The 456998-nt window shown below is 71.9% G+C and carries 423 protein-coding genes, 5 tRNA genes, 19 pseudogenes and 2 riboswitches (2 of these 449 cut by a window edge); of the genes and pseudogenes, 162 read left to right on the plus strand and 285 right to left on the minus strand.

The genetic code is table 11. From position 1 onward, the window contains the following. Positions 1-498 carry the 5' portion of a hypothetical protein gene (locus AC1QRC_RS15760; protein ID WP_484204204.1) on the minus strand. It extends 168 nt beyond the left edge of the window, so the window shows 498 of its 666 coding nt (coding positions 1-498); the start codon lies at positions 496-498; the stop codon falls past the left edge of the window. Positions 499-718: 220 nt separating this feature from the next. Between AC1QRC_RS15760 and AC1QRC_RS15765 the strand changes: the two genes are divergently transcribed. Continuing rightward, positions 719-1750, plus strand: a complete 1032-nt coding sequence (locus tag AC1QRC_RS15765; protein WP_484204205.1) for a GNAT family N-acetyltransferase — start codon at positions 719-721, stop codon at positions 1748-1750. 33 nt (positions 1751-1783) lie between these two features. Further along, positions 1784-2026 carry a type IV toxin-antitoxin system AbiEi family antitoxin domain-containing protein gene (locus AC1QRC_RS15770; RefSeq protein ID WP_484204206.1) on the plus strand — a complete coding sequence of 81 codons (243 nt, stop codon included), beginning with the start codon at positions 1784-1786 and terminating at the stop codon, positions 2024-2026. 219 nt (positions 2027-2245) lie between these two features. Here the strand turns inward: AC1QRC_RS15770 and AC1QRC_RS15775 are convergent, their stop codons facing one another. The 3 genes from AC1QRC_RS15775 to AC1QRC_RS15785 are packed head-to-tail and all read right to left on the minus strand — an operon-like array spanning position 2246 to position 3135. After that, positions 2246-2488 (minus strand): toxin, encoded by a 243-nt coding sequence (locus AC1QRC_RS15775; RefSeq protein WP_484204207.1) that lies wholly within the window; start codon positions 2486-2488, stop codon positions 2246-2248. Next, complete coding sequence (locus AC1QRC_RS15780; RefSeq protein WP_484204208.1) at positions 2485-2733, minus strand: DUF6290 family protein; 249 nt, start codon at positions 2731-2733, stop codon at positions 2485-2487. The genes AC1QRC_RS15775 and AC1QRC_RS15780 overlap by 4 nt, the downstream gene beginning before the upstream one ends. A gap of 60 nt (positions 2734-2793) precedes the next feature. Further along, positions 2794-3135, minus strand: coding sequence for a DUF4345 domain-containing protein (locus AC1QRC_RS15785; RefSeq protein WP_484204209.1), 342 nt, complete (start codon positions 3133-3135; stop codon positions 2794-2796). Positions 3136-3256: 121 nt separating this feature from the next. Here AC1QRC_RS15785 and AC1QRC_RS15790 point away from each other — a divergent pair, with 121 nt between their 5' ends. Then, positions 3257-4084 (plus strand): hypothetical protein, encoded by an 828-nt coding sequence (locus tag AC1QRC_RS15790; RefSeq protein ID WP_484204210.1) that lies wholly within the window; start codon positions 3257-3259, stop codon positions 4082-4084. Between the two features lie 21 nt (positions 4085-4105). On the opposite strand, the gene AC1QRC_RS15795 is transcribed toward AC1QRC_RS15790, so the two are convergent. Together AC1QRC_RS15795 and AC1QRC_RS15800 are read right to left on the minus strand one after the other, a co-directional pair. Beyond that, positions 4106-5014, minus strand: a complete 909-nt coding sequence (locus AC1QRC_RS15795; protein ID WP_484204211.1) for a carbohydrate kinase family protein — start codon at positions 5012-5014, stop codon at positions 4106-4108. After that, the gene (locus AC1QRC_RS15800; protein ID WP_484204212.1) at positions 5014-5940 is read right to left on the minus strand and encodes a pseudouridine-5'-phosphate glycosidase; all 927 of its coding nucleotides are present in this window, start codon (positions 5938-5940) and stop codon (positions 5014-5016) included. Before AC1QRC_RS15800 ends, AC1QRC_RS15795 begins: the two co-directional genes overlap by 1 nt. A gap of 114 nt (positions 5941-6054) precedes the next feature. Between AC1QRC_RS15800 and AC1QRC_RS15805 the strand changes: the two genes are divergently transcribed. The 3 genes from AC1QRC_RS15805 to AC1QRC_RS15815 all read left to right on the plus strand — a co-directional run bounded on the left by AC1QRC_RS15805 (position 6055) and on the right by AC1QRC_RS15815 (position 7516). Continuing rightward, positions 6055-6960, plus strand: a complete 906-nt coding sequence (locus AC1QRC_RS15805) for a LysR family transcriptional regulator (RefSeq protein WP_484204213.1) — start codon at positions 6055-6057, stop codon at positions 6958-6960. Positions 6961-7032: 72 nt separating this feature from the next. Then, positions 7033-7215, plus strand: a complete 183-nt coding sequence (locus AC1QRC_RS15810) for a hypothetical protein (RefSeq protein WP_484204214.1) — start codon at positions 7033-7035, stop codon at positions 7213-7215. Between the two features lie 109 nt (positions 7216-7324). After that, positions 7325-7516, plus strand: coding sequence for a hypothetical protein (locus AC1QRC_RS15815; protein ID WP_484204215.1), 192 nt, complete (start codon positions 7325-7327; stop codon positions 7514-7516). Positions 7517-7533: 17 nt separating this feature from the next. Here AC1QRC_RS15815 and uriH read toward each other — a convergent pair whose 3' ends face one another. From uriH to AC1QRC_RS15830, 3 genes are all read right to left on the minus strand, one after another. Then, positions 7534-8490 (minus strand): uridine-preferring nucleoside hydrolase UriH, encoded by a 957-nt coding sequence (gene uriH, locus AC1QRC_RS15820; RefSeq protein WP_484204216.1) that lies wholly within the window; start codon positions 8488-8490, stop codon positions 7534-7536. Positions 8491-8559: 69 nt separating this feature from the next. Beyond that, on the minus strand, positions 8560-10065 hold the full coding sequence (locus AC1QRC_RS15825) for a PH domain-containing protein (RefSeq protein ID WP_484204217.1): 1506 nt from the start codon (positions 10063-10065) through the stop codon (positions 8560-8562). Beyond that, positions 10062-10586: a PH domain-containing protein gene (locus AC1QRC_RS15830; protein WP_484204218.1), complete on the minus strand. Its 525-nt coding sequence runs from the start codon at positions 10584-10586 to the stop codon at positions 10062-10064. Before AC1QRC_RS15830 ends, AC1QRC_RS15825 begins: the two co-directional genes overlap by 4 nt. A 115-nt stretch (positions 10587-10701) precedes the next feature. Here AC1QRC_RS15830 and glsA point away from each other — a divergent pair, with 115 nt between their 5' ends. Continuing rightward, a complete protein-coding gene (gene glsA / locus AC1QRC_RS15835) occupies positions 10702-12012 on the plus strand; it encodes a glutaminase A (RefSeq protein WP_484204219.1) in 1311 nt (436 codons plus the stop codon). Here the strand turns inward: glsA and AC1QRC_RS15840 are convergent. The 5 genes from AC1QRC_RS15840 to AC1QRC_RS15860 form a co-directional block, all read right to left on the minus strand. Beyond that, on the minus strand, positions 11978-12307 hold the full coding sequence (locus tag AC1QRC_RS15840; protein ID WP_484204220.1) for an ArsR/SmtB family transcription factor: 330 nt from the start codon (positions 12305-12307) through the stop codon (positions 11978-11980). The genes glsA and AC1QRC_RS15840 overlap by 35 nt on opposite strands. Next, positions 12304-13233, minus strand: coding sequence for an SRPBCC domain-containing protein (locus AC1QRC_RS15845; protein WP_484204221.1), 930 nt, complete (start codon positions 13231-13233; stop codon positions 12304-12306). The genes AC1QRC_RS15840 and AC1QRC_RS15845 overlap by 4 nt, the downstream gene beginning before the upstream one ends. Before the next feature lie 107 nt (positions 13234-13340). Next, on the minus strand, positions 13341-13790 hold the full coding sequence (locus AC1QRC_RS15850; RefSeq protein ID WP_484204222.1) for a group II truncated hemoglobin: 450 nt from the start codon (positions 13788-13790) through the stop codon (positions 13341-13343). Positions 13791-13839: 49 nt separating this feature from the next. Next, on the minus strand, positions 13840-14985 hold the full coding sequence (locus tag AC1QRC_RS15855) for a baeRF3 domain-containing protein (protein ID WP_484204223.1): 1146 nt from the start codon (positions 14983-14985) through the stop codon (positions 13840-13842). 9 nt (positions 14986-14994) lie between these two features. Next, positions 14995-16143 (minus strand): aminotransferase class V-fold PLP-dependent enzyme, encoded by a 1149-nt coding sequence (locus tag AC1QRC_RS15860; RefSeq protein WP_484204224.1) that lies wholly within the window; start codon positions 16141-16143, stop codon positions 14995-14997. 129 nt (positions 16144-16272) lie between these two features. Here AC1QRC_RS15860 and AC1QRC_RS15865 point away from each other — a divergent pair, with 129 nt between their 5' ends. Next, entirely contained in the window at positions 16273-16638 is a 366-nt protein-coding gene (locus AC1QRC_RS15865; RefSeq protein ID WP_484204225.1) for a VOC family protein, read from the plus strand. Positions 16639-16742: 104 nt separating this feature from the next. Continuing rightward, positions 16743-17381 carry a hypothetical protein gene (locus AC1QRC_RS15870; protein WP_484204226.1) on the plus strand — a complete coding sequence of 213 codons (639 nt, stop codon included), beginning with the start codon at positions 16743-16745 and terminating at the stop codon, positions 17379-17381. A gap of 77 nt (positions 17382-17458) precedes the next feature. On the opposite strand, the gene AC1QRC_RS15875 is transcribed toward AC1QRC_RS15870, so the two are convergent. Continuing rightward, positions 17459-18463 carry a LuxR C-terminal-related transcriptional regulator gene (locus AC1QRC_RS15875; protein ID WP_484204227.1) on the minus strand — a complete coding sequence of 335 codons (1005 nt, stop codon included), beginning with the start codon at positions 18461-18463 and terminating at the stop codon, positions 17459-17461. 87 nt (positions 18464-18550) lie between these two features. Between AC1QRC_RS15875 and AC1QRC_RS15880 the strand changes: the two genes are divergently transcribed. Next, a complete protein-coding gene (locus tag AC1QRC_RS15880) occupies positions 18551-21985 on the plus strand; it encodes a S8 family peptidase (RefSeq protein ID WP_484204228.1) in 3435 nt (1144 codons plus the stop codon). Between the two features lie 9 nt (positions 21986-21994). Here AC1QRC_RS15880 and AC1QRC_RS15885 read toward each other — a convergent pair whose 3' ends face one another. From AC1QRC_RS15885 to AC1QRC_RS15895, 3 genes are read right to left on the minus strand one after another with little or no spacing between them, the layout of a single operon-like run. Further along, on the minus strand, positions 21995-22603 hold the full coding sequence (locus AC1QRC_RS15885; RefSeq protein WP_484204229.1) for a hypothetical protein: 609 nt from the start codon (positions 22601-22603) through the stop codon (positions 21995-21997). Further along, entirely contained in the window at positions 22600-24147 is a 1548-nt protein-coding gene (locus tag AC1QRC_RS15890) for a sodium/proline symporter (RefSeq protein WP_484204230.1), read from the minus strand. Before AC1QRC_RS15890 ends, AC1QRC_RS15885 begins: the two co-directional genes overlap by 4 nt. Continuing rightward, the gene (locus AC1QRC_RS15895) at positions 24144-24287 is read right to left on the minus strand and encodes a hypothetical protein (RefSeq protein WP_484204231.1); all 144 of its coding nucleotides are present in this window, start codon (positions 24285-24287) and stop codon (positions 24144-24146) included. Before AC1QRC_RS15895 ends, AC1QRC_RS15890 begins: the two co-directional genes overlap by 4 nt. A gap of 211 nt (positions 24288-24498) precedes the next feature. On the opposite strand from AC1QRC_RS15895, the gene AC1QRC_RS15900 reads away from it, so the two are divergent. Genes AC1QRC_RS15900 through AC1QRC_RS15915 form a run of 4 tightly spaced genes read left to right on the plus strand, consistent with a single transcriptional unit; the run spans position 24499 to position 28993 of the window. Further along, the gene (locus tag AC1QRC_RS15900; RefSeq protein ID WP_484204232.1) at positions 24499-25716 is read left to right on the plus strand and encodes a glycerophosphodiester phosphodiesterase family protein; all 1218 of its coding nucleotides are present in this window, start codon (positions 24499-24501) and stop codon (positions 25714-25716) included. Positions 25717-25731: 15 nt separating this feature from the next. Beyond that, positions 25732-26706 (plus strand): anion permease, encoded by a 975-nt coding sequence (locus AC1QRC_RS15905; RefSeq protein ID WP_484204233.1) that lies wholly within the window; start codon positions 25732-25734, stop codon positions 26704-26706. After that, a complete protein-coding gene (locus AC1QRC_RS15910) occupies positions 26703-27335 on the plus strand; it encodes a DUF47 domain-containing protein (protein WP_484204234.1) in 633 nt (210 codons plus the stop codon). Before AC1QRC_RS15905 ends, AC1QRC_RS15910 begins: the two co-directional genes overlap by 4 nt. A 59-nt stretch (positions 27336-27394) precedes the next feature. After that, positions 27395-28993, plus strand: a complete 1599-nt coding sequence (locus AC1QRC_RS15915; protein ID WP_484204235.1) for a TIGR03767 family metallophosphoesterase — start codon at positions 27395-27397, stop codon at positions 28991-28993. Here AC1QRC_RS15915 and AC1QRC_RS15920 read toward each other — a convergent pair. Next, positions 28990-29982 carry a LacI family DNA-binding transcriptional regulator gene (locus tag AC1QRC_RS15920; protein WP_484204236.1) on the minus strand — a complete coding sequence of 331 codons (993 nt, stop codon included), beginning with the start codon at positions 29980-29982 and terminating at the stop codon, positions 28990-28992. The two genes, AC1QRC_RS15915 and AC1QRC_RS15920, sit on opposite strands and share 4 nt — an antisense overlap. Positions 29983-30125: 143 nt before the next feature. Between AC1QRC_RS15920 and AC1QRC_RS15925 the strand changes: the two genes are divergently transcribed. From AC1QRC_RS15925 to AC1QRC_RS15940, 4 genes are read left to right on the plus strand one after another with little or no spacing between them, the layout of a single operon-like run. Continuing rightward, a complete protein-coding gene (locus tag AC1QRC_RS15925) occupies positions 30126-31211 on the plus strand; it encodes an ABC transporter ATP-binding protein (protein WP_484204237.1) in 1086 nt (361 codons plus the stop codon). 22 nt (positions 31212-31233) lie between these two features. Further along, positions 31234-32529: an ABC transporter substrate-binding protein gene (locus AC1QRC_RS15930; RefSeq protein WP_484204238.1), complete on the plus strand. Its 1296-nt coding sequence runs from the start codon at positions 31234-31236 to the stop codon at positions 32527-32529. Further along, complete coding sequence (locus tag AC1QRC_RS15935; protein WP_484204239.1) at positions 32529-33455, plus strand: carbohydrate ABC transporter permease; 927 nt, start codon at positions 32529-32531, stop codon at positions 33453-33455. The genes AC1QRC_RS15930 and AC1QRC_RS15935 overlap by 1 nt, the downstream gene beginning before the upstream one ends. Then, complete coding sequence (locus tag AC1QRC_RS15940) at positions 33452-34297, plus strand: carbohydrate ABC transporter permease (RefSeq protein WP_484204240.1); 846 nt, start codon at positions 33452-33454, stop codon at positions 34295-34297. Before AC1QRC_RS15935 ends, AC1QRC_RS15940 begins: the two co-directional genes overlap by 4 nt. Before the next feature lie 43 nt (positions 34298-34340). On the opposite strand, the gene AC1QRC_RS15945 is transcribed toward AC1QRC_RS15940, so the two are convergent. From AC1QRC_RS15945 to AC1QRC_RS15965, 5 genes are all read right to left on the minus strand, one after another. Then, the gene (locus AC1QRC_RS15945) at positions 34341-35909 is read right to left on the minus strand and encodes an HNH endonuclease signature motif containing protein (protein WP_484204241.1); all 1569 of its coding nucleotides are present in this window, start codon (positions 35907-35909) and stop codon (positions 34341-34343) included. 147 nt (positions 35910-36056) lie between these two features. After that, positions 36057-37412 carry a TRAP transporter large permease gene (locus tag AC1QRC_RS15950; RefSeq protein ID WP_484204242.1) on the minus strand — a complete coding sequence of 452 codons (1356 nt, stop codon included), beginning with the start codon at positions 37410-37412 and terminating at the stop codon, positions 36057-36059. Continuing rightward, on the minus strand, positions 37412-38110 hold the full coding sequence (locus AC1QRC_RS15955) for a TRAP transporter small permease subunit (protein ID WP_484204243.1): 699 nt from the start codon (positions 38108-38110) through the stop codon (positions 37412-37414). The genes AC1QRC_RS15950 and AC1QRC_RS15955 overlap by 1 nt, the downstream gene beginning before the upstream one ends. 3 nt (positions 38111-38113) lie before the next feature. Continuing rightward, positions 38114-39175, minus strand: coding sequence for a TRAP transporter substrate-binding protein DctP (gene dctP, locus AC1QRC_RS15960; RefSeq protein ID WP_484204244.1), 1062 nt, complete (start codon positions 39173-39175; stop codon positions 38114-38116). Positions 39176-39292: 117 nt separating this feature from the next. Continuing rightward, positions 39293-40063 (minus strand): AfsR/SARP family transcriptional regulator, encoded by a 771-nt coding sequence (locus AC1QRC_RS15965; RefSeq protein ID WP_484204245.1) that lies wholly within the window; start codon positions 40061-40063, stop codon positions 39293-39295. Between the two features lie 204 nt (positions 40064-40267). Here AC1QRC_RS15965 and AC1QRC_RS15970 point away from each other — a divergent pair, with 204 nt between their 5' ends. Next, complete coding sequence (locus tag AC1QRC_RS15970; RefSeq protein WP_484204246.1) at positions 40268-41287, plus strand: matrixin family metalloprotease; 1020 nt, start codon at positions 40268-40270, stop codon at positions 41285-41287. A gap of 25 nt (positions 41288-41312) precedes the next feature. Beyond that, positions 41313-41537: a hypothetical protein gene (locus tag AC1QRC_RS15975; RefSeq protein WP_484204247.1), complete on the plus strand. Its 225-nt coding sequence runs from the start codon at positions 41313-41315 to the stop codon at positions 41535-41537. A 50-nt stretch (positions 41538-41587) separates the two neighbouring features. On the opposite strand, the gene AC1QRC_RS15980 is transcribed toward AC1QRC_RS15975, so the two are convergent. Continuing rightward, complete coding sequence (locus AC1QRC_RS15980) at positions 41588-44005, minus strand: ABC transporter permease (RefSeq protein WP_484204248.1); 2418 nt, start codon at positions 44003-44005, stop codon at positions 41588-41590. Further along, entirely contained in the window at positions 44005-44949 is a 945-nt protein-coding gene (locus tag AC1QRC_RS15985) for an ABC transporter ATP-binding protein (RefSeq protein ID WP_484204249.1), read from the minus strand. The genes AC1QRC_RS15980 and AC1QRC_RS15985 overlap by 1 nt, the downstream gene beginning before the upstream one ends. Positions 44950-44986: 37 nt before the next feature. Between AC1QRC_RS15985 and AC1QRC_RS15990 the strand changes: the two genes are divergently transcribed. The 3 genes from AC1QRC_RS15990 to AC1QRC_RS16000 are packed head-to-tail and all read left to right on the plus strand — an operon-like array spanning position 44987 to position 46519. Next, the gene (locus AC1QRC_RS15990; protein ID WP_484204250.1) at positions 44987-45628 is read left to right on the plus strand and encodes a TetR/AcrR family transcriptional regulator; all 642 of its coding nucleotides are present in this window, start codon (positions 44987-44989) and stop codon (positions 45626-45628) included. A 26-nt stretch (positions 45629-45654) separates the two neighbouring features. Then, complete coding sequence (locus AC1QRC_RS15995) at positions 45655-46098, plus strand: helix-turn-helix domain-containing protein (RefSeq protein ID WP_484204251.1); 444 nt, start codon at positions 45655-45657, stop codon at positions 46096-46098. A 10-nt stretch (positions 46099-46108) separates the two neighbouring features. Further along, a complete protein-coding gene (locus AC1QRC_RS16000; protein ID WP_484204252.1) occupies positions 46109-46519 on the plus strand; it encodes a VOC family protein in 411 nt (136 codons plus the stop codon). Positions 46520-46585: 66 nt separating this feature from the next. On the opposite strand, the gene AC1QRC_RS16005 is transcribed toward AC1QRC_RS16000, so the two are convergent. From AC1QRC_RS16005 to AC1QRC_RS16035, 7 genes are all read right to left on the minus strand, one after another. Further along, entirely contained in the window at positions 46586-47365 is a 780-nt protein-coding gene (locus AC1QRC_RS16005; RefSeq protein ID WP_484204253.1) for an IclR family transcriptional regulator, read from the minus strand. Positions 47366-47437: 72 nt separating this feature from the next. After that, positions 47438-49129: a formate--tetrahydrofolate ligase gene (locus AC1QRC_RS16010; RefSeq protein ID WP_484206667.1), complete on the minus strand. Its 1692-nt coding sequence runs from the start codon at positions 49127-49129 to the stop codon at positions 47438-47440. A gap of 2 nt (positions 49130-49131) precedes the next feature. Further along, positions 49132-49908 carry a methylenetetrahydrofolate reductase gene (locus tag AC1QRC_RS16015; protein WP_484204254.1) on the minus strand — a complete coding sequence of 259 codons (777 nt, stop codon included), beginning with the start codon at positions 49906-49908 and terminating at the stop codon, positions 49132-49134. Positions 49909-50045: 137 nt separating this feature from the next. Then, positions 50046-51263 carry a glycine cleavage T C-terminal barrel domain-containing protein gene (locus tag AC1QRC_RS16020; protein WP_484204255.1) on the minus strand — a complete coding sequence of 406 codons (1218 nt, stop codon included), beginning with the start codon at positions 51261-51263 and terminating at the stop codon, positions 50046-50048. A gap of 190 nt (positions 51264-51453) precedes the next feature. Then, positions 51454-53154, minus strand: a complete 1701-nt coding sequence (locus AC1QRC_RS16025; protein WP_484204256.1) for a SulP family inorganic anion transporter — start codon at positions 53152-53154, stop codon at positions 51454-51456. Then, positions 53151-53510, minus strand: coding sequence for an ArsR/SmtB family transcription factor (locus tag AC1QRC_RS16030; protein WP_484204257.1), 360 nt, complete (start codon positions 53508-53510; stop codon positions 53151-53153). Before AC1QRC_RS16030 ends, AC1QRC_RS16025 begins: the two co-directional genes overlap by 4 nt. An 80-nt stretch (positions 53511-53590) precedes the next feature. Beyond that, entirely contained in the window at positions 53591-54376 is a 786-nt protein-coding gene (locus AC1QRC_RS16035; RefSeq protein WP_484204258.1) for a hypothetical protein, read from the minus strand. 141 nt (positions 54377-54517) lie between these two features. Between AC1QRC_RS16035 and AC1QRC_RS16040 the strand changes: the two genes are divergently transcribed. The 6 genes and pseudogenes from AC1QRC_RS16040 to AC1QRC_RS16065 all read left to right on the plus strand — a co-directional run bounded on the left by AC1QRC_RS16040 (position 54518) and on the right by AC1QRC_RS16065 (position 59861). After that, positions 54518-56260, plus strand: a complete 1743-nt coding sequence (locus AC1QRC_RS16040) for a carbon starvation CstA family protein (protein WP_484204259.1) — start codon at positions 54518-54520, stop codon at positions 56258-56260. Beyond that, entirely contained in the window at positions 56257-56535 is a 279-nt protein-coding gene (locus tag AC1QRC_RS16045; RefSeq protein WP_484204260.1) for a cory-CC-star protein, read from the plus strand. Before AC1QRC_RS16040 ends, AC1QRC_RS16045 begins: the two co-directional genes overlap by 4 nt. A gap of 50 nt (positions 56536-56585) precedes the next feature. Further along, positions 56586-56636 (plus strand): annotated as a pseudogene (locus tag AC1QRC_RS16050) (hypothetical protein); the annotation flags it as partial. A 34-nt stretch (positions 56637-56670) separates the two neighbouring features. Further along, on the plus strand, positions 56671-57435 hold the full coding sequence (locus AC1QRC_RS16055; protein ID WP_484204261.1) for an ArsA family ATPase: 765 nt from the start codon (positions 56671-56673) through the stop codon (positions 57433-57435). A gap of 94 nt (positions 57436-57529) precedes the next feature. Beyond that, a complete protein-coding gene (locus tag AC1QRC_RS16060; protein ID WP_484204262.1) occupies positions 57530-59059 on the plus strand; it encodes a flotillin family protein in 1530 nt (509 codons plus the stop codon). Position 59060: 1 nt separating this feature from the next. Then, positions 59061-59861 carry a tryptophan-rich sensory protein gene (locus AC1QRC_RS16065; protein ID WP_484204263.1) on the plus strand — a complete coding sequence of 267 codons (801 nt, stop codon included), beginning with the start codon at positions 59061-59063 and terminating at the stop codon, positions 59859-59861. Between the two features lie 175 nt (positions 59862-60036). Here AC1QRC_RS16065 and AC1QRC_RS16070 read toward each other — a convergent pair whose 3' ends face one another. The 9 genes and pseudogenes from AC1QRC_RS16070 to AC1QRC_RS16110 form a co-directional block, all read right to left on the minus strand. After that, a complete protein-coding gene (locus AC1QRC_RS16070; RefSeq protein WP_484204264.1) occupies positions 60037-60798 on the minus strand; it encodes a TroA family protein in 762 nt (253 codons plus the stop codon). A gap of 26 nt (positions 60799-60824) precedes the next feature. Then, positions 60825-62366 carry a molybdopterin-dependent oxidoreductase gene (locus tag AC1QRC_RS16075; RefSeq protein WP_484204265.1) on the minus strand — a complete coding sequence of 514 codons (1542 nt, stop codon included), beginning with the start codon at positions 62364-62366 and terminating at the stop codon, positions 60825-60827. Between the two features lie 78 nt (positions 62367-62444). Then, positions 62445-62831 carry a PPOX class F420-dependent oxidoreductase gene (locus AC1QRC_RS16080; RefSeq protein WP_484204266.1) on the minus strand — a complete coding sequence of 129 codons (387 nt, stop codon included), beginning with the start codon at positions 62829-62831 and terminating at the stop codon, positions 62445-62447. A 54-nt stretch (positions 62832-62885) separates the two neighbouring features. Beyond that, positions 62886-63470, minus strand: coding sequence for a peroxidase-related enzyme (locus AC1QRC_RS16085; protein ID WP_484204267.1), 585 nt, complete (start codon positions 63468-63470; stop codon positions 62886-62888). A gap of 57 nt (positions 63471-63527) precedes the next feature. After that, positions 63528-63854, minus strand: coding sequence for a nuclear transport factor 2 family protein (locus tag AC1QRC_RS16090; protein ID WP_484204268.1), 327 nt, complete (start codon positions 63852-63854; stop codon positions 63528-63530). 63 nt (positions 63855-63917) lie between these two features. Beyond that, a complete protein-coding gene (locus AC1QRC_RS16095) occupies positions 63918-64265 on the minus strand; it encodes an MBL fold metallo-hydrolase (protein WP_484204269.1) in 348 nt (115 codons plus the stop codon). A gap of 43 nt (positions 64266-64308) precedes the next feature. After that, positions 64309-64722, minus strand: a pseudogene (locus tag AC1QRC_RS16100) (MBL fold metallo-hydrolase); the annotation flags it as partial. After that, positions 64688-65551 carry a glutamate racemase gene (murI, locus tag AC1QRC_RS16105; protein ID WP_484204270.1) on the minus strand — a complete coding sequence of 288 codons (864 nt, stop codon included), beginning with the start codon at positions 65549-65551 and terminating at the stop codon, positions 64688-64690. The gene murI and the pseudogene AC1QRC_RS16100, both read right to left, overlap by 35 nt. A 13-nt stretch (positions 65552-65564) precedes the next feature. Continuing rightward, the gene (locus tag AC1QRC_RS16110; RefSeq protein WP_484204271.1) at positions 65565-66347 is read right to left on the minus strand and encodes a fumarylacetoacetate hydrolase family protein; all 783 of its coding nucleotides are present in this window, start codon (positions 66345-66347) and stop codon (positions 65565-65567) included. A gap of 46 nt (positions 66348-66393) precedes the next feature. Between AC1QRC_RS16110 and AC1QRC_RS16115 the strand changes: the two genes are divergently transcribed. From AC1QRC_RS16115 to AC1QRC_RS16130, 4 genes are read left to right on the plus strand one after another with little or no spacing between them, the layout of a single operon-like run. Beyond that, complete coding sequence (locus AC1QRC_RS16115) at positions 66394-66726, plus strand: hypothetical protein (RefSeq protein WP_484204272.1); 333 nt, start codon at positions 66394-66396, stop codon at positions 66724-66726. 58 nt (positions 66727-66784) lie between these two features. Beyond that, positions 66785-67258, plus strand: coding sequence for a hypothetical protein (locus AC1QRC_RS16120; protein WP_484204273.1), 474 nt, complete (start codon positions 66785-66787; stop codon positions 67256-67258). A gap of 24 nt (positions 67259-67282) precedes the next feature. Further along, entirely contained in the window at positions 67283-68662 is a 1380-nt protein-coding gene (locus tag AC1QRC_RS16125) for an amidohydrolase family protein (RefSeq protein ID WP_484204274.1), read from the plus strand. Between the two features lie 26 nt (positions 68663-68688). After that, positions 68689-69114 carry a VOC family protein gene (locus AC1QRC_RS16130; protein ID WP_484204275.1) on the plus strand — a complete coding sequence of 142 codons (426 nt, stop codon included), beginning with the start codon at positions 68689-68691 and terminating at the stop codon, positions 69112-69114. A gap of 27 nt (positions 69115-69141) precedes the next feature. On the opposite strand, the gene AC1QRC_RS16135 is transcribed toward AC1QRC_RS16130, so the two are convergent. The 3 genes from AC1QRC_RS16135 to AC1QRC_RS16145 form a co-directional block, all read right to left on the minus strand. Then, a complete protein-coding gene (locus tag AC1QRC_RS16135) occupies positions 69142-70248 on the minus strand; it encodes a branched-chain amino acid aminotransferase (protein WP_484204276.1) in 1107 nt (368 codons plus the stop codon). 108 nt (positions 70249-70356) lie between these two features. Then, positions 70357-71520: a winged helix DNA-binding domain-containing protein gene (locus AC1QRC_RS16140; RefSeq protein WP_484204277.1), complete on the minus strand. Its 1164-nt coding sequence runs from the start codon at positions 71518-71520 to the stop codon at positions 70357-70359. Positions 71521-71539: 19 nt separating this feature from the next. Further along, positions 71540-72106 (minus strand): DinB family protein, encoded by a 567-nt coding sequence (locus AC1QRC_RS16145; RefSeq protein ID WP_484204278.1) that lies wholly within the window; start codon positions 72104-72106, stop codon positions 71540-71542. A 306-nt stretch (positions 72107-72412) separates the two neighbouring features. On the opposite strand from AC1QRC_RS16145, the gene AC1QRC_RS16150 reads away from it, so the two are divergent. Beyond that, entirely contained in the window at positions 72413-74134 is a 1722-nt protein-coding gene (locus AC1QRC_RS16150; RefSeq protein WP_484204279.1) for a DUF222 domain-containing protein, read from the plus strand. 58 nt (positions 74135-74192) lie between these two features. Here AC1QRC_RS16150 and AC1QRC_RS16155 read toward each other — a convergent pair whose 3' ends face one another. After that, on the minus strand, positions 74193-75833 hold the full coding sequence (locus tag AC1QRC_RS16155) for a BCCT family transporter (protein ID WP_484204280.1): 1641 nt from the start codon (positions 75831-75833) through the stop codon (positions 74193-74195). A 176-nt stretch (positions 75834-76009) separates the two neighbouring features. Next, positions 76010-77236, minus strand: a complete 1227-nt coding sequence (locus tag AC1QRC_RS16160) for a hypothetical protein (RefSeq protein WP_484204281.1) — start codon at positions 77234-77236, stop codon at positions 76010-76012. Positions 77237-77252: 16 nt separating this feature from the next. Between AC1QRC_RS16160 and AC1QRC_RS16165 the strand changes: the two genes are divergently transcribed. Next, positions 77253-77537 carry an HNH endonuclease signature motif containing protein gene (locus tag AC1QRC_RS16165; protein ID WP_484204282.1) on the plus strand — a complete coding sequence of 95 codons (285 nt, stop codon included), beginning with the start codon at positions 77253-77255 and terminating at the stop codon, positions 77535-77537. A gap of 79 nt (positions 77538-77616) precedes the next feature. Here AC1QRC_RS16165 and AC1QRC_RS16170 read toward each other — a convergent pair whose 3' ends face one another. Continuing rightward, positions 77617-78138 carry a SixA phosphatase family protein gene (locus AC1QRC_RS16170; RefSeq protein ID WP_484204283.1) on the minus strand — a complete coding sequence of 174 codons (522 nt, stop codon included), beginning with the start codon at positions 78136-78138 and terminating at the stop codon, positions 77617-77619. Continuing rightward, a complete protein-coding gene (locus AC1QRC_RS16175; protein WP_484204284.1) occupies positions 78135-79076 on the minus strand; it encodes an NAD(P)-dependent oxidoreductase in 942 nt (313 codons plus the stop codon). Before AC1QRC_RS16175 ends, AC1QRC_RS16170 begins: the two co-directional genes overlap by 4 nt. A 45-nt stretch (positions 79077-79121) precedes the next feature. Here AC1QRC_RS16175 and AC1QRC_RS16180 point away from each other — a divergent pair, with 45 nt between their 5' ends. Then, the gene (locus AC1QRC_RS16180; RefSeq protein ID WP_484204285.1) at positions 79122-80390 is read left to right on the plus strand and encodes a PQQ-dependent sugar dehydrogenase; all 1269 of its coding nucleotides are present in this window, start codon (positions 79122-79124) and stop codon (positions 80388-80390) included. 116 nt (positions 80391-80506) lie between these two features. Here the strand turns inward: AC1QRC_RS16180 and AC1QRC_RS16185 are convergent, their stop codons facing one another. From AC1QRC_RS16185 to gatC, 7 genes are all read right to left on the minus strand, one after another. Beyond that, the gene (locus tag AC1QRC_RS16185) at positions 80507-81229 is read right to left on the minus strand and encodes a hypothetical protein (protein WP_484204286.1); all 723 of its coding nucleotides are present in this window, start codon (positions 81227-81229) and stop codon (positions 80507-80509) included. Further along, positions 81226-83508: a hypothetical protein gene (locus AC1QRC_RS16190; RefSeq protein ID WP_484204287.1), complete on the minus strand. Its 2283-nt coding sequence runs from the start codon at positions 83506-83508 to the stop codon at positions 81226-81228. The genes AC1QRC_RS16185 and AC1QRC_RS16190 overlap by 4 nt, the downstream gene beginning before the upstream one ends. 113 nt (positions 83509-83621) lie before the next feature. Further along, positions 83622-84122 (minus strand): hypothetical protein, encoded by a 501-nt coding sequence (locus tag AC1QRC_RS16195; RefSeq protein ID WP_484204288.1) that lies wholly within the window; start codon positions 84120-84122, stop codon positions 83622-83624. A 29-nt stretch (positions 84123-84151) separates the two neighbouring features. After that, positions 84152-84784, minus strand: coding sequence for a maleylpyruvate isomerase family mycothiol-dependent enzyme (locus AC1QRC_RS16200; RefSeq protein ID WP_484204289.1), 633 nt, complete (start codon positions 84782-84784; stop codon positions 84152-84154). Between the two features lie 204 nt (positions 84785-84988). After that, complete coding sequence (gene gatB / locus AC1QRC_RS16205) at positions 84989-86527, minus strand: Asp-tRNA(Asn)/Glu-tRNA(Gln) amidotransferase subunit GatB (protein WP_484204290.1); 1539 nt, start codon at positions 86525-86527, stop codon at positions 84989-84991. Continuing rightward, positions 86524-88053 carry an Asp-tRNA(Asn)/Glu-tRNA(Gln) amidotransferase subunit GatA gene (gene gatA / locus AC1QRC_RS16210; protein WP_484204291.1) on the minus strand — a complete coding sequence of 510 codons (1530 nt, stop codon included), beginning with the start codon at positions 88051-88053 and terminating at the stop codon, positions 86524-86526. Before gatA ends, gatB begins: the two co-directional genes overlap by 4 nt. Before the next feature lie 8 nt (positions 88054-88061). Continuing rightward, positions 88062-88358 carry an Asp-tRNA(Asn)/Glu-tRNA(Gln) amidotransferase subunit GatC gene (gene gatC / locus AC1QRC_RS16215; protein ID WP_484204292.1) on the minus strand — a complete coding sequence of 99 codons (297 nt, stop codon included), beginning with the start codon at positions 88356-88358 and terminating at the stop codon, positions 88062-88064. A gap of 245 nt (positions 88359-88603) precedes the next feature. On the opposite strand from gatC, the gene AC1QRC_RS16220 reads away from it, so the two are divergent. After that, positions 88604-89233, plus strand: coding sequence for a hypothetical protein (locus AC1QRC_RS16220; protein ID WP_484204293.1), 630 nt, complete (start codon positions 88604-88606; stop codon positions 89231-89233). A 60-nt stretch (positions 89234-89293) separates the two neighbouring features. On the opposite strand, the gene AC1QRC_RS16225 is transcribed toward AC1QRC_RS16220, so the two are convergent. From AC1QRC_RS16225 to ligA, 9 genes are all read right to left on the minus strand, one after another. Beyond that, positions 89294-89521 (minus strand): hypothetical protein, encoded by a 228-nt coding sequence (locus AC1QRC_RS16225; RefSeq protein ID WP_484204294.1) that lies wholly within the window; start codon positions 89519-89521, stop codon positions 89294-89296. Positions 89522-89536: 15 nt separating this feature from the next. Beyond that, positions 89537-89893 carry a MarR family transcriptional regulator gene (locus AC1QRC_RS16230; protein WP_484204295.1) on the minus strand — a complete coding sequence of 119 codons (357 nt, stop codon included), beginning with the start codon at positions 89891-89893 and terminating at the stop codon, positions 89537-89539. A 36-nt stretch (positions 89894-89929) separates the two neighbouring features. Next, positions 89930-90292 (minus strand): DUF488 domain-containing protein, encoded by a 363-nt coding sequence (locus AC1QRC_RS16235; protein WP_484204296.1) that lies wholly within the window; start codon positions 90290-90292, stop codon positions 89930-89932. 90 nt (positions 90293-90382) lie between these two features. Then, on the minus strand, positions 90383-91297 hold the full coding sequence (locus tag AC1QRC_RS16240) for a sensor histidine kinase (protein ID WP_484204297.1): 915 nt from the start codon (positions 91295-91297) through the stop codon (positions 90383-90385). After that, positions 91294-92043: a response regulator transcription factor gene (locus AC1QRC_RS16245; protein ID WP_484204298.1), complete on the minus strand. Its 750-nt coding sequence runs from the start codon at positions 92041-92043 to the stop codon at positions 91294-91296. The genes AC1QRC_RS16240 and AC1QRC_RS16245 overlap by 4 nt, the downstream gene beginning before the upstream one ends. 19 nt (positions 92044-92062) lie before the next feature. Continuing rightward, the gene (locus tag AC1QRC_RS16250; protein ID WP_484204299.1) at positions 92063-92914 is read right to left on the minus strand and encodes a hypothetical protein; all 852 of its coding nucleotides are present in this window, start codon (positions 92912-92914) and stop codon (positions 92063-92065) included. A gap of 197 nt (positions 92915-93111) precedes the next feature. Continuing rightward, positions 93112-93648, minus strand: a complete 537-nt coding sequence (locus AC1QRC_RS16255; RefSeq protein WP_484204300.1) for a hypothetical protein — start codon at positions 93646-93648, stop codon at positions 93112-93114. 38 nt (positions 93649-93686) lie between these two features. Then, the gene (locus AC1QRC_RS16260) at positions 93687-94118 is read right to left on the minus strand and encodes a glutaredoxin domain-containing protein (RefSeq protein WP_484204301.1); all 432 of its coding nucleotides are present in this window, start codon (positions 94116-94118) and stop codon (positions 93687-93689) included. 74 nt (positions 94119-94192) lie between these two features. Next, on the minus strand, positions 94193-96307 hold the full coding sequence (ligA, locus tag AC1QRC_RS16265) for an NAD-dependent DNA ligase LigA (protein ID WP_484204302.1): 2115 nt from the start codon (positions 96305-96307) through the stop codon (positions 94193-94195). Between the two features lie 178 nt (positions 96308-96485). Between ligA and AC1QRC_RS16270 the strand changes: the two genes are divergently transcribed. Then, positions 96486-97487 carry a hypothetical protein gene (locus tag AC1QRC_RS16270; RefSeq protein ID WP_484204303.1) on the plus strand — a complete coding sequence of 334 codons (1002 nt, stop codon included), beginning with the start codon at positions 96486-96488 and terminating at the stop codon, positions 97485-97487. Between the two features lie 42 nt (positions 97488-97529). Here AC1QRC_RS16270 and AC1QRC_RS16275 read toward each other — a convergent pair whose 3' ends face one another. Together AC1QRC_RS16275 and AC1QRC_RS16280 are read right to left on the minus strand one after the other, a co-directional pair. Further along, positions 97530-98564, minus strand: coding sequence for a uroporphyrinogen decarboxylase/cobalamine-independent methonine synthase family protein (locus AC1QRC_RS16275; RefSeq protein WP_484204304.1), 1035 nt, complete (start codon positions 98562-98564; stop codon positions 97530-97532). Beyond that, the gene (locus AC1QRC_RS16280; protein WP_484204305.1) at positions 98546-98860 is read right to left on the minus strand and encodes a hypothetical protein; all 315 of its coding nucleotides are present in this window, start codon (positions 98858-98860) and stop codon (positions 98546-98548) included. Before AC1QRC_RS16280 ends, AC1QRC_RS16275 begins: the two co-directional genes overlap by 19 nt. A gap of 203 nt (positions 98861-99063) precedes the next feature. Here AC1QRC_RS16280 and AC1QRC_RS16285 point away from each other — a divergent pair, with 203 nt between their 5' ends. After that, positions 99064-99339: a DUF2087 domain-containing protein gene (locus AC1QRC_RS16285; RefSeq protein WP_484204306.1), complete on the plus strand. Its 276-nt coding sequence runs from the start codon at positions 99064-99066 to the stop codon at positions 99337-99339. 137 nt (positions 99340-99476) lie between these two features. On the opposite strand, the gene AC1QRC_RS16290 is transcribed toward AC1QRC_RS16285, so the two are convergent. The 3 genes from AC1QRC_RS16290 to AC1QRC_RS16300 all read right to left on the minus strand — a co-directional run bounded on the left by AC1QRC_RS16290 (position 99477) and on the right by AC1QRC_RS16300 (position 102642). Next, complete coding sequence (locus tag AC1QRC_RS16290; RefSeq protein ID WP_484204307.1) at positions 99477-100940, minus strand: multicopper oxidase family protein; 1464 nt, start codon at positions 100938-100940, stop codon at positions 99477-99479. 332 nt (positions 100941-101272) lie between these two features. Then, positions 101273-101902: an ASCH domain-containing protein gene (locus tag AC1QRC_RS16295; protein ID WP_484204308.1), complete on the minus strand. Its 630-nt coding sequence runs from the start codon at positions 101900-101902 to the stop codon at positions 101273-101275. Between the two features lie 29 nt (positions 101903-101931). Next, a complete protein-coding gene (locus AC1QRC_RS16300) occupies positions 101932-102642 on the minus strand; it encodes a DUF1345 domain-containing protein (RefSeq protein ID WP_484204309.1) in 711 nt (236 codons plus the stop codon). Between the two features lie 207 nt (positions 102643-102849). On the opposite strand from AC1QRC_RS16300, the gene AC1QRC_RS16305 reads away from it, so the two are divergent. Continuing rightward, the gene (locus tag AC1QRC_RS16305; protein WP_484204310.1) at positions 102850-106266 is read left to right on the plus strand and encodes a glycosyl hydrolase family 95 catalytic domain-containing protein; all 3417 of its coding nucleotides are present in this window, start codon (positions 102850-102852) and stop codon (positions 106264-106266) included. Positions 106267-106299: 33 nt separating this feature from the next. Here AC1QRC_RS16305 and mnmA read toward each other — a convergent pair whose 3' ends face one another. The 8 genes from mnmA to AC1QRC_RS16345 all read right to left on the minus strand — a co-directional run bounded on the left by mnmA (position 106300) and on the right by AC1QRC_RS16345 (position 113190). Beyond that, the gene (gene mnmA / locus AC1QRC_RS16310) at positions 106300-107397 is read right to left on the minus strand and encodes a tRNA 2-thiouridine(34) synthase MnmA (RefSeq protein ID WP_484204311.1); all 1098 of its coding nucleotides are present in this window, start codon (positions 107395-107397) and stop codon (positions 106300-106302) included. Next, complete coding sequence (locus tag AC1QRC_RS16315) at positions 107397-108620, minus strand: cysteine desulfurase family protein (RefSeq protein WP_484204312.1); 1224 nt, start codon at positions 108618-108620, stop codon at positions 107397-107399. Before AC1QRC_RS16315 ends, mnmA begins: the two co-directional genes overlap by 1 nt. Positions 108621-108654: 34 nt before the next feature. Then, the gene (locus tag AC1QRC_RS16320; RefSeq protein ID WP_484204313.1) at positions 108655-109611 is read right to left on the minus strand and encodes an electron transfer flavoprotein subunit alpha/FixB family protein; all 957 of its coding nucleotides are present in this window, start codon (positions 109609-109611) and stop codon (positions 108655-108657) included. A 33-nt stretch (positions 109612-109644) separates the two neighbouring features. Continuing rightward, a complete protein-coding gene (locus AC1QRC_RS16325; RefSeq protein WP_484204314.1) occupies positions 109645-110424 on the minus strand; it encodes an electron transfer flavoprotein subunit beta/FixA family protein in 780 nt (259 codons plus the stop codon). A gap of 84 nt (positions 110425-110508) precedes the next feature. Continuing rightward, entirely contained in the window at positions 110509-111258 is a 750-nt protein-coding gene (locus AC1QRC_RS16330) for a hypothetical protein (protein WP_484204315.1), read from the minus strand. Further along, positions 111255-111653, minus strand: coding sequence for a PadR family transcriptional regulator (locus AC1QRC_RS16335; RefSeq protein ID WP_484204316.1), 399 nt, complete (start codon positions 111651-111653; stop codon positions 111255-111257). The genes AC1QRC_RS16330 and AC1QRC_RS16335 overlap by 4 nt, the downstream gene beginning before the upstream one ends. A 194-nt stretch (positions 111654-111847) precedes the next feature. Beyond that, entirely contained in the window at positions 111848-112627 is a 780-nt protein-coding gene (locus AC1QRC_RS16340; RefSeq protein ID WP_484204317.1) for an enoyl-CoA hydratase/isomerase family protein, read from the minus strand. After that, positions 112624-113190: a hypothetical protein gene (locus AC1QRC_RS16345; protein WP_484204318.1), complete on the minus strand. Its 567-nt coding sequence runs from the start codon at positions 113188-113190 to the stop codon at positions 112624-112626. The genes AC1QRC_RS16340 and AC1QRC_RS16345 overlap by 4 nt, the downstream gene beginning before the upstream one ends. Positions 113191-113225: 35 nt before the next feature. On the opposite strand from AC1QRC_RS16345, the gene glgX reads away from it, so the two are divergent. Continuing rightward, the gene (glgX, locus tag AC1QRC_RS16350; protein ID WP_484204319.1) at positions 113226-115352 is read left to right on the plus strand and encodes a glycogen debranching protein GlgX; all 2127 of its coding nucleotides are present in this window, start codon (positions 113226-113228) and stop codon (positions 115350-115352) included. Between the two features lie 134 nt (positions 115353-115486). Here the strand turns inward: glgX and AC1QRC_RS16355 are convergent, their stop codons facing one another. Both AC1QRC_RS16355 and glgP read right to left on the minus strand, forming a co-directional pair. Next, a complete protein-coding gene (locus AC1QRC_RS16355) occupies positions 115487-116413 on the minus strand; it encodes a hypothetical protein (protein ID WP_484204320.1) in 927 nt (308 codons plus the stop codon). A 276-nt stretch (positions 116414-116689) separates the two neighbouring features. Next, entirely contained in the window at positions 116690-119287 is a 2598-nt protein-coding gene (glgP, locus tag AC1QRC_RS16360; RefSeq protein WP_484204321.1) for an alpha-glucan family phosphorylase, read from the minus strand. Positions 119288-119356: 69 nt separating this feature from the next. Between glgP and AC1QRC_RS16365 the strand changes: the two genes are divergently transcribed. The 5 genes and pseudogenes from AC1QRC_RS16365 to AC1QRC_RS16385 all read left to right on the plus strand — a co-directional run bounded on the left by AC1QRC_RS16365 (position 119357) and on the right by AC1QRC_RS16385 (position 128774). After that, a complete protein-coding gene (locus tag AC1QRC_RS16365; RefSeq protein ID WP_484204322.1) occupies positions 119357-121441 on the plus strand; it encodes an alpha-1,4-glucan--maltose-1-phosphate maltosyltransferase in 2085 nt (694 codons plus the stop codon). Beyond that, positions 121442-123163, plus strand: coding sequence for a maltose alpha-D-glucosyltransferase (gene treS / locus AC1QRC_RS16370; RefSeq protein WP_484204323.1), 1722 nt, complete (start codon positions 121442-121444; stop codon positions 123161-123163). It begins immediately after the preceding gene. Between the two features lie 4 nt (positions 123164-123167). Continuing rightward, positions 123168-123413: pseudogene (locus AC1QRC_RS16375) on the plus strand (maltokinase N-terminal cap-like domain-containing protein); the annotation flags it as partial. 1380 nt (positions 123414-124793) lie between these two features. Continuing rightward, positions 124794-127063: pseudogene (glgB, locus tag AC1QRC_RS16380) on the plus strand (1,4-alpha-glucan branching protein GlgB). 904 nt (positions 127064-127967) lie between these two features. Next, the gene (locus AC1QRC_RS16385) at positions 127968-128774 is read left to right on the plus strand and encodes a hypothetical protein (RefSeq protein WP_484204324.1); all 807 of its coding nucleotides are present in this window, start codon (positions 127968-127970) and stop codon (positions 128772-128774) included. 209 nt (positions 128775-128983) lie between these two features. Here AC1QRC_RS16385 and AC1QRC_RS16390 read toward each other — a convergent pair whose 3' ends face one another. Both AC1QRC_RS16390 and AC1QRC_RS16395 read right to left on the minus strand, forming a co-directional pair. Then, positions 128984-130006 (minus strand): tetratricopeptide repeat protein, encoded by a 1023-nt coding sequence (locus AC1QRC_RS16390; RefSeq protein WP_484204325.1) that lies wholly within the window; start codon positions 130004-130006, stop codon positions 128984-128986. Positions 130007-130058: 52 nt separating this feature from the next. Then, a complete protein-coding gene (locus tag AC1QRC_RS16395) occupies positions 130059-131219 on the minus strand; it encodes a hypothetical protein (RefSeq protein ID WP_484204326.1) in 1161 nt (386 codons plus the stop codon). 213 nt (positions 131220-131432) lie between these two features. On the opposite strand from AC1QRC_RS16395, the gene AC1QRC_RS16400 reads away from it, so the two are divergent. Then, the gene (locus AC1QRC_RS16400) at positions 131433-132641 is read left to right on the plus strand and encodes an NAD(P)-dependent malic enzyme (RefSeq protein WP_484204328.1); all 1209 of its coding nucleotides are present in this window, start codon (positions 131433-131435) and stop codon (positions 132639-132641) included. 108 nt (positions 132642-132749) lie between these two features. Here AC1QRC_RS16400 and AC1QRC_RS16405 read toward each other — a convergent pair whose 3' ends face one another. Genes AC1QRC_RS16405 through AC1QRC_RS16415 form a run of 3 tightly spaced genes read right to left on the minus strand, consistent with a single transcriptional unit; the run spans position 132750 to position 134847 of the window. Next, positions 132750-133283, minus strand: a complete 534-nt coding sequence (locus tag AC1QRC_RS16405; protein ID WP_484204329.1) for an N-acetyltransferase family protein — start codon at positions 133281-133283, stop codon at positions 132750-132752. Continuing rightward, positions 133276-133590, minus strand: a complete 315-nt coding sequence (locus tag AC1QRC_RS16410; protein ID WP_484204330.1) for a thiamine-binding protein — start codon at positions 133588-133590, stop codon at positions 133276-133278. The genes AC1QRC_RS16405 and AC1QRC_RS16410 overlap by 8 nt, the downstream gene beginning before the upstream one ends. Positions 133591-133593: 3 nt before the next feature. Beyond that, positions 133594-134847, minus strand: coding sequence for an acetyl-CoA C-acetyltransferase (locus AC1QRC_RS16415; RefSeq protein ID WP_484204331.1), 1254 nt, complete (start codon positions 134845-134847; stop codon positions 133594-133596). 129 nt (positions 134848-134976) lie between these two features. Between AC1QRC_RS16415 and mce the strand changes: the two genes are divergently transcribed. From mce to AC1QRC_RS16440, 5 genes are all read left to right on the plus strand, one after another. After that, on the plus strand, positions 134977-135426 hold the full coding sequence (gene mce / locus AC1QRC_RS16420) for a methylmalonyl-CoA epimerase (RefSeq protein WP_484204332.1): 450 nt from the start codon (positions 134977-134979) through the stop codon (positions 135424-135426). Next, entirely contained in the window at positions 135416-136804 is a 1389-nt protein-coding gene (locus tag AC1QRC_RS16425) for an AI-2E family transporter (protein ID WP_484204333.1), read from the plus strand. The genes mce and AC1QRC_RS16425 overlap by 11 nt, the downstream gene beginning before the upstream one ends. 200 nt (positions 136805-137004) lie before the next feature. Next, positions 137005-138384: an ABC transporter substrate-binding protein gene (locus tag AC1QRC_RS16430; protein WP_484204334.1), complete on the plus strand. Its 1380-nt coding sequence runs from the start codon at positions 137005-137007 to the stop codon at positions 138382-138384. Positions 138385-138411: 27 nt separating this feature from the next. Then, the gene (locus AC1QRC_RS16435) at positions 138412-140196 is read left to right on the plus strand and encodes a purine-cytosine permease family protein (RefSeq protein ID WP_484204335.1); all 1785 of its coding nucleotides are present in this window, start codon (positions 138412-138414) and stop codon (positions 140194-140196) included. 85 nt (positions 140197-140281) lie between these two features. Next, positions 140282-141388, plus strand: a complete 1107-nt coding sequence (locus AC1QRC_RS16440) for a zinc-binding dehydrogenase (protein ID WP_484204336.1) — start codon at positions 140282-140284, stop codon at positions 141386-141388. Between the two features lie 25 nt (positions 141389-141413). Here AC1QRC_RS16440 and AC1QRC_RS16445 read toward each other — a convergent pair whose 3' ends face one another. Beyond that, positions 141414-141731 carry a hypothetical protein gene (locus AC1QRC_RS16445; RefSeq protein WP_484204337.1) on the minus strand — a complete coding sequence of 106 codons (318 nt, stop codon included), beginning with the start codon at positions 141729-141731 and terminating at the stop codon, positions 141414-141416. Further along, the gene (locus tag AC1QRC_RS16450) at positions 141731-143401 is read right to left on the minus strand and encodes a 3-hydroxyacyl-CoA dehydrogenase family protein (RefSeq protein ID WP_484204338.1); all 1671 of its coding nucleotides are present in this window, start codon (positions 143399-143401) and stop codon (positions 141731-141733) included. Before AC1QRC_RS16450 ends, AC1QRC_RS16445 begins: the two co-directional genes overlap by 1 nt. A 52-nt stretch (positions 143402-143453) precedes the next feature. On the opposite strand from AC1QRC_RS16450, the gene nucS reads away from it, so the two are divergent. After that, complete coding sequence (nucS, locus tag AC1QRC_RS16455; RefSeq protein WP_484204339.1) at positions 143454-144158, plus strand: endonuclease NucS; 705 nt, start codon at positions 143454-143456, stop codon at positions 144156-144158. 38 nt (positions 144159-144196) lie between these two features. After that, positions 144197-145723: a gamma-glutamyltransferase gene (locus tag AC1QRC_RS16460; protein ID WP_484204340.1), complete on the plus strand. Its 1527-nt coding sequence runs from the start codon at positions 144197-144199 to the stop codon at positions 145721-145723. Positions 145724-145761: 38 nt separating this feature from the next. Here the strand turns inward: AC1QRC_RS16460 and AC1QRC_RS16465 are convergent, their stop codons facing one another. Further along, the gene (locus AC1QRC_RS16465) at positions 145762-146169 is read right to left on the minus strand and encodes an STAS domain-containing protein (protein WP_484204341.1); all 408 of its coding nucleotides are present in this window, start codon (positions 146167-146169) and stop codon (positions 145762-145764) included. Between the two features lie 164 nt (positions 146170-146333). Here AC1QRC_RS16465 and AC1QRC_RS16470 point away from each other — a divergent pair, with 164 nt between their 5' ends. After that, a complete protein-coding gene (locus AC1QRC_RS16470; RefSeq protein ID WP_484204342.1) occupies positions 146334-146948 on the plus strand; it encodes a cob(I)yrinic acid a,c-diamide adenosyltransferase in 615 nt (204 codons plus the stop codon). Here AC1QRC_RS16470 and AC1QRC_RS16475 read toward each other — a convergent pair. The 15 genes and pseudogenes from AC1QRC_RS16475 to AC1QRC_RS16545 form a co-directional block, all read right to left on the minus strand. Further along, positions 146945-147856: an aminoglycoside phosphotransferase family protein gene (locus AC1QRC_RS16475; RefSeq protein WP_484204343.1), complete on the minus strand. Its 912-nt coding sequence runs from the start codon at positions 147854-147856 to the stop codon at positions 146945-146947. The genes AC1QRC_RS16470 and AC1QRC_RS16475 overlap by 4 nt on opposite strands. Positions 147857-147906: 50 nt before the next feature. After that, complete coding sequence (locus AC1QRC_RS16480) at positions 147907-148347, minus strand: DUF2550 family protein (RefSeq protein WP_484204344.1); 441 nt, start codon at positions 148345-148347, stop codon at positions 147907-147909. 1 nt (position 148348) lies between these two features. Beyond that, a complete protein-coding gene (locus AC1QRC_RS16485) occupies positions 148349-148627 on the minus strand; it encodes a F0F1 ATP synthase subunit epsilon (RefSeq protein WP_484204345.1) in 279 nt (92 codons plus the stop codon). Between the two features lie 113 nt (positions 148628-148740). After that, positions 148741-150202: pseudogene (gene atpD, locus AC1QRC_RS16490) on the minus strand (F0F1 ATP synthase subunit beta). 13 nt (positions 150203-150215) lie between these two features. Beyond that, complete coding sequence (locus AC1QRC_RS16495; protein ID WP_484204346.1) at positions 150216-151115, minus strand: F0F1 ATP synthase subunit gamma; 900 nt, start codon at positions 151113-151115, stop codon at positions 150216-150218. 91 nt (positions 151116-151206) lie between these two features. Further along, positions 151207-152856, minus strand: coding sequence for a F0F1 ATP synthase subunit alpha (gene atpA / locus AC1QRC_RS16500; RefSeq protein ID WP_484204347.1), 1650 nt, complete (start codon positions 152854-152856; stop codon positions 151207-151209). Positions 152857-152970: 114 nt separating this feature from the next. Next, a complete protein-coding gene (locus tag AC1QRC_RS16505; RefSeq protein ID WP_484204348.1) occupies positions 152971-153783 on the minus strand; it encodes a F0F1 ATP synthase subunit delta in 813 nt (270 codons plus the stop codon). Next, a complete protein-coding gene (locus AC1QRC_RS16510) occupies positions 153783-154397 on the minus strand; it encodes a F0F1 ATP synthase subunit B (RefSeq protein WP_484204349.1) in 615 nt (204 codons plus the stop codon). Before AC1QRC_RS16510 ends, AC1QRC_RS16505 begins: the two co-directional genes overlap by 1 nt. 68 nt (positions 154398-154465) lie before the next feature. Continuing rightward, positions 154466-154684: an ATP synthase F0 subunit C gene (gene atpE / locus AC1QRC_RS16515; protein ID WP_484204350.1), complete on the minus strand. Its 219-nt coding sequence runs from the start codon at positions 154682-154684 to the stop codon at positions 154466-154468. Between the two features lie 83 nt (positions 154685-154767). After that, on the minus strand, positions 154768-155592 hold the full coding sequence (gene atpB / locus AC1QRC_RS16520; RefSeq protein WP_484204351.1) for a F0F1 ATP synthase subunit A: 825 nt from the start codon (positions 155590-155592) through the stop codon (positions 154768-154770). 76 nt (positions 155593-155668) lie between these two features. Further along, complete coding sequence (locus AC1QRC_RS16525) at positions 155669-155881, minus strand: AtpZ/AtpI family protein (protein ID WP_484204352.1); 213 nt, start codon at positions 155879-155881, stop codon at positions 155669-155671. A 29-nt stretch (positions 155882-155910) separates the two neighbouring features. After that, on the minus strand, positions 155911-156375 hold the full coding sequence (locus AC1QRC_RS16530) for a hypothetical protein (RefSeq protein ID WP_484204353.1): 465 nt from the start codon (positions 156373-156375) through the stop codon (positions 155911-155913). Between the two features lie 94 nt (positions 156376-156469). After that, entirely contained in the window at positions 156470-157570 is a 1101-nt protein-coding gene (locus AC1QRC_RS16535) for a glycosyltransferase family 4 protein (RefSeq protein WP_484204354.1), read from the minus strand. A gap of 40 nt (positions 157571-157610) precedes the next feature. After that, on the minus strand, positions 157611-158903 hold the full coding sequence (locus AC1QRC_RS16540; RefSeq protein WP_484204355.1) for a serine hydroxymethyltransferase: 1293 nt from the start codon (positions 158901-158903) through the stop codon (positions 157611-157613). Between the two features lie 63 nt (positions 158904-158966). Then, on the minus strand, positions 158967-159797 hold the full coding sequence (locus AC1QRC_RS16545; RefSeq protein WP_484204356.1) for an L-threonylcarbamoyladenylate synthase: 831 nt from the start codon (positions 159795-159797) through the stop codon (positions 158967-158969). Between the two features lie 68 nt (positions 159798-159865). Here AC1QRC_RS16545 and AC1QRC_RS16550 point away from each other — a divergent pair, with 68 nt between their 5' ends. After that, positions 159866-160552: a pentapeptide repeat-containing protein gene (locus AC1QRC_RS16550; protein ID WP_484204357.1), complete on the plus strand. Its 687-nt coding sequence runs from the start codon at positions 159866-159868 to the stop codon at positions 160550-160552. Positions 160553-160825: 273 nt separating this feature from the next. On the opposite strand, the pseudogene prmC reads toward AC1QRC_RS16550, so the two are convergent. The 5 genes and pseudogenes from prmC to AC1QRC_RS16575 all read right to left on the minus strand — a co-directional run bounded on the left by prmC (position 160826) and on the right by AC1QRC_RS16575 (position 165082). After that, positions 160826-161759 (minus strand): annotated as a pseudogene (gene prmC / locus AC1QRC_RS16555) (peptide chain release factor N(5)-glutamine methyltransferase). Continuing rightward, positions 161759-162836 (minus strand): annotated as a pseudogene (gene prfA / locus AC1QRC_RS16560) (peptide chain release factor 1). The pseudogenes prmC and prfA overlap by 1 nt, the downstream one beginning before the upstream one ends. Before the next feature lie 109 nt (positions 162837-162945). Then, positions 162946-163161, minus strand: a complete 216-nt coding sequence (rpmE, locus tag AC1QRC_RS16565) for a 50S ribosomal protein L31 (protein ID WP_484204358.1) — start codon at positions 163159-163161, stop codon at positions 162946-162948. A 227-nt stretch (positions 163162-163388) separates the two neighbouring features. Further along, positions 163389-164508, minus strand: a pseudogene (gene ald, locus AC1QRC_RS16570) (alanine dehydrogenase). 64 nt (positions 164509-164572) lie between these two features. After that, complete coding sequence (locus AC1QRC_RS16575) at positions 164573-165082, minus strand: winged helix-turn-helix transcriptional regulator (protein WP_484204359.1); 510 nt, start codon at positions 165080-165082, stop codon at positions 164573-164575. A 71-nt stretch (positions 165083-165153) separates the two neighbouring features. On the opposite strand from AC1QRC_RS16575, the gene AC1QRC_RS16580 reads away from it, so the two are divergent. Next, positions 165154-166476: an MFS transporter gene (locus AC1QRC_RS16580; RefSeq protein ID WP_484204360.1), complete on the plus strand. Its 1323-nt coding sequence runs from the start codon at positions 165154-165156 to the stop codon at positions 166474-166476. A gap of 23 nt (positions 166477-166499) precedes the next feature. Here the strand turns inward: AC1QRC_RS16580 and AC1QRC_RS16585 are convergent, their stop codons facing one another. Both AC1QRC_RS16585 and AC1QRC_RS16590 read right to left on the minus strand, forming a co-directional pair. Further along, complete coding sequence (locus AC1QRC_RS16585; protein WP_484204361.1) at positions 166500-166784, minus strand: hypothetical protein; 285 nt, start codon at positions 166782-166784, stop codon at positions 166500-166502. Positions 166785-166831: 47 nt separating this feature from the next. Further along, positions 166832-168631: an ABC transporter ATP-binding protein gene (locus AC1QRC_RS16590; RefSeq protein ID WP_484204362.1), complete on the minus strand. Its 1800-nt coding sequence runs from the start codon at positions 168629-168631 to the stop codon at positions 166832-166834. Between the two features lie 74 nt (positions 168632-168705). Between AC1QRC_RS16590 and AC1QRC_RS16595 the strand changes: the two genes are divergently transcribed. Beyond that, a complete protein-coding gene (locus AC1QRC_RS16595; RefSeq protein WP_484204363.1) occupies positions 168706-169281 on the plus strand; it encodes a TetR/AcrR family transcriptional regulator in 576 nt (191 codons plus the stop codon). Between the two features lie 80 nt (positions 169282-169361). Here AC1QRC_RS16595 and rho read toward each other — a convergent pair. Beyond that, positions 169362-171189 (minus strand): annotated as a pseudogene (gene rho / locus AC1QRC_RS16600) (transcription termination factor Rho). Between the two features lie 355 nt (positions 171190-171544). On the opposite strand from rho, the gene AC1QRC_RS16605 reads away from it, so the two are divergent. Then, positions 171545-172351 carry a 3-hydroxybutyrate dehydrogenase gene (locus AC1QRC_RS16605; RefSeq protein WP_484204364.1) on the plus strand — a complete coding sequence of 269 codons (807 nt, stop codon included), beginning with the start codon at positions 171545-171547 and terminating at the stop codon, positions 172349-172351. Between the two features lie 39 nt (positions 172352-172390). Beyond that, complete coding sequence (locus AC1QRC_RS16610) at positions 172391-172942, plus strand: DUF1697 domain-containing protein (RefSeq protein WP_484204365.1); 552 nt, start codon at positions 172391-172393, stop codon at positions 172940-172942. Between the two features lie 12 nt (positions 172943-172954). On the opposite strand, the gene AC1QRC_RS16615 is transcribed toward AC1QRC_RS16610, so the two are convergent. From AC1QRC_RS16615 to AC1QRC_RS16625, 3 genes are all read right to left on the minus strand, one after another. Next, positions 172955-174439 carry an aldehyde dehydrogenase family protein gene (locus tag AC1QRC_RS16615; RefSeq protein ID WP_484204366.1) on the minus strand — a complete coding sequence of 495 codons (1485 nt, stop codon included), beginning with the start codon at positions 174437-174439 and terminating at the stop codon, positions 172955-172957. A 62-nt stretch (positions 174440-174501) separates the two neighbouring features. After that, positions 174502-175509, minus strand: coding sequence for a homoserine dehydrogenase (locus tag AC1QRC_RS16620; RefSeq protein ID WP_484204367.1), 1008 nt, complete (start codon positions 175507-175509; stop codon positions 174502-174504). A 67-nt stretch (positions 175510-175576) separates the two neighbouring features. Next, positions 175577-177220, minus strand: coding sequence for an arginine--tRNA ligase (locus AC1QRC_RS16625; RefSeq protein ID WP_484204368.1), 1644 nt, complete (start codon positions 177218-177220; stop codon positions 175577-175579). A 100-nt stretch (positions 177221-177320) separates the two neighbouring features. On the opposite strand from AC1QRC_RS16625, the gene AC1QRC_RS16630 reads away from it, so the two are divergent. The 5 genes from AC1QRC_RS16630 to AC1QRC_RS16650 all read left to right on the plus strand — a co-directional run bounded on the left by AC1QRC_RS16630 (position 177321) and on the right by AC1QRC_RS16650 (position 184878). Beyond that, positions 177321-177392: transfer RNA gene (locus tag AC1QRC_RS16630), tRNA-Arg, on the plus strand. A 170-nt stretch (positions 177393-177562) separates the two neighbouring features. After that, positions 177563-178987, plus strand: a complete 1425-nt coding sequence (locus AC1QRC_RS16635; protein ID WP_484204369.1) for an aldehyde dehydrogenase family protein — start codon at positions 177563-177565, stop codon at positions 178985-178987. A 70-nt stretch (positions 178988-179057) separates the two neighbouring features. Beyond that, positions 179058-180110, plus strand: coding sequence for an ABC transporter ATP-binding protein (locus AC1QRC_RS16640; RefSeq protein ID WP_484204370.1), 1053 nt, complete (start codon positions 179058-179060; stop codon positions 180108-180110). Further along, positions 180107-180940, plus strand: a complete 834-nt coding sequence (locus AC1QRC_RS16645) for an ABC transporter permease (protein WP_484204371.1) — start codon at positions 180107-180109, stop codon at positions 180938-180940. Before AC1QRC_RS16640 ends, AC1QRC_RS16645 begins: the two co-directional genes overlap by 4 nt. Positions 180941-181095: 155 nt before the next feature. Beyond that, positions 181096-184878: a multifunctional oxoglutarate decarboxylase/oxoglutarate dehydrogenase thiamine pyrophosphate-binding subunit/dihydrolipoyllysine-residue succinyltransferase subunit gene (locus AC1QRC_RS16650; RefSeq protein ID WP_484204372.1), complete on the plus strand. Its 3783-nt coding sequence runs from the start codon at positions 181096-181098 to the stop codon at positions 184876-184878. Positions 184879-184951: 73 nt separating this feature from the next. Here the strand turns inward: AC1QRC_RS16650 and AC1QRC_RS16655 are convergent, their stop codons facing one another. Both AC1QRC_RS16655 and AC1QRC_RS16660 read right to left on the minus strand, forming a co-directional pair. Further along, entirely contained in the window at positions 184952-186454 is a 1503-nt protein-coding gene (locus tag AC1QRC_RS16655) for a carboxyl transferase domain-containing protein (RefSeq protein WP_484204373.1), read from the minus strand. Further along, on the minus strand, positions 186451-187641 hold the full coding sequence (locus AC1QRC_RS16660; protein ID WP_484204374.1) for a CaiB/BaiF CoA transferase family protein: 1191 nt from the start codon (positions 187639-187641) through the stop codon (positions 186451-186453). The genes AC1QRC_RS16655 and AC1QRC_RS16660 overlap by 4 nt, the downstream gene beginning before the upstream one ends. Before the next feature lie 74 nt (positions 187642-187715). Between AC1QRC_RS16660 and AC1QRC_RS16665 the strand changes: the two genes are divergently transcribed. The 5 genes from AC1QRC_RS16665 to AC1QRC_RS16685 are packed head-to-tail and all read left to right on the plus strand — an operon-like array spanning position 187716 to position 191156. Then, a complete protein-coding gene (locus AC1QRC_RS16665) occupies positions 187716-188465 on the plus strand; it encodes a FadR/GntR family transcriptional regulator (RefSeq protein ID WP_484204375.1) in 750 nt (249 codons plus the stop codon). 2 nt (positions 188466-188467) lie between these two features. Continuing rightward, complete coding sequence (locus tag AC1QRC_RS16670) at positions 188468-189169, plus strand: maleylpyruvate isomerase family mycothiol-dependent enzyme (protein ID WP_484204376.1); 702 nt, start codon at positions 188468-188470, stop codon at positions 189167-189169. Positions 189170-189227: 58 nt separating this feature from the next. After that, positions 189228-190277 carry a GNAT family N-acetyltransferase gene (locus tag AC1QRC_RS16675; RefSeq protein ID WP_484204377.1) on the plus strand — a complete coding sequence of 350 codons (1050 nt, stop codon included), beginning with the start codon at positions 189228-189230 and terminating at the stop codon, positions 190275-190277. A 9-nt stretch (positions 190278-190286) separates the two neighbouring features. Then, on the plus strand, positions 190287-190466 hold the full coding sequence (locus tag AC1QRC_RS16680) for a DUF6104 family protein (protein WP_484204378.1): 180 nt from the start codon (positions 190287-190289) through the stop codon (positions 190464-190466). A gap of 30 nt (positions 190467-190496) precedes the next feature. Beyond that, a complete protein-coding gene (locus tag AC1QRC_RS16685; RefSeq protein WP_484204379.1) occupies positions 190497-191156 on the plus strand; it encodes a GDSL-type esterase/lipase family protein in 660 nt (219 codons plus the stop codon). 10 nt (positions 191157-191166) lie between these two features. On the opposite strand, the gene pheA is transcribed toward AC1QRC_RS16685, so the two are convergent. Together pheA and AC1QRC_RS16695 are read right to left on the minus strand one after the other, a co-directional pair. Then, on the minus strand, positions 191167-192120 hold the full coding sequence (gene pheA, locus AC1QRC_RS16690) for a prephenate dehydratase (protein ID WP_484204380.1): 954 nt from the start codon (positions 192118-192120) through the stop codon (positions 191167-191169). 160 nt (positions 192121-192280) lie between these two features. Further along, positions 192281-193759, minus strand: a complete 1479-nt coding sequence (locus AC1QRC_RS16695; protein ID WP_484204381.1) for a sugar transferase — start codon at positions 193757-193759, stop codon at positions 192281-192283. Between the two features lie 377 nt (positions 193760-194136). Between AC1QRC_RS16695 and AC1QRC_RS16700 the strand changes: the two genes are divergently transcribed. From AC1QRC_RS16700 to AC1QRC_RS16710, 3 genes are read left to right on the plus strand one after another with little or no spacing between them, the layout of a single operon-like run. Continuing rightward, on the plus strand, positions 194137-195045 hold the full coding sequence (locus tag AC1QRC_RS16700) for an ABC transporter substrate-binding protein (protein ID WP_484204382.1): 909 nt from the start codon (positions 194137-194139) through the stop codon (positions 195043-195045). 1 nt (position 195046) lies between these two features. Further along, positions 195047-196006 carry an amino acid ABC transporter permease gene (locus AC1QRC_RS16705; RefSeq protein ID WP_484204383.1) on the plus strand — a complete coding sequence of 320 codons (960 nt, stop codon included), beginning with the start codon at positions 195047-195049 and terminating at the stop codon, positions 196004-196006. Beyond that, the gene (locus AC1QRC_RS16710) at positions 196006-196839 is read left to right on the plus strand and encodes an amino acid ABC transporter ATP-binding protein (RefSeq protein WP_484204384.1); all 834 of its coding nucleotides are present in this window, start codon (positions 196006-196008) and stop codon (positions 196837-196839) included. The genes AC1QRC_RS16705 and AC1QRC_RS16710 overlap by 1 nt, the downstream gene beginning before the upstream one ends. A gap of 839 nt (positions 196840-197678) precedes the next feature. Here the strand turns inward: AC1QRC_RS16710 and AC1QRC_RS16715 are convergent. Genes AC1QRC_RS16715 through alr form a run of 4 tightly spaced genes read right to left on the minus strand, consistent with a single transcriptional unit; the run spans position 197679 to position 201232 of the window. Then, a complete protein-coding gene (locus tag AC1QRC_RS16715) occupies positions 197679-198269 on the minus strand; it encodes an arsenate reductase/protein-tyrosine-phosphatase family protein (RefSeq protein WP_484204385.1) in 591 nt (196 codons plus the stop codon). 10 nt (positions 198270-198279) lie between these two features. After that, the gene (gene tsaE, locus AC1QRC_RS16720; RefSeq protein WP_484206668.1) at positions 198280-198834 is read right to left on the minus strand and encodes a tRNA (adenosine(37)-N6)-threonylcarbamoyltransferase complex ATPase subunit type 1 TsaE; all 555 of its coding nucleotides are present in this window, start codon (positions 198832-198834) and stop codon (positions 198280-198282) included. A gap of 5 nt (positions 198835-198839) precedes the next feature. Continuing rightward, complete coding sequence (locus tag AC1QRC_RS16725; protein WP_484204386.1) at positions 198840-200039, minus strand: alpha/beta fold hydrolase; 1200 nt, start codon at positions 200037-200039, stop codon at positions 198840-198842. After that, positions 200036-201232, minus strand: a complete 1197-nt coding sequence (gene alr / locus AC1QRC_RS16730) for an alanine racemase (protein WP_484204387.1) — start codon at positions 201230-201232, stop codon at positions 200036-200038. The genes AC1QRC_RS16725 and alr overlap by 4 nt, the downstream gene beginning before the upstream one ends. A gap of 60 nt (positions 201233-201292) precedes the next feature. On the opposite strand from alr, the gene AC1QRC_RS16735 reads away from it, so the two are divergent. Beyond that, the gene (locus AC1QRC_RS16735) at positions 201293-201880 is read left to right on the plus strand and encodes a TIGR03086 family metal-binding protein (protein ID WP_484204388.1); all 588 of its coding nucleotides are present in this window, start codon (positions 201293-201295) and stop codon (positions 201878-201880) included. A 13-nt stretch (positions 201881-201893) separates the two neighbouring features. Here the strand turns inward: AC1QRC_RS16735 and AC1QRC_RS16740 are convergent, their stop codons facing one another. Then, positions 201894-203018, minus strand: a complete 1125-nt coding sequence (locus tag AC1QRC_RS16740; RefSeq protein WP_484204389.1) for a 3-isopropylmalate dehydrogenase — start codon at positions 203016-203018, stop codon at positions 201894-201896. Between the two features lie 76 nt (positions 203019-203094). Between AC1QRC_RS16740 and leuC the strand changes: the two genes are divergently transcribed. The 3 genes from leuC to leuA all read left to right on the plus strand — a co-directional run bounded on the left by leuC (position 203095) and on the right by leuA (position 206998). After that, a complete protein-coding gene (leuC, locus tag AC1QRC_RS16745) occupies positions 203095-204486 on the plus strand; it encodes a 3-isopropylmalate dehydratase large subunit (protein WP_484204390.1) in 1392 nt (463 codons plus the stop codon). Between the two features lie 9 nt (positions 204487-204495). Further along, positions 204496-205098 carry a 3-isopropylmalate dehydratase small subunit gene (gene leuD, locus AC1QRC_RS16750; RefSeq protein ID WP_484204391.1) on the plus strand — a complete coding sequence of 201 codons (603 nt, stop codon included), beginning with the start codon at positions 204496-204498 and terminating at the stop codon, positions 205096-205098. Between the two features lie 169 nt (positions 205099-205267). Beyond that, the gene (gene leuA / locus AC1QRC_RS16755; protein WP_484204392.1) at positions 205268-206998 is read left to right on the plus strand and encodes a 2-isopropylmalate synthase; all 1731 of its coding nucleotides are present in this window, start codon (positions 205268-205270) and stop codon (positions 206996-206998) included. A gap of 16 nt (positions 206999-207014) precedes the next feature. Here leuA and AC1QRC_RS16760 read toward each other — a convergent pair whose 3' ends face one another. The 4 genes from AC1QRC_RS16760 to glmS form a co-directional block, all read right to left on the minus strand. After that, a complete protein-coding gene (locus AC1QRC_RS16760; protein WP_484204393.1) occupies positions 207015-207971 on the minus strand; it encodes a phosphotransferase enzyme family protein in 957 nt (318 codons plus the stop codon). A 123-nt stretch (positions 207972-208094) separates the two neighbouring features. After that, on the minus strand, positions 208095-209570 hold the full coding sequence (locus AC1QRC_RS16765; protein ID WP_484204394.1) for a bifunctional ADP-dependent NAD(P)H-hydrate dehydratase/NAD(P)H-hydrate epimerase: 1476 nt from the start codon (positions 209568-209570) through the stop codon (positions 208095-208097). Position 209571: 1 nt separating this feature from the next. Beyond that, positions 209572-209928: a holo-ACP synthase gene (locus AC1QRC_RS16770; RefSeq protein WP_484204395.1), complete on the minus strand. Its 357-nt coding sequence runs from the start codon at positions 209926-209928 to the stop codon at positions 209572-209574. A 4-nt stretch (positions 209929-209932) separates the two neighbouring features. Continuing rightward, positions 209933-211789 carry a glutamine--fructose-6-phosphate transaminase (isomerizing) gene (gene glmS / locus AC1QRC_RS16775; RefSeq protein ID WP_484204396.1) on the minus strand — a complete coding sequence of 619 codons (1857 nt, stop codon included), beginning with the start codon at positions 211787-211789 and terminating at the stop codon, positions 209933-209935. Between the two features lie 43 nt (positions 211790-211832). Between glmS and coaA the strand changes: the two genes are divergently transcribed. Beyond that, positions 211833-212786 carry a type I pantothenate kinase gene (coaA, locus tag AC1QRC_RS16780; protein ID WP_484204397.1) on the plus strand — a complete coding sequence of 318 codons (954 nt, stop codon included), beginning with the start codon at positions 211833-211835 and terminating at the stop codon, positions 212784-212786. Positions 212787-212832: 46 nt separating this feature from the next. Further along, on the plus strand, positions 212833-214242 hold the full coding sequence (locus tag AC1QRC_RS16785; RefSeq protein WP_484204398.1) for a class II fumarate hydratase: 1410 nt from the start codon (positions 212833-212835) through the stop codon (positions 214240-214242). A 48-nt stretch (positions 214243-214290) separates the two neighbouring features. Here the strand turns inward: AC1QRC_RS16785 and AC1QRC_RS16790 are convergent, their stop codons facing one another. Next, complete coding sequence (locus tag AC1QRC_RS16790; protein ID WP_484204399.1) at positions 214291-214962, minus strand: hypothetical protein; 672 nt, start codon at positions 214960-214962, stop codon at positions 214291-214293. Between the two features lie 136 nt (positions 214963-215098). On the opposite strand from AC1QRC_RS16790, the gene AC1QRC_RS16795 reads away from it, so the two are divergent. Both AC1QRC_RS16795 and AC1QRC_RS16800 read left to right on the plus strand, forming a co-directional pair. Beyond that, the gene (locus tag AC1QRC_RS16795; protein WP_484204400.1) at positions 215099-217060 is read left to right on the plus strand and encodes a sensor histidine kinase; all 1962 of its coding nucleotides are present in this window, start codon (positions 215099-215101) and stop codon (positions 217058-217060) included. Beyond that, entirely contained in the window at positions 217048-217695 is a 648-nt protein-coding gene (locus AC1QRC_RS16800; RefSeq protein WP_484204401.1) for a response regulator, read from the plus strand. The genes AC1QRC_RS16795 and AC1QRC_RS16800 overlap by 13 nt, the downstream gene beginning before the upstream one ends. A 622-nt stretch (positions 217696-218317) precedes the next feature. On the opposite strand, the gene AC1QRC_RS16805 is transcribed toward AC1QRC_RS16800, so the two are convergent. From AC1QRC_RS16805 to AC1QRC_RS16815, 3 genes are all read right to left on the minus strand, one after another. Then, positions 218318-219223 carry an aggregation-promoting factor C-terminal-like domain-containing protein gene (locus tag AC1QRC_RS16805; protein ID WP_484204402.1) on the minus strand — a complete coding sequence of 302 codons (906 nt, stop codon included), beginning with the start codon at positions 219221-219223 and terminating at the stop codon, positions 218318-218320. A gap of 201 nt (positions 219224-219424) precedes the next feature. Continuing rightward, on the minus strand, positions 219425-220801 hold the full coding sequence (gene phoH2 / locus AC1QRC_RS16810; protein WP_484204403.1) for an RNA 5'-3' helicase PhoH2: 1377 nt from the start codon (positions 220799-220801) through the stop codon (positions 219425-219427). Positions 220802-221068: 267 nt separating this feature from the next. Beyond that, positions 221069-222220, minus strand: a complete 1152-nt coding sequence (locus tag AC1QRC_RS16815; RefSeq protein ID WP_484204404.1) for a citrate synthase — start codon at positions 222218-222220, stop codon at positions 221069-221071. Positions 222221-222376: 156 nt separating this feature from the next. On the opposite strand from AC1QRC_RS16815, the gene AC1QRC_RS16820 reads away from it, so the two are divergent. Continuing rightward, positions 222377-223522, plus strand: coding sequence for a citrate/2-methylcitrate synthase (locus tag AC1QRC_RS16820; RefSeq protein WP_484204405.1), 1146 nt, complete (start codon positions 222377-222379; stop codon positions 223520-223522). Here the strand turns inward: AC1QRC_RS16820 and AC1QRC_RS16825 are convergent. Both AC1QRC_RS16825 and AC1QRC_RS16830 read right to left on the minus strand, forming a co-directional pair. Next, positions 223500-224306 (minus strand): MerR family transcriptional regulator, encoded by an 807-nt coding sequence (locus tag AC1QRC_RS16825; RefSeq protein WP_484204406.1) that lies wholly within the window; start codon positions 224304-224306, stop codon positions 223500-223502. The genes AC1QRC_RS16820 and AC1QRC_RS16825 overlap by 23 nt on opposite strands. 158 nt (positions 224307-224464) lie before the next feature. Next, entirely contained in the window at positions 224465-225229 is a 765-nt protein-coding gene (locus AC1QRC_RS16830) for an isoprenyl transferase (RefSeq protein WP_484204407.1), read from the minus strand. A gap of 100 nt (positions 225230-225329) precedes the next feature. On the opposite strand from AC1QRC_RS16830, the gene trhA reads away from it, so the two are divergent. Then, on the plus strand, positions 225330-226088 hold the full coding sequence (trhA, locus tag AC1QRC_RS16835; RefSeq protein ID WP_484204408.1) for a PAQR family membrane homeostasis protein TrhA: 759 nt from the start codon (positions 225330-225332) through the stop codon (positions 226086-226088). A gap of 37 nt (positions 226089-226125) precedes the next feature. Here the strand turns inward: trhA and AC1QRC_RS16840 are convergent, their stop codons facing one another. Both AC1QRC_RS16840 and mca read right to left on the minus strand, forming a co-directional pair. Then, positions 226126-226452 carry a hypothetical protein gene (locus AC1QRC_RS16840; protein ID WP_484204409.1) on the minus strand — a complete coding sequence of 109 codons (327 nt, stop codon included), beginning with the start codon at positions 226450-226452 and terminating at the stop codon, positions 226126-226128. Further along, the gene (gene mca, locus AC1QRC_RS16845) at positions 226449-227546 is read right to left on the minus strand and encodes a mycothiol conjugate amidase Mca (RefSeq protein WP_484204410.1); all 1098 of its coding nucleotides are present in this window, start codon (positions 227544-227546) and stop codon (positions 226449-226451) included. The genes AC1QRC_RS16840 and mca overlap by 4 nt, the downstream gene beginning before the upstream one ends. A 105-nt stretch (positions 227547-227651) precedes the next feature. On the opposite strand from mca, the gene AC1QRC_RS16850 reads away from it, so the two are divergent. Both AC1QRC_RS16850 and greA read left to right on the plus strand, forming a co-directional pair. After that, complete coding sequence (locus AC1QRC_RS16850) at positions 227652-228032, plus strand: DUF4307 domain-containing protein (protein WP_484204411.1); 381 nt, start codon at positions 227652-227654, stop codon at positions 228030-228032. A 231-nt stretch (positions 228033-228263) separates the two neighbouring features. Next, the gene (gene greA / locus AC1QRC_RS16855) at positions 228264-228761 is read left to right on the plus strand and encodes a transcription elongation factor GreA (protein ID WP_484204412.1); all 498 of its coding nucleotides are present in this window, start codon (positions 228264-228266) and stop codon (positions 228759-228761) included. 102 nt (positions 228762-228863) lie between these two features. On the opposite strand, the gene AC1QRC_RS16860 is transcribed toward greA, so the two are convergent. Further along, positions 228864-229211: a hypothetical protein gene (locus AC1QRC_RS16860; RefSeq protein WP_484204413.1), complete on the minus strand. Its 348-nt coding sequence runs from the start codon at positions 229209-229211 to the stop codon at positions 228864-228866. Positions 229212-229337: 126 nt separating this feature from the next. Between AC1QRC_RS16860 and msrA the strand changes: the two genes are divergently transcribed. The 4 genes from msrA to AC1QRC_RS16880 all read left to right on the plus strand — a co-directional run bounded on the left by msrA (position 229338) and on the right by AC1QRC_RS16880 (position 231067). Continuing rightward, on the plus strand, positions 229338-230027 hold the full coding sequence (gene msrA, locus AC1QRC_RS16865; RefSeq protein ID WP_484204414.1) for a peptide-methionine (S)-S-oxide reductase MsrA: 690 nt from the start codon (positions 229338-229340) through the stop codon (positions 230025-230027). A gap of 97 nt (positions 230028-230124) precedes the next feature. Next, positions 230125-230520: a VOC family protein gene (locus AC1QRC_RS16870; protein WP_484204415.1), complete on the plus strand. Its 396-nt coding sequence runs from the start codon at positions 230125-230127 to the stop codon at positions 230518-230520. Between the two features lie 41 nt (positions 230521-230561). Beyond that, positions 230562-230810, plus strand: a complete 249-nt coding sequence (locus AC1QRC_RS16875; protein WP_484204416.1) for a type II toxin-antitoxin system Phd/YefM family antitoxin — start codon at positions 230562-230564, stop codon at positions 230808-230810. Beyond that, positions 230807-231067 (plus strand): Txe/YoeB family addiction module toxin, encoded by a 261-nt coding sequence (locus AC1QRC_RS16880; protein WP_484204417.1) that lies wholly within the window; start codon positions 230807-230809, stop codon positions 231065-231067. Before AC1QRC_RS16875 ends, AC1QRC_RS16880 begins: the two co-directional genes overlap by 4 nt. Positions 231068-231405: 338 nt before the next feature. On the opposite strand, the gene vapB is transcribed toward AC1QRC_RS16880, so the two are convergent. From vapB to AC1QRC_RS16925, 9 genes are all read right to left on the minus strand, one after another. After that, positions 231406-231627, minus strand: a complete 222-nt coding sequence (vapB, locus tag AC1QRC_RS16885; RefSeq protein WP_484204418.1) for a type II toxin-antitoxin system VapB family antitoxin — start codon at positions 231625-231627, stop codon at positions 231406-231408. A gap of 85 nt (positions 231628-231712) precedes the next feature. Next, the gene (locus AC1QRC_RS16890; RefSeq protein ID WP_484204419.1) at positions 231713-232174 is read right to left on the minus strand and encodes an NUDIX hydrolase; all 462 of its coding nucleotides are present in this window, start codon (positions 232172-232174) and stop codon (positions 231713-231715) included. A 71-nt stretch (positions 232175-232245) separates the two neighbouring features. Then, on the minus strand, positions 232246-234774 hold the full coding sequence (hrpB, locus tag AC1QRC_RS16895; protein WP_484204420.1) for an ATP-dependent helicase HrpB: 2529 nt from the start codon (positions 234772-234774) through the stop codon (positions 232246-232248). 39 nt (positions 234775-234813) lie between these two features. Continuing rightward, complete coding sequence (locus tag AC1QRC_RS16900; protein ID WP_484204421.1) at positions 234814-235578, minus strand: sulfite exporter TauE/SafE family protein; 765 nt, start codon at positions 235576-235578, stop codon at positions 234814-234816. A 56-nt stretch (positions 235579-235634) separates the two neighbouring features. Next, on the minus strand, positions 235635-236408 hold the full coding sequence (locus AC1QRC_RS16905) for a fumarylacetoacetate hydrolase family protein (protein ID WP_484204422.1): 774 nt from the start codon (positions 236406-236408) through the stop codon (positions 235635-235637). A 43-nt stretch (positions 236409-236451) separates the two neighbouring features. Then, positions 236452-237492: an ABC transporter substrate-binding protein gene (locus tag AC1QRC_RS16910; protein ID WP_484204423.1), complete on the minus strand. Its 1041-nt coding sequence runs from the start codon at positions 237490-237492 to the stop codon at positions 236452-236454. A gap of 41 nt (positions 237493-237533) precedes the next feature. Further along, positions 237534-238391, minus strand: a complete 858-nt coding sequence (locus AC1QRC_RS16915; RefSeq protein WP_484204424.1) for an ABC transporter permease — start codon at positions 238389-238391, stop codon at positions 237534-237536. After that, positions 238388-239245 carry an ABC transporter permease gene (locus AC1QRC_RS16920; protein WP_484204425.1) on the minus strand — a complete coding sequence of 286 codons (858 nt, stop codon included), beginning with the start codon at positions 239243-239245 and terminating at the stop codon, positions 238388-238390. The genes AC1QRC_RS16915 and AC1QRC_RS16920 overlap by 4 nt, the downstream gene beginning before the upstream one ends. Continuing rightward, on the minus strand, positions 239242-240087 hold the full coding sequence (locus AC1QRC_RS16925; protein WP_484204426.1) for an ABC transporter ATP-binding protein: 846 nt from the start codon (positions 240085-240087) through the stop codon (positions 239242-239244). Before AC1QRC_RS16925 ends, AC1QRC_RS16920 begins: the two co-directional genes overlap by 4 nt. A gap of 206 nt (positions 240088-240293) precedes the next feature. Between AC1QRC_RS16925 and AC1QRC_RS16930 the strand changes: the two genes are divergently transcribed. Then, positions 240294-240980 carry a GntR family transcriptional regulator gene (locus AC1QRC_RS16930; RefSeq protein WP_484204427.1) on the plus strand — a complete coding sequence of 229 codons (687 nt, stop codon included), beginning with the start codon at positions 240294-240296 and terminating at the stop codon, positions 240978-240980. 10 nt (positions 240981-240990) lie between these two features. Continuing rightward, positions 240991-241998, plus strand: coding sequence for a P-loop nucleotide/nucleoside kinase family protein (locus tag AC1QRC_RS16935; protein ID WP_484204428.1), 1008 nt, complete (start codon positions 240991-240993; stop codon positions 241996-241998). A 48-nt stretch (positions 241999-242046) separates the two neighbouring features. On the opposite strand, the gene AC1QRC_RS16940 is transcribed toward AC1QRC_RS16935, so the two are convergent. Then, a complete protein-coding gene (locus tag AC1QRC_RS16940) occupies positions 242047-243858 on the minus strand; it encodes an NAD(P)-binding domain-containing protein (RefSeq protein ID WP_484206669.1) in 1812 nt (603 codons plus the stop codon). 129 nt (positions 243859-243987) lie between these two features. Here AC1QRC_RS16940 and AC1QRC_RS16945 point away from each other — a divergent pair, with 129 nt between their 5' ends. After that, positions 243988-245241 carry a GAF domain-containing protein gene (locus tag AC1QRC_RS16945; protein ID WP_484206670.1) on the plus strand — a complete coding sequence of 418 codons (1254 nt, stop codon included), beginning with the start codon at positions 243988-243990 and terminating at the stop codon, positions 245239-245241. Between the two features lie 13 nt (positions 245242-245254). Here the strand turns inward: AC1QRC_RS16945 and AC1QRC_RS16950 are convergent, their stop codons facing one another. From AC1QRC_RS16950 to AC1QRC_RS16965, 4 genes and pseudogenes are all read right to left on the minus strand, one after another. Continuing rightward, the gene (locus AC1QRC_RS16950) at positions 245255-248794 is read right to left on the minus strand and encodes a carboxyl transferase domain-containing protein (protein ID WP_484204429.1); all 3540 of its coding nucleotides are present in this window, start codon (positions 248792-248794) and stop codon (positions 245255-245257) included. Next, complete coding sequence (locus AC1QRC_RS16955) at positions 248733-249011, minus strand: acyl-CoA carboxylase biotin carboxyl carrier protein subunit (RefSeq protein ID WP_484204430.1); 279 nt, start codon at positions 249009-249011, stop codon at positions 248733-248735. The genes AC1QRC_RS16950 and AC1QRC_RS16955 overlap by 62 nt, the downstream gene beginning before the upstream one ends. A gap of 511 nt (positions 249012-249522) precedes the next feature. Beyond that, a complete protein-coding gene (locus AC1QRC_RS16960) occupies positions 249523-250011 on the minus strand; it encodes an ATP-binding protein (RefSeq protein ID WP_484206671.1) in 489 nt (162 codons plus the stop codon). A 134-nt stretch (positions 250012-250145) separates the two neighbouring features. Beyond that, positions 250146-250847: pseudogene (locus AC1QRC_RS16965) on the minus strand (biotin carboxylase N-terminal domain-containing protein); the annotation flags it as partial. 124 nt (positions 250848-250971) lie between these two features. Between AC1QRC_RS16965 and AC1QRC_RS16970 the strand changes: the two are divergent. Next, entirely contained in the window at positions 250972-251988 is a 1017-nt protein-coding gene (locus tag AC1QRC_RS16970; RefSeq protein ID WP_484204431.1) for a CPBP family glutamic-type intramembrane protease, read from the plus strand. A gap of 532 nt (positions 251989-252520) precedes the next feature. Here the strand turns inward: AC1QRC_RS16970 and AC1QRC_RS16975 are convergent. The 4 genes from AC1QRC_RS16975 to AC1QRC_RS16990 form a co-directional block, all read right to left on the minus strand. Continuing rightward, positions 252521-252979, minus strand: a complete 459-nt coding sequence (locus AC1QRC_RS16975; protein WP_484204432.1) for an alpha/beta hydrolase — start codon at positions 252977-252979, stop codon at positions 252521-252523. Further along, positions 252913-253281 carry a hypothetical protein gene (locus tag AC1QRC_RS16980; protein ID WP_484204433.1) on the minus strand — a complete coding sequence of 123 codons (369 nt, stop codon included), beginning with the start codon at positions 253279-253281 and terminating at the stop codon, positions 252913-252915. The genes AC1QRC_RS16975 and AC1QRC_RS16980 overlap by 67 nt, the downstream gene beginning before the upstream one ends. A 69-nt stretch (positions 253282-253350) precedes the next feature. Then, positions 253351-253929: an ABC transporter substrate-binding protein gene (locus tag AC1QRC_RS16985; RefSeq protein ID WP_484204434.1), complete on the minus strand. Its 579-nt coding sequence runs from the start codon at positions 253927-253929 to the stop codon at positions 253351-253353. A 407-nt stretch (positions 253930-254336) separates the two neighbouring features. Further along, entirely contained in the window at positions 254337-254504 is a 168-nt protein-coding gene (locus tag AC1QRC_RS16990; RefSeq protein ID WP_484204435.1) for a hypothetical protein, read from the minus strand. A 275-nt stretch (positions 254505-254779) separates the two neighbouring features. Between AC1QRC_RS16990 and AC1QRC_RS16995 the strand changes: the two genes are divergently transcribed. The 8 genes and pseudogenes from AC1QRC_RS16995 (at position 254780) to AC1QRC_RS17030 (ending at position 258139) form a co-directional block, all read left to right on the plus strand. Beyond that, positions 254780-255055 (plus strand): hypothetical protein, encoded by a 276-nt coding sequence (locus AC1QRC_RS16995; protein WP_484204436.1) that lies wholly within the window; start codon positions 254780-254782, stop codon positions 255053-255055. A 224-nt stretch (positions 255056-255279) separates the two neighbouring features. Beyond that, a complete protein-coding gene (locus tag AC1QRC_RS17000) occupies positions 255280-255447 on the plus strand; it encodes a hypothetical protein (RefSeq protein ID WP_484204437.1) in 168 nt (55 codons plus the stop codon). Next, positions 255444-255626: a hypothetical protein gene (locus AC1QRC_RS17005; protein WP_484204438.1), complete on the plus strand. Its 183-nt coding sequence runs from the start codon at positions 255444-255446 to the stop codon at positions 255624-255626. The genes AC1QRC_RS17000 and AC1QRC_RS17005 overlap by 4 nt, the downstream gene beginning before the upstream one ends. A 123-nt stretch (positions 255627-255749) precedes the next feature. Next, positions 255750-255821, plus strand: a pseudogene (locus tag AC1QRC_RS17010) (hypothetical protein); the annotation flags it as partial. Between the two features lie 682 nt (positions 255822-256503). Further along, positions 256504-256725, plus strand: a complete 222-nt coding sequence (locus AC1QRC_RS17015) for a hypothetical protein (RefSeq protein WP_484206724.1) — start codon at positions 256504-256506, stop codon at positions 256723-256725. 137 nt (positions 256726-256862) lie between these two features. Beyond that, entirely contained in the window at positions 256863-257489 is a 627-nt protein-coding gene (locus AC1QRC_RS17020) for a superoxide dismutase (RefSeq protein WP_484206672.1), read from the plus strand. A 246-nt stretch (positions 257490-257735) separates the two neighbouring features. Further along, entirely contained in the window at positions 257736-257921 is a 186-nt protein-coding gene (locus AC1QRC_RS17025; RefSeq protein ID WP_484204439.1) for a hypothetical protein, read from the plus strand. Beyond that, a complete protein-coding gene (locus AC1QRC_RS17030; protein WP_484204440.1) occupies positions 257921-258139 on the plus strand; it encodes a hypothetical protein in 219 nt (72 codons plus the stop codon). Before AC1QRC_RS17025 ends, AC1QRC_RS17030 begins: the two co-directional genes overlap by 1 nt. A gap of 99 nt (positions 258140-258238) precedes the next feature. On the opposite strand, the gene AC1QRC_RS17035 is transcribed toward AC1QRC_RS17030, so the two are convergent. After that, positions 258239-259147 (minus strand): hypothetical protein, encoded by a 909-nt coding sequence (locus tag AC1QRC_RS17035; RefSeq protein ID WP_484204441.1) that lies wholly within the window; start codon positions 259145-259147, stop codon positions 258239-258241. Between the two features lie 140 nt (positions 259148-259287). On the opposite strand from AC1QRC_RS17035, the gene AC1QRC_RS17040 reads away from it, so the two are divergent. The 5 genes from AC1QRC_RS17040 (at position 259288) to AC1QRC_RS17060 (ending at position 266304) form a co-directional block, all read left to right on the plus strand. After that, the gene (locus tag AC1QRC_RS17040) at positions 259288-260310 is read left to right on the plus strand and encodes a 3-oxoacyl-ACP synthase III (RefSeq protein ID WP_484204442.1); all 1023 of its coding nucleotides are present in this window, start codon (positions 259288-259290) and stop codon (positions 260308-260310) included. Beyond that, positions 260307-262910 carry an alpha/beta fold hydrolase gene (locus tag AC1QRC_RS17045; RefSeq protein ID WP_484204443.1) on the plus strand — a complete coding sequence of 868 codons (2604 nt, stop codon included), beginning with the start codon at positions 260307-260309 and terminating at the stop codon, positions 262908-262910. Before AC1QRC_RS17040 ends, AC1QRC_RS17045 begins: the two co-directional genes overlap by 4 nt. Next, positions 262910-263887: an NAD-dependent epimerase/dehydratase family protein gene (locus AC1QRC_RS17050; RefSeq protein ID WP_484206673.1), complete on the plus strand. Its 978-nt coding sequence runs from the start codon at positions 262910-262912 to the stop codon at positions 263885-263887. The genes AC1QRC_RS17045 and AC1QRC_RS17050 overlap by 1 nt, the downstream gene beginning before the upstream one ends. A 51-nt stretch (positions 263888-263938) precedes the next feature. Beyond that, on the plus strand, positions 263939-265003 hold the full coding sequence (locus AC1QRC_RS17055) for an SGNH/GDSL hydrolase family protein (RefSeq protein ID WP_484204444.1): 1065 nt from the start codon (positions 263939-263941) through the stop codon (positions 265001-265003). 77 nt (positions 265004-265080) lie between these two features. Then, positions 265081-266304: an acetyl-CoA C-acetyltransferase gene (locus AC1QRC_RS17060; protein ID WP_484204445.1), complete on the plus strand. Its 1224-nt coding sequence runs from the start codon at positions 265081-265083 to the stop codon at positions 266302-266304. Positions 266305-266406: 102 nt separating this feature from the next. Here the strand turns inward: AC1QRC_RS17060 and AC1QRC_RS17065 are convergent, their stop codons facing one another. The 3 genes from AC1QRC_RS17065 to AC1QRC_RS17075 are packed head-to-tail and all read right to left on the minus strand — an operon-like array spanning position 266407 to position 268880. Continuing rightward, the gene (locus AC1QRC_RS17065) at positions 266407-267636 is read right to left on the minus strand and encodes an MFS transporter (protein WP_484204446.1); all 1230 of its coding nucleotides are present in this window, start codon (positions 267634-267636) and stop codon (positions 266407-266409) included. Positions 267637-267694: 58 nt separating this feature from the next. Then, positions 267695-268000 carry a hypothetical protein gene (locus AC1QRC_RS17070; RefSeq protein WP_484204447.1) on the minus strand — a complete coding sequence of 102 codons (306 nt, stop codon included), beginning with the start codon at positions 267998-268000 and terminating at the stop codon, positions 267695-267697. Position 268001: 1 nt separating this feature from the next. Continuing rightward, positions 268002-268880 carry a Bax inhibitor-1/YccA family protein gene (locus tag AC1QRC_RS17075; RefSeq protein ID WP_484204448.1) on the minus strand — a complete coding sequence of 293 codons (879 nt, stop codon included), beginning with the start codon at positions 268878-268880 and terminating at the stop codon, positions 268002-268004. Positions 268881-269053: 173 nt separating this feature from the next. On the opposite strand from AC1QRC_RS17075, the gene AC1QRC_RS17080 reads away from it, so the two are divergent. Together AC1QRC_RS17080 and arfB are read left to right on the plus strand one after the other, a co-directional pair. Beyond that, positions 269054-271591 (plus strand): M14 family zinc carboxypeptidase, encoded by a 2538-nt coding sequence (locus tag AC1QRC_RS17080; protein WP_484204449.1) that lies wholly within the window; start codon positions 269054-269056, stop codon positions 271589-271591. A gap of 32 nt (positions 271592-271623) precedes the next feature. Continuing rightward, positions 271624-272040, plus strand: coding sequence for an alternative ribosome rescue aminoacyl-tRNA hydrolase ArfB (gene arfB / locus AC1QRC_RS17085; protein WP_484206674.1), 417 nt, complete (start codon positions 271624-271626; stop codon positions 272038-272040). Between the two features lie 21 nt (positions 272041-272061). Here the strand turns inward: arfB and AC1QRC_RS17090 are convergent, their stop codons facing one another. Continuing rightward, a complete protein-coding gene (locus tag AC1QRC_RS17090; protein ID WP_484204450.1) occupies positions 272062-273567 on the minus strand; it encodes a helix-turn-helix transcriptional regulator in 1506 nt (501 codons plus the stop codon). A 165-nt stretch (positions 273568-273732) separates the two neighbouring features. Between AC1QRC_RS17090 and AC1QRC_RS17095 the strand changes: the two genes are divergently transcribed. Further along, positions 273733-274833, plus strand: a complete 1101-nt coding sequence (locus AC1QRC_RS17095; protein WP_484204451.1) for an ABC transporter substrate-binding protein — start codon at positions 273733-273735, stop codon at positions 274831-274833. A gap of 17 nt (positions 274834-274850) precedes the next feature. On the opposite strand, the gene AC1QRC_RS17100 is transcribed toward AC1QRC_RS17095, so the two are convergent. The 11 genes and pseudogenes from AC1QRC_RS17100 to mfd all read right to left on the minus strand — a co-directional run bounded on the left by AC1QRC_RS17100 (position 274851) and on the right by mfd (position 286055). After that, positions 274851-274924, minus strand: a tRNA-Leu gene (locus AC1QRC_RS17100). A gap of 28 nt (positions 274925-274952) precedes the next feature. Beyond that, positions 274953-275775: pseudogene (locus AC1QRC_RS17105) on the minus strand (uracil-DNA glycosylase). Next, the gene (locus AC1QRC_RS17110) at positions 275775-276401 is read right to left on the minus strand and encodes a GrpB family protein (protein WP_484204452.1); all 627 of its coding nucleotides are present in this window, start codon (positions 276399-276401) and stop codon (positions 275775-275777) included. Before AC1QRC_RS17110 ends, AC1QRC_RS17105 begins: the two are co-directional and overlap by 1 nt. Beyond that, a complete protein-coding gene (locus AC1QRC_RS17115) occupies positions 276398-277351 on the minus strand; it encodes a Ppx/GppA phosphatase family protein (RefSeq protein ID WP_484204453.1) in 954 nt (317 codons plus the stop codon). The genes AC1QRC_RS17110 and AC1QRC_RS17115 overlap by 4 nt, the downstream gene beginning before the upstream one ends. Continuing rightward, positions 277348-277908: a DUF501 domain-containing protein gene (locus AC1QRC_RS17120; protein ID WP_484204454.1), complete on the minus strand. Its 561-nt coding sequence runs from the start codon at positions 277906-277908 to the stop codon at positions 277348-277350. The genes AC1QRC_RS17115 and AC1QRC_RS17120 overlap by 4 nt, the downstream gene beginning before the upstream one ends. Further along, complete coding sequence (locus AC1QRC_RS17125) at positions 277892-278350, minus strand: FtsB family cell division protein (protein WP_484204455.1); 459 nt, start codon at positions 278348-278350, stop codon at positions 277892-277894. The genes AC1QRC_RS17120 and AC1QRC_RS17125 overlap by 17 nt, the downstream gene beginning before the upstream one ends. Before the next feature lie 116 nt (positions 278351-278466). After that, positions 278467-279757, minus strand: a pseudogene (gene eno, locus AC1QRC_RS17130) (phosphopyruvate hydratase). 160 nt (positions 279758-279917) lie between these two features. Beyond that, on the minus strand, positions 279918-280856 hold the full coding sequence (locus AC1QRC_RS17135; RefSeq protein ID WP_484204456.1) for a TrmH family RNA methyltransferase: 939 nt from the start codon (positions 280854-280856) through the stop codon (positions 279918-279920). After that, positions 280856-281770, minus strand: coding sequence for a nucleoside triphosphate pyrophosphohydrolase (locus AC1QRC_RS17140; RefSeq protein WP_484204457.1), 915 nt, complete (start codon positions 281768-281770; stop codon positions 280856-280858). The genes AC1QRC_RS17135 and AC1QRC_RS17140 overlap by 1 nt, the downstream gene beginning before the upstream one ends. Positions 281771-281860: 90 nt before the next feature. Continuing rightward, positions 281861-282412: a hypothetical protein gene (locus tag AC1QRC_RS17145; RefSeq protein ID WP_484204458.1), complete on the minus strand. Its 552-nt coding sequence runs from the start codon at positions 282410-282412 to the stop codon at positions 281861-281863. Positions 282413-282425: 13 nt separating this feature from the next. After that, positions 282426-286055: a transcription-repair coupling factor gene (gene mfd / locus AC1QRC_RS17150; protein ID WP_484204459.1), complete on the minus strand. Its 3630-nt coding sequence runs from the start codon at positions 286053-286055 to the stop codon at positions 282426-282428. A gap of 116 nt (positions 286056-286171) precedes the next feature. Between mfd and AC1QRC_RS17155 the strand changes: the two genes are divergently transcribed. The 3 genes from AC1QRC_RS17155 (at position 286172) to AC1QRC_RS17165 (ending at position 291226) form a co-directional block, all read left to right on the plus strand. After that, positions 286172-288358, plus strand: a complete 2187-nt coding sequence (locus tag AC1QRC_RS17155) for a TPM domain-containing protein (RefSeq protein ID WP_484204460.1) — start codon at positions 286172-286174, stop codon at positions 288356-288358. Positions 288359-288467: 109 nt separating this feature from the next. Then, on the plus strand, positions 288468-289190 hold the full coding sequence (locus AC1QRC_RS17160) for a PspA/IM30 family protein (RefSeq protein WP_484204461.1): 723 nt from the start codon (positions 288468-288470) through the stop codon (positions 289188-289190). 92 nt (positions 289191-289282) lie between these two features. Next, entirely contained in the window at positions 289283-291226 is a 1944-nt protein-coding gene (locus tag AC1QRC_RS17165; protein WP_484204462.1) for a TPM domain-containing protein, read from the plus strand. Positions 291227-291233: 7 nt separating this feature from the next. On the opposite strand, the gene pth is transcribed toward AC1QRC_RS17165, so the two are convergent. From pth to AC1QRC_RS17190, 5 genes are all read right to left on the minus strand, one after another. Beyond that, on the minus strand, positions 291234-291824 hold the full coding sequence (pth, locus tag AC1QRC_RS17170) for an aminoacyl-tRNA hydrolase (RefSeq protein WP_484204463.1): 591 nt from the start codon (positions 291822-291824) through the stop codon (positions 291234-291236). A gap of 132 nt (positions 291825-291956) precedes the next feature. Then, positions 291957-292655, minus strand: coding sequence for a 50S ribosomal protein L25/general stress protein Ctc (locus tag AC1QRC_RS17175; protein WP_484204464.1), 699 nt, complete (start codon positions 292653-292655; stop codon positions 291957-291959). A gap of 261 nt (positions 292656-292916) precedes the next feature. Next, positions 292917-293900 (minus strand): ribose-phosphate diphosphokinase, encoded by a 984-nt coding sequence (locus tag AC1QRC_RS17180; protein WP_484204465.1) that lies wholly within the window; start codon positions 293898-293900, stop codon positions 292917-292919. Beyond that, positions 293897-295417, minus strand: a complete 1521-nt coding sequence (gene glmU, locus AC1QRC_RS17185) for a bifunctional UDP-N-acetylglucosamine diphosphorylase/glucosamine-1-phosphate N-acetyltransferase GlmU (RefSeq protein ID WP_484204466.1) — start codon at positions 295415-295417, stop codon at positions 293897-293899. The genes AC1QRC_RS17180 and glmU overlap by 4 nt, the downstream gene beginning before the upstream one ends. Positions 295418-295487: 70 nt before the next feature. Beyond that, positions 295488-295566, minus strand: a tRNA-Gln gene (locus AC1QRC_RS17190). Between the two features lie 124 nt (positions 295567-295690). Between AC1QRC_RS17190 and AC1QRC_RS17195 the strand changes: the two genes are divergently transcribed. Further along, positions 295691-296299, plus strand: coding sequence for a TetR/AcrR family transcriptional regulator (locus tag AC1QRC_RS17195; protein WP_484206675.1), 609 nt, complete (start codon positions 295691-295693; stop codon positions 296297-296299). 9 nt (positions 296300-296308) lie between these two features. Here AC1QRC_RS17195 and AC1QRC_RS17200 read toward each other — a convergent pair whose 3' ends face one another. The 6 genes and pseudogenes from AC1QRC_RS17200 to metG form a co-directional block, all read right to left on the minus strand. Then, positions 296309-296809, minus strand: a complete 501-nt coding sequence (locus AC1QRC_RS17200; RefSeq protein ID WP_484204467.1) for a MarR family winged helix-turn-helix transcriptional regulator — start codon at positions 296807-296809, stop codon at positions 296309-296311. Between the two features lie 65 nt (positions 296810-296874). Beyond that, positions 296875-298686: pseudogene (locus AC1QRC_RS17205) on the minus strand (ABC-F family ATP-binding cassette domain-containing protein). 45 nt (positions 298687-298731) lie between these two features. Continuing rightward, positions 298732-299703 (minus strand): 4-(cytidine 5'-diphospho)-2-C-methyl-D-erythritol kinase, encoded by a 972-nt coding sequence (locus AC1QRC_RS17210; RefSeq protein WP_484204468.1) that lies wholly within the window; start codon positions 299701-299703, stop codon positions 298732-298734. Beyond that, entirely contained in the window at positions 299700-300560 is an 861-nt protein-coding gene (gene rsmA, locus AC1QRC_RS17215; RefSeq protein ID WP_484206676.1) for a 16S rRNA (adenine(1518)-N(6)/adenine(1519)-N(6))-dimethyltransferase RsmA, read from the minus strand. The genes AC1QRC_RS17210 and rsmA overlap by 4 nt, the downstream gene beginning before the upstream one ends. Next, positions 300557-301385, minus strand: a pseudogene (locus AC1QRC_RS17220) (TatD family hydrolase). Before AC1QRC_RS17220 ends, rsmA begins: the two are co-directional and overlap by 4 nt. Further along, a pseudogene (gene metG / locus AC1QRC_RS17225) lies at positions 301382-303186 on the minus strand (methionine--tRNA ligase). Before metG ends, AC1QRC_RS17220 begins: the two co-directional pseudogenes overlap by 4 nt. A 131-nt stretch (positions 303187-303317) precedes the next feature. On the opposite strand from metG, the gene AC1QRC_RS17230 reads away from it, so the two are divergent. The 4 genes and pseudogenes from AC1QRC_RS17230 (at position 303318) to AC1QRC_RS17245 (ending at position 307019) form a co-directional block, all read left to right on the plus strand. Next, the gene (locus AC1QRC_RS17230) at positions 303318-304289 is read left to right on the plus strand and encodes a S8 family serine peptidase (RefSeq protein ID WP_484204469.1); all 972 of its coding nucleotides are present in this window, start codon (positions 303318-303320) and stop codon (positions 304287-304289) included. A 345-nt stretch (positions 304290-304634) separates the two neighbouring features. Then, positions 304635-304841, plus strand: a pseudogene (locus tag AC1QRC_RS17235) (PA domain-containing protein); the annotation flags it as partial. A gap of 12 nt (positions 304842-304853) precedes the next feature. Then, positions 304854-305129 carry a S8 family serine peptidase gene (locus AC1QRC_RS17240; protein WP_484206677.1) on the plus strand — a complete coding sequence of 92 codons (276 nt, stop codon included), beginning with the start codon at positions 304854-304856 and terminating at the stop codon, positions 305127-305129. Positions 305130-305156: 27 nt separating this feature from the next. After that, on the plus strand, positions 305157-307019 hold the full coding sequence (locus AC1QRC_RS17245; RefSeq protein ID WP_484204470.1) for a cell wall-binding repeat-containing protein: 1863 nt from the start codon (positions 305157-305159) through the stop codon (positions 307017-307019). Between the two features lie 111 nt (positions 307020-307130). Here the strand turns inward: AC1QRC_RS17245 and AC1QRC_RS17250 are convergent, their stop codons facing one another. Next, positions 307131-307688, minus strand: a complete 558-nt coding sequence (locus AC1QRC_RS17250) for a hypothetical protein (protein ID WP_484204471.1) — start codon at positions 307686-307688, stop codon at positions 307131-307133. A 294-nt stretch (positions 307689-307982) separates the two neighbouring features. Between AC1QRC_RS17250 and AC1QRC_RS17255 the strand changes: the two genes are divergently transcribed. After that, on the plus strand, positions 307983-308594 hold the full coding sequence (locus AC1QRC_RS17255; protein WP_484204472.1) for a DUF4126 domain-containing protein: 612 nt from the start codon (positions 307983-307985) through the stop codon (positions 308592-308594). 4 nt (positions 308595-308598) lie between these two features. On the opposite strand, the gene AC1QRC_RS17260 is transcribed toward AC1QRC_RS17255, so the two are convergent. From AC1QRC_RS17260 to AC1QRC_RS17295, 8 genes are all read right to left on the minus strand, one after another. Further along, positions 308599-309819 carry an aminotransferase-like domain-containing protein gene (locus tag AC1QRC_RS17260; RefSeq protein ID WP_484204473.1) on the minus strand — a complete coding sequence of 407 codons (1221 nt, stop codon included), beginning with the start codon at positions 309817-309819 and terminating at the stop codon, positions 308599-308601. Positions 309820-309859: 40 nt separating this feature from the next. Next, positions 309860-310522 (minus strand): methionine ABC transporter permease, encoded by a 663-nt coding sequence (locus tag AC1QRC_RS17265; RefSeq protein WP_484204474.1) that lies wholly within the window; start codon positions 310520-310522, stop codon positions 309860-309862. Continuing rightward, positions 310519-311544, minus strand: coding sequence for a methionine ABC transporter ATP-binding protein (locus AC1QRC_RS17270; RefSeq protein WP_484204475.1), 1026 nt, complete (start codon positions 311542-311544; stop codon positions 310519-310521). Before AC1QRC_RS17270 ends, AC1QRC_RS17265 begins: the two co-directional genes overlap by 4 nt. A gap of 27 nt (positions 311545-311571) precedes the next feature. Further along, entirely contained in the window at positions 311572-312513 is a 942-nt protein-coding gene (locus AC1QRC_RS17275) for a MetQ/NlpA family ABC transporter substrate-binding protein (RefSeq protein ID WP_484204476.1), read from the minus strand. Between the two features lie 99 nt (positions 312514-312612). Further along, entirely contained in the window at positions 312613-313473 is an 861-nt protein-coding gene (gene rsmI / locus AC1QRC_RS17280; RefSeq protein WP_484204477.1) for a 16S rRNA (cytidine(1402)-2'-O)-methyltransferase, read from the minus strand. Next, positions 313470-314213 carry a succinate dehydrogenase/fumarate reductase iron-sulfur subunit gene (locus AC1QRC_RS17285; RefSeq protein ID WP_484204478.1) on the minus strand — a complete coding sequence of 248 codons (744 nt, stop codon included), beginning with the start codon at positions 314211-314213 and terminating at the stop codon, positions 313470-313472. The genes rsmI and AC1QRC_RS17285 overlap by 4 nt, the downstream gene beginning before the upstream one ends. Continuing rightward, positions 314210-316180 (minus strand): fumarate reductase/succinate dehydrogenase flavoprotein subunit, encoded by a 1971-nt coding sequence (locus AC1QRC_RS17290; protein WP_484204479.1) that lies wholly within the window; start codon positions 316178-316180, stop codon positions 314210-314212. Before AC1QRC_RS17290 ends, AC1QRC_RS17285 begins: the two co-directional genes overlap by 4 nt. Positions 316181-316226: 46 nt before the next feature. Next, positions 316227-316922, minus strand: a complete 696-nt coding sequence (locus tag AC1QRC_RS17295) for a succinate dehydrogenase cytochrome b subunit (RefSeq protein ID WP_484204480.1) — start codon at positions 316920-316922, stop codon at positions 316227-316229. Positions 316923-316999: 77 nt separating this feature from the next. On the opposite strand from AC1QRC_RS17295, the gene AC1QRC_RS17300 reads away from it, so the two are divergent. The 3 genes from AC1QRC_RS17300 (at position 317000) to AC1QRC_RS17310 (ending at position 319395) form a co-directional block, all read left to right on the plus strand. After that, on the plus strand, positions 317000-317413 hold the full coding sequence (locus AC1QRC_RS17300; RefSeq protein WP_484204481.1) for a hypothetical protein: 414 nt from the start codon (positions 317000-317002) through the stop codon (positions 317411-317413). After that, positions 317413-318576, plus strand: coding sequence for a dolichyl-phosphate-mannose--protein mannosyltransferase (locus tag AC1QRC_RS17305; RefSeq protein WP_484204482.1), 1164 nt, complete (start codon positions 317413-317415; stop codon positions 318574-318576). Before AC1QRC_RS17300 ends, AC1QRC_RS17305 begins: the two co-directional genes overlap by 1 nt. Before the next feature lie 63 nt (positions 318577-318639). Then, a complete protein-coding gene (locus AC1QRC_RS17310) occupies positions 318640-319395 on the plus strand; it encodes an alpha/beta hydrolase (protein ID WP_484204483.1) in 756 nt (251 codons plus the stop codon). A 17-nt stretch (positions 319396-319412) separates the two neighbouring features. On the opposite strand, the gene AC1QRC_RS17315 is transcribed toward AC1QRC_RS17310, so the two are convergent. Next, positions 319413-319730, minus strand: a complete 318-nt coding sequence (locus AC1QRC_RS17315; RefSeq protein ID WP_484204484.1) for a tetratricopeptide repeat protein — start codon at positions 319728-319730, stop codon at positions 319413-319415. Positions 319731-319829: 99 nt separating this feature from the next. Here AC1QRC_RS17315 and AC1QRC_RS17320 point away from each other — a divergent pair, with 99 nt between their 5' ends. Continuing rightward, positions 319830-320090: a DUF6458 family protein gene (locus AC1QRC_RS17320; RefSeq protein ID WP_484204485.1), complete on the plus strand. Its 261-nt coding sequence runs from the start codon at positions 319830-319832 to the stop codon at positions 320088-320090. On the opposite strand, the gene AC1QRC_RS17325 is transcribed toward AC1QRC_RS17320, so the two are convergent. From AC1QRC_RS17325 to AC1QRC_RS17375, 11 genes are all read right to left on the minus strand, one after another. Further along, complete coding sequence (locus AC1QRC_RS17325) at positions 320044-321291, minus strand: anhydro-N-acetylmuramic acid kinase (RefSeq protein ID WP_484204486.1); 1248 nt, start codon at positions 321289-321291, stop codon at positions 320044-320046. The two genes, AC1QRC_RS17320 and AC1QRC_RS17325, sit on opposite strands and share 47 nt — an antisense overlap. Further along, positions 321288-322199, minus strand: a complete 912-nt coding sequence (gene murQ, locus AC1QRC_RS17330) for an N-acetylmuramic acid 6-phosphate etherase (RefSeq protein ID WP_484204487.1) — start codon at positions 322197-322199, stop codon at positions 321288-321290. The genes AC1QRC_RS17325 and murQ overlap by 4 nt, the downstream gene beginning before the upstream one ends. 22 nt (positions 322200-322221) lie before the next feature. Further along, the gene (locus AC1QRC_RS17335) at positions 322222-323226 is read right to left on the minus strand and encodes an N-acetylglucosamine kinase (RefSeq protein WP_484204488.1); all 1005 of its coding nucleotides are present in this window, start codon (positions 323224-323226) and stop codon (positions 322222-322224) included. Next, positions 323177-324685, minus strand: a complete 1509-nt coding sequence (locus tag AC1QRC_RS17340) for a glycoside hydrolase family 3 protein (protein WP_484204489.1) — start codon at positions 324683-324685, stop codon at positions 323177-323179. Before AC1QRC_RS17340 ends, AC1QRC_RS17335 begins: the two co-directional genes overlap by 50 nt. After that, complete coding sequence (locus AC1QRC_RS17345; protein ID WP_484204491.1) at positions 324682-325515, minus strand: carbohydrate ABC transporter permease; 834 nt, start codon at positions 325513-325515, stop codon at positions 324682-324684. Before AC1QRC_RS17345 ends, AC1QRC_RS17340 begins: the two co-directional genes overlap by 4 nt. Continuing rightward, complete coding sequence (locus AC1QRC_RS17350; protein ID WP_484204492.1) at positions 325512-326477, minus strand: carbohydrate ABC transporter permease; 966 nt, start codon at positions 326475-326477, stop codon at positions 325512-325514. The genes AC1QRC_RS17345 and AC1QRC_RS17350 overlap by 4 nt, the downstream gene beginning before the upstream one ends. Then, positions 326474-327862 carry a sugar ABC transporter substrate-binding protein gene (locus tag AC1QRC_RS17355; protein ID WP_484204493.1) on the minus strand — a complete coding sequence of 463 codons (1389 nt, stop codon included), beginning with the start codon at positions 327860-327862 and terminating at the stop codon, positions 326474-326476. The genes AC1QRC_RS17350 and AC1QRC_RS17355 overlap by 4 nt, the downstream gene beginning before the upstream one ends. A gap of 38 nt (positions 327863-327900) precedes the next feature. Further along, positions 327901-328644 (minus strand): GntR family transcriptional regulator, encoded by a 744-nt coding sequence (locus AC1QRC_RS17360; RefSeq protein ID WP_484204494.1) that lies wholly within the window; start codon positions 328642-328644, stop codon positions 327901-327903. 23 nt (positions 328645-328667) lie between these two features. Further along, on the minus strand, positions 328668-330341 hold the full coding sequence (locus tag AC1QRC_RS17365) for a PH domain-containing protein (RefSeq protein WP_484204495.1): 1674 nt from the start codon (positions 330339-330341) through the stop codon (positions 328668-328670). Positions 330342-330445: 104 nt separating this feature from the next. Next, on the minus strand, positions 330446-330991 hold the full coding sequence (locus AC1QRC_RS17370) for a PH domain-containing protein (RefSeq protein ID WP_484204496.1): 546 nt from the start codon (positions 330989-330991) through the stop codon (positions 330446-330448). A gap of 57 nt (positions 330992-331048) precedes the next feature. Then, positions 331049-332053, minus strand: coding sequence for an ornithine carbamoyltransferase (locus AC1QRC_RS17375; protein ID WP_484204497.1), 1005 nt, complete (start codon positions 332051-332053; stop codon positions 331049-331051). Positions 332054-332221: 168 nt separating this feature from the next. Here AC1QRC_RS17375 and AC1QRC_RS17380 point away from each other — a divergent pair, with 168 nt between their 5' ends. The 5 genes from AC1QRC_RS17380 to AC1QRC_RS17400 are packed head-to-tail and all read left to right on the plus strand — an operon-like array spanning position 332222 to position 336910. Further along, a complete protein-coding gene (locus AC1QRC_RS17380; protein WP_484204498.1) occupies positions 332222-333358 on the plus strand; it encodes an acyl-CoA dehydrogenase family protein in 1137 nt (378 codons plus the stop codon). Next, a complete protein-coding gene (locus tag AC1QRC_RS17385; RefSeq protein ID WP_484204499.1) occupies positions 333355-334455 on the plus strand; it encodes an enoyl-CoA hydratase/isomerase family protein in 1101 nt (366 codons plus the stop codon). The genes AC1QRC_RS17380 and AC1QRC_RS17385 overlap by 4 nt, the downstream gene beginning before the upstream one ends. Before the next feature lie 8 nt (positions 334456-334463). Beyond that, a complete protein-coding gene (gene mmsB, locus AC1QRC_RS17390; RefSeq protein ID WP_484204500.1) occupies positions 334464-335390 on the plus strand; it encodes a 3-hydroxyisobutyrate dehydrogenase in 927 nt (308 codons plus the stop codon). Beyond that, entirely contained in the window at positions 335387-336163 is a 777-nt protein-coding gene (locus AC1QRC_RS17395) for an enoyl-CoA hydratase (RefSeq protein WP_484204501.1), read from the plus strand. The genes mmsB and AC1QRC_RS17395 overlap by 4 nt, the downstream gene beginning before the upstream one ends. Before the next feature lie 27 nt (positions 336164-336190). Continuing rightward, complete coding sequence (locus AC1QRC_RS17400) at positions 336191-336910, plus strand: hypothetical protein (RefSeq protein WP_484204502.1); 720 nt, start codon at positions 336191-336193, stop codon at positions 336908-336910. On the opposite strand, the gene AC1QRC_RS17405 is transcribed toward AC1QRC_RS17400, so the two are convergent. Next, on the minus strand, positions 336900-337541 hold the full coding sequence (locus AC1QRC_RS17405) for a maleylpyruvate isomerase family mycothiol-dependent enzyme (RefSeq protein ID WP_484204503.1): 642 nt from the start codon (positions 337539-337541) through the stop codon (positions 336900-336902). The two genes, AC1QRC_RS17400 and AC1QRC_RS17405, sit on opposite strands and share 11 nt — an antisense overlap. Positions 337542-337608: 67 nt before the next feature. After that, complete coding sequence (gene mgtE / locus AC1QRC_RS17410) at positions 337609-338946, minus strand: magnesium transporter (RefSeq protein ID WP_484204504.1); 1338 nt, start codon at positions 338944-338946, stop codon at positions 337609-337611. Between the two features lie 139 nt (positions 338947-339085). Here mgtE and AC1QRC_RS17415 point away from each other — a divergent pair, with 139 nt between their 5' ends. Then, positions 339086-339625, plus strand: a complete 540-nt coding sequence (locus AC1QRC_RS17415) for a sugar O-acetyltransferase (RefSeq protein WP_484206678.1) — start codon at positions 339086-339088, stop codon at positions 339623-339625. Here the strand turns inward: AC1QRC_RS17415 and AC1QRC_RS17420 are convergent. From AC1QRC_RS17420 to thiM, 3 genes are all read right to left on the minus strand, one after another. Beyond that, entirely contained in the window at positions 339620-341179 is a 1560-nt protein-coding gene (locus AC1QRC_RS17420) for a bifunctional hydroxymethylpyrimidine kinase/phosphomethylpyrimidine kinase (RefSeq protein ID WP_484204505.1), read from the minus strand. The genes AC1QRC_RS17415 and AC1QRC_RS17420 overlap by 6 nt on opposite strands. Next, positions 341176-341844 carry a thiamine phosphate synthase gene (thiE, locus tag AC1QRC_RS17425; protein ID WP_484204506.1) on the minus strand — a complete coding sequence of 223 codons (669 nt, stop codon included), beginning with the start codon at positions 341842-341844 and terminating at the stop codon, positions 341176-341178. The genes AC1QRC_RS17420 and thiE overlap by 4 nt, the downstream gene beginning before the upstream one ends. After that, positions 341841-342650 (minus strand): hydroxyethylthiazole kinase, encoded by an 810-nt coding sequence (gene thiM / locus AC1QRC_RS17430; protein WP_484204507.1) that lies wholly within the window; start codon positions 342648-342650, stop codon positions 341841-341843. Before thiM ends, thiE begins: the two co-directional genes overlap by 4 nt. Further along, a riboswitch (TPP riboswitch) is annotated at positions 342642-342735 on the minus strand. It overlaps the preceding gene by 9 nt. Positions 342736-342867: 132 nt before the next feature. On the opposite strand from thiM, the gene AC1QRC_RS17435 reads away from it, so the two are divergent. Further along, entirely contained in the window at positions 342868-343662 is a 795-nt protein-coding gene (locus AC1QRC_RS17435; RefSeq protein WP_484204508.1) for a sulfite exporter TauE/SafE family protein, read from the plus strand. Between the two features lie 253 nt (positions 343663-343915). On the opposite strand, the gene AC1QRC_RS17440 is transcribed toward AC1QRC_RS17435, so the two are convergent. The 7 genes from AC1QRC_RS17440 to galU all read right to left on the minus strand — a co-directional run bounded on the left by AC1QRC_RS17440 (position 343916) and on the right by galU (position 349633). Continuing rightward, positions 343916-343988, minus strand: a tRNA-Ala gene (locus tag AC1QRC_RS17440). Between the two features lie 80 nt (positions 343989-344068). Then, complete coding sequence (locus AC1QRC_RS17445; RefSeq protein ID WP_484206679.1) at positions 344069-344992, minus strand: aldo/keto reductase; 924 nt, start codon at positions 344990-344992, stop codon at positions 344069-344071. An 89-nt stretch (positions 344993-345081) separates the two neighbouring features. Continuing rightward, positions 345082-346194 (minus strand): hypothetical protein, encoded by a 1113-nt coding sequence (locus tag AC1QRC_RS17450; protein ID WP_484204509.1) that lies wholly within the window; start codon positions 346192-346194, stop codon positions 345082-345084. A gap of 82 nt (positions 346195-346276) precedes the next feature. Next, complete coding sequence (locus AC1QRC_RS17455; protein WP_484204510.1) at positions 346277-346900, minus strand: GNAT family N-acetyltransferase; 624 nt, start codon at positions 346898-346900, stop codon at positions 346277-346279. After that, positions 346897-347409 (minus strand): cyclic pyranopterin monophosphate synthase MoaC, encoded by a 513-nt coding sequence (gene moaC / locus AC1QRC_RS17460; protein WP_484204511.1) that lies wholly within the window; start codon positions 347407-347409, stop codon positions 346897-346899. Before moaC ends, AC1QRC_RS17455 begins: the two co-directional genes overlap by 4 nt. Further along, positions 347406-348719, minus strand: coding sequence for a molybdopterin molybdotransferase MoeA (locus tag AC1QRC_RS17465; RefSeq protein ID WP_484204512.1), 1314 nt, complete (start codon positions 348717-348719; stop codon positions 347406-347408). The genes moaC and AC1QRC_RS17465 overlap by 4 nt, the downstream gene beginning before the upstream one ends. After that, positions 348716-349633 carry a UTP--glucose-1-phosphate uridylyltransferase GalU gene (gene galU / locus AC1QRC_RS17470; RefSeq protein WP_484204513.1) on the minus strand — a complete coding sequence of 306 codons (918 nt, stop codon included), beginning with the start codon at positions 349631-349633 and terminating at the stop codon, positions 348716-348718. The genes AC1QRC_RS17465 and galU overlap by 4 nt, the downstream gene beginning before the upstream one ends. A 55-nt stretch (positions 349634-349688) precedes the next feature. On the opposite strand from galU, the gene AC1QRC_RS17475 reads away from it, so the two are divergent. After that, complete coding sequence (locus tag AC1QRC_RS17475) at positions 349689-350303, plus strand: 5-formyltetrahydrofolate cyclo-ligase (RefSeq protein ID WP_484204514.1); 615 nt, start codon at positions 349689-349691, stop codon at positions 350301-350303. Here the strand turns inward: AC1QRC_RS17475 and AC1QRC_RS17480 are convergent. Next, positions 350300-353017 (minus strand): penicillin acylase family protein, encoded by a 2718-nt coding sequence (locus AC1QRC_RS17480; RefSeq protein ID WP_484204515.1) that lies wholly within the window; start codon positions 353015-353017, stop codon positions 350300-350302. The genes AC1QRC_RS17475 and AC1QRC_RS17480 overlap by 4 nt on opposite strands. 11 nt (positions 353018-353028) lie before the next feature. Here AC1QRC_RS17480 and AC1QRC_RS17485 point away from each other — a divergent pair. Next, positions 353029-353169 (plus strand): annotated as a pseudogene (locus AC1QRC_RS17485) (FmdB family zinc ribbon protein); the annotation flags it as partial. 62 nt (positions 353170-353231) lie between these two features. On the opposite strand, the gene AC1QRC_RS17490 reads toward AC1QRC_RS17485, so the two are convergent. Further along, positions 353232-353420: a hypothetical protein gene (locus tag AC1QRC_RS17490; RefSeq protein WP_484206725.1), complete on the minus strand. Its 189-nt coding sequence runs from the start codon at positions 353418-353420 to the stop codon at positions 353232-353234. Positions 353421-353471: 51 nt separating this feature from the next. Here AC1QRC_RS17490 and AC1QRC_RS17495 point away from each other — a divergent pair, with 51 nt between their 5' ends. The 3 genes from AC1QRC_RS17495 to mscL all read left to right on the plus strand — a co-directional run bounded on the left by AC1QRC_RS17495 (position 353472) and on the right by mscL (position 355654). Beyond that, a complete protein-coding gene (locus tag AC1QRC_RS17495) occupies positions 353472-354344 on the plus strand; it encodes an S-methyl-5'-thioadenosine phosphorylase (RefSeq protein ID WP_484204516.1) in 873 nt (290 codons plus the stop codon). A 41-nt stretch (positions 354345-354385) separates the two neighbouring features. Further along, a complete protein-coding gene (locus AC1QRC_RS17500; RefSeq protein WP_484204517.1) occupies positions 354386-355150 on the plus strand; it encodes an SAF domain-containing protein in 765 nt (254 codons plus the stop codon). Between the two features lie 114 nt (positions 355151-355264). Next, positions 355265-355654 carry a large conductance mechanosensitive channel protein MscL gene (gene mscL, locus AC1QRC_RS17505; RefSeq protein ID WP_484204518.1) on the plus strand — a complete coding sequence of 130 codons (390 nt, stop codon included), beginning with the start codon at positions 355265-355267 and terminating at the stop codon, positions 355652-355654. Positions 355655-356018: 364 nt separating this feature from the next. On the opposite strand, the gene AC1QRC_RS17510 is transcribed toward mscL, so the two are convergent. From AC1QRC_RS17510 to AC1QRC_RS17525, 4 genes are read right to left on the minus strand one after another with little or no spacing between them, the layout of a single operon-like run. Then, complete coding sequence (locus AC1QRC_RS17510) at positions 356019-359657, minus strand: hypothetical protein (protein ID WP_484204519.1); 3639 nt, start codon at positions 359655-359657, stop codon at positions 356019-356021. Continuing rightward, positions 359654-360919 (minus strand): MFS transporter, encoded by a 1266-nt coding sequence (locus tag AC1QRC_RS17515; RefSeq protein WP_484204520.1) that lies wholly within the window; start codon positions 360917-360919, stop codon positions 359654-359656. The genes AC1QRC_RS17510 and AC1QRC_RS17515 overlap by 4 nt, the downstream gene beginning before the upstream one ends. A gap of 25 nt (positions 360920-360944) precedes the next feature. Then, complete coding sequence (locus tag AC1QRC_RS17520; protein ID WP_484204521.1) at positions 360945-361748, minus strand: ABC transporter permease; 804 nt, start codon at positions 361746-361748, stop codon at positions 360945-360947. Continuing rightward, on the minus strand, positions 361745-362728 hold the full coding sequence (locus AC1QRC_RS17525) for an ATP-binding cassette domain-containing protein (protein WP_484206680.1): 984 nt from the start codon (positions 362726-362728) through the stop codon (positions 361745-361747). Before AC1QRC_RS17525 ends, AC1QRC_RS17520 begins: the two co-directional genes overlap by 4 nt. A gap of 232 nt (positions 362729-362960) precedes the next feature. Between AC1QRC_RS17525 and AC1QRC_RS17530 the strand changes: the two genes are divergently transcribed. Beyond that, a complete protein-coding gene (locus AC1QRC_RS17530; RefSeq protein WP_484204522.1) occupies positions 362961-364469 on the plus strand; it encodes an NCS1 family nucleobase:cation symporter-1 in 1509 nt (502 codons plus the stop codon). Positions 364470-364511: 42 nt separating this feature from the next. After that, positions 364512-364584 (plus strand) — tRNA-Arg (locus tag AC1QRC_RS17535). 64 nt (positions 364585-364648) lie between these two features. Here AC1QRC_RS17535 and AC1QRC_RS17540 read toward each other — a convergent pair. From AC1QRC_RS17540 to AC1QRC_RS17570, 7 genes are all read right to left on the minus strand, one after another. Next, the gene (locus tag AC1QRC_RS17540; protein ID WP_484204523.1) at positions 364649-364975 is read right to left on the minus strand and encodes a type II toxin-antitoxin system PemK/MazF family toxin; all 327 of its coding nucleotides are present in this window, start codon (positions 364973-364975) and stop codon (positions 364649-364651) included. Continuing rightward, the gene (locus tag AC1QRC_RS17545; RefSeq protein WP_066638586.1) at positions 364972-365178 is read right to left on the minus strand and encodes an antitoxin MazE-like protein; all 207 of its coding nucleotides are present in this window, start codon (positions 365176-365178) and stop codon (positions 364972-364974) included. The genes AC1QRC_RS17540 and AC1QRC_RS17545 overlap by 4 nt, the downstream gene beginning before the upstream one ends. A gap of 47 nt (positions 365179-365225) precedes the next feature. After that, positions 365226-365612: a cupin domain-containing protein gene (locus AC1QRC_RS17550; RefSeq protein ID WP_484204524.1), complete on the minus strand. Its 387-nt coding sequence runs from the start codon at positions 365610-365612 to the stop codon at positions 365226-365228. 30 nt (positions 365613-365642) lie between these two features. Further along, on the minus strand, positions 365643-366071 hold the full coding sequence (locus AC1QRC_RS17555) for a hypothetical protein (protein WP_484204525.1): 429 nt from the start codon (positions 366069-366071) through the stop codon (positions 365643-365645). After that, positions 366068-366598, minus strand: coding sequence for a helix-turn-helix transcriptional regulator (locus tag AC1QRC_RS17560; protein WP_484204526.1), 531 nt, complete (start codon positions 366596-366598; stop codon positions 366068-366070). The genes AC1QRC_RS17555 and AC1QRC_RS17560 overlap by 4 nt, the downstream gene beginning before the upstream one ends. Positions 366599-366782: 184 nt before the next feature. After that, positions 366783-367694, minus strand: a complete 912-nt coding sequence (locus tag AC1QRC_RS17565) for a cation diffusion facilitator family transporter (RefSeq protein ID WP_484204527.1) — start codon at positions 367692-367694, stop codon at positions 366783-366785. Then, positions 367691-368050 (minus strand): ArsR/SmtB family transcription factor, encoded by a 360-nt coding sequence (locus AC1QRC_RS17570; protein ID WP_484204528.1) that lies wholly within the window; start codon positions 368048-368050, stop codon positions 367691-367693. The genes AC1QRC_RS17565 and AC1QRC_RS17570 overlap by 4 nt, the downstream gene beginning before the upstream one ends. Positions 368051-368179: 129 nt before the next feature. Here AC1QRC_RS17570 and AC1QRC_RS17575 point away from each other — a divergent pair, with 129 nt between their 5' ends. Continuing rightward, positions 368180-370156, plus strand: a complete 1977-nt coding sequence (locus AC1QRC_RS17575) for a S9 family peptidase (protein ID WP_484204529.1) — start codon at positions 368180-368182, stop codon at positions 370154-370156. A 47-nt stretch (positions 370157-370203) separates the two neighbouring features. Here AC1QRC_RS17575 and AC1QRC_RS17580 read toward each other — a convergent pair whose 3' ends face one another. The 3 genes from AC1QRC_RS17580 to AC1QRC_RS17590 all read right to left on the minus strand — a co-directional run bounded on the left by AC1QRC_RS17580 (position 370204) and on the right by AC1QRC_RS17590 (position 374859). Further along, positions 370204-370845: a hypothetical protein gene (locus tag AC1QRC_RS17580; protein ID WP_484204530.1), complete on the minus strand. Its 642-nt coding sequence runs from the start codon at positions 370843-370845 to the stop codon at positions 370204-370206. 169 nt (positions 370846-371014) lie between these two features. Further along, the gene (locus tag AC1QRC_RS17585) at positions 371015-373663 is read right to left on the minus strand and encodes an AAA family ATPase (RefSeq protein WP_484204531.1); all 2649 of its coding nucleotides are present in this window, start codon (positions 373661-373663) and stop codon (positions 371015-371017) included. Beyond that, positions 373660-374859 carry a metallophosphoesterase family protein gene (locus AC1QRC_RS17590; protein WP_484204532.1) on the minus strand — a complete coding sequence of 400 codons (1200 nt, stop codon included), beginning with the start codon at positions 374857-374859 and terminating at the stop codon, positions 373660-373662. Before AC1QRC_RS17590 ends, AC1QRC_RS17585 begins: the two co-directional genes overlap by 4 nt. A 208-nt stretch (positions 374860-375067) precedes the next feature. Here AC1QRC_RS17590 and AC1QRC_RS17595 point away from each other — a divergent pair, with 208 nt between their 5' ends. Both AC1QRC_RS17595 and AC1QRC_RS17600 read left to right on the plus strand, forming a co-directional pair. After that, positions 375068-376510, plus strand: a complete 1443-nt coding sequence (locus tag AC1QRC_RS17595) for a hemolysin family protein (RefSeq protein ID WP_484204533.1) — start codon at positions 375068-375070, stop codon at positions 376508-376510. After that, positions 376507-377589, plus strand: coding sequence for a hemolysin family protein (locus tag AC1QRC_RS17600; protein WP_484204534.1), 1083 nt, complete (start codon positions 376507-376509; stop codon positions 377587-377589). The genes AC1QRC_RS17595 and AC1QRC_RS17600 overlap by 4 nt, the downstream gene beginning before the upstream one ends. Before the next feature lie 829 nt (positions 377590-378418). Here the strand turns inward: AC1QRC_RS17600 and AC1QRC_RS17605 are convergent. Both AC1QRC_RS17605 and AC1QRC_RS17610 read right to left on the minus strand, forming a co-directional pair. Continuing rightward, positions 378419-379327, minus strand: coding sequence for a C40 family peptidase (locus AC1QRC_RS17605; protein ID WP_484204535.1), 909 nt, complete (start codon positions 379325-379327; stop codon positions 378419-378421). After that, a riboswitch (cyclic di-AMP (ydaO/yuaA leader) is annotated at positions 379327-379479 on the minus strand. It overlaps the preceding gene by 1 nt. 257 nt (positions 379480-379736) lie before the next feature. After that, positions 379737-380444: an iron-dependent transcriptional repressor DtxR gene (locus tag AC1QRC_RS17610; protein WP_484204536.1), complete on the minus strand. Its 708-nt coding sequence runs from the start codon at positions 380442-380444 to the stop codon at positions 379737-379739. 150 nt (positions 380445-380594) lie between these two features. Here AC1QRC_RS17610 and AC1QRC_RS17615 point away from each other — a divergent pair, with 150 nt between their 5' ends. Both AC1QRC_RS17615 and AC1QRC_RS17620 read left to right on the plus strand, forming a co-directional pair. Continuing rightward, a complete protein-coding gene (locus tag AC1QRC_RS17615) occupies positions 380595-381248 on the plus strand; it encodes a DUF3105 domain-containing protein (RefSeq protein WP_484204537.1) in 654 nt (217 codons plus the stop codon). Between the two features lies 1 nt (position 381249). Continuing rightward, positions 381250-382098, plus strand: a complete 849-nt coding sequence (locus tag AC1QRC_RS17620) for a DUF305 domain-containing protein (RefSeq protein WP_484204538.1) — start codon at positions 381250-381252, stop codon at positions 382096-382098. A 298-nt stretch (positions 382099-382396) separates the two neighbouring features. Here AC1QRC_RS17620 and pdxH read toward each other — a convergent pair whose 3' ends face one another. Beyond that, the gene (gene pdxH, locus AC1QRC_RS17625; RefSeq protein ID WP_484204539.1) at positions 382397-383074 is read right to left on the minus strand and encodes a pyridoxamine 5'-phosphate oxidase; all 678 of its coding nucleotides are present in this window, start codon (positions 383072-383074) and stop codon (positions 382397-382399) included. A 62-nt stretch (positions 383075-383136) separates the two neighbouring features. On the opposite strand from pdxH, the gene AC1QRC_RS17630 reads away from it, so the two are divergent. Continuing rightward, positions 383137-383652, plus strand: coding sequence for a hypothetical protein (locus tag AC1QRC_RS17630; RefSeq protein ID WP_484204540.1), 516 nt, complete (start codon positions 383137-383139; stop codon positions 383650-383652). Here the strand turns inward: AC1QRC_RS17630 and AC1QRC_RS17635 are convergent. The 4 genes from AC1QRC_RS17635 to AC1QRC_RS17650 all read right to left on the minus strand — a co-directional run bounded on the left by AC1QRC_RS17635 (position 383634) and on the right by AC1QRC_RS17650 (position 388857). Then, positions 383634-385436, minus strand: coding sequence for a gamma-glutamyltransferase family protein (locus tag AC1QRC_RS17635; RefSeq protein WP_484204541.1), 1803 nt, complete (start codon positions 385434-385436; stop codon positions 383634-383636). The genes AC1QRC_RS17630 and AC1QRC_RS17635 overlap by 19 nt on opposite strands. Positions 385437-385524: 88 nt before the next feature. After that, complete coding sequence (locus AC1QRC_RS17640; protein WP_484206681.1) at positions 385525-386799, minus strand: MFS transporter; 1275 nt, start codon at positions 386797-386799, stop codon at positions 385525-385527. Between the two features lie 102 nt (positions 386800-386901). Further along, positions 386902-387246 (minus strand): MarR family winged helix-turn-helix transcriptional regulator, encoded by a 345-nt coding sequence (locus tag AC1QRC_RS17645; protein WP_484204542.1) that lies wholly within the window; start codon positions 387244-387246, stop codon positions 386902-386904. A 147-nt stretch (positions 387247-387393) separates the two neighbouring features. Further along, positions 387394-388857, minus strand: a complete 1464-nt coding sequence (locus AC1QRC_RS17650) for an NCS2 family permease (protein WP_484204543.1) — start codon at positions 388855-388857, stop codon at positions 387394-387396. Between the two features lie 35 nt (positions 388858-388892). On the opposite strand from AC1QRC_RS17650, the gene AC1QRC_RS17655 reads away from it, so the two are divergent. Continuing rightward, on the plus strand, positions 388893-389120 hold the full coding sequence (locus tag AC1QRC_RS17655) for a DUF2530 domain-containing protein (RefSeq protein ID WP_484204544.1): 228 nt from the start codon (positions 388893-388895) through the stop codon (positions 389118-389120). A 3-nt stretch (positions 389121-389123) separates the two neighbouring features. Here the strand turns inward: AC1QRC_RS17655 and AC1QRC_RS17660 are convergent, their stop codons facing one another. After that, positions 389124-389876: a DUF3027 domain-containing protein gene (locus AC1QRC_RS17660; RefSeq protein WP_484204545.1), complete on the minus strand. Its 753-nt coding sequence runs from the start codon at positions 389874-389876 to the stop codon at positions 389124-389126. Further along, entirely contained in the window at positions 389876-390277 is a 402-nt protein-coding gene (locus AC1QRC_RS17665; protein ID WP_484204546.1) for a cold-shock protein, read from the minus strand. Before AC1QRC_RS17665 ends, AC1QRC_RS17660 begins: the two co-directional genes overlap by 1 nt. A 152-nt stretch (positions 390278-390429) precedes the next feature. On the opposite strand from AC1QRC_RS17665, the gene AC1QRC_RS17670 reads away from it, so the two are divergent. Continuing rightward, complete coding sequence (locus AC1QRC_RS17670; protein WP_484204547.1) at positions 390430-391245, plus strand: maleylpyruvate isomerase N-terminal domain-containing protein; 816 nt, start codon at positions 390430-390432, stop codon at positions 391243-391245. Positions 391246-391286: 41 nt separating this feature from the next. Here the strand turns inward: AC1QRC_RS17670 and AC1QRC_RS17675 are convergent, their stop codons facing one another. Beyond that, complete coding sequence (locus AC1QRC_RS17675; protein ID WP_484204548.1) at positions 391287-393179, minus strand: ABC transporter ATP-binding protein; 1893 nt, start codon at positions 393177-393179, stop codon at positions 391287-391289. A gap of 171 nt (positions 393180-393350) precedes the next feature. On the opposite strand from AC1QRC_RS17675, the gene AC1QRC_RS17680 reads away from it, so the two are divergent. Then, positions 393351-393962: a MarR family winged helix-turn-helix transcriptional regulator gene (locus AC1QRC_RS17680; protein WP_484204549.1), complete on the plus strand. Its 612-nt coding sequence runs from the start codon at positions 393351-393353 to the stop codon at positions 393960-393962. Between the two features lie 108 nt (positions 393963-394070). Here AC1QRC_RS17680 and AC1QRC_RS17685 read toward each other — a convergent pair whose 3' ends face one another. The 3 genes from AC1QRC_RS17685 to AC1QRC_RS17695 all read right to left on the minus strand — a co-directional run bounded on the left by AC1QRC_RS17685 (position 394071) and on the right by AC1QRC_RS17695 (position 397033). Beyond that, the gene (locus AC1QRC_RS17685; protein ID WP_484204550.1) at positions 394071-395372 is read right to left on the minus strand and encodes an ammonium transporter; all 1302 of its coding nucleotides are present in this window, start codon (positions 395370-395372) and stop codon (positions 394071-394073) included. A 211-nt stretch (positions 395373-395583) separates the two neighbouring features. Next, positions 395584-396603 carry an o-succinylbenzoate synthase gene (locus AC1QRC_RS17690; RefSeq protein WP_484204551.1) on the minus strand — a complete coding sequence of 340 codons (1020 nt, stop codon included), beginning with the start codon at positions 396601-396603 and terminating at the stop codon, positions 395584-395586. 28 nt (positions 396604-396631) lie between these two features. Further along, positions 396632-397033 (minus strand): VOC family protein, encoded by a 402-nt coding sequence (locus AC1QRC_RS17695; protein WP_484204552.1) that lies wholly within the window; start codon positions 397031-397033, stop codon positions 396632-396634. A gap of 19 nt (positions 397034-397052) precedes the next feature. On the opposite strand from AC1QRC_RS17695, the gene AC1QRC_RS17700 reads away from it, so the two are divergent. The 8 genes and pseudogenes from AC1QRC_RS17700 (at position 397053) to AC1QRC_RS17735 (ending at position 403940) form a co-directional block, all read left to right on the plus strand. Further along, positions 397053-398018 (plus strand): 1,4-dihydroxy-2-naphthoyl-CoA synthase, encoded by a 966-nt coding sequence (locus AC1QRC_RS17700; RefSeq protein ID WP_484204553.1) that lies wholly within the window; start codon positions 397053-397055, stop codon positions 398016-398018. A 352-nt stretch (positions 398019-398370) separates the two neighbouring features. Continuing rightward, positions 398371-399045 carry a DUF3800 domain-containing protein gene (locus AC1QRC_RS17705; protein ID WP_484204554.1) on the plus strand — a complete coding sequence of 225 codons (675 nt, stop codon included), beginning with the start codon at positions 398371-398373 and terminating at the stop codon, positions 399043-399045. An 870-nt stretch (positions 399046-399915) separates the two neighbouring features. Then, entirely contained in the window at positions 399916-400551 is a 636-nt protein-coding gene (locus tag AC1QRC_RS17710; RefSeq protein ID WP_484204555.1) for a hypothetical protein, read from the plus strand. Between the two features lie 80 nt (positions 400552-400631). Beyond that, positions 400632-401783 carry an o-succinylbenzoate--CoA ligase gene (gene menE, locus AC1QRC_RS17715; RefSeq protein WP_484204556.1) on the plus strand — a complete coding sequence of 384 codons (1152 nt, stop codon included), beginning with the start codon at positions 400632-400634 and terminating at the stop codon, positions 401781-401783. 20 nt (positions 401784-401803) lie between these two features. Next, complete coding sequence (locus AC1QRC_RS17720; protein WP_484204557.1) at positions 401804-402058, plus strand: PLDc N-terminal domain-containing protein; 255 nt, start codon at positions 401804-401806, stop codon at positions 402056-402058. A gap of 4 nt (positions 402059-402062) precedes the next feature. After that, positions 402063-402938 (plus strand): 1,4-dihydroxy-2-naphthoate polyprenyltransferase, encoded by an 876-nt coding sequence (locus tag AC1QRC_RS17725; RefSeq protein WP_484204558.1) that lies wholly within the window; start codon positions 402063-402065, stop codon positions 402936-402938. A gap of 110 nt (positions 402939-403048) precedes the next feature. Further along, a pseudogene (locus tag AC1QRC_RS17730) lies at positions 403049-403408 on the plus strand (YdeI/OmpD-associated family protein); the annotation flags it as partial. Between the two features lie 16 nt (positions 403409-403424). After that, on the plus strand, positions 403425-403940 hold the full coding sequence (locus tag AC1QRC_RS17735; RefSeq protein WP_484204559.1) for a ferritin: 516 nt from the start codon (positions 403425-403427) through the stop codon (positions 403938-403940). A 40-nt stretch (positions 403941-403980) separates the two neighbouring features. Here the strand turns inward: AC1QRC_RS17735 and AC1QRC_RS17740 are convergent, their stop codons facing one another. The 8 genes from AC1QRC_RS17740 to AC1QRC_RS17775 all read right to left on the minus strand — a co-directional run bounded on the left by AC1QRC_RS17740 (position 403981) and on the right by AC1QRC_RS17775 (position 410776). Further along, positions 403981-404262 (minus strand): DUF4229 domain-containing protein, encoded by a 282-nt coding sequence (locus AC1QRC_RS17740; protein ID WP_484204560.1) that lies wholly within the window; start codon positions 404260-404262, stop codon positions 403981-403983. Between the two features lie 9 nt (positions 404263-404271). Then, positions 404272-405279 carry a c-type cytochrome biogenesis protein CcsB gene (gene ccsB / locus AC1QRC_RS17745; RefSeq protein ID WP_484204561.1) on the minus strand — a complete coding sequence of 336 codons (1008 nt, stop codon included), beginning with the start codon at positions 405277-405279 and terminating at the stop codon, positions 404272-404274. Then, on the minus strand, positions 405276-406865 hold the full coding sequence (resB, locus tag AC1QRC_RS17750; protein WP_484204562.1) for a cytochrome c biogenesis protein ResB: 1590 nt from the start codon (positions 406863-406865) through the stop codon (positions 405276-405278). Before resB ends, ccsB begins: the two co-directional genes overlap by 4 nt. After that, positions 406865-407617 carry a cytochrome c biogenesis CcdA family protein gene (locus AC1QRC_RS17755; protein WP_484204563.1) on the minus strand — a complete coding sequence of 251 codons (753 nt, stop codon included), beginning with the start codon at positions 407615-407617 and terminating at the stop codon, positions 406865-406867. The genes resB and AC1QRC_RS17755 overlap by 1 nt, the downstream gene beginning before the upstream one ends. Beyond that, entirely contained in the window at positions 407614-408195 is a 582-nt protein-coding gene (locus tag AC1QRC_RS17760; protein ID WP_484204564.1) for a TlpA family protein disulfide reductase, read from the minus strand. Before AC1QRC_RS17760 ends, AC1QRC_RS17755 begins: the two co-directional genes overlap by 4 nt. Further along, positions 408192-408839 carry a histidine phosphatase family protein gene (locus tag AC1QRC_RS17765; protein ID WP_484204565.1) on the minus strand — a complete coding sequence of 216 codons (648 nt, stop codon included), beginning with the start codon at positions 408837-408839 and terminating at the stop codon, positions 408192-408194. The genes AC1QRC_RS17760 and AC1QRC_RS17765 overlap by 4 nt, the downstream gene beginning before the upstream one ends. A gap of 17 nt (positions 408840-408856) precedes the next feature. Beyond that, the gene (hemL, locus tag AC1QRC_RS17770; RefSeq protein ID WP_484206682.1) at positions 408857-410140 is read right to left on the minus strand and encodes a glutamate-1-semialdehyde 2,1-aminomutase; all 1284 of its coding nucleotides are present in this window, start codon (positions 410138-410140) and stop codon (positions 408857-408859) included. A gap of 93 nt (positions 410141-410233) precedes the next feature. Beyond that, positions 410234-410776, minus strand: a complete 543-nt coding sequence (locus AC1QRC_RS17775) for a MarR family winged helix-turn-helix transcriptional regulator (protein ID WP_484204566.1) — start codon at positions 410774-410776, stop codon at positions 410234-410236. A gap of 146 nt (positions 410777-410922) precedes the next feature. On the opposite strand from AC1QRC_RS17775, the gene AC1QRC_RS17780 reads away from it, so the two are divergent. Beyond that, positions 410923-411456, plus strand: a complete 534-nt coding sequence (locus AC1QRC_RS17780; RefSeq protein WP_484204567.1) for a YceI family protein — start codon at positions 410923-410925, stop codon at positions 411454-411456. 142 nt (positions 411457-411598) lie between these two features. On the opposite strand, the gene hemB is transcribed toward AC1QRC_RS17780, so the two are convergent. The 11 genes from hemB to AC1QRC_RS17835 form a co-directional block, all read right to left on the minus strand. Continuing rightward, positions 411599-412591, minus strand: a complete 993-nt coding sequence (gene hemB, locus AC1QRC_RS17785; protein WP_484204568.1) for a porphobilinogen synthase — start codon at positions 412589-412591, stop codon at positions 411599-411601. Next, positions 412588-414225, minus strand: coding sequence for a bifunctional uroporphyrinogen-III C-methyltransferase/uroporphyrinogen-III synthase (locus tag AC1QRC_RS17790; RefSeq protein ID WP_484204569.1), 1638 nt, complete (start codon positions 414223-414225; stop codon positions 412588-412590). The genes hemB and AC1QRC_RS17790 overlap by 4 nt, the downstream gene beginning before the upstream one ends. Continuing rightward, entirely contained in the window at positions 414222-415247 is a 1026-nt protein-coding gene (gene hemC, locus AC1QRC_RS17795) for a hydroxymethylbilane synthase (RefSeq protein ID WP_484204570.1), read from the minus strand. Before hemC ends, AC1QRC_RS17790 begins: the two co-directional genes overlap by 4 nt. After that, positions 415244-416458: a glutamyl-tRNA reductase gene (locus AC1QRC_RS17800; RefSeq protein WP_484204571.1), complete on the minus strand. Its 1215-nt coding sequence runs from the start codon at positions 416456-416458 to the stop codon at positions 415244-415246. Before AC1QRC_RS17800 ends, hemC begins: the two co-directional genes overlap by 4 nt. A gap of 99 nt (positions 416459-416557) precedes the next feature. Beyond that, a complete protein-coding gene (locus AC1QRC_RS17805) occupies positions 416558-417250 on the minus strand; it encodes a redox-sensing transcriptional repressor Rex (protein WP_484204572.1) in 693 nt (230 codons plus the stop codon). Between the two features lie 110 nt (positions 417251-417360). Continuing rightward, complete coding sequence (locus AC1QRC_RS17810; protein ID WP_484204573.1) at positions 417361-417648, minus strand: glutaredoxin family protein; 288 nt, start codon at positions 417646-417648, stop codon at positions 417361-417363. Positions 417649-417657: 9 nt separating this feature from the next. Further along, positions 417658-418605, minus strand: a complete 948-nt coding sequence (locus AC1QRC_RS17815) for a lysophospholipid acyltransferase family protein (protein ID WP_484204574.1) — start codon at positions 418603-418605, stop codon at positions 417658-417660. Continuing rightward, positions 418602-419591 carry an NAD-dependent epimerase/dehydratase family protein gene (locus AC1QRC_RS17820; RefSeq protein WP_484204575.1) on the minus strand — a complete coding sequence of 330 codons (990 nt, stop codon included), beginning with the start codon at positions 419589-419591 and terminating at the stop codon, positions 418602-418604. Before AC1QRC_RS17820 ends, AC1QRC_RS17815 begins: the two co-directional genes overlap by 4 nt. A 146-nt stretch (positions 419592-419737) precedes the next feature. Next, positions 419738-419836 (minus strand): 30S ribosomal protein bS22, encoded by a 99-nt coding sequence (locus AC1QRC_RS17825; RefSeq protein WP_003792170.1) that lies wholly within the window; start codon positions 419834-419836, stop codon positions 419738-419740. A gap of 149 nt (positions 419837-419985) precedes the next feature. After that, the gene (locus AC1QRC_RS17830) at positions 419986-420186 is read right to left on the minus strand and encodes a helix-turn-helix domain-containing protein (RefSeq protein ID WP_141786105.1); all 201 of its coding nucleotides are present in this window, start codon (positions 420184-420186) and stop codon (positions 419986-419988) included. A gap of 198 nt (positions 420187-420384) precedes the next feature. After that, entirely contained in the window at positions 420385-421572 is a 1188-nt protein-coding gene (locus AC1QRC_RS17835; RefSeq protein ID WP_484204576.1) for an acetoin utilization protein AcuC, read from the minus strand. 52 nt (positions 421573-421624) lie between these two features. On the opposite strand from AC1QRC_RS17835, the gene AC1QRC_RS17840 reads away from it, so the two are divergent. Continuing rightward, complete coding sequence (locus tag AC1QRC_RS17840) at positions 421625-422293, plus strand: potassium channel family protein (RefSeq protein ID WP_484204577.1); 669 nt, start codon at positions 421625-421627, stop codon at positions 422291-422293. Between the two features lie 9 nt (positions 422294-422302). Here the strand turns inward: AC1QRC_RS17840 and AC1QRC_RS17845 are convergent, their stop codons facing one another. The 12 genes from AC1QRC_RS17845 to AC1QRC_RS17900 form a co-directional block, all read right to left on the minus strand. Then, complete coding sequence (locus AC1QRC_RS17845; RefSeq protein WP_484204578.1) at positions 422303-422836, minus strand: GNAT family N-acetyltransferase; 534 nt, start codon at positions 422834-422836, stop codon at positions 422303-422305. Between the two features lie 80 nt (positions 422837-422916). Then, positions 422917-423720 carry a pyrroline-5-carboxylate reductase gene (proC, locus tag AC1QRC_RS17850; RefSeq protein WP_484204579.1) on the minus strand — a complete coding sequence of 268 codons (804 nt, stop codon included), beginning with the start codon at positions 423718-423720 and terminating at the stop codon, positions 422917-422919. A gap of 40 nt (positions 423721-423760) precedes the next feature. After that, on the minus strand, positions 423761-424726 hold the full coding sequence (locus AC1QRC_RS17855; protein WP_484204580.1) for a proline dehydrogenase family protein: 966 nt from the start codon (positions 424724-424726) through the stop codon (positions 423761-423763). Between the two features lie 241 nt (positions 424727-424967). Further along, positions 424968-426329, minus strand: a complete 1362-nt coding sequence (locus AC1QRC_RS17860) for an aminotransferase family protein (RefSeq protein WP_484204581.1) — start codon at positions 426327-426329, stop codon at positions 424968-424970. A 24-nt stretch (positions 426330-426353) separates the two neighbouring features. Next, entirely contained in the window at positions 426354-427727 is a 1374-nt protein-coding gene (locus AC1QRC_RS17865) for an aminotransferase class III-fold pyridoxal phosphate-dependent enzyme (RefSeq protein WP_484204582.1), read from the minus strand. A gap of 103 nt (positions 427728-427830) precedes the next feature. Beyond that, positions 427831-429387 (minus strand): aldehyde dehydrogenase family protein, encoded by a 1557-nt coding sequence (locus AC1QRC_RS17870; protein ID WP_484204583.1) that lies wholly within the window; start codon positions 429385-429387, stop codon positions 427831-427833. Between the two features lie 186 nt (positions 429388-429573). Next, positions 429574-430308 (minus strand): ABC transporter permease, encoded by a 735-nt coding sequence (locus AC1QRC_RS17875; RefSeq protein WP_484204584.1) that lies wholly within the window; start codon positions 430306-430308, stop codon positions 429574-429576. Further along, positions 430305-431048, minus strand: coding sequence for an ABC transporter ATP-binding protein (locus AC1QRC_RS17880; protein WP_484204585.1), 744 nt, complete (start codon positions 431046-431048; stop codon positions 430305-430307). The genes AC1QRC_RS17875 and AC1QRC_RS17880 overlap by 4 nt, the downstream gene beginning before the upstream one ends. 32 nt (positions 431049-431080) lie before the next feature. Then, entirely contained in the window at positions 431081-431866 is a 786-nt protein-coding gene (locus AC1QRC_RS17885) for a sugar phosphate isomerase/epimerase family protein (RefSeq protein WP_484204586.1), read from the minus strand. Next, on the minus strand, positions 431863-432789 hold the full coding sequence (locus AC1QRC_RS17890; RefSeq protein WP_484204587.1) for a Ppx/GppA family phosphatase: 927 nt from the start codon (positions 432787-432789) through the stop codon (positions 431863-431865). Before AC1QRC_RS17890 ends, AC1QRC_RS17885 begins: the two co-directional genes overlap by 4 nt. 70 nt (positions 432790-432859) lie before the next feature. Then, a complete protein-coding gene (locus tag AC1QRC_RS17895; protein WP_484204588.1) occupies positions 432860-433177 on the minus strand; it encodes a type II toxin-antitoxin system PemK/MazF family toxin in 318 nt (105 codons plus the stop codon). Continuing rightward, complete coding sequence (locus AC1QRC_RS17900; protein ID WP_484204589.1) at positions 433167-433304, minus strand: hypothetical protein; 138 nt, start codon at positions 433302-433304, stop codon at positions 433167-433169. The genes AC1QRC_RS17895 and AC1QRC_RS17900 overlap by 11 nt, the downstream gene beginning before the upstream one ends. 181 nt (positions 433305-433485) lie before the next feature. Here AC1QRC_RS17900 and radA point away from each other — a divergent pair, with 181 nt between their 5' ends. From radA to AC1QRC_RS17915, 3 genes are all read left to right on the plus strand, one after another. After that, on the plus strand, positions 433486-434847 hold the full coding sequence (radA, locus tag AC1QRC_RS17905) for a DNA repair protein RadA (protein WP_484204590.1): 1362 nt from the start codon (positions 433486-433488) through the stop codon (positions 434845-434847). Positions 434848-434972: 125 nt separating this feature from the next. Further along, entirely contained in the window at positions 434973-436049 is a 1077-nt protein-coding gene (disA, locus tag AC1QRC_RS17910; RefSeq protein WP_484204591.1) for a DNA integrity scanning diadenylate cyclase DisA, read from the plus strand. A gap of 10 nt (positions 436050-436059) precedes the next feature. Then, positions 436060-436926, plus strand: coding sequence for an HhH-GPD family protein (locus tag AC1QRC_RS17915; RefSeq protein WP_484204592.1), 867 nt, complete (start codon positions 436060-436062; stop codon positions 436924-436926). Between the two features lie 10 nt (positions 436927-436936). Here the strand turns inward: AC1QRC_RS17915 and AC1QRC_RS17920 are convergent, their stop codons facing one another. The 5 genes from AC1QRC_RS17920 to AC1QRC_RS17940 form a co-directional block, all read right to left on the minus strand. Beyond that, positions 436937-438160 (minus strand): LCP family protein, encoded by a 1224-nt coding sequence (locus tag AC1QRC_RS17920; protein WP_484204593.1) that lies wholly within the window; start codon positions 438158-438160, stop codon positions 436937-436939. Between the two features lie 120 nt (positions 438161-438280). Beyond that, on the minus strand, positions 438281-443539 hold the full coding sequence (locus tag AC1QRC_RS17925; protein WP_484204594.1) for a cell wall-binding repeat-containing protein: 5259 nt from the start codon (positions 443537-443539) through the stop codon (positions 438281-438283). 262 nt (positions 443540-443801) lie between these two features. After that, on the minus strand, positions 443802-444440 hold the full coding sequence (locus AC1QRC_RS17930) for a winged helix-turn-helix domain-containing protein (RefSeq protein ID WP_484204595.1): 639 nt from the start codon (positions 444438-444440) through the stop codon (positions 443802-443804). Positions 444441-444597: 157 nt separating this feature from the next. Then, positions 444598-445701 carry a lipid II:glycine glycyltransferase FemX gene (locus AC1QRC_RS17935; protein WP_484204596.1) on the minus strand — a complete coding sequence of 368 codons (1104 nt, stop codon included), beginning with the start codon at positions 445699-445701 and terminating at the stop codon, positions 444598-444600. 87 nt (positions 445702-445788) lie between these two features. Then, the gene (locus AC1QRC_RS17940; RefSeq protein ID WP_484204597.1) at positions 445789-448296 is read right to left on the minus strand and encodes an ATP-dependent Clp protease ATP-binding subunit; all 2508 of its coding nucleotides are present in this window, start codon (positions 448294-448296) and stop codon (positions 445789-445791) included. 205 nt (positions 448297-448501) lie between these two features. Between AC1QRC_RS17940 and AC1QRC_RS17945 the strand changes: the two genes are divergently transcribed. After that, positions 448502-449173 carry a hypothetical protein gene (locus tag AC1QRC_RS17945; RefSeq protein ID WP_484204598.1) on the plus strand — a complete coding sequence of 224 codons (672 nt, stop codon included), beginning with the start codon at positions 448502-448504 and terminating at the stop codon, positions 449171-449173. An 18-nt stretch (positions 449174-449191) separates the two neighbouring features. On the opposite strand, the gene ku is transcribed toward AC1QRC_RS17945, so the two are convergent. Then, a complete protein-coding gene (ku, locus tag AC1QRC_RS17950) occupies positions 449192-450145 on the minus strand; it encodes a non-homologous end joining protein Ku (RefSeq protein ID WP_484204599.1) in 954 nt (317 codons plus the stop codon). Between the two features lie 17 nt (positions 450146-450162). Here ku and ligD (AC1QRC_RS17955) point away from each other — a divergent pair, with 17 nt between their 5' ends. Next, on the plus strand, positions 450163-451110 hold the full coding sequence (gene ligD, locus AC1QRC_RS17955; RefSeq protein ID WP_484204600.1) for a non-homologous end-joining DNA ligase: 948 nt from the start codon (positions 450163-450165) through the stop codon (positions 451108-451110). Position 451111: 1 nt separating this feature from the next. Further along, positions 451112-451984, plus strand: coding sequence for a non-homologous end-joining DNA ligase (gene ligD, locus AC1QRC_RS17960; RefSeq protein WP_484204601.1), 873 nt, complete (start codon positions 451112-451114; stop codon positions 451982-451984). A gap of 100 nt (positions 451985-452084) precedes the next feature. Here ligD (AC1QRC_RS17960) and AC1QRC_RS17965 read toward each other — a convergent pair whose 3' ends face one another. The 5 genes from AC1QRC_RS17965 to AC1QRC_RS17985 form a co-directional block, all read right to left on the minus strand. Continuing rightward, complete coding sequence (locus AC1QRC_RS17965) at positions 452085-452420, minus strand: histone-like nucleoid-structuring protein Lsr2 (protein WP_484204602.1); 336 nt, start codon at positions 452418-452420, stop codon at positions 452085-452087. A gap of 135 nt (positions 452421-452555) precedes the next feature. Further along, positions 452556-452732 (minus strand): hypothetical protein, encoded by a 177-nt coding sequence (locus tag AC1QRC_RS17970; RefSeq protein ID WP_484204603.1) that lies wholly within the window; start codon positions 452730-452732, stop codon positions 452556-452558. Position 452733: 1 nt separating this feature from the next. After that, complete coding sequence (gene lysS, locus AC1QRC_RS17975) at positions 452734-454185, minus strand: lysine--tRNA ligase (protein WP_484206683.1); 1452 nt, start codon at positions 454183-454185, stop codon at positions 452734-452736. A 105-nt stretch (positions 454186-454290) separates the two neighbouring features. Continuing rightward, on the minus strand, positions 454291-454839 hold the full coding sequence (locus tag AC1QRC_RS17980; protein WP_484204604.1) for a methylated-DNA--[protein]-cysteine S-methyltransferase: 549 nt from the start codon (positions 454837-454839) through the stop codon (positions 454291-454293). After that, a complete protein-coding gene (locus AC1QRC_RS17985) occupies positions 454836-456404 on the minus strand; it encodes a DNA-3-methyladenine glycosylase 2 family protein (protein ID WP_484204605.1) in 1569 nt (522 codons plus the stop codon). The genes AC1QRC_RS17980 and AC1QRC_RS17985 overlap by 4 nt, the downstream gene beginning before the upstream one ends. 84 nt (positions 456405-456488) lie before the next feature. Here AC1QRC_RS17985 and AC1QRC_RS17990 point away from each other — a divergent pair, with 84 nt between their 5' ends. Then, positions 456489-456998 carry the 5' portion of an SAM-dependent methyltransferase gene (locus tag AC1QRC_RS17990; protein ID WP_484204606.1) on the plus strand. Its footprint extends 477 nt past the window's final position, so 510 of the gene's 987 nt are visible here — the first part of the coding sequence; the start codon lies at positions 456489-456491; its stop codon lies off the right edge, out of view.

The raw sequence follows: 456998 nt of genomic DNA on the forward strand, positions 1-456998 counted from the left end.
AACCGCGACAGTCACACGCCCCCCGGGTTCCCCGCGCTGCTGCTCGGCGAAGATCTCGTCCCGGGTGGCATGCCCGGCGGCCAGCCCGTCGTGGAGCCTACGGGCGAGCGCGGCGGACCCGTGGACCGCGATCCGGACCTCCGAGAACCGCTTGCCCGACGACGATCGCAGTGTGCCGCGCCGGGTGTGCCGCGCGACCGCGAACAGGCCCCACGCCAGCAGGCCGGCAACCACCAACATGGCGGTGAAGGCTGGGCCGTTGCCGTCCAGCGGGTTGAGCATCGTCGAAGCCACGAGGACGACCGTGACGAGCAGCACCGATCCCACGAGAACGCCGACGGCCACCAGCCCGACTCCCACCATGGGCAACCGGGCAAAGACCCACGGCCCGGGGTACACGGCCAGCACCGGGTTGAAGTCGAAGAAGCTACGGTCCTCCGGCTGAACACTCTCGCGGGTGACCTGCCGCGGGCCACCTCGTGCATCGTCGTCCGTCATTCTCGTCCCGGTGCTCTCGGTCAGTGGGCCAGCGCCCGGTCCCATCCCTCGGCTAGCCACTCTCCAGTGCCATCGACATCGGCCCACTTGTCCAGTCCGACCAAACCCTAGCCGGAAGGGCGTGGGCGGAGCCCGCCGCCGGCGGCCTCATGCTCGACGCTGGACCGCTGCCGCCCACAATCCCGTTGCGATGCCCCGCGCAGGGGTCGACCATGACGGGGTGAGCAACACCCCCTTCTCCCTGCGGACCGAGCGTCTGCTCATCCGCATGCCCCGGGCCGAGGACATCGACACCCTCACGGCATACCGCAACGACCCCGAGGTCAACGCCCTGCAGGATTGGGACCTGCCCTACCCGCGCGAGCGCGCCGAGCGCATGGTCGCCGCCCTGGCCGACCGCGAGGACGTCCTGACCGGCGAGAGCACCCAGCTCGCGATCGACGTCGACGGGGAGTTGGTCGGCGACATGTACGTCGGGGTCGATGAGCACGGGGGCATCGCCGAGATCGGCTGCACGCTGAACAGTCCCCACCAGGGCAAGGGGTATGCCGTGGAGGCCCTGTCAGCGGTCGTCGACCACCTCGTCGACCACGTGGGCGTGCACCGCATCATCGCCCAACTCTCCCCCGACAACGACGCCAGCGCCCGCATGCTCGAGCGGCTCGGGATGACCGTCGAGTCCCTGACCCGCAAGTCGTACTGGTGGCGGGGCACCTGGGACGACAACCTCCTCTACTCCATGTCAGCCGAGGACCGGCGGGCCTGGCGGGACCGGCCGCGGACGGCGCCGGATCAGGTGCGGCTCGTCGAGCTCACCCATGCCAACTTCGCGCAGTACCAGGCGCTGCGCACCCACAAGTCGCAGGAGCAGTTCGTCGCCACCATGGACCGGTCGTACGGCGATGCCCTCTTCCCCGAGCCGGAGCAGGGGCACCCGGTCGTGCCCGTGCTCCGCGGGATCGAGGCCGACGGCGAGGCAGCCGGGTTCTTGATGTATGCCGACGGCGTCAACGAGGGGACGCCGCACCCCTACCTCTGGCGGTTCCTCATCGACCGCCGCCACCAGGGCCGCGGGATCGGCGCCCGCGCCCTGGACAGCTGGGCGCAGGAGCTGCGCGCTGCCGGCCACACCCGGGCCGAGACGAGCTGGGTGCAGGCCCCGGGCGGACCTGAGCCGTTCTATCTCAAGGCCGGGTTCGTCCTCACCGGCGAGATGGAAGGCGACGAGGCAGTCGCCCGGCTCGACTTGTGAGCCCCGAGACCCTCGAACTCTTGGCTCGACTCATTGGGCCTGGTGACAACATCCCAGGCCCACGCCTCCGGCTTATCCAAGATGCACCTCAAGCGTCTGGCAGACGCCGGCACCCTGCAACATGTGCGCCACGGCGTCTACGAACTGCCCTCCTCTGCGGGGGCCCTTGCCGTCCCTTCGTGCGGCCTGGCTATTGAGCAGCCAATCACCCAGGACGCCACCAGGTGCGGTCGTGGTCTCCGGAGAGTCTGCAGCCGTCGTGCATCGGCTCGGTGACTACGTTCCGTCCAGGTATGAGTTCACGACGCCGGGGCGCAGGAAAACCACCCAGCCAGACCTCCGCTACCGCCGTCGCGAGTTATCACCCCGCGACGTCGTCAGAGTGGACGGACTCCCTGTCTGGCGCCCCATGCAGCCAGATTCGACCATGGCAGCGGTCAAGACCTGCCCGCAGCGAAGACCCCGCCGCATACAACCCGCCCAGCGGATTGAGGCTCAGGGCAAGAGTTCCCAGTACTGCCGTCGGGCAGGCATAGCGTGGATGACGATCTCCTCGCCGCTCTTGAGCACAAGGACGACGGTCTCCAGCAGCCGAGCCTGAGTATCGAAGCCGAGGCGCAGCTCGCGGTGCGGCCACTCATCATCCTCAAGAGGTTCGATCCACAGCGATAGGTCGGCAGCCTGGATCGCGTCTTCAGACAGCACGCCGTGCTTGAGTGCGCTGCGATACACCTTCACGCGGCGTGGTTGGCCAGCGCCCGCCGGATAGCTTCAGAGCGACTCACGTGCTCCCGCTCGGCGTAGGCATCCAGCGCGGCGATCTCCTCCGCCGTGAGTCGCACGGCGATGACCTGCATGGGCTCAGCCCCACGTCCCGGACGGCCTCGACCGCGGCGCTTCAGTTCCTCGACGTCATACCCAGCCTGGGCCTCGTCCGCCCACTTCTGGATCTGCGCGTCCGTCACCTGCTCGTCCACCGTCATGGGAATATCGTATAACGAAAACGGGCTGCATGGTAGAGGACAGGGCTCCTGCAGACCGCGTCACTCCTCGCGGCGGGCCACGACCTCGACGACGACCGGCGCCGCGAGCTCGTTGGCGAGCAACAGGTCGTGGAACCGGTGGGGCCGGCCGACGGTGGCCCGGGTTACCAGCCGCCCCACCCCGCCGAGGGCCATCAGCCCGGCGAGCATCCGCATACGGTCCAGGTCGGCGTCGCCCTCGCCCGCGGCGGCGTCGAGCCAGCCCAGGCCATAGCCGGCGAACACCGGGCCCATGAAGCGCACGTGCGAGTCGACGGTCGGATCGGCCGCCATGCCGGGCTCCCCGCGGGTGCCGCCGACGAACTGCACCCCGCCGATCGCCATACAGGTCCATCCGGTCACCCGGCCCAGCGTCCTCTCAGTGCGGTCATGGACCCATGCTGCACGTATCGGCGTGCTCCGCGCGCCCTCTTTGTTGTCGGGCGGGCGCCGCGCGACGCCGCCCAGAGCGAAGGAGAAAGCCATGTCCACGAAACAGACCGCACCGCGCGGCTTCGACCCGATGACGGCCGCACCGGAGGAACTGCGGCGGTATGCCGTGCCGCCGCGCCCCGACCCACAGGCGCAGCCGGGGCTGGCGGCACTGTGGGAGCGGAAGGTGGCGCGGTACCGCACCTTCGCCCACCTCCCGGTGACCACGCGGCAGGTGGGTGCGGCTGCGCACACGGGTGTCGGCACCGAGGCGCTCACCCTGTTCCCGCGGGAGGCGTGCGGGTTCGAGCGGACCAGCTTCGGCCAGCCGTTCACCAGCCTCTTCGTCACGATGACGGTGCCCAACCTGCGGCACACGCCATCGCCGCACGGGCCGGTCCGGTTCCGGACGTTCGCGGGTCTGGGCCTGCTCGACGTCCACGTGGAGATGACCGTCGACGCCGCGCAGCAGGTCACCAGCCGGGTCGAGGCCACCGGCATCAGCCCCGGCGCACTTCCGATCGAGCCGGGCGACGTGCTCAGCCTCTCGCTGTGCCTGGACCCCGGGCCGAAGGGCCGCGCCAACCTGACCCTGGCCAACGAGACCAGCGCACAGACCGTGAACGCCTCGTTCGACAGCTTCTTCCCGCCCGCCGTGGTGGTCAACGCCGGTGTCAGCCGAGGCTACGCCCAGGCCCCGCAGAACCCGCTGGCGCCGTTCGGCATCGTCTACTTCGACGAGATCTCCGCCTACTCCACCGGCGGGTTCCGCTCGCTGACCGACGGCGAGGCGGTCACCATGTCCGAGTCCGGCCGGACCCTGGCGCGGCCGCAGCGGATCAGCGAGTTCACCTTCCGGGTGGCCCACGTCGCGTCCTGAACGGCCCCGCTCCGGCGCGGTCTACTCCCCCGTCGGCTCGCCCTCGGACGCTCCGGGGTGGGCGAGGACACGGCGCGCCAGGGCGTGCCCGGCGGCACAGGCGGCGGCCAGGTCCTCCCTGGCCGGCTCCGCCGGGTCCTGCAGGAGCGCGGAGAGGAACCCGGCGTTGAACGCGTCACCGGCGCCGGTGACGTCGCGGACCTGCTCGGCGGGCTCGACCGGCACCACCGCGACGACCTCGTCTCGGCGCAGGACACGGGTCGCCTCGGCGCCGGCGCGGGCCAGCAGCACGCCCTCGCCCAGCCGGTGCAGCTCGGGGCCGGGGCGGTGGTCGTCGGTGATCAGCCCCAGCAGCAGCGCCTCCTCCCGGTTGGCCGAGACGACGTCGGGTGCCAGGTCGACCAGCAGGTCCAGGAACGCCGCCCGCCCGTAGAGGTCGATCATCCCGGTGGAGGACACGTCCAGGGACAGCCGACCACCCGCGGCCCGCACCGCCCGTGCGGCGGCGAGGGCGCTGCCCGCCGCCGGCTCCTCCTGCAGGGAGTAGCCGGTGAGGTGCAGCAGGTCGATCCCGTCCAGCCAGTCGGCGTCCACCGGCTGCAGCATCGCGGACGCTCCGCGGGAGGGGAACATGTGCCGCTCCCCCGCCCGGTCGACATGCACCACGATCGTCCCGGTGTCGCCGTGCTGCTGCAGGCGCACGTCGACCCCGTGGCCGGCCAGTTCGTCGGCGAGCACCCGCCCGGCCAGGTCATCCCCGACGCACCCGATGAAGCGGGTGGGGACGCGGCGCCCGGCGAAGGCGGCCACGTTAGCCGCGGATCCGCCCCGGCGCATCGTGATCCGGGACCGGGTGTCCGTCGCGGGGCGCGGCTCCTCCAGCAGCCAGACCACCACGTCCTGGACGACGTCACCGATGACGCCGAGCATCAGTGGGACCCGGGGTGCGCTTCCAGGGCCAGGCCGACCTGGGCGGCGAGCCGGACGTTGTTGCGATAGAGCGCGACGTTGGCGTCCAGGCTGGCGTCACCGGTCTCCTGCCGGATGAACTCCAGCAGGAACGGGGTGACCTCCTGGCCGGAGACGCCCTGCTCGTCCAGGGCCGCCCACGCCTTCTCGATGACTCCGTCCAGCAGCGTCGGGTCGAGCTGCTCCTCGACGGGGACCGGGTTGCCGACCAGCAGCGCGGTCCGCAGCTCCAGGTGGCGCTGCGCGCGGTAGATGGTGGCGATGTCCTGCGGGCTCTCCACCCGGTGCGGCACGGTGAAGCCGGACTCCGCGGCGTAGAAGCCGGGGTAGGCGTGGGTGCGGTAGCCCACGATCGGCACGCTCAGGGTCTCGAACCGCTCCAGAGTGGCGTGGATGTCGAGCACCGCCTTGGCGCCGGAGCTGACCAGCACGATCGGGTTGGTCGCCAGCGCCACCAGGTCGGCCGACTCGTCGAAGTTGGTGGCGGCACCGTGGTGCACCCCACCCAGCCCGCCGGTGGCGAACACCTTGATGCCGGTGCGGTGCGCCAGGAAGGAGGTGGCGGCAATGGTGGTGCCGGCGTTCTTGCCGTTGACGGCCCCCAGGGCCAACTCCCGGATCCCGGACTTCAGCACCTCGTCGTCGTTGCTCAGTTCCACGATCTGGTCGCGGGTCAGACCCACCGTGGGGGTGCCGTGGTAGACGCCGATCGTGGCCGGGACGGCGCCGGCATCGCGCACGATCTGCTCGGCCTCCTCGGCGACCTCGATGTTGCGCGGCCGGGGCAGCCCGTGGGTGAAGATCGTCGACTCCAGGGCGACGACGGGACGGTGCTGCGCGACGGCCTCGGCGACCTCGGTCGAGACGGCGATGAAACTGCTGGTCATGGGCTTCCTTCGGGCGGGGCGGATGCGTCCCTCCCACGGTAGGAGGGCGTCCGGCGAACTACCAGACCGAGGGTCGGATCGTGCCATAGAGTGGCTCTATGAGGAGGTGTGTCGATGCGCTTCTCACTGCGCCAACTGAGAGTCTTTGCCACCCTCGCCCACACCGAGCACTTCGGGCGTGCCGCCGAGGCACTGGGTCTGTCCCAGCCCACGGTGAGCGCCGACATACGGTCCCTGGAGCGGGCTCTGCGGGTCGAGTTGTTCGTGCGCTCCCGAGCCGGGACCAGCCTCACCGAGGCCGGGACGACGCTGCTCCCGCTGGCCGAGCAGGTGCTGGCCGGGGCCGAGGAGCTGGGTGCGGAGGCGGAGCGGCTGACCCGCACCCGGCACCTGGTCCGGCTGGCGGCCACCCCGAGCCTGGTGAACCGGCTCGTCCCGACCCTGCTGCACACCCTCGAGGCCGGGGAGAGCGGGCTGCAGCTGGAGGTGGTGGAGGTCCCGACCGGCGGGGTGCCGCAGGCCCTCGCCGCCCGGGAGGCCGACGTCGGCGTGGGCCACTTCCTGGCCGAGGCTCCCGGCACCAGGCGGGTGCGGGTCGCCGGCGACGAGATGTGCGTGCTCTCCGCGGGCGGCGACCTCGATCCGACCGTGCCGGTGGACCTGGGCACCCTGGCGGACCGCAAGCTGCTGATCTGGCCGCGGGCCCAGCACGAGGAGTACTACGACGCCGTGCGGCAGGCCTGCCGTGACCGGGGTCTGGACCCGCAGGTGCTGGAGTCCTCCAGCCGCTTCTCGGGGTCCCGCTCCTACCACCTGACGATCGGCGAGGCGTTCTCGCTAGTGCCGTTCGACTTCGCCCACGAGACCTCCCGCCAGCTCTCCTACGCCCCGCTCGACCCGCCCTGGCGGATCCCGCTCCACGTGGCCTGGACCCTGCCGGCGGCCCCCGGTGTCACCGAACTGGTCGACGTGCTGGCCAGGCTGCGGCGCGGCGGCCGGGCACGGCGGCGCACCGACTGAGGTCGCGGCGACTGGCTCCATCCACCGTCGGCGGCCCGCGACATGGACCCTCCCACGATGTAGCGTCACTTCATGGCACGGACCAAGATTCCGCTTGCCGACGAGCAGGGGGAGGACCAGTCGGCGGACCTGGACGCGCTCGCTTCCAGCGCGGGGGCCTGGGAGCGGGACGAGGACGGTGCTGCGTATGTCGAGCGGCTCCGGTCCTCACCTGAAGCACGTCCCGGTGGTCCCGGGCTCGCCGGGCCCCATTGAGCAGGCAGATCCCGTCGCGGTGCAACCTTCCACCCCCTCAGCCGCGTTGCAGTGAGTAGGGGGACGGAGCGTCCCCCGCCTGCCAGGAGGGATTGCCATGACACGCAGGATGACCCGCGAGGGGGCCCGGCTCACCGGGCTGTTCATACTGACCGCCGCCGTCGGGCTCGGCCTGGGGATCTACAGCGCTGACCGGGGAGACGCCGCGGGGGCAGCCGCCGACCCCGACCAGGGGATCGCGCTGATCCTGGACCACGCCGACTGGACCCTCGGCACCGAAGGCCACGACGCCCTGGACTAACTGGGGCGCGCTGCGTCCTAGCCGACCGACCCGGAGAGCTGCCCGACGGCTCGGGTGACCAACTCCCAGAACCGGGCGTGGTCCAGCTGCGTGGCCACGCGGTGCCTGCAGTCGGGCGGGGCCGGGCTGCGGAAGTCGGCCACCGTCATCCCCGTGGTGTGCTCACCCCGCAGCTCCACCGCGAGCGGGGCCCGGCGCGTCTCCACCACCGCCGGGTCGATGAGGTAGGCCACGGCGCATGCGTCGTGCACGGGCGGATCCGGGAAGCCCTGATGCTCCCGGTAGGTCTGCCGGAAGAAGGCCATCAGCCCGACGAAGAACCGGCTCAGCCCGGAGTCGACGGCGGCGACATGCTGCTCGACCTGGGGCGTCGCCAGGGCCTGGTGGGTCAGGTCGAGCCCCACCATGGTCAGCGGCCACGCCTCGTCGACGACGATGGCGGCCGCCTCCGGGTCGACCCAGATGTTGAACTCCGCGACCGCGGTCCAGTTCCCCTCGTGGTAGCCGCCGCCCATGATGACGACCTCGCGGACCAGCTCCACGATGCGCGGCTCCAGCCTTGCAGCGAGCGCCAGGTTGGTCAGCGGCCCGGTCGCCACCAGGGTCACCGAGCCCGGCTCGGCGGCGAGCACGGTGTCGATGATGAACCGCACTGCGTGACCCTCCGCGACCGGCACGGTCGGCTCCGGCAGGTCGACGCCGTCCAGGCCCGAGTCGCCGTGGATGTCCTGGGCCACCTCGACCGGGCGCACCAGCGGGCGGCTCGCCCCGGCGTGGACGGGCACGTCCTCCCGGCCGCACATGACCAGCACGCTCTGGGCGTTGCGGGTGACCTTCTCCACGGTCTGGTTGCCACCCACCGTGGTGATGCCGAGCAGCTCGATCGCCGGGTCGCCCAGCGCGAGCATGATGGCGACGGCGTCGTCGTGCCCCGGGTCGCAGTCGAGCACGATCCGGCGCGGTGCTGCTCCCATGCCACCGATTCTGTCGTAGCGCCCCGGTCCCTCGCGCGGCGAGGGTTGGTCCGGCCCGGTCGCAGCCTCCTACGGGGTCTCCGGCCCGGGCTCGCGCAGGTGCTCCCAGACCGGGCCCGCCGTGCCAACCACCGCGGCCGCCTGGGTGCCACTGACGTCCGGGAGCCGGGAGGCGCCCGAGCCACCAGCGGAGGTCGCGACCAGCGTCACCAGCCCGGCGCGGCGCTGGAACGGGCTCTCCCGGATGTTCCACCCGAGCAGCCCCTCCCGGTGCATCAGGTCGGTGCGGCGGAAGACGGAGCCGCGCCGCAGGGCGGCGTGCGTGTCGCTGATCCGGTGGCCCAGGCCGCGCGCGTTGTCGACGGCGATCCAGAGGCTGAGCGGCGCGACGACCGCGAGCGCCACCAGGGCGACCCACCACAACGATGACCAGAAGAGCGAGGGGACGAGCGCCAGCAGGGCCGCGCCCGCCGAGGTGAGCAGGGCCCGGACGAGGCGGCGCCGCAGGGCGGCGGGCGGGTGCTGCTCCAGCGCCTCGGGCCAGGGCGTCCCGGCGATGGTCTCCCCCACCCGCGTCACGAACCCGACCGGGGCGTTCGGGACGAGGGCGGGGCTCTGCTTCTGCCGGTTGGACTCGTCCGCACCGCCGGAGATCCCCACGGCGATCACGTCGAGCCGTGCCGCCCGAAGCCGGCGCAGACCGGGCGGTTGGTGCAGCCGCACGCCGCGGATCCGGCGGCCGTCGAAGTGCGTCGCCCGGCCGATCAGCAGCCCGCGCGCCAGCTCCAGGGAGCCGTCGTCCTGGCGCTCGAGCCGGTAGTGCCACCACTCCTCGATGTGGATGACGATGGTGCCGATGGTCCCGATGACGACGGCGCCGGCCGGCAGGGCCAGCGCCACGACCCATGCGGGCGTGCCGTCGACGAAGTCGCGGAACCAGTCGAGCATCGCGGGCACCGCCTGGAACCAGTCGGCCACCTGGAAGACCGCGCCGAAGGCGAACAGCCCGAGCAGCGGGGTCCACAGCGTGACGGGGGCGAACCGCAGCCAGCCCCACTCGTGCGTCGCCAGCACGGACGTGTCCGCCGTGGCGCGGTCGCCCAGCAGCCGCGCCCGCAGCTGCTCGGCCCCGGCCCGGTCCAGCGCCGAGAGGGTGAACCGGGGGCCGTCGGAGTCGCCGCTGGCGAGCCGCACCTCCGCGATGCCGAACCGGCGCTGCACCAGGTCGGCCGCGACCTCCACGTTGCGGATCCGCTGGGTGGATAGCACTGTGGTGCTGCTCCCCAGGAACTGCACGCGCCGCTCGATCCGGTGCTCGTCGATGCGGAATCGGGTGACCGCCAGCCGCACCACCTCGACCACTGCGGTGAGGGCCGTGCCGACCAGGACGCCGCCCCCGACCCAGAACAGGGTCCAGCCGGGGCTCACCCCGGAGAGCAGGAGCCCGAGCGCCGCCGGGACCGCGGTGCCGGCGAGGATGCCGGCGAGGAAGACCGAGCTCGCCCCGATGGTCCGGGGATCCAGCCGCTGCCAGCCCCCGTCGTCGTGATCGGCCGGGCCCTGCCCCCCGGTCATGTCGCGTCCTGCTGGTCCGCCTCGGTGAGCAGGGTGAACCGGTCGACCATCTCGGCCGCCACCTCGGAGTCCAGGGCCTTGATCTTCACCTCGCCCTTGGCGGAGGCGGTCGTCACGGCGACCGTGGCCAGACCGAACCGCTGCTGCAACGGCCCGCGGACCATGTCGACCGACTGCACCCGGGACAGCGGCGCCGCGCGCCACTCCTGCCAGAACAGCCCGGACCTGCTGTAAACGGCCGCGTCGGTCGCCTCCCACCGGTGGATCCGCCAGCGCACGCGCGGCACCACGACCGCGGCTGGCAGCGTCAGGAGCGCCGCCACGGCCGCCGGCCACAGCAGCCACCCGCGGGCCGGCTCGATCAGGACGCCGAGCACCACCAGTGGCACCACGACGCAGGCCGAGGCGACCAGCACCTGGGTGAGCCACCAGCGCCGACACCGGGGGTCGACCTGGTGCCGTGGTGGGCGCAGCCCGAACGACGTGGTGTCCGCGGCCTGCCTCGTGGCGCCGCTGGTCATGACTCACCCCCGCATGGGTTGAAACCGGTACTCCTGCAGCGTAGGGGGCACCCCGTCGGCGGCGCGCGGTCTTTCTCCTCAGGCCCCCGGCGCGCCGGTGTGGTTCGGTAGGGCGATGACCGACCCCGACGAAGGCCAGCTGCGCTCCCCCATCCTCGACTACCTCGACACCGTCCTCGCCGACACCGAGGACGTCGTCTCCGGTGCGCCCGCCGACTACATCCCCGAGCTCGCGGCGGCCGACCCGGACCGTGCCGCGGTGGCGCTGTGCACGGTGGGCGGCACGGTGTATGCCAGCGGTGACACCGACCACCGGTTCAGCATCCAGTCGATGTCGAAGCCGTTCGCCTACGCTCTGGCCATCGAGGACCACGGGCTGGAGCGGATCCAGGAGCTGATCGGCGTGGAGCCCAGCGGCGACGCGTTCAACGAGCTCTCGCTCGAGCCGGAGTCCGGCAAGCCGCGCAACCCGATGATCAACGCCGGCGCCATCGCCACCCACGCCCTCCTCGACGCCGACGACGGGTCGCCGGTCGACCGGATCCTGGCGTTCTTCTCCCGGCTGGCCGAGCGGGACGTCGAGATCGACGAGGCGGTCGCCGCGTCCGAGCTGGAGACGGGCAGCCGCAACCTGGGCCTGGCCTACCTGCTGCACGCCACCGGCAACCTGGCCGGGGACCCCCAGGAGGTCGTCGCCGGCTACGTGCGCCAGTGCGCCGCCTCGGTCACGGTCAGTGACCTGGCGCTGATGGCGGCCACCCTGGCCAACGGCGGCGTCCAGCCCAACACCGGCGAACGGCTGGTATGCCGTGAGGGCACCAGACAGCTGCTCAGCGTCATGGCCTCCTGCGGCATGTACGACGCGGCAGGGAACTGGCTCACCACCGTCGGGATCCCCGCCAAGAGCGGGGTCGCGGGCGGCATCATCGGCGTGCTGCCCGGCCAGGTCGGTCTCGCCGTGTTCTCCCCGCGACTGGACTCCCACGGCAACAGCGCCCGGGGCGTGGCCATGATGGAGCGGCTGTCCGCCGACCTCGGGCTGCACCTGATGGAGCCCGGCCGCCCGGCCCGCTCGTCGCTGCGGGAGCGCGAGACCGTGACCATCGACGGCGAGGAGGCCACCGTCTATGTGCTGCAGGGCGACCTGATGCTCAGCAGCATCGAGTCGCTGACCCACGAGCTCATCACCCGTCGGCCGGAGACCAACCTCGTCATCTTCGACATGAGCCGGGTCGACGAGGTGCTGCCCGTGGCGCGCCGCACCTCGGCGGCGATGGCCGCCAAGCTCATCGAGGCCGGGCACCGGATCGTGCTCGTGGACCCCGAGGAGGCGCTGGAGGACTTCCAGGACGCCGACGGTCGCGACATCGAGCGCTGGACGCGCGAGCAGTTCACTCGCGCTCGGCGGTCTCCGCGAGACGCTTGATCCGGTCGAGCCGGCGGTCCCAGCCGCGCCCGATCGCGTCGAGGTCCCGTGCCAGGTCACTCAGCCGGCCGCCGAGCGCCCGGTAGCGCAGCTGCCGTCCGTCGGGCTCCGCCTCGACCAGGCCGGCGTCGGCGAGCACCGCGAGGTGGCGGGCGATCGCCTGCCGGCTGATCGGCAGCCGCCCGGCCAGCTCGGAGGCCGACAGCGCCTGCTCGCCGACGAGCTGCAGCACCCGCCACCGGGACTCGTCGGCGAGCGCGGCGCACACCTCGACGACACCGGCCGACGCGCTCACGGGTGCGCCTCGGCATACCGCGCCAGCGAGTCCAGCACGGAGTTCCAGCCCTGGACGTTGTCCTCCATCGCGGCGCGCCGCGCGGCGGCCTCCGTGGCCTCGAAGCCGGTCTCCCGCACGCTCAGGAGGGTGGCCCCCTCCCCCGCGGCGGTGAGGGTGAAGAGCACGTGGGTGGCCGTCGGGCCCGGCTCGCGCTCCCCCAGCTCGCCCCAGGTCATGGCGAAGAGCCCGGGCTCCTCGAGCCGGTCGATCCGCACCGGGAAGTGCCCGTGACCGACCCACTCGAAGGTGCCGAGCGACCCCGGCACCACGCCGCCCGGGAAGTCCGCCGGGTGACCCCACCACTCCCCGATCGCCTCCGCCGAGGTCAGCGCCGCCCAGACGGCGCCCTGCCCGGCCGAGACCACGACGGTGCGGGTGATGGTGCCGGCGTCGAGGTCGGCCACGGCGGAGCGCCCCTCCCGCAGCGCGGCGACCAGTGCCGCGAACTCATCGAGCTCGCTGGTCCAGCCCTGGGCGTTGTCCTCCATGGCCGCGCGGCGCGCCCGCTCGTCTCCCGCCAGCGTGTCGAAGCCGGTCTCCAGCACCGTGAGACTCGTGCCGTCGCCGTCCTCGGCCAGGGTGAAGGTCGCGGTGGTGGCGTTGTCCTCCCGGATCTCCTCCCCCGGCGTCCCCCAGGTGAAGGCGAACCGCTCGACCGGGTCGTAGGCGTCGATCCGGGCGGGGAAGTCGCCCTCGTCGGTCCAGCCGAAGAGGCCGGTGGCCCCGAGGTGGACACCGTCGGGGAACTCGGCCCGCTGGCCAAACCACTGGGCGATTTGGTCGGGCGAGGTCAGCACCGCCCAGACCAGGGGGCGGGGCGCCTCGATCCGGAGCGTGCGGGTCACGGTGGCCGCGTCCAGGTCGATCCGTGCGGTGGTGGTCATCTCGACTCCTAGTGCAATCGTTGGGTTGCACTGAGCCTACGGCCGCCGGGACCTATCTGCAACCCTTGAGTTGCAGTATGTCGGCAGTCGGGTGCCGCAGGGACGCGTCAGTCCCGCACTTCCCCGCCCCAGGACCAGTGCGTGATCGGCATCGCGACAGGCACGTCGTCGGCGGACTCCGGGAAGCGGCCCATCGCGGTCGTCATCGCGGTGAAGTAGTCGGAGAGCACCCGGCGGAGCCGCTCGTCGCCGGCCAACCCGACGTCCTCCAGCGCCTGGTCGAAGCAGGCGATTGCGCGCCGGTCCATCTCCTCGTGCTGGCCGTTGCCGCTGTGCATCCGGACGACGGAGGTCTCGTCGCCATAGCTGTCCGAGTACGTCGTGGGGCCACCGAGCGCCTCGGCCCAGTACGCCGCCAACCGCTCGGAGTGGTCGGCGCGGTAGCCGTGGCTGAACGCGTGGCTCACCACCTCGTCCGCCAGCACCCTGGCGTGCCAGGCGTGGGCCAGCCGCAGCAGGCCCTCCTGCCCGCCGGCCGCCTCGCACACCGTCGCCACACCCCCAGCATGGCAGCCACGGCGCCACCCGTCAGGACGGGACGATTCGTCAGTAGCGGAAGATCGCGGCGACCTCGCTGTCGGGCACCGTCGTCTGCGAGGTGGCGTAGACGTGGCCGCCCGCGTTGAGCGTCGCGACGGCGGCGGCGTCGACCAGCGCGCACTCGGCATACCGCTCGTCCGAGGCGAGCCGCACGACCGGGTCGAGTTCGTCGGTGGCGCGCTCCCAGCACCAGGGGTCGGCCCGCACGAAGAGGGTGTCCACCCGCCCCGCGGCGGCCGCGGTCGCGACCTCGGCCAGGTCGCTGGACACCCGGCCGGTGCCGTGCAGCGACCGGAACCGGGCGAAGACCTCGGCCCGTTCCTGCTGGAGCCGCTCCTCCACAAGCGGCCAGGCCAGCTCGTGCAGCTCCTCGGCGGACAGGGCGTCGGCGTGGCGCTCCACCGCGCGGTCCATCAGGTGGCCGTAGCCGTTGAGGTCGCGGTAGGCGGCGACCAGGGGCTCGGGGCCGACCAGCACCAGGGGCGAGGTCTGGGCGCGCAGGACGTCCTGCAACCCGGTCGCGACCGCCCGCAGGAACCGGGTGATCTCATCCTGCCGCAGGTGCGTGTCACCGCCGCCGTGTCCGTAGAAGACCGCCCGGCCGCCCCGCCCGGACAGCGGCCGCGCCATCGTGTCCGAGCGTGCGTCGTGCGGCTTGGCGACCTCGGTCAGGCTGGTCGGGACGTCGGAGAACTCGACCTGCTCGACGGTGTTGCGGGTGCCCTCCAGCAGCCGGGTCTCCTGCTGGCTGAGCGCCAGGAGGAGGAAGTGCTCGTCGCCGGACAGCAGGCGGAGCAGCGGCCCCAGCACCGTCTGGTCCCCGACCGTCGCCAGAGTCTTCATCGGGGCGGGCACCCGGTAGGTGCGGTGGCCGTCCCGGCTGAGGAACATGGCCAGGCCGTCACTCATGTACTGCCAGTCCATCGCGTCGTCCAACAGCTCCCGTGCCGGCCGGAGCAGCGTCACCGCCTCGGGCTTGCGCAGCTGCTCCAGCAGCACCGCCTCGACCCCGTTGACCAGGTTCTTCCACCGCAGCCGGTCGGCGTCGGTCTCCCGGCCGGCGCGGTGCGTCGGCATGAACAGCGACACGTGTGGCCCCGACACCCCCGGGTTGGCGATGCTCTCCAGCTCCTGGCGGGTCAACAGGTCCACGAGATCCTCCTAGGGTGTCTGATCCTCCAGCGCCAGGGCCCGGTCCAGGCCCTGCGCCAGTCGCTGCACGGTGCCGTCGACGTCGGCCCACTTGTCCAGGCCGAACAGGCCGAGCCGGAACGTCGAGAAGTCCTCCGGCTCGCCGCACATCAGCGGCACGCCGCCGGCGGCCTGGACGCCGACCTTGACGAACTTCGCCGCCGTCTTCAGGCCCGGGTCGTCGGTGTGCACCACGACCACGGACGGCGCGGCGAACCCGTCGGCAGCGACCGAGACGAACCCGCGCTCGGCCAGCACCGCCCGGACCTTCGTGCCGAGGTCGACCTGCGCCTCGCGCAGCGCGGGCAGCCCCCGCGACACGGCCTCCTGCATAATCTCGACGTTGTGCGCGAGGGCATCCGTGGGCATGGTGGCGTGGTAGGCGTGCCGGCCCTCGGCATACCCCTCGGCGATGCCCAGCCACCGCTTGAGGTCACCGGAGAAGCTGCTCGACGTACTCGCGTTGATCGCCTCCCGGGCCGCCTCGTTGACCATGACGTAGGCCGCACCGGGCCACCCGCTCCACCCCTTCTGCGGGGCGGTGACCAGCACGTCGACGCCGAGATCCTGCATGTCGACCCACAGGGCGCCGGAGGCGATGCAGTCGAGCACGAACAGCCCGCCGGCCTCGTGGGTCGCGCGGGCGACCTCGCGCAGGTAGTCGTCCGGCAGCACCATGCCCGCCGCGGTCTCGACGTGGGCCGCGAAGACCAGCTCGGGTCGCTGCTCGGCGATCGCCGCGGTCACGTCCTCGACTGCGGGCGGGGCCCACTGCGCCGGGTGCTCGCGCGTGGTCGGCGCGGCCGTCAGGACGGTGACGTCGTCGCTGATGGACCCCATGTCGAGGATCTGGGACCAGCGGTAGGAGAAGAACCCGGTGCGCACGATCAGGCACCGCTTGCCGGTGGCCAACTGTCGTGCGACGGACTCCATCCCGTAGCTGCCCCCGCCGGGCACGACGGCCACCGAGTCGGCCCGGTACGTGGTCTTGAGGATGTCGATCAACTGCTGCATCACGCCGACGAAGCGCTGGGACATGTGGTTGAGCGCACGGTCGGTGAAGACCACGGAGTACTCCAGCAGCCCGTCGGGGTCGATCTCGGGTCGGGGAAGGTGCATACCTCACGCTATCGCCACCGGCCAGCCTCCAACACCCGGGCATGGCAGCCGCTGCCGGTGCGCCGTCTCGGTGCCAGACTGGGCGATGCCGCGGCCGAACGGCGGCCGCACCACGCCACGGAGGCGACCATGCCGCACGGCGACATCACCCACATCGACATCCCGGTGAGCGACACGGCCCGCGCCACGCAGTTCTACAACGCCCTGTTCGGCTGGGAGATCTCGGAGATCCCGGGTTTCGAGGGTTACCCGATGTGGCGAGCCCCCAACCAGATCAGCGGCGGCGGTCTGGCTCCGCGCTCGGAGGGCTTCACCCAGCCCCGGTCCTACGTCGAGGTCGACTCCATCGAGCAGACCCTGGCCACGGCGGCCGAGCAGGGCGGCACGGTGCTGCAGGAGAAGCAGCCGATCGACGACACCAGTTGGTGGGCGATCCTCCAGGACCCGGACGGCAACGTCATCGGCCTCTACGAGGGCACCACCGAGACCGACTGACCAGGGCCTGGTCGGGCCAGGATTGTCAGTGCCTCTGGCTAGCGTCGTCTCCAGGATCGGGGCAGGGTGGTCCGCCGCCCGACCCGCTGAGGAGAGGGGACGCGATGCACGAGGACTCGACGGCGGGGCTTCCGACACCGACCTGGCCGCGGCGCAGGGGCTACGGCGCGGCTGTCGTGGCGACGCTGCTCCCCGTGGTCGGCTTCGTCGCTGCGGGGCCGCCCTTCGGCGTGTGGCTGTTCTACGGGTCGGTCGCGATCTTCAGCTTCGGGACCGCCTTCTTCGCCGCGGTGGCCCTGCACCACCGCCGTCGCAGGCGACCCGTCAACCTGCAGGACGCGGTGGACATCTCGGGGGCCCTGGCCGCGTCGACCTTCAGCTTCGCCCTGGCGATGGTGAGCTCGGGACGGTCGAGCAGTTCGAACGACGTCGCCGTCATGTTCGTGTTCCTGTCCGCCTACCTCTGGCTCATGGCCTGGGCCGCCTTCCGCCGGGCCCATCGCCGACAGAGGTACCTATGGGACGTGCACGATGAGGAGCGGGAGGCGGATCACCTGAGATCACGGGTCCGCAGGCTCGAGCAGGCACTGGCAGCGAGCGACGCGGAGCTCGCCGAGTCGCGCCGGGCACACCGGGAGACGGTGGAATCGCTGCGCGCACTGACCACCTCGATCGACGCTCTGGGCGCGCGGAGGTCGTGGAGCACCGGCCTCGTCGCCGGCGTGCGCGGTTGGCTGCGGTAGCAACACCACGGAGGTGGCGATGTCGGGCAACGGACCAAGGACCTGGGGTAGTTCGCTGTACCCAGGGGTGCAGCGAACTACCCCAGGCGACCGTCCCGGACAGACCTGTTGGGCTGATCCTGCCCGCCCAGCAGCCGGCGCCGCTGGGCGAACACCCCCGCCTGGAACCTGGTCCGCACGCCGAGGCTGTCCATCAGCTCGGCCACCCGGCGGCCCACCGTCCTGCTGCTGATCCCCAGGTGCCGGGCGATCGTCTCGTCCTTCATCCCGGCCGAGAGCATGGTCAGCAGCCGCGGGTCCGGGTCGCCATCGGCGCCGCCGGCAGCGGACACGTCGGGGACGACCGGCACGGCCTGCTCCCACAGCAACCAGAACATCGCCTGCAACGCGTCCAGCAGCGCACTGCTGTGCACCACCAGCGCGCTCTCCCCCGGCTCGTGCAACGACAGGGGCAACAGTGCCACCGCACGGTCGGCGACGACCAGCTTCATGGGCACCTCGGCGTGCACCCGCGACTGCTCCCCGGCCTCCGCAGCACGGTAGGCCTCCTCGGTGCCGGGCCCGTGCTCGAGGGACTCACCGGAGTAGATCCCGAAGACCCGGACCCCCGCCGCCAACGAGGTGTGCACCGCCGCGTCGGACTCGTCGTAGTCCGAGACGTAGGGCGGCCGGTCCAGCACCAGCACCTCCTCCCGGGCGCCCCGCAGCAACTGGGCGAACCGGGCCGCGATCGCCCCCCGCCCGGCCAGCACCTCGACCACCCGGTCCGGGCGCAGTCGATCCGGCGTGTGCAGTTCGGCCACCAGGTCCCGCGCGGCGGCCTGGGCCCGGTCCAGCTCAGCGCGGCGGCGGGCCGCCAGCACGTCCACGGCGACGTCGGGGCGCACGGGGGTGAGCCGGCCGGGGTGCTCGGCGCTGCGGCTGACCAGCCCCAGTTCCTGCAGGCGCAGCACCCGGGGTCTTATCAGGTCGCCGCCCTCCCCCAGCCGGTCGGCCAGCTCGGCCACGGTGCAACCCGGGTGGTGCAACAGCTCCCGGTATGCCGTCTCCTCCTCGGGCGCGATGCCCACGGCCTCGAGCACGAATCCTCCTGGCGTGTACCGGACATGTCGCGATGAGGTCAGTCCGGACCCTTCATCTGCGGTCCCCGCCAATCTACGGTCACGACCATGCCCCGACAACGCCGATTCGCCCGCGCCCGCCTGCTGACCGGGGCCGTGCTCGCGCTCACCCTGGGGGTGACGACCACCGGCGGCGCCGTCTCCCAGCCGCCGACCCGGCCGGGCACCGCAGGCACGTCCGGCACGGCCGAACTGGTCAGCACGGGGGACGGCCTGCCCACCGAGGCGACCGTCACCCTCGTCACGGGCGACCGGGTCGTGCTGCACGGCGAGGTCGACGGGCAGTCCCGGGTCAGTGTGACCGACGCCTCCGGCCAGCCGTCCCGGGGCTACTCCCTGCACGAGGACACCGACGGCGTCCACGTCGTGCCGCACAGCGTCACCGCGCTGGTGCCGGACGTGCTCGATCCGGACCTGTTCAACGTCTCCCGCCTGGTCGAGCTCGGCTACGACGACGAGTCCTCGGAGGTGCTGCCGCTGCTCGTGCAGACCGGGGACTCCTCCTCCGTGGCGACCTCCGACCTGTCCGCCACCGGCCTTGACGTGGACCTGCACCTGGAGAGCATCGACGCGGTGGCCGGCGACCTGGCCAAGGACGACGCCGCGCAGTTCCTCGGAAGCCTCGCCGGCACCGGCATCGGCGACCCGATCGGCCTCGCCGCCCTGGCCGAGGGCGGCGCCACCCGGGTGTGGCTCGACGGGACGGTCGAGGCTGCAGCACTTGACCCCTATCTGGAGCAGGTGTCCGCCCCCGCGGCGTGGGACCTGGGCCTGGACGGGGAGGGGATGCGCATCGCGGTGCTGGACAGCGGGGTGGACGCCGAGCACCCCGACTTCGTCGGCCAGGTGGTCGCCGAGCAGAACTTCACCGACGCACCCGACGTGACCGACCGCAACGGCCACGGCACCCACGTCGCGTCGCTGGCCGCCGGCAGCGGGGCCGGCAACGACGGCGAGCGCCGGGGCGTCGCCCCCGGGGCCGAGCTCCTCTCGGGCAAGGTGCTGGGTGACACCGGCGAGGGCCAGGAGTCCTGGGTGATCGCCGGCATGGAGTGGGCGGTCGCCGAGGGGGCCGACGTGGTCAACCTGTCACTGTCCGGCACCGCCGACGGGCAGAACCCGCTCGACCAGGCGCTGGAGACCCTCACCGCCGAGTCGGGCACCCTGTTCGTCGCCGCGGCCGGCAACGGGGGCAGCGCAGTGGGCGGCTCCTACACGATCGGGACGCCGGGCACCTCCCCCGCCGCCCTGACCGTCGGGGCGGTGAACGAGCGAGGCGTCCTCGCGTCGTTCTCCAGCCGCGGTCCGACGTGGGGCACCTACCTGCTCAAGCCGGACCTCGTCGCACCCGGTGTCGAACTGCTCGCGGCACGGGCCGGGGCACGCCACGGGGAGGACCTCTACACCCCCATGTCGGGCACGTCGATGTCCGCACCAGTCGTCGCTGGCGCCGCGGCCCTGCTGCGCCAGCAGCACCCCGACTGGTCGCCCGAGCAGGTGAAGGCCCGGCTGATGAGCACCGCAGACGGCACCACGTGGTTCACCTCGTGGACCTACGGAGCAGGCCTGCTGGACCTGGCGGCCGCGACGGGCCACGACCTCTCGACGGACCGGGCGAACCTCGACTTCGGAGTGCTCGAGTGGCCGCACGAGGGCACCGTGCAGGACACCACCTCGATCAACAACGAGGGCACCGAGCCGGTCGAGCTGGAGCTGGCCACCTTCCTCCAGGACGAGCTCGTCCGGACCGCCCCCGACGGCGCGATCGAGGTGACTCCGGAGACCCTGACCCTCGCCCCGGGAGAGTCCGCCGAGGTCCTTGTCACCCTGGACCGGGATCTCCTCGACGTCGCCCCGTGGCAGGGGATCCTCTCGGTCGACCCGGCGGACGGGGCACCCGGCCTGCGGATCCCGGTCGGTGCCTACCTGGAGCCGGAGAGCTACCAGTTCGACCTCCAGGTCCTCGACGCGGACGGCGAGCCGTGGGACCCCTCTGCGGGGGCCGGGCAGCCGGGCGCCGATCCGACGATCCCGATCTTCAACGGGGCCACCGGCGGCTTCATGCGCCTGCACCCCGACGCGCAGGGGACGGTCAGCCAGCGCGTCCCGGCCGGTGAGTGGATGGTGTTGGCCCGCGTCTACACCCCGACCAGCGACGGCGGCACGGTCACCGTCACGGGCACCGCCGGGCTGACGATCGAGGAGGACACCACATACGTCCTCGACGCGCGCGACGGCGAGCCCCTGGGAGTCGCATCAGTGGAGGGGCACCCCACGGCGCCGGAGCTGGGCGTGCCGTTCATCTACAGTCGCAAGGCCGGCGGGCGCGGCTACGCCGAGATCGTCTACCACGACCCGGAGGCGGTGCGCGACGGGCGGCTGTTGTTCACCCCCACCGACCCCGTGGGGCGCGGCACCTTCGAGGCGATCACCCGGTGGTGGCTGGAGCCCATGGAGGCGGCCGTGGGCGACGGCGCGGACGCCTATGACGTGCTCGTCAGCCGCCCGACGCTCGACCACGGGCTCACCCCGGAGCTGACCGCCGAGGACCTCGCGGACCGGCCGCGGGTGCAGCAGGACTTCCACCCCATCGGGCAGGACGACTCGTATGCCGTGTCCGCCTCCACCGGGATGGGCCAGATCGGTGCGCTGTTCGGGTTCCAGACCGAGGTGGCGGCCCCGGGTGCCCGCGAGGTGCTGGTGGCGATGCCAGAGGGCCAGGTCTGGCACGAGTGCTTCCGGGCGGCGGCCAACGACTGGGTCCAGTTGTGCGGTGACGCGCGCCAGTTCGATGAGGGCGAGCGACTGCACCGACCGTTCGCCGCGACGCTGCACCCGGTGCTCCGGGAGGCCTGGCACAGCGAGGACTCGATCCACGTGTCGTCCGGCTTCAGCGACGGCGTCCACCGGGGTTCGCTCGGGCTGAACGTCGTACGCGACTCCCGGCTGGAGCTGCAGGACGCGGACGGCACGACCCTCGACACCGTCGAGGGCACCTACGCCTACTTCCGCGGGATGACGGAGGGCGGGCGCTTCCGGCTGGTGCAGGACCTGGAGCTGGTGCCCGGCGAGGTGTCGGCGCTGCACCACGTCCGGACCGAGTGGGAGTTCGCCTCCGCCCCGCCCGGCCTGGACGACGGCTTCGCGACGCGGCCGACCTTCCTGGACGTCGATTACGGCGTGCAACTGGAGCCGGGGGCCACGATCGAGCGGCGTCCCGTCACGATGGACCTGGGAGTCACCCCGGTCACGGGCACGGCTGCCGCCACACGGGTCACCGACCTCGCCGTCGCGGTGTCCGCCGACGACGGCGCCACCTGGGAGGACCTGCGCCCCCGGCGGACCGGGGACACCACCTTCCGGGTGGTGGTGGCCGCGCCGGTCCTGCGCGACGCGGAGCACCTGTCGTTCCGGGTCAGCGCGGTGGACGCCTCCGGCAACGGCATCGAGCAGACCACCACGCGGCTGCTGGCGGTCGAGTGAGGTGGTCGCTTACCCCGAGCACACGTAGTGCCGGCCGCTCAGCGCGTCCACGATCACCTCGACCGGGCGCCCCTCGAGTTCGCCGGTGACCCACCAGTTGGGCTTGCCGAACCGGATCGGATCGGTATGCAGCTCGGCCGGCCCGAGCGGGTCCAGACGGCGGCGTCGCGTGAGGGCGCCGGCCAGCAGGGCCCGCGCCGCGGTCACCGCGTCCTGCTCGCTGATCCGGGGCTCGGGGCCGCGGACCCGGGTGGGCTCGGCGGCGCTGTCCGGTCCGGCCGCGGCCAGGGCCGCCTCCCGGGTGGTGAACGACTCGTCGTCCCACGGGTCGCTCAGGTAGGCGCGGCCACTGACCAGGTCGACCACGACGTGGGCGGCGACCGGGGCGGCCGCCCGACCCGACCGACGAGCACCGAGGCGGGGCAGGCGCGACGGGAGCGGACGGCATACGAACACCACGCCCAGGAAGGGGTGGTGGTAGAGCCGGGCGGTGAGATCCACCGGGTGGGCCAGCCTGCGGGCGACCTTGCGGACTGCCTGCTCGGCGGGCACGGCCGCGTGCCAGACCGGGTGGCGCTGTCCGACCGCTGCCCCGGCCGGGAGGTCCGTCGGCGTCATCGCACACCGCCCGGGTCGGGCCGCTGGCTGGACAGTGTCGGGTCCTCGCCCGCCGCGAGCCGCGCCGGGACCGGGCGGACGCGGGCCGTCTCCTCGACGGCGCTCAGCACGTGCTCCGGCACCGGGTGGGAGCGCTGGGTCAGCAGCGAGACCACGACGATCGCGGCCACCGAGCAGGTGATCCCGATGCCCATGGGGTCGAAGCCGATGCTGTCGCTGGTGCCGGTCAGCTGTGCGGTGACGGCCGCGACCGTGCCGATCACCATCGAGGCGAGGGCGCCGGGGGTGTTCGCCTTCTTCCACCAGACCGCGCACACGTAGACCGGGACGAAGGCCGCCCCGAGCACGCTGGTGGCGAAGACGACGATGTCGAAGACGCCGGGCGGCTCGACGATCGCCAGGACCAGCCCGATGACGGCGATGACCAGGACGGTCAACCGGGAGACGTTGACCGAGGTCCGCTCCGACACCGCCCGCTTGCGGAACCGGCCCCACAGGTCCTGGGAGGCGATGGTGCCCGCCTGGAGCAACAGCGCGTCCGCGGTCGACATGATCGCCGCCATGATGGCCGCCATCACCACGCCCAGCGCGAACGCCGGCAGCACCGTGTCCGCGACCTCGAAGATCGCCAGCTCCGGGTTGTCCAGGTCCGGGACGATGAGCAGGCCCATCATGCCGACCAGGTAGGCGGCGGGGATGAATGCCAGGTTGAACAGGGTGGCGTAGACGCCCGCGCGGCGGGCCACCGAGGGCCGCTTCATCGCCATGTGGCTGACGTTGACGTGGGGCCAGCCCATGTAGCCGATGGAGAAGATCAGGACGGCGCCGATGATGACGCCCCACTGGCCGAAGTACTGGCCCTCGGCGCCCCACATGGTCAGCAGGTTGTCGTTGATCTCTCCGAGACCCTCGTGTCCGGCGGTGAGGCCGCCCACGTATTGCAGGGTCGCGATGAGGATCCACAGCATCCCGATCACCATGATGATGGCCTGGACGAAGTCGGTGTATGCGACGGCCAGGTAGCCGCCCAGGAAGGTGTAGCCCACGATCACCCCGACCGCGATCACCAGCGAGACGTTGATGGACAGGCCGGTCACCATGGCCAGCCCCTGGCCCCCGGCGAGGAACTGCGCCAGGACGTAGAAGAACATGCAGAACAGCGCGACCGGTGCGGCAACCGCGCGGGTCCACACCGAGGGGTACCGGTGCTCCAGGTAGCCGATCGAGGTGATCGAGCCGAGCATCGCGGACAGCTTGCGCATCCGGCGGCCCAGGATCGACAGGTTCAGCACGCCGCCGCCCACGTCGCCGAGGGCGTACCACATGCCGAAGTACCCCTGCGTGTATCCGAGGGAGCCGGCGCCCAGGAACATGTATCCCGACATCGAGGAGCTCTGTAGCCGCAGTGCCGTCACCGCCGGGCCCAGGCTGCGGTCGGCCAGCAGGAACCCCTCGGTCGTCTCCGACTTCCGCCGCATCGCCCAGACGCCGATGCCCAGCATCGCGGCGAAGTAGAGGATCAGGAAGCCGAGTTCGATGCTCACGACGCCTCCCCGGCGTGTTCACCGTCCACGTCCTCCACGGACCAGTTCCTGCTGATCACGTAGAACACCAGGGTGTAGACCACCCAGAACCCCAGGATCCCGACCATGATGACCGTCGTCGTCGCCGGTAGTCCGAACATGCCGCTCGCCTCCGTCACCTCGTCCGTCGCGCGCCGCCCCCGGCAGGCTGGGTGCCCCGGGTGTCGCGACGCGCACCCTCTTGCCTATCAACCCTGGCGGGTTCGCGCAGCGCGCGGGCCGACCCATTGCGCGTCTAAAACGATTTAGATAGCCTGCCGGACAACCCACGGAACGGAGTCCGCCATGAGGCGCGCAACGACATACACGAGGATGAGGGCGACCCGGGTCGCGGTGGCCTGCACCGCTTCCCTGCTGCTGGCGGCGACCGCACCGCTGGGTGCGACCGCAGGAGGAAGCAGTCCGATGGCCGAGTGCCCCCAGCCGGAGATCGTGGCCCACCGCGGCTCGGGCGGCACCAGTCCGGAGAACACGGTCGCCAGCTTCCGGGACGCCCGCACGAGCCGGGCACAGTCCATGGAGATCGACGTGCAGCTCAGCGCCGACGGGGTGCCGTTCCTGTTCCACGACGCGACCGGCGCCCGCACCACCGACATCGCCGAGGTCTTCCCGGACCGGGCTGCCGACCCGATCGTCAGCTTCACCTGGGCGCAGCTGCAGCAGTTGGACGCCGGGAGCTACTTCGGGCCGCGGTTCGCCGGGGAGCCGGTGCCGCACCTGAACCACGCGGCCCGCGCCGTGGTCGGCTCCGGGATGGTCGTCAACATCGAGCTGAAGAGCCCGCTGGACTCCCCCGGCGTGGAGGCGGTGGTGGCCCAGGAGCTGGCCACCAACCCGCACTGGCAGCGCCTGGTCGCCCGCGACCAGGTCGTGGTCAGCTCCTTCGAGGAGTCCTCGCTCACCACGTTCCACGAGCTGGCCCCGCACATCCCGCTGCTGCAGATCGGCACCATCCCCGAGGACGAGGAGACGCTGGCCCGGTGGGCCGGGTTCGCCGAGGGCGTGGTCACCAACTACCGCACCCTCGACCCCGCCGACATCGAGCGGGTCCGGGCGCACGGGCTGGGCTTCGGGGTCTACACGCTGAACTCGACCGAGGCCGTCGAGGCCGCCGCCGACCTGTGCGTGGACCAGGTGGTCACCGACTTCCCCACCCAGATGACCCGGCTGCAGCGCGGCCTCGACCCGCTGCCGCAGGCCAACGGCATCGAGGTGCTCGACGTGGTGGCCAACCCGCCGGGCGACGACCTGCAGCCGGAGACCGGCGAGCACGTGGTGCTCACCAACACCTCGGGGCGCACCATCGACGTCAGCGGCTACCTGCTGCAGGACGCGGTCGTGAACCGGCTGGCCGTCGGCGAGGGCTACACCCTCGCGCCGGGTGGTGAGCTGCGGGTCTACACCGGGCCGGGCACCAACACCCCCGACCGCTACTACAACGACCTGGGCCGCAACGTGCTGAACAACGACGGGGACTCCGTCGCGGTCCTCACGCCCCAGCTGCGGCTGCTGGACCTGTATGCCTACTGACGCCCGAGGGGCGAGGTGAGCTGGGCGCTGCTCGCGGCCGCGGTCGCCTTCGCGCTCGTGAACGGCGCCAACACCGGGGCCACCCTGCTCGCCGCGACGCTCACCCTCGACTCGATCGGGCACCCGCTCGGGCTGCTCCTGCTCGGCGTGGGCGTGGTGCTCGGCCCGCTCGTGGCCGGCACCGGTGTCGCCGCCCGCTTCGCCGAGGAGATGGTGCCGTGGGAGGGGCAGCGCTCCGAGACCGGGATGCTCGTCGCGGTCCTGGTGAGCCTGTTGGTCGTGCTGGGCCTGACCCGGCTCGGCATCCCGACCGGTCTGACGCTGGCCTTCGTCGGCGCGCTCGCCGGCTTCGGCGCCGCCTCCGGGAGCGGCACCGCCTGGCACCCCGTCCTCGTCGTGCTGGGCATGATGGCCCTGGCCCCGGTCCTCGGCGGCCTGGTCGCCGCGCTCGTCGTCACCGTGCTGGCCAGACGCCTGCGCTCCCGCCACGTCAGCCGCGCGCTGGGACGCGTGCACGCCGTCTCCTTCCCCGCCCTGGCGCTGGGCTACGGCGCCAGCGACGGGCAGAAGATGCTGGCCATCTCCGCCGTCGCGCTCGGGCTGACCGGTCAGCACACCGGGTCGTTGGCCGCACCGGTCCTGCTGCTGGTCGCCCTCGGCGTGCTCTTCACCCTGGGCAGCGCGGCCGGCTACCACCGGATGTCGCGTCGCCTCGGGCACGGGGTGCTCCCGGTGCGCCCGCTGTATGCCGTCACCTCCGAGGTCTCGACTGCCACCGCCCTCCTGGGGTCGGCCGGGGTGGGCACCCCCGTCGGCGTCGCACAAACCCTCACCGGCTCCCTCGTCGGCGCCGGCGCCAGCCAGGGCATGGGCAGGGTCCGCTGGCCGCAGGTGTCCACGATCATGGTGGCCTGGCTCGTCACGCTGCCGCTGACCTTCGGCGTCGCGGCGGCCGTGGCCGGCGCCCTGCGGGCAGGGGGTGCGCTGTGAAGGGCGTCTCCCGGGTCTCCCGGGTGCTGAACCGCCGGCCCGACGCGACCCTGGTGGACCTGCTGCGCCGCCAGGTGGCGAGCGCGATCGAGGGGATCGGGGTGGCCCGGGCTGCGGTCTCCGGTGAGCTGGGGTCGGCGCAGGCCCGCTCCGACATGGCCAGGGTGGAGCACGAGGGCGACCGGCGCAGGTCGGCCACGGTCACCCGCCTGGCCTCGGCCTTCGCCAACCCGATCGACCGGGAGGACCTCTTCCGGCTGTCCCGCTCGATCGACGACATCCTGGACAACCTGCAGGACTTCGTGCGGGAGTTGGACCTCTTCCAGGTCGTGCCCGACCCCGGCCAGGACGCGATGCTGGCGGCCGTCGGCGAGGGGCTGACCGACCTCGACACCGCGATCGCGGCGATCGGCGAGGACCCGCTGCAGATCCGGAGCAGGGCCCTGGCCGTCCGCAAGAACGAGGTGCGGCGCCGCTACCAGGAGGCGGTGTCCCGGACCCTCAGCGGCACGATCGACGAGACCTCGCTGAAGAACCGCGAACTGCTGCGCCGCCTCGACGTGGTCGGCCTGCGCCTGGGCGAGGCCGCCGACGCGCTGGCCGACGGGGCCGTGAAGCGCAGCCACTGACCGACACACGCACTGACCGACACCAGGACGATGAGGACGACCACGTTGGGAGCCACCGAATGACCGCGCAGCACGACGCAGCGCAGCCGCACGACCGCCGCGACCCGGGCGACCGCCAGGACCAGGGCCGCCCGATCGTGCGGGGTGAGGTGCTCACCCAGGGCAGCCGCGCCGCGTTCCACGGGCTCTCGACCGGGGCGGTCGAGCCGCACATCGTGCGCACCGACCTGGCGGGAGGCAGCCCCTCGGCGCGCCCCCGCAGCCTGTGGCACGTGGCGCACCTGACCGACGTGCAGCTCATCGACGCCCAGTCCCCGTCCCGCCTCGAGGCGGTGCACGAGCTCGGCATACGGCCGGAGACCCGGCTGATGCTGCCGATGCAGCGGCCGCAGGAGTTGCTCGCCGCCCACGCCACCGAGATGCTGGTGCGGCGGCTCAACGAGCACCCCGGGTCGGCGCTCACCGGGGCGCCGGTGCAGGCCGTGATGACCACCGGCGACAACGTGGACAACATGCAGCACAACGAGGTGGTGGCCTTCCTGGCGCTGCTCAGCGGCGGCACCGTCGACCTCGACTCCGGCGGCCCCGGCTACCAAGGGTTCCAGGACGGCAGCGTCGACTGGGCGTGGGCGCCGGAGGACCCGCAGAACCGGTGGGGCCGCGAGCACGGCTTCCCCACGGTGCCGGGCCTGCTGGCCCGGGCGCTGCAGCCACTGCCGGCGAGCGGTCTGGAGATCCCCTGGCTCACCTGCTTCGGCAACCACGACGGGTTGATCCAGGGCCGCGTGCCGGCCTCGCCGGAGCTGGTCGAGCTCACTCTGGGGCACCGCAAGGTCACCGCGGTGCGCGCCGAGGACGTGGCCGACTTCACCGGCGACCCGCTGCCGGCGTTCGGGGAGCTGGGCCGGGAGGTCGAGCCGGACCCCGCCCGCCGGCCGCTGGACCGCGCCGGGTATGTCGCCGCCCACTGGGACCGCGGCCTGCCCGACGGGCACGGGTTCACCGAGCGCAACCTGGCCGACGGCACGGCCTACTACGCCCACGAGGGGTTCCCCGGCCTGCGGATGATCGTGCTCGACACCACCAACCCGGCCGGGGTCTTCGAGGGCAGCATCGACCGGGAGCAGTTCGCCTGGCTTGCCGATGAACTCGCGGCGGCCACCGCGGCGGACCAGCTGGTCGTCGTGGCCTCCCACCACCCGCGCACCTCGATGACCAACGACCTGCTCCCGCCCGGCGCGGACCCGGAGGCCGACGCGCGGGTCCTGGGTGAGGAGCTCGCCGACCTGCTGCTGGCCCACCCGCACGTCATCGCCTGGTTCAGCGGTCACATCCACCGCAACCGGGTCGATGCGCACCGCGGGGCCACCGGTGGCTTCTGGGAGATCAGCACGGCCTCGGTGATGGACTGGCCCACGCAGGGGCGCCTGGTCGAGCTGCTGGATCACGGGGACGGCCTGCTCTCGCTGCGCCTGACGGTGCTGGACCACGAGGGACCGCTGCGCCCCACCTCGGTGGAGACGGTCGCCGACCTCGCAGGGTGGCACCGGGCGCTGGCCGCCAACGACCCGCACGGCGTGGGCGGCTTCGGGGCGAACGGCAGCCCGGCCGACCGCAACGTGGAGCTGCTGATCGAGGACCCGCGCCGGGGTCGTTAGTGCGGGGGCGCCGTCGACCCGCGCACCACCAGGGTCACCGGCTGCACGTGGTCCCCGAGGTCGGCGTGCGGGCCCAGTCGCTCGGCGATCGCCCGGCCGAGCTCGAAGCGGTCCAGCCGCAGCGTGGTCAGCGGCGGGTCCAGCAGCGGGGAGGTCGTCAGGTCGTCGTGCCCGACCACGGACAGCTGCTTCCCGACCTGCACCCCGCGGTCCCGCGCCGCCCGGTAGACCGCGTGGGCGGTGAAGTCGGAGTTGGTCACGATCGCGCCCGGTGGGTCCGCGCCGTCCAGCAGGTCGCGGGTGACCCGATAGGCGGCGTCCAGGTTGAGCGCGGTCTCCACGGGGTGCGGCTCGACCCCCAGCTCGGCGCAGCGCTGGAGGAACCGTTCCAGCCGGTCGTGGTCGGCCATCACGCCGGCCGGGGCGGAGTAGAAGGTGATCCGGCGGTGCCCCAGCTCGTGCAGGTGCTGCACGGCCAGGTCGACGGCGGCGATGTTGTCCGGCCCCACCCGGGTGGTCCCCTCCTGGTGGGCGACGGCGTTGACCACGACGGTGGGCTTGCCCGGGGCCAGTTGCTGCCACAGGTCCACGGCGTCGCCGGAGCCGACGGGGGCGATCGCCAGTCCGTCGACGCGCTGCTGCACCAAATGGTGGACGTGCTCCCGCTCGCGCTCCACCGAGTAGGCGGAGTCGACGGCGAAGACCGTGCTGCCGTGCTCGGAGGCCGCGTCCTGGGCGCCGCGCAGCACCTCCAGGAAGTAGGGGTTCTGCATGTTGCGGACCATCAACCCGTAGCTACCGGTCAGCCCCGTCCGCAATGCCCGCGCCGTCGGGTCCGGCCGGTAGCCCAGGTCGGCGGCGACCCGCAGGATGCGGGCCTTGGTCTCGGGGGCGACCCCCTGCCGGTCGTTGAGGGCGAAGCTGGCCAGCGCCGTGGACACCCCGGCCTCCCGCGCGACATCGCGGATGCTCGGTCGTCCCGCCGCCATCGCCAGCTCCTCGCCTCGGGTCAGAGCACTGTACCGGCCTGCCCGGCTCCGACGTGTTGACGACCTTAAACGATTTAGATAGCGTGCGTCGAGGCTCCGCGTCGCAGGCGTGGGGGACACCGACATGTGAGCGTGGAGGCCTGATGTCCGAGGTGGAACTCCGCGGGGTGACCAAGTCCTTCCCGGACGGCCACGGCGGACGCACGGACGTCCTGCACGGGGTGGACATCCTCGCCCCGAGTGGTCAGTTCGTGGTGCTGCTGGGCCCCTCCGGCTGCGGCAAGTCGACCTCGCTGCGCATCATCGCCGGCCTGGAGTCGGCCACCGACGGCGAGGTCCTGATCGACGGGCAGCGGGTCAACGACGTCGCCGCCGCCAAGCGCCGCATCGCGATGGTCTTCCAGAACTACGCCCTCTACCCCCACCTGTCCGTCCTGGAGAACATCGTCTTCGGGCTGCGGGTGCGCAAGGTGAGCAAGCAGGAGCGCCACGACCGGGGGGTCGAGGCCGCCCGCAAGGTGGGGCTCGAGCCCTACCTGCAGCGCAAGCCGAGCCAGCTCTCCGGCGGGCAGCGCCAACGGGCGGCCCTGGCCCGCGCCCTGGTCTCGGACGCCAAGGTCGTGCTGATGGACGAGCCGCTGTCCAACCTGGACGCCAAGCTGCGCCACCAGATGCGCATCGAGCTGCGCAACCTGCAGCGCGACCTCGGCCTCACCGTCATCTACGTCACCCACGACCAGGTCGAGGCGATGACGATGGCCGACCACGTCGTGGTGATGCGGGAGGGCTACGTCGCGCAGGCGGCCTCCCCGATCGAGCTCTACACCGAGCCGGCCGACACCGAGGTGGCCTCCTTCATCGGCTCCCCGCCGATGAACCTGCTGCCCGGTCACTCCGAGGCCGCGGGCCTGAACGTCTCGGGCAACCCGACCCCGTGGTCACCGGACGGCGTGCACGCGGACGTGACTGTCGGCATACGGCCCGAGTCGCTGGCCGTCGACGGGACCGGCCCGCTGGAGTTCCGCGGCCAGGTGCGCACCAGCGAGATCCTCGGCGCGGAGACCCTGCTGACGATGCAGTCCCCCGCCGGCGACAGCTTCGTGGCCCGTGTCCCCGGCATCGTGCGGATCGCCGACGGCGACTCGATCCGCCTGACCACCACCCCGCAGGACATCCGCCTGTTCGACGCACAGACCGGTCACGCACTGACCGCGCCCGCATCCGCCTAACTTCCGCAGAGAGGTCACCACCATGCCCGCACGCCCTCGCACCCTCGCCCTCGCCGCCGCCCTGTCCTCCGGCGCCCTCGTGCTCGCCGCCTGTGGCGGGGACGACGGAGCCTCCGACGGGTCGGCGTCCCTGACCATGTACTACCCCGTCGCGGTCGGCGGCCCGCTGAGCGACGTGGTGGACCGGCTCATCACCGACTGCACCGACCAGCACGAGGGGATCACCGTCGAGGCGGTCTATAGCGGCACCTACGCCGACACCATGACCAAGGCGCAGACGGCCGCGCGCAGCGGGCAGGGCCCGGACCTGGCCGTGCTGCTGACCACCGACCTCTACACCCTGATCGACAACGAGCTGATCGTCCCGCTGAGCAGCATCGACGACGACCTGTCCTGGACCGAGGACCGCTTCTACCCCGCCTACCTGGCCTCCGGTGAGGCGCAGGACGAGCTGTGGAGCCTGCCGTTCCAGCGCTCGACCATCGTGCAGTATCACAACAAGGAGGTCTACGAGGAGGCCGGACTCGACCCCGAGGCGCCGCCCACGACCTGGGAGGAGCTGGAGGAGCACGCCGCGACGATCCAGGACGCCGGAGCCGCCGAGTACGGCCTGGAGATCCCCTCCACCCAGTTCGGCAACTGGATGTTCCAGGCCATGGCCATCCAGAGCGGGGTGGAGAACACCGCCGGCGTCGACGGCGTCGCCGACTACCTGGACGACCCGGGCTCGGTCGAGGCGCTGGAGTGGTGGAAGTCGATGGCCGACGAGGGCCTGATGCCCAGCGGCACCACGGAGTGGGCCTCCACTCCGGACGACTTCATGGCCGGCCGCACCGGCATCATGTGGCACACCACCGGCAACCTGACCAACGTGCGCACCAACGCCGACTTCGAGTTCGGCGTCTCGATGCTCCCGGCCAACACCCAGCCCGGCTCCCCCACCGGCGGCGGCAACCTCTACGTCTTCGACCGCGGTGACGAGGGCACCCGCGAGGCGGCCTACACGATCGCCCAGTGCCTCACCGAGCCGGAGATGGCCGCCGAGTGGTCGATGGAGTCCGGCTATGTCGCGACCGGCCCCGAGGCGTGGGAGACGGACACGATGGTGGAGTATGCCGAGGAGTTCCCGCAGGCCGCGGTCGCGCGGGACCAGCTGGAGGTCGCCGTGGGCGAGACCACGACCCACGAGAACGGGCGCGTCTCCCAGGCGATCAACGACTCGATCGCCGCGGTCCTCACCGGCCAGGCCGAGCCGCAGGAGGCGCTGACCCAGCTGCAGTCCGACATCGACGGCATCCTCGGGCAGTACCAGCGCTGATGACGGCGGCGATCCCGAGCCCGACGACGGCGCCCCCGCCCGAGGAGCGCCGTCGCCGGGTCCCGCTGCGGGGCCGGCTGGGCGACCAGGCGTTCGCCTGGGCGCTGCTCGCGCCGGCGTTCGTGGTGCTCATCGCCTTCACGCACTACCCGATCATCCGGTCGGCCTGGTCCTCGGCCCACTCCCGCGGCGGGGACCTGGGGGTGGTGCAGTACCAGACGCTGGTCAACGACCCGGTGTTCTGGCAGGTGCTGCGCAACAACCTGTGGTTCGCCCTCGGGACCGTCCCGACCTCGATGGCGCTGGCCATCCTGATGGCGGTGTGGGTCAACAACAAGCTGGCCGGCAAGGGCTTCGTCCGGCTGGCCTACTTCACCCCGACCATCCTGCCGATGGTGGCGGTGGCCAGCATCTGGTTGTTCTTCTTCTCCCCCGGCGTCGGCCCGATCAACGGGCTGCTGGGCGCGGTCGGGCTGCCGACCCGCAACTGGCTGGGCGACCCCGACACGGTGCTGCCGGCGCTGATGGTGATGATGATCTGGAAGCAGGCCGGGTTCTTCATGATCTTCTACCTCGCCGGGCTGCAGAACATGTCGCCCGAGCTGGAGGAGGCCTCCACCCTGGAGGGCGCCTCCCGGTGGTACCACTTCCGCCGGGTGACCTTCCCCCTGCTGATGCCGACGACCCTGTTCGTCTTCGTCGTCGCGGTGACCGATGCGTTCAAGATCATCGACCACCTGTTCATCATGACCGGTGGTGGGCCCAACAACGCCTCGAACCTGCTGCTCTTTTACATCTACGACACGGCGTTCTCCTTCTTCGACCCGAACTACGCCGGTGCCCTGACCATCGCGCTGGTCGTGATCCTCGGCCTGGCCGCGATCATCCAGTTCACCGTCCTGGAGAGGCGGGTGCACTACCGGTGACGCTGCACTCCGACACCCTTCCCGGCCAGAGCGGCGTGCGCGTCGGCCGGATCCTGGAGACCCTTGGCGCCTGGCTGCTCGGCCTGCTGTGGCTGGTCCCGCTGCTGTTCGCGCTGTGGGCCTCGGTGCACCACCGGGGGGCCGCCACCTCCTTCGACCTCACCGCCCCGTTGACCCTCGACAACTTCGTCGCGGTGTGGAACGGCGCGCCGTTCGGCCGCTACTACCTCAACACCATCCTGCTGGTCAGCGGCATCCTGGTGGGCCAGTTGGTGCTCGGCGTCCTGGCCGCCTACGCCTTCGCCCGGTTCCGGTTCGCCGGCAGCAACATCGCCTTCGCCCTGGTGCTGGTCCAGCTCATGATCGCCCCGGACATCCTGATCTCCGAGAACTACACGACCATGGCGACGCTCCAGCTGGTCGACACGATCCCGGCCATCGGGCTGCCCTACATCGCCAGCGCGTTCGGCATCTTCCTGCTCCGGCAGACGTTCAAGTCGATGCCGATCGAGCTGGACGAGGCCGCCGAGATCGAGGGCGCCGGACGGCTCGGCCGGTTGTGGCGCGTCTACGTGCCGCTGGCCAAGCCCACGCTGGTCGCCTACGGCCTGGTGTCGGTCAGCACCCACTGGAACAACTTCCTGTGGCCGCTGGTCATCACCAACAGCGTGAACTCCCGGCCGCTGACCGTGGGGCTGGCGGTCTACAACGGCACCGAGTCCGGCATCGACTGGACGCTGCTGTCGGCCGCGACCGTGCTGGTGGTGGCGCCGCTGCTGATCGCCTTCCTGATCTTCCAGCGCCAGTTCGTGCAGAGCTTCATGCGCGCCGGGATCCGCTGAGCTCGCCGCGGGCCTGCGACTCGTCGGGTCCTCGGGGGCGACATCACGAGGCCACCGGGAGCTGTTCTCCCCAGCGCGTCTGGTCACGGTGGCGGGCCAGCGCGATCCAGTGCATCAGCACGGCCGACGTCGCGTCGGTCAGGTGCAGTCGCTCGCTGGCCCACTCACCGCCCACCCAGGCCGGCTCGATCGTGGTGTTGGAGCAGATCCGGTCGGCCGTGCCGAACGTCGGCGGGGCCTCCGGCATCGGCTGGCCGCCGGAGTCCCGGAACTCAAACCGCTGCCCGCCCAGCGCCCGGATCTGCAGCTTGCCGTGGTGCACGGCGCGATGGCAGGTGCCGCAGAGCAAGATCAGGTTGTCCATGTCCGTCGGGCCACCCAGGGACCAGAACACGACGTGGTGCGCGTGCAGGAACCGGGTGCGCCCGCACCCTGGTGTCCGGCAGCCGGCATCGCGCAGGTGCAGGGCCTTGAGCTGCGCGGGTGCGACCAGGCGACGCCTTCGGCCGTAGTTGAGGACCACGCCAGGACCGTCCTTGACCACCGTCCGTTGCACCCCATCGCAGAACGCCAGGTAGGCCACCTCCGCCACCAGGGCGGGGCCACCGGGGACGCGGGTCGTCGTGGGAAGCCGCATCGTCGGAGGACGCGACGTGCCAGGTCGGCGGAGCGGTTCCGCGGAACCGTCGGATGCGGGCGGTTCCGCGGAACCGTCTCCGACGGGCCCGCTCACCAGGTCGGCCGGCCCGTGCAGGAAGACCACCTCCGCCGCGGGCGCGTTGGCCGGTGCATCAACCGCCGCCAGGCACATCTGCGCCATCGCCACCAGTGCCGGTCGCACCTCGCGCGGTGGTGGCCCCGTCAGGTCCGGCCGTTCTGTGCCCGGCGCGGGGTCGGCCTCGTCCGCCGTGGTCCGGATCCGCTCCAGCTCGGCCCGGGTCAACGCCGACAGCACCACGGCGCCCTCGTCGGCCGGGAGACGGCCGCTGACCACGAGGTCCCCGGTGCTCTCCTCCCAACGCCAGCTCAGCCCGAAGCGGTCCTCCGGGTCCGGCCGCGGCCGGGGCATGACGTCGTCGAGCTCCGGGTCCTCGTTCAGGAGCTGGGCCCGGCGCAGGCCCCCGGCGAGGCGCTCCACCTGCGAGGCGGTCGCTCCCTGCGCCATCCGGGCCATCTCCTCCTCGGTCTCGGCGGTGCACACCCGGGTGATGGCCCGCACCTTGGAGTAGGACAGCCTCCCCTGGGCAAACAGCGCCGCCGTGTGCGGCATGACCCGCAATGCCCGCGCCACACGCACCTGCTCCCGTGCGGTGCGCATACTCATCCCCGTCCGCCACGCCAGCCAGCGGGACGTCGAGCCCACCCCGTCGTAGACCTCCCACCCGGCATACGCATCGAACTCTCCCACCAGACGCAGGAACTGCGCCGTCGCCGCGGCGATCTGGCCCGCCAGCACGGCGATCTCGTCACCCATCCGGGTGCGCTCCTCCTGGGAGACCATCGACGCGTCACCCGGCGGCGTCTCACCACCCGAACGCGCCTCGCCCGCCGGCGACCCCTCGACCCCCGGCGGGTCCCCATCGTCCGCTCGCCCCTGCTGCTCCCTGGTCATCGTCGACCCCCGTCTCCGTCCCTCCGTCGGGACTATTGCACCCAACGTAGCGACGGGCACCGACAGTCGGCCGCGTCCGCGGACGCAAGAACGCCCGGAGACCGGGGACGGATCCCCTGCCTCCGGGCGCTCCGGCGCCGTCACGGGCTATTGATACAACCAATCAGGGACGAAGAGCACGATCTCGGGGAAGATCGAGAACAGCGCGATCCCCAGGCTCATCACCACGAGGTAGGGCGCGGAGCCGATCAGGATCTCCTTCAGCGGGATGTGCGGGGCGATGCCCTTCAGCACGAAGAGGTTGAGCCCGACCGGCGGGGTGATCAACCCGATCTCCATGTTGATCGTCATGACGATGCCGAACCAGATCGGGTCGAACCCCTGGCTGATGATCAACGGCAGCAGGATCGGGGTCACCATCACGATGATCGACACCGGCGGCAGGAACATGCCCATCACCAGCAGCACCAGGTTGATGATGATCAGCACGACCCACCGGTTCAGCTCCATGTCCGCGACCAGCGCGGCCAGGTCCTGCGGGATCCGCAGGTAGCTCATCACCGTGGCGATCACTGCGGAGAACGCCGTGATCAGCAGGATCATCGTGCTCTGGTTGGTCGACTCCAGCAGGACGTCCATCAGGCCGCGGCCGCTCAGGCCCCGGTAGATGCCCATCACCATGATCCCGACCAGCAGGGCGCCGATGGCGGCGGCCTCGCTGGGGGTGGCGATCCCGCGGTAGAGCACGAACAGGATGGCACCGACCAGCAGCGCGAACGGGATGACCTTGACCAGGCTGGTGACCCGCTCGTTCCAGGTGTAGCGCTTCACCTGCTTCTTCAGCGCCGCAGCACCCGCGCTGAGCGCGTCACCCGCCTGACCGCGCCGGTCCTCCCGGGTCTGGGCGATGTAGATCCAGATGCAGAACATCACCGACAGGATCAGGCCCGGCACGATGCCGGCGGCGAACAACCGCCCGATCGACTGCTCGGCCGCGATGCCGTAGAGGATCAGCGTGACGCTCGGCGGGATCAGGATGCCCAGCGTGCCTCCGGCCGCGATGGCACCGGTCGCGATCCGCGCCGAGTAGCCACGGGCCGCCATCTCCGGCACCGCCACCCGGCCCACCGCGGCCGCCGTCGCCGGGCTGGACCCGGTGAGCGCCGCGAACATCGTCGAGGCCGCGACCGAGCTCATCGCCAGGCCACCCCGGATCCGGGACAGCCAGGCCTCCCCGGCCTCGAACAGCTGCCGGCTGGCTTGTGAGCCGCCGAACAGGTTGCCCATCAGCACGAACAACGGGATCGCCAGCAACCCGAAGTCGTTGACCGAGTCGAAGACCATCTTGCCGAACAGGTCGAACTGGTTCGGCCCGAGGAAGACCAGGATCGAGACGATCGCGGTGATCGCCAGGGCGAACGCGATCGGCATACCGGTCATGAACAGCACCATCGCGAAGCCCGCGATGATCAGGCCCTGCACCAGGGAGTCGAGATCAGCCATCAGTTCTCCCCCTCACGCTCGGGCCGGGACCGTTCCTCCGCAGCCTCCTGGGCCTCCGCGGATTCCTGTTCCTCCGCGGCCTCCTGGGCCTCCGGAAGTTCCACCACCTCGATGTGGGACTGCGCCTGCGCCAGCTCCGTGGCCGCCCGCATCAGGGACACCTCGGTCAGCGGGATGCGACCCCGCAGCCCCTGCACGCCCTCGATGATCATCGCGAGGTACTGCAACGCCACCAGCAGCATGCCGAGCGGCAGGATCGCGTAGGCGATCGACAGCGGCGCCCGCCAGGCGGTCGCCGACCGGTGGCCACCGACCCAGGCCTCGTGCCACATCTGGTAGGAGGTCCACAGCACGATGAGGACCACGCCCAGGCACAACACGGCCGTGATCAGCTTCCAGACCAGCTGCGTCTTGCCCTCGACCCGCTCGACCAGCAGGTCGACGCCGACGTGCGCGTGGTGCTTCAACCCGTAGGCGGCACCGACGAACGTCACGAACATCAGCAGGTAGATCGTGGTCTCGGTCTGCCAGATCGTCGAGCCCTTGAGGACGTACCGCACGAACACGCCGTGCGCCGTCACGAGGGTGGCGACGACCAGGGCAACACCGCTCAGGTAGCCGGTGACCTCCGCGAGCCAGGTGGCCCAGCGGAACTGGACGGCCCTGGAGACCAGGGACGTGCTCTGCGACTGGGTCACGCGTCAGTTCCCCACTTCGAGCGCCATGTCGATCAGCTCCTGACCGCCCTCGACCGAGGAGGCGTAGTCCGCCCACTGGTCCTGGGCCAGCTCGACCCAGGCCTCGTAGGCGGCGTCGTCCATCGTCACGACGTTGACACCGGCGTCGGCGAACAGCTCCTCGACGCGGGCGTCATCGTCCCGGGAGGCCTGGTAGGCGTAGTCCTGCAGGTCGGCACCGACGGTGGTCACGGCCTCCTGCTGCTCCTCGCAGAGGTTCTCGAAGCTGGAGGTGGTGATCACCAGCGGCTCGAACATGAACCAGAAGGTGTGCTCGGTCGGGCTGGTGTAGGCCTTCACCTGCTCCTGCAGGTTGAAGGAGGCGAACGACCCGGTCGAGGTGACCGCCGCGTCCAGGACCCCGGTCTGCATGGCGGTGTAGATCTCGTTGGACGGCAGGCTGGAGATCCCGGCCCCGGCGTCGGCGAGCATGTGCTCCACGTAGGTGCCGGCCGCCCGGATGGTGGTGCCCGAGGGCATGTCGTCCGGGCCGACGATCGGCTCGTCGGCCTTGGTCCCGATTCCGCCGGCGTTCCACACCCAGGTGAGCAGGACCAGGCCGTTCTCCTCCATGTTCTCCACGACCCAGTCGCCGATCTCCGAGCCCTCCCAGGCCGCGGCCTGGTCGTGGTTGCTGACCAGCCCGGGCATCAGGGTGATGCCCCACTCCGGCACCCGGCCGGAGGCGTAGTCCAGCGGGAAGACCGACATGTCGATGGAGCCGGCGACCATGGCGTCGTACTGCTCGGTGGAGCGGGACAGCGTGCTGTTGGGGAAGATGTCGACCGAGACCGAACCGTCCGTAGCCTCCTCGACCTGCTCCTTGAAGTCGATGGCGATCTGGGAGCGGAAGTCGCCGCCCTCACCGGTCGGCTCGGGCCACTGGTGGGACAGGCGCAGCGTCACGTCGTCGCAGCCCGGGGCTGCGGAGCCGCCGTCACCGTCGTCGGACCCTCCGCCACCGCAGGCGGCGAGCAACAGTCCGGAGCCGAGGGCAGCAGCGGTGATGGCCTTGAAGCGGGGCATGAACGTCTCCTTTGACTGATTGGTGACCTAGTGGCCTATCCAATAGCCAGAAACTCTAAGAGGGGGACCCACGAGGGTCAAGCGGCGCGCCCGCGTGGCGCCACGGGTTTCCCGACGTCAGCCGTATGCCGTGTCGGTGCCCCTGGGGCGGTCTGCCCCGACGGTCCGCACCAGGTCCACCAGATCCGGTCCGGGCCGGACCCCGAGCTCGGCGGCGAGCAGCCGCTCGTAGCGGTGGAACTGGTGCAGTGCCAGACACCGGTTTCCCTCCGCCAGGTGCGCCGCGACCAGGGCCTCCTGGGCGCTCTCGCGCAACGGGTCGCAGGACACCGCGAGCAGCCCGGCCTCCACCGCGGCTCCGTGTCGGCCATCGGCGCTGAGCCGGCGGCACAGCGACTCCAGCGCGTGCACCCGCAGCTGGGCGAAGGCGAACTGCTCGTCGGCCAGCCACTCCTCGGACCAGTACGGCAGCAGCGGGTGCCGCAACAGCGGCACGGCGACCCTGGCCGGGAACCGCCCGTCCCGGGCCACGAGCTTGCGGGCCACCCGCTCGGCCGCGGCCCAGTCCACCCGGACGGCGTGCCCCAGCCGCAGCCCATCGTCCTCGGCCACCACCACGCTCGGCGTGCGCGGCAGCTCCCGGAGGGTGCTGCGCAGGCTGGCGTAGGCGCGGGCCCCCGTCACGTCGGGCCACAGGGTGCCGGCCACCACAGCGCGCGAGAGGCGGCGGCCGCGGGCGGTGGCCAGCAGCACCAGCAACCGCTGGACCCTCGGGCGCAGCCGGATCTCCCGGCCGCCCTGGCTCAGGACGCACTCGGGGAGCAGGCGCAGCCGGGGGCCCCGGGTGAGAACCGGGTCCGGTGGGGTGAGGGTGGCGATCGAGGTCATGACGGGGCTCCGAACAGGGATCGGACACGGGGAGGAGCGCCGGCCCCGCTCCCCTGATACCCCGCCGCCGGTGTCACGCCGCCGTCACGCCCGGGTCACACCCCTGCTCCTAACGTCCCGAATCGCACAGGCACGGCGCCTGCGCGGGCCGAGCACTCGGCATACGAACACACCAGCCCGCCACGGCGGGCACGAGGAGGCGACATGGCGACCAACGACATGGTCCCGAAGTCGACCGGGGTCAAGAAGGGTGACAGCGGTGTCGACGTGCGCCGGGTCCAGAACTACCTGACCACGTTCGGCTACCTGGAGTCCGAGACCCTCGACCGGTTCGGGGTGAGCCACGAGCTGGCGTCGCCGGCGCCGGACGAGGGGACCTTCGACGACGCGACCGAGGCGGCGCTCATCCAGTTCCAGGAGCGCTACGGGCTGAGCCCCACCGGCAAGGTCGACAAGGCGACCCAGGACCTGATGAAGCGACCGCGCTGCGGGTTCCCGGACACCGCGGAGTACGTCGCCCAGGGCAACAAGTGGAACACCAACGCCCTGCGCTACGGCTTCGTGGAGTTCACCCCGGACCTGACGCAGGCCCAGGTGCGGGCCGCGATCTCCACGGCGTTCGGCTACTGGGCGGCGGTCACCCCGCTGACCTTCACCGAGATCCCGAACGCCAACAACCCCGAGATCCGGATCCGCTTCGTGGCCGGCAACCACGGCGACGGCAGTCCGTTCGACGGGCCCAGCGGCGTTCTGGCGCACGCGTTCTACCCGCCGCCCAACGGCGGGGACATCGCGGGCGACACGCACTTCGACGAGGCCGAGACCTGGTCGGTGAACCTGCCGGCCTCCGGGATCGACCTCTACACGGTGGCCGCGCACGAGTTCGGGCACGCCCTCGGGCTGGCGCACTCCACCGTGGCGAGCGCGCTGATGTACCCCTACTACGGCGGGCCGCACCGGCACCTGGACGCCGACGACATCGCCGGCATCCAGTCCATCTACGGCGCCTCGCAGTGGATGACCACGACGCTGAGCAGCGTCTACTCCACGCCGCACAGCAAGAACGCGTGGGCCTACCCCGCCGGGGTCGGCTGGCGCAAGGTGACCGGCACCTCGACCGACGGGGTGACCAACACGTTCGCGGCGCTGGTGCGCGCGCGGGCCTCCGGCAAGTCGGTCTACATCCACGTGACCGGCACCGACATCGACACCGTCTACCTCTGACCCACACCACCGAAGGAGCACCACCATGGCCACCTACAACACCACCATCGGCCGCATCTACAGCACCCCGCACAGCAAGAACGCCTGGGCCTGGCTGAACGCGGCCGGGGGCTGGCGCCAGATCGACGGCACCAGCACCGACGGGCACACCAACACCCACCTGGTGCTGACCGCCGCCCGCGACAAGGGGTCGACCATCCGCGTCGACACCAACGCCGCGGACACGCTCATCGTCGCGGCCTACCTGTGAGCCGCGCCGACCAGAGAGGAGGCCCACCGTGGCCGACATGACCATCACCATCAACCTCGGCGACCTGCTGACCGCGGGCTCCGGTGCCGCCTCGGCGGCCCCCGCACCCGACCCTGCCGTGGGGTCCGCGGACGGTATGTCGAGTGCCGGCTCAGTGAGTGCCGCGGCCTCGGCCTCCGGTCCGGCCCCGGACGTCGCCGAGGGCGCGGGCGGCTCGGACTCCGGCGCTGTGCTCGGCGCGGCGGCGGGCGACGGGCCTGCCCCCGACCCGGCGGTCGGCGCCGAGGGCGGCGGCTCGTCCGGCGACGACCAGGCGGGCGACGCGGTCGGGGCCGGCGACGCGCCGGCACCCGCGCCGCTCGAGGAGCTGGGTGGCGGTGCCTGACACCCCACCCACGGGCGGAGCGCAGGCCCTGGTCCTGCGCTCCGCCCTGACCGGCCGGCCGGTGCCGGGGACTTCCTCCCCGCTCCGGCCGGCCGACCTGGCGCTGGCCACCGACCCGGACGGGACCGTGCGGGTGCTGGCGGCCGGCCTCTCGACCGAGGCCGCCGACGTGGTCCGGTCCCCCGACGTCGCGGCCCGGCTGGTCGAGGCGCACGAGACCGCGGCCCTCCTGACCGCCTCGGACGTCCCGGCAGTGGTGCGGGTGTCCGACGCCGAGCCGCTGGCCGGGGAGCTGGCCGGGCAGGACCGCGTCCGGGTCGCCCTGGAGGTGTGCCTCGTGCACGAGAGCGGCGTGCTGCCACTCGGCTCCCTCATGGTCGTGCTGCGCCGGGAGGGTCAGGGCTGGGTGGTCGACGAGCCACCCACGGAGTTGGCCACCTGAGCTGGCGACCGGCCGACTCAGGAGGTGCGGAGGTCGCGGCGGCGGAAGGCCGCGGTCGAGAGCGCGGCCAGGAGCACCGCGCCGGCCGCCAGCCCGGCCGTGGCGACCAGCGACGGGTCGTCCTGCGGCAGCGTGCCCACCAGGTGCAGCGGCGACAGGCCGCGGGCCCACTCGGGGATGCGCAGCGTCTCGGCCAGGAAGCCCACCAGCACGATCCAGGCGACCAAGTGCCCACGCGGCCGGAGCGACCCGGGGCAGCGCACCCCGCAGCAGCGCCGCCACGGCGGAGACGAAGAGCACCGGCACGGCGTAGCCGACACCGACGCCCAGCGCGGTCGTCAGCGCCTCCCGTTCCCCGGTCGAGGCCCACGTGCTCACCCCGAGCGCGAGCACCCCGGCGGCCAGCACCGCCAGCGAGCTCAGCGCCACGACGGCCCACCAGGTCAGCCAGAACCTGGCCCGCGGGACCCGGGTCGCCAGGACGGCACCGAGCCGGTCGGCAGACTCCTCGGCGCCCAGCCGGCCCGAGCCCTGCACCGCCACGGCGGTCGCGGCCAGGCCGATGACGACGACCGCCATCCCGGTGACGACGTCGCTGCCGCGCTCAACGCCCAGGGCCTCCAGCAGCATCGGGTTGGCGTCCACCAGCGAGGCCATCTCGCGGCTCAGGACGCCGAAGCACGCCGCCCAGACCACGGCCATCGCCGCCCAGCCGAGCACCGCCGGGCGGGTGAGACGCCACGCCGCACCCGCGACGGTCGCCAGCGCCGCCGAGCCACGGGGCGGCCCCGGGCGGGGCGCGATCACCCCGGAGCCCAGGTCCCGCCGCCGGGCCACCGCCACCGCGAGCGCGACCAGGAGCAGCGAGCCCACGGCATACGCCAGCAGTGGCCAGCCCTGCGGCTCGGCGAACGGGCGCACGTGCCCGGCCCACCCCAGCGGGCTGAGCCAGGGCAGGTCCCACCCGGAGCCGTCGACGACCGCCCGCGCCAGGAACGCGACGGTGACCACGGCCACGCCGGAGAGGTAGGCGGTGCGCGTGGACTGGGTCAGCTGGCCCAGCAGCAGGCCGACGGCGCCGAAGAACACCATGAGCAGGACGACCCCGGCGGCGTACCACGCCGACCCCGTCGCGGGCAGCCCGACCGCCACCATGCCGGCCAGCATGAGCGCGCCGGTGACCACGGAGGTGGCCGTCACGAGCACCGCCCCGGAGCAGAGCGGGGCGAGGCGGCCGACGCGGGCCGCGGTGAGCAGCTCGGTCCGCCCGGCCTCCTCCTCGCGCCGGGTGTGCCGCAGCGCCACGTGGACCGCCAGGACGGGGAACAGCAACTGACCCATGAACCCGATCTCGTATGCCGTGATGCCGCCGGTGGTGGACAGGGCATACCCCACGCCGTTGAACGCCTGGGTGGCCGGCGAGGCACCGGCCGTCGCGGCATACTGCTGCCGGTCCGCCAGGTCCGGGTAGAGCGACTCGATGCTGCCGGCGACCGCCACCACCAGGCCGGCCGCCACCAGGACGACACCGAGCAGACCGGGCCAGCCGGTCCGCAGTCCCACGCGGGTCAACCGGGAGGTCCCCGTCAGGCTCCCCCTCGCGCCGCCGGAGGGGCGGGGTGCGCGGTGCCGGGCGGTCATCAGGCCACCTCCTCGCGCTCGTCGCCCGCGTCCGGGTGCTCCTGGTAGTGCTCGAGGAAGAGCTGCTCCAGGCTCGGCGGGTGCACCGCCAGGTCGCTCGGGCCGGCGGCGCTGACCGCGGCCACCGCAGCCGGCAGTGCGGCGTGCGTGACGAGCAGCCTGGTGCGCACGCCCTGCGGGTGTCGCTCCTGCACCAGGTCGCTGACGCCCTCGATCGCGCCCAGGCCCGCGGGCGCCGCGGGGGTGGTGGTCTCGATCGTGGACAGGGTGCCGGTGCGCAGCTCCTCCAGGGTCCCGGTCGAGACCGTGCGCCCGGCGCGGATGATGGTCAGCCGGTCACAGAGCGCCTCGACCTCGGCCAGGATGTGGCTGCTCAGCAGCACCGCCCGGCCCTCCGCGTTCAACTCGGCCACGACCTGCTGGAAGACCGCCTCCATCAACGGGTCCAGGCCGGAGGTGGGCTCGTCGAGGATGAACAGGTCGGCGTCGCAGGACAGCGCCGCCACCAGTGAGACCTTCTGCCGGTTGCCCTTGGAGTAGGTCCGGGCCTTCTTGGTCGGGTCCAGCTCGAACCGTTCGACGAGCTCGTCCCGGCGGGTGCGGTCCATCCGGCCCTGGAAGCCGCCGAGCAGGTCGATGCACTCCCCGCCGGACAGGCCGGGCCACAGCGAGGTGTCGCCCGGCACGTAGGCCAGCCGGGCGTGCACCTCGACCGAGCGTTCCCACGCCGGCAGCCCGAAGACCTCGGCCGCGCCCGAGTCCAGCCGCAGCTGACCGAGCAGCGCCCGGATCGTGGTGGACTTCCCCGCGCCGTTGGGACCGAGGAACCCGTGCACCTCGCCCTCCCCGACCGCCAGGTCCAGGCGGTCCAGGGCCCGGGTCGCGCCGAAGGTCTTCACCAGACCCTCGGCGCGCACGACTGATTCTGACAGTGACTTTCTCATGACAGTCACTGTACACGATAAGGTGAAAGTCACTGTCATGATTTTCCGATCCGGCGAGGAGCCCATGGACACCGCACGAGACCTCCCCGCACCGCCGCCCCCGCCCGGTCTGCGGGAGCGCAAGAAGGCCGCGACGATGCACCACATCCAGGAGACCGCCGTCGCGCTCTTCGAGGAGCACGGCTTCGACCGGGTCACCATCGAGCAGGTCGCGGCCGCCGCGGAGGTGTCGGCGAGCACGGTCTACCGCTACTTCGGCACCAAGGAGGGCCTGGTGCTGCACGACGAGTACGACGACCGGGCGCTGGCCGGCCTGGCCCACTACCTGCAGCAGGGCCTCTCCCCGTGGGCGGCGGCCGAGGCTGCCCTGGGGATGATCGGGCAGGGCCACTTCGTGGTGGAGGCCGCCTCGACCCGCAGCCGGATCACGCTCTGGTTCGAGAACGAGTCGGTGCGGGCCCAGGCCTATCTGACGATCGACACGATGGTGGACGAGATCGCCAGGGTGATGGCCGACACCGGCCGCTGGACGTTCGGGCAGGCCCGGGTCATCGCCGCCGCGATTGTCTGGCCGATCATGAACGCGCTGAAGAACTGGTTCGACGCCGGCACCGAGGGTGACTGGCAGCACTACCTGGACGAGGCGATCACGGTCCTGAAGGAGACGGCACCGCACTGATCCGGCCCTCGGCATACGCTGGGTCCGTGAGCCCACGGACCGCACAGGGTGAGCGCGAGCGGACGAACCGGCTGCTGCTGCGCGCCCGCGACGTGATGGACCGGGCGTATGCCGAGCCGCTCGACGTCGACGCCCTGGCCAGGGTCGCCCACTGCTCCCCCGCTCACTTCATCCGCACCTTCCGGGAGACCTTCGGCGAGACGCCTTACCGATACCTCCAGCGGCGCCGGATCGAGCGGGCCATGGCCCTGCTGCGCACCACCGACCAGCCGGTCCAGGAGATCTGCACCGCCGTCGGCTGGACCAACCTGACGACGTTTACGCGGACCTTCCGGCGGATCGTGGGCGTGCCGCCGGCCGCCTACCGACTCGCGGCCTCCGACGCCGCGCCAGGCGTCCCGACGTGCTTCGAGAAGGCGTGGACCAGACCGAGCAGTTTTGGCACAACGGCGCAGGCTCGTCCCGCCTAGCGTGGGCCGCATGCTGACTCACACCAGGCTGTCCTCCATCTTCGTATTGGACCAGGACGAGGCGCTCGACTTCTATGTCGGGACCCTCGGGCTGGAGGTGCGCACCGATGCCGACCTCGGGATCATGCGCTGGCTCACCGTGGCTGTCCCCGGCGACCCGGACCGGGAAATCCTGCTGGAGCGGCCCGGTCCACCGTCGATGGACGAAGCCACGGCCGCCCAGGTCCGCGACCTGCTCACCAAGGGCGCCGGCGGTGGTTGGATCGCGCTCGCCACCGACGACGCTCAGGGCATGTACGACGACCTGGTCGCCAAGGGCGTGGACTTCACCGACGAGATCAGTGCCAAGGACTACGGCACCGACTTCGGCATCCGCGACCCGTTCGGCAACCGGCTGCGCATCGGGCAGATGGGTTCCTGAGCCTCGGCCCCGCTTCACCCCGGAACCTGGCGCTATCGACCAGGGTCACCCGAGAATTCTGCGGGGTCACCCGGCGGCGCGGGGCTCGGAGCGGCCGAGCTTGCGGGAGATGCGGTCGGCGGCGGCCAGGGTGAGACGGGTGAGCTCGGGGATACGGTCCTCGGTCATCCGGAAGCTGGGGCCGGCGACCGACAGGGTGGCCAACACCTCGCCGGTGGCGTCGCGAATGGGAGCCGCGACGGCGGACATGCCCGCCTCCAGCTCCTCGAACTGCCACGCGTGGCCGGACTCGCGGATCGTGTCCAGCTGGCGGCGCAGCTCGGCCGGGTCGGTGATGGTCTGCTCGCTGGTGGCCTCCAGCGGTCCGGAGAGGATCCGGTCCACCGCCTTCCCGTCAAGGTGGGCCAGGAACACCTTGCCGTTGGCAGTGTTGTGCAGTGAGGTGTGCCGGCCCAGCCAGCTCACCGCGAGCACACTGTCGGACAGGTTCACCTCGTCGACGTTGACGACCTCGCCGTCCTCCAGGATCGAGACGTTGACCGTCTCCCCCGTGGTGCGGCTGAGCTCCTCGGCGACGGGACGGGACAGGGCCACCAGGTCCAGGTCCTCGGCGACCGAGCGGGCCAGCCGGACCAGCCCCAGGCCGAGGCCGTACTGCACGCCGTCGGCCTGCTGCTCCACGATGCCCCGGCGCTCCAGGGTCGCCAGCAGGCGCGAGACGGTCGACTTGTGGATATCCATCCGCCGGGCCAGCTCGGAGACGCCGACGGCGCCGTCCCGGCCCAGGATCTCCAGGACGGTCACGGCGCGGTCGACCGATTGCACGAGCCCGGAGTCACTAGCCATCGGCTCGACCCTATGCCTTGCGTGCCCGCGTCCCCGGGTTGGCTCCGTCATCGCCGTGTCTCCACCGTCGGATCAGTACAACCCGACGATCTCGCCGTCGTCGTCCAGGTCGACCAGCATCGCCGCGGGGTTGCGGCCCAGGCCGGGCATGGTCCGCATCTCCCCGCAGATCAGGTAGATGAACCCGGCGCCGACCGAGGCGCGCACCTCGCGCACCGGCAGCGTCCACCCGGTCGGGGCACCCAGCAGGGTCGGGTCGGAGCTGATCGACAGGTGGGTCTTGGCGATGCACACCGGCAGGTGGGACAGGCCCTGCTCGGCGAACCGGTCCAGCTGGCGCGCGGCGGCCGGGGCGTACTCGACGCCGGCGGCCCCGTAGACCCGGGTCGCGATGGCCGACACCTTGTCCCGCAGGGACGCCGAGTCGGGGTAGAGCATGGCGAACTGCGAGGGCTCCTGCGCGGCCTCGGCGACCATGGACGCCAGCTCCATCCCGCCCTTGCCGCCGTCGGCCACGTGGGTGGAGACCGCCACCCGGGCCCCGGCGGCCTCGGCGATCTGCCGGATCGCGGCGTGCTCGCTGGGGTGGTCGGTCGGGAAGGCGTTGACGGCGACCACCGGGGACACCCCGTGCACCCGGATGTTCTCGATCTGCTTCACCAAGTTGGCCGCGCCGGCGTGCACGTCGTCGGGGTTCTCCGCCAGCATCTCCGGCGGCAGCGGCCGGCCGGCGACGACAGTGAACCGGCCCGAGTGCGCCTTCAGCGCCCGCACCGTGGCGACCACCACGGCGGCGTCGGGGGTCAGCCCGGAGGCCCGGCACTTGATGTTGAAGAACCGCTCCGCCCCCATGTCGGCGCCGAACCCCGCCTCGGTGATCAGGTAGTCGCCGGCGTGGATGCCGATCCGGTCGGCGACCACCGAGGAGTTGCCGGTGGCGATGTTGCCGAACGGCCCGGCGTGCACCAGCACCGGCGTCCCCTCCAGGGTCTGCATCAGGTTGGGCTTGATCGCCTGCTTGAGGATCACCGCCATCGCGCCGGCCGCCCTGAGGTCCTCGGCGGTCACCGGCTCCCCGTCGGGCGTGGCACCCACGACGATCCGGCCGAGCCGGGCCCGCAGGTCGGGCAGTGAGTCGGCGAGCGCCAGGAGGGCCATCACCTCCGAGGCGGCCGTGATGTCGAAGCCGGTCTCGCGGGCCACCCCGTCGGCCCGGCTGCCCAGCCCGATCACGACGTTGCGCAGCGCCCGGTCGTTGACGTCCATCACCCGGCGCCAGGTGATGCTGCGCGGGTCCAGCACCGGCTCGCCGCCGAAGTGCAGGTGGCTGTCCACCATGGCCGAGAGCTGGTTGTGCGCCGCGGTGACCGCGTGCATGTCGCCGGTCAGGTGCAGGTTGATCTGCTCCATCGGCACCACCTGGCTGTAGCCCCCGCCCGCCGCGCCGCCCTTGATCCCGAAGGTGGGGCCCATCGACGGCTGCCGGATGGCGATGGTCGCGCGGTGCCCCAGGTGCGCCATCGCCTGGCCGATGCCGACCGTGGTGGTCGTCTTGCCCTCGCCCAGCGGGGTGGGGGTCACCGCGGAGACCACGACGTACTTGGCCCGCGGCCGGTCGGCGAGCTCCTCGATCGCCGCGAGGTCGATCTTGGCGGCCCCGCGGCCGTAGGGCTCCAGCAGGTGCGGGCCGATCCCCATAGAGGCGGCCACGTCCTCCAACGGGCGCAACACCGCCTCGCGGGCGATGGCCAGGTTGGACGGCATACTCACCGAATCTTCTCCTTCCCCGCGAGCAGGGCGCGGCGCCACTGCTCGGTCCGGGCGATCTCGTTGAACGTGAACAGGTGCCACCCGACCACCCGCGCCCCGGGGTCCTCGAACAGCGGCCCCAGGCCGGTGACCAGGTGGTCCGGGGTGTACCCGGCGGCGGCGCGCACGGCCACGCCGGTCTGTCGCTTCAGGAACCGTACCGAGTCGGCCAGGCCGATCCGCGCGGAGACCCGCAGCAACCGGGTGCGGTCCACCACGCCCGGTATGCCGAGGTGCAGCGGCAGCGTGATCCCGCGCGCCCGGACCGCGTCCACCCAACGCCGGACCACCTCGGCGTCGTAGCAGATCTGGGAGACCAGGTAGGTCGCGTAGGGCGCCTTGGCGGCCATCGCCGTGATCGTCGCGCCGTCGGGGATGAACGAGTGGCTCTCCGGGTAGCCGGTCACCCCGACCTCGGCGAACGGGTGCCCGAGCCGGTGCATCTCCTCGAGCAGGTCGGCCGCGCCCTCGTAGGGTCCGGCGGGGGTGGCGGCGTCCCCGGCGATGACGAAGACGTCGCGCACCCCGAGCCGGTCCAGCTCCTGCACCACCTGGGTCAGGTGGTCCGCGCCGCTGACCATCCGGGCGGCCAGGTGCGGCACCGGGCGGTGGCCGCGGCGCGCCAGGTCGGCCACGACCGTCAGGCTGGCGTCCAGGCCCCGCGTGGGCGAGCAGGTGACGGTGACCGTGGAGCCGGGCGGCAGGAGTTCGACGGCCTCCTCGATCCCGCGCATCGGCACCATCTCCCAGCGCGGCGACCCGAGTGCCTTAAGACCCGCGCCGGGCTCGCCCGACGCGGGCACCAGGGGTTCGGCGGACACCTCTTTGCCTGCTCTCTGCCCGACCTGCCAGACCTGCCCGGCCGAGCCCGTCAGCCCGCCGTGGCCGCCTCGTCCGTGGCCACCTGGACGGGCAGCCCCTTGGGCAGGTCCTTGTCCGGGTCGATGAACGGCGAGGTGGTGACCTGTGCCGAGGCAACCCCGTGCGGGGTGCGCACCAGCAGGTCGGTGCCCAGCTCGGCATACTCCAGCGGCACCATCGCCAGGCCGATGTTGCGCTCCAGCCGGGGCGAGTAGCAGGCCGAGGTGACCCGGCCGACCTCCAGCGCCTCGTCGAGCACCGGGAAGAAGTCGATCATCGCGCCGTCGTTGAACGAGCCGAGGTTGGGCCCGTCGATGTGCAGGCCGACGAGCTTGCGGGAGATGCCCTCTGCGGCGACCTTCTTCAGCGCGTCCTTGCCGACGAAGTCGGCCTCCTGCTCCAGGTCGACCATCCAGGTCTGCTCGAAGCCGTAGCCCACCTCGAAGGGGTTCGTGTCGTAGTACATGTCGTTGCCCCACGACAGGATCCCGGCCTCGATGCGCCGGATGTGGCACGGGCCGATCACCTTCAGGTCGTGTGCCTGGCCGGCCTCCCACACGGTGTCCCACAGCCGGGTGGCGTCCCGGCTGGCGTTGCGCAGGTAGATCTCGTAGCCGATCTCGGCGGAGAAGCCGGTGCGGGAGACCACGACGTCCATCCCGTCCAGTTCGTACTCGCGCACGTAGTAGTAGGGGATGTCGTGGATGGACTCGCCGAACAGGTCGACCAGCACCCCGGTCGCGTTCGGGCCCTGGATCTGCATCGGGCCGACGTCCGGCTCGCTGATCTGCACGTTCATCCCGTTGGCGTAGGCCAACCCCCTCGCCCACAGCAGGACGTCGCTGTCGGCCAGGGACAGCCAGAAGTGGTTCTCCCCCAGGCGCAGCAGGACCGGGTCGTTGATGATGCCGCCGTCCGGGGCGGTGATGAAGACGTACTTGGCCTGACCGACCTTGCACTTGGTCAGGTCGCGCGAGACCAGCATGTTGGTGAAGTCGAAGGCGTCGGGCCCGGTGATCTCCACCTGGCGCTCGACGCCGACGTCCCACAGGGTGACCGCGTTGAGCAGGTGCCAGTACTCGGCGACCGGGTCACCGTAGTGGCGCGGGTGGTAGGTGTGGTTGTAGACGCTGTAGAGCGCCACGCCGTGCTCGCGCGAGGAGTAGAAGTAGGGCGACTTGCGGATCCGGGGGTACTGCAGGATGCCGGGGTTGGGGTTGACGGCCATGGTGGGGTCCTTCCGGTGTTGCGTGATAAGCAACGCTCATCGCTATACGCAACAGCATGCGCCACCCGTCCGGCCCCGGTCAAGGGGTGCGCCCGCGCGTCCTCCCCCAATTTTCATAGCGAGTTTGACGCCCGGTCCCGCAACTTCGTAGCGGGTTTGCCTGGGCCGGGTCGCTCTGCCGTGAGCCGGCTCAGCGGCCCGGCGCACCTCCGGGCCCTGTGCCCGCCCCGGCCTCCTGGTCCGCGGCCGCCGCCTCGCGGGCCGCGGCACTGCGCCGGACGTGGCTGCGGGCGTGCTCCAGCGCCGGGGGGAAGGTGTGGAACAGGTGGCGCCGGTCGCGCAGCGAGGAGATCACCCCGACCGAGCGCATGATCGGCATGAGCCGGCTGGGCACGCCCTTGATGAGCACCGTGACGCCCTGCCGCTCGAGGGCCCGCACGATCTCGGCCAGCGTGTTAGCCCCCGTGACATCCAGGGTGCGCAGCTGCGAGAAGGCCAGGATCACGACCTCGACGTCGCCCTCCGCGCGGACCTCGCCGCGCACCCGCTCGGAGGCGCCGAAGAACATCGACCCGGTGAGCCGGTAGACCAGGATCCGCTCGTCGGCCGGGTCCGGGTCGCTGCTGATCTCCTCGCGGTGCACCCCGCTGGTGCGGGCGACCGCACGGAGCGCGAAGATCGCGGCCACGACGATCCCGAACTGGACCGCCTCGATCAGGTCCACCAGCACGGTGATGAGCATCGTCAGGAGCAGCACGACGCTGTCGGAGCGGGTGGCGCGCAGGATGGTGCGGATCTCACCGAACGGGATCATCCGGACCGCGGTGAGCATGAGCACCGCCGCCAGCGCCGCCATCGGGATCCGGGACACCGGCCCGGAGGCGAGGTAGATCACGCCGAGGAGCACCAGGGAGTGGGTGATCGCCGAGAGCCGGGTGCGCGCGCCGGCCCGGACGTTGACGGCGGTGCGGGCGATCGCGCCGGTGGCCGGGATGCCGCCGAAGACGCCTGAGGTGACACAGGCCATTCCCTGCCCCACCAGCTCGCGGTCCGGGTTGTAGCGGGCGTCACCAGACAGGTCGACCGCGACCCGGGCCGACAGCAGCGACTCGATGGCCGACAGCGCCGCGACCGCCAGCGCGGCGCCGAACACGGCCTGCAGGAGGCCAGGGTCCAGCGCCGGGACCGCCGGGGCCGGCAGCGAGGACGGGACCTCCCCGATCCGGTCCAGCGGCAGGTCGAGGAACTCGGCCAGCAGGGTGACCACCACGATGGCCGCCAGAGAGATCGGGAAGCGGGCGTTCCACAACGGCGCCACCAACATCAGCAGCACGACGATCGCCACGACCAGCAGCGGCCAGCCGGCGGCCGACCAGTCGGCGCCGCGCACCGTGCGCCACGCGGCCACCAGGGGCCGGGTGCCCACCTCGCCCCCACCCCCGAGGACCAACGGGACCTGCTGGAGGAAGATGATCACCCCGATGCCCGCAGTGAACCCGGCGATCACCGGCCAGGGCACCAGCCCGATCAGCTGACCCAGCCCGAGCACCCCCGTGAGCACCAGCAGCAGGCCGGCGAGCACGCCGACCAGCGCCAGGGCCCCCACGCCGTGTTGACCCACGATGGGCACCAGGACCACGGCCATCGCCCCAGTCGGCCCCGACACCTGCACGTTGGAGCCGCCGAGGACGGCGGCGACCAGACCCGCGACGACCGCGGTGACCAGCCCCGCCGCGGCCCCCGCCCCGGAGCTGATGCCGAACGCCAGCGCCAGGGGCAGCGCCACGATCCCGACGGTGGCCCCGGCCGCCAGGTCGCCACGCCAGTGGTGACGCATCTCCAGGTACTCGCTGCGGTCCGGCAGCAGACCGCGCAGCGACGGGAGCGTCATCGCACGTCCGCCAGGTCCGCGGCCCGCGCCAACTGCTCCTGCTGGGTGGCCAGCCGGTCCAGCAGGAAGGACCGGGCCGCCCGGAGCAGGTCGGCCACCTGGGGGTGCGCCACCTGGTAGGTGACCACGTTGCCCACCCGGTCGGAGGTGACGACGTGATGGCGTTTGAGCACGCTCAGGTGCTGGGACAGCAGGGAGGCCTCCATCTCGAGCGCAGCCAGCATGTCGCTGACCGGGCACGGGTCGTCCGAGGCGAGCAGGATCTCCAGCACGCGGATGCGCGCGGGGTGGGCCAGCGCCTTGAAGAGGTTGGCCTTGATCTCATACAGCGGGGCGTCGGGGGACGTCGGGGTCACGGTGCCTTCATCGCAGCAGGGGTGGGAGGAGCGAATCGCTTGATGACTTTAGCATTCGCTCAATCGCTGGCGCGCCGACGTCAGTGGCCGGCGGCGGCCAAACCGGCCCGGCAGGCCCGGGCGGTCTCGCGGTGGTTGAGGTAGCGCTCCAGGAACCGCAACGGGGCCAGTTCCTCCCGGGGCAGGCCCTCGGCCTCGGCGAGGACCAAGTGCTCCCCCTCCAACCGGCCGGTGCGGTGCCACCGCTCCCAGCGTTCGAAGTCCGGGCTGTGCGCGTGGGCCCAGACGTGGACCGGCTCGCCCCTGCCGGCCACCTCGCTCCCCTCCCGACCGAAGACCTCGGTCCGCTCGCCCACCTCCCAGGGCCACTCCCGGGCCGTCACCACCTGGACCTGGGGCCGCCCGCCCTCCGCCCGCACCAGCAGGGCGTCCGTGGCCCTGGTCCGACCGGGAACCTCGGACTCCTCCTCCACCGTCGGCAGCGTCACCAGGAGCCGGGGCGTCCACCACCAGTTCTCCCGCCGGGACATCAGGCTGTCGGCCCGCAACCGGGTCGGCGGGTACTTCACCACCTCCTGCTCGAGGAGGTCGGCGACGAACACCTCCCCCGACGGGTCCTCGACGACCTCGACCCGGCCCACGCCCACGGCCGTCGCGCGACTGCCACCCATGAGGTCGGTGACGGTCCAGGCCACGGTGCTGCCCTGCATACGGATGGCCGTGTCGTAGTGCGCATAGGGCAACGCGACGCACGGTGTCCCGCCCAGCACGAGGGGGACGACCGGCAGCCCCGTCGGGCCGGCGTCGGTGAGCCAGCTCAGCTCGGCCACGGTCGCCCGCGCCCAGGCTGCCGCCAACAACGCCAAGGTCCCTCTCCTCGCCCAAGTGGTCTGCTAGGTTTTTTTGGCACCCTAGCCGACCCCCACAGTCCGACACCGCACTGCGCCAGGCCGCGCCGCCCCTCCTGCGTCCACCGCGTACCGGACGGACATGGAAGGTGACCTGCAATGCCCGCAGTCGTCGTACTCGCCTCCGCGGTGGTGATCTTCGCCCTCGGATACCGGTTCTACTCCCCCTACCTGGCCAAGAAGGTCTACGGGCTCGACGAGTCCTTCATCACTCCCGCCCACGAGTTCAGGGACGGGGTCGACTTCGTCCCCACCAACAAGCACATCGTGTTCAGCCACCACTTCATCTCGGTGGCCGGCGCGGCCCCGATCGTGGGGCCGGCGATCGCCGTGTTCTGGGGGTGGGGTCCCGCCCTCGCGTGGGTGCTCATCGGCACCGTGTTCGCCGCCGGCGTGCACGACTTCGGCGCCCTCGCGGTGTCCGTGCGGCACAAGGCCAAGAGCATCGGGACGCTGGCCAGCGACGTCATCAACAAGCGGTCGCGCACCCTGTTCCTGCTGATCATCTTCCTGCTGCTGACGATGGTGAACGCGGTCTTCGCGATCGTCATCTCCAACCTGTTCGTCAACTACCCCGCGGCCGTCCTGCCCGTGCTCGTGGAGATCCCGCTGGCGATCGCCGTCGGTCAGATCGTCTACAAGCGGCGCACGGCCGCCCTGGTCCCCTCGATCGTCGCGCTGGCCCTCGTCTACATCTGCATCCCGATCGGCGTCCGCTTCCCGATCGACCTGTCCGGTGTCGCCGAGGCCATGGGGATGACGGCCAACACGCTGTGGATCCTGCTGCTGTTCCTCTACGCGTTCATCGCCTCGCGGATCCCGGTGTGGATGCTGCTGCAGCCCCGCGACTACATCAACCTGCACCAGATGACGCTGGCCTTCGTGGTGATCTTCCTCGGCGTGATCGCCGGGTGGGACCAGATCGTGGCCCCGCTGATCAACGACGTCCCGGCGGACTCCCCGCCGTGGTTCCCGCTGCTGTTCATCACCATCGCCTGCGGCGCCATCTCCGGGTTCCACAGCCTGGTGTCCTCCGGCACCACGGCCAAGCAGTTGGACAAGGAGACCGACGCCCGCATGGTCGGCTACCTCGGGGCCAGCGGCGAGGGGTTGCTCGCCGTCTGCTCGATCCTGGCCTGCACCGCGGGCGTGGTCGCGGCCTCGGCCTCCCCGGCCTCGGCCTGGCAGGGTCTCTACACCAGCTTCGGTGACGCCTCCGCCGGCGCCACCAGCAACTTCGTCGAGGGTGTCGGCCAGTTCGCCAACAACCTGGGGATCCCGCTGGACGTCGGCGTGATCTTCGCGGTGGTCGTGGTCGTCAGCTTCGCCGCCACGACGATGGACACCGGTGTGCGGCTGCAGCGCTACATCGTGCAGGAGATCGCCGAGATCGTGCAGTTCAAGCCGTTGGCGCGGAACCTGACGGCGGCCACCCTGGTGGCCACCCTGGTGCCGCTGGCGCTGGCGATGATCCCCGGCAACTTCGCCCTCGGCACCCTCTGGCAGCTGTTCGGCACCACGAACCAGCTCACGGCCGGCCTGGCGCTCGCCGTCATCGCGGTCTGGGTCACCAAGAACAACCGCAACCCGGTCGCCGTGCTGGTCCCGCTGCTGTTCCTGCTGGTGATGACGTCCTGGGCGCTCATCTACAACCTGCTCCGGTTCCTGCAGTCCGACGAGGCGATCGACCGGTTCTTCCTGGCCCCGCTCGACTTCGTCATCTTCGCCCTGGCGATGTGGCTGGTCGTCGAGGCCGGCCTGGCGCTGCGCAAGGCGTTCGCCGAGCGGTCCGGCACGCCCGCCGGGGCGACCGAGGACCTGAGCGAGGCCGAACGCGAGTGAGTCCGAGCGTCCTGGCCCGGGTCGCGGCGTCCTGGCGCCGCGTCGAGGCGTTCCACGAGGAGCTCTTCGCCTCGCGCTGGCGGCACGAGCTGCGGCGCGAGGCCCGGGAGCAGGAGGACACCCTCCGGGTGCTGCTCCTGCTGGACAGCCTGGGCGTGGACAACCCGGTCGCCTACGAGACTCTCGACCTGGTGCCACACCTGCTCGCCGACGCCCACGCGTGGCACCAGCGGATGGGCCGGGAGGACTACGGCGCCCCGGGGATGTGCTGTTGAGCCCGGCGATCACCTTCTTCGGCGGGAAGGGCGGCGTGGGCAAGACCACCATGGCGGCCTCGTATGCCGTGGGGTCGGCCGACGCCGGACACCGCACCCTGGTGCTGTCCACCGACCCGGCGCACAGCCTGGGTGATGTGTTCGGCGTCGCGGTCGGGGACAGCCCCGGTCGAGGTCTGCCCGGGGCTGTGGGTGCGCCAGCCGGACGCCGAGGCCGCGGTGCAGCGCCGCATCGGCCAGGTCACCGAGGACGCCTACGCCGCCGTCCCCCGCGAGATCATGCCCGCCGTGGTGCGCCACCTGGAGCACGCGGCCGGCAGCCCCGGCATGGCCGAGTCCGCCCTGGTCGACCAGTTGATCGAGGCGATGGCCCAGGTCCCGGACCGCTGGGACCGGCTCGTGGTCGACAGTCCCCCGACCGGGCACCTGCTGCGGATGCTGGCCCTGCCCGCCCTGCTCACCCCGTGGGTGCGCGGCGTCGCGCGGCAGCGGGAGAAGGTGGTGCAGTCCGACCGGATGGCCTCCGCGGTCGCCGGCTCGGCCGACGAGGCGGACCCGCAGGACGACCCGCTCCTGCAGACGCTGCACGAGCGGCGCCGCCGGCTCGAGGCCGCCGCGGACCGGCTGCGGGGGCCGGACTGTCGGATCCGGCTGGTGCTGGTGCCCCGGCGCATGGTCCTGGCGGAGACACAGCGGGCGGTCCGTGAGCTGACCGGGGCCGGGATGCGGTTGGGCCCCGCCGTGCTCAACCAGGTGCCCGAGTATGTCGAGGAGTCGGTGCTGGCGGAGGTCCGGGAGACCTTCGCCGACCACGGGATGGTCCAGGTCCCCGAGCTGGCCGCGGAGCCCACCGGTGCGGACGCCCTGCGGGAGCTCTCCCCGCTCCTCACTGGGCCCTGACGGCTCGCACGGGGGGTCCGCCACGTGAAAGGGTGGGCGCGTGCAGCAGGGGTCACTGCGGCATCCGTCTCTCCACCGAACAGAAGGTCGCACCATGCTCGAGCTCACTCCGTTGTTGATCATCATCCCGGTAGCGATCCTGTTCCTGCTGCTGGCGATCCTGGTCATCGCCCGGCGCTACAAGGTGGCCAGCCCCTCCGAGGCGTTCATCATCACCGGCCGCAAGGGCAAGGCGGTGACCAACCCGGAGACCGGCGAGGTCACCACCGACCTGTCGGGGCAGAAGGTCGTGATGGGCGGGGGCGTCTTCGTCAAGCCGCTGACCGAGCGGGTGCACTCCCTCAGCCTGGCCTCGCGCCGCATCTCGGTGCGGATCAGCGGCGCCGTCTCCAAGCAGGGCATCCGGCTCAACCTGGACGCCGTCGCGATCGTCAAGGTCGGCGGCACGGAGAACTCGGTGCGGGCGGCGGCGCAGCGGTTCCTGCACCAGCAGGACGAGATCGAGGAGTTCACCCAGGAGGTGCTGGCCGGGTCGCTGCGCTCCATCGTCGGCACCCTGACGGTCGATGAGATCATCCGCGACCGGGCCGCCTTCGCCGCCCAGGTCGCCGAGGAGTCGATCAGCTCGCTGAGCAACCAGGGCCTGGTGCTGGACACCTTCCAGATCCAGGACGTGAGCGACGACCACGAGTACCTGCGCGACCTGGGCCGGCCCGAGGCCGCGGTCGCCGCCCGCAACGCCGCCATCGCCGAGGCGAGCTCCCGGCAGGAGGCCAGCCAGGCCGAGGCGAAGGCCGACGAGCGGATCTCCGAGGCGCAGCGCGACCTCGACCTGCGCCAGTCCGGGTTCAAGGCCGACACCGACCGGGCCGCGGCCGACGCGGCGGCCGCCGGGTCCCTGGCCAAGGCGGAGCGCGACCAGGAGGTGCTCACCAGCCAGGAGCGGGTGGCCGAGCGGCAGGCGGCGCTGACCGAGCGCCAGCTGGACACCGAGGTCCGCAAGCCGGCCGACGCCGCGCGCTACCAGAAGGAGCAGGAGGCACAGGCCCGACGCAACTCCGAGATCTACACCGCCGAGGCGACCAAGGCCAAGGCGATCTCCGACGCCGAGGCCGAGGCCGAGCGGGTGCGACTCTCGGCCAGTGCCGACGCCGAACGCGCCCGTCTCGCGGCCGGGGCGGATGCCGAGCGGGTGCGTCTGGAGGGCCAGGCCGAGCTGGACCGGCGGCGGTCCCTGGCCGAGGCGGTGCAGCTGGAGGGTGAGGCCGAGGCGGCGGCGATCCGGGCCAAGGGTGAGGCGGAGGCCGAGACGCTGCAGCGCCGGGCCGAGGCCTTCGAGAAGTACGGCCAGGCCGCCATCTCCCAGATGGTCGTCGACATGCTGCCCTCCCTGGCCCGGGAGCTGGCGGCCCCGCTCAGCGCGATCGATGACCTGACTGTCATCTCCAACGACGGTGCCGGGCAGCTGTCCCGCAGCGTCGGGAGCAACCTGCAGGAGACCTTCGAGGTGGTCCGCCGCACGACGGGTCTCGACGTGCTCGGCCTGCTGCGCAGCGGCGAGGACGCAGCTGGCGGCGACGCGGCGGGCCACGAGACGGCGGGCGACGACACGACGGGCGGCTGAGGTGAGCCCCGACCGGCTCCGCCAAGTGGCCGTCACCGGCTGCGCCCTGGTCTGCGCGTTCGGCACGCTCGTCGGGCTGGGCGTCCTCGGTCGCCGCGTGGAGGAGTCTGCCGGGGGAGCCCTCGCCGCCGACGCCACGCTGATCGCGCCGGCTGGTCCGGCCTTCTCCCTCTGGTCGGTGATCTACCTCGGGCTCGCCGGCTATGTCATCTGGCAGTGGTTGCCGGGCAGCACCTCGTCCGAGCGGGCACGGGCCACCGGCTGGTATGCTGGGGCCTCCATGCTCCTCAACGCCGCCTGGCTCCTGGTGACCCAGCAGGGGTGGTTGTGGCCCAGCGTGGCGGTCATCCTCGGGCTCGCCCTCGTCCTCAAGATCGTCGTGGGGCGGTTGACCACACTGCCCGCGCGGGGGTGGGCCGACCGCGTCCTGCTCGACGGCACGTTCGGGCTGTACCTGGGGTGGGTAGCGGTCGCCGCCTGCGCCAACATCGCCGCCGCCCTGGTGGGGTCGGGAGTGCCGGCCACCGGCACCGGGCCGGCGGCCGCCACCGTGGCGGTGCTCCTGGCCGTCCTCGGCCTCGGGGCGATCTACGCCCACCGGTACGGTGGCCGGTTGGCCGTCGCCGCCGCCATGGCGTGGGGTGTGGCGTGGATCGCCTACGGCCGGTGGGCGGACGCGCCCGCATCCTCCCTGGTGGCCGGCGCCGCCGCCGTCGTCGCGGCCGGGCTGGTGCTGGTGCCGCTGGTGGTGCGCGCCCGCGCCGCCCGACCCGCCACCGGCGGGGTCAGCGCAGCCGGGTAGCCATCGCGGGATCGGGCCGCCCTCGGGCCCTGTCAGGGTCGAGGATCGCGGCGAGCGCCTCGGCCCCGTCCACCACCCGCGGGCCGGGCCGGGCGAACGAGCCGTTGGCGTCGACCGCCCAGACCTGGGTGTCCGGGCTGCAGCGCGGGGTCCAGTCAGCCCGGAGGCCAGCAGGTCACGGCCCGAGCCGGGCGGACGCCCGGCAGGTCGAACCCGCACGGGGCGACCACGACGACCTCGGCCCGGGCGGAGCTGCCACCTCCTGCCAGGTCGTGGTGCTCCGACCTCGCGTCCGGCGCCGGCCCAGCACGCTGTGGCCGCCGGCCCGCGCGCACCATCTCGGGCACCCAGTGCCCGGCGGTGAACGGCGGGTCGGTCCACTCCAGGACCAGGACGTTCGGGGCATCCGACGAGGGCTCGCCCGACGGCGTGACCGGCCCGCTGGGCAGGGCCGCGAGCCGTCTGGTGCAGCGAGCTCCACGAGCGCGTGCCGCGTCCGGCCCGGCGCCCCGTCGCCTCCCCCATCGCGCACGATCCCGTCCAAGATGTCCCCAACGGAGTGCGGGTCGCTGGTCAGCACCTGTGCGGAGCAGCCGAGATAGTCCAGCGCGGCGTCCACCTCGGTGACGTCGACCGCGCAGACGGCACAGAGGTCCTGGGTGACCACGAGGTCGGGGTCCAGCCCGGCCAGGGCGTCCCGGTCCAGGTGGTACAGGTCGGCCCCCTCGGCGAGGAGCCGCCGGACCGCCGCGTCGACCTCGCCCGGGGTGGGTGGGTGCCCGTCCACGGCCTGCGGCAGGGCCGAGGTGGACACGATGGTCCGCTCGCGCGCCTGGGCGGGTGCGTCGCACTCGAAGGTCACCCCCACGACGTCCTCGCCCGCGCCGATGGCGAACAACGTCTCGGTGGCGGACGGGAGGAGGGAGACGATCCGCATACGGCTCATCGTCGCAGGTGCGGTGCTCAACCCGCCCCGACCGTGACGTCGACCCGGTGCCAGCCGGTGGCGCCGTCGGGCACCACCCCGGCCACCTCCGAGGTCTGCGTCTCACCCGTGCCGTCGGTGGCGCGGACCGTGATCGCGTGTTCCCCCGCCGACGCCTCCCACGGCAGGCTCCACTGCCGCCACGAATCGACCGACGGCTCCAGCGCGAGCTCGGCCTCCTGCCACGGACCGTCGTCGACCTGCACCTCCACCCGCTGGATCCCGCGGGTCTGCGCCCAGGCCACGCCGGCGATCACGGTCGCCCCCGGGCCGAGGGTGGCCCCGCGCCGCGGCACGTCGATCCGGGAGGCCGTCTTGATCGGGCCGCGCTCGGACCACCCGCGCGGGGTCCAGTACCCCTCGTCGACGGCGAACGTGGTCACCTTCAGGTCGACCACCCACTTGGTCGCCGAGACGTACCCGTAGAGCCCCGGGACCACAAGGCGCACCGGGAAGCCGTGTCGGTCCGGCAGCGGCTCGCCGTTCATCCCCACCGCGAGGAGGGCGTTGCGGTCGTCGGTCAGCACCTCCAACGGGGTGCCGGCGGTGAAGCCGTCGATGCTGGTCGAGAGCACCATGTCCGCACCCTCCTGGACGCCGGCCCGCGCCAGCAGCTCGCGGACCGGCCACCCGGTCCACAGCGCGTTGCCGACCAGGGTGCCGCCGACCGTGTTGGACACGCACGCCAGGGTGACCAGCGCCTCCACCATGGGCTGCTCCAGCAGCTCGGCCATGTCGATCTCGACCTCCCGGTCGACCATGCCGTGGACCCGCAGCCGCCAGGTCGCCGGGTCGACCTGTGGCACGGAGAGGGCGGTGTCGATCCGGTAGAAGTCCTCGGTCGGCGACAGGTAGGTGGCCTGGCCGGGGACGCCCTGCTCGGCGCCGGCGGGCACGGCCACCGGGTCGGCCACCGCCGGCACCCGGAACACGGCACGGGCCTCCCGCACGACCTCGCCCGCCCGGGCCCAGGTCCGGCCCGCGACGATGCCCAGGACGCCTGCCGCGGCCAAGACCCCAGCCCACCCCAGCACGGAGCGGCGGGTCGGCGCGGGGCCGGCTGACGGCATACCGGCGGTGGTGTCGGAGGGCACCAGGCGGGTGAGGACCACGAGACCCGCCAGCACCCCCGCCACGGTCGGCACGGCCTCCGGCCACGAGGACCCGGGGCGACTGAGCACGGCGGCCGCCCCGACCGCCCCCACCGCGGCAAAGACCACCAGCCCCACCGACCTGCGTCGGCCGACCAGGACACCGAGGGCGCCGCAGACCACCACCAGGGTCAGGCCCATCCCCACGAAGAGCGCCACCTTGTCTGCCGTCCCGAAGACGCCCACGGCCAACTCCTTGAGCCACGCCGGGGTCCGGTCGACGAAGGCGCCGCCGACCGCCAGCAACGGGGAGGGCGTGCCGGCACTGCCGGTGACGCTCTGCAGCGCCGCAGCTCCCAATTCGGCCACTCCGAGCGTGAACGCGCCCGCCGCGACTCCCGCGACCGCGTCGTCCGACCGGCTGCTCACTCCCGCATGATCGCATCGCCGGCTGGGAGCCGGCTGCAGGATTCTCGGGTCACCCGAAAATCCGACAGGGGGCCCGGGTCAGTGCTCGACGACCTTCGTCGGGGAGACGCGCACGACGACGCGGTCGGTGCCGACGGCGTCCTCGGGGAAGGGCTGGCCGGTGTACTTCTGGCTCAGGGCATGGATCAGGTCCACGCCGTCGTCCGCGGTGAGCGTCGCGGTGCCCCGGACCTCGGCGTAGCGGAACGGGTTGTCCGGGTCGGTGAGCATCACGCTCACCCGCGGCTCGCGCCGCAGGTTGCGCGCCTTCTGCCGGCCGTCGAGCGTGGAGAACACCACGTCGTCGCCCTCCCGCGCCACCCACATCGTGGAGGTGTGCGGGGATCCGTCGGGGTTGACCGTGGCCAGGACCGCGTAGGTGGGGGCGTCGAGCAACTGCTGGGCGTATGTCGTCAGGTGCGTCATACCTATCGGCAACCCCGGGCGCGGGTCGGGTGTTCCCCCGCCGCGGTGCGACGGTCAGGGCCGGGCGTGGGAGTGGTACTCCTCGTTGGGGACGAACCCCAGGGCGCTGGAGACCCGGTTGGTCATGTTGAACATGCCGATGACCTGCACCAACTCCATGATCTGGTGGTCGTCCATCCCGACCTCGCGCAGCGGCTCCAGGTCCTCGGCGGACACCTGGTCGGGGGCGCGGGTGAGCAGCTCGGCGTACTCGGCGATGGCACGTTCGCGCTCCGGCAGATCGGCCTGACGCCAGTTGACGGCGGCCAGGTCGGCGGTGCGGACCTCACCGGAGTACTCCCGCAGTGCCGCGCCGTGGGAGACGGCACAGTAGGTGCAGCCGTTGAGGCCGCTGACGACGACGGCCACGAGCTCGCGCTCGGCGTTCGTCAGGTGGCCCTCCTTGTTGAGCAGCAGGTTGAAGTAGGACCACCAGGCGAGGAACTGCTCCCCGTTGACCGCCTGGGCGCGGAACACGTGGGGCACGAACCCGAACGCTTCCTGGGCCTTGTCCCACAGCCGACCCACCCCCTCGGGCAGCTCGTCGCGCTCGGGCACGCGGAGGAAGGAGATGGGCTGCTCGGCGGGCTGCTCGGTCATGCCCGCACGGTAGCGCCTGCCCACACCGTCGCCGCGTGCCCCGTCGACCGCAGGACCTCAGTGCGCTCCGCGGATCGTCAGCCGGGTGACCGTGTCACCGTCCACGTCGAAGGTGAACTGGGACATGCCGTTGGCGTGGTTGCTGCGCCAGTCGGCCAGCACCACCACCTGGCCCTCACGCACATCGACCCGCTGCACGTCCATGGTGCCGCGGGCGCCGATGAACTCCTTGTCGCTCCAGTCCTTGATCTCCTGGCGGCCGAGGAACTCCCGCCCCCAGTCGTCCACCACCCCCGTGCTGCCGAGACTGCTCAGGAACGCGTCCTCGTCGTGGGCGTTGACCGCTTCGACGAACTCGCGGACCGGGCTGGGTAGCTCCGTCATGTGACTCACCTTCCTGTCCTCACTCCACCGTAGGGGGCCGAGGTGAACGGCGCGCGTCGGCAATCAGGCCAGTCGGTACCGCTGGCCCGCCCGGGCGACCTCCACCGCCCCGGACCACACGGCCGCCGCCTGCGCACGGCATACGTCCGGGTCGTTCCACGGGGACAGGTGGGTGAGCACCAGCCGGCCCACTCCCCCCGCGTCCGCGACGGCCTGGGCGGCGCGGCTCCCGCTCAGGTGGATGCCCCGGGCCGTGTCCCGGCCGTCGACGTAGCCACAGTCCGCCAGCACCAGGTCGGCCCCCGTCATGAGGGCGGTCAGGGCGGGGCAGCTGTCGGTGTCGCCGGTGTAGGCGAGCACCGCGCCGCCGGCCTCGACCCGGAACCCGTAGGACTCCACCGGGTGGTGCACCGCGACCGGGGTGACGGTGAACGGGCCGACCTGTGAAGGCCCCGCGGTCGGCGAGGTCGGCGAAGGCGAAGCTGCCGGTCAGGTCCTCCGGCGCGGTGACGCCAGCCGCGCGCCCCAGCCGCGCCGCCGCTCCTGCCGGGGCGTGCACCGGGATGCGTCGCGCCGGGGCCGGGCCGGGTCGGTGCTTGAGGAGCACGTCGAGGGAGACGAGGTCGAGGCAGTGGTCGGGGTGCAGGTGGGTTAGCAGCACCGCGTCGAGGGTCGCGGGGTCCGTATGCCGTTGCAGGGCTCCGAGGGACCCGTTGCCCAGGTCGAGAACCAGCTGCCAGGAACCGTCGGTGAGCAGGTAGCAGGACGCAGGCCCGTCGGGCCCGGGCAGCGACCCGGAGCAGCCGATGACGGTGAGCTCCACGCCCGTCACGCTACCCGGTGGCTGCCTCGCTGCCCGCCTCGTCACTGCCCGGCCCGTCCCACTCCTCCGGCCGCCCGACGTAGGCGCGACCCACGTGCTCGACCTCCGGGCCCAGGAAGCGGCGGGCCAGCGGGGTGAACCCGTGCGGGTCGCCGGTGGTGAGGAACTGGTGCTCCGGGTCCCCCTGGTCCTCCGGGCGGAGCAGGTCGGTGTCGGTGAGCACCCGGAACAGCTCGGTCGCCGTCGCCTCCGCGGAGGACACCAGGGTGACGCCGTCGCCGAGGACGTAGGACAACGCGCTCCACAGCAGCGGGTAGTGGGTGCAGCCCAGGATCAGGGTGTCGACCTCCGCCTCGACCAGGGGCTGCAGGTACTCCCGGGCGGCCTCCAGCACCTCGGGGCCGCTGGTGACGCCGGACTCGACGAACTCCACGAAGCGCGGGCAGGGCTGGCTGAACACCCGAACGTCCGGCGGGGCCGCGGCGAAGGCGTCCAGGTAGGCCCGGCTCTGGTGGGTCGCCGCGGTCGAGATGACCCCGACCCGGCCGGAGTGGGTGGCGCCCATGGCGCGACGCACCGCCGGGCGGATCACCTCGATGACGGGCACGTCGTAGCGCTCCCGGGCGTCGGCGAGCATCGCGGCGGAGGCGGAGTTGCAGGCGATGACCAGGGCTTTCACCCCGTGGTCGACCAGCCGGTCCAGGCACTCCAGGGCGTAGCGGCGCACCTCGGCGATGGGTCGCGGCCCGTAGGGGGCGCGGGCGGTGTCGCCGAGGTAGAGCACGGACTCGTGGGGCAGTTGGTCCAGCACCGCACGGGCGACCGTCAGTCCGCCGAACCCGGAGTCGAAGATCCCCACCGGGGAGTCGGTCACGGTGGTGTCGCTCCTAGGCGTCGGACTCGGCCGCGACGAACAGGTTGCTCATGGAGCCGATCCCGTCGACCTCGACCTCGATGCGCTGGCCCGCCTCGACCCTGCCCACCCCCGCGGGCGTCCCGGTGAGGATCACGTCACCGGGCAGCATGGTGAACGCCGCGGTGACGTGCTCGATCAGGGACGCGACGCCGTGCACCATGTCGGCGGTGCTGCCGTCCTGGCGGACCTCGCCGTCCAGCCGCGACAGCACCCGCACGTCGCTGACGTCCAGGTCGGTCTCGATCCACGGACCGAGCGGGCAGAAGGTATCCATCCCCTTGGCGCGGGCCCACTGGCCGTCCGACTGCTGCAGGTCGCGGGCGGTCACGTCGTTGGCGACGGTGTAACCGAAAATCACCCCGGCCGCGTCCTCGGCCCGGACGTCCTTGCACATCCGCCCGATCACCACGGCCAGCTCGGCCTCATACGAGATCTCCCGGGCGAACGGCGGGATGACGACGGGGTCGCCCGGCCCGACCACGGCGGTGTTCGGGATGAAGAACATCAGCGGCTGGTCGGGCACCTCGTTGCCCAGCTCGGCCGCGTGGTCGGCGTAGTTGCGCCCGATCGCCACCACCTTGCTGCGCGGGATGACGGGGGCCAGCAGCCGGACCTCCTCCAGCCGGTGCGTCTCTCCAGTCAGCTCGATCTTGGTGTAGAGCGGGTCGCCCGAGATCGCGGCGATCTTCTCCCCGGCCCCGTCGACTAGGCCGAACTCGGGATCGTCACCGGTGGTGAATCTGCAGATACGCACGGGATGAGAGTAGGGGATCAGGGGCCCACTCGGCATACTGCCCGGTGTGACGGCGACGATCCCCGTGGTGGTGGAGGCTGACTGGCGCGCCCGCGCCGCGGCGCACGCTGCTGCCGTCGAGGAGCTCACCGCCGGCCGGCTGGACCGGCGCCGCGAGGGGCGCTCCCACCCGGTGGAGGACTTCCTCTTCGAGTACTACAACTTCCGGCCCGCCCAGCTGGCGCGCTGGCACCCGGGGGCCGGGGTGGCCCTGGAGGGTGCCGCCGAACGGGCGGACTGGGCGTTCTACACGGTATGCCGAGGGGCGCGCGAGCGTGGACGTCGCCGGGTTCCTGGAGCGGCGGGGCGGCGGCCGTCGACTTCGTGCGGGGGCTGCTGACGGCGACCGCTGTCCCGGCCGCGGCCGGTTCGGCTGCCTCGGGTTGCACGAGTGGGCGATGGTGTACCGCGCCGACGAGGAGTCGCTGCGGCACACCGGGTGGCCGCTCCGGTTGGGGCGCGCGGGCACGGACGCGGTCGTGGAGGAGCACAGCGTGGCGTGCTCGCACTTCGATGCCTTCCGGTTCTTCACCCCCGAGGCGGTTCCGCGGAACCGCCTGCAGCCGACCCGCGAGGGGCAGGTGGCGATGGAGCAGCCCGGATGCCTTCATGCCGGGATGGATGTGTACAAGTGGTGCTTCAAGCTGACGCCCCTGGTGCCCAGCGCGCTGACGCTCGAGGCGTTCCGCCTGGCCCGCGAGATCCGCGAGCTGGACATGCGGGCCGCGCCGTACGACCTGTCCGAGCTGGGCTATGAGCCGGTGCGGATCGAGACCCCGGGGGGCAAGGCGGAGTACGCCCGTGCCCAACGCGGCTTCGCCGAGCGCAGCAACGCGCTGCGCCGCCGGCTCCTCGAGGTCCTGCCGGACTGACCGGGCTCCTGCCAGAATGGGGGTATGGGGCAGGGACACGCACAGATCACCCGTCGCACCTTCGGGGCCGGGGCCCTGGTGCTGCTCGCCGGGTGCTCAGGGCGCGGGAACGACCCGGCCACCGGGCCGGGTGACGCGGCACGGCATACGGCATCGGGGGCTGCGCCGACCCGTGCCCCCACGACCCCGGGGACCACCGGGCACCGCCCCCTCGTCGAGGCCGTGCGGGTCCCGCCCGGGTTGCCGGCCACCGCACCGACGCTGTTCCGCGGGGTGCGGCTGTTCGACGGTGACGAGGTCCGGGGCGGGGTGGACGTGCTCCTCGCGGACGGTCTGGTCGCGGGCGTGGGTGAGGGTCTGTCGGCCCCCGACGGGGCGGCCGAGGTCGAGGGACGCGGCCACACCCTGACGCCGGGGATGATCGACGCGCACACCCACGTGTTCCCGGGGATGCCGGAGCAGGCCCTCCGGTTCGGCGTGGCGACCGAGTTGGACCTGTTCGGGTTCGAGGAGCGAGACGCCGTGCGCGAGGAGGAGGCGCGCGACGGCGCCACCGGCCGCGCCGACCTGTTCACCTCGATGCAACTGGCGACCGCGCCCGGCGGGCACGGCACCCAGTTCGGCTTCCAGCCCGACACGCTGACCGACGCCGGCGAGGCGGACGCCTGGGTCGCGGCCCGGCTGGAGGAGGGCGCGGACTACGTGAAGGTCGTCGTCGAGAGCGGCGAGGGATTCACTGCACTGGAGCCCACCGTCCTGCGGGCCCTGGTGGAGGCGGCGCACGACCGGGAACTGCTCGTGTTTGGCCACGCGCAGTCTGTCGCGGACACCGGTGCGGCCCTGGATGCGGGCGTCGACGGGCTGGCGCACGTGGCATGGGACGCCGAGTTGCCCGACGAGGAGGTCGCCCGGATCGTGGAGAGCGGCACCTTCGTGGTGAGCACCGCAGGCTTCTCCCTGGCGACCCGGCACAAGTCGATCGTCGACGAGGCCCGGGTGATGGACCGGGTGCACCCCGACGCCGTGCAGGCTTTCCGCGGCGCCAGCCTCGCCCGGACAGAGCGCTGGGAGGCCAGTCTGGCGAACCTCGGGGCCCTGGTCGACGCCGGCGCGACGGTCCTGGCCGGCACGGACGCGGGGAACCCGGGCACCATCTCCGGGGCGGGACTCCTGGTGGAGCTCGAGGTGCTCGTCGAGGCCGGCATGACTCCCGCGCAGGCGCTGCGCTCGGCCACGGCACTCACCGCTGACACCGTCGGCCTGCTCGACCGGGGCCGGGTGCGGGAGGGCTTGCGCGCCGACGTGGTGCTGTCCGAGGGCGACCCCACCGCAGAGATCCTTGATCTGCGCAGGACGGTGGGCGTCTGGAAGTGGGGTGTGCCGGTGGAGCTCTCGCTGCCCTGACCCGGCCCAGGGGGTAGCGTCGATCCATGGCCACCTGGTTCACCTACGAGTACTGCACGGACATCGCGGCGACCAAGGAGTTCTTCGGCAGTTTGGTGGGGCTGGAGCAGATCTGGGACGAGCCGGATGACATCGCCTTCCGGCACGACTGCGTCCAGGTCAGCTTCCAGCGGGTGGACACGCTCGACCGGCCGGAGGGCTGGGCCTTCCAACCGGGGTGGGGCCACGGCCAGCTGCCCGACGCACCTGACACGGAGCAGGTGCGGTCGATCTCGGTGGCGCTGGAGCCGACTGACTTCCGGGCTGCGGTCGCCCTGCTCACCGACGCCGGCGTGCTCGCGCTGCGCCCGGCGCCGTTCTGGGTCGGCTACTGGTCCTTCGTCGTGCGGGACCCCGACGGTCTCACGGTGGAGCTCACCGACCCGGAGTCCCCGGGCCCTGACCGCGACTGACCCCTGACGCGGTCGAGAGATCGCGCGTCAGACGAGGCGGTGCATCCAGCCGTGGGTGTCCTCGGCCCGGCCGTACTGGATGTCCAGCAGGGTGCTGCGCAGGTCCGCGGCCACCTCGCCGACGGACTCGCCGTCACCGACCGCGACCTCGCCACCGCGCCACTTCAGCGTGCCGACCGGCGTGATGACGGCGGCCGTGCCGCAGGCGAAGACCTCGACCAGCTCCCCGGAGGCGGCGTCCGCGCGCCACTCCTCGATGGAGTACTTGCGCTCGATCACCTCGTGGCCGCGCTCCTTGGCCAGCTCGATGAGCGACCCGCGGGTGACGCCCTCCAGGATCGTGCCGGTGAGCTCCGGGGTGACGATGCTGCCGTCCTGGTAGACGAAGAACAGGTTCATCCCGCCCAGCTCCTCCACCCACTGGTGCTCGATGGCGTCCAGGAAGACGACCTGGTCGCACCCCTGCTCCAGGCCCTCGGCCATCGGCGCCAGCGAGGCCGCGTAGTTGCCGCCGCACTTGGCACCACCCGTGCCTCCCGGGGCCGCACGCACATAGTCCTCGGACAGCCAGATGCTCACCGGCTTCAGACCGCCGGCGAAGTACTCCCCCGCCGGCGAGGCGATGACGCCGAACAGCGCCTGGTTGCTGGGCCGCACCCCCAGCGCCGGCTCGGTCGCGATCATGAAGGGCCGCAGGTAGAGGCTGGACTCCCCCAGCTCCTGCCCCGGGACCCACGCCTGGTCCAGCCCGACGAGGGCCTGCAGCCCCTCCAGGAACAGCTCCTCGGGCAGTTGCGGCAGCGCCAGCCGGGCGGCGGACCGGTTGAACCGGGCGGCGTTCTGCTCCGGCCGGAAGGTCCACACCGAGCCGTCGCTGTGCCGGTAGGCCTTCATCCCCTCAAAGATCTCCTGGCCGTAGTGGAACACCGCCGAGGACGGGTCCAGCTGCAAGGGGCCGTAGGCGACCACCCGCGGGTCGGCCCAGCCACCCTCCTTGGTCCAGTCGACCAGCGCCATGTGGTCGGTGAACACCGCGCCGAACGCCGGCTTGGCCAGCACCTGCGCCACCCGCTCCGCGGACGCACGGTCCGGACGCTCCTGGACCGCGTACTGGGTGGTGGTCTGGGTGGTCATGTTTCCTCCTGGCCGGCTGCGCTGCGGGTATGTCGTGAGGCTACCTCCCGCAGGCATGCCGCCTCTCCCCGGTCCGGCTCGGCATACTCCTCCGGACACACCGGGCGGTCATCTCACGGTCACCTCGACGCCCCGGCAACCGCGCAGTTCGGCGAGGTGGTGAGCCTCCCGCTCGAGGAGCGAGGGTGCTGTGGCAGCGGCGCGCTCGAAGGTGCTGACCTGCAGGCGGAGCACGGTGCCCTTCTTGTGCGCGCGCCAGGTCGCCACGACCTCACCCTTGGCCAGCACGGCGCCCGGTGCGGCGAGCGAGGGCCAGAGCGCCCGGCGCTCGGCCGGGTCCGGGAGCAGCGTTTCCCTGTCCCGGGCGAGCAGGTACGGGTCGTTCGGCGGCAGGAGTCGCACCCCGGCCGGGGTGTGTGCCCGGCGCAGTTCATCGACGTCGTCGCGCAGGACGACACCCGTGCGGTCGTCCCAGTGCACGTCGCGCAGCTCGTCGGCGAGATCGGTGAACCTGCTCCTGGCGCCGCCGGCGCTGATCCTGGTCCACTCGGCGAACTCCCCCGGCGTCGCGGGCCCGTAGCAGCGCAGGAACCGCCGGAGCAGCTCGCGGCCGGCGTCTTCAGCGTCCGTCGCCCCGACAGCCGCGGTCTGCGAGCCGAGCCACTGGTCCACCCGCACGTAGCGAACCTCCCGCCCGGAGCGCGGCGCCAGGCACAGGATCCCGGCCGCACCGGGGAGCCGGAACAGGCTCTCGTGGATGTGTCGTGAGGCGCAGCGCTCGCACCACAACGACATCGGTCCGGGCAACCGGGCGGTCATCGCCGCGCTCAGCTCGGCCGAGGCCCGGGCACCGTCGGCCAACTCGGCACGCGCCGCCTGGAGCACCTCGCTCAGCGCGTCGGAGGGTGTGATGTCTGCCTCCGTGAGCGCCTTCGTCGCGACCGGACCAAACTTCTCCCGCAGCGAGGCGTCGTCGGTCGCCATGCCGCCGACCGTGAAGACCTCCACATCCTCGGGCCGGACCAGGGTGGGCACCATGCGTGCGTCGTGCACCTCGACCAGTCGGCGCTCGGACAACGCCGTGGATACCCACCCCTCGGTGACTCCGTTCACCCGGGCCAGCAGCGCGACCTGGGCCGAGCCGGCGGGGCTGTTGCGCACGCCGGAGGTGGCCGCTGCCTCGGCCGAGCGTGCGGCGCCCAGCCGCCGCGTCAAGTGATGTCGGCGCAGTCGGAACGCGAGCACCCGCCTGCGGGTTGTCGTCACTGTCATGGCGTTCTCCGTCGCGTCTTCAGATGGCGGTCCTGCCGTCGATCGACTCGCGGATCAGGTCGGCGTGCCCGTTGTGCTGGGCGTACTCCTCGATGAGGTGCACCAGGATCCATCGCAGGGTCACGCGGTCACGGTCGTGCAGCAGCCGGGCGGCGGGAGCATCCAGGCCGGTCGTGGCCCCGGCCGCAGCGGCCCCGTCCGCCTCCGACGCCTCCAACGCCTCAGTCACGATCCTGCGGGACTCGGCGATCGAGCGGTCGAACACCGCGAACAACTCCTCCGGGGTGTCCTCCGCTGCGCTGTGCCAGTCCCAGTCGGTGTCCTCGTCCCAGGGCGCGGTGTCGAAGGGAGCCACGAGCGGCCCGTCCAGGAAATGCTCCGAGAGCCACCCGGACTCCACGACCGCGACGTGCTTGAGCAGGCCACCGAGCGTCATCGTGGAGGGTGGCAGCGTCCGGCGCAGTTGCTCGGCGTCGAGGCCCTCGCAGCGGGCACGCAGGTTGGCCCGGTTCCGCTCCAGGAACCCGATCAGCGTGGCGGCCTCGTCCCCGTCCGTCGGGACCAGGCTCCAACTCGAACTGCTCACCCCCTCAGCGTGGCACTGTCAGGGCGTGGCCGCCAAGGGTATTTGTGCTGGTCAGGTGGTTTGTCGGTGGTCGGGTTTAGGGTGGACGCATGATCGATAGGTGGGGTGGTGCAGTGGCCCGGGTTGGGTACCCGGGCCGGCAGGCTGCCCCCGCACAGGTGACCGGGGACAGTGCCCCGCAGCGCACCGGGGGAAGTGTCGCGCCGGAGCTGTCGGACCCTGTCGCCGGGGCGATAGCCAGCGTGGCCCCCAACGGCATTTGTGCAGGTCAGGTGCTCTGTCAGTGGTCGCCTCTAGGGTGGACGCATGATCGATAGGTGGGGTGGCGCAGTGGCCCGGGTCGGGTACCCGGGCCGGCAGGCTGCCCCCGAACACGCGACCGGGGAGGGCGCCCCCAACACCGTTGGGCAGCGGGCCCCACAGCCCGGCGGGAAGCCCACCGGGGAGGGCGCCCTGCCGAGCACCGGGGGGAGCGTCGCGCGGGAGTTGGCGGACTCGGTCGCTGGCGCGGTGGCCGACGTGGCCGTGTTGCCGGTGCTGGCCGACGCGATCGGTGATGCGACCCGGTCGTTGTCCCGGGCCCGGGCCAGCCTGCCGTTGTTGGTGCGGTCCGCCGATGGTGACCTCTCGGACCGGTTGGACGAGCTGGACACCGCCCGCCGCGACCTCGAACGACTCACCCTGCCAGTGCTGATCGAGGTCATCAGCCGGGGCCTGCCCGGCGACGAAGGCCTGGGCGTGCGGGACTGGGTCGCGGTCCGGTGCCCGTGGCTGTCCCGGCCCGAGATCAACGACCTGGTCACCGTCGCCGAGGACACCACCACCCCCGCGCACGCCCCGGTCCACCAAGCACTGGCCCAGGGGCAGTTGCCGTTGCGCCGGGCCGCCCGGGTGATCCGGGCCCTGGGCCGGGTCGCCCCGGCCGTGGACGACCCCGGCGTGTACGCCCAGGACGTGGAAGTCCTGCTCGGGGTGGCCACCGACCCGGACTACACCGACGCCGACCTGAAGAAAGTCACCGACAAACTGATCGACGTCGCCCTGCCGGAGAAAGAAGCCGAGGACCAAGCCCGCTCCGCCCGGGCCATGCGCGGCATCCACGAGTCCTCCCTGGCCGATGGCACCCTGACCCGGTTCATCATCACCTGCGACGCCGAGGGCGCCGCGTTCTTCCGCCAGGTCATGAACTCCCCGCTGGCCGCGCCCGCCCCCGACGCCGACGGCCCGGACCCCCGCACCGGCACCCAACGCCGCTACGACGCCCTGATCACCATCCTCGGCCGCGGCATCGGCGCCCCCCACGGCACCCCCGGCACCGCCAAAGCCAAACTGCTCCTGACGGTCAACTGGGACCTGCTCACCGGCATGCTCACCGGATCCGGACACACCCTGACCGGTGTCTCCGGTGCCCGCACGCGCATCTCGACCTTCCTGGCCGGCGTCTTCCTGCTGCTGCTCGTGTTGCTGGCCGGGCCGGCCGTCGGCATGATCCCGATGGCAGCCCTGGTCGCGGTGATGATCATGGTCTCGGTCGCCACCTTCGACTGGCACAGCATCCACCCGGCCACCCTGCGCCGGATGCCGCACAGCGAGAACCTCGTCCTGCTGCTCACCGTCGCCGTCACCGTGCTCACCCACAACCTCGCCTACGGCGTCATCACCGGGGTGGTGGCCGCGATCATCCTGTTCGCCCGCCGGGTGGCGCACTTCGCCTCGGTCACCTCGGTGACCGAGCGCGACGTGGACGGCGACGGCACCACCGACGTGCGCATCTACACCATCGGCGGTGAGCTCTTCTTCGCCACCAGCAACGACCTGGTCTATCAGTTCGACTACGCCGGCGACCCGCAGCGGGTCGTGATCGACCTCACCCACAGCCACGTGTGGGACGCCTCCACCGTCGCGGTGCTCGATGCGATCCAGACCACATACGCCCGGCACGGCAAGCAGGTCGACATCGTGGGCCTCAACGAGTCCTCCGCGGCACGGCACCGCCTCCTCAGCGGCCAGCTGGGCGAGGGCCACTGACGTGTCGCGACGCGTCGGCTACAACCCGTCGCGACCCGTCAGCACGAGCGGCCGGGGCTCAGTCCCCCTTGGCTGGCACCGGCCGGCCCTGCTCAGCCGGTTCTGTGGCCGCCCCGTCTGCCACAGGGTCACCGCTGCCGACCCGCCTGCCCCGGCTCCTGTTGCGCTCCATCCGGAAGCCCAGCAGCAGCATGAAGAGCATGGCGAAGACCATGATGAAGACCGGCAGACCCATCACGGTGATCACCTGTTGCAAGGTCTCCAGGCCCTCCTGACCCCCGAGCACGATCAGCGAGGCAGCCAGGAAGCCCTCGGAGATACCCCAGAACACCCGTTGTCGCACCGGGCCGGCGTCGGCGTCCCCGGCACACAACATGTCCACCACCAAGGAGGCAGAGTCTGAGGATGTGGCGAAGAAGAGGGCGACGATCACGACCGCGATGCCGGAGATCAGGGTCGCGGCCGGATAATTCTCGAGGAAGTTGTAGATCGCGGTCGGGACGCTCTCGGAGACCGCTGCCGAGATCGGGCCACCATCGCCGCCGATGCCGTCCAGCTCCATGGCCGACCACCCGAAGGTCACGAACCACACCAGCGTGAACACCGACGGGGCGACCAGCACGCCACCCACGAACTGCTTGATCGTGCGGCCCCGGGAGATGCGGGCCAGGAAGACACCCATGAACGGCGACCAGGTCACCGTCCAGGCCCAGTAGAAGACGGTCCACCCGCCCTGCCAGCCCCAGCCCTCCTCCTTGCCGAACTGCGCCATGGCGTCGTTCCAGAAGGCCAGTTGGATGACGTCCTGGAAGTAGGTGCCCGTGCTCTCGATGAGCTGTCGCAACAGGAAGACCGTGTCGCCGGCGAAGAGCACGAAGAACATCAGGGCCACCGCGCCGAGGATGTTGATGTTCGACAGGACCTTCACACCCTTGTCCAGACCAGCCACGATCGAGGCCGTCGCCACGGCGGTGAGGATGGTGATGATCACCACGCGCAGCCCGGTGCTGTTGGAGACGCCGGTCAGGTGATTCAGGCCGGCAGCGATCTGCGAGGTGCCCAGCCCCAGGGAGACCGCCAGACCGAACAGCGTGCCGAGCACGGCGAAGATGTCGACCGTCTTGCCGATCGGGCCGTGGATCCGCTCCTTGAGGATCGGATAGAAGACTGAGGAGAAGCGCATCGGCAGGTCATAGCGGTAGATGAAGAACCCGAACGCCAGACCGGGGAGGGTGAAGATCGCCCAGGTGTGGATGCTCAGGTGATAGAGCGAGATGCTCATCGCATCGCGGGCCGCCTCGATGCTGTAGGCATCGACTCCGGCGAACGGCGGGTTGGAGAAGTGCGAGATCGGCTCGGCCACGCCCCAGAACATCAGGACCGTGCCGATGCCGCCGGCGAAGAGCATCGCGAACCACGACAGGTTGGAGTAGGCCGGCTCGTCGTCGTCCTTGCCGAGTTTGAGGTTGCCGTATTTGCTGAACGCCACCCAGATGAGGAAAAGAACCCAGATGGTCACCCCGATGATGAAGAACCAGCCCAGGCTGCTCACGATCCAGTCGCGACCATCGGCGAAGACCCGACCGATGGGCCCGGGCATGGCCAGCAGGAGGATCAGGAAGACGATCATGAGTCCGGCAGAGACAAAGAAGATCGTGGGGTCGGTCTTCAGTCCGAGCCGTCGCGCTAGTCGATCCATCGGGGCACCTCTCTCACGCTGTCAGTCGTTGCGACCCGACCCGTGGCGGCGCCACGTTGGAAGCCTCGTCGCCTCAACGCTGCGCCCTAGGATTATCGACAAAGGGTCATCTGTCCACCGCGGCACGCACACTGGCTGGGCATGCGATGGGCCGAGGCGGGCGTGCGGAGCACCGCTCAGAGCGGGAAATGATCGGCATAGACCAACCGCTGGGCCCGTGCGGGCAGGCCCTCCTTGGGGCCGGTCGCGGGGTCGGCGTCGAAGTGCTCGAACTCCTCGACGAGCACACGGAATCGGGTCGAGGTGCCAGGGGTGGCCAGCGGCACCGGCTCGGGCAGCGGCAGCTCGGCCGACCAGGTGGCCTGCACCCCCGAGATCCCGACCAGCGGCAGCCGCACCCGGGCGTGGTCGACCCAGTCCAGGTCGCCACCGGTGTCCGTGGCCGGGGCCTGCTGGACCGTGGCGAACAGCTCCCGCGACTGGCGCATGATCAGGTCGGCCTGCGGGTGCGGGCCCTCGCCCTCGCCGTCCGGCTGCCGGGGGAAGCGGGCCAGGCCGAACGGCCCGGTGACAGTCATCCGCACGGTCTCGTCGGTGCGCCGGTTGGCGGTGGCGACCCGCTCGGGCAGCGGCTGCACCCACTCGCCCAGGGCAACGGGAGAGAGGTCGCAGTCCTCCAGGGAGTCCGGTTGGAAGCGGGCCAGCGCGAGCCGCACGAACGGCCACAGGGAGTCACCCGGGTCCATCGCGATGTCGGCGAACCACTGCCCGCGACCGGGGTGGAACTCCGGCCGGTAGCCGAGCACGGTCACGCTCGGTCGGCCGTCGGCGTCCACCAGCCGGGTCACCACGGGGGTGGTGACGGGTCGTCCGGGGCGCGGGTCGACCACGGTGCCGGCGGTCAGGTCGACGAGCAGCTCGGCCGGGCTCACGAGGGGGAGCAGGGTCGTGGTGGGCGGGACGCCGGTCACCTGCACCGGGTCCTTGGCCCACCGTGAGGTGAGGCTGGCCGGCTGGCCCGGACCCCCAAGCACCACCGCGAGCAACTCGCCGTCACCGGAGGAGAACCACGGCCGGTCGAGCCAGACCCGGGCACCGGAGCGACGGGTGCGCCGCAACGCGAACGGCTGGTCGGGCTCGGTCTCCTGCTCCCACAGCAGCAGCGGGATGATGTCGGTCACCTCGGGTGCCGCAGGACGGGCGGAGCTGGCGATGCTCAGCGTGCGGGGCTGGCCGAGCAGGGTCGGGTCGTCAGGTGCCGGCAGGTCGTCCGGCTCGAAGAACTCGGCATAGCGGGTGACCCCTCGCGCGGCATAGCTGACCGTGCGGTGGTGGGTGTCGGGGAAGTTCTGGATGGCCTTGTGCGCCCTGTCCCCGGCCACCGCCCGCAAACTCGCCTGCACCGCCGACCTCGTCCCGATGATCCTGGACAAAGACGGCCACACCATCGAAACCATCACCCCCACCCGCTACGCCACCGAGAACCAACAACTCACCCTCTGGAAACGCGACAAACACTGCACCTACCCCGGCTGCACCATCCCCGCCCAATGGTGCGACGCCCACCACATCACCTGGTGGTCCCGCGGCGGCAAAACCTACCTCCTCAACCTCGCCCTCCTCTGCGGACGACACCACACCCTCGTCCACGACAAAGACCTCACCGCCACCATCGACAAGACCGGCGTCACCTGGCACGTATGACCACCCCGCCCCACACCCGGCCACACCAGCCGGGCCACAGGCATGTCCGGACGGACTCCAGGGGACCCGGCAGCTGCAACTACCCGGTCGCGCGGTGCGCGACCACGTTCCGCAGCCGGGCAGCGGCCTCCCCGAGGTCGGCCCAGTCGCCGTCGTAGTCCAGGACTGCGCAGGTCGTCGTGCCGAATCCGGCGTGCAGGGAGTTCAGGGCCGCCGTATCCGAGGAGTCCTCATCCGCCAGGCCGGCGGCGAGCGCGGGGACGCTGGGCGCGTGCCCGACCAGGACCACCACCGAGATCTCTTCCGGCACCTCACGGACGGCGGCCAGGAGCAGCTCCGGCGCCGAGTTGTAGAGCCGCCGGTCGCGCCAGACCTCGACGTCCTCCCGGCCAGCGCCATCGGCCATGGCCGCCCACGTCTGCCCGGCCCGCACGGCGGTGGAGACCAGGGCCAGGCCCACCTGCCCGACCTCGTCCCGCAGCCACCGGCCTGCCGCAGCCGCATCGCGTCGGCCCTCCGGCAGCAGCTCGCGGGCGTGGTCGCCCCCGGGATTGCCCTGCTCGGTCTTCGCGTGGCGCACCAGCACCAGGGTCCTGCTCATCGCTCCTCCTCTTCCTGCTCGGGGCCGACGGCGACCACGTGGTCGAGCCGCCCGGTCTCGAGGTACGTCTGGATTTGCTGGCGGACATAGGCGGCCTGCCGCCGGGGGAAGGCCGTGCTGGCACCGCCGCGGTGCGGGCTGATCAGCACGTTGGGCAACGACCACAGCGGGTGATCCTCCGGCAGCGGCTCCGGCTCGGTGACGTCGAGTGCGGCGCGCAACCGGCCGGTGCGACAGTCCTCGACGAGAGCGTCGGTGTCCAGGAGCGGACCACGGCCGACGTTCACGACCAGGGCGTCGTCGGGCAGCAGCGCCAGCCGCCGGGCGTCCACCAGCAAGCGGGTGCGATCCGTCAGCGGCAGGGCGAGCACCAGGATGTCCGCGTCAGGCAGCAGCCGGTCCAGCGCGTCGACGCCGTGGACGGTCTCGACCAGGTCGTCCCCCTCCCGAGCCCGGCTGGCGACCGCGGTGACCGGCGCCTCGCAGGCCAACATGCGTCGGGCAATCGCCCGGCCGACCCCGCCGTAGCCCACGAGCAGCACGCGCGAGTCGGCCAGCGACCGGTTCACGTCCTGGGGCAGCCAGGTCCCCTTGGACTGGGCCCGCACGAACGCCGGAAGGTCGCGCTGCGCCGCGAGCGCCAGACCGAGCGCGAGCTCGGCGGTCGCAGTGTCGTGCACGCCCACGGCGTTCGACAGGGCCACCCCGGGTGGCAGGAACCGGACCGCGTGCTCAAACCCGGCCGAGGACAGCGCCAGCGCGCGCAACTGCGGGAGGGAGTTCAACTCCTCCAACTGCGGATAATTCCAGGGCGGCACCACGACCACTTCGAGGTCCTGCCGCGGCGGCGAGCCGGTCATGTCCCAGGTGACGATCTCTGCCCCCTGGACCTCACCCACGAGGTCGGCGATCTCCGGAGGCACGCTGATGACACTCACCCGGCCTACGCTAGACCCAGCGACCGACTCACCCAGGGGGTGCCCATGGTCCCGCTCCGCCGGCTCTCGGCATACCTGCTCCTGCCGACCCTCGCGCTGGCGGCAGCGGCGTGCTCCGACGACGGCGGTGATCCGCGGCGGCTCGAGTCGGGCCCGGTCAACGGCACCGCCGGCCCCCCGCCCACGACGCCCCCGACCGATGGCGCGGCGGACGACGCGACGGCCAGCCCGCCCGACACGACCTCTGCGGACCCGGCGGCGACCGACCCGGCAGGGGCGACGGATGCAGGGACAACGGACGCGGAGACGACGGATGCCGAGACGAGCGAACGCCCGACCTTCGTCGGTGGGTTCGACGTGACCGCGGTGGCCGGCGACTTCCAGGTGCCGTGGGGTCTGGTGCTGCTGGGCGACGGGAGCATCCTGGTGGGCGAGCGCGACACCGGCCGCGTGTGGCGGGTCCCCACCGACGGTGACCCCGCCCCCGTGCTCACCGTCCCGGGCGTGGAGGCGGACGGGGAAGGCGGACTGCTCGGCCTGGCGGTGCCGGAGGATGACGAGGGGACGCTGCTGGCCTACCTGACCGCGGCGCAGGACAACCGCGTGGTGCGGCTCGACCTCTCCGCAGCCACACCGGACGGGGATCTCCCGGCCGAGGTCGTCGTCGACGGGATCCCGAAGGCGGGAAATCACAACGGCGGACGGATCGAGTTCGGCCCGGACGGCTACCTCTACATCAGCACCGGGGACGCCTCTGACGGTGACCTGAGCCAGGACCCGGCGTCGCTGGCCGGCAAGATCTTGCGAGTCGACGCCCGGGACGGTGCCCCCGCGCCGGACAACCCGGACCCTGACTCGCCGGTCTACTCAATGGGGCACCGCAACGTGCAGGGCCTGGCGTGGGACGAGGCGGGGCGGTTGTGGGCCAGCGAGTTCGGCCAGAACTCCTTCGACGAGCTCAACCTGATCGAGGCCGGCGGCAACTACGGGTGGCCGCAGGTCGAGGGCGCGGGCGGCGAGCCGGAGTTCATCGACCCCGTGCTCACCTGGCCGACCTCCGAGGCCTCACCGTCGGGCCTGGCCTACGGGCCCGACGGGGCGCTCTATCTCGCGGCCCTGCGCGGGGAGTCGCTCTGGCGCGTCCCCCTGGGAGAAGCTGGCGAGGTGGGAGAGCCGGAACGGCTGCTGGCCGGGGAGTATGGCCGGCTGCGCAGCGTCGTCGCCGATGCCGACGGCCTCTGGGTGCTCACCAGCAACACCTTCCGCGGCTCCCCCGCCGCCGACGACGACCGCCTCCTCCACCTCCAATTTTGATAGCGGGTTTGCCCGCGCGACCCGCATTTTCGTAGCGGTTTTGTCGGCGCGACCCGCATTTTCGTAGCGGGTTTGTCGGCGCCACCCGCATCTTCGTAGCGATTCTGCCCCGGGCGTCACCGCGAGGAGGCCACCCGCGCGTAGTCCTCCACGGCATACAGCCCGACGACCGGTTCCCGGGCGGCTGCCCGGAGCGCGACCGCCTCCGGCGGGTCCTGCCCCGAGAGGTCCTCGAGCATCTCCTCCACCACCCCGGCAGCCAGCGCCGGGCCGGGGATCCCCTCCGCGCCCGGTGCCGCGTTCTGCACGGTGCCGGGGTCGACCCACAGCGCCAGCAGCAGCATGCCGTGCACCGGCTCGCCGCCCTCCTCGATCGGCGGCTGGAAGTAGGGCAGGTCCAGCACCCGCGCCCCGCGCCGGCCGTAGAAGCGCAGCCGGGCGGTGGGGTCACCGTGCGCAGCGGATCCGGTATGCCGATCCGGCCGTTCCACCTCCGCGACCACTAGGGTCGGGTGGTCCCGCTCGAGCACGGCCTGCAGCATCCCCGCGAACAGCGCGGACCCGACGCCCCTGCCGCGCATGTCCGCGCGGGTCGCGAAGTAGGTGAGCAGCACCGCCCCGGTGGAGCCGAGCCGTTCGGTCACGGCGACGGCGATCGGTCCGGAGGCGTCCTCGGACACCAGCACCTCCACCCGGCCGGCGGCAACCCCCTCGAGGAGCCACTCCACGGGCAACAGCTCGGTGGGCGGGAAGGACGGCGCCAGCAGCACGGCATACACCTGCTCCAGCCCGGCGCGCTCGGTGACGGCCCGGGTCGCGGGCCCCTTCTCTCCGCTCATGTCGGCTCCTCCCGGTCGGCGTGTTTGGACCAGCGGTAGCTGACCAGGCCCACCAGCGCGGCCAGCGCGAGGACGAGCACGACCAGCACGACCGAGCCCCACTCCCCGAGGTCGAACCCGGTCTGCACCATGGCCAGCACCCCCGAGATCCCGATGCCGGTGAGCACGGCGATCATCGTGTCGATGCGCAACTGGTTGCGCCGGGCCGCCTCCTCGTCCCGCTTCTCCTTCTCCTCCAGTCGGGCGACCCGTGCGGCCTCGCGGCGGCGCAGCCACGCCTCGATCAGGTCGGTGACCCGGTCGGCGAGCGCCTGTCCCGCGACGTCGGTGAAGTCGGTGCGACGGGTCCACACGTGCCGCAGGTCCAGGAACTGGGTGACCGTGTCCCGCATGACCGGGGAGGTGACCAGGGCCGGGGAGCCGATGAACAGCACGGTCACCCGCGCGGACGTGAGGAACTGGCGCAGCCGCAGCTGAGCCTGCTCCAACTCCGCCAGCACGACCTCCAGGTCGACGTCCTCCCCCGAATCCAGCCGCCGCAGGTGAGGGGCCAGCCCGAGGTAGAACTGGCTCAGCTCGTCCTGCCACGCCGCGAACATCCCGTCGAGGCTGGCGGCGAACTCGGCGGCCTGACCCACCGTGGCCACCATGTAGTCCGGGGAGCTGAACGAGGCCAGCAGCGTGTGGTTCTCGCTGACGAGAAGGTATTCGTCGGTGAGCCCTGCGCAGTCCACGACGGTGCCCAGTGGTGCGCTGTAGCGGGCCCAGAACGCGATCGAGCCGACCCCGGCGGGGATGGGGTGACAGATCGACTGGCTGCCGAACAGGAGCGGGATCCGTGCTGCCAGGTCGAGCGCGACGGCCTCCTCCTGCCGCCCCCCGGGCAGCACCGAGGCCTCCTGGACGGTCGTCACCACGTGGTACATACCGGGGCGGAAGCTGAGGGCGACCCTCGGCATACCGGATCGCGCCAACTCCTCGACGAGGTCGTGCAACACCCGCTGGACCAGGCCGGTGAGCCGCGGCCACCCCGTCCGCGCCTGGCCGTGGGTTTTGCCGTCGTCCTCGGGCGGGTCCCCCAGCACGAGCAGTTGGTCCACCTCGGTGAGGTCGCCGTACTCGGGTGCCGCCAGCCAGACGAGGGAGGCGAGCGTATGCGGAAGCGCGGCTTCCAGGGGTATCTCCACCCGCACGTAGTGGTTGCCGAGTTGGGAGATCGTGATCGTCACCTGGGCGGTGACCTCCTGGCCGTCCCGCCCCAGCAGGTGCAACGCGGGCAGGTCGAGCTGGGTGCCCTCGTAGCGACGCTTGAGGGGATCGTCGCCGCGCCAGACGTCGTCGACCAGCAGCAGTCCGGTCGGGTTGTTGGCCAGGGCCTCCCCGGCGAGGGTCCAGCCGGCGCCGTGTTGCTTGACCGCGTCCACGACCTCGGACTGGGTGGCGTGCCGCAGACCGAACGGGAACATCGCGACGACCGACCCCTCGTCGACGCGCAGCCAGTCCTCGGTGCGGGCGGCGATCAGTCGCTCGATGGCGACCCGGTGCGCCCGCAGTTCGCTCCGGAACGCGTGGTCCTCGATCTCGATCTCCGCGGCCTCCAGCGTCTGGAGCGCCTCGTCCAGGTCGTCCCCGGTCCCGTCGAGGAAGTCGGCTGCCGCTGCCGCGGCCGCGTGCACGGCGTCGACGTAGACGGCCTGGCCGGAGAGCAGCTCGACCACGTAGGAACCAATCGGCGAGTCGCCGGCCCGGGCGGCCACCGCGACCTCGCGGGCAAGCAGTTCCCCCGCCGCATGGGCGGCCCGCGCCGTGGTGCGCAGGTCTCCGGTGCTGCAGGCGGACTCCAGGGTCAACTCGACCCGGAGCGCAAGCAGGGCCCGGATCGCGAGCTCGGCATCCGACCCGCGGGCCGGGGGCACACCCGCCCACGCCTGCTTGGCGGCGTCGAGGACCTCGAGCAGGGGGCCGTGGTCCCAGGTCAGGTCCCAGGCCGCCTCGCACACGACCCGGACGTAGAGCGCCAGCAGGGGCTCCGCCCGGTCCCCGGCCACCATCGGCACGACCTCACGGATGACGCCGACGACCTCGGCCCGGCCGCCCTCACCGTCGCCGCCGCTCCACCACACGCCCTCGATCAGTTCCCGCAGCCGGCTCCGCGCCCCCTCCCGGACGCCCAGCCGTTGCAGCTCGACGTCCAGGTCGCGACCGACTGCGTCGACCTCACCCTCCCCCAGCGCAGCGAGCCACTCCGTGGGGGTGAGGGTGAGCTCCTGCTCGGACATGGGTGGAGACTACTGTCCCTCCCCCATTTTCATAGCAGGTTTGTCGTGCTTCCCCGCATCTTCGTAGCGGATCTGCGCACCCGCGACGACTGGTGGAGCTCGGCGCCCGGCCGTCAGGGCACCTCGAAGACCAGCCGGACCTCGACCCCGGCCACGCTGCCCGTCTCGGCCCAGCACCCCGGCGAGGGGAAGTCCACGACGGTCGGCCACCAGGACAGGGTGGCGTCCGTGGCATACCCGCCGTGCGAGGCCACGGCCTGCCCGGGGCCGTCCAGCCGCTGCAGGGTCACGCCGGGGTCGCCCAGCTCCGCGGTCAGTGCGCCGTCGCCGTCGAGGGTTACCCAGGCGTGCTTGAGCCGTCGCGGACCGTCATCAACGACGAACTCCCGGTCCGGCACCGAGGCCCACAGGCCCTCCCGCCCCGTCCACTGCCCTCCAGCCTCCCGGAGCACCTCGGGCAGGTCCTCGGTCGCGGCGGGCTCGGTCACCGGACACGGGCCGTCGGGGGAAGCGTCCGGGTCCGGGCCAGGCTCGATGTCGTCCCCCGAGCAGCCGCCCACGGCGAACGCCAGCGCGCCCGCGGCACACGCGATCAGCCTGCCTCCCCGTGCCATCGCCCCACTGTATGCGGGGTGTCGCCCCCTCAGTTCTCCCGCGGGAGCAGCGGGACGCCAGGCCCCGAGAGGTCGTCGACGGCCGCGACGCGCCCCGTCGCGACCAGGACCAGGGACAGCAGCGGTCCGGAGACGACCGGTCCCTGCCCGACCGCGACGTCGGCGTCGTCCGCGGTAAGGGTGACCAGGGTGCTGAGGTGTTTGGCCCCGCCCACCCCCTTGGGGGTGCGCAATTGGTGGCGCAGCGCTGCCTCCAGCACCTCAGGCGGGTAGGCGCGGCTCAGGCCGAGGGGGCGCCGGATGTCCTCGCCGTGTGCCACCTCCTCGACGAGCCGACTGGGCAGGGGCGCCAGCCAGGACGGCGGGGTCGCCGTGGAATGCGCCACCGCGCGCAGTCTCGCCAGCGTCTCCTGCGGGGTGGCGCCCTTGTGCCGCCCCAGCCCCTGGTCGTTCTGCCGGTCGAAGTCGAATCGTGCCCGGGCCATCGCCACCAGCAGGTGGCGACCGGTGGCGTGCGCCGTGTCGACCAGGTGCGCCACCACGTCGTGCACGGTCCAACCGGCGGCGAGCGACGGCTGCTCCCACTGCTGCTCCGGAAGGCCCTCCAGGTCCGCGATCAGCGCAGCCCGCTCGGCGTGCACCAGTGGCCAGACGTCGTCCATGTCACCCTCCTTGCTGTGCGCGGGCTCCTGCGACCCACGGCTCCGGACCTGACGGACCCGGGAGAGGTCCCACACTCACCGGTCCGGCTGCCGGCACTGCATGGCACAGCACCGCGCAGCAGAACCGCTACGAAAGCGCAGGGTCGCACGACAAATCCGCTACGAAAAGGCGGGATCGGGCGACAAACCCGCTATGAAAATTGGTCAGGTGAGGCGGGCGAGGATCAGCTCCCGGGCCTTCGCGGCGTCGGCCTGCCCGCGCATCTCCTTCATCACCTGGCCGATCAGGGCACCGGCGGCCTGGACCTTGCCGCCGCGGATCTTCTCCACGACGTCGGGGTTGGCCGCGATGACCTTGTCGACCGCGGCCTCCAGCGCGCCATCGTCCTGGACCAGCTCCAGACCGCGGGCGTCCGCGACCTCGGTGGGGCCGCCCTCGCCGGCGAGCACGCCCTCGAGGACCTGGCGGGCCATCGAGTCGTTGAGCCGACCATCGCGGACCAGGCCGTCCAACTCGGCGATGTGCGCCGGCGTGACGCCCAGGTCCGTGACCTCGGCGCCCTCCGTGTTGGCGCGCCGGGCCAGCTCACCGGTCCACCACTTGCGGGCCGCAGCCGGGGTCGCGCCCGCGGCGACGGTCTCCTCGATGACCTCGACGGCGCCGGCATTGAGCACGTCGCGCATCTCCAGGTCGCTGTAGCCCCAGTCGGCCTGCAACCGGCGGCGCCGCTCGGCCGGCGGCTCGGGCAGGGTGGCCCGCAGCTCCTCCACCCGCTCCCGGGTCGGGGCGACCGGCACCAGGTCCGGCTCCGGGAAGTACCGGTAGTCGTCGGCGTCGGACTTGGGCCGCCCGGAGGTGGTCACCCCGGTGTCCTCGTGCCAGTGCCGGGTCTCCTGCAGGATCGAGCCGCCGCCGTCGAGCACTGCGGCGTGCCGGCAGATCTCGTAGCGGACCGCCCGCTCGACCGAGCGCAGCGAGTTGACGTTCTTGGTCTCCGTGCGGGTGCCGAGCGGCACCGCCGCCTGCTCCTCCGACGTCGGGTCGTCGCCGGCGCGGGGGCGCAGCGAGACGTTGGCGTCGCAGCGCACGTTGCCCTGCTCCATCCGCACCTCGGACACCGCGAGCGCCTTCAGCAGGTCGCGCAGCGCCCCGACATAGGCCTTGGCCACCTCCGGCGCACGCTCCCCCGCCCCGGTGATCGGCTTGGTGACGATCTCGATGAGCGGGATCCCAGCCCGGTTGAAGTCGACCAGGGAGTACTCCGCACCGTGGATGCGGCCCGTGGCGCCGCCGACGTGCGTGGACTTGCCGGTGTCCTCCTCCATGTGCGCCCGCTCGATCTCGACGCGGAACACCTCACCGTCGGACAGCTCCACGTCCAGGTAGCCGTCGAACGCGATGGGCTCGTCGTACTGGCTGGTCTGGAAGTTCTTCGGCATGTCCGGGTAGAAGTAGTTCTTCCGGGCGAACCGGCACCAGTCGGCGATCTGGCAGTTCAGGGCCAGACCGATCCGGATCGCGGACTCCACGGCCGTGCCGTTCACGACCGGCAGGGCGCCGGGCAGCCCCAGGCACACCGGGCAGGTCTGCGTGTTCGGCTCGGCGCCGAAGCCCGTCGCGCACCCGCAGAACATCTTGGTCGCGGTGTTCAGCTCGACGTGGACCTCCAGGCCCAGCACCGGGTCATACCTGGTCAGCGCCTCGTCGTAGCCGACCACGGCCTCTGCCACCTGCGTGCTCACGCGGACACCTCCGTCGCCTCGACCTCGGGCGCCCGGTCCAGGACCGACCCGCCCCACTGCTCCGTGAGCGCGGCCTCCAGGGCTGCGCCCACGGCATACATCCGCTGGTCCTGGGTCGCCGGGGCGAGGACCTGTATGCCGACAGGCAGCCCGTCCTCGTCCGTCACCCCACTGGGCAGGGACAGTCCGGGGATCCCGGCCAGGTTCGCCGGGATGGTGGCGATGTCGTTGAGGTACATCGCCATCGGGTCCTCGGTCTTGTCCCCGATCCGGAAGGCCGTCGTCGGGGCGGTCGGGCTGATCAGGACGTCGGCCTGCTCGAACGCCGCCTCGAAGTCGCGGGCGATGAGGGTGCGCACCTTCTGCGCCTGCCCGTAGTAGGCGTCGTAGTAGCCGGAGGACAGGGCGTAGGTGCCCAGGATGATGCGGCGCTTGACCTCGTCGCCGAAGCCCGCGTCCCGGCTGGCCGCCATGACCTGCTCGGCGCTGGGGCTGGCGACGTCGTCCGGCCCGACCCGCAGGCCGTAGCGCATCGCGTCGTACCGCGCCAGGTTGGAGGAGGCCTCCGACGGCAGGATCAGGTAGTAGGCGGCCATCGCGTAGCGGAAGTGGGGGCAGGAGACCTCCACGATCTCGGCGCCGCGGGCGCGCAGCAGCTCGACGGCCTCGTCGAACCGGGCCTGCACGCCGGCCTGGTAGCCCTCCCCGGTCAGCTCGGTGACGATCCCGATCCGGGTCCCCGCGAGGTCGCGCGTGGCGCTGGCCTCCAGGACGGCCGGGACCGGGGCGTCGATGCTGGTGGAGTCCCTCGGGTCGTGCCCGCCGATGACCTCGTGCAGCAGCGCGGCGTCCTCGACGGTGCGGGCACACGGGCCGATCTGGTCCAGACTGGAGGCGAGGGCGATGATGCCGTAGCGGGACACCCCGCCGTAGGTCGGCTTGGCGCCGACGGTCCCCGTCACGGCCGCCGGCTGGCGGATCGAGCCACCGGTGTCGGAGCCGATGGCCAGCGGGGCGAGGAAGGCCGCGACGGCCGCGGAGCTCCCGCCGCCGGAGCCGCCCGGGATCCGGTCGGTGTCCCACGGGTTGCGGGTGGGGCCGTATGCCGAGTGCTCGGTCGAGCTGCCCATGGCGAACTCGTCCATGTTCGTCTTGCCGAGGATGGGGAGACCGGCCTCGCGGAGCCGGGTCACGATCGTGGCGTCGTAGGGCGGGACCCACCCCTGCAGGGTGCGCGAGCCGGCGGTCGTGGGCAGCCCCTCGGTGCAGGCGATGTCCTTGACGGCCACGGGCACCCCGGCCAGCCGGTGCAACGACTCCCCCGCCGAGCGGCGGGCGTCGATGTCGCGCGCCGTGGCCAGGGCCCCGTCGGCGTCGACGTGCAGGTAGGCGTTGAGCGTCGGGTTGAGGCGCTCGATCCGCTCCAGGTGCGCCCGGGTGAGCTCCTCGGAGGTGAACTCGCCGGCGGCCAGGCCGTCGGCCATCTGCGCGGCGGTGAGGCGGGTGAGGTCGGTGACGGTCGACATACGGGCGCTCACTCCTCGTCCAGGATGCGCGGGACGCCGAAGCGCTGCTCCTCCGCCACCGGCGCGCCGGACAGCGCCTGCTCGGCGGTCAGGCTGGGACGCACTTCGTCGGGGCGGGTCACGTTGGTCAGCGGCAGCGGGTGCGACATCGGGGGCACGTCGGCGGCAGCGACCTCGTTGACCTGACCGACCCAGCCGACGATCTGGTCGAGCTGACCGGCCAGCCGGTCCAACTCCTCGTCGGTGAGCTGGATGCGGGCCAGCATGGCGACATGCGCGACATCGTCGCGGGACAGTGCGGACATGCGGGCCAGTCTAGGTTCCCGCGCGCGGGCTGCTGAAACCGCGCGTCCCCCGGACCCTCCGCTGGCAGGATGGGCCGTATGCCGAGCAGCTCACCTCTCCCGGTGGCGCCGGGGCCTGATGACTTCCGGGCCCTCGCGCGGTCCTCGCCGTGGCGGTTCGGCACGCTGCACTTCACTCACCGGGGGCGCGGCCCCTGGGGCAGAGTCCGGTCGAGGCCTGGCTCAGGCGACCTGGGCACCTCGAGGTGCTGGTCGACGGGGAGTGGCACGTGGAGACCGGCGTGCCCTACTCGCGGACGGTGCTGACTCTGCAGGAGCCGTCGCGGTGGGGCGCGGAGCCGGGAATCGCTCCCCGGGGAGAGCCGAGCAACCCGCCGATCCGGCCGCCACAGGAGGTCGAGCCGCGGCGCCGGCCCGACGGGTTGGTCCTAGAGCGTCCGTCGGGGCCGGACTACGACGACCCGATGTGGGGCAACTACCGCTGGGTGGCGATGCTCGACCCGGTGGAGCTCTCCCGCGGGGTCGAGGTGTCGGAGGCGCAGGCCCGCGAGCGCTTCGGGAGGCTCACCTGGACCGCCCCGGTGCGGGCGCTCCCGGCGTCGTCGGAGGACGCCGGCGACGGCTATGACCCGCGGTGCTCGTGCTGCCCGCTGCTGTTTGGCGGGGTCAGTCAGGACCTTGAGTTCGGCGCGGGAGCCCACACCCCCGGCGAGGCAGAGGTGGCCGGCTACCCCTCGGCATACTGGGTCAGCCTCGATGTGGAGACGGGCATCGTGGTGGACGTCGAGCCGCAGGACGGGGACCGCCCGGACCAGGCGTTCACCAACGAGATCCACGAGGTCGGGCTGCTGCCCGCCCCCACCTCGTCTCAGTAGTCAGCAACTGAGCCCGGACGGCCCGTTCGACGGTGTCGTGGCCACCCTTGGACGTCGGTCTCAGCCCTTGCTGGGCGAGCAGCCCGTGAGTGCCTGGCGCGCGGCGTCGTAGGCGAGGACACATGCAGAGTCCGGGTCACTCTCGATCGCTGACCTTGCTGTCGCCAGCGTGGTCGATGCCTTGCTGAGCAACAGCTCGCCGTTGGCTGCCTCTCCGGTGAGCTGCTGTAGCTCACCGCCAGCCAGGAGTTCCTCGATCTCGGCCTCACCGGCCCGCCACCTGGCCACTACGCACCCACCACTTCACCAACACTGCTCACCGTGATGTGAACCGATGCCTGGATCTGCTTCACTAGGGCATCCTTGGGGTCGTTCCACTGGTCCCCGGACCGAACGACCGGGTTCACCTCGATGCCTAGCCGCTCCGATGCCCGGTCGGCCGCCCCATACACGTCTGCACGGTCGACCGTGCCGATTACGAGCACGTCGATGTCGCGAGATGAGGCCAGCCTCGTCGAGTCGTACGACCTCGCGGTGCAGGGTCGACAGAGGCACTCCGATCCGCTGGGCGAGGTCGCTGACGCGGTACTCGGTGTCGGGATGCAAGTAGAGCCACATCAGTAACTCCGCTTGATGCTGTGACCGGAAGACGGGGAGCAACGCTGGACCAGCTCCACGACACCACCGCGCAGCACACTAGAGCGGCGAGCCATCACAACTTTCCCGCAGCAGCTCGGCCAGCACCACGGCCTGGTTGTGCTCGGCGTCCTTGGCGGAGTAGAGCAGGACCACGCGCTCGTGGTCCTGCACCTCCTTGGCGAGTTCGGCGAAGGCGTCCGAGCCCTTCAGTTCGGCGCGGTATCGCTCGGCGAACTCCTCGAACTTGTCCGGGTCGTGATCGAACCACTGGCGCAGCTCGGTCGAGGGGCCGACCTCCTTGAGCCAGGTCGCGTGGAGGTCCTCCTTGCTGATCCCGCGCGGCCAGAGCCGGTCGACCAGGATCGGGTGCCAGCCGGGAGGTGCCCCGTCGTAGACGCGGCGTGTGGAGATCTCTGTCATGCCCTGACCTCCTTGTCTCCTGACTGTGTGGCACCGAGCGCCTTCCACTGTGCCACGCCTCGGCTGTGGCCACCGGGAGACGGGTCAGGCTCAGGTGCGGTGCGCCCGGCCCGCCGGGAGACGGATCGTGACAGTGGAGCCCTCGCCGTGCCAGGACTCCAGGCTGGCGCTCCCTCCGTGCCGCCCCACGATGGCGCGCACCATCGGCAGTCCCAACCCGGAGCCCGCCACGTCGCGGACCTCCTTCGATCGACCCAGCTCCTCCCAGACCAGGTCCAGCTCCTCGGTGCGGATGCCGCGCCCGGTGTCCGCGACCTCAAGGAAGACCCACCCCTCGCTCTCCCGACCTCGGACTTCGATGGCATCGCCGGGTGCGGAGTACTTCACTGCGTTGGCCAGCACGTTGGACAGCGCCAGGAACAGCAAGTCGTCGTCGCCGTTGATCTGGGGCAGCGGTCTCGGGGCCTGAGGCAGGGCGACGGAGATCCGCCGCTGCACGGCGCCGGCCAGCTCGCGAGTGGCCGCCACGGCCTCGTTGACGAGCTCGGCGAGGTCGACCGGGCGCAGCTCCAGCTGGGTGTGTTCCAGCTCACCGATCTTGCGCAGGTCTCCCATGAGGCTGGTCAGCCTCCGGGACTGCAGCTCGATGCTGCGCCGCTGCCGGTCCGAGGGCTCATCCGCCAACGCCGCACGGATGCCCTGGATCGGGTTCTTCAGCTCGTGGTCCAGGCGGGTGAGCAGGCGGCGCTGCCGCTCCCGCTCGCTCCGCAGCGCCGCCTCGCTGTGACGCTGCACCTCCCGTCGGGCGACTCCGCCAGCGAGGACCCACACCAGCACCACCCCCGTGACCACGCCGCCGAGTACCGCGGGCAGCCACTCCAGGTCGCCGATCACGTAGTAGTCCGGCGCGTCGCCGGTGGCCGCCCACACGCCGCTCACCAGGAGCCCCACCAGGGCGGGCACCACGATGAGACCCAGCAACCACCTCGGCCTGCCGTCCCTCATCCGCGGGTCACCGACGCCACGAACCGGTAGCCCATCCCGGAGACGGTCTCAAGGTATGTCGCGTCCGCCGCATCATCTCGCAAAGTCCGCCGGATCTCGGCAACCCGGTGGTCGACGGCCCGGGTGGTCACGATGGCGTCAAACCCCCAGACCGTCTGGAGCAGCCGATCCCGACTGAAGACCTCCCCCGGGTGCGCCATGAGGTATTCCAGCAGCGCGAAGGCCCTGGGGGTGAGTTGCTGCTCCCGCCCCGCGACCCAGACCCGGCGTGCCGGCCGGTCGATCCGCAGGTCACCCGCGCGCAGCTGCCCGGCGGCGGTCAGTTGCGCCGTGCCCGAGGCGGCACGGCGCAACACCGCGCGGATCCGCGCCAGCAGTTCGTGCGGGTCGAACGGCTTGTTCAGGTAGTCGTCGGCTCCCTCGTCCAGCGCGGTGGCCCGCTCGAAGGACTCGCCGACCTCGGTCAGCAGGATCACCGGCAGCCACTCGTCCCGGGCGCGGATGCGGCGCAACGTCTCGCGCCCATCCAGCACCGGCATCATCACGTCCAGGATCACCAGGTCGGGACGGTGCTCCTCGATGAACCGCAACGCCTCCTCGCCGTGCTCGGCGCAGTCGACGTCCAGGCCGCTGCGCGTCAGCATCGGCGGCAGGTGCTCCCGGATCGTCGCGTCGTCGTCCACCAGGAGCACCCGGGCCCGGCCCGCTCCAGGGGTCTGCGCACCCACCGCGCCGGCCGCGCTCATGCGCCCGCTGCGGACGAGGTCATGGCACGAGCCACAGCACCGGGTCGTCGTAGTACGGGTTGTCCATGGCGCTGCCTCCGCCGTCGGCCCAGTCGTCTCCGCGCCACCCCACGCTGCCCACGGCCTCGTTGTCCGGGACGGCGAAGACGTGGCAGTTGGTCGCCGTGCCACCGACGCCCTTCTCCAGCGGCATGTCCAGCTCACACCCGGGGATGCCGGCGGACCAGGTCTGGTTGATCACGTTGCCGACCTGCCCGCCGGACTCGTTGAAGCCGACCAGGGTCGGGATCATGTTGGAGTTCGGGTTGCCCTCGTAGGTCAGCCACTCGTGCTCCACGGTGGCGAACCACGGGGTGTAGCCCTCGAAGTCCTCGGAGTTCTCGGCATCCTCGAACAGTGCCTTGTCGCCCGCCTCGACCGCGACGACGGTCGTGGCCAGGGTGGCGTAGCCGTAGTACTCCTCGCCCTCCTCCCCCGCCTGCACGTGCGTGGTCACCGTGTCGCCGACCTGGAACTCGGTGCCCGGAGCGGCGACCTCCCCCGGTGCCGCCACATCGCCGTCGGTGTCGCCGTCAGTGTCGTCGTCGCCGTCGCCGTCAGTGTCGTCGTCGCCGTCGGTGTCTTCGGTAACGGCGGGACCCTCCGTGGTGTCGGTGTCGTCCGTGCCCTCTGTGGTGTCCGTGTCGTCCGCCACGGGGGCGTCGTCGGTCTCGTTCGTGTCGTCGGCGTTGGTTTCCTCCGTGGGAGCCACCGCCTCCGGCTCCTCGGTGGTGCCGACCTGGCATGCGCTCAGGGCCAGGGCGGTCAGCAACCCGGCGCCGGCGAACTTCCAGCTGATGCTGCCCCGCTGGGACTTCGTGTGCGTGGTCATACTGCCTCCTTGTTCGCGGGGCAGACCCTGCGTCAGCCCTCCCTAGCGACGCTAGCCCCGAGTTGTCGCCACAGGATGGCAGACGTGTCGCAGCCTCGCGACACCTCGTCGCGATCAGGAGACACTCTCCAGCCGTTCGCGGACCACCGCGGGACCGGGTCAGGGCTCTCCCCAGCGCGGCTGCCCGCGGTCGTGAGTCACCCGCGGGTGAGCGCCTGCTCAATCCGATCCAGGGCTCCCACCGCGGACCGCTGATTCACCAGTCCCTCGAGCGCATGGGCAGTGACCTCGACCCGGTCAGGGTGCCCGATCGCCTGGATCACCGCGGTGTTCATGCTCATCAGGCCGGTGCCGACCATCCCGAGGACTATCTGCGGGGCCGCACCTGGGCCTGCCCCCTGCTGCCCGCCGGCCAGCTCCGGGGGCAGGACGCGGCGCAGTGAGCCGGCCACCACGTGCAGCGCCGCCGCCGCGTCTGCCACCGGGATCGTGCGTCCCTGCCCGGTGACCCGGGTGAAGAGACGGGCCCCGAGGCGGCCACCGGACCGGCCACCGCTGCGTCCCCCGGCGGCCCCGGCGGCCCCGGCCACGGACCCGTGCACGCCACCACCGATAGCCCCTCCGATCGCACCACCGGCCGCGCCGACCTCGCCGTTAGCTTCTATCAGGATCTGGCGCACCTGCTCGGCACTCAGCACGGGGGACGGATAGTCACGCCTCGCCTTGTCACTCACCTGGTCATCCTCTCCTGCCCCGCGACATCTCGTCGCGATCAGGAGACGCTCTCCAACCGTTCGCGGACCAGCGCGGGGTCGGGGTTGGTGGCCGGTATGCCGTCCGTCACCACCGTGGGCACCACCTCGTTGCCGTCGTTGACGCTCCGCACGAACGCCGCGGCCTCGGAGTCCTCCCAGATGTTGACCCACTGGGCACGGTCGGCGAGGTCACCCAGGGTCGCCCGCAGCCCCGCGCAGTAGCCGCATCCCGGCCGCCAGTAGATGACCACCACACGCTCGGACTCGGACATGGCGAGCACCTCCTCGTGCCGGGGCCCCGGTCCGCCCCGCCAGGGCAGCAGGAACCAGGTGAACGCGAGGGCCGCGACGGCCACCACGATAGCCAGCACCAGGTCGCCGCTGGAGACCAGCGCGACCACCGCCCAGGTCCCGCCCGCGAGCGGGGCCAGCCACATCCATCGCTGCATAGGACCATGCTGGCGCGGCCGCAGTCTGGACACCTCCACCGCCCGGCGGAGGTTGCTCCTCCCGCGGGAGGAATCTAGGAGTCTGTCGGCCCGTGCTCCAGGAGCTGCCGGAAGCCGGCCTCGTCCAGGATCGGGACCCCCAGCTGCTCGGCCTTGTCGGCCTTGGAGCCGGCGTTCTCCCCCACCACGACGTAGTCGGTCTTCTTGCTCACCGAGCCGGCTGCCTTGCCGCCGCGGGAGACGATGGCCTCCTTGGACTCGTCGCGGCTGAAGCCGTCCAGGGACCCGGTCACCACGACCGTCAACCCCTCCAGGGTGCGCACGACGGACTCGTCGCGCTCGTCCTCCATCCGCACCCCGTCCTCGGCCCACCGCTCGACGATGGCGCGGTGCCAGTCGACCTCGAACCAGGCCCGGACGGACTCCGCGATGATCCCGCCGACACCCTCGGTGGCCGCGAGGGTCTCCAGGTCGGCATCCCGGATCGCCTGCAGGGACCCGAACTCGGTCGCCAGCGCCCGGGCAGCGGTCGGACCCACGTGGCGGATGGACAGGGCCACGAGCACCCGCCACAGCGGCTGGGACTTCACCTGTTGCAGGTTCTGTGCCAGCTTGGCGCCGTTGGCCGACAGCACCCGGCCGTCGACGACGGACTCCTCGGGGTCGGTCTTCTTCGCCGCGCGGGTGTAGAGCGGGACCCGCGCGATGTCGGTGGCGGTCAGCGAGAACAGGGTCGACTCGTCCTGGATCACACCGGCGTCCAGCAACGCATTCACCCCCTCCCCGCCGAGCGCCTCGATGTCGAAGGCGCCGCGTCCCGCCAGGGAGAACAGCCGCTCCCGGAGCTGGGCCGGGCAGGAGCGGGCGTTGGGGCAGCGGATGTCCTTGTCGCCCTCCTTCTCCGGGCGCAGCTCGGTGCCGCAGGAGGGGCACTCCGTGGGCATCACGAAGGGCTTCTCGCTGCCGTCGCGCAGGTCGACGACGGGCCCGACGATCTCGGGAATGACGTCGCCGGCCTTGCGCAGCACGACGCTGTCGCCGATGAGCACCCCCTTGCGCTCCACCTCGAAGGCGTTGTGCAGGGTCGCCTGCTCCACCGTGGACCCGGCAACCTTGACCGGCTCCATGACCCCGTATGGCGTCACGCGCCCCGTGCGGCCGACCGCCACCCGGATGTCGAGCAGCTTGGTGGTGACCTCCTCGGGAGGGTACTTGTAGGCGATCGCCCACCGGGGGGCCCGCGAGGTGGAGCCCAGGCGTCGTTGCACGGACACCTCGTCGACCTTGACCACGACGCCGTCCAGCTCGTGCTCAGCCGCGTCGTGCCGGTGCTCCCCGAAGTAGTCGATGAAGTCCCGCACGGCGTCCATGTCGTCGAGCACCTTGGCGTGCTCGGAGACCGGCAACCCCCAGGCGGCGAGCAGCTCGTAGGCCTGGGACTGCCGGGTCATCTCGAAGCCGGTGCGGGCCCCGATCCCGTGGACCAGCATCCGCAGGCCCCGGGAGGCGGTCACCCGCGGGTCCTTCTGGCGCAGCGAGCCCGCCGCCGTGTTGCGGGGGTTGGCGAACGGGGGCTTGCCCGCGGCGACCAGGGAGGCGTTGAGCTCCTCGAACGCGGACACCGGGAAGAACACCTCGCCCCGCACCTCCAGGACGTCGGGGATCGGCACCGACTCACCCTCCTGCTCGTGCGGCGGCACCAACTGGTGCGGGATGCCCTCGATGGTGCGCACGTTGTGCGTGACGTCCTCACCCGTGCGGCCGTCACCCCGGGTGGCCGCCCGGACCAGTCGACCCCGCTCGTAGACCAGGCTCACCGCGAGTCCGTCGATCTTGAGCTCGCACAGGTAGTGCACCTCGGCGCCGCCGGTGTCGCGCTCGACCCGGGTCGCCCAGGCGGTGAGCTCCTCGGGGGAGAACGCGTTGTCCAGGCTGAGCATCCGCTCCAGGTGGTCCACGGCCGCGAAGTCGGTGGAGAAGGTGCCTCCCACCTGCTGGGTGGGCGACTCCGGGGAGCGCAGCTCCGGCCACTGCTCCTCCAGGTCCTCCAACCGGCGCAGCAGCGTGTCAAACTCCCCGTCACTGATCGTCGGGGAGTCCTTGACGTAGTAGGCGAACTGGTGGCCGCGGATCTGCTCGGCCAAGTCCTCCCAGTCGTGGCGGGCTTCATCGGGAACGGTCTGCGTCACGGGTCCATAGTCCACCACGACACCGACACCCGTGGTGCGTCACGGCATACGAGCGTGGTGCGTCACGGCATACGACAAGGCCGCGACACGGCATACGAGGATGCAACGTGGGCCGGGGGCGAGCCCGTCCTACCTAAAGACGGGGGCAGCGTGCTCCCGGATGATGAGGAGGGATTCGATGACTCGCACGACGACCGAGAACCGGACCTCGCGGGCCGTGGCCGGGGTGGCGTTCGCCGCCGCCCTGGGGCTGGGCCTGACCGCCTGCGGCGACGAGGCCCCCGAGACGGGCAGTGCGCCGACCGAGACCACCGACGATGCGGCCGGCGAGAGCGCCGGGCAGGGGGAGGACGAGGGGGCCACCGAGACGATCACCCAGACGGTGACCGAGAGCGCGGCACCCGCGCCACCACCGGAGGAGACCGAGACCGAGACCGCCACGGAGACCGAGACGCTCACCGAGACGGCAAGCGCGCCCGCGGACGGGGAGGGCGTCAATGGTGGTGCCGTGGTGCAGGAGTACACCGAGCTGCTGGCCGCCGGGAAGGCCGAGGAGGCCCACGCGATGCTCAGCGAGGAGTCCACGAGCTACTTCCCCGCCCCGGAGGGTCTGCTCGAGCCCCCCGGGATGGATCAGATGATCGAGGACATCGCCAGCTCCCAGGACGTGTTGTTCGCCTCCCGGCCCGCCTACGAGGAGACGCACGACGGCGCCGAGGCGGTCACCGCGTGGGGCACCAACGGCGATGGGGAAACGTTCGCCTACGGCTGGGCGGTCCGCTACGCCGATGAGGTCGGGGGCGACGTGGTCCTGGACCAGGACCGGTTCGAGGTCTCGACGGGCATCGGGCGGATCTCCTGGCTGAACCCGGGCACGGTCTACGAGGACGACCCGACGGTGATCAACAGCGATCAACCGCTGTCCTTCGCGCTGCTGAAGGAGAGCAACCCCGAGATCGCCGCGGTCAACGTCAGCATCGACGACGGTGAGCTGTTGACCGGGGACGACCTCACCGTGCTGCCCACTGACGGCGCGCAGCAGTACGAGGTCACCGGCTTCGACGTCACCAGCCTCGAGCCGGGCGCACCGCACGGTATGACGGTGGCCTGGGTGGCCGAGGACGGGCCGTTCGTGCACGTCCAGTCGACGGGCATGGTGTACTCCGTCGACCACGGCTGACGACCCACGGCTACCACGGCCGACCCGCGGCGCCGACCCACGTCAGTCCGCCGCCACCTCCGCCAGAGCCCGGGCAACCTCCCCGGCGCGGCGGGTGGTGGCGCGGGCGGCGTCCGGGTCGGCGCCGGCGAGTCCGCAGGCCGGGGTCACCGTCACGGACGTGAGTGAGGCAGGCGGGAGCCCGAGTTCGTGCCAGCGGGCGGTGAGCCTGTCGACGACCTCCTGGTGGGGCGGGGGCGGCCCAGTCGTGGGCAGCACCCCGGCCCAGAGCCTGGTCCCGGACTCGATGAGCTCGGCCACCCGGTCCCAGCCACCGGGCCCCAGCGTGGTCGTGTCCACGGCGATCGCGTCGGTCCCGGTGCGGCGCAGCAGCTCGAGCGGGGGGCCGTCACCGCAGCAGTGCAGCACCGTGGCCACCGCCCCGGCATTGCGGGCGGTCTCCAGCAGGGACCGCAGGACGGTCTCGACCCGGCCGGCCTCCGGCGCCGGCAGCACCCGGTATCCGGACTCGGACCGGACCCTGCCGCGCAGCACCGTCGGCACCGAGGGCTCGTCCACCTGCAGCACCAGCCGGGCCCCCGGGACCAGCCGCTGCACCTGCTCCAGGTGGGTCCGCACACCCTCGGCCAGGGAGTCGGCAAGGTCGCGCGTCGCGCCCGCGTCGGAGAGGACCCGGTCCCCCAGCGGCAACCAGACCCCGGTCGCCAACGTCCACGGCCCGGTGACCTGCACCTTCAGCGGCCCCGACCATCCGTCGTAGGCCTCCGCGAGCTCGTCCAGGTCCTGGCGCCACAGGCTCGCCGTGCGATCGGCGTCCACGCCCGCGCGGTCCACCAGGCGCCACCCCTGCGGTTGGAGGTCCACCGCCAGGTCGACCAGCAGCCCGGCCGCCCTCCCGATCATGTCCGCGCCCGGACCTCGCGCCGGCAGCTCGGGCAGGTAGGGGATGGCCTCAACCTCGGGCGTCGGGTTCTCGGAGAGGTCCCGGACCGTCCGCAACGCCTCGCGCACGTCCCGGCCCGGCCAGGACCCGATCCCGCTGACGCCGACCCGGGCGCTCAGTCCGTCGCCAGCCACTGGGCCACGAACTCCTCCGCCGGCAGGGCGGCCAGGTCGGCCTCCAGCCCCTCCAGCGTCGCGTCGACGGTGTCGACGCTGGTCGGCAGCCGCAGCACTGCCACGCCCTCCCGGTCGATGATCTGGATCTCGCCCGTCTCCGGGTACGGCAGCAACCGCTCCGCGACGGCTCCGTTGACCACCGTCGCGGCCACCCCCCACGCCCGGTGCGCCACCCGCACCACCGGTGAGCGCTCCCGCGTGACCACGCGCACGGCATACTCCTCGGCGGCCGCCCGCCCCGTGAACTCGCTCATAGCCACAGCCTACGGCTCACCCCACCCCCCACCGGACGGGTGGTCTGGCGGTCCCACCCGCCACCGGACGTGTGATCTGGCGGTCCCAGCCCACCACCGGACGTGTGATCTGGCGGTCCCAGCCCACCACCGGACGGGTGATCTGGCGGCAGGCTGGGAGAAAACACCAGGACACCCCCTCCATACGCGGGCATCCTGGACCTATGGAGTTCCCGACCCCGCCGCCCGACCTCGCCCGACTGTTCAACAAGCACGGCGACCTGGTCTCGATGCCCGTGAAGAAGGACCTGCGACTGCAGTTGCTGACCTGGATCGCCAGCACCCTCCCCACGGGCCGGGACCTGACGGAGACCGAGATCAACGCCGGGTTGCGACCCATCGATGGCGACGTGGCGACATTGCGGCGATACCTGGTCGAGGCAGGGCTGGTGGAGCGCCCGAGTCCTGGGACCTACCGGGTTCCCGAAGACGCGGACTGAGCCACACCGCCAGACGACACGTCCGGTGCCGCGTGAGACCGCCAGACGACACGTCCGGTGCCGCGTGAGACCGCCAGACGACACGTCCGGTCGAGGTGGGGGGCGAGGAGGGCTGGGTGCGAGGCCCGCAGACCCAGCTAGTGCTCGTGACCGCCGTGCCCGACCCGGTCGGGGACGTCCGCCCCGGCCTCGACCACGACGAACTGGCCCATCATCCCCTGGTCCTCGTGGCGCAGGAGGTGGCAGTGGTACATGTACGGCACGTCAGGATCGGCGTGGTCGTCGAACGTCATCAGCAACCGCACCGAGCTCCCGGGCGGCAGGAAAACGGTGTCCTTGAGACCGGCGAGCGCAGGCGGAGGCGGCGCTCCGTCCACCGTGAGCACCCGGAACTGGACGTCGTGCACATGGAAGTTGTGGTGCGCCCCGTCGGTGTTGTCGACCTGCCACACCTCGGTGTTGCCGAGGCTGACGACCTCGTCGATCCGCCCCATGTCCATCGCCTCGCCGTTGATGGTGCGGCCCTGCAGCCGGAAGGTGCGGGTGACCGCGACATCGGCCTCCTGCCCCGCGTGCTCGGCGATGTCCGGGACCAGCGACTCCGGCAGCCCCGCGGACGGCTCCAGTGAGTCGGCGGCCCGCAGTTGCAGCACGTCTAGGGTGTCGGCACCGCCGTTGAACCGGTCCGAGAAGACGTTGCCGTCCAACGCCGTCGGATAGCTGCGCAGCACCCGCTCCTCACCGGGCTCCATCGCCACCAGCACCTCGGCCCGCTCCCCCGGCGACAGCTTCACCCGGGCGGTGTCGACCGGCGCCGGCAGCAGCCCTCCATCGCTGGCGACCTGGGTCAGCGCCGAGTCGTCGTCCAGCCCGAACTCAAAGACCCGCATCCGGGAACCATTCAGCAACCGCAGCCGGACCACCTCGGTCGACACCTCCGCATACGGTCCCGGGGTGCCGTTGACCAGGATCGTCCCCCCACGGTCGCCCGTGGCCCGCAGGTCGTCTCCGTTGATCGAGACGTCCTGCACCATCACGGGCAGATCATCGACGCCGTACTCCCGGGGCAGGCCCAGCTCAGCCTCGACCGGGTCATCGACGATGACCATCCCGGCCAGCCCACGAGCCACGTGCTCAGCGGTGCGGCCGTGTGGATGCGGGTGGTACCAGAGCGTCGCGGCCGGCTGGTCGACCGTCCAGCTCGGCTCCCACGATCCACCCGGCTCGATCGGCTGGTGTGGCCCGCCGTCCATGGCCGCGGGCAGGTGCATCCCGTGCCAGTGGACGGTGGTGTCCTCGCGCAGCTCGTTGCGTATGCCGACACTCACCTGCTCGCCGCGGCTCACCCGCAAGGTCGGGCCCAGATGGGCGCCGTTGAAGCCCCAGGTCGTGGTCGGCTCGCCCTCCCCGAGGTCGCTGGTGCCCTCCTGGGCGGTGAGCTGGAAGGCGCGGGTGCCGTCGGCATCGACCGTCGACTCCGCCAGCGGAGGAATGGCCAACGGCCGGTCGAAGTCGACCCCCCCGACGGTGTTGGTCGGAACGACGACCCAGGCGATGGCCAGACCACCGGTGGTCAGCACCATCACGCCCAGGACGAGCATCGCCAGGACGGCGAAACACGACCGACGCCGACGGGATCGGGGTTCGCGGCGGGGTTGGCGGCGGGACATGGCGGGACTCCTTCAGGACCTGGCGTCCCTCCACTGTGCAGCCGCCCCGGCGCCCCCGACCCCGGTTTGCGGGTCCGTTCAGGGTCGCGCTCAGGGCACGTTCAGGGCCCTCCCCCATCTGCCTCCGGACATGGTCCGACTGTGCAACAAGAGCGGACTGAGCCACGCCGCCAGACGACGCGTCCGGTGCCACGTGAGACCGCCAGACGACGCGTCCGGTGCCGCGTCAGACCGCCAGACGACGCGTCCGGTCGAGGTGGGGGCTAGAGGCCGTTGCGCTTGGCGGCGCGGCGAGCGGCCGCCGGGACGACGACCACGAACCGCTCGAGCACTACCTGCATGTCCTCGCTGAAGGACTCGCCGGGCGGGGCGTTACGGGTGAAGAACTCGCGGTGGCTGGCACGCCAGTGCTCCAGCGAGCCCTCCCCCTCCCGACGCGCATGGTCGGCGTCCACCTCGTCGAAGCGTGCCACCGTCACCTCGGTCGTGCGGATCAGCGCCCTGGGCGTGCCCGAGCCGTCGAGCACGATGGACAGCAGACCGGGCTCGGGCAGCTCGACGTCGAGGTCGCTGCGGACGGCCACCGCAACGCCGCCGCCGCTTCCGTCGCCATCGCCGTCGCTGCCGTCGCCACCGGTATCCCCGGCCGCCTCACGGTCCTCGCGCTGGCGCGCCTCCTCCTCGAAGTCCCAGTAGGCGCTGGCCGTCGCCGTCTTGCGGCCCGCGAGGACCAGCCCGAGCAGCTCGTCCGCAACCTGCGGGTCGTCGCCGAAGGACCAGGCCGGCGGCGGGACCGTCTCGGAGACGCCTGCACCGATGTAGGCCTGGGCCGGGTTCAGCGCGCCGCGGATCCGGGCATCGGCCCAAAAGGCCGCAATCTGTTCCTCCTGCATCCGCCCACCATAGGCACCGGTGCTGGGTGCTACCGCAGCAGGACGCTGACGACCGCGGCCAGGATGACGGTGTTGAAGACGAAGGCCACCACCCCGTGGGCGGCCACGCTGCGTCGCATTCGGGGGTGGATCACCTGGACGTCGGAGCTGCCGAACGTCGTGGTGACAGAGGTGGAGAAGTAGAGGTAGTCGGTCCAGGACCGCGGTCCCTCGCCGGGGAAGGTCAGCATCCGGTAGCCGGACCGGGCGTCGGCGCACAGGTAGGCGATGCTGTGGGTCAGCGCGACGGTGAGCCACGCCGCCACCACCAGGAGGGCCGCCAGCACCCCCCGGGCCTGCTGGGACAGCGTCGAGCCGGGGTCGTGCTCGGGCAGCCAGAACACGGCCGCCATCAGGGCCACGACGCTGACCATCGTCGCGATGCCTGCGCCCGGCTTGGTCCCCAGGATGAAGTGCTGCACCCAGGTGCCCGGTGCGGACCACGCTGCCCAGGCCAGGGTGGTGCGGCGCGAGGTCCTGGCGAACACCACGACGGTGAGAACCAGGTAGGACATCAGGTACACGGCGACCGACAGCAGCGCCGTCTCGACGGCGTTGGGCTGCCAGGCGACCGGCATCGCTGGGCCTACCAGGACGCACGCCGCCATCACGGCCAGCCCGAGGAAGAGTCCCGTGTAGGCGCGTCGCCCCTCCTCGAGCCACCGCTCGCCCGTCACCACAATTCCCTCCCACGTGCCCATCGGATCCGCGGCAAGCCTACGTTGGCGGCCCCCTTGTGGAGACCTTTCGGCTGTGGCAGGGTCTAAACATCCGATGATTAGGAGACTTCCCCGGGGGAAACTCCATGGTGGCCGAGATATCGCGTCATCGCCCGCGAAGAGTCGGGAACAGCCATCTGATGATTCGCCCCGGGGAAGGTCTACCGACGCGAACAGAGAGGTCCGCACATGGTGCAGCACGAGGCGTGGTTCAGGAGATTGGTCCCGACCGTGATCGTGAGCGTCGCCCTCAGTGGGGCGGTGCTGCCACTGGCGGGAGTGACGGGTGCCTCGGGTGACACCCCGGCTGCCGCGGACCCTGCCCCGGCAGTGGTCCAGGACTCATCGGCCGACCCCCTGCGACTGTGGTACGACGCGCCGGCGACGGACTGGGAGTCGGAGTCCCTGCCGATCGGCAACGGCGCCATGGGCGCCACCGTCTTCGGTGGGGTGGAGCAGGAGCGTCTGACGTTTAACGAGAAGACCTTGTGGTCGGGGGGGCCCGGCTCGCCCGGCTACAACTTCGGCAACTGGGAGGACCCGCGGCCCGGCGCCCTGGAGGAGGTCCGCGACCGGATCGACAGCGAGGGTAAGGCCGGCCCCGGCTGGGTGGCGGGCATGCTCGGACAGCCCAAGACCGGCTACGGCTCCTACCAGGTCTTCGGCGACCTGCTCCTCAGCACCCCGACCGCCGCAGACTCGGTCACTGCATACGAGCGCTATCTCGACATCGGCGACGCGGTCGCCGGCGTGGGCTACTCCGCCGACGGGGTCGCGCACACCCGCACGTACTTCGGATCGGCACCCGCCGGGGTCCTGGTCGGCCAGATCTCGGCGGACGCGCCCGGGTCGGTGTCGCTCGTCGCGGCCCTGGACACCGCGGACAACCGGGACGTGGACCTCACCGCACAGGACGGACGGATCACCCTGAACGGGACGCTGGCGGACAACGGCCTGCAGTTCACCTCCCAGGTCCAGGTCGTCAACGAGGGCGGCACCCGGAGCGACAACCCCGATGGCAGTGTCACGGTCACCGGGGCGGACCGCGTGCTGCTCGTGCTCGGAGCCGGCACGGACTATGCCGCCGACTACCCCGACTACCGCGGGGAGGCTCCCGCGCCGCGGGTCACCGCCCAGGTGGACGACGCCGTGGAGGCCGGCTACCAGACGCTCCTGGCTGAGCACCAGGCTGACTACCACGAGCTGTTCGACCGGGTCGAGCTCGACGTCGGCCAGCAGATGCCGGACCTGCCCACCGACGAGTTGCTGGCCGCCTACCGCGCCGGGACGCTGACCCCGGAGCAGCAGGCTGCCCTTGAGGTCCTGTATTTCCAGTACGGTCGCTACCTGCTCGTCGCCTCGTCGCGGGCCGGCTCGCTGCCTGCCAACCTGCAGGGCGTGTGGGCCAACACCACGTCACCGCCGTGGAGCGCGGACTACCACACCAACATCAATCTGCAGATGAACTACTGGCCCGCCGAGGTCACCAACCTCTCGGAGACGACCGAGCCGCTCTGGGACTACGTGGATGGGCTGGTCGAGCCGGGCGAGGTGACCGCCCAGGAGATGTTCGACGCCCGGGGGTGGGTGGTGCACAACGAGACCACGCCCTACGGCTTCACCGGCGTGCACGACTGGGCCTCGGCCTTCTGGTTCCCGGAGGCCGGCGCGTGGTTGGCCAAGCACTACTGGGAGCACTACCAGTTCACCGGTGACGAGGAGTTCCTCACCGAACGCGCCTACCCGATGATGAAGTCGCTGAGCCAGTTCTGGGCGGACACCCTGGTCACCGACCCCCGCGACGGCACGCTCGTGGCCAACCCGAGCTACTCGCCGGAGCAGGGCGACTTCACCGCCGGCGCCGCCATGTCCCAGCAGATCGTGTGGGGCCTGCTCACCGACACCGAACGGGCCGCCGAGCTGGTCGGCGACGACGACGCCGCATTCCGGCAGGAGCTGACGCAGGCCCTGGAGGAGATCGACCCGGGGCTGCGGGTCGGGTCGTGGGGCCAGCTGCAGGAGTGGAAGGAGGACCTGGACGACCCGGGCAACACGCACCGGCACGTCTCGCACCTGTATGCCGTGCACCCCGGCGACCAGGTCACCACGGCGATGCCCGAGTTCTTCGAGGCCGCGAAGGTGTCCCTGCGCGCCCGCGGGGACGGGGGCACCGGGTGGAGCAAGGCGTGGAAGGTGAACTTCTGGGCCCGGCTGCTGGACGGCAACCACTCCCACACGATGCTCAGCGAGCTGCTGCGGCAGAGCACCCTGGACAACCTGTGGGACACCCACCCGCCGTTCCAGATCGACGGCAACTTCGGCGGCACGGCCGGGGTCGCCGAGATGTTGCTGCAGAGCCACCGGGACGGGATCGACGTGCTGCCCGCACTGCCCGACGTGTGGTCCGAAGGATCGGTGACCGGGCTCCGTGCCAGGGGCGACGTGACGGTCGATGCGCAGTGGTCCTCCGGCGTCCCGACCCGGATCACCCTGCACGCCGGACGCTCGGCTCCGCTCACCGCCCGCTCCGCGATGTTCGAGGGACGGGTCGAGGTGGTGGACCTGGCCACCGGCGAGCGGGTCCCGGGGGCCCGGGTCAAGGACGGTGTCCTGACCCTCCGGGGCGCCCGCGCGGGACACAGCTACCAGGCGACCAGCACCGCCACGCTGGACGTCTCCGGGCCGGACACGGCCGAGACCGGCACACCGTTCCCGGTGCAGGTCACCGTGACTGCTGACGGCAGTGCGCTGCCGGCCGGCGAGCTCACCCTGGACCTGCCCGACGGATGGACCGCCGAGCCCGCCTCCCGGCGGCTCGGTGTGGTGCGGCCGGGCGAGCCGGTCGAGGTGGGCTTCGAGGTCACCCCGGGCGAGGCGTCGGCGGCGGTGGATCGCATCGCGGTCCGCCACGAGGCGCGCACCGTCACCCTGCACGGTTACCTGGGTGTCCGGATGAGCCCGCCTGCGCCGTGCGAGAGTCCGGACCCCGCGGGCAGCCTGGTGGCCTGGGACCCGACGTCCGGGAGCACGGTGCAGGACAGCAGCGGCCACGGGCGACACGCCACCGTGCACGGGACCGCCGCCTACGACGACTCCGCCCCGACCGGCAGCGGCCTCGTCCTGGACGGCGACACGTTCCTGTCCACCGAGCCCACCACACTCGGTTTCCTGCCGGAGGCCACCTTCGCGACCGAGGTCCGGATCACCGAGGGCCAGAGCCACCGGCGGCTCTTCGACTCCCAAACCTCCGGTGACCCGGGCACCGACGGCGTGCTCCTGGACGTCACGCCGGCGGGTCTGCTGCGGTTCATCGGCGCGGGGGAGAACGTCACGACGACGGCCGAGCTCCCGACCGGTCGATGGTTCGACCTGGTCGTGACCCTGGAGGAGACGGGTGCCCTGACGGTGTACGTCGACGGCGAGGAGGCCGGCACCGGTCAGACCGGCAGGACAGGCATCGTCGGCTGCACCGAGCGCCCGCTGCGGTTCGGTGCCGACCAGTCCGGCGGGCAGCGGATCTCCGGCGGGGTCGACCGGACGGCCATCTTCGCCAGGGTACTCACGGCCGAGGAGGTGGCCGACTGGCACGCGATCGCGTTCGACTGACGCATTCCCGTATGCCGTCAGCGGGGTGATCGCTCAGGCGCGCCCGGTCTCGGCGATGGTGGCCGACCCGACGACGCGGGTCCCCTCGTAGAGGACGACCGACTGCCCGGGGGCGACACCCCGGATGCGGCGCTCCAGGCGGACCTGCACGCAGTCCCCGTCGGCCCACGCGGTGGCCGGGACCTCCTCGCCGTGCGCCCGCACCTGGGCGCCGACGCTGACCACGCCCTCCGGGGCCGGACCGCACCAGCGGGCGTGGTCGCCGGTGATCGCATCGACCCCGAGCAGTTCCCGGGTGCCCACGACGACGGTGTTGCTGCGTGGCTCGGTGGACACGACATACCGCGGTTGTCCGTCCGCGGCGGGCACCTGCAACCCGAGGCCGCGGCGCTGCCCGACGGTGTAGCCGAACGCCCCGCGGTGCTCCCCCAGCACCGTGCCGTCGGTGTCCACGATCTCCCCGGGCTGCTCGCCCAGGCGCTGCTCCAGCCAGCCGCGGGTGTTGCCGTCGGCGATGAAGCAGATGTCGTGGCTGTCCGGCTTCTTGGCGACCGAGAAGCCACGCTCGGCGGCCTCGGCGCGGATGTCGGGCTTGGTGGTGTCGCCGAGCGGGAAGAAGGAGCGGGCCAGCTGGTCGGCGTCCAACACCCCGAGCACGTACGACTGGTCCTTGGCCATGTCGACGGCACGGTGCAGCTCCCGGCGCACCCCGCCGTCGGCGGCCGAGTCGGGCACCTCGACGATCTGGGCGTAGTGCCCCGTCGCCACGGCGTCGAAGCCCAGGGCGAGGGCCTTGTCCAGCAGCGCGGCAAACTTGATCTTCTCGTTGCAGCGCAGGCACGGGTTGGGGGTGCGGCCGGCGGCGTACTCGGCCACGAAGTCCTCGACCACGTCCTCGCGGAACCGTTGCGCCATGTCCCAGACGTAGAACGGGATGCCGAGCCGGTCGGCGACCCGGCGGGCATCGCCGGCGTCCTCGATGGTGCAACAGCCGCGGGCGCTCTCGCGCAGCGTCGCGGCGGACTGCGACAGCGCCAGGTGCACCCCGACCACCTCGTGGCCGGCCTCCAGCATCCGGGCAGCGGCGACGGCGGAGTCCACGCCCCCGCTCATCGCGGCGACGACACGCATCAGGCAGACCGCCCCGCGGTGCCCCGTCCGTTGCTGGCTGCGCGGGCCCGCCGGGCCCGGTCGACGGCGGCCGGAAGCGCGGCGAGGAAGGCGTCCACGTCGGCCTCGGTGGACGTGTGCCCCAGGGAGAGGCGGAGGGCGCCGCGCGCGTCGGACTCCTCGATCCCCATGGCCAGCAGCACGTGGCTGGGCTGCGGCACCCCAGCCTGGCAGGCGGACCCGGTCGAGCACTGCACCCCGGCGGCGTCGAGCAGGTAGAGCAGGGAGTCACCGTCGCACCCGGGCACCCGCAGGTGGGCGTTGGCCGGCAGGCGATGTATGCCGTCACCCGGCGTCCACGCCCCGGTCACCTCGATCGTGGGGTCCAGTGCCCGGGCGCCCTCGATGAGCCGGTCACGCAGCCCCACCAACCGGGCGGCGAGCTCGGCCTGGTGGGTGACCGCGTGCCGCACCGCGACCGCGAGGCCGGCGATGGCCGGGGTGTCGAGGGTGCCGCTGCGGATCTGTCGCTCCTGCCCACCGCCGTGGGACAGCGGGACCGGCTGCTGGTCGCGGCCGGCGATGAGCAGGCCCACCCCCAGGGGGCCACCGATCTTGTGGCCGGTCAGGGTGACCAGGTCGGCCGGGCTCGCGGCCAGGTCGACCGGGACCTGGCCCAGCGCCTGGACGGCGTCGGTGTGGAACGGCACGCCGAACTCGCGGGCCACCTGCCCGATCCCGGCGACCGGTTGCACCGTCCCGACCTCGTTGTTGGCCCACATCACGCTGACGAGGGCCGCGGAGCCGGGGTCGGACTCCAGCGCCGCGCGGACGACGTCGGGGTGCACGACCCCGTCGGCATCCGGCTCCAGGAAGGTGACCGGGGCCTCGTAGCTCTTGACGAGGTACTCCACCGAGTCCAGCACGGCGTGGTGCTCCACGCCGCTGACCAGCAGGCGGGTGCGCTGTGGGTCGGCCGTGCGACGGGCCAGCCAGGTGCCCTTGACCGCCAGGTTGTCCGACTCGGTCCCGCCGGAGGTGAAGATGACCTCCGAGGGCCGGCAGCCGAGGTGCTCGGCGATCGACTCGCGGGACTCCTCGACGACCCTGCGGGCCGCTCGGCCCGTGGTGTGCAGCGAACTGGGGTTGCCCAGCCGCGCCATCTCTTCGGAGACGGCGGCGATGACCTCCGGCAGCACCGGGGTCGTGGCGGCGTGGTCCAGGTAGGTCAGCTGGTCGAGCACTTGAGGATTCTACGTCCTCCCACCGGGGTGGCGGTCAGCCCTTGCGGGACTTCACCTCGGCGGCGGCCTGCGGCAACACCTGGAACAGGTCACCGACGACGCCGAAGTCCACTAGCTCGAAGATCGGGGCCTCGGGGTCCTTGTTGACGGCCACGATCGTCTTGGACGTCTGCATCCCGGCCCGGTGCTGGATCGCGCCGGAGATCCCGGCGGCGACGTAGAGCTGCGGGGAGACCTGCACGCCGGTCTGTCCGACCTGGGAGGAGTGCGGGTACCAGCCGGCGTCGACCGCAGCGCGGGAGGCGCCGACAGCGGCGCCCAGGGTGTCGGCGAACTCCTCGACCGGGCCGAAGTCCCCGCCGGTGCCGCGGCCGCCGGAGACCACGATGGGGGCCTCGGTCAGCTGCGGGCGCCCCGACTTCTCCTTGGGCTTGACCTCGACGATCCGCGCGGCCTTGGCCGCGTCGCTGAGCTCGACGGACACGGCCTCGACGGTGCCGGGCGAGGGGGCCTCGGCGACCGGGATCGAGTTGGCCTTGACGGTGACGACCGGGGAGCCGTGGCTCACCAGCGAGGTGACCGTGTAGTTGCCGGCGAAGACCGACTGGGTGGTGCGGACCCCGCCGTCACCGGCCTGCACGTCGACGGCGTCGGTGACCAGGCCGGAGCCCGTCTTCACCGCCAGCCGGGCCCCGATCTCCTTGCCCTCGGAGGTCGAGGGCAGCAGCACCGCGGCCGGGCTGGTGGTCTCCACCAACTGCGCCAGCACCTCGGCGACCGGGGCCACCAGGTACTCCCCCACCTCGGGTGACTCCACGGCATACACCGTGTGGGCACCGAACCGACCCAGCAGGGGGGCGATCCGCTCGGCGCCGGACCCGACATACACCGCCGACGCCTCACCCAGCCGGGTCGCCGCGGTCAGCATCTCTGCCGTGCTCTTGCGCACGGCCCCGTCGACGTGGTCGACCAGCACGAGAACCTCAGCCATCACATACTCCTCTTCGCTCGTTAACCAGTCGACTCAGACGAACTTGCGGGACGCCAGGAACGCGGCCAGGGCCTTGCCGCCCTCGCCCTCGTCGGTCACGACCTCACCCTGGGTGCGCGGCGGCCGCGCCTCGACGGACTCCACCGTGGACCACGCCGCGTCCAGCCCCACCTGGGAGGCGTCCACCCCGAGATCGGCCAGCGACCAGGTCTCGACCGGCTTCTTCTTGGCCGCCATGATCCCCTTGAAGGAGGGGTAGCGCGGCTCGTTGATCTGGTCCGTCACGGACACGACTGCCGGCAGCGTCGCCTCGACCGTCTCGGATGCCGCGTCCCCGTCCCGGCGGATCCGGACCGTCGAGCCGTCCACGGTCAGCTCGGAGGCCATCGTGACCTGGGGCAGCCCGAGCCGCTCGGCCAGCATCGCCGGCACCACGCTCATCGAGCCGTCGGTGGAGGCCAGGCCGGTCAGCACCAGGTCCACCCCGCCCAGCTTGGTGATGGCCTCGGCCAGCACCAACGAGGTGGCCAGCGCGTCCGAGCCGGCGAGCGCCTCGTCGGAGATGTGGACGCCCTTGTCGGCGCCCATCTGGAGGGCCTTCTTGAGCGCGTCGGCGGCCTTCTCCGGGCCCATGGTGAGGACGGTGACCTCGCCCTCGCCCGCCTCGACCAGCTTCAGGGCCTCCTCGACCGCGTACTCGTCCAGCTCCGACAGCAGCCCGTCGACCGCGTCCCGGTCCGTGGTGTGGTCGGCCTCGAACGAGCGCTCGGACTGGGCATCCGGCACGTGCTTGACAAGGACAGCGATGTTCACGTCACACATCTTCCTGGTGGGTGGTCAGGTCTCGGGGTCATCTTCGCACTTCCTACCGGTCGGTTCCGAACCGACCTCTCCCGCTCACGCGAACAGGCGCACCACGGCGTCCATGCCGAGGACGACCAGGGTCAGGAACGGGAACATCAGCGCCAGCAGCCAGGGCCGGGGGGCCCGCTGCGGCCGGGGCTGGCGCGGGTCGCGGATCGGGTCGGGCGTGGACATGTCCGGCCAGGTCAGGGCCACGTTGAGCACAAGCAGCAGCAGCCCCGCCCCGAGGACCGGGCCCCAGCCCGGCTCGGCGACCTCCTGCCGCCACAGGGCCTGGGGCAGGATCATCGCGATGAGCACCGCGAAGGGCAACGCGAAGATCGACCACCGGTGCCGCATGATCCACCCCATCACCGGGCCGGGCCGGGCCATGACGAAGCCGGCCAGGCCCAGGCACAGCGCGAGGGCGACCAGGTCACCGGCGCTGACGCCGACCGCGGTGCCGTCGAGCCAGGCGTCGACGGCACGGGGCACCAGGACCAGGGCGACCACTCCGCATACGAGTCCCAGGGCGGTGCGGACGCTGAGGCCGAGCCCCTCCGGCGGCTGCTCCCCGTGCAGGGTCCGGGCGTAGTCGGCCGGGTCGCCGAAGGCCTCGGTGGCGCTCTCCCCCGACTCGGCGCAGTGCGCGTCGACGGTGGCCAGCGCGTCGCCGATCTGGTCGCCGGGCACGTCCGCCAGGCGCAGCTCGATGATGAACGTCTCCCTCCAGGCCGGGTCGATGTGCGGCGTCGCGAGGGCGCCGTCCGCGCCGGCGCGGCGGTGGGCGTGGGTGTCGTTCATGACGATGTCCTCTCCGGCGCCGTGTCGGGCTGCCGTATGTCGTGAGCCGGGTCGGGGCTTCCCGTCCGGTCGGTGAGGGCCCGGGTGAGTTCGGTGAACCGCGCCCACTCCCCGGCCTGCCGGGCGGCTTCGGCGCGCCCGGCGGTGGTCAGTGCGTAGAACTTGCGCCCGGGGCCGCCCTCGCCGGGCCGCCACTCGACCTCGACGAGACCCTGGGACTCCAGCCGGTTGAGCAGCGGGTAGAGGGTGCCCCCCTTGACGGCGCCGAGCCCGGCCTCCGAGAGGCGCGTCGCGATGGCGTAGCCGTAGGTCGCGCCGTCCTCCAGGATGCGGAGCACGCACACCCCGAGCACGCCCCGGAGCCACTCGCTGGGCCAGTCGCTGTCTGTGCGCATAGCTAGACAGTATGCCTTACTAGTCAGAGAGTCAAACTAGTCAGGCGGTCGGTGTAGTGACGCGGTCCTGCTTCGGGGATCTGCGCCGGCTTCCCCCGGAACCTGGCGCTCTCGACCGGGACAGCTTCCGCAACGAAGCGCAGGATTATCGGGCGACCCGATAATCCTGCGCGAGGTGCGGTGAGGTGAGTGGCTCAGCGGCCGGTGAACTCCGCCTTCCCGGGGCCGTTCTGCACGAACGAGGTCATCCCGATCGAGCGGTCCTCGGTGGCGAAGACGCCGGCGAACTGCATCGCCTCGATCGCCAGGCCGGTGTCCAGGTCGGTCTCGAGGCCGCGGTCGACGGCCTCCTTGATGGCGCGCAGCGCGAGGGCGGGGCCCCCGACGTAGCGCGACATCCGCTCCAGGGCCGTCGCGTAGACGTCCGCGGCGGGCACCACCTCGTCGACCAGGCCGATCTCCAGCGCCTCGGCGGCGTCCACCATGCGGCCGGAGTACAGCAGGTCCTTGGCCTTGGCGGGGCCGACCAGGCGGGGCAGCCGCTGGGTGCCCCCGGCGCCGGGGGTGACCCCCAGGAGCACCTCGGGCTGGCCCAGCTTGGCGTCGTCCGCGGCGATCCGGAAGTCGCAGCACATCGCCAGCTCACACCCGGCGCCCAGCGCGTAGCCGGTGATCGCGGCCACCGTCGGCTTGGGGATGCGGGCGACGGCGCTGAACCGCTCCTGGATCTCGGTGGCGCGCTTGACCATGTCCGGGTAGGACATGTCCTGCATCTCCTTGATGTCCGCGCCGGCGGCGAAGACCGTGTCCCCGCCCCAGAAGATGACCGCGGCTACCTCGGGATCGGCCGACACCTGACGCGCCGCCTCCCCCAGGGCGTCCTGCACCTCGATGTCGAGGGGGTTCATCTTGGGCCGGTCGATGCGGACCGTCGCGACCCCGTCGGCGACCTCGACCCGGACGTACTCGCTCACGCCGACGGGCCCTCGTCGCGCCGCTGGACACCCTCGGACAGCCACGGGCCGACGGTCGAGGTCTTGCCGGCCTCGTCCTGGGCCACGGGCGGCTCCTCCCCCGCCTCGAGCGCAGCCTCGCGCTGGGACTTGGACACCGCGTTCTTGTGCCACAGGGCGACCGCCTGCAGGATCAGCCCGGTCGCGATCTGCAGCTTGCCCTTCGGGTCCTCGTTGCGGGCGATGACCTGCTCGACGCTGAGCACCAGGTTGCCGGCGGCGATCCCGGCCTTGACGAGATTCACCCCCAGGGTGACGTCGTTGCAGGCGTTGAGCCGGGTCAGCATGTCGCCCGGCACCGTGTCGGCGACCTTCCACTGGCCGAAGGTGCGCATGATGTCGACCTGGCCGCCCTTGAGGCAGCGGACGAACAGCTGCTGGTCGCGGGAGGTGAACTTCACGTCACCGGCCTGGTCCAGGTCGGGCGACATCTGCAGGTCCTGGAGGGCGTCCAGGACGCGGCCGCGCAGCGGGTGCTCCTCGGGGGGCGGGGGAAAGTTGGGCAGTGAGGTCGGGTCGGTCATACATTCCAACGTACCCACTCCCTAGGCTGATCTCCATGCCAGCCCCCCGCCGCTCCACGGACGTCCCTCCGCGGTTGGGGGTCACCCTCGACGGGGACGGCGCATGGGTGGCCGTCCTGGCCCGGCACGCCACGGCCGTTGACCTGTGCCTGTTCGACGAGGCGGGCGGTGAGCGGCGCGTCCCACTGAGCCACACGGCATACGGGATCTGGTGGGACCACGTGCCGGGCATCACGCCCGGTCAGCGCTACGGCTACCGGGTCCACGGCCCCTGGTCGCCCGCGCAGGGGCACCGGCACAACCCCGCCAAGCTGCTGCTCGACCCGTATGCCGGGGCGGTGGACGGCGAGGTCGGGTGGGGACCCGAGGTCTTCGGGCACGTCGTGGATCACCGGTGGTCCGGGGACGGCGAGGCGCCCGACGGACGGGACAGCTCGGCATACGTGCCCCGGTCGGTGGTGGTGGACCACGCCTTCGACTGGGGCGACGACACCCGCCCGGAGGTGCCCTGGTCCCAGACGGTCGTCTACGAGGCGCACGTGCGGGGGCTGACCATGCGGCACCCGGACGTGCCGGAGGAACTGCGCGGGACGTATGCCGCGCTCGGGCACCCCGCGGTCCTGGAGCACCTCGTCGGGCTGGGCGTGACCACGCTGGAGCTGCTGCCGGTGCACGCCTTCAGCCACGAGCCGCGGCTGGTGCAGCTGGGGCTGAGCAACTACTGGGGCTACAACACCCTCGGGTTCTTCGCCCCGCACGCCCCGTATGCCGTGGCGCGGGACCCGCAGGGCGTCGTCGATGAGGTGAAGGGCGCCGTGCGGGCGCTGCACGCGGCGGGCATCGAGGTGGTGCTCGACGTGGTCTACAACCACACGGCCGAGCAGGGCTCACCGACCGGGGCGACGCTGAGCTGGCGCGGGCTGGACAACGCGACCTACTACCGGTTGGACGGCCGCGGCCGTGACGTCGACGTCACCGGGTGCGGCAACACCGTGGACCTGCGCGAGCCGATGGTGGCCAAGATGGTGCTGGACTCGTTGCGGCACTGGGTCACCGAGTATCACGTGGACGGGTTCCGGTTCGACCTGGCGCCGGCGCTGGCCCGCGGGCGGGACGACGCCTACGACCCGGACCACGCCTTCCACGTGGCGCTGCGCACCGACCCGGTGCTGTCCCGGGTCAAGCTCATCGCCGAGCCGTGGGACATCGGGGTCCACGGGTGGCGGACGGGGCAGTTCCCGCCGCCGTTCACCGAGTGGAACGACCGGTTCCGCGACACCGTCCGCACCTTCTGGCTGGCCGACAGCGCCCGCGAGCTCGTCGGACAGACCGGCCACGGGATCGGCGAGTTGGCCACCCGCCTCGGTGGGTCGGAGGACCTGTTCGCGGTGGAGGACCGCGGGCCGATCGCCTCGGTGAACTACGTGACCGCCCACGACGGGTACACGCTCGCCGACACCACGGCATACGAGCACAAGCACAACGAGGCCAACGGCGAGGACAACCGGGACGGCCACGGCGACAACCGCAGTTGGAACCACGGCGTCGAGGGGCCGACCGACGACCCGGACGTGCTGGCGGCTCGGCGGCGGTCGGTGCGCAACCTGCAGGCGACGACGCTGTTCAGCGCGGGCGTGCCGATGCTGGCCGCCGGCGACGAGATCGGCAAGACCCAGGGCGGCAACAACAACGCCTACTGCCAGGACAACGCGACGAGCTGGTTGGACTGGGATCTGACCCCGGAGGCGGAGGACCTGCGGGCAACGGTCGCCGCGCTGATCGGGCTGCGCCGGGCGCACCGGGCGCTGCGGCCCGTGGACTTCCCCCGGTTCGACCCCGAGCCGGGGCGGGCGCGGGTGCGGTGGTTCACCCCGGACGGTGACGTCCTCGACGAGGAGCAGTGGCGCGACCCGTCCCGGCGCACTGTCGTCGCGCTCCTGGAGGACTTCAACGGCGAGGACGACGCGGTGCTGTGGGTGCTGCACGCCGGCGCCGCCGCCGCGACCGTGCGCCTGCCGAAGGTGGACGGCCTGACCGGCGCCCGGGTGCTCTGGGACAGCACCTGGGAGCGCCCGCGCGGGGGCGGCTCCCAGTCAGCAGGGGAAACGTTCCTGGTCGGGCCACGCTCAACCCTCCTGCTAGCTCCCACCCAATTTTCGTAGCGAGTTTGTCGCCCCACCCGTAATTTCGTAGCGGATTTGCCGTCCCCGAGATCTCCCCGTCAGGTCCGCAGATTCTGTCGCACCAGGAATCCCGACCTGGCGGGCACCAAGCCTGGCGCCTGGCTCAACAGGAGTCAGTCGTCGCCGATGGGCGGGCACACCCATGAGTCGAGCCGCCGATCCCGAGCCCTGGCGGTCGCGTAGCCCGCGAGCAACTTGTCGCCCATGCCAACCCGGTCGGATCTCCAGATCTCCACCACGGTCATGTTCATCGCGCCGAACCGCTCAAACCGCGCCCTGTCGTGTTCCGGAGCCTGGTCCAGCAGGTGGACGTACCCCTGGTACTCCCCGGTCAGGCCCGACTCCTCCTCGAACAGGTCCGGGCGCCCCACAAACTGTCCGAAGCGATCGTGGATGGGCTGGTTGACCAGGGGCGTGGGGAGCCCGACACGAATCCAGTGGTAGCGCATCTCGCTCTCGGGCACCGACTCCGCCCGATCGCTCATCAGCGGTGCCAGCTCACGCACCCGGGCCACGCGGTGCAGGCCTCCGAGGGGGTCAAGGAACTCGCCGAACGACTCGGGGTCGATCAGTCCGAACCGGAAGGAGAGGTCCAGCATCGCCAGACGCCTGGCGTCGCGAGGCGCCCAGCGCGCAAGGTCGAGCGCCGTCCGCTCCGGGGACGTGACCACGATGCCGCCACGCTCGACGCGGTGCGCCTCGGGCACCCGCGAGCGCCGGGGACGCAGCCCACGGACGTCGTAGGAGCCGGCGCTGTCGGGGACGGATAGGTCCACCGGTGCCAGCTTGGTCCCGTCGAGGGTTCCGTCCAGGAAGTCCGGCGTCACCCCGTAGAGCGCTGCCGCTGCCCAACCGCAGAGCACCGCGCCGGAGGGTGCCTTCTGCACGGCGGCCCGGATCCGGATCAGCCGTGGATCAGCTGGCGGGTCGCCCACCAGACGCACCCCGGTCATCCCGTCCACCCGGGGTAGCGCGTCGATCTGCCCTCGCTTCATGCCCTCCGCCCGAAGTTCGGCAGGGCGTTTGATCTGGAACGTCACCATCCACACCTCCGGGAACACCCTCACCCCGTGACGCACAGAGGGAAAGCGTCGGTGTCGCACCTGTGGATAGGGCAGGCCTATACGCCCCGTTGGGGACAACCCGTCGGGGACAACACGTTGGGACAACGAGGACGGGTGACGCCACGTGTCCCACCTGCTGCCGACGCCAGAGATGCCGGTGCCCCGCCGGCGAGGACCGACGGGGCACCAGTGTGGGATGCAAACCCGCTACGAAAAGGCGGGACCGGGCGTCAAACCCGCTAGGAAAATTGGCTAGGGGTTGGCGACCAGGCCCAACTCAGCGACCGAGGACAGCAGCGGGTGGGCGGGGAGGATGCGGACGGTCCAGCCCAGGGAGCCGGTGCGGGACAGCGTCAGCTCGCCCTCGAACCGGTGCCGCCCGCCCTCGTAGGACTCGGTCACCTCCAGCGTGCTGGTCTCGACATCGGTCAACTCATCGGCCTCCGAGGCGCGGCCGAAGGCGACCTGGACCTGGACCTCGGAGGGCGCCAGGTCGCCGAGGGCGACAAAGGCCCGCACCCGTACGGTCTCGCCGAGGCGCGGGGTGTCCCCGACGCCGTCGGCCTCAACGTGGTCGACGCGCACCGTGGGCCACGCGCTGTCCACCCGCCCGACATAGCCCGCCAGGTCGCGGGCGCCCGCGAAGTCCTCGCGCGCAGCGGCCCACCCGGCGCGGGCCGCGGGCAGGTAGAGGTCCTGGGTGTAGTCGCGCACCATCCGGTCGGCCATCACCTTGGGCCCGAGCGTGGACAGGGTGTGCGTGATCATCTCCAGCCAGCGGGTCGGCAGGCCCTGCTCGTCCCGGTCGAAGAAGGTCGGCACCACGGAGTTCTCCAGCAGGTCGTAGAGCGCGGCAGCCTCCAGGTCGTCGCGCCGCTCGGGGTCCTCGACCCCGTCGGCGGTCGGGATGGCCCACCCGTTCTCGCCGTCGAACCACTCGTCCCACCAGCCGTCCAGGATGGACAGGTTCAGCGCGCCGTTGAGCGCGGCCTTCATCCCGGACGTGCCACACGCCTCGAACGGGCGCAGCGGGTTGTTCAGCCACACGTCGCAGCCCGGGTAGAGGGTCTGTGCCATGGCGATGTCGTAGTTGGGCAGGAACACGATCCGCCGGCGGAACTCCGGGTCGTCGGTGAACCGCACCATCTCCTGGATGAGCTTCTTGCCGGTGTCGTCGGCCGGGTGCGCCTTGCCGGCGATGACCAACTGCACCGGGCGGTCCGGGTCGAGCAGGATCTTGGCCAGACGCTCCGGGTCGCGCAGCATCAGGGTCAACCGCTTGTATGTCGGCACTCGCCTCGCGAAGCCGATCGTCAGGGCGTCGGGGTCCAGCACGTCGTCCACCCAGCCGAGCTCGGCGGCGGTCGAGCCGCGGTGCCGCAGCGACTTGCGCAGCCGGTCCCGGGCGTTCGACACCAACTGCTCGCGCAGCTCGCGCTTGGTGGCCCAGATCCGGTCGGCGGGCACCTGACCGGCCTGCGGCCAGGGGTCCGGCCCGAACGCGGCGTCACCGAGGAACTCCCGCGCCAGCGACTGCACCTTGCGGTCCACCCAGGTGCCGGCGTGGACGCCGTTGGTGATCGAACCGATCGGCACCTCGGCATCGTCGAAGCCCGGCCACAGGCCGTTGAACATGCCGCGGCTGACCTCCCCGTGCAGCTCGGACACCCCGTTGGCCCGCTGCCCCAGCCGCAACCCCATCACGGCCATGTTGAACACGCCCGGGTCTCCCCCGGCATACGTCTCGGCGCCCAGCTCCAGGAGCCGGTCCACCGGCACGCCCGCCAGCTCGGCCGGGCCGCCGAAGTGCAACTGGATCTGGTTGACCCCGAAGCGGTCGATCCCCGCGGGCACCGGCGTGTGGGTGGTGAACACGGTGCTGGCCCGCACCGCCCGCAGCGCCTCGTCGAAGGCCAGCCCGCGGCCCACCAGCTCGCTGATCCGCTCGATGCCCTGGAAACCGGCGTGGCCCTCGTTGGTGTGGTAGACCGACGGCTCCGGCGCCCCGGACAACCGCGACCACAGGCGCAGCGCACGGACGCCGCCGATACCCAGCAGCATCTCCTGCTGCAGCCGCTGGTCGCCGCCGCCGCCGTAGAGCCGGTCGGTCAGGTCCCGCTTGCTCGGCTCGTTGGTCTCCACGTCGGAGTCCAGCAGCAGCAACGGCACCCGGCCCACCTGGGCGCGCCAGACGTAGGCGTCCAGGTGCCCGCCGGCGGGCATCGCCAGGGAGATCACGGCCGGGGTGCCGTCCTCCTCCCGGAGCAGCGACAACGGCAGGTCGTCGGGGTCCAGGACCGGGTAGGACTCCTGCTGCCACCCGTCGGCGTTGAGCCGCTGGCGGAAGTAGCCGCTCTTGTAGAACAGCCCGAGCCCGACGATCGGCACCCCCAGGTCGGAGGCGGACTTCAGGTGGTCGCCGGCGAGGATGCCCAGGCCGCCGGAGTACTGCGGCAATGCCGCGGTGATCCCGAACTCGGGCGAGAAGTAGGCGATCGCCTCCGGGAAGCCCTCCTGCTGGCCCTCCTGCCCGGCGGGTCCGGCCGCGGCGGCGGCCTCCTGATACCACCGGGGCTCGGTCAGGTACCGGCCCAGCCCGGCACCGGCCTCCTGGACCCGGGCCACGAACTCGGCGTCGCCGGCGAGGCGGTCCAGGTCGTCCGGGGTCAGCGCGCTGAGCATCGCCACGGGGTCGTGCCGCACGGAATCCCACAGGTCCGGGTCGATGCCCCGGAACAGGTCTTGCGTGGGCAGGTGCCAGCACCAGCGCAGGTTGAGGGCCAACTCGGTCAGGGGGGTCAACTCTGCCGGGAGCACGGTGCCGACATGGAGCCTTCGGATCGCCTTCACGAGGCAGAGGATAGGTGAGGATCGACCAACTGTGTGCACCGCCGTGACCGGACCGGTAGCGTCTGGCAGGTGACTGAGCCCGTTGCACCCGAGAACGCCACCGGACCGGCCCACGCACGGCACGTCCTGGACCAGGTCGGACAGACCCCGATCGGCCGGATCCCCGTCCTCGACGTGAGACCCTCCGTCGACGGCGGTGCCCGACCGACCAAGTCGGTGGTGAACGAGTTGTTCCCGCTGACCGCGACGGTGTTCCGCGAGGGGCACGACGCGGTCAACGCCACCGCGATCCTGACCGACCCGGACGGGGTGGAGCACCACATCCGGATGCACCTGATCAACCCGGGCCTGAACCACTGGCGCACGGAGGTGTATGCCGATCGGCCGGGTGTGTGGTCCTACCGGGTGGAGGGGTGGAGCGACCCCTACGGCACCTGGCGGCACGACGCGACGATCAAGGTGGAGGCCGGGGTCGACGTCGAGCTGATGCTCGAGGAGGGGGCCCGGGTGCTGGAGCGGGCCCGCACCGAAGTGGACCGCACCCCCGAGCAGGACACCCTCCTGGCGGACGCGGTGACGGCGCTGCGCGACACCGAACGACCGGTGGGTGCCCGGCTCGCGGCGGGCACTGGGCCGGACGTCGTGGAGTTGCTGCAGGCGGTCCCGCTGCGCGACCTGGTCAGCCCCTCGGCCGACCACGCCTGGTGGGTGGAGCGCAACCTGGCGCTGACCGGCGCGTGGTACGAGATCTTCCCCCGCTCCGAGGGCGCCACCCAGGACCCGACCACCGGGCTGTGGACCAGCGGCACCTTCGCGACGGCGGCCGAGCGGCTGCCGGCGATCGCCGGGATGGGCTTCGACGTGGTCTACCTGACGCCGGTCCACCCGATCGGCCGGATCAACCGCAAGGGCCGCAACAACACCCTCGACGCCCAGGAGCACGACCCCGGGTCCCCCTACGCGATCGGCGCGGAGGAGGGGGGCCACGACAGCCTGCACCCCGACCTCGGGGACTGGGACGACTTCGACGCCTTCGTCGCCCGCGCCGGGGAGCACGGCCTGGAGGTGGCACTGGACCTGGCCCTGCAGGCGGCCCCGGACCACCCGTGGGTGGAGGAGCACCAGGAGTTCTTCACCACCCGGGCGGACGGCACGATCGCGTATGCCGAGAACCCGCCGAAGAAGTACCAGGACATCTACCCGCTCAACTTCGACAACGACCCCGACGGCATCTACGCCGAGGTCCGCCGGGTGGTGCAGGTGTGGATCGACCACGGGGTCAAGCTGTTCCGGGTCGACAACCCGCACACCAAGCCGGTCGAGTTCTGGCAGTGGCTGATCGCCGACGTGGCCGTGGACCACCCGGACGTGATCTGGCTGGCCGAGGCGTTCACCAAGCCGGCGATGATGCACACGCTCGCCAAGGTCGGCTTCCAGCAGTCCTACACGTACTACGCGTGGCGCAACTCGGCATACGAGTTGCGGGAGTACGTCACCGAGCTGGCCGGCGACGCGGCCACCTACATGCGGCCCTCGTTCTGGCCGACGACCCACGACATCCTCACGCCCTACATGCAGTACGGCGGCCCGACCGCGTTCATCCTGCGGGCGGCCCTGGCGGCGACGCTGGTGCCGACCTACGGGATCTACACCGGCTACGAGCACTGCGAGCACGTGGCCCGGCCCGGCGCCGAGGAGCACATCGACAACGAGAAGTACGAGTTCAAGAACCGGCGCTGGGACCTGGACGGCGAGTGGGAGGGCCAGGGTGAGGCGCAGGGCCGGCCGAACCTGGCGCCGTTCCTGACCCGGTTCAACCAGATCCGGCGCGAGCACCCCGCCCTGCACTGGCTGCGCAACATCCACTTCCACAGCGTCGACGACGAGAACTTCCTGGTCTTCTCCAAGCGGGGCGGCGGGGCGCACGACGGCTCCGACCAGGACGTGATCATCGTGGTGGCCAACCTGGACCCGCACTCCACCCGGGACACCTGGGTGCACCTGCACATGCCGGCGCTCGGCCTGGGCTGGCACGACGGCTTCGTGGCGCAGGACCTGCTCACCGGGGACCAGTGGCAGTGGGGCCAGCACAACTATGTGCGCCTCGGCGCCGAGGGGCTGCCCGTCCACATCATCCACGCGCGGAGGTTCTGAATGCAGCTGCGGGGACTCAACCTGCACCAGCCGGGGCTCCGGCACGACCCGGACTGGTTCAAGAAGGCCGTCTTCTACGAGGTGCTGGTGCGCGCCTTCGACGACTCGACCGGCTCGGGGTCCGGTGACTTCGGCGGGCTGATCAACCGGCTGGACTACCTGCAGTGGTTGGGGGTGGACTGCCTGTGGCTGCCCCCGTTCTACGCCTCCCCGCTGCGCGACGGCGGCTACGACGTGGCGGACTACACGGCCGTCCTGCCGGAGTTCGGCACGCTGCCGGACTTCAAGGAGCTGATCTCCCAGGCGCACGCGCGCGGCATACGGATCATCACCGACCTGGTGATGAACCACACCTCCGACCAGCACCCGTGGTTCCAGGCCTCACGCTCGGACCCGGACGGCCCGTACGGCGACTTCTACGTGTGGTCCGACACCGACGACCGGTATGCCGACGCGCGGATCATCTTCGTCGACACCGAGGTGTCCAACTGGACCTTCGACCCGGTCCGGCGACAGTTCTTCTGGCACCGGTTCTTCTCCCACCAGCCGGACCTGAACTTCGAGAACGAGGCCGTGCAGGAGGCGATGTTCGACGTCGTCCGGTTCTGGATGGACATGGGCATCGACGGGTTCCGGCTCGACGCGGTGCCCTATCTGTATGAGGAGGAGGGCACCAACTGCGAGAACCTCCCCCGCACCCACGAGTTCCTGGCGAGCCTGCGGGCGATGGTGGACACCGAGTACCCCGGGCGCGTGCTGCTGGCCGAGGCCAACCAGATGCCCGCCGAGGTGGTCGACTACTTCGGCACGCCGGAGGCCCCGGAGTGCCACATGTGCTTCCACTTCCCGGTGATGCCGCGGCTGTACTACGCGCTGCGGGAGGAGAAGGCCGAGCCGATCCGCACCGTGATGGAGCAGACCCCGCCGATCCCCGACGGCACCCAGTGGGGCACCTTCCTGCGCAACCACGACGAGCTGACCCTGGAGATGGTGACGCCGGAGGAGCGCACCGCGATGTACGGCTGGTACGCCCCCGACCCGCGGATGCGCGCCAACGTCGGCATCCGGCGCCGCCTCGCCCCGCTGCTGGACAACTCCCGCAGCGAGATCGAGCTGATCAACGCGCTGCTGCTCAGCCTGCCCGGGTCCCCCTGCCTCTACTACGGTGACGAGATCGGAATGGGCGACAACATCTGGCTGCAGGACCGCGACGCGGTGCGCACCCCGATGCAGTGGACCCCCGACCGCAACGCGGGCTTCTCCACGGCCGACCCGGGCAAGCTCTACCTGCCCGTCGTCTCCAGCCTCGTCTACCACTTCGGCGGGGTGAACGTGGAGGCGCAGATGGCGACCGGCTCCTCGCTGCTGCACTGGGTGCGCGGCATGTTGCAGGTCCGCTCGCGGCACGCCGTGTTCGGCCTCGGCGAGTTCCACCTGTGCGCGTCCGACAACGAGGCGATCCTGCCGTTCGTCCGGGTGCTGCCGCCGTCGGTCAACCCCGACGAGGTCGAGGGCCACCCGGCGGTGCTGTGCGTCAACAACCTGTCCTCCCGGCCGCAGGCGGCCCGGATCACCCTGCCGGAGCAGCTTCGCGGCGCGGACGCGATCGACCTCTTCGGCGGCACCGGCTTCCCCGATGTCTCCGCGGATGGGACGATCCAACTCACCATGGGGTCGCGCGACTTCTTCTGGCTCGGCCTGACCCCTGACCAAGGAGCGTGACCCGATGGGCGCCGTGACCCCCGACTTCGCCGAGTTCCTGCCCGGCTGGGTGTCGAACCGCCGGTGGTATGCCGGGAAGGGGCGCTCCCCGCGGCTGCGCCTGGCCGGGATGCTCCGCTGGGAGGACCCGGCCGGCGAGGTGGGAATCCAGACCCACCTGCTGGTGGACGAGTCCGGCCCCGAGCCGGTCGTCTACCAGGTGCCGCTGACCTACCGCAGCGAGCCGGTGGAGGACCTGCACACCGCCCTGGTCGCGACGGTGGAGCACTCCGAGCTGGGCACCCGCTACATCTACGACGCTCCCGCGGACCCGGTCTTCGTCCAGGCCGTGCTGGACCTGGTGCACGACTCGGCGCAGGTCGCCGACGACCGCGAAGGCGGGACGTCGACGGCGACCGGGCACGCCGTCGAGGGAGCCGCCGAGCGGCCGGTGGTCGCGCGCTCGGCCGTGCTGACCGGTGAACAGTCCAACACCTCGGTGATCGTGCGGACCGAGGGCGACGGCGACCCCCTCATCATCAAGCTGTTCCGGGTGCTGCACGCCGGGGAGAACCCGGACGTGGCGGTCCAGACCGCGCTCGCCGCGGCCGGCAGCACCCTGGTGCCCCGGCCCGCCGGCTACATCGACGGCACGTGGACCGACCCGGCCGGCGAGGAGGTCAGCGGCCACCTGGCCTTCGTCCAGGAGTTCCTGCCCGGTGTGGAGGACGCCTGGCGCCGGGCGCTGGTGGCGGCGGAGGCCGACGAGGATTTCACCGCACGCGCGACCGCGCTGGGGCAGGCGACGGCGCAGGTCCACGCGACGCTGCACGAGGCCCTCGGGACGACCCCGGTCGACGACGCCGCGCGGGCGCAGGTGCTGGAGCGCCTGGCGGCACGCAAGGACGCGGCCCTGGCCGAGGTCCCCGAGCTGGCCGAGCACGCCGCCGCGATCGAGGAGGTCTATGCCGCGGCGGCCGAGGCGGACTGGCCGGGCCTGCAGCGGGTGCACGGCGACTACCACCTGGGCCAGGTGCTGGACGTGCCGGACCGCGGCTGGGTGCTGGTCGACTTCGAGGGCGAGCCGCTGCGGGCCCTGGCCGAGCGCTCGGCCCCGGACCTGACGCTGCGGGACGTCGCCGGGATGCTGCGCTCCTTCGACTACGTGGCGGGCACCCTGGCCCAGGAGCGGGGACTGGACCGCGCCGGCTGGGCCTCCGCCTGCCGCGAGGCGTTCCTGGAGGGCTACCGCCAGGGGTATGCCGAGGAGCCGGCGGGTGCCGGACCCGCCGGTCCCCTGCTGGATGCCCTGGAGATGGACAAGGCCCTCTACGAGGTGGTCTACGAGGCCCGCAACCGGCCCACCTGGCTGGCCATCCCGGTGTCCGGCGTCGAGGCCCTGCTGCGCCGCCGCTCCGGCGAGGCCCCCGAAGCAGCGGCAGCCGAGGAGGCCCCCTCCTCCTCGGCTGCCGCGCCCACCGGCACCACGGCATACGTCACCTCCGAGGTCCCGGAGGCGGGGGTGGTCGAGGAGCCCACCGAGGGGGAAGCCAGCGCGGACGACACCGCTGGCGACACGGCCGAGACGACCACGACGAGCGAGGACGCGGACGCTGCTGCCGAGGCGCCGCAGCGACCCGGCGCCCGCCCGCTGAGCGGCGAGGACGTCGAGCGGCTGGTCCGCAGCCTGCACAACGACCCGCACTCGGTGCTCGGCGCGCACCCGCACGACGGCGGCGTCACCGTGCGTGCCCTGCGCCCGCTCGCCTCATCGGTGAGCGTGGTGCTCCCGGGCGAGCAGCGGGTGGCGATGCAGCACGAGACGCACGGCATCTGGGTGGCAGTGCTCGACCAGCAGGAGGTCAGCGACTACCGGTTCGAGGTGGAGTGGGGCGACGGGGTGACGCACCGTCAGGACGACCCCTACCGATTCCTGCCCACCCTCGGGGAGATGGACCGGCACCTGTTCTCCGAGGGGCGGCACGAGCAGCTCTGGGAGGTCCTCGGGGCGCACGTCCAGGTCTACGAGGGGCCGCTGGGCCAGGTGTGGGGCACTTCGTTCGCGGTGTGGGCGCCGCACGCCCGTGGGGTGCACGTCGTCGGCGACTTCAACCAGTGGGACAACTCCGCGCACCCGATGCGCATCCTGGGCAGCACCGGCGTCTGGGAACTCTTCGTTCCCGGGGTCGGCGAGGGCACCCGCTACAAGTTCGACATCACCGGACCGGACGGCCACCGGCGCCTGAAGGCCGATCCGATGGCGCAGGCCGCGGAGGTGCCACCGTCCTCGGCCTCGATCGTCACCCGCAGTCACCACGAGTGGGGCGACCACGAGTGGCTGCAGCGGCGGGCCGAGCGCGACCAGCACGCCGGGCCGATGAGCGTCTACGAGGTGCACCTGGCGTCCTGGCGCCGCGGGCTGTCCTACCGGGAGCTGGCCGACCAATTGGTCGTCCTACGTCTCCGAGATGGGCTTCACGCACGTGGAGTTCATGCCTGTGATGCAGCACCCCTACGGCCCGTCCTGGGGCTACCACGTCACCGGCTACTACGCGGCCGACTCCCGCCTGGGCTCCCCCGATGAGCTGAAGCTGCTGATCGACCGGCTGCACCAGGCCGGCATCGGCGTCATCCTGGACTGGGTCCCGGGCCACTTCGCGACCGACCCGTGGGCCCTGGCCCGGTTCGACGGCACCCCGATCTACGAGCACCCGGACCCGCGCAAGGGCTGGCACCCCGAGTGGGGCTCCTACATCTTCGACTTCGGTCGGCCCCAGGTGCGCAACTTCCTGGTCGCCAACGCGCTGTTCTGGCTCGAGGAGTTCCACGCCGACGGGCTGCGGGTCGACGGGGTCGCCTCCATGCTCTACCTGGACTACTCCCGCGACGAGGGCCAGTGGGTGCCCAACCGCTTCGGTGGACGGGAGAACCTCGAGGCGGTGGGCCTGCTCCAGGAGACCAACGCCACGGCATACAAGCGCACTCCCGGGATCGTCACGGTCGCCGAGGAGTCGACCTCCTGGCCCGGGGTGACCCGGCCGACCGACCAGGGCGGGCTGGGCTTCGGGTTCAAGTGGAACATGGGGTGGATGCACGACTCGCTGGACTACGTCGGCGCGCAACCCGATCCACCGGCAGTACCACCACCACCAGCTGACCTTCTCGCTGATGTACGCCTTCAGCGAGCGGTTCGTGCTGCCGATCAGCCACGACGAGGTGGTGCACGGCAAGGGGTCGCTGCTGCGCAAGATGGCCGGCGACCGGTGGCAGCAGCTGGCCAACCTGCGGGCCTACCTGGCGTTCATGTGGGCCCACCCCGGCAAGCAGCTGCTCTTCATGGGTCAGGAGTTCGCCCAGGAGTCGGAGTGGGCCGACGGCCGCAGCCTGGACTGGTGGCTGCTGGACCAGCCGGCGCACGTCGGCGTGCAGCACCTGGTCCGCGACCTGAACCGGTCCTACCGGGACACCCCGGCGCTGTGGGAGGTCGACGACCACCCCTCGGGGTTCCAGTGGTTGGAGGCCGACGACGCCCGGGGCAACACCTTCGCCTTCGTCCGCTACGGCAGGCCGGATGAGGACGGGCAGCGCCCGTTGCTGGTCGCCGTGGCCAACTTCGGCGGGCACCCGCGGTCCCACGTCCGGGTGGGCCTGCCCGCCGGTGGGACCTGGCGGGAGCTGGTCAACACCGACGCCCACGACTACGGCGGCAGCGGCGTCGGCAACATGGGCCAGGTGGAGGCGCAGGACGTGCCGCACCAGGGTCAACCGTGGTCGGCCGAGCTGAGCGTGCCGCCGCTGGGCGTGCTGTGGCTGGTGCCCGATCCCGACGCGGGATCCGCCGACGAGGCCCGGGCGGGGGACGACGCCGAGGAGAACAGCACCACCGAGCAAACCGGCACCACCGAGCAGCAGGAGGACTGACCATGGCCCGTCACGACCGCGCCGGGACGACCGCCCGGGACGAGGACCTCATCGACGTCGCCGCACGTCGTCGACGCGCGTACTACGCACCGCAGCCCGATCCGGAGCAACGTCGGACCAGCAGGTCGCGTTCGGCACCTCCGGGCCACCGCGGGTCAGCTCGCTGGACGCGGCGTTCAACGAGGCAGCACATCGCTGGCGACCACCGCAGGCGATCGTGCGAGTACCGCGCGGCACAGGGCACCGACGGCCCGCTGTTCATCGGCCGCGACACCCACGCGCTGTCCGCGCCCGGCCTGCGGCCAGCGCTCTGGAGGTGCTCGCCGCCAACGACGTCGACCGTGCTGGTCGACAGCGCGCGACGGCTACACCCCCACCCCGGCGGTCTCCCACGCGATCCTGCAGGCACAACGGCGACCGGGCCGCGTACGCATCCGGGCCCGGCTCCGCCGACGGCATCGTGGTCACCCCGTCGCCACAACCCGCCCCGGGACGGCGGGTTCAAGTACAACCCGCCGCACGGCGGACCGGCCGACACCGACGCGACCGGCTGGATCGCCGACCGGGCCAACGAGCTGCTGCGGGCCGGTCTGCGACGGCGTGCGCCGCATCCCGTTCGACCCGCGCGCGCGGCAGCACGCGCACGGCATACGACTACCTGCGCGACCTACGTCGACGGACCTGCCCGAGCGTGGTCGACCTGGACGCGATCCGCGAGGCCGGGCGTGCGGATCGGCGCGGACCCGCTCGGCGGCGCCGCGGTCGACTACTGGGGCGCGATCGCCGAGACGCCACGGGCTGGACCTGACCGTGGTCAACCCGCGAGGTCGACCCGACGCTGGTCGGTTCATGACGCTGGACTGGGACGGCAAGATCCGGATGGACTGCTCCTCGCCCGAACGCGATGGCCTCGCTGATCGGGACGATGCAGGGCGGCGACGCCTACGACATCGCCACCGGCAACGACGCGGACTCCGACCGGCACGGCATCGTCACCCCCGACGGCGGCCTGATGAACCCCAACCACTACCTCGCCGTGGCGATCGAGTACCTGTTCGCGCACCGGCCCGGACTGGCCCGCGCGGCGCCGGCGTCGGCAAGACGCTGGTGTCGCTCGTCGCTGATCGACCGGGTCGTCGCCGCGCTGGGCGCGCACGCTGGTGGAGGTGCCCGGTCGGGTTCAAGTGGTTCGTGCCGGGGCTGCTCGACGGCGTCGGTCGGCTTCGGCGGCGAGGAGTCGCGCCGGGCGCCTCGTTCCTGCGCCGCGACGGCTCGGGTGTGGACCACCGACAAGGACGGGATCATCCTGGCGCTGCTGGCCAGCGAGATCCTGGCGGTCACCGGCAAGATCCCCGTCGCAGCGGTACGCCGAGCTGGTCGGCCGAGCACGGCGACCGCCGCGTACGCCCGCATCGACGCCCCCGCCGACCGGGCAGCAGAAGGCGAAGCTCAAGGCCGCTCAGCCCCGAGGACGTCACGCGCCACCGAGCTCGCCGGCGAGCCGATCACCGCCACGCTCACCGAGGCGCCCGGCAACGGCGCGGCGATCGGCGGGCTCAAGGTGACCACCGAGAACGCCTGGTTCGCCGCCCGCCCCTCCGGCACCGAGGACGTCTACAAGATCTACGCCGAGTCCTTCCGCGGCCCCGAGCACCTGGCGCAGGTGCAGGCCGAGGCCCAGCAGCTCGTGGACGCCGCCCTCACCAGCTAGCCCCCCTCCTTATCGCGACCGGACGGGTGGTGTGGCGGTCCCACACCGCACCGGACGGGTGGTGTGGCGGTCCCCGCACATGGCAAACGCCAGTCCACCCGTTCGGTGACCTCTCAGACCGCCAGATGACGCGTTCGGTGACCTGTCAGACCGCCAGACGAGGCGTCCGGTCGGGAGGGGGAGGCGGTGAGGGTGGAGGTGGGGGTGGGTCAGTAGAGGGCGCTCATCAGGGACTGGCGGGCCTTGGCCACCCGCGGGTCCTGGGCGCCGACTACCTCGAAGAGCGAGAGCAGGTGCTCACGCGCGGCGTTGCGGTCGTCCCCGGCGGTGGCCCGCACAGCGTCGACCAGCCGCAGGAAGGCGTCCTCGACGTGGCCACCGACCAAGTCGAGGTCGGCCGCGGCGATCTGGGCGGCCACGTCCTTGGGGTTGTCGGCGGCGGCCTTGCGGGTGGCTTCGACGTCGAGGTCCTGGGTGCGGCGCAACAACTGGACCTGCCCCAGGCCGAGACGGGCCTCCTCGTCCTGCGGGTTCTCCGTCAGGGCCTGCTCGTATGCCGTGACCGCCGCATCAAGGTCGCCGCGGTCGATCGCGTCGTAGGCCTCCTGGTGCAGGGGCGGCAGCTCGTCCTCGGCCGGAGTCTCGGCGCCGTCCTGGCCCGCTTCGCCGGTCTCGGTCGCCAGGTCCACCCGACCGGTGACTCCGTTGGTCACAGCCGCCTGCAGGAACTGCTCCAGCAGCGGGCGCACCTGGTCCTCGGGCTGCGGGCCGAGGAAGAACGGGGCCGGCTGACCCGAGAGCAGGCCGATGACGGCCGGCAACTGGCTCAGCTGCCCGAAGGCCTGCTGCAGCACCGGGGCGAGCGCCTGCACCACGCCGGGGTTGGCGTTCATCTCCACGGAGACGACCCGGAAGCGTCCCTCGAAGCTCCGGGCGAGCGCGGCGAGGGTGTCGACATACTGCCCGGACTCCGGCAGCTGCTCGGCCCAGAGCACCAGGACGGCCGGCACCTTGAGAGTGTCGGTGACGACCTCGTTGAAGGTCTGGTCGGTGGCGCGGACCACGACCCCGTCGGTGGCGCCGTCCGGCGGCGTGCCACCCCCGGCCGCGCTGGTCCCGGTGGGGCCGGCCGGGCCGCCGGAGGGCGGCGCACCTCCCGGGGCGGGACGGCGGAGCGCGGACAGGTCGACCGCGCCACGCAGGGCTGCGCTGCTGAAGGGTTGCTGCGTCATGGCTCCATTGTCGCCGACGACGGGGTCGACTCCGAAACGGGGCGCAAGGGCGTCAGTCGCCCTCGCCACCGACGATCTGCTCGCGGGCCGCGATGACCTCGGGATCGCCGTCCTCGGGGATGTGCACCGCGACGAAGACCGAGGTGTTGAGCCGGGCCTCGTCGGTGACAGCCCGGTCCCGGGTGAAGTACCACCAGGTGTCGGGCGGGGTGAGCTCCATGCCGCTGTAGACGTCGAACACCGACTCCCGGTCCAGCACCCCGAGGGACAGTCCGGACCCGTCGGCCAACCGCAGCGTGAAGAGCTGCTGGTCGCTCAGCTCGTGGGACTGGGTGAACTCGGCCTGCACCGACACGTCGTTGGCCTGCGCCTGGGCCTCCTGCCGCACGGCGGGCGCGTATCCGTTGGTCCTGATCTCCGTCTCCTCGCCCTCGGACGGGAAGGACAGGTAGGCAGCCAACTCCTCGAGCACCTCGGCTGGCGAGGCGGTCAGCCCCTCGTCGTCGTCCCGCAGGGAGGTCGGCGAGCCGGCGCTGCGCCGGTCGAACTCGCCGAGCGAGGTGCCGGGCAACATGGAGGCCTGCCAGACGATCCGGAACTCCGAGGGATCGCTCTGCCGGGCGATCAGGGACAGCACCGGGGTGCCCTCCTCGGGAACGGACTGGACCAGCACCAGACCGGGCCCGCGGGCCCCGGACCGGCTGATCGCCAGGACGCTGAAGTCGACGGGCGACTCCTCGGCATCCCACTCCGCCGGCTTGCCCTCGACGGGCTCGAGCCGTCCGGCCGCCATCTGTGCCTCCAGCTCCGCGCCGGCGAAGGCCAGCTCCCGGGAGTCGACCGCCTCCTGGCCGTCGAGCTGGGTGGACTCCATGCCCTCGGTCAGCAACTGCTCGGCCCAGGTGTCGGCCTCCTCGATGCTGAGCGTGCCCGCGGGACCCTCGTCCTCGGCGGACTCGTCGGCGCCCGAGGTCGCCCCCGCGGCATCGTCGGTGGCACCCGCGGCGTCACCGGTCGCACCCGCGGCATCACCGGTCGCACCCGCGGCGTCACCGGTGGCCTCGGCGCCGTCGTCCGCGGCCCCGCCGGTGGCGCTGGCGCTGTCGCCGGTGGAGCCGGTCGCGGTGCTGTCGGCGTCGTCGTCACCGGTGCAGGCCGAGAGCACCAGGGTCGACGTCAGGGCAGCCGCGAGCAAGGAATGGGAAAGCTTCATAACGAAATGGTAAACACAGGGGGCTGTGTATTGCGAAATCTGACAGCGCGGGATAACTGCGCGCGCGGCGGGCTCTCCACCCGCTCCACCCCCGGAACTGTTCCCCAGACGTCAAGAACATCGAATCTTTCTCCACAATCCGTCCTCCCACCGCACCCGCGGGCAGCAGACTCGTGCAGCACAGCCGTTCTTGCCAGCCATCAGGAGGCCAGCATGACCTTGACCACTCCGCCCCCGGTCCAGCAGCACACCCGGACCGCGGCGGCCCCGGACGTGCCGTCACCGGACCGCGAGGAGATCCTCGACTTCCACCTCGGGGGCAAGCTGCGGGTGCACTCCAGCGTGGAGCTGACCACGCGGCGCGCCCTGTCCATCGCCTACTCCCCCGGCGTGGCCGAGGTGAGCAGCACGATTGCCGAGCGCCACGAGCTCGCGAGCACCTACACCTGGGCCGGTCGCCTCGTGGCCGTGGTCAGCGACGGCACCGCGGTGCTAGGTCTGGGCAACATCGGCCCCGCCGCGGCGATGCCGGTGATGGAGGGCAAGGCCGCCCTGTTCAAGACCTTCGCCGGTCTGGACTCGATCCCGTTGGTGCTGCCCCGGATGAGCGTGGCCGAGACGGTGGAGACACTGGTCCGGCTCCGGCACAGCTTCGGCGCGATCAACTTGGAGGACGTCAGCGCCCCGCTCTGCTTCGAGTTGGAGAAGGCGCTGGACGAGGCGCTGGACTGCCCCGTGATGCACGACGACCAGCACGGGACCGCGGTGGTCACGCTCGCCGGGCTACGCGGCGCCGCCGCCGTGGTCGGCCGGGACCTGCAGGACCTGCGGGTCGCGGTGATCGGGGCCGGCGCCTCCGGCACCGCCTGCGCCAAGCTGCTCCTGGCCGCCGGGGTGGAGGACATCACGGTGGTGGACTCCCGCGGCATCATCGAGTCCGGCCGCAGCGACCTCAACGAGGCCAAGACCGAGCTCGCCGCGCTCACCAACCCGCGCCGGCTGACCGGCGGCGTCGACACGGCCCTGCGCGGGGCGGACGTGTTGCTCGGCCTCTCCTGCACCACCGTGGCCGAGGAACACATCGCCGCCATGGCCCCGGACCCGATCCTGTTCGGCCTGTCCAACCCGACGCCGGAGGTCTCCCCGCAGCTCGCGGCGCGCTACGCCAGCGTCTACGCGACCGGGCGCAGCGACTACCCCAACCAGGTCAACAACGTGCTGGCCTTCCCCGGGATCTTCAAGGGCGCGCTGGACGCCGGTGCCCCACGGATCACCGAGGAGATGAAGATGGCGGCGGTCGATGCGATCAGCGGCCTGGCCGCCGAGCACCTCAGCCCCACGACGATCCTGCCCAGCCCGCTGGACGCGCGCGTGGCCCCCGCCGTGGCGGCCGCCGTCCAGGGGGCAGCGCTGCCCAGCTGAGCAGCGCCCGAGCTGCCCTCCCGAGCGGAGGGCGACGACCGGTCCGGGTGCTCGGTCGGTCCGGTCGTCCGTCGCGGCCGTGGGTGGGTCTCCCGCCCACGGCCGCGACTATGTCGCCGTCCGCACCATCCGCAGCTCGGTGATCCCGTCGTGCTGGTCGGTCGACTCGGTGCCGTCGCCGGCGAACCCGTGCCGGTGGTAGAAGGCGATCGCGCGCTCGTTGCCCTTGGCCACCCAGAGGTATGCCGAACGGTCGCCGAGGGTGGCGGCCATCAGTTGGTCGGCGAGACCGGTGCCCTGGTGCTCGGGCAGCACGTTGAGCGCCCACAACTGCCAGTCAACCGGGGGCGTGTCGTCGCGGGGCGGCCCGAGGCAGATGAAGCCCACGGGGTCCTCCCGGTGGGACGCGATCAGCACCTGCTGCCCGGTGGCGAGCCGACCACTACGGGCATCGGCGCCGGGCTGCTCCGCCCCGTCGACCCACCGGTCCCACTGCCGCGCGAACCCCTCGGGCGCCAGGGCCTCCAGCACCTCCGGTGCCATCAACCCGGCGTAGGTCTCCCGCCAGATCCGGTGGTGGATCTCCCCCAGTGCCGCGACGTCCTCGCGCCGCGGGAGCCGGAGTCGATAGGCCTCAGGCATCGGTCCCGTCGCGCAGGTGTGCCTCGACGCGGTCCACCTTGGCCTGCAACTGTCCGGTGTAGCCGGGGCGCAGGTCCGCCTTGAGGACCAGGCCCACCCGGGAGGAGTGCGCCGCGACGGCGTCGCACGCGGCCTTGACCACGGCCATGCACTCGTCCCACTCGCCCTCGATGGTCGTAAACATCGAGGTGGTCTCGTGGGGCAGGCCGGACTCCCGCACGACGCGGACCGCGTCGGCGACCGCCGCGCTCACCGAGCCGTCCTCGTCGGCGGCGCCCGACGGGGCGATAGAGAAGGCGAACAGCACCGCTCAGCCCTCGCTTGCCTGAGTCGGGACCCGGACGATCAGCGCGTCCCCCTGGCCACCGCCGCCACACAGCGCCGCGGCGCCCACGCCGCCGCCCCGCCGCTTCAGCTCCAGGGCGAGGTGCAGAGCGAGCCGAGCACCCGACATACCGATCGGGTGGCCCAGGGCGATGGCACCACCGTTGACGTTGACCCGCTCCGGGTCGATCCCCAGCTCCCTGGTGGAGGCCAGACCCACCGCGGCGAACGCCTCGTTGATCTCGACCAGGTCCAGGTCGGTGGGCTCGATGCCTTCCTTCTTGCAGGCGAGGGCGATGGCGCGGGCCGGCTGGCTCTGCAGCGTGGAGTCCGGGCCGGCGACGACCCCCTGGGCGCCGATCTCGGCGATCCACTCCAGCCCGAGCTCCTGGGCCTTGGCCCTGCTCATCACCACGACCGCGGCGGCGCCGTCGGAGATCTGGGAGGCCGACCCCGCGGTGACGGTGCCGTCCTTGCGGAAGGCCGGACGCAGCGTGGCCAGGGTCTCGACCGTGGTGTCGGCCCGGATGCCCTCATCGGTCCGGAACTCGACCGGGTCACCCTTGCGCTGCGGGATGGACACGGTGACGACCTCGTCGTCAAACCGGCCTTCCTCCCACGCCTGGGCTGCCAGCTGGTGGCTGCGGGCGGAGAAGGCGTCCTGCTCCTCGCGGCTGAACTCGCGATCCCCCTCGTTCGCGGCCTCGGTGAGGTCGCCCATCCCCTGGTCGGTGAAGACGTCCCACAGGCCGTCGTAGGCCATGTGGTCGCGCAGCGTCACGTCGCCGTACTTGAACCCGCCGCGGCTCTGCGGCAGCAGGTGCGGCGCGTTGGTCATCGACTCCTGGCCCCCGGCCACCACGATGTCGAACTCCCCGGCGCGGATCAGCTGGTCGGCGAGCGCGATCGCGTTGAGCCCCGACAGGCACACCTTGTTGATGGTCAGCGCCGGCACGTCCATCGGGATGCCGCCCTTGACGGCCGCCTGCCGGGCCGGGATCTGGCCGGCACCCGCGGTGAGGACCTGCCCCATGATGACGTACTCCACCTGGTCGCCGGAGACGCCGGCCTTCTCCAGGGCGCCCTTGATGGCCAGGCCCCCCAGGTCGGTGCCGCTGAAGCCCTTGAGCGAGCCGGACATCCGACCCATCGGCGTCCGGGCGCCCGCGACGATCACGGAGGTGGCCCGGCCCTCGGCGGACCCGCCGGGCTGGCTCGCGGCGGTGGCGGTGTCGGTCATGGTGTCCTCCAACAGCGACGGTGGGGTGTGCAGGGCGGGGTGGCCCCGCCGCTCAACTCTAGTCCCGCAGCCGACCCGCCTCCCGCCCGCCCTCCCCCTGCCGGCGGGGCCGGTGGGTAGGCTCGGGCCATGTCCGCGCTGCCCCCCACCGTGTCCCCCCTGTTGCTGTCCGTGGACCACGTCGGCATCGCCGTGCCGGACCTGGACGCCGCGATCGCCTTCCACCGGGACGTGCTGGGGCTGCAGGTGGTGCACGAGGAGACCAACGACGACCAGGGTGTCCGCGAGGCGATGCTCGCCGTGGGGGGCGAGGGCGGCGGGGCCCAGATCCAGCTCATCGCACCGACCTCACCGGACTCGGCGATCGCCCGCTTCCTGGACCGCTCGGGCCCGGGGCTGCAACAGCTGGCCTACCGGGTGGCCGACGTCGAGGAGGTCGCCGACGCACTGCGCGCGGCCGGGCTGCGGCTGCTGTATGACGAGCCGCGCCGGGGCACCGCGGGCAGCCGCATCAACTTCGTCCACCCGAAGGACACCGGGGGCGTCCTCGTCGAGTTGGTGCAACCCGGTGGGCAGTGAGCGCCGCGGCCCGCTCGGGCTGCTCCGGCTCTCGGACCGGATCCGGACGGCGGTGACCGCGGACCCCGGCCCGACCGGGGACTCCCCGAACGGCTCGCCCCCCGGACGGGGGGGCAGGACCGGCACGGCCGACGGCGCGTCCGGGCGGAGCCGCGGGCCGAACGTGCTGCGCCGCTGGCAGAACTACCGCGAGCGCCAGTTGGACCTGCTCGCCGAGAGCAACCAGTTGCGCCGCGAGCAGGTGGAGGCCGCCCAGACCCCCCGCGCCGCCCAGCCAGCTGCGGCCGCCCCGGCCGAGCAGCCGACCACCGGAGGGACCGAGGAGCGGTCCCCGACCGGCATCAGCATCCGGTCCCCCTTCTACTTCGGGTTCGTGGCCGCGCTCGGCGTCTTCACGGCATACCTCCTGGCGACCAACCTCGCGAGGCTGAGCTCGGTGATCACCTTCGTGGTCGTCGCCTTCTTCCTCACCGTCGCCCTCAACCCCCTGGTGGAGGCGCTCTCGCGGCGCGGCCTCCCGCGGTCCGGCGGAGTGTTCGTGGTGTTCGTGGGGTTGCTCGGCGGCGTCGCACTGCTGGGCTTCCTGGTGATCCCGCCGATCGTGAGCGAGACCGGGACGTTCTTCGAGCGGGCCCCCACCTACATCGACGACCTCGAGCACACCCAGTGGTTCAACGACCTGGACCAGCGCTTCGACATCACCTCCCGGTTCAGCGAGGAACTGGAGCGGCGGCTGACCGACAGCGAGTTCGTCACCACGGTGTTCGGCGGTGTGCTGGGCGCCGCCGGGTGGGTGGCCATCGGGGTGGTCGGCATCCTGTCCACCCTGATCCTGACGCTGTACTTCATGGCCGCGCTGCCGGCGGTGAAGGACGCGGCCTACCGGATGGTCCCGGCCAGCCGCCGCCCCCGGGTGATCTACCTGGCGGAGGAGATCATGCGCCGGGTCGGTGGCTATGCCCTGGGGCAGATCCTCGTCGCCACGGTGAACGGCACCTGCTCCTGGATCATGATGGAGATCCTCAACATCCCGTATGCCGTGGTGCTGGCCGCGATGGTCGGCATCCTGGGCCTGATCCCGCTGGTCGGCGCCACCCTCGGCGCCGCGATCGTGGCGGCGGTCGCGCTGTTCCAGGACCCCACGCTGGCGCTCATCGTCATCGCGTACTACGTCATCTACCAGCAGGTCGAGAACTACGTGATCGTCCCGCGCATCATGCACCGCACGGTCTCGGTGCCGGGGGCGGTCACCGTCGTCGCCGTGCTCGCCGGCGGCACCCTGCTGGGCGTGCTCGGCGCCCTCCTGGCGATCCCCGTTGCCGCGGGACTGCTCCTCATCTACGAAGAGGTCGTCGTCCCCCGCCAGTCCAAACTCTGACCATTTTCGTAGCGAGATTGTCGTCCCAGCACGTCTTTTCGTAGCGATTCTGCGCGAACAGATCCGCTACGAAGTCCGCCCCGTGCCGGGCAAAGTCATCACAAAAATTGGGGTGGGGTTGACCGGACGACCATTGACAGGTCCCCGCGCCACGGGCCAGACTCGGGCCTGCCGCTCACATGTCACATGGATGTGCACATATGAGCACCCGACGAGGCGAGGAGGGCTCGGAGATGGGTTGGCGAGGCACCGGTCGCACGGGAGCCGTGGTGGTGGCTGTGCTCCTGGGCTCGGCAGCGTGCGGCTCGGACGGGGACGGTGCGCAGGGGGGCAGTGACCGGCTCACCATCGCCACCGTGAGCAACGCCGATGCCACCCGGATGCAGGAGCTCGCCCACCACTTCACCGAGGCCAACCCGGGCGTGGACCTGGAGTGGGTGACGTTCGAGGAGAACGAGCTGCGGCAGCGGGTGACGACCGACATCGCGACCGACGCGGGCCAGTTCGACGTCGTGATGCTGGGCGCCTACGAGGTGTCGATCTGGGCGGATCGGGACTGGCTGGTGCCGCTGGAGGACCTGGGCGAGGACTACGATGTCGACGATCTGCTGCCACCGGTCCGGGAGGCGCTCTCCCACGGCGGCACCCCGCACGCACTCCCCTTCTACGGCGAGTCGGCGCTGACGATGTACCGCACCGACCTGTTCGAGGACGCTGGCCTGGACATGCCGGACCCCCCCACCTGGGACTTCATCAAGGAGGCCGCGGCGACCCTGGCCGAGCAGGAGGGCCAGACATATGGCATCTGCCTGCGGGGCAAGCCCGGCTGGGGCGAGAACATCGCCTTCATCACCGCCATGGCCAACTCCTACGGTGCCCGGTGGTTCGACCCCGAGTGGGCCCCGCAGTTCGACACCGAGCCCTGGCAGGCCGCGCTCACCGACTACGTCGCCCTGGGCGAGCACGCACCACCGGGCTCGGCCGACCACGGCTACCTGGAGAACCTGGAGCTGTTCAGCAACGGCGAGTGCGCCATCTGGGTCGATGCCACGGCGGCGGCCTCCTACGTCAGCGACCCGGAGTCCTCCCAGGTCTCCGAGGACGTCGGCTTCGCGCTGGCCCCCGACGCGGGGTTGGAGCAGCGCGCCCACTGGCTGTGGGCCTGGTCGCTGGCCGTCCCGGAGAGCTCGGAGCGCCGGGACGAGGCGGTGGCCTTCGTCACCTGGGCCACGTCCACGGAGTACACCGAGCTGGTGGCCGAGGAGTACGGCTGGCTGCACGCCCCGCCGGGCACCCGGACCTCGCTGTATGAGAACCCGGACTATCTCCAGGCCGCGCCGTTCGCCGACCTGACCCTGGAGTCGATCGGGGCCGCGGACCCGCAGCAGCCCACGGCCGAGGAGGTCCCCTACACCGGGATCCAGTACGTGGCGATTCCGGAGTTCCAGGGCATCGGGACGGCGGTCGGATACCGCTTCTCGGCGGCGCTGGCCGGCGACATCACCGTGGCCGAGGCCCTCGAGGACTCCCAGTGGGTCACCGAGCAGGTCATCGAGCGCACCCGCTTCATCGAGGAATAGCCGACAGGCGAGGACCCAGGAGGAACGATGGGGAGCCCCACCACCGAGGAGAGGCAGGCTGAGCTGGCTGCCATGGACCCGGAGCAACTCCCGGTCCCTGATCACCGGCTGAAGTCCAGCGGACACTTCGCGGGGCTCTACGCTGCCGAGCACGTCGCCGCGACAGAGTTCGTGTTCGGCGCCACCTTCGTCGCGCTGGGGGCAGGGATCTGGGACATCCTGGTCGGGCTCCTCATCGGCAACACGCTCGCGATCCTGAGTTTCTGGCTGATCACGACACCGATCGCCCGCCAGGCGCGGTTGAGCCTCTACACCTACCTGCAGAAGATCGCCGGCGACTCGATGTCGCGCATCTACAACGGGGCCAACGCGATCATCTTCGCCGTCATCGCCGCGGCGATGATCACCGTGTCGGCCACCGCGGTGCGGCGCATCTTCGGCATCCCAGCCCAGGTGGACCCTTACCCCAACCACATCGGCTTCGTCATCATCGCGGTCCTGTTCAGCGCGGTCGCGGTCCTGGTGGCCGTGTTCGGCTTCAACGCCCTGGCGGAGTTCGCCGGCATCTGCGGGCCGTGGCTGATGGTGATGTTCACCGTCGGCGGCATGGTCCTCCTCCCGGCGGTCACCGAGTCGATCACCGGCTACACCACGCTCAACGGCTTCTCCGACTTCGTCGACGTGGCCAGCGCCACGGTCTTCACCGGGATCAACGCCGAGGGCCAGCCGGGGATCGGCATGCTCGAGGTCGCCGGCTTCGCCTGGGCCGCCAACACCTTCGCCCACTTCGGGCTGATCGACATGGCCTTGCTGCGCTATGCCAAGAGCTCCAACGCCGGTCTGGCCACCAGCACCGGCATGATGTTCGGACACTACGTGGCGTGGATCTCCGCCGGTCTCATGGGCGCCGCCACCGCGGCCATCACCCAGACCAGCATCGTGATGCTGGACCCCGGGGACGTCGCCTGGTATGCCCTCGGCATCGCCGGCTTCGCCACGGTGATCGTCGCGGGCTGGACGACCGCCAACTCCAACCTCTACCGCGCAGGATTAGCGGCCCAGGCGGTCTTCCCGCAGTTCTCCCGGGTCAAGGTGACGCTGGTGACCGGGCTCGGGGTGGTCGTCGCCAGCTGCTTCCCGTTCATCTACATCAACCTGCTCCCGCTGCTCACCTACGCCGGCGTCATCCTGGTGCCGGTCGGCGGCATCGTCTTCGCCGAGCACCACCTGTTCCCCCGGATCGGCCTGACCCGCTTCTGGTACAAGTACAAGGGCGACCAGCACAACGTGCCCGCCCTGCTGAGTTGGGCCATCTCCCTGCTGGCCGCCGTGGGGATGATCCTGCTCGACTTCATGCCCTACTTCTACATCTTCCTGCCGACCTGGCTGATCTCGATCCTGGCCTACACCTGGCTGGCCAAACGGTTCGGGGCCGACCAGGCCTACCCGGAGGGCGAGGCCGAGGAGCAGGAGTTCCAGGAGCAGGTCGCGCAGTTCCACGAGGAGCGGGGACGCGAGGAGGGCGTGGAGACGATCAAGGACACGACGCCGCTGGGCCGAGGGATCAAGGTGGTCTACATCGTCGCGCTGCTGGTCTGCCTCGCCGCCGCCTGGCGCACCCTGTTCGACAGCCCGGACCTCTACACCTACTACGTGAACCGGGAGACGTTCTACACCGTCGCCCTGTGGACCACGATCGTCTACTTCGTCTTCGCCTACTGGGGCCTGCAGCGGACCAAGCGGCTGACCGCCCGCGCCAAGGCCGAACGCCCGGCCCCACCGAAGGACACCACCGCACCCCGGCTGGGCTGAACCGGGCCGCCCGGCACGGACCAGTCCCTGCACCCGGTCGTGGGTGCCCGAGACCGCCCCGTATGCCGTGTCCTAGGTTGGGTGCATGCGCGCCACTGTTCTCCAGCAGCCCGGGTCCCCGCTCACCGTGGAGGAGGTGGCGATCGCCCCGCCCCAGGCGGGCGAGGTCCTCGTGCGGGTCGTGGCGTGCGGGGTCTGCCACACCGACCTGCACGTGATGAAGGACGAGGTGGCCTTCCCCACGCCGTGCGTGCTGGGCCACGAGATCTCCGGGTTCGTGGAGGAGGTCGGCGACGGCGTCGTCGGCCTGGCTCCGGGAGACCGGGTCGTCGGATCGTTCATCATGCCGTGCGGCACCTGCCGGCACTGCGTGCGCGGACGGGAGGACATCTGCGAGGTCTTCTTCTCCCAGAACCGGCTGCGCGGCACCCTCTACGACGGGACGAGCCGACTGTCCCGGCCGGACGGCTCACCGCTGGCGATGTACTCCATGGCCGGGCTGGCCGAGCACGCGGTGGTGCCGGCCACGGCGGTCTACCCGGCCCCGGAGGGGCTGGACCTGGTCGACGCCGCCGTGCTCGGGTGCAGCGTCTTCACCAGCGTCGGGGCGGTGCGCAACGTGGGCCGCGTCCAGGTCGGCGAGAGCGTCGCCGTGGTCGCCGCCGGCGGCGTGGGGCTCAACATCGTGCAGGTGGCCAAGGCGTTCGGCGCCAGCCTGATCATCGTGGTCGACGTGGTGCCGGAGAAGCTGGAGCTGGCCCGCCGGCTCGGCGCGACCCACACCATCGACGGGCGCGCGGAGGACCACGTGGAGCAGGTGCGGGCCGTCACCGGCGGGCGGGGCGTCGACGCCGCGTTCGAGGCGCTGGGCCGCCCCGGCACGGTGGACACCGCCATCCGGGTGGCCGACGACGGCGGCCGGGTGGTGCTGGTCGGGATCGCCCCGGTCGGGGTGAAGGCCGAGTTCGACATCACCCATGTGGTGCGGCGCAAGATCCAGATCCTCGGCTCGTTCGGCGCCCGCGCCCGCAGCGACATGCCATTGGTGCTGGACCTGGCCGCCTCCGGCCGACTCGACCTGGCCGGCATGATCACCGACCGGTTCTCCCTGGACGAGGCTCCCCTGGCCTATCAGAAGCTGGCCGCCGGCGAGGTCGTCGGCCGCGCCGTCATCGAGGTCTCCCGCCCCTGAGCGTGGCGCCCCCCGGGCCCGTGCCTCAGGCCCAGGACCCTCCCGGCGGGCGGGAGCCGCGGGCGTTCCAGCACGTGGTGTGCCAGTGCCGCCGGTTCTCCAACCCCTGCATCGCCTCGCTGGGCCAGACCACGGTGTGGGCCAGCGCAGCCGACAACTCCTGCTGGCAGCCCGGGCAGCGGAAGCGGCGCCCGGAGTTGTTGCCCCGCACCTGTCGCACCGTCCACAGCTGGCCGGCGAACTCCACCTCCTGGGTGGCAGACAGCTGGAGCGGCCGGGGCCCGGCGGGGCGGGCGGGCCGGCGCGCCCCGCGCCGGCCGCGGGGCCGGTTGGAGCGGGGCATCAGTCCTCGGTGCCGGCCCCGGTGAAGGGGCGGTCCAGCAGCACGTGCTCGACCAGCAACGGCGAGGGCGCCAGGTGGGGCGCGAAGCCGCCGGTGCCGGAGTAGAGCTCCTCGGTGCCGGCGAGCACCTCGTCGGCACCGATGTGGTCGATCATCGCGAACGGCCCCATGGGGTAGCCCAGGCCGTACTGGATCGCCGTGTCGATGTCCTCGACCGAGGCGTAGCCCTCGTCGAGCATCCGGACGGCGTCGTTGAGGTGGGTCATCAGCAGTGCGTCGACCACCAGGCCGGTGCGGTCCCTGCTGACGACCGGCTCCGCACCGATCCCCCGGACGAACCCGCGCAGCGCGGCCACCGTCTCAGGCGACGTGGCGTGGCTGGTGCCGACCTCGACCACCTGGCCGTTGCCGGTGGGCGCGTGCACCCGCAGCACCACCGTCTCGGCCGGGCGCCCGCTGAGCGCCGCGAGGGCCACGGACGAGTAGGTGTTCACCGTGGCCAGGACGGCGCCGTCGCGGGCCACCTCGCCCAGCTCGGCGAACAGGTCGTCCACGTCCCGCCCGGTGAGCTCCTCCTCGGTGGTCGCCTCACCCTCGTCCTGGGCCTCGACCACCAGGTCGACATCGGCCACCCCCGACAGGTCCCCCGCCGGGTCGCTCAGGTGCGTGACGGCATACCCCTCGCTCTCGAAGCGGGCCACCAGCTCGGCGGCGACGGCCCCGTCCCCGACCACGGCCACGCTCCTGATGGCCGCGCTCTCGGCGTCCGGCCCCGGGGTCAGCTCGTCGGCCGCCAGGTCGCGGCCGCCCGGCCCCTCGTAGCTGTAGAAGCCGCGCCCGCTCTTGCGGCCCAGCCGCCCGGAGACGACCATCCGCTCCAGCATCGAGCTGGGCGCGTGCAGCGGGCTGCGGCTGTGGCCGTAGATCACCTCGCCGATGTGGTGGCAGACGTCCAGGCCGACCAGGTCCATCAGGGTCAACGGCCCCATCGGCAGCCCGGCGCCGACCCGCATCGCGGTGTCCAGGTCCTCCCGGCTGACGTGCCCGTGCTCGACCATCGTCAGCGCCGTGTTGAGGTAGCCGAATAGCAGGTAGTTGGCCACGAACCCGGCCCGGTCCCCCACCACGACCGGCCGCTTGCCCAGCCCCGCGACCAGGTCACGGACCGCCCCGGTGACGGCCTCGTCGGTGCGCAGCGTGTGGATGACCTCGACCAGCTGCATCACCGGGGCCGGGTTGAAGAAGTGCACCCCGACCACCCGCTCGGGGTGGGCGGTCGGCGCGGCGATCGCGGTGATCGACAGGCTCGAGGTGTTGCTCGCCAGCACGGCGTCCTCGGCCACGATGCCGTCGAGCGCGCCGAACACCTCGTGCTTGAGCTCCAGCACCTCGGGCACCGCCTCAACGACCAGGTCGGCCGGGGCGAGGTCATCCATCTCGGTGGTGACGGTGATCCGGTCCAGGATCTCCTGGCGTCCCGCCTCGTCCAGCTTGCCGCGGGACACGGCACGGTCCATGGAGCGGGTCAGGATGTCCCGGCCCCGCTCGGCGAACTCCTGCGAGCTCTCCACGCCGATCACGGTCAGGCCCCCTCGGGCGAAGACCTCCACGATGCCGGCACCCATGGTGCCCAGGCCGATCACTCCGACGGTCCGGATCTGCTTACCCATGGGTCACATCCTCTCACCGGCCGGGATCCCGCCGCGGGTTAGGGTGGCCGGCGTGCGAGTGGTGATTGCCGACTGCAGCGTCGACTACGAGGGTGCCCTGCAGGCGCACCTGCCGCTGGCGACCCGACTGCTCATGGTCAAGGCCGACGGCTCGGTCCTGGTGCACTCCGACGGCGGCTCCTACAAGCCGCTGAACTGGATGGCGCCGCCGTGCTCGATGACCGAGCTGGAGCCGGACGAGGCCGAGGCGCAGGAGGGGGTGGCCGCGGTCTGGCTGGTCCGGCACGCCAAGCGGGAGGACACCCTGCGGATCCGCCTGTATGCCGTGCACAGCGACACCGCGCACGCGCTCGGCGTGGACCCGGGGCTGGTGAAGGACGGGGTGGAGTCCCAGCTGCAGGCGCTGCTGGCCGAGCACATCACCACGTTGGGCGAGGGCTACTCGTTGCTGCGCCGGGAGTTCCCCACCGCGATCGGCCCGGTCGACATCCTGTGCCGCGACGCCGACGGTGCCACGGTGGCGGTGGAGATCAAGCGCCGCGGGGACATCGACGGCGTCGAGCAGCTCACCCGCTATCTGGAGCTGCTCAACCGGGACCCCGCGCTGACCGTCAAGGGCCAGGTCCAGGGCGTCTTCGCCGCCCAGGTGATCCGGCCGCAGGCCCGCACCCTGGCGACCGACCGCGGCATCCGCTGCGTGACCCTGGACTACGAGGCGTTGCGCGGGATGGACGACGCGGAGTCGCGCCTGTTCTAGGGCCCGCTGACCCGCCCCGGTGCTGGCACAATCCCCCCATGACCCGTCAGGCTGCCATCTCCGCACCCAACCCCGTCGCCGCCCAGGCCGGCCAGGCGGCGCTGGCCTCCGGCGGCAACGCCGTGGACGCCGCCATGGCGGCGATGATCACCGCGACGGTGACCGAGCCGGGGGTGGTCTCCCCCCTGGGCGGCTGCTACATCAACATCTGGCCGGTGGACGGCGACCCGGTGGTGATCGACGGCAACGTGGAGATGCCCGGCCGCGGCGCCGACCCCGCGCGGTTCGGCGCGGGACTGATCGAGTGCGTCACGACATACGGGGGCGGCCTGACCACCTATGCCGGGCCCGGGTCGGTGGCCACGCCCGGGATGTTCGCGGCGATGGGGCTGGCCAGCGAGCGGTACGGCCGGGCCCCGTGGGCCGAGCTGTTCCCGGTGGCCGAGCACAGCGCCAGGGCGGGGTTCCCGCTGAGTCAGACCGGCGCGATCTACTTCCCCCTGGTCGCGCACACCATCTTCGGCTGGGACCCGGTGACCCGGGGGCGCTACACCGACGACGGCGGCTCCTGGCCGGCCGGTCACCTGATCGTCGACGAGGACCTGGCCCAGACCCTGGCCCAGGTGGCCGCGGAGGGGGCCTCCAGCCTGTACACCGGCGACCTGGGCCGGGCCATCGCGGCCGACGTGCAGGAGCGGGGCGGGCTGCTCACCGCCGAGGACCTGAGCGCCTACCGTGCCGTGGTGCGCCCGGCGCTGCGCACCGCGTTCGGGCCCTGGGACCTGGCGTGCAACCCGCCTCCGTCGATCGGCGGGCCGGTGCTCACCGCGATGCTGCGGGCGCTGGGCGACATCGCCGGCCCCGTGTCGGCCGACCGCGCCGCGCGGGCGATGGAGCAGGTGCTGGACCTGCGGATGCACCGGATCGACACCGCCGAGGACCTGCACGCCGCCGGGGAGGAACTGCTGGCGACCATCGCGGCCTTCGGCGACGTCGGCCTGCCCACCTCACCGGACACCGCGCACGTCTCCGTCGTCGACAGCGACGGCACCGCCTGCGCGCTCACCGCGTCCGCGGGCTACGGCTCGGGGATGACCGTGGCCGGCACCGGACTGATGGCCAACAACGCGTTGGGCGAGCCGGAGTTGAACCGGCGGGGTCTGCACGTCCTGGCCCCGGGCACCCGGATGGCCTCCAACATGTCGCCCACGACGGCCCGGCACGCCGACGGCTCCCGGCTGGCGATCGGCTCCCCCGGGGCGGACCGGATCACCACGGCCCTGCTGCAGGTGCTGCTGCACTTCTGCGTGCACGGCGAGGAGCTGCAGCACGCGATCAATGCGCCGCGGCTGCACGTGCGGCACCTGGAGGACGGCACCGCCCGGATCGACCTGGAGCGGGACGAGCACCTGACGGCGCAGTTGGCCGATCACGACCTGCCGCTGCACGAGTACGAGCCGCAGGACATGTACTTCGGCGGGGTCGGGGCCGCGCTGCTGTCCCACGACGGGACGCTGAGTGCCGGGGCGGACCCGCGGCGTGCCTCGGCGACGGCCGTGGGCTAGGGCCGGGGAGGGCTGAAGGCTCGGTGTGCTGCGGGGCGTCAGCGCAGGGCGGCGGGCGGGAACGGCGGCGGGATGACCGCGGGAGCGCCCTGGTAGCCGGACAGCGAGCTGGCGGTGTCCAGCCTCGTCATCACCAGGTGCAGTTTGGTCAGGCGGAACAGCCGCTCCAGCCGGTCGGAGGCCTCGGCGATGACGAGCCGGCGTCCGCCACGGCGGGCCCGCTGGTGCAGCCCGACCAGCACGCCCAGGCCGCTGGCGTCAGAGACCTCCGCCTCGGCCAGGTGCAGCACCAGGTCGCCCTCGCCCGCGGCGAGCAGCCGTTGCAGCTGGGCCCGGACCTCCGGGACGGTGCGCACCCCGAGCACGCCACGGATCGTCGCCTCGCGGCCGGGTGAGTTGACCAGGATCTCGACCGGTCCCCGCCACACACCTGCTGCACTCGTCATCGACGTTCCCCTATCTGCGTCGTCCCGGCATTTCTACTGCTAAGAACGTCACGGTGGCCCGAACCGTTGCTGCGCCTCGGATCACGTTTTGATAACGATAGCCCAGCGGTGTCCACAACACGGGGAACGGCACGGGAACGGCCCGCATCTGAGACGATCGCGGCATGGTCATCCTGAACCGCATCTACACCCGCACCGGCGACGACGGCACCACGGCGCTGGGCGACTTCAGCCGCACCGGCAAGAACGACCCGCGCCTGGTCGCCTACGCCGACACCGACGAGGCCAACTCCTGCCTGGGGGTGGCCATCGCCTGCGGCGCGTTGCGGGAGGACGTGGCCGCGACCCTGACCCGGGTGCAGAACGACCTGTTCGACGTGGGGGCCGATCTGTGCAACCCGCTGCGCGGCAGCTATGAGCACCCGCCGCTGCGGGTCCAGGAGGAGTGGGTGCAGGAGCTGGAGGCCGACTGCGACCGGCACAACGAGGAGCTCACCAAGCTGCGCTCCTTCATCCTGCCCGGCGGGTCATCGGGCGCCGCGCACCTGCACGTGGCCCGGACGGTGGTCCGGCGGGCGGAGCGCGCGGCCTGGGCCGCCATCGAGGCGTATGGCGTGGAGCCGGCGGGTGCGGATGCCCCCAAGGGCGAGGGTGGGGTGAACCCACTCACGGCGACGTACCTGAACCGGCTCTCCGACCTGCTCTTCATCCTGGGACGGGTCGCCAACCTGGAGCGGGGCGGCGACGTGTTGTGGCAGCCGGGTGGCGGCCGGGCCTAGGTGAGCTGCTCGACCAGTCGGGGCACCGAGGCGAACTCGGCGCGGTGCCGCTCCAGGCTGCTGCGGCTGCGTCCTTTGGCCATGCTCCCGAGCAGGTGCCAGAGGGCCGCGAACGACCAGTGGTAGGCCAGCGAGGTCAGCTCGGCCTCCGTGGTGCGGTGCTCTCGGTACTCCTCGAGGAAGACGGCGGTGGTGCGGTCGAGGATGTCGAGGTCGGTGCGGTCGGCGCGGGACAGCCTTGCCCGGGCCCGGTGCACGAACTCACCCAGGTCCCGTCCCGGGTCACCCGGGACGGCCCGGTCCAGGTCGATCACGGTGACGACGCCGGCGGGGGGATCGAGGAAGACGTGCTCGGGATGGTAGCGCCCGTGGGTGGTGCGGTGGACCGCGTGGGCGGTCGGCGGGTTCCGGGCGAGCAGGGTCTGGAGCAGGCCCGCGGTCTCCTCCGCCAGTTCCGGGTGCGCCGCGGCCAGCACGTCCCGCCGGGCCACCAGCCGGTCCAGCGGCGCGCGTGCCCGGTCGGTGGTGCGGACCACCGCGGTCGGGGTCTCGTGCAGGTCGGCCAGCCAGCGGGCGGCCCCGCGCACCCCGTCCAGCCAGCGTCGGGCGGGCTCCGAGGGCGGCGACCGGTCGTGGACGAGCGAGGTCAGCGGGTCCCCCGGCGCGGCTTGCAGGACGACCAGGTTGTCTTCGGGGCGGTGCTCGAGCACGGCGGGGACGCGGTGCTCGGCGTCGTCGTCGAAGCCTTCGTCCCGGAGGGCCGTCAGCACCACGACGCAGCGCTCCGCCTCCGCGGGGGTGGCGTAGGTCTTGACGTAGACCGAGCGGCCCTCGTGGGTGTGCCGCACGACCCTGCGACCGGCGCCACGGTCACGGACCAGGGTCCTGGTCGGAGGCGTCGTTGCCATGCTCGACCCTACCGAAGACGTGGCCGTCGGGCACGCCCCCTGCCGGAGGCCTACGCGACGTTGGCGTTCCAGCCCGGGGGCACCGACTCCAGCCACGCGCGCAGCGCGGTGTAGTGCTCCTCCCCGAGCGCCAGGTCGAACGTCTGGTTGCCGTAGCGGCAGGAGACCTGGATACCGGGTGTCCCCGGCACCAGGACCGGGCACTCCCCCTCGGGGGCGGGACGGGCGATCCCCAGGTCGAGGTGGGCGCGCTCCCAGGTGTGCTGCACCCGCATCGAGCGACCGCCCGGACCATGGTGGTCCAGGCGGTCGTGGTCATAGCGCAGCGTCCCCGGGGTCCAGGGGTCCTCGGCAGTGGCGCGGTAGCAACACGGCACGGAGCGGGGCCCCCCGTCCCCCACGAAGTGCGAGAAGGCGAACAGTCCGATCCCGAGCAGCAGGCAGGCGGCGACGACGCCCATCGCCACGAGGAGGATCGCGCCGCCGTCCACGTCAGTCCGTCGTGCTCGCGCTCAGGGACCCTTCGACCTGCTCGGCCACGATCGTCACCCGGTCGTGGTCCACGGACAGGAAGCCGGAGTCGATGTGCACGCTCTCCCGCCCCGCGGACGTGTCAATGCTGACCTCACCGGCCACCAGCACCCCGAGGAGCGGGGCGTGGCCCGGCAGGATCCCCAGGTCCCCCTCGGTGCTCCGGGCCCGGACGGACTGGGCCTCTCCGGACCACACCTTGCGGTCGGCGGCCACGAGTTCCACCTGCAACGCACTCACGCGTCGTGTCCCTTCGGTCGTTGTGCGGGTTGATCAAGTCTAGCCGGATGCGACGGTGCCGATCGCCGCGCGGGTGTGGCGGGCGCGGGGATCGGCACCGTGAGCATCTCAGCTCAGGAGTTCTTCTCCAGCTCGGCGGCCTGACGCTCCACGTCGTCCAGGCCACCACACATGAAGAAGGCCTGCTCGGGCACGTGGTCGTACTCGCCGTCGGCCACCTTGGTGAAGGCCTCGATGGTGTCGGCCAGCGGCACGGTCGAACCCTCGATGCCGGTGAACTGCTTGGCGACGTAGGTGTTCTGCGACAGGAACCGCTGGATCCGGCGGGCGCGGCCGACGAGGATCTTGTCCTCCTCGGAGAGCTCGTCGATGCCGAGGATCGCGATGATGTCCTGCAGCTCCTTGTAGCGCTGCAGGATCGACTTGACGCGCACGGCGGTGTCGTAGTGGTCCTGGGCGATGTACCGCGGGTCCAGGATCCGGCTGGTGGAGGTCAGCGGGTCCACGGCCGGGTAGATACCCATGGACGCGATCGGCCGGGACAGCTCGGTGGTGGCGTCCAGGTGGGCGAAGGTGGTCGCCGGGGCCGGGTCGGTGTAGTCGTCGGCCGGCACGTAGATCGCCTGCATCGAGGTGATCGAGTGACCACGGGTCGAGGTGATCCGCTCCTGGAGCACGCCCATCTCGTCGGCCAGGTTCGGCTGGTAGCCCACGGCCGAGGGCATCCGGCCCAGCAGGGTGGAGACCTCCGAGCCGGCCTGGGTGAACCGGAAGATGTTGTCGATGAACAGCAGCACGTCCTGCTTCTGCACGTCGCGGAAGTACTCCGCCATCGTCAGCGCGGACAGCGCGACCCGCAGCCGGGTGCCCGGCGGCTCGTCCATCTGGCCGAAGACGAGGGCGGTCTGGCCGAGCACGCCGGCCTCCTCCATCTCGACCATCAGGTCGTTGCCCTCACGGGTGCGCTCGCCCACCCCGGCGAACACCGACACACCACCGTGGTCGCGGGCCACACGGGCGATCATCTCCTGGATGAGCACCGTCTTGCCCACGCCGGCGCCGCCGAACAGGCCGATCTTGCCGCCCAGCACGTACGGCGTCAGCAGGTCGATGACCTTGATGCCGGTCTCGAACATCTGGGTCTTGGACTCCAGCTGGTCGAAGGCCGGGGCCTCGCGGTGGATACCCCACCGCTCGGTGACCTCGAGGGTCTCGCCCTCCTCCAGGTTCAGGCAGTCACCGGTGGCGTTGAAGACCTTGCCGAGGGTGACGTCGCCGACCGGGACCGTGATGGGGCCGCCGGTGTCCTGCACCGCGGCGCCACGGACCAGTCCGTCGGTCGGCTGCAGCGAGATGGCGCGGACCATGTTGTCGCCGATGTCCTGGGCGACCTCGAGGTTGATGTTCTGCGCGCCGTTGCCGAGGTCGACCTCGGTGGTCAGCAGGTTGTAGAGGGATGGGGATCTTGCCCGGGGGGAACTCGACATCGACCACGGGGCCGATGATGCGGGCGAGGCGGCCGACGCCCCCCTCCGTCGGGGTCGGCGCCGTGGTGTCCGTGACAGTGGCAGTCATCAGTGCTTCCTTCTCACTTGGCGTCGGCGAGGGCGCTGGCGCCGCCCACGATTTCGCTGATCTCTTGGGTGATCTCGGCCTGGCGGGCCTGGTTGGCCAACCGGGTGTAGGTCTTGATGAGTTCCTCGGCGTTGTCGGTCGCCGACTTCATCGCCCGCTGCCGGGCGGCCAGCTCGGACGCGGCCGACTGCAGCAGGCAGTTGTAGATGCGGGAGGTGACGTACTGCGGCAGCAGCGCGTCCAGCACCTGCGGACCGTCCGGCTCGAACTCGTAGAGCGGGTAGAGGTCCTCCTCGGAGGTGGGCGCATCGTCGTCCACGACCTCCAGCGGCAGCAGGCGGATCACCTGCACCTCCTGGGTGACCATGTTGACGAACCGGGTGTAGACCACGTGGATCTCATCGACCCCGCCGTTCTCGGCGCCGGCGATGAAGTCCGCGGTGAGCCGCTCCCCGATCTCCTTGGCCACCTCGAAGGTCGGCGCGTCGGAGAAGCCGGACCAGACCTGCGCGAACTCACGCTGGCGGAACTTGTAGTAGCCCTCCGCCTTGCGGCCCGCGAGGTAGGGCTGGAACGTCTTGCCCTCCTCCTGCAGCAGCTCGCGCAGCCGCTCGCTGGTCTTCAGCACGCTGGCCGAGTAGGCGCCGGCCAGGCCGCGGTCGCTGGTGATGATGAGCACGCCCGCGTTGCTGGGGGTCTCCCGCTCGAGGGTGAGCGGGTGGTCGACGTCGGAGAAGGTCGCCACGGCCGAGACCGCACGGGTGATCGCCCGGGCGTAGGGGCTCGTCTCCGCGACGCGCTGCCGGGCCTTGACCACGCGGGATGCCGCGATCAGCTCCATGGCCCGGGTGATCTTCTGGGTCGACTGGACGGACCGGCTGCGCTGGCGGTAGACCCGCTGCTGCGCTCCCATATCTCGCCTCTTTCTAGCCTTCGGTGGGTGGTGGTGCAGGGCTGTCGGTGTGCCGGGTGGTCACCGGTGAGGGACCACCCGGCACCCGGCCTCAGCGCTTCTGGCGCTTGATCTGCTCCTGGTTAACGTCGTCGTCCTCGAGGGACTCGATGTTCTCGTCGTCCTCCGCGGTGCCGACGTGGACCCCGCCGTCACCGGCGCGGAACTGCTCCTTGAACGCCTTCATCGACTCCTCCAGGGCCGCGCGGGTGTCGTCACCCAGCTTGCCGGACTCGCGGATGCCGTCCAGCATCCCGCCCTGCTCGCGGCGCAGGTACTCGATGAACTCGGTCTCGAAGCGGCGCACGTCCTCGGTGGCGACCGAGTCCAGTTCGCCGGTGGTGCCGGCCCAGATGATGGCGACCTGCTCCTCCATCGGGATCGGGCTGGACTGCGGCTGCTTGAGCAGCTCGACCATCCGGGCGCCCCGCTCCAGCTGGGCGCGGGAGGCGGCGTCCAGGTCGGAGGCGAACATCGCGAACGCCTCCATCTCGCGGAACTGCGCGAGGTCGACCTTGAGTCGCCCGGAGACCTCCTTCATCGCCTTCTTCTGCGCGGCACCACCCACGCGGGACACCGAGATACCCACGTCGATGGCGGGGCGCACGTTGGCGTTGAACAGGTCGGCCTGCAGGTAGATCTGGCCGTCGGTGATGGAGATGACGTTGGTCGGGATGTAGGCCGAGACGTCACCGGCCTTGGTCTCGATGATCGGCAGGCCGGTCATCGAGCCCGCGCCCAGGTCGTCGGACAGCTTGGCACAGCGCTCCAGCAGCCGGGAGTGCAGGTAGAACACGTCGCCCGGGTAGGCCTCGCGGCCCGGCGGGCGGCGCAGCAGCAGCGACACGGCGCGGTAGGCCTCGGCCTGCTTGGACAGGTCGTCGAAGACGATCAGGACGTGCTTGCCCTGGTACATCCAGTGCTGGCCGATGGCCGAGCCGGTGTAGGGCGCGAGGTACTTGAAGCCCGCCGGGTCCGAGGCGGGGGCGGCGACGATGGTGGTGTAGTCCAGCGCGCCGGCCTCCTCCAGGGTGCCGCGCACCGAGGCGATGGTCGAGCCCTTCTGGCCGATCGCGACGTAGATGCAGCGGACCTGCTTGTCCGGGTCGCCCGACTCCCAGTTGGCCTTCTGGTTCAGGATGGTGTCGATCGCGACGGTGGTCTTGCCGGTCTGCCGGTCACCGATGATCAGCTGGCGCTGGCCGCGGCCGATCGGGATCATCGAGTCGATCGCCTTGATGCCGGTCTGCAGCGGCTCGTGCACCGACTTGCGCTGCACGACGGTGGGAGCCTGCAGCTCCAGGGCGCGGCGCTCGTCGATGTCGGTGATCTCACCGAGGCCGTCGATCGGGTTGCCCAGCGGGTCCACGACCCGGCCCAGGTAGCCGTCGCCGACGGGGACGGAGAGCACCTCCCCGGTCCGCTTGACCTCCTGGCCCTCCTCCAGGCCGGCGAACCCGCCCAGCACGACGACGCCGACCTCGTGCACGTCGAGGTTCAGCGCCAGGCCGAGCGTGCCGTCCTCGAACTGCAGCAGCTCGTTGGTCATCGCCGAGGGCAGCCCCTCGACGTGGGCGATGCCGTCGCTGGCGTCGACCACGCGCCCGACCTCCTCGCGGGAGGCCGCGCCCGGCTCGTAGGACTGGACGAACTTGTCCAGCGCGTCCCGGATCTCCTCCGGACGGATCGTGAGCTCCGTCATTGTCTTCTCCTCTGCGGCCGGTCACCTCGGTGGTGGTGGGCCAAGTCCGTGTTCCTGAAGTTGTCTGTGCGGGTGGTCGTCTGCGTGGCGCAGTCGGTATGCCGTGTGGTTGCCTCAGCCGATGAGACGGCGCCGGGCCTCGTCCAGCCGGTTGGCGATGGTCCCGTCGATGACCTCGTCACCGACCTCGACGCGGATGCCGCCGACGACCTGGGGGTCGACGATGACGTTGACGTGGACCGCCCGGCCGTACTGCTCGGCCAGCGAGCGGGTCAGGCGTTCGCGCTGGGCCTCGCTGAGCGGGGTGGCGGCGGTGACGGTCGCGGTGAGCTGCTCCTGCCGCTTGGCGGCGATCTGCAGGTACCCGTCGATCGCGTGGTCGAACCGTCGGGACCGGGGCGCCGAGACCGCGTGTGCCGCCAACCGTACCGTCTCCGGTGCGGACTTGCCGGCCAGCAGGCTCTCCACGACCTGGGCCCGGGACGCCGGGTTGGACCGCTTGTCGGTGAGCGCCGCACGCAGCTCGTCGTTGCCGCCGACGATCCGGTTGAACCGGAACAGCTCGTCCTCGACCCGACCCAGTCGACCGAAGCCCTCGGCGTGCGCCAGGAAGCACTCGACCGCGAGCGACTCCAGCGCGCTGCCGAGGTCCTCCTCGCTGGACCAGCGCTGCGACACGGCCGCCTCGGTGACCTTGAGCGCCGCCTCGCCCACCTTGTCGCTGAACAGGCCGGTGACGACCTGCGCCTTCTCCTGCCCCTCCCTGCTGGGGTCGGCCAGGGCGCGTCGCAGCACGACGTTGCCGCTGATCACCCCGGAGACGGCGAGCAGCTGCTCGCCGACCTGGGACCGGTCGCCGGCGTGGGCCAGGGCCTGCGCCAGGACGTCGCGGGAGGCCTGGAGTGCGCCTCGGGACGGGCCCTGCATCAGGAGTCCTGCCCCTCGGTGGCCTCACCCGTGCTGCCGACCTTCTGCGGCTGCACGTCGCCCGCCTCAAGCTCGGCCAGGAACCGGTCGACGATGCCGCGCTGGCGCGTCTCGTCGTGCAGGCTCTCGCCGACGATGCGGGAGGCCAGGTCGGTGGACAGGGTGCCCACCTCGCTGCGCAGCGAGACGATGGCCTGCTGCCGCTCGGCCTCGATCTGCTTCTGGGCCGTCTCGGTGATCCGGGTCGCCTCGGCCTGCGCCTGCTGACGCATCTCGGCGACGATCTGGGCGCCCTGCTCCTTGGCGTCCTCACGGATCCGGGCGGCCTCGTCGCGGGCCTCGGCCAGCTGGGCCTTGTACTCCCGCAGCGCGGCCTCGGCCTCTTCCTGCGCCTTCTCGGCCTGCTGCATCCCGCCCTCGATCGCGGCGGTCCGCTCGGCATACATCGCCTCCAGCGCCGGCACCACCTTCTTGGCCACCACCCAGTAGATGACGGCGAAGGCGATGATGCCGAAGATGAGCTCGGGCAGGTAGGGCAGGATCGGCAGAGCCTCGGCCTCGGGGTCGGCCGCAACCAACGGAATGGCGGCCTGGGTGCTAGCGATCAGCTGCACGGTGTCTCCTCAGGTCAGCGCCGGGCCAGGTCGGCCGGCGCCATGCGGTCGGGATAGGAGTGCCTGCGTCAGCCCGCGGGGGCCAAACGGATGAAGAAGAGCACCAGGGCGAAAATGGCCAGCGCCTCGGCCAGGGCGAAGCCCAGGATGGCGATCGGCTGCAGGATCTTCTGGGCCTCCGGCTGGCGGGCCACGCCGTTGATGTAGGCAGCGAAGATCAGGCCCACGCCGATGGCCGGGCCGATGGCGGCGAGGCCGTAGCCGATCAGGGTGATGTCACCAGTCACGATGATTCTCTTTCTGTGTGTTGTCCCGGGGGCGTTGGGCCACCCGGTGGCAAGGAACTATTTAGTTGTTGGTCTGTGTGTGCTCAGTGCTCGTCGGCGAGCGCGCCACCGATGTAGGAGGCGGCCAGCAGGACGAAGACGTAGGCCTGCAGGAACTGCACCAGGGCCTCGAACAGGGTCATCGCGAAGGCCATGATCCACGCGGGCAGCGACACCGCTGCCAGGAGCCCGCCCTGGTTGAACAGCTCCCACCCGCCGATGATGAAGACGACAAGCAGCAGGTGGCCGGCGAACATGTTGCCGAAGAGTCGCAGCGCCAGGGTGAGCGGGCGGGTCACGAAGAAGGTCAGCATCTCCAGGCCGAGGATGGCGGGCTTGATCCAGCCCGGGAGTCCGGCGGGGAGCATGAACTTGAAGTAGCCCACGACGCCGTGCTTCTTGACGCCGATCCAGTGGTAGACGATGTAGACCAGCAGGACCAGGCCGATCGGGAAGCCGATGCGGGCCATCGTCGGCATCTGCACGGGCGGGATGATGCCCATCCAGTTGTTCGCCAGGATCAGGATGAACAGCGCGAACAGGAACGGCACGAACCGCATGAAGTCCTTGCTGCCGATCATGTCCCGCGCGATGCCGTTGCGCACGAAGTTGTAGACGGCCTCGGTGCCGGCCTGCCCCTTGCTCGGGACGATCGTCGCCTTCCGCGTCGTCGCCAGCAGCCACCAGGACAGCAGCACGACGGTCAGCGTCATGACCACCATGGGCCGGGTGATCGCCAGGGTGATCTGGGAGCCGAACAGCTCCACCGTGCCGAACTTGACCAGCGGCTGCCAGAACATCGAGGTCTCCGGCGGGAAGTGGCTCTCCCCCTCAGCCATGGGCAACAGCATCGCCGCGGTCGGGCTCACAGGTTCTCCTCGTTCGTGCTCGGGCTCGTCGTGGGGGCGGTGCCACCGGCAGGCTGGCGTGGGGTGGCGCAGAACGTCATGACGTACCGTACCGGAGCCAGATGACGTACATCGACAGCGCCATCCCGGCCAGGATGCCGACCACGATCAGGAAGGCCGTTCCCAGCCACTGGTCGAGCAGGTATCCCAGCGCGCCGAACCCCGCGGGTCCGGCGATCAGGTAGGCGATCACGTCCGTGGCCAGGTGGGTCTGGGCCGCGCTCCCCGGCGTGTGCTCGGGTTCGGACATCGGGATTCTCCCTGTCTCGGGTGCGGACATCATCGCAGTCGCCCCCGCCCCGCGTCATCCTCGGTGCCGAAGGCCAGCCGACGCGCCCCGGTGTAGCCCACGATGGAGCCGACCTGGAAGGTCAGTCCGGCGGCCAGGAAGCCCACGCCCAGGACGAGCATGTCCGTCCACGCGAGGCGGGACAACAGGTAGAGCACGAGGAAGCCGACCACGATCTGGCAGGCCAGCAGGGCGAACGCTCCCGCCATGGAGGCCGCAGCGGGCCCGGCCACCACGCCGGCGATTCCGAGCAGGCCGACCAGAAAGAGACCGACCCCCAGGCCACCGCCGACGAGGGCCGACAGTGCCGCCCACTCCCCGCGCAGGGCCCACGCCACGACTCCGGCCAGCAGCGTCACCACCAGTCCGGGCAGCAGCCCGAAGAGGACCATGCGGCGCGTGACGGAGCCCGGAGCGCGCCGGCGGCGCGGTCGTGGGCTGCTCTGCGACGACATGGTGCTTCCTTGCGTGCTCGGGAGGGGCTCTGGGGCGGCTCGGGAGTGCTTGTGAAAACTATCACAAGCACTCCCGAGGCGACGAATGCGCTGGTCAGAAGGCCCTCTGCCGGGTCCAGGGGTGCCAGGTCAGGACGGCCGCGAGGACGAGCACCACACCGATCGCCGCCCAGGTGACCAGGGGCGGGAAGAAGGCGAAGGAGACGGCTCCCACGGCGATCAGCGCTGCCCACAGGTAGAGCAGCACGACGGCCCGCCGGTGGCTGTGCCCGATCTTGAGCATCTGGTGGTGCAGGTGGTGGGCGTCCGGCTTCCACGGCACCTGCCCGCGTCTGGTCCTCCGGACCACCGCCATGAGCATGTCGAGGATGGGCAGCGCCATGATCGCCACGGGCAGCGCGAGGGGCAGCGCGACGGCCGCCAGGGCGGAGGTGGTGGCGACGCTGGAGCTGGGGTCGACGCTGCCGGTCATCGAGATCGTCGCGGCGGCGAGCAGCAGCCCCAGCAGCAGTGCCCCGGCGTCCCCCATGAACAGTCGGGCGGGGTGGAAGTTGTGCGGCAGGAAGCCGAGGCAGCACCCCATCAGGGCCGCGGTGATGAAGGTCGCGGTGGTGAACACGTTGGGGGGATTGAAGTCCCGGCTCACCAGGTAGGCCCAGGCGAAGAAGGCGCCGGCCGAGATGAACACCACGCCGGCGGCCAGCCCGTCCAGCCCGTCGACGAAGTTCACCGCATTGGTCGAGACCACCACGATGACGATGGTGATCGTCACCAGGACCGGGCCCGGCAGCACGGTCACCCCCGCGACCGGCAGCGACAGCAGCTGGACCCCGAAGTAGGCCATCGTCCCCGCGGCGATCACCTGCCCGGCCAGTTTGGTCAGCCAGTCCAGCTCCCGGACGTCATCGATCGCCCCGAGCAGGGTGATCACGGCCGCCCCGATGAGCACGCCGTAGATCTCCTGGCTGGTGGCGAACAGGTCACGCAGGAAGGGCAACTGGCTGCCGACCAGGACCGCCGCGGCGAAGCCGACGAACATCCCCACTCCCCCGAGCCGCGGGATCGGCACCGAGTGCACGTCCCGGGCCCGGACGGGGGTCACGGCACCCAGCGCGAAGGCGAGCCGGCGGACCAGGTTCGTGGCGACATACGTGGTGATGGCTGCCACCAGCAGCACCATCAGGTATTCACGCACGGCTCCCTGCTTCCCCGGTCACCCGCCGGCCGCGAGCGGCTCAGACCGCCGGGTATGCCGGGTATGCCGTGAGCAGCTCCCCGATGGACTCCCGGATCTCCCCGGCGACCGCGTGCCCGGGGTCGCCGTCGGTCTCGGTGACGGCGCGGGCGATGAGGTCGGCGATCTGCACCATCTGGTCGGTGCCCATCCCCTGGGTGGTGACCGAGGGGCTGCCGACCCGGATCCCGGAGGCGACGTTGGGCTTCTGCGGGTCGAACGGGATGGCGTTCTTGTTGAGCACGATGCCGGCGGCGTCGCAGCGCTGCTCGGCATCGATGCCGGTGACGCCCACACCCTGCAGGTCGTGCAGCGACAGGTGCGTGTCGGTGCCGCCGGTGATCGGGCGGATGCCGTGGCTGCCGAGCCGCTCGGCCAGGGCCGCGGCGTTGGCGACCACCTGGTGGGCGTAGTCGCGGTACTCCTGCGTGGCGCACTCGGCGAAGTTGACGGCCTTGGCGGCGACGCCGTGCATCAGCGGACCGCCCTGCATCATCGGGAACACCGCCCGGTCGATCTTGCTGGCGTGCTCGGCCTTGCACACGATGGCCCCGCCGCGCGGGCCCCGGAGCACCTTGTGCGTGGTGAAGCTGACCACGTCGGCGTGCGGCACCGGGGAGGGGATCGCCTGCCCGGCGACCAGCCCGATGAAGTGGGCGGCGTCCACCCAGAAGATGGCGCCGACCTCGTCGGCGATGGCCCGGAACCGCTCGAAGTCGATGAGCCGCGGGATCGCCGAGCCCCCGGCGAGGAGGATCTTGGGCCGGTGCTCCTTGGCCAGGGCCTCGACCTGGTCGTAGTCGATGTCCTCGGTCTCCCGGTCGACGCCGTAGTGCACGGCGTTGAACCACTTGCCGGAGAAGGACACCTTGAACCCGTGCGTGAGGTGGCCACCGTGGTCCAGGCTCATTGCCAGGATGGTGTCGCCCGGCTTGGTGAACGCCCCGTAGACGGCCTGGTTCGCGCTGGCACCGGAGTGCGGCTGGACGTTGGCGTGGTCGGCGCCGAACAGCTCCTTGGCACGCTCGATCGCCAGGTCCTCGGCCTTGTCGACCTCCGCGCAGCCGCCGTAGTAGCGGGCACCGGAGTAGCCCTCGGCGTACTTGTTGGACAGGGTCGAGCCGAGCGCCGCCAGCACGGCGGGGCTGGTCTGGTTCTCGCTGGCGATCAGCTGGATGCCGGTCCGCTGCCGGTCCAGCTCGGAGACCAGGATCTCGGCGATCGCCGGGTCCTGCTCCAGCAGCCTGGCAAAGCTGGGGCCGTAGTAGGTGTCCGCGGTGACCGGGGTGCTCATGGCTGCTCCTGCATAGCTCGGGCGGGTGTCGGGGAGGTGGTGGACGGGTGGCCGTCAACCACTCTATTGGTCCGGACGGTCCGGGGCGGGCAGGGTGCGCAGCGCGGAGGCCGGCACGGCCACCCCGCTCGGGCGGACGCTGCCGACCAGGCGCGCTCCCGCACCGGCCACATCTGCGGCACCTGCTGCATCGGCGGCCTCGGAGACCTCCTCGGCCTCCGAGGTGCCGTCCGGAGAGTCGTGCAGCACCGTCTGTCCGAGCACCTCGCGCAGCCGCTCGGAGGAGATCGCACCGTGCCGCAGCACGACCGGCTCGTCCCCGGTGCAGTCCACGATCGTCGAGGCCTGCCCCCCGTGGCGCGGCCCACCGTCCAGGTATGCCGTGACCGCACCGCCGAGCTGGTCGAACGCCTCCCGGGCGGTGGTCGCGGCCGGGTGGCCGTGCACGTTGGCGCTGGTCACCGCCATGGGGCCAACCTCGGTGAGCAGCGCGAGAGCGACCTCGTCGTCGGGCATCCGCACCGCGACCGTGCCGTTGGTCTCCCCCAGGTCCCAGACCAGGGACGGCTGGGCGCGCAGCACCACGGTGAGGGCCCCGGGCCAGAACTGGCGCATCAGGATCTGGGCATACATCGGGACCGCGGAGGCCAGGCCGTCGACCGTGCGTGCCGTCGGGACCAGCACCGGCGGGGGCAGCTCCCGACCGCGGTGCTTGGCGGCCAGCACCATCGCGACGGCCACCACGTCGAAGGCGTCGGCCCCGACGCCGTAGACGGTGTCCGTCGGCAGCACCACGATCCGCCCGTCGCGCACCACCTCCGCGGCGCGCGCCACGGCGGTGTCCCTCCCGGCGGGGTCGGTGCAGTCGAGGATCACCTCGGCCGGCTCGCCCATCCACTCCTCCTCGTGACTCCCTGCGGACGTGGGCCAGTCTGTCACCTGACCCTGGCAGGATCGGAGCCGTGCCCCAGCTGACCGACCAGACCCTGACCGCCGCCGAGTTGGACGCCCTGCACGACCGGGACCCCGACGACGTCCTGGAGCTGCTGCGCTGCGACCTGTCCGGCGTCCGGGCCAGGGACCTGGACCTGGATGGCGCGGTGCTGACCGAGTGCGTGCTGGACGGCGCCGACCTGGCGGGATCGCGCCTCGGTGGCGCCGTGCTGCGCGGGGGCTCGGCCCGCGGCACCCTGCTGCACGGCTGCGACCTGGTCGATGCCCGCTTTGAACGGGTCGACCTGTCCGAGGCCGTGCTCGACGGCGCGCTGCTCACGGACGCCGAGTTCCACGGGTGCCGGATGACCGGGCTGCGGGCCGAGGTCACCCGGGGCATGGGGTGCCTGCTGCTGGGGTGCAACGCCTACGGCGCCGAGCTGCCCGGTCTCGTGCTCAGCCGACGCACCCACAGCAACACCCGGCTGGCCGAGGCCAACCTCGCCGGCGCGGACCTGCGGGAGGCGGTGCTGGAGGGCTGCGTGCTGGTCAACGCGGACCTGACCGGCGCGAACCTCGAGGGCACCGACCTGCGCGGCGCCGACCTCGGCCCGTGCGGACGGGAGCGGCTCGATGCCCTGCGCGGGGCGGTGCTCGACCCGGACCAGGCGATCAGGGTGCTGCAGGACCTCACCGGGGTCGTCGTCGCGGGCTGAGCGGGCGGCGGGCGGGGCGGGCTGACCGTCGGGCGCCGCTCCGGGTGCGGGACCCGGCGAACCTCCCTAACGTGGGGGCTCCCGAGGCCCGGCGCACTGCCGGCCCGCCACTGAGGAGGACACGTATGCGCGGAAGCGGACTCATCTGGACCATCGTCGGGATCCTGCTGATCATCGCCCTGCTGATGTACATCTTGTAGCCCTCCGTACGGACCCCACGATCAGGGTCCCGGCCGAGGGTGACCTGTCAGAGGCGGGCTACGACACCCGGTTCTACAGGTCACCCCGGCCCGGCGGACCGGCTCTCACCGCTCCCAGGACGCGGGGGCGCCCGGACAGGTCCGGGTGGTCGCGGACGTCGTCCCACCCGCCGGAACCCTCGAGCCGGTGCACCAGGTCCTCCCCCTGCACGTCGGCGTGCTCCATCAGGAGCAGACCCCCCTCGGTGAGGAGTTCCGCGGCACGCGCCGCGACTGCCAGCGGCACCTCCAGCCCGTCCTCCCCGAGCCCGTAGAGCGCCGCCTCCGGGTCGTAGTCCCGCACCTCCGGGTCGATCGGCACCGCCCCCGGCGGGATGTAGGGCGGGTTGCTGAGCACCAGGTCGACCGCCCCGTCGAGGTCCGGGAACGCCTCCTGGGCCCGCCCGAGCCGGAGGTCCACCGGCAGGCCGGTCTCCCGGACGTTGGCAGCGGCCCAGGCGTGGGCCGCCTCCTCCAACTCCACCGCGTGCACCCGCGCTCCCGGGAACTCGGCGGCCACGGCCAGGGCGATCGCCCCGCTGCCGGTGCACAGGTCCACGACGACCGGGTGCTCGGCCCGCCCGCCTGCGCAACTCGGCGAGGGCGTGCTCGACCAACACCTCGGTCTCGGGCCGCGGCACGAACACCCCGGGGCCGACCCGGAGGGTCAGGGTGCGGAAGTGGGCGCGGCCGGTGAGGTGCTGCAGTGGTTCGCGCGCCGCCCGCCGGGAGACGACCAGCTCGTATGCCGTCCGCTCGCCCTCCCCGACCCCGCGCCCGAGCAGCACCTCCTTCCGCAGGGCGGCGGTCGGCATACCGAGCACGTGGGCGAGCAGGGTCTCGGCGTCCGCCCGCGGGCTGGGCACCCCCGCCTCGCCGAGCCGCGAGGCCGCCGACCGCACCAGATCCGCCGCGGAGGGTGCGCCCGCTCCCCCGGACGGCTCGGCAGCCACGGGCGGCTGCTCCATCACTCGGCCGGGGCGGCCAGGCGCGCCGCCTCGTCGGCGTCGACGGCGGACTGCACCACGGCCTCCAGGTCCCCGTCCAGCACCTGGTCCAGGTTGTAGGACTTGTAGCCGGTCCGGTGGTCGGCGATGCGGTTCTCCGGGAAGTTGTAGGTGCGGATCCGTTCGCTGCGGTCGACGGTGCGCACCTGGCTGCGGCGCTGGGCCGAGGCCTGCTCCTCCGCCTCCTCGACCGCGATCTGGTGCAGCCGGGCGCGCAGCACGCGCAGCGCGGACTCCTTGTTCTGCAGCTGGGACTTCTCGTTCTGGCAGGAGACCACGACCCCCGTGGGCAGGTGGGTGATCCGGACCGCCGAGTCCGTGGTGTTCACCGACTGCCCTCCCGGGCCGGAGGAACGGAAGACGTCGATCTTGAGGTCGTTCATGTCCAGCTCGACCTCGGCCGGGTCGTCCAGGTCGGGCATCACCAGCACGCCGGCGGCGGAGGTGTGGATCCGCCCCTGGCTCTCGGTGACGGGGACCCGCTGCACCCGGTGCACCCCGCCCTCGTACTTCAGCCGGGCCCACGGCGCCTCGCCGGGCCCGACCGCGGAGTGCGCCGACACGCTGACCCGGGCGTCCTTGTAGCCACCCAGGTCGGACTCGGTGGCGTCGAGCAGCTCGGTGCGCCAGCCGCGCCGCTCGGCGTAGCGCAGGTACATCCGGACCAGGTCGGCGGCGAACAGTGCCGACTCCGCCCCGCCCTCCCCGGCCTTGACCTCCAGGATGACGTCCCGGTCGTCGTCGGGGTCACGCGGCAGCAGCAACCGGCGCAACCGCTCGGCCGCCGCGTCCTCCGTCGCGCGCAGGGCGGGCAGCTCCGCGGCCAGCTCCGCGTCCTCCGCGGCCAGCTCCGCGGCCGCCTCGGCGTCGTCCCGGGCGGCCACCCACTCCCGGTGCGCGGCCACCGTCGGCGCCAGTGCGGCATACCGCTTGTTCAGCGTGCGGCAGCGCGGTCGGGTCAGCGTGCACCGCAGGGTCGGCGAGACGCTGCTCGATCTCCTGGTACTCGGCCAGCAGCACGGCTGCGGACTCGAACATGCGGGGCCTCCCGGCGGGTGGGGCGTCGTGGACGGGTGTGCCGTCGTGGCGGTGCGGCAACGACAACGCCGGCCCTGCGACGGGTGTCGCAGGACCGGCGTGCGGGTCGTTACTTGGCGGCCTTCTTGCCGTAGCGCTCCTGGAAGCGGGCCACGCGACCACCGGTGTCGAGGATCTTCTGCTTGCCGGTGTAGAAGGGGTGGCAGTTGGAGCAGACGTCGGCGTGGATGGCGCCGGTGCTCGAGGTGCTGCGGGTGGTGAAGGTGTTGCCGCAGCTGCAGGTCACCTGGGTCTCGACGTACTCCGGGTGGATGTTCTTCTTCATGCGTGGATCTCCTCGGGGTGGTGGTTCCCCCGGGTCGGCGCAGCTGGTGCAGGCCGTGAACCGGTGGGCCAAGGGGTTATTCTGCCAGATCCGGCAGCACGCTCCTAAACGCCGCCGCGCCCCGCCCTATTCCGACCGGACGGGTCGTCTGGCGGCCCTGCCCGCCACCGGACGGGTCGTCTGGCGGCCCTGCCCGCCACCGGACGGGTCGCCTGGCGGCCGGGAGGTCAGGCGCCGAGGACCTCGTCCACCCCGACAGCCGCGATCCCGGTGGCCTCACCGACGGGCCCGTTGGTCAGGTGGCCGTCGTGGGTGTTGAGTCCGTGGGCCAGTGAGCGGTCCTCCGACAGGGCGCGGCGCCACCCCTTGTTGGCCAGCGCCACGGCATACGGCATGGTCGCGTTGGTGAGGGCGTAGGTCGAGGTGTGCGGCACGGCCCCCGGCATGTTCGCGACGCAGTAGAAGATCGAGTCGTGCACCGGGAACGTCGGGTCGGCGTGGGTGGTGGGCCGGGTGTCCTCGAAGCAGCCGCCCTGATCCACCGAGATGTCGACCAGGACCGAGCCGGGCTTCATCTCCGAGACCAGTTCGTTGCTGACCAGGCGGGGCGCGCGGGCACCCGGGAGGAGAACGGCGCCGATCACCAGGTCGGCCTGCCGGACCTGCTCCTCGACGGCCAGTTTGGACGAGGCGAGGCCGTGCACCTGGTTGTCGTAGCGCCAGAACGACATCCGCAGCTTGTCCAGGTCGGTGTCGAGCAGCGTGACGTCGGCGCCCATGCCGAGCGCGATGTTGGCGGCGTTCTGCCCCGCGACCCCCGCTCCCAGCACCACCACCTTGGCGCTGGCGACCCCACCGACTCCGCCGAGCAGCACACCACGGCCACCCCTCGCCTTGAGCAGTTCGTGCGCACCAACCTGTGGAGCAAGGCACCCGGCGACCTCGGACATCGGGTAGAGCAGCGGCAGCGCCACCGGACGGCAGCTGGACGGTCTCGTAGGCGATCCCGGTGACGCGGCGCTCGAGCAGTTCGCGGGTTAGCGTCTCGTCCGCGGCCAGGTGGAGGTAGGTGAAGAGCACCAGCCCCTCGTGCATCCGGTGATACTCCTCCGCCACCGGCTCCTTGACCTTCAGCACGAGGTCCGCACTGCCCCAGACCTCGTCGGCGTCCGCCAGGATCCGGGCCCCGGCGGCGGTGTAGTCCTCGTCGCTGATCGAGGAGCCCTCCCCCGCGCCGGCCTGGATCACCACCTCGTGCCCGTCGGCCACGAGTTCGTGCACCCCGATCGGGGTGATCGCGACGCGATACTCGTGGTTCTTGACCTCTTGCGGCACACCGACTCGCATCCGCCTACTCCCGTCGTGGATCGCTGCCGGCGACACTACACACGGCAGGGCGCCGGGCGCACCCCTACGCGGAGGGCTGGGGGCCGAGAGTCCCGGCCGGGACCAGCCGGTCGCGCGCGTCCTTCCACGGCTTGACCCAGGTCATCTCCTCGGGGGCGAGGACGCCCCCGCACGCCGAGCACACCTGCCCCTGGGAGGTCTCGGCGCCGCACGTGTCGTGGACCATGGCCATGTGCCCACCGCCCTCGGGCCACGCGGTGTGGCGCTCCCCCCAGACCGCCAGCTGCTGGAGGATCGGCAGGAGCTCGGCCGCCGCCTGGGTGCCGGCGTAGCCCTGCCGGGTCCGGGCGCCGTCGGCGTAGTCGACCTTGGTCACCAGGCCGGCGTCCAGCATGGCGCGCAGCCGGCGGCTGAGGACGGGTTCGGAGATGCCGAGGCTGTCGCGCAGTTGGTCGAAGCGCCCCCGGCCGTGCAGCACGTCGCGCACGATCAGCAGCACCCACGGGTCGCCGAGCACGTCCAGGGAACGACGGATCGGGCACAGCGCCTCGGACCAGTCTGATCGCAGGGGCATCGGGCTCGCTCCTGTCGGGTCTCGGGTACAGTGACACCACCCTATCAACTTTCTTGAAGACAGTGAGATCCATGACGCGTCACGCCTCCGCCCGGGCACGCCCCGGGATCCACCCGGCCTGGTGGGTCGCCGCCGTCGCCTTCCTCGCCCTGTTCGCGGCCGCCGGCTTCCGGGCCGCACCCGGCGCGCTGATGGTGCCGCTGCACCACGAGTTCGGCTGGTCGACCTCGAGCATGTCGCTGGCGGTCGGGATCAACCTGCTGCTCTACGGCCTCGTCTCGCCGTTCGCGGCGGCGCTGATGGACCGGTTCGGGATGCGCCAGGTCATCTCCGGGGCCCTGGTCCTGGTGGCGCTCGGGGCCGGGGGCAGCATCCTGATGACCGCCTCCTGGCACCTCCTGATCTTCTGGGGACTACTCATCGGCACCGGCACCGGCTCGATGGCCCTGGTGCTCGCCGCGACGATCGCCAACCGGTGGTTCCTGGCCCGGCGCGGCCTGGTCATGGGCGTCCTCACGGCCGGGTCGGCCACCGGGCAGTTGGTGATCCTGCCCCCGGTGGCGGCCCTGGCGGAGAACGTGGGCTGGCGCCCCGCCTCCCTGGTGATCGCGGGCGCGGCCCTGCTCGCCGTGCCCCTCGTCCTGCTGGTGATCCGGGACTACCCGGAGGAGCGCGGCGTGCTGCCCTACGGTGCGAACCCCGCCACCTACGCGGCACCCACCCGGGTCGTCGGTGGCGCCGTCCGCCGTGCGCTCGAGGGTCTGCGGTATGCCGTGCGCCAGCGGGCCTTCTGGGCGCTGGCCACCGCCTTCGCCATCTGCGGGGCCACCACGAACGGGCTCATCGGCATCCACTTCATCCCCTCCGCCCACGACCACGGCATGTCCACCACCACCGCGGCGGGGCTGCTGGCCATGGTCGGCGTCTTCGACATCGTGGGCACGGTGGCCTCGGGGTGGCTCACCGACATCTTCGACCCGCGCAAGCTCCTGGTCGTGTACTACGCCTTCCGCGGCGTCAGCCTGCTCCTGCTCCCCTCACTGCTGGCCGCGACCGTGCACCCGAGCACGATCCTCTTCGTCGTCATCTACGGACTCGACTGGGTCGCCACGGTGCCACCCACGGCCGTGCTGTGCCGGCGCATCTTCGGCGAGCGGGGCACCATCGTCTTCGGCTGGGTGTTCGCGGCGCACCAGGTCGGTGCGGCGGTTGCTGCCCTGGGAGCCGGCATCGTCCGGGACGTCTTCGGGACCTATGCCTACGCCTTCTGGGGCGGCGCCGTGCTGTGCGCCGTCGCCGCGACCCTGTCCATCCTGGTGCCGCGGCAGGAGCCCGAGGACCTGACCGGGGCCGCGTCCCCGACCATGGACCCGCGCGACTCCGCGCGCACCTGACGAGGCCAGCGCGCGAGGAGCGCTCAGGTCCGGGGGTTCTCCCCGCTGGTCCGGTCGATCACGTCCCGGACCCGGCGCTCGGTGACGCCGGGGCCCTGGCGCTCCACGACCGGGCCCCAGTGGTCGCGCACGTCCATGCTCCCGCGCACGACGCCCGAGGAGCCCGCACCCTGGTCCGCACCGACACGGTCGGACCGACCGGACCTGCGCGACCGGAGGCGGTCCACCAGGAGCCAGACCAGGCTGAGCACCCCACCGATCACGAGCGCGACCGCCAGCGCCAGGAAGATCTCCAGCCAGACCGCCACGCAGCCCACCTCCCCGTCGTCGACGTCCTCCCGGGGGAACGCTACCCCTAACCGACGGGGTCCGCGGCAGGCTCGGGAGCGCCGGACTCGCCGGAGATCCGGAGCGCCGCCACCAGTTCCCGGTACAGCTCGTCGGTGGCCAACAGCTCCCGGTGCGTTCCCAGGGCGCGCACGTGGCCTGCCTCCATGAGCAGGATCTGGTCGGCGTCGACCACGGTGGAGAGCCGGTGCGCAATGGTCACGACCGCACCGTGACGCGCGACCCGGTGGATGACGTCCTGGATCGCCGCCTCGGTCAGCCCGTCCAGCTGGGCGGTGGCCTCGTCCAGCAGCAGCACCTCGGGGTCGCGCACGACGGCCCGGGCCAGCGCCACCCGTTGGCGCTCACCCCCGGAGAGGGTGGTGTCGGTGACGGAACTGTCCAGACCCTCCGGCAGGTGCCGCACCGTGTCGGCCAGGCGGACCGCCTCGAGCGCGGCCCACACCTCCTCCTCGCTGGCGTCCGGGTAGCGGAAGGTGAGGTTGTCGCGGACCGTGCCGCTGATCAACGGCGTCTCCTGCTCGACGTAGCCGATCCGGCTGCGGACCGTGTCGATGCTGAGCTCCTCGAAGGGCACGCCATCGAGCAGGATCGCGCCCTGCTGCGGCGCGACGAACCGCAGCAGCATTGAGAACGTCGAGGTCTTCCCCGCGCCCGAGGGGCCCACGATCGCGGTGTGCCCGCGCCGGGGCACGAGCATGTCCAGCCCCTGGACGGCGTGCCGGTCCGCACCCGGATAGCGCAGTGCCACCCCTCGCAGCTCCAGGACGTGCGGCTCGGTGCCCACCTCGGACAGGGACCGGCCGGACTCGACGTCCTCGACCTCGATGTCCTCGGTCTCCCGGATCCGGGCGGCGGCCGCGACGCCGGACTGCAGTTCGGTGAAGGTCTGGGTCAGGGTGGTGATCGGGTCGATGATGTTGAAGGCGTAGAGCAGGAACGCCACGAGCGTGGAAACAGCCAGCCCACCCTCGTTGACCCGCCACGCCCCGATCCCCAGGATCGCGATGATCGCCAACTGGATCCCACCGCCGGAGATGGTCCAGGCGATGGCCGTGACCCAGACCGCCCGGATGCTGTGCCGGGCCGAGTCCTCTGCCCGCTCGGTGACCCGCTCGACCTGGCGGTCCTCGGCCCTGCTGGCCTTGACGGTGCGCAGCGCGCGCAGGCTCCCCTCCAGAACGGTGCCCAGCTCCCCGACCGACTCCTGAGCCTTGCGCTGCGCCTCACCGATCATCGGCATCAGGATCCCCATCAGGACGGCGATCACCACGATCGCGACCAACGTGCTGAGCAACAGCGGCAGGTCCAGCACCGCCATCAGCACGATGGTGCCGACCAGCGAGACCATCCCGTTGATCAGTTGCACGATGCTCGAGGAGGCGGCCTCCCGCAGCAGCACCGTGTCGGAGGTGACCCGGGTGACCATCTCGCCGGGCGACCGTCGCTGCACGTCCCCCACCACGCCCCGCACGAACCGGGTCACCAGGCCGGTCCGGGCGTCCAGCACGATGTGCTCGGCCAGCCGACCGAGCATGATCCACTGGATCATCCCGGCGATCGACCCGAGCAGCAGCAGCACCAGCAGCAGGACCACGGGGCCGGTGAGGGAGGCGTCGGTCCCGACCGTGTCCAGCACCCACTTGGTCGCCAGCGGCGTCGCGAGCGCCGTGGCCGTCGTGCCCAGCCCCAGCACCACACCGAGGGCCACGACCGTCTTGTGCGGTCGCACGTAGTGCAGCAGCACCCGGATGTTCTCCCACCGCAACGGGACGGGAGGGGGCTTGTCAGCGGTGGGTTCGGTCATTCCCTAAGTGGAACACCACTGTCCCATTAGTGTCAATCGAGTTTCATAGCGGCACGACGTTGTAACGTGTGGGCATGACGTCTGCACCACAGGTGAAGGAGACCGGGACGCGGGCCCGCACCCGGCTGGCGATCCTGGACGCGGCTGCGGGGCTGCTCCCCACCAACCCCCAGGCGTCGCTGGGCGACATCGCGGCGGCGGCCGAGGTCGGCCGCTCGACGCTGCACCGCTACTTCCCCGACCGGGCCGAGTTACTGCGTGCCCTCGCCCGCCACATGCTCGAGCAGGTGGACGCCGACTTCGAGCGGGCCGAGCCGGACGTCGGCGACCCGGTGGACGCGCTGCGCCGGGTGGCCGAGGCCATCATCGACCGCGGCCCGGTCATGACCTACCTCTACAACGAGCCGACCCTCGCCTCGGACGAGGACCTGTGGGCGGACGTGGACCTGGAGGCCGACCCGGTCGCCCGGATCCTGGGGCGGGCCTCGGACCGACTGCGCGACGACCTGTCCCGGGACTGGATGGTCAAGTGCTTCTGGTCCCTGGTCTATGTCGGCTGGGAGTCGCTGCAGGACGGGAGCGCCCCGCGGGCGGTCGTCATGGACTCGATCATCACCACGCTCACCTCCGGCGTCTTCCGCCGCGACTGACGCCTCGGCATACGACACCCCTCGTATGCCGTGTGGCCCGGCCCCCATCTGGGGAACCGGGCCACACGACATACGGCAGGTCAGTCCTCGTCGTCCAGCTTGATCGAGGAGGTCTGCTGCACCTGGACCAGGAACTCGTAGTTCGTCTTGGTCTTGCGCAGCCGGTCCAGCAGCAGCTCGATGCCCTGCTGGGCGTCCAGCGCGGACAGCACCCGGCGCAGCTTCCACATGATCTTCAGCTCGTCCGGGGGCATCAGGATCTCCTCGCGGCGGGTGCCGGAGGGGTTGACGTCCACGGCCGGGAAGATCCGCCGGTCCGCGAGCTGGCGGGAGAGTCGCAGCTCCATGTTGCCGGTGCCCTTGAACTCCTCGAAGATGACCTCGTCCATCTTCGACCCGGTCTCCACCAGGGCGGTCGCCAGGATGGTGAGCGAGCCACCGTTCTCGATGTTGCGGGCGGCACCGAAGAACCGCTTCGGCGGGTAGAGCGCGCTGGAGTCCACACCACCGGAGAGGATCCGGCCGCTGGCCGGCGCCGCCAGGTTGTAGGCACGGCCCAGACGGGTGATGGAGTCCAGCAGCACGACGACGTCGCCGCCCATCTCGACCAGGCGCTTGGCCCGCTCGATCGCCAACTCGGCGACCGTGGTGTGGTCGTCGGCGGGGCGGTCGAAGGTCGAGGCGATGACCTCGCCCTTGACCGTGCGCTGCATGTCGGTGACCTCTTCCGGACGCTCGTCCACCAGGACGATCATCAGGTGCACCTCGGGGTTGTTGGTGGTGATCGCGTTGGCGATCGACTGCAGCACCAGCGTCTTGCCCGCCTTGGGCGGGGACACGATCAGACCGCGCTGACCCTTGCCGATCGGGGCCACCAGGTCGATGATCCGCGTCGTCAGGTTCTTCTGCTCGGTCTCCAGGCGGAGCCGGTCCTGCGGGTACAGCGGGGTGAGCTTGTTGAACTCCGCGCGGGCCTTGGCCTGCTCGGGGGTCTGCCCGTTGACCGCTGTCCAGCCGCACCAGGGCGTTGAACTTCTGGCGGTGGCCGCCGCCCCCGCCGTGCTGCTGCTCGCCCTGCTGGTTCGCCTTGATGGCGCCGGTGACGGCGTCGCCCTTGCGCAGGCCGTTCTTGCGGACCATGCCCATCGGGACGTAGACGTCGCTGGGGCCGGGCAGGTAGCCGGTGGTGCGGATGAAGGCGTAGTTGTCCAGCACGTCGAGCACGCCGGCCACCCCGACGAGGACGTCCTCGTCGTTGTAGGTCTCCTGCTCGTCGCTGTACTGCTCCCCGCCACCGCCGCCGCGCTGGTTGCGGCCGCGCTTGCGGTCTCGGCCACGCTGACGGCTGCGACGGCGACCGCCACGGCCGCCCCCGTCGTCGTCCTGACCGCCCTGGTTGCGGTCGTTCTGCCGGTCGTTGCCGCCACCCTGCCGGTCCTGCTGACCCTGGTTGCGGTCGTTGCCGCCACCCTGGCGGTCCTGCCGGTCCTGGTTGCGGTCATTGCCGCCACCCTGCCGGTCCTGCTGACCCTGGTTGCGGTCACCCTGCCGGTCGTTGCGGTCGTTGCCGCCCTGGTTGCGGTCATTGCCGCCACCCTGCCGGTCCTGGGTGCGGTCGTTGCCGCCCTGCCGGTCGTTGCCTCCCTTGGAGTCCTGTCGACGGTCCCCGCCGTCGGACTCCTGGGCGGGAGCGGCCTGACGCTCGGCGCGGGGCGCTGCGCCCTCCCCCTCTGCCGGCGAGGCGGCCGACGTGGTGTCCGCCTTGGCGGAACGGCCGGACTTGGCGGCACCGTTGGAGCCCCCGCCCTGCTGCTCCTTGATGGCCTGCACCAGGTCTGCCTTGCGCATCTTGGGGCTCACAGAGATCCCCATCGAGCCGGCGAGGCCCTGCAGTTCGGCCAACCGCATCGCGCTCAGCGAGCTCGAGCGGGTGGGTGCAGCGGTCTTGGTGGTGTCTGTCACGAAGGATTCCTTCCCCCTCGTTGGGGCCCGCCTGATCTGGGTCGGGCCCGGGGTAACAGGTAAGGAACGGACGGAGTCCGTCCCGATGGTGAAATCACCAGCACGGGCATAGTGGTCACCCACACAGAAAGCGTGGGTCCACACCACGGGTTGCTCGCGGTGGTTGATCACTGCACGCGCCCAGGAACCACGATGAATCGGGTTCACACGAACGATCGCGTGAGTGCGGTTCCTACCGTACCACCTTGCCTCCCATGCCCACGTCCACCGCCCCGGCACGCCGCTGGCTAGGGTGTCCGCCATGACCACAGCCGAGACTCAGACACCCCCCGGAAGCAGCGCAGACCCCGGACACCTCGCCGGTCGCCGGGCCCTGGTCACCGGTGGTGGCGGCGGCCTGGGGGCCGCCATCGCACTGCGCCTGGCCGAGGACGGGGCCGCCGTCACCCTGGCGGACATCGACGACTCCAAGATGGCCGACGTGGCCGAGCAGGTGCGCGCGGTCGGCGCCACCTGCGACACCTGGCAGCTCGACCTGTCCGACGTGGCCGCCCTGTCCGAGCTGGAGCTCGAGTTCGACATCCTGGTCAACAACGCCGGGATCCAACACGTCGCCCCGATCGAGCAGTTCCCCGTGGACCGGTGGGAGCTGATCCAGCGGCTGATGCTCACCGCCCCCTTCCTGCTGATCCGTGCGTGCCTGCCGCACATGTATGCCGAGGGGTACGGGCGGATCGTCAACATCTCCTCCGCGCACGGGCTACGGGCCAGCGCCTACAAGTCGGCCTATGTCGCCGCCAAGCACGGGTTGGAGGGCCTGTCCAAGGTGACGGCCCTGGAGGGTGCGAACCGGGGCGTCACCAGCATGTGCATCAACCCGGGCTACGTCTGGACGCCGCTGGTCGCGGCCCAGGTCAAGGACCAGGCGGTGGCGCACAACATGACCGAGGACGAGGTCGCCGAGAAGGTGATGCTCGCCTCGCAGCCGCTGAAGGAGTTCGCGACCCCCGAGGCAATCGCCGAGGCGGTCGCCTACTGCACCGGCAGGCACAGCGGCTCGGTGACCGGCAGCAACCTCGTCGTCGACGGAGGGTGGACCGCCCGCTGACCCGGCGGACGGCATACGGCTGGAGAAGGGGCACCTACGATGCCGACCTACCTCGGCTTCCTGCGGGCCATCAACCTCGGGGCCCACCGGAAGTTCCCCAAGGAGGCCATCCGCGGGGCGGTGACCGCCGCCGGGTTCGGCGACGTGGAGACCTACATCAACACCGGCAACATCCGGTTCAGCACCACGCTGCGCTCCCGGGCGAAGATCGAGCGGGCCCTGGAGGAGGCGTTCCTGGAGGACCGCGGGTTCGACGTGCCGACGATCGTGTTCACACCCCGCGAGTTGACCGCGATCGCCACCGACGCCACCGACCTGCGGGCCGGCTTCCCGGACCTGGCCCGGCAGTACGTCTACCTGCTCAAGGACGAACCCAGCCCCGAGGCCCGGGCCGCGCTGGCCGCTGCTGGACCGGGGCCGGACCGCCTGGTGCCCGTGGGCCGGGCCGTGCACGCCCTGCTGACCGAGGCCTACTCCGGCACGTCGGTGGACTCGCTGGCCACGACGCGGATGCTGGGCGTGGCGACCAACCGCAACTACAACGTGATCGCCACGCTCGCCGACCGCTGGGGCTCGGCGCCAGCTCGCTGACCCGGCCGGGAGTCAGAGCTTGACGTTGATCTGCTTGATCTGGGTGAAACCCTCGAGCATGCCCTCGAGCGACACCTCACGTCCCAGGCCGCTGGTCTTCATGCCGCCGTAGGACTGGCCCGCGAGCTGGCCGCCGCCCTGGTTGACCTGCACCCACCCGGAGTCGATCTGGTGGGCGGCGCGCAGCGCGGAGCTGAGGTCCTTGCAGAACACGAACGCGGCGAGGCCGTAGTGGGTGTCGTTGGCCATCGCGATGACCTCGTCCTCGTCCTTCCACCGGAGCACCGACAGGACCGGGCCGAAGATCTCCTCCTGGGCGATGCGCCAGTCGTTGGAGACCTGCGTCAGGATCATCGGCGCGTGGTAGAACCCCGGCTCCCCCACGGCCAGCGACTCACGGCCGTCGTAGGCGACCTCGACGCCGTCCTGGGCCAGCCCGTCCTCGATATAGCCCTGGACCCGGTCCCACTGCTTGGCGTTGATGATGCAGCCGATGTCGGACTCCTCCTCGCGGGGGTTGCCGACCGTGAGCTGGGAGGTCTTGGCGACCAGCTTCTCCAGGAACTCCTCGTAGATCTCGTCGTGCAGGAACAGTCGGGAGCCGCTGGTGCAGCTCTGCCCCTGGCGGGCGAACCGGGTGGCCAGGAGCACCTGGTCGACGACCTCGTCGGTGCACGAGTCCGGGTAGACGATGGAGGGCGACTTGCCGCCCAGCTCCAGGGAGGCGTGGGCCAGGCGGGCGCCGGCCTTCGCGGCGACACCGTGGCCGACCAGGCTGGAGCCGGTGAAGGACACCTTGTCGACGTCCTGGTGCACGACCAGGGCCTCCCCGATCTCGGCGCCGTAGCCGGTCACCACGTTGAGCACCCCGGCGGGCAGCAACGGGCCGATGATCTCGGCGAGCTTGAGGATCGTCAGCGGTGCGTCCTCGGCCGCCTTGAGCACGATGGTGTTGCCGGCGGCAAGCGCGGCGGGCACCTTGAACGCCGCGATCAGCAGCGGGGAGTTCCACGGCAGGATGCCGGCGACCACGCCCAGCGGCTGGCGCCGGGTGTACTGCAACTGGTCCCCCGCCGCGGGCAGCACGGTGCCCTTGACCTCCCCCGCGATCCCGGCCATGTAGCGGAACAGCTGCACGAGGGAGCCGGCCTCGGGCCGGGCCTGGGTGCGGATGGCGTTGCCGGTGTCCAGCGCCGTCAGGTGAGCCAACTCCTCGATGCTGTCCTCGAGCGCAGCGGTGCACTGCAGGAGGATGCGGGAGCGCTCGGCGAAGGTGAGCGCGGCCCATCCGGGGAAGGCCGCACGTGCGGCGGCGACGGCCCGGTCGGCGTCGGCCTCCCGCGCCCGGGGAGTGGTAGCGATGACCTTGTCCCGGTCGATCGGGGTGATCACCTCGATCGTCTCGCCGGCCTCGGCGGGGACCCACTCGCCCCCGATGTACATGAGCTCCTCAGAGACCTCAAGGTCCTCGAGAGCGATTCCGGCGACGTCCTTCATAGTGCGCGTTCTCCTCAGCAGGGGGGCCAGTGGGAGTCACGATACCCACGCTCCCGGAGGGGTCAGCCGGGGGTGCGTGCCGCCACCACGCGGCGGGCCGCGGACACGACGTCACCGAGCACGGCCGAGGCCGTCTCCTCGCCGCCGGCACCGGCGCCGCCGAGCCGCAGCGCACCGGCGGACTCGGTCTCGATCACGATCGTGTTGCCGCCCTCCCGGGTCAGCGCCAGCGGGTCGTCGCTGCCCAGGCTGACGGGACGCACGGCCACCTCGACCTTGGGGTGCTCGCGGGTGCCGGAGCGCCACGCGGTCGCGATCAGCTTGATCACCTGACCGGTCCCCCGGGCCGTGTCGAAGTCACGGTCGGTCAGGTTGCTGATGCCCTCCCGCTGCACATCCTCCATGCGGACCGGGACGCCCCAGGCGGCACGGGCCAGGATGACGACCTTGGCCGCGGCGTCCAGCCCCTCGAGGTCCTCGGTGGGGTCGGCCTCCAGGAAGCCCAGCTCCCCGGCCCGGGCCTTGGCGTCCTCGAACGACATGCCCTTGCGCGCCACCATGTCCAGGATGAAGTTGGTGGACCCGTTGAGGATGCCCGCGATCCACGTGATGTCGTCGCCGGCGAGGGACTCGCGCACCACCCGCAGGACCGGGACGGCGGCAGCGACCGCGGCCTCGTAGTCCAGTCCCACTCGGTGCTCGGCGGCGAGCGCCTCCAGCTCCACGCCCTGCTGGGCGATGAGCTGCTTGTTGGCGGTGACTACCTGCGCCCCGCCGCGCACCGCCCGCTCGATGAGGCCACGGGCCGGCTCGAGGCCGCCCATCAGCTCGACGACGACATCCGCGTCGTCGACCAGGTCCTCGGGTCGGTCGGTGAGCAGCCCCTCCGGCACGCCGGTGAGGTCCCGAGGTCGTCCCAGGTCACGCACCGCGATCCCGGTGAGCTCCAGGGGGGCACCCACCCGGGAGGCCAGCAGCGGGCCCCGGGAGGACAGGAGGCGCGCGACCGCGGCGCCCACGGTGCCGGCGCCGAGCAGTGCCACTCGGATCGGGGTCGGGGACGGTGTCATCGGGTCACTCCTGGGTCGGTGTCGTCTCGGGAGGAGGGTATGCCGTGGAGCCGGTCCGCGGGCCCGCTCACATCCGCTCCGGCGCGGTCACGCCCAGCAGGCCCAGGCCGTTGGCGAGCACCTGGCGGGTGGCGTCGTTGAGCCACAGCCGGGTCCGGTGCAGGTCGGTGATCTCCTCGTCGCCGAGCGGGCGGACCCGGCACTCGACATACCAGGTGTGGAAGTGCCCGGCCAGCTCCTCCAGGTAGCGGGCCACGCGGTGCGGCTCACGCAGCCGTGCCGCCTGGGCGACCACCCGCGGGAAGTCCCCGAGCGTCGCCAGCAGGACCCCCTCGGTCGGGTGGTCCAGCAGCGCCGGGTCGAATCCGGCCTCCCGGTCCACCCCGTCCTGCGCCGCCAGCCGGGCCACGTTGTGGGTGCGGGTGTGCGCGTACTGCACGTAGAAGACCGGGTTGTCGTTGGAGCGCTTGCGCAACTGCTCGCCGTCCAGGTCCAGCGGGGAGTCCGCCGGGTAGCGGGCCAGGGAGTAGCGCACCGGGTCCGAGCCGATCCACTCCAGCAGGTCGGTGAGGAAGATCGCGTTGCCGCGCCGCTTGCCCATCCGCTCGCCCGAGATGTTGATGAGCTGGCCGATGAGCACCTCGATGTGCGCCGCCGGGTCGTCCCCGGCGCACGCGGCGATGGCCTTGAGCCGCCCGACGTAGCCGTGGTGGTCGGCCCCCAGCATGTAGACCTTCTCGGGGAAGCCGCGGTCCTTCTTGCTCAGGTAGTAGGCGGCGTCGGAGGCGAAGTAGGTGGGCTCGCCGTTGGCGCGGATCAGCACCCGGTCGCGGTCATCGCCGAAGTCGGTGGTCCGCAGCCAGACCGCGCCCTCGGCGTCGAACACGTGGCCTTGCTCCCGCAACCGGGCCACGGCCTGCTCCACGGCGCCGGAGTCGTGCAGCGACTTCTCCGAGAACCAGACGTCGAACTCGACGTGGAACCGCTCCAGGGTGTCCTTGATCTGTTGCAGTTGCAGCTCGTAGCCACGCTGCCGCGCCAGGGCGGTGGCCTCCGGCTCGGGCAGGTCGAGCAGGTCAGGGCGCTCGGCCGCAAGCTGCTCGGCCAGCTCGCTGATCCACTCCCCGGCGTATCCCCCCTCGGGCGGCTGCGTCCCCCGGGCCGCGGCCACGATCGAGGCGCCGAACTTGTCCATCTGCGAGCCGGCGTCGTTGATGTAGTGCTCGGCGGTCACCTGCGCCCCGCTGGCCTGGAGCAGCCGGCGCAACGCATCCCCCAGGGCCGCCCACCGGGTGTGTCCGATGTGCAACGGCCCGGTCGGGTTGGCCGAGACGAACTCCAGGTTGATCACGTGACCGGCGAGCGCGTCGTTGGCACCGTAGGCCGCACCCTGCTCGACGATGGTCCGCGCCAGCTCCCCGGCGCTGCCCGCGTCGAGGGTGATGTTGAGGAATCCGGGCCCCGCCACGTCCACGGCGGCCACCCCGTCCACCCGGCCCAGGCGCCCGGCGAGCTGCGTGGCCAACTCGCGCGGCGGCATACCTGCCCCCTTGGCCAGTTGGAGGGCGACGTTGCTGGTCCAGTCGCCGTGCTCCTGGCTGCGCGGACGCTCCACGCGCACCTCGCGCGGCGGCTCGACGGCGAGGTCCCCGTCGGCGATGGCCTGGTCGAGGACGGCGGTGATGGCTGCAGCAAGTTGCTCGGGGGTCACCGGGCCGATTCTAGTGCCGCACGGGGCGCCAGTCGGCCCCCGGTCACCGCCCGGGGTGGGACGGAGCACCCCGTTCCGGCTGGTATTCTTTTGCGCTGTTGCCCCCGTAGCTCAGGGGATAGAGCACCGCCCTCCGGAGGCGGGAGCGCAGGTTCGAATCCTGCCGGGGGCGCACGCGGAAGGCCGCCGACCCGTTGCAGGTCGGCGGCCTTCGTCGTCCCCTGCAGGGTTCTCGGGTCACCCACCAGACCGGTGGGCACCCACCCGGGGGCGGGTGGTTGCATGGTGCCGTACCCGGCCAGCGCCAGCCCTTGGCCCCCGATCACCTCCGAGCGGAGCCCCATGGAGATCACCCAGTCCTGGATCAACGGCGAGTCCGTGCCCAGTGCCGACACCTACGACAACGTGGACCCCGCCACCGGCAGGACCCTCGGCCTGGTCGCCCGGGCCGGCGCCGACGAGGTCGACCGCGCCGTCTCGGCGGCGGCCGCCGCGCAGCCGGCGTGGGCGGACAGCTCCCCCGAGGACCGCTCGGCCCTGCTCGAGCGGTGGGCCTCGATCGTGGAGCGGGAGGCCGAGCAGCTGGCCCGCTGGGAGTGCGAGGACACCGGCAAGCCGCTCACCCAGGCCCGCGCTGACGCCCGCACGGCGGCCCGCTACCTGCGCTATTACGCCCACGTCGTCGAGGCGTTCTACGGCGTGACCATCCCCAAGGGCGCCGACATGCACGCCTACACCCGCCGGGAGCCGTTCGGGGTGGTCGGCTCGGTCGTAGCGTGGAACTACCCGCTGCAACTCGCCTCCCGCACCCTCGCCGCCGCCGCGGTGACCGGCAACGGCATCGTGCTCAAGCCGGCCGACGAGACCCCGCGCACGACCGTCGCCCTCGCCCGGTATGCCGTGGAGGCGGGTCTCCCCGCCGGTCTCGTCAACGTGGTGACCGGGATCGGGGCAGAGGCCGGGGCGGCGCTGACCGCACACGAGGGGGTCGCGCAGTTGAGCTTCGTCGGCTCGACCGCCATCGGCTCGCAGATCGCGCACGCCGCCGCGGACCGGGTGGTGCCGACCGTGCTCGAACTGGGCGGCAAGTCCGCCCAGGTCGTCTTCCCCGACGCGGACCTGGAGGCGGCGGCGGAGGCGGTCGCCCGCGGCGTCCTGCAGAACGCCGGGCAGACCTGCTCGGCCGGGTCCCGGCTGCTGGTGCACGCCGAGGTCCACGACGAGCTCGTGACCAAGGTGGTGCAGCGGCTGGAGGCCACCCGGATCGGCCCGGGGCTGGACGACCCCGACCTCGGGCCGTTGGTCTCGGCCAAGCAGTGGGACCGCGTCTCCGGGTTCTTCGACGACCTGGGGACCGGCGAGGTGCTCACCGGCGGCGGGCGCCCGGCGGACGCCGCCCTCGCCGACGGCGCCTACTTCGCCCCGACCCTGGTCGACGGGGTTGACCCGCAGAGCCGGATCGCCCAGGAGGAGGTGTTCGGCCCCGTCCTGGCGGCGATGACCTTCACCGACGAGGAGGAGGCGGTCGCGCTCGCCAACTCCACGGCATACGGCCTGCTCGCCGCCCTCTGGACCACCGACCTGAGCCGCGCGCACCGCCTGGCGGGACGGGTCCGGGCCGGGCAGGTCTTCGTCAACAACTACGGGGCCGGCGGCGGGGTGGACCTGCCCTTCGGCGGGTTCGGCCGGTCCGGCTACGGCCGGGAGAAGGGCATCGAGGCGCTGGAGTCGTTCACCCAGACCAAGACCGTCGTGATCAAGCTCTGAGGACGACCCGGTCCGGCGCGCGGGAGGAAACCCTGCGCGGCGACCGGGTGCGGATGATTGACTGGGCGACATGTCCGCTGCCACAGCACCGCCCGGGCCACCACCGCCACCCGTGACAGCCGGGACCCCCATCGAGGTCCAGGCGCTGACCAAGAAGTTCGGCGACTTCGTCGCCGTCGACGCACTGTCCTTCGAGGTGCACCCGGGCCGGATCACCGGCTTCCTGGGCCCGAACGGCGCCGGCAAGACGACCACCCTGCGGATGCTGCTCGGGCTGATCACGCCCACCGGCGGGGAGGGGTTGATCGGGGGGCAGAGGTATGCCGATCTGCCGGCCCCGCTTGCGACCGTCGGGGCGGCACTGGAGGCCACCAACTTCCACCCGGGTCGGACGGGGCGGGACCACCTGCGGGTGCTGGCTGCCACGCACCGGATCCCGGACTCCCGGGTCGACGAGCTCCTGGAGTTGGTGGGGATCCCCGCCGCGGCCCGCAAGCGCGCCGGCGGGTACTCCATGGGGATGCGGCAGCGGCTGGGCCTGGCCGCGGCACTCCTGGGCGACCCGGACGTGCTGATCCTGGACGAGCCGGCCAACGGCCTGGACCCCGAGGGCATCCGGTGGCTGCGCGGCCTGCTGCGCCACCTAGCGTCCGGCGGCAAGACGATCCTCGTCTCCTCCCACCTGCTCAGCGAGGTGGAGCAGACGGTCGACGACGTCGTGATCATCGCCAACGGCCACCTGGTCCGGCAGGGCACGATGGAGCAGCTGCACGGCGACCCGAACACCCTGGTGCGCACGTCCGACACCGACCGGCTGGCGCAGGTGCTGCAGGCCGAGGGACTCACCGCGGAGGCCAGCCCCGAGCACGGGGCCGGTGCGCTGCGGGTCGGCGGGGACGACATGGTCCGCATCGGCGATCTGGCGCTGGCCGGTGGCGTCCCGGTCCACGAGATGCGCGCGCTGCGCAGCGACCTTGAGCGGCTCTACTTCGAGCTGACGGAGTCGCCGGAGAACCAGAACCGCAACCGCGCCGGAGCCGGCACCGGCGGTGATCCCGGTGACGGCGACGCGGGTGATCCGGTCGGCCGGGCCAACCTCGTCGACGGGGAGGAGCAGCGATGACCGCGCTGGTGCGTTCCGAATTGCTCAAGTACCGCAGCACCCGGATGTTCTGGGGGATGCTGGTGGGGATGTTCCTCACCGGCGCGGTGTTCGCCGCGATCGGCGCGGCCTTCACCCTCTACGGGTCCATGCCCGTCGACGGGACGACCGTCGACATGCGGGACGTGGTGCCTGACGAGACCCTCGTCCGCCAGAGCTACACCGGCGGCATCCAGCTGGGCTACCTGCTGACCCTGGTCATCGGAGTCCTGTCCATCGGGCAGGAGTTCCGACACAAGACCGCCTCCGGCACCTTCCTGGCCACGCCACGACGCACCCGCGTGGTCGCGGCGAAGGCCATCGCGCTGATCGTGATCGGTGCCATCAACGGGCTGGTGCACCTGGCCGGCTCGATCGTCGGTGCCGGGGTGCTCCTGGTGATCAACGACGTCCCGCTGTTCCCCGGCCCCGCCGGGCTGATCCGGACCCTGGCGCTGGCCCTGCTGGTCCTCGGGCTGTGGGCCCTCATGGGGCTGGGCGTCGGGGTGCTGGTCCCCAACCAGATCGCCGCCATCCTCGTCGCGGTGGCCGTCGCCTGGATCATCGAGCCGCTCGTCGGCTTCGGCCTGTCGCTGCTCGACGGCGGCGACGCCCTCGCCCGGTTCCTGCCGAGTCAGGCGACCACCGCGACCCTCGACACCTTCGGCGGGATGGACTCCGAGGTGGCCGCCCAGATGGGCAGCTCCGGGGACCAGTTGACGTGGTGGGTCGGGGCCCTGGTGCTCCTGGCCTACGCCGCGTTGATGACCGCGATCGGCACCTGGCTGACCCGCCGCAAGGACATCGCCTGAGCCCGCGGTGAGCGCCGTCCGCGACTCCCGACGCGGACCTGGCCGGACCGTATCCGGACCCGCCGGACCCGCGGCCCCCACGGGGCCCCCGAGAGGGCTAGGCTTGCCCTGCAGAAGTTTCGTCTGTCAACACGTGAGGAAGAGGCGCGGACGCCGTGGCAGCACAGCCCCCCAGTAGCGACAACCCCCTGGCTGACTTCGGAGCCAACGAATGGCTCGTGGAGTCCATGTACGAGCAGTTCCAGGCCGACGAGTCGTCCGTCGCCCCCGAGTGGCGAGCCTTCTTCGCCACCTACGACCCCGACGGCACCGGCCCCAACGGCGCGAGCAGCACACCCACGACGACGACCACGAAGGCCGAGCCCGCCAAGAAGGCCGAGCCCGCCAAGAAGGCCGAGCCCGCCAAGAAGGCCGAGCCCGCCAAGAAGGCCGAGCCCGCCAAGAAGGCCGAGCCCGCCAAGAAGACTGAGACCGCGGAGGGCGACAGCGCCCAGAAGGCGGAGAGCGACTCCTCCCCCACGCCCCGCGACGCGCCGGCCCGCAAGGACACCGGCCCGCAGGAGGCCGCCCAGGTCACCCGGCTGCGCGGGGCGACCGCCCGGGTCGTCACCAACATGGAGTCCAGCCTCCAGGTGCCGACGGCCACCAGCCTGCGTGCGGTCCCCGCCAAGCTGCTGATCGACAACCGGGTCGTCATCAACAACCACCTGTCCCGCAGCCGTGGCGGCAAGGTGTCCTTCACCCACCTCATCGGCTACGCCATGGTCAAGGCCGTGGCGGCGATGCCGGAGATGAACCACAGCTACGCCGAGGAGGACGGCAAGCCCGCGCTGCTCGTGCCCGCGCACGTCAACCTGGGTCTGGCGATCGACGTGCCGAAGCCAGACGGCTCCCGTCAGCTGTTGGTGCCCAGCATCAAGAGCGCGGAGCGGATGGACTTCGCCAACTTCTGGGGCGCCTACGAGGACCTGGTCCGCAAGGCCCGCGACAACAAGCTGACCCTGGAGGACTTCCAGGGCACCACGATCTCGTTGACCAACCCGGGTGGCATCGGGACCGTCTCCTCCGTGCCGCGGCTGATGCAGGGCCAGGGCACGATCATCGGGGTCGGCGCGCTGGACTACCCGGCCGAGTGGCAGGGCGCCAGCCCCGAGCAGATCGCGCGCAACGCGGTGAGCAAGGTGCTCACCCTCACCTCGACATACGACCACCGGATCATCCAGGGCGCGCAGTCCGGGGAGTTCCTGCGGGTGCTGCACCAGTTGCTGCTGGGCGCCGACGGCTTCTACGACGAGATCTTCACCTCGCTGCGGATCCCCTACGAGCCGGTCCGCTGGGCCCCCGACATCACCGCCTCCCACGACGACGACGTGTCGAAGGCGACCCGGGTCCAGGAGCTGATCCACTCCTACCGGGTGCGCGGCCACCTGATGGCCGACACGGACCCGCTGGAGTACCGCCAGCGCAAGCACCACGACCTCGACATCACCAACCACGGGTTGACCCTGTGGGACCTCGAGCGCTCCTTCCCGACCGGAGGGTTCGGCGGCCAGCCGCGGCTGACGCTGCGCAAGGTGCTGGGGATCCTGCGCGACTCCTACTGCCGCACCGTCGGCATCGAGTACATGCACATCCAGGACCCCGAGCAGCGGGCCTGGATCCAGGAGCGGGTGGAGGTCCCCTACGAGAAGACGTCCGCCGACGAGCAGTTGCGGATCCTGCGCCGGCTGAACGCCGCGGAGGCGTTCGAGACGTTCCTGCAGACCAAGTTCGTCGGCCAGAAGCGGTTCAGCCTGGAGGGCGGGGAGTCCGTCATCGCGCTGATGGACCAGATCCTGACCCTGGCCGCCCAGGAGGAGCTGGACGAGGTGTGCATCGGGATGCCGCACCGCGGCCGCCTCAACGTGCTCGCCAACCTGGCCGGCAAGTCCTACGGCCAGATCTTCCGGGAGTTCGAGGGCAAGCAGGCCCCCGGCTCGGTGCAGGGCTCCGGTGACGTGAAGTACCACCTGGGCACCGAGGGTGAGTTCACCGCCGAGTCCGGGCAGACCACCAAGGTCTACCTGGCCGCGAACCCCTCGCACCTGGAGGCGGTCAACCCGGTCCTGGAGGGCATCGCCCGCGCCAAGCAGGACCGGCTCGACCTGGCCGGCGAGGCGTTCACGGTGCTGCCCGTGCTGCTGCACGGCGACGCCGCGTTCGCGGGCCAGGGTGTGGTGGCCGAGACCCTCAACCTGTCCCAGCTGCGCGGCTACCGCACCGGCGGCACGATCCACGTCGTCATCAACAACCAGGTCGGCTTCACCACCAGCCCCAGCTCCTCCCGGTCCAGCGTCTACTGCACCGACGTGGCGCGGATGGTGCAGGCGCCGATCTTCCACGTCAACGGGGACGACCCGGAGGCCTGCGTGCGGGTGGCCGAGCTGGCCTACGAGTTCCGCCAGGCGTTCCACAAGGACGTCGTGATCGACATGGTCTGCTACCGCCGCCGCGGTCACAACGAGGGTGACGATCCGTCGATGACCCAGCCGCTGATGTACGACCTGATCGAGTCCAAGCGGTCGGTCCGCAAGCTCTACACCGAGGCCCTCATCGGCCGCGGCGACATCACCGTCGACGACGCCGAGGCGGCATTGCGCGACTACCAGCACCAGCTGGAGCAGGTGTTCACCGAGACCAAGGCCGCGCTGCGCGGTGAGGACGGCGACTCCCGCGGGCTGGACCGCCCCCGGGCACAGGAGGAGGACGAGGCGGCCCCCGTCGCCAAGCACAAGAGCGCCATCTCCTCGGAGGTGCTCAACCAGATCGGCGACGCCTTCACCGCGACCCCGGAGGGCTTCACGGTCCACCCGAAGCTGGCCCAGCTGATGTCCCGGCGCACCGAGATGACGCGCAAGGGCGGCATCGACTGGGCGATGGGCGAGCTCATCGCGATCGGGTCCCTGCTGATGGAGGGCACCCCGGTCCGGCTGGCCGGGCAGGACTCGCGGCGCGGCACGTTCGTGCAGCGCCACGCCGTGCTCACGGACAAGAAGACCGCCGACGAGTGGAACCCGCTGCTGCACCTGTCCGAGGACCAGGCCAAGCTGTGGATCTACGACTCGCTGCTCAGCGAGTACGCCGCCATGGGCTTCGAGTACGGCTACTCCGTGGAGCGGCCCGACGCCCTGGTGATGTGGGAGGCACAGTTCGGCGACTTCGTCAACGGTGCGCAGACCATCATCGACGAGTTCATCTCCTCCTCGGAGCAGAAGTGGAACCAGCGCTCCTCGGTAGTGCTGCTGCTGCCGCACGGCTACGAGGGTCAGGGCCCGGACCACTCCTCGGCCCGGATCGAGCGGTTCCTCCAGATGTGCGCCGAGGAGAACATGCGGGTCGCCTACCCCTCGACCCCGGCCTCCTACTTCCACCTGCTGCGCCGCCAGGCCTACGGTCGGCCCCGGCGCCCGCTCGTGGTGTTCACCCCCAAGGCGATGCTGCGGCTGAAGAACGCCGCCAGCAGCCCGGAGGACTTCACCGAGGGCACCTGGCGCCCGGTGCTGCCGCCGAGCTTCTCCGGCGACGCCACGCAGGTGCGCCGGGTGCTGCTGGCCTCCAGCAAGCTCGTGCACGACCTGGCGGACGAACGCGCCAAGCGCGAGGACGAGACCACGGCGATCCTGCCGGTCGAGCAGCTCTACCCGGTGCCCGGCCGCGAGATCGCCGAGGCCGTGAAGGCCTTCCCGGAGGCCGAGCTGGTCTGGGTGCAGAACGAGCCGAAGAACCAGGGTGCCTGGCCGTTCATGGCAGTCAACCTGCCAGAGGCCCTGGCCGAGTTCGGCGAGACCCGTCCGCTGCGGGTGGTGTCCCGCCCGGCCGCGGCCTCCCCGGCCACCGGCTCGGCGAAGGCTCACGCCGTCGAGCAGCAGACCCTGCAGGACGAGGCCTTCGGGGCCTGACCCCGCGCTGCCGTCCACCGGTCATGCCCGGCCGGCGGACGGCATACGGGGTGGTTGTTCGTATGCCGTGTGGTTATCCCTGCGCGTCGGGCAGCCCGAGCCGGCGGTACCGCTGGTGTCGGGCCTCGATGCGCGCCTGCGGGTCCTCGGCCAGCACCTCGACCAGCGCGGCACGCAGCATCTGACCCATCCGCAGGCAGAACTCTTCCGGCTCCTCCGCGGCGTCCGGTTGCTCGGGCACCACATGATCCACGACGCCCTGCCGCAGCAGGTCCACGGACCGCACCTGCTGGGCGGCGGCCAGCTCCGCGGCCCGGCTGGTGTCACCGTGCAGGATGACGCTGGCGCCCTCCGGCGGCAGCGGCGAGAGCCAGCCGTGCTGGGCCGCGATAACCCGGTCGGCGGGGATCAGCGCGAGCGCCCCGCCGCCGGTCCCCTGACCCAGCAGCACCGACACGGTCGGGGCGGGCAACGCGCTGAGGTCGGCCAGGCAGCGGGCGATCTCCAGGGCCATGCCGCGCTCCTCGGCCTCCTTGCTCAGCGCCGCCCCGGGGGTGTCGATCACGGTCACCAGGGGCAGGTCGAGCTCCGCCGCCAGGCGCATCCCGCGGCGGGCCTCCCGCAGCGCCCCGGGGCCCATCGGCTCCTCCTCGGTCTGGCCGCGCCGGTCCTGGGCCAGCACCACGCAGGGCGCGTCCCCGAAGGTCGCCAGGCACAGAATCAGGCCGGGGTCGGCCTCCCCGTCGCCGGTGCCGTTGAGCGGCACGACGTTGCCGGCCGCCAGCCGCAGCAGGCGGCGGACGCTGGGCCGCTCGGGGCGCCGGGAGATCTGGATGGAGTCCCACGCCGGGATGTCGGGCAGCTCCTGCACCGGCAGGTCCGGGGCCGGCGCGGCCGGCAGCCCTGCCCGGGGGGCCAGCAACACGGTGAGGGCACGGTCGGCGAGCTCGCGCAGGCCCTCCGGAGGCACCACCCCGTCGATGAGCCCGTGGGCGAAGAGGTTCTCCGAGAGCTGCACCCCGTCCGGGAACGGCTCCCCGTGCAGCGCCTGGTAGACCTTGGGTCCGAGGAAGCCGACCAGGGCTCCGGGCTCGGCGACGGTGACGTGACCCAGGCCGCCCCACGACGCGAGCACCCCGCCGGTCGTGGGGTTGCGCAGGTAGACCAGGTAGGGCAGCCCGGCGGCCTTGTGCCGGGTCAGTGCCGCGGAGATCTTCACCATCTGGAGGAAAGCGGTCGTGCCCTCCTGCATCCGGGTGCCCCCGGAGGCGGTCGCCGCCAGCAGCGGCAGCCCCTCGTCCGTGGCGCGCTCGACGGCCAGGACGAGCCGCTCGGCCGCGGCCACCCCGATCGAGCCCGCCAGGAACGAGAAGTCGCAGGCCATGATGGCTACCCGGCGACCGTTGAGCAGACCCTCGCCCGACACGACCGACTCGTCCAGGCCGGACCGCTCCTGCGCCCGGCCCAGCGAGGCCCGGTAGGCCTCGTCCGGCTCCGGCTGGACCGGTGGTCCGTCCCAGCGGGTGAAGGTGCCCCGGTCGAGCGTGCGGTCGATGAGGTCGAGGGTGGCGTTCACGGCTGCTGCAACCACTCCCGGATGGCTGCGCCGTCGGCGTCCAGTCCCGGCGGCGCAGTGTGCTCCCGCCGGGTGACCTCGACCTCCGAGCCCTCCTCGACCTGAAACATGCGCAGTGGCGGCCCGGGGAGGCTGATGGTGCCCAGCTGGGGGTGCTCGACGTCGACCAACAGCCCCTGGGAGCGGGTCTGCTCCCACTCGTAGACCTCCTGCAGCGTGCGGACGCGTCCGGCAGGTACGCCCGCCTCCGCCAGCCGGGCCAGCAGGTCGGCGCCGTCCAGGTCGGCGAACGCGGCCTCGATCACCTCGATGACCCGGTCCCGGTTGGCGACCCGCTCGGGGTTGGTCGCCAGGCCGTCGGCCGCCGGGTCCAGCCCGAACGCCGCGCAGAACTTCTCCCACAGTGACTGGTTGGCCACGGCGACCTGGACCGCGCCGTCGCGGCAGTGGAACAGCCCGTAGGGGGCAATCGAGGGGTGGTGGTTGCCCTGGGCCTGCGGCACCTCGCCCGCGACCGTCCACCGGGTGCCCTGGAAGGCGTGCACCCCGACCACGCTGGCCAGCAGGGAGGTGCGCACGACCTGACCCTTGCCGGTGCGATCCCGCTCCAGCAGGGCGGACACCACGCCGTAGGCGCCGTACATCCCCGCCAGCAGGTCCCCGATCGGGACGCCCACCCGTTGCGGGTCCTCGGGTCCGCTGCCGGTGAGCGACATCAGGCCGGCCTCCCCCTGCGCGATCTGGTCATAGCCCGCCCGGCCGCCCTCCGGACCGTCGTGACCGAACCCGGAGACCGAGAGCACGACCAGACCGGGGTTGAGTTCGGCGAGCCGGGCCGTGGAGAAGCCCAGCCGGTCCAGCACGCCCGGCCGGAAGTTCTCCATGAGCACGTCTGCCCGTTCGACCAGGCGGGTGAGCACCTCCCGGTCGGCCTCGTCCTTGAGGTTGAGGGCGATCGACTCCTTGTTCCGGTTGCAGGACAGGTAGTAGGTGGCCACGTCGCCCTCGTCCGTCGGCATGAACGGTGGCCCCCACCCGCGGGTGTCGTCCCCCTTCCCGGGTGACTCGACCTTGATCACGCGGGCTCCGAGGTCGGCGAGCATCATGGCGGCGTGCGGGCCTGCCAGTGCCCGGGTGAGATCGACCACGAGGGTCCCGGCGAGGGGCCCTGCAGGGGACTGGTCCATGTGCACATCTCCTTGGGTAACGGGATTGGCCTAGCCAATAGGACAATCCGGGCCTGAGTCAATATCCTGTCGCCATGATGGCCCCACCGCCTGAGCCGCCGGAGGGTGCCCTGTCCCGGGTCCCGAGGCAGCGGCTCTATGAGCAGATCGTCCAGGAACTGCTGCGTCACATCGAGACGCAGGGGCTCAACCCCGGTGACCGGCTCCCCGCGGAGCGCGACCTGGCGGTGTTCCTCGGGGTCAGCCGAGCCTCGGTCTCCCAGGCGCTGGTGGCCCTGGAGGTCCTCGGCGTCGTCACGGTGCGGCACGGGGACGGAGCGGTGCTGCTGGACCGGCGCAGCGAACACCAGGTCCTGGCCGCCTTCCGGAGCCACCGGGCCAGGCTCCCGGAGGTGATCGACGCCCGGTCAGCGCTGGAGGGCAAGCTGGCCCGCCTCGCAGCCGAGCGCCGGACCGCCGAGGACCTGGCCGCGATCGACGCCGCTCTGGAGCAGATGGCCGCCGACATCGACGCCGGCAAGCGGGGGCTGGACGGCGACAAGGCCTTCCATGCGGCGATCACCCAGGCCGGCCACTCACCGCTGCTGGCCCGGCTGATGGCCGAGATCTCCGAGCTGATCCGGGAGACCCGGCTGGAGTCGCTCGCCCAACCGGGGCGCCCCCGCGAGTCGCTCGCCGGCCACCGCCGGATCGCCGAGGCGATCCGGGCCGGGGACGCCTCAGCCGCCGGCGCCGCCATGGAGGACCACATCGCCCTGGTGTCCGATGTGGCCCTGAACCGCGAGCCCGAGGACGCCCCCACCGTCGACGGCACGGGGGGCTGACCATGGCCCGGACGCACCTGGGCGCCAACCTGGAGCTGCTCGCCCGGGAGACCGACCGGCTGGTGGCCACGGTCTCCGACCTGGCCGCGGAGGACCTGGCCGCGCCCACGCTGTGCCCCGGGTGGACCCGGGCGCACGTCATCACCCACGTCGCGCGCAACGCCGACGCGCTGGACAACCTGCTGCACTGGGCCCGCACCGGGCAGCGGCGCGACGCCTATGGCTCGGAGCAGGAGCGCGCCGAGGCCATCACCGTGGGCGCCGAGCGCGACCTCCCCGAGCTGGTGGCGGACCTGCAGGAGAGCGCCGGCCGCTTCGCCGCCCACGCCGCCGACCTGCACGGTCCCGCCGGGGACGCCGAGGTGCTGACCCGCACCGGCACGCCCGTCCGCGGCGCCCAGGTGCCGACGATGCGGTTGCTGGAGGTGGTCTTCCACCACGTCGACCTGCTGGCCGGCTACACCTTCGCCGACGCCGATACCGGGTTCGTGCAGCGGGCCCTGCGGCAGGGCGCACGGCGGGCCGGGGACGCCGGACTCGACCTGCGGCTCCGCACCCCCGACGGCGGGGAGATCACGGTCGGCCCGGGCACCGGCCAGGTCGTCACCGGCACCGCGCCCGACCTGCTGTTGTGGCTCGCCCGGGGACGGGCGGAACGGCTGGCCCACGACATACCGCTGCCGGAGCCACCGCCGTTCGCGTGACCGACGCCCCAGCCACAGTTGGCGGCCGGACCCGCGGCCGGATGGAAAGATGTCGCCCATGAGTCTCGCCGACAGCGCCGACCACCTTGCCCCTCCCCTGCCCGGCTGGGCCGCCTACGAGCCGACCGAGCAGGACGTCGACGATCTGGTTGCGCTGCTACGACGGCACGAGAAGGAGGCCCGGGGCTGGCCCGGGGCGGACAGCGAGCAGGTGGCGGCCGAGGTCGCGGGGCAGGGCGCCGACGCTCGCAACCACGTGATGGTGCGCGACCCCGACGGGACCGCACGGGCCTGGGTGAGCTGTCACGACCGGGCCAGCGGTCGGGTGCTGGTCGGGGTCACCGTGGACCCAGACCTGTCCGAGGACATTGCGGACCCGGTGGCGGCCTGGTGCCTCGACCGTGCCGAGGAGCTCGCCTCGGCGATCGGCGTCGACCGGGGGCTGGCACGCACCCAGATGGACTCCGGCGCGTTCGCCGACGACACGCGCCAGCCCCGGTGGCTGACCGCCGCGGGCTTCACCCACGTGCGCGACTGGTGGCAGATGACGCGTCCGGTGCAGCCCGAGGAGGCCACCTCCCTGCCCGCACCGCGGGAGGGTGTCACGGTGCGCCTGGTCGCCCGCGACGGCTCGGACGGAATGCCGGACGAGCAGGACCTGCGCGACGTGCACATGGTGCTCGAGGCCTCCTTCGCCGACCACTTCAACTCCTACCGGGAGACCTTCGAGGAGTTCCTGGACCGGCTGCGGGCCGACCCGGGCCACCGCTGGGACCACTGGTGGCTGGCCGAGGTGGACGGCCAGCCCGCCGGCGCCCTGGTGGCGACGGCGGTGACCGGCCGGGTGGACCGCGAGGGACGGGAGCAGCCCGACGGCTCCTACGTGGAGTACATCGGGGTGCACGCCCGGGCACGCGGCCGCGGGGTCGCCAAGTCCCTGCTGTATGCCGTGATCGCCGACGCCGCGACGCGCGGCCGCAACCGGGTGGGGCTGGAGGTCGACGCCGACTCCCCCACCGGTGCCGACGGGCTCTACCGCGCCCTCGGGTGGGAGACGGTCTACACCACCCAGTCATGGCACCGGGATCTGGATCTCCCGGCCGGATAGTCTGCCCCTGTGTACTTCACCGACCGGGGCATCGAGGAGCTCACCGAACGACGGGGCGGGGAGACGGTCAGCCTGGACTGGCTGGCCGACCAGTTGCGTACCTTTGTGGACCTGCATCCCGAGTTCGAGATCCCGGTCGAGCGGCTCGCCACCTGGCTGGCCCGGCTCGACGACGACCTCGAGGAGTGAACGGCACCCGATGAACAGGAGAGAGCATTCGTGACGTCTGGCACTGACGGGACACCCGTCGAGTTCACACCCAGCGCCAACTTCCAGGTCGGCGACGGCCCCCGGGACATCGGGTTGTGCTTCGTGGGCGACGGCTTCGTGGCCGGCTACGGCGACCCGAAGGCCCTGGGCTGGGTGAGCCGGGTCGTGGGCCGGACCCCGCTCCAGGAGGCCGACCTGAGCGCCTACAACCTCGGGGTGCGGGGGGACTCCAGCGCGGACGTGATGAACCGGTGGCGCACCGAGTGCCCGCCCCGGTGGCAGGACCGCGGCGAGCGACGCCTGGTGGTCGGGGTCGGCGCCGAGGACGTGCACCAGGAGATCACCACGGCCCGGTCCCGTCTCAACCTGGCCAACATCCTGGACGAGGCCACCACCACCGGCATCTCGACCTTCGTGGTCGGCCCGACTCCCCAGCTGGACGCCCAGCTCAATAGCAAGCTGGCCCAGCTCTCCGACGCCCAGGCCGACGTGTGCGCCCGGCGCGGCGTGCCGTTCGTCGACTGCTTCGCCCCCCTGCGCGACCACGACCAGTGGCAGTCCGACCTCGCCTCCGGCGACACGGTCCACCCGGGTCAGGCCGGCTACGGGCTGATCGCCTGGCTGGTGCTGCACGCGGGCTGGCTGCGCTGGATGCAGCTGGCCGACTGACCCGCTGCCCCTACGGGGCGCCCTCCGGCGAAGGGTTCCCCTGCAGCCGGGCGACCCACTCCTTCGCCTGGGCGTATGCCGTGGGGCCGGCTTCGTCGGCCACCGGCACCGCGACGCCGTCGGCCCGCGGGTAGGACCCCAGGAAGCGGACCTGCGCGCAGGTCCGCTTCAGTCCGACCAGGGCCTCGGCCATCCGGGGCTCGGCGATGTGGCCGACCGCCTCGATCGTGAAGCAGTACCGGCCGATGCCCTGCCCCGTCGGGCGGGACTCCAGGCGGGAGAGGTCCACGTCCCGGACCGCGAACTGCTCCAGCAATTCCAGCAGGGCGCCGGGCCGGTTGTCCCGGATGAACGCCACCAGCGTCGTGGTGTCCGCCCCCGTGGGGGCCGGCGGGGCCACGCCCTCCCGGGCGAGCTCCACGAAGCGGGTGACAGCGCCGGGGGTGTCGGCGATCCCCTCGGCGAGCGTGGTCAACCCATGCACCTCGGCAGCCAGGGGTGCCGAGATCGCGGCGTCGTAGATCTCGGCGCCGACCAGGGCTGCCGCACGGGCGGTCGAGGACTCGGGGATCACCTCGACCCCGGGCAGGTTCCGGGCCACCCACTCACGGGTCTGGGCGGCGGCGACGGGATGGGTGGCGACCCGGCGGACCGCCTCCCGGGTCGTGCCGGCGCGGGCCAGCAGCGCGAACTCCACAGCGACATGGGTCTCCTGGGTGATCACCAGGGGCGCGCCATGGATCAGCTGGTCGAGGGTCGCCGAGACGGCGCCCTCGATCGAGTTCTCGAACGGCACGACAGCCCGATCCAGGTCGCCGGTGCGCACGCCGTCCAGGGCTGCCTCGACGGTCGGCGCGGCCCAGGGCTCGGCATGGTCGGGGTGCAGGCGACGCAGCGCCTGCTCGGTGAAGGTCCCGGCCGGGCCCAGGTAGCCGACCGTCCGGGGCGCCTGCTGCTCACTCACATGCGCACCCTAGTGGCTCGGCGGGCCAGCACCCCCGACAGGGGCGGGCTGGCGCCACGACGGGGCTGGCCGGTGCCACGAGGGGCTGGCCGGTGCCACGAGGGGAAGGCCGCCGGGACGACCACTGGACGTCCCGGCGGCCCGCCGTGCTCCCTCGGGCTCAGTACGCGCCGTTGCGCCTGGCGTCCAGGACCACGCGGAAGGTGCGCCAGATGATCATCAGGTCCAGCAGGGGGGTCCAGTTCTCCACGTAGTAGAGATCCAGCCGCACTGCCTCCTCCCAGTCCAGCTCGGTCCGGCCGCTGATCTGCCAGAGCCCCGTCATGCCGGGGTTGACCAGCAGCCGACGCCGGGTGTCGTGCTCGTACTGCTCGACCTCGGTGGGGAGCGGCGGCCGGGGCCCGACCAGGCTCATCTGGCCCTTCAGGACGTTGACCAGCTGCGGCAGCTCGTCGATGCTGTAGCGGCGCAGGTACTTGCCGACCTTGGTGATCCGGGGGTCCTCCCGGATCTTGAACAGCGGGCCGGCACCCTCGTTCTGTGCGGCGAGCTCGGCCAGCCGGTCCTCGGCGTCCACCGCCATGCTCCGGAACTTGATCATGGGGAAGCGCTCGCCCTTGCGCCCCACCCGCTCCTGGTGGAAGAACACGGGGCCGGGGTCGTCGCGCTTGACGAGCACCGCCACCGCCAGGAAGACCGGCGCGAGTAGCAGCAGCCCGACTGTGGCGCCGACCCGGTCCAGCACGGCCTTGACCACGGCGCGGGGGCCGGTGAAACGCGGCGCCTCGACGTGGATCAGGGGCAAACCGTCGATCGGCCGGGTCAGCACCCGGGGGCCTGCCACGTCCATGATGCCGGGGGCCACCACCAGCTCGATGGAGGTCCCCTCGAGGGCCCAGCCGAGCCTGCGCAGCCCCTTGGTCCCGATGCCTGCCGAGCTGGAGACGGCGATGACGTCGACCTGGTGGGCGAGCGCCTGGTCCAGCACGTCGGCCTCCCGGCCCAGCACCTCGGTGCCGTCCCCGAGCGTGCCCACGGCGTCGTCGGTGCACGCCCCCAGCACCTGGTAGCCGGCTCCGGGGGTCCGCTTCAGCGCGGAGGACAGTGTCTGCACGTGGTCCCGGTCACCGACCAGCAGCACCCGGTCCGACATCCGCCCCGCTGCCCGCTGGGCCACCAGCCACTTGCGGGCAATCCAGCGGCCCGTGAGCAACAGCAAGGTCGCGAGCGGGAAGGCGTAGAGGACGTAGCGGTGGGCGCTGTTGAGCTCGAAGGCGAACGCCGCCACCGAGAACGCCGCCAGCAACCAGATGCTCGCGGTGACGATCAGGCGGTACTCCTGGATCCCGTGGCCGATTCGGCGGGGGTCGTAGGTGGAGTGCAGTTGCAGCATCACCATCCAACCCACGACCAACCCCAGGCCCAGCACGATGGTACGCAGCTGGGACGGTGAGGACTCCACGGTCGGGAACAGGGTGACCCGGCCCAGCTCGAAGACCTGGACGAGGATCACAGCCATGAGCACCATGGCGAGGTCGACCGCGCGCAGGGTGCGCAGGTATCGGGTCATGTAGCGGCGCATCCCCGGGTGGCGGCGCGCCGGCACCGCGGGGGCGCCCTCGGCGACGGGCGGCAGCACGAACAGCGGCGGGGCCTGGCGTCCGTGGACAACGCTTCCCCCGCCTACCGCTCCGAGTAACGGTTCCCCTGCCTCGGCTCGCAAGTGTGCAGACATCTCATTCCTGGCGTGTGTCGTTCTGAGTTCGGCTCTGCCCCCGGACTCCCTCTGGGGGCTTTACTCTTTCTTGACCATCAGCAGACTAGATGTTTGTGGAGCATTTGGCTAGTCCCTCCGAAAAGTTCCTCTCGCGAGTTCGCTTGTCCGGCTTGCGTGAGGAGTCCGAACCTCCGTCCGTGATACCTCCCGCCACGCGGACACAGGGGCGAAGTGCTGACGTGGTGGCGAAACCTGCGGCAGGATGACCCCCAAGCAACTGCTCGAGGGAAGGACACCCCATGACCCGGCGCACTACCACCACCGTGACCCGTTGGCTCATTGGCGCCGCGGCGCTCAGCCTCACGCTGACCGCGTGCGGCTCCGACGAAGGAGACCCCGGCGAGGGCGCTGGAGGGGAGGGCGACGCCGGCGCGTCGGTCGAGGTCGATGAGGAGCTGGCCGCCATGGTTCCGGAGGACATCGCCGAGGCCGGCGTGCTCCGCGTCGGCACCGACGCCTCCTACGCCCCCAACGAGTTCTTCGACGAGGACGGCTCGACGATCGTCGGGTTCAACATGGACCTGTTCGACGCGGTGGCCGCCAAGCTGGGTCTCGAGGCGCAGTACGAGAACGCCGGCTTCGACACGCTCATCGTCGGCGTGACCAGCGACCGCTATGACGTCGCGGTCTCCAGCTTCACGATCAACGAGGAGCGCAAGACCCAGGTCAACATGATCAGCTACTTCAACGCCGGCACCCAGTGGGCCGTCGCCTCCGGCAACCCCGACGGGGTCGACCCCGACAACGCCTGCGGCCTCACCGTCGCGGTGCAGGCGGGGACCGTGCAGGAGGAGGTCGACCTGCCCGAGCGGCAGGAGGCCTGCGGTGACGACCCGTTCACCGTCCAGCCCTACGAGGGCCAGGACGAGGCCACCTCGGCACTGGTGACCGGGAAGGCGCAGGCGATGCTCGCCGACTCCCCCATCATCGGCTACGCGGTGGCCCAGACCGACGGCAGCATCGAGGCGGTCGGGGACGTGTACGACGCGGCTCCCTACGGCTACGTCGCCCCGCTGGAGGACACCGAGTTCGCGGAGGCCATCGTGGCCGCGCTGGCCTCCCTCGAGGAGGACGGCACCTACCTGGAGATCCTGACCGAGTGGGGTGTGGAGGACGGCGCCATCGACGACTTCGCCGTCAACCCCTGAGATGTCCGGCTCAGCCCCCGGAGCTCCTCCGGACACTGAGCGACCGGGCAAGATCGACGCGGTCCCGGTCAGGCACCCGGGCCGCTGGGCGGCCGTCGCGCTCATCGCGCTGCTCGTCGCGATGTTCGTCAACATGCTCGTCACGAACGAGGCGTTCAACTGGCCCTTCGTGTTCGAGTCGATGTTCCGCCCGCCGGTCATCAACGGCCTGATCATGGGCACCCTGCTGGTCACCGTGCTGGCGATGCTCATCGGCGTCACCCTCGGCGTCATGCTGGCGGTGATGCGGCTCTCGCCCAACCCGGTGCTCTCCGGTGTGGCGTTCGCCTTCATCTGGTTCTTCCGCGGAGTGCCGCGCCTGGTGCTGCTCACCATCATGGGCAGCCTGGGGATTCTCTTCGTGGGCGGCATGGACTTCGGTTTCCCGTTCGATCACCAGATCACGGGCCTGCTCGGCATCGACGGCGACTGGCGGTTCCTCAGTCTGGACGCCAACCAGGTCTTCGTCGGAGTCACCGGGGGCGCGATCGGCCTGGGTCTGTCCGAGGCCGCTTACATGGCCGAGATCTCCCGGGCCGGGATCCTCTCGGTCGACAACGGTCAGACCGAGGCCGCCCAGGCCCTCGGGATGGACGGCGGCACCACGATGCGTCGCATCGTGCTCCCCCAGGCGATGCGGGTGATCGTGCCGCCCACGGGCAACGAACTGATCTCCATGGTCAAGGACACCTCCCTGCTCATCGCCGTGCCGGTGAGCAACGAGTTGTTCTTCCAGCTGCGCTCCATCGGGTCCCGGACCTTTGAGGTCTTCCCAGTGCTGGTCGCCGCCTGCCTGTGGTACCTCATCATCGGCAGCATCCTGATGGTGGGCCAGTTCTACCTTGAGCGGTACTTCAACCGCGGCTACGGCGCCCGGCAGGACCACGCCCCGGCGGCCGCCGCCGCGGACGGTGAGGGGTGATGAGTATGCAGTCGCTCGTCCGGGCCGTGAACGTCACCAAGGCGTTCGGCCACAACGAGGTGCTCAAGGGGATCGACCTGTCGGTCCAGGCCGGGCAGGTGGTGACCCTGCTCGGGCCCTCCGGCTCGGGCAAGACGACCTTCCTACGGTGCATCAACCAGTTGGAGACCATCGACGGCGGCCGGATCTGGGTCGACGGCGACCTCATCGGCTACCGCGACGTCAACGGCAAGTTGCACCGGCTCAAGGACAGCGAGATCGCCGCCCAGCGACGCAACATCGGCATGGTGTTCCAGCGGTTCAACCTCTTCCCGCACAAGACCGTGCTGGAGAACATCTGCGAGGCGCCCGTCGTCGTGCAGGGGCGCAAACGCCGTGAGGTCGAGTCGGAGGCGCTGGGCCTGCTGGAGCGGGTTGGTCTGCAGGACAAGCCACGCGCCTACCCCAACCAGCTCTCCGGCGGTCAGCAGCAGCGGGTGGCGATCGCCCGGGCCCTGGCCATGCACCCCAAGCTGATGCTCTTCGACGAGCCCACGTCGGCCCTGGACCCCGAGCTCGTCGGTGACGTGCTCGCGGTGATGCGGGACCTGGCCGTCAGCGGGATGACGATGGTCGTGGTCACCCACGAGATGGCCTTCGCCCGCGACGTCAGCGACCACGTGGTGTTCATGGATGGCGGGGTCGTCGTCGAGGAGGGCCCCCCGAAGGAGATCCTGGTCAACCCGCAGCACCAGCGCACCCGCAATTTCCTGCAGCGCGTCCGCGAGGAACAACCGGACGTGGTCGAGGAGATCCCCGACCACGTGCGCCAGCCGGGCGAGCCCGTCGACTGACAGTGAGGACGCACTGACAGTTGGGACGCCCTTCGCAGCCTGATGTTGCGGGGCTGACTTGCGATGTCCTCATCTCGAGGACACCTCCGCCCTGACCGGCCCTGTCCCCGTATCGAGGACACCCCACCTGACCTGCGATGTCCTCGTTACGAGGACACCTCGCCAGGCCGCCAGGAGCCGCCGCGAAGTCGCGCCCGGACGCCTCGCCAGACGCCTCGCCGGACGGCCCTCGACTCGTGTGGAGGATGAAGGGGCCTATGACCCCATAGAAATGACACGCGAGATCTGACACGCCCCCGACGCGCACACCACCGCCAGACCGGGCCACCACAGGCCTGCTGGCCGGCCCTGTCCTCGTATCGAGGACACCCCACCCGGCCGGCCTTGTCCTCGTATCAAGGACACCCCACCTGACCTGCGATGTCCTCGCTACGAGGACACCCCGCCAGGCCGCCAGGAGCCGCCGCGAAGTCGCGCCCGGACGCCTCGCCAGACGCCTCGCCGGACGGCCCTCGACTCGTGTGGAGGATGAAGGGGCCTATGACCCCATAGAAATGACACGCGAGATCTGACACGCCCCCGACGCGCACAACACCACCGGATCAACCCACCACACGGGCCTGCCGACCTGCGATGTCCTCGCCACGAGGACACCCCCGGCCAGCCCTGTCCTCATACCGAGGACACCTTGCACCCAGGGGCTGCGGCATCTCACGCCGAGTGGACCGGATATTGCCGGATTCTTTCGAGATTCCGCGAATATCTGGTGCAGTCGGCGGGAAGGCACGGGACGAGGCCGGCTTGATTCACCTGGAGCCGGCTCCAGGTGACGAGCGTGCTCAGCGGCCGGTGAGCGCGCGCCTCACATGTGGCAGCACGGCGCTCACCTGCCGGGTCATCTCGCGGTAGACCGAGGCCGCCCGCAGGTACGGGTCGACGATGTCCACCTCGACGGCCTCCCGCGGACGCACCAGTCCCCGCCGCGCCGCTAGGGTCGCCGTCACTTCCCGGACCCACTCGCCCGCGTCCCTGGTGGACGGGAGCTCCTCGGCAGGCATAGCCGAGGCCAGGTCGGCGAAGTCGCCGATCGTGAAGGTGTAGCGCAGCGACTTGGGATAGGTGCGCGCGACCTCGGCGCGGTGCTCCCGGGTCGCGGTCAAGACCAGGTCGGCCGCCGCCACGAGATCGGGGGTCAGCTGCCGCGAGACGAACCCGTCCGGGACCGCCCCGAACCCGGCGAGCTCCTGTGCCGACTGCGGATCCATCGGACTCCCCACCATTGCCCGGGTGCCGGCGCTGCGGACCGGCACAGCCCCGGCGCCCCAGCGGCGGTCCATCGCGTCCTGCAGGACGCGTTCGAGCAGCGGGGACCGGCAGATGTTGCCGGTGCACACGGTCAGGATCTGTCCCTGTGTGGTCTGTTCCTGCATGACGGGGACTTTACGTGCCACCCGACAGAGCATCCGCGAGCGCCCAGGCCACAGTGGGGTCGGACCACCGCTCCCCCACGGTGCGCAGGGACAGCATGCGGAAGTCCGCTGCCTCCGCCAGGTCCGGGTCCACCTCCACCTCCGCCAGGTCCTCGGGGTGTTGCAGCACGATCTCCAGCCGGGCCTCGGCGAGTTGCTCGACCAGGCCCTGGCCCCACTCGACCACGGTGACCGAGGACTCGACGCTGTCGTCCAGGTCGAGGTCGTCGAGCTCGGCCGAGCCACCGAGCCGGTAGGCGTCGACATGCACCAGCGCGGGGCCACCGACCTCCGAGGGGTGCACCCGGGAGAGCACGAACGTCGGGGAGATAATCGGCCCCCGTACCCTCAAGCCCTCGGCGATCCCCTGGGTCAGGGTCGTCTTGCCCGCACCCAGACCGCCGACCAGGAGCACCAGGTCCCCGGCCCGCAGCAGGCGCCCGAGCGCGGCCCCCACGGCCCGGGTGTCGTCGGCGTCGACCAGGCGACGGGTCAGGTCGTCACCGGCCTGCACCCCACCCGGCAGACCGGTCACGCGTCCGCCCGACGGGCTTGGGCACGTCGCCGGGTCGGACGGGTGGCACGGTCGCGGCGCTGCTTGTCCAGGTCGGTGACCCGGCGCCGGGTGCCGCGGGCGGAGCGGGGCATGGCCGACGCGGGCGTCGTCACGGTGGCGGACCGTTCGGCCCGGCGCACCAGGGCGAGGAGTTGCTCCCCGACGACCGCCGGGTGCTCGAGCATGATGATGTGCCCGGCCTCGGCGACCACGACGTGGTCGGCACCGGGGAGCATCTCCACGATCTCCTCGCTGTGCTCGGTGGAGGTCAGGATGTCCTTGTCGCCGTTGAGCACCAGCACCTCGACGCCCTCCAAGTTGGCCAGCGCCTGCCGCTTGTCGTGCCGGTTCAGCGCGGGCGCGTAGGAGGCCATCACCTCCATCGTCGTGCCGAAGATCATGTCCGCGGTCAGCCGGACCACCGACAGCGGCACGGGCGAGGCGAACGACCCGCCGTCGACCAGGAACTCCTGCAGCTGACGGCCGCCCCGCATCACCGAGTCGACGACCTCCTGGCGCCCGGCCATGGTGGACATCACCACGGGGCCGAGCCGGTTCACCGCACCGCCGAGCACCTTGCCCAGCCCCCACGTGACCCGCTCCAGGCCCCCGGCGCTGGTGGCGACGAAGGCCACCCCGACGACCCGCTCCCGCACCAGCTCGGGGTCCGCCTCGGCCAGCGCCATGATCGTCATCCCGCCCATCGAGTGCCCCACCAGCACCAGGTCACCGGTCGGCACCACCTGGTCCAGCACCCGGTGCAGGTCGGACCCGAGCTGCTCGACGTTGTTGTGGTCGGCCTCGCCGACCCCCGAGGAGCCGTGGCCCCGCTTGTCCCACACCACGACCCGGTAGCCGGCCTCCCGCAGCATGCGCCGCTGGTAGACCCAGCACCGCAGGTCCAGGGTGTAGCCGTGCCCGAGCACCACGGTGGGCCGCCCGTCGACCGGGTCGTCGGGCTCGTCGACCTCGACGTGCAGCGGGACCCCGTCGTCGGCGACCACCACCTCCGTGCGGCTCGGCTCGACCGTGAAGTCCTCGTCGGTGCCCAACGCGACCGCGTGCTCGCGGTCCCGCCACAGACGGTCGATGGCCACCCCCGCCACGGTGGCCAGCCCCGCGGCCGCCACCCCGGCACCAATACCCAGAATCGTGTTGCGTCCCGTCGTGCTCACCCTTCCGCACCGTCTCCGGCGGCCGCTGCGGCCGCGCCTCCGACATAGACCCGTGGCACCCGGGGTCCGAACCGGGTGACGATCTCATAATTGATCGTGCCGGCCGATTCTGCCCAATCCTGGGCAGTCGGCTCCCCCTGAGCACCGGACCCGAACAGCACGATCTCCTCGCCCGCCGACACCGGCAGGTCCCCCGCGTCCACCACGAACTGGTCCATGCAGACCCGCCCGGCGATCGGCCGCTGCTGCCCCGCGACCAGCACCGACGCCCGGTTCGAGACGTGCCGGGGGACGCCGTCGGCATACCCGAGCGGGACGTCGACCAGGGTGGTCGGGCCGCTCGTGGTGTAGGTGTGCCCGTAGGAGACCCCCTGGCCCCCCGGCACCCGCTTGACCACCGAAGCGCGGGCGGTCACCGTCATGGCGGGGACCAGGCCGAGCTCGGCGGGCGTGCCGAGATCTGGCGCGGGCGACAACCCGTAGACCGCCAGTCCCGGACGCACCAGGTCCCAGGCGGACCCGGGGCTGGTGAGCGTGGCCGCGGAGTTGGACATGTGCCGCACCTGGGGGGTGAGGCCGGCGCGTTCGGCGGTCGCGACGGCCGCCGCGAAGGCCTCTTGCTGCTGCCGCACCGTGGGGTGCCCGGGGGCGTCGGCATACGCGAAGTGGGTGAACAGGCCCACCACCTCCAGCGCACCCTCGGCCTCCAGCCGCCGGGCCTGCTCGACGAGGATCTGCCAATCCGTATGCCGTCCGCCCGCCTGCGCGTGGTAGGCCCCGTTGCGCGCGAGGCCGGTGTCGACCTTCAGGTGCACCCGGGCGGTGCGCCCGGTGGCATGGGCCGCCGCGCTGGCCGCCTCCAGCGCCCAGGGTGCGGAGGCGGCCAGGTCCACGTCCGCGGCGAGCGCCGCCACGAAGTCGATCCCCGGCGCGTGCAGCCAGGACAGCACGGGCGCGCTGATCCCCGCGGCGCGCAGGTCCAGGGCCTCCTGCAGTTGCGCGACGCCCAGCCAGGAGGCGCCGCCGGCGAGCGCCGCCCGGGCACTGGGCACTAACCCGTGGCCGTAGGCGTCGGCCTTCACCACGGCCATCACCCCGGCGGACCCGGCTCTGCGGCCCAGCTCTGCGACGTTGCCGGCAATGGCGTCCAGGTCGACCCGGACCTCGGCGGGAAAGGCGGACGAGGTGTTCATGGTGAGGGTCAGTCTGTCAGTCCTGTTGCCGCAGATCGCGCACCTGGGCAGACTCGGGGCATGAGCACCCGCCATCCCGACCTCGACCCGGCCGGCGTCGCGCTGCTCAACGCGTTGGGCGCCGTGCACGCCGAGCACCTGGACCTGCCCACCCCGTGCCGGGACTGGCCGGTATCGGTGCTGGTGGCCCACCTCGACGAGCTGACCAAGGCGTTTGCCGACAGTGCCACCCGCGAATTCGGCCCGTGGACCGACAATTCGCCCGCCGAGCGGGAGTTCGTGCTCAGCGACGGCTGGGCGACGCGGCTGCCGCGGCACGTGCAGGAGCTGGTGCTGGCCTGGCACCGACCGGGGGCGTGGGAGGGCGAGACCCGGATCGGCGGGATCGACCAGCCGGCCGAGCAGGTGGGCCTGGCCGCGCTGACCGAGGTGGTGCTGCACGGCTGGGACCTCTCGCGGGCGGTGGGGGTGCACTACGAGCCGGACGAGGCCACCGCCCGGGCGGTGCTGTCCCACCTGGAGTCGCTCGGTGACCGGCGCGAGGGCTCCTACGAGCCGCCTGTGCCGCTGCGGCCGGACCTGGACCCGCCGCCCGACACGCTGGACCGGGCCCTCGCGCTCAGCGGCCGGGACCCCGACTGGTCCTGACCGGAGGCTGCGCCTAGTCGCCCTGCCGCACGGCGGCCAGCTGCTCCATCAGGCTGTCGCCCATGGCCTCCTGCGCGTCGGCGTCGCCCAGCCGGGCCACGATCCGGTCACCCACCTCGGCCGTGCTGGCGCCCATCTCCTCACCGGCCAGGGCGGGCAGCTCGGCGAGCACGGCGGCTGCGGCGGCCTCCACGGCGGCCGCGGCGTCGCCCTCGCCGACCGAGCCCAGGGCCAGCGCCAGCGACAGGACGGCCCCCGCCGGGTTGGCCCAGCCACGACCCGCGATGTCCGGCGCGGAGCCGTGGATCGGCTCGAACATGCTGGTGCCGGACCCGTCCAGGTTGAGGTTGCCGCTGGCGGCGACCCCCAGGCCACCGGCCAGGACGGCCCCCAGGTCGGTGACGATGTCGCCGAACAGGTTGTCCGTGACCACCACGTCGAACCGTTCCGGGGTGGTCGGCAGGTGCATGCACATCGCGTCCACGTGGACGTAGTCCGTCTCCACGTCGGGGTACCGGGCCGAGAGTTCCTCCATCACCGACAGCCACAGCTGGCCGGCCTCGACCAGCACGTTGGTCTTGTGGCACAGGGTGAGCTTGTGGCGGCGCTGCTGGGCCAGCCGGAAGGCGAAGTCCACCGCGCGGTGCACGGCATACCAGGTGTTCACCGACTCCTGGACGGCGACGGCGGCCGGCGTGCCGCGGTGCACCGTGCTGCCCCGGCCGACGTAGGCGCCCTCGCTGTTCTCACGGACGACCACGAGGTCGCAGCGGTCCGGGGTGAGACCGGCGATCGGGGTCGGGACACCCGGGTAGAGCCGGACCGGGCGCAGGTTGATGGCCTGCGCCATGGTGGCCCGCAGCGCCAGGATGACACCGTGCTCCAAGACCCCCGGGGTCACCTTCGGGCTGCCGATGGCTCCGAACAGGATCGCGTCGTGGGCCCGCAACTGCGCCACGTCCCCGTCGGGGAGCAGCTCACCGGTCTCCAGGTAACGATCGGCCCCGAGCGGCACCGTGGTGCGCTCTGTCGTGAAGCCGAACTGCTGCTCGGCGGCATCGAGCACGGCCAGCGCCGCCTCGGTGACCTCGGGTCCGATCCCGTCCCCGGGGATGACCGCCAACCGGTGGTGACCCATAACCACTCCTTCGAATCATGCGAACACGGGCGACTACAGTGTGTCCTACAACCACCACCTCGGAAGGAGTGGCCCGATGGGTAGGACCCTGGCAGAGAAAGTCTGGCAGTCGCACGTCGTGCGCCGAGCCGAGGGAGAACCGGACCTTCTTTACATCGACCTGCACCTGGTGCACGAGGTCACCAGCCCGCAGGCCTTCGACGGGTTGCGGCTGGCCGGCCGCGGGGTCCGTCGCCCCGACCTCACGGTGGCCACCGAGGACCACAACGTGCCGACCACCGCCGGGCCGGTGCTCGACATCGTCAGCCGCACCCAGCTGGAGGCGCTGAAGCGCAACTGCGAGGAGTTCGGCATCGTGCACCACGAGCGCGGCCGGCTCGGGCAGGGCATCGTGCACGTGATCGGGCCCGAGTTGGGCCTGACCCAGCCGGGTATGACGATCGTGTGCGGCGACTCCCACACCTCCACGCACGGCGCCTTCGGGGCCCTGGCGATGGGGATCGGGACCAGCGAGGTGGAGCACGTCCTGGCCACCCAGACGCTGCCGCTCGCCCCGTTCAAGACCATGGCGATCACCGTCGAAGGCGACCTGCCCCAGGGGGTCTCGCCGAAGGACATCATCCTGGGCGTGATCAACCGGATCGGCACGGGCGGCGGGCAGGGGTACGTCCTGGAGTACCGCGGCAGCGCCATCGAGTCGCTGTCGATGGAGGGCCGGATGACGATCTGCAACATGTCGATCGAGGCCGGCGCCCGGGCCGGGATGGTGGCCCCCGACGAGACGACCTTCGCCTACCTGAAGGACCGGCCGCATGCCCCGCAGGGCGCCGACTGGGACCGGGCCCTGGAGGAGTGGCGTGAGCTGCGCACCGACCCGGACGCCACGTTCGATGCCGAGGTCGTCATCGACGCCGCCGAGCTCTCGCCCTACGTCACCTGGGGCACCAACCCCGGCCAGTCCGTGCCGCTAGGCTCCGCCGTCCCGGACCCCGAAACCTTCGGTGACGAGGCCGCGGCCGACGCCGCCCGGCGCGCGCTGGACTACATGGACCTGGCGGCCGGCACCCCGATGAAGGAGATCGCGGTCGACGCCGTCTTCCTCGGGTCCTGCACCAACGGGCGGATCGAGGACCTGCGCACCGCGGCCGAGCTGCTGCGCGGCAAGCGCATCGCCGACGGGGTCCGGATGCTGGTCGTGCCCGGCTCGCACGCGGTCAAGCTCCAGGCCGAGGCCGAGGGGCTGGACGAGGTGTTCACCGCCGCCGGCGGAGAGTGGCGGCTGGCCGGGTGCTCGATGTGCCTGGGGATGAACCCCGACCAGCTCTCCCCGCAGGAGCGCTGCGCCTCGACCTCCAACCGCAACTTCGAGGGACGCCAGGGCGCCCGGTCGCGCACCCACCTGGTCTCCCCGGCCGTGGCCGCCGCGACGGCGCTGCGCGGCACCCTGTCCTCCCCCGACGACCTGTAAGGAGCAGCCGTGGAACCCTTCACCACCCACACCGGCGTCGGAGTCCCGCTGCGCCGCAGCAACATCGACACCGACCAGATCATCCCCGCGTCCTACCTCAAGCGGGTCGCCCGGACCGGCTTCGAGGACGGACTGTTCGCCCGCTGGCGGGAGGATCCGGAGTTCGTCCTGAACCTGGACGCCTTCCGCGAGGGCTCGGTGCTGGTGGCCGGCCCCGACTTCGGCACCGGCTCCTCCCGCGAGCACGCGGTCTGGGCGCTGATGCAGTACGGCTTCCGCGTCGTGATCTCCTCGCGCTTCGGCGACATCTTCCGCGGCAACTCGGGCAAGGGCGGGCTGCTCACCGCCCAGGTCGCCCAGGACGACGTGGAGCTGATCTGGAAGTACCTGGAGAACGAGCCGGGCGCCAGCGTGACCGTGGACCTCACCGAGCGGACCGTCGTCGCCGGTGACATCACCACCACGTTCGAGGTCAACGACTACGTGGCCTGGCGGTTGCTCAACGGACTGGACGACATCTCACTGACGCTGAGCCACGAGGCCGACATCACGGCATACGAGGAGAAGCGTCCGTCCCACAAACCGGTCGTCACGGCGGGGACCACCTCCTGAGCCCACCGGCGCGACGGTGACAGGCCGCCGCCCCATGGGCTAGGGTTGTCCGCGATGCATCGCGTGCTGCTCCTTTGCTGCCGCAGCGAGGCCAGTTAAGTCCGGCCCCTCGCTGCGGAGTTCTTGCTGTCCCGGACACCCCGACAGCCCCAGCGAGGAAGAGCCACCTATGAGCATCACCACCACCCCCGAGTCCGTGCGCAACCCGCAGCAGCCCTCCGGCATGCCGTTCCAGCGCTACGCACCGTTCACCCCCGTCGAGTTGCCCGACCGCACCTGGCCGGCCAAGACCATCACCGAAGCCCCCCGGTGGTGCGCGGTCGACCTGCGCGACGGCAACCAGGCGCTGATCGACCCGATGAGCCCGGATCGCAAGCGGCGCATGTTCGAGCTGCTGGTCGAGATGGGCTACAAGGAGATCGAGGTCGGGTTCCCGGCCGCCAGCCAGACCGACTTCGACTTCGTCCGGATGCTGATCGAGGAGGACCTGATCCCCGACGACGTCGTCATCCAGGTGCTGACGCAGGCGCGGGAGGCCCTGATCGAGCGCACCTTCGAGTCGATCGCCGGCGCCAAGCAGGCCATCGTGCACCTGTACAACTCGACGTCCACGCTGCAGCGCCGGGTCGTGTTCAACACCGACATGGACGGCATCATCGACATCGCGGTGACCGGCGCCCGGCTGTGCAAGAAGTTCGAGGAGCAGATCCCCGAGACGACCGTCTTCTACGAGTACTCCCCCGAGTCCTACACCGGCACCGAGCTGGAGTTCGCCGCCCGGATCTGCAACAAGGTGATGGAGGTGTTCGAGCCGAGCGCCGAGCGCCCGGTGATCATCAACCTGCCGGCCACCGTGGAGATGGCCACCCCCAACGTGTATGCCGACTCGATCGAGTGGATGAACCGGCACCTGGAGCACCGGGAGCACGTCGTGCTGTCGCTGCACCCGCACAACGACCGGGGCACCGGGGTGGCCGCCGCCGAGTTGGGGTACCTGGCCGGCGCCGACCGGATCGAGGGCTGCCTGTTCGGCAACGGCGAGCGCACCGGCAACGTGTGCCTGGTGACGCTGGGGATGAACCTGTTCTCCCAGGGCATCGACCCGCAGATCGACTTCTCCGACATCGACGCCATCCGGCGCACCGTCGAGCACTGCAACCAGCTGCCGGTGCCCGAGCGCCACCCCTACGGCGGCGACCTGGTCTTCACCGCGTTCTCCGGATCGCACCAGGACGCCATCAAGAAGGGGCTGGAGGCGATGGACCGGGACGCCGCCGAGGCCGGGACCCCGGTGGATGACTTCCGCTGGGAGGTGCCCTACCTGCCCATCGACCCCAAGGACGTGGGCCGCAGCTACGAGGCCGTGATCCGGGTGAACTCCCAGTCCGGCAAGGGCGGCGTCGCCTACGTGATGAAGACCGAGCACAAGCTGGACCTGCCGCGCCGGCTGCAGATCGAGTTCAGCCGGGTGATCCAGCAGCACACCGACGGTGAGGGTGGGGAGATGTCCCCGGCCGCGATCTGGGCGGCCTTCGAGCACGAGTACCTGGCCCGCACCGAGCCCCTCCGGCTGCGCACCGTCGACAGCCGCACCCAGCCGGACGGCCGCGACTCCATCACCGCCGTCATCACCATCGACGGCAAGGACAAGGTCATCGAGGGCACCGGCAACGGGCCCATCGCCGCGTTCGTCCAGGCGCTGGCAGGCGAGGGTCACGACGTCCGGGTGCTGGACTATTCCGAGCACGCACTCAGCTCCGGCGACGACGCCGTGGCCGCGGCCTACGTCGAGTGCGCCGTCGACGGCGAGGTGCGCTGGGGCGTCGGCATCGACCCCAACATCGTCACCGCCTCGCTCCGCGCCGTCTGCAGCGCCCTGAACCGCCCGACTACCCCTTGACGCCGCGCCGCGGGCGTCAGGGCAGCGGGTAGCGCTCGGGTCCGGCGGCAGCCAGGTCCAGCAGGAACGCGCGCTGCCGCGGGTCGGCCCACGCCTGCTCGTCGTTGTCCTCCAGCGCCCAACTGCCCTCCTCCCAGAACATGTGGTCCAGGGCCGCGGGCCACAGCTCACGTTCGGCTGGGGTCAGTTCGACCTGCCCCACGTATGCCGTGACGAAGGTCTCCCACTCGGCGGCGGTGAACAACCGGCCGGGTGCGCCGTCGCACTCGTTGTGGAAGAGCACGACCGCCAGGGCAAGGTCGAACAGCCGCGGCTCCAGGCCACCGTTGTCCGGGTCCACCAGGACCGGGGCTGGGTCGAGGCCCACGCCGCCGGTGAAGACGAGGTTGTTGGCCTTGTAGTCGCTGCACACGCCGGTCCCGACCAGTTCATCCGACCGGTCCCGGAGTGCCGGCAGCGACTCACGCCACCAACGGCGACTGAGAGCCGCCACGGATGCCGCCAGCTCGGGAGCCCCCTGCTCCCCGAGCACACCCTCGAGGGTGACCAGGTCCCCCTCCATGTCCTCCTCGGTCGAGTCCGGGAAGGCGTACTCCCGCAGTCCGAGGTCGGCCACCGGGACGGGGGCAGCGTGCAGCCGGCCCAGCAACTCCCCGGCGGCTGCCAGGTGGGCGGACGTGCCGGCATACGTCTCGCCGGTCACGAAGGGGTAGACGACCCACCAGTCCTCCCCCACCTGCTGGGGGTTGGCCGCGCCGAGGCCCAGCGGGGCGACGACCGGCAGCCCGGCGTCCCGCAGCCGGGTCGTCCATCCGGCCATCGCCCGGGCGCGCGGCTCCTCGGTCGCGGTGCGCTTGACGACGACGGGCGTGCCGTCGGCGGTCGTCGCCCGGTACACCTCCGCCCACCGGGTCAGCGAGTCCTCCTCGATGGCGAACAGGGTGAAGGCTGCGGCGAGCTCGGTGGGGTCCACGCGGCCACGGTAGGCGAGATCGTGGTGCCCCCCAACTCGATTCTCGGCGGGTCCGCCACCTCACGCGTCCGGTCGGGGGTGGAGACCGCCAGCTCACGCGTCCGGTCGGGGTGGGGGGTCGGGTCAGGGGTGGCGGTGCAGCAGGTGGGCGACGGCGGCGGGTATGCCGTGTGCCACCGCGAGCGCGCGCACCGGGCCACCGGGGTTGGCCCGGTCGGCCGCCACCCCGTGGACGAGGGCGCCGAGTGCGCCGGCGTCGAGCGGGTCGAGGCCCGCGGCCAGCAGGGTGCCGGCGAGCCCGGCGAGCACGTCGCCCGCCCCGGCCGTCGCCAGCCATGCGGGAGCGTCGTTCTGGGAACGGACCGGGCGGTCGTCCGGCGGCACGACGAGGGTGGTCGACCCCTTGAGCAGCACTACTGCGGCGGTGTGGCGCGCGGCCGCACGGGCGTGCTCCAGCGGCGCTTCCTCCACCTGGTCACGGGTCACCTCGTGGCCGCCGAGCCGGCTGAGCAGGCGGGCCAGCTCCCCGGCGTGCGGGGTGAGCAGGGTGGGGGCCTCCCGTGGGCCGTCGAGCAGGTCCAGCGCCCCCGCGTCGACCAGGCAGGGCCGGTCACCGGCGAGCGCGGACCGGCAGGCCTCCAGCTGCGCGGCACCGGAGGGTGTGGCGTCGTCACCGGCCAGGCCGGGCCCGAGCACCCAGGCCTGGACCCGGCCGGCGCCGGGCACCACCTCCGGGCAGGCCCCCAGCACGAGTTCCTCCGGCCTGGCGGGGCCCACGTAGCGGACCATTCCGGCACCAGCACAGACCGCGGCGGTGCTGGTCAGGACGGCGGCGCCGGGATACCGGTCGCTGCCTGCGACCACACCGAGCACCCCGCGGCGGTACTTGTCGTCGGAGGGGACGGGCAACGGCCACATCCCGGGCACGTCGTCGAAGGTGAGGCGCTCGACGGCGGCACCCTCGGGCTCGGTCAGCCCGATGTCGACCACCGTGAGACGGCCGATAGCCGGCTCGGTCGCGGGCAGCAGGTGGACCGGCTTGGGCACGCCGAAGGTGACGGTCTCGTCGGCGAAGACCGCCAGACCCAGCGGCTGCTCCCCGGCCGGGTCGGCACCGCTGGGCAGGTCCACCGCGATCAGGTAGCTGTCGTCCCCCACCGCCGCGGCCAGCGCGGCCATCGCTCCCCGCAGCCCGGCCCGGCCCCCGATGCCGAGCAGGCCGTCCACGACGATGTCGGCCTCGGCCACCACCCGTCGCACCTCCTCGGGGAGCTCGTGCTGGCCGGGGTCGAGCCGGTGGACCGGCACGCCGGCACCGGTCACCGCGTCCGTCCCCCCGGGATGCAATCGTTCGCCCACCCCGACCACGGCGACGGCGAGGTGGGCGGCCAGGTGCGCTGCGGCATACAGGGCGTCCCCGCCGTTGTCCCCCGGTCCGGCGAGCACGACCACGGTCCGGGCGCGGCTGTGCTCCGCGCGGGCCGCGACCACCGCTGCCAGCCCCTGTGCGGCGCGGGCCATCAGCTCCCCGTCGGGCAGACCGGCCATCGCCTCCTGCTCGGCCCGGCGGACGTCGGGGACCGCGTAGGACGCGATCACCTCAGCCGCCGCCCTCGGCCACCACGACGGCCGAGGCGATCCCCGCATCGTGGGACAGCGAGAGGTGCAACGAGGTCACCCCGAGGGCGTCCGCGCGGGTCCGCACCGTGCCGACGATGCTCAGGTGTGGTCGGCCGTCACCGGCCCTGACCACCGTGCAGTCGGTCCACCGCAGCCCGACCGGGGCACCCAGCGCCTTGGCCAGGGCCTCCTTCGCCGCGAACCGAGCGGCCAGGGAGTTGGTGCCCAGCTCGCGCTCGGACTCGGTGAAGAGACGCTCCCGCAGCGCCGGGGTCCGCTCCACCTGGGCGGCGAAGCGTGCGACGTCGACGACGTCGATGCCCACGCCGATGATCATCGGGTCACTCGACGGTGACCGACTTGGCCAGGTTGCGGGGCTGGTCGACGTCCAACCCCTTGGCGGTGGACAGTTGGAGGGCGAAGACCTGCAGCGGCACCACGGTCAGCAGCGGCGCCAGCAGGGGCGGGGTCGCGGGGACCCGGATGACGACGTCGGCGAACGGGACGACCGCCTCGTCGCCCTCCTCGGCGATGACCAGGGTGCGGGCGCCACGGGCCCGGATCTCCTGGATGTTGGAGACCAGCTTGCCGTGCAGCCCGTGCTCGGAGTCCGGCGGCGGCACCACGATGAAGACGGGCTGTCCGGGCTCGATCAGCGCGATCGGCCCGTGTTTGAGCTCGCCCGCGGCGAAACCCTCGGCGTGGATGTAGGCGAGCTCTTTGAGTTTCAGCGCGCCCTCCATCGCCACCGGGAAGCCGACGTGTCGACCCAGGAACAGCACCGACCGGGTGTCGGCCATGAAGTAGGCGATCTCGGTGACCCGGTCCATGCCGTCCAGCACGGTCTGGATCTTGTCGGGGATCTGCTGCAGCTGGTGCATCACCTCGGCGATGATGCTCTGGTCCGCACCGCGCACCTGGGCCAGGTAGAGACCCAGCACGTAGCTCGCGGTGATCTGCGCCAGGAAGGCCTTGGTCGAGGCCACGGCGATCTCGGGGCCGGCGTGGGTGTAGAGCACCGCGTCGGACTCCCGCGGGATCGTCGACCCGTGCGTGTTGCAGATGGACAGGGTGCGGGCACCCAGCTCGCGGGCGTGCCGCACCGCCATCAGGGTGTCCATCGTCTCGCCGGACTGGGAGATGGAGACCACCAGGGTGTGCTCGTCCACCACGGGGTCGCGGTACCGGAACTCATGGGCCAGCTCGACCTCGACGGGGATCCGCGTCCACCGCTCGAGGGCGTACTTGGCGACCATGCCGGCGTAGGAGGCCGTGCCGCAGGCCACGATGACGATCTTGGTGAGCGCGCGCAGGTCCTCCTCGGACAGCGACATCTCGTCCAGCGTGAGCAGCCCCTCCGCGTCGGTGCGGCCGAGCAGGGTGTCGGCGACCGCGTGCGGCTGCTCGTTGATCTCCTTCTCCATGAAGGTGTCGTAGCCGCCCTTCTCCGCGGCGGCCGCGTCCCAGGTGACCTCGTAGGCCTTGCCGTCCGAGGGCGTGCCGTCGAAGTTGATGACGGTGTGGGAGTCCGGCGTGATGGTGACGATCTGGTCCTGGCCCAGCTCCAGCGCGTGGCGGGTGTAGCCGATGAACGCGGCCACGTCGGAGCCCAGGAAGTTCTCGCCCTCGCCGAGACCGACCACCAGCGGGGAGTTGCGCCGGGCACCGACGATGGTGTCCGGCTGGTCGGCGTGCACCGCCAGCAGGGTGAACGCCCCCTCCAGGGTGTTGACGACCTCCTGCATCGCCTGGGTCAGGTCGCCCAGCCGGCCGTGGGCGGCGTCCACCAGGTGGGCGACGACCTCGGTGTCGGTCTCGGAGCGGAACTCCACCCCGTCGGCCACCAGCTGCTGCTTGAGCGCGTGGAAGTTCTCGATGATGCCGTTGTGGACCAGGGCGAGCTTGCCCCCGGTGCCGCCGCGGTGCGGGTGGGCGTTGTCGTCGGTCGGCCCACCGTGCGTGGCCCACCGGGTGTGCCCGATCGCGGTGGCCGACTCCGGCACCGGCTTGTCGTCCAGGGCCTGGCGCAGGTTGGCCAGCTTGCCCGCCCGCTTCCGCCCCTCCACCCGGCCGTCTGCCACCAGCGCGACACCCGCGGAGTCATACCCCCGGTACTCCAACCGGCCCAGCCCCTCCATGACCACGTCGAGAGCCTTGCCGCTGCTCTCCGGGCCCACGTATCCCACGATTCCGCACATGCCGCACAGCCTAACCGGGCGACGGCCGTGCAGAATGTCCGCCATGGCTTCCCACGGCGCCAGTCAGCCCACGCCCTACGTCGAGCTCGACCGAGCTGCCTGGGCCAGGCTGCGCGATCAGCACCCGATGCAGCTCGACGCCGCCGAGGTCCGCCGGCTCCAGGGACTGGGTGATCGGCTGGACATCGCCGAGGTCGAGGACGTCTACCTGCCCCTGTCCCGGCTGCTGTCCTTCTACGAACGGGCCACCGAGGGCCTGCACCGGGTGACCGGCGACTTCCTCGGCGAGCGCCGGGAGCGCACCCCGTTCGTGATCGGGGTGGCCGGCTCGGTCGCGGTCGGCAAGTCCACCACCTCCCGCATCCTGCGCGAGCTGATCGCCCGGTGGGAGTCGGGACCGACCGTGGAGCTGGTCACCACCGACGGCTTCCTGTTCCCCAACGCCGAGCTGGAGCGGCGCAACCTGATGAGCCGCAAGGGCTACCCGGAGTCCTACGACCGCCGTGCCCTGCTGCGCTTCGTGACGGCGGTCAAGGCCGGTCACCCCGAGGTCACCGCCCCCGTCTACTCCCACCTGACCTACGACATCCTGCCCGGGGAGAAGACCGTGGTCCGCCGGCCGGACGTCCTCATCGTGGAGGGGCTCAACGTGCTGCAGGCCCCGCGGGAGCAGCACGACGGGAGGACCGGGCTGGCGGTGAGCGACTTCTTCGACTTCTCCGTCTACGTCGACGCCAAGGAGTCCGACGTCAAGGCCTGGTATGTCGACAGGTTCCTGCGTCTGCGGGAGACCGCCTTCGCCCAGCCGGAGTCCTACTTCCGCCGGTACGCCTCGTTGAGCGACGACGCCGCCCAGGACATCGCCGAGAACATCTGGGACGCCATCAACGCCCCGAACCTGGTGCAGAACATCCGCCCCACCCGCGGGCGGGCCACGCTGGTGCTGCGCAAGGGCCCGGACCACAAGGTCACCCGCGTGCGGTTGCGCCGCCTCTGACCGACCCCGTTGGCGGCCCGGCCCCCGGGTGCGCCACGATGGGCCCATGACCACCGGACAGGCCACCCGCATCGAACGTGACTCCATGGGCGAGGTCGAGGTGCCGGCGGACGCGCTGTATGCCGCGCAGACCGCCCGCGCCGTCGCCAACTTCCCCATCTCCGGCCAGGGGGTGCCCGCACCGATCGTGCACGCGCTCGCCCTGGTCAAGTCGATCGCCGCCGGCGTGAACGCCGAGCTCGGCGTGCTCGACCCGGACCTCGCCACGGCCATCTCGGCCGCCGCCGACGAGGTCGTGGCGGGCACCCACGACGACCACTTCCCGATCGACGTCTACCAGACCGGGTCGGGCACCTCCACCAACATGAACGTCAACGAGGTGGTGGCCACCCTGGCCAACCGCGGACGCACCGAGGGCGCCACCCGGGTGCACCCGAACGACCACGTGAACTACGGCCAGTCCAGCAACGACACCTTCCCGACCGCCATCCGGATCGCGGTGACCCGGGAGTGGAAGGAGACCCTGGACCCGGCGCTGGCACAGCTGGAGGAGTCTCTCCTCGCCAAGTCCGAGGAGTTCGCCGACGTCGTCAAGGCCGGTCGCACCCACCTGATGGACGCGGTGCCGGTCACCCTGGGTCAGGAGTTCGCCGGCTACGCCCGCCAGATCTCCCTGGGCCGCCGCAGGCTCGCCGAGGCGGCGGCGCTGACCGCCGAGCTCCCGCTGGGCGGCACCGCCGCCGGCACCGGGCTGAACGCCCACCCGGAGTTCGCCCCCCGGGTCATCGGCGAACTGTCCGGGCGCACCGGGATCGAGTTCACCGAGGCCGTCGACCACTTCGAGGCCCAGTCCACCCAGGACGCCCTGGTCGCGCTGGGTGGCGCCCTGAAGGTCGTGGCCGTCTCCCTCACCAAGATCTGCAACGATCTGCGCTGGATGGGTTCCGGCCCGCGCGCCGGCCTGGGCGAGCTGCACCTGCCCGACCTGCAGCCCGGCTCCTCGATCATGCCCGGCAAGGTCAACCCGGTCATCCCCGAGGCCGTGCTCATGGTCTGCGCCAGGGTGATCGGCAACGACGCCACGCTGACCTACGGCGGGGCCTCCGGGTCCTTCGAGCTCAACGTGATGCTGCCGGTGATGGGCAAGGCCCTGACCGAGTCGCTGGAGCTGCTCGCGAACTCCTCGGTGCTGCTGGCCGAGCGGGTCGTCGACGGGCTCGAGGCGGACGCGGACCGGTGCCGCGAGCTGGCCGAGAGCTCCAGCGCGATCGTCACGCCACTCAACAAGTACATCGGCTACGAGGCCGCCGCCGCGGTCGCCAAGCAGTCGCTGGCCGAGAAGCGGACCATCCGCGACGTCGTCATCGACCGGGGCCACGTCGCCAAGGGCGAGCTCACCGAGGAGCAACTGGACCAGGCCCTGGACGTGCTGTCCATGACCCGGCCCCACGCCTGACCGCAGCGTGGGGACCGGGCGACCATCCGGCATACGGGGGCCGGCCCGTCACCGGGACTCGGCACGCACCGCGGTGACCGCGAGCACGGCAAGCCCGACCATCTGGGCGGCCTGCACATAGCTCAGGACCGACGACGGCGCCAGGAACGCCGCCAGGCTGAGCACGAGCACGGTGACCGGCACGGCACGCCCCAGCGTCCCGGCCCGCAACAGGGCCGCGCAGAGCACGAACAGCCCGAGGGTGAAGGCGAAGAAGCCCGCCATGTGCACGATCCTGCCGTTCCCTGCTTCGGCGGAGGCGTGCTCAAGCAGGGCCGCGCCGTCAGCAGGCGACAGGATCGCCGGGTCGGTGGCATACCAGGCCAGCGACCCGAACGCATAGATCCCCATCGCGAAGAGCACGCCGCCGGCTGCGGTCAGCGTGCCTCCCACGCGGGCCAGCACGGCGCCCCGGTCCGGCACGAGCCGGGTCACGATCAGGGCCAGGCAGATGCCGAGCGCCGCCATCGCGACGCCGTCCAGCAGGAGCGTCGACCACATCAGCGCCCGATCGGCCGAGAGGGTCTCGTAGTCGAACGCATTGCGCTCGCCCCAGGGCTGCAGGAGCACGAGGACGGCGATGGTCAGGGCGCTGACGCTCAGGCCCGCGGCGAGGAGTATGCGGTGTGGTTGCCGTGAGCCCGTCAGGGTCCCTGGCGCGGGGGAAACGGTGGTGGTCATGGCGGCCTCCTGGGTCGTGGGTGGTGCTCCCGACGCTAGGGAGCCGGGGACACCCGGCACATCGTGGCCAGCGCCGGATCCGGTGTCCGTGCCAGCACGGAGGCCGGCGGGTCGGCCGCGGCCCTACAGTTGCTCCATGGCGTGGCCGCGCCCCGTAGCGACGGCCGCTGCACTGCTGACCGGCCTGGCGCTGGTCGCGGCCAGCGGATGCGCCGCCATGGCCCCCACCCGGACGGCCCTGCTGCTGCTCGCCGCGGGCCTCACGGTGGGGCCGGTCGCCGCTGTCCTCGGCATGTGGGTGACCCGCCGCGACGGCAACCCGGTCGGCGCGTACCTGGCCCTCGTGGGGCTGGCCGTCAGCGGCACCGTCGCGGGCGATGCCGCGATCGAGGTGCTCGGCACCCGCCCCGCCCTCGCCGAGTCCCTCGCCTGGTTCGCCGCAGTCAACTCGGAGAGCGCCTGGTGGGTCTTCGCCGCGGTCGCCCTGTTGCTGCTGCACTTCCCGGACGGGTCCTTGCCGTCGCGCCGGTGGCGCCCGGTCCCCGTGACGTTGCTGGGCACGGTCGCCGCGACGCACGCCTACGGCGCGGTGGACCCGATCCCCTTCCGGGCCCCGTTGCAGGACCTGGCGCGACCCTTCGCTCCCCCTCCCGGATGGGTCTCCGTGGTGGCGGTCGGCGCCTTCGTCACCATGCTCGGCCTCGCGCTGGCGTGTGGGATCTCCCTGGTGGTGCGCTATCGCCGCAGCCTCCGGCAGCAGCGCCGGCAGATCCGGTGGCTGGCCATCGGCGGGCTGTGTGTCGTCGCCTTCCCCCTGCTGTGCATCATCGAGATCGCGCTGTGGGGCGAGCCGATGTGGCTCAGTGCCGCCGTCGGGTTGCTCGGTCTGGTGGCGGTGCCGCTGACCGCGGGCATCGCGCTGCTGCGCCCCGACCTGTATGACGTGGACCGGGCGTTGTCCGGGACGGTCACCTGGGGGGTGCTCACGGGTGGGCTGCTCGCCCTGTATGCCGTGGCGTCGGTCTCCGCCGGACTGCTGCTCGGGCGGGAGTCACCCCTGGTCGCGGCGGCGGTCACCGCCGTCGGCGCCCTCGCCCTGGCCCCGCTCCGCACCCGGCTGCAACGACGGGTCGACCACCGGCTCTACCCGCTGCGGCGCGCCGCCTACGAGGCGATCGAGGAACTGCATACCGAGATCACCGCGGGTCGGCGCACCCCGGAGGAGCTGGCGGCCGTGCTCCGCACCGCACTGCGCGACCCGGACCTGCAGGTCGGCTACCGGGTCGGTGAGGGGACCGGCTACCAGTCGGTCGAGGGGACGGCCGTCGACCCGAGCGGTGGGGTCACCGTGGAGCTGGCAGGCACGGCGGTGGGCGTGCTCGTGGCCACCTCGCCGGAGGTGACGCCGGAGTTGCTCCGCCAGGTCGGGCAGCGGTGCACGGCAACCCTGGAAATGGCCCGGCTGCGGGCCGAGCTCGCGGGTGCGTTGCGGGAGGTCGAGTCCAGCCGGTCCCGCCTGGTGCAGGCCGGGTACGAGGAGCGCCGGAGGCTGGAGCGGGACCTGCACGACGGTGCGCAACAGCGCCTGGTTTCCCTGGGCATGGCGATCCGGCTCGCCCAACGACACCTCGGCGACGGCACCGTCGACGTCGACGGCCTGCTCGATGCGTCCGTGGCGGAGCTGGCCACGGCGGTGGCCGAGCTGCGTCAGCTGGGACACGGCATACGGCCCAGCAGCCTGGACGATGGGCTGCCCGCGGCCGTCGCCCGGCTGGCCCGCAACGTCCCGATCGCCGTGGACCTGCAGGTCGAGGACGCGCACCTGCCGGACGACATCGCCACGACCGCCTATTTCGTCATCAGCGAGGCGCTGACGAACGCGGTCAAGCACGCGGAGGCCACCCGGATCGGGCTGCAGGTGGAGCGCGTCGATGCCCGTGTCGTCGTCCGGGTACGCGACGACGGGTGCGGCGGGGCCAGGTTGGCCCCCGAGTCGGCGCTCGCCGACCGGGTGGCGGCGCTGGGCGGCTCGTTGCGGGTGGCCAGCCCACCCGGGCGGGGCACCGTGGTCGAGGCGGTGCTGCCGTGCGCCTCGTGATCGGTGAGGACTCGGCGCTGTTCCGGGAGGGTCTGGCCCGGCTGCTGGAGGATGCCGGCCACGAGGTCGTCGGCCGCGCCGGAGACGCCGAGGCGCTGGTCGAGGCCGTCGAGCGGACCGACCCGGACCTGGTGCTGGTCGACGTCCGGATGCCCCCGGACCTCACCGACGACGGGGCCCGTGCCGCCCGCCGTCTGCGGGAAGCGCACCCGGACCTGGCGATCGTGTTGCTCTCCCAGCACGTGGAGGCCCGGCACTCCGTGGACCTGGTCGCCGGCGGCCGGTTCGGCTACCTGCTCAAGGACCGCGTCTTCGACGTGGAGGACTTCCTGGATGCGCTGCGCCGGGTCGCCGCCGGCGGGTCGGCGCTGGACCCCGAGGTGGTCGCCACCCTGCTGGGCCGCGGCGGGCACGGCGACCCGCTTTCTCGACTGACACCGCGGGAGCGCGAGGTCCTCGCCCTGATGGCCGAGGGGCGCACCAACGCCGGGATCGCTGCCCGCCTCTGGCTCACCGAACGGACCGTCGAGACCCACGTCGCGGGCATCCTGGCCAAACTGGGTCTGCGCGAGTCGGCCGAGCACCGCCGCGTCCTGGCGGTCCTCACCTGGCTCGGGCTGCGCCCGGCCCCGTGACCACCCGCGACGCGGCGCCACGGAGCGGGACCACCGGGGCACCACGCATCGGGACCGGCCGGGCCACCACGCATCGGGACCGGCCGGGCCACCGTGCATCGGGACCGGCCGGGCCACCACGCATCGGGACCGGCCGGGCCACCGCGCCCCGGAAAGCTCGCGTGGAATATGAAGGGGCCCATAGCCCCCTTTATCCTCCACACGAGATCTGCCGGCGGCGGGAGGGTGGCCCCTGGCAGCAGGGGAAGCAACCAACCGCCGGGCCATCGACCGACCGCCGGAACCGCCGGCCACCGCGCCCCGGGATGGCCGGGCCACCGTGCACCGGAACGGCCGGAGTCCGCCGCGCCCCGGGGCGGCCGGGTCGCCGCGCACCGGAAAAGCTCGCGTGGAACATGAAGGGGCCTATAGGCCCCTTTATCCTCCACGCGAGATCTGCCGGCGGCAGGAAGGTGGTCCCGGGGCAGGGAGGGGAAGCGACCGCCCACCGGGCGACCGACGGGCCGGCCACCGATCGCCGACCCGACGACGAACGGGCCGTCCCGGGAGGTCCCGGTGACGGCCCGCTCGTGGTGCTACGGGTGCTGGTCGGCTTGGCGACTCAGCGACTTAGCGGCTCAGCTCAGTACCAGCCGACGGACTCCGAGTGCGCCCAGGCACCGCAGGGGGTGCCGTAGCGGCCGGAGATGTAGCCCAGGCCCCAGCTGATCTGGGTCGCCGGGTTGGTCTGCCAGTCGGAGCCGGCGGACGCCATCTTGCTGGCGGGCAGGGCCTGCGGGATGCCGTAGGCGCCCGAGGAGGGGTTCTGGGCACTCGGGTTCCAGTTGCTCTCGCGCTCCCACAGGGCCTCGAGGCAGCCCCACTGGTCCGAGCCCCAGCCGTAGTTGCCGAGCATGGACTGCGCGATGGACTTGGGGCTGCCCGAGGGCGGAGCGGGCGCCGGGGCCGGCTCGGCCGGGGCGTCCTCCACGGGCTCGTCCTCGACCGGGGCCTCCTCGCGCTCCTCGGAGCGGGAGGCAGCCTCCTCCTCCGCGGCACGCTCGGCGGCAGCCTGCTCGGCAGCGGCCTGCTCGGCAGCAGCCTCCTCGGCGGCCCGCTCGGCGGCGGCCCTCTCCTCGGCGAGCTCCTCGGCGCGCTCGGTAGCGGCCTCACGCGCCTGGGTGCCGGCCTCCAGGGAGCCGGTCATGGCGGCGTGCGCCTGCTCCAGCCGGTCGATGCGGATGCTGCCGGCCTCGGTCTGCTGGTGCTGGACCGCGGTGCGGACCGCGGACAGCGTGCCGGTGCCGACGGACGGGCCGACCTCGCTCAGGCTGGCGCGCACGTTCTCGGCGCTCAGCGTCTGGGCCGGGGACAGCGAGGCCCAGCCGGCCAGGCCCAGGGTGCCGGCGGCGATGACCGCGGTGACCAGGGTGGCGGGACGGTGCAGGGCACGGCGAGCCCGGTGCTTGGGCTCGGTGGACTCGGACTCGAGCAGCACGACCGGCGGGGCGGGCTCGGTGGAGCGCTCGGGCATGGGGGACTTGGGCACTACTACCTCCGGGACCCTCCGCGCCAGCAGGGGCCCTGGCGTGTCGGAGGAGCGTTATCAAATCGTGATCGAACGTCCCTACCGTGCCAGTGACCGATCCGCGTTGGCAAACCAGGAGGGCCGGACGTGGGCAACCTCACACGTCCGGGCGCGGGCACACGCCCACGGGAGAACCACCCTACCGGGGGCCTCCGCCGGCGCTCACGGCAGGGGGGCGCTGCCCTCCAGCAGGTCGGTGACCAGCGCCGCGATCGGGCTGCGCTCACTGCGGTGCAGCGTGACGTGGGCGAACAGCGGGTGACCCTTGAGCGACTCGATCACCGCAGCCACCCCGTCGTGCCGGCCGACGCGCAGGTTGTCCCGCTGGGCGACGTCATGGGTGAGCACCACCCGCGAGCTCTGCCCGATCCGGGAGAGCACGGTGAGCAGCACATTGCGCTCCAGGGACTGCGCCTCGTCGACGATCACGAACGCGTCGTGCAGGGACCGACCCCGGATGTGGGTCAGCGGGAGCACCTCAAGCATGTCGCGGTCGACGATCTCCTCGACGACCTCCTTGGAGACCACCGCCCCGAGGGTGTCGAAGACCGCCTGCGCCCACGGGCCCATCTTGTCGTTCTCGGTGCCCGGCAGGTAGCCGAGCTCCTGCCCGCCCACGGCATACAACGGGCGGAAGACGATGACCTTGCGGTGCTGGCGGCGCTCCATGACCGCCTCGAGGCCGGCGCACAGCGCCAACGCGCTCTTGCCGGTGCCGGCCCGCCCGCCGAGGCTGATGATGCCCACGTCGGGGTCCAGCAGCAGATCCAGCGCAATCCGCTGCTCAGCGGACCGCCCGTGCAGCCCGAAAGCGTCCCGGTCACCCCGGACCAGCCGCACGGACCGGTCCGGCGCCACCCGGGCGAGCGCGCTGCCCGAGGGGCCGAGCACGGTCAGTCCGGTGTGCACCAGCAGCTCCCCGGCCGCCTCGTGCTCCAGCCGGCCACTGTCGTAGAGGGTGGCCATCTCGGCGTCGGAGACCTCGAGCTCGGCCATGCCGGTCCACCCGCTCTCGACGGCGAGCTCGGCACGGTACTCCTGCGCCTCCAGCCCCACGGCGGAGGCCTTGACCCGCATCGGCAGGTCCTTGCTGACCACGACCACGTCGTTGCCCTCGTTGGCCAGGTTGCGGGCCACCGCCAGGATCCGGGTGTCGTTGTCGCCGAGCCGGAAGCCTGCCGGCAGCGACTGCGGGTCCGTGTGGTTGAGCTCGACGCGGAGCGTGCCTCCCTTGTCCCCCACCGGGATCGGCGTGCTCAGCCCGCCGTGCTCGACCCGCTTGTCATCCAGCAGCCGCAGCGCCTCCCGGGCGAAGTAGCCCAGCTCCGGGTGGTGCCGCTTGGCCTCCAGTTCGCTGATGACCACGACGGGCAGCACCACCTCGTGCTCGGCGAACCGCATCATCGCGCGCGGGTCGGACAGCAGCACCGAGGTGTCCAGGATGTGGGTGCGCACCCGCACCGGCTCCCCGGCCCCTTCCTGTGCGTCGGCCGAGGTGGTGCTCTGGACGGCGGTGGAACGGCGGGTGCTGGTGACCATGTCGACTCCCTGTGCGCGCGGCAGCTACGCGGTGGTGGCGGTGAGGTGACCGGGACCGGGGCCCGCGACGCTCGCGGGGAGCCGGTGCCGGCCCTCCGCCCAGAGTCGTCGCTCCATCTGGTGGGCCTTCCCGAACGAGGACCGGTGTCCTGCGTCAACCCCGACGGTATGCCGAGGAGACGGCACTCCGGGGATTTGCGCGGCGTGGCGCGATCGACGGGTCGGTGAACAGCGGGTGACGCCCGCCCGCCGGTCCGTCGCCGCGGGTCAGCCCGGACCGGTGGCCCGGGTGGCGGCGCGGCCCCGCCAGCGCAGCAGGTCTTCGGCGTACTCCTCTGCGGCGTGCGCGGCCAGGCCAGCGGTCCGGGCCAGCAGGAACAGGGCCGTCCCCGCCTCCGGCGGGACGTCGAGGGCCACCGTGGCCACCGCGAGCCCGGCGTCGATGGTGGGCTCGTGGCGCCCACCATCGGGGAGCCCGGCCCGCAGCTCGGCCAGCCGCTCCAGGGCGGGTCGCGCCGCCGGCACCCGGGACCACGCGGCGAGGGCCACGTCGGCGCGCGGGTCCCCCTCGGCATACATGAAGTGCCCGAAGCCGGGGTGCCGCCCGTCCGGCAGCGACGTGCCGGCCGGGGCACGCAGGAGACGGTGCACCTCCTCGCTGGCCCGGCCGTGGGCCCACCCGGCCAGCGCGGCATGCCCGGCGAGGACGCAGTCGGCGATGCCGGCCCGCGCCGACGCGGCAGCCCGGGTGGCGGTCGTGGAGGCGGTCAGCCCGTGGTCGAGTACCTGGACCAGCAGCTCGTCGGTGGCCACCGCCTCCTCCGGGGTCGCCGGACGGCCGGTGAGGTTGGCCACCACCCGCTGCGCCAGCCGGGGTGACCTGTCCGGTGGCTCGGCGACCGCGAGCGCGTCCACCAACACCGGGTATGCCGAGGCGACGGCGAGCGCGGCCGCCTCCGGCTCGGCGGCGCTCCCCCACCCCGACTCGGCCAGCCGCACGAGCGCGCCGGTCACCCTCCGATCGAGCGGGACAGAGGTCGGGAGGGGACGCGGCAACGCCGCCGCCGGCCGGTCCGCCGCCGGATCGGGTCGCACCCCGAGGACGAACTCGATGCCGTCCTCGAACGTCTTACCGCGGGACCACTCGGCGACCTCGTGGCCCCGGTAGTAGAGGCTGTCCGGCCCGGAGTGCGACACCTGCGAGGTCACCGACCGGAAGCGGTGCACCCGCTGTCCGGACGCCCGCCCGCGTCGACCGCCCGCGGCCAGACGGTCCACCTCCGAGCGCTCCAGCAGGCTCCCCCGCCCTACCGGGTTGCGCCGGCTCACCAGCAGCCCGCGGCTGACGTAGGCATAGACGGTGGCCGGCTTCACCCCGAGCCGCTGGGCGGCCTCGTCGGTGCCGATCCACTGCGTCATCCTCTACCCCATTTTCGTAGTGGGTTTGTCGCACCGGGATCACTTTTCGTAGCGATTCTGCCGTCGCTGCCCACCCTGGTGTGGACTGAATCAATATTGACCGACACGCGGCCCCCCGTCCACTGTGGAAGCTCCAGCACACGTGAGGAGACCGCCATGACCGCGTCCACACTCACCGTCCCGCGGGGCCTGGCCGGGGTCGTCGTCACCGACACCGAGCTGGGCGACGTCCGGGGCGACGAGGGCTTCTACCACTACCGGCAGTACCCGGCGGTCGAGCTCGCCCGCGCGCACACCCTGGAGGAGACCTGGTTCCTGATGTTCCAGGGGCGGCTGCCCGACCCCGCCGAGCACACGGCATACCGACAGCAGGTGGGGCAGGCCAGGGTCGCCCCAGAGAGCCTGCTCGCGGCCCTGCCCGCGCTCTGCCCGGCCGGCAGCCCGCCGCTGACCACCCTGCGCACCGCCTGGTCCTGGCTCGGCGCGCACCTGGACCTGTCCCCCATGTACGACTGCACCCCCGAGGAGCGGGCGGACACCGCCCTCCGGCTCGCTGCGCTGGCACCCACGGTGCTCGCCGCCGCGCACCGGATCGCCCAGGGACTCGACCCGCTGCCCGCGGACCCCGACCTGGGCCACGCCGAGGACTACCTGCGGATGCTCACCGGCCGCACCCCCGGCGCGGAGGACGTGCGCCCGGTGGAGCAGTACCTGGTGCTCACCGTCGACCACGGCTTCAACGCCTCCACGTTCACGGCGCGCACGGTGGCCAGCACCGGGGCCGACGTGGCCGCGACGCTCGTGGCGGCGATCGGCTCCTTCTCCGGGCCGCTGCACGGCGGCGCGCCCAGCCGGGCCCTGGCGGCGCTGGAGGAGATCGGCACGCCCGAGCGGGTGCGCCCCTGGGTGCGCGAGCAGGTCGCCGCCGGGCGACGGGTGATGGGCTTCGGCCACGCCGTCTACCGCACCCACGACCCGCGGTCGGAGATGCTGCGCGAGGTCGCGCAGGCCCGCGGCGGCGACCTGGTCGACTTCGCCGTTCTGGTCGAGCGCGAGGTCGAGGCCGCGCTGGCCGAGCTCAAGCCGGGTCGGCCGCTCTATGCCAACGTCGAGTTCTACGCCGGCGTCGTGATGGAGCAGGCCGGGATCCCCCGGGAGATGTTCACCCCGACCTTCTGCGTCGCCCGCGCCGTCGGGTGGGCTGCCAATGTCCTGGAGCAGGCACAGGACAGCAAGATCATCCGCCCGGCGGCCCGGTACGTGGGCCCGCCACCGCAGGTCACTCCGGAGGGCGCGGCCTGACAGGCTGCTGCACCTCGGTCACCCAGTCGGACTGGTCGGTGCCGTCGGCCTCCAGGTGGATGTAGCGGTAGGGCCCGTCCGGCTGGTGACCCTGCTGCTCGCACCACGCGAGGAGGTTCTGGAGGGTCCGCCCGATCCGGCTCATCTCCCCCAGGTGGACGGCACTGGCCACGGGCCCGGCGGGCAGCACGTGGGACTCCAGCCCTTCGACCGCATCCCCGTGGTGCAGATATCCGGCAACCACCGACAGTCCGTCCTCGGTCGCGTCGTACACCCCGATGCCCGTCTCCGCACAGCCCGCGGCCGCGGTCAGCCGTTCGCTGGCCTCCTCGAACAGCGGGCCGATGACCTCGGCCATCCGGGGTTGGGTCGGGACGCTGAAGGTGCGCGCGACGATGGGCATCGCCGCGACGTCCTTCAGGACGCACTCGTGCTCCGGCATGGTGTCCTCGCTCTCGATCAGGCAGAGACGGTGCGTCACCTCGGCCAGCCGCCACCGGGCCCGGTCGAGCTCGGCGGCGAGCTCGGCGCGACGCCGCTCCAGCAGGTCGCGCCACTCCGGGACCGACAGCTCGTCGGCCAGCACTCGGCGGATCTGCTCGAGGGTGAGGCCGAGCTCCTTGAGCGCGACCACCCGGTGCAACGTGCCGAGCTGGGCGGCGTGGTATCCCCGGTGGCCGGTCCACGGGTCGACGTGGTCGGGCTCCAACAGCCCCAGCTCGTCGTAGTGGCGCAGCATCCGGACCGACACCTGGCCCAGGCGGGCAAAGTCTCCGATTTTCATGGTGCCTCCGTTATCGGGCCTGACACGGTGTCAGGTGCAAGCCGATACCCCGATCCTGTCCGTATGCCGTGTGCCTGGGGGCCGCGCGCCGGTGCGCCGGGGAGCGCAGATCCGCTACGAAAAGGCGGGAACGGGCAGCAAACCCGCTACCAAAATTGTCAGGCACCGAAGCGACGCTCGCGCTCGGCGTAGGAGCGCAGTGCGCGCAGGAAGTCCACCCGGCGGAAGTCCGGCCAGAACGCCTCGCAGAAGTAGAACTCGCTGTGCGCGCTCTGCCAGAGCAGGAAGCCACCGAGGCGCTGCTCACCGCTGGTGCGAATCACCAGGTCGGGGTCGGGCTGGCCCTTGGTGTAAAGGTGCTCGGAGATGTGCTCGACCTCCAGCGTGCGGGCCAGCTCCTCCAGCGGGGTCCCCTTCGCCGCGTGCTCGGCCAGCAGCGAGCGCACCGCGTCGGCGATCTCCTGGCGGCCCCCGTAGCCGATAGCCACGTTGACCAACATCCCCTCCACCCCCGCGGTCGAGTCCGCGGCGGCGCGCAGTGCCCGGGCCGTGTCGGTCGGCAGCAGGTCCTGCGCCCCGACCAGGTGCAGCCGCCAGCGTCCCGCCGCGGCCAGCTCGGTCACCACCTGCTCGATGATCCGCAGCAACGGCTCCAGCTCGGCCCGCGGCCGGTTCAGGTTGTCGGTCGAGAGCAGCCACAGGGTGACCACCTCGACCCCCGCCTCGTCGCACCACTCCAGGAGCGGCTGGATGTTGTCGGCGCCGGCTTGGTGGCCATGGGCGGAGTCGGCACCGCGCGCCTTGGCCCACCGCCGGTTGCCGTCGAGCATCACCCCGACGTGGCGGGGCAGCCGATCGGGGGGCAGCTGCCTGCTCAGGGAGCGGTTGTACGCCCGGTAGAGCAGTTCGCGCAGGGAGCCCATGCGGTCAAGGTACTCGCTCCACCTGCCCGGCTGTCCGAAGGTGAGGTGAGTCATAACCTACGCGCTGGTAACCTACGGCAACGTAGGTTACGCTGGGACCATGCGACCGACCGATCCCGTGAGCCGCGGAGCCCACGCCCTCGCCGACTCCGCCCGCGACGTCGCCGACTCGGCGCGCGACATGGCCGACTCGGCACGGGACCTGGCCCAGGCCATCAAGCCCAAGCTGCGCGGCTGGCTGCACCTGGGGATGGCTCCCCTCGCGCTGGCCGCCGCCATCGTGCTGGTGGCCCTGGCCCCCACGACCCCCGGGCGGATCGCCGCGGCCGTCTTCGGCACCACGGCGGTCCTCCTCTTCGGCACCTCCGCGCTCTACCACCGGGGCTCCTGGAGCCCCCGGACCGCGCGGCTGCTCAAGCGCTTCGACCACGCCAACATCTTCCTGATCATCGCCGGCACCTACACCCCGTTCGCGGTGCTCCTGCTGCCCCCGGGCAAGGACGCGACGCTGCTCTGGGTGGTCTGGGTCGGCGCGCTGATGGGGGTGGCGTTCCGGGTCCTGTGGGTGGGTGCGCCGCGCTGGCTCTACACCCCCGTCTACGTGGCCCTCGGCTGGGTCGCGGTGTTCTACCTGCGCGAGTTCCTGGAGTTCGGTGGCCCCGCCGTGCTGACCCTGATCGCCGTCGGGGGGCTCCTCTACACCCTCGGCGCGGTCGTCTACGGCACCAAGCGCCCCAACCCCTCCCCCCGGTGGTTCGGCTTCCACGAGATCTTCCACGCCTTCACCGTGCTGGCCTTCATCGCCCACTACACGGCCGCCTCGCTCGCGATCTACGGCGCCACCCCCGCCGGCGTCTGAGCACCGGCCGGGCGCCCCGGCCGATGGATCCGCGCCCTCAGCGCGCGGCGTCCCCCTTCGGGTCCACCTCTGGGTCCACGCCTGCTGGGTCCCCCTCGCCCTGCTCGACCCCCGGGCCGGGGTCATCCGCGTCCCCGTCGGCGGCCTCGGTGGCTGCTTCGGCCCCGTCAGTGGCGGTGGCCTCGGCGGCCGGCGGCGCCGCGGCGTGACGCATCTGCTCGGGCTGGCGCAACTGCTCACGCTGCCGCGAGCGGCGCAGCCGGCGGGACAGGTCGCGCCCGAGGAACCACAGCGCCAGGCCCAGGCCGAACAGGACGAGAAAACCGCCCAGACCGGCCGTGACCTCGATGGAGGTCGTGTTCACGAGGCGACCGCGGGGTCGTCGCCGTCGCTCGAGCGGCGATCCCGATCGTGGTGGCCCTCGACCTCGGTCATCTCATCGCCCACCTCGACGTCGCCCTCGGCACCGTTCTCGGTGTCGGCGGCCGGCGACTCGTGCTCCGACCCGGCCAGGGGCGCGACCCGATAGACCGCGACCGGCTCGCCGTCGGCCTCCCGCTCGGGCACCTGCAGACACAGCGCGTCGGCCTCGGAGATGTCCGCCGGCAGACCGGCGAAGAGGTCGGTCTCGGGCAGGTCCACCGGCACCAGGGACCGTGCCAGCTCGTAGTCCTCGACCGGGTACACCTCCTGCTGCACGTGCAGCGGCACCTGGAACCAGCTGCCGTCCGGGTCCACCTGCGTGGCGTGCGCGCGCAGCGCCTCGTCCCGCACGGGGTAGTACTCGGCGCACTCGACGTGCGCGGTGATCTCCCGGTGCGGCCGCTCATCCAGACGCTGGATCCACTCGGCATACGGGGACTCCTGCCCCAGCGCCAGCATCGCCTCGTGTAGCGAGCGGATCCGGGCGGCGGACCAGGCGCTGTAGTACACCTTCTGGGGCTGCCAGGGCGGGCCGGCGTGGGGGTATGCGGAGGGGTCGCCGGCCGCGCGGAACGCGGACATCGTCACCACGTGGGTCATGATGTGGTCCGGGTGGGGGTAGCCGCCGTTCTCGTCATACGTGGTGATCACGTGCGGGCGGAACTCCCGGATGACGCGCACCAGCGCCTCGGTCGTCACCTCGATCGGCTCCAGCGCGAAGCACCCCTCGGGCAGCGGCGGCAACGGGTCCCCCTCGGGCAGACCCGAGTCCACGAAGCCCAACCAGGTGTGCCGGACACCGAGGATCTCGGCGGCGCGGGCCATCTCCCGGCGCCGCACCTCGGTCAGGTCCCGGGCGATCTCGGCGTCGTGGGCGAGTTTGGGGTTGAGCACGTCACCGCGCTCCCCTCCCGTGCAGGACACCACCATCACCTCGACACCCTCGGCGACGTACTTGGCGGTGGTCGCCGCGCCCTTGCTGGACTCGTCGTCGGGATGGGCGTGCACTGCCATCAACCGTCGGCCGTCAGACACCTGCGCTCCTCGTCGTTCTCGTGATGGCGGACAATGGTCCGCGTGGCCACCCGCTGCGGCGCGGCCCTCCTTATCCTCTCACCGTCCCAGAACGGAGACGACAGCGTGACCATTCCGGCACCGGCCAGCACCGGGCGCAGCGCACGGTTCTGGTGGGTCGTGGGCAGCGTGGCCGTCGTCGCCATGACCGGCCTGGCGATCTGGTTCGGCCTGGCCGCCTCGGTGGGCAAGGTGCACTGGACCAACACCGGCTTCCGGCTGCAGGGCGACACCAGCGTGCAGGTGCGGTTCGACCTGACCCGTGACCCGTCCCGCGAGGTCGTCTGCGAGCTGCGGGCCCTGGACGAGTCGCACGCCCGAGTCGGCACCACGGAGGTCACGGTGGGACCGTCCGAGAGCTCACCGAGCCGCCACGTGGCCGAGGTGCGCACGTCGTCCGCGGCGACCACCGGGTACGTCGAAACCTGCCGCTACGGATCCCCCTGAGGGACACCAGCCCCGCACAGGACGTGACCTGATCGTAATCTCGCAGTGTGGAATTTCGACCCGAACTTGTTAAACTGCGGGTTCACACGATGGTCCGGGCAGGGTGACCGCACGAAGGTCAAACCCCTAGCGCCCGGGCCTCCTTGTTTAGGTCATGCCGGCGCGGCACGCCGCGGTCGCGCCCCTGCCTGACGAGGCACACACACGCAGTGAAAGAGGGAGTTGAGCGACGTGACCGAGACAGCAGCGACGTCGACGAATTTTCTGACCAAGGACGCCTTCGAGCGACTGTCAGCCGAGTTGCGTCACCTGTCCGGTGAGGGACGTCAGGACATCGCCCGCCGGATCGAGGCGGCCCGCGAGGAGGGCGACCTCAAGGAGAACGGCGGCTACCACGCGGCCAAGGAGGAGCAGGGCAAGATGGAGGCCCGCATCCGCCAGCTCGAGCACATCCTGGAGACCTCCAAGGTGGGCGAGGCCCCGGCGGACGACGGCGTCGTCGAGCCCGGCATGCTCGTCGAGGTCGAGATGTTCGGGGAGACCGAGACCTTCCTGCTCGGCAGCCGCGAGATCCTGGGCGACGAGGACGACCTCTCCGTCTACAGCGACCGGTCGCCGCTCGGTATGGCGATCCTGGGCAAGTCCGCGGGCGAGACCACGACCTACCAGGCCCCCAACGGCAAGGACATCGAGGTCAAGATCCTGAGCGCCAAGCCGTACTCCGGCTGAGCACCGCACCGTCCGGACGGGCCGGATCGGGGACCACTCCGCGGTCCGGCCCTCCTGTCTGTGCTGCCTCGTGGTGGGCCCGCGATGGGGACCCCCGCCGGCTCAGGTGACCAGGTTCCAGATTCCCATCGAGACCAGGAGCACCGCCCCGACGACAGCGGCGACCGCCCCGGCCAGGATCTTCGCCCGTCCGGCATGGGGGTCCGGGCCACGGCCCTCCACCCCGAACCCGAGTTCGCTGCCGATGTCGAGGGTGCCCGGTGGCCCGCCGAAGCCGCCCTTGCTCCCGATCCGGGACCGGGCCTCCCGCTGCTCGCGACGGCCCCACAGGAACAGGCCCACCCCGAGCGCGACCAGCACCAGCGGCAGCCCGAACCGCGTGAGCAGTTCCGGTGTCGTCCAGTCCGGGTCCGCCATCGGCAGCTGCACTGCCCTGAGCGCTGCATCCATGGAGTGCACCGTGCCATACGCGACGCCGCACCGCCAGACCAGGCCGGCCCACCCGGCCACGCCGGATCGTATGGCGGGGCCAGCACACGGCATACCTGTCCCGCCCGAGGCGTGTGACACTGGGGTATGCGCACCCAGCCCCCCGAGATCCACGGAACCCCACTGCCCGGTCGGGACCAGCCGCTGACCGGGATCCCCACGACCAACGAGGTCCTGGACTCCCCGCTGCACGGCCCGTGGGGCGAGCACACCGAGGTGCTCTACATCGCGATGGGCTGCTTCTGGGGGGCCGAGCGGATCTTCTGGCGCATCCCGGGCGTGGTCAGCACCGCGGCCGGCTACATGGGCGGGGTCACGCCCAACCCCACGTACGAGGAGGTCTGCAGCGGTCGCACCGGTCACGCCGAGGCGGTCCAGGTCGTCTACGACAGCACCGAGGTCACCCCCGAGGAGCTGCTCAAGGCGTTCTGGGAGAACCACGACCCGACGACGCTGGACCGGCAGGGCAACGACCGCGGGACCCAATACCGCTCCGCGATCTACTGGACCACCCCCGGTCAGGAGGAGGCCGCGCGGGCCACCCACGACGCCTTCCAGCAGGTGCTGACCGAGCACGGCCACGGGGAGATCACCACCGAGCTGCGGTCCGCGGCGGACGCGGGCACCTTCTACTTCGCCGAGGGTTATCACCAGCAATACCTGCACAAGAACCCGAACGGCTACTGCAACCACGGCCCCAACGGTCTGACCTGCCCCGTCGGGCTGGTGCGCCAGGACGAGCTGCCCAGCCAGGAGTCGGTGCTGGGCCAGGAGTGACCTTCACGACGTTCGGCCCACGTCGTCCGGCACGCCAGAGCGCGGAAGGGCCGATCTTCGAGCGGCCGCTGGGAGCACACTCTCGTACTCTCACGGCATGGTCACCGGGTTTCACCACATCACTCTGAACGTCACGGACCTAGTGCGGTCCCGGCACTTCTACGCCTCGCTCCCCGGATTCATGCTCGACCAGGACTTCCCTGGGCGCAAGGCTCGATTCCGAATCGGTACCGCTGCAGCGCGGCTGGTGCTGAAACCCGCACTCTCCGGCACTGCGCAAGACGAGCCTTTCAGTGAGTACCGGATCGGCCTGGACCACCTGGCCATCGGCGTCGAAGGGCGAGCCGAGCTGGAGTCGATGTTGCAGGTTCTGCGCTCCCTCAACGCGCCGACCGACGGCCTTCACCTAGACAATGCCGGCGAGCTCGCGATGATCACCTTCCGTGATCCCGACAACATCCAGTGGGAGTTCTTCGAGGAACCGCCCGACTGATTCTGGTACCATTTCCCGTACCACTACACAGGAGGCGCTCAATGTCCGTGACTGCTAGCGAGGCCCGCAAGCGACTCTTCCCCTTGATCGAAGAGGTCAACGATGACCGCGCCCCTGTGGAGATCACCTCGAAGCGAGGAAACGCAGTCCTGATGTCCGCCGATGACTACGCGGCGTGGCAGGAGACCGCGTACCTCTTCCGCTCCCCAGCCAACGCGCGACGACTGTTGGATGCCATGGAGGCGGTGGACCGAGGCGAAGGGACTGAACGCGAACTCGACCGCACATGAGGATCGTCTTCGCGCCCCAGGCGTGGGAGGACTACCTCCATTGGCAGCGTGTGGATCGAACCCTGGTCCAGCGGATCAACCGCCTGATCGATGATGCGACACGCGACCCATTCGATGGAATAGGCAAGCCCGAGCCGCTGAAGTACGGGCTAGCCAACGCCTGGTCCAGGCGGATCACCGAGGAGCACCGCCTGGTCTACGTGGTCCGCGACGACGACCTCATCCTTCTCCAAGCGCGCTATCACTACACGAGATAGTAGGGTTTCGCCCTGGCCAGCCGCAGACACGCACGCCCCAGGGTTCCCGTGCCGCCGGTGACCAGGGTCCGCATGTCGTGGAACGTAGCGGGGCCACGCTAGGCCAAGGCCCAGCCAGGAGTCGGCACTCGACCAGGTGCTGGACAGAGTTGGCCGTCCGCTCTCACCCACAGGGTCCGACCTTGACTCCCTCCCCCGGCTGGCCGGTGACCTCGGCGATCAGGTCGAAGTCCTTGTCGCAGTGCAGCACGGTCAGGCCTGACTCGAGCCAGGATGCCCCGGACCTCCACCGCTCGGACCTCCATCTCAGGCTGCCTGATCGATGAGCCAGTGCCGGCTCACGACCACCCGTCCCTCATCACCGCGTCGTCCTCCAGGTCGGCAAAGCGCTCCGCGAAGAATTCGAGGTCCTGCGCTGTCGTGGTCCTCGTCGCGCCGTGGGCCAGGCGTTCCACCGCCCTACGCAGATACTCGTTACGGGACAAGCCGAGGCGGGCTGCATCGGCGTCAACACGCCGCAGCGTCTCCACATCCAGATTGCGAATCAAGACATCGGTCATCTGCACCACCTCTGCTATCTCACGATATGACCAGGACGCGGAACCCCAGCTATGGAGTCGGCGCTCGGGCAGGAGTAGGCCACGTTCAGCCGGTCCCGCCCGCCGCTCCTGCCGCTCTGACAGCACAGCCGACGACGTCCGGAATACGGGGGTTGGACAACGGTGCGCTCCTGAGACTGCGCTCGTCCCACCAGCGCGCTTCGGAGAGAATCTCCCCGGGGAGCCCGATGGGCTCGATGGGGCACTCGTCCATCCGCAGGGCGAAGAACACCGAGCGCGAGCAGTAATCGACCCCCTCGAACGCATACCGGTGCTCTCCGCGATGGATGGGCGCGATCAACGACTCCTCCGCTGCGACGATGCCCGTCTCTTCGTTCAGCTCACGCACCGCTGCGCCGCGGGTTGACTCGCCCGGTTGGATCTGTCCCCCGATCGTGAACCAGTAGGAGAACTCGGGGGCAGCAGGGTCGTGCCCGCGCAGCAACAGCGCCCGGCCCGACGGACTCACCGGGATGACGCGGGCAGTCTCTCGTCGCACCGGCGTCACGAGACTCAGTATGCCGATCAGCACCTGACGCGGACAACGCGGCAGAGTCCATCGCTCGCCGTCTGAGGGGATCACGGGCGCCGTCGCGTCCGCGCCGTCGCCGGGGCCGTCCACGGGTCCTCGGGCCACGGGTGCTTGGGATAGCGGCCGCGCATCTCGGCCCGCACCTGCGCGTAGGCACCGGACCAGAACGAGGCCAGGTCGTCGGTGACGGCGAGCGGACGTCCGGCCGGGGACAGCAGGTGGAACTGCACCGGCACCCCGGCGACCTCGGGACTCTGCGCCCAGCCGAAGCACTCCTGCAGCTTCACCGCGACGACCGGGCGGCCGTCGGCATCATCCACCGCCGGGTAGTCGATCCGCACCGACCGGCCGCTGGGCACGGCCAGGCGCTCCGGGGCGAGTTCGTCCAGCCGAGCCGCCTCCGGCCAGGGCAGCAGGCGGCGCAACGGCGCCAGCAGGTCGATCCGGTCGGCCCGCCCACCGTCGGCCAGGTGGTCCACCTCGGGCCCGAGCCACTCCGGCCAGCGGTCGACCAACGCGGCGTCACCCACGTCGGGCCACGGGTCGCCGACCTCCCGGTGGAGCAGCGCCAGGCGACGCCGCAGGCCGTCAGCAGACTCGGACCAGGTGAAGATCCCGAGCCCGCGCTCGGCCAGGGCCGCGGCGACGGCATCCCGGGCCTCCTCGGCACCCGGGCGCACCGCGACGGAGGAGAGCTCGATCGCCCCCAGCGCGCGGACCCGGCGCGCGACCACCCGGTGGTCGCGGAAAGTCGCCGTGGTCCGGTCGGTCAGCAACCCGCCGGCCGCCACCTCCGCCGTGTCCTGCGACAGTGGGGCCGCCGAGCGGATGACCGCGCCGGTGCCGGCCGCGGTCCGACCCCCTGCGCGGGACACCTCGGCCACCGCGATCCACTCCTGTCCCTGCAACGCTCCGCGAGGCAGCGCGGCCCGGGTGCCCGAGGCGAGCAGGTAGACCTCCCCCGTGAGCCGCGCCACCCGGTCCGGATGGGCCAGCGCCACGACCAGCCCGGGTCCGTCGCTCCGATCGCCGGCGGCGGATCCCGTATGCCGTTCCGCCAACTCCTGCAGACGCCTCACCTCCCGGGTCCACCGATCCGCGCCGGGTGCCGCGCCCCGACGCAGGGCCCGCACCAGGGCGGCCAGGTCGCCGCCCTCGGGTCGGTGGTCGTCGGACAGCGCGGCGACGACCTCCGCAGCGGCCCGCGGCCCGACGAACGCGGCGCCGTCGAGCAGTGCCCGGGCCAGCCGGGGGTCGGCGGGCACCTCCGCAAGTCGGCGCCCCAGGTCGGTGGCGTGCCCCTCCTCGTCGACGGCCCCGAGTCGCTGCAGCACCGTCTCGGCGTCCCGGACGGCCCCGGCGGGCGGCGCATCGGGCAGCGGCATCCCCTCGCCGCGGGGCGTCCCCCAGCAGGCCAGCACCAGGGTCGGACCGACCAGGTCGGCGACCGAGATCTGTGGCGTGACGTGCTCCGGCATGGCCGCGAAGGTCGTCTCGTCGTAGCACCGGACCGCCAGGCCCGCGCCCTGGCGAGCGGCACGCCCGGCGCGCTGGACGGCGGCGTCCCGGGAGGCCGCCACGGTGACCAGCCCGGACATGTCGCGGGCCGCGTCCCTGCGCTGCTCCCGGGCCAGGCCCGCGTCGACGACCAGTCGCACACCCGGCACGGTCAGGGAGGACTCGGCCAGCGCGGTCGACACCACGAGGCGTGGCACGCCACCCGGTGACGACCCGGCTGTCACCCGGTCCTGGGCCCGCGCACCGATCCTGCCGTGCAGCTCCAGCACCTCGGCGCCGGGCACCTGGCGCCGCAGCGCCGACGCGACGCGTTCCACCTCACGGACGCCGGGCAGGAAGACCAACGCGTCCGGCGCGGCGTCCAGGCCCAGTGCCTCCGCTGCCTGCCGGTGGACCTCGACGGTGGTCCGGATGACGTGGTCGAGGAACGCGTCCGCCACTCCCCTGGCGTCGGTGCGCGGGACCGGCGCCGGCATCCAGCGGATCTGCAGCGGGTGCAGCGCGGCAGGGCAGTCCACCACCGGCGCGGGTCCGGCCACGTCGTCGCCGAGCAGCATTGCGAAGCGTGCGGCGTCGAGCGTCGCCGACATGGCGACGAGCACGAGGTCGTCGCGCAGCGTCCGGACCTCGGCCAGCATCCCGACCAGCAGGTCCGACTCGATGCCCCGTTCGTGCACCTCGTCCAGGACCACGGCCGCCACACCTGGCAGGTCGGGGTCGGCGAGCAGTCGGCGCAGCAGGATGCCCGGGGTGGCGAACTCCACCCGGGTCCCGGAGGAGACCTGGCGCTCTCCCCGCACGGTGAACCCGGCGAACTTCCCGAGCGGTGTCCCGGTCAGCTGCGCCAGCCGACGGGCGGCCGCCCGCGCCGCGATCCGGCGGGGCTGCACGACGACCACCCGACCAGTTACCTGCTCCGCCAGTGCGGGCGGGACGAGGGTGGTCTTGCCGGTGCCCGGCGGCGCCTGGACGACCGCGACGCCCCGGTCCCGGACCGCCGTCCGCAGCTCGGGGACCGCCGCGGCGAACGGCAGATCGACCTCACTCAACCCTGGCATCGGGGACAGTGTCGCAGCCGGGGCGGACAGCGCCGGCCCTCACGTCAGGAGGAGGTATCCGATGGCGACCAGGCCGATCACGACGATGACGGTGCGCAACAGCCAGGGAGGCATCGCCCGTCCGACCCTGGCGCCCGCGAGCCCGCCCAACAGTGCCCCGATGCCGATCGCCAGCACGATCCACCAGTTGATCACCCCCGGGCTCACGACCAGGAAGACCATGGCCGCCACCAGGTTCACGATGAGGCTGAGGATGTTCTTCAGCCCGTTGATCGCCTGGACCTGCAGCGGGAGCATCACGCTCATCACGCCGATCAGGATCACGCCCTGGGCGGCCCCGAAGTAGCCGCCGTACATGCCGGCGATCAGGATGCCCACGAGCAGGGCGACCCACCGGCCGGGCGTGAGGGACTCGGCACCCCGTTGCCGCGCCCACCGGTTGATCCGGGGACCGAAGATCACCAACAGGATGCCGATCAGGATCAGCACCGGGACGATCGTCTCGAACGCTTCCGGGGGCAGCACCAGCAGCAGCAGCGCACCGATCACCGAGCCCAGCAGGGACACCGGTGCGAGCCGCTTGATCATCGTGCCGAGGCCGCGGACCTCGTGCCGGTATCCCCACGCCCCGGACATGCCCCCGGCCACCAGGCCCAGCGAGTTGGAGATGTTGGCGGTGACCGGGGCATGGCCGAAGAAGAGCAACGTCGGGAAGGTGACCAGGGTGCCCGACCCGACGATGGTGTTGATCATTCCCGCCCAGAACCCGGCGACGACGATGGCACCGAACTCCAGCGGCGCCACGTCACCGCTCCTTCACGGGGCAGGACGAGCGGGCGGGGCAGGGGCTGCCCCGCCCCTCACTGCGCGGGTGCGACAAGACGGTTCGACAGCTCACCGAGGCCCTCAACCCGGACGGTCATCTCCTGGCCCGGCTCCACCGGGGCGACTCCCTCCGGCGTGCCGGTCATGATGAGGTCACCGGGCAGGAGCTGCATGAAGCTGGTGATGTACTCGATCAGGTACGGGATGTCGAAGATGAAGGCGCTGGTCCGTCCGGACTGGCGCTCGGCCCCGTCGACCGTGCACTCGACGAGGGCGTCGGCCGGGTCGAAGTCGGTCTCGACCCAGGGCCCGATCGGGCAGAAGGTGTGGAATCCCTTGCCCCGGGTCCACTGACCACCCGGATCGGACTTCTGGAGGTCGCGGGCGGTCACGTCGTTGCCGCAGGTGTAGCCGCCGATCACCGAGAAGGCCTCGGCTGCCGGCACCTGGAACGCGGGCTGACCGATCACGATCACGAGCTCGGCCTCGGGGTCCACCCGCTGGCTGGCTGCGGGATAGAGCACCTCCTCGCCCGGCCCGACGACGGAGGAGGGGGGCTTCATGAAGAGGATCGGCGCCGACGGCACCTCGTTGCCGAACTCCTCGGCGTGGGCGCGGTAGTTCCGCCCGACGCACATGATCGTCTTGGGGTCGACGGGCGCCACCGTGGTCACCTCCTCCAGCGACCCGACCCGGGCGTCCTTCTCGAGGTCGACGAAGGGTGTCCCGGACGTGCTGAACACCTCCTCCCCCTCGAGAATGCCCCACTGGGGACCGTCGTCTCCTGTCAGGTACCTGACAATGCGCATGGATGTCGTCCTTTCGTCGTCGGTGCGGGCCGATGGGCTCGCGTCAGCAGTCGTTGGGGTTGTACTCGTTGGTCCAGATGCCGCCCTCGGCGGTGTCGACATCGACCGTGAGGATCTCGGCCTCCCGCATGATGTCCACCGAGTCCTGCACCGACCCCTCCCCGAAGCAACCGTCCTCGGAGAGCGCCGGCATGAGCGCTTCCAGGGTCTGCTGCGTCGTCTCCAGGTCGTCGGTCCCGAGGTAGGGCAGGATCGTCTCGGCCGCCTCATCAGGGTTGTCCCGCACGTACTCCATCCCCTGGGTCAGCGCCGTCATGAACCCCTCGACCGACTCGGGGTTCTCCTCCGCCCACGTCTTGTTGGTCGCGAACCCGGTGTAGGCGAAGTCGCTGAAGAGCGGGACATCGCCGGCCGGCCCGTCGATCAGCACGGTGCCGAATCCTTCGGCCTCGGCGATGTATGGCGTGGGGGGCGAGAGCTGGTAGGCGTCGATCTGTCCGGACTCCAGTGCGGCCAGCAGGGAGCCGCCCCCGCCGATGGCGACGATGTCGGCATCCCGGTCCGGGTCGAGGCCCGCCTGGCGGAGGTAGTAGCGCATGTACTTGTCGGTGGCAGCCCCCGGGGAGGTGACGCCCAGCGTCAGACCCTCGAGTGCAGCATACCGCTCCTCGATCGAGGAGTCCCGGGTCACGCCGCGCTCCGAGGCGACGTCCGCGTTCATCACCAGGGTGAGGGTGACGCGGTTGACCAGGTTGTGGTTCATGACGAGGCTGTCCTCGCCCTCGGAGGTGAGGATGGACAGGTCGTCCAGGCCGATATCGGCGAACTGCGCGTTCCCCGAGACCACGGCCGACACTCCTGCCTGACCGCTCTCCAGCTCGACGATGTCCACCGTCAGGCCCTGCTCCTCGAAGAACCCCTCCTCCACGGCCACGTAGAGCGGCGCCAGGAAGGCATTCGGCAGGGAGGCGACGGTGATCTCCGAGGACCCTCCGGAGCCACCACCTCCGCAGGCGCTGAGTAGCAGGGCGGCGCTGGTCGCCGTACCCAGGAAGGACCATCGTCGGACACCGTGCTTGGTCATGCTGTCTCCTCCTCGAGACGGGTGAACTTCGGATAAGGGGTTCAGCGTCCGGCCGAACCGGCAGCGTCGGACTGCCACCGCAGGGCACGGCCCAGGGGACGGAGCATCAGATTCATGACGAGGACGATCGCGCCGAGCACCAGGACCCCGGCCATCACCCCGTCGGTGGAGTATGCGGAGGCGGACGCCCTCGTCAGGTAGCCCAGCCCCCGGTTGGAGGCGATGAACTCACCGGTGACCGCACCGATCATCGCGGCGGGAAGGGTGATCCGCAGCGCGGCCAGGACGTAGGGCAGCGCACTGGGCAGGATCACCGTCCGCAGGACCTCCACCCGGGAGGCCCCCATCACCCGGGTGACGTCGAGGAGTCCCTGCGGGACCCGTCGGAACCCGGCCGTGGCGTTGATGTAGACGAGGAAGAACACGAAGTACATCGCGATCAGGATCTTGGGCGTCATGCCGATCCCGAACCAGAGGATGAAGACCGGTGCCATGGCCACCGCTGGGATGGAGTAGGCCACCAGGAAGTAGGGCTCGGTGATCTTGTAGGCCAGGCTCAGCAGGCCCATCGGCCAGGCGGCCAGCACCCCGACGATCGCACCGAGGACGTAGCCGAAGAAGGCGGCGGTCACGGTGAACTGCATGTGGTACCAGAGCTCGCCCGAGGACGCCCACTCCACGAGGCGGGTGACGATCGCCGACGGCGAGCTGATGAAGAACTCGCGGACGAGGGTCCCGGAGACGACCTCCCAGAGCGCGATCGCACCGACGAGGAGGCTGATCCGCCACAACCAGACGAACCTGCGGTCCGCCCATACCTCGCGGGCGTGGGCCTGCCCTGCCGACTCGAGCACCTCTGCCTGACGCACCCGCAGGGGTTCGTGCTCCTGCACGGTCATCCGTGGACCTCCTTGGTGTGCCACGGCAGGAGTCGGTTCTCCACGAGCCGCAGCAAGGCGTTCATCGTCATGACGACGGCCGCGATGATGATGATCCCCGCGAACATCGTGGGGACGTCGAACTGGCGTGACGCGCGGACGATCACGAAGCCGAGGCCCTGGGTGGCGCCGATGAACTCGGCCAGGACCGCGCCCTCGATGGCGCGGGTGAACGTGATCCGGATGCTGGCCACGATGGCCGGCGATGCGGCGGGGGCGATGATCTTGCGCATCAGGTCCAGGCGGCTGGCGCCGAAGACCCGGCTGACCTTGAGCAGGCCGGGGTTGACGTCCTTGATGCCGGCCATGGTGTTCATGAAGACGATGAAGAACACCATGAGGGCGGCCATCAGCACCTTCGGGGTGTAGCCGAGGCCGAACCACAGGATGAACAGGGGCGCCAACGCGATCTTCGGGATGGAGTAGAACGCGATCAGGAAGGGCTCCACGACGTCGTAGCCCCGCCGCGTCATCGAGATGCCGAAGGCGCACCCCAGACCCAGGGCCGACCCGAGGAGGAACCCGAGGCCTGCCTCGAAGAGGGTGGCGCCGATGTGGCTGAAGATGTCGCCCTCGGCGACCATCTCGACGAGCCGGCTGAGCACGTCCCAGGGGTTGCTGATGTAGCGGGGCTCGACGAGGTGCCCCAGCAGGAACTGCCAGACCAGGAGGGCCGTGGCACCGAGCGCGAGGATCCCGAGCAGGACGGTCCGCTCGTGCCGGCGACGCCGGCGGTCGTAGGACGCGCCGACCTCCTCGACGACCTGCTGGCCGCGCGCCGTGGTGTCCCGGGTTGGAGAGGCCACGACGGTCATTCCGTCTCCCCGCGGGACTTCTTGATCTCGGCTCGGATGTCCTCCCACAGCGCGTCGTGCAGCTCGTCGAACCCGGGCACCTCGTGGATGCGGAACGGGTCCCGGGGCCGGGGCAGGTCCACCGAGTAGTCGCGCTTGATGGTGCCGGGGGAACTGGTGAAGACCAGGATCCGGTCGCTCAACGCGATGGCCTCGACGAGGTCGTGCGTGACGAACAGGACAGAGGGCCGGGACCTCTCCCACAGGCGGAGCAGCTCGGCCTGCAGGATCACCCGCGTCTGGGCATCGAGCGGGCCGAACGGCTCGTCCATCAGCACCACGTCGCTGTCGTAGACCAGCGTCCGGATGATGCTGGCCCGCTTGCGCATCCCCCCGGACAGCTCGTGCGGGTAGTGGTTCTCGAAGCCGGAGAGCCCGACCACGTTGATCAGCTCCCGCGCGCGCTCCTGACGCTCGCGCTTGGGGACGCCCTGGAATTCCAGGCTCAACTCGACGTTGGCCAGCATCGACCGCCAGGGCAGCAGGTTGTCGTCCTGGGTGATGTAGCCGACCCGCGTGTTGATGCCCGACACCTGCGTCCCCCCGTGCTCGACGGCGCCCGCGGAGGCGGAGTCCAGGCCGGCCAGCAGGTTGAGGCAGGTCGACTTCCCGCAGCCGGACGGGCCGACCAGGCTGACGAACTCCCCCGGCCGCACATCGAAGGTCACGTCCGAGAGCGCCAGCGAGGGCTTCCCGCCCCGGCCGCGGGCCACGAACGCCTTGTACACCTCGTCGAACCTGACCGCAGGCCGGTCCGAACCAGCGTGCCCGGACCACTGCGGCGGTACTGCGGTTGACGTCATCTGTTTCCTCGCTCCGTCGCGTCGTTGCGTGCTGCATGTATACAGGATTGCCATTTGGTATGCAATGGTTGCCCCAGCGCTCTACTGTGGTGACGGGATTGCTGGCAGGATCCGACCACGCGGGACGCGAGGAACGAGGAGAAGACATGGGAAGCGGACAGGCACCGGCAGCCCCCGGTGCGTCGGGGGGGACGTCGCGACTCTCCATGAGCGACCGGGTTCACGGGGAGCTCGTCGACATGATCATCCACGGCGACCTGGCGCCCGGGAGCCGGTTGCGGGAGGTTGCCCTGGCGGCACAGCTCGGCACCTCCCGCGTCCCCGTGCGGGAGGCCATCCAGCGACTGGCCGACGACGGGTGGGTCACCCGCAGGCCCCGGGCGGGGGCGACCGTGCGCGTGCCCACGGCCAGGGACATCGACGATGTCTTCGAGATGCGCCAGATCCTCGAGGTCGCTGCCATCGAGCGAGCAGCCCGACACATCTCCCTCGCACAGATCGAGGCGCTGCAGCAGGTGATCGCCGACGGGAAGGCAGCCGCCGCCCGGGAGGACCAGCGCGCTGTGGTGCAGGCGAACAAGGTCTTTCACGGTGCCACGGCCGAGCTGTCGCACAACCGCCTCCTGGTCGAGGTCCTGGCCAACCTGGATGCGAGGGTGCGGTGGCTCTTCAGCTCCGTCGCCCTCGCCCGCGCCGCCGAGTCACTGATCGAGCACGAGGCGATCCTGGCCGCCCTCGAGCGCCGGGACACCCCCAGTGCCATGGAGCTGACCAGGGACCACATCGAGGCCACCCGGTCGGCCCTGCACCGCGAGTGGGACGACCGGCACGGGGACCCCGTCCTGCCGGCCGGCACAGGGTCCCCCGACCGGGACGAGCCGGCACGCGCGTAGGCTGGTCCGGATGAGCCGGGTCATCTTCATGTGCGGCCCGGCGGGATCGGGGAAGTCGACGGTCGCCCGCACCTTCGAGCAGCAGGGCATGGTCCGGCTCTCCTTCGACCAGGAGGCCTGGGCCCGAGGGTTCCACACCATGCCGCTGCCGGATGAGGTGCACCGCCAGGTCGAGGCCGTGCTGCGCGAGCGTCTGGTCAGCCTGGTCCGGCAGGGGACCGACGTGGTGCTGGACTTCTCGTTCTGGTCGCGACGGATGCGGGAGGACTACCGGGCACTGCTGCGGCCGCTCGGCATCGAGCCGGAGACGGTGTACCTCGCCACGGACCGGGAGACGGCACTGCAGCGGGTGCGGTCCCGTGGCGCGGGGCACGGTGACGACTTCCGGCTCCCCGAGGAGGTCGCGGCACGCTACTTCGACCACTTCGAGGTGCCGACACCCGAGGAGGGGCCGCTCGTAGTCATGCCGCCCGCCGAGCAGCACGCCGCCCGGGAGCGGCGCCAGCTCACCGCGATCCAGGAGTTCGTGGACATCGCCGCCGACCTCGGCATCCGGGTGTGGTTGCGTGGCGGGTGGGCGGTGGACTTCACCGTCGGGCGGGTGACCCGGGAGCACGAGGACATCGACTGGTTCGCCGTCGCCGAGGACCGGGGGCCGTTGACCGCGGCGCTGCTGGACCGTGGGTTCCGGCACACCGGCACCGCGCCGCAGGACCAGCAGACCGACCTGGCGCTCGGCGACGTCGAGCACGGCATCGCCTGGATCCGGCTCGAGGACGGCGAGGCCGTGGTGGCCGGCGGCCCGTGGGCCGGCGCACCGTGGGTCGCCGGCATGCTGGACGGCCCGGACCGGGAGTTGCGCGGCACCCGCGCCCCGGTGATCACCGCGCAGGCCCAGGCCGAGATCAAGGAGCTGACCCCGCAGTGGCAACCGCACCTGCCCCGCCGGGACAAGGACCGGATCGACCTCGAGCTATTGCGCGGTGTCCTGGACCGACCCGACCCCACCGCCGGGTGAGCCGTATGCAGCGGGAGACTGTCCGCATACGGCCCACCCGGCCCCGGATCACCGGAGGTGATGGACGGGCGCCAGGTTGTACACGGGGGTGTCGATCCCCTCGTGGCGCGCCTTGAGCTGGAGCGCCAGGTAGAGGGAGTAGTGCCGGGACTGGTGCAGGTTGCCCCCGTGGAACCAGAGGGCCTCCTGCTGGGTGGGCTTCCACATATTGCGCTGCTCGCCCTCCCACGGGCCGGGGTCCTTGGTGGTGTCCGACCCCAACCCCCACACCTTGCCGACCGTGTCGGCCACCTCCTGGCTGATCAGGTCGGCGGCCCAGCCGTTCATCGAGCCGTAGCCGGTGGCATAGACCACCAGGTCCGCCTCGAGCTCGGTGCCGTCGGCCAGCACGACCGAGTCCTCGGTGAGGTGGTCGACCTGGCCCTGGACCAGCGCCACCTGGCCGTCGGCGACCAGGTCGGCCGCGCCGACATCGATGTAGTAGCCCGAGCCGCGGCGCAGGTACTTCATGAACAGCCCGGAGTCGTCGTCGCCGAAGTCGAGCTGGAAGCCGGCCTCCTCCAGGCGCCGGTAGAAGTCGGCGTCGATCTCACGCATCTTGTCGTAGAGCGGGATCTGGAAGGTGTGCATGATCCGGTAGGGCAGCGAGGCGAAGATCAGATCGGCCTTCTCGGTGGTGACGCCCGCGGCGACCGCCCGCTCGGAGTAGAGGTCACCGAGCCCGACGTCCATCAGGGTCTCGCTCTTGACGATGTGCGTGGAGGACCGCTGCACCATCGTGACGTCGGCACCGTGCTCCCAGAGCGCCCCGCAGATGTCGAAGGCGGAGTTGTTGGAGCCGATGACCACGCACTTCTTGCCCGCGTAGGCGTCCGGCCCGGGGTGCGCCGAGGAGTGGTGCTGTTCACCGCGGAAGACGTCCTGGCCGGGGAGCACCGGCACGTTGGGCTTGCCCGACATCCCGGTGGCCAGGACGAGGTGGGCCGGCCGGAGCGTCAGCGGCTGACCGTCCCGCTCCACCTCGACGGTCCACTCCCCCGTCTCCGGCGAGTACTGCGCGCTGGTGGCCGTGGTGGAGGACCAGTACGGCACCTCCATCACCTTCGTGTAGCTCTCCAGCCAGTCGCCGATCTTGTCCTTGGGGGCGAACACCGGCCAGTTGTCGGGGAACTTCAGATAGGGCAGGTGGTCGTACCAGACGGGGTCGTGCAGGCACAGCGACTTGTAGCGGCCGCGCCACTGGTCGCCCGGCCGGGCGTGCTTGTCCACGACGAGCGCGGGGACCCCGAGCTGGCGCAGCCGGGCGCCCAGGGCGATGCCGCCCTGTCCCCCGCCGACGACCAGCACGTAGGGCTGGGTTGTCGTGCCGAAGCCCTCATCCTCGGCCTGCCGGCGCTCCAGCCAGGTCACGCGCTCCTTGTGCGCCCCGTGCTCGGCCCCCATCGGACGTCGCTCGCTCCGCGGCTCCTCGTGGCCCGTGAGCTCGTAGAGCGTGGTCAGGAAGGTCCACGCCCTGGTCTGTCCGTCCTCCTCGATCAGCCGCACCAGTCCCTGGCCGCGCCCGACAGCGGTCTGGAAGGTGAACCAGGCCGTGGTGACCCCGTCGGCCGTCTCCGGCGGCTCGGACGTCGCGAAGCCGCTGGGCCCGGTGTGCTCGAGGGTGTGCGACAGCAGGTCGCGCACGCCGTCGGGGTGCTCCACGGTCGTGATGTTCCAGCTGAACGCGATGAGGTCGCGCCAGTAGCTCTCCGTGGCGAACAGCTCGGCCGCGGCGTCGACGTCACCGGCGGTCAGCGCCGCCTCGAACGCGGCGAACCAGTCGTCGGCCACCTGCTGCGGGCTGGTCGTCTGCGGGTCCATCGTCTGGGTCACGGTCGCTCCTTTGCGTTGCGGTAACGTGATCCAGGTAACACCTCCGGGCGCACCGTCGACAGGGTTGCAGAACGTTGCATCCCCGCCCCAGCGCCCACCGCGGAGCCTGGGAGCGTGATGGAGTCCACCGAGCTGGCCCACCGCCGCGACCGCGAGGCCCACCTGAACGGCGCGGACGTCGCCCAGCGGGCACGCTCGGAAATCGTGGCCTCGTGGCGCCGGGTGAGCGCGGCCGGGGTTGACCCGCACGGCGACCCGGGGATCGCCCCGCTGGGCGAGGCCGAGGTGCACCGCCGCCGTGCCGCGGGCGGGCTCGAGTCACTGCTGCCCCTGCTGGAGTCCTCGCTGCAGGCGGTGGTCGACGCCGGGCAGCTGCTCGTGGTCAGCGACGCCGAGGGGCGGGTGCTGTGGCGCCGGGGACGCCCACCGGTCCGCCGCATGGCCGACGACCTGGGGTTCGTCGCCGGCTCGGCCTGGACCGAGGGCAACGTCGGCACCAACGCGATCGGCACGGCGCTCGTGCTCGGCGAGCCGTTCCAGATCCACGGCAGCGAGCACTTCGTGGAGTCCCACGCCCGGTGGGGTTGCGCCGCGGCACCGCTGCGCAACCCGTGGACGGGGCAGCTCGTCGGCGTGGTGGACATCAGCGGGCCGCGCACCAGCATGCACCCGGTCCTGCTCTCCACCGTCGCGCTGGCTGCCCGGGTGGCCGAGCTGGAGCTCCTGGAGCGCCACCGCCGGGCGCTGGAGGAGCTGCGGGCCGGCTCGGCCCACCTGCTGAGCACGGTGGCCGGGCCCGCCGCGGTCGTCGACCCGACCGGCCACGTCGCGGCGTCCTCGGGGCTCGCGCACGACCGCACCATCGCGCTGCCGGACGACCTCGAGCCGGGCCGGCTGCACCTGCCGTCGCTGGGCGAGGTCGTCGTCGAACCGCTGCCCGGGGGCTGGCTGCTGCGGCCGTGCGGGGACGAGGCCGCCGCGACCCGGGCCGTTCTGGACCTCACCGGCGAGCCCTCGATCGCGGTGCATGCCGAGTCGGGCCGTTGGGTGCGCAGGCTGACGCCCCGGCACGCGGAGCTGCTGGTCTCCCTGGTCCGGGCCGGCTACTCCGGCCTGAGTGCCGCCGAGTTGTCGGACGCCGTCTTCGCCGACCCGCACCGGCTGGTGACCGTGCGCGCCGAGATGTCCCGGCTCCGCAAGACCCTCGGGGGCCTGGTGCTCGCCCGGCCCTACCGGTTGGCCACGTCGGTGGACGTGCAGACCCGGTGGCCGGCAGATCCCGCGGCCCTGCTCCCCGGGTCGAGCGCGCCGGTGGTGCACCGGACCCGGGCCTGGCTGGCCGCGGCGGGCACCGACCGCCGCGGCGTGTGACACCCGGGGTTGCTCAGTCGCCCGCCAGGTGCTCCTCGATCGCCCGGATCACCGCCGGGCGCAGGTCGGAGGCCGCGATGACGGCGTCGACGGAGCCGACGTCGACGGCCCGGTGGATGTTGTGGATGCCGTCGAACTCCGCCGCCACCTCGCTGATCTTCTCGGCCCGCAGCTGTGCCCGCAGGTCGGCCAGTTCCACCTGCAGGGCGGCACGCTCACCGACGGGCGCGGCGTCGATGCGCTCCTCCAGTTCGCGGACCTGCGGGCTGGCGGCGGCCCGCTTGTCGACCTCCCCGGCGAACACCACGGCGGCCGCCGGGGCACCGCCGAGCACCGAGGCGTAGGACCCCTCGATAGCCAGCACGGTCATCTGCGGGTTGAGCCGCTTGGAGAAGACCACGAACGCCCCGCCGTGGTAGCGCGAGATCACGCAGAACACGATCGGCCCGTCGAAGTTGACGATGGCCCGCCCGATCTCGGCGCCGTACTCCAACTGGAGGTGCCGCATCGAGTCCGGTGACCCGTCGAATCCGGACAGGTTGGCCAGCACCACGACCGGGCGGTTGCCGCTGGCGGCGTTGATGGCCCGCGCCGCCTTCTTGGAGGACCGGGGGAACAGGGTGCCCGCGGTGTAGGTGTCCGGCCCGTCGGTGGGCGGGAAACCCCGCCGTGGCACGGGGCGGGACTCGATGCCGAGCAGGCACACGGCATACCCGCCGATGTGCGCGTCCTGCACGACGGCGGTGTCCGCGTCGGCCATCCCGGCCCACCGCTCCAGTGTCGGGTGGTCCTGGTCGGCGAGCGCCGCCATCACGGTGCGGATGTCGAACGCCTTCTTGCGGTCCGGGTTCTTCTCCGCGGAGAAGATGTCGCCGACGGTGCTGAAGTCCGGGGCGGCGGGGTGGTCGTGGGGGTATGTCGTGAGGTCGCGTCCGGCGGGGTCGCTCGTCTCCTTGCGACGCGGCATGGACTCCCCGGGGGCGATGTAGGTGTGCTCGTAGTGGGCCATGAGCGTGTCGACGGCCCCGGCGAGGTCCCGCGCCCAATACTGCGCCTGGCCGTTGGGCCCCATCACCCGGTCGTAGCCGCCGATGCCGTAGTTGTCCTCGGCCGACACGCCACCGGAGAAGTCGAGCGACTGCTTGCCGGTGAGCACCATCGCGCTGTCCGGGGTCATCACCAGGATGCCCTTGGTGTGCATCAGCATGGTGGCCTCGGCGTTCCAGTACGGCTGGGCGCCGACGTTGATCCCGGCCACGACGACGTTGATCTCGCCGCCGGCCTGGGTGAATTCCACGATCCGCTTGAGCGCCTCGGCCACCCAGTCCATGTTCTCCGTGCCAGAGTCCATCGACACCCGGGCGCCGGCCGACAGGGCGAACCACTCCAGCGGCACCCCCAGCTCCTCCGCCAGGTCCAGCGCCGCGATCACCCGCAGGCACTCCGGCTCGGACAGGGCACCGAGCGACTTCGTCGGGTCGCCGCACAGCACGACCCGTGTGATCCCCTCCGGGTGCAGCTCGGTCGGGGTCGTCACGACGGCGGCGATGATCGCGGCCGTGTTCAGCCCCGGCGCCCGGTCGACCGGGACCAACCGCCCGTGCTCGTCCAGGTCGTGCTCGACCAGGGTGCCCCGGCCCCCGGTGATCGCGTCCGCTAGCTCGTAGGGGTAGACCAGCCCGCGGCGCCGCGCGCGCAGCACCTTGCCGGCGTAGTCGTCGACCGGCTTCAGTGGCTCGGTCGGCGGCGCGTCGATGGAGGCCACCACCCCGGCGCCGGGCTTGGCGTGGAAACGCACGGCGAACCGGGTCGGCGGGCCGTCCTTGCCCGCCAACCGGCCCTGGGCCACGACCTCCTCCAGCCCCGCCCGCTCGCTGAGCGGGGTGATCTTGTGCTGCAACGCGGTGAGGTCCTCCAGCTCGACGTCCAGCACGGGCCACACCTGCACCCACACGTGGTTGGTGTCCAGCTTCGCCCCGCGCGAACCCCGTGCCGTGCGGGCCCGGCGGATCGCCTCCAGACAGTTCTCGACCGCCCGCTCCCCGTGCGGCATCCCGACGACGCGGCCTTCCTCGTCCCGGATCACCGCGAGCTGACGCACCTGGGCCAGCGCCACCAGCCGCCGGTCGGCCGGGTTGCTCCGGGCGACGCACTCATAGAGCAGCACGTCGTCGGGCGCCTCGATCCGGGTGATGTCGAACTCCCGCAGCCGCCACAGGTCCAGGCGTCGCCCGACCATGGGGTGGACGCCCCGGACGAGGGTGTCCTCGTGCAGCCCGTCCTCCCCGTCGGGGCGGAACGTGAGGTACTCGATCGGGCGGTCCGGGCCGGGGCAGGAGGCGACGGTGATGCGGCGGCAGTGCGCCGGCAGGTCCAGTCCGCGCAGCACCTCGACCAGGGCGTCGCTGGCCGCCTGCGGCTCCTCCGGCATCTGCGGCCAGTGCAGGTACAGGTCGGCGACGACGCCAACGCCCTCCCCCGGCTCCGCGACCTGCTCGGTCAGGGCCGCGGCGAGTGCCGAGCCGGGCTCGGACAGCTCGGCCACGGTGCCGTTGGTGGTGATCAGCCGGCTGGGCCGCTCGTCCAGCACGTAGTCGGCCGTGACCAGCTCCCGACCGGCGACGGACAGCCGGCGCACGTCGTGCAGGTCGAACTCGCGGTAGTGCCGGCGGACCAGCACGTCCAGCATCGGCTCCCGCGGCGGCACCCCGCCCTCCAGGCGTGCGGCGAGCACCCCGGCGATCCGCTCCGGGATGGCCGCGAGCGCCTCGATCCGGGCGGCCCGGTCCGGCACCTCGTCCGCGGCCGCCAGGGCGTCGACCTCGGCACCGACACCGGCCAGGGCGCTCGCCCGGTCCGCGTCGACCATCGCCTGGTCGAACCACCGGAAGCGGACGCTGCGCGCCAGGTCACCGACCACGGGGTAGCGCAACTGGGTGGCCCGGACCAGTCGCTCCAGCTCGCTGCGCACCTCGACCGCCCGATCCGGTGCCGGGGCGGGCTCCCCGATCCAGGACTGCAGGAGCCCGGTCACCACGTGCAGGTCCCGGGTGGAGCGCTGCTGGGCGAGGAAGACCCGGAAGACGGCGTCCTCCAGCGGGCCGGTGTGGTCCAGCTCGGCCAGCCCGTAGTGCTCCAGCACGCGTGAGAGCCGGTGCCGGAAGGAGTCCGGCAGCCCGCCCCGCTCGACGTCCAGACTCTGCAGGTAGGTGTGGAAGTGCTCCCGGGAGCTGTGCACCCGCAGCTCGGTGTGCTCCTCGTCCTCATTCGGGCGGTTGCGGGTGAGCTCGGCAAGGTCGGCGAAGGTGCTCAGGATCTCCAGCTCGCCGTCGAGCAGCTCGGCGCCCTCCTCCCGCAACGCGGTGCGCGCCGCCAGGTAGTCGGTCAGCGCGTCCTGGTGCTCCTCCAACGGCACGTCGTAGCCCAACACCCGGGCGACCAGCGCCGACTGCGCGGCGTCGGCGCGCTGCTGGGCGGTGGCGCCGTCGGGGTCACCGGGCAGGTCCAGGTCCGGCCCCTCCCGGCCCGCGTCCTCCTCGGATCGCCGGGTCATCCTCCCCCGTCGGCTCCAGCCGGATCAGCGGCGCCCCGGTCTCCACCTGGCCCCCGGTGCGGACCATCAGCTCGCGCACCCTGGCGGCGAACGGCGCGTGCAGCACCGTCTCCATCTTCATCGCCTCGAGCACCAGGATCTGGGCGCCGGCCGCGACCTCGTCACCGACGGCGACCGGCGTCGCGACGACCAGGGCCGGCGACGGCGAGCGCAGCACGCCGCCCTCGTCCCGGCTGACCCGGTGGGTGACCCCGTCGACCTCGACCAGGTGGGTCGGGCCGTGGATCGGCGCGTGACGATCCGGTGTCGGCGGCCGTTGACGGTGAGCCGGCCGCGGAAGTCGTCGATCCGCTCCACCTCGGCGTCGACCGTTGCCTCCTGGCCGGCGCCGGTCACCGTCACCCGGAAGCGGTGCGGCCCCGTCTGCAGCGCGGTCACCTGCCACGGTCACCCCCCGCAGCTTCAGGTCGACCGGCCGGCCGATGTCGTGCTGCACCTGGGGCCGGCCGCCCGCGGGCCGTCTCCATCAGGCGCGCGACCTCGAGCTGCTGCTCCTCGGCATACGCATCGATGCCGGCGGCGACCAGGGCGACGCCCGGAGTGCCGGTGGTTGACCAGCCCGCCCTCGGCACGCACCCGGTCGATCCACCCCGTGTCAGCCCACCCGGGGGACTCTGCCCCGGGGCTCCGCCCCCGCACTCGGCGCTCCAGGCTCCGCCCCTTCGAAGTCACCGGTCACGGCGGGTTGCTCGAGCAGCTCGAGGATGAAGCTCTTGTTGGTCGCCCCGCCCTCGATGACGACGGTGGTCTCGGTGACGGCGCGGCGCAGCCGGGCCAGGGCCTCGTGCGCGGTCCCGCCCGTAGGCGATGATCTTGGCGATCATCGAGTCGAAGTCCGCGGGGATCGCAGTCCCCCTCCCCGACCCCGGTGTCGACCCGCACGCCCGGGACCGGTGCGGCAGCTCGAGCAGGGTGATGCGCCCCGGCGCGGGGGCGAAGTCGCGGTCCGGGTCCTCGGCGTTGAGCCGGGCCTCCACGGCGTGCCCCTTCTCGGTGGGCCGCTCCCCCTCCAACCGGCCGCCGGCCGCGACGTGCAACTGGGCCCGGACCAGGTCGACGTCGGTGGTGACCTCCGTGATCGGGTGCTCCACCTGGAGCCGCGTGTTGACCTCCAGGAAGGCGAACTGCCGGGTCTGCGGGTGGTAGAGGAACTCCACCGTGCCCGGCCCCGCGGTAGTCGACCGCGAGCGCGAGACGCTCCGCCGACGCCTTGAGCTCCTCGGCCTGCTCCGGCGGTCAGGAGCGGAGAGGCCGACTCCTCGATGATCTTCTGGTTGCGGCGCTGCACCGAGCAGTCGCGCACCCCGATCGCCCAGGCGGTGCCCTGCCCGTCGGCGATCACCTGCACCTCGACGTGGCGGGCCCCCGTGACCAGGCTCTCCAGGAACACCACGCCGCTGCCGAAGGCCCGCTGCGCCTCGTCCCGGGTCCGCTGGTAGACCTCCCGCAGCTCGTCGGCATCGGCCACCTTGCGGATCCCGCGGCCGCCGCCGCCCGCGCTCGCCTTGAGCATCAGCGGGTAGCCGACCTCCTCGGCACTGGCCAGGGCCTCCTCCAGGGTGTCCAACCCGCCGCGGCTCCACGGCGCCACCGGGACCCCGACCTCCTCGGCGATCAGCTTGGAGCCGATCTTGTCGCCCAGCTTGCGCATCGCCTCGGCCGACGGCCCGATGAACGTGACGCCCAGCCGGTCGCACAGGTCCACGAAGGCCGGGTCCTCCGCGACGAACCCCCAGCCGACCCAGACCGCGTCGGCGCCGGTCTCCACCAGCGCCCGCTCCAGCACCGCCAGGTCCAGGTAGGGGCGGGCCGAGGCCGGGCCGATGGGGTGGGCCAGGTCGGCCTCGCGGACGAACATGGCGGTCCGCTCGGCGTCGGTGTAGAGCGCGATCGTCTGCAGCGGCGGCCCCCCGGCAGCGTTGTGGTCGCGCACGGCGTGGATCAGTCGGGTGGCGGCCTCACCGCGGTTGACGACGGCGATACGAGTGAACATCGATCTCCAACTCTTCGGGGCGGCGGCAGCCGGTGGCGCGGGGGTGCAGACTGACGTTGCCACGTCGGGGCGGTTACTGGCTAGTCAACGCCCCGAAGTGTCCTGCCCCTGGCAGGCTGTGCCCATGACCCCGCACCCCCCGGCCGGTCCGGTGACGGCCCCCGTCGGCACGATCCGTGCGCTGCTGGCGACCCGACCGACCGATCCGGCCCCGGCCCGGGGTCTGGTCCCCGCGGCCATGGTGGCCGGGGCCGCGGTCCTGCTCTTCGGCATACATCTGCGCCCGCCGGGCTACCTGCTCCTCGTCGCCGGCGTCGCCCTCGGGTTCCTGCTCGACCGGCCGCTCGGGCGCAGCCTGCTCCTCATCGCGATCGGGCAGGGGATCATCAGCACGATCTCGCTGGAGGCCGACCTGAGCAACGCCGGGATGGCCCGGTTCACCATCGCGCTCTCGCTGGCCGTCCTGGTGCCGTTCGCGATCTCGCGGTGGGTGTTCGGCGACCGGGTCATCCGGTTCCCGCTGCGCACCGGCGAGCCGTGGTCCCGGGTCGCGTGGGCCTACCTGGTCGGCGTCGTCGCGCTGGGCTACCTGATCCTGCCGTGGTACTTCCTGACCTCCGGCGCCTACGTCAACTGGCCGCCCGTCGCGGACGCGGACCAGATCGCGCGACTCTTCGTCGGGGTCAACGCGGTGGGGATCTGGGACGAGCTGTTCTTCGTGTGCACCGTGTTCGCGCTCTACCGGCGGCACTTCCCGCTGTGGCAGGCGAACCTGTTGCAGGCGGCGATCTTCGTCTCGTTCCTGTGGGAGCTGGGCTACCGCAGTTGGGGGCCCTTCCTGACGATCCCGTTCGCCCTGGTGCAGGGGCTCACCTTCGCGCTGACCAAGTCGCTGACGTATGTCGTGTGCGTGCACCTGCTCTTCGACCTGGTCGTCTTCGGGGTGCTGGTGCACGCGCACAACCCGCACCTGTTCGACGTCTTCCTCACCGGGTCGGCCGCTGCGGTACGACCGGCCCCGGGTCGCGGCGGCTGCGGTCCGTCAGGCGGTGCGCACGCTGGTGCCGGCGAGGCGGTCGTGCAGGGCCCTGCCCTCGACCGAGGAGCCACCCCGACGACCAGGACCCCGATCACCAGGTAGCTGAGGCGCTCCGGCCCCGATCGTCACCGGGTCGCCGTCCTCGAATCCGCCGTAGGCGGCGCCGATCGCCACGGTGTGCCCGATCTGCCAGGGGATCGTGATCTTGGCGACGTTGCGCAGCAGCGCCCGACCCGAGGCTGGGGGCTGCTCCCCCGTCGTGGCACCGTCCCGCGTCGGCCGCCGCGCCGGATCCGTCGACCACCAGCCGCGAAGCGCCGTTTGCCCCAGGTCGCGCGGGACGGGCCGGACTCCGCAGCGGGCGGCCAGCAGCGGCGGCGATGCAGCGGCGGGACGCCGCTCAGCGCCCAGACCGCCCACTGGTGCTGCCCCACCCCCGTCTGCTGGAGCACGATCCCGACCGGCAGGGTCGCCGCGGCGATCCCGAGGTAGCCCAGGCAGTCGAGCGCGTAGGCCTTCCCCCGGGGGACTGCGAGCGGGTGCATTTCCGACACGCTAGCGGCAGATCCACGGCGAGGGTTCGAGGCGGGCGACAGAGTCGGCGTGCTCCGTGGCCCCGGCACCAGCGGACCCGCTAGGACAGTCGGTCGAGGGCGCGCAGTAGGTGGTGGGTCCACCAGGCGAAGTCGTGTCCGCCCACCACGATGGTCAGGTCGGCCTCCGCGCCGGCCGCCACGACGGCATCGCGGAAGTGCCGCGCCTGGTCGACCATGGTCCCCTCGTCGGTGCCCGCCTGGACCACGAACCGACCGCTCAGCTGCCCGAACTCGCCGGAGGCGATCCGGAGGACCAGGTCACCGGGGACCGGGTTGTCGCGGCGCGGCTCGTCTCCCCCGACATACCAGAACGACCCCGACTGGACGATGGCCTGCCCGACCAGGTCGGGACGGGTGGCGGTGACGGCGGCCGCCGCGAGACCGCCGAAGCTCTGCCCCGCGACGACGACGTGCGCCGGGTCGATCGGCCCTAGGTGCTCGGCCCGACGGCCCAGGCCCGCCTCGACGAGCGCGGCGGCCCGGCCCGGGTCAGGCAAAGGGAGTCGGCCTGCTCGTCGCCGCCGGCGATGACGAAGACCACCTCGGGGTCGGCGAGGGCTGCGGGTAGGTTCTCGGCGGTGAAGAAGCTGACGTCGCTGCGGACCTGGTCGGCGAGGTCCTCCGGGCCGACCACGTAGTCGAACCCGAGGCCGGTCAGGATGGCCGCCTGCGAGCTCTCCGCGCTGAACACACCACCGCCGTCGGCCCCGTTGTAGGCCAGGGCGGTCGCGGTCTGACCCGGGAGCGTCAACGAGGCCGCCGCCTCGTCGAGGTAGGCCTCGAAGTCGTCCAGGGCCACCTGGACGCCGTCCTCGGCACCGGTCGCCTCCCCGAGGGTGACGGCGAGGTCCTCCCAGGTGTGGGCGCCTTAGTCCAGCATGATCGTCGGCGCGATCTCGCTGAGCTGGTCGTAGGAGTCGACCGTCGCGTCGGCGCCGACGGTGGAGCCGATGATCAGGTCGGGCTCCATCGCCTCGATCGCCTCGATGTCCAGCTCCAGGTTGGGGTAGAGCACCTCGACGCCGCGCTCGTCGGCGACATCGGCCCACTGCGCGAAGAAGCCCTGGTCGTCGGTCAGCGGCCCGGTGCCGGTGGCCGCGCTGGCGCTCACCGGCGCGTCGATCGCCAACAGCGTCCCGGTCAGCGTGATCGAGGTGGAGACGACGACCGTGGGCTCCTCCGGGATCTCCGTGGTGCCGGACTCGTGCTCGATCGTGCGGGGCCACTCCCCCGCGGCCTCGTCGGCAGAGTCGTCCTCGGTCGTGGCGTCGTCGGCGGATTCCTGGGTGTCGTCGGCACCGTCGTCCTCTTCGGTGGCGACCTCCTCGGGCGAGGTCTCCTCCGAGCCCGCGTCATCAGCTGAGGAACATGCGGTCAGCACGAGGGCCGCGCTGCACAGGGCGGCCACCAGGGGGCGGAAGGCACGGGGACGATGGGTCAGACTCACGGAGAGCACCTTTCGGGGAACGAGACGGGACGCCGGGCGACAAGACATTAGGCGTGCCTTACCTTACCTTCGAGTCCTGGGCTCTCCGCCGAGGGTCACGTATGACCTCCATCACGCGGCCCAGCCGTGGTGGTGCCCGGCACGCCACCCGGCAACTCGTGGCAACCACTGTCCTGGCGCGCCCGGCGTCGCTAGATTCCGGCATATACCCCTCGGCGAACCCGGCCGGGGCAGCAACCGACACATTCGCGTGTCGCCCGACAAGGAGCATGCATTGACCGAACACGCGGGGCTTGAGACCCAACTCTCTCGGGAGAAGGATCCCTACCGTCTCGACCCGGAGAACATCCAGGAGCCCCCCGAAGACGCTGGCAGGACGAGCCTGCGCTTCCTCGGACCGGGCATGATCACCAGTGCCGCCGTCGTCGGGATCCGGCGAGCTGCTCACGGCCACCACGCTGGGCGCCCAGGTCGGCTTCGTCGCTGTTCTGGCTCGTCTTCGTCTCCACCTTCGTCAAGGTCTGGGTGCAGATCGAACTGGCCCGGTGGTCGATCTCCACCGGCAAGCCGGCCATCAACGGGATACAACGACGTTCCGCCCAAGATCGCCGGACGCGGCTGGATGGCCTGGCTCGTCCTCTGCATGTTCCTGCAGTTCCTCATCGGGCAGGCCGGCGTGATCGGCGGCAGCCGCCCTCGCGTTCTCGATGCTGCGTGCCGATCGGCGGCGATCCCATGTCGACGACCATGTCGATCGGCGCCTGGGTGCTGATCCTGGTGCTGGTCGCCATCGCGATCCACATCTGCCAACCGGTATGCCATCGTCGAGAAGGTCTCCACGGTCCTGGTGGTGCTGGTCACCCTGTTCGCGGTGGTCATGGTCTTCCTCGTGCAGTTCACCGACTACAGCTGGAGCATCACCGACCTGGCCGAGGGGATGCGCTTCCAGATCGCCGTCGGCGGCATGGGGGTCGCCCTGGCCATGTTCGGCATGACCGGTGTCGGCGCCGGAGAGATCACCGCCTACACCTACTGGACCGTGGAGAAGGGCTTCGCCGCCTGGACCGGACCCAACGACGGCTCCGAGGCCTGGGCGCAGCCGGGCCCGCGGCTGGATCCAGCGTGATGAAGCTGGACGCCTGGGTCTCCTGGGTCATCTACACCGATCTCCACCGTCGCGTTCTACATGCTCGGCGCCGCGGTGCTGCACCCGCAGGGGCTGCGCCCGCGAGGGCACCGAGGTGCTGGAGGTGATCTCCTGGATCTTCTCCGGCACGGTCGGGGAGTGGGGCGGCGTGGTCTTCCTCGTCGGCGCCGGCGTGGCGCTGCTACAAGACGATCATCGCCAACGTGCCCAGCCTGGGCCGGCAGGTCGGGGACACGCTGTCGGTCTTCGGCGCCTTCGACTGGACCGACATGCAGAAGCGCGACACCTGGATGCGGGTCATCATGATCGTCCTGCCGATCACCTGGGGCACGCTCGCGGTCATCGTCAACTCGCCCGCTGGCTCCTGGTGATCGTCGCCGGCATCCTCAACTCCCTGTTCCTGATGGGCGTGGCGGTGTCCACCCTCTACCTGTCCCGGACCGAGACCGACCCCCGGGTCAAGGACGGCAAGGTGTTCACCTCCCTGCTGATCGTCTCGGCGATCGCGATCTTCTCGGTCGGCATCATCTCCCTCATCGACGCGTTCTGAGCCGGCAACCCACCCACAGGAGGCAAGCACGTGCACGCTGTGGTGGTCCACGGGGCCGGTGACCTGCGGGTCGAGGACGTCGCCGGACCCGACCTGTCCCGCCCGACGGGGTGCTGGTCGCGGATGGAGTGGGGCGGGGTGTGCGGGTCTGACCTGGCCTACTGGAAGCACGGGGCCTCGGGCACGGCCGTCCTGCGGGAGCCCCTGGTCCTGGGGCACGAGGTGGCGGGCCGGGTCGCCGAGATCGGCGTCGGCCGTCGGCACCACGGCCGGCCCTGCCGCGGGGCATCGAGCGTCGGCACGGCCGGTGACGGTGCACCCGGCGACCCTGGTCGGCGACGAGGGCCTGCCCGAGGACCTGGCCGACCGGACCAACCTGTGGCCGCAGGTGCGCTACTTCGGTTCGGCCGCCTTCGCAGCCGCACGAGGCGGGTGGCTTCAGCCGCGCTGCGGGCGGTGCGGCCCGACCAGCTCCGCCGGCTGCCCGGACGGGGTGGTCGACCCAGCGAGGCGGCCCTGGCCGAGCCGCTCGGGCGTCGCGATCCACGCCCTGCACCGCGCCGGGAGACATCACCGGCCGCGTCGCTGCTCGTCAACGGCTGTGGCCCGATCGGGCTGCTGGCCGTGGCCGCGGCCCGTGCCGATGGGCGCCCGCCACATCACGGCCGCGGACCTGTCCCCCGCGGCGCTCGACCTGGCGACGCGCCCTGGGCGCCGACGCGGTGGTGGATATCTCCGCCGGCGAGCGCGCTGCCGGCGGACGTCGAGATCGCGGTCGAGGCGTCCGGGAGCGCCCCAGGGCCCTGGGCGGGGTCATCGCCGCGGTCCGCCGCGGTGGGCGTGCTGGTCCAGGTGGGCAACCTGCCCGCCGGACGAGGTGAGTGCGGCGCTGGGCAACATCGTCACGCGGGAGATCGACTACCGGGGCTCCTACCGGTTCGTCGACGAGATCTCCGAGGCGCTGACCATGCTGGCCGGCCCGGTCGACTTCACCCCCGTGATCACCCACACCTTCGACCTGGCGCAGGCGCAGGAGGCGTTCGAGGTGGCGGCCGATCGGTCCACCGGCTCAAGCAAGGTCCTACTCCGGCTGGGTTGAGCGGGCACTCCACCAGCGCAGCCCGGCGCGCGTCCCCGCCCGGACACCTCCGGGTGGCGGGCACGGTGGCCGTGTGTAGTGTGAAGAGTGCCGATCGCGCCGCATGGCGCGCACCCGCTTTCACGTGGAGGTTCCAGATGGCTGACTACGCCCTGCCCGACCTGACCTACGACTACGGGGCACTGGCCCCGCACATCTCCGGCGAGATCATGGAGTTGCACCACTCCAAGCACCACCAGGCCTACGTCACCGGGGCGAACACCGCCCTGGAGAAGATGGCCGAGGCCCGTGACAAGGACGACTTCGGCGCGGTCAACATGCTGGAGAAGAACCTCGCCTTCAACCTGGGTGGGCACGTCAACCACTCGGTGTTCTGGAAGAACCTGTCCCCGGACGGTGGCGACAAGCCCGAGGGTGACCTGGCGGCGGCGATCGACGACCAGTTCGGGTCCTTCGACGCCTTCCGCGCCCACTTCACCGCCAACGCCACCGGCATCCAGGGGTCCGGCTGGTCGATCCTGGCCTGGGACAGCGTGGGTCAGAAGCTGATCATCGTCCAGCTCTACGACCAGCAGGGCAACCTGCCGATCGGTCTGGTGCCGCTGCTGCTGCTGGACATGTGGGAGCACGCGTTCTACCTGGACTACAAGAACGTCAAGGCCGACTACGTCACCGCCTGGTGGAACATCATCAACTGGTCCGACGTGCAGACCCGGTTCGAGGACGCCCGCACCAAGACCGCAGGGCTCATCGTCCCCCAGTGACGTGACACTCCCGCCGACCGTTCCCAGGCCTGACCGGCCCGGACGGCGAGCAGGCTGACCAGGACCCCACGGGCAGGTGCCCGTGGGGTCCTGCGTTGCCCACGAACGGATGTCGCCACGGCGTCGGGACGGTGAACTTCCCGCGCGGGACCGCCAGGGTCCTTGACAGCCGGGCCGGTCCCCTGGTGAGACTGAGCCGTATCGACAGCACACGGCGTCGACAGCACACGGCGGGGGAAGGCAATCGTGGCGACCGAAACCGGTCTGATCATCGTGGGCATCGCAGGGGTCCTCTACGGGTTGGGCGTCAGCTTCGCCCCCAGATCACTGCGGGAGGGGCCGAACTGGCGCCGGCTCGTGACGGGTGGGGCGGTGCTGCTGCTGATCCTGCTGGTGGTGCTCGTCGGCATCCCCTATCTGATGGAGGAATAATGAGCACGAACGAGCACACGCAGGGCAGTGTCTGGAGGTCCGCGGGCGCACAGTTGACGGCCGTGCTGGCCGTGATCTACGGCGTCGGCGTCGCCTTCGGCCCCCAGGTGTGGGACCACGACGGGTTCTGGCAGGCCTGGCTCGCCGTCGGCGCCGCGGTGGTGGGCCTGAGCTTCGTCTGGACGATCGTGCTCCCGCTGGCGCGCGGCACGCGCTGAGGCCACACGCGCTCGGCCGACACGCGCTGAGCCGGTCCGGGCAGCAGGAAGGGCCCGGTCCGGACGACCGGGCCCTTCCTGGCTCAGGGGTGCACCGCGTCAGCCGCCGGGCATCTCCACGATGTTGCTGGGGTCCGGGGCCTGGATGTCGACGTCCTCGCCCCAGTTGTTGACGGTCATGTCCATGGCGACACCCGCCATGTCGAAGGCCATCTTGCGCATCAGGTCGTTCTCGTCGACCCACACGTCGTAGGCGATGGTGTCGGGCATCCCGGCGACCGGGGACTCACCGGTGGCCTCCAGGGCGACCTCGGTGTCGACGTTGACGGTGTAGCGCTCCATCGACTCACCGTCGATCTGCTCGGTGCCCACCAATTGGACCGATGTGGCGCCCTCGTCCCAGGCGTCCCAGGTGCTCTCCATGTCGATGCTGGACAGCGGGTTCTCCCCGCCCATGCCCAGCTCGTCGATGCCCATCTGCATGTACTCGCCCTCGCCCGTCATACCGGGCATCGCGATGTACATGGCCTCGTCGACCAGGATCATCTGCATCGTCCCGAGGTCGGGGATTTCCATGGTGGCCTCCATCGCCGGGGAGTCCCCGCGCAGGTCGGCCTGGCCGGTCATGCCCATGGCCTGCCCCTCGGCGTCCATGGTCATCTCGAACTGGAACGAGCCGAGCACGTCGTTGCCCGGAGCCTTGAGCCGGTTCAGGAACTCGGTCTTGTCGACCTCAGAGCCGGCCTGGACCGTGCCCCCGTCGGTCTCCTCCGTCTCGTCGGTGTCCCCGGTCTCGACCCCCGCGTCGGTGTCCTCGGTCTCCTCCGCGTCGTCGGTGAGCGGCGCGGCCTCGGTGGCCTCGTCGGTGTCCGGCTCGGACTCGTCCTGGGCCTGCGGCTCCACGACCTCGGGGGCGTCGTCGTCACTCCCGCACCCGGCGAGGACGAGGGCCAACCCGGCGACAGCCAGGGCGGAGGTCGCGGTGCGGCTCGTCTTCTGAATCGTCATGTTGTCCCACTTTCGTGTGCCGATCGGCCGGTTTGCGGACGATCCGTGTCTGGCGTGCGTCCCACGTTCGATGCGCCATCGAGCAGGGTCGTGTGTTCTCATTGCTATAAACCTGACGTCCCATACCCATCCGAGGTTCCATGAACGGCAACTCCACCTTCCGCTACCGCGACACCGCCGTCCTGTCGATCACGGCGGTCGACGCGCCGGTGGTGAAGACCTCGGCCGAGTTCGACGCCCGGATCGGGGACTCCTTCCGACGCAACGGTCTGCGTCCGGGGATGCTGGAGAGTCTAGCCGGGATCGTGGAGCGTCGCTGGTGGCCGGAGGGGACCGGATTCGTCGACGGTGCCATCGAGGCGGGCGCCAAGGCGATCGCCGCGGCCGGGGTCGACCCGCAGCGGATCGGGCTGATGGTCAACACCTCGGTGTGCCGGGACCACCTGGAGCCGTCGGTGGCGGTCCGCATCCACCACGAGTTGGGGATGCCGACGCACTGCATGAACTTCGACCTCACCAACGCGTGCCTCGGCTTCGTCAACGGGATGCAGTTGGCGGCCACCATGATCGATGCCGGGCAGATCGACTACGCCCTCATCGTCGACGGAGAGGATGCCCGCGGCACCCAGGAGAGCACCCTGGAGCGGCTGGCGTCCGAGGACGCCACCGCCGAGGACCTGCTGGGCGAGTTCGCCAGCCTGACCCTGGGCTCCGGCGCCGCCGCCATGGTGCTGGGTCGGGCCAGCGAGCACCCGGAGGGGCACCGCGTGGTCGGCGGGGTCTCCCGTGCGGCCACCGAGCACCACGAGCTATGCGTCGGTGACTACGAGAAGATGAGCACCGACACCCGCGGCCTGCTGCTGGCCGGCATGAAGCTGGCCGGGGACCTGTGGGCCGGCGCGAAGGACGAGTTCGAGTGGGCCGACATGGACCGCTACATCGTCCACCAGGTGTCGCAGGTGCACACCAAGGAGACGGTCAAGGCGCTGGGGATCGACCTGGACCGGGTGCCGCTGACCTTCCCGACGCTGGGCAACGTCGGCCCGGCCGCCGTGGCGATCACGCTGGCCAAGGAGGCCGAGGAACTGACCCCCGGCGACCGGGTGCTGATGATGGGGATCGGCTCCGGCCTGAACATGACGTGCCTGGAGCTGGCCTGGTGACATCCCCGGCCGCACCGGGCCTGGACCCGGCGTGGTCGCGCGCGGTCCAGGCCCCCGACGCCGACGGCATACCGCGCCGCTGGCACGTCCTGGACAACCTGCCCCAGCTGCAGGCCCGGGGTGAGCAGGTCGTCGGCACCGTGCTGTGCGTGCACGGCAACCCCACCTGGTCCTACCTGTGGCGCCGGGTGCTGGAGCAGGCACCGCCCGGGTGGCGCGTCGTGGCACCGGACCACCTGGGGATGGGCTGGTCCGAACGTCCAGGCCGTCCGCGGCAGTTGGCGCAGCGGGTCGAGGACCTCGCCCGGCTCACCGATGCCCTGGAGCTGACCGGCCAGGTCGTGCTCCTGGCCCACGACTGGGGCGGTCCGATCGGGCTGGGCTGGGCGCTGCGCCACCGGGCACGGCTCGCCGGGGTCGTGCTGACCAACACCGCCGTGCACCAACCCGCCGACGCCCCGTTCCCCGCCGCCATCCGGGTGGCCCGCAGTTCCCCCCTGCTGGACCTCACCTGCCGCCGCACCCCGGCGTTCGTGCGGGCCACGACCGCGCTGTCCCGCCCCCCGTTGCCGCGCGAGGTCCGGGAGGCCTTCGCGGCCCCCTACGCCGGAGCGGACCGGCGCCAGGCCGTGGCCGACTTCGTCGCCGACATCCCGTTCGAGCCCGGGCACCCCAGCGGCCCGGTGCTCGACGGCATCGCGACCGGCCTGGAGACGCTCGCCGACGTGCCCACCCTGCTCGTCTGGGGCCCCCGCGACCCGGTGTTCTCCCAGCGCTACCTCGAGGACCTGCTGCGCCGGCTCCCGCACGCCGACGTGCACCGCTACGAGGACGCCTCCCACCTGGTCCTGGAGGACCGCCCCGAGGGCGTCGCCCTGGCATGGGCCTGGATCACGGGCCTCTCGGGCCCTGCAGGACTATCGGGTGACAGGGGCGCGGATCACCCCACGGTGCCGATCGAGGTCGACACGACGCACCCCGGGGAGACCGCGATCGCCGAGCTCACCGGGCACGGGCGCACCATCACCTTCGGGGACCTGGCGGATCGGGTCGGGGCGGTCGCGGCCGCGCTGCACGCCCGCGGGGTGCGCGAGGGTGACCGGGTCGCGGTGCTCGTCCCCCCGGGGATCGACCTCACCACCCTGGTGTATGCCGTGTGGCGGCTCGGGGCGGTCGTCGTGGTCGCCGACGCCGGGCTGGGACTGCGCCGGCTCGGGGGCGCCCTGCGCGGCGCCGGGCCCGCGCACGTCGTGGGCATCCGCAAGGCGCTGTTGCTGGCCGGGGCCACGCGCGTGCCCGGGCAACGCATCCGGTTCGAGGCCGCGGACGCCGAGGCGCTGGCCGCCGAGGGCGCCGGGCTGCCCCCGGCGCCCCGTCCGGCCACCGGGGACGACCCGGACGCCGACGGGGCGATCCTGTTCACCTCCGGCGCGACCGGCCCGCCCAAGGGCGTGGTCTACACCCGCGGCAGGTTGGGCGCCCAGGTCGCGCTGCTGCGCGACACCTTCGGCCTGACCCCGGGCGAACGGTTCGTCGCCGCGTTCGCCCCGTTCGCGCTCTACGGTCCCGCGCTGGGCCTGAGCTCGGCCGTCCCCGACATGGACGTCACCGCGCCGCACACGCTCACGGCCGCGGCGCTGGCCGAGGCGGTCGCCGCCGTCCGCGCCACCGTCGTCTTCGCCTCCCCCGCCGCGCTGCGCAACGTGGTCGCCACCGCCGACGACCTGACCCCCCGACAGACACACGTCCTGCAGGGGCCGCGGCTGGTCCTGTCGGCCGGCGCGCCGGTGCCCGTCGAGCTGCTGCACCGGGTCCGGGACTCTGCTCCCGGGCGCCGCCACCCACACCCCGTACGGCATGACCGAGGCGCTCCCCGTCGCCACGGTCGACCCGACCACGGAGCCCACCCCCGACACGCGGCGCGGGGCCGGACGGCGTGTGCGTCGGCATACCCCTGGATGCCGTCGACGTGCGGATCGCGCCCGCTGGACGCCCGGGCCCGCTCCGGTGACGACCTGACCGCCGACGCCGGGGTGACCGGCGAGATCGTGGTCCACGGACCCCACACCAAGGCCCGCTACGACCGCCTCTGGGGCACCCAGCAGGCCAGCGAGCGGCCCGCCGGGTGGCACCGCACCGGCGACGTCGGCGCCTTCGACGACTCCGGCCGGTTGTGGGTGCAGGGGCGTCTGGTGCACGTCGTGTCCACCCCCGACGGCCCCGTCACGCCGTATGCCGTGGAGCACCGCGTCGACCAGCTCGACGGCGTCTCGGCCTCCGCGGTCGTGGGCGTGGGCCCGGCCGGCACGCAGCAGGTGGTGGTCGTCGTGGTGCCCGAGGAGCGGGTGGCCAGCGGCCCCGCGACCCTGGGCCGGACCCCGCTGGCCGACGCCGAGCTGGCCGCCCGGGTGCGGGCCGCCGCGGGGGTCCCCGTCGCCGCCGTCCTGGTCCGGGACTGGCTGCCGGTCGACGTCCGGCACGCCTCCAAGGTGGACCGCGGTGCCCTGGCGGTCTGGGCCACCCGCCTGCTGCACGACCGCGCCTCGGCCCGCGCACTCACCCGCCGCACCGGCCGCGCGCCGACGACGAAGAGCCGGTGATGCGGGTCCTGGTCACCGGCGCCAGTGGCATGCTCGGCCGGGCCACCGCCGACCTGCTGGCCGGCCGCGGCGACGAGGTCACCGTGATGCAGCGCCGCCCGGCCGACGGCCCACACCGGCAGGCGCTGGGCGACGTGGCCGACCCCGCCGCCGTGGCGCGAGCCGTCGCGGGGCAGGACGCCGTGCTGCACCTGGCCGCCAAGGTCGACGTCGTCGGGCCCTGGGCGGAGTACGAGCGCACCAACATCGGCGGCACCCGGCTGCTACTCGAGGCGGCGCGGCGGGCCGGGGTGACCCGCTTCGTGCAGGTCTCCTCCCCCTCGGTCGCCCATGCCGGTCACTCGCTGACCGGCGTCGGGGCCGGACCCGCCGACCCCGCCGCGGCGCGCGGCAACTACGCCCGCAGCAAGGCCGCCGCGGAGCTGCTGGCCCTGGCCGCCGACGGGCCGGACATGGTCGTGACGGCGGTGCGGCCGCACCTGGTGTGGGGCCCGGGCGACACCCAGCTGGTGGGTCGGATGCTGGACCGCGCCCGGTCGGGGCGGCTCCCGCTGCTGGGGAGGGGGACCCCGCTGGTCGACACCACCTACGTGAGCAACGCCGCGGACGCCCTGGTCGCCGCGCTGGACCGCGCCGAGGCCGCCCGTGGCCGGGCGTTCGTGGTCACCAACGGGGAGCCACGGCCCATCGGGGAGCTGATCGCCGACATCTGCCGTGCCGGGGGCGCGCCCGTCCCCCGACTGCGCATCCCCCCGGCGGTGGCGTGGGGCGCCGGCGCCGTCGTCGAGGGCGCCATGGCCCTCGGCTCCGCGGTGCCGGCGCTCCCGACGATCACGGAGCCGCCGCTGACCCGGTTCCTGGCCGAGCAGCTGAGCACCGCCCACTGGTTCGACCAGCGGACCACCCGGGAGGTGCTGCGGTGGCGGCCCCGGGTCGACCTCGCCGAGGGGCTGCGCAGGCTCGCTGCGTCCGCCTGAGCCCTTTTCGGATACCGTGGGTACCCAGTACCGGGGACCGACGTGAGGGTCATGAGCAGCACACCACTGGCACGAGGGATCGCCGTCAGGGCCGCCTACGGGGGCGGCACCCTGGCGGCTGCCGGCCTGCTCGGCGTCGGCCTGCTCCGGGCCCAGGTCTCCATCGCCAAGCACATCATCGGGGACACCTCGGGGTTCGCCTACGACGACGAGGGCAGCTACGGGGCCGGGTTCGGGGAGCCCCACCGGATCCTGGTGCTGGGGGACAGCACCGCGGCCGGGGTCGGCGCGGGCAGCGCCCAGCACACGATCGGGGCCACCATCGCCACGGGTGTCGCCGCGCTCAGCGGGCGGCCCGTCGAGCTGCGCAACGTCTCCCGCAGCGGCGCGACCTCGCCCCAGCTGATCGCCCAGGCCGACCGGGGCCTGGCCGCGATGGCCGACCCTGAGGTGGTCGTCATCATGATCGGCGCCAACGACGTCAAGGAACGGGTCGACCAGGACTACGCCGTGCGGTGCCTGGCCGAGACCGTCAGCCGGTTCCGCGCTGCCGGCGCCGAGGTCGTCGTGGGCACCTGCCCCGACATGGGCACCGTCCGACCCATCCCGCAGCCGCTGCGCTCGCTGGTGCAGCGGTGGAGCCGCGGACTGGCCGCCGCCCAGACCATCGCGGTCGTCGAGGCCGGGGGGCGCAGCGTCTCCCTGGGGGACCTGCTGGGCCAGGAGTTCTGGGAGCAGCCGGTCGAGCTGTTCAGCGAGGACCGGTTCCACCCCTCCGCGGCCGGGTACGCCCGTTGCGCCGCCGCGCTGCTGCCCAGCGTCTGCGACGCCCTGGGCATGCTCACGGCCGACACCGGCCGGGCGCCGGACCACCAGCGTGGGGAACGCCTGGAGCCGCTGGCCGCGGCGGCCGCCCGGGCGGCCCGTGAACCGGGCAGCGAGGTCAGCGCCGTCCAGACCCAGGGCCACGGCCGGCACGAGCGCAGCCGATGGGCCCAGTTGCTGCGCCGGCAGGGCACCGACCTGCCCCGGGCCGGCGACGGCAGCACCCCCGACGCGTTGAGCACCGCGGACCCGACCACCGGCGCCGGCGAGGACAGCGCCGACCGCGGCTAACGGCATACCCCGTCGTCGCCCCGGGTGGCCACGCCTAGACTCCTCGGTAAGACCACCCCAGCAACCCCGGAGGACCCATGCCTGAGGCCGTCATCGTCGCCGCCGCCCGCACCCCCATCGGACGGGCCTTCAAGGGGTCCCTGGCCTCGGTCCGTCCCGACGACCTGGCCGCGGGCGTGATCCGCGCGGCCCTGGAGCAGGTGCCCGAGCTCGACCCGGCCCAGGTCGAGGACCTCTATCTGGGCTGCGCCGAGCCGTGGGCCGAGCACGGATCCAACATGGCCCGCGTGGTGGCGACGCTGCTCGGCCAGGACGGGCTGCCCGGGTCCACCATCAACCGGTTCTGCGCCTCCTCGGTGCAGACCACCCGGATGGCGTTCCACGCGATCAAGGCCGGCGAGGGCGACATCTTCGTCAGTGCCGGCGTCGAGTGCGTCTCCCGCTACGCCGACTTCTCGGGGGCCGGCGGCAGCAAGGCCGAATGGCAGAACCCGGCATTCGCCGATGCCCAGGCCCGCAGCGGCGCCATCGCCGCGTCCAACGAGACGTGGACCGACCCGCGCGAGCAGGGGCTGCTGCCGGACGTCTACCTGGCGATGGGGCAGACCGCCGAGAACGTCGCCACCTCCCGCGGCATCAGCCGGGACCGACAGGACGAGTGGGGCGTGTCCAGCCAGAACCGCGCCGAGGCCGCCATCGCCGCGGGCGTCTTCGAGCGGGAGATCGCGCCGGTGACGCTGCCCGACGGCACCGTGGTGAGCACCGACGACGGTCCCCGCGCCGGGGTCACCCTGGAGAAGGTGTCGACCCTGCAGCCGGTGTTCCGGGAGACCGGCACCATCACCGCCGGCAACTGCTGCCCGCTCAACGACGGCGCCGCCGCGCTGGTCGTGATGAGTGACACCAAGGCCAAGGAACTGGGGATCACGCCACTGGCCCGCGTCGTCTCCACCGGCGTGTCCGCGCTGTCGCCGGAAATCATGGGCCTGGGCCCGGTCGAGGCCTCCCGCCAGGCGCTGGCCCGGGCAGGCATGACGATCGCGGACATGGACCTGTATGAGATCAACGAGGCGTTCGCCGCGCAGGTGCTGCCCTCGGCCGACGACCTGGGTATGGACTTCGACAAGCTCAACGTGCACGGCGGCGCGATCGCCCTGGGGCACCCGTTCGGCTCCACCGGCGCCCGGATCAGCACAACGCTGATCAACGGGCTGCGCACCCACGACGGCCAGTTCGGGCTGGAGACCATGTGCGTCGGCGGCGGCCAGGGCATGGCGATCGTCCTGGAGCGACTGTCCTAACAGGTCTCGCAGCGGGTGGCTCGCCCATGTCCGGGACGTCGTAGCGGGTTTGCCGGGTTTTGCCGGCAGCCCGCAGCCCAGCGGGCGCCGCCGCGGATGCGGTCAGCCCTGGGGGGCGACCGCCTCGTGCCCAGGGTCCTGGCCGGCCTCCGGGCCCGGAACGTCCCGCGCCCCCAGCGAGTTCAGCGCACGCGGCCCCAGGTAGGCCTCGGCCGCGACGAGACCGGCGAAGACCAGGCAACAGGCGGCCCAGGGGAGGTGGTCATAGATCACGCCGGCCAGCAACCCCCCGGCTGCCGAGCCGAGGAAGGCGGCGTTGCCGATCAGGCTCATCGCCAACCCCACGCGTTCGCCGGCGGACTCGGTGACCGCGGCGTCGGTGATCGGACCCACCGCCGCCCAGGCCGCGCCGGTCAGGACCCACAGCACGGCGATCACCACCGGATTCGGGGCCACAGCCAGGGATCCGGCGCACACGGCGGAGGCCAGGCTCGCGACGACGAAGGTCACCCGGCGACCGAACCGGCGGACCAGGCCATGAAGGGGTCGGGGCAGGACAGTCATCGCGACGCCCCCGGGGAGGAAGACCAGCGCGATCTGGTGGACCTCCAGGTCGAAGGACCGTTGCAGGTGCAGGAGCAGCAACAACCCGACGCCGGCCGCGGCGAGGCCGGAGAGCGCCTCGGTGGCCAGCACCACCCGGAACCGGGCGATCCCACCAGGCAGGCTCCTCGGCTGTCGGCGTGGTTGCCCGGCCCGTCCGGCCGAGAGCAGGATGCCCGAGCCGACCAGGCACAGCAGTGCGAGCACCAGGTACACCCCGCGGAAGTCCAGCGCAGGGAGCAGCACCATCGCCGGAACCCAGAAGAACCACGACCCGAAGGCGACCGCGGAGTAGAGCGAGGCATACACCCCGTCGTCCTGGGCGAGGTACTCGCCGACGATGGTCCGGACCGTCACCCAGAAGACCGCTCCCCCGGCGCCTCCAACAGCGGCCGCCGCGTAGGCCAGGTCGAAGGTCGGGGTCAGGGCGTACCCGGCGAGGCTGAGCCCGAACAGGCCCGCTCCGAAGGCGGCGACCCGGGGCCGGTTGTGGGTGTCGGCGAGCCGGCCCGCGATCGGCCGCGCGACCACCGAGGCGACCAGTTCCACGGCCAGCAGGATGCCGATCGCCGTCCCGGACGCTCCGAAGACCGCGCCCGCCCACAGCGGCACCAAGAAGTCGAGGATCTCGCCGGAGCCGCCGATCAGGATGGCGGCGCGGGTTGCCGCTCGTCTGCCGCCGGGCACTGGTGCGGGCGCGGAGCCCCGCAGCACCCCCCGCTCGTTCATGCGCATCATCGTGGCGGCGTCGCGGCCCGCCCACCAGTGACAGGTGTCACCCAGTCCCTCAGAGCCCGCGCCGCAGGGCGGTGAGGCGCGCGGCGAGGTCCTCCACCGGCAGGCCCGCGTGCTCGTGGTCGTAGACCATTACCTTGAGCTGTTCCAGTAGCACGGCCGGGCCCAGGTCGGGGACCTCGAGCAGCTCCCGCCCCTCGGCGGCAGCGACGCCGTCGGCGAGCGACTGCACCAGCTCACGCACCACCGGGGCACGAGAAAGCGCGTGGTCCAGCGGCAGCTGCTGCCACCGCCGGACCACGCGCTCCAGCTCGGTCCCGACCGTCTCGCGCGCTGCCGCACCAGAGGCCGGGGTCACGTCAGTCGCTCTGCAGGATCGCGAAGAGACGCAGGAACTCGATGTAGAGCCAGACCAGGCTGGCGATCAGCCCGTGGCCCATCAGCCAGGAGTACTGCTCCGGGGCCCCGGCCTTGAGGCCGCGGTCGATGGAGTCGAAGTCCACGGCCAGCGAGTAGGACGCCAGGCCGACACCCAGCAGGGACACCAGGATCCCCAGCGGGCCGCCGTAGATGCCCCAGCCGTCGCCGAAGCCCATGAAGCTCGCACCTAGGTTGACCAGCAGGAACACCAGGTAGCCCATGGCCATCATGCCGAAGATGCGGCGCGACTTGCTGGTGACCTTGATGAAGCCGATCTTCCAGGCCAGGAACATACCGGCCGCCGTGGCCATGGTGGCGACCACGGCCGTGGTGACCACGCCGCTGTACATGTCATTGAAGGTCACGCTCACCGCGCCGAGGAAGGCACCCTGCAGCACGGCGTGCACCAGGATCAGCGGCACGCTCACGGTCTTCTTGAACGCGATCGCGAAGCTCAGGCCGAGGGAGCCGAACATCCCGAGCAGCCAGATCGGCATACCAAGCTCGGGCTGGGCGCCCACGACGTTCCACGACAGGGCCGCGGTCGCGACCACGACGCCGAAGATCATCAGCGACTTCATGACCACGTCGTCGATGGTCAGACGACCCGTCTGTGCGGGACCGGCCGGCGGCTGCTGGTACATCTGCTCCAGCTGCTGCGGGCTCATCGTCTCGGACGGGCCGGGCTGGCCCGTCGCGGTGGCCGGCGCGGGGTACCCCTCGTGGCGGGGGCCCTGCGGGGCCTGCTGCGGGGTGCCGAAGCCGGCGTACCCCTGAGTTTCCTTGTCGATCCGGTTGAATACCGGGTTGGTTGCCATGCGGCCCTCCTGAGGGTCGGCAAGAGTCACGTCTGTCACAGTCTAGAGCGTGCGGGGACGTCCCGGTGTTCCCATCCGACACAACTTTCCCTTGGCCCCTGTCGGTGGCTCGGGATAGCCTGCTGGGGCCAGGGGTTGGGGGACCCGCCGTTTTGCGCAGCGAAGGAGCAGGTATGCCGTCCGTCCGGTCGCGTGGACCGCGTGCCCTCGGTGCTGCCCTGGTCCTGGGGCTCGTGGCCACGGGCGCACCGACGGTGGCCAGCGCTCCCGGGGCCTCCGCCCAGGCCCCGCTCGTACTGCCCACGGACCGCGCGGTCCAGGACGACCCGGTGGGCTACCCCCGCCAGCAGCAGCTCCCGGTGCCCCCGGAGGACCCGACCGACGCCTCCATCAAGCTCGGCCTGACGCCCTACCACGAGATCGCCCCCCGGCTGAACGAGCTGCAGGTGACCTCCAACCGGGTCAGCGCTGAGGTGATCGGCAGCACGGTCACCGGCCGGGAGCTCTACCTGGTGACGCTGACCGCCCCGGAGACCCCGGATGAGTCGGCCGCCCAGGACCGGATGAGGGACAAGATCGTCGCCAAGCCGGCCCACGCGGCGAACGACCGCCGCCTGCGGATCGAGTACAAGACCCCCGTCTTCCTCAACAACAACATCCACGGCAACGAGTGGGAGGGCACCGACGCGGCGCTGCGCCTCATCGAGGAGTACGCGACGAGCAACGACCCCGAGGTCGCCGAGATCCTGGAGACCAACCGGATCTACCTGGTGGTCAGCGCGAACCCGGACGGTCGCCACGGCAACACCCGGGCCAACGCCTCCGGCTTCGACCTGAACCGCGACTTCATCACCGCGACCCAGCCGGAGACGGTCGCGATCCGGGACGCGCTGGTGCGCACCCAGCCGCTGGTGATGCTCGACCTGCACGGCTACGTCAACGGCACGCTGATCGAGCCGACGACGCCGCCGCACGGGGAGAACTACGAGTACGACCTGTTCATCAAGCACGCCTACCCCAACGGCCTCGGGATGGAGGGGGCCGTCAACGCCCTGGGCTACACCCCCCGCGACGACGGGGTGAACGCCCCGCAGATCCCGTTCCGGGACTGGGACGAGGGCTGGGACGACTGGCCGCCGATCTTCACCCCGCAGTACGCCGCGTTCCACGGGGCGGTCTCGCACACCATCGAGATCCCGCTGCGGGTCAACAACGCCGACTACAACCTCCCCGAGGAGGAGTTGCAGCGGCGGTCGGCGATCAACACCGACATCGCGCACGCGGCGATGACCTCCTCGATCTCGTATGCCGTGGAGCACCGTGAGGAGTTGCTCGCCGACCAGATCGAGATCTTCCGCCGGGGCCAGGCCGGGGAGCCGCAGACCCCGGTCAGCGAGGAGCTGTTCCCCGAGATCGGGGAGGAGGACGTCTACCTCACCGACTACCCGCGCGGCTTCGTGATCCCCGCCGGGGACGACCAGCGGTCGGCACCAGCAGCCGCCCGCCTCGTGGAGCACCTGATCGCCAACGGCGTCGAGGTCCACCTCACGCGGGGGTCGCAGACGATCGACGGGACGACCTACCCGGCGGGCAGCTACGTGGTCGACATGCACCAGTCCCGCCGCGGCCTGGCCCACACGATCCTGGGGGCCGGCACCGACATCTCCGACCGGGTCGACGCGATGTACGACATCTCCGGCTGGAGCCCCGGTCTGCTCTGGGGCGCCGACGTGGTGCGGGTGCCGGAGGACGCGACGCTGCGGGTGCAGGGACGCCCGATCACCGAGGCACAGCCCACCGGCGGGGTCACCGGGGACGGCGACCTGGTGCTCGCGCTGGACGACCCGGCCGACGTGGCCGCGCTCAACTCCCTGTTCGACGCCTCCGTCGCGGTCGAGTTCCTGGACGACGGGTCGGTGCTCGATCGCCGCGGAGGACCGCGCCCAGGCCGACCGTGTCGCCCGGGACTTCGGGGTGGACCTGACCGCGGCACCCGAGGACGGCGCGGGCGAGTCGCTGGAGCGGATGACGGTCGCCGTCGCCGCCGGGGCCGACGAGCGGTGGGCCCTGGAGGAGATGGGCTTCGACATCGTGCCGGTCAGCCCCGCGGTGCTCAACGACGGGTTCGACTGGTCCGAGGTGGACTCCCTCTACGTCGCCTCCGGGTTGACCTGGGAGGCCCTGGAGGACGACGCCCGCGACGACCTCACCCGCTTCCTGGCCGACGGCGGCGGCCTGGTGGGCCGGGACCGCGCCGGCGCCGACCTCAACTCCGCCATCGACCTCATCGAGGCCGACCTGGTCCGGGGGCGCGGCGACGCCAACGGCGTGGTCGCCGTGGACAGCGCCGAGAGCGCCATCGCCGCGGGCGCCACCGCCGACACCTTCGTCTACTCCCCCGCGTGGTTCACCGGTCTCGGCGAGGGTGTCACCGCCGAGCAGACGTATGCCGAGGAGGGCCCCCTGGTCAGTGGGCACTGGCGGCCGGCCGCGGACGGCACCGGCGGGCCGGAGGACGCCCAGGGCCAGGCCGTCGTGGTCAGTGGCGTCTCCGCCTCGGGTGCCGGGGTGGTGCTGTTCGGCAGCCAGCCGCTGTTCCGGGCCCACCCCAAGGGCCAGTACCCCCTGGTGGCCCGCGCCCTGATCTGGTCCACCACCCAGGGCTGAGGACCGTGCCGTGGCCCGTGGAGCACAGCCCGGGTCCGACCTGAGGGTGCCGCCCGGTCCCGGGCTGGCCGAGGGGATGGTCATCCCGGCCGGCGAGCTGCTGGAACGGTTCTCCCGCTCCTCCGGGCCCGGCGGCCAGGGCGTCAACACCACCGACAGCCGGGTCGAGCTGGTCTACCGCCCCGACTCCTCCATCGCGGTCGCCGAGCTGCGTGAGAACGTCCGGGACCGGCTGCTGCGCAACCTCGCGCCCCGGTTGACCGCGGGACAGCTGGTGGTGGTGGCCTCCGAGCACCGCGCCCAGCGGCAGAACCGGGTCGCCGCGCGGCAGCGGCTCATCGACCTGCTGCGGGGCGCCGCCGCACCCCCGCCGCCTCCCCGCCGCGCCACAAAACCGACCAAGGGGTCCCAGCGGCGCCGGCTGGAGGCGAAGCGGCAGCGTGGCGAGGTCAAGGCCGGTCGCGGCCGGGTGCGGCGCGACCCCGCCGGGTGAGCAGCGTGCTTCGGGACCTTCCTAGGCGCCCTCGCGCCGCTGGTGCTCGCGCGGGCTGATGCCGTGCGTGGCGGTGAAGGCGTTGGAGAAGGCCGACGGGCTGGCGTAGCCGAGGCGGCGGGCAATGAGTCCGGGTGGGTCGCCCACCCTGAGCAGCAGGCGGGCGATGTCCATCCGCAGCATGGCGCGCCAGGCCGGGAACGTCGCTCCGGCCTGGTCCCTGAACTCCTGACCCAGCGCACGGGGCGTGGTGTCGAGGTGTGCCGCCCAGTCAGCGAGTGAGCGCCCGTCTGCAGGGTCGTGGCGCAACGCCGCGGCGATGGTCGCCACCGCTCCAGTCAGCCCGTCGGCGAGGCTGTCGTCGGTCGCGAACTGTTGGCGGAACAACTCGTCGGTGAACCCTCCGGCGCCGCTCTCGGGGCGCAGCAGCGTGTACTCGGCGAGGGTCGTGTGCAGCAGGAAGCCCTCGTCCTCGGGGCCGAAGGAGTAGATGGTCAGGTCCTCGACCCGAGGGCTCGTGCGCGCCCTGCGGTCTCCCAGCGGCAGCAGGATGGAGCCGGCTGCCGCCTCCACGCTGATCGACAGCCCTCCCGGGCACCACACGGCCTGGCCCTGACGCAGGCGCACCTCACGGGACCCGATGCGCACCTCAGCCTCTCCGCGGTGCATCCACAGCAGCACGTGGAGGTCGTTGATCCGGTTCCAGATGCGCCACGGTGGGATGGGTGGCGGCGCGGGCCGCAGTCCGTCCGTGGACCAGGCGGCGGCGTGCCGGGCCAGATCCGAGGCCGGGGCCGCGGCGGTCCCCGAGTGCTGTCGGCCGCGGTGCTCGCGCCGGTAGTCGCGCGGGGTGCAGCCGACGACCTTGCGGAAGGCCTTGGTGAACCCTGCCGGGGTGGCGTACCCCACCGCCCGCCCCGTCGAGGCGACCTCGTGACCGTCGGCGAGCAGGACGGCGGCCGCGGCGACGCGGGCGCGGGCACGCCAGGCCGAGAAGGACAGGCCCGTCTCGCGGAGGAACTGGCGCTGCAGGGTCGACACGGCGATGCTCTCCTGCACGGCGAGGGAGCGCAGCGAGGTCGGGACCTCGGGCGCGCGCAGCAGGGAGCGCGCGACCCGTCTCGCCTCGCGGGAGTGCGGCAGGGCGGGCGCGATCGTGGGGGCGACGGGGCCCTGGCCGGCACCGCCCCCCGAGAGCAGGCCGAGCAGTGCGGCGCCACCCGGGTGGGGCTCGCGATGGTGCCAGCTCTGCATGAGGGAGGACACGAGCCAGTCGTCCCACCCGGGCGGAATCGGCAGCACCTGCACGTCGGCCAGCGCGTGAGAGGCGCGAGCCGTGTGGAGGAGGAACGGGAGGACCACCGCGCCGGGGTCGGTGCGCGTGCGATGCCGGACCCCGGGAGGCACCCAGATGGCCTCGCCGGCCACGAGTCGCTGAGCGCACCCCTCGGTCTCGACGGTCGCGCTGCCCGTGTGCACCCACAGCAGCACCGCGGCACGCTCCTCGGTGATCGGGCCCGCGAGCACCGCCGGGATCGCACGATCCGGCGCCAGGTCCGTGTGCCCGATCAGCTCAGCACCCCCTGCCCCGAAGCAATGTGAAGACGTTGACACGGGAGGATAACCCCACGGGGTTAGGCAAGGCTAATCTGAGCCCGCATCCCACCCGTGAGCACGAGAGGCCCCCGCTGCATGACTATGCCCATCACCCGTCGACGTCTCTCCAGGCCCCTGGCCGTGCTGCTCGGTGCCGCGCTCATCCTCACCGGATGCGCCGACAGCGAGGCAGACCCGGACGACGCGCCGACCGCCGCCGCGCAGCAGGACAACGCCGAGCCCACCGGATCGGACGACGCCGCGGGCGACACCGGCGACGACGCGGAGCCCACCACCTCGGAGCCGGACACCTTCCCCGTCACCATCGACACGGCATACGGCGAGATCACCGTGCCGGAGAAGCCCCAGCGGATCGTCGCCCTGGGGGCGGGCTACGTCGAGCTGCTCACCCTGCTCGACGAGGAGCCGATGGCCTACGCGCAGTACCTGTCGGACAAGGAGGCGCTGGTCGCCGAGTCCCCGTGGCTGGAGGGCGCCGACATCGGGGACCCCGACCCGTCACTCTTCACCGCGGAGTACAAGCCCGCGACGGAGGCGATCGCCGCGCTCGATCCCGATCTCATCCTGGCGGACATCTGGCAGGTCGACGAGCAGACCTACAGCCAGCTCTCCTCGATCGCTCCCACCTATACGGGCATCGAGTCGGACTGGTGGACCGGCTGGCAGGACAACCTGACCGCGCTCGCCGCACTGACCGGCAACCCTGATGATGTCGTGGGCGAGGTCGAGGCCGACCTGGACGCTGCGCTCGCCTCTGCCGCCGAGCGGCTCCCCGGGCTGGAGGGCAAGACCTTCTCGGTGATCCGGTACTCCCAGGGCGAGTTCGTGTACGGGCCGCAGGGGGCTGCCGAGCTGATGGCCCTGGGCCTGGAGCCGGCCGAGGACCAGCCGACCGACCTCGCCGATGACTCCCTGAGCTTCTCGCGCGAGAACATCGACCAGGTCACCGCCGATGTCGTGATCATCGCGGTCCTGGGTGACCCCACCGGCCAGTCCGAGCTGGAGGACGACCCCCGGGTCGCCGCGTTGCCCTCCTCCCAGAACGATGCGCTGTTCTTCTTCGACCCGACGCTGGCGGGCGCGATCAACCCGGTGAGCCCCGCGAGCCTGACGTGGTGGCTCGAGGAGTTCGTGCCCTCGCTGGAGGAGTCTGCGCTGAACGCGAGCCGCCGCTAGCACGGGCGGCGGCGAAGTGCCCCCGACGGGATTCGAACCCGCACTGGGCCCATTTTAAGTGGGCTGCCTCTGCCGGTTGGGCTACGGGGGCACGGTCAGGCTACCCGGCCGCCCGCGGCTCACAGCCTGGCGATCACCGCGTCCAGCATCTCCTCGGTGAGCCTGCCGGTGAAGGTGTTCTGTTGGCTCACGTGGTAGCTGCCGAGCAGCCGCACCGGATGCCCGTCCGGAGTGACCAGGGCGGCCTCGGCGCCGTGCCCGAAGCGCGGTTTGGGTCGGGGCACGCTCCACCCCAGCCCCCGCGCTGCAGCGAGCGTGGCGTCCCAGCCGATGGAGCCCAGCGCGAGGATGGAGCGCAGGTGCGGGCCGGACAGCTCCAGGTCCCGCGACAGCCACTGCCCGCAGGTGGTCCGCTCCTGCGGGGTCGGCCTGTTGGCCGGCGGGGCGCACCGGGCGGCCGCCACGATCCGTATGCCGTGCAGCACCATCCCGTCCCCGCTCGCGACGCTGGTGGGCTGGCTGGCGTAGCCGGCCCGGTGCAGCGCGGCGTAGATCCAGTCCCCGCTGCGGTCGCCGGTGAAGATCCGTCCGGTCCGGTTGGTCCCGTGTGCGGCCGGCGCCAGCCCGACGACGAGGACGGGCGCGGCCGGGTCCCCGAAGCCCGGGGCCGGGGCGGCCCCAGTAGGGCTGGTCGGCGAAGGAGGCGCGGCGTCCCGAGGTGGCCACGGACTCGCGCCACCGGACCAGCCGCGGGCAGGCACGGCATACGGACACCATGGCGTCCAGCTCGGTCACGGTGCCGGCGGACCGCGCCAGCCGTCCCACCCGCGCGGCCGTCCGGGCGACCGGGGTGTCCGCGTCCGCAGGGTCTCCCGGCCATCCCGTCCCGGCCGGGACCGGTGAGTCGAAGGGTTGCCCGGTGACCGGGTGCGGGTCGGCCATCAGCCCAGTGACGGGTAGCCGGCGGCGGCGTCCGCGGCCAGGGCCCGCCCGTAGATCTCGTGGATCAGCGCGGCCTTGGCGTTGTTGTATTCGAAGACGTAGTCGAAGTCGCGGCAGGCCAGCTCGGTCTTCAGCGTGCCGTAGGCCTCCCGGTCCCAGTCGTTGGTCCGGAGCCAGTCCCGGAACAGCCGGTGGCGGCGCCACTCCGCGGCGGGCTCGAGGGAGAAGACGTGCAGGTTGCAGTGCACCCCGGGCCCCTTCAGCACCCGGTGCTGGAACCAGTCGGGCTCGCGGATCACGAGGCGGTAGCCGGCCGACTCCAGGGCGGGCAGCCAGGCGTCCTCGTCGGAGGAGTCCGCCACGACCAGGTCGACGTCGATGACCGGCTTCGCCGCGAGACCGGGGACACTGGTGGAGCCGATGTGTTCCACCCGGAGCACCTGCTCCGTCAGCGCCGCCCGGATCCTGCGCTCCTCCTGCCCGAAGGCCTCCGGCCACAGCGGGTCGTAGGGCACCACGGGGATGCGGCGGCCGGCCTGGGCTGGCGGCTCCCCCACGGTGGCCTCCCGCGTGCCGGCCAGGGTCGCCGGCTCGAACGGCGGGAGCGCCAACGGGTGGGGGCTCATCGCAGCGGGGCCACCTGGGAGAGGGCGATGCCGTCGAGGATGTCGTGCTCGGACGCCCGCACGGTGGTGATGCCGGCGTCCCGCTGGACCTGCTGGATCACGGTGCGCCAGACCAGCGCGCCGGCACCGATGACGTCCACCCGGCCCTCGTGCATGTAGGGCAGGGCGGCCCGTTGCGCCCTGGTCATCCGGACCAGGTCGGAGCACGCGGCGATCGCCTCCTCGACGTCGAGCACGGCGCCGTGGATCCGCTCGGGGCGGTAGCGGTCCAGGCCCAGTGCGTGGGCGGTGACCGTGGTCACCGAGCCGGCGAGCCCGACCAGGGTGCGCACCCCGGAGAAGTCGACCGCTTCCCCGGCCCGGCCGGCCGCCATGGCGATGTCACCCAGGGCCGGCCACACCTCCTCCTCCGTGGGCGGATCGCTGTGCAGGTGCCGCTCGGTCATCCGGACGCAGCCGATGTCGACCGACAGGGCCGCCTCGACGGACTCGCCGCCGCGGACGAACTCGGTGGAGCCCCCACCGATGTCGACCACCAGGAAGGGGGCCGCGACCCCCTCGGAACGCAGGTCCCCCGTCGCCCCGGTGAAGGACAGGGCCGCCTCCTCCTCGCCCGAGACGACCTCGGGCGTCGTGCCGAAGTCGCCGAACGCCTGCTGCACTCCGGCGACGAAGTCGGCGGAGTTCTCCGCGTCGCGGGAGGCGGACGTGGCCACGAAGCGGACTGAGGCGCAGCCCGCAGCCGTGCAGTCGGCCGCGTAGCGGCGGGCCGCGGCCAGGGTGCGCTCCATCGATTCCGGCGCGATCCGGCCGGTGGCGTCCACCCCCTGCCCCAGCCGGACGATCTCCATCTGCCGGCTCACCTCGGTCAGCGCCCCGTCCGGGGTCACGTCCGCGATGAGCAGCCGGATCGAGTTGGTGCCGCAGTCCACGGCGCCGACGCGCGTCATACCGGTCCTTCCGTCGTCCCCTCGGGGTCGGTCAGGTCACTGCAGCACCCACCCTCCCACCAGGGCGGCAGTGCCGCGAGCGCCTCGTCGCCCAGCGGGTTGATGCCCGGCCCCACCGCCAGGGAGTGCGCGACCAGCACGTGCAGGCACTTGACCCGGGTGGGCATCCCCCCGGCGGAGACCCCCTCGATCTCGGGCACCTCGCCCAACTCTGCCCGGCGCGCCAGGTAGTCACGGTGCGCCTCGGCATACCGTGCGGCGAGGTCGGCGTCCGTCGCCAGCCGCTCGGTCATCTCCCGCATCATCCCGGCGCTCTCCAGGGTGGAGATGGCCCCGGTCAGCCGGGGGCAGGTGGCGTAGAACGAGGTGGGGAACGGCGTGCCGTCCGGCAGTCGCGGCTCGGTGCGCACCACGTCGGGGCACCCGCACGGGCACCGGTGCGCCACGGCCACCACGCCGCGGGGCACGCGGCCGAGCTGGGCGGCGACGACCGCCAGGTCCTCGTCCGTGGGGTGCTGCGGGCCGATGGTGCCGGGGTGGTCAGGGTTGGCCGGCACCGTCGTCCTCGGGCACGCCCTCGTTGGCGGTCACCACCGACTCCCAGACCTCGCCGTACCAGGGTCGGTTCTCGTGCACCTCCGTGGTCACCGCCGCCATCCCCGGCAGCGGCTCGGTGAGCTGCTCGCCGGTGTCGTCGAGCACCGTGAACACCGTCTCGCCGGGCTGGACGAACCGTAGCCGCTGGCGGGCCTCCCGCTCGACGGTCTCCGGGTCCTGCCAGGCTTCGATCTGCTCCTCCAGGGTGGCGATCCGCTCCTCCTCGGCGGCGACCGCCTGCTCCATCCGGGTGATGTCGGCCCGTTGCTCGATGTAGCCGCGCAGCGTCGGGGTCAGGAACAGCGCGAGGAACCCGACGAGGACCACCAGGATGCCCAGGCGCCACACGTGCGGCGGGGCGGACCGGCGGGCCCCGGTGCCCGTGCCCGCCTGCGGGCGCACCGGAGCACCCGTCGCAGGCCGGGTGCCGGCCTGGTTGCGGGTGCCCCGGGAGCGCGGCGCGGGGCGGGTCCTGCCGCCGCGCCCCGGTCCCCTGCTGGATGCCATCACGGGTGCGCTCAGCCCTCCTTGCTGCCGAACCGCGGGAAGGCGCTGGCCCCGGCATACACCGCGGCCTCGTCGAGCTCCTCCTCGATCCGCAGCAACTGGTTGTACTTGGCCACCCGCTCGCTGCGGGCGGGGGCACCGGTCTTGATCTGACCACAGTTGGTGGCCACCGCCAGGTCGGCGATGGTGGTGTCCTCGGTCTCCCCGGAGCGGTGGCTCATCATGCAGCGGTAGCCGTTGTGCTGGGCCAGCGCCACCGCGTCCAACGTCTCGGTGAGGGTGCCGATCTGGTTGACCTTGACCAGCAGGGCGTTGCCGACACCGTCGGTGATGCCGCGCTGCAGCCGGGTCGGGTTGGTGACGAACAGGTCGTCGCCCACCAACTGGACCTTGTCGCCGAGACGGTCCGTGATGGCCTTCCAGCCCTCCCAGTCCTCCTCGTTGAGCGGGTCCTCGATCGAGACCAGGGGGTAGGCGTCGACCAGCTCGGCGTAGTAGTCGATCATCTCCGTGGCGGACTTGGCGCCGCCCTCGAAGGTGTAGCTGCCGTCCTCGAAGAACTCGCTGGCGGCGACGTCGAGCGCGAGGGCGATGTCGCTGCCTACGGTGTATCCGGCCTTGCCGATGGCCTCCACGATCAGGTCCAGGGCAGCCCGGTTGGAGTCCAGGTTGGGGGCGAACCCGCCCTCGTCGCCGAGACCGGTCGCCAGACCGCGGTCCTTCAGCACCGCCTTGAGCGCGTGGTAGACCTCGGTGCCCCAGCGCAGGGCCTCGCGGAAGGACGCGGCCCCGATCGGGGCGATCATGAACTCCTGGATGTCGACGTTGGAGTCGGCGTGCGACCCGCCGTTGAGGATGTTCATCATCGGCACCGGCAGCAGGTGGGCGTTCGGCCCGCCGACGTAGCGGAACAGTGGGAGCCCGGCCGAGTCCGCGCCCGGCCCGGGCGACCGCCAGGGAGACCCCGAGGATCGCGTTGGCGCCCAGCTTGCCCTTGTTGTCCGTCCCGTCCAGGTCCAGCATCGCGGCGTCGACCAGCCGCTGCTCGCTGGAGTCCAGCCCGACGAGCTGGGGCTCGATCTCCTCCATGACGGCATCGACCGCCTCCTCGACCCCCTTCCCGAGGTAGCGCCCGGAGTCCCCGTCACGGCGCTCCACCGCCTCGAAGGCGCCGGTCGAGGCGCCGGAGGGGACCGCGGCACGCCCGACGGTGCCGTCGTCGAGGCCGACCTCGACCTCGACGGTGGGGTTGCCGCGCGAGTCGAGGATCTCACGGGCGATGATGGCGTCGATGCTGGCCACGGTTGGTCTCCTTGGACGTCAGGACACGAGGTGGTTCCGAGCGTAGCCGCCCGAGACCCCGCGCCGCGGCACCGACCCTCGCCGCGGGCCAGATTGTCGGCCGTGGCCCGGGCCTCAGCCCCGCTTCACCCCGGAACCCGGCGCGACCGGGAAGCTTCCCCTACGGAGCGCAGGATGATCGGGTGACCCGAGAATCCTGTGACGCGAGGCGCTGGTGCAGGGCCTCGTGCAGCACCAGGGAGCCGGCGGTGGCGGCGTTCAGCGAGCTGGCGGTGCCGACCATGGGGATCCGCAGCACCACGTCGCAGGCCTCGCGCCAGGCGCGCGTCATCCCGCGGGTCTCGTTGCCGACCACGACGAGGGTGGGTCCGGTGAGGTCGGCCTCGCGCAGCGGCACGGTGCCGGTCTCGTCGGTGCCGACGACCGTGTATGCCGTGCCGGCCGTCCGCCGCGCCGTCACCCAGTCCAGCAGGTCCCGGTGGGAGTCGACCCGCACCGTCGGCAGGCCGAAGACGGAGCCGGTGCTGGCGCGGACGCTGCGCGGGTCGTAGGGGTCGGCCGCGTGTCCGGACACCACCAGGCCGGTGCCGCCGAAGGCGTCCAGGGACCGGGTGAGCGTGCCGATGTTGCCCGGGTTCCCGGGCCGGTCGAACACCGCGACCAGCGGCGGCCACGGACCGGGAGGCCCCGGGGCCCCCTCCATGGACTCCCGCTGCGCCGGCGTGTCCAGCCGGTCCAGGTCGTCAGGGGGCAGTTCCAGGACGAGCACCAGCTCGGGCGGCTCGGACTCCTCCCGCTCCCCCAGCTCGGCGAGCAGCTCCGGCGCCAGGAGGGCGCGGGTGCCACCGGCCGTCTCCCAGACCTGTTGCGCCCACCCCGAGCGGGACCGGCCCGGCGGCAGGTCGGCGCCCAGCACCGCCTGCACCGGCCAGCCGGCCTCCAGCGCCATGCGGATCGGGCGCACCCCCTGGACCAGGAAGGTCCCCGACCGGTTGCGGGCGCTGCGGTTGGTCAGCAGCGCGGCCCACTGCTGGAACGTGGCATTGCGTGCGCCGACCCGCAGCGGACGAGGCCCTCCCGTCTGCCCGCGGCGTCCCATCACTGCTCCCCGAAGTCCTGCTCGCGCAGCTCACGGAGCAGTGCGCGGAGCTCGGCCGCAGGGTCGATGCCCTGCTCCCTGGCCCCCAGGACCACGCCCATGAGCGCCGCGCCGGTGTCGGCGGTGTCGCCATGGGGTCCCCGGGCACGCTCGGCCACGAGGTCACGCAGCCAGGCGCCGTGTCCGGCCCGCTCCAGGCGGGTGGCGACCTTCCCGGCGCGGGCCAGCTCGGGCATGGCGGCCGGGATGCCGTCCAGCAGGTGCTCGCGGTGCGGCTTCTCCTCGGCCTTGATCTGCTCCCAGTTCGCCTCGACCGCGGCGGCGTCGGCCGCGTCGACCTGCCCGAACACGTGCGGGTGACGGCGGACCAGCTTGGCGACGAGCGCTGCGGCGACGTCGTCGATGTCGAAGCCCTCGGCCTCGTCCTCATCGGCGACCCGGGCCTGGAAGAGGACCTGCAACAGCACGTCGCCGAGCTCCTCGACCATGTGCTCACGGTCGCCGCCCTCCAGCGCCTCGACCGCCTCGTGCGCCTCCTCGACCAGGTAGGGCACCAGCGACGCGCGGGTCTGCTCGGCGTCCCAGGGGCAGCCGCCGGGTGAGCGCAACCGGTCCATCACCGCCACCGCGTCCAGCAGCCGGGAGCCCGGCTGGTCCCAGGCCCCGATGAGCACCTCGATCTCGGGGGCGTCACCGCCGCCGGCGACCTCGGCGGCCAACGCGTCGGTCAGGCCGGGGTCGGCGTCGGGGGACCCCACCCACACGACGTGACGCCCGCCCGCAGCCCCCTCCAGCAGGTGCCGGGCCAGCGCCGTGGCGTCGCTGTGGGGTGCGGTCTCGACGCGGACACCGGCGTCGAGCGAGCGCCTTCGGCTGGGCCGCGGCGGTGTCGCGGGCCAGCACCGTGTCGGCACCCTCAAGCGCCTGCCAGGCCTCGCGGGACAATAGCCCCGGCGCGATCCGGGGTGTGGTCAGCAGCAGGCTGAGCCGGGAGGTCGGCCGGTTCAGTTGCCAGCCCCCGTGTCCTCGGAGCCGGCCTCCTCCGTGCCCACCTCACCGATCCAGTCGGGCAGCTGCGGGACGACCGCCCCCGCGGCGGCGTCCCAGGTGCCGTAGCGCGGGTTGATCTCGACCTCGACGGCCTCCACGGCTGCCTGCACCTCGGCCGGGTCCAGCGACTGGGCGGAGCCCTCGAAGATCCGGCCCCGGGCGAAGTCCAGCAGGAGCGGACTCGGGTCGGACACGTCCACCTCCTGGAACTGGCTGATCAGCGCCGCGTCGGTCAACGAGTGACCCTCGAAGAAGGGCTCCAGCGCGGGTGCCTTGGCCAGCGAGGCGAGCATGGTCTGCGGGGTCTCCTGCTGCTGGGCGAAGCTGTTCCACTGCTCGGCCGCCTCGTGCAGGTCCGCCTGGGAGACGACCTCGCCGTCGATCCTCGCGGCGTAGTCGGTCGTGGCGGAGCCGCAGCCGGACAGCAGGAGGGTCGCGGTGGCCGCCGCGGCCACCAGGACGCGGGGCCGACGGGACCGGGCACGGGGCAGTTCTGCACGCTTCACGGCGCCCATCATGTCATCCCCTGCCGGAGGCTGCGGCACCGGCGGACGCCGCCGTGGCGCCCGCGGTGATGTCGTCCAGCAGCACGGCCCGCACCAGCTGGGTGGCCCAGTCCAGGACCGCCCCGTCGCGCAGCGGCTTGCCCCCGACCCGGGCCGTCTTCGGCGCCGGCACCAGGATGGTGCGGACCGCGGGCTTGATGATGGTGCCCGGGTAGAGCCGGTTCAGCCGCAGCTGCTGGCTCTCCCGCAGCGGGCCGACGGGGCCGAACCGGATCGAGGAGCCCTGCACCCCGATGTCGGCCACCCCGGCCTCGCGCGCCACGGTGCGCAACCGGGCCACGTCCAGGAGGGTCTGCACCGGCGCCGGCGGCGGACCGTAGCGGTCGACCAGCTCGGCCTCGATCTCGGCGACCTCGCCGTCGTGCCGGACCTGGGCCAGCTTGGTGTAGGCCTCCAGCCGCAGACGCTCCCCGGGCACGTAGTCGTGCGGCAGGTGGGCGTCGACCGGCAGCTCGATCTTGACCTCGACCGGTGCCGTGTCACCCTCGCCCTTGAAGTCGGCGACGGCCTCCCCGACGAGGCGCACGTAGAGGTCGAACCCGACGCCGGCGATGTGCCCGGACTGCTCCCCGCCCAACAGGTTGCCGGCGCCCCGGATCTCCAGGTCCTTCATGGCCACCGCCATGCCCGAGCCCAGGTCGGTGTGCGAGGCGATGGTCTGCAACCGGTCGACGGCGGTCTCGGTGAGCGGCTTCTCCGGCGGGTAGAGGAAGTAGGCGTAGGCGCGGTCCCGCCCGCGGCCCACGCGTCCGCGCAGCTGGTGCAGCTGGGACAACCCGAGCTGGTCCCCGCGCTCCACGATGAGGGTGTTGGCGTTGGAGATGTCCAGACCGGTCTCCACGATCGTCGTGCACACCAGCACGTCCAGGCGCCGCTCCCAGAAGTCCAGCACGACCTGCTCCAGCTGGTGCTCCCCCATCTGACCGTGCGCGACCCCGACCCGGGCCTCCGGCACCAGGTCCCGGATCCGTGCGGCGGCCCGCTCGATGGAGGAGACCTTGTTGTGCACGTAGAACACCTGGCCCTCGCGGAGCAGCTCGCGCCGCACGGCCGCCGCGATCTGCTTCTCGTCGTAGCCGCCGACGAAGGTGAGCACCGGGTGCCGCTCCTCCGGCGGCGTGGCCAGGGTGGACATCTCGCGGATGCCGGTGACCGCCATCTCCAGGGTGCGCGGGATCGGGGTCGCCGACATGGCCAGCACGTCGACGTTGGTGCGCAGCGCCTTCAGCTGCTCCTTGTGCTCCACCCCGAAGCGCTGCTCCTCATCGATCACCACCATCCCCAGGTCCTTGAAGCGGACCGCCGAGGACAGCAGCCGGTGGGTGCCGATGACCAGGTCGACCGACCCGTCGGCGACCCCGGCGATCGTCTCCTTCGCCTCGGCGTCGGACTGGAACCGGGACAGGGCCCGCACCACGACCGGGAACTGGGAGTACCGCTCGGAGAAGGTCTGGAAGTGCTGCTGCACCAGCAGCGTGGTCGGCACCAGCACCGCCACCTGCTTGCCGTCCTGGATCGCCTTGAACGCCGCCCGGACCGCGATCTCGGTCTTGCCGTAGCCGACGTCCCCGCAGATCAGCCGGTCCATCGGCACCGGCTTCTCCATGTCGGCCTTGACCTCGTCGATGGAGGACAGCTGGTCCGGGGTCTCCACGAAGGCGAAGGCGTCCTCCAGCTCCCGCTGCCACGGGGTGTCCGGTCCGAAGGCGTGCCCGGAGGTCGCCATCCGGGCGCTGTAGAGCCGGATCAGCTCCCCGGCGATCTGCCGGACGTGCTTCTTGGCCCGGGACTTGGTCTTCTGCCAGTCCGCGCCGCCGAGCCGGTGCAGCGTCGGGGCCTCCCCGCCGACGTACTTGGTCACCTGGTCCAGCTGGTCGGTGGGCACGTACAACCGGTCCGGGGCCTGGCCCCGCTTGGACGCGGCGTACTCCAGCACCAGGTACTCCCGGGTCGCGCCCTGCACGGTGCGCTGGGCCATCTCCAGGAACCGGCCGACACCGTGCTGCTCGTGCACCACGTGGTCACCGGGCCGCAGCTGCAGGGGATCCACCTGCGCCCGGCGGCGCGACGGCATACGGCGCATGTCCCTGGTGGAACCGCCCGAGCCCACCTGGCCGGTGAGGTCGGTCTCCCCGACGACCACCAGCCCCGCGCCGGGCAGCACGAAGCCCCGGCCGACCGAGCCCGTCGTCACGTGCACCATCCCCGGCCCCAGGTCCCCCAGCGGCGTGTCCAGCCGGTGCGGCACCTCCCGACCGGCGAGCACCTCGGCCACCCGTCGGGCCAGGCCGGCCCCCTCGAGCGCCAGCACGACCCGCTGGTCCTGCTCGAGCCAGGCGCGCAGGTCGGCGACGACGACGTCGGTGTCGCTGCGGTATGCCGTAACCCCCGTCGAGGGCACGTCCAGCGGGAGCGCGGTGTCGTCCGCGTCGGTGGTCCCCCCGGCCTCGGCCGCCAGCTCGCTGTCCGCGGCGAAGGAGGTCAGCGTCCACCAGGGCCGCCCGGTGTCCAACGCGTGCTCCCGGGTCTGCCCCAGGCTCCAGTAGGAGGCGGTGCCCAGCACCTGCTCGAGGTCCACCGGGGTGGCCGAGGATCCTCCGCCCGCGGCCGCGGCCCAGCTGGCGCCGAGGAACTCCCGGCTGGTCTCGACCAGGTCGTGGGCCCTGGTGCGCACCCGCTCGGGGTCCAGCACCAGCACCCGGGTGCCCTCGGTCAGGCAGTCCAGCACCGACTCCATGCCGTCGACCAGCGCCGGGGCCAGCGACTCCATCCCCTCGACGGCGATCCCCTCGGCCACCTGGGCGAGCAGGTCCGCGACCCCGGGGAGCTGCCCGGCCAGGGCGGCGGCCCGTTCCCGCACCTCGGGGGTGAGCAGCACCTCCCGGCAGGGCGGGGCCCAGAGCCCGTGCGGCGCGATCTCCAGGGACCGCTGGTCGGCGACCTTGAACCAGCGGACCTCCTCGACGGTGTCCCCCCAGAATTCCACCCGAAGCGGGTGCTCCTCGGTCGGGGGGAACACGTCGAGGATCCCGCCGCGGACCGCGAACTCGCCCCGGCGCTCGACCAGGTCGGTGCGGACGTAGGCCGCGGCCGCCAGGGCCTCCACGACCTCCTCCAGGGGGCGCTCGGCACCGGCCTGCAGCTGCACCGGCACCAGTTCACCCAGCCCCCGGACGATGGGCTGCAGCACGGCCCGGACCGAGGCGATGACCACGCGCAGCGGCCCGTAGGACGGGTCCTGCGGGTCGGGGTGGGCCAGCCGGCGCAGCACCGCCAACCGCCGGCCCACCGTGTCGCTGCGGGGGCTCAGCCGCTCGTGCGGCAGCGTCTCCCAGCTCGGGAAGGTGGCCACTGTGTCGGCAGGCAGGTAGTCCGCCAGCGCGGCGGCCAGGTCGTCGGCCTCCCGCCCCGTCGCGGTCACGGCGAGCACCGGGGCCCGCTCGGACAGCGCCGCGACCAGCGACGGGCGCAGGCCGGGGGTCACCGAGACGTCGACCAGCGACTCCCCGGCGGCGGCCGCCTCGAGCGCCGACGCGACGCCCGGGTCACGGGTGATCGTCCCCAGGAGGGGCAACAGGTTCATGGGTCTCCCGGTGTGAGTTCTCGGCGTCCCAGCGTACGCGCCGGGACGGACGGGCCGGCCCCGACTAGGCTGACCGGGCAGAGGGAACCCACCGGCCACCGCGAGGCGTTGCCGGGGTGGATCCGGACGAGGAGGAGTGCAGGGTGCTGACGGTGATGGGGAGCAGGGCGGCTCGGGCACGCTGGTATGCCGTGTGGCCGGCACTGCTGTCCGTGCTCGCGCTGTGGGCGGTCACGCTGGGCGCCCCGAGCGCCGGGGCGGAGGAGCCCGCGAACCTGGAGGACCAGATCCACGACACCGCCGGGGTGCTGTCCGGGTCCGAGGGCGAGGTGCAGGACGCCCTGGACGAGCTGCAGGACGACGCGGGGCTGCAGCTGTGGGTCGCCTACGTCGACTCCTTCGACGGTCTGACGGGGGCCGAGTGGGCCGAGCAGACCTTCGCCGCCTCCCAGATGGGCGGCAACGACGTGCTGCTGGCGGTCGCCGTGCAGGACCGGGCCTACTCCACCTGGACCACCGAGCAGAGCGGTCTGACCCCGGAGGGGATGACCGTGGTCGAGCAGGACTTCATCGAGCCCGCCCTTGGTGGCGACGACTGGGCCGGTGCCGTGGTCGCCGGCGCCGAGGGACTGGCGGAGGTGCTCAACGACCCGCCCGAGGCCGGCGGCTCGGGGGGCTCTGGGGGCACGGGCGGCTCCTCCGGGTCCTCGGGAGGATCCTCCTCCGGCGGCGGGCTGGACGTCCCCTGGTTCTTCCTCGTCCCGGCGGGGGCGATCGGGGCCTCCATGCTGATCAGCGCGCGGGGCAAGCGGGCCGCCCAGCGACGCCCCGCCCCGCCCGGCGGCATGCCGACCGAGGGGGCCGACACGCAGGGCGTCCCGACCCAGGAGCTGGAGCGCCAGGCCGCCGAGGCACTGGTCGGGCTGGACAACGCCGTGCGGTCGGCCGACGAGGAGCTGGCCTTCGCCGAGGCGCAGTTCGGCCAGCAACGCACCGAGCACTTCCGGTCCGTGCTCGAGCACGCCAAGGAGCAGGCCCGGCAGGCGTTCGCGCTGCGCCAGCAACTGGACGACGACCAGGAGGAGCCCGAGCCCGTCGCGCGGACCATGCTCGGGCAGATCATCACCCTGTGCAGCGGCGCGCGGGCCGCCCTGGAGGAGCGCGCCGAGGAGTTCGCCCGGCTGCGCTCGCTGGAGGACCGGGCGCCCGAGTTCCTGGAAGAGCTCGCCGGGCACGCGGAGGAGGTGCGGGGCCGGTTGCCGGTGGCCGACCAGCAGATCAGGGGACTCTCCGCGCGCTACCCGGCCCAGGCCCTGGGCACCGTGAACCGGCAGTTGCAGCAGTCCGCCCAGCTGCTGGAGAGCAGCGAGGGGTTTATCGCCACCGGCCGGGAGTCCGTCGCCGGTGGCGACCGAGCCTCGGCCGTCGCGGCCGCCCGGGCCGCCGAGGAGGCGATCGGCCAGGCCGTCCGGCTGCTCGACGCCATCGACCGCGCCGGTGAGGAGCTGGCCAACTCCCAGGAGGCCCTGGCCCAGGCGATCGCCTCGATCAGCTCCGACATCCGCGACGCCGGTCGCCTGGCACCCAAGGACTCCACGGTGCAGAGCGCCGTGGCCCGTGCCCGCGAGGCCGTCCAGCAGGGGCAGGACGCCGGCAATGACGGGGACCCGCTGGCCGCGCTGGCCGCCCTCGACGCCGCCGAGTACCAGTTGGACACCCTGCTGGACCCGCTGCGCGACGCCGAGTCGCAGCGGGCCAAGGTGCGCATCGACTTCGACCAGCGGGTGCAGCGGGTGGGCGCGCGGCTGCGCAGCATCGACGAGACGATCGGCACCAGCCGGGGGGCGGTCAACTCCTCCGCCCGCACCCGGATCTCCGAGGCGCTGCGCCTGTTCGACCAGGCCCAGGCGGCCGCCGGCACCGACCCGTCGCAGGCGTCCGGCCTGCTCAACAGGGCCGAGCAGTTGGGCGAGCAGGCCCTCTCGGAGGCACAGCAGGACGTCGACCGGTTCGGCGGCACCGGTGGCACCACCGGCACCCGGCGCTCCGGCGGGATCGACCCGCTCTCCCTCATCCTGGGCGGCATCCTCTCCGGTGGCGGCCGTCACCACGGCGGCTGGGGTGGCGGACACTCCGGCAGTTGGGGCGGAGGCGGCAGCTGGGGCGGAGGCGGAGGCGGCGGCTTCGGGGGCGGTGGCGGTTTCGGGGGTGGCGGTGGGCGGCGGGGGCGGCGGCTTCGGCGGGGGTGGTGGCCGCTTCTGACCGTGCTGACACCCGAGGGGGAACCATCGGCCACCCGATAACGTCCACCTAACGAATCCTGACCACCACGACCCGGAGCCTGGACACTCACCGACGAGCCAGGCCCACGACCCGGCAGCCACCCGAGGGGTCTGCCCGAGAGGACACACCATGACGCAGAAGCAGACGATCCTGGGCCGTATCAGCCAGTTGGCCAAGGCCAACATCAACGCCATGCTGGACCGGGCCGAGGACCCGGAGAAGATGCTGGACCAGCTGGTCCGCGACTACACCAACTCGATCGCCGAGGCCGAGGAGGCCGTCGCCCAGACCATCGCCAACGTGCGGATGGCCGAGGCCGACCTGCGCACCGACGAGGAGGCCGCCCAGGAGTGGGGCCGCAAGGCCGCCGCCGCGTCGGCCAAGGCCGAGCAGATGCGCTCCTCCGGCGACACCGCCGGGGCCGACAAGTGGGACAACCTGGCCAAGGTCGCGCTGGGCCGCCAGATCGGCTTCGAGAACGACGTCAAGAACGCCCGCCCGGCCATCGAGCAGCAGAACGCCACGGTCGAGCAGCTCAAGTCCGGCCTGACCACGATGAAGACCAAGCTGGAGGACCTGAAGTCCCGTCGGGGCACCCTGGTCGCCCGCGCCCGCAGCGCGGAGGCACAGAGCAAGGTCCAGGAGGCCATGAGCTCCATCGACGTGATGGACCCGACCAGCGAGCTGTCCCGCTTCGAGGACAAGATCAAGCGCGAGGAGGCCCTGGTCCAGGGCCGCGCCGAGGCGCAGTCCACCCGGATGGAGGACGCCTTCGACGAGCTGGAGAGCAGCGACGACGACGCCGAGATCGAGGCTCGCCTGGCGGCCCTGAAGAACCCGAACCAGGGCTGAGCAGCACCCACCACCACAGCGCCGCGGGCCCGCCGGCCCACCACCATGCCGACGGGTCCGCGGCGCCGCTGTGTTCCAGGAAGGTCCCGCCCATGACCCGTGCACCCCGCCTGCTCCACGCGACCCTGGCCACCCTCGCCGCGCTGTTGGCGACGGTCCTGCTCGCCGGCTCCACGGCATACGGGCAGGACCCCTTCGACCTGCCCGACGAGCTGGTCGACGAGGCCGGCGTGATCGGCGACGAGTCGGCCGTCCGGGCCGCCCAGGACCGGCTGCACGCCGAGACCGGGCTGCAGTTGTTCGTAGTGTTCGTCGACGACTTCTCCGGCCTGGACGGGCCCACCTGGGCGGACCAGACGGCGCAGCTGTCCGGTCTCGGAGACCAGGACCTGCTGGTCGCGGTGGCGGTCGAGGACCGCCGCTGGGGCTACTCGGTGTCGGACGACGCCGGGCTGTCGGACGGCCAGCTCGAGTCGGTGGCCGGCGACTACATCGAGCCCGAGTTGCGGGTCGGCGACTGGGAGGGCGCCGCAGTGGCCGCCGCGCAGGGCTACCTCGACAAGGCCACCGAGGAGTCCAACACCGGGAAGATCCTGGCGCTGGGGGCGGGTGTGCTGGCCCTGGTCCTCGGCGGCTGGCAGGTCCTGCGGGGGCTGCTGCGGGTCAGGCGGTCCCGCCGCGACGCGGCCGAGCAGCAGCAGGTGCGGGAGGCCCGCGCCCAGGAACTGGGCTCCGCGCTCGTCGCGCTCGACAACGCACTCCAGTCCTCCGAGTCCGAGCTGGCGTATGCCGAGGCCGAGTTCGACCCCCAGCTCACCACGCCGTTCCGGGAGGCCCTGGAGACCTCGCGGGCGGAGTCGGTCGAGGCCTACCGGAAGCGGGCCGAGCTCGGGGAGGTGTCCGAGGTCACCTCACACCCGGCCGCGATCCGGTCCCTGGACGAGCTCTCCGAGCTGGTGCAGCAGGCCGGAACCCGCCTGCAGGAGCACGCCGCCGCGTTCGCCGAGCTGCGCAAACTGGCCGACCGGGCGCCGCAGCGGGTCACCGAGCTGGCCGAGGCCATCGCCTCGGCCGACCGGCGGCTGACCGACCTGACCGGGTTGCACGCCGCGCGCACCGACCTCACCCCGGGGCAGCGCGAGCAGGTCGAGGACCTGGTGGCGGACTCCCGCAACCTGTTGGAGCAGGCCAGCCGGACGCTCGAGCAGGCCAGGGAGCGGGTGGACCGTGGGGAGCCCGAGGACGCGGTCACCCCCCTCCAGGCCACCGAGCAGGTGCTGAGCCGGGTCGGCACCCGGTCCGAGCAGCTCGCCGACCTCGACGCGCTGGTGGCCGAGTGGAAAGGGTTGTTGGAGGAGGCGCGGGCGTCGCTGTCCTCCGACGTGTCCGACGCCGCGCGGCTGGCCCCGGAGGACGCGGCCGTGCAGGAGATGAGCAGCCGCGCGACCGCGGCGCTGGCCCGGGTCAGCGACCACACCGAGGACCCGGTCGACCTGGCCGAGGAACTGGCGGCCATCGAGGCCCAGCTCGACGCCGCGCTCGCGGGGCACCGGGAGGCCGAGCAGACCCGGGACCGGCAGGCCCGCGCCTTCGCCGGGCAGCTGCGGCGCACCGAGTCGCGGATGTCCTACCTGGAGCGGTGGTTGGCGAGCGAACGGTGGTCGCTCACCAGCCACCAGCGCGAGCAGGTGCAGCAGGTCAGGGACCAGGTGGAGCGGGCCAAGGGTCTCGGGGAGACCGACCCGGTGCAGGCCACCGAGGACCTGAAGGGGGCCTCGGACCTGGCCAACCGGCTCGTCTCGGCGATGAGCCGGAACCGCACCGACCGGGAGTCTCGGGACTCCGGGGGCTCCGGATCCGGCTGGGGTTGGGGCTTCTCCGGGGGCAGTTCCTGGAGCTCCTCGGGCTCCAGCAGGTCCTCGCGCCGGAGCTCGAGCCGCAGCTCGAGCAGGTCCTCCAGCAGATCTTCCCGCAGGTCCTCGAGCCGCTCCTCGAGCCGGTCCTCCAGCCGTCGCTCCGGCGGGGGGCGTTTCTGAGGATCCGTCAGCGGGAGTGGAACCGCTGCTGGGCGGCCTCGAGCCCGGTGTGCACCAGGTCGTGCACCGCGTCCGCCCCGTCGCCGATGAGCAGTTCCACGTCGACGCCGTCCCGGGACGGGAAGTCGGACAACACGTAGGCGGCCGGGTCCTGGCGTCCCGGGGGGCGGCCGATCCCGAGCCGGACCCGCAGGTAGTCGCGGGTGCCCAGGGACTGGCTGATGGAGCGCAGCCCGTTGTGTCCGCCCTCGCCGCCACCGCGCTTGAGTCGGACGGCACCGAAATCGATGTCGAGCTCGTCGTGCACGACGACGAGCTGCTCCACCGGCACCTTGAAGAAGGACAGCAGGTTCTTCACCGGGCCGCCCGAGACGTTCATGTACGTCATCGGCTGCGCCAGCAGCACCCGCGGGCCGGGCGCCCCGCCGGGCAGCGTCCCCAGCCGGATCTCACTGAGCCAGGCCCGCGCCTTGTGCTCGCGCGCGTTCGCCCCGGCCTGCTGGGCGAGCTCGGCGATGACCATCGCCCCGATGTTGTGCCGGTGCCCGGCATACTTCGGCCCCGGGTTGCCCAGGCCGACGATCAGCCACGGGTCCATCCCCAGCCTCCTGCCTGCTGCCCCGCAGGGCTATCGGGTCACCCGAGGATCCTGCGCTTCGTAGGGAACCTTCCCGGTCGGAAGCGCCAGGTTCCGGGGTGACCCGACAATCCTGCAGGCGGTGTCGTGGTCTCAGGCGTCCTCGGACTTCTCCTCGGACTCGCCACCCTCGGACTCGCCCTCGCCCTCGGCGTCGGCAGCGGCCTCCTCGCCCTCCTCGGACTCCGGCTCGTCCTGCTCGATGCCGGCCTCGGCCTCGGCCTCGGCGAGCTCGGCCTCCAGGGCCTCCTCGGAGATGGCCTGGGTGACGTTGACGACCAGGGCCTCCGGGTCGGTGATCAGGGTGACACCCGAGGGCAGCTCGACGGCGCCGGCCAGGATCTGGCTGCCGGCCTCCAGCCCGTCCACGGAGACAGTGAAGCTCTCCGGGATGTGGGTGGCCTCGGCCTCGACCTGCAGGGTCGTGTAGTCGACGGTCACGACGGTCTCCGGCGCGGCCTCGCCCTCGACGTGAACGGCGACCTCGACGACGACCTTCTCGCCCTTGCGGACGATGACCAGGTCGACGTGCTCGATGAACCGCTTGATCGGGTCGCGCTGCACGTCCTTGGCCAGGGCCAGGTGCTCCTCGCCCTCGACGTCCAGGGTCAGCACGGCGTTCTGCAGCTTCAGGGCCATCATCGTGTCGTGGCCCGGCAGGGTCAGGTGGATCGGGTCGGTGCCGTGGCCGTAGAGCACGGCGGGGACCTTGTCGGCGCGGCGGATGCGGCGGGCGGCGCCCTTGCCGAACTCGGTGCGCCGCTCGGCGGAGATGGTGGTGGTGTCAGACATGTCGTAGCCTCCGGCGGAAACAGGTAGGGGTGTCGTGCGGTCGGTGGGCCTCGACGCGGGACGCGGCGCGACGAGCGGGCGGCCCACCGTCTCGCGGAGGCTCACCGCGTCGATTCACGGACGTGCGGACCACACCGTCGGACTGTCAGTGGTCGTGCAGCGTCCCTCGCCGAGGCAACACCCCACAGTGTATGCGGAGGCTCGCCGGAGCCCCAAAACGGCCCCCTCCCGCGACGGGGGCGACGCGGCGACCGGTCCGGCTCAGGCGTTCCCGTCGAACATGCTGGTGACCGACCCGTCCTCGAAGACCTGCCGGATCGCCTGGCTGATCAGCGGCGCGATCGACAGCTCGGTCACCTTCTCCAGGGCCCGGGCCTCATCACTGAGCGGCAGCGTGTTGGTGACGACCACCTCGCGGGCGATCGAGTCGGACAGCCGCTGCACGGCGGGGTCGGAGAAGATCGCGTGCGTGGCGGCGACCACGACGCTGCTGGCCCCGTCGGCCATCAGGGCGTCGGCCGCCTGGCAGATGGTGCCGCCGGAGTCGATCATGTCGTCGACCAGGATGCAGGTGCGGCCGGTGACCTCACCGACCACCCGGTTGGCGACGCTCTGGTTGGGCCGGGTGGTGTCGCGGGTCTTGTGGATGAAGGCCAGCGGGGCTCCGCCCAGCCGCCGGGACCACTGCTCGGCGACCTTGATCCGTCCGGCGTCCGGGGAGACCACGGCCAGGTCCTCCGTGCCGTACCGCTCACGCACGTGGTCGGCCAGGATCGGCAGCGCCATCAGGTGGTCGACCGGGCCGTCGAAGAAGCCCTGGATCTGCGCGGTGTGCAGGTCGACCGCCATCAGCCGGTCCGCCCCCGCGGTCTTGAACAGGTCGGCGATCAGCCGCGCCGAGATCGGCTCGCGACCCCGGTGCTTCTTGTCCTGCCGCGCGTAGCCGTAGAAGGGCAGCACCACGGTGATCCGCTTGGCGGAGGCGCGCTTGAGCGCGTCCACCATGATCAGGTGCTCCATGATCCACTCGTTGACCGGCGCGGTGTGGCTCTGCAGCACGAACGCGTCGCAGCCGCGGACCGACTCGTCGAACCGGACGTAAATCTCGCTGTTGGCGAACTCATAAGCCTGCGTCGGCACGAGTTCGGTGTCCAGCTCGGCGACGACCTCCTCGGCCAGCGCCCGGTGGGCGCGACCGCTGAACACCATGAGGTTCTTTTCGGTGGTCTTCAGGATGCCGGTCACGGGCGTTCCCCCTCCTGCTCGGACCCCTCAGGCCCCGTATGCGGGGTCTCCGGGGCGGTGCCCCCGTCCCGGGCAGCGGCAGCGGCCTCGGCGGTCGGGGTGCCGGCACGACGCCGGTCGACCCAGCGGGGAATGTTGCGCTGCTTGCCGCGGGCGACGGCCAGCTCCCCGGGCTCAGTCCCGTTGGTAACCGCCGAGCCGGCGGCGACGTAGCTGCCGTCGGCCAGCTCGACCGGTGCGACGAGGACCGAGTTGCTGCCCACGAAGGTGTGCGCACCGACCGTCGTGTGGTGCTTGGCGACCCCGTCGTAGTTGGCGAAGATCGTCCCGGCCCCGATATTGGCGCCGGGGCCGATGGTGGTGTCCCCGGCATACGTCAGGTGCGGCACCTTGGCGCCGTCGCCGATCGTGGCGTTCTTGGTCTCCACGAAGCCGCCGATCTTGCCCCCGGCGCCCAGCACCGTGCCCGGGCGCAGGTAGGAGAAGGGGCCGACGGTTGCCCGCTCGCCGATGACCGCCAGTTCGGTCTGCGCGCGGACCACGGTCGCCCCGTCGCCGACCTCGGTGTCGGTGAGGGTGCACTCCGGGCCGATGACCGCCCCGGACCCGACCACGGTCGTGCCGAGCAGCTGGGTGTTGGGGCGGATCACGCTGTCCGCCCCGATGGTGACCTCGCTGTCGATCCACGTGGTGGCCGGGTCGACGACGGTGACCCCCGCGCGCATCCAGCCCTCGACGACGCGGCGGTTCAACTCCGCGCCCATCTTGGCCAGCTGGACCCGGTCGTTGACCCCCTCGGTCTGCCACAGATCGCGGATCATGTGGGCGCGGACGGCGCCCCCGGCCTCCCGGGCCAGGCCCAGGACGTCGGTCAGGTACTTCTCCCCCTGGGCGTTGTCGGTGGTGACCCGGGCCAACTGCTCCCGCAGCACGACGGCGTCGAAGGCGTAGATCCCCGAGTTGATCTCCCGCACCTCCAGCGCGTGCGCGAACTCCCCGCCGTTCTCGCGCTCGTACACGGCGTCCTTGTGCTCGATGATGCGCAGCACCTGGCCGGACTCGTCCCGCAGCACGCGGCCGTAGCCGGTGGGGTCGGCCAGCTCGGCAGTCACCACGGTCACCGCGTTGCCGGACTCCTCGTGGGCGGCGGTGAGGTCCTGCAGCGTCGTGGCGGTGAGCAAAGGGACATCACCGTAGGTGACCAGCACGGTGCCGGACAGGTCACCGGGCAGGGCGGTGAGACCGCACTCGACGGCCCGTCCGGTGCCCTTGATCTCGTCCTGGTCGGCGATCAGGGCCTCCGCGTCGACCTCGGCCACGTGACCGGCCACGCGGTCGCGGTCGTGCCGGACGACCACCGCGAGGTGGCCCGGGGAGGTGCCCCGTGCGGCAGACAACGCGTGCCCGAGCAGGGTGCGGCCACCGATCGGGTGCAACACCTTGGGGACTGCTGACTTCATCCGAGTGCCCTCACCTGCCGCGAGGACGATGACGGCTGCCGGGTGGTGGGTGCTCACGCCGATGCACTCCGAACTGTCGGGGGGTGGCTGTCGCTGGCATGCTACTCGCCGGCGGAGAGGCCGGCGGCTCCCCGGGTAGGAATCGAACCTACGTCGCTAATCCTGATTCAAAGTCAGGCGGCCCCTACCAGCAGAGCAACCGGGGAACGCCCGGCGCGGGGCCGGGACCCACCAAGGTTAGGACAGATTCGGAGCGGATCCGACTCGGGTTGGCATGATGGGGGAGTGACTCCCCGCGAACCGAAGGTCTCCCCTGCTGCCCGTCACCGGATGACGGGCCCGCAACGCCGGGAGCAACTCATCACCATCGGGCGCCGGCTGTTCGCGGAGAAGGGCTTCGAGGGCACGACCGTGGAGGAGATCGCGGCCACCGCCGAGGTGTCCAAACCGGTGATCTACGAGCACTTTGGGGGGAAGGAGGGGCTGTATGCCGTGGTGGTGGACCGCGAGATCTCGGCCCTGCTGAGCTCGATCACCGAGGCACTGACGGCCCCCGGGCATGCCCGACTGCTGCTGGAGCGGGCGGCGATGGCCCTCCTGGAATACATCGAGAGCTCCACCGACGGGTTCCGGATCCTGGTGCGGGACAGCTCCCCCGGTCAGTCCACCGGGTCGTTCGCCAGCCTGATCAGCGACGTGGCCACCCAGGTCGAGCACATCCTCGGGGCCGAGTTCAAACGTCGCAAGCTCGACCCGAAGATGGCCCCGTTGTATGCCCAGATGCTGGTCGGGATGGTCGCCACGCCCGGTGGGTGGTGGCTGGACTCGCGCCGCTTCAAGAAGGAGGACGTGGCGGCACACCTGGTCAACCTGGCGTGGAACGGCCTGGCCGGGATGGAGGCCAAGCCCCAATTGCGGGAGAAGCCGGACCGCCGCTGAGGGCCGCGGTCAGGGCTCGAACGGCTCCAGCAGTCGCCGCAACTGATCGGCGACCTGCCGTTGATCGCTGGCTCCCAGGCCGGTGAGCAGCTCGCGTTCGCTGTCGATGAGGTCGGACATGGCTGCGTCCACGATCTCCAGTCCCTGCGCGGTCAGGCCGACCAGGACCCCCCGGCGGTCCGTCGTGGACGGGTGCCGGTCCACGAGCCCGCGGGAGGCCAGGCGGTCGACCCGGTTGGTCATCGTCCCGCTCGTCACGAGCGTCTCCCGGACCAGCTGCCCCGGCGTCAGCTGGTAGGGCTCCCCCGAGCGGCGCAGCGCCGACAACACGTCGAACTCCCACCCCTCCAGGCTGCGCTCGGCGAAGGCCTGGCGTCGGGCCAGGTCCAGGTGGCGGGCCAGCCGCGACACCCGGGACAGCACCTCCAGGGGGCTGACGTCCAGGTCCGGCCGCTCCCGCCGCCAGGCGGCGACGATGCGGTCGACCTCGTCGACACCTGGCTCGCTCATGGGGTCAGGGTAGACCCGTCGAGATTCTCGACGTCAAGACTCCCCGCACGTGTGACGCCGCGGGGTCAGGCATCGACACGGTCGGCGGCGGCGAGCCACTCGGCCTCCAGCGCCGCCTCCTGCTCCTGGACCTCGGCGAGGTCCGCGGCCAGTCCGGCGAGCGCCTGCGGGTCAGTGGCCGCCTCGGCCATCTGCTCGTGGATCCGGGCCTCCCGGTCGTGCAGCCGGTCCAGTGCCTTCTCGACGCGAGCCAGGACCTTGCGCGCCTCACGCACCTGCGCGGCAGAGGCGCCAGCCGCCGCAGTCCCACCACCCCCGGCCTCCCCGGCCTCCCCGGCGTCCGGGCGTAGCGGCACCGGCCCCGCGGTCTCCTGCTCGCGCCGCACCTGCAGGTACTGGTCCACCCCTCCGGGGAGGTGGCGCAGCCGTCCGTCGAGGATCGCGTACTGCTGGTCGGTGACCCGCTCCAGCGAGGTAGCGGTCGTGCGAGACCACGATGAGCGTCCCCGGCCAGGAGTCGAGCAGGTCCTCCATCGCCGCCAGCATGTCGGTGTCGACATCGTTGGTGGGCTCGTCGAGCACGATGACGTTCGGCTCGGACAGCAGCAGGAGCAGCAGCTGCAACCGCCGCTTCTGCCCGCCCGAGAGCTCGCCCGACCCGGGCGGAGAGGTGGGCGCGGGCGAAGCCGAGGCGCTCCAGCAGCTGGGCCGGGCTGAGCTCACGCCCGTCGACGACGTAGCTGGTCTTCGCCCGGGCCAGCACCTCGCGCACCCGGTCCCCGGCGATGCCCTCCAGCTCGCGGAACTGCTGGTCGAGCACGCCGAGCTGGACGGTCTTGCCGTGCTTGACCCGCCCGCTCGTCGGCTCCAGCGTGCCGGCGATGAGACCCAGCAGGGTGGACTTGCCGGCGCCGTTCGCGCCGAGGACGGCCGGTGCGCTCGCCGGGCGCGATCCGCCACTCCACGTCGCGCAGCACCTCACGTCCGTCGAAGGAGATCCCCGCTCCGAGCAGGTCGATCACGTCCTTGCCCAGGCGCGCCACGGCCAGGCGGCGCAGCTCGATCCGGTCCCGCAGCGGCGGCACGTCCTCGATCAGCTGGTTCGCGGCGTCGATGCGGAACTTCGGCTTGGAGGTGCGGGCCGGTGCCCCCCGACGCAGCCAGGCCAGCTCCTTGCGCATCAGGTTCTGCCGCTTCGCCTCCACCGCCGCGGCCTGCCGGTCCCGTTCGACGCGCTGCAGCACGTAGGCCGCGTAGCCGCCCTCGAACGGCTCCACGATCCGGTCGTGCACCTCCCACATGGAGGTGGCGACCTCGTCGAGGAACCACCGGTCGTGGGTGATGACCAGCAGCCCGCCGGCGTTCCTGGCCCACCGCGTGCGCAGGTGCCCGGCGAGCCAGGTGATCCCCTCGATGTCGAGGTGGTTGGTCGGCTCGTCCAGCGCCACGACATCCCACTCCCCGACCAGCAGGGCGGCCAGGGCCACGCGGCGGCGCTGACCACCGCTCAGGGTCCCGACGGGGGCGTCCCACGGCAGGTCGGACACGAGCCCGGAGATGACGTCGCGCACCTTGGCGTCGCCGGCCCACTCGTGACTCGGACGGTCCCCGACGATGGTGTGCCCGACCGTGGTCGCGTCCTCGAGGGTGTCGGCCTGGTCGAGCACGCCGATCCGTACGCCGCCGCGCCGGTTCACCCGTCCGGAGTCCGGCTCGATGCGACCCGAGAGCATCCCCAGCAGGCTGGACTTGCCGTCGCCGTTGCGCCCCACGATGCCGATGCGGTCGCCCTCGTTGATCCCGAGGGTCACGGAGTCGAAGACCACCCGGGTCGGGTATTCCAGGTGCAGGGACTCGGCCCCGAGCAGATGTGCCATCGGACCTAGGGTAGGGAGTCGGGCGCCGAGACCGACAATCGGCGTTCAGACACCGTCCGACATGGGGGCCGACGGGCCGGAGGGGGTGAACGAGCCCACCACGGAGGCTCCGGGGACGGGCCCGTCGACCCGGACGATGTCACCCTCGGGCCCGCGGGCGGCCAGGCCGACGGTCAGGTCGATCGCGGCCTCGCTGGAGTCCACCAGGAACGCCACCGTCGGCCCGGAGCCGGACACGACGGCGCCCTCGACGTCCAGGTCGAGACCGGCCTGCAGCACGGTCGCCAGGGTCGGGGCCAGGCTCACCGCAGCCTCCTGCAGGTCGTTGTGCAGCGCGGCGCCGACCGCGGTGGGCTCCATCGTGCGCAGCGCCGCGAGCAGTTCACCTGTCGGCTCCGGGTCGGCCGGGACCTCCCCGGCGGCCTCGCGCAGCCGGTCGCACTCGGCATACACCTCCGGCGTCGACAGCCCACCCTCCCGGCTGATCCAGAGCACCCAGTGCAACCGGCCGCGGGCGAGGACCGGCGCCAGCTGCTCCCCCCGGCCCGAGCCGATCGCGGTCCCGCCGTGCAGCAGGAAGGGCACGTCGGAGCCGAGCCGGGCGGCGACCGCGCCCAGCTCGTCCCGGCTCCAGCCCAACTCCCACAGGGCCTCGCAGGCCACCAACGCACCCGCGGCGTCGGCGGACCCACCGGCCATGCCCGCGGCCACCGGGATCTGCTTGTCGATGGTGATCGCCACCGGGGGCTGCCCGCCGGACGCCTCCGCGAGCGCCCGCGCGGCCTGCAACGCCAGGTTCGACCCGTCCTGCGGCACCCGGTCCGCGTGACGCCCGCCGACCCGCACCGACCACTCGTCCGCGGGCGTGACGATGACGTGGTCGTAGAGCCCGACGGCGTGGAAGACGGTGGCCAGCTCGTGGAAGCCGTCCTCCCGCAACGGCCCGACCACCAGCTGCAGGTTGATCTTGCCGGGGACACGGGCGGTCACCCCAGTGGGCTCGGCGGCAAGTGTCATGCCGTCACCCTATGGGCAGCGACCGCGGCGAACTGGGTGACGTCCAGCCGTTCCCCCCGCTGCTGCGGGTCGACCCCGGCCGCCCGCAGCACCCGCTCCGCCTCGGCCGGGGAGCCGGCCCACCCGGCGAGCGCGGCCCGCAGCGTCTTGCGGCGCTGGGCGAACGCCGCGTCGATCACGGCGAACACTTCCTCACGGCTGGCCGCCGTGGCCGGCGGGTCGCGTCGCACCATCGCGACCAGGCCGGAGTCGACGTTGGGCGCCGGCCAGAAGACGGTGCGCCCGACGCGCCCGGCCAGTGTGACCTCGGCGTGCCAGGCGGCCTTGACGCTGGGCACGCCGTAGACCTTGCTCCCGGGGCGCGCGGCCAGGCGCTCGGCCACCTCCAGCTGCACCATGACCAGCACCCGCCGCAGGCCCGGGAACACCTCCAGCAGGTGCAGGACGACGGGCACCGCCACGTTGTAGGGCAGGTTGGCCACCAGGGCGGTCGGCTGGGGATCGGGCACCTCGCGCACCGCCAGGGCATCCGTATGCAGCACCGTCAGCCGGTCCGCGAGTTGCGGGGCGTGCGTGGAGACGGTGTGCGGGAGCTGCTCGGCGAGCACGGGATCGATCTCGACGGCGGTCACCGCGGCCACCTCCGGCAGCAGGGCCAGGGTGAGTGAGCCCAGGCCTGGCCCCACCTCGAGCACCACGTCCTGCGGACCGACCCCGGCGGTCCGGACGATCTTGCGGACCGTGTTGGCGTCGATGACGAAGTTCTGCCCCCACTGCTTGGTCGGCCGCAACCCCAGGCGCCCGGCGAGCTCGCGCACCTGGGCGGGGCCCAGCAGCCCGGCCTCCTCGGGCGTCACCACGGCCCGTAGACCGCCTCGCTGTTCGCCGAGAGCGCCTCGCACAGGGTGGGGACCGCCAGGTTGAGGGTGGCCGCCATGGCCCGGACCGTCAGCGGCACCAGGTAGGGCGCGTTGGGCCGTCCCCGGTGCGGTTGCGGGCGTCAGGTAGGGGGCGTCGGTCTCGACCAGCAACCGCTCCGGCGGGGTCACCGCCAGGGCGTTGCGCAGGTCCCGGGCGTTCTTGAACGTCACCGTCCCGGAGAAGGACAGGTAGTAGCCCCGGCGGGCGCACTCGCGGGCCATCTCCATGTCGCCGGAGAAGCAGTGCAGCACGGTGCGGTCCGGAGCCCCCTCCTCCGCCAGGATGCGCAGCACGTCCGCGTGCGCGTCGCGGTCGTGGATCTGCAGGGCCAGGCCGGTCCGCTTGGCCAGCTCGATGTGCCACCGGAAGGACTCCTGCTGCGCCGCCACGCCGTCCTCGCCGGTCCGGTAGTAGTCGAGCCCGGTCTCCCCGACGACCCGGATCCGCGGGTGGGCGGCGAGCCTCTCGATCTCGGTGAGCACCTCCGCCAGCTCGCCGGCGGCGGCGTGCCCGGGTGCCTCGTTGGGGTGGATCGCCACCCCGCCGAGCAGGGCGTCGTGCTCGTCCACCACCTGCGCGGTCCAGTGGGCGCTGGCCCGGTCGCAGCCGACCTGCACCAGCCGGTCCACCCCGACCGCGCGGGCCTGCGCCACCACCTCGGCGACGTCCGGCGCCGGCGCGCCGTCACGGCCGATGTCCAGGTGGCAGTGGTTGTCCGCCACCGGGATCGGCAGCGGGTCCGGCGGCGGGGGCAGGCTCATGCGGGATTGGCCATCCGCGCCAGCTCCTCGTCGGCGGCGCCGGGGTCGATCTTGCGGAACACCGGGGTGGGCGCCGCGATCGGGGTCCCCGGGGCCACCGGACGTGACTCCCAGGCCGGCGTCTGGGTGTACTCCCCGGTGATCACCGGGTAGCCGCGGGTCTCGTCGTCCAGGTCGCGGACCTCCTCGCGGCGCGGCATCGGCATGAACTGGCCCTCGCCCCCCAGCACCCGGTGCACGATGTTGGCGCTGTGCGGCAGGAACGGGGCGAGCATGGTGTTGAGGTCGCTCACCGCCTGGATGAGGACGTGCAGCACCGTGGCCAGCCGGTCGCGCTGGTCCTCGCCCTTGAGCTTGAACGGCTCGGTCACCGAGACATAGCGGTTGACCTCCCCCACGACCCGCATCGCCTCGGCGATCGCGGCCCGCTGGCGGTGCCGGCCGATGAGGTCGCCCACGGTGTCGAACCCGTCGGCGACCGTCTGCAGCACGGCACGGTCGACGTCCTCCAGCTCGCCCGCCTCGGGGATCTGCCCGAAGTTGCGGTGGATCATCGTGGCCGTCCGGTTGACCAGGTTGCCCCAGCCACCGACGAGTTCGGAGTTGTTGCGCTGGATGAACTCCGCCCAGGTGAAGTCGGTGTCCTGGCTCTCCGGGCCGGCGGCGCAGATGAAGTAGCGCAGCGGGTCGGGGCCGTAGCGGGCCAGGACGTCGCCGACGTAGATGACGTGGCCGCGGGAGGTGGACAACTGCTTGCCCTCCATCGTCATGAACTCACTCGCCACCACCTGCGTGGGCAGGTTGAGCACGCCGTACTCCCCCGGCTCCCCGCCCTTGGCGCCCCGACCGGCATACGCGAGCAGCTCGGCCGGCCAGATCTGGGAGTGGAAGGTGATGTTGTCCTTGCCCTGGAAGTAGTAGCTGACCGCCTCCGGGTCGTTCCACCACTCCCGCCAGCGCTCCGGAGCGCCCACCCGCCGGGCCCACTCGATGGAGGCCGACAGGTAGCCGATCACGGCGTCGAACCAGACGTAGAGGCGCTTGTTCGGGTTGTCCCGCCAGCCGTCCAGCGGGATCGGGATGCCCCAGTCGATGTCGCGGCTCATCGCGCGCGGCCGGATCTCCTCCAGGATGTTCTGGGAGAACTTGATGACGTTGGGCCGCCAGGTGCCGGAGGCCTCCCGCTCGTCGAGCCAGGCCCCAAGTGCCCCGGCCAGCGCCGGCAGGTCGAGGAAGAAGTGCTGGGTCTTCGACGAACTCGGGGGTCTCCCCGTTGATCTTGCTGCGCGGGTCGATCAGGTCGGTCGCGTCCAGTTGGTTGCCGCAGTTGTCGCACTGGTCGCCCCGCGCGTCGGCGTAGCCGCAGATCGGGCAGGTGCCCTCGATGTAGCGGTCCGGCAGGGTGCGGCCGGTCGAGGGACTGATCGCTCCACTGGTCTCCTGCTCGACCATGTAGCCGTTGCGATGGCAGGACAGGAACATCTCCTGCACCACCGTCGTGTGGTTGCCCGTCGTGGTCCGGGTGAACAGGTCGTAGGACAGGCCCAGGTCGACCAGGTCCTGCGACGATGACCGCGTTGTTCTGGTCCGCCAGCTCCTGCGGGGTCACGCCCTGCTGGTCCGCCGTCACCAGGATCGGGGTGCCGTGCTCGTCGGTGCCCGACACCATGAGGACCTCGTGGCCTGCCATCCGCATGTAGCGGCTGAACACGTCGGAGGGCACGCCAAACCCGGCGACATGGCCGATGTGGCGCGGGCCGTTGGCGTACGGCCAGGCGACAGCAGACAGAACGTGGCTCATGGCGCCCCAGTCTAGGTGCCCTGAACTGCAGGATCGTCCGCCGGGAGGGCTAGCGCGAACGGCCCCCGTTGCCTAAGGTTTCACCGTAGCCGGTGGACTGTGGCCGCCGGAATCACTTTTCGGGAGACGCAATGACGCAACGACACCCCCGGGACCGGCGTAGGGTGCGCCGCCTGGTGACCGCGACGGCGGGAGCCGCACTCATCACCTCGGCCCTGCTGCCGACGGGGGCGAGCGCCGACGAGGAGGAATGGTCCGACCTGGGCCACGCCGAGGACTACGGGGTCAGCGCGCCTGAGACCGACGCCAAGTTCCAGGACGGACAGCTCTCGGGGGCCGATCAGGTGCCTTCCTCCTGGTTCATCCAGCTCCGCGGGGGCCCCGAGCGCGACGGGTGGATCGGCATACCTGGCAGCTCTGCAGCGCACCTCCTTCCTGGCCCAGGCCGAGGAGCTGGGCGCCGACCTGGAGGTCCGGCAGACCTTCGACACTCTGTGGACCGGGGTGTCCGTCGACGCCTCCGAGCAGGACGTACGGCTGGCCGCGCAGTCCGGCGCGGTCGAGGCGGTCTTCCCCGTCTACCGCACCGACCTCCCCGAGGTCCTCCCGCAGGACGACCCGCGGTTCGGCCCGCAGATGCACGACGCCATCGAGATGACGGGGGTCGACGAGGCCCACGCCATGGGCTACACCGGCGAGGGGCTGCGCATCGGCATCATCGACACCGGTGTCGACGTCGACCACCCCGACTTCGGCGGCGACGGCACCCCCACGGACGGGATCCACGAGGACTGGCAGACCCACGCAGGTGCAGTTCGGCTACGACCTCGTCGGCGACGACTACAACGCCAACCCCGACGACGCCGCCTACAACCCCGTGCCGGTGCCGGACGAGAACCCCGACGACTGCGACGGGCCACGGCACCCACGTCGCCGGCATCGCCGCCGGCAACGGGGACCCCGAGGCCGACGGCGTCGTCGGCGTCGCCCCCGACGCCGACGCTCGGCGCCTACCGCGTCTTCGGCTGCGACCGGCTCCACCACCGCCGACATCATGCTGGCGGCCATGGAGCTGTCCTACCAGGACGGCATGGACGTGGTGAACATGTCGCATCGGCTCGGCCGTTCATGACCTGGCCGCAGTACCCGACCGCGGTCGCGGCCGACACCCTGGTCGACACCGGCGTCGTCGTCGTCGCCTCGATCGGCAACTCCGGCGCGAACGGCACCTGGTCCGCCGGCGCCCCCGGCGTCGAGCGAGAAGGCCATCGGCGTCGCCTCGTTCGACAACGTGTCGGTGACGGCCCCGCGCCTTCACCTACGGCCCCGACGACACGGCCGTCCCCTACTTCTCCGGCCGACGCGGCGCGCCGACGCCGCCGACCGAGGGCAGCCACCGCCGCTGGCCCGGCTCGGCGACCCGGGCTCGGTCCGCGGCCCGGGCCTGCACCGAGGACGGTGGGATCACCGAGGACCTGACCGACCAGATCGTGCTGATCGAGCGCGGCGTCTGCGCCTTCCACGAGAAGGCCGCCAACGCCCAGGCAGCCGGCGCTGCCGGTGTCGTCATCTACAACAACGCACCCGGCATGGTCAACCCGACGGTCGAGGGCGACCCGGCGATCACCATCCCGGTAGTGATGGTCTTCCAGGAGGACGGCCACGCGATGGACGCCGTCGTGGCGGCCGGGGACACCGACCTCACCTGGACCGACCGAGACGACCTCCGCGCCCAACCCGACGGGCGGGCTGATCTCCGAGTTCAGCTCCTACGGGATGACCGCGGAGCTGGGTCTGAAGCCCGACCTGGGCGCCCCCGGTGGCAGCATCTTCTCCGCCCTGCCCGCTCGAGCAGGGCGGGCTACGGCAACAACTCGGGCACCTCGATGGCCGCCCCGCACGTCGCGGGTGCCGCGGCCCTGCATCCTGCAGGCCGACCGTGACCTGGAGCCCGCGCGAGGTGCGGGACCGTGCTGCAGAACAGCGCCGACCCGGCCCTGTGGTCGCTCAACCCGGCCACGGGCCTGCTCGAGGGCGCCCACCGACAGGGCGCCGGCCTGATCGACGTCGACGACACGATCCTGGCCACCACCACCATCAGCCCGGGCAAGTTGGCCCTCGGCGAGGGCACCGGGCCGTTCGCCACGGAGCTGGAGCTGTCCAACAGCGGTGACTCCGACGTCACCTACAGCATCGCCAACAACAACACCACGGTCGCCACGGGCGCGCCCAGCAACAACCCGGGCTACTTCTTCGACCCGGCCGTGATGCAGGGCCCCGACACGGTGACCGTGCCCGCCGGGGAGACCGTGTCGGTGGAGTTGACGTTCACCCACCCGGAGACGGACCGCCAGTACAGCGGCTGGGTCGAGTTCACCCCCGAGGACGGCGCGCCGCTGCGGGTGCCCTACGCCGGCTACAGCGGTGACTACCAGGCGATCGAGGTCCTCACCCCCGGCGCCGTGGGCATCGACCTGCCGGTGCTGGGCCAGTTGGTCTCTTGCACCGTGCTGGAGGGATCGGAGTGCATCGGTGGCGGCAGCTACGACGCGTTCCCCGACACCGGGGAGGGTGACGAGCCCGTCTACGACCTGGTCGAGGGCAACGTGCCCGTGGTGCTGGCCCACCTGGCGCACCAGTCCCGCTCGCTGACCCTCACGGCATACGAGGCGAACGACGACGGGAGCCAGGGCGAGGAGCTCGGCGAGGTCGCCGTGCGGGACTACCTCCCGCGCAGCGCCACCGAGGGCAACTTCTCCAGCTTCGCCTGGGACGGCACGTTCGAGGGCGAGACCGTCCCCGACGGCAAGTACCTCCTGGAGGTCACCGTCCTGAAGGCGCTGGGCGACCCGGAGAACGCGGACCACCTGGAGACGTGGACCAGTGAGCCGTTCACGATCGAGGCGGCGGACGCGGACCCGACGTCCCCGACGGTGTCGCGCTACACCGGCTATGACCGGTACGCCACGGCGGCCCGGATCGCGGCCGAGTACGACCCCGGCGTGGACACGGTCTACATCGCCACCGGTGCCACCTTCCCCGACGCCCTCACCGGCGCCGCGAAGGCCGCCACCGACGGCGTCCCGGTGCTGCTGACGCGGCCGCACGAGCTCCCGGCCGCCACCCTCTTCGAGCTGGACCGGCTGGAGCCGGCCAACATCGTGGTGCTCGGTGGCGAGTCGGCCATCCACGGCGACGTGCTCACCGCGTTGGAGGACTACACCGAGGGTTCGGTCACCCGGATGTTCGGCGCCAACCGGTATGCCACCGCCGCGGCGATCTCCGCGGAGTACCCGGTCGGGACCGAGACCGTCTACGTGGCGACGGGGCTGAACTTCCCCGACGCCCTGGCCGGCGCCGCCCGCGCGGGCGCCCTGGACGGCCCCGTCCTCCTGGTGCGCACCGACCGGATCCCGTCCGAGACGGCCGACGAGCTGGACCGGCTGGACCCGGACCGGATCGTGGTGCTCGGTGGGCAGAGCGCGATCACCGAGGGCGTGGAGCAGTCGTTGGAGGAGTATGCCGACACCGTCGACCGGGTCTTCGGGGCGAACCGCTACGGCACCGCCGCGGAGATCTCCGCCGACTACGACCCGGGTCTCGAGGTGGTCTTCGTGGCCACCGGCGAGGACTACCCGGACGCCCTGGCCGGCGCCGCCCGGGCCGGGCACCTGGAGACCCCGGTGCTGCTGGTCCGGCCGGACTCCATCCCCGGCACCACGCTCGATGAGCTGCTGCGGTTGCGTGCCGAGCACGTCGTCGTGCTCGGTGGTGAGAGCGCGGTGTCCGACGATGTGGTGAAGGAGATCGAGGCCCTGGTCTACACCGACTGAGGCGACCCGGGGCACCCGGCCGGCACACGGCATACGGGCGGGCACCCCGGCCCATGCACAGGACCCGCGGGACTTTCCGAAGTCCCGCGGGTCCTGCGTGTCGGTGCCGGATCAGACGACGGCGTCCTCGGGCACCCGACGCGCGTGCCGCAGGCCCAGGACGCCGAGGACCAGCATCAGCGCGGCGCCGATGTAGGAGGCGATGGCGGCGTAGCCGGCGATCTTGCCCATGGTGGCGAAGGCGTAGCCGTAGAGGAGCAGGCCGCGCAGCGTCTCGCCCTTGAACCGCGACTCGCGCTGGGCGGTGAGCTCGGCCGCGAGCTCCTCGTCACCCGCCTCCTCCGCCGCGGCGATGTCGGCGCCCAGGTCGGAGTAGGTCCGCCCGTCGGTGGAGTGGTCCATGTGCACCCGGATGAAGTAGTCGGCGTAGGCCCGGGCCTGGTCGCCGTTGGTCATCGGCTGGCCGGCGAACTCCTGCAGCGGGGCGTACTCCTCCCCCTCGATGGCGGCACCGGACGGCATGGTGATGTTCTGGGCCGACAGTTGCTCGTGGACCTGGTTGCCGACGAAGGTGCTGGCCCAGGTGAGCAACCCGCCGGCCACCAGCAGGACGACAGCCATCAAGAGGCCGGCTGCGGAGAGGAGGGTGTCGAGGGTCTTGCGACGCATGAGGGCGGTGCTCCTTGGGTCAGGGGTGGGTCGGTCGTCACCGTCGGTGACCCCTCCACGATCCCGCCGCGGGCGGTGCCGGGCACAGGGACCAAGGTCCCGACGCCACCGGCCGGAAGGCCCCAGTCCGGGTCGCGTCGTGTCGTCCGGCAGGGATCCGGAGGGGATCCGGGAGGGAACCGGAGCCCGTCCCGTCCCGTCACAGAGTCGATGTGGCCCGCCGAGGACGTGGTTCACTAAGCACGACGCGACCCGTTGGGGGTCTGCGCCGACACGAAGGGGGCGAGGCACCGCATGCTCGCTGCACTGACCGGGATGGGCCTATCCGCCGCCGCCGGCCTGAACGCCTACATTCCGTTCCTGCTCGTCGGGTTGATCGCGCGGTTCACCGACGTGATCAACCTCCCGGCGCAGTTCGCCTGGATCGAGTCCGACTGGGCCCTCGGTGCGGCCGCCGTGCTGCTGGTCGCCGAGCTCGTGCTGGACAAGGTCCCCGTCGTCGACCACCTCAACGATGCCCTCGGCACCTTCGTGCGACCCGCCACCGGCGGTCTGATCTTCGCGGCCACCCAGGCGGCCGAGGACCTGGAGCAGAGCAGCGGGTTCCTGCAGGAGAACCCGTGGATCTCGGTGGTCGCCGGCATCGTGATCTCCGGCCTGGTGCACACCGGCAAGGCAGTCACGCGGCCGGTCGTGAACGGCACCACGATGGGCTTCGGCGCCCCGGTCGTTTCCGCGGCCGAGGACACCGCGTCGGTGTCGCTGAGCCTGGTGGCCATCTTCTTCCCCGTCATCGTGATCGTCCTGCTGGTGCTGCTCGTCTGGGGCGGGTACGTCGCCTGGCGTGGCGCCGCGCGACGCAGACGTGCCAAGCAGCAGGCGCTCGACGACGCCGGCTACTACTGACGGATCAGGCCTGGTCCTCCCAGGCCCGGACCAGCCGCTCCGCGCCCAGCCTCAGGTCCTCCACGCTCGGCTCGCTGAAGGACAGCCGCAACCGGCCGGCGGAGGAGGCGTCACCCATCGGGACCCCGAACCACTCGCCGCGCTGGTAGGTCACTCCCCCGGCCTGTGCCGTGTCGAAGAGTGCCTGGCTGTCCAGCGGTCCGCCTCCGGGACCACGGGTCACCCGGGCCCACAGGAAGTAGCCGCCGCTGGCGGGTGAGATCTGCACCGCGTCCCCCAGTCCGTCCTGCAGGGTGGTCCGCAGTGCCGCCTCCTTGGTGGCATAGGCGGCGCCGGCCGCGCTGGTGGCCTCCTGATAGCCCGGGTGGGCGATGATGCGCAGCGCGAGGTCCTGCAGCACCCCGCTGGCCTGGCCGTCCAGGCGGTTGCGGAGCTTGACGAACCCCGGGGACAGCGTCGTCGGGACGGTGATCCAGCCCAGCCGGATGGCGGGGCCGAGGGTCTTGGCGAAGGTCTGCACCCCCACGACGTGCGGGTGACCCTCCAGCACCCGGGAGCCCTCGGTCGTCACGCCGGGGAAGGCCAGCTCCCGGTAGGGGTCGTCCGCGAAGACGGTGAACCCGTAGCGGGCGGCCAGGTCCACCAGGCGACGCGCCTTCTCACCGGACAGCACCGCCCCCGTCGGGTTGTGGAAGGTCGGCACCGTGAAGAGGGCCGCGGGGCGCAGGCCCTGCGCCAGGAGACCCTCGATGTGCTCCACGTCGATCCCGTCCTCCTCGACCGGCACCGGGACGACCTGCGCCCCGACGAGGTCGAGCACGCGCAGGAACAGCGGGAAGACCGGGTTGTCGACCAGCACGACCGCTCCCGGGTCGACGGTGCCGAGCGTGGCCAGGGCCAGTCCCTGGATGCCTCCGGCGGTCACGATGATCTGGTCGAGACCGACCCCCGAGCGGTCGGCCAGGAACGAGCGGAACTCCTCGGTGCCCGGCGCCGGGACATACTTCAGCGACGCCGCGAATCCGGCGTCTGAGGTCATCGCCAGGGCTGACTCCCGGTACAGCCCGGTCGGCAGCAGCGCGGGGTCCGGGTTGCCACCCCCGAGGTCCACCGTGCCCGGTCGGATCGTGATCAGGCTGGCGTCACCGAAGCCGGCACGTCCCGGCAGGCCGGCCATCAGCCGGCTGGCGATCGACGCGACGTCGGATCCAGCGGGGGTGGTCATGACTCTCCTCGTGGTCGGGGACCCGGCCCGGTCGGACCGGTCATTGGATGAATCGGCGGGCGATCCAGTTGCCCAGGAACTGGACGGACTGCACCAGCGCGATCAGCACGACGATGATCAGGATCATCACCGGGTAGTCGAAGCGCTGGTACCCATACGTCAGGGCCAGGTTGCCCAGGCCGCCGCCGCCGACGGCGCCGGCCACTGCGGTGGCGTCGATCAGCGCGACGAAGATGAAGGTCAGGGACAGGATCAGCGGACCCAGCGCCTCCCGCCCCACGAAGCCGAACAGGATGTGCATCGGCTTGGCCCCGACCGCCCTGGCCGCCTCGATGACCCCGGGGTCGACGGCCACCAGGTTCGACTCGGCCACCCGGGCGATCCCCACGGACGCGGCGATGGTCAGCGGCAGGATCGCCGCGGCCGGTCCGATGCTGGTCCCCAGCAGGGACCGCGTCACCGGCGTCAGCGCGATCAACAGGATGATGAACGGGATCGGCCGCAGCGTGTTCACCACGATGTTCAGCGCGGTGTGCGCGACCCTGCTGCCCAGGATCTGACCCGGCCGGGTGGCGAACAGGAAGATCCCCAGGATCAGGCCGAGGATGCTGGCGAAGAAGAAGGACACCGACACCATGAAGAGGGTCTCGCCCAGGGCGTGACCGACCCGCTCCACGGTGCTGAACCCGAACAGGTCGCTCACCAGGACCTCACCTCCGCGTGCTGCTCCAGACCGGCGACGAAGGCGTCGACGTCGGAGTCCTCGCCGTACAGCGCCAGACTCAGTTGGCCGTACGGCATACCCTTGGCCCGGGAGATGCCGCCGGTGATCACGGTGAAGTCGACGTGGGACTCCCGGGCCAGCCGGCTCAGGAGGGGGGTCTGCAGCAGCGACTCCTGGACCACGACGGAGATCCGTCTGCCGCTGAAGTCCTGGCGCAGCTCGTGCTTGTCCGCCTCCGTGAGGGTCATCCGGGTGTAGGAGCCGACCAGCCCGGCGCTGACCGGGTGCTCCGGACGGGAGAGCACCTGGTGCACCTCACCCGTCTCGACCACCTGGCCGTGGGACAGGATCGCGAGCCGGTCGGCGAGCCTGGCGATGACGTCCATCTCGTGGGTGACGACGACGATGGTGATGCCGAACTCGGCGTTGGCCGCCTTGAGCAGATCGATGATCTCGGTGGTGGTCTGCGGGTCGAGGGCGCTGGTCGCCTCGTCCGCCAGCAGGATCGAGGGGCGGGTGGCGATCGCCCGGGCCACCCCGACCCGCTGCTTCTGACCTCCAGACAACTGCCGCGGGCGGGCGAAGGCCTTGCCGTGCAACCCGACGAAGTCGATCAGCTCGGCCACCCGATCGTTGATCGCCTCCCTCTTCCACCCGGCGAGCTTCAGCGGCACGGCGATGTTGTCGTAGACCGTCCGGGCGTTCCACAGGCTGAACTGTTGGAAGACCATGCCGATCGAGCGCCGCAGCGCCCGCATCTCCTCGCCCTTGAGCCGGCTCAGGTCGGTGCCGTTGACCGCCACCGTGCCCGAGCTGGGCCGTTCCAGACCGTTGATCAACCGCAGGAGCGTCGACTTGCCCGCCCCGGACTGGCCGATCAGCCCGTAGATCTCGCCCGCCTCGATGGAGAGGGAGACGTCCCGGAGGGCCAGGTGGGGGGCGCTGCCCTTGGTCGCCTCGAACTGTTTGGTGACGCCGGTCAGCCGGATGCGTTCAGCCATGGTGCCAGGGTGACAGGGACGTCCCGGTCACTGCTCGGTCAACTCGGCCAGCGCCGTGCGCAACTGGTCGACGGGGAAGTCCACGATGGTCGCCTCGCCGCGCTTCTCCTCTTCCAGCGCCTCCACCACGCGCTCGTCCCGGTAGGTCTCCTCGAGCAGCGGCCAGGCCTCGTTGTCCAGGTTGTCCGCCCTGGTGGCCACCACGATGATGTAGGGAGCCGAGGACTCGGCCGAGGCGTCCTCCAACGTCAGGGCGTCCTCGCTGGTGATGTCGAGCGCCGGGTCGAAGTCGTCGGTGGCGATCACGACCGCCTCGATCGAGGGGTCCTCGTATGCCGTCTGCACCGACTCGTGGGCCAGCCGCACCAGCTCCAGGTCCAGCGGGTTGCTCGTGATGTCCTCCTCGACGGGGAAGACACCGGCGGCGTCGTCCACCTCCAGCAACCCAGCCGACTGCAGGATGAACAGGGCACGGGAGAAGTTGGCCGGGTCGTCCGGCACGGCGATCCGCGCCCCCTCCGGGATGGACTCGGCCGAGTCGTGGTCCTCGGAGAACAGGCCCCACGTGGAGATCACGGTCGAGAACAGCGGCGTGATGTCGCTGTCGTTCTCCTTGTTGAACTGGCTGAGCCAGGCGATGTGCTGGAAGGCGTTCGCGTCCACCTCCCCCTCGACCAGGGCCGTGTTGGGCAGGTACGGGTCGGTGAAGTTGGTGAAGGTGATGTCCAGCCCCTTCTCCCTGCCGACCTCGATGATGGTGTCCTGGAAGTCGCTCTGCGCCGTGTCGGCGATGTGCAGCGGCACCAGGTCATCCGCGTCCTCGTCGCCGCCCAGGAGGCGGGGCACCAGCACCACGCCTGCCGCCACCACCAGGACCGCGACGACGCCGGCGATGCCCAGCTTCTTGCGCTTGCTGGACGCAGCCTCGAAGTGGGACTGGATCTCGTTGGAGCTGGACTCCTGGGACATGGCTTCTCCTGGGGCGGGCACGGGATATGAGCGATGCATAACGTACCCTTAGTTCTTCAGAAAGATAAACTTGGGGTCACCCGGTGCAGGAGTATCGAGTCAGTCGGAGCGGCGGGCGGCGAGCACGGCGTCGTAGAGCGCCTTGCGGCCCAGGCCGGTGCGGGCTGCCTCGTCGGCGCACACGTCCTTCAGCCGTTCCCCGGCGGCCACCCGCTGCTGTATGCCGTCAACTACCTCGGCGAGGTCGTGCGCGCCGTGGCCCCGGGTCGGGTCGGCACCGGCGACCACGACCGTGATCTCGCCCCGTACCCCGTCGGCGGCCCGGTCCCGCAACTCCCCGAGCGGGCCGCGCCACACCTCCTCGTAGGTCTTGGTCAGCTCGCGGCACACCGCGGCGGGACGGTCCTCACCCAGCGCGCCCGCCAGGGCCGCGAGCATCGCCGCCAGTCGGTGCGGGGCCTCGAAGAAGACCATCGTGCGGGGTTCGTCGACCAGCCCGGCCAACCACCGGTCCCGTTCGCCTGCCTTGCGCGGCAGGAACCCCTCGAAGCAGAACCGGTCGACCGGCAGCCCGGAGACGGCCAGCGCCATCAGCGCGGCGCTGGGGCCGGGCACACAGGTCACCTGGAGACCCTCGGCGACGGCGGCGACCACCAGGCGATAGCCGGGGTCTGAGACCGACGGCATCCCGGCGTCGGTGACCAGGAGCACCCGGTCCCCCGCGGCGATCCGCTCCACCAGGTCCGGGGTGCGGGACGCCTCGTTGTGCTCGTGGTAGCTGAGCACCCGCCCGTTGGGGTGCACCCCCAGCCGGTCACACAACCGCCGCAGCCGCCGGGTGTCCTCGGCCGCGACCAGGTCGGCGCCCGCCAGTTCCTCCAGCAGCCGGGGCGAGGCGTCCCGGGAGTCGCCGATCGGCGTCGCGGCCAGGACCAGGGCCCCGGGGCCCTGCGGGGTCACGAGCCGTGGCGGTACGCGCGCTGCAGGTCGCCGTTGAGCTGGGAGATGACGTTGAGCGGGATCCCCTTGGGGCAGGCGCGGGAGCACTCCCCGAGGTTCGTGCACCCGCCGAAGCCCTCTTCCTCGTACTGGCTGACCATGGACAGGACGCGGGCGTCCCGCTCCGGCTGCCCCTGCGGCAGCTCGCCGAGGTGGGTCACCTTGGCGCCCATGAAGAGCATGCCGGCGGCGTTCGGGCAGGCAGCCACGCAGGCGCCGCACCCGATGCATTCGGCCGCCATGAAGGCCCGGTCCGCATTGTCCTTGGGCACGGGGGTGGCGTGTGCGTCAGGGGCGGAGCCGGTGTCGGCGGAGACGAACCCGCCGGAGGCGATGATCCGGTCGAAGGACCCCCGGTCCACCACCAGGTCGCGGAGCACCGGGAACGCCTCGGCGCGCCACGGCTCGATGACGACCTCGTCGCCGTCCTGGAAGGACCGCATGTGCAGCTGGCAGGTCGTGGTGCGCTCCGGGCCGTGCGCCTGACCGTTGATCATCAGGCCGCACATGCCGCAGATCCCCTCGCGGCAGTCGCTGTCGAAGGCGACCGGCTCCTCGCCCTTCTCGATCAGTCGCTCGTTGAGCACGTCGAGCATCTCCAGGAAGGACATGTCCTCGGTCACGTCCTCGATGGGATAGGTGACCATCTGCCCCGCGTCGGAGGGGCCGTCCTGCCGCCAGATCTTCAGGGTCAGGTTCACTTGTAACTCCGTTGCTTCAGCTCGATGAACTCGTACTCCAGGTTCTCCTTGTGCAGCACCGGGTCGCCCGAGTCACCGCCCCACTCCCAGGCCGCGACGTAGGCGAACTCGTCGTCGTGCCGCAACGCCTCGCCGTCCTCGGTCTGCGACTCGGCCCGGAAGTGACCGCCGCAGGACTCCCGACGGTGCAGGGCGTCGATGCACATCAACTCGCCGAGCTCGAGGAAGTCGGCGACCCGGCCGGCCTTCTCCAGCGACTGGTTCAGCGTGTCGGCCGCGCCGAGCACCCGCACGTTGCGCCAGAACTCCTCCCGCAACGACCGGATCAGGTCGATGGCCTTGCGCAGCCCCTCCTCGCTGCGCTCCATCCCGCAGTACTCCCACATGATGTGACCGAGCTCCTTGTGGAAGGAGTCGACCGAGCGCTCCCCGTTGATCGCGAGCAGCGTCTGGATCCGCTCCTCCACGTCGGTCCGGGCCGCCACGACATCGGGATGCTCCTCGGTCAGCGGCTCATACGGGCCGGACGCGAGGTAGTCGCGGATGGTGTTGGGCAACACGAAGTAGCCGTCCGCCAGGCCCTGCATGAGGGCCGAGGCGCCGAGCCGGTTGGCACCGTGGTCGGAGAAGTTGGCCTCCCCGGTGACGAACAGGCCCGGGATGGTGGACTCCAGGTCGTAGTCGACCCACAGCCCGCCCATCGTGTAGTGCACGGCCGGATAGATCCGCATCGGGACCTGGTAGGGGTTCTCCCCGGTGATCCGCTCGTACATGTCGAAGAGGTTGCCGTACTTGGCCCGCACCGCGGGCTCGCCGAGACGCTTGATCGCGTCGGCGAAGTCGAGGTACACCCCGCGTCGGAAGTCCCCGACCTTCGGGCCGACCCCACGGCCCTCGTCGCACATGTTCTTGGCCTGCCGGGAGGCGATGTCGCGCGGCACCAGGTTGCCGAACGAGGGGTAGATCCGCTCCAGGTAGTAGTCGCGGTCCTCCTCCGGGATCTCCCGCGGGTCCTTGTCGCAGTCCTCGCGTGCCTTGGGCACCCAGATCCGACCGTCGTTGCGCAACGACTCGCTCATCAGGGTGAGCTTGGACTGGTGGTCACCGGAGACCGGGATGCAGGTCGGGTGGATCTGGGTGTAGCACGGGTTGGCGAAGTAGGCACCCTTGCGGTGCGCCCGCCAGTTCGCGGTGACGTTGCAGCCCATCGCGTTGGTGGACAGGAAGAACACGTTGCCGTACCCGCCGCTGGCCAGCACCACGGCGTCCGCCAAGTGGGTCTGGACCTCGCCGGTGACCATGTCGCGGGCCACGATGCCCCGGGCCCGCCCGTCGACGACGATGAGCTCGAGCATCTCGTGCCGGGGGAACATCTCCACCGTCCCGGCGCCGATCTGCCGCTCCAGGGCCTGGTAGGCACCGATCAGCAGCTGCTGCCCGGTCTGCCCGCGGGCGTAGAAGGTGCGGGAGACCTGGACACCACCGAAGGACCGGTTGTCGAGCAGTCCGCCGTACTCCCGGGCGAACGGCACGCCCTGGGCCACGCACTGGTCGATGATGTCGACGCTGACCTCGGCAAGGCGGTAGACGTTGGTCTCCCGGGAGCGGTAGTCCCCACCCTTGACCGTGTCGTAGAACAGCCGGTATGCCGAGTCGCCGTCCCCCTTGTAGTTCTTCGCCGCGTTGATGCCCCCCTGGGCGGCGATGGAGTGGGCCCGGCGCGGGCTGTCCTGGTAGCAGAACGACTTCACGTTGTAGCCGGCTTCACCCAGGGTCGCCCCCGCGGAGGCCCCCGCCAGGCCGGTCCCGACGATGATGACGCTCAGCTTGCGGCGGTTCGCCGGGTTCACCAGCTTGGCGTCGAACTTGCGCTGCTGCCACTTGCCGGTGATGTCCCCGGCCGGGGCCTTGGCGTCGGCGACCGGCTCCCCCTCGCGGTAGAGGCCGTCGATCAGGCTCTGCGTCATGGTGTCTGGGGCTCCGTCCTCGTCGGGGTCCGGTCGGTCACGTCGGTCACGGGATGATCCCGAACAGGATGCACAGGGGCGGCGCCAGGAAGCCCACGACGACGACGACGGCGACCGCCACCGACACGACGCGGATCACCTCGGCACGCTTCAGGCTGGTGTTCAGACCCAACGTCATCGCCGCGCTCCACACCCCGTGCAGCAGGTGCATCCCGAGCGCGAGCACCGCGACGACGTAGATCAGGACCGCCCACCACACCTCGAAGCTGGAGACCAACCGGTCCGAGGGGCGGGCGAAGTCGCCGTTGATCTGGATGGTGTTGGTGGTGAAGTGCAGCAGGTGGAACACCACGAAGATCAGCAGGGCCACCCCGCCCCACCGCATGGCCTTGGAGATGAAGAGCGACTTCACCGCCTTGTTCACCTGGTAGCGGGTCTTGCGGGCCTGCCCGGCGCGGGACCACAGCACGAACGCCGACCAGGCGTGCAGCACCAGGCTCACCACCAGGGTGATCCGCATGATCCACAGGAAACCGCCGTAGGGCAGCATCGGCTCCCCGAACTCCCGCAGGTGGTGCGCGTACTCGTCGAACGCGTCCTTCCCGCCGAAGATCATCAGGTTGCCGTACATGTGGGCGACGATGAAACCGATGAAGACCAGGCCGGTCACAGCCATCACGGTCTTCAGCACGATGCTGTTGGGTCCGGTGCGTGGACCTGCGGAGACAGTTTGGGTGGCCACGGGGGGACTCTACTACTCCCCCATCCCCCGCCTGACGGATCATCCCCGGAAAGCCGCCTACGATGGCGCCGTGACTGATGGGGAGGCCGCCGCCGCGCTGCGGGAGCGACTCCTGGGACGGTCGCCCGGAGCGGCGCGAGATCCGGTGGGGGTGGTGGGGCCCGATCCTGGCGATGCTGGTCGGTGGCGCCCTGCGCTTCGTCAACCTGGGCCACCCGCACCGGCTGATCTTCGACGAGACGTACTACGTCAAGCAGGGCTGGTCGATGATCCAGCACGGTCACGAGCGCGCCATCAAGGAGGGCCTGGAGGAGCCGGACGAGCTGTTCACCACCGGCAACGCCGACGTCTTCGGCGACCGCGCCGGACATGGTGGTGCACCCGCCCGTCGGCAAGTGGATGATCGGCGCCGGCGAGTGGCTCTTCGGCATCGACAGCTCCTTCGGCTGGCGGTTCGCCTGCGCCGTGGTGGGCACGCCTGTCGATCCTGATGCTGGGCCGGGCGGCCTGGCGGATGTTCCACAACGCCACCCTGGCCACGGTGGCGGCGACGCTGCTGGCCGTCGACGGTCACCACTTCGTGCACTCCCGCACCGGCCTGCTCGACGTCTTCGTGATGTTCTGGGCGCTGGCGGCGTTCTGCGCGTTGCTGGCCGACCGGGACCATTCCCGCCGCCGCCTCGCCGACCGGGTGACCGCGCTCGGTGGTCCCCGGGCCCTGGACGGCCCCGGGTACGGACCGGGCACCGGCATCCGGTGGTGGCGCGTGGTGGCCGCGGTCTGCCTGGGACTGTGCCTGGGCACCAAGTGGTCGGGCGGCTACTTCCTCGCGGTATTCGGCCTGATGACCGTCTGGTGGGACATCGGGGCCCGGCGCACCATCGGGGTGCCCCGGTGGTTCCGTGCGGGAGTGCTGCGCGACGGCATACCGGCGTTCCTGACCATCGTGCCCGTCGCGATCGTGACCTACCTGGCCACCTGGGCCGGGTGGTTCGCCTCCGACGACGGCTACAAACGGCACTGGGCCGCCGACAACCCCACGGAGGGGCTGGGCCGGCTGGTGCCGGACTCCCTGCGCTCCCTGTGGTCCTACCACCAGGAGGTGATGACGTTCCACGTCGGCCTCCAGAACGAGCACGCCTGGTCCTCCAACCCGTGGTCCTGGATCGTCCAGGGCAGGCCGACCCTGTTCTACTCCGAGTGGCCGTCCGAGGGTGAGATGGGCTGCACGGCCTCGGAGTGCGTGGCCTACATCGCCTCGCTGGGCAACCTGTTCGTCTGGTGGGGCGGTGCCGCGGGTCTGCTGGTGGTGGCGTTCCTGTGGCTCTTCGGCCGCGACTGGCGGGCCGGGGCCGCCCTGTCCGGGATCGTCGCCGGGTGGTTGCCCTGGTTCCTCTACCAGACCCGGACCATCTACTCCTTCTACGCCGTGGCGTTCGTGCCCTGGCTCGTCCTGGTCGTCGTCTGTTGCCTGGGGCTGGTGCTCGGCAGGGACACCGACTCCCCCACCCGGCGTCGGTGGGGCCTGGCGATCGTGTGCACCTACGTGCTGCTCGCGGTCGCGATGTTCGCCTGGTACTACCCGGTCCACACCGCCGAGGTGATCCCCCGGACCCAGTGGCAGTGGCGTCTCTGGTTCGACTTCTGGACCTGACGTGTGCCACCCCGGGCGCCCATTCGTCCGTTCGGACACGCGCACTCACTAGGCTGCGACGTGATGGGACGCACGAGACGGTTCTCCTCCCTCCTGCTCATCGGGGTGCTGGCGGGGTGCGGATCTGACGGAGACGACGGGGACGACGGGGCAACCCCGCCGGACACCGCCGAGCCCACCACGCAGGACGCCGCCACGAGGCCGCCGTGTGACGCCGGCGAGGACGCGCAGTGGCTCGACCTACTGGACACCGGGGAGCCGGACGCCTTCGCGCTCGGCGAGGGTCCCGCGGGGGTGATCCTGCTCCACCAGAACGACGGTCGCGCCTGCGCCTGGGTCCCCTTCGCGGAACGGCTGGTCGAGGAGGGGTACGCCGTGCTGGTCCCCGTGATGGACAGCGGGACCTGGCCGCAGCCGGTGATCAGCCGGGGTGCCGAGCAGTTGCGCAGCGGGGGCAGCGACCGGTTGGCCCTGGTGGGAGCGTCGATGGGCGGGACGTATGCCGTCGCCGCGGCGCCCGACCTAGCCGAGCCCCCGGCCGCCGTGGTGGCGGTCTCGGCCCCGGACTACTACCGGGGAGCGAGCGCGCGCGACGTGATCGGCGACCTGGCCCTGCCGATGCTGCTCGTGGCGGCGCAGGATGACGCGGGCTTCGCGGGCGAGGCCGAGGCGATGGCTGACGCCGCCCAGGACGCCGAGGTCCTCATCCTGCCGGGGTATGCCCACGGCATCCGGCTGCTGGACCAGGATCCCGCTGCGGCCGAGGCGGTGCTCGAGGCGTTGCGCGAGCACGTCCCGGTCGGTACCGCTGCCGACTGAGCCGGCCCGCCAGCGCCCTACTCCGTCAGGCCCATCGCCTCGGCCAGCGCCAGGTGCTTGCTTCCCTCCTCGGCACGTCCGGCCCGCTGCAGCGTCCGCGCCAGCACCAGGTGGGCGTAGGCGTCGCTGGGCCACCGCTCCACGATGATCTTCAGCTCCTGCTCGGCCCGGCCGAGCTGGGCGGAGTGGTAGTAGGAGCGCGCCAGCAGCAGCCGCAACTCCTGCTGGTCCGGCTCCTCGTCGACCAGGCCGCGCAGGATCGTGGCCGCTCCGGCGTAGTCCTTGGTCTCGAACAGGAACGTGGCTCGGTCGTACCGGGCCGATGCATCGGTCATGCTCCCGAGTCTGCCCGACGTCCTCGTGCGCTGCTGAGCGGCATACCTTCTGCCACGATGGGGTGGTGCGCGGACGGGCCGCGCCAGGAAGGACACACCGTGGGCATCGGACTCGGCATCACCCTGCTGGTCGTCGGAGCGATCCTGAATTTCACCAACCTGGACAGCGACTACCTCGGCACCAACCTGGACACGGTCGGCTGGATCCTGATGGGTGGCGGCCTCCTGGCCATCATCCTCGGCCTGATTCAGAACGCCCAGCGCACCCGGACCTCGCACACCGTGGTCGAGGAGCGTCGCGGTGGTCCCGACGTCATCGAGCGTGACGTGATCGAGCGCCCGGAGGACCCGCGCCGCTGAGGACTCGCAGGCTGCCGGTCGGCCGGGTCCGCGGCTCCGGCAGCACCAGGGGTCCCGGCCCGGGGCTGATCCGACCGAGCACCCGGGGCGAGATGGCCCCGGTGCTGGCGCCGCGGCCGGCCACGGGCACGGTCCCCGGGCACCCGTGCCAGGTGAGGAAGCCAAGCAGGCACCACAGCAACGCCTCCTTGGCGGAGGGGTCCACGCCGTATGCCGTCGAGGGCGCCACGCGGGTGGGTGCGAGCCGCCGTCCCAGGGCGCCCATCAGGCGCGGGTTGCGCACGCCTCCCCCGGACACGACGATCTCCTCCACCCAGTAGCTCGCGACGGCATCGGCCACCGTGCGTGCGGTGAACTCGGTCAGGGTCGCGAGCAAGTCGGGCCCGGTCGGTTCCGTCCCGGCTCCCCCGGCATCCAGGTCGGCGAGCGCCCGGTCGAGCAGCGCGGCCGAGAAGTGCTCCCGGCCGGTCGATTTCGGCGCGGGCCGACGGAGGTAAGGGTCCTCGAGCAAGCGCGCCAGCAGGGCCTCGTGCACGGTGCCCGCCGCGGCGAGCTCCCCGTCGACGTCGTGTGCCAGCCTGCCGCCGGAGACCCGCGCCGCTGCCAGGTCCAGCAGGCAGTTGCCCGGGCCGGTGTCGAACGAGGCCAGGAGTGCCCCCGTGGTCTCGACGACCGACACGTTGGCGATGCCGCCGAGGTTGAGTGCCCCGGCCCTCCTCCCCGGCACCGCGCCGCTCAGCCACAGCGCGTCGAAGGTGCTGGCCAGGGGCGCCCCGTGGCCACCTGCCGCGACGTCGCTCGCCCGCAGGTCCGAGACGACGGGGGCCCGGACCCGCTCGGCGATCCAGGCGGGCTGGCCGATCTGGAGCGTCCCCCGGCACTGCCCGTCGACCACGTCGTGGAAGAGCGTCTGCCCGGGTGAGACCACCAGATCCGCCTGAACCCGGCGGGTCCGGAGGGCCTGCGCGGTCACCTCCGCGAGCGCCCGGCCCAGGTCGTTGTCCAGGCGACAGAGGGCGGCGGGGTCGGTCGTCGCCGGCGGCAACAGGGCCAGGACTCGCTCCCGCAGGTCGCCCGGCCAGGGCGCCTCGGCCGTCAGGAGGACCTCCAGCGCGACGTCCGGACCGTCCCAGTGCGCCTCGACTACCGCGACGTCGATCGCGTCCGCGGAGGTGCCCGAGGACACCGACGCGACGATCACGGCCCGGCCACCGCGTCCCGGGTCCGCCCGTCGTGCCGGGCCAGTCGATCCCGCGCCTCCGCGACGTCGACCCCGGCCAGCAGCGCGACCACTGCGGTCTTGGTGTGGCCGTCGGCTGCGGCAAGGGTGTCCGCCGCGGTCCCGGCATCCACCCCGCAGGCCTCGCGGATGATCCGCTCGGCCCGCCGGCGCAGCTTGCCGTTGGAGGCCACCACGTCCACCATCCACGGCCCGTAGGTGCGTCCCAGCCGGACCATGGCGGTGGTGGACAGCGTGTTCAGGGTGATCTTCTGGGCCGTCCCGGCGGTGAGCCGGGTGGATCCGGCGATGACCTCCGGCCCGGTGAGCAGCTCGATGACCACGTCCGCCGTGGCCGGGGACCGTGGGTTGTTGACCACCGCGACCGTGGCGGCGCCCAGGTCGCGGGCGGTGCGCAGGGCCGCCAGGACATACGGTGTGCGCCCAGACGCGGTAATCCCCACGACGGTGTCGGCGGGGCCCAGTCCGATGGCCCTGAGGTCCTCCGGCGCCTGCTCGGCCCGGTCCTCGGCCCCCTCGACGGCAGCGGTCGAGGCGCCGCCTCCCGCCAGCACGGCCACCACCCGCTCCGGCGGGACCCCGAACGTCGGGGGGCACTCCGCGGCATCCAGCGCCGCCAGCCGGCCCGGTGTCCCGGCGCCGACATAGACCAGCCTGCCCCCGCGGTCCAGCGATCGCTCCACCAGGAGCACGGCCTCGGCGATCGCGTCCCGGGCTGCCTCCACGGCCGCGGTCACCCGGTGCTCGGCCGCCAGCAGGACGTCCACGACCTCGTGGCGACCGCGCCGGTCCAGGTCCAGCAGGTCCCGTCGGGCCTGCTCGGTGTCGAGGTCGTCGACGTTCTCCTCGGCCAGGTGCTGGTCGCTCACTGCGCTCTCCTCCGGTCATGACTCATCCAGGCTCCGTGCCTTCCGTGCGGGGTCGGCGCACCAGGTGCGCCTCGTGGGGTAGGTCGCGGCGGTCGGCGAGCAGCAGCGCACCGTCCAGGGCGTCGCCGACGCTCGGCACCCCCTTGAGTTCGTCGGGGAGGCGCTCGGCCCACCGCTCGCGCAGGGTGGGCACCTCGGCCAGGCCGCCGGCGAGACACACGGTCCTTGCCCCTGTCGTGCGCGCGCAGGCGGCGGCCGTCTCCAGCCAGGCCCCGACGGCGCCGTCCAGGATCCGCCGCGCCGCGGGGTCCCCCGCACCGGCCGCGGCCACGACATCGGGCACCAGGGAGGCTGACCAGCGGGGCAGGGTCCCGTCGGCGGGGACCAGGTCGGGGAGCCCGTCGGGAGGCCCCAGCCGGCGGGTCACCAGGTCGGTGAGGTGCGTGGGGCGGTCCCGCCCGTCGTGGGCGCGCAGCACCGCGCGGAGCGCCTGACGGCCGATCCAGGCCCCGCTGCCGCGGTCGCCCAGCCAGTGCCCCCACCCGTCGGTGCGCTGCCACCGGCCGGTCTCGCCCAGGCCCACGGCCACCACGCCGGTCCCCGCCAGCAGGAGCACCCCGGCGCGGCCGCCGAGGTGCCCGGCGTGCCCGACCACCGCGTCCGAGCCCACGACGACCTCGGCCGCGGGCCAGTCCCCGGCGACCAGTGCGGCGAGCCGCTGCACCGCTGCCCGGGAGGCGATCGCACCGGCGGCGCCCACCACCACGGCACGGACCTCCGGCGGCGGGACGACCGTCCCGAGGTCCTCCACGGCGCGGCGCAGCGCGGCCAGGCCGTCCTCCGGCCCGTCGGGGGCCGTCAGCCCGGTGAATCCGGTCCCCCGCCCGTCGCGCACGATGCCCCGTGCCACGACCCGAACCCGGCACGACGTGCGCCCCAGGTCGCACCCCAGCACGGGCCCCTCCACAGACGGCACCTCAGGCACCGGCCAGCAGGTCGAAGGCCGCCACCAGGCTGGCGCCACCACCCCAGGTGCGGATCCGGGTGTGGCACTGTGCCCCGCCCCCCGGGGCGTCGTCCGAGTGGTCGGCGCAGCCCGGAGGGGCGGCGTCGATGACCACGACATCCGGGCGGATGGCGAGCGCCGTCTCGACCAGGTGGTCCCGGTCCGCCCCGTCGACGACCAGGACCGGCACCCGGTCGGGTTCACGGGCCACCAGGGCCCGGAGACGGGCACCGTCACCGCGATGGAGCTCCTCCACCCGTGCGTCCGGCCAGTGACGGGTGCAGGCAGCGGGCAGCAGACTGTCCCCGGCGGCCATGTTCCGCCGGGAGGCGACCAGCACGAGGGGCCCCCGGTCGGCGGCGACGCCAGCGGGTGCGCCGGACACCCGGAGCGAGCGGACCGCCGCGTCAAGGGCCTCGGCGAGGCCCACCGGGTCAGCCTCCCCGTGCGGGTCCGGCGCCCGCTGTGTGCGCCGCCAGGTAGCCAACTCCGACATCCGACGGGCTGCCTCCTCCAGGCGGACGACCGGCAGTTCCCCGGTATCGACCGCGGCGAGCACCGCCCGGCGCACGTCCTCGAGGACCTGCTCCGCGGCATACGGCTCGGGGAAGACGGGGTTGCCGATGCACACCGCGTCGACGCCGGCCCGGAGTGCCGCGACGGCTCCCGCACCCCGTCCCATGCCGCGGGAGATGGCCTGCATGTCGAGGGCGTCCGTGGCGACCACGCCGTCGAACCCCAACTCGGATCGGGCCACCCGCAGCCAGGCGCCGCTGACCGTGGCCGGCTCGGCGGCGACCGCCGGATAGACGACGTGGGCGGTCATCAGCACCCGTACCCCTGCGGTGACCGCCGCCGCGAACGGCGCCAGGTCCCGGTCCCGGAGCAGTTCCTCGGGGTCATCGACCACGGGGAGCTCGAGGTGGGAGTCCGTCCGGGTCGCGCCGTGCCCCGGGAAGTGCTTGGCGCAGGCAGCGGCCCCCGACTGCTGCACCCCGGTGACGAAGGCGACCCCGTGACGGGCCACGAGCGCGGGGTCGGCGCCGAAGGACCGGACGCCGATGACCGGGTTCTCCGGGTCGGAGTTGACGTCGACCACGGGGGCCAGCACCACGTCGACCCCGGAGCGGACCGCCCGCGCACCCATCGCCAGGGCCACGCGTCTCGTGGTGTCGGGCTCGTCGAGCACCCCGAGCGCGGCGTGCCCCGGGAACGGCGACCCGGCACCGTGGTCCAGCCGGGTCACCGTGCCGCCCTCCTCGTCGCACCAGACGAGGGCATCCCCGTGGTCCCGCAGTTGCGCGGCCAACTGCTCCGGCGGCACGGTCCCGGCGACGTTGTGGGCGAACCAGGCGACCCCACCCAACCCGGCCGACAGCTCGGCCGCGAGCCAGGCGGGGACGTCGGGTCCGGCATACCCGGTGACCAGCAGCCCGGAGACCAGGCGACGCAGCCCGGGGTCGGCCGTGCGGCCGCTCACCCCTTCACCGCCCCGGAGACGAGACCCTCGGAGAGCCGGCGCTGCACCACCACGAAGAAGAGCATGACCGGCACGGTGATGAGGGTCGACCCGGCCATGATGGCCCCCCAGTTGTCGCTGTCGCGCCCGAAGAAGCTGCGCAGCCCGGCGGCGGCGGTGAACTGGGCCTGGTCGTCCATGAAGGTGATCGCGAAGATGAACTCGTTCCACGCCATGATGAAGGAGAAGATGCTGGTGGCCACCAGACCCGGCATCACCAGCGGCAGCAGGACGGACCGGAACATCCGCCCCCAGCTGGCGCCGTCGACGTAGGCCGCCTCCTCGATCTCCTGCGGCACGGCGGCGACGAAGCCGCGGAGCATCCACACCGCGAAGGACAGCGAGAAGGCCACATAGACGATGACCAGCCCCAGCAGGCTGTTGAGCAGGTGCAGGCTGCGGGCCTGCAGGAACAGCGGGATGACCAGGGCCTCGAGCGGGACCATCTGCACCGTGAGGATCATCAACAGCACCGTGGTGCGCAGCCGGAACCGGAAGCGGGCCACGGCCACCGCGGCCAGCAGCGCCAGCAGCCCACAGGCCAGGACGGTGCCCGCCGCCACGATGAGGGAGTTGAGCAGGTAGGTGGAGAACTGCCCCCGACCCAGGACGTAGCGGAAGTTGTCCAGGGTCAGGTCGGTCGGCAACAGGTTGCGGTTGCCGTCGTTGGCATTGGCGTCCAGGGCCGTGGAGATCATCAGGAACGCCGGGGCCAGGGTGAAGACAAGGAGCGCCACCACCGCGACACCGGTGAGCACCCGGCCCAGTGCGCTCTGGCTGCCGACGGTCACAGGTCCTCCTCCTCCGAGAAAAGCACCCGCAGATAGACCGCCGTGATGGCGAGCAGCAGCAGGGTGAGCAGCACCGCGATCGTGGATCCCAGACCGAACTGGCGCTGGCTGATGCCGGTGACGTAGGACCAGGTGCCCAGGTTGAGCACCTCACGGTTGGCGCCGCTGCCGCCCGGCATCAGATAGACCTGGGCGAACACCTTGAAGTCCCAGATCGTCGACAGGATGGTGACGACCGCGAACACCGGCCTGAGCGTGGGGAAGGTGACGTGCCAGAACCGCTGCCAGGCGTTGGCACCGTCGATCATCGCCGCCTCCATCATGTCCCGCGGCAGCGTCATCAGGGCGGCCAGGACGGTGACCGCCACGAACGGGAAGCCGTGGTGCACGACGTTGAGGACCACGATGGCGTAGAACGAGAGCCGGTCGGCGAACCAGTTGACGCTCGAGGCGTCGGCCAGCCCGAGTGCCGCCAGGCCCCGCAGCACGGGGCCGTTCGGGGCGTCGAACAAGTACACCCAGACGTAGGTGCCGCTGACCGCGGGCATCGCCCACGCCACCAGGATGGTGGTGGTCACCAGGCCCCGCATCCAGGGGCCCAGCCGGGCCAGCAACAGGGCCACCAGGGTCCCGAAGACCACCGTGAGCAGCACGGTGACCACGGCGAACACCACCGTGTTCCCCAGGGCGGTGCGCAGCAGCGGGTCCCCCAAAATCCGGGAGTAGTTGTCCCACCCGACGTAGTTGCTGAGCCCCTGGTTGAGCTCGCGCAGCCCGTAGTCCTGGAAGGACAGGTCCAGCACCCGGTACAGCGGGAACAGCAGGAGCAGGCCCAGGGTGAGCAGGGCCGGCGCGAGCAGCAGCCAGGGACGCCACACCCTGCGGTGCGGCAGCGTCCGGTGGCGCCGGGGTCGCTGCTGCACCGCGGGGCGGGGCGGGGCTGCCTGGTCCGGTGCCGTCATCGGCCCCCGGATCCGAAGATCTCGTCCATCTCGGCCTTGGCCGCGCTGCTGGCCTCCTCCACCGTGGAGTCGCCGGACAGGACCTGCTGGAGGAGCGCCGCGAGGGTCTTCTTGCCCTGCACCTGCTCATACAGCGGTGTCACCGGCACGCTGGCGCCTGCCTCCGCCATCTGCTGGGCGAACGGCGCGACCAGCGGGTCGTCCTGCGCCTGCACCTCCTCCAGCAACGAGGCCGTGCCCGGGAAGTAGCCGCTGTCCTGGCCCCAGGCGGAGGCGAACTCCCCGGTGGTCATCAGCTCGACGAAGGTCCAGGCCAGCTCCGGGTTGTCGGTGTTGTTGAAGATGCCCAGGTGCGAGCCGCCCAGGAAGGAGGGGCTCAACCCGCCGTCGGGGCCCGGGATGGGGAAGGCGCCGATCTTGCCCTCCAGCTCGGGGTCGGCCTCCAGCAGCGAGCCGATGGTCCAGTTGCCGGCGATCATCATCGTCACCTCGCCCCGTGCGAAGGCGTCCCGCACGTCGGCCTCGTTCCAACTCTGTGCCGCGGCGGAGGAGAAGTCGTGCTCGGTCGCCAGGCCGGTGTAGAACTCGATGCCCTCCTGGGCCTCGGGCGAGTCGACACCGGAGGTCCAGGTCCCCCCCTCCTCGGTGGCCAGCTCACCGCCGGCGCCCCAGATGAACGGCAGCAGCCCGAACTCGCTGTCACCGGGGATGGGGAAGGGCAACATGTCCGGCTCCTCCTCCTGCACGGCCTCCCCGACGGCGACCAGTTCGTCCCAGGTGGTCGGGGGTTCCACCCCGGCCGCCTCGAAGACGTCGGTCCGGTACACGATCGAGCGCACCCCGGCATACCAGGGCATGCCGTACAGACCCTCCTCGTAGGTGCCGGCGTCCACCAGCCCCTCGACCAGGTCCTCCCCCAGGCCGGCCGCGGCGACACATTCGTCCAGCGCGACCAGCGCCCCGGCGTCGGCGAACGAGGGGGTCCAGGTGGTGCCGACCTCGGAGACGTCGGGCGTCGTCCCGCCGGCGATCGCGTTGTTCATCCGGGTCTGCGCGTCGCCCCAGGCCTGGAACTGCACGTCCAACGTCGCGCCGGTCTGCTCCTCGAACGCCTCGGCCACCTCCTCGAAGAAGGGCCCGGAGTCGGGGTTGGTCCCCTCCATGATCCAGACCGTGAGCTGCTCGCCCTCGGCGCTGCCGTCGGTGATCGGCTCGCAGGTGTCTCCGGACAGCTCGGCCGCGTCCGTGCTGCCGCCGTCTCCGCCGCTGCACGCGGCGAGTGCCAGGGCCAGGACGGACAATCCCGCGGCGCCGCGGAACGCCCGGGTCCGACGGTGTGCCCGGGCGCGAAGGTCCCCGGGGTCGTGGGTCGGGGTGATGCGCATCGTGTGATCCTCTCGTCGCACTGGCGTCGACCAGTGGGCTACGTTCCGGCACCCCGTGGTGGGGCGCCGAGCGGTTCTGGATAGATCTGGGCAACGATCCGGTAGCGGTCCCCCCGGTAGAGCGACCGGACGAACTCCCCCACCCGGCCGCCGCTCACCCGGGAGGTCCGTTCGAAGCGGAACGCGGGTGTCCCCTCAGCGACCTCGAGCAACTCGGCCTCGACACCGGCCACCACCGCGGGCTCGATCACCTGCTGTCCGGTCTTGATGTGCAGGCGGTACCGCTCCCCGAGCAGGGCGTAGAAGGAGGCGTGCTCCAGGTCGGCGCCGGTCAGGCCCGGCACCAGGTCGCCCGGCACGTAGAGGTCCTCCAGGGCCATCGGCACATCGTCGGCCAGCCGGAGCCGACGCACGTGCAGCACGGCGGCGTTGGGCTCGATCTCGAGCAGCGCGGCCAGCGACAGGTCCGCGGGCAGGCGGCGGGAGAGCACCGTGCGGCTGTCGGGTCGCAACCCCCGGGCCCGCATGTCGTCGGAGAAGGAGGTGGCGGTCAACGGTGTCGCCACCGAGGACGGGGCCACGAAGGTCCCTGCCCCGGGTTTGCGGACCAGCCGCCGCTCGGAGACCAACAGATCCGTCGCCCGCCGCAGCGTCATCCGGGCGACCTCGAACTCCTTCGCGAGCTCCCGCTCCGCCGGGAGCGCCTCCCCCGGCAGCATCGTCTCGATGCGCGCGAGCAACCGGTCCCGGACGAGCGCGTGCTTGGTGGACGCGACGGACATAGACCATTGGTACACCCATTGGCCTAGTTCGCGCCAGACCCCCCGGTGTCCCCCGGTGTGTCGGACCCGGCCGCGAACTGGGTGAGCAGCCCGGGTGTCGCGGAGTCCGCGAGACGCACGGCCATCTCCAGCGGCAGGTCCTTCACCTCGACGACCTCGGGGCCCGCCGCGGTGGTCGCGAGCAGGGTGGCCAGTCCCCTGCGGCGCTGGAAGAAGCTCTGCTGGACCACCCAGCCGATGATGCCCTCGCGCTCCAGGGCGTGCCGCTGCCGCACCAGGGCACCGTTGCCGCTGACCAGGTAGCGGGGGGTCAGCTCGTGCCCGAGGTTGCGGTAGTTCTCATAGCCCGCCCACAGCCCGAGCAGGGCGAAGACCACGCCGACCAGGACCGGCACCCAGGCGGACCAGTCCAGCAGGTGGGTGGCCACCATCGCCACACCGACGAAGACCGGGGTGTCCCACTGGGCGCGGACGTACTGTCGCGTGCGGGACTGCGGACCGTGCTGGCGCAGCCTCAGGGTGAGGGGCGTGTCCTCCTCCAGCACGGTGTGCCCCACCTGCTGCGCGACGGACCGCGGCGACGGCGGCAGGATCTTGCTCGTGCCGCCGGATCCCACACCGGTCGCCATGGTGAACAGCTCCGCTCCCCGGACCATCCGCAGCAGCAGCACCTCGCTCATCCGCACCCCGCGGACCTTGGCCTCCTCCACGGTGGTGGCCTTCGTGGTCAACAGCCCGCGGGTCACCCGCAGGGTGCCGCCGGGCTCCCGGACCACCCGCAGGTTCCACCACTGGATCACGTAGTTCACGGTGGACAACAGCACCCAGGCGATGAGGAGGATCAGGGTCACCGTCCCGACCACCACCACGAGGGCCTGCGCGGCCACCCGCTCCCAGGCCCCCTCGACGACGGACAGGTCGATGTCGATGTCGCCGATGTACTGGGAGGTGACACCGAAGACGGCGGCCACGATGGCCAGGCTGGAGAGACTGAATGGTGCGAACCGCAACCAGGACCAGTCGATCCGGGCGAGCTCCACCTCGTCCGGGTCCATCCCGTCGAGGGCGCCCTCCCCGGTGCCTTCCCGGGCGCCCGGCCCCGCACCCGCGCCGCTGTCGTCGACGGTCCCGGTGCTGCCGACGCCCACCGGGCGTCCGGGGGTGGGGACCACCTCACTGCGGCGCAGCAGGTAGCGGCGCAGCTCGGCGGCCTCGTCCTTGCCGAGCGCGTCCAGCTCGATCTGGGTGTCGTCCACCCCGGTGCCCACCTTGACCCTGGTCAGCCCGAGGATCCGGTGCAGCGGGCTGGCCTCCAGGTCGACGCTGCGCACGCGGTCCAGTGGGGCGGTCAGCACGTTGCGGCTGATCAGCCCCCGGCGCACCTGCAGCTGGGTGTCGGTGAAGCGGTACCGCGTGGCGATCCACGGCACCATGCCGAAGAGCAGGGCGGCCACCGCCATGAAGAGCGCGGCCCGGAAGGCCCAGTCGCTGCCGACGCCCCGTCCGACTCCGACCAGGGTGATCACGATCGGCACGGCCAACCCCAGCAGCGTCCGGACCGGCGTGACCAGGAGCATCTTGGGGTTCAGCTGGTGCCAGTCGTCCGTGCGCGCCAGCTCCGGCGGGGGCGGCAACGGGTATGCCGGACCCTCCGGGGGACCGTCGGGCGGCGGCAGGTCCGGTGCTGAGCCGGGCACCGTCGGTTCCGCGGCGGGGGGATCGTGTCGCGGCCCCGTGGGGAGATCGTGCCGGGGCCCCGTGGGGGGAGGCAGGTGCTCGGGTCCCGGGTCAGGGCCCTGGGTCACGTCGCGTCACCCTCGATCTGACCGGTGATCTCGGTCAGCTCCGCCACCACCTTCTCGGCCAGGTCCCGGTCCAGCCCCACGATGCTGATCGGTCCCGCCGCGGAGGCGGTGGTCACCGTGATCGAGGCGAGTCGGAACGCCCGCATCAGCGGCCCCTGCGTGGAGTCGACCGTTTGGACCCGCGACAGGGGCGCGATCCGCTGCTCCCGGCTGACCCACCCCGTCCGGGTGTAGATCGCCGTCGGGCTGACCTCCCAACGGTGCACGGCGAAGCGGTAGCGCGGCTTGACCAGGATGTCGACGACGGCGATGGCGCCGAACAGGACGAGCACGGCGGTGGCCCACCACCACCTCTCGGGCAGCGCGAAGAAGTACACGGCCAGCAGGATCCCCAGCAGCACGGTCTGGGTGATCAGCGCCTCGGTCGTCCAGTAGGCGATGGCCCGCGGTGAGACCTTGTGCTCGGGGTCCCGCAACTGGGACACCTCGACGCGCGACACCGGTGCCTCGGTCGGGCGCTCCTCCAGATCCCCCTCAGCCATGACCCAAGCCTCTCACGCGGGCGCGGGGCGCTCGTCGGCCCCGGTGGACGGCCGGGGTCACCGGAGGCTGGCGACGAGCAGCGCCTTGATCGTGTGCAACCGGTTCTCCGCCTGGTCGAAGACGATGCTGGCCCGCGACTCGAAGACCTCGTCGGTGACCTCGACCCCGTCGCCCAGGTGCGGGTACTGCTCGACCAGTTCTCGCCCCACGTCGGTGTCGGTGTCGTGGAAGGCCGGCAGGCAGTGCATGAACTTGGCCTGCGGGTTCTGCGTGGCGGCCATCAGGTCCGCGTTCACCTGGTAGGGCAGCAGCACCCCGATGCGCTCCCCCCACGCCTCCACCGGCTCGCCCATCGAGACCCAGACGTCGGTGTGCACGAAGTCCACGCCGGTCACGGCCTCCACCGGGTCCTCGGTCAGGGTGAGCCGGGCGCCGGTCTGGGCGGCTACCTCGCGGCAGGCGGCGACCAAGTCCTCCTCCGGCTGCAGTGCCGCCGGCGCCCCGATCCGCACGTCCATCCCCAGCTTGGCCCCGATGAGCAGCAGCGAGTTGCCCATGTTGTTGCGGGCGTCGCCGAGGTAGGCGTAGGAGATCTCGTGCAGCGGTTTGGTGGTGTGCTCGGTCATGGTGAGCACGTCGGCGAGCATCTGGGTGGGGTGCCAGTCGTCGGTGAGCCCGTTGTACACCGGCACGCCGGAGAACTCGGCCAGCTGCTCCACCACCTCCTGGGCGGAGCCGCGGTACTCGATCGCGTCGAACATCCGGCCCAGCACCCGTGCGGTGTCCTTGATGGACTCCTTGTGCCCGATCTGGGTGGACTTCGGGTCCAGGAACGTGGTGTGCGCCCCCTGGTCGGCCGCGGCCACCTCGAAGGCGCAGCGGGTGCGGGTCGAGGTCTTCTCGAAGACGAGGGCGATCGAGCGGCCCGTGAGGAGGGGACGCTCGGTGCCGGCCCGCTTGGCCTGCTTCAGCTCCCCCGCCAGGTCCAGCAGGTGCCGGATCTCCGCCGGCGAGTGGTGCTGGAGCGACAGCAGGCTGCGCCCTCGCAGGTTGACGGCCATGGGGCCTCCTCGGTGAGCGGTCGTCCGTGCCTACGGTCGCGCGGACGGAGTGCGGGTGGGTGCGCCACCCAGGGTAGGGCCCCGGGCCCCGATCCGGTGCGCCGGTCGCTACCCTCGGACCCACCGGCCACTCCCGCCGGAGCCGACACGACACAGCGAGGTGACCCCGTGGACCCCGAGGAGCTCGAGGCGATGGTCGAGGCGGTGCGTGACTTCGCCCAGGGCGAGTTCGCGCCGCACGCCGTCCAGTGGGACCAGGACAAACACTTCCCCGTGGAGGCGTTGCACCGCGCCGGCTCACTGGGGCTGGGCGGCATCTACACCCAGGAGGACGTCGGGGGCTCCGGGTTGGACCGTGCGGCCGCAGTCCGGATCTTTGAGGAGCTGGCCCGGGCCGACCCGACGATCGCGGCCTACATCTCCATCCACAACATGGCGACCTGGATGATCGATGCCTTCGCCGACGACGCGCAGCGGCAGCAGTGGGTCCCGACGCTGGCCTCGATGGAGACGCTGGCCAGCTACTGCCTCACCGAGCCCGATGCAGGCTCGGACGCTGCCGCGCTGCGCACCACGGCCCGCCGCGACGGTGACGACTACGTGCTCAACGGGGTCAAGCAGTTCATCTCCGGCGCCGGCACCTCCGGCGTGTACGTCGTCATGGCACGCACCGGGGAGCCAGGCCCCAAGGGGATCAGCGCCTTCATCGTCCCGGGCGACGCGGCCGGGCTGAGCTTCGGCGCCAACGAGCGCAAGATGGGGTGGAACGCCCAGCCCACCCGGCAGGTGATCATGGACCAGGTCCGGGTCCCCGCCTCGCAGCTCATCGGGACCGAGGGGCAGGGCTTCTCGATCGCGATGAAGGGGCTGAACGGCGGTCGCCTCAACATCGCCGCCTGCTCCCTGGGCGGGGCCCAGTGGGCCTACGAGCAGGCGATCGACTATCTGAAGACCCGCAAGGCCTTCGGGGCCCCGCTGATCACCCAGCAGGCCCTGGTCTTCCAGCTCGCCGACATGGGCACCGACCTGGAGGCCTCCCGGCTGCTGCTGCACCGGGCCGCCGACGCGCTGGACGCCGGCGACAAGGACGCGGTCCGGCTCTGCGCGATGGCCAAGAAGTTCGTCACCGACGCCTGCTTCGAGGTCGCCAACCGGGCGCTGCAGATGCATGGTGGATACGGCTACCTGTCCGAGTACGGCGTGGAGAAGGTGGTCCGCGATCTGCGGGTGCACCAGATCCTGGAAGGGACCAACGAGGTCATGCGGGTCATCATCGGCCGGTCCATCGTGGAGGCGGGCCGGTGAGCGCCGAGCAGCTGGCACCGGCGGAGCAGCCGGTCCTCTTCTCCACCACCGGGCACCTGGGGCACATCGAGCTGAACCGCCCGCGGGCCATCAACGCCCTGACCCACGAGATGGTCGGCCTGATCCGGGAGCAGTTGGACGCCTGGGCCACCGACGACGCGGTGCAGACGGTGCTGCTCACCGGTCGCGGCGACCGGGGCCTGTGCGCCGGCGGTGACATCGTCTCGCTCTACCAGGACGCCGTCTCCGGCGACGGGCAGTCCTCGGCACAGTTCTGGCACGACGAGTACCACCTGAACGCCCGCATCGCCGAGTACCCCAAGCCGTTCGTGGCCCTCATGGACGGCATCGTGCTCGGCGGCGGCATCGGGCTCTCGGCGCACTCCCGGATCCGGGTGGTCACCGAACGGTCCTCGATCGGTATGCCGGAGACCGGCATCGGCTTCATCCCGGACGTCGGTGGGACCTGGCTGCTCTCGCGGGCGCCGGGTCAGCTCGGCACGCACCTCGGCCTCACGGCGGGCTCGGTCGGGCCGGGTGACGCCCTGCTCGTGGGCCTCGCCGACCACTACGTCCCCTCCGACCGGCTGCCCGACCTGGTGTCCGCCCTGGCGACCGAGGACCCGGCTGAGGCGGTCGCCCGCCTCAGCGAGCCGGCGCCGGAGGCGCCCCTGGAGGCCGACCGCGGGTGGATCGACGCCGCCTACGCCCACGACACCGCCCCCGAGATCGTCGCGGCCCTGCGCGAGTGCCCCGAGGACGCAGCCGGGAAGGCCGCCGAGCGGATCTCGCGCAAGTCCCCGACGTCGGTCACGCTGACGCTGGAGGCGCTGCGCCGGGCGGCCACCCTGCCGGGGCTGCGCGAGGCGCTCGACACCGAGTTCCGCCTGGCGCTGCGGATCTTCGCCGGCCCGGACTTCCGCGAGGGCGTGCGGGCCCAGGTCATCGATAAGGACCGCAACCCCGCCTGGTCCCCCGCCACCCTGGAGGAGGTCGACCCCGGGACGGTCGCCCGTGCCTTCGCCCCATTCACCGACCGCCCCGAGCTCGGTCTCGGCGGCTCCCCCACCAGCCCTGCCCCCACGACACAGGAGTGAGCAGCACCATGAGCAAGGTCATCGCGTTCCTCGGACTCGGCAACATGGGCGGCCCGATGGCCGTCAACCTCCTCCGGGACGGGCACACCGTGCACGGATTCGACCCGGTCGAGGCGGCCCAGACCCACGCCCGGGAGCACGGCGTCGACGTGCGCCCCACCGCGGCCGAGGCCGTCGCGGGCGCCGAGGTCATCATCACCATGCTGCCCAGCGGCCAGCACGTGCTCGACGCCTACCGCGGCACCGACGAGTCGCCCGGCCTGCTCGCGCTGGCCGACCCCGGCACCCTGTTCATCGACTCCTCCACCATCGCCGTGGCCGACGCTCGCGAGGCCGCCCGGCTGGCGGACGAGGCGGGGCACCGGACCATCGACGCGCCGGTGTCCGGCGGGGTCGTCGGCGCCGAGGCCGGCACCCTGGCCTTCATGGTCGGCGCCTCGGAGGAGAACTTCGCGGCCGCCCAGCCGGTGCTCGAGCCGATGGCCAAGCGGATCGTGCACTGCGGCGAGGCCGGCGCCGGCCAGGCCGCCAAGGTGTGCAACAACCTCATCCTGGCGATCTCGATGATCGGGGTGAGCGAGGCCTTCGTGCTCGGCGAGCAGCTCGGGCTGACCCACGAGGCGCTGTTCGACGTCACCTCCAACGCCACGGCCACCTGCTGGGCGCTGAACACCAACTGCCCCGTCCCGGGCCCGGTGCCCACCAGCCCGGCCAACCGGGACTTCACCGGCGGATTCGCCAGCGCGCTGATGGCCAAGGACCTGGGGCTGGCGATGCACGCGGTCGAGCAGACCGGCACCGAATCCCGGCTCGGGTCGATGGCGGCGCAGATCTACCGGGCCTGGGCCGACGGTGACGCCGCCCGCCTGGACTTCTCCTCGATCATCAACGAGATCCGCGAGCACTCCGGTGCGGCGGACGGGGGTGCCGCGTGACGACATACGAGCACATCCTGGTGACCCGCGAGGACCGGGTCGGCATCATCACGCTGAACCGGCCCAAGGCCCTCAACGCGCTCAACAACGCGCTCATGCTCGAGGTCGTCACGGCGGCTCAGGAGATGGATGCCGACCGGGGCGTCGGGGCAATCCTGGTGACCGGGTCGGAGAGGGCCTTCGCCGCCGGGGCAGACATCAAGGAGATGCAGTCCCGGAGCTACCAGGACGTCTACCTGTCCGACTGGTTCGGCCCCTGGGACTCGCTCGCCCAGGTGCGCACGCCCCTGGTGGCCGCAGTGTCGGGCTACGCACTGGGCGGCGGCTGCGAGCTCGCGATGCTGTGCGACGTGCTCCTCGCCTCGGAGACCGCGAAGTTCGGCCAGCCGGAGATCAGCCTGGGGGTGATCCCGGGCATCGGCGGCTCGCAGCGCCTGACCCGCGCCGTCGGCAAGGCCAAGGCGATGGACCTGGTGCTGACCGGCCGCACCATCGGCGCCGAGGAAGCCGACCGTGCCGGGCTGGTGTCCCGGGTCCTGCCGGCCGAGGGCTTCCTGGAGGAGGCGAAGGCGGTCGCGGCGACCATCGCCGGGATGTCGCTGCCCGCGACCTACGCGGCGAAGGAGGCGGTGAACCGCGCGTTCGAGACCACGCTGTCCGAGGGTGTCCGGTTCGAGCGGCGCACCTTCCACGCGACGTTCGCCACCGAGGACCGCACCGAGGGGATGACAGCCTTCGTGGAGAAGCGCCCGCCGCAGTGGCGGCACGGCTGACCACGCCCCCACCCCGGGCCGACCGCGATGCGCATCCTCCTGGTCCACCCTCCGGCGCTCTCGCCGGTGGTCTGGCGTCCGCTGCAGGACGTGCTGGCGTCCGCCGGTCACGACGTCGCGGTCCCGGACTACACCGCTGAGTTGACGGTCGCGGCCTCCTGGTGGCGGCGCGCCACCCGGGAGTGCGTGCGCGCCGTCGACGAGCTGGTCGACGCCCCGCCCGTGCGGGAGGGCGCACGCGACTACGCCGCCACCGGTCCCGGGCCGGACCTGCTGGTCGGCTACTCCGGCTCCGGGGTGCTGCTCTCCCCGGTGGCCGCGGCCCGCCCGCCGGCCCGCGCGGTCTTCCTGGACGCCGTGCTCCCCGCCGAATCCGGGGAGTCCGCCCCCTCCGAGGCGGTCCGTGCCTTCGCCGCCCGGCTGCGCACCGAGCACGGCGGGCCGCGGCTGCCGCGGTGGACCCGGTGGTGGCCGGCCGACGACCTCGCGGCGCTGCTGCCGGATGAGTCGCTGCGCGAGGAGCTCGACACCACCAGCCCCGAGCTCCCCGGTGACTTCTACGACGAGCCGGTGGGGGTCTCACCCGGGTGGGAACCCGCCGGCGTGGACTACGTGCAGCTCAGCGACGCGTATGCCGAGGAGGCGGCGGCCGCGGCCGACCGCGGCTGGGTCGTGCACCAGCTACCCTCGGACCACCTGGGGGTCATGACGCGCCCGGAGCAGGTCGCGGGGCTGCTCACCGGGTGAATCGCCCGGCCTCCGGTCCGGCGAGGCGTCCGGGCGGCGCACCCCTGCCACAGATCACCAGGAGCAGGTCCTGTGCCGCCCCGCTGACCTCGGACCCCGTGCCGAGGGACCAGTCGAGGTCACGGGCCACCAGGCGCACGCCGGTCAGGTCGACCCCGAAGTAGCGCACGTCCTTGGGCCGGGTCCCCGCGAGCACCATCGCGAGCCGCTCGAGCGGCACCCGCCGCCCGGTGCCCAGGCCCTCGGTGATGTCGAGCCCGTGGATGGTGTCGTGCGACAGGGCGCCCACCAGGCCACCTCCTGGGGGCTTCCAGGGATGCCCGATGTTCTCGACCACGCACGCGGTCAGTTGCTCCGGGGTCAGCACTGCCGCGTCCCTGCGCGCAGCGCGGTCCGCCATCCGCTGGAAGTTGCCACGGGCCCGGACCATGCCCGCGATGACCTGGGGCAGCGAGTAACGGTAGGCCATGGTGATGTGGGCGACGACCTCCCGCACCCGCCAGCCGTCGCAGAGGGTGGGCGCATCCCACCCCTCCGGCGGCAGGTCGGTCAGCAGGTCGGCGAGGGCGCGGCGCTCCTGCCGGGTGGCCTCCCGCACCTGCTCGTCGGTCGGGTCGGGCGTGGCGCTCATCGGCTCCTCCGGGGGTCGGGTGGGCGTGACACAGGTCCTGACCGGGACGGCGCCCCGAATTCACCGGTCAGAGGCCGAGGACCCGCTGGGCGATGGTGAAGTAGATGAGCAGGCCGGCCGCGTCGCAGAAGGTGGAGATGAACGGTGTGGAGAACACGGCCGGGTCCACCCCCATCGCCTTGGCCGCCAGCGGCATCGCCCCGCCCACGGTGGCCGAGAGGGTGCAGACGCTGAGCAGGGTCAGGCCAATCACGGCACCCAGGCCAGGGTCGTAGACGAGGGAAGCCACAGCCCACCCCAGGACCCCCAACAAGGACCCGAGAAGCGCGCCGGTGCGCAGTTCCTTCAGCGCCACCTGTCCCACGTCACGGGGACGGGCCTCGCCCACGGCCATCGCCCGGGTGACGGTGGTCGCGGCCTGGGACCCGGTGTTCCCTCCGATTCCGGTGAGCAGCGGGATAAACAGGGCCAGCGCGACCCGTTGCTCCAGCGTCGCCTCGAAGAGCTCGAGCACGTTCACCGTCAGCACGGCCGATACCCCCAGGACGAGCAACCACACGATCCGCGACCGGGTGATCTGCCGCACCGGGGTGCGCAGGTAGGGCAGCCGCAGCGGTTCGGCGCCCCCCGCCCGTGCCTCGTCCTCGTCGCGGGCCGCCTCCACGATGCGGGTGGCGTCGTCGATGGTGAGCATCCCCAGCAGCCGCTCCTCCCGGTCCAGCACCGGGAACGCCAGCACGCGGCGCTCCACGCACCGGCGGGCTGCTTCCTCAGCGTCCTCGTCGGCATACGCGAACATCGGCGGCGCCATGTGGTCGACCACGAGGTCTCCGCCCGGGGGCAGGAGCAGGCTGCGCAGGCTGACCACCCCGACCAGGCGCCGGCCGTCCTGCACCACGGGGATCGTGTAGATCGTCTCCGAGGCCGCACCGGCCGGACGGACCCGGTCCAGTGCGGTGCCCAGTGTGTCCGTGGGGCGCACGTGCACGAAGTCGGGAGTCATCCGGCGCCCCACAGACCCCTTCGGGTAGCCCAGCACGGCGTCCGTCCGTGCGCGGGCATCCTCGGGGACAGAGCGCATCAGACTGGTCGCCACCGTCGCTGGGAGCTCATCGAGCAGGACGACCCGGTCGTCCGGGTCGAGCCGGGCGAAGACCTCCGCCACCTCCTGCTCGCCCAGTTGGTCGACCAGCTCGCGCTGGGCCGCCGGATCCAACGCCTCGAACACCGCCAGTGCGGCATCCTTCTCCAGCAGCCGGAAGGCGACCGCCTGACGGGGGCCGCCGAGCCGCTCGAGGGTCGCCGCGACCTCCTGGGGGGCGAATCGGGTCAACAGGTCCGCCGTTCCCTCGAGGTCGTCGTCCGCCAACGTCTCGTGGAGGGACTGCAGGAGAGTGTCGTCCATCGGGTCTCCTCGAACTCCAGGATGCCCGGCGGCACTGCCGGTGGGGCGGGAGCCCGGGGCCAGCCTAGCCGTGCACCCGTGACAGCCTTGGGGCGTGACCGACTACTTCGCCGGGGACCCCCGGAGCCACCGGGAGCGGATGCTCGCCGGGGATGAGTACATTGCCGACGACCCCGACCTGGTCCGGGAGGCCCAGCGCGCGGTGCGGTTGCAGAGCTCCTACGCCACGGCATACCCGCAGAATCCGATCGCCGCCCGCACCATCCTGCGCGAACTGCTCGGGGAGGTCGGCGAGGACGTGGAGATCCGGGCGCCGCTGTTCGTCGACTACGGCACCCACATCACGATCGGGGACGGCACCTTCGTCAACTACAACCTGACCGCCCTGGACGTCGCCCCCATCACCATCGGACGGGACTGTCAGATCGGCCCCAACGTGCAGTTGCTCACCCCGACGCACCCGCTCGACCCGGCCCGTCGCCGGGCCAAGATCGAGAGCGCCGCCCCGATCGCCATCGGGGACAACGTGTGGCTGGGCGGCGGCGTCATCGTGCTCGGCGGTGTCACCATCGGGGAGAACAGCGTGATCGGCGCCGGCTCGGTCGTCACCGAGGACATCCCCGCCGACGTCGTCGCCGTCGGCACCCCCGCCCGCGTCGTCAAGCACCTATTTTCATAGCGAGTTTGTCGTCCCACCCCGCCTTTTCGTAGCGGGTTTGTCGCCGCGGACCGCGTCCAACGGCGCGGCGAAGAACTCCCGTTCGTGCTCGCTCGAGCGCACGAACGCCGTGTGCATCCGATCCCGGGTCGCCGGGTCCGCCGCGGCGGCGGCCTCCGTGACGACCTCGATCGCGCGACGGGTGGACTCGGCGAAGGCCTCGTCGGCGTAGGTGTCCAGCCAGGAACGGTAGGGGTGCCCGGGGTGCGAGAGCGGCCGTAACCGGTCACCGACGTCCTGATAGATCCAGAAGCACGGCAGCAGCGCCGCCACCAGCACGGCGTAGTTGCCACCGGCGCCCGCGGCCACCAGGTGGTCCAGGTAGGCCGTGGTCGCCCTGCCCTGCTCCGCGGTGAACATGGTGCCCTCCGGGATCCAGCTCTCGTGCAGTGCGAGCTCGGTGACGATCGCGCCCTCGGCACTGGAGGCCCAGAACGCCTGCTCCTGCGGGGTCGGTGCCAGCCTGCTCGCCTCGGCGAGCATCCGTGCGAACTCGCGCAGATAGATCGCGTCCTGCGCCAGGTACCAGACGAACGGCTCCCGCTCCAGATTCCCCTCCCCCAGGCCCCGGACGAACGGCAGCTCGTCGATCTCGGCCAGGATCGGGGCCACGTCGGCCCACCACCGTCGGGCGACCTCGGCGGGCTGCGGCGCGGTGGCGGTGCCGCCCCGGGCCCACAGCCCGGCGAAGTGGTGGATCGGCCCGTGGCCGGTGCCCACCGCCAGGTCGTCGGCGTGCCGGAGGCTCTCGGTGAGCCACCGCTTCGTCTCGGCGACCGCCGGACCCCATCCATCGGCACCCGCACCGCGCGTCGCCAGGGCGGCGGACAGGGAGCACCCGGTGCCGTGGGTGTTCCGCGTCGAGACGCGCTCCGCGTCGAACTCCTCGATCCCGACCTTTCCGCCCGTGGCGTCCACCAGCGCATCGGGCGCCCGGTCCCCGCCGAGGTGACCACCCTTGGCGAGCACGACCACATCGTGGCGCTCCGAGACGCGCGCCGCCTGGGCCAGCACGGCCGGCCAGTCCTCGGCGACCGGCTCCTCGGCCAGGATCGCCAACTCCGGGATGTTGGGCGTCACCAGGTCGGCCCGGGCGAGCAGCTCCCGCAGCGCCTGCTCGGCATCGGCGTCGAGCAGCCGGTCCCCGCTGGTGGCGACCATGACGGGGTCGAGCACCACCACGGGCGGGCGCACCCGGTCCAACCACCCGCCGACCGCCTCCACGATCTGCGCCGAGCCGAGCATGCCGATCTTCACAGCGTCGATCTCCACGTCGTCGCTGACGGCCTCGAGCTGCTCGAGCAGGAAGGGCACCGGCGGCACGTGCACGGACCGGACGCCATGGGTGTTCTGGGCGACGAGCGCGGTCACCACGCCCATGCCGTAGCCGCCGTTGGCCGCGATGCTCTTGAGGTCCGCCTGGAGACCCGCGCCGCCGGTCGGGTCGGTGCCCGCGATGCTCAACACCCGGGGTATGCCGTGTGCCGGCTGCGGCGTCATCGGCTCGCCCGTCATCGCGCGTCCTCCGACCTTGCGTCGTCCCAGGCCCGGCGCAGTTCGCGCGCGGCGGACTCCGGGTCGGGTGCGGCGCACACCGCCGAGACCACCGCGGCGCCGGCGGCACCCGCCTCGCGCAGGGCGGGGAGGTCCGCCGGCGTCACGCCGCCGATGGCGACGGCGGGCAGTCGGCTCTCGGCGAGCACCGCGGCGAAGCCGGTGAGCCCCAGTGGTTCGGGGGCGTCGTCCTTGGTGGCGGTGGCGTGCAGCGCGCCGATCCCCACGTAGTCCACCCCCGCGGGGTCGAGCGCGGCGCGACGGACCTGCTCCACGGTCCCGGCGCTCAACCCGATGACCGCGTCCGGACCCACCAGGGCGCGGACCGCCCCGGGCGGCATGTCGGACTGGCCCACGTGCACACCGGTGACCCGGGTGTCCGCGGCCCGGGCTGCCAGGAACACGTCGACCCGGTCGTTGACCAGCAACGCCACCTCCGGGGGGAGCACCTCGGCGATCCCGTGCACCAGGTGCAGGAACTCGCGGGCGGTGGCCCGCTTCTCACGGACCTGGATCGCGGTGACGCCACCGGCGACCGCCCGCCGCACCAGGTCGGGCAGCGTGTGCCCGGCCGCGGCCACCTGGGCGGAGTCGGTGACCAGGTAGAGCGACAGGTCGGCCCTCATGAAAGTGCCGCCCGGGCAGCGATGGTGTCCGCGTCCACCTGGGCCAGTACGTCCAGCAGCGCCGGCCCGAAGCTTCCCGGCCCGGTCGAGCGGATCGTGGCCAGCTCGGCCGCCACGGTGTAGACGGTGATCGCCGCCACCGTGGTCGCCAGCCGGTCCTCGTCAACAGCGGCGAAGGCCGCCAGCAGCGCGCCGAGGGCGCAGCCACCCCCGGTGATCCGGGTCAGGGCCGGGTCGCCGTTGTCGATGCGGACGAGGCGCTGCCCGTCGGTGACGGCATCGACCGGGCCCGAGACGGCGACGACCGCGCCCGTCCTCTCCGCCAGGGAGCGCGCTGCGGGGAGGGCTGCGTCCACGCCGTCGGAGGCGTCCACGCCCCGGCCGCCGGCGCCGGTCCCGTCCAGGGCCAGCACCTCCGAGGCGTTGCCGCGCACGACGGTCGGACGGAGGTCGCGCAGTTCGTGGGCGAGCGGGGTCCTGACCGGCAGGGACCCGATCGCGACCGGGTCGAGGACCCAGGGCGTCCCGGCGCCGGTCGCGGCGCTTGCAGCCTCCCGCATCGCGGCCCGCTGCTCCCCCGTCGGCGTGCCGAGGTTGATCAGCAGCCCAGAGGCGATCTCCGCGAACGGGCCAGCTTCGTCGGGGATGTCGACCATGGCGGGTGCCGCGCCGACGGCGAGCAGCACGTTGGCGGTGAAGTTCACCACGACGCTGTTGGTGATGCAGTGGACGAGTGGCTCGCTGCTCCGGACGTGGTCCAGGGCGGCGCAACTGAAGTCGGTCAGGTCCGTGGGGGTACGCAACATGCGTGACATCCCTTCGCTAGTACGAGCTAGATCAGGTTCGGCGGGTGTGATCTCAGCCCCGGCAGGGGCACCCCGTGTCTTGTGCTGGCCAGCACCCTACCTGGTGCCGTCCGGGCCGGAGCCTGGTGGGGCACCGGGTGGCATGGGACGCCTGGCTCGTGGGGACACTTCTCACATCCCCTTGTCGGACCGGCCGCCCGTCGGCTGGGATGGGTCGGTGTCCGACGTCCTCCTGCTGCTGTTCATCGGCGCCCTGTCCGGGGTGACGACCGTCCTGTTCGGCTTCGGGGGCGGCTTCGTCACCGTCCCGGTGGTGCTGTGGGTGGACGCCGCGATCGGCCCGGACGCCCCCACCGTCGCCGTCGCGACCTCGGCGGTCGTCATGGTGGTGAACGCCGCCGTCGCCACCCTCGCCACCAGGCGGGGTGTGCTCTCCCGGCTCCGCCTGGCGGCGCCGCTCCTGGGGCTGCTGGCTGTGGGTGGCGCCACCGGGGCCTGGCTCGCCCGTCTGGCGCCGTCGGCGTTCATCAGCTGGGGCTTCATCTGCTACCTGGTGGCGACGATCCTGGACGTGAGCCTGCGGCGCGGGTTCGTGCGCCCCACGGTGCGGGACCGGGAGGACCGCTTCGCCATCAGCGGGCTGCTGGGCGTGCCCATCGGCACGATCGCCTCCTTCCTGGGGGTCGGGGGCAGCGTGATGACCGTGCCGCTGCTGCGCCGCTCCGGTCTGGACATGCGCACCGTGGCCTCGCTGGCCAACGCCCTCACCCTGGCGATCAGCCTGCCCGCGTGTGTCGTCTTCCTGCTGGGCAACCCGGTGGGCGACCTGCCCGGAGCCGCGCTCGTCGGGGCGGTGGACCTGCGCGCCGGGGCGCTGCTCCTGGCCGGCGGTCTCCCGGTGATCGTGCTGCTGCGCCGTCGCCCGCCCGCGATCTCCGACCGCGTCCACGCCGTGGGCTACATCGTGCTGCTGTGCGTGGTACTCGGCGCGATGGTCCGGTCGGTCCTCTAGAGGCCGCGGGGCAGTTGCGCGGGGTCCCGGACGGTAACGTCGGTGCACCATGTACCGCAGTCAGCGAGCAGTCGTATCAGCTCCGAGCGAGCCGGCTTCATCGCTATAGCTGCGAGTGAGATCAACCGGCCCTTCGAGATGCTGCTCGACCCCGAGGTCAACGCCAACGCACTCAACTGGACCCAGAACAGCGACAAGGCCCGAACCCCCGCCAACGATTCTGTTGGCAAGGGTTCGAGCCTCGTGCGCGGGGTGGAGCTGAGGGGATTCGAACCCCTGACCTTCTCATTGCGAACGAGACGCGCTACCAACTGCGCCACAGCCCCAAGCCGTGCTTGCGGCTACGAACTTTAGCACCAGGTAGGGCCAGATTCCGATTCGGGTCCCGCCGCAGGTCAGGCGCGCCTCACAGCACGGCCAGGTCCTCGATGGTCGGCACCCACGAACCCGCTGCAGCGTTGGCCCGCACCTGGTCGGCGCTGGTCACCCCGGCGATCACCGACGAGACCGCCGGCTGGGCAGCCAGGCCACCGATCGCGATCTCCAGCACCGTCCGGCCGCGCTCCTGTGCGAACTGCTCGATCCGCTCGATTTCGTCCCAGTCGGCGCCCGCCAGACGCTCCGCCTGCGAGTCCGCGGCGAGGCGGCTGCCGGGGGGCGGGGCCTGGTCCCGCCGGTACTTTCCGGTGAGCAGACCGAACTCCAGGGGGAAGAACGGCAGGATCCCCACGCCCACCGTCTCGGCGGCGGGGACGAGCTCCTGCTCGGCGGAGCGGTCCAGCAGGGAGTACTTGTTCTGCGCCGAGATGAACGGGGTGAGCCCGGCGGTGCGGGCCGTCCAGTCCGCGTCCACGACCTGCCACCCCGCGAGGTTGGAGGACCCGACATACCGGACCTTGCCCTCCTGCACCAGCTCGTCCAGCGCCGACAGGGTCTCCTCGATCGGGGTGACCGGGCACGGCCGGTGCAGCTGGTAGAGGTCGATCCAGTCGGTGCCGAGACGGGTGAGGCTCGCCTCCACGGCCTTGCGGATGTAGCGCCGGGAGCCGCGGGCGCCCCAGTCGGGCCCGTTGGAGCCCTGCATGTCCATCCCGAACTTGGTCGCCACGACCACCTTGTCGCGGCGGTCACCGAGCGCGGCACCCAGCAGGGACTCGCTCTTCCCCTGCCCGTAGATGTCCGCGGTGTCGAAGAGCGTGATGCCCTCCTCGAGCGCGGTGTCGACGATGGACTGGACGGCGGCGCCGTCGACCCGGGTCCCGAAGGCGTTGCACCCGATCCCGACGGTGCTCACCATCAGGCCGGAGTCACCGAGTGGGCGGTGGGTCATCGAAGTCATGGGCCTATCCTGCCCCGCAGCCACGGTGGGTCATCCCGGCGGGGGTCTGTGCACCCCGCGCGGCAGCCTCCTTCGGGGCCTCAGACCACCTGGTGCACGGGGGGCAGGTCCTCGAACTCCTCGTCCAGCGCCAGTGCATTGCCGTCGAAGGGCAGGTCCTCGACCGGGGTGTCGGCAGCCACCCGCTCGGAGGGGCGCGGGGCGCGGGCCTTCAGCGTGTAGGTCGGGGGCGGGACGGGGACGGGTTGCCAGGTGCCCGGGGCCGCCTCGGCCCGGGTCTCGACCGGGGTCTCGGCCGCGGCCGGGGCGGGCGTGCGCGCTGCCTCGACGGCCTCGACGTCGTAGAGGCCAGCGGCCACGGTCGGCCGGACATGGTCCGGGGACGCATCCGGTGCCACGTAGATCGGGGCAGACCCGCGGACCCGTGCTGCAGCCACCGGCGCGGCAGTGAGCGGCGCCTGGCCGGAAGTGCGCCGTGCCGGACGGCGCTGCGTCGTGCGGGACTTCGCGGTGCGGGCCTTCTCCGGCCGGGCGCCCACCTGCGGACGTGCGGAGGGGTGCCGGACGGGAGACGCCGCACGGCGCCGCGCCCGGGCGACGGAGGCGCGTGCGTAGCCGAGGGAGACCGCGAACGCCGCGATCCCCGCCGGTGCGGCCCACCAGGTGGTCGTGGCCAGCACGGCCCCCGCCACGAGCAGGGCGGTGCCCACCAGCAGTACGAGCGCCCTGACGCGCGCCGGGGAGAACAGGGGGGCCTTGGCCGTGACGGTACGCCGCGGCCGGCTGGCCGAGGACTTCGTCCGTCGGCCGGCGGGACGCTGCTCCGGGGTGGAGGCCGCGGCCGTGGGGCGGGTCTGCGCGGGCCCGGCGGGCACCGGGCGGGTGGGCTCGGGACCGCTGGTCCGGTCCGCGGCCGGCTCCGAGCCGACCAGCGTCAGCCGGGGCTGGGCCCGCTTGACAACCACGTCCGGGTGGGCGGGACGGGCCAGCCCCACGGCATACGACGGACGCTGCGGCGCCGACACGCTCATCTGGGGCACCACCCGGCGACGCTCCAGCACGCGCATCGCGGCGGAGAAGCGGTCCACCGAGCGGGCGGTGGCGACGTGGTCGCGGCGGCGGATCCAGTGCTGGATCACATAGACAGCCCAGACCGTGATGATCACGAAGAAGATCAGGCTGCTCGGGCTCACACGGCGACCATACAAACGGTGCGGAGCGTGCTCCGGGAGTTTCGCGGTGTGTCGCCCAAGCGACAGGTGTGACTGTTGTGAATCAGGCCGTGGGGCGCTCCCGGCCCAGCCGGGTGAGGGCGTCGACGAGGGAGGCACCTTCCAGGTCCTCGACGGTGACGGCAAAGCTGCGGTGGTCCCGCCAGTGCCCGTCGACGTGCACCAGCCCGAGCCGGGCACCCTCGTCCCGCAGCCCCAACCGCCGCACCACCGCGAGGCTGTCGGTGTTCTCCGGCCGCACGTTCACCTCGACCCGGTGCAGCCCGTAGTCGGTGAGCGCGTGGTCGATGAGCATCGCCAGCGCCCAGGTGACCAGCCCTCGACCGGTCGCGTCGCGGTCCAGCCAGTAGCCGGCCGTCCCGGTGCAGCGCGGACCCCACACGATGTCGAACAGGTGCATCTGACCGACGACACCGGATCCGTCGTCGATCACGAAGGGCAGCGCACGTCCCTCGCGGGCCGAGCGGTCCAGGCCGCGGCGCAGCTGGCCGAAGGTCAGGCGCGGCTCCGTGCCGTAGGGCAGGGTGGCCTCCCAGGGGCGCAGCCAGTCACGGTTGCGTTCCCGCAGCTCGCCCCACCGCGCCCGGTCCCCCCGCACGAGCGGGCGCAACGTCACGGTCGTCCCGTCGGGCTGGTGGGCCCGCAACGTGGTGGGCCACCGTCTCACCGGGACCAGTCCCCCGAGCGTCCGCCGGACTTGGCCACCACCTGGATCCCCGTGATCGTGGCCAACTTGTCGACCGCCTTGATCATGTCGACGAGCGCCAGGGCGGCCACACTGACGCAGGTCAGCGCCTCCATCTCGACCCCGGTCCGGTCGGCGGTGCGCACCGTGGCGGTGATCCGGACCCCCTCGTCCCGCACGTCGAGGTCGACCTCGACCGCGTGCACGGCCACGGGGTGGGCCAGCGGCACCAGGTCCGGGGTGCGCTTGGCCGCCTGGATCCCGGCGATCCGGGCGACGCCCAGCGCGTCGCCCTTGGGCACGGTCCCCTCCCGCAGCGCCGCGACGGCCGCGGGCGCCATCAGCACCAGTCCCTCGGCGGAGGCGGAACGCACCGTGACGGCCTTGGCCGACACGTCCACCATGTGCGCCGTCCCGTCGTCGCGCAGGTGTGTCAGCCGGTCGGGCTCCTCAGCACCGCCCGCGCGGTCCCCGGCGGCGGGTCCGGTCACTCCGGGTCCCCCGGGCCGGACCCGTCCTCCTCGGCGCTGTCCCCCTCTGGCGCGTCCTCCTCGGCCTCCGCGGTCAGGCGGGCCTCGATCTCGGCCAGCGGGCGCAGCAGGTGCACCGACACCTGCTCCCCCGCCGTGACCTCCTCGGTCTCGGCATCGATGATGGCCACCCCGTCGGCGGCCGCCAGGCCGGCAACCAGGTGCGACCCTGGGCCGCCCGTCGGCTCGCAGGCGTACTCGCCGGTGACGTCCCTGCTCAACCGCACTCGGGCGTACTGGCGCCTTCCGGCCGGCGAGCGCCACCCCTCGACGACGAGCGCGGGCATCGTGACCGGCTGGTCCAGCCGGCCGGAGATCCGGGCCAGGGCCGGCCGGATGAACACCTCGAAACTGAGGAGCGCGCTGACCGGGTTCCCCGGCAGGGTGAACACCGGGACCTTGCGCTTGCCCAGCAGCCCGAACCCCTGCGGCTTGCCCGGCTGCATCGCGACCTCGACGAACTCCATCGACCCCTGGCCGGTCAGCACGGCCTTGACCGCGTCGAAGGCCCCCTTGCTGACCCCGCCGGTGGTGATGATCACGTCGGCGTGCTCCAGGTGGTGGGTGACCGAGTCCTTGATCGTCTTCTCGTCATCGGGCAGGTGTCCCACGTGCGAGGCGTAGTAGCCGGCCCGCCGGACGGCGGACACCAGCATCGGCCCATTGCTGTCCTGGATCTGCCCCGGGCCCGGCACCGTCCCGAGCGGGGCGAGCTCGTCACCGGTCGAGAGCACCACGACCCGGACGGGAGCGAGCACGCGCACGGTGTTGATCCCCGCGGAGGCGATCGCCGCCACCTCGGCCGGTCCGATGGTGGACCCGGCCGGCACCAGCAGGTCACCCACCCGGGCGTCCTCCCCCGCCCGCCTGATGTGGGCGCCCGCTGCCGGGGCGACCTTCACCAGGACCTCGCGGGGCCTCTCGTCGGTGTCCTCCAGCGGCACGATCGCGTCGGCGCCCTCGGGGACCGGGGCTCCGGTCATGATCCGCCAGGCAGAGCCCGGGACATGCGTATGCGGACCGGTCGCCCCCGCGGCGATGTCCCCCTGCACCGGCACCAACTGGGGGTGCTCGGGGTCGGCCTTGGCGAGCTCCGCCGCCACCACGGCATACCCGTCCATGGCCGAGTTGTCGAAGCGCGGCAGGTCGACGGGGCAGCGGACGTCCTGGGCCAGCACCAGCCCGTTGGCCTCGGCCAACGGGAGCGCGACCTCGGGCCCGGGCCGCACCTGGTCCAGGATCCGCTCCAGGTGCTCCTCGACGGTGATCACTGGATCCCCTCCTGTCGTCCGGCGACATACTCCTGCAACCAGGCCGCGAAGCCCTCGCCCAACTCCGGGTGGTCCGCCCCCAACTGCACCACGGCCTTGAGGTAGTCCAGCCGGTCCCCGGTGTCGTAGCGCCGCCCGCGGAACACCACGCCGGTCATCCCCGACCCCTCCCCGTCGGCGGTGGCCAGCTCCAGCATCGCGTCGGTGAGCTGGATCTCCCCGCCCCGCCCCGGCTCGGTGCGTTCCAGCACCTCGAAGATGCGCGGGTGGAGCACGTAGCGGCCGATCACCGCGAGGTTGGACGGCGCCTCCTCCACCGGGGGCTTCTCGACCAGCCCGGTGACCCGCACCACGTCCTCGCCCTCGGAGCCCACCTCGATCTCGGCGCAGCCGTACTTGTCGACCTGGTCCCGCGGCACCTCCATCAGCGCCACGACCGACCCACCGCGCTCGGCCTGGACGGCGAGCATCTGCTCCAGCAGATGGTCGCGTTCGTCGATCATGTCGTCCCCGAGCAGCACGGCGAACGGCTCGTCGCCCACGTGGTGGCGACCGCACAGCACGGCGTGTCCCAGCCCGCGCGGGACACCCTGCCGGACGAAGTGGACGTCCATGTCGCTGCTGCGCTGGATCCGCCCCGCCCGGGCGTCGTCGCCCTTGGCCTGCAGCGCCGCCTCCAACTCGTGGTGCCGGTCGAAGTGGTCCTCGATGGCCCCCTTGGCCCGGCCGGTGACCATCAGCACGTCGGTCAGCCCGGCCCGGTGGGCCTCCTCCACGATGTACTCGATGGCCGGACGGTCCACGACCGGCAGCATCTCCTTCGGGATCGCCTTGGTGGCGGGCAGGAACCGGGTGCCCAACCCGGCCACCGGGATCACTGCCTTGCGGATACCTGTCGTCGCACCCTCGCTCATGGGGCCCCACAGTAGTGGGCCAGCGGCGCGGCGGCCGGTCGGGGACAATCGGGGCATGTCCGAGCCGCTCGACCCCACCCCCGCTCCCACCGCCACGACTGACAAGGCAGAGTTGCGCACGCAGCTCCTGGCCCGGCGCCGCGCACTGGCCGACGAGCTCGGCCCACAGGGGTGGGCCGACCTGGCGGACCGGATCGCCGCCACGGGGACGGCCTGGCTGACCCGGTATGCCGATTCCTCCGGCCGCCCCGACGCGCCTCGGGGGTGGACGGTCACCTCCTACCAGCCCCGGCGCACCGAGCCCCCCGTGGACCGGTTCACCCGTGCCCTGGTCGACGCCGGCGTGCGGGTGCTGATGCCGATCACGCTCCCGGCCGGCCGGCTCGACTGGTGCGACGTGACCGACCCGGACGCCTCCCCGCTCGGGGCCGGGGTCCTGGCCGAGGTGGACGTGGCGTTCACCCCCGGCCTGGCGGTGGACCCCCGGGGCGTGCGCCTGGGCAAGGGGGGCGGCTACTACGACCGGGCCCTGGCGAGCCTGCGCCCGGGCATCCCGACGGTGACCGTGCTGCACGAGCACGAGCTGCTCGACCACGTCCCCGCCCTGCCGCACGACACTCCCGTCTGGGGCACCCTCACCGCGGCCGGTTGCGGTCCCGTGGCCGGCTAGTCCTCGCTCCCCTCGGGGCGCAGCGTGAGGGTCTGCACCCCGGCCTCCTCGACCGCCTCCCGGGAATGGGCCCAGGGGTAGGTGTCCCCCTCGATCCAGGCCTGCGTCTGGTCCTCGTAGTTGCGGTGGTAGGGGTGACCGGAGTTGCCGGTCTGGTTGACCCATCGGGAGGCGTCCAGGTCGGCCAGGTCCACCACCATCCGCATGGAGGGGGCGGCCGTGACCTGGTAGGTCCCCGACCCCGCGTCCCAGCTGTTGGCGTTGACCAGCGCGGACCCGCCGGAGATCCCGTACGGACCGTGGCTGAAGATGCCCTGGACGAGCTCAGGGACACCCTCCTCGCCGAACACCTCGTGGCTCAGCGACACCCGGTGCAGCCGGCCCCACTCCCAGTCCTGCGGGCTCTTGCTGAGGCGACGGGTCAGGTCCAGCCGCGCCTCGACCATCGCAGTGCGGAGGATCTCATCGCGGGTCTCCACGACGCCGACCGTCCGCTTGTCGTCCCACCACGGGTCCTCCGGCTTGGTGAGCAGGTTCTCGGTCAGCGTCATCCACCGGGCGTTGCCGGTGGCCTGCAGGTCGCTGGGCAGCTCGTCGTCGAAGGTGAGCTCCAGCAGCTGGGCCCACACGGCGTAGAAGTAGGTGGCGCCGGCGGCCTGCTCCCCCGTCGCGGGGGCCGTGCGGTCCCAGTCCCGGAGCAGGTCCTGCGCCTCGGAGTAGAAGGTGCCGTCGAGGTCGACCTCCAGCAGGGCGGGCACCAGCACGTCGGCGAAGCTGCTGTAGGTGTCCAGCTGGATGGTGGTCATCGTGTCGATGGTCAGCGGACCCTGCCCCATCTCCTCGGCGAGCAGGTCGGAGATCCGCTGCGACCGGTAGCCGGTGTCCCACTCGGTGGTCAGGAACGGCGTGTTGAACCGGGACACGGCCTGGTTGGCGGTCACGATCACCCCGTCGTCGGGGTTGAGCACCGACGGCAGCTGGCTGAACGGCACCCAGCCCTTCCAGTCGTAGGCCGGGTCCCACCCGGGCGAGGGCCAGTACCCGGGCGGCTGACCGGTGGTCGAGCTCTGCCGCACGGGGATCAGACCGGGTGCCTGGTAGCCGATGTTGCCCTCGGTGTCGGCATACACCAGGTTCTGGGAGGGCACCGCGAAGAGTTTGGCCGCGTCCCGGAACTCCTCCCAGTTCGAGGCGCTGTTCAGGGCAAAGACAGCCTCGGCCGTCCTGCTCCGCTCCAGACCGGTCCAGGCCATGGACACGTCGTAGCGCTGGGAGGACTCCACCCCGTTGATGGGGGCGCCCCTGCCGGCGTCCCGGATCCCGTCGACGACGTCGGACATGATCGGGCCGTGCCCGGTCTCCCGGATCTGGATCGTGACGTCGTCCCCGCCGGCCACCTTGATCGTCTCCTGGCGGACCTCCAGCGGGACCCAGGTGTTCTCGCGCCGGTACTGACCGTCCTCGATCTCCTCCCAGTAGAAGTCGGTGACGTCGGGGTCGAGGTTGGTGAACCCCCAGGCGATGTCCTGGTTGTGGCCGATCACCACGCCGGGAAAGCCGGCGAAGGTGAAGCCCGAGACGTCGAACGGGCAGGCCTCGCTCACCTCACGGCAGTGCAGCCCGGCCTGCAGCCAGATCCCGGGCTGGGACACGCCCAGGTGCGGGTCGTTGGCCAGCAGCGGCAGCCCCGACTCGGTGTGGTCCCCCGACACCACCCAGGAGTTCGAGCCGACTCCGTCGCCGCCCGCCACCAGCGACGGGACCGCCGCGAGGGCCGCCTCGGTGCTGTCCACCGCGGCCAGCTGCTGCGGCACCGCCGGTCTCGCGGGGGCCGGGACCTCCGGCTCGACGGGGTCCACCGCGTCCGCGGGGTCCGCCGGCAGGGGCGGGCCCACGGGGTCGTTGCCGGGGGGCAGCGCCCCGCCCCGGTCCTCCTCGGCATCCTCGTCCCCCGGCTCGTCCGCCGGATCGGTGACGGCAGCACCGACCTGGCTCAGGTCGGCCTTCCACTCGTCGTCGCTGAGGATCGGCGCGTGCTGCTCGTGGGGGTAGTCCGGGTAGAGCGAGGAGAGCTGGTTCAGGGACACGCTCCCGGCCAGTCGTGCTCGGGTCAGTTCGTCGGTGTAGTTGCCGCGCAGGTCCCAGGCCATCGCCTTGAGCCAGGCCAGGGAGTCCACCTCGTCCCACTGCTCGATGGTGTAGCCCGGGGCGGTCTGCGCGAGTAGGACGTACTCCAGCGCGACCTGGGAGGGGCTGGGCCGCTCGGCCAGGTAGGCGTTGACCCCCGCCGCGTACGCCTGCAGATAGCGCCGGGCCTCCGGCGACAGCGTGGGCAGCTCGGCCTCGGCGACCCTGCGCCACCCCATCGTCCTGATCACCGTGTCCGTCTCGACGCCGCCCTCACCGACCAGCTCGGACAGGCGCCCGGCAGTGACGTGACGGCGCAGGTCCATCTGGAAGAAGCGGTCCTGGGCCGCGATGTAGCCCTGTGCCCGGAACAGATCCTCCGGGGTGTCGGCGTAGATGTGCGCCACGCCGAGGTCGTCGCGCACGACGGTCACCTCGCCGGTCAGGCCGGCGACCTCCAGCTCACCTTCCATCTGCGGGAACGAGCGACGCACCAGACCGACCCCCAACACCGCCGCCGCCACCAGCACGATCACCAGCAGGGCGACCAGCGGGATCACGACACGACGCAGGCGGGAGGCAGGCACACTCCGAGGGTATGCCACGGGGACGGAGGTCCGGCGTAGCCGCCGTACACTATCTGTCCGTGCCCACGTACTCATACTCCTGCAAGGACTGCGGCCACCACTTCGACATCCAGCAGTCCTTCCACGACGACCCGCTGACCGAGTGCCCGCAGTGCCACGGGAAGCTGCGCAAGGTCTTCGGCAACGTCGGCGTGGTGTTCAAGGGCTCCGGCTTCTACCGCACGGACTCCCGCTCGGGCTCGACCGCGTCGGTGCCGGCCTCGTCGGGCAGCTCCTCCGGCTCCGGTTCCTCCTCGGGCGACTCGGGCACCTCCGGTGGCTCCGGGTCCTCCACCTCCTCCTCCTCCTCCTCGTCCTCCTCGTCGCCCTCGTCGTCCACCGCCTCCTCGGGCGGTTCATCCACAGGTTCGTCCTCGTCGGCCAAGACCGCCTGATCTCTGCCTAGGATCGACGGGTGAGTTCACCACCGCCCGTCCCGGAGGACGCCGCCGCACCGCACCCGGACCTGCGCGCCGAGATCGGCGTCATCGGAGGCTCGGGCTTCTATGAGTTCCTGGACGGTGCCCGCACGGTCGCGGTCGAGACCCCGTTCGGTCCGCCGAGCAGTGACCTGGTGGTGGGGGACGTCGCCGGACGCCCCGTGGCCTTCCTGGCCCGGCACGGGGTGGACCACCGGTTCGCGCCGCACCGGGTGAACTACCGGGCCAACCTCTGGGCGCTGCGCTCGGTCGGCGTGCGCCAGGTCCTCGCGCCCTGCGCCGTCGGCTCCCTGGTGCCTGAGCACGGACCGGGCACCCTGGTCCTCCCGGACCAGGTCCTCGACCGCACCCACGGCCGCCCGCACACCATCTACGACACCGACGGCCCGGTCGTGCACGTCAGCCTCGCCGACCCCTACTGCCCCGCCGGCCGGGCAGCGGTCGCCGCCGCGGCGTCGGCGCAGGAGGAGACCGTGGTCGACGGCGGCACGCTCGTGGTCATCAACGGGCCCCGGTTCGCCTCCCGCGCCGAGTCCCGGTGGCACGCGGATGCCGGCGGGACGGTGGTCGGCATGACGGGCATGCCCGAGGCCGCGGTGGCCCGGGAACTCGCACTCTGCCTCACCTCGGTGGCCCTGGTCACCGACCACGACGCCGGCGTCGAGGCGGGGCAGGCGGTCACGCACGCCGAGGTGCTCGCCGCGTTCGCTGCCCACACCGACCGTCTGAAGTCGCTGATCAGGGAGACCATCGCCGCCCTGCCCGACCACCAGGACGACGAGTCCGCCACCTGTCCCTGCCGCCGGTCGCTAGACGGCATCCGGCTGCCGATCCGGTTGCCGGAGTGAGGACGCCGGGGGGCTGACGTGAATCACCGGGGGGTGAGGGTATGCCGAGAGCCAGGCTTCTGAGGGCCCGCAGGACGGGCGGGGGCGCACGGAGCGGCAGTGCGCGCTGGGCCGCAACGAGCGACCCCGCCCGGGCGGTGCTGGCGCCCGGGCGCACCGGGCGGTGGCGGCGGCACGTGCTGCGCCGCGGCACGGCCGCCCTGCTGCTGGGAGGCGCGGCCTGGGCCACCACCTCGGCCCTCACACCGGACCCACCGCTCATCGGGCGGTCGGTGGTGGTGGCGGCCCACGACATACCGGTCGGTGCCGGACTGACCGAGGAAGACCTGCGGACCGTCCGGATGACCGAGGACACGGTGCCCTCGGGCGCCTTCACCGACCCGGGCGCACTCACCGGGGAGGTGACCACGGCCCCGCTGCGGGCCGGCGAGCCCCTCACCGACCTGCGGGTCGGGTTCCCGGACACGCTGACCGGGCTCCCGGACGGGCTCGTGCTGACCCACATCCCGCTCGCCGACCCGGCGCTGGCCACGGCCTTGCGTCCGGGGGGACGGGTCGACGTGCTGAGCACGGCCGACGGCTCGGTCCTGGCCGCGGACGTGCTGGTCACGGCCCTGTCCACCGGCCCGGCGACCTCGGACGAGCTGCGGTGGGGCACTGGCGACGATACGGGCGCACCGTCCGGCTTCTACGCGGCCGTGACCGAGGGTGAGGCGGCCCGGCTCGCTCCCGCGACGGCCTCCTCCGGGGCCGCCCCGGGCGTCGGTGTCACCGTGGTGTTGCGACGCCCCGACACGCCATCGTGACCGGAGCGTGGAGAATTTTCGATATCCTCGCCTGCGGCCTGGATACTGACCAGTACCCAGGACCGACGAACGACAACCAACCATGTGCCCCAATGGCACGTCTCGGAGGAAGAAATGATCCAGGGGTTCAAGGAATTCATCATGCGGGGCAACATTGTTGACCTCGCCGTCGCGGTGGTCATCGGCACCGCGTTCGCCGCGGTCGTGGACACCGTCGTCAGCTCGCTGATCACGCCGCTGCTCAATGCCGTCGGAGGGGCGGAGGCCAGCGGTCTGGGCTTTGAGATCCGTTCCGGCAACGCCGCCACCTACATGGACTTCGCCGCGATCATCAACGCGCTGATCGTGTTCCTGCTCACCGCGGCGGTGGTCTACTTCGTCATCGTCGTCCCGATGAACAAGATCCAGAGCCTGCGCAAGACCGACGTCGAGGAAGAGGAGGAGGTCTCCGAGGAGGTCACCGCCCTCCGCGAGATCCGCGACCTGCTCGCCAACCGCAACTGACACCGGCAGCACCTGCCTGAGCCCGGCCCGTCCGGCCCAGGCGCACGGGGCGCGGTCCACGCATCGCGTGGGCCGGGCCTGCTGCATGCCGGGGTCAGTCCCAGTGCGGCGGGCGCTGCTCCCGGAGCCAGGTCTCGTGCCCTGACTCGCGGGGCTGCTCGCCCCAGCCGGCGTCGGTGTCGTCCACCGTCTGCTCCGGAGCGGTGGGCGACGCCTGGCCCGGAAGGGTTGGGCGTGCCTCGTCCGGAGGGGTTGGCGCCTGCTCCCGTGCCGGGCCACCGGCGACGTGAGTGGCGGGCCGGTCCACGCGACGGTGCCTGCGGGTCCTACCGGCCACGGTGGCTCCCGTGCCGATGGGCGGTCCTCAACGGCGTGCCCGGGCGGCGGAGGCGTCCCTGGCCAGGTCGGCGATCCGGGACACCTGGCGGGCGGGGTCCCGGAAGAGGTCGGTGCTCCATACCTGCACCGGCACCCACCCACGCAAGACCAGCTGCTCAGCGCGTAGGCGCAGCTCGTCCCGGTCGATCCCGGCCGGCTCGGCGCTGTCGGTGTGCACCGCCAGCAGCGGTCGGCCCGGGTCCTGCGGGTCGTCAACGACCAGTTCGATGGCGAACCGGCCGGTGCCGTAGCGCCCGTGCACCGAGAGGCCCTGGGCCCGCAGCCGCTCCGCGAGGTCGGCCACCAGAGGGGACTCGAACTCCTCGGTGACCGGGGTCTGGCGGGCCTGCGCACCAGCGTCCTTCAGCAGGTCGAGCCCCGGGTCGGCCGGCCACTCGTCGACCGGTCGGTCCGCGACGACGATCACCGACCTGCGGGCCACCGCGAGCGCCGTGGCCACCCATGCGGGGTCCAGTGACTCCACCGGGGACAGCGCGAGGAGCACCCGGTCCCGCGCCTCGGCGCCGGCTCGGGCCACGGTCGTGGCCAGGAGCGACTCGGTGGCGTCCTCCCGGAACGACCGCCCCAGGTCCTCGAGGGCGATCCGCCCCCGCAGCGCCCGGTCCAGGTCCTCGGCCAACGCCGGGTCCTGGGCGAGCACGGCCAGCGACTGCCAGGCCGTGGTGCGGGCGTGCTCGATCACCAGGTCGACGGTGCGGGTCACCACGCGCTCGGTCCCGGCCGCCGCGAGCAGGGTGATCCGTGGGCTGCGGAGCACCCCGGGGTAGGCGTCGCTGTCGGTGTGGAACTGCTCGGCGACCGGCCGCACGAGCCGTTGGTCGATCGGCCGGTAGTGCACGTCGAGACGGTGCACCGGCAGGACGCGGGCGAGTGCGGTCAGCGCCGAGGGGCCCTCCACCGGCGTGGCGGCGGCGCGGTCCTCGGCCCGCTCGTCCACGCACGCGACGAACGGCGCGGGCGGGAGATCGTGACTGTTGCCCAGCGCCAACACCTGGGCACCGCGCCGCAGGCCGGGCAGCACGTGGACCAGCGGGACACGGGAGGCGTCCGCGATGACGACCAGGTCAAAGTCCAGGTCCGACGGGACGGTGGACGGGACCACGAGCGGGCCGGCGGTCCAGCAGGGACGCACCGCCTGGGCCACGTGACGGACCTGGGAGAGCAGGTCGGCGACGTCCAGGATCGGCGGCCCGGCCGCGGCGTCACGGAGCACCTGCAGCTGCTCCGGGTGTGCGTTGAGCGCCCGGGTCGCCCGGGAGGCGGTCGCGGCCCGCACCCGGTCCGCAGTGGCGGCGAGCATGGCGCGGTCGGCATCGGCGAAGTCCTCCAGCGCCGTCCGCAGTTCCGCCCCCCGGTGCCGGAAGCTGTCCTGCCCCGCCACGAGGTGATCCGCCAGGGACGCCCAGAACACCAGGTCGACCTCGCCGGCGACGTCGTCCGCGGCCACGCCCCGACGCGCCAGGTCATCGACCAGCGCTCCGAACCCGGCGTCCCGGAGCGGTTGCAGCAGCCCGTGGGCCTGTGCCGTCACCGGCAGCCGGTCGGTGCGCGCCTCGAGCCGGAGCAGCCGTTCGAGCACCTGGTCCAGGTGCAGGGTGTGCAGGTCCTTGCCGGGGTCGGTCGGCTCGAGCACGCCCGCCAACCAGTCCAGGTCGGACTCGACCTTTTCGAAGGCCTCGGCCGCGGCCTCCCACCCGGCAGGCGTCGTGGGCCGGGCGGCCCGGCCGGCCAGCTCCTCCCACTCGCGCTTCTCCTCCGTCGCCGCCTGCACCCGCGCGTGCAGGTCGGCCGGCGGCGGCCCGGGACGCAACAGCCCCCGCACCTGCCGGCGGAGCCGGCCGCGTGCCACGGCCGAGGGTCGGGTCTCCTCCCCCCGGGCGGTCATCGCCGCCACGAACTGGTCCAGCGGGGCCTCGTAGATCTGGGGGCGAAAGACGTCCAGGGTGTCGCGGGCCCGCCCCATCAGCTCCAGGTGGGCCGCCCACTGGCGCAACGTGACGGGCTCCGGCAGCCCGGCCTCGCCGCAGACCTCACGGGCAGCGGCCCGCGCCTCCTCCAGCTCACCACCGACCAGGCGGCGCACCAGATCACCCGCCCGGGTGGCCTCGTCCTCCGAGCGCACGGCTGCGGCATACCAGGGGTCTTCGCTGCGACCGCGCTCCCACACCCCGATCGTGGCCGCCTCCGTCAGCGCCTGCGTCACCTCGGCACGCCGGTCGGGCGTCAGGTCCTCCAGCGAACCGCCGGTGAGCCGCACGTGCGACACCGGGGGGCGCTGGCGCGCCGCGAGCTCGGTCAGCGCCACCTGCGCCTGCGACAGGGAGGCGTCCCAGGGGCGGTGCCGGGTGTGCATCGTCCGGTAGTGCTCGGCCAACGGGGCGGCCGCCTCGCCCGGCGAGGTCGCGGGCTCCTGCTCCTCGCCCTCCCCTGCCTGCGCACCCACCGCCGCGGCCTCGCACCCCTCCAGCAGGTCGGCGACCATGTCGCGGGCACCCTGCGGAGTCTCGTGCAGCTGCTGGACGAGGTGGCCCAGCCCCACCTGCCCCAGCCGCGACCGCAGCGCCTCCAGCGTCGGCCGGTGCTCGCACAGCACGAGGACCCGCTGCCCAGCGCCGACCCGGTCGGCGACCACGTTGGCCACGATCTGGGTGCGTCCCGTGCCGGCAGGGGCGTCGACCACGAGCGACCGGCCGTCGCGGACCGCCCGGATGACGGCCCGCTGGGCACGGTCGGCCTCCAGCACGACGGGGTCGCCCAGCGCCTGCTCCGGGGTCTCCCCGGCCCCCGGCTGATCCGCTGCCGCCTTTTCCGCTGCCGCCTCCTCGGTGTCGCGCTCCTGATCGGCGCCCTCGTCCCGGGTCGCGGACCCGGCCAGGGCGTCGACGATCCCCGCACCCGGCCGGTCGGCGGCGTCCTCGCCGCTCAGCTCGGCCAGTTCGGCGACGAACGGCAGCTTGGCCCACGGGAAGGTGCTGATCACCAACTGTGGCCCGACCCCGAAGCCGGGGACCCCCGCGCACAGCTCCTCCAGCAGGTCGTAGGCCGGCCGGGGGTCGAACCCGGCCCGCCGGGTGCTCAGCCCGGCCAGCTCCGCGGGGTCCAGCGCCAACCCCAGCTCGCTGCGCAGGTAGTGGGCCAGCACCGGGTTGAACACGACGTCGGGCTCCAGGGTGATCGCGAAGTCACGGTGGCTGGCGTCGGTCGGCCGGATCGTGCAGCCCCGGAGCAGCACTGGCGCCCGCGGGGGCACGGAGGCCCGCCGCAGCGTCCAGCTCGCCATGCCGACGGCGATGAACCCGCTGCTGAGGCCGTGCTCGCGGGACAGCTCGACGGTCTTGGCGCGGATGGCGGAGACCCGGCGCCGGGCCTCGGTCAGCGCCACGGTCTCCCGGACCAGCTCGGACAGCAGGGTGGTGACGCCCGCGAGCAGTTTGGCCACGCCCCCGGGGTGGGCGACGGTCAGGTCGAAGGTGCCGGTCGGCAGGTCACGGTGCCACAGGAGGGTGTTGCGACCCCCGAGCTCGCTGGCCTGGTGGCGCCAGTCGGACCGGACCTCACGGACGGCGTCGCCACGGGTGTCGGGCGGGGCGTCGGCGGGATTCACGGAGTCAGGCTAACCATTCTGCGCACCGAAATCGTCCCGACCCCCAGGGCCACCGCGACGATCGCGGACAGCAGGCACAGCCAGCCGTAGCCCCAGGCTCCGAGGACCACACCGGCCAGGGCTCCCCCGGCGGCGGCGGAGAGGCCCATCACGATGTCCGCCGCACCCTGGGTGACGGACCGTTGGGCGGGCTCGACCGCGCCGGCGAGCAGCCCCGACCCGGCGACCATCGTGCAGGACCACCCCAGCCCGAGCAGGAACAGTCCCGTCATCAGCACCACGGACCAGCCCGCCGCCGACACCCCGGCCAGCAGACAGGCCAGGAGCAGCACCGCCGCGCCGAGGAGCACGACCCGGTGGGCGCCCCACCGGTCGGTGAGCCAGCCGACGACCGGGGAGAAGCCGTACATCCCGAAGATGTGCACCGAGATCACGAGGCCGATGATCTCGACCCCGGCATGCCCGTGGTGCATGTGCACCGGCGTCATCACCATGACCGCGACCATCACCACGTGTCCCCCCGTGATCGCCAGGGTGCCCACGAGCGCGGCCGGGGTGGCCAGGATGACCCGCACCCCCTGCAGGACGGAGCGCCGCACCGGCACGCGGGTGGCCGCCGGGGCCAGGTCGGCCTCCGCCAGGGCACGCGCGGTGAGCAGCGGGTCGGGGCGCAGGTATGCCGTGAGGACGGCGGCCGCGATCAGGAACCCGAGGGCGCTGAAGACCAGGGCGCCGGTGAGCTCGGGCACCCCGAGGTGCCCCGCGACCCACCTGCCGGGGCCGACCAGGTTCGGGCCCAGGACCGAGCCGATGGTGGTCGCCCACAGCACCAGACTCAGGTCCCTGCCCCGGTGGGCCGGCTCGGCGAGGTCCGCTGCGGCATACCTCGCCTGTGCATTGGCGGTCGTCGCCGCGCCGAACAGGGCCGTCCCGGCCAGCAGCAGCGGGAAGGACCCCAGCACGGTGGCGACCACCGCGGCGACCGCGCCGACCGTGCCGACCAGGTAGGCGGCCACCAGTCCGGCCCGCCGCCCCCGCACCGCCATCAGGGCCGCGACGGGCGCGGTGAGCAGGGCGGCACCCAGCACCTGGGTCGTGGTGGCCAGCCCGGAGAGCGAGTCCCGCCCGGTGATCTCCACCGCCAGCAGCGCGCCGACCGCCAGTCCGGCGGCGACACCGACACCGCCGAGGACCTGCGACCCCATCAGGGTGCGGCGCGTCCGGGCCTGGATGCCGGGCACCGCTGCGGCGTCCACGGTCATGGCGGCTCCTCGGCGACCGCGGGGCTCAGGCGGAGGCGCGGCGGTACTGGCGGATGGACAGGGGGATGAACACCAGCAGGATGATGCCGACCCAGATCAAGGTGTACAGCACCGGGTGCTGCATCGACCAGACGTCCGGCACCGCCACACCCGGGTTGGTGTTGCCGAACAGTTCGCGGACCGCCTGGGTGAGCGCCGAGACGGGGTTCCACTCCACGAAGGTCCGCAAGCCGGTCGGGAAGGACTCCAGGGGGACGAAGGCGTTGGAGATGAAGGTCAGCGGCATGATGACGATGAACGAGGCGTTGTTGATCACCTCGACGCTGGGCACCAGCAGCCCGACGAATCCCATGACCCAGCTGAAGGCGTAGGCAAAGGCGAGGAGCAGCAGGAATGCCCCGAGCGCGTCCAGCAGCGACCCCCGCACCCTCCACCCGACCAGCAGCCCGGTCAGAGCCATGATGATCAGCGACAGGACGTTGTAGACCACGTCGGAGGCGGTCCGGCCGACCAGGACCGCGGACCGGGACATCGGCAGCGACCGGAACCGGTCGATGATGCCCTTCTGCATGTCCTCGGCCAGCCCGGCACCGGTGAAGGTGGCGCCGAAGACGACCGTCTGGGCGAAGATGCCGCCGATCAGGAACTCGCGGTAGGGCACGTCGCCGCCGGGGTCGATGGCTCCGCCGAAGACGTAGGCGAACAGCAGCACGAACATGATCGGCGAGATCAGCACGAAGACCAGGACCTCGGGGACCCGCTTGATCTTGATCAGGTTGCGCTTGGCCACGACCGAGCCGTCGGCGAAGGTGCGGATCAGGCTGCTCATCGGGTGACCTCCCTCTCGGCGTCCGAGCCCGCGTCGCCCGTGGGGTCCACCGCGGCGGCGTGCCCGGTGAGCTCGAGGAACACGTCGTCCAGGGTGGGGCGGCGCAGTCCCACGTCCAGGACCTCGATCTGCTCGCGGTCCAACCGGTCGAGCAGATGGCGCAGGGCCTGCGCCCCCGTGTCGACCCGGGCGGTCAGGTCCCGCCCGGTCGAGCCGGGCTGCACCTCCCCGCTGGCCACGGCGGCCAGGGCGTCGACCGCGGCCGACAGGTCGGCCGGGTCCAGCAGCACGAGCTCGACCCGCTCCCCGCCGGTCTGCTGCTTGAGCTCGTCGGCGGTGCCGTGGGCGATGGCCCGGCCGTGGTCGATCACCACGATGTCGTCGGCCAGCAGGTCCGCCTCCTCGAGGTACTGGGTGGTCAGCAGCAGCGTGCTGCCGCCACGCACCAGTTCGCGGATGACGTCCCACATCTCCTGGCGGGCCCGGACGTCCAGGCCGGTCGTGGGCTCGTCCAGGACCAGCACCGGTGGCTCGGCGACCAGGGCCCCGGCCAGGTCGAGCCGGCGGCGCATCCCGCCGGAGTAGGTCTTGGACACCCGGTCACCGGCCTCGGCGAGGCTGAACCGCTCAAGCAGCTCGCGCGCCCGGGCCCGTGACCTGGCCCGCCCCAGCCCGTAGAGCCGCCCCACCATCTCCAGGTTCTCGAACCCGGTCAGGTGCTCGTCGACGGCGGCGTACTGGCCGGAGAGCCCGATCCTGGCCCGGACCCCTTGCGGGTCGGCGAGCACGTCAACGCCGGCGACCCGGGCGGTGCCGCCGTCCGGGCGCAGCAGGGTGGTGAGGATGCGGACGGCAGTGGTCTTGCCCGCGCCGTTCGGGCCGAGTAGGCCCAGCACCGTGCCCTCGGGGACGTGCAGATCCAGACCGGCGAGGGCGGTCACCGAGCCGTACCTCTTGACCAGGCCGGACGCCTCGATCATCTCTGCCACCGGCGTCTCCCTCGCCTCGCTCCGTCGATCCTGTCCGATCCTGCGCCGCGGGGCGCCCCTCGCACAAGCGTATTACTGGTGTCGGCGAGGCCCGCCCCCGTCGGACTCCCCGCGAATTCCCCTCGACCCATTGCGATTCCGACATCCAGTAGTTAGGGTCCACGATACGGAAGAAGGCAGGTGGCACTCCCCCGCACGGCCACCTCTCACGCAGGAGGGCCCCGTGTCCGATCACCCCCACGCCGGACCGGCTCGCCACGAGCACCTCGCCGACTCCGACTTCGTCATCGAGCTCCCGCACGGCTCGCTGCACAATGCCGAGCTGGCTCCCACGCCACCGCGCGAGCGCAAGTGGGGCACCTTCGAGATCTTCAACGTCTGGACCAACGACGTGCAGAGCCTGGCCGGCTACACGTTGGCCGCCAGCCTGTTCGTCACGGCCGGGATCAACGGCTGGTTCGTCTTCGCCGCCATCATCCTGGCCGGCGTGCTGGTGATGTTCTTCGTCAACCTCTCCGGCAAGCCGTCGGTGAAGTACGGCGTGCCCTACCCGGTCGTGGCCCGCGCGTCGATGGGCGTGCGGGGTGCCATGTTCCCGGCCACGGTCCGCGGCATCGTGGCAGTGTTCTGGTACGGCGCCCAGACCTACTTCGCCTCCACCGCCGTGGCCCTGGCCCTCAACGCGCTGCTGGACAGTCCCTCCAGCCCCAGCGTCCTGGGGATGAACGCGGTGGACTGGGTCTCCTACGTCATCGTCGCCGCCTTCCAGATCTTCCTGTTCATGCGGGGCCTGGATGGCATCGTGCGGTTCCTCAACTTCGCCGGACCCGCGGTGTATGTCGTCATGGTGCTGCTCCTCGTGGCGATCTGGTGGCAGGCCGGCGGCGAGCTGCTGGACGGGGTCGGCACGCTGTTCGGCGGGGAGAAGACCGGCGGGGCGGCGGTGAACGCCTTCTTCGCGGTGGTCGGCACCATGGTGGCCTACTTCGCGGCCGTCATCATCAACTTCGGTGACTTCGCCCGGTTCTCCCGCAGCGAGCGGGAGATGCGGCGCGGCAACTTCCTGGGCCTGCCGGTGAGCCTGACCTTCTTCACCTTCCTGTCCCTGTTCATCACCGCGGGCGCCTACATCGTCTTCCAAGACGGCCAGGGCGAGCCGATGACCAACCCCGCCGAGATCGTGGGCGCCGTCGACAACGTGCTGCTGACCGTGATCGCGGCGGTGACCTTCTTCATCGCCACGGTCGGGATCAACCTGGTCGCCAACTTCATCCCGCCCGTGTATGACATCGCCAACCTGGCGCCGTCCAAGATCAACTTCCGGGTCGCCGGGCTGATCACGGCAGCCCTCGGATTCGTCATCGGGGCGCTGTGGGTCGTCGTGATCGGCAACGCCGGGCTGCCCAAGTTCGTCGACACCCTCGGCGCGGTGCTGGCTCCGCTCTACGGGATCATGATCGCCGACTACTACATCCTGCGGAAGCAGCGGCTGAACATCCAGGACCTGTACTCCCGCGACCCCGGTGGCACCTACGCGTTCTCCAAGGGCTGGAACACCCGGGCGCTGTGGGCGTTCGCCATCGCCGGCGTCTTCTCGGTGTCCACCGTGTGGGTCCCGGCACTGGAGGACCTCAGCGGCTTCTCCTGGATCATCGGTGCCATCCTGGGCGCCGGCCTGCACCTCGTGGTGATGCGCGGCCAGCAGATCATCACCTCGGACGCCGACCGCTGACCCGGCGCGCCCGGATCGGTGGGCTAGGCTCTCTCCCGCCCCGCCCTCGTAGCTCAGGGGATAGAGCACCGCTCTCCTAAAGCGGGTGTCGCAGGTTCGAATCCTGCCGGGGGCACTGTGTGTCTGTGCAGTTCAGCGGCATTGCGGCAATGCGGATGTCCGCAGTGGTCTCTCACCCGCTACCGAGCCAGGCCGAGGAAAGCCATGAGGGCGCGTTCGACCTCGACGAGACTCTCGGGCGCCAGACGGCCAACCCGCGTACCGACGTTCTCGCGGCGGACGGTGGTGACCTTGTCGATCATGACCTGGCTGTCGTGCTGCAGACCAGTGAGATCATCGGCGGCGACGCGTACGCGAAGCAGAGGGGCATCGACCAGCGTCGTCGTCAGGGGCGCCACGGTCACCGAGGCAGTGCCCTCGAAGAGGTCGTCCTGCACGATCAGTGCGGGCCTCGGCTTGGAGTCGTAGACACCCCCGGCTACGGTCCACAGCTCGCCGCGCCTCACTCCTCGTCCCAGGGGGCGGTGACGGCTTCGACGAACTCCTGGTCATCGGACTGCTCGTCCGCCCTCGCGACCAGGGCCGCCTGACGTTCGGCCTCCTGTGCAAAGCGCTCGCTACGCACGTCCGGCACCCAGATCTGCACCGGTCGCAGACCGCGTGCGCGCATCCTGCGCCGGTACTCGCTGACCCGGTGCTTCACCGTCACGCCTCAATGTTACATGTAACGAGGGCAGCGGACGGGGGCTGCGCTGTTCACAGTCTCGGCCCCTGCTGCTCTCCGCGTGCCGGGTCGGCGTCGCGGCGCACCGTGAGCAGGAACACGCTGTCCTCGATCGCCGTCACCGCATGCCGCTCCGGCGGGATCGGCACCAGTTCACCCGCACCCAGCTCCCACTCCCGCCCCTGACCGATCAGACGGAGCCTGCCGGTGAGCACCTGCAGCGTGGCCTCCGGAGGGCTGTCGTGCTCGGCCAGGTCGACACCGGCCAGCAGGGCCAGCGCCGTCTGTCGCAGCAGGCCCTCTCCGGCATGCACCGTGTGCGCGGCGCGGTGGGCGTGGGCGGTGCGCGCCGTGGCCAGCAGCGTGTCGCTGAGAGCAGCCAGATCCACCGGCTCCACCGAGGGTTGTTGTTCGGTCATCCTGATGCCCTTTCGTTGGTTCCTGGCCGGTCACGCGATGCTCAACAGCAGCAGTGCGCCGACGAAGAGCGATGCCGCCTTCAGTGCTTCGAGGCCGACATACGCCCAGTGCACGCGAGAGCGAGCCGGCTGTGGGTCGCCGGCGAGCACGCGCACCGAACGCCTGCGCAGCACCGGCCGCACCACAATCAATTGCACAGCCAGAACCGCGATCGCGGCCGACAACCAGCCCGCGCCGATAGGCCATCCCTCCCCGAGCAACAGCCCGATCACCACGGCGACGGCGAGGACCGTTTCAGCGATGTTCAGCGCTGCGAACACGATCCGCCCGATCCCGAGACCCAGCTGGGTCGTGATCCCCGGAGCACGGAACTTCAACGGCGCCTCCAGGAAGGAAATCGCGATCACCATCCCGAACCACACCAACGCCGCAGCCGCGGCGAGCTCATGGCCGGTCACGCTGTACCCGCCAGGTGCAGCCGGGCACGGCACAAGCCCGGAGCGGCGAACGGCTCCAGGTCCGAGACCTCTACCTGGAAATCCCAGCCGGCCAGCGCACCGCGCATCAACCCGGCGTGGATGCCGCAGATCAATTCCCCGTGGTCGGTGACCGTCTCCCGGAACGGGCAGTTCAAGAGCTCGACGGTGAACTCATCCGCACGCCGGGGCGCGAAGCCGACCTCGTGCAGCAGTCCCGTCAGCTCACCGACCGCATCCCCGGTGCGCGGCGGCGCGCTCCTGGCACGGGCAAGCCCCCATGCAAACCCGGCCTCGACCGCCCGCTCCCGCCCTTGCTCGGTGCCGTCAAGGCCGGCCGCCAGAATGCCCGCCAGCACCTCGTACCGGCCTTCACTGCCCTCCGCCCCGGGGACGGCCCGGAACCGCAGCCCCGGGCGGCCCCGGCCAGAAGAGACCGGCTCAGCCCGCTCCACCTGCCCGGAGCGCTCCAACGCATCCAGGTGGAACCGCACCGTGTTCGGATGCACCGACAACACCACGGCCAGATCCGCGACCCCCACCGGGTCCGCAGCCGCCCGAACCGCGCCAAGCACACGCTCTCGTCGCCCCACGGCTTTCCCGGTACTCAGCACAGTGCACAGTTTATCTAAGAGTGTTTGGAATAAATAGTGCCTGGAGATACGCCGCGGTCCCGCCTCATCGACGTCGTTCTCACCACCCGACGTCGGCACACCCCTCGTGGTCGAGGGGCTCCACCTGCAAGGTGGCGTGCGCGATCCCGTGCCGGTCGCGCAGCACGTCGCGCGCACCGTCGAGCACGGAGTGGGAATCGGCCCCGTCGGCAGAGACGAGGTGTGCGGTGGCCACGTTCATCCCCGAGGTGAGGGTCCACAGGTGCACGTCGTGCACGTCCCGCACCCCATCCACGGCCGCCAGGTCTGTGGCCACCGCGTCCAGGTCCAGCCCGGCCGGCACGTGCTGCCCCAGGACGGCGAACACCTCGCGGCCCAACAGCACCGCGCGGACGGCGACGAACGCCCCGATCCCCAGCGCCACGACGGTGTCCCAGGCCGCCGAGCCTGTGCTGGCGACCAGCCACGCCGCCACCAGCACGCCCACCGACCCGGCGGTGTCTGCCATCACTTCCAGGTAGGCACCCTTGACGTTGAGGCTCTCCTTCGAACCCCCGCGCAACAGCATCAGGGCGACCACGTTGACCGCCAGGCCGAGCAGCCCCACCAGGAGCATCGTCCCGGTGTCCACGTGCACCTGCGCACCGATGCGCTGCACGGCCGACAGCACGACATACGCCGCCACCCCCAGCATCATGAGGACCGCCAGCAGCGAGGCGAACACCTCGGCGCGGTACGACCCGTAGCTGCGCCGGCCGGTCCGGTCCGGCCGGGTGGCGATCCGGGTGGCCGCGAGCGCCGCCCCGAGCGTGACCACGTCGGCGGCCATGTGCCCGGCGTCGGAGAGCAGCGCCAGCGACCCCGAGGTCAGGGCCGCGACCAGTTCGACGACGAAGAAGACCGCGATCAGCCCGAACGAGACCGCGAGGCGCCAGCGGTGTCGGCCTCCCGCGTGGCCCGCCACGCCACCGTGGGAGTGGCCCGCGCTCATGCCGCCCCGTCCGAGCCGTCGGAGCCATCCGAGCCGGAGTTCCCGAGGGTCCGCTCGGGGTGGACGGCCTGGGTGTGCTCGGTGTGCGCCACCGCGAGGTCGAGCAGCATCCGGACGTGTGCGTCGTCCAGCCGGTAGTACCCCTTGCGCCCCTCGCGCCGCACCGAGACCACCCGGTGCGCCCTCAGCAGCCGGAGCGCGTGCGAGACGGCCGACTCGCCCTGCCCCGTGATCGCCGCGAGGTCCGACACGCACAGCTCGCCCTCGGTCAGCGCGATGAGCAGCCGGAGCCGACCGGGGTCCCCCAGCAGCGAGAAGACGTCGGCGGTGTCGGCGATGTCGTCAGCCGCGGGCATCCGGTCCCGCACGACTGTGACGCGGTCCCCGTGGTCCCGACAGGTTACGTCAATATCTGACGATTTGTTCATACATAGATGATGCCCCACCCCGAAGGCTCGGTCAAACGGCTCTGCGACAGTGGCCCCATGACCACGCCCCACGGATCCTGGCCCTCCCCCATCAGCGCGACGGACCTGTATGCGGCCTCCGTCCAGCTCGACGAGCCCCGGGTCGACGGCACGGACCTCTATTGGCTGGAGGGGCGCGCCGACGAGGGTGGCCGCTCGGCCCTGGTGCGCCTGTCGGACGACGGGTCACGGTCAGATCTGCTCCCCCCGCCCTGGAACGTGCGGTCCCGGGTCCACGAGTACGGCGGCGGCGCGTATGCCGTGTCCGCCGGCCAGGTCGTGTTCACCGAGTTCGCCACGGGCCAGGTGATGCGGCTGGACACCGACGGCCCCCGGCCGATCACGCCGGATGCCGGGGATGCTGCCGTGCGATTCGGGGGCCTGGTCCTCGACGCTGCCCACCGTGCGGTGTATGCCGTGTGCGAGGACCACCGCGGGGACGGGGAGCCGGTCAACGTGCTGGTGCGCCTGGACCTGGACGGCGAGAACGCCGACTACGGGACCCCGCTGCTGGGCCCGGAGGCACCGGTCACCGACTTCGTCTCCGCTCCCGCGCTCAGCCCGGACGGGCACCGCCTGGCCTGGGTCGAGTGGGACCACCCCGACATGCCCTGGGACAGCAGCCGGCTGGTCGTGGCAGACCTCGACGAACGGGGTCTGGTGACCGGCAGTCGGCACGAGCGGCCGGTGGCGGGAGGGCCCGGCGAGTCGGTGGAGGAGCCCACCTGGCTGGAGGACGGCCGCCTGCTGTTCATCAGCGACCGCACCGGCTTCGGCAACCTCTACACCGTGGGCCTCACCGACGACGGAGCGACCGAGCCGGAGTCCGTCGCACCGGCCGGGGTCGAGTTCGGGTGTCCGCGCTGGATGCTGGACATGCGGGTGATCGCGCAGACGGCGTCGGGCACCGTCGTCGCCCGGTCCACCGTCGACGGCTTCGGGCGGTTGGTGGCCTGGGACCCCGGCACGGGGCAGTCCCACGAGCTCGACGTCGCTGCGTCCGATGTCATGCTCCTGGTGGGCGGCGGTGATTCCTCCCCGGACGCGGTCATCGCCCTCTGCCGGTTCGTCGACCGCCCGTCGGCACTGGTGCGCATCGACGTCAGCGACGGCTCGCTGGAGGTGCTGCGCTCCTCCTCCGACACCGCGATCGACCCCGCCTACGTCAGCAGGCCCGAACCCGTCAGCTGGACCTCCGAGGACGGCGCGACGGCCCACGGGTTCTACTACCCGCCCACGCACCCCACGGCAGTCGCACCCGAGGACGAACTGCCCCCGCTCATCGTCAAGACGCACGGCGGTCCGACCGCGGCGGCCTTCCCCGGGTTCGCCCCGGGAATCCTCTACTGGACCTCCCGGGGGATCGGGGTGCTCGACGTCAACTACGGCGGGTCGACCGGATACGGCCGTGCCTACCGGCAGCGGCTCGACGGGCAGTGGGGAGTCGTCGACGTCGCGGACGCGACGAGCGGGGCGTTGGCGCTGGCCAGGGCCGGCCGGGTCGACGGTGCGCGGATGGCGATCACCGGGGGCAGCGCCGGCGGCTACACGACGCTGGCCGCACTGACCTTCCGCGACACCTTCGCCGCTGGCGCCAGCCACTACGGGATCAGCGACCTGTCGGCCCTGGCCGCCGAGACGCACAAGTTCGAGTCGCGCTACCTCACCGGTCTGGTCGGGCCGTGGCCGGAGGCCGAGGCGATCTACCGCGACCGGTCCCCCATCCACCACGTCGACCGGCTCAGCTGCCCGATCATCCTGCTGCAGGGAGACCAGGACCGCGTCGTCCCGCCGAACCAGGCCGAGATGATGGCCCAGGCAGTCCGGGACAAGGGCCTGCCGGTCGCGCTGCTGATCTTCGAGGGCGAGGGGCACGGGTTCCGGACCCTGGACAGCCTGGTGCGGGCCCGCGAGGCCGAAGCGGCGTTCTACGGCCGGGTGTTCGGCTACACCCCGGCCGACGCCCTGCCGCCGCTGTCGATCGACAACCTGTAGCGAGTCGGCAGCCCGGCACCGCTCGACCATCGCCGGGGTCGTCGCGCCTAGCCGCCCCGCTGCGCCATGTGGTGGGACAGCCCGCCGGGAGGCGCGTCGAGGGCCCGCTGCGCCTCCTCTGCCGGGATCACACCGCGCGTCTGCAGATCGCGTATGCCGAGGCGCAGGTCCTGCTCGACCGCCCGGCGGTCGGCCTCGGGGACCTGGTCGACCGCAGACAGGATAGTGGCTCGCCTGGTGGCACCGGCACGGTCCTGTGTCGCCAGCTCCTCGGCCCGGCTCGGGCGAGGAGCCTTGCCACCGATGATCGTCAGGACGAGGCCGGCCAGGGTCGCCACGAGGATCGGAGCCAGCAACAGCCAGGGACGGTCGATCTGCGGGTCCTGCGCCGCGCCATACCCCACCAGGCACGTCACACCACCCAGCACCAGTGCAGACAGGCCCAGCCCCCGGGTGCCACGGCGCGTGGCAGGGGAGAACAGCGCCGCGACCGTCATGGGGACCAGCACCAGATTGGCGATCAGGAAGATCAGGCTCGTCCACGGCAGCCGGTCCGGCCGGTCGACGGGAATGAGGTTGAATCGGCTGCCCATGAGGAGGGCAAACCCCAATGTCGGGGCGCTGACGGCGAGCAGGAACGCGACAGCGCCCAGCCAGAAAACCGGGCCTCGGTGCTTGCCCGGCTCCATCGCCCTGAGGACACGAGGATGCCCTTGCCAGGCCGCGAGCCCGAGCTGTTTCCACCGCACCGAAGTCCCGGGCTGCACGGTCGCGGCACAGCGTGTGGCGCCCCCTGCCTCGGGCGCTGGGTTCACCGGCATCGTTCCGTCCGATCCCGCCGGGCGGGCTGCACCCCCACTAGGCACCCAGCTGGATGGTCGTGGCGTGTGGGATCTGGCGGTACCGCTCCGGGGTGCAGGTCAGCAGGATCACCTGCGTCCGCTCGGCAGGCCCGTCGAACACCGCACCGACCCGGTGGAGCCGCTCGGGATCGGTGTACCCCAGCGCATCGTCGATGATCACCGGGACCCCCTGCTCCCGGTCGACCAGCCCGGCGACGGCCAGCCTGGCCAGGATCCCTAACTGCTCCTTGGCGCCGCCGGAGAGCTGGTCGAAGGGGACCAGGGTGCCCTCGAGCCGGCGGGCCGTGATGGTCAGGTCCTCGGCGACGTCGACCGAGAAGGTCTCGCCGTAGACGAGTCGGCCGAGCCGGTCGATCTCCTCGGCGTAGGGGCGCACGTAGGCACGGTGTGCCTCCTCCCGGTGGCGGTGCAGGGTGTCGCGCAGTTGTCGGGCGGCCCGAGCCCGCCGGTCCACGGCGCGCAGCTCGGCCCGGGCGTCGTCGAAGCGTGTCAACGCCCGGTCGTAGGCCTCGGCCCGACCCTCCCCGGCAGCCATCTGCACCTGTGCCGACACCTGGATGGACTGCTCCCGCACCCGGGCCAGGTCGTGGCGGTGGTCGGCGAGCTCCTGCTCGGCCCGTGCCAGCACCTCCCGGACCCCTTCCGGGTCGGCGTCGGCGAGCTCGCGCCGGGCCTGGGATGCCCCGGCCTCCAGCTGGGCGTGCTCGGTGGCCAGCCGGGTGGCAGCCTCCTGGAGCCCCTCATCGCCGGTCTTGCGCCGTGCGTCGGCGAGGTCCTGCCGGTCGCGGTCGAGCCGTTCGCGCAGCGCGGTGGACGAGGAGTCCACCCGCGCCAGACGCACCTCGGCCTGCTGCGCGCCTGCGGCCGCGGCCCTGAGCTCCTCGGCCGCGGCGACAGCGGCCTCGCCGGCATGACGTCGCTCAGTCTCCGCGGCACGGCGGACGGCTCGCGCCTGCTCCACGTCCGCGGGCAGGGGATAGTCGTCCGGTCGTGACCCGGCGTAGGACTGGATGTCATGGGCCAGCTCGGACAACCGGCGGTCCAGCTCCTCCGGCTCGACCCCGGTGGACAGGTCGGCCACCCGGTCGCGGAGCCGCTGCACGCGGGCGGCCGCCGCAGCCCTGTCCTCCTGCAGGCCCCGTGCCTGCTCCACCTCGACGACGCCAGCCGCCGACAGCAGGTCGTCCAGCCGGGTCTGCGCCGCGGCGAGCTCGGCAGCCCGCTCGCGACTGCTCTGCTCTGGCGTGAGGCGCAGGCGGAGCAGACCCGGCACCTCGACGGTCACGTCGCCAGTGAGCGGGCGGTGGAGGCACTCCCCCTCCGCCACGGTGACCGGCTCGCCGTCCACCAGGACCTGCGTGCCCTCCGGTGCCAGCGAGCGCAGGTCCAGGCTCGCGCTGGCCACCTCGTGACGGGCGCGCAGCACCCCGAGCGTCGTCTCTGCCTCGTCCAGCTCGCGCAGCACCTGGGGGGTGACGGTGAGCCCGGCCAACTCTGCCTGGGCAGCCTCCAGCTGCGTCGCGACCGCCTCCAACCCCTCGACCTGCCGGGTCAGCGCTTCGGACCGCTCCAGGTCGGCCAGGTGCGTCTCGTCAGAGGCCGCTCTCCGGGCCACCTCCTCGGCCGACTCCCGCTCCTGGCGCGTCTGCGCGACCCGCTGCTCCAACGGGGCGAGCGACTCCTGCAGGACCTCCACCTCGCGGGCCAGGTCGACCCGCTCCTGCTCGACGGTGTCCAGCCTGGCCTCGGCCTGCGCGACGGCGGCGACGGTGCGGGTCCGCACCTCCAGGTCCTGGCGGGACCGCTGGGAGCGCTCCGCCGCGTGCTGTAGTCGGTGGCGCGCCTCGGCATACACCGCCTCCAGCTCCGTCACCCGGGCGACGCGCTCCCGCGCCGTGGCGACGGCCTGTTCCAGGTCGGGCAGTCCAGCACGCAGGCCGTCGGCCCTGGCCCGCAACTGCTCGTCCTCCCGGACCAAGTCCTCGGTCTCCTGCACCCGGTGGAAGGCGGCGACCGCGGCGTCCCGGGCCTCGTGGGCAGCCGCGAGCGCGTCCTTGAGATCGCGGGCCGGCCGGCCGGTGGGGGTGAAGTAGCGCAGGTACTCCGTCTCGACCCGTTCCAGCAGGTCCGCGCCTGCCTCGGTGTGTAGGTCGGCCCCGCTGGCGCCGTCGAGCGCCTCGGTGAGCACCCCGCTGTCGGTGAGCGCCACCTGACCCAGCTCGCCGGCCTGGGCGAACCGCAGTGCCCGCCACAACTGCGGGTCGAGCGACTCGGCGATGATGGTGTCCAGGCGCTCCTGGGCCTCCGGCCCGGTGAGCTGGGCACGGGTCGGCTCGAGGATCTCCAGGGTGGTGCTCGGCTCCCGCAGCCACTGCTTGGCGTAGCGGACCCGGTGCACGCCCACCGTGAACTCGGCCTCGACATACGGTCCGACGTCCCGACCCACGGGCTGCAGCGCCCGGACGGGGCCCGAACGCGAGGTCGCCTTGGCCCGCGGGTCCAGGAGGCGGTCGAACGCCTCCAGCAAGGTCGACTTGCCCACCTCGTTGGGCCCCTCGATCACCACGACGCCGTGGTCGGGGAAGGTGACGGTGCGCTCCCGGACCCCCTTGACGTCGCGCAACGTCAACTGGTGCAGCCTCATCGCGCCCCCTCCGTGCTCAATCGGTACAGCAGGGCCAGCGCGTCCTGCGCGCTCTGGCCGTCCAGATCCCGGGACATGTCGTGGTCCCAGGACTCCGGATCCTCCTCGACGGCCTCGACGTGCTCGCCCGCGTCGTCTGGACCCGGCGCCCCCAGCTCCCGGATCTCCTCCGCGGCGGCACCCACGAACCCGGCCCACCCGAGGTCGGAGAGGTCGCCGTCATCGGCGAGCACCGACACGTGGTGGTGCCGGTCCCAGGTATGCAGGGCGGCGAGCACCTCCCCGTGCTCCAGAAGGACCTCCTCGAGCCGGGCGTGGTCGGCCAGCCCGAGAGCGCCGCGCAGCGCGAGCCGGACGACCGTGCGGTCCTTGGCAGGCAGTGCCGCCAGGTCGCGCTCGAGTGCGGCGACGTCCGCCGCGCCGTGCATCACGCGTTCGACCACGCGGAAGGCCCAGGTGCCGACCCGGTGGGGCACCACCTCGGCGGGCGCGTCCGCGGACACGGTCACCACCAGGGCATCACCCGGGGACTGCTCCCGCGGGCTGGTGACCTCGGGGGTGCCGGAGTACCAGACCGCTCCGGTGTCCCCCACCTCGGTGCGGGAGTGCCGGTCGCCCAGCGCGACGTAGCGGATCCGGCCCTGCCGCACGGCGGCCTCCAGCGGCGCGAGCGCGATGGAGGCAGGGTTGTCCCGGTCCGGGTCGAGCGCATCGACGGCGCCGTGGCCCACGACGACCCGGACGGTGCCGTCGGCCGGTCCGGCCAGCGCGAGGGCCTGCCCCACCAGGTCGGCACCGGGGTGCTTGCTGGACCAGGGAGCAGCCACCAGCTCCAGCCCCTCACGCACGGTCACCGGCCCGGCGTGCTCAAGCACGTGCACGTGCTCCGGGCGGTGCTGCAGGAACGTTTCCGAGCGGAAGATGCTGGCGACGTCGAGCGGATCGTGGTTGCCCGGGAGCAGGTAGACCGGCACCGGCACGTCCGCCAGCGCCTCCAGGGCACGACGCACGGTCTGCCGGGTGAGCTGGTTGGTCTCGAACACGTCGCCGCAGACGACCATGAACTCGCAGTCCTGCTCCGCAGCCACCCGCCCCAGACTGCGCACCGCCTCGATGCGGGCGGCGCCGTACCTGGCCTGCGCCTCGGCCGGCAGCCAGCGCCGGGTCATCCCGATCTGCCAATCCGCCGTGTGCATGAACCGGACCATCGCCGCATCCCTCCTCTCCATCGCTGCTGCCCCCACCGTAGGAGCCGGCACCGACAGAGCGGCTCAGGCAGGCCGGGGAGGCCCGGGGTTTCGGTAGAATGGCTCCCATGACCGCTGACGAACCGCCCTCCGGTAGTACCAAGCCGGGCCACGCCCGGCACCCCCGCCCCCACCTCCGACGGCAGGTGGCGCCACCGTGTTGATCGCCGGTGGACTCGCCGTCATTCTCCTGCTCACCCTCCTGACCGGCTATTTCGTGGCCCAGGAGTTCGCCTACGTCGCGGTCGACCGTGGCAAGTTGCGCCAGCTCGCCGACGACGGCGACAAGGCCGCCGCCCGGGCCCTGACCATCACCTCCCGCCTCAGCTTCTCGCTCTCCGGCGCCCAGTTCGGGATCACCGTCACGGTGCTGCTCGTGGGCTTCGTCGGGGAGCCCCTGCTCGGTCAGGGCCTAGCCCAGGTGCTCGGCTTCACAGGACTGTCGGAGGCCGGGCGACTCTCGTTGTCGGTCACCGTGACCCTGCTGTTCAGCACGTTCCTGCAGATGGTCCTCGGTGAGCTCGGCCCCAAGAACTGGGCGATCGCCGAGCCGGTCAAGCTGGCCCGCGCACTGTCCCGCCCCACGGCGATCTACCTCGCCGTCGCCGGTCCCGTCATCGCCCTGTTCGACGCCGCCTCCAACAAGCTGTTGCGCTCCGTGGGCATCGAGCCCGTGGAGGAGCTGCCCCAGGGAGCGACCCCCGAGGACCTGACCCGGATCATCGCCGAGTCGCACACCGGCGGCCAGATCGACGCCGATCTCTCGCGGATCCTGGAGCGGGGCCTGGCCTTCCGCGGCCATGTCGCTGAGGAGGTCATGACGCCGCGGATCGACGTGGACACGGTCCAGGCCGACGAGCCCGCCAGCCGGGTCATCGAGCTGCTCGCCGACGGGCACTCCCGGTTCCCGGTGATCGGCCGGGACATCGACGACATCGTCGGGGTCGTGGGGCTGCACGAGATCCTCGAGGTCCCTCCGGCCGAACGCGCCCACATCCCGGTGCGTGACCTGGTCAGCGACGCCCTCATCATCCCCGAGAGCCTGCCCCTCCCCCTGGTGCTGGAGCGGCTGCGCGAGCAGCACCGGCAGATCGCGGTCGTGGTCGACGAGCACGGTGGTTTCGCTGGTGTCATCACCTTCGAGGACGTCGCCGAGGAGGTCGTCGGCGAGATCTGGGACGAGGGCGACGAGGCCGAGCAGCCGTCGGTCCCCCACCAGGACGGCTCCTGGCAGGTGGCCGCCCGACTGCGCTTGGACGAGGCCACCGAGATCACCGGGGTCGCGCTGCCCGAGGACGAGGACTACGACACCCTGTCTGGTCTCGTGATGGACAGTCTGGGCCGCACCGCCGTGCCCGGCGACACCACCGAGGTGGTCTGGCAGGACCGCGACGACCACGGTGACCCCGAGGTGCACCGGGTCCGGATCGATGTGCTGAGCGTGGCCCGGCACGTCCCCGAGACGGTCGCCATCCATCCGGCCCAGGTCACCGAGGGCCTACTGGAGGACTCCTCCACCACGCCCGAGACGATGGAGCACCCGGACGAGCAGGGTGTGGTCGCCGTGCGAGAGCACCACCCGATCGGGGGTATGTCGTGAGCGTGACGGTCGCGCTGTTGGTCAGCGTCATCCTGCTGGTCCTGAACGCCTTCTTCGTGGCAGCGGAGTTCGCCGTGATTGCGGCGAAGCGGCACCGCCTGGAGGAGCGCGCCGCCGAGGGGAGCCGCCCCGCCCGGGCGGCCGTCAACGCCAACCGCGAGCTGTCGTTGATGCTCGCCGGCGCCCAACTGGGGATCACCCTGTGCACCCTCGGGCTGGGAGCCCTGGCCGAGCCGGCGGTCGCCTCGATGCTGACCCCGCTGTTCGAGCTCACCGGGCTGAACTACTACGTCAGCCACCTCCTGGCGCTGCTCATTGCCGTGGGGATCGTGGTGTTCCTGCACATGGTGGTGGGTGAGATGGCCCCCAAGTCGTGGGCGATCTCGCACCCGGAGACCTCCTCGATGCTCCTGGCGATCCCGTTCCGCGCGTTCACCTGGGTCGTGCGCCCGGTGCTGTACCTCTTCAACGAGGGCGCCAACGTGCTGTTGCGGATGGTGGGCGTCGACCCGGTCGACACCCTCTCCAACTCCCACAGCCCTGCCGAGCTGCAGTTGCTCCTCGCCCAGTCGCACGAGCACGGGGTGCTCCCCGACGAGGAACACCAGATCCTCAGCGGTGCGTTGCGGCTGGAGGAGGAGACGGTGGAGGCCGTCATGTTCTCCCGGGAGGACGCCGTGTGCGTGCCCGAGGAGGCACTCGCCTCTGAGGTGGAGGCGATCTGCCGCGAGAGCGGACGGTCCCGCCTGTTCGTCCTGCGCGGCGAGGACATCATCGGTCTGGTCCATGTCCGCGACGCGGTGCTGGCCACGGCCGGTGGCGGTGACACTCCGCTCCGGTCGTTCCTCCAGGAGCCGGTAACCCTCCCCAGCACCCTGCCGCTGATCGACGCTGTCGCCCGGATGCGCGAGGCCAGGGCCCAGTTGGCCCTGGTGCGGGATGGTGCCGGGGACCTGGTGGGCCTGGCGTCCTTCGAGGACATCCTGGAGGAGATCCTCGGGGAGTTCTACGACGAGACCGACGCCGCTGCCGAGACCGTCGCGGTGGCCGAGGCAGATCCGTCCCGGGCGCCGGCCTGACCCGGCCGCGGCCCTCGACCCTGTCCGAAACTGCCCCCTGACCTGCGATGTCCTCAAAACGAGGACATCGCAGGTCAGCACCCGTACCGCCCAGACACCCGAGCCCTCCTCGCCGGGCGTGCAGGTGATCACGTGGGCCCTCCCGTGAGCCGTCCCGTCGGCGCCCCCCTGGGAGCCACCCACCAGCGATGTCCTCGAAAGGAGGACACCCCCGCCGCCACGGTCCCCGGCATCGCGTCGACCGCTGCTGCCCTTGGGCTCGGGAACGCCGCTCCCACGGCACGCCCCACCACCCTTGAGAACTCGCGTGGAAACGAAAGGGGCCCATAGGCCCCTCCGATTGACACACGAGATCGGCCCGCCCGCGCCAGCAGCCCCTGCCCCCTGGACGCGCACCCCGACCACGGCGACAGCGGACCTCGCCAGCGATGTCCTCACCACGAGGTCCCCCCTACCAGCGATGTCCTTGAAACGAGGACGCCCGCCGCCAGGGTCGCCCACGAGCGATGTCCCCGAAACGAGGACACGCCTCGCCCAGGATCCCCAGCGACCGGTCGACCACTCCGCCCACGGCACGCCCCACCACCCCTTGCAGCTCGCGTGGAAACGAAAGGGGCCTATAGGCCCCTCCGATTGACACACGAGATCGGCCCGCCCGCGGCAGCACCCACTAGTGGCCCCGGGCGCCCACCCCGACCATGCAAGAGCCGCCCACCGGTGGTGTCCTCGAAATGAGGACACCACCGGAGCGCCGGGGCGGGGGCAGACGCACGAAGGGCCCCTCCGTGACGGAGGAGCCCTTCGTGGTGAAGCGAATGCTGTGTGGTGCTCAGCCCACGCGGCCGTAGCCGCTGACGCCGGAGAACACCGAGCGGTAGGTCACGCCCACCCGCGGGTTGCCAGCGTCGTAGACCATGCCGTTGCCGGCGTAGATGCCGACGTGGTACGCCGGGTAGCCCCAGAACACCAGGTCGCCGGGCTGCGGGTTGCTGACCGGGGTGGCAGCAGCCTGCTGGGCGGCGGCGGTGCGCGGAAGGTTGATGCCGACCTGCGCGAACACGTAGGAGGTGTAGCCGGAGCAGTCGAAGCCGGTGGCCGGGCTGCTGCCGCCGATGACGTAGCGGTAGCCGACGTACTGGGCGGCGACGCCCAGGACGCCACCGGTGGCCGGCGGCGGGGTGGACTCGACCGGGGCCTCGGGCTCGGGCTCCGGAGCGGCCGGGGCCTCCTCGCGGACCTCGTCGCGGCTGCCGCTGGTGCTCTCGCGCTCCTGCGTGCTGGCCTGGGTGGTCTCGGCGGGGGCCTCCTCGACGGGGGCCTCGGCGGGAGCCGTCTCCTCGACGACCTCCTCCTCGACGACCGGCTCGGGCTCCGGCGGCGTGACGCCCACGAAGCCGAGGGTGCCGAAGGCGGCGGTCTCGGCGTCCTTGTCGGCCTTCTTGGCGACGACCGGCTTGTCGGCGGGGGCGGTGACGGACGGCAGGCTCACGGCCAGGACGTCGACAGCACCCTCCTCGACAGGGGTGGCGGACACGTTGCCGGCCGCGACGTTGCCGGCGATGGCCGCAACGTCCTCGAAGTGGGTTCCGGGCGACGCGGTGGCCGGGACGACAGCCGCGGCCAGCAGGCCACCGGACGTCGCGGCAATGGCAGTCGCCTTCGCGGAACGGGTCAGGTTGGTGCTGGCTACAGTCAGCCGGCTGGGCGCGCGGTGGCGCCCGGAAGTACGTTGCGACACGTTTACCTCTCCAGAGCCTGCGGGGTGAGCTGTCGGGCTCGGGCTGGAGTGTGCCCGGACCGCCCGGTGAAGCACCTGAGCGGCCTTCGCCCCAAGGAGTCGAAACTCCGAGTGGTGGTTCCCCCGCTCCTGTCAAGCGGTTTGTCGTGAATATCCCGGACACGCTGACAGGACTCGGCTGCGTAGCGGGAGCCCCACCAGGGGGGAGGGGCACCATCGAGAGTACACAGCCCCTGAGCCCAAGTCACGTTTCGGTAAACGACCTGGGGACACTTTGCCAACCGTAGAGAAACGCACCCTCTCTGACCTGCGGAAACGCGACCATCCACAGCGAGGGTCCAGCAATTTTGTGAGGGACTTCACAGCAACCGAGGGAACTCTCCGGAGCGTCGTAGGTGGTTCGGGACGGTCAGTCCGCAGTGCCGAAGATGTGCGCGGCCACGTCGTCGGGCAGGGACACGGCGTCGCCCTCGGCAAGGTCCGTGGCGCGGACGATCACCCGGTCACCGTCGCGCTGGAACTGCACCGTCCGACCCGGCAGCACCCCGGCGTCGGACAGCAAGTCGAGCACCTCGGGGTCGACCTGCGCGGGCTCCCCGATCCGGGTGACACGCACCTGCTGCTGATCGGCGGTGGCGAGCCCCTGGAGGTGGGTGTCCGGCGCGCCGTCGGCGGCGCTGCGGGGCGGGGCGGATGTGCCGCCCAGTTCCTCCAGGCCGGGGATGGGATTGCCGTATGGCGACTCCTCCCGGGTGGCGATGAGGCCCAGGATGCGGCGTTCGACCCGCTCGCTCATCACGTGCTCCCAGCGGCACGCCTCGTCGTGCACGTAGGAGTAGTCGAGCCCGATGACATCCACGAGCAGCCGCTCGGCGAGGCGGTGCTTGCGCATCACCCGGGTCGCGGTCAACCGCCCCTTCTCGGTGAACTGCAGGTGGCGGTCGTCGTCGAGCGTGAGCAGGCCGTCGCGCTCCATCCGGGCCACGGTCTGGGAGACGGTGGGACCAGAGTGGCCCAGTCGCTCGGCGATCCGTGCCCGCATGGGGACGACGCCGTCCTCCTCGAGTTCGAACACCGCCTTCAGGTACATCTCGGTGGTGTCGATCAGATCCGTCATGGTGTCCGTCCTCCGGCCGCTGCTGGTCAACCACGATTCTAGGGAGCATCTGCTCCTCGGCGCAGCCGCAGGGTGCGGATACGGCATTCCCGGACTGACGACATACCATGAGCACGATCCGCCCACCCCATGTACAGGAGCCAGCGCCCTATGCCTCGCCAGTCCAAGAAGGCTGCCGCCAACGACCGCGCCGCACGGGTGGCCCAGCTGCAGAAGGAGGCCCAGGCCAGTCAGCGGCGCCGGACCTCGGGCATCTGGGTCGCCATGGGCGTCGTCCTGGCCCTCATCGTGGGTCTGGTCGGCTGGGCCGTCTACTCCGAGATCAAGAACCGTCCCGACCTCAGCGCGACAGTGGTCTATGACGACCCGGAGGACCCCAACGACAACCTGGATGCCACCCACGTGGGCACCGAGGTGGAGTACGAGCAGACCCCGCCGGTGGGCGGGAACCACCACGGCACCTGGCTCAACTGCGGCATCTACGAGGAGCCGGTGCCCAACGAGCACGCCGTGCACTCCCTGGAGCACGGTGCCGTCTGGATCACCTACCAGCCGGACCTCCCCCAGGAACAGGTCGACCAGTTGCGGGAGATCGCCGACCAGGACTACCTCCTCCTGTCCCCCTACGAGGGCATCGACAGCCCGATCTACGTCTCCGCGTGGGGCCTGCAGCTGGCCGTCGACAGTGCCGACGACCGACGGATCGAGGCGTTCATCAGTGAGTGGAAGCAGGGCCCGCAGACGCCCGAGCCGGGCGCGGCCTGCACCATGGGCACCGACATCGATCTGATCCCGCGGGGCTGACGTGACGGACGGCACCGGGGTCCCCGGCCCCGGCCAGCGCGGCCGGTGGCAGCGTTTCGGCGCGCCCGTCCTGGCCGCCGCCTCGGTGATCGGCCTGGTGCTGGGCGCCCTGGTGGGGTGGATCGCGTTCTCCCCGCACGATCCGGGCAGCGACAGCGTCGAGGCCGGCTTCGCCCGTGACATGAGCGAGCACCACCTGCAGGCGGTGGAGATGTCGCTGCTCGTCCTCGGCAGGTCCGAGAGCGGCAATGTCGACACCCTGGCCTACGACATCGCCTCGACGCAGGCCAACCAGATCGGGCAGATGGAGGGCTGGCTGCGCACGTGGGGTCTGCCGACCGCCCGATCCCAAGGACGGATGGCATGGATGGAGGAGCACGACGCGCACGGCTCGCACTCCTCGGGCGGGACCTCCTCCGGTAGTGGCGGGGCATCCTCCAGTGACCCGGTCATGCCCGGGATGGCGACGACGGCGGAGATGCAGCAGTTGCGCGAGGCCGACGGGGAGGACGCGGAGGTCCTGTTCCTGCAGTTGATGATCACCCACCACGTCGCCGGGGTGGAGATGGCCCAGGCCGCCGTCGACCTCGCCGACGAGCCGGAGGTGCTCCGGATCGCCCGGGCGATGGTCAACGCGCAGGAGAGCGAGATCCGGCTCATGGTCGACCTGCTCCACGAGCGGGACGCCGCGCCTCGGGAGGACCTGGCCGACCTGCTGGGCGGGGCCGCGACCGACGAAGGCGGCGACGGCGACGGGGCCACGAGCACCGCCGACCCCGGGAGCGAGGACCCCGGGAGCGACGACTCCGGTAGCGAGGACTCGGATGAGGACTCCGAGCACGACCACTGACGCCCCACCACCGGCCCCCACCCGCCCACGGCCCGACGGATCGTGGAAAACCTCTGGACCACCCCCGCACCTCGGCCTACTGTGGGCTGCACACGAGAAGGGAGGTGGTCCGAGAGTGAATTCTTCAAGGACGCGTGAGGTGATCGAGCGCTGAGGCGTTCGCCGAGGCGAATACACCTCGGTCACCGGAGCCCGTGAGGAGCGCGACACCGTCCATCGCGCTATCGGACACGCCCCCCGCCCCGTGGTGGGTCGGCCCCGGCCTCACGGGCTCACCCATGCCCGGGGCCAAGGCCCCTCAGGGCTGCAGCCGCGACAGCCGCCAGCTCGCCGAGTCGGCGAGGTCGCCCTCCCCCACCCGCGCGAATACCAGCCGGTCGTGCAACCGGTTGACCCGTCCGCCCCAGAACTCCACGCGGTCCGGCACGATGCGCAGGCCGCCCCACTCCGGCGGGACCGGCACGTCGGTCGTCTCACCGCGGTCGGGGTACCTCTCGGCATACTCCTGGAAGGCCGTCTCCAGCTCCTCGCGCGAGCCCACCGGGCGGGACTGGGCCGACGCCCACGCGCTCACCCGGGCACCCCAGGGACGCTGCTGGAAGTATGCCGTGACCTCCTCCTGCGGGACCCGCTCGGCCACCCCGCGGAACCGGATCGCGCGGAACATCGAGGGCCAGGTCAGCGAGGCCGCCACGGCCGGGTTGTCGGCGAGGTGGCGACCCTTGGTCGAGCCCAGGTTGGTGACGAATCCCGGCCCGCGGGCGTCGAGGAAGCGCATCAGCACCGTGCGCACGTCCGGCGCCCCGTCGGCGTCCACCGTGGCGACCGACAGCGCGGCCGGCTCGGGGACGTCCCCGAGGTCCTGCTGGCGCTGCACCGCAGCATCCACCCAGGCCCGCACCTGGTCGTAGGGATTTGCGGCGAGGTCGGCCTCGGACAGGCCGTCCCCCTGGTAGTCGATGCGATCGCCCGTCATGCCCCCAGTATCGACCTCGCCTATCGTGGAGGGCTCAGAGGGATCGACGCAGGAGGATGCGCATGGCAGGCAAGGCCAAGGCGGTCGGGACCGCGCTGAAGTACGCGCCCATCGTGTACGCCGCGGCCCAGAAGTACGGACCGGCGGTGTGGGAGCAGGTGAAGAACCAGCGCGAACCGGCCGAGAAGTACGTGCAGGCCAAGGTGGCCAAGGGCAACCAGCGCAAGAAGGCGCTGGCCCACGCGGGCACCCTGGTGGACGGATCGGTGCTGCAGGTGTTCCACGACAGCACGGCGCACTGGGTGGTCTTCTCCGGTGACGACCCGGTCGGGGTGCACCCGCCCGCCGCGGCGTCCTACGAGGAGCTGCTGGACCGGGCCGACCTGTCCAAGAAGATCCGCCCCGGCCAGGCGCACCGGGGCGCCTCGTTCGTCCGGCCGCGCTCCGGTGGTCGTCCGACGCCACCCCCGCAGGCACCCGGACCGACCCCCGCCGACGGCGACTCCGGCGACGACCGCCCGGTCCGCGCCGTGACCGAGCTGCCGACCCACCGGGACGGTCAGCGACCGACCGCGTAGCCCTGCATCCCGCGGGGGTTGGCTCCCGCGGCGAGCAGCCCCGTGGCGGGGTCGCGGGTGACCGCGCACATCCGACCCAGGCTCCACGGGCCCGAGACCCGGACGTCGTGGCCCCGGTCGGCCAGGTCGGACAGCACGTCCGGGCCGAGCCGCTCCTCGGCCACGACCACCCCGGGCTCGCTGCGCCGCGGCACGAACGAGCCGGGGAAGCTCGTGGTGTGGAACATCGGGGCGTCGATCGCCTCCTGCAGGCTGGCACCGCCGGCCAGGTGCCGCAGCAGGAACAGCGCCTGCCACTGGTCCTGCTGGTCCCCGCCGGGTGAGCCGCACGCCAGCACCGGCAGCCCGTCGCGCAGCACCAGGGTGGGCGTGAGCGTGGTGCGCGGGCGTCGCCCGGGGACCAGCGAGGACGCCAGGCCTTGCTCCAGCCAGGTCATCTGGAGGCGGCTGCCCAGCGCGAACCCGAGCTCGGGGATGGTCGGGGAGGACTGCAACCAGCCGCCGCTGGGGGTCGCCGAGATCATGTTGCCCCAGCGGTCCACGACGTCGATGTGGCAGGTGTCGCCCCGGGTGTCACCGTCGGGTTGCACCGTCGGCTCCCCCGTCGTCGGGTCGGCGTCGGGTGGGGTGTCGCCGTCGGGTCGCCGCAAGGCCTGCTCAGCCACCCGCGGCTCCCGTCCGCCGGGGCTGCCGGGTCGTAGCTCCAGGTCAGCGTCCGGCCCGACGAGGGCGGCGCGACCAGCCAGGTAGCCCGGCTCGAGCAGGTCGGCCACCGGGGCCGCCGCGTCGGTGTCGCCGAGCCAGGCCTCCCGGTCGGCCATCGCCAGCTTCCAAGACTCCACCACCGCGTGCGCCCCCGCGGCCGTGTCGGGGCTCAGCGCGTCGGCGTCGGCCTCGGCGAGCCGGTCCAGCAGGCCGAGCACCTGCAGCAGGGCGGGGCCCTGACCCCACCCGCCGGTCTTGGCCACCGTGTGCCCCTGCCACTGCGCGGTGACCGGCTCCTCCCACGTGGCCTCGTATGCCGTGAGGTCGCCTCCGGTGAGCACGCCCGGCAGGACGTGGCCCCCGGAGTGCCGGAACGGTCGCCGCGCGAACCGGTCGATCGCCTCCGCGACGAAGCCGCGGGACCACGCGGCCCGCGCCCCGTCGACCCGGGCCTCCCGGGATCCGCCGGCCGACTCTCCCTCGGCGACCAGCCGGTCCAGCGTGTCGGCCCACGCGGTGTTGCGGAACAGCTCACCCCCGGCGGGCGGACTCCCTCCGGGCAGCCACAGCTGCGCCGACGTCGTCCAGTCCTCCTCGAACAACGACTGCACCGTGGCGACGGTGGCGGCGGCCCGGGCCAGGAACGGGTGGCCGTGCCGGGCGTAGTGCACCGCCGGGGCGAGCACCTCGGCCAGCGGCAGCGTGCCGTGGTCGCGCAGCAGGAGCAGCCAGGCGTCGACGGCGCCGGGCACGGCGGTCGCCAGGGGCCCGGCCCCGGGCACCGTGTCCAGCCCCTGTGCGGCGAAGTGCTCGGGGGTGGCACCGGCCGGGGCCGGTCCCTGCCCGCAGAGCACCCGGGGCGACGGGTCGCTCGCGGTGGCGATGATGGCGGGCAGGTCACCGCCCGGCCCGTTGAGGTGCGGCTCGACCACCTGGAGCACGAATCCGCCGGCGACGGCGGCGTCGAAGGCGTTGCCGCCCAGCTCCAGCATCCGCATGGCGCTCTGCGAGGCCAGCCAGTGCGTGCTGGACACCATGCCGAAGGTGCCGGTCAACGTCGGGCGGGTGGTGAACGACATACGGCTCAGATCACGCTGGCGGCGAGCGCCACGACGAGCATCAGCACGAGCGCAAACACCACGATCTGCCGGCGGGTCCGGGCGTTCATCAGGACACCTTCTCCGGCATCGGCTCGACCGGCCCGCGTTCCAGGCTGAGCCAGCGGCGGGCGTCCCGCTGGATCCGGATGTGGATGTTCTCGGTGCGCATGACGTAGATGGTCGCAGCAAGCACGGCCGAGCCGCAGATGAACCCCGCCATCAGCATCGTCCACCGGGCCCCGAACTGGTCCCCGACCCAGCCGATGATCGGCGAGCCGAGCGGGGTGCCACCCATGAAGACCGCCAGGTAGAGCGCCATCACCCGACCGCGAACGGCCGGGTCGACCGAGAGCTGGACCATCGAGTTGGCGGTGACCATCACGGTGAGGGCGCACAGCCCCGTGGGGATGAGCATCAGGGTGAAGAAGGTGAAGTTGGGCGCCGCACCGAGCAGCAGGGCACACAGCGAGAAGCCGCCCATGGCGCCCAGCAGGTACCGCAGCCGCGGGCGCTCCCGCCGCGCGGCCAGGAGCGCGCCGCCGAGAGACCCGATCGCCATGACCGAGCCCACGACGCCGTACTCCTGCACCCCCTTGTCGAAGACCTCGGTCGACATCAACGCGTTGGTGAGCTGGAAGTTCATCCCGAACGTCCCGTGCACGAAGATCAGCCCCATGATCAGCATGATGTCGGGGCGGTGCCGCACGTAGGCCACGCCCTCGCGGATCCGGCCCTTGCCCTTGCTGCGGGGTGCCGGGGTGAGCCGGGCCGGGTCCATCGCCACCAGGGCACCGATGACGGCCAGGAAGGTGGCGGCGTTGATCAGGAAGGTGGGCCCGGTGCCGAACCAGGCGATGAGCAGGCCGGCGACCGCCGGGCCGAGCAGGCGGCCGCCGTGGAACGAGGCGCTGTTGAGTCCCACCGCGTTGGTGAGCTGCTCCGGCGGCACCATCTCCGAGACGAAGGCCTGGCGGGCGGGGGCGTCCAGTGCGGCGGCGCTGCCCTGGAGCAGGGCCAGCAGGTACATGTGCCACAGCTCCATGACCCCGCTGAGCACGAGCACGCCCATCAGGACCGCGGTGAGCGCCATGACCGACTGGGTCACCATCATCACCCTGCGCTTGGCGAACCGGTCGCTGACCGCACCTGCCACCGGGGCCAGCAGCAGCATCGGCAGGAACTGCAGCCCGGTCACGATCCCCAACGCCTGGGCGGACCCGTCGGTGAGCTCGGTCAGGACGACCCAGTCCTGGGCGACCCGGCCCATCCAGGTGCCGGTGTTGGAGACGATCCCGCCCATCGCGTAGACCCGGTAGTTGCGGACCCGCAGCGAGGAGAACATGGCGCTCACTGGGCCACCACCCGGGACAGGATCTCGGTCGCCCGGGCGAGGACGTCCCGCTCCTGCTCCCCCAGTTGCTCCAGCCGCTCGGCCATCCACGCGTCACGCTTGGCCCGCTCGGCCACCACGGTCGCCTGGCCCTCCTCGGTGAGCGAGAGGTGCGATGACCCTGCCGTCGTCGGGCGACTCGCTGCGGGCGACCAGTCCCTGGTCCACCAGGGCCGTCACGGTGCGGCTCATGCTGGGGGCGCTGACCCGCTCCGCGGCGGCCAGGTCCCCCACGGTGCTGGTGTCCTGCGACAGCCGGACGAGCACGCTGAACTGGTGCGGCGCGATGCTGCTGGAGGTCTCGAACCGCACCCGACGCGAGACGCGCATGCAGGCGATGCGCAGGTCATGGGCGAGGTGGGTCACCTCGAGGTCGGGGGCGGGGACGTCGGCAGGCACGCAGGCAGCTCCAGGCAGGTCGGGCAGGGTGTGGCAACTACTTACTCTAACTCATTACCTGTGCTAACCATTCCCTCCCCCATTTTCATAGCGGGATTGTCGGGCGATCCCGCTTTTTCGTAGCGACTTTGTCGCGGGCGGAGGAGCTCAGACCCCCAGGACGTCTCGCACCGGGTCGAGCGCGAAGTAGATGACGAACAGCGCGGCGATGATCCACATCAGCGGGTGCAGCGCGCCACCCTTGCCCCGGCAGACCTTCAGCAGGACGTAGGTGATGAAGCCGGCGCCGATCCCCGCGGTGATCGAGTAGGTGAACGGCATCAGCACGATGGTCAGGAATGCCGGGAAGGCGATCTCCATGTCGCGCCACTCGATCCCGGCGACCTGCTGCATCATCAGGAACCCGACGATCACCAGCGCCGGCGTGGCGGCCTCGTAGGGCACCACCTGCACCAGCGGGGTCAGGAACGTCGCGAGCAGGAACAGCACGCCCGTGGTGACCGCGGCCAACCCGGTCCGCGCCCCCTCCGCGACACCCGCCGTGGACTCGATGTATGCCGTGTTGCTGCTGACGCTGCTCGAGCCACCGGCCACGGCGGCCATGGAGTCGATGACCAGGATCCGGCGGGTGTTGGGCGGGTTGCCCTTCTCGTCGAGCAGCCCGGCCTCGCTGCCGACCGCGACCATGGTGCCCATCGTGTCGAAGAAGTCGGCCAGCATCAGGGTGAAGACGAGCAGGACGACCGAGACGATGCCGATCGCCTCGATCGAGCCGAGCAGGTTGAACTGCCCCAGCAACTGGAAGTCGGGGGTGCTCACCACCTGCTCCGGCAGCGCCGGGGTGGTCAGTCCCCACCCGGTGGGGTTCTCCTCGGTGCGCCCACCGATCCCGACGGTGGCCTCGACGATGATCGCCAGCACGGTGGCGCCGACGATGCCGTAGAGGATCGAGCCCTGGACCTTGAGCAGGTACATCACGGCGATCGAGAGCAAACCGGCCAGGAAGATCAGGGTCGGCCACCCGGTCAGGAAGCCGTCGATGCCCAACTCCACGGGGGTGGCCCCGCTGGCGGGGGCCCGGACGATGCCGGAGTCGAAGAGCCCGATCAGGGCGATGAACAGCCCGATCCCGACGCTGATCGCGATCTTCAGGTCCTTGGGGATGGCGTTGAAGACCGCCTCGCGGAACCCGGTGAGGACCAGCACGAGGATGACGATGCCCTCCAGCACCACCAGCCCCATCGCGTCGGCCCAGGTCATGTCGGGCAGCGTGGCGATGGAGAACGCGACGACCGCGTTGAGCCCCAGGCCGGCGGCCATGGCCAGCGGGAAGTTGGCGATGGTGCCCATCAGGATGCACATCACGCCGGCCACCAGGGCGGTGGCGGCCGCGATGGCGCCGAAGTTGCCCCCGGCGAGCTGGTTGCCGGTCCCGTCCGGGACGCCGCCGAGGATCAGCGGGTTGAGGACCACGATGTAGGCCATCGTGAAGAAGGTGACCAGCCCACCGCGCAGCTCGCGGCCAACGGTCGAACCTCGCTCCGAGATCCGGAAGTACCGGTCCAGGGGCGACGTGGGGGTCGGGGCCGCGGCTGTGGATTTGCTCGTCATGGCGCATAGGTTAGGGCCATGCGGGTGATCAGCGCATGAGCAACTCCGAGGTGGAGCCCAAACCGGTCACGGTGCGGACCCTCACCATCGTGCGGATCGGCCTCGTCCTGTGGGCGGTGGCCCTGCTCGTCGTGCTCGCCGTTCCTGCGCTGCGCGAGGGCGGGCGCGACTGGTGGGTGTGGGTGCCGGTCAGCGGCCTGGCGCTCGGCCTGATCGGCCACATCTACCTCGCGCGGGGGCGGGGCAACGCCTCCGAGGCCTGAGCCTCAGTCGGTGCTGATCACCAGGTCGTCGTCGTCCAGCACGGGCGCCTCGACCTTCTCCGGCTCCGGCCGCTGGATGTCGACCTCGCTGTGCGCCCCGCAGCCGTGGTCCAGGCTGACCACGGCGCCGTCGTCGGGGGACCACTCGTTGGCACACACCCCGAACACCTGCCGCAGCGCACCGGCCATCGGCAGGAAGTAGCCACAGCTGCGGCACACCTCGGTGGCCTGGCGGGCCACGTCGGCACCGGGTCCGCGGTCCCCGTCGTACCAGCGCTGCGCCGCGGCGTCGCGCCCCTCCGCCGACAGCACCCGGGTCCGGCCCAGCCCGAGCTCGAAGAACGCCATCTGGTCGACGTCCTCCTCGCCGGTGGCCTCGAACCCTGCCTCCAGGTGGGGGTCCTCGTCGACGTAGGGGGTGACGTCCCCGGCGCCGACATCCCCGGGGGCCAGCCTCTCAGCATACGGGACCCAGTCCGGCGACAGGAGAGCACCCTCGCCGGGCACCAGGTTGGTCTCGCAGACGGTCGCCTTGCGGGCGCGCGGCGGGCGGGCCACGGTGATCGCCCACCGCCACCCCGGGTATGCCGTGGCTGTGCACGCGAAGTAGTGGGTCGCCAGGCGTTCCCCGTCCATCTGCGCCCCGAGGTGCTCACCGACCGTGCCGGGCTCGGCGATGGAGTCGGCGGCGTCGCGGGCCAGGGTCACCGCCCCGACGAGGACGGCGTCCGGCTTGGTGGCCACGGCCGCGGCCATCAGGCGCCGGCCTCGAACTGGTCGGCGACCGCGCGCAGGCTCTTGGCGAGGGCGTCGGCCAACCGACCGTCGGGGTAGTGCCCCCGGCGCAGGCTGTTCGAGGCGTCGTCCAGCACCTTGATGAGGTCCTCGACGACGACGGCCATCTCGTCGGCGGGCTTGCGGTCACGGCGGGCCATCGTCCGGGAGACCGAGGGTGCGGGCTCGAGCAGCCGCACGTGCAGCGCCTGGTCCCCACGGCGGCCCTGGGCGACGTCGAACTCGACCCGCGCCCCCCGCTTGAGGGTGGTCTCACCCTCGGGGAGCGCGCTGGAGTGGACGTAGACGTCGGCGCCCTCGTCGCTGGAGAGGAAGCCGAAGCCCTTCTCGTCGTTGTAGAACCTGACCTTGCCCGTGGGCACTGTGCACCTCTTGTGAGTTGTCGCGTGATGGTGGTGGGGACGGCCTCGCTGGGTCCGGGCGACCGTCGGGACACCAGGTTAACGTCTCGGGCCCCGGTTGGCCGCTTCGGTGGGCGGTGCGCGAGCAGGCCGACAGGCACTACGGTGCGGTGATGGACCACCTGGGCGTCATCAGGACAGAGTCGGCGCGCTTCGGCAACCTCCTCCCCCGCGTGCTCCCATCCGGGTCGGTGCCGAGTTGCCCGGACTGGTCGGGCGCCGACCTGATCCACCACCTGGCGCAGGTGCAGGACTTCTGGGCCCAGGTCGTGGCGGGCGCCGACGGCGACAGCGCCGAGGAGCTGGCCAGGCCCGCGGACGACGCGGACCTGCCGGCCCTGTTCGACGCCGCGAGCGCCCGGCTGCTGGGCGCCCTGGACGGGGTCGACCCGGCCGCGGCGGCGTGGTCCTGGCACCCTCGCGGCGGGACGGTCGCGTGGATCCTGCGCCGGATGGCACACGAGGCGCTGGTCCACCGCGTCGATGCGGAGCTGGCGGCCGGAGAGCTCGTGACGGAGGCCGCCCCCGATGTCGCGGCCGACGGGGTGGACGAGGCGCTGTCGGTGATGCTCGACGTCCCGTCGTGGGGCACGATCACCCTGGACGGCACCTCGGTGCAGCTGGTCGCGGAGCACTCCCCGGACGGCGAGGGCGCGGACGGGACATCCCGTATGCCGGGGGCCTGGACCGTGGACCTCGGCGGCTTCTCCGGGGCCGACCCCGAGACGGGCCAGCTGTGGGAGTTCCCGGTGGCCGTCCTGGTCCGGGACCGGCGGCACCGGCCGGACGCCGTGCGCGTCGCCGCCCCCGCGTGGGACCTGAACCGCTGGCTGTGGGGCCGGGCCGACCTCGACCTCGCTGGGCAGCCCGAGGCGACCGTCGCCGCGGCCACCCGCGTCCGCGAGGTGCTGGCCGAGCAGACCCAGTAGTCACGCCGCCGACCCACGCCCCCGGAGAGGGCGACCGGCGCTCAGGCGGCCAGGGCTGCCCGGAGCTCGGCCTCCAGCTCGGCGTCCAGGTCGTCCGGGCGCTGGCCCTGGCCACCGTTGGCGGCAACGAGCGCGGCATACGCGCCGTGGGCTGCGACGAGGTCGTCGTGAGTCCCGGTCTCGCGGACCCGCCCCTGCTCGAGGACCACGATCTGGTCGGCGTCGCGGACCGTGGAGAGCCGGTGCGCGATGGTGATGACGGTCCGTCCGCGGCCCAGCTCGTCCAGGGCAGCCTGGACGGCGAGCTCGGTGCGGGTGTCCAGCGCACTGGTGGCCTCGTCGAGGATCAGCACGCGCGGGTTGCGGAGGAGGGTGCGAGCCAGCGCCAGGCGCTGCTGCTCGCCACCGGAGAAGCGGTGGCCGCGAGAGCCCACCATCGTGTCGTAGCCATCCGGCAGCGAGGTGATGGTGTCGTGCACCTGGGCGGCCCTGGCAGCCCGCTCGATCTCCTCGTCGGTGGCATCGGGGCGGGCGAAGCGCAGGTTCTGCCGCACCGTGGCGTGCAGCAGGTAGGTCTCCTGGGACACCACCCCGACCACCGCGGCGCGCTGCTCGGAGGTCAGGTCGCGCAGATCGGTGCCGTCCAGCGTGATCCGCCCCGCGGTCGGGTCGTAGAGCCGGCAGACCAGGGCCGCCAGGGTGCTCTTGCCGGACCCCGTGGGACCGACGATGGCCACGTGCGACCCGGGCGCGATGTCCAGGTCGATGTTGCTCAGCGCGTCCCGGTCGCCGTCGGTGTGCCGGAAGCTGACGCTCTCCAGCCGCACCCTGCCCAGCGCCCGCGCCGGGTCGAGCGCCACCGGCTGCGCCGGCTCGACCACGCCGATCGGCAGGTCGAGGTACTCGAAGATCCGGCTGAACAGCGCCATCGACGCGGTCACCTGGACCCCCACGTTGAGCAGCCCCATGACCGGGCGGAAGATCCCGGCCTGCAGCGCCGTGAAGGCGACCAGCGTCCCGATCGTGATGCCCTCGGAGGTCACCGGCAGCCCGGCGATCAGGTAGAGGAGCGCCGGGATGACGGCGAACACGATGCTCATCGTGGCGGTGCGCCAGCGTCCCGCGATCTGGGCGGCGACCTCCAGGCCGAGCAGGTCGGAGGAGGCGGAGTGGAACCGGTCGGCCAGGGTCGGGCCGGCCCCGAGGGTCTTGCTGAGGCGGGCGCCGCTCACCGACAGCGACTCCTCGACCTGCGCGTGCATGCCGGCGAGCGCCTTCTGCCGGCGCTCGGTGGCATCACGCCGCAGCCGGGCCACCGAGCGGGTGACCAGCACGGCCGGCGGGATAACGATCAGGGACAGCAGCGCGAGCTGCCAGCTGAGGGCGACCATCGCGATGAGCGTGCCGATCACGGTGGCCACGTTGGAGGCCAGTGAGGTCGCGGTCGAGGTGACCACGCCCTGCAGGCCGGAGATGTCGTGGGTCAGCCGCGACTGCACCTCTCCCCCGCGGGTGCGGGTGAAGAAGTCGAGCGACTGCCGCTGCAGGTGGCTGAACATGTCGGTGCGTAGCCCGTGCATGATCTTCTGCCCGACCGTGGTCGACATCCAGGTCTGGATCACGCCCAGCACGGAGGTGACGACGGCGACACCGACCATCGCGCCGACCAGGATCAGCAGCAGCGTCACGTCCTGGTGCGGGATGGCGTCGTCGACGATCGCCTTGGTGAGGAACGGGGTGGCCAGCCCGATGGTCGAGCTGGCGATGATGATGGCCAGCACCACGGTGAGGGTCCACCGGTGCGGGCGGAAGAGGGCGAACACCCGGGAGGCGCTCACCGGGTGGCTCTTCAGTTGGGCCTTGTCCTTGGGGTCGGGGCGGGCGGAGTCTGCTCCACGCCCACCCCCGGAGCGAGTCTGGAACGCGGTGTCCATGCAACCACTCCCTCTCTGTCTCGTGGCCGGTCATCGGTGCCGGCCGAACTCTCGTTGTCGATACAGAGGTTACCTCATTTTGTGGTTACCCCGCAAGTCTGCTACGCTATGCCCCAGTGGCAGCCACGCATCAACAGAGCACCATCAGGCGCCACGTGAGGGGAGAAACCCATGAACCACAAGAACGAGAACCACGACCTGCACGACGGCCGCGAGCGCCACGGGCGCCGCCACCGTCACGAGCTGGACCTCAACGACCCCGAGCTCACCGAGCTGGACCTGGTGATGCACCTGGCCCGCCGGCTGCGCCGGGGAGCAGCCGTCGAGACCGCGCCGTGGGGCCTGTCGCCCCACCAGGCCCGCGCCCTCCAGGCCATCGCCTGGCGCGAGCGGGGTCGCCACGGCCGTGGCGGCCGACGCGGCCACCGAGCCGAGCGCGCCCCCGAGGGCGCCGAGCGGACGGAGCGCGCCCCCGAGGGCGCACAGGGCCTGCGGGTCAGTGCCCTGGCCGAGCGGCTGCAGATCGCGGCCCGGTCGGCGACCGAGGTCGTCGACTCCCTCCAGGAGGCCGGGCTGGTGCAGCGCACCCCCGACCCCCAGGACCGGCGGGCCGTGCTGCTGACGCTGACCGAGCGGGGCACCGAGGTGACCCGAGAGATCCGCGCCGCACGCCGCAAGGCAGCCGCCGACGCGGCCGCCACGATGAGCGAGCAGGACCGCGCGCAGCTGCGCCGACTGCTCGTCCAGCTGCTCGAGTCCCTCGACGCGCAGCCCCAGGGCTGACGCGCGAGGCGACGGACACGGCATACGGTGCCGTGCCCTGACCGACAGAGAAGGACCCCCGGCGCCACGTGCCGGGGGTCCTTCGTCGTGGGGTGCTGCAAGCTCCGGTCAGACGGAGACGGGCTTGCCCTCCTCCACGTCCGCGTCCGCGGGGGCGTCGGCGAGGTAGTCCTGCTCCACCGGGGCGTCGTCGGTGAAGACGTAGGCGATCTCCCGGTGCTCGGACAGGTCCACGCCGCGGGCCTCGTCCTCGGGCGAGACGCGGAACCCGATGGTCTTGGCGATGGCCAGCGCGATCAGCAGCGTCAGGACCCCGGTGTAGACGAAGGTCACCACGGTGGCGGCGACCTGGGCGACCAGTTGGTCGGCGCCGCCGCCGTAGAACAGGCCGCCGCCGACGCCGTCGATCGGCAGGGCCAGGAAGCCCAGGGCCAGGGTGCCGATGAGGCCCGCCACCAGGTGCACGCCGACCACGTCGAGCGCGTCGTCATAGCCGAAGCGGTACTTCAGGCCGATCGCCAGGCAGGAGCCGACACCGGCGAGGATGCCGAGGACGATCGAGCCCACGGGGCTCAGGTTGGCGCAGGCGGGGGTGATGGCGACCAGGCCGGCCACCACACCGGACGCGGCGCCGATCGCGGTCGGCTTACCGTCGCGGATCGCCTCGGTGACGTTCCAGGCGATCATCGCGGCGGCCGGGGCCACCAGGGTGTTCACCCAGATCAGGCCGAGCTCCTCGGCCGAGCCCGCGGCCCCGCCGTTGAAGCCGAACCAGCCGAACCACAGGAGCGCGGCGCCGAGCATCACGAACGGCACGTTGTGCGGCCGGTGGAAGCCGGGGGCCCAGCCGTTGCGGCGGCCGATCACATAGACCAGGACCAGCGCGGCGAGGCCGGCGTTGATGTGCACCACGGTGCCGCCGGCGAAGTCGATGGCCACCCCGAAGGTGCGGCCGACCAGGCCGTCCTCACCGAGCAGGCCGCCACCCCAGACCATGTAGGCCAGCGGGGCGTAGACGAGAGTCACCCAGATCGGCACGAAGACCATCCAGGCGCTGAACTTGGTGCGGTCGGCGACCGCCCCGGAGATGAGGGCCACCGTGATGATGGCGAACGTCGCGCCGAAGCCGACGCCGATCAGGTCGGTCGTGCCGACCAGGTTGCTCAGGCCGAAGAACGCGGTCGGGTCACCGGACAGGCCGCCGAGGATCCCCTCCCCGCCGCTCATCGAGTAGGCCCACAGCACCCACACGACGCCCACGAGCCCGATGGACACGAAGCTCATCATCATCATGTTGAGGGCGGCCTTGGCCCGGGCCATGCCGCCGTAGAAGAACGCGAGCCCGGGAGTCATCAGCAGCACGAGAGCCGCCGACACCATCACCCAGACGTCGCCTGCAGTCAGCTCCATCTTGTGCCTCCAGCGAATCAGGGGGTGCGCAGGGGTCGCACCCGTCGGCCGGTGCGGACGGGCCCGCACCGGTGGCCGGAGTCAACTCCCGCGATGTTTCGCCGGCCGCGCGGTGGTGTTTCGGGGACGTGACGGATGTTTCGGGCAGGTAAAACCTGGGGTGATGGGCGACAGAATCGCTACGAAAATGCGGGTAGGGACGTCAAACCCGCTACGAAAATTGGAGGAGGGATGCGCAGCGGGCGAGCCGATCGAGCCACCAGGCGCGGCGGTCGGGCGGGGCCAGCACCGCCTCGTCGAGGGCCAGGTCGCCGCGGACCGTATGCCGTGCGGCGGCGACGGCGATCGACCCGCCGACGGGGACCAGCGAGGGGTGCGCGACGTCGCGGGCGAGCAACTCGACGGTCCCCAGCCCGCAGGCGTGCTCCAGCTCCGGCAGGGCCGCCGCGAGCGCCACCCCGGCCGCCATCCCCACGGACGTGTCCAGCGCGCTGGAGACAACGGCGGGCAGGCCACAGTCCTCCACGACCCGCAGGGCCGCGGCGACGCCACCCAGCGGCGGGACCTTGACGACCACGAGGTCGGCGGCACCCTCCCGGGCCACGCGCAGCGGGTCCTCGGCGCGCCGGATCGACTCGTCGGCCGCGACCGGCACGTCCACGCCGTCCCGGGCCAGCTCCCGCCGCAGCTGCGCCAGCCCGGCCACCTCCGCGCACGGCTGCTCGGCATACTCCAGCCCGTATGCCGACAGTCGGGTCAGCGCCTCCCTCGCCTGGTCCGGGGTCCAGTTGCCGTTGGCGTCGACCCGGACCCGTGCGGCCGGCCCCAGCACCGCCCGCACCTCCGCGACCCGGGCCACGTCGTCGGCCAGCGACTGCCCCCGCTCGGCCACTTTCACCTTGGCGGTGGTGCACCCGTCGTAGCGGGCCAGCACCTCCCCCACCGACTCCGGCCCGACAGCCGGGACGGTCGCGTTGACCGGCACCCGGTCCCGGACCGGATCGGGCCACCCGGTCCATCCCGCCTCGACGGCGGCGGCCAGCCACCGGGCAGCCTCGGCGTCGCCGTACTCCGGGAACGGCGCGAACTCGGCCCACCCCAACGGACCCCCCAGCAGCACCGCCTCGCGCTGCGCCACCCCGCGGAAGCGCACCCGCATCGGCAGCGCGACCACGGTCGCGACGGCGACCAACTCCTCCGGCGAGGGTGGGGGGACGGTGACGGACGGCATACCGGCAGTGTGCCCTGCCGGACCGGCCTCACATGTCGCGGGAGGACAGCACGCAGAACTCGTTGCCCTCGGGGTCGGCCAGCACGGTCCAGGAGACGGAGGCGTCCTGCCCCACCTCGACCCGGGTGGCCCCGAGGTCCTCCAGCCGGGCGATCTCGGCGTCCCGGTCCTGACTGGTGTGCGGGGCCAGGTCGAGGTGCAGCCGGTTCTTCACCTGCTTGCCCTCGGGGACGGGGACGAAGACCAGCCCCTGGCTGCGCCGCTCCCACGGGATCTCCTGCCAGGTGTCCTCCTCCAACCACCCGGGGACCAGCACGACCTCGTCCTCGGACTCGTGCACCACCTGGTAGTCCAGCACCCGCGCCCACCACTGGGCCTGGGCGTGCGGGTCGTGACAGTCGACGACGACGGTGTACCACTTCAGAGCCATGCACCTATCCTCGGGAACCGTGAGCACCGAGGAAACCCCCGCCAACGACCCCACCGGACAGGACGTGTCCGCTACCTTCGACCCCGCCGACTGGCAGGAGGTGCCCGGCTTCGACTTCACCGACATCACCTACCACCGGGCGACCGGGGAGGGCGCCGACTCCGGGGTGGTGCGGATCGCCTTCGACCGGCCCGAGGTGCGCAACGCCTTCCGCCCGCACACCGTGGACGAGCTCTACCGCGCGCTGGACCACGCCCGGATGACCCCGGACGTCGGCGTCATCCTGCTCACCGGCAACGGACCGAGCAGCAAGGACGGCGGGTGGGCGTTCTGCTCCGGGGGCGACCAGCGGATCCGGGGACGCTCGGGCTACCAGTATGCCGAGGGAGAGACCGCCGACACCGTCGACCAGGCGCGGGTCAAGGCGGCCGGGGGCCGGTTGCACATCCTGGAGGTGCAGCGGCTCATCCGGACCATGCCGAAGGTGGTGATCGCCGTCGTCAACGGGTGGGCGGCCGGCGGCGGGCACTCGCTGCACGTGGTGTGCGACCTGACCTTCGCCTCCCGGGAGCACGCCCGGTTCAAGCAGACGGACGCGGACGTGGGCAGCTTCGACGCCGGCTACGGCTCGGCCTACCTGGCCCGGATGGTGGGGCAGAAGTTCGCCCGGGAGATCTTCTTCCTGGGCCGCACCTACGACGCCGAGCAGATGCACCGGATGGGGGCGGTGAACCTGGTGTTCGACCACGCCGACCTGGAGCGGGAGTCCCTGGCCGCGGCCCGGGAGATCCTGGGCAAGTCCCCCACCGCCCAGCGGATGCTCAAGTTCGCGTTCAACCTGGTCGACGACGGGCTGATGGGCCAACAGGTGTTCGCGGGTGAGGCGACCCGGCTGGGCTACATGACCGACGAGGCCGTGGAGGGACGCGACTCCTTCCTGGAGAAGCGCGACCCCGACTGGTCGGCGTTTCCCTGGTACTTCTGATACGGCGCGTTTGTGCATCTCGTTCGAGGAGTACTGGGCCGACTGGATGTACTGGTCGCGACGCCCGATCATCGACTCACCGCAGATCGTCCATCGCGCCGGCGACAACATCTACGAAGCTTGTCCATTGAGTTCTTCGGGCTCGTCGGATGCTGACGTGGCTGGTCACACACCTCGAGTTGATTTTCCGCTGCGGAGAGCGGGCTTTGGCCCGGAGCAGGGCGACGTGACATCTCGGCGCTCCCCGCATGGCTAACATCGTGCTAAGGTAGGCCTCACTGGGTTGGCGGTGACGTCTAGACCCACATGGAGGCGGGGGTAATCCCCCGCCATTCCTTTCTCAAGGGGGCTCGTGGCCGAACTCAGCATCTTCATTGATGAGTCCGGCCACTTCGATTCAGCCCGTACGGGCTACTACGTCCTCTCTATCGTGCTCCACGAACAGCGGCACAGCATCGCCGAGGAAGTCGGCGTACTTGAGACATCACTGACCGATTTGGGCTTCCCCGGCCACGTCGTCCACTCCGGAGCCGCCATCCGCGGCGAAGAGGGCTACCGCGGCCTGGACATCGCCGCGCGGAAGGCGATCTTCACCAGGTTCATGGCGTTCACATGGAAGGCCACCATCGCCTACCGGCACTTCGTCTTCAGGAAGAAGGAGTTCGGCGACGCACTCAGGCTCGAAGGTGCGCTCGCCCGTCAACTCGGACAGTTCCTGCGGGAGAACGCCGAGTACATGCTGTCCTTCGACAAGGTCATCGCCTACTACGACAACGGCCAGACCGAGGTCTCGCGAACGCTGAACGCCGTGCTCAACGCCTTCTTCTTCGACGTCGAGTTCCGGAGGGTCAAGCCGCACGACTATCGACTCTTCCAAGCGGCGGACCTGTGCTGCACGCTGGAACTACTCCGAGCCAAGGCCGAAGACAACGCCCTGTCCCGCTCCGACCTGTACTTCTTCCGAACCAAGCAGAGGCTGCAGAAGGACTTCCTGCGCAAGATCGCGAAGAAGCGCTTCGACACCTGACCGCCCGACGCGATGTGGCAAAAATGTGGCAGGACGACCAACGGCCATCAGCAACGGCAACCACGTTTGCGCGGTTCGCCGCTCGGGGTGGCCTGGTGAACGTCGCCTACGGCTTGTACCGAGTGCCGGATACAGCCCACGGCCTACGACCAGTTCGCTGAAGCGCTCCTGCGGGCAGGTGAGGGGGCGTACCTGCACAGTGACTCAGTCTTGGCCCTCCTCGGGCTCGCAGACGTGAATCCTCACAGATCAAGGTGGCGGTCCATCGCCGTGCCGGGGCCGTTGACCACGACCGAGTTGGAGCGGGTGAGGAAAGGGCTCCGGCCCTGAGCTACTCAGACCCGCCGCACCCGCTTCACTCGGGATCTCGATGCCGCCCGTGTCCAGTCACTCGCCAGATTCCGGAGCGACTTCGAGGACTCCCCCGCCGCTGGATGGGCGGGAGGTGCAGCTCGACTATCGAGGCCGGTCGTGGTGCACGGTGAAGTTCGGGCTGGGTCTCAACGGGCTCGGCGACGAGGAGCCCGAGTACCATCGTGCTGCCGACCGGGCGGGACTCTTCACCAAGCCGACGGTCGTCGTCGGTGACCGATGGGACACGCTTGAGGCCGAGGCGGCCGGGAGCTGGGTCAACCGCGGCCGGAAGGATGGTGCGAGGCTTCCCCTGGTTCTTCTGAGAGCCCCCTGGGGAATGAGATCGACATCACACCACGAGTTGGGAGCCGTTCGCCATCGGTGCACGTCGCAGGGTTGTTCGCGATTATTCGCCGAGCACACACCCATGAAACAATGGCCCGACCGATGAAACCCGAATGTGGGGGAAGGAAATCCATTATGCGACGCGCACTTGTTAGCGCTCTGGCTGTTCCCGTGCTGCTGCTGTCCGCCTGCGGCAGCGACGACGACGGCGCCGAGGTCGTCGAGCCGGCCGAGCAGGCGACCGAGGACACCGCCGAGGAGACCGACGACGCGGCGGCCGAGACCGACGACGCCACGGAGGACGACGCGGCCGAGACCACCGAGGACTCCGTCATCGGCGGCGGCCAGGACGACTCGACCGAGACCGAGGACGCCCCCGGGGACGACGCGGCCGAGACCTCCGACGGCGCGGACGACTCCGCCGGCGGCGAGGCCACCGGCGACGAGCAGGCTGCTGCCGACCGCACCAAGGAGTGGTTCGTGGCCTTCGTCAGCGGTGACGAGCAGGTCTGCGACATGATGCTGGACTTCCTGGGCGACAACACCACGCCCCTGAAGGACAACCAGTCCAACTACGACATGTGTGTGGACCTGATCCCGGGCATGGTGGGCGACATGTTCACCCCCGAGATGGTGAGCATCATCGAGTCGATGGAGATCAACGGCGCCACGGTCTCCGGCGACACCGCCACGGTGGGCCGCGACAACTTCTCCGACGTCTTCGCCGAGGGCTTCGGCGACACCGAGATCAGGCTGCAGCTGATCGACGGCGAGTGGTACGTCGACATGAACAGCCTCAACGAGTGAGTCCCACCCGTTGAGCGCGGCGGCGCCGGATCCCCAGGGGGTCCGGCGCCGCCGCCGTTTCCGCCCCCTACGCTGGCCGGGTGACGCCGCCCGCACCGCTCGACGTGCCACCCGACGCTGTGCCGGACCAGCTGCTCGACGCGATCCGGGAGCGGCTGGAGGGCGGCTCCGAGGCGCCGGCGGTCGTGCTGGCCACCTCCGGGTCCACCGGCTCCCCCCGGCGCGTGGCGCTGACCGCGGCCGCGTTGCGGGCATCCGGGACGGCCACCCAGCAACGCCTCGGCGGCCCCGGACAGTGGCTGCTGGCGCTGCCGGTCGACCACGTGGCGGGCTTGCAGGTGCTGGCCCGCTCGGTGCTCGCCGGCACCGTCCCCGTCGTGGTGCCGCCGGGGCCGTTCACCGCCGCATCGTTCGCGGAGGCCACGGCCCGCATGGACCCGTCGGTCCGCCACTACACCTCGCTCGTGCCGACCCAGCTGTCCCGCGTGCTCGCCGATCCTGCGGCGGCTCAGGCACTGGCGTCCTACGACGCCGTCCTCATCGGGGGCGCGGCGCTGCCCGACCCGACCCGCGACGCCCTGGACGCGCACGGCGTCGCTGTCGTCACGACATACGGGATGACCGAGACGTGCGGTGGGTGCGTCCACGACGGCTCCCCGCTGGAAGGCGTGCGCGTGGTCCTGGCGGACGACGGGCGGGTCCGGCTGGGCGGGCCGGTGGTCGCCGCCGGGTACCTCGGGATGCCCGAGCTCACCGCGCAGCGGTTCGGCACCGACGAGGACGGCGTGCGGTGGTTCACGACCGACGACCTGGGCGAGCTGGACCCGGCCACCGGGCGGCTGCGGGTGCTGGGCCGGATCGACGACGTCATCAACACCGGGGGGCTCAAGGTTGCCCCCGCCGAGGTGGAGTCGGCGCTGCTCGGGCTGCCGTGGGTGCGGGCCGCCGTCGTCCTGGGCGTGCCGGACCCCGAGTGGGGGCAGCGGGTCGCCGCCGCCGTCGTGGTCGATGAGGAGCAGGCACCGCGGCCGTCCGGAGCCGCCGGTCCGGAGCGGTTGACGGCCTCGGTCCGGGCGGCGCTGCGGGACCGGCTGCCCGCGCACGCGCTGCCCCGACAGGCCCTGGCGGTGGGCACCCTGCCGCTCCTGCCGTCGGGCAAGCCGGACCGGGTGACCCTGACTGCGCTCCTGGCCGCCGGAGATGGCAGAATGGGAGGTCAGACGAGGTCCTGACCGAGTGGAGGAGGAGTCCCGTGCCCCGTGTCATCCTGGCCGTGCTGGTGCTGGCCTTCTCGATCTACTGCGCCGTCGACGCCATCCAGACCGAGGACCACAAGATCCGCAACCTGCCCAAGGTCGTCTGGGTCCTGGTGTGCCTCCTCTTCCCGATCGCCGGAGGGGTGACCTGGTTCATCGCCGGGCGTCCCCGGGAGTCCCTACTGCGCCGCCAGCCGCCTCCCGGCCCCCGCGGCCCGGACGACGACCCCGACTTCCTGCGGGGTATCTGACCCGGTGGCGACGCTGTCTGAGTGGGTTGCCGGTGCGCGCCCACGGACCCTTCCTGCCGCCGTCGCCCCCGTCGCTGTCGGGACCGGCTCGGCCCACACCCTCGGGTCCGCCGACTCCGCGCTGGCGCTGCTCGCGCTCGTGGTCTCGCTCTCCCTGCAGGTCGGGGTGAACTACGCCAACGACTACTCCGACGGCATCCGGGGCACCGACGAGGACCGGGTCGGCCCGCTGCGGCTGGTCGGCTCCCGCCGGGCCGCGCCCGCCAGCGTCAAGGCGGCCGCGTTCGCCTGCTTCGGGCTGGCTGCGCTCGCCGGGCTGGCGCTGGTGGCGCTGTCGGAGTCCTGGTGGTTCCTGCTGGTCGGGGCCGTCGCCATCGTCGCCGCGTGGCAGTACACCGGCGGGCGGCGCCCCTACGGCTACCGGGGCCTGGGTGAGGTCGCGGTCTTCGTGTTCTTCGGGCTGGTCGCGGTGCTGGGAACGACCTACACCCAGGCGCACGCCCTCGACGCCGCCACCTGGGCCGGCGCGTGCGGCGTCGGATTCCTGGCCTGCGCGATCCTGGTCACCAACAACCTGCGCGACATCCCCGGCGACACGACCGCGGGCAAGCGGACCCTGGCCGTGCGCCTGGGTGCCCCCCGCACCCGTTGGCTGTATGTCGTGCTCCTCGCCGGTGCCTTCCTCGCCGCCGCCGGGGCCGCCCTGGTGCACCCGTGGAGCCTGCTGGCGCTGGTCGCGCTCCCGCTGGCGTGGTCCCCCGCCCGCCGCGTACTGACCGGTGCGGACGGACGCGACCTGATCCCGGTCCTCGGTGGCACCGGCCAGGTCCAGCTGGCCTACGCGGCCCTCCTCACGCTCGGCCTGGCACTGTCCGCCTGACCTGCCTCACGGCATACGCACGCCGGATCAATCTCGCGTGGTAACTCTTGGGGCCTATAGGCCCCTTTATCCTCCACGCGAGATCCAGGCGCGCCGCTATCGTCGGGTTTATGGCCGAGGAACTCCCCGAACTGCTCGTCCCCGACGCCTCCGCCTGGCGCGCCTGGCTGGCCGAGCACCACGCCGACTCCCCCGGCGTATGGCTGGTGCTGCACAAGAAGGGGGGCCAGGTCACCAGCCTGACCTACGAGGACGCCCTGCTGGAGGCGCTGTGCTTCGGCTGGATCGACGGGCTCACCCGCCGCCGCGACGACGACAGCTACGTGCAACGGACCACGCCGCGGCGCAGGCGCAGCACCTGGTCGCCCAGCAACGTGGCGCGGGTGACCCGGCTTGAGGCCGAGGGCCGGATGCACGAGTCCGGGCGTGCTCAGGTGAGCCTGGCCAAGGCTGACGGCCGGTGGCCCGCGGTGTAGTTTCGGGACCATGCAGATTCCCGAGAAGCTTGAGGCCGCACTGTCCGACCAGGTGACGATGGAGCTGTCCGCCGCCACCACCTACCTCCAGCTGGCGATCGAGCTGGAGAACCTCGACCTGACGGGCATGGCGTCCTGGATGCGGGCCCAGTCCGAGGAGGAGCGGGTCCACGCCGACAAGTTCATCGCGCACATGCTCGACCGGGGCTCCTCGCCCCAGATCGGCACCATCGAGGGGCCGAAGCTGAACGTCGCGACGGCCCTGGACGCGTTCGAGGCCTCCCTGGCGCACGAGGAGCACGTCTCCGCCGCGATCCGCGACCTCTACCGCCTCGCCGAGGCCGAGGGCGACCTGGACTGCCGGCCGCTGCTGCACTGGTTCCTCGACGAGCAGGTCGAGGAGGAGTCCACGGTCGGTGAGATCGTGAACCGGCTCAAGCTGATCGGCGACGACGGGTCCGGCCTGCTGCGCATGGACGCCGAGCTGGGCGCCCGCAACCCGGTGGTCCAGGGCGAGAACGAGTAGCCCCGGGGGATCACCCGGGTCCCACGCGGCCCGGGTCGGGTCAGATGCGGCCCGGCCCGCGACCCTCGGCCTCGTCGTCCTCGTCGTCCTCGTCGGTGCGCTGCCCGGCGAGCTTCTGCTCCCGCTCGGCGCGCTTCTGCGCGACCCTGGCCTCCAGCTGCCGTGCCATCTCCTCGCGCGGGCGGGCCAGCAGGAAGAACGAGGTCACCATCGAGAACAGCGCGGCGAACACCAGGGCCCACAGTTGCGGCACCCCCAGCCAGAGCAGCGCCAGCAGGAACAGCGCGAAGATCAGCAGGCGCCAGATCGTGTAGTTCACCATCGCGCGGCCTCAGAGCCCCGAGTAGGAGTGCAGGCCGACGAAGAACGTGTTGACCACGGTGTAGTTCAGGATGATGCAGGTGAAGCCCGCCACGGCCACCCACGTGGTCCTGCGCGCCGTCCACCCGGTGGTGGCGTGGGCGTGCAGGTAGGCGGCGTAGACCACCCAGATGACGAAGGACCACACCTCCTTGGGGTCCCAGCCCCAGTAGCGGCCCCAGGCGTGTTCGGCCCAGATGGCACCGGCGATCACGGTGAAGGTCCACAGCGGGAAGCCGACGACGTGGATGCCGTAGGTGAACTGCTCCAGCTTGCGCGGGGTCGGCAGGGCGCCCAGCCAGCGCCACTGGGGGCGCCCGGTCCGTCCGGCCTGCTCCTTGAGCAGGTAGAGCAGTGCGGTGAGGAAGCCGAGCGCCAGCAACCCGATGGTCAGCGTGGCCACCACGACGTGCACGACGAGCCACAGCTTGCTGTTCAGCGACGGGAGCAGGGCACCGGCGGGGGTGTACCAGTTCGCGACGGCGACGCCCAGGATGAGCAGCGAGAGCCCGGTCACGAAGAGCCCCAGCCAGAGGCGCTCGGAGCGCAGCGACCACAGCGAGTAGAAGACCAGCATGAACGCCGCGGCCATCAGCGCGAACTCGAACATGTTGCCCACCGGCGGCCGCTCGGTCGCCAGCCCCCGCAGCGCGATCGAGACGATCAGGCCGAAGGTGCCCAGCCAGGTCAGCTGCAGCCCGATGATGCCCCAGCGGCGGCTGGGGGGCCCTGCCGCGTCGGCGGGCTCACCGGCCCCTGGCTCCGCGACCGGAGGCTCAGCCTCAGCAGGCTCGCCGACCCGGGCGTCGCCGGCGGCACCCGTACCGCCGGCCAGCGCCAGCTCGCGGTCCCGGGAGACCCCGCTGCCGCGCGTCTGGACGGCCAGGTGCATGGCGAAGGCCAGCATCGCCAGGGTCAGGACCGGCAGGGTGACGTAGAGCGCGAGGTTGGCGGTGTCCGCCATCTGCTGACTGGTCATGCCTCGTCCTTCGTGCCGGCGCCGGGGTCGGGTGCTCCCAGCGCGTCGGTGATCCGTTCGTACAGCGCGTCGACGCCGTCCTGCAGGGTCGCGTCCGAGCCCTTGGCCAGGCCCGCGACCTCCACCACAGTATGACCCGCGCGCCCGTCCGGGTCAGGGGCCACCCGGACGAACAGCCGGCGCCGCCGGACCAGCAACATCGCCATCAGCGAGGCGAGCAGCACGACAGAGCTCACCAGCGCCGGGATCCGCCCGGGGTCGTGCCGCACGGCCAGCCCGCCCCACCGGACCACCTCCGACATCTCGATCGAGCCGCGGCCGCCGGAGAGCTCGACGGTGTCCCCGGGCCTGAGCAACACCCGGGTGCGTTCCCCGTCGTCGTCGAACACCTCGTCCATCGAGTTCACGTCCAGGGTGTAGACCGACTGCGCCCGCCCCTCCGGGAAGAGGTCTCCCTCATAGACGCCGAGCACCAGGGCCGGCGCCAGGAGGTCGGGGTACACCGAGACGGGGCCCAGCTCCGGGTCGAACTCCAGGGTGGGCAGGAAGTAGCCGTAGAACCCCAGGTTGGGCTCGACGCCGGGCACCTTGATCGCGCCGGTCGAGGCGTAGAGGTCGTCCTGCGGCAGGAACGGGGTGGCCTGCTGGTAGACGACCTCCCCGTCGGCGTCGCGCACCGTCACCACCGGGGCATACCCGTTGCCCAGCAGGAACACCGAGGGCCCGCCGAGGTTCAACGGGTAGTTCACCTCAAGCGTCTCCTGGCTGCTCGGCTCCCCGGGTGCGGGCGCAGTGGTGACCGACGCGCTGAAGACCCGCGGCTGGCCCAGCTGCTCCTCGTTCTCGGCCTCGAACTCGACCCGCAGGTCGTCCAGGGTCAGCACGAACGGCTCGATGTCGTCCAGGTCCACCCAGGGCCCGGTCTGCAGGGTGTCGTAGCGCCCCACGGTGCTGGTGAAGGTCTGCCCCTCGGGCAGGATGATCTCCCCGCGCCAGCCCAGCAGGTGCCCCGCCCCGACGGAGACGATGACGGCCAGCAGCGAGACGTGGAAGAACAGGTTGCCGGTCTCCCGCATGTAGCCGCCCTCGGCGGAGAGCTCCCCGGGCCGGTCGTCCCGCCGCACCCGGTAGCGGCGGGAGCGCAGGGCCGACCGGGAGGCGGCCAGCACCTCCTCCTCGGTGGCCGGGATCACGGCGGTGCGGTATGCCGGCAGTCGCCTGAGGTTGCGCGGTGCCCTCGGGGGTTGGGCCCGGAGCGCACGCACGTGCTGGCGGGACCGGGGCAGGATGCACCCGACCAGCGACACCATGAGCAGCAGGTAGATCGCGGCGAACCACGGCGAGGAGAAGACGTCGAACATCCCGATCCGGTCCAGCCAGGGGCCGACCGTGGGGTTCTCCTCCAGGTACTCCCGGACCCGGACGGGGTCGATGCCGCGCTGCGGGTAGATCGACCCGGGGATGGCGGCGACCGCCAGCAGCAGGAGCAGCACCAGGGCGGTCCGCATGCTCGTCAGCTGGCGCCAGGCGAAGCGCAGCCACCCGAGGAACCCCAGGCGCGGTTGGGTGATGGTCGAGTCGGACATCAGAGCACCGTGGTGAAGGTCGAGGTCAACCGGTTCTGCACCCAGGCCGTGGCCTGCTCCCAGACACCGGTGACCATGAGCAGGCCCAGCAGCAGGAGCGCGACTCCCCCGGCGGTCTGCACCAGGCGGTGCCGGTCCCGCAGCCACCGGGAGACGCGGCTGACCCACCCGAGCCCGGCGGCAATCAGCAGGAACGGCAGTCCCAGGCCGACGCAGTAGGCGGCCGAGAGCACCAGGCCGCGGCGCACCACCCCGTCGTCGTAGGGCGGCAGCGAGGCCGCCAGGGTCTGGATGGCCGCGAGGACCGGGCCGGTGCAGGCGCTGAAGCCCAGTCCGAAGACGACACCGAGCAGCGGCGCGCCGGCCAGTCCCGCAGCGGGGCGCCAGCGGGGCCGCCAGCTGGCGGTCGGGGACCACACCATGACCGCGCCCAGCGCCAGCACGAGGACCCCGCCGAGACGCAGCAACAGGTCCTGGCGCTGCTGCATGGCCAGGCCCAGCCCGGAGACCGCCACCCCCATGAGGATGAAGACGGCGCTGAACCCCAGCACGAACAGCCCCGCCCCGACGAGCAACCGGCCCCGCCCCCGCGCGGCACCACCGGCCACCGGCTCCGGCGACATCCCGGTGATGTAGCCCAGGAACCCGGGCACCAGGGGCAGCACGCACGGGGAGGCGAAGGAGACCAGCCCGGCGAGCACGGCCAGGCCCAGGGCCAGGAGCAGCGGGCCCGCGACGACGACCTCACTCACTCCGCGAGCACGTCCTCGACCATCGCGACCAGAGTGCTCTGGTCGACCTGTCCCAGGACCCGTGCGGCGATCCTGCCCTCCGGGTCCAGCACCAGGGTGCTGGGCCGGGCGTTGGCCCAGCCCTGGAGCGCAACCAACGTCTGCCCACCGTCGTCGGCCAGCGACGGGTAGCCGATGCCCATCGCCTCCTCGAAGGCCTTCGCCGTGGCGACGCCGTCCCGGTCGTTCACGCCGATGAACTGGACCGGCTCGCCGGCGTCCTCGAAGTGCTCGAAGGCGGCCTGCAGGTCGGGGGCCTCGGCCTTGCACGGCCCGCACCAGGAGCCCCACACGTTGATGACCACGATCTCGCCGCGGTGGTCGGTGGAGTCCCAGTCCTGCCCGTCCAGGGTGCTGCCGGACAACTCCACGAGGATCTCCCGGTCGGCCGCGGCCACCTGCTGCACGGTGCCGTCCCCGGAGATGTAGCCCTTCTGGTCGCCGGCCCTGGCCTGCTCGGCGATCGTGCCGTCACCGCCGGAGCACCCGGCCAGGGCCAGGGCCACCGTCGCGAGCAGGGCGGGTGCGCGTCGCCTCATGCGCCGGCGCCGGGGCGGGCCCGGGCGACCAGGTCGCCGGCCGGCTCGGAGTAGTCCAGGCTGACCGGCTCGTCCCCCTGGTAGGTCAGGGTGGTCAGGGAGGCAAGGGCACACTCCCGGGACCGCGGGTCGTGCCACAGCCGCGCGCCCTCGACGGTGCGCCGCAGCGTCCAGATCGGGAGCTGGTGGGAGACGATGAGGGCCTCGTGGCCGCGGGCGGCCCGACGGGCGGCGTCCACCGCGGCGAGCATCCGGACCGAGATCTGCCGGTAGGGCTCCCCCCACGACGGCACCAGCGGGTTGCGCAGGTAGCGCCAGTGCCTGGGGTTGGTGAGCCGGCCCTCGCCGGAGCCGAAGGTCAGGCCCTCGAAGTGGTTGGCGGCCTCGATCACCCGCTCGTCCAGCTCCGGCTCCAGACCCAGCGCCCGGGCGCTGGGGGCGGCCGTCTCCTGCGCCCGCTGCAGCGGTGAGGACACCAGGTGGACGATGTCGCGACCGGAGAGGTGCTCGGCGACCCGCTCGGCCATCTCCTGCCCCAGCACAGAGAGCCGGAAGCCGGGCAACCGGCCGTAGAGGACGCCCTCGGGGTTGTGCACCTCGCCGTGGCGCAACAGGTGCACGACGGTGCGGCTCGATCCGGTCATGGCGCGATTGTCTCCCATCACCCTGGGTCCCCGCCGAGCATGTCGGCGACCGCCCCCGGCAGGGCCGACAGGACGTGGTCGACGGCCCGGTCGTCGTGCGCCGCGCTGACGAACCACGCCTCGAAACAGCTGGGCGGCAGGTGCACCCCGCGGCGCAGCATGCCGTGGAAGAAGCGCCCGAAGGCCGCGGAGTCCTGGTCGCGGGCGTCGTCGTAGTCGCGGACCTCCCCGTCACGGAAGAAGACGCTGAACATCGAGCCGGCCCACTGGATCCGGTGCGGCACGCCGGCGGCGGTGAACGTCTCGGTGACGCCGTCCGCGATGGCCCGGGCCGCCACGGCCAGCCGGTCGTAGACCTCGGGGGTGCACCCGCGCAGCGTCGCCAGTCCGGCCGCCGTCGCCACCGGGTTCCCGGACAGCGTGCCGGCCTGGTAGACGGGGCCCGCCGGCGCCAGGTGCGCCATCACGTCCGCCCGCCCGCCGAAGGCGGCGGCGGGGAACCCCCCGCCCATCACCTTGCCGAAGGTGAACAGGTCCGGCGCCCCCTCGGCATACGGACCCTCGACGCCGAACCACCCGGCGGCCGAGCAGCGGAACCCGGTCATCACCTCGTCGGAGATGAGGAGGGCACCGTGGGCGCGGGTGAGTCGCAGCAGGGCCGCGGTGAACCCCGGTGCGGGCGGGACGACGCCCATGTTGCCGGCGGCCGCCTCGGTGATCACGGCGGCGATCTGGTCGCCGCGCTCGGCGAAGGCAGCCTCCAGGGCGGCGACGTCGTTGTAGGGCAGCACGATGGTCTCCGCGGCGCTGCTCGGCGGCACACCCGGGGAGTCCGGCAGCGCGAACGTCGCCACCCCGGAGCCGGCCGAGGCCAGGAGTGCGTCGACGTGCCCGTGGTAGCAGCCGGCGAACTTCACCACCACCGGTCGTCCGGTGAATCCGCGGGCCAGGCGGAGCGCGCTCATCGTCGCCTCGGTGCCGGAACTGACCAGGCGCACCTGCGCGACCGGGTCGACGCGGGAGACGATCTCCTCGGAGAGCGCCACCTCGTTCTCGCTGGGCGTGCCGAAGCTGAACCCGCGGGCCGCGGCGTCCGTCACGGCCGCCAGGACGTCGGGGTGGGCGTGCCCCAGGACCATCGGGCCCCAGGAGCAGATCAGGTCCACGTAGCGGCGGCCGTCCACGTCCTCGAGCCAGGCCCCGGACGCCGACCGCAGGAACCGTGGCGTCCCTCCGACGGACCCGAAGGCACGGACCGGGGAGTTCACACCCCCCGGGATGACCGCGCGGGCGCGTGCCATCGCGGACGTGGAGGCGGGTGCGTCATCGGGGTATGCCGTGTGCTGGCTCTGGGTGTCAGGGGTGTCGTGGGAGGGACTCACCCGACCAGTGTCTCAAGCCGAGTCGGTCAGCTCCTGGCCGGATGCCGCGCGGACCGGGTCCTGGGCGGAGTCGGTGAGTCCCGCGACGTCGAGCGCGTCCACGACGACCTGCATCGCCTCCCCGAGCGCGGCGAACTGGGCCGGCTCCAGCAGGTCGACCAGGTTGGCCCGCACACTGGCCACATGGACCCGCGACAGGTCCTCCAACGCGGCCTGTCCGGCGGCGCTGAGGGTGAGCTCGACGCCCCGCCGGTCCTCGTGGCACGTGCGGCGCTCGACCCAGCCGCGCTGCTCCAGTCGGGTCGCGGTGTGCGTCAGCCGGCTGCGGGACTGGACCACCTGGCCCGCCAGCACCGACATCCGCAGCCGCCCGCCGGGGGCCTCGGACAGCATCGAGATGATCTCGTACTCGGTCAACCGGATCCCCGCGACGGACAGGGCCTCGTCCAGCGCCTCGTTCAGGAGTCGCTGGCCCCGCAGGAACGCGCGCCAGCTGCGCTGCTCCTCAGCACTGAGCCACGGTGACTCGTGCTCGGCCGCTCGGCCCATCTCCATCTACCTCTTTCGCCAGGGGTTGCGCCGACTCACGACGATGGGTCATCGTACCGACCAACCAGAACTCAGGATCTGGTTATTGAATGGTCAAGTTTATCATGGTAGGTTGACGCCCCCGCAGGTCCCGCGATCCCCAGGAGGAGCCAGTGAGCCTGAAGGATCTCACCCCGGGCGTCTGGACGGTTGACCCTGCGCACAGCGAGGTCGGCTTCACCGCACGGCACATGATGGTGGCCCGGGTCCGCGGCACCTTCAGCGAGTTCTCCGCCCGCGTACTGGTGGGCGACCCGTTCGAGGCCTCCTCGGTCGAGGCCGAGGTCAACCTCGCGTCCGTGGACACCCGCAACACCGACCGTGACACCCACCTGCGATCGGGGGACTTCTTCGACACCGAGACCTACCCCGCGATGACGTTCCGGTCCACCGAGATCACCGAGACCGCGCTGACCGGCGACCTGACGATCAAGGACATCACCCGGCCGATCACCTTCGACCTGGAGTTCATCGGGACCTCCGACGACCCGTGGGGCGGCTTCCGGGCCGGGGTCGAGGCCTCGACCCAGATCAACCGCAAGGACTGGGGCCTGACCTGGAACGTCGCCGTGGAGTCCGGCGGTGTCCTGGTCTCCGAGAAGATCCTGATCCACCTCGACATCGAGCTGATCCGCGCCGACGGCTGACCCACGACCTGCGCACGGCTGACCCCCCACGGCCACGCGCCTCCCCGGCCCCGCAGTGACGCGTCCCCCGTTCCCGTCACTGCGGGGCCGTTCACAGGGGGACGCTCCCTGGGAGCCATTCCCCGGGCGCTCACTCGGGCCGTCAGCGTGTGGCGGCGAGCAGCTGTGCGGCGTGGACCGCGTAGTAGGTCAGCACGACCTGGGCGCCGGCCCGCCGGATCGAGGTCAGCGTCTCCAGGACCATCCGGTCGCGGTCGATCCAGCCGTGCGCCGCAGCCGCCTCGATCTGGGAGTACTCACCCGACACCTGGTAGGCCGCCACCGGCACGTCGGCGACGTCGGCCACCTCGCGGAGCACATCCAGATAGGGCAGCGCCGGCTTCACCATCACCAGGTCCGCCCCCTCGGCCAGGTCGAGCCGCAGCTCACGCAGCGACTCGGTGCGGTTCGGCGGGTCCTGCTGGTAGGTGGCCCGGTCGCCCTGCAGGGTCGAACCGACAGCCTCCCGGAACGGCCCGTAGGCACCGGAGGCGTACTTGGCCGTGTAGGCCAGGATCGCCGTCTCCTGCAGCGCCGCGTCGTCCAACGCGGCCCGGATCACCCCGACCTGGCCGTCCATCATCCCCGACGGACTGACCACGTGGGCACCGGAACGGGCCTGCACGACCGCCATCTCGGCATACCGCTCCAGCGTGGCGTCGTTGTCGACCCGACCCCTGGAGTCCAGCACGCCGCAGTGGCCGTGGTCGGTGAATTCATCCAGGCAGGTGTCCGCCATGAGCACCGTGGTGTCGCCCAGGTCCTCGCGCAGCACGGTCAGCGCGCGGTTCAGGATCCCGTCGGGGTCCGTTCCGCCCGTGCCGGTGGCGTCCCGCTGCTCGGGCACCCCGAAGAGCATCAGCCCGCCGACCCCGGCAGCCACGGCCTCCTGCGCCGCGGCCCGCAGCGAATCCACCGTGTGCTGCACCACCCCGGGCATCGCGCCGATCGGCACCGGCTCGGTGATCCCCTCGCGCACGAACATGGGCAGCACCAGGTCGGCCGGGTGCACCCGGGTCTGCGCCACGAGCCGGCGCAGGGCCGGGGTGGTGCGCAGCCGGCGGGGGCGTTCGGGCAGCGTGGGCCGCAGGGTCACGCCCGGGCCTTGGCGCCGCGCCGTGAGCCGGTGCGGCGCTGGCTGGGCCGGACGACCGGCTCGCCCGCGGCGCGCGCGGCCTCCACGCCCTCCCGGACGAACTCGGCCAGGGCGTCCACGAGCCGCTCGGCCCGCGCCTCCGGCGCGACCACGTCGACCCGCAGACCGTGCTCCTCGGCCGTCTTCGCGGTCGCGGGGCCGATGCAGGCGATGACCGAGTTGGCGTGCGGCTTGCCGGCGATGCCCACGAGGTTGCGGACCGTGGCGGAGGAGGTGAAGCACACGGCGTCGAACTTGCCGCTCTTGATGGCCTCCCGCATCGGCGCGGGCGGCGGGGCCGAGCGCACGGTCCGGTAGGCGGTGACGTCGTCGACCTCCCAGCCCATCTCGCGCAGCCCGGCGACCAGCGTCTCGGTGGCGATGTCGGCGCGGGGCAGGAACACCCGGTCGATCGGGTCGAGCACGTCGTCATACGGCGGCCAGTCGGCCAGCAGGCCCCGGGCCGACTCCTCCCCGGAGGGCACCAGGTCCGGCTGCAGACCCCAGGCCCGCAGCGAGTCCGCGGTCGCCCCGCCCACGGCGGCGATCTTCAACCCGGCGAACGCCCGGGCGTCCAGTCCGAGCTCGACGAACTTCTCGCGGACCGCCCGGACCGCGTTGACCGAGGTGAAGCCGATCCACTCATAGCGTCCGGTCACCAGACCGTGGATCGCCCGGTCCATCTGCTGCGGGGTGCGCGGCGGCTCCACGCTGATCGTCGGCACGACCTGCGCGCTCGCCCCGTAGGAGGCGATCCGCTCGACCATGGGACCGGCCTGGTCCTTGGTGCGGGGCACCAGGACGTTCCAGCCGAACAGCGGCTTGGTCTCATACCAGGACAGTTCCTCACGCAGCGCGACTGACTGTCCGACGACGGCCACCCCGCCCTGCTCGAAGGCGCTGTCGGCCAGCTCGCCGATCGCGTCCTCGAGCACCGTCACGGCCGTGCGCTGGGTGTTGGTGGTGCCGCGCTCGGTGAGCGCCACCGGGGTCTGCCCCTCGCGCCCCGCCGCGAGCAGGGCACTCAGCGCGCGCCGCAGCTCGGTGGCGCTGCCCAGCACGACCACGGTCACCGCGTCGGCCACCGACAGGCTCCAGTCGGTGTGCCGGTCGGCTCCGTCGAGGATGTGCAGCGCCCCTCCGTCCTTGCCGGTCAGCGGCACTCCCGCGTAGGCCGGGACGGACCAGGCGGAGCTGACACCCGGGACGATCTCGAACGGGATGCCCTCCTTGCGGCAGGCCAGCGCCTCGGTGACCAGGCCGCTGAACGCGTTGGGGTCGCCGTCCATGAGGCGCACCACCAGGGCTCCGGGCCCGTGCAACTTGCGGACCTCCTTGAGCAGGAGCTTGGCGCGCGAGGCACGGGTCAGCGAGCCGCTGCTGCCGCTGCCCGCAGCCAGCACAGTCGCCTCAGGGTGGGTGAACCGGGCCACCTGGTCGGCGTCGTGCAGGGTGTCCAGCAGGACCACGTCGGCAGCCTTGAGATAGTCCCTGGCTCGCACGGTCAGCAACCCGGGATCGCCCGGACCGGCGCCCACGAAGGCGACCCGTGCGGTGGCCGGGGAGGCAGGGGGGAATGCGGTCTGAGTGCTCACGTGTCACGCTCCGTGGTGTGGATGCCGGGCGGGTCGGTGCCGGCAGGGGGAACGCCCGTGGGGTCGGACGCTCCCGGGGTCGCCAGGTCGGCGAGGAAACGGTCGGCCAGCTCGTGGCCCAGCGACACCGCGTCGGTGCCGCTCAGTCGGTGCCGGACGGCGCGGCCCTCCAGGGCCGCGAACCCGGTCAACGTCAGGGTCCCCCCGGTGTCCCCCAGGTCGGCCACGGCTCCCACCGGCGCCGTGCACCCCGCCTCGAGCCGGGCCAGCAGGGCCCGCTCGGCCGTGACGCACGTCCGAGTGGGGGCGTGATCCAGGGCGGCGCACCAGTCGCGCACCGCGTCGTCGTCCTCGCGGCACTCCACCGCCAGGGCCCCCTGCCCGGGCGCTGGCAGCATCCGGTCCAGGGTCAGCGTCTCGCTGACCTCCTCCAGCCGGCCCACCCGGCTTAGGCCGGCCGCGGCGAGCACCACGGCATCCAGCGCGCCGGAGCGCACCTGCCCGATCCGGCTGTCGATGTTGCCGCGGATGTCGCGCACCTCCAAGTGCCCCGCGAGCAGCGCCAACTGGGCGGCGCGGCGCAGCGACCCGGTGCCGACGACCGATCCGGCGGGCAGGTCGGCGAGCGCCAGCCCGTCCCGGGAGACCACGACGTCGCGGGGGTCCTCCCGCTCCGGCACGGCGGCCACGACCAGCCCCGGCTCGGGCGCGACCGGCAGGTCCTTCAGGGAGTGGACGGCCAGGTCGATCCGGTCCTCGAGCAGCGCGTGGCGCAGGGCGCTGGCGAAGACCCCGGTGCCGCCGATCTCGCTGAGGGGACGGCTGGAGGCGTCGCCTTCGGTGCGCACCGGCACCAGCTCGACCTCGTGCCCCGCGGCCCGGAGCCGGTCGGCGACCCAGCCGGCCTGGGTCCTGGCGAGGTCACTGGCCCGGGTGCCCAGGCGCAGGATGCGGGAGTCCGCGGACTCCTCGCCGGGTGCGCCCCCGGAGAGGACAGGGGTATGCCGCATGGTCGGGTTCACACCACACCTCCCGTCTCGGGGGGCCGGGAGACGGCCGCGACGTCGTAGGGGTCCAGGTCGAAGAGCTCGCGCAACACGCTGGCGTAGTCGCCACCGTGGGTGTCCTCGCCCGCGGACAGCGCCTTCACCCGGACCGTCGGGGTGTGCAACAGCTTGTCCACCACGCGCTCCACCGTGCGCCGGACCTCCTCACGGTCCCGCTCGGGCAGGTCGGGCAGGCGCTGGTCCAGCCGGGCCAGCTCGGCGGCCACCAGGCTCGCGGCCCGGGAGCGCAGCGCGGTCACGGTGGGCGCCACGGCCTGGGCGCGGCGGGAGGCGAGGAACGCCGCGACCTCCCCGGTCACCAGGTCCCGCACCTCCGCCACGGCGGGGTCGACCTCGGCGCCCTCCTGCGCCGCGCGCTCCTGCAGGTCGGCCAGGCTCCACAGACCCACCCCGGGCAGCGTGCCGACCTCGGGCGCCACGTCGCGGGGCATGGCCAGGTCCAGGATCGCCAGGGGCGCACGGTCCTCCCCGCGCACCCGCTGGACCGCCGGGGCGTCGATGACATGCCCGCTCGCGCCGGTGCAGGTGACGACCAGGTCGGCCTGGGAGCCGAGCTCGGCCAGACGGGACCAGTCGGCCGAGGCGAACCCGTGCAGGGCCGCCAGCCGCTCGGCCCGCTTCCTGGTGCGGTTGACGACGGTGACGTCGGTGATGCCCGCTCGGGCCAGGGTGGCGGCGGCCAGACCGGACATCGCGCCCGCGCCGATCAGGACGGTGCGCGCCGTGGTCAGGTCCGGCAGGTGGCCGGCGGCGCGGTCCAGCCCCAGCTCCACCAGCGACCTGCTCACCCGGTCGATGCCGGTGTCGGTGTGGGCGCGCTTGCCCACCCGCAGCGCGTGCTGGAACAGCGGGTTGAGCGCGGCGCCGGCGGCTCCCTCGTGCTGGGCCGATCGCAGCGCCGCGCGGACCTGCCCCAGGATCTGGCTCTCCCCCACCGCCATCGAGTCGAGTCCGGCGGCCACGCCGAACAGGTGGTGCACCGCCCGGTCCTCGTAGTGGACGTACAGGTGCGGGGTCAGCGCGGCCAGCTCGACCCCGGACAGCCCGGCCAGGGCCCGCCCCACGTCCTGCAGCGCACCGTGGAAGGAGGAGGCGTCGACATACACCTCCGTGCGGTTGCAGGTGGCCAGCACCACAGCCTCGGCGACATCCCCCTCGGCGCGCACGGCGGCGGCGAGGGCGGCCGCCCCGGCGGTCGCCAGTGGAGGCCTGCTCCACGAGCTCCATCGGCGCGGTGTGGTGTGACAGACCGACGACCAGCAGGCTCATCCGACTCCCTCCTCGGACGGGACGCCGTCCTGGGGCTCCCCGGTGCCCCGGTCGGCCAGCGCTCGGCGCTGCTCGTGGAAGGCCAGGATCTGCAGCTCGGTGGCCAGGTCGACGTGGCGCACGTCAACGCCGTCGGGCGCGGTGACCAGGCACGGGGCGAAGTTCAGGACGGAGCGCACGCCCATGGCGACCAGATCGTCGGCCACCGCCTGCGCCGCTGCCGCGGGGGTCGTGATCACGCCGATCGCGATCGGCTCCCCGGAGGCGGCGAGGTCGGCGAGCGTCTGCACGACGAGCCCCTCGACCTCCTCCCCGACGACCGCGTCGTCCTGGTCGGCGAGCGCCACGATGCGAAAGCCCCGAGAGGTGAACCCGCGGTAGCCGGCGAGCGCCCTGCCCAGGTGGCCCAGGCCGACGATGACGACCGGCCAGTCCTGGGTGAGGCCGAGCTCGCGCGAGATCTGGGCGGAGAGCTGCCCCACGTCATACCCGACGCCGCGCACCCCGTAGGACCCCAACCGGGACAGGTCCTTGCGCAACTGCGCCGAGCGCACCCCGGCCGCGTCGGCCAACTCCTCGGAGGAGATCGAGGTCACCCCGCGCTCCCCGAACTGACCGAGCGCCCGCAGATAGCCGGGCAGCCGCCCCACCGTCGCCTCGGGCACACCGCGGGGGGCGGGCTCGGACATCACGGTGGCACCGACTCCTCTCGGATCCGGACGCCTTATATCAGAGCCCCGGACGGTCGTTCAGGTACCCCCCTACCCTAAGTCCTTGTGAACGTTTGCACAAAGTCGGATCAGCGCCGCCGCCGACGCCGCCGCAACGCCCGGCGCAGCTCGTCGGGGGCAACCCGCCAGTAACCCACCTCGCGCCCGTCGACGAACAGCACGGGCACCAGGTCGGAGTACCGATCGGTCAGCTCGGGGCGGTCCTCCAGCCGGAGGCAGGTCCACGACTCGCCGGACTCGGCACAGGTGGCCGCGACCACCTCGCGGGCGTCGGCGCACAGGTGGCAGCCGTCCCGCACCAGCAACACCACGCCGCCGGGCAGGTGCGGGACGCGCTTGGGGCGACCGATCCGCATACGGCCCCCTCAGAAGAAGACCGAGGTGCGGTCCCGCAGCAACTCATAGAGGGTGTGCTGGATCGTTTCCCGGACCCGGTCGGTGAGCTCGTAGACCACCGCTGGGTCCTCGGCCGCACCCTCGCCCCGGTTGGTGGTGTCGATGGGGGCGCCGAACTGGATGAGCCACTTGCTGGGCAGCGGCACCATGCCCAGTGGCCCCAGCCACGGGAAGGTCGGGGTCAGCGGCAGGTAGGGCAGGCCGAGCACCCGGGCGATCGCCGCGGCGTTGCCGAGCATCGGGTAGGTCTCCTCCGCCCCGACGATGGAGCAGGGGATGATCGGGACCTCGCAGCGCAGCGCGGCGGCCACGAAACCCCCGCGACCGAACCGCTGCAGCCGGTAGCGGTCCTTGAACGGCTTCCCCACGCCCTTGAACCCCTCTGGCCACACCCCGACAAGTTCGCCCGAGCGCAACAACCGCTCGGCGTCCGCGTTGGTGGCCAGCGTGCTGCCCATCTTGCGGGCGACCGGGCCCATCACCGGGGTGCCGAAGACCAGGTCGGCGCCCAGCATCCGCAGGTTGCGCTCCTGGGGGTGGGCGTCGTGCACGGCCACCTGGGTCATCAGTGAGTCCAGCGCCACGGTGCCGCTGTGGTTGGCCACGACGAGGGCGCCACCCTGCGCCGGGATGTTCTCCACGCCGCGCACCTCGACCCGGAACCAGGAGCGGTAGAGGGGACGCAGCAGCGGCAGCACCAGGTGCTCGGTGAAGTCCTCGTCGAACCCGAACTCGTCGACGGTGTAGTCACCGTCCAGACGCCGGCGCAGGAACGCCAGGGTCTGCGCCACGGCGCGGTCCAGGTCTGCACCCGTGAGGCCGGCGACCGCACCCGCCCCGCGCAGCGCCTGGATGACGAGCATGACCAGCCGTTCCAGGTCGGACTCGGTCGGGGTGGGCGGCGGCACCTGCGTCACATCAGCTCCTGCTCTGCGTGCTGCTCGGGACGGTCGCGGTCCCGGCCGGCAGCCAGGAATGACTCGAAGGCGGCCCGGGTGCTGTAGGCGGGGGCGAACCCGAGGTGGCTGCGCATCCGTGAGGTGTCGATCACCCGGCCGTATGCGAGTCCGTCCATCTGGTCGCTCGGCATGGCCACCCACCCCGCGGTGCGGATCGCCCAGTTGAGCATCCCACCCGCGCCGGGCAGCACCGGCACGCAGGGGCGGCCGGTCATCGCGGCCGCCTGGGTGGTGGCCAGCACGCCGTCGCCGGCAACGTTGCACGTGCCGACCGAGGGTCCGGTCGTGGCCCGCACCATGGCCGCGACGGCGTCGTCCTCGTGCAGGAACTGCAGCCGGCCGTCCCGTCCCAGCGGCAACGGCAGGACGGGCATCGTGAAGTAGTCGGTGAGGACGGTGCGGATGCTCGGCCCGATGACGTTGGCCATCCGCAGCATGGTGACCTCCAGCTCGGGGCGCCGGCGGGACAGGCCGCGGACGTAGCCCTCGACCTCCATGGAGTCCCGGGCGAAGCCGGAGCGCGGGATCACCCGGGCGGGCATCTCCTCGGTGAAGACCGCCGGGTCCCGCGGGGAGGACCCGTAGACGCCAGCGGTGGATTTCACCACCACCCGCTGCACCGACTCGGTCTTCTGGCAGGCGGCCAGGAGTTGCATCGTGCCCAGGACGTTGATGTCCTTCTGGACCACCCGGCTGCCGGCATCCCGCGGGGTGGCAATCACCCCCATGTGCACGACCGTGTCGACCTGCGCCTGGGCCATCAGCCGCCCGACGAGGGGGCTGCGGATGTCGGTGCGCACGAACTCGCCCCGGCCGATCGGGTGGGCGGGCGCGACCAGGTCGACGCCGATGACGCGTTCGACGTCAGGGTCTTCCGACAGGCGCCGGGTGACCCGGCCTGCGAGTTCCCGGGCGACGCCGGTCACCATGACTACGCGAGCCATCCCCCACCCCTGTGCGATGCGGCCGGCGAACTCATGACGTGCAACCTATCTATCGTGCTGCCTGTGGGGCGCGGGGACCCCCCGCTGGCAGGTCCCCGGAGAAACCAACGGCGCCGGTCCCCGTCGGGGACGGCGCCGCAGCGGCCTCACTTCTTGTTGCGACGCTGGTGACGCGTCTTCCGCAGCAGCTTGCGGTGCTTCTTCTTCGCCATGCGCTTGCGGCGCTTCTTGATGACAGAGCCCATTGGCTCACCATGTCCTTCGTCTCGTGGGTGTCGATCGGGCCCGGCCGGATCCGCGTGCTCGAGTTCGCGTGCTCGAGGCAGCGGGACCGTCCGGACGAGTCGGGACAGCCTAACCGGCGGTGTCCGGCAGGCCCAAACGGGAGGGAACCTCAGGCGGTGCCGTGGTAGGACCCCCGCAGGTACTCGTCCACGGCCTTCTCCGGCACCCGGAAGGACCGTCCGACCCGCACCGCCGGCAGCTCGCCGGAGTGGACCAGGCGATAGACCGTCATCTTCGACACTCGCATCACGGCGGCCACCTCCGCCACCGTCATGAATGTCATCCCGGCCATCGGGGTCTCCTCAGCCATCAACGCTGTCCCGTCTCTCACACATCACTGATCAAGGGCCGCCGCTCGGCTTCCCCTCCGGCAACGGACCTTGACTTTCGCGTAAACACTAGGGGCAGATGGGGCATTTGCGAAAGTAGTGACGGGACTTTGTCCAGGAGACACGCCGGATCGGCGCAGATGTGACCGACGTCGCCGGGGGTGGTTGAGCGTCCCAGATCAGTCGAACCAGGGGTCCAGGCCCCAGGGTGGGAAGGTCGCGCGGCGGGTGGCCATGATCGCCTCGTCCACGGGGTCCTCGGGGTGGTAGCCCTCGGACCAGGTGCCGTACTCGATCTCGCGCCCGCCCAGGTCACCCATCCGCGCCGGCCCGACCCGGCCATAGACCTGGGAGGTGTAGTCCAGCCAGGACTGCGGCACCTGCGCGGTCAACGGCACGGGGCGGTGCGCCGCGACCGCGGTCAGGTGGGTCCACGCGCGCGGGACGACATCCACGAGCTCATAGCCCCCGCCGCCGAGGGCCACCCACCGTCCCCCACACAGCTCATGGGCCAGGTCGTGCACCGCGGCGGTGGCCGCGGTCATGCCGTCGATGGAGACCGCCAGGTGCGCCAGGGGGTCGGAGAAGTGGCAGTCGCACCCGTGCTGGGTGACCAGGACCTGGGGCCGGAAGGCCCGGAGCACCTGGGGCACCACCGCGTGGAAGGCCCGCAGCCAGGCGGAATCACCGGCGCCCGGGGGGAGCGCGATGTTCACGGCCGAGTCCGGGGCGGACCCGCCGCCGGTGTCACCGGGGAATCCGGTGCCGGGGAAGAGGGCCCGCCCGCTCTCGTGCAGCGAGCAGGTCAGCACCCTCGGTTCGTCCCAGAAGATGCGCTCCACCCCGTCCCCGTGGTGCACGTCGAGGTCGACGTAGGCGACCCGTTCCACCCCCTGCTCCAACAGCCACGAGATGCCGACGGCGATGTCGTTGTAGACGCAGAAGCCGGAGACCCGGTCGGCCATGGCGTGGTGCAACCCTCCCGCGATGTTGACCCCGTGCCGGGCGCGACCCTCCAGTACGGCGCGGCAGGCGGACAACGTCCCACCCACGGCCAACGAGGTGGCCTCGTGCATCCCCCGGAAGGCCGGAGTGTCCTCGGTGCCGACCCCGTGGCTCCCGTCGGCGGCCCCCGGGTCGGCCGAGGCGGCGCGCACCTGGGCCACCAGGTCGGGCGTGTGCACGGTCAGCAGGTCCTCCAGCGTCGCGGGCTCGGTGGACTCCACCCGGACCCCTGCGCCGTCGAGCACCCCCAGGTCCTGGCTCAGTCGGTGGGTCAGGTCGAGCCGGGACGGGTGCATGGGGTGCCCCGGCCCGAAGTCGTAGGCCGTGAAACGCTGGTCCCAGACGACCATGGCGTTGATCATGGGGTTCACGCTAGACCACGACAGGGGTCCGGCAGGACGAGGAGAGTCGCGGATGACCAAGCACCGACTGTTCGACGAGGACGCCCTGGTGATCGGCCTGGGCCGGTTCGGGGCGGCCGCGGCCATGGAGATGGACCGCCTGGGCTACCGGGTGCACGCCATCGAGGCGAACCCCGACCTGGCCGAACGGTTCTCCCGCAAGTTGATGCGGGTGCTGTCGGTCGACGCGACCGATCCGGAGGCCATGCGGCAGGCCAAACCCGGGTCGTTCCGGATTGCGGTCGTCGGGATCGGCACGTCGATCGAGGGGTCGTTGCTGACCGCGGGGAACCTTGTCGACGCGGGTGTGCCTTCGATCTGGGCCAAGGCGGTCTCCGGCGAGCACGCCCGGCTGCTGGAGCGCATCGGGGTGCACCACGTCGTCTTCCCGGAGGCGGAGTCCGGGAACAGGGTCGCCCACCTGGTGAACGACCGCCTCCGGGGGTACATCGAGTTCGAGGACGGCTACGCCATCGTGAAGATGGCACCGCCCCAGGAGATGATCGGGTTTACGCTCGCCGAGACCGATATCCGCAAGCGGTATGGCGTGACGGTCGTCGGCATCAAGGCGCCCGGCGAGGACTTCACCCACGCCGTGCCCGAGACCAAGGTCGGCCAGCACCACCTGTTGATCGTCTCGGGCCCGAGCCAACTCATCGAGCAGCTCGCCGCCAGGCCCTAGCCGGCGCTCCTAGAGGTTCGTGGGGGTGCCGCCGGAGGACCCGAGCGGGAGCACCATCGCGGTCTCCTCGGCGTCCTCCTCGGTGTCGACGCCGCGGATCCGCATGGGCCGGCGGCTGTCGGTGGGGCGGAACCCGAAGCTGCTGGCGAAGGCCACGGCACGACCGTTGTCGGTGCCGACCCAATAGACCAGGTGCTTCAGCTCGTCCTTGCGGGCCTGCTGCGCGGCGGCCTCCAGCAACCGGCGGGCCACGCCGGCGCCGCGCTGCTCCGGGGCCACCCACAGTCCGAAGAGCTCCCCGACGCCCTCCTCCGGGCTGTGCTCGCTGCCGACGCTGACGACTCCGACGACGGAGTCCTCACGCTCTGCCAGCAAGCGACGCGAGCGGTTCATCCGCTCCCGCCAGCGGTCCTCGGGGTACTCGGTCTCTTCTTCGGCCGAGGCCACGAAAGCCTCCGGGGACTCGGTCAGCGCACGCAGCCGGACGTCCTTGTACTCGGACCAATGCTCTTCGTCCAACAACCGCACGCTGATCTCAGTCATGCGCTAACCCTGCCACAGGCTGACCACCCAGTGCGATGCCCCCTCCGTGAACACCTGGTGTCCCGTCGCGTCGGTCCAGGTCAGTCGCTCTCGGACAGCTGCTCGGAGCGTCGGGCCGCCGCCTCAATGGCCGTCAGGAACGCGGCGCGCACCTTGTGGTCCTCGAGCGCGCGCAGTGCTGCGACGCTGGTCCCGCCCGGGCTGGACACCTGCTCCCGCAACACCGTCGGGTGCTCGCCGGTCTCCCGGATCATGGTGGCCGCGCCATACAGCGTCTGCACGACGAGCTCGGTGGCCGTCGAGCGGGGCAGCCCCAGGAGGACACCAGCCTCGATCATGGCCTCCACGACGTAGAAGATGTAGGCGGGGCCACTGCCGCTGATCGCGGTGACCGCGTCCTGGTGCCGTTCGTCCAGGACGGCGACCTTGCCGAAGGTGCCGAGCAGCGCCTCGGCCTGGGCGAGGTGCTCGGAGGTGCAGTGTCTGCCGGGACTCACCGCCGACATGGCCTGGTCCACCAGCGCCGGGGTGTTCGGCATCACCCGGACCACGCCGGTCCCCTCCGGGAGCCGCTGCTCCAGGTAGTCCGTCGTGATGCCGGCGGCGATCGAGATGACCAGAGCGTGCGGGGCAAGGTGACCGTTCAGCTGACCGAGCAGTTCGGCCATGTCCTGCGGCTTGACCGCGAGCACGACGACATCGGCCTGCTGCGCCGCCTCCGTCGCGCCGGCCGCACGGACGAAGTGCTCGTCCGCGAGCTCCTGTGCCCGCCGCTCGTCCCGGTCGCACACCACGAGCGCTCCCCGGTCATGCCCCGCCCGGACCAGCGCCGAGAGCAGGGTGCGGCCCATCACCCCCGCACCCATGATCGTCACGCTGTCCATGCCCGCTCCTGTCCTGGGCCTGCCGCCCGAACGTCCCTGGTCATCCCCGCGTCGCCACCGCCCGCAGGAAGAAGCGCAGGTTCGACGGGCGCTCGGCCATGCGCCGCATCAGGTAGCCGTACCACTCCTCGCCGTAGGGGATGTAGACGCGCACCCGCTCGCCCTGCTCTGCCAACCGCACTTGTTCGTCGGGGCGGATCCCGAGCAGCATCTGGTACTCATAGCTCCCCGGCCGGCGGCCGTTCCGGTCCGCGAGCACGCCGGCGATCTCGATGAGACGTGGGTCGTGGGTGGCCACCTTGGGATAGCCCTCTCCCGCCATCAGGATCTTCAGGCACCGCACGTAGGCCTTGTCGACCTCGGCCTTGTCCTGGTAGGCCACCGACTCCGGCTCCCTGTAGGTCCCCTTGCACAGGCGCACCCGGCTGCCCTCCACCGCCAGGTCCCGGCAGTCCTGTTCGGTCCGGTACAGGTAGGACTGCAGCACCGCCCCCACCCAGGGCCAGTCCTGACGCAGTTCGCGCAGCGTCTCCAGGGTCGCGTCGGTCGTGGTGTGGTCCTCCATGTCCAACGTCACCGTGGTGCCCACGTTCGCCGCGGTCTGACAGATGCGCCGCGCGTTCTCCAGTGCGATCCGGTCACCGTCGCGACCCAGCGCCTGGCCGAGCGCACTCAGCTTGAGGCTGACCTCGACCCGCCCGTCCGCGGTGTACCCACCCTCGGCCAGTGCGTTCAGCAGCTCCACGTAGGCGTCCCCGGTGTGTGCGGCCATCTGCGGGTCAAGGGTGTCTTCGCCCAGGTAGTCGATCGTGGCCAGCCGGTTCGTCGCCGACAGCTCCCCCGCCACGGCCACGGCCGCCTCCGTGCTCTCCCCGGCCACGAATCGCTGCACCACGGAGCGGCTGACGGGGGCCCGCTCAAGGGTGTCCCGCATTGCTGAGCTCCGCGACATCGCCAGCAGGCTCTGTCGCATCCACGTGGCCGGATCCAGGTTTGCCGGGTCCATCGGGCCTCCTCGTCCACTCCGGGCAGTCACGCCGGGTCCGCTCTGGGCAGTCACGCCGGCGGGTTTGACCGGCGTCGACCCAGGCTAATGCCTGCCTGCCCCCACCCCCGACCGGACGGGTCGCCTGGCGGTCCAACGCTGCACCAGACGGGTCGTCTGGCGATCCCGCCTGGGGCCGAGAGCAGCGACCGCGCCACATCACCCGTCCGGTCCCCCTGGGAGCGCCACATCACCCGTCCGGTCACCCCTGGGAGCGCCACATCACCCGTCCGGTCGCGGTGGGGGCGGGGGGCGCGAGGGCCTGGTCGACGGCGCGGGCGAGCAGGTCGGCGACCTCCTCGACCTCGGCCGGGCTGATGGTCAGGGGCGGGCCCAGGAGCACCAGGTCGCCGCGGGTGCCGTCGGCACAGCCGGTGGAGGAGTAGACGAGCAGCCCGAGGTCGCGGGCTGCGAGGACGACGAGCTCGGTCACCCGGTCGGCGCGGTCGAACGGTGCGCGGGTGGCCCGGTCGGCGACGAACTCGAGGCCGACGAGCAGGCCGCGGCCCCGGATGTCGCCCACGTGGGGGTGGTCCCCGAGTCGGGCGAGCAGCTCCTGGTGCAACTGCTCCCCCCGCACGGCCGACGCCTCGACGAGTCCCTCCTCCCGCAGGCGGCGCAGCACGGCCAGGCCGGTGGCGGCGCCCACCGGGTGGTGGGAGTAGGTGAACCCGTGGACGAACCCGCCCTCGACGATGGTCTCGTGGACGGCGCCACTGGCCACGGCGAGCCCGAGCGGCCAGTAGCCGGAGGAGGTCCCCTTGCCCGCCGTGAGCAGGTCGGGACGCAGCCCCCAGTGGTCGGAGCCGAACCACCGGCCGGTGCGGCCGAACCCGGTCATCACCTCGTCGGCGATCACCAGCACCCCGTGGCGGCGGCACACCTGCGCCACCGAGGGCCAGTAGTCGTCCGGGGGCACGCAGCCCCCCAGCGCCGCTCCGGCGAGGGGCTCGGCGATGAACGCGGCCACCCGCTCGGGACCGATCTGCTGGAGCAGCTCCTCCAAGGCCTGCGCGTGGCGGCTCCCGCAGCCGTCCGGGTGGGTATCGGGGAAGGGGCAGCGGTACTCGTATGGCGTCGTGGTGTGCCGCGCGTGCCCCAGCCACGGGGCGTACGGCGCACGCAGCGACGGCCGACCCGAGACGTCCAGCGCCCCACGGGAGTTGCCGTGGTAGGCCCCGGTCCGACCCACCACCACCGCGCGGTCCTCCCCCCGGGCCAAGTGGTAGGCCCGGGCCATCTTCAGCGCCGTCTCGACCGCCTCGCTGCCCCCAGACACCGGGTAGATGCGGGGGTCGTCGACCGGCAGCACCCCGGCCAGCTCCTCGGCATACGACTCCAGCGCCTCGGAGGTGAAGACCGTGCCGTGGGCATACGCCACGGCGCCCGCCTGCTCGGCCAGCGCCGCGACCACCTCGCCCCGGCCGTGGCCGATGCCGACCACGATCGCGCCACCCGCGGCATCCAGGTACCGGCGGCCGTCCTCGTCGAACATCTCCACGCCGTGGGCGTGGCTGATCCGGGGCGGGCGACCGGCGGCCCGGGAGAAGACGTGCCCGCTCACCGGGCCCTTCCGCTCACGACGGGGTCACCCGGCCGCGACCGCGGCGACAGCCTCCCCGAAGATCCGCAGCGCGGTGTCGGCGTCGCTGCGGTCGATCACCATGGGCGGCGACATCCGGATGACGTTCTCCCCGGCCTCCAGCACGAGCAGCCCGCGCTCGAACGCCGCCATCTGCACCGCCTCGGCCACCTCGCCGCTGGGGAACTCCACGCCGATCATCAGACCGACGCCGCGCACGTCGACGAGCGCGTCGGGGTGCTCCGCCTGGATCGCCCGGAGGCCCTCCATCAGGTGGTTGCCCAGGACGGTGGCGTTCTCCAGCAGGCCCTCCTCCCGGATGACCTGCAGCGTCGCCAGCCCGGCGGCGCAGGGCACCGGGCTCCCGCCATAGGTCGACCCGTGCGCTCCGACGCCCCAGCTCTCCAGGAGGTGCGCCCTGGCGATCATCGCCCCGAGCGGCAGCCCCGAGGCCAACCCCTTGGCGCTGAGCAGGATGTCCGGCTCGACACCGGTGTGCTCGATCGCCCACATCTTCCCGGTCCGTCCGGCACCGCACTGCACCTCGTCGGCCACCAGCAGGATCCCGTGGCGGTCGCACAGCTCGCGCAGGTCCGCCAGCCACCCCTCCGCGGGCACGATGTAGCCACCCTCGCCCTGGATCGGCTCGACGAAGACCGCCGCCACCTCCGAGGGGTCGACGTCGTAGCGGAACAGCGTGTTCTCCAGGTAGTCGATCGTCCCGGTGTCGCGGCCGCCCTCGGCAGTGACCCGCGGGTCGGCATACGGCACGTGGTGCACGCCGGGCACCAGCGGCCCGAATCCCTTGTGGTACTTCGCCTTCGATGCCGTGAGGCTGAGGGCGCCGTAGGTCCGGCCGTGGAACGCACCGTTGAAGCTGATCACGTAGGGCCGCCCGGTCGCGTAGCGCGCGAGCTTCAGGGCGCCCTCCACGACCTCGGCCCCGGAGTTGCCCAGGTAGACCCGCACCGGCCCGCTCATCGGCGCGACGTCGGCCAGTGCCTGGCACATCTGGGAGTAGATCGGCAGGAAGAAGTCGCTGGCCGAGTAGTGCAGCAGGTTCGTGGCCTGCTCCTGCACCGCCCCGACGACGGTGGGGTGGGCGTGCCCGGTGGAGTTCACCGCGATCCCGGCGTTGAAGTCCAGGAACAGATTGCCGTCCACGTCCTCCAGCGCCGCGCGCCAGCCCCGCCGCGGCGCCAGCGGGTAGGCCCGCGGCAGCGACGGGCTGGTCACCGCACCGTCGGCGGACAACACCTCCTGGGTTGCGGGGCCGGGCAGTGCGGTGCGCAGGTCCGGCACGGGGCGGGAGTCGTCGAACCAGTCGGGCGAGGGCGCCCCGGTCGCGGTGGTGTCCTGGCGGACGTCGGTCGTGGTCATCGGGACCACCTCTCTGTGCGGGTCACGCACGCTGTGCTGGGGAGTGTCGTATGCCGTGGGGCCGGGTGGTCGCCGCACGGCTGGGGTATGTCGTCAGTCGGGGTCAGGAGACCACCGTCTGGGACTGCTCGCGCAGGAACAGGCCCAGGTAGTACAGCCCGCCGCCGGCCTTGCCGGAGCTGCCCGACCCCTTCCAGCCGCCGAACGGCTGGACCCCGGGCCAGGCGCCGGTGGTGGCGCCGGCCGGGCGGTTGACGTAGACGACGCCGGCGTGGACGTGGTCCAGGAACCACTGGACCTCGGCGTCATCGCCGGAGAAGAACCCGGCGGTCAGTCCCAGGGGGGTGTCGTTCGCCCGCTCCATCGCCTCCTCCAGGGAGTCGACGGGCGTGACCGCCACGAACGGCACGAAGAGCTCCTCGCTGAACAGCCAGTCGTCGGAGCGCAGGTCCGCCACGACGGTGGCCTGGACGTAGTTGCCCGGCAGCCCGTCGCTGCCCTGGAGCACCTCACCGCCGGCGACGACCCGCCCGGTCTCCCGGGCGTGGTTGACGGCCTTCTCGAACCGCTGCACCGCGTCGGCGTCGATGACCGGCCCCATGAAGGTGTCCCGCTCAAGCGGGTCGGCGGGCGCGACCTCCTGTGCCTTGGCGGCCAGCTTCTCCAGGAACTCGTCGTGGACCGAGGCGTCGACGTAGACCCGGGAGCAGGCCGAGCACTTCTGCCCCGAGAACCCGAAGGCGGAGCGGGCCACACCCTGGGCCGCCTTGTCCAGGTCCGCGGAGGCCGCCACGATCGTGGGGTTCTTGCCACCCATCTCGGCGACGACCGGCTTGGGGTAGCCACCCTCCTGCGCCCCGCGCAGGATCGACATACCGACGTCGTAGGACCCGGTGAAGGTGATCCCGTCGACCTCGGCGTGGCCGACGACTGCCTTGCCCACCTCGTCACCGCCGGGGAGGAACTGCACGGCGCCCTCGGGCACACCCGCCTCGCGCAGGATCTCGAACAGGCGCCACGCGGTGTGCGTGCCCTGCACGCTGGGCTTGATGATGACGGTGTTGCCGGTCGTCAGGGCGCCGGCCGCGGGTCCGGCGGCCAGCGCCATCGGGAAGTTGAAGGGGGCGATCACGGCCCACACGCCATGCGGTTTGAGCACGCTGCGCGTCTTCTCGGCCTCGGACAGGCTGTCCATCGGGTGGTCATACCCCTGGTTCGACTCCATCTGGTCGGCGTAGTAGCGGAAGAAGACGGCCGCCTCCTCCACGTCACCCAGCGCCTCCAGCCGGTTCTTGCCGACCTCCATGGTGACCAGGGCAGCGAGCTCGTTGGACCGCTCCGAGATGAGGTCGCCGGCGCGGCGCATGATGGTCAGCCGCTCCTGCCAGGGGGTCCCGGCCCAGCCGGGCGCGGCGGCGCGGGCGTCGGCCATCGCCTGCTCGATCGCCTCCGGCGAGGCCGCCCGGACCCGGGCGATGACGACGTCGGGGTCGGCCGGGCTGGTCACCTCGACGGGGTCCCCCGGGGCCTGGTCGCCCGGCGCCGTGATCTCGACGCCCAGCCAGCCGCGGGCCGTCTCGATGCCGGCCTCGTATGCCGTGTGCATGTCCTCGTTGTCTGCGGTCAGGGTTGCGTAGGTCACGCGGAACTTCTCGGCCACCGTGGGCTTCCTCTCGTCGACGCGGGACCGACCAGCACGTTCTGGCACGCCTGCCCTGTCGCCGCGAACTACATAATCGCCGGTCAGATGCCTTGTCTACCGGCAATCTTCCTGTCGAGCGGCATCTAGACCGAACTCTATCCCGTCAAGACGCCTTCCGGGAGGGGTGGTCGACCCGGCGCGGCGTCAGGGAGTCCGGCGTCGCAGGGTCAGTGCCCCCAGACCCAGGGAGAGCACCCCGAACGCGAGGAGCACGCCCAGGTCGGCGGCGACATCGCCCCAGGGGTCGACCTGGTGCGCCACGCTGTTCATCGCATCGACCACGTAGGACAACGGCAGGACGTCGGAGCACCAGGACAGCACCTGCGGCAGCCGGTCGCGGGGGACGATCAGGCCGCACAACAGGAACTGTGGCAGCACGAAGGCGGGCATGAACTGGACCGCCTGGAACTCGGTGCGGGCGAAGGCGCTGGCGAACAGGCCGAGGGCGGTGCCGACCAGCGCCGTGGCGACGCAGACCAGCACCAGCAGCCCGATGGGGCCGCGAACCTCCAGCCCGCAGACCCAGACCGCGAAGCCGGTCGCGATCAGCGCCTGCACGACGGCGAGCGACCCGAAGGCGGCGGCGTAGCCGAGCAGGAAGTCTCCCTTGCCCAGTGGGGTGGACAGCAGGCGTTCCAGGGTGCCCCCGGTGCGCTCGCGCAGCGTGGCCACGCTGGTCACGATGAACATGACGACGAACGGGAAGATGCCCAGCACCGAGGCGCCGATGAGGTCGAACAGACCGGTGTCGTGGGTGATCCACGCCAGGAGTCCGATCAGCACGCACGGGACGACGAGCAGGAGGGCCAGGGTGCGGTGGTCGGCCCGCAGTTGCCGCAGCACCCGGGCAGCGGTCGCGAGGGTCCGTGTCGCCGTCATGCCCCGCGCTCCCCTGCGCGCTCGATGAGCTCGAGGAACGCCGTCTCAGCGTCGGCCGCCCCGGTCCGGCCGAGCAGCTCCGGGAGCGTCCCGTCGGCCAGCACGCGACCCTCCCGGAGCAGCACCAGTCGGTCGCACCGGGTCGCCTCGTCCATCACGTGGCTCGAGACGAACAGCGTCGTCCCGGCCCGGGCCAGGTCGTGGAACAGCTGCCACAGGTCACGGCGCAGCAGCGGGTCGAGCCCGACCGTCGGCTCGTCCAGGACCAGCAGGTCCGGGTCCCCGACCAGGGCCATCGCCAGGGAGACCCGGGACAGCTGCCCGCCAGACAGGGCGCCGGCCGCCCGGTCGGCATGGCCGGCCAGGTCCACCTGTCGGATGACCCGCTCGACCGCGTCGTCGGTCGCCCCCAGGATCCGGGCCAGGTAGCTGACGTTGTCGCGCACGCTGAGGTCGCGGTACACGCTGGGCGCCTGCGTGACGTAGCCGACTCGGCCGCGCAGCCCTGCACCACCCGCCTCCTCCCCCAGCACCGTCACCGACCCACCGGCGAGCTGCTGCACCCCCACGACGCTGCGCATCAGGGTGCTCTTCCCGCTCCCGCTGGGCCCGAGCAGCCCCACCACCTGTCCGCGCGGCACGGTCAGGTCACTGATGTCCAGGACCGGGCGTCCCCCACGCTCGACCCGCAGCCCCCGCACCTGGACGGCGGGCCCCTCGGCCGGACGGTCATTCGCCATACGAGGACGGTACTCCCGCACCGCCCCGGCGGTCAGCCGCCGACCCGCTCCTGCCCGAGGTGCTGCCGGGCGAACGCCAGTGCCTCCGCGAGCGCGACTTCGCGCTGCTCGACGTCCATCTTGCGGGTGCCGACCTCGATGGTCACCGCGCCCCGGTAGCCCCGGTCCAGCAGCCACTGCAACAACTCGGCGCAGGGTTGGTCGCCCCGCCCGGGGACCAGGTGCTCGTCCTTGAAGGAGCCGAGGCTGTCGGCCAGGTGCACGTGGGCCACCCGGTCCCCCAGCGCCTCGGCCAGCTCGACCGCGTCCACCTGACCGGTCGCGGCGTGTGAGACGTCGAGCGTGACGTGGGCGTAGTCCTGGTCCAGCGGGTCCCAGTGCGGCAGGTAGGCCTGCATCTCGGAGTTGGCGGCCCGCCACGGGAACATGTTCTCCACGGCGATGGTGACACCGCCCTCGCGGCGCGCCACCCCCTCGACGAACCCCGCGGCATACTCCCGCTGCCACCGGAAGGGCGGGTGCACCACGACGGTGTCTGCGCCCACGTCGGCGGCCAACTGGAGGGAGCGGTCGATCTTGCCCCAGGGCTGCCAGCCCCAGATGCGCTGGCTGAGTAGCAGCGTCGGGGCGTGGATCGCCCCGACCGGCAACCCGTGCAGGTCCGAGAGCGCCCGCAGGGCACCGGCCTCCTGGGTGACGGGGTCGGTCCAGACCATCACCTCGACGCCGTCGTAGCCGAGCCGCTCGGCCAGGTCGAAGGCGTAGGCGCAGTTCTCGGGATAGACCGAGGCACTGGAAAGCAGGACCGGCAGGGTCACTGGGCCAGCCAGTCCAACCGGCGCAGGATGACACCCTCGCGCAGGGCCCAGGGGCAGATCACCAGCTCCTCGATATCGAGCAGCTCCATCACCGACTCCACCACGATCGCGCCCGCGAGCACCTGGGGGGCGCGGGCCTCGGACACCCCCGGCAGCTCGGCACGCTGGGCCGCGGTCAGACCGGCCAGCTTGGGCACCACGGCGGTGAGGTCGGCGCGCGATAGCGTCCGTTGCACATAGGGCCCCTCCCCGCTGGGGGCGGCACCGCAGACCCTGCCCAGGGCCCGGATCGTCTTGCTGGATCCGACGACCCGGTCCGGGACCCCGACCTTCCGGATCGAGCGCTGCACATCCGCGATCTCGGCCCGCACCCGCTTGCGCAACGTCTTGAGCTGGGCCGCATCCGGGGGGTCCCCCTCCAGCTCGCGCGACAGGCGGCCGCCGCCCAGGGGCAGGCTGACCGCCACGTCCGGCTCCTCGTCGATGCCGGCCGCGAGCTCCAATGAGCCGCCCCCGATGTCGACGAGCAGCAACCGTCCGGAGGACCACCCGAACCAGCGGCGCGCGGCCAGGAAGGTGAGCCGCGACTCGTCCTCCCCGTCCAGCACCTGCAGGGCGACACCGGAGGCCGCCTCGACCTGGGCCAACACCGCGTCGGTGTTCCCGGCGTCGCGGATGGCGCTGGTCGCGAACCCCATCAGCTCGGAGACGCCTCTGCTCTCGGCGACCTCGGTGCACTCGACGACGAAGTCGGTCAGGCGCTGCGCCCCCGCCTCGGAGATGTCGCCGTCCGGGGTCAGCTGCTCGGCCAAGCGGAGCACGACCTTGTGGGAGTAGTCCGGCAGGGGGTGCGCCCCGTAGTAGGCGTCGACGACCAGCAGGTGGACGGTGTTGGAGCCGACATCGATCACACCCAGGCGCATGCCCAGCAGGTTAGTACCCTCCGCCCGGAGTCGCCCCATCAGGCACGACGGATCGAGTCCCTCGGTCGCCTCAGTCCAGACCCAGCACGGCGTCCAGCGCTCTGTCGACTGCCTGCATCTCCGCGGCGCTCAGCCGGCCGACGAACTCTCCCAGCCGAGCCTCGGGATCGACCACGGTCAACTGCTCCGCCATGACACGGGCCGTGCGTCCGTCGACTTCGATCTCGGGCCGGAAGGACGCCTCCCGCCGCCCGGTGGAGGTCGGGGCCACGAGCCAGGTGGAGAGTGGCAGGTCATCGGACTGGACGACGACCGCGAGCCGCGCACCGGCCTGCTCATGTCCTCGCACGCCCTTGGGAGCCCGGAGACGGTAGACGTCACCACGCACGAGCTGACTCCATCTCTGCTGCCAGCTCCCGAGACGCGGCCACATCCTCGGGGTCATCGCGCAGTGCCTCGGCCTCCGCACGCAGACGCGCGCGCCGGTGGGCACGCTCGGCCTCAAGGATCGCCATCCGCGCCACCTCCGACCGTGAAGCTCCCTCGCTGGTCAACACACTCAGGGCTCGCTCGACCTCCGAGTCAGTACGAATTGTCAGCGTGCTCATACAACCCATCGTACGACGAATCGTCATACGCCGCCCCGGCGGCGATGCCTGCGACGGTGTGTCGGTGCCGGCGCCTAGGTTGTGGAGCGTGGCTACCAAGACCTCACGAACCCCGGCCCTGCGGTGCACCGAGTGCGGCTGGACGACCGTCAAGTGGGTCGGCCGGTGCGGCGAGTGCCAGGCCTGGGGCACCGTCGCGGAGACCGGCCAGACCCCGGTCCGCACTGCTGCCAGCACACCGGAGCGCCCTGCCGTGCCGATCGCCTCGGTGGACCTGACCCTGGCGCGGGCGGCCTCCACGGGGGTCGGCGAGTTCGACCGGGTCCTCGGCGGCGGGCTGGTCCCCGGCGCGGTGGTGCTGATGGCCGGTGAGCCCGGCATCGGCAAGTCGACCCTGGCGCTGGACGTCGCGGCGCGGGCCGCCCGGGAGGGCCGCACCGTGCTCTACGTCTCCGGCGAGGAGTCCGCGGCCCAGGTGCGGCTGCGCGCCGAGCGGATCGGCGCGGTGGCCGACACCCTCTACCTGGCGGCCGAGACCGACCTGGGCGCGGTGCTGGGCCACCTGGAGCGCGTCCGCCCCGCCCTGGTGGTGGTCGACTCGGTGCAGACCGTGGCCAGCAGCGACGTCGAGGGCGCGGCCGGCAACGTCGGCCAGGTGCGGGAGGTGGCCTCGGCCCTGATCCAGGCCGCCAAACGCAGCGAAACCGCGGCCGTCCTCATCGGGCACGTCACCAAGGACGGCGCGATCGCCGGGCCTAGGGTGCTGGAGCACCTGGTCGACGTGGTGGTGCAGTTCGAGGGCGAGCGCCACTCCCGGCTGCGACTGGTCCGGGCCGTGAAGAACCGCTTCGGCCCGACCGACGAGGTCGGGTGCTTCGACATGGGCGACGCCGGCATCCACGGGCTCCCCGACCCGTCCGGGCTGTTCCTGACCAGTCGGGACCGCGCCGTGCCCGGCACCTGCGTCACCGTCACCCTGGAGGGCCGCCGCCCCCTGGTCGCCGAGGTGCAGGCGCTGGTCACCGAGGCACACGGCAACCCCCGACGCACCACGAGCGGTCTCGACAGCTCGCGGCTGGCCATGGTCCTGGCCGTCCTCACCCGGCGGGCCGAGGTGTCCCTGGGCAACCACGACTGCTACGCCGCCACGGTGGGCGGGGTGCGGCTGGGTGAGCCGGCCGCCGACCTGGCCCTGGCCCTGGCGGTGGCCGGCGCACGGCACGAGCGGGCACTGCCCCAGGGGACCATCGCCGTGGGCGAGGTCGGGCTGGCCGGCGACCTGCGCCCCGTCACCGGGCTGCCCCGCCGGCTGGCCGAGGCCGCCCGCATCGGCTTCCGGCGTGCGGTGGTCCCGGCCGGGTCGCTGACCGAGGGGCGACCCCCCGCCGGGATGGAGGTCTTCGAGGCCCGGACGCTGGCCGAGGCGGTGCTGGGCAGCCACGCCGACTGACGCCTGAGGCCTTGGTCTCATTCAGGTCACAACCGGCCCCGGGTCGAGGTGTGGAGCACCCGCCCGAAGTTAGACTCGCGACAGCCTGACCACGACCCATGTTTTGACCCCAGGACGGAGCCACGGTGGAGCGCCGCGACGAAGACCTGCTCCGCGCCACACTGGCCGCGGTGGCCCCCGGCACCGAACTGCGGGACGGCCTGGAGCGCATCCTGCGGGGCCGCACCGGCGCCCTCATCGTGCTCGGCTACGACAAGACCATGGAGTCGCTGTGCACCGGCGGCTTCGAGCTCGCCGTCGAGTTCTCCAGCACCGGCCTGCGCGAGCTCGCCAAGATGGACGGCGCGATCGTGCTGGACCGCGAGGGCACCAGGATCATGCGGGCCGCGACCCAGCTGGTCCCGGATCCCGCGATCGAGACCCGCGAGAGCGGCACCCGGCACCGGACGGCCGAGCGGGTGGCCAAGCAGACCGGCCATCCGGTCGTGTCGGTGAGCCAGTCGATGGCCATCGTCGCCGTCTATGTCGGCAACCTGCGGCACGTGCTCGAGGACTCCAGCCAGATCCTGTCGCGCGCCAACCAGGCCCTGCAGACCCTGGAGCGCTACAAGTCCCGCCTCGACGAGGTGAGTGGCACGCTGTCGGCCCTGGAGATCGAGGACCTGGTCACCATCCGGGACGTCACCGCCGTGCTCCAACGGCTGGAGATGGTCCGCCGGATCAGCGACGAGATCGAGCAGTACGCCCTTGAGCTGGGCACCGACGGCCGGCTGATGAGCCTGCAGCTGGAGGAGCTCACCGGGGGGCTCGGCAACGACCGTGAGCTCGTGGTGCGCGACTACATCGACTGCTCCAAGACCCCGCAGTCGGTCGAGTCGGTGCTCGACTGCCTCTCCTCCCTGTCGGCGACCGACCTGCTGGACCTCACCTCGGTCGCCCGGTGCCTGGGCTTCGTGGTGGTCGGTGACGCGTTGGACGCCTCGGTGGCGCCGCGCGGCTTCCGACTGCTCTCCCGCATCCCCCGGCTCCCCGGGGTCATCGTGGACCGGCTCATCGAGGAGTTCGACAGCCTGCAGAACCTCCTGTCGGCGGGGGTGGAAGAGCTCCAGGTGGTGGAGGGCGTCGGCGACAGTCGGGCCCGCGCCGTCCGCGAGGGCCTGTCCCGCCTGGCCGAGTCCAGCATCCTTGAACGCTACGTCTGAGCCCGGCGGGGTGCCAGACCTGCACGAACGCGTGCTGGACTGGTATGCCGTGCACGCGCGGGACCTGCCCTGGCGCCGCGCCGACTGCTCACCGTGGGGCGTCCTGGTCTCGGAGGTCATGCTGCAGCAGACCCCCGTCGCCCGGGTCGAGCCGGTCTGGCGGGACTGGCTGCAGCGGTGGCCCGCGCCGGCCGCCCTGGCGGCCGAGCCCGCCGGCGAGGCGGTCCGCCACTGGGGGCGGCTGGGGTACCCCCGGCGGGCGTTGCGCCTGCACGCCGCCGCCACGGCGATCACGCAGCGGCACAACGGGCAGGTCCCCTCCCTGCCGGAGGAGCTGCGCGCCCTGCCCGGGGTGGGTGAGTACACGGCGGCGGCCGTCGCGGCCTTCGCCTTCGGGACGCGGTCCGTGGTCCTGGACACCAACGTCCGGCGGGTGCTGGCCCGGGCGGTCGGGGGCCAGGGGCAGGCGGCACCGTCGGTGACCGCGGCCGAACGCCGCCTCGCGGCCCAGCTGCTGCCCGTCGATGGACCGACCGCCGCCCGCTGGAGCGTCGCCGTGATGGAGCTGGGGGCCCTGGTGTGCACCTCCCGGGCCCCGCGCTGCGCGGACTGCCCCCTCGCCCCGAGGTGCGCCTGGCGCCGTGCCGGTCACCCGGCATACCAGGGCCCGGTGCGGGCCCCGCAACGGTGGCACGGCACCGACCGGCAGTGTCGCGGCCTGCTGCTGGATCAGGTGCGGCGCGCCGACCGCCCGGTGCCGACGGCGGACCTCACGGGGGTGTGGCAGGACGAACCCCAGCGGGAGCGGTGCCTCGCCGGCCTCGTGGAGGACGGGCTCCTGGAGTGCGTCCCGGAGGGCTACGTCCTGCCCGCCTAGAGTCGGCGAGCTAGCCGAGGTTGCCGTCGGCGAAGTCGGCGAACACCTCGCGGGCCTGCTCGTCCCACCGCACGATGGACTGCCCGTCACTGCTCCAGCCGACGTCACCGGCGGCCACCTCGTGCCCGAAGTCCTCCGGCTTGGCCAGGTAGGCCCAGCAGGCGAGGGTGAGCACCTGCTCGGCGTCTAAGTCGGACTCCATGTGCTCCTCGACCAGGGCCAACACCTCCGGCAGCGCGAGCGGCCCCGCCGCCCGCGCCTGGAGGCCGATGCCGGCCAGCGCAATACCCTGGTGCCGAGACCGGTCGAAGTCGCCACCGGGCAGGCTCTGCCGGTGCCGGGTCCAGCGCAGCAGCCAGTAGCCGTTCAGCTCCTGGACCCCCTCCGGGAAGCCGTCGAAGGCACGCGGGGAGTCGATGCTCACCCCGCCCCAGTCATCCACGAAGCCGGCGAAACCCTGGAACCCGACGAGGACGTAGCCCTCGATCGGCAGCCCCGTCGCCCCGGCGACCGCTTCCACCTGTGCCTCCGGCCCGCCCCGCACCATGGCGGTGTTGATCTTGGCCTGTCCCCCGTCCGGCATGTCCACCCAGGCGTCCCGGGCGATGCCCATGACGCCGCCCCCGCCGGCGCCGTCCACCCCGATGACCTGGAGGCTGTCGGCCCGCAGCCGGTCCACGGGCTCGCCCCGCTTCTCGCGGGCGTCCGAGCCGATCATGAGCACGTGCCGCTGCGCGCCGAGCGCGGGCTCGTCCACGCCGAGGGACGGCCAGACCCCGCCGACCACCCGCCAGCCGTCGTCACCCTCCACGGCGACCGTCAGGTCCGCGCCGGCGCTGAGCACGGCATACGGCTCCCCGTGCCACGTGCCCTCGGCCCCCCGGACCGTGGTGTCCTGCGTCGCTGCCTCCGCACCGGTCAGGGCCTCCTGCGCTCCGGCCGACGCGGGCACGTCGTCGCCCGCGTAGAGGGCCAGAGCGAGGTCCGCGACCGGCTCGGAGACGCCCTCGACCTCGACGGCCGGCTCGGGCGGCGCAGGGGCCGTGGTCCGCACCGCCTCGTCCTGCCCGCTGCTGCGGGGAGCGGACGAGGACGCCGCCCCGTCGTCGGGGAGGGACGGCGCGCTGGCGGAGGAGGCGCCGGCACCGTCCTCGCTCGGGCTGTCGGTGCACGCCGGCAGCACGAGCGCCGCCACCAGCAGCCCCACGGCCACACTGCGGCTGCCGTGCTGCATACGGGATCGGTCCTTCCGGAGGGTGCGGTTCGGGGCCCCACCCTAACCACGCGAGACCGCGCCCCGGGATGGCTTCCCGGGACGCGGTCTCTATGGGGGTGGGGTTATGTCACCGCCGGATCACTCCAGCGTGGCCAGCCTGTCGGCCACGTCCTCGGAGACGGCGCTCTGTCCGCCCAGCACGTAGACCGTGCCCGGCTTCAACCGCTCGAGCTCGTCCCAGGTGCCGTCGGGGATCTCTTCCGGCCGCGTCAGCAGCACGGGAGCCTCCTCGAGCCCGGCGCGGGCCGCACCGGCCAGCGCGTCCGGCCAGTTCTCGCCGGAGGCCACGAAGACGTTGGCGTTCGTCTCGTAGTCCTGGGAGATCTGGACCGCGGTGTCGTACCGGTTGTCGCCGAAGATCCGCTCGACGTCGCCGTACTCACCGAGAGCGGTGACCACGTCGTCCTCGATCGCGCCCGGTCCACCGAGCACCTTGATCTCCGCCGGAGCCAACCGCTCCAGCTGCTCCGCCGCAACGTCCGGCAGCGTGGCCGGCCGCGTGAGCAGCACCGGCCCGTCCAGCGCACCCGCACGGGCCGCACCGGCCAGCGCGTCCGGGTAGTTCTCCCCGGTCGCGACGTAGACCACGTCGGCCGAGTCGAACTGCTCGGCGATCAGGGCAGCCGTGGCGTACCGGTTGGTGCCGGAGAGCCGGGAGACCTCCGCGTTCTTCACGTGCCGGTCGATCGCCTCCAGCACGTCCTCGGAGATGGCGTTCTGACCACCGAGCACGACCACGTTGGCCGGGTTCAGGCGACCCAACTCGTTCAGCGTGGCGGCCGGCACCCGCTCCTTGCGGGTCAGCAGCACCGGAGCCTCGACCGAGCCGGCGCGAGCCGCCGCGGCCAGGGCGTCCGGGTAGTCCGCCCCGGTCGCCACGAACACCGTGTCGATGCCGGAGTCGTACAACCCCGAGATCGCCGCGGCCGTGCCGTACCGGTCGTCACCGTAGAGCCGCACCACATCCGGGTGGATCGGACCCGGGTCGACCTCGCACGCGACGTCCAGCAGGGCGAAGTCCTGCGTGACCGTCTCGCCGCGGGGCACCGTGACCAGGGCCGACTCCGGACGGTAGCCGTCCTTGGCCGCCGTGACGTCGGACTCCCCGACCCTGGTGTCAAGCCAGGTCGCGTAGGTGCCCTCCGTCGAGGTGGTCAGGAACCAGCCCGGGTGATCCCCGTCGGTCGGGGAGATGTCCACGCCGGCAGCGGCCAGCGGAGACGTCTCGCCCTCACAGGACTCACCCTCGACCAGGCCCTGGATCTTGCCCCAGTAGGCCGGCGGGTTCACCGTCATGGTGACCGGCACCTCGGGCGCCGTGCCCGGGGCGTTGGAGGTCACCCGGATCGCAGCCGTGTAGGTGCCCGGCTGGGCGACGTCGCCGTCGGTGGTGACCTCGACGGTCACCTCCTCGCCCGGCGCCACCGTGAACTCGGTCTCCGAGAGCTCCAGCCACTCGACGTCACCGCTGGCGCTCCCGCACTCGTCGAAGCCGGGCAGGTGCTCGGCGTCGTCGGTCGGGGTGAAACCACCGGACGACCCCGCGACCTTGACGAAGCCGCAGGCGGCCGCGCCGCGGTAGACCGCGGTGTTCGAGTTGGGCAGGTCCTCCCACGTGTCGGTCTCCGGGTCGTAGGCGAACGTGGTGTTGCTCACCGCCGTGCCCTGGACACCGCCGTTAACGATCAACTGGCCGTTTGCGGCGCCGTAGTTGCTCGCCCAGGTGTCGACCGGGGCGTCGGCGATAGCGGTCCAGCTGTCCGCAGCCGGGTCGTAGACGTAGCTGTCCGCGGTGCCGGCAGCACCGCCGTTGCCACCGGTGCAGTACACCGCGTCACCGATCCCGCCACAGGAGGCGAATGCCACCGCTGCCGGGTAGTCGGCCAGCTCCTCCCAGGTGTCCGTGGCGGGGTCGTAGGACGCCACCGCGGCACTCATGGGCGTGCAGTCGGCCGTCGTGCAGCCACCGACGGTGTACAGCTTGCCGCCGGCCACCGCCTGACCCGTCGCCGACAGGGCGAGGGGGGCGTCGGCCACCTGCGTCCAGGCATCGGCGCCCGGGTCGTAGGTGTAGGTGGCAGTCACCGGTGCACCGTCGGACCAGCCGCCGGCGACGACCAACTGACCGTTGAGCGCACCCACCGCAACCGCCTGGCCCGGGGTGGGCAGGGGCTCGACGGTGGTCCACGCCAGGGCCTCGTTGTCGTACTTCTCCACGGTCGTCCGGGAGGCCGACCCGTCGGTGCCGCCGATGGAGTACCACTCACCGTCCAGCGCGACGACCCGGTTGTCCATCACGGTCGCCGACAGGCTGGCCAGGTCGACCCACGGCTCCTCGGCCGGGGTGGCCTCGGCCTCGAACTCACCGGAGGCGCCCGGGGCGGGTGCCGCGGCGAACGAGGTCTCGACCTCGCGCGAGATCTCCGGTGCGCCCTCGGACGCCGCGATCTCCTCGAGCGTCATCCGGGTGCCGTCGGCGCGCAACAGCTCGAAGGCTCCCGGCACCTCCTGCAGGACGACGTCGACGGCACCGGTGCCCTCGTTGGCGATCGTCAGGTCCTCGGTCGCCGAGTCACCCAGCTCCACCTCCGTGTCGATCGACTCGGGGGTGACCACCACGTGGCCCGAGCCCAGCTCGAAGTCTCCACGGACCACCTCGTCGGCGACCACCGTGATGTCCTCGGTCTTGGACTCGTACTTGCTGGCCACGGCCTCGAAGGGGTGGCTGCCCGGCGAAGCGCTGAACAGCCAGTAGAACCCCTCGTCGAGGTCGTCGTCGGCCTCGGTCGCCGCGGTGACACCGCGCTCGTCCTCGTTGTCCAGGTTGGTCACCGAGGCACCCACGATGCCTTCACCGGTGTTCAGGTCGTAGACGTTGCCCACGACCAGACCGCCCTCGATGGGCTCGCAGGCCCGGTTCCCGAGGAACACGTCGTCGACCTGCCACCAGTAGTCCCAGGACGCGACGTAGCGGAACCGGAACTGGACGTCGGCCTCGCCGGCCGCCTCCGTGGCGGGAACGACGACCTCGCCCTGGGTGTCGGAGTTGTACGACACCAGGTTCGTCCAGGTCTCGCCGCCGTCGATGCTGACGTCGACGTCACCGGACTCGCCGGCGCCGAGGAAGGCGTTGTAGTCGTGCTTGAAGCCGACGACGGGCTCGCTGAGGTCGCTCATGTCGATCGACGGGGACACCAGGGAGGTGTCCTGGACGCCGCCGCTGCCGTAGAAGTCACTGTCGACGATGGCGAAGCCGCCCTCGCCGCCGGTGAGGTTGCCACGGTTGGCGGGGTCGTCGAAGACCCACACCTGCTCGGTGTCCGCGTCGTCGGTGACCGTCCAGCCCTCCGGCACGTCCGTGCCGTCGAAGGACTCGGAGACCCCGTCGGTCACGTGCTGGTACCCCGGCGCGATGCAGGATTCCGCGTCGACGACCAGCCCGAAGTCGACGACGGCGGCTGCGCCGGCGCCGGCCGTGACCTCGACCTCTTCGCTCCCCACCAGGTACCCGGGGTACTGCGCGGTCGCAGTCACCGTGTAGGTGGAGCCGACCGGGGCCTCGAAGGAGTACTCCCCCGTGTCGGGGTCGCTGAAGGTCTCGACCGGGGTGCCGTCCACCGCGATGGCGGCGTAGAGCGGCCAGCCGTGTCCCGAAGCGTCGGTGACGGTGCCGCTGACGGTGCCGGACTCGGCCGGCTCCAGCGCGAAGTCCTGCACCGTCTCCTCGCCGGCAGCGACCGTGACGGTCGCCTCGTCGCCGAGGTAGCCGAAGGCGCTGACCTCGACGTCGTAGTCGCCGGCGACCAGCAGCGCGTTGTACTGGCCCTCGTCGTTGGTGACCAGGTTGCGGTCGATCTCACCGGAGATGGCCACGGCCGCACCGGAGATCGGCTCGCCGGTCGCGGTGTCGGTGACCGTGCCGGTCAGCGTGCCGGTGTCCCCCACGGGGGCCTCCTGCATCGCGGCCAGCACGTCGAGGCGACCCTCACCGAAGACGTTGTTGTTCTCCGCGGTGCCACCGCACTGCAGGTCCTCGGTGTCGATGGCGGTGCCGTTCAGCAGCGCCCGCGTGGCGTCGACGTCACCGACGAGGCCGGGAGCGCCCGACCACAGCAGCGCCACGGCGCCCGCGACGTGCGGGGAGGCCATCGAGGTGCCCGTGTAGTTGGCGTACCCGTTGCCGGGGACCGAGCTGCGCACGTTCGTGCCGGGGGCGGAGATGTTGGGCTTGATCTCCCCGTCCTGCCCGGCACCGCGCGACGAGCTGCCAGCGATCGTGTGGTCGCTGGTGTAGTTGCCCACGGAGTAGTTGATGGTGCGGCTGCCCGGCGAGCCGGAGGTGTTGCAGCCGGAGCCGCTGTTGCCGTTGGCGAACACACCGAAGATGCCCGAGGAGTTCCAGGCCTCCTGCCACTCCTCACCGAAGGGGTCATTGGAGGGCAACGTGGTGCCCCAGGAGTTGTTCACCACGTGCGGGCGCTTGGAGGTGTCCGGGTTCTCCCCGTCCAGGTCGGTCGGCGCGAGCACCCACTCCATTGACTCCAGCAGCGCCGCATCGTTCGGGCAGCAGCCGCTGGTGGCGATCCAGGAGGCACCGGGCGCGACACCGATCTGGTTGTCACCGCCGTCGTCACCGACCATGGTGCCGGTCACGTGCGAGCCGTGGCCGTTGGAGTCAACGGGCGCATCGGCGTCGCCGCCCTGCACCCCCAGCCAGTTGTAGTTGTGGTCGAAGGTGCCGTCGCCGTTGTTGCCACGGTAGTGCGCGACGAGCGCCGGGTGGTCGTACTGCACACCGGTGTCGATCGAGGCCACGGTGACGCCCTCGCCGGTCACCCCGTACTCGGCCCACACGTCGTCCGCGTTGATGTCCGCAACGCCCCACTCGACCGCGCTCGTGGAGAACCCGTCCTCCTTGACCACGCCGTCGGGCTGCTCGACCTCGAAGCTGGCGATGATCCGGTCGACCCCGCTGCTGGCGGCCAGCGAGGACACCAGGTCGGCGTCGCCTGCCTCCACCTTGATGACGTTCGAGATGAAGAAGTGCTGGTACTTCACGCCCTGCTCGTCCAGCTGGGCGCGCACCTGGGCCTGGCTCTTCTCGGCCGTGTCGGAGAGTGCCTGGTAGACGGCCTCGCCACGCTCGTTCCAGTCGGCGATCGACTCGAACTGGGACAGGTCGGGCCGATCGGCGAAGTGCACCCAGAACGCGGTGCTTCCCTTGGCGTCCAACTCCTCCTGGACCTGGGCGTCGATCTGGGCCGGTTGGTTCTCGGCCCGGAGCGTCTGCGACGCCAGGTCGGCCGGCGGGCTGGCGGTGGCTACGGTCGCGCCCATGCCTGATGCGATGAGCGAAGCACCTGCCAGACCGACGAGCCACCCCCTCCGGTGTTGATGTAGTGCCACGGTGTTCCTCCTGAGGCGTTACGGAATTGCGGGATGACCCCGACTCTTTGACGCTAGGAAGTGGACGCGGTCCGGACAACGACCTCACGTGGGCAATACGTGGGCAACGTGGGCAGTTCCTGGACACCGGGAACACCACGGGCACAGTCACAGCCCCGCAGGTCAGACGACCCGCGGGGCTGACGCTCCCGATTCAGCGACCGGGGGTCTTCTCCAGTGCCGATCCGAGTCGCCGGGCCACGGCGCGGAACCCCACGCCGCGCACCGCCTCCACCCCCACGGGTGCCGGCAGGGCGTTGAGCTTGCGCCGCAGTCGCTTCACGACCGCGTGCACCTGGGAGTGGTCCCCGACGTGCGCCGTGCCCCAGACCTGCTGGGAGAGCTCGGCGAAGGCCCACACCCGCCCCAGCTCCGTCACCAGGCAGGTGAAGAGGGCGAACTCCAGTGGGGTGAGTTGGGTCTCCCGTCCCGCAACGGCGAGCACCTGGCGGTCGCTGACGATCCGCAGCCCGGGCGCCGCGAGGATCGCGACAGGCGTGTCCGGTGAGCGCAGCCGGGCCACGAGGGCGCCGCCGCCACGCTCCGGTCCGCCGTTGGCTCGCTCCTGGCTCGTGCTCCCCCGCTGCGTGCTGCCCCCGTGATGTGCGGTCCCCAGGATGCGCTGGGCCTCCTCGGCGGAGGAGACCACCAGGACCGGCCCGACGTCCCCCAGCCGCGCCAACAGTCGGGACCGCTGCTCGGGGGTCTCGGCCACCAGGATCAGCGGCTCCAGGCCCCCCGCTGCGGAGGCGCCCGAGGGCTCCGCTCCCATCAGGAACGGAACCTGGGTCATCCGCAATCGCCTCCCGCGCACGGAGGCTCGAATCCCGTGTGGATCCCCATCCCTCCGTTCCCAGCAACCTCTCGGATACTGGGAGGTATGGCAAGGAATACAGCCAAGACCTTGCCGTCTTTTTAGACCGCGTTGACGTTTGGGGTCCGGGAAGGGCCTAGAGGATGTCGTCGGTCGTGCCGCGGGACCGGTAGTTGAGCAGCTTGCGCCGGGTGTGCAGCGCCTTCACCACGGGGGTCGCGATCGGGCTCAGCCGCAGGTCGTAGGCGGGGAACCAGTACCGGTCGGTGCTGAACTTCAACTTCATCTTGAACACCCCGAAGGAGTGCTTGGACTCATCGAGCACACGCGGGATCCCCCAGAAGTCGAACACCCGGTAACCGTGCTGCTGGGCGTCCAGCATGGCGTTCCAGTAGAAGGCGTCCGGCGCCTTGGCGTCCTTGCGCTTGTCCTGCCCCTCCGCCGGCGGGCGCTCGTCGCGCACGCTCCCGCCGTAGAGGTAGAGCGCGGAGTCCCCCAACCCGAGGAAGAAGCCGCCGGCCAGGGCCTGCCCCTCGTGCCGCGACAACACCAGGTAGGTCTCCGAGCCGTGCTTGTTCCCCTCCCGGAAGAGGGTCTCGTAGTAGGCCCGGGGGAAGGCCCCCAGCTTGGCCCGGATGTTGGTCTGGTTGAAGATGTGCCAGAACGCCTCGAAGTCCTCGTCCCGCCCGGCCTGCACCCCCATCCGTTCGGCGGTGCGCACGTTGCGCCGGGCCATCTTGTGCAGCCCGGAGAAGAGTTCGTCCTCCGGGCGGGTCAGGTCGGCCAGGATGGTGTGCTCGGGCTGCTCGGTCTGGGCACGACGGAACCGTCCGTATGCCGACACGACGTCGCGTTGGTCGGCCGCGATGTCGTCGGCCTGGCCGACTCCGTCCGTGGCCGCCCGCACGGGGACCGGAGGCTCGATCTTGCAGTAGGCGTCGGTCTCCTTGGCCAGGCGGCGCAGGGGCACGGCCAGCTCCGGTAGGAGGGCCGGGTCCTCGATCGCCGGACCCCGGGGGGCATAGAGCGTGCTGAGCCAGGGGACGAGGCGCTTGCGCAGCAACTGCAACGCCCCGACGGTCCGTCCGTCCTGGGTGATCAGGAACCGCATCGGCTCCTGCCCGAGGACCTTGCGGGCCTCGCCATACCCCCAGGCCTGGAGCGGGCTGCTGTACGGCTGTGCGGCGACCACCCGGTTGAACTCGGTGGGGTCATCGATGGGTTCCAGAGCAACGGGCACGCCTGAGGATAGCGCGGCCCGGACCCCCTCAAGGGGTCCGGGCCGCGTGTCGGCAGACGCGGACGGCAGGCCGTCCGCGGGGCCGGGTCATTCGCTGGAGGTGGCCTCCACCGGGATGGTGTCGGGGGTCCGGGACTTCTCCTCGCCGGTGAAGCTGAACGAGGCGTCCTTGCCTTCGCCGGTGGTGTCCACCAGGACGATCTGGCCGGCCGTCAGGTCGCCGAAGAGGATCTTCTCCGACAGCGCGTCCTCGATCTCCCGCTGGATGGCCCGGCGCAGCGGCCGCGCACCCAGGACGGGGTCGTAGCCCTTCTTGGCCAGCAGGTCCTTGGCCGCCTGGGTGAGCTCGATGCCCATGTCCTTGTCCTTGAGCCGCTCGTCCAGCTTGGCGATCATCAGGTCGACGATCTGGATGATCTCCTGCTGGGAGAGCTGCGGGAAGACGATGGTGTCGTCGACCCGGTTGAGGAACTCGGGACGGAAGTGCTGCTTGAGCTCGTCGGTGACCCGGTTCTTCATCCGCTCGTAGTCGCCCTGGCCGTCGTTGCCCGAGCTGAAGCCGAGCGAGACGCCCTTGGCGATGTCGCGGGTGCCCAGGTTGGTGGTCATGATGATCACCGTGTTCTTGAAGTCCACGACCCTGCCCTGGGAGTCGGTCAACCGACCGTCCTCCAGGATCTGCAACAGACTGTTGAAGATGTCCGGGTGGGCCTTCTCCACCTCGTCGAACAGCACGACCGAGAACGGCTTGCGGCGCACCTTCTCGGTGAGTTGGCCGCCCTCCTCGTAGCCGACGTAGCCGGGGGGCGAGCCGAACATGCGGGACACCGTGTGCTTCTCGGAGTACTCCGACATGTCCAGGGTGATCAGGGCGTCCTCGTCACCGAACAGGAACTCGGCGAGGGTCTTGGCCAGCTCGGTCTTGCCGACGCCGGTGGGGCCGGCGAAGATGAACGACCCTCCCGGTCGGCGCGGGTCCTTCAGACCGGCCCGGGTGCGACGGATGGCCTGGGACAGCGCCTTGATGGCGTCGTCCATGCCCACGATCCGCTTGTGCAGCTCGTCCTCCATGTGGAGCAGCCGGCTGGACTCCTCCTCGGTCAGCTTGAAGACCGGGATGCCCGTGGCCGCGGCCAGAACCTCGGCGATGAGCTCCTCGTCGACCTCGGCGACGACGTCCATGTCGCCGGCCTTCCACTCCTTCTCCCGCTCGATCCGGGCCTGGGAGAGCTTGTGCTCCTCGTCCCGCAGGCGGGCCGCCTTCTCGAAGTCCTGCGCGTCGATCGCGGACTCCTTCTCACGCTTGGCGTGCGCGATCTTGTCGTCGAAGTCGCGCAGGTCCGGCGGCGCAGTCATCCGGCGGATCCGCAACCGGGCGCCCGCCTCGTCGATCAGGTCGATCGCCTTGTCCGGCAGGTACCGGTCGTTGATGTAGCGGTCGGCCATGTTCGCGGCGGCCACCAGGGCGGCGTCGGTGATGGAGACCCGGTGGTGCGCCTCGTAGCGGTCCCGCAGACCCTTGAGGATCTCGATGGCGTGACTCAGCGTCGGCTCGGCGACCTGGATCGGCTGGAACCGGCGCTCCAGCGCGGCGTCCTTCTCGATGTGCTTGCGGTACTCATCCAGCGTGGTGGCGCCGATGGTCTGCAGCTCACCGCGGGCCAGCATCGGCTTCAGGATGCTGGCGGCGTCGATCGCGCCCTCGGCCGCACCCGCCCCGACAAGGGTGTGGATCTCGTCGATGAACAGGATGATGTCGCCGCGGGTGCGGATCTCCTTGAGGACCTTCTTGAGCCGCTCCTCGAAGTCGCCGCGGTAGCGGGAGCCAGCGACGAGGGCACCGAGGTCCAGGGTGTAGAGCTGCTTGTCCTTCAGCGTCTCTGGCACCTCACCCCGCACGATGTCGGTGGCCAGCCCCTCGACGACGGCGGTCTTGCCGACGCCGGGCTCGCCGATCAGCACCGGGTTGTTCTTGGTGCGCCGGGACAGCACCTGCATGACCCGCTCGATCTCCTGCTGCCGGCCGATGACCGGGTCCAGCTTGCCCTCCCGGGCGGCCTGGGTCAGGTTGCGACCGAACTGGTCGAGCACCAGGGAGCCGGACGGGGTGCCCTCCTGAGCACCCGGGCCGACGCCCGCGGTCGCGGACTCCTTGCCCTGGTATCCGGACAGCAGCTGGATGACCTGCTGACGGACCTTGTTGAGGTCGGCACCCAGCTTGACCAGCACCTGGGCGGCTACGCCCTCACCCTCGCGGATGAGGCCGAGCAGGATGTGCTCGGTCCCGATGTAGTTGTGGCCCAGCTGCAGCCCCTCACGCAGGGAGAGCTCGAGCACCTTCTTGGCACGGGGGGTGAAGGGGATGTGCCCGGTCGGGGACTGCTGGCCCTGACCGATGATTTCCTGCACCTGCTCGCGCACGGCGTCCAGCGAGATGCCGAGGGACTCCAGCGCCTTGGCCGCCACGCCCTCACCCTCGTGGATCAGACCGAGCAGGATGTGCTCGGTGCCGATGTAGTTGTGGTTGAGCATGCGCGCCTCTTCCTGGGCGAGCACCACGACTCGCCTGGCGCGGTCGGTGAACCGTTCGAACATCGTCACTCCTGACAGATTGGCATGAGAGCAGCGAACTCTTCCCTCGATGCTACGTGCGTCTGCTGGCCTCAACGCCGTGATTCGGAGCACTGTTCCACACCGGGGCCCCTCAGGGGGCCGTGTTCGCCCACGGCAGAAGCATCCAGGGGCGTGAGTCATAATCGGCGGCCGGACCCCGCCCCGTCGCACACCCTGAGGAGAACAGATGCGCACCGCGCGACACACCCTGGCAGCTCTCGCCCTGGGCACCCTGGTGGTGGGGCTGGCCTCGTGCTCGGCCGACCCGGACGACGACACAACCACGAGCAGCCCGGTCACCGAGGAGGACCTCGAGGGCGCGATCCCGACCTCGGGGTGGTGGTGCCGGATGATCGAGGAGGAGCTGGTGGACGCGGCCACCGAGGGCGCCCAGGCGCAGGCCCGGGAGGTGGTCCGCCAGAACGACGAGGAGGGCCACCTGTGCGAGGTCGTGCTGCCGGTCGAGGAGGGGTCCTCGGAGACCGAGACGGTGATGGCCTTCCAGGTCCAGGCCGACGCCGAGGACGCGGCGGAGCAGCTCCGGGCGGAGATGGAGGGTCGTGAGGACGTCACGCCCGGTCCGGACTTCCTCGGGGAGTCCTTCGTGGTGCCGGGCGCGGCCTACACGATCGTCCCGTGCGGGGCCCCGCTGGGCAGCGCCAACGCCGGCCAGCTCGTCCCCTACGTCCTGTCGATGACCACCAACACCGAGGCCGGCCAGGAGCTGACCGAGGAGCTGACCGAGCCCCTGCGCCGCAGCCTCGTCGAGCTCGACCAGTCGGTGAAGTGCAGCCCGAAGGCCGCCCAGGACGGCACCGGGGGCCAGGGCGACGACGACGAGGCGACGTCGGCCCCCTGAGTCGGCAGCGGTCCCGGCTCAGCCCGCCTTCTTCTTGGTCGAGGACTTCTTCGGCTCGCTCTTGGACCCACTCTTCGACCCGGCGGGCTTCTTGGAGGCCGCCGTCTTCTTGGGGGCTGCCTTCTTCGCGGTCCCCTTCGACGCGGGCTTCTTCGCCTCGCCCCCGTCGTCCTCGGCCGCATCCTCACCGCGGGAGGCCTTGGCCCGGTCGACGCTGCGCTGCAGCGCCGCGAGCAGGTCGACGACCTCGCCGGAGTCCTCCTCGTCGGGCTCGGCGGGCTCGGTCACGTCCCCGCCCTCGACCTTGGCCTGCACCAACTTCTCGACGGCCACCGTGTAGTCGTCCTCGTAGGCCTCGGGCTCGAAGTCACCGGCCATCGAGTCGACCAGCATCCGGGCCATCGCGACCTCGTTGTCCTTGGGCTCCCCCACCTCGTCCAGGTGGTCCAGTTCCCCGGCGTCGCGCACCTCGTCGGGCCACAGCAGGGTCTGCAGCACGATCGCCTCGTCCAGCACCCGCAACACCGCCATGGTCATCCGGGAGCGCACGGAGACGGTGACCACGGCCACCCGTTCGCTCTCCCGCAGCGCCTCCCGCAACAGCCCGTAGGCCTTGGCGCCCATCGCGTCCGGTTCGATGTAGTAGGCCTTGTCATACAGGATCGGGTCGATCTGGTCGGTCGGCACGAAGCGTTCGACGCTGATCTCCTTGGAGGAGCGGTTGGGCAGGGACCGGAAGTCCTCGTCGGTGAGCACCACTGTCTTGCCGTCCGCCGTCTCGTAGGCCTTGGCGATCTCCTTGTAGGGCACCTCCTCACCGTCGGCCTGCGCGACCCGCTTGTAGCGGATCCGGCTACCGTCGCTGCGGCGGACCTGGTGGAAGCTCAGGTCGTGGTTCTCGGTCGCTGAGTACAGTCGCACCGGGACGTTGACCAGCCCGAACGACACGGCACCCTTCCAGATTGCTCGCACTGTTACAGGATGGACCCATGCGCCCCATGCTCGCCACCCCGGGCTGGTCGGCCGGGACCGGGATCGACCCGCTCACGGCCGTCCCGGACGACCCCGACTGGGTGCACGAGCTGAAGTGGGACGGGATCCGGCTGCTCGCCCACGCCCGCGACGGGCAGCTGCGGCTGACCACCCGGACCGAGCGGGACGTGACGGTGGCCTTCCCCGAGCTGCAGCCCCTGGGCGAGCGCGGGCGGGACCTGGTCCTCGACGGCGAACTGGTCTCCCTGGCCGACGGCCGGCCCTCGTTCCAGCGCCTCGCCGAGCGGGTGCACACCACGTCGGCACGGCGCGCCTCCCAGCTGGCGTCGGCCCGACCGGCGACCTACGTGGTCTTCGACGTGCTGCGCGTGGACGGTCTGGACCTGACCGTCCTGACCTGGCAGCAGCGACGCGACGCGCTGACCGAGCTCCTCGAGCCGCACGCGGCGTGGCAGGTGTCTCCGGTGTATGCCGACGGGCGCCAACTCCTGACCGCCACCGCCGAGCAGGGGCTGGAGGGCATCGTGAGCAAACGGCGCAGCTCGGTCTACCGGGCAGGGGTGCGCAGCGGCGACTGGCTCAAGTTCCCGCACCGCACCACAGCGAGCTGGGTCGTCGGCGGATGGCGGCCGGAGACCGGTCGGTCCCGACTGGGTGCCCTCCTGGTGGGGTCCCCGACGGAGGGCGGCCTCAGCTACCGGGGTCGCGTCGGTAGCGGCCTCGCGGGCCGGGCCGGGGCGGCGCTGCAGCAGCACCTGGCCGACCTGGCGACCTCGGACAGCCCCTTCGTCGACGAGGTCCCCCGGATCGACGCTGCCGGTGCACACTGGGTGCGGCCGACGCTGGTCGTCGACGTCGCCTCGTTGGGCACGACCGGCGCAGGGCGGCTGCGCCAACCCAGCTACCAGCGCCCGCGGCCCGACCTGACCCCCGAGGAGCTCTGAGATGGCGAGCGGACCGGTGCAGACCGTGAGCGTGGCGGGGCGCACCCTGCGGGTCAGCAGCCTGGACAAGGTGCTCTACCCGGCGACCGGCACCACCAAGGGTGAGGTGCTGCAGTACTACGTGCAGGTCGCCGACCGGCTGCTGCCCCGGCTGGCGGGTCGCCCGGTCACCCGGATCCGCTGGCCGCACGGCGTCGGGGACCAGAGCTTCTTCGAGAAGAACCTGCCGAGCGGGGCCCCGGACTGGCTGCGCTCGGTGACCATCCGCGGCCACGGCTCACGGTCCGGGCGCGAGTCGGTGACCTACCCCCTGGTGGAGGACCTGCCGACCCTGGTCTACCTGGTGAACCTCGGCTCGCTGGAGTTCCACGTGCCGCAGTGGCAGGTGGACGAGGACGGCCAGCCGCTGCCGCCGGACCGGATGGTGGTGGATCTCGACCCTGGGCCGGGGGCCGGGCTGGCGGAGTGCTCCAGGGTCGCCGTGCTGGTCCGCGACCAGCTCTCGGCCGTGGGGCTGGAGTCCCGCCCGGTGACCAGCGGGAGCAAGGGGATGCAGCTGTATGCCGAGCTGGACGGCGAGCGGACCTCGGAGGAGGTCAGCGCGGTGGCGCGGACGCTGGCCCAACTGCTCGCCGAGCGCCACCCGGACCTGGTGGTCTGGAAGATGACCAAGGCCCTGCGGCCGGGCAAGGTATTCCTCGACTGGTCCCAGAACTCCTCGGCCAAGACAACGATCTGCCCGTACTCCCTGCGGGGGCGGGACCAGCCGCACGCCGCCACCCCTCGGGACTGGCCCGAGGTGGAGGCGGCCGCGGACGGGTCCACACCGCTGCAGCAGGTCCCCTACGGCGAGGTCCTGGACCGTCCGACCTGACCAGCGGCCCTGGGTGGCAACCCCCGGACGCGACCGGACCCCGCCACCTTCGAGGGTGCCGGGGTCCGGTCGGAGTCGTCGACTGGGTCAGTGAGTGACCTCAGTGGGCGGCTCGGTAGGCGTCCTGGACCTCCTGGGAGACCCGGCCCCGGTCGCTGACCTTGTAGCCGTTCTCCCGGCCCCACTCGCGCATCCGTGCCAGCTCCTCACGGGTGGAGCTGGTCGGACCGCCGGAGCCCCGGCGGCGGGTCTGCCGACGTCCCCCGGAGCGGCGTGCCACACCGATCCACGGAGCCAGTTCCTCGCGCAGCTTGGCGGCGTTCTGGTTCGACAGGTCGACCTCGTAGGTCACCCCGTCCAGACCGAACTCCACCGTCTCCTCGGCCTCGCCGCCGCTCAAGTCGTCGACGAGAATCACCTGTACGCGCTGTGCCATCTAGTCCTTCTCCAATTCGTCGGTCATCTCTCGAGTGCGGATTCGCATTCATGGATCAATCTACGGCACGCGAGAAAGAATGCAAAGTCTATTCAGGGGATTCTCAGGATTGGCAAAGTTTAGGCGCGGGAGCCACTAGTCGCCCGATTTGCCCTGCTGCTCGTCCAGTTCCCGTTCCCACTGGCGGAGGGCGGCGCGTTCGCGCCGATCACCCTCGACGATGTGTTTCATGATGACGTAGAACAAGAACAGCAAACCAGCGGTCGGCAAGAGTGCGGCCACATAGGGCCACAAATCCTTCAGCCAGTCCATCTCACGCCTCGGGCTTGAGGAAGGGGAAGAGAATGGTCTCCCGGATTCCGGTCCCACCGAGCAGCATGAGCAGCCGGTCGATACCCAGGCCCAGGCCCCCCATCGGCGGGGCACCGTGCTCCAGGGCCCGGAGGAAGTCCTCGTCGAGCTGCATCGCCTCGGGGTCGCCGGCCGCGGCCAGCAGCGACTGCTCGGTCAACCGTGCGCGCTGGATCACGGGGTCGACCAGCTCGGAGAACGCGGTGGCCCGTTCCGTCCCGGCGATGATCAGGTCCCAGGCCTCGATCAACTCCGGCCGGTCCCGGTGCTCCCGGGCGAGGGGCTGCGCCAGCGGGGGGTAGTCACAGACAAAAGTCGGCGCCAGGATGTGGGGTTCGACGAGATCGCCGAACAGTTCGAGCGCGATCTTCTGCCCGCTCCATTCCGGTGAGACCTCGACACCATGGGTCTGCGCAATACGCACGAGGTCCTCGACCGGGGTGTCTACCGTGACGGGCTCGCCGACTTTCTCCGACAGACCGTCATAGAAGGGAAGCCAGGCCCATTCACCGTCGAGGTCAACCACACCTGCGTCGGTCTCGATCGTCCGGGACCCTACGGCATCCGCCGCGGCTACAATGAGACGCTGGGTGAGGTCGGCCATGGTCGTCTGGTCGCCATAGGCCCGATAGGCCTCCAGCATCGTGAACTCCGGGCTGTGCGTGGAGTCAATTCCTTCGTTGCGGAAGACCGGCCCGATCTCATAGACCCTTTCGATGCCGCCGACAACGGCCTTTTTGAGGTTGAGCTCGAGGGCGATGCGCAGGCTCATCGGCAGGTCAAAGGCATTGAGGTGGGTGTGGAACGGGCGCGCGGTGGCGCCGCCGTGGATCGTCTGCAGCACCGGCGTCTCGATCTCGACGTAGCCGTCCGACACCAGCACGCCCCGCAGCGCGTGCATCACCGCGGCCCGGTCGCGCACCATCTGGCGGGCTTCCTCGCGCACGATCAGGTCGACATACCGCCGCCTGACCCGTTCCTCCTCGGAGAGGTCCTTGTGCAGGACCGGCAGCGGGCGCAGCGCCTTGCTGGCCATCTGCCAGTCGTCGGCCATGACCGACAGCTCGCCGCGGCGGCTGCTGATCACGCGGCCGTGGACGAAGACGTGGTCCCCCAGGTCGACGAGCGCCTTCCACCGAGCCAGCGACTCCTCCCCGACCTCTGCGAGGCTGAGCATCGCCTGCAGCCGCGTGCCGTCGCCGGACTGCAGGGAGGCGAAGCAGAGTTTGCCGGTGTTGCGGACGAAAACCACCCGGCCCGCGACCCCCACGACGTCCTGCGTCTCCTCCCCGGTCTCCAGGTGGGCCCAGTGCTCCCGGATCTCGGGGATGGTGTGGGTGACCGGCACCTGGACCGGGTAGGCCGCGGCGCCGTCCTGCAGGATCTGGTCGCGCTTGGCCCGACGCACCCTCATCTGCTCGGGCAGGTCCTGCTCGGGCAGACCGGTGCCGGGCGTGGCGGGGGGTGCCTGGGTGTCGGTGCGCGCGTCGGTCACCCCGTCAGGGTACCTAGCGGGAGGTCACCACAACGAAGCGCCACTGACCCGCTCCTCCAGCGCCAGGAGGGCACGCTTGCGCTCGACACCGCCGCCGTAGCCGGTCAGCGAGCCGTCGGCGCCGACAACCCGGTGACACGGCACCACGACGCTGATCGGGTTGCGGCCGTTGGCCAACCCGACGGCCCGCGCCGCACCGGGCGACCCCACCCGACGGGCCAGCTCGGCGTAGCTCCAGGTGGTCCCGTAGGGGATGGTCTCCAGCGCGGCCCACACCCTCCGTTGGAAGTCAGTGCCCTCCGCGGCGAGGGGGAGGTCGAAGTCGGTGCGGTCGCCGGCAAAGTATGCCGTGAGCTGGCTGATCGCCTCGCGCAGCACGGGCGGTGCCTCCGCGGGGTCGACGAGGTCTCCCCGCGCCTCGGGCCCCGGCGCGTGCCGGTGCGACTCCATGTAGACGCCGGTCAGCGCCTGCCCGTCGGAGACCAGCGTCAGCACCCCGATCGGGCTGTCGGTCTCCACCCGGACGGACCCTCCGGTCCGGGGGGTGGCTCCGGTCGTCGTCGTGCGTGTCATGCGCTCTCCTCCTGGTGCTGGCCGCGCCCGGGGAGGGCTGCGGCGGGGTGGGTCGTGGCGGCCCACAGGGCCTGGACTGCGTAGCTGCGCCAGGGGCGCCAGGCCTCCGCACGGTCGCCGAGCGCCCGCTGGTCCACCGGCAGACCCAGGGCGGCGGCCCCCGATCGGACCCCCAGGTCGGTGACCGGGAAGGCGTCCGGGTCGCCGAGTCCGCGCAACGCGATCATCTCCCGGGTCCACGGCCCGACCCCCGGCAGCGTGTCCAACCGGGCGCGCGCCTGTGAGCGGGAGGCCTCCGGGCCGAGGTCGAGAGTGCCGTCCGCCACCGCGCCGGCGACGGCCAGCAACGTGCGCCGCCTGCTGCCCGGCATACCCGGGATCCTGGGGTCCTCCGGGTCGAGTCCGGCGAGGTCCGCAGCCCGCGGGAACAGCCGGTCCGGCTGCCCGGGGCGCAGCACCAGCGACGTGGGCAGGGGTTCCCCCAGGGCCCGCACGAGCCGGCCGGTGGTGGTCGCAGCCGATGCCGTCGACACCTGCTGCCCGAGCACGGCCCGCAGCGCGAACTCGGCGGGGTCGACGGCGCCGGGGAGCCGCACCCCGGGGCGTGCGGCGACCGCACCGGCCAGACTGTCGTCGGCGGAGAGTGCCTCGTCCACCGCGACGGGGTCTGCGTCCAGGTCGAGCAACCGGCGGCACCGGTTGATGGCGGTGGTCAGGTCGCGCACATCCTGCAGCCACAGGTCGGAGGCCACGTGTCGCTCCCCGTCGGCTGCGGGGCGCAGCCGCACCAGACCCGCACCGTGCGGCAGCCACAGCGTCCGCTCCAGTGCGCCGTCCGACCATCGCTCGACGCCGGGCACGGCCGTGGCGGCGAGGTGACCAAACAGGCTCGCGGCGTGCAGCGGGGCCCGGAACGGCAGCCTCAGCCGGAGGTGCTGCGACCCGGCGTGCGGCGCCTTGTCCGACTGGGGCTGCCCACGGCCTGCCCGGGTGCCACGCGCCCGGCGGACTCGCCGGCGCAGCTCGGTGGGGGTCTGGGCGAAGACGGCCCGGACCGTGTCGTTGAAGGAACGGACGCTGGCGAACCCGGCGGCGAACGCCACGTCGCCCATCGGCAGGTCGGTGGTCTCCAGCAGGATCCGGGCCGTCTGGGCGCGCTGGGCCCGGGCCAGCGCCAGGGGGCCCACGCCGAGCTCGGCCGTGACCAGGCGCTCCACCTGGCGAGCGCTGTAGCCCAGGCGCCGGGCCAGCCCCTCCACCCCGTCGCTGTCGACGACGCCGTCCGCGACCAGCCGCATCGCCCGGGCCACGAGGTCCTCCCGCACGTTCCACTCCGGGGAGCCCGGGCTGGCGTCGGGGCGGCACCGCTTGCAGGCCCGGAAGCCGGCCGCCTGGGCGGCGGCGGCGCTGGGGTAGAAGACGATGTGCTCGGGCCGGGGTGCGCTCGCCGGGCAACTGGGACGGCAGTAGATCCCGGTCGAGGTGACGGCGGTGATGAACCAGCCGTCGAACCTCGTGTCTCGGCTGCGCACCGCCCGCAGACAACTCTCCCGGTCTTCGTACACACCCCCAGCATGCGCTGTCGCGGCGCAGGAACCTAGCAGGTTTCCGACATGCAGGCCGGGAGCTTCCGGGTCCACACTGGCCCGGTGACGTGGGAGCCCTGGGAGTCCGCCTGGCAGGAGGCCCTCTACGGCCCCGCCGGGTTCTACCGCCTCCCCGAGGGGCCGGGCGGGCACTTCGCCACCTCGGCCCAGGGGCTGGGCGCGGCCGGCGACCACCTCGCGGCGGCGGTCCTCGCGCTCGCGCGGCGCGCCAGCGCCCGGACGATCCTCGAGGTCGGCGCCGGCCGGGGCGAACTCCTCACCGCCCTCGCGGCCCTGACCGAGCAGGCGCCGGAGGCGCCCGACGTGCCACCCCCGCCAGACCTGCACGGGCTCGACGTCGTCGCACGCCCCGAGGGCCTGCCGGACCGGGTGGCCTGGACGGTCTCCCCCGGCGGCGCGGGGCTCCCGCCGGACCTCACCGACCTGGTGGACGTCCTGGTCCTCGCCCACGAGTGGCTCGATGTCGTGCCCTGCCCCGTCGTCGAGCGGGACGACTCCGACCGGTGGCGCCTGGTGGAGGTCGACCCGACCGGGGCCGAGCGCCACGGCGCC

Source organism: Ornithinicoccus sp. (assembly GCF_057176825.1).

Coding starts and splice junctions, on each gene's coding strand:
- AC1QRC_RS17965 (WP_484204602.1), bottom strand. CDS start 452,420: ATGGCACAGCGCGTACAGGTGATTCTCGTCGACGACTTGAGCGGCGGC.
- AC1QRC_RS17055 (WP_484204444.1), top strand. CDS start 263,939: ATGAGCAGCACACCACTGGCACGAGGGATCGCCGTCAGGGCCGCCTAC.
- pth (WP_484204463.1), bottom strand. CDS start 291,824: ATGGACCCGTGGCTGATCGTCGGCCTGGGCAACCCGGGGCCGAAGTAT.
- AC1QRC_RS16505 (WP_484204348.1), bottom strand. CDS start 153,783: ATGCAGGGCCCGTCCCGAGGCGCACTCCAGGCCTCCCGCGACGTCCTG.
- AC1QRC_RS17165 (WP_484204462.1), top strand. CDS start 289,283: ATGACCCGTGCACCCCGCCTGCTCCACGCGACCCTGGCCACCCTCGCC.
- AC1QRC_RS17805 (WP_484204572.1), bottom strand. CDS start 417,250: ATGTCCGAGCCCGCCCCCCGCGGTGTGCCCGAGGCGACGGTGGGGCGG.
- AC1QRC_RS17880 (WP_484204585.1), bottom strand. CDS start 431,048: ATGGCGAATGACCGTCCGGCCGAGGGGCCCGCCGTCCAGGTGCGGGGG.
- thiM (WP_484204507.1), bottom strand. CDS start 342,650: ATGTTGCGTACCCCCACGGACCTGACCGACTTCAGTTGCGCCGCCCTG.
- AC1QRC_RS17650 (WP_484204543.1), bottom strand. CDS start 388,857: ATGACGAGCAAATCCACAGCCGCGGCCCCGACCCCCACGTCGCCCCTG.
- lysS (WP_484206683.1), bottom strand. CDS start 454,185: ATGAGGGTGCGTCGGGCCAAGCGCGACCAGATCCTGCAGGACGGCGCC.
- AC1QRC_RS15980 (WP_484204248.1), bottom strand. CDS start 44,005: ATGACCGCCCGGCACCGCGCACCCCGCCCCTCCGGCGGCGCGAGGGGG.
- AC1QRC_RS15885 (WP_484204229.1), bottom strand. CDS start 22,603: ATGACGCCGACGGACCTCCCGGCCGGGGCAGCGGTCGGACAGCGCCAC.
- AC1QRC_RS17375 (WP_484204497.1), bottom strand. CDS start 332,053: ATGGCCGTCAACCTGCGAGGGCGCAGCCTGCTGTCGCTCCAGCACCAC.
- AC1QRC_RS16940 (WP_484206669.1), bottom strand. CDS start 243,858: ATGGACCCGCAGACGACCAGCCCGCAGCAGGTGGCCGACGACTGGTTC.
- resB (WP_484204562.1), bottom strand. CDS start 406,865: ATGTCCGACTCGACCATCACCCAACCGCGCCTGGGGTTCCTCGGGTGG.
- AC1QRC_RS17760 (WP_484204564.1), bottom strand. CDS start 408,195: ATGAGGCGACGCGCACCCGCCCTGCTCGCGACGGTGGCCCTGGCCCTG.
- AC1QRC_RS16125 (WP_484204274.1), top strand. CDS start 67,283: ATGGGGCAGGGACACGCACAGATCACCCGTCGCACCTTCGGGGCCGGG.
- AC1QRC_RS16700 (WP_484204382.1), top strand. CDS start 194,137: ATGACCCGGCGCACTACCACCACCGTGACCCGTTGGCTCATTGGCGCC.
- AC1QRC_RS16295 (WP_484204308.1), bottom strand. CDS start 101,902: ATGCAGGAGGAACAGATTGCGGCCTTTTGGGCCGATGCCCGGATCCGC.
- AC1QRC_RS16785 (WP_484204398.1), top strand. CDS start 212,833: ATGACCACCGGACAGGCCACCCGCATCGAACGTGACTCCATGGGCGAG.
- mmsB (WP_484204500.1), top strand. CDS start 334,464: ATGAGCAAGGTCATCGCGTTCCTCGGACTCGGCAACATGGGCGGCCCG.
- AC1QRC_RS17635 (WP_484204541.1), bottom strand. CDS start 385,436: ATGTCGTTCACCACCCGCCCGACGTTGACCGGCACCTTCGGCATGGTG.
- AC1QRC_RS17930 (WP_484204595.1), bottom strand. CDS start 444,440: ATGACCCAGGTTCCGTTCCTGATGGGAGCGGAGCCCTCGGGCGCCTCC.
- AC1QRC_RS16825 (WP_484204406.1), bottom strand. CDS start 224,306: ATGAAAATCGGAGACTTTGCCCGCCTGGGCCAGGTGTCGGTCCGGATG.
- AC1QRC_RS16905 (WP_484204422.1), bottom strand. CDS start 236,408: ATGCGCATTGTCAGGTACCTGACAGGAGACGACGGTCCCCAGTGGGGC.
- AC1QRC_RS16150 (WP_484204279.1), top strand. CDS start 72,413: ATGATCGATAGGTGGGGTGGCGCAGTGGCCCGGGTCGGGTACCCGGGC.
- AC1QRC_RS16330 (WP_484204315.1), bottom strand. CDS start 111,258: ATGAACGACACCCACGCCCACCGCCGCGCCGGCGCGGACGGCGCCCTC.
- AC1QRC_RS16795 (WP_484204400.1), top strand. CDS start 215,099: ATGGCGTGGCCGCGCCCCGTAGCGACGGCCGCTGCACTGCTGACCGGC.
- AC1QRC_RS17270 (WP_484204475.1), bottom strand. CDS start 311,544: ATGGCTGAACGCATCCGGCTGACCGGCGTCACCAAACAGTTCGAGGCG.
- AC1QRC_RS16910 (WP_484204423.1), bottom strand. CDS start 237,492: ATGACCAAGCACGGTGTCCGACGATGGTCCTTCCTGGGTACGGCGACC.
- proC (WP_484204579.1), bottom strand. CDS start 423,720: ATGGACAGCGTGACGATCATGGGTGCGGGGGTGATGGGCCGCACCCTG.
- AC1QRC_RS17640 (WP_484206681.1), bottom strand. CDS start 386,799: ATGTTCTCCTCGCTGCGGGTCCGCAACTACCGGGTCTACGCGATGGGC.
- mfd (WP_484204459.1), bottom strand. CDS start 286,055: ATGAACCTGTTGCCCCTCCTGGGGACGATCACCCGTGACCCGGGCGTC.
- AC1QRC_RS17835 (WP_484204576.1), bottom strand. CDS start 421,572: ATGATCAACGCCATGGTCGTCTGGGACCAGCGTTTCACGGCCTACGAC.
- AC1QRC_RS17655 (WP_484204544.1), top strand. CDS start 388,893: ATGAGCAACTCCGAGGTGGAGCCCAAACCGGTCACGGTGCGGACCCTC.
- phoH2 (WP_484204403.1), bottom strand. CDS start 220,801: ATGGTCACCAGCACCCGCCGTTCCACCGCCGTCCAGAGCACCACCTCG.
- AC1QRC_RS17230 (WP_484204469.1), top strand. CDS start 303,318: ATGACGCAACGACACCCCCGGGACCGGCGTAGGGTGCGCCGCCTGGTG.
- AC1QRC_RS17210 (WP_484204468.1), bottom strand. CDS start 299,703: ATGACACTTGCCGCCGAGCCCACTGGGGTGACCGCCCGTGTCCCCGGC.
- AC1QRC_RS16250 (WP_484204299.1), bottom strand. CDS start 92,914: ATGACCACGCACACGAAGTCCCAGCGGGGCAGCATCAGCTGGAAGTTC.
- AC1QRC_RS17845 (WP_484204578.1), bottom strand. CDS start 422,836: ATGACTGAGATCAGCGTGCGGTTGTTGGACGAAGAGCATTGGTCCGAG.
- AC1QRC_RS16935 (WP_484204428.1), top strand. CDS start 240,991: ATGAGCCGGGTCATCTTCATGTGCGGCCCGGCGGGATCGGGGAAGTCG.
- AC1QRC_RS17695 (WP_484204552.1), bottom strand. CDS start 397,033: ATGGCTCTGAAGTGGTACACCGTCGTCGTCGACTGTCACGACCCGCAC.
- AC1QRC_RS15975 (WP_484204247.1), top strand. CDS start 41,313: ATGGCCACCTACAACACCACCATCGGCCGCATCTACAGCACCCCGCAC.
- AC1QRC_RS17020 (WP_484206672.1), top strand. CDS start 256,863: ATGGCTGACTACGCCCTGCCCGACCTGACCTACGACTACGGGGCACTG.
- AC1QRC_RS16040 (WP_484204259.1), top strand. CDS start 54,518: ATGCCCGCAGTCGTCGTACTCGCCTCCGCGGTGGTGATCTTCGCCCTC.
- AC1QRC_RS16525 (WP_484204352.1), bottom strand. CDS start 155,881: ATGTCCGAACCCGAGCACACGCCGGGGAGCGCGGCCCAGACCCACCTG.
- AC1QRC_RS16170 (WP_484204283.1), bottom strand. CDS start 78,138: ATGAGCAGGACCCTGGTGCTGGTGCGCCACGCGAAGACCGAGCAGGGC.
- AC1QRC_RS15790 (WP_484204210.1), top strand. CDS start 3,257: ATGTCCACGAAACAGACCGCACCGCGCGGCTTCGACCCGATGACGGCC.
- AC1QRC_RS16465 (WP_484204341.1), bottom strand. CDS start 146,169: ATGACGAGTGCAGCAGGTGTGTGGCGGGGACCGGTCGAGATCCTGGTC.
- AC1QRC_RS17875 (WP_484204584.1), bottom strand. CDS start 430,308: ATGACGGCGACACGGACCCTCGCGACCGCTGCCCGGGTGCTGCGGCAA.
- AC1QRC_RS17830 (WP_141786105.1), bottom strand. CDS start 420,186: ATGGCTGAGGAGACCCCGATGGCCGGGATGACATTCATGACGGTGGCG.
- AC1QRC_RS17840 (WP_484204577.1), top strand. CDS start 421,625: ATGACCAAGCACCGACTGTTCGACGAGGACGCCCTGGTGATCGGCCTG.
- AC1QRC_RS16815 (WP_484204404.1), bottom strand. CDS start 222,220: ATGACGCAGTGGATCGGCACCGACGAGGCCGCCCAGCGGCTCGGGGTG.
- arfB (WP_484206674.1), top strand. CDS start 271,624: ATGGTCATCCCGGCCGGCGAGCTGCTGGAACGGTTCTCCCGCTCCTCC.
- AC1QRC_RS17680 (WP_484204549.1), top strand. CDS start 393,351: ATGAACCACAAGAACGAGAACCACGACCTGCACGACGGCCGCGAGCGC.
- AC1QRC_RS16530 (WP_484204353.1), bottom strand. CDS start 156,375: ATGTCGTCGCAGAGCAGCCCACGACCGCGCCGCCGGCGCGCTCCGGGC.
- AC1QRC_RS17940 (WP_484204597.1), bottom strand. CDS start 448,296: ATGTTCGAACGGTTCACCGACCGCGCCAGGCGAGTCGTGGTGCTCGCC.
- AC1QRC_RS17350 (WP_484204492.1), bottom strand. CDS start 326,477: ATGACGGCACCGGACCAGGCAGCCCCGCCCCGCCCCGCGGTGCAGCAG.
- dctP (WP_484204244.1), bottom strand. CDS start 39,175: ATGCCCCGCTTCAAGGCCATCACCGCTGCTGCCCTCGGCTCCGGACTG.
- AC1QRC_RS16400 (WP_484204328.1), top strand. CDS start 131,433: ATGACCTTGACCACTCCGCCCCCGGTCCAGCAGCACACCCGGACCGCG.
- glgX (WP_484204319.1), top strand. CDS start 113,226: ATGCCAGCCCCCCGCCGCTCCACGGACGTCCCTCCGCGGTTGGGGGTC.
- AC1QRC_RS16620 (WP_484204367.1), bottom strand. CDS start 175,509: ATGACACCGTCCCCGACCCCGATCCGAGTGGCACTGCTCGGCGCCGGC.
- AC1QRC_RS16185 (WP_484204286.1), bottom strand. CDS start 81,229: ATGAGCGGAGAGAAGGGGCCCGCGACCCGGGCCGTCACCGAGCGCGCC.
- AC1QRC_RS17525 (WP_484206680.1), bottom strand. CDS start 362,728: ATGATCGAGGCGTCCGGCCTGGTCAAGAGGTACGGCTCGGTGACCGCC.
- AC1QRC_RS17080 (WP_484204449.1), top strand. CDS start 269,054: ATGCCGTCCGTCCGGTCGCGTGGACCGCGTGCCCTCGGTGCTGCCCTG.
- AC1QRC_RS16675 (WP_484204377.1), top strand. CDS start 189,228: ATGAGTCTCGCCGACAGCGCCGACCACCTTGCCCCTCCCCTGCCCGGC.
- AC1QRC_RS17820 (WP_484204575.1), bottom strand. CDS start 419,591: ATGGCTCGCGTAGTCATGGTGACCGGCGTCGCCCGGGAACTCGCAGGC.
- AC1QRC_RS17570 (WP_484204528.1), bottom strand. CDS start 368,050: ATGCCCGCGGCTGACGACATCGCCGACACCGCCGACGTCTTCTCGCTG.
- AC1QRC_RS17300 (WP_484204481.1), top strand. CDS start 317,000: ATGGGGAGGCCGCCGCCGCGCTGCGGGAGCGACTCCTGGGACGGTCGC.
- AC1QRC_RS16610 (WP_484204365.1), top strand. CDS start 172,391: ATGCCGACCTACCTCGGCTTCCTGCGGGCCATCAACCTCGGGGCCCAC.
- AC1QRC_RS17970 (WP_484204603.1), bottom strand. CDS start 452,732: ATGGACTGGCTGAAGGATTTGTGGCCCTATGTGGCCGCACTCTTGCCG.
- AC1QRC_RS16285 (WP_484204306.1), top strand. CDS start 99,064: ATGGAGTTCCCGACCCCGCCGCCCGACCTCGCCCGACTGTTCAACAAG.
- AC1QRC_RS15830 (WP_484204218.1), bottom strand. CDS start 10,586: ATGACCAGCGGCGCCACGAGGCAGGCCGCGGACACCACGTCGTTCGGG.
- AC1QRC_RS16875 (WP_484204416.1), top strand. CDS start 230,562: ATGTCCGTGACTGCTAGCGAGGCCCGCAAGCGACTCTTCCCCTTGATC.
- AC1QRC_RS17135 (WP_484204456.1), bottom strand. CDS start 280,856: ATGGGACGCCGCGGGCAGACGGGAGGGCCTCGTCCGCTGCGGGTCGGC.
- AC1QRC_RS17255 (WP_484204472.1), top strand. CDS start 307,983: ATGCTCGCTGCACTGACCGGGATGGGCCTATCCGCCGCCGCCGGCCTG.
- AC1QRC_RS17865 (WP_484204582.1), bottom strand. CDS start 427,727: ATGACCACGACCGACGTCCGCCAGGACACCACCGCGACCGGGGCGCCC.
- AC1QRC_RS16735 (WP_484204388.1), top strand. CDS start 201,293: ATGAGCACCCGCCATCCCGACCTCGACCCGGCCGGCGTCGCGCTGCTC.
- AC1QRC_RS16925 (WP_484204426.1), bottom strand. CDS start 240,087: ATGACGTCAACCGCAGTACCGCCGCAGTGGTCCGGGCACGCTGGTTCG.
- AC1QRC_RS17980 (WP_484204604.1), bottom strand. CDS start 454,839: ATGACACGCACGACGACGACCGGAGCCACCCCCCGGACCGGAGGGTCC.
- AC1QRC_RS16880 (WP_484204417.1), top strand. CDS start 230,807: ATGAGGATCGTCTTCGCGCCCCAGGCGTGGGAGGACTACCTCCATTGG.
- AC1QRC_RS16300 (WP_484204309.1), bottom strand. CDS start 102,642: ATGGGCACGTGGGAGGGAATTGTGGTGACGGGCGAGCGGTGGCTCGAG.
- AC1QRC_RS16950 (WP_484204429.1), bottom strand. CDS start 248,794: ATGACCCGGCGATCCGAGGAGGACGCGGGCCGGGAGGGGCCGGACCTG.
- AC1QRC_RS17405 (WP_484204503.1), bottom strand. CDS start 337,541: ATGAGCGCCACGCCCGACCCGACCGACGAGCAGGTGCGGGAGGCCACC.
- AC1QRC_RS16240 (WP_484204297.1), bottom strand. CDS start 91,297: ATGAGGGACGGCAGGCCGAGGTGGTTGCTGGGTCTCATCGTGGTGCCC.
- AC1QRC_RS15800 (WP_484204212.1), bottom strand. CDS start 5,940: ATGACCAGCAGTTTCATCGCCGTCTCGACCGAGGTCGCCGAGGCCGTC.
- AC1QRC_RS16770 (WP_484204395.1), bottom strand. CDS start 209,928: ATGATCATCGGCGTGGGCATCGACGTCGTCGACGTCGCACGCTTCGCC.
- AC1QRC_RS17615 (WP_484204537.1), top strand. CDS start 380,595: ATGCCTCGCCAGTCCAAGAAGGCTGCCGCCAACGACCGCGCCGCACGG.
- AC1QRC_RS15795 (WP_484204211.1), bottom strand. CDS start 5,014: ATGCTCGGCGTCATCGGTGACGTCGTCCAGGACGTGGTGGTCTGGCTG.
- AC1QRC_RS16920 (WP_484204425.1), bottom strand. CDS start 239,245: ATGACCGTCGTGGCCTCTCCAACCCGGGACACCACGGCGCGCGGCCAG.
- AC1QRC_RS16165 (WP_484204282.1), top strand. CDS start 77,253: ATGATCCTGGACAAAGACGGCCACACCATCGAAACCATCACCCCCACC.
- ligD (WP_484204600.1), top strand. CDS start 450,163: ATGCGCCCCATGCTCGCCACCCCGGGCTGGTCGGCCGGGACCGGGATC.
- AC1QRC_RS16790 (WP_484204399.1), bottom strand. CDS start 214,962: ATGACCACCACCGTTTCCCCCGCGCCAGGGACCCTGACGGGCTCACGG.
- AC1QRC_RS16590 (WP_484204362.1), bottom strand. CDS start 168,631: ATGACCGAACCCACCGCTGACAAGCCCCCTCCCGTCCCGTTGCGGTGG.
- AC1QRC_RS16080 (WP_484204266.1), bottom strand. CDS start 62,831: ATGACGCACCTGACGACATACGCCCAGCAGTTGCTCGACGCCCCCACC.
- AC1QRC_RS17250 (WP_484204471.1), bottom strand. CDS start 307,688: ATGCGTCGCAAGACCCTCGACACCCTCCTCTCCGCAGCCGGCCTCTTG.
- gatA (WP_484204291.1), bottom strand. CDS start 88,053: ATGTCGACCGTCACCGACCTCACCCGCCTCACCGCCGCGCAGATGGCC.
- AC1QRC_RS16580 (WP_484204360.1), top strand. CDS start 165,154: ATGACGCGTCACGCCTCCGCCCGGGCACGCCCCGGGATCCACCCGGCC.
- AC1QRC_RS15930 (WP_484204238.1), top strand. CDS start 31,234: ATGCCCGCACGCCCTCGCACCCTCGCCCTCGCCGCCGCCCTGTCCTCC.
- AC1QRC_RS17920 (WP_484204593.1), bottom strand. CDS start 438,160: ATGCAGCACGGCAGCCGCAGTGTGGCCGTGGGGCTGCTGGTGGCGGCG.
- atpA (WP_484204347.1), bottom strand. CDS start 152,856: ATGACGGAGCTCACGATCCGTCCGGAGGAGATCCGGGACGCGCTGGAC.
- AC1QRC_RS17575 (WP_484204529.1), top strand. CDS start 368,180: ATGACCACGCCCCACGGATCCTGGCCCTCCCCCATCAGCGCGACGGAC.
- AC1QRC_RS17065 (WP_484204446.1), bottom strand. CDS start 267,636: ATGAACGAGCGGGGGGTGCTGCGGGGCTCCGCGCCCGCACCAGTGCCC.
- AC1QRC_RS16415 (WP_484204331.1), bottom strand. CDS start 134,847: ATGACCGACACCGCCACCGCCGCGAGCCAGCCCGGCGGGTCCGCCGAG.
- ccsB (WP_484204561.1), bottom strand. CDS start 405,279: ATGACCAGTCAGCAGATGGCGGACACCGCCAACCTCGCGCTCTACGTC.
- AC1QRC_RS17260 (WP_484204473.1), bottom strand. CDS start 309,819: ATGACCACCCCCGCTGGATCCGACGTCGCGTCGATCGCCAGCCGGCTG.
- pdxH (WP_484204539.1), bottom strand. CDS start 383,074: ATGACGGGCGATCGCATCGACTACCAGGGGGACGGCCTGTCCGAGGCC.
- hemL (WP_484206682.1), bottom strand. CDS start 410,140: ATGGCACGCGCCCGCGCGGTCATCCCGGGGGGTGTGAACTCCCCGGTC.
- AC1QRC_RS17610 (WP_484204536.1), bottom strand. CDS start 380,444: ATGACGGATCTGATCGACACCACCGAGATGTACCTGAAGGCGGTGTTC.
- AC1QRC_RS17515 (WP_484204520.1), bottom strand. CDS start 360,919: ATGACCGTGGACGCCGCAGCGGTGCCCGGCATCCAGGCCCGGACGCGC.
- thiE (WP_484204506.1), bottom strand. CDS start 341,844: ATGAGGGCCGACCTGTCGCTCTACCTGGTCACCGACTCCGCCCAGGTG.
- AC1QRC_RS16435 (WP_484204335.1), top strand. CDS start 138,412: ATGGGGAGCCCCACCACCGAGGAGAGGCAGGCTGAGCTGGCTGCCATG.
- AC1QRC_RS17945 (WP_484204598.1), top strand. CDS start 448,502: ATGCGCACCGCGCGACACACCCTGGCAGCTCTCGCCCTGGGCACCCTG.
- AC1QRC_RS15815 (WP_484204215.1), top strand. CDS start 7,325: ATGACCCGCGAGGGGGCCCGGCTCACCGGGCTGTTCATACTGACCGCC.
- AC1QRC_RS16025 (WP_484204256.1), bottom strand. CDS start 53,154: ATGACGCTCCCGTCGCTGCGCGGTCTGCTGCCGGACCGCAGCGAGTAC.
- vapB (WP_484204418.1), bottom strand. CDS start 231,627: ATGACCGATGTCTTGATTCGCAATCTGGATGTGGAGACGCTGCGGCGT.
- coaA (WP_484204397.1), top strand. CDS start 211,833: ATGGCTTCCCACGGCGCCAGTCAGCCCACGCCCTACGTCGAGCTCGAC.
- AC1QRC_RS17095 (WP_484204451.1), top strand. CDS start 273,733: ATGACTATGCCCATCACCCGTCGACGTCTCTCCAGGCCCCTGGCCGTG.
- AC1QRC_RS16470 (WP_484204342.1), top strand. CDS start 146,334: ATGGTCATCCTGAACCGCATCTACACCCGCACCGGCGACGACGGCACC.
- AC1QRC_RS16605 (WP_484204364.1), top strand. CDS start 171,545: ATGACCACAGCCGAGACTCAGACACCCCCCGGAAGCAGCGCAGACCCC.
- AC1QRC_RS16155 (WP_484204280.1), bottom strand. CDS start 75,833: ATGGATCGACTAGCGCGACGGCTCGGACTGAAGACCGACCCCACGATC.
- AC1QRC_RS17315 (WP_484204484.1), bottom strand. CDS start 319,730: ATGACCGATGCATCGGCCCGGTACGACCGAGCCACGTTCCTGTTCGAG.
- AC1QRC_RS17175 (WP_484204464.1), bottom strand. CDS start 292,655: ATGTCTGACACCACCACCATCTCCGCCGAGCGGCGCACCGAGTTCGGC.
- AC1QRC_RS17765 (WP_484204565.1), bottom strand. CDS start 408,839: ATGACCGGATCGAGCCGCACCGTCGTGCACCTGTTGCGCCACGGCGAG.
- galU (WP_484204513.1), bottom strand. CDS start 349,633: ATGAGCGAGGGTGCGACGACAGGTATCCGCAAGGCAGTGATCCCGGTG.
- AC1QRC_RS15870 (WP_484204226.1), top strand. CDS start 16,743: ATGCACGAGGACTCGACGGCGGGGCTTCCGACACCGACCTGGCCGCGG.
- AC1QRC_RS16005 (WP_484204253.1), bottom strand. CDS start 47,365: ATGGCTAGTGACTCCGGGCTCGTGCAATCGGTCGACCGCGCCGTGACC.
- AC1QRC_RS16260 (WP_484204301.1), bottom strand. CDS start 94,118: ATGCAGCGATGGATGTGGCTGGCCCCGCTCGCGGGCGGGACCTGGGCG.
- AC1QRC_RS16945 (WP_484206670.1), top strand. CDS start 243,988: ATGGAGTCCACCGAGCTGGCCCACCGCCGCGACCGCGAGGCCCACCTG.
- AC1QRC_RS16270 (WP_484204303.1), top strand. CDS start 96,486: ATGACTCGCACGACGACCGAGAACCGGACCTCGCGGGCCGTGGCCGGG.
- AC1QRC_RS15810 (WP_484204214.1), top strand. CDS start 7,033: ATGGCACGGACCAAGATTCCGCTTGCCGACGAGCAGGGGGAGGACCAG.
- AC1QRC_RS17075 (WP_484204448.1), bottom strand. CDS start 268,880: ATGGCAACCAACCCGGTATTCAACCGGATCGACAAGGAAACTCAGGGG.
- AC1QRC_RS17040 (WP_484204442.1), top strand. CDS start 259,288: ATGAACGGCAACTCCACCTTCCGCTACCGCGACACCGCCGTCCTGTCG.
- AC1QRC_RS16245 (WP_484204298.1), bottom strand. CDS start 92,043: ATGAGCGCGGCCGGCGCGGTGGGTGCGCAGACCCCTGGAGCGGGCCGG.
- AC1QRC_RS16915 (WP_484204424.1), bottom strand. CDS start 238,391: ATGACCGTGCAGGAGCACGAACCCCTGCGGGTGCGTCAGGCAGAGGTG.
- AC1QRC_RS17740 (WP_484204560.1), bottom strand. CDS start 404,262: ATGGTGAACTACACGATCTGGCGCCTGCTGATCTTCGCGCTGTTCCTG.
- AC1QRC_RS17825 (WP_003792170.1), bottom strand. CDS start 419,836: ATGGGCTCTGTCATCAAGAAGCGCCGCAAGCGCATGGCGAAGAAGAAG.
- AC1QRC_RS16660 (WP_484204374.1), bottom strand. CDS start 187,641: ATGGACCAGTCCCCTGCAGGGCCCCTCGCCGGGACCCTCGTGGTCGAT.
- AC1QRC_RS17050 (WP_484206673.1), top strand. CDS start 262,910: ATGCGGGTCCTGGTCACCGGCGCCAGTGGCATGCTCGGCCGGGCCACC.
- AC1QRC_RS17305 (WP_484204482.1), top strand. CDS start 317,413: ATGCTGGGCCGGGCGGCCTGGCGGATGTTCCACAACGCCACCCTGGCC.
- AC1QRC_RS16990 (WP_484204435.1), bottom strand. CDS start 254,504: ATGGCCGGCTTGCCGGTGGAGATCGACCACCGGGCCAGTTCGATCTGC.
- AC1QRC_RS17160 (WP_484204461.1), top strand. CDS start 288,468: ATGACGCAGAAGCAGACGATCCTGGGCCGTATCAGCCAGTTGGCCAAG.
- AC1QRC_RS17690 (WP_484204551.1), bottom strand. CDS start 396,603: ATGCCGTCCGTCACCGTCCCCCCACCCTCGCCGGAGGAGTTGGTCGCC.
- AC1QRC_RS16595 (WP_484204363.1), top strand. CDS start 168,706: ATGACGTCTGCACCACAGGTGAAGGAGACCGGGACGCGGGCCCGCACC.
- msrA (WP_484204414.1), top strand. CDS start 229,338: ATGCGCACCCAGCCCCCCGAGATCCACGGAACCCCACTGCCCGGTCGG.
- AC1QRC_RS16640 (WP_484204370.1), top strand. CDS start 179,058: ATGTCCGCTGCCACAGCACCGCCCGGGCCACCACCGCCACCCGTGACA.
- AC1QRC_RS15945 (WP_484204241.1), bottom strand. CDS start 35,909: ATGACCAGGGAGCAGCAGGGGCGAGCGGACGATGGGGACCCGCCGGGG.
- AC1QRC_RS15780 (WP_484204208.1), bottom strand. CDS start 2,733: ATGACGGTGGACGAGCAGGTGACGGACGCGCAGATCCAGAAGTGGGCG.
- AC1QRC_RS16140 (WP_484204277.1), bottom strand. CDS start 71,520: ATGACAGTGACGACAACCCGCAGGCGGGTGCTCGCGTTCCGACTGCGC.
- AC1QRC_RS16860 (WP_484204413.1), bottom strand. CDS start 229,211: ATGGATGCAGCGCTCAGGGCAGTGCAGCTGCCGATGGCGGACCCGGAC.
- AC1QRC_RS17675 (WP_484204548.1), bottom strand. CDS start 393,179: ATGGACACCGCGTTCCAGACTCGCTCCGGGGGTGGGCGTGGAGCAGAC.
- treS (WP_484204323.1), top strand. CDS start 121,442: ATGCAGCTGCGGGGACTCAACCTGCACCAGCCGGGGCTCCGGCACGAC.
- AC1QRC_RS16705 (WP_484204383.1), top strand. CDS start 195,047: ATGTCCGGCTCAGCCCCCGGAGCTCCTCCGGACACTGAGCGACCGGGC.
- AC1QRC_RS16545 (WP_484204356.1), bottom strand. CDS start 159,797: ATGGGCGAGCCGGCCGAGGTGATCCTCGACTGCACCGACCCCGCCGGG.
- uriH (WP_484204216.1), bottom strand. CDS start 8,490: ATGGGAGCAGCACCGCGCCGGATCGTGCTCGACTGCGACCCGGGGCAC.
- AC1QRC_RS15895 (WP_484204231.1), bottom strand. CDS start 24,287: ATGTTCGGACTACCGGCGACGACGACGGTCATCATGGTCGGGATCCTG.
- AC1QRC_RS17195 (WP_484206675.1), top strand. CDS start 295,691: ATGACGGGCCCGCAACGCCGGGAGCAACTCATCACCATCGGGCGCCGG.
- AC1QRC_RS17590 (WP_484204532.1), bottom strand. CDS start 374,859: ATGCACACGGCGGATTGGCAGATCGGGATGACCCGGCGCTGGCTGCCG.
- AC1QRC_RS15935 (WP_484204239.1), top strand. CDS start 32,529: ATGACGGCGGCGATCCCGAGCCCGACGACGGCGCCCCCGCCCGAGGAG.
- AC1QRC_RS17240 (WP_484206677.1), top strand. CDS start 304,854: ATGGACGCCGTCGTGGCGGCCGGGGACACCGACCTCACCTGGACCGAC.
- AC1QRC_RS17670 (WP_484204547.1), top strand. CDS start 390,430: ATGGACCACCTGGGCGTCATCAGGACAGAGTCGGCGCGCTTCGGCAAC.
- AC1QRC_RS16290 (WP_484204307.1), bottom strand. CDS start 100,940: ATGCTCGTCCTGGGCGTGATGGTGCTGACCACCGGTGGTCTGGCCATC.
- AC1QRC_RS16460 (WP_484204340.1), top strand. CDS start 144,197: ATGACCCGTCAGGCTGCCATCTCCGCACCCAACCCCGTCGCCGCCCAG.
- AC1QRC_RS15805 (WP_484204213.1), top strand. CDS start 6,055: ATGCGCTTCTCACTGCGCCAACTGAGAGTCTTTGCCACCCTCGCCCAC.
- AC1QRC_RS16280 (WP_484204305.1), bottom strand. CDS start 98,860: ATGAGCGAGTTCACGGGGCGGGCGGCCGCCGAGGAGTATGCCGTGCGC.
- AC1QRC_RS15825 (WP_484204217.1), bottom strand. CDS start 10,065: ATGACCGGGGGGCAGGGCCCGGCCGATCACGACGACGGGGGCTGGCAG.
- AC1QRC_RS15950 (WP_484204242.1), bottom strand. CDS start 37,412: ATGGCTGATCTCGACTCCCTGGTGCAGGGCCTGATCATCGCGGGCTTC.
- AC1QRC_RS16390 (WP_484204325.1), bottom strand. CDS start 130,006: ATGACGCAGCAACCCTTCAGCAGCGCAGCCCTGCGTGGCGCGGTCGAC.
- AC1QRC_RS16710 (WP_484204384.1), top strand. CDS start 196,006: ATGAGTATGCAGTCGCTCGTCCGGGCCGTGAACGTCACCAAGGCGTTC.
- AC1QRC_RS15860 (WP_484204224.1), bottom strand. CDS start 16,143: ATGCACCTTCCCCGACCCGAGATCGACCCCGACGGGCTGCTGGAGTAC.
- alr (WP_484204387.1), bottom strand. CDS start 201,232: ATGAACACCTCGTCCGCCTTTCCCGCCGAGGTCCGGGTCGACCTGGAC.
- AC1QRC_RS15865 (WP_484204225.1), top strand. CDS start 16,273: ATGCCGCACGGCGACATCACCCACATCGACATCCCGGTGAGCGACACG.
- AC1QRC_RS17775 (WP_484204566.1), bottom strand. CDS start 410,776: ATGGAGATGGGCCGAGCGGCCGAGCACGAGTCACCGTGGCTCAGTGCT.
- AC1QRC_RS16670 (WP_484204376.1), top strand. CDS start 188,468: ATGGCCCGGACGCACCTGGGCGCCAACCTGGAGCTGCTCGCCCGGGAG.
- AC1QRC_RS16540 (WP_484204355.1), bottom strand. CDS start 158,903: ATGAGCACCCCGGTCACCGCGGACACCTACTACGGCCCCAGCTTTGCC.
- AC1QRC_RS17370 (WP_484204496.1), bottom strand. CDS start 330,991: ATGGCTGAGGGGGATCTGGAGGAGCGCCCGACCGAGGCACCGGTGTCG.
- AC1QRC_RS16090 (WP_484204268.1), bottom strand. CDS start 63,854: ATGACGGAGCTACCCAGCCCGGTCCGCGAGTTCGTCGAAGCGGTCAAC.
- AC1QRC_RS16665 (WP_484204375.1), top strand. CDS start 187,716: ATGATGGCCCCACCGCCTGAGCCGCCGGAGGGTGCCCTGTCCCGGGTC.
- AC1QRC_RS16235 (WP_484204296.1), bottom strand. CDS start 90,292: ATGACAGAGATCTCCACACGCCGCGTCTACGACGGGGCACCTCCCGGC.
- AC1QRC_RS17445 (WP_484206679.1), bottom strand. CDS start 344,992: ATGACCCACCGCCCACTCGGTGACTCCGGCCTGATGGTGAGCACCGTC.
- AC1QRC_RS17810 (WP_484204573.1), bottom strand. CDS start 417,648: ATGCGGATCGGTCGCCCCAAGCGCGTCCCGCACCTGCCCGGCGGCGTG.
- AC1QRC_RS16930 (WP_484204427.1), top strand. CDS start 240,294: ATGAGCGACCGGGTTCACGGGGAGCTCGTCGACATGATCATCCACGGC.
- gatC (WP_484204292.1), bottom strand. CDS start 88,358: ATGTCCGCACTGTCCCGCGACGATGTCGCGCATGTCGCCATGCTGGCC.
- AC1QRC_RS16430 (WP_484204334.1), top strand. CDS start 137,005: ATGAGCACCCGACGAGGCGAGGAGGGCTCGGAGATGGGTTGGCGAGGC.
- AC1QRC_RS16475 (WP_484204343.1), bottom strand. CDS start 147,856: ATGGCAACGACGCCTCCGACCAGGACCCTGGTCCGTGACCGTGGCGCC.
- AC1QRC_RS17415 (WP_484206678.1), top strand. CDS start 339,086: ATGCTCGCCGGGGATGAGTACATTGCCGACGACCCCGACCTGGTCCGG.
- AC1QRC_RS16345 (WP_484204318.1), bottom strand. CDS start 113,190: ATGACCGACCCGACCTCACTGCCCAACTTTCCCCCGCCCCCCGAGGAG.
- AC1QRC_RS16320 (WP_484204313.1), bottom strand. CDS start 109,611: ATGGCTGAGGTTCTCGTGCTGGTCGACCACGTCGACGGGGCCGTGCGC.
- AC1QRC_RS16440 (WP_484204336.1), top strand. CDS start 140,282: ATGCGCGCCACTGTTCTCCAGCAGCCCGGGTCCCCGCTCACCGTGGAG.
- trhA (WP_484204408.1), top strand. CDS start 225,330: ATGCGACCGACCGATCCCGTGAGCCGCGGAGCCCACGCCCTCGCCGAC.
- AC1QRC_RS16060 (WP_484204262.1), top strand. CDS start 57,530: ATGCTCGAGCTCACTCCGTTGTTGATCATCATCCCGGTAGCGATCCTG.
- AC1QRC_RS15845 (WP_484204221.1), bottom strand. CDS start 13,233: ATGACCACCACCGCACGGATCGACCTGGACGCGGCCACCGTGACCCGC.
- AC1QRC_RS16715 (WP_484204385.1), bottom strand. CDS start 198,269: ATGCAGGAACAGACCACACAGGGACAGATCCTGACCGTGTGCACCGGC.
- AC1QRC_RS17565 (WP_484204527.1), bottom strand. CDS start 367,694: ATGAGCGCGGGCCACTCCCACGGTGGCGTGGCGGGCCACGCGGGAGGC.
- mce (WP_484204332.1), top strand. CDS start 134,977: ATGTCCGCGCTGCCCCCCACCGTGTCCCCCCTGTTGCTGTCCGTGGAC.
- AC1QRC_RS17035 (WP_484204441.1), bottom strand. CDS start 259,147: ATGACGATTCAGAAGACGAGCCGCACCGCGACCTCCGCCCTGGCTGTC.
- AC1QRC_RS17200 (WP_484204467.1), bottom strand. CDS start 296,809: ATGAGCGAGCCAGGTGTCGACGAGGTCGACCGCATCGTCGCCGCCTGG.
- AC1QRC_RS16190 (WP_484204287.1), bottom strand. CDS start 83,508: ATGTCCGAGCAGGAGCTCACCCTCACCCCCACGGAGTGGCTCGCTGCG.
- AC1QRC_RS17580 (WP_484204530.1), bottom strand. CDS start 370,845: ATGGAGCCGGGCAAGCACCGAGGCCCGGTTTTCTGGCTGGGCGCTGTC.
- glmS (WP_484204396.1), bottom strand. CDS start 211,789: ATGTGCGGAATCGTGGGATACGTGGGCCCGGAGAGCAGCGGCAAGGCT.
- AC1QRC_RS17275 (WP_484204476.1), bottom strand. CDS start 312,513: ATGTCCCAGGAGTCCAGCTCCAACGAGATCCAGTCCCACTTCGAGGCT.
- AC1QRC_RS16820 (WP_484204405.1), top strand. CDS start 222,377: ATGACCGCGTCCACACTCACCGTCCCGCGGGGCCTGGCCGGGGTCGTC.
- AC1QRC_RS17500 (WP_484204517.1), top strand. CDS start 354,386: ATGCCGAGAGCCAGGCTTCTGAGGGCCCGCAGGACGGGCGGGGGCGCA.
- AC1QRC_RS17585 (WP_484204531.1), bottom strand. CDS start 373,663: ATGAGGCTGCACCAGTTGACGTTGCGCGACGTCAAGGGGGTCCGGGAG.
- AC1QRC_RS16085 (WP_484204267.1), bottom strand. CDS start 63,470: ATGACCGAGCAGCCCGCCGAGCAGCCCATCTCCTTCCTCCGCGTGCCC.
- AC1QRC_RS16055 (WP_484204261.1), top strand. CDS start 56,671: ATGTGTTCGGCGTCGCGGTCGGGGACAGCCCCGGTCGAGGTCTGCCCG.
- AC1QRC_RS16130 (WP_484204275.1), top strand. CDS start 68,689: ATGGCCACCTGGTTCACCTACGAGTACTGCACGGACATCGCGGCGACC.
- AC1QRC_RS16645 (WP_484204371.1), top strand. CDS start 180,107: ATGACCGCGCTGGTGCGTTCCGAATTGCTCAAGTACCGCAGCACCCGG.
- leuC (WP_484204390.1), top strand. CDS start 203,095: ATGGGTAGGACCCTGGCAGAGAAAGTCTGGCAGTCGCACGTCGTGCGC.
- mnmA (WP_484204311.1), bottom strand. CDS start 107,397: ATGCGTGTCGTCGCCGCGATGAGCGGGGGCGTGGACTCCGCCGTCGCC.
- AC1QRC_RS17475 (WP_484204514.1), top strand. CDS start 349,689: ATGTCCGAGCCGCTCGACCCCACCCCCGCTCCCACCGCCACGACTGAC.
- AC1QRC_RS16195 (WP_484204288.1), bottom strand. CDS start 84,122: ATGGCACGGGGAGGCAGGCTGATCGCGTGTGCCGCGGGCGCGCTGGCG.
- AC1QRC_RS16135 (WP_484204276.1), bottom strand. CDS start 70,248: ATGACCACCCAGACCACCACCCAGTACGCGGTCCAGGAGCGTCCGGAC.
- AC1QRC_RS16000 (WP_484204252.1), top strand. CDS start 46,109: ATGCTGACTCACACCAGGCTGTCCTCCATCTTCGTATTGGACCAGGAC.
- AC1QRC_RS17115 (WP_484204453.1), bottom strand. CDS start 277,351: ATGACGCGCGTCGGCGCCGTGGACTGCGGCACCAACTCGATCCGGCTG.
- AC1QRC_RS15915 (WP_484204235.1), top strand. CDS start 27,395: ATGACCGCGCAGCACGACGCAGCGCAGCCGCACGACCGCCGCGACCCG.
- AC1QRC_RS15965 (WP_484204245.1), bottom strand. CDS start 40,063: ATGACCTCGATCGCCACCCTCACCCCACCGGACCCGGTTCTCACCCGG.
- AC1QRC_RS17290 (WP_484204479.1), bottom strand. CDS start 316,180: ATGACGCAGAGCCTGATCGACGGCCTCTACCGCGAGGGGGAGCCGGTC.
- AC1QRC_RS15880 (WP_484204228.1), top strand. CDS start 18,551: ATGCCCCGACAACGCCGATTCGCCCGCGCCCGCCTGCTGACCGGGGCC.
- AC1QRC_RS16120 (WP_484204273.1), top strand. CDS start 66,785: ATGGTGTACCGCGCCGACGAGGAGTCGCTGCGGCACACCGGGTGGCCG.
- AC1QRC_RS16740 (WP_484204389.1), bottom strand. CDS start 203,018: ATGGGTCACCACCGGTTGGCGGTCATCCCCGGGGACGGGATCGGACCC.
- AC1QRC_RS15900 (WP_484204232.1), top strand. CDS start 24,499: ATGAGGGCGACCCGGGTCGCGGTGGCCTGCACCGCTTCCCTGCTGCTG.
- AC1QRC_RS15920 (WP_484204236.1), bottom strand. CDS start 29,982: ATGGCGGCGGGACGACCGAGCATCCGCGATGTCGCGCGGGAGGCCGGG.
- AC1QRC_RS16405 (WP_484204329.1), bottom strand. CDS start 133,283: ATGCCTGAGGCCTATCGACTCCGGCTCCCGCGGCGCGAGGACGTCGCG.
- AC1QRC_RS17420 (WP_484204505.1), bottom strand. CDS start 341,179: ATGACGGGCGAGCCGATGACGCCGCAGCCGGCACACGGCATACCCCGG.
- AC1QRC_RS17030 (WP_484204440.1), top strand. CDS start 257,921: ATGAGCACGAACGAGCACACGCAGGGCAGTGTCTGGAGGTCCGCGGGC.
- mscL (WP_484204518.1), top strand. CDS start 355,265: ATGATCCAGGGGTTCAAGGAATTCATCATGCGGGGCAACATTGTTGAC.
- AC1QRC_RS16575 (WP_484204359.1), bottom strand. CDS start 165,082: ATGCCCCTGCGATCAGACTGGTCCGAGGCGCTGTGCCCGATCCGTCGT.
- AC1QRC_RS16385 (WP_484204324.1), top strand. CDS start 127,968: ATGGCCTCGCTGATCGGGACGATGCAGGGCGGCGACGCCTACGACATC.
- AC1QRC_RS15925 (WP_484204237.1), top strand. CDS start 30,126: ATGTCCGAGGTGGAACTCCGCGGGGTGACCAAGTCCTTCCCGGACGGC.
- AC1QRC_RS17660 (WP_484204545.1), bottom strand. CDS start 389,876: ATGGCCGCGGCCGTGGCCACCAAGCCGGACGCCGTCCTCGTCGGGGCG.
- ligD (WP_484204601.1), top strand. CDS start 451,112: ATGGCGAGCGGACCGGTGCAGACCGTGAGCGTGGCGGGGCGCACCCTG.
- AC1QRC_RS17630 (WP_484204540.1), top strand. CDS start 383,137: ATGGCAGGCAAGGCCAAGGCGGTCGGGACCGCGCTGAAGTACGCGCCC.
- AC1QRC_RS17855 (WP_484204580.1), bottom strand. CDS start 424,726: ATGGACCCGGCAAACCTGGATCCGGCCACGTGGATGCGACAGAGCCTG.
- AC1QRC_RS16635 (WP_484204369.1), top strand. CDS start 177,563: ATGGAGATCACCCAGTCCTGGATCAACGGCGAGTCCGTGCCCAGTGCC.
- mgtE (WP_484204504.1), bottom strand. CDS start 338,946: ATGGACGACACTCTCCTGCAGTCCCTCCACGAGACGTTGGCGGACGAC.
- AC1QRC_RS16305 (WP_484204310.1), top strand. CDS start 102,850: ATGGTGCAGCACGAGGCGTGGTTCAGGAGATTGGTCCCGACCGTGATC.
- AC1QRC_RS17735 (WP_484204559.1), top strand. CDS start 403,425: ATGCAGATTCCCGAGAAGCTTGAGGCCGCACTGTCCGACCAGGTGACG.
- AC1QRC_RS16870 (WP_484204415.1), top strand. CDS start 230,125: ATGGTCACCGGGTTTCACCACATCACTCTGAACGTCACGGACCTAGTG.
- leuA (WP_484204392.1), top strand. CDS start 205,268: ATGAGCATCACCACCACCCCCGAGTCCGTGCGCAACCCGCAGCAGCCC.
- AC1QRC_RS17110 (WP_484204452.1), bottom strand. CDS start 276,401: ATGAGCCCCCACCCGTTGGCGCTCCCGCCGTTCGAGCCGGCGACCCTG.
- AC1QRC_RS16070 (WP_484204264.1), bottom strand. CDS start 60,798: ATGCGGATCGTCTCCCTCCTCCCGTCCGCCACCGAGACGTTGTTCGCC.
- AC1QRC_RS16395 (WP_484204326.1), bottom strand. CDS start 131,219: ATGAAGCTTTCCCATTCCTTGCTCGCGGCTGCCCTGACGTCGACCCTG.
- AC1QRC_RS17310 (WP_484204483.1), top strand. CDS start 318,640: ATGGGACGCACGAGACGGTTCTCCTCCCTCCTGCTCATCGGGGTGCTG.
- AC1QRC_RS17900 (WP_484204589.1), bottom strand. CDS start 433,304: ATGGCGATCCTTGAGGCCGAGCGTGCCCACCGGCGCGCGCGTCTGCGT.
- AC1QRC_RS17520 (WP_484204521.1), bottom strand. CDS start 361,748: ATGAGCAGCCTGATCCGCACCTTCGCCGACGGCTCGGTCGTGGCCAAG.
- AC1QRC_RS16450 (WP_484204338.1), bottom strand. CDS start 143,401: ATGGGTAAGCAGATCCGGACCGTCGGAGTGATCGGCCTGGGCACCATG.
- AC1QRC_RS17060 (WP_484204445.1), top strand. CDS start 265,081: ATGCCTGAGGCCGTCATCGTCGCCGCCGCCCGCACCCCCATCGGACGG.
- AC1QRC_RS17925 (WP_484204594.1), bottom strand. CDS start 443,539: ATGGGCGCGACCGTAGCCACCGCCAGCCCGCCGGCCGACCTGGCGTCG.
- AC1QRC_RS15970 (WP_484204246.1), top strand. CDS start 40,268: ATGGCGACCAACGACATGGTCCCGAAGTCGACCGGGGTCAAGAAGGGT.
- glsA (WP_484204219.1), top strand. CDS start 10,702: ATGACCGACCCCGACGAAGGCCAGCTGCGCTCCCCCATCCTCGACTAC.
- AC1QRC_RS17685 (WP_484204550.1), bottom strand. CDS start 395,372: ATGGAGCTGACTGCAGGCGACGTCTGGGTGATGGTGTCGGCGGCTCTC.
- rpmE (WP_484204358.1), bottom strand. CDS start 163,161: ATGAAGAAGAACATCCACCCGGAGTACGTCGAGACCCAGGTGACCTGC.
- AC1QRC_RS16970 (WP_484204431.1), top strand. CDS start 250,972: ATGACCCCGCACCCCCCGGCCGGTCCGGTGACGGCCCCCGTCGGCACG.
- AC1QRC_RS16020 (WP_484204255.1), bottom strand. CDS start 51,263: ATGGCCGTCAACCCCAACCCCGGCATCCTGCAGTACCCCCGGATCCGC.
- AC1QRC_RS15990 (WP_484204250.1), top strand. CDS start 44,987: ATGATTTTCCGATCCGGCGAGGAGCCCATGGACACCGCACGAGACCTC.
- AC1QRC_RS16615 (WP_484204366.1), bottom strand. CDS start 174,439: ATGAAGGACGTCGCCGGAATCGCTCTCGAGGACCTTGAGGTCTCTGAG.
- AC1QRC_RS17400 (WP_484204502.1), top strand. CDS start 336,191: ATGCGCATCCTCCTGGTCCACCCTCCGGCGCTCTCGCCGGTGGTCTGG.
- AC1QRC_RS16335 (WP_484204316.1), bottom strand. CDS start 111,653: ATGCGCACAGACAGCGACTGGCCCAGCGAGTGGCTCCGGGGCGTGCTC.
- AC1QRC_RS16015 (WP_484204254.1), bottom strand. CDS start 49,908: ATGCGCGGGATCGAGGAGGCCGTCGAACTCCTGCCGCCCGGCTCCACG.
- AC1QRC_RS16830 (WP_484204407.1), bottom strand. CDS start 225,229: ATGGGCTCCCTGCGCGAACTGCTCTACCGGGCGTACAACCGCTCCCTG.
- AC1QRC_RS17550 (WP_484204524.1), bottom strand. CDS start 365,612: ATGACCGAACAACAACCCTCGGTGGAGCCGGTGGATCTGGCTGCTCTC.
- AC1QRC_RS17890 (WP_484204587.1), bottom strand. CDS start 432,789: ATGCGCCTGGGTGTGATCGATGTCGGCTCCAACACCGTCCACCTGCTG.
- AC1QRC_RS16180 (WP_484204285.1), top strand. CDS start 79,122: ATGGTCCCGCTCCGCCGGCTCTCGGCATACCTGCTCCTGCCGACCCTC.
- AC1QRC_RS16445 (WP_484204337.1), bottom strand. CDS start 141,731: ATGCCCCGCTCCAACCGGCCCCGCGGCCGGCGCGGGGCGCGCCGGCCC.
- hrpB (WP_484204420.1), bottom strand. CDS start 234,774: ATGCCAGGGTTGAGTGAGGTCGATCTGCCGTTCGCCGCGGCGGTCCCC.
- AC1QRC_RS17355 (WP_484204493.1), bottom strand. CDS start 327,862: ATGCGCATCACCCCGACCCACGACCCCGGGGACCTTCGCGCCCGGGCA.
- AC1QRC_RS15985 (WP_484204249.1), bottom strand. CDS start 44,949: ATGAGAAAGTCACTGTCAGAATCAGTCGTGCGCGCCGAGGGTCTGGTG.
- AC1QRC_RS16495 (WP_484204346.1), bottom strand. CDS start 151,115: ATGGGAGCGCAGCAGCGGGTCTACCGCCAGCGCAGCCGGTCCGTCCAG.
- AC1QRC_RS17360 (WP_484204494.1), bottom strand. CDS start 328,644: ATGTCCGTCGCGTCCACCAAGCACGCGCTCGTCCGGGACCGGTTGCTC.
- AC1QRC_RS16010 (WP_484206667.1), bottom strand. CDS start 49,129: ATGCCGTCCAACCTGGCCATCGCCCGCGAGGCGGTGTTGCGCCCGTTG.
- AC1QRC_RS16200 (WP_484204289.1), bottom strand. CDS start 84,784: ATGGACGACGTCTGGCCACTGGTGCACGCCGAGCGGGCTGCGCTGATC.